Raw genomic sequence first — 461373 nt, 5'->3', positions numbered from 1 at the left:
GCCCGGTTCCCTATCCGGGGGCGCCACCATACGGCGCGCCGCAGTACGGACCGGACGGGACACCGCTGTATCCGGGTGTTCCGCCCCCACCGCAGCCCGGCCCAGTACCCCCGCCCGCACCTTGATCGACGAACACGAGGAGTCTAGCCGTGCGAGACAACTTGCGGGGTGTCATCTGGCGCCTGAGCGTCTTCATGGCGGTTTGCGCGCTGGGCACGTTCGCGCTCTTGGCCGTTTTCGCGCAACTGCGGTTCCAACAGGAGAAAACCTACAAGGCCGAGTTCACCAATGTGACCGGCCTGGAGAAGGGTAACTTCGTCCGGATCGCGGGCGTGGAGGTCGGCAAGGTCAAGAATATTTGGATCAAGAACAACACCATCGCGATGGTCGAGTTCTCAGCCGACGATTCGGTGGTCCTCACCAAGGGCTCGCGGGCGGCGATTCGCTACGAAAACTTGATCGGCGGCCGTTACATGGCGCTGGAGGAAGGCGCCGGGGGCGTCCAGAAGCTCACGCCGGGCGAGACCATTCCCATATCGCAGACCGAACCCGCACTGGATCTAGATGCGTTGATCGGCGGCTTCAGGCCGCTGTTTCGTGCCATTGACCCCGATCAAATCAACGCACTGAGCAGCCAGTTGATCCAGGCCTTCCAGGGGCAGGGCGCAACGATCGACTCCTTCCTTAGCCAGGTCTCTGCGCTGACCAACAAGCTGGCAGACCGTGACCAGCTGATCGGGGACGTCGTCACAAACCTGAACGGTGTGCTGGACTCACTCGGCAGCCAAAGCAAACAGTTCGAGCAGGCGTTCACCTCGTTGTCTGAGCTAGTGAAGGGTCTGGCGGCACGCAAGAGCGACATCAGCAATGGCGTGGCGTATGCCAACGAAGCGGCTCGGACAGTCGCCGACCTGTTGTCGCAAGCCCGGCCGCCGTTACAAAAGACCGTCCATGAGACCGACCGCGTCGCGGGCCTCGCGGACGCCGACCATGACTACCTGGATCACCTGCTTGCCACACTTCCCGACAAGTATCGGCTGCTCGCAAGGCAGGGTATCTACGGCGACTATTTCAATTTCTACCTGTGCGACTTGATCCTGAAGGTCAACGGTAAGGGAGGTCAGCCCGTTTTCGTGAAGCTCGCCGGGCAGTCGACAGGGCGGTGCACGCCCAAATGAAGTCTTTCTCGGAACGCAATCCGGTGGTGATCGGGGCAGTCGGTGTTGCGTTGACGACTGCGATAGTGCTGGCAGCACTGCAATATGACAAGCTTCCGTTCTTCTCCGGTGGCTACAAGTACGTGGCGTATTTCGCGGAGGCCGGGGGTTTGCGTGGCGGCGATGCCGTGCAAGTGGCGGGCTTTCGGGTGGGTCAAGTGTCCAGCGTCGGGCTCGAGGGCAATAAGGTATTGGTCAATTTCGACGTCGCCAAGAATATTCGACTCGGCGAACGGACCGAGGCGGCGATCAAGACCAAGAGCCTGCTCGGCTCAAAAATTCTCGAGATCGAACCCCGTGGCGACGGCCGGCTGGCGGGTCCCATTCCAGTTGACCGCACGACACCGCCGTATCAATTGCCTGATGCGCTAGGGGATTTGACTAACACGATCAGCGGTTTGAACACCGGTCAGCTTTCCGACGCCTTGAAGACACTGGGACAGACCTTCCAGGACACGCCACCGGATCTTAGGGTCGCCGTGCAGGGTGCGGCGCGGTTCTCGGAGACCCTCGACAAACGCGATGCCCAATTGCGCAACCTGCTGGCCAACGCCAACAAGGTAACGCACGTGCTTGCGGAGCGGGCCGATCAGGTGGTCAGCCTGATCGTCAACGCCAACGCGCTGCTGGCTCAACTGCGGACCGAGAGCAACGCCCTCGACCAACTTGCCGGCAATGTGTCCGCCCTGTCGAAGCAGCTGTCCGGATTCGTCGCCGACAACCGCGCTGCACTGCGGCCGGCGCTGGACAAGCTAAACGGAGTGTTGACGATCCTCGACAACCATAAAAAAGAGCTCAAGCAGTCCCTGAATATGTTCGCCAAATATGCGATGGGGCTGGGTGAGGCGGTGACATCCGGCCCATTCTTCAAGGCCTACTTGGGAAACTTATTGCCGGGCCAGTTCCTGCAGCCGTTTATCGACGCGGCGTTTTCGGACCTTGGCCTGGATCCCAGTGTGCTGTTGCCCTCCCAACTGCACGACCCGCAGACTGGGCAGCCAGGTACGCCGCCACTGCCCGTTCCTTACCCGCGAACAGGACAGGGCGGCGCGCCGAGGACGACACTGCCGGATGCCATTACGGGGAAACCGGGCGATCCACGTTATCCTTACCGGCCTCCGCTTCCGGCGCCCGCACCCGGCGGTCCGCCGCCGGGGCCGCCGGCGGGCTACACGCCCACCCCGGTTCCCGCGGGCCGGTCCCGGCGCGCTCGGGGCCGTTCACGTAGCAGCCGCAACGCTCGGGTTCCCGCCCACCGCTGGGCGGTTTGGAATCCCGCTACCTCTTTCCACGGCGGGCGGAAGGTACCCGCTTACCCGGCCGCTCGGATGGCCCTGGCCGTCAGCTTGACGGTCTTGCTGGTGACCGGGCTTTTCGTCGCGCTGCACGCGGGCGCGACCAGCCAGCGAACGACCGTCACCGCTTATTTCGACAACACCAACGGAATCTTCGCTGGTGACGATGTGCGTATCCTCGGCGTAGCCGTCGGCAAGATCGACAAGATCGAGCCGCAACCGGAGCGCGCGAAAGTCCAATTCTGGTTCGACGCAAAATACCAGGTGCCCGCTGACGCCAGTGCCGTGATCCTGTCGCCGTCACTGGTCACCGCGCGGTCCATACAACTGACACCCGCCTACACCCACGGGCCGACCATGCAAAACAATGCCGTCATCCCGCAAAGCCGTACGGCCGTCCCGGTTGAATGGGACGATATGCGCGCCCAGCTGCAAAAGTTGACTGATGCCCTGCAGCCGACGGAACCGGGCGGTGTCAGTACTTTGGGGGCTTTCATCAACACCGCGGCCGGCAATCTGCGCGGTCAGGGCGCCAATATACGCGACACCATCATCAAACTGTCGCAAGCGTTTTCCGTCTTGGGTGATCACAGTGGTGACATTTCAGGCAGCGTAAAAAATCTGTCGATTCTGGTGTCGGCACTGCATTCCAGCACCGACCTCATGAAGGAGCTGAACACAAACCTCGCGGGTGTGACAGCGCTCCTCGCCGACGAGCCGAACGGAATAGGTAATGCCTTAAGGGATTTGAATACTGCGGTCGGTGATGTTCAGACCTTCGTCGGCGAAAACCGCGAGTCACTGGGGACAACGTCAGACAAACTGGCTTCGGTGACCAGCGCGGTCATCGACAACCTCGACAACGTCAAGCAGATTCTGCACATAGGGCCAACCGCGTTCCAAAACTTCGTCAACATCTATCAACCCGCACAAAGCGCCTTGACCGGCATCGCGGCCTTCAGCAACTTCTCCGATCCGATTTCGTTCTTGTGTGGCGCCATCCAGGCGGCGTCACGTCTGGGCGCGGAGCAATCGGCAAAGCTGTGCGTGCAATACCTGGCGCCCATCATCAAAAACCGGCAGTACAACTTCCCGCCGATCGGCCTGAACCCCTTCGTTGGTGCTCAGGCGCGGCCCAATGAGGTCACCTACAGCGAAGACTGGCTGCGTCCAGATTATGTTCCGCCACAACCGCCTTCGCCGCCAGGTGGCCGGCCGCCGTCCGTGGAACAGGGACCGCCGACCACCCCGCAAGCGGAACCGGACACCGCGCCAGTGCTTCCGTCCCAATCGACTGCCACGGACCCAGCCGACGGGCTGCCCGGCATGATGGTGCCGCCGGGAGGTGGGTCATGAGAAGCGGCCGGCGCTGCGCCCGCACTGCGGTGATACTCGTTGCCCTCGCCGCGTCCGGCTGCGGGTGGCATGGCGTCAACTCGCTGCCACTTCCCGGGACCGAAGGCGGCGGACCCGGCTCATTCGAGGTCAAAGCGCAATTGCCCGACGTCACCAACATCCAGCAGAATTCACGCGTCCGTGTTCATGACGTGACCGTCGGGAACGTCACCAAAATTGAGCGCCAGGGCTGGCACGCGTTGGTGACGATGCGCATCGACGGCAACGTCAACCTGCCGGCAAACGCGACTGCAAAGGTCGGCCAGACGAGCCTGTTGGGCTCGTTGCACATCGAGCTGGCGCCGCCCGCCAAAGTTGCGCCTGAAGGCAAACTTCACGACGGGTCACTCATCCCGCTGTCCTCCGGTTCCACCTACCCGACAACCGAGCAGACACTTGCCGCGCTGTCTGCAGTGCTCAACGAGGGCGGACTCGGCCAGGTTCAGGACATCACCAAGGCGTTCGCGACCGCCTTCGCCGGTCGCGAGCAGGACCTTCGGAGTCTCGTGACGCAGCTCGACGTGTTCATCGCGCACCTCAATGATCAGACGAACGACATCATTCGGGCGACCCAAAGCCTCAACAATCTGGCCGGTCAGTTCGCCGATCAAAAGCCCGTGATGGATAAGGCACTGCGAACGATTCCCGATGCGCTGAAGGTGCTCAAGGACGAGCGAGACAACCTGGCCGAGGCCGTCGACCAACTGGGCAAGTTCAGCGCTTTGGCTGCCGACTCAGCCAACCAGAGCAAGGCTGCACTGGTCCAAGAGCTACGCGATCTCGGTCCGGTGCTCGAGTCGCTGGCCAACGCCGGCCCGGCGATGACCCGCTCATTAAGTTTCTTTCTTACCTACCCCTGGCCCAACGAGACGATCGACAAATGGTTCCGTGGGGATTACGCGAACATCACCCTGGTCATCGACCTCACCCTGAGTCGCATCGACTCGAGTCTTTTCACAGGTACCCGATGGGAAGGCAATTTGACCCAGTTGGAGATGCAATGGGGCCGCACGATCGGGCAGATGCCAAGCCCATACACGGCGGGCAACCCGCTGATAGTGCCTTACCACTTCGATCAGGGCCGCTGATATGAATTCTCGACAGATCAAGATTCAGCTGGCGATCTTCGCTTTGGTATCGGTGGTCAGCGGCGGCTACATGCTCTTCGACTACATCAATTTGCCGGCGTTGTGGTTCGGTGTGGGCCGCTACACCGTGACTGTCGAGCTGCGCGAGTCGGGAGGGTTGTACCAGCGTGCGAATGTGACCTATCGCGGCACCGAGGTCGGCCGCGTCGAGGCCGTCCGCATCGCCAAGAGCGGTGTAGAAGCGGTGCTGTCGCTGCGGTCCGGCGTGGCGATCCCATCCGATCTCGATGCCCGAGTTCACAGTGAAAACGCGGTCGGAGAACAATATATTGCTTTGCTGCCACGCAACGGCGCCTCTCCGCCACTGAAGAACGGTGACGTCATACCGGTCAGCCGGACGTCGGTGCCCCCGGATATAAACAGTCTGCTGGACGCGACAAATCGCGGTTTGCGGGCGATCCCGCAGGACAACCTGAAGACGGCCATCGACGAGGCCTTCTTGGCGGTCGGCGGCCTGGGCCCAGAAATCCGGCGGTTCGTCAAAGGGTCCACCGGCCTGGCGATTGATACGCGCCACGACCTCGACCCGTTGACTACGGTGATCGACCAGTCGCAGCCGGTTCTGGATTCGCAGACGCAAACTTCGGATGCGATCAGTGCGTGGGCGGCGCACCTGGCCGCAGTCACCGGGCAGCTACAGACCCAAGACGGCGCCTTGGCAGGCGTGATCGAAAAAGGGGGACCAGCAGCTGAGGAGGGTCGCCAACTCGTCGAGCGCCTGCAGCCGACGCTGCCGATCATCCTGGCCAACCTGGTCAGCGTCGGCCAGGTGGGGGTCACCTACAGTGCGGACCTCGAGCAGTTGCTGGTGCTGCTACCCCAAGCCACCTCCGTCCTGGAGGGATTCATCGTCCCCAACCTGAACACCAAGCAGGCCTACAGGGGCGCCTATCTGGACTTCAACCTCAACCTCAACCTGCCACCGGCATGTACCACCGGGTTTCTGCCGGTGCAGCAAATGCGAAATCCGTCCGAGGTGGACGCTCCCGACCGACCCGATGGCGACTTGTACTGCCGCATACCGCAGGACGCGATGTTCAATGTGCGCGGCGTGCGCAACACGCCATGCGAGACGCGCCCGGGTAAGCGGGCGCCGACAGTGAAGCTGTGCGAGAGCGACCAAGAGTATGTGCCGCTCAACGATGGGTTGAACTGGAAGGGCGACCCGAACGCCACCCTTTCCGGGCAGGGCATTCCCCAACTACCGCCCGGATCGCCGCCACAGACGGCCCCACCCCCCGCGGCGGCGCCTCCTCCGATCGCGGCCGCCCGCTACGACCCAGCCACCGGCACGTACATCGGGCCTGACGGGCATGTGTACACACAAGCCAATCTCGCCCAGACCGCCCCTAAGGAGCACACATGGCAGAATATGCTGATGCCGCCGACCGGCAATTGAGCGAGTCAGTACAAGACGACGACGTCGAACATCCAGGCGATCGCATCGACAGCCGGGGCGGAGATGCCGCGGAAGAGCAGGATGACGCCGCCGATCTCACGGCCAACGGGCAGGCGGCGGCCGCCGAGAACGTCGATGACATCGATTGCCAGGACGAATCCAACGGACCCGTGACCGGCAAGCGTCAACGCTCAAATGTGCGGCTCGCGCTGGCCTTCGGACTGGTTGTGCTAGTGGCGCTGACCGCGCTGGCGGGCTGGCTGGGCTATCGCGGCTACCGGGCGCATCAGGCCACGCAGCAACGTGAGCTTTTCCTGCAGGTCGCCAGGCAGGGAGCGCTGAATCTGACCACTATCAGCTACACCGAAGCCGAAACCGACGTGCAACGGATCATGGATTCCGCGACTGGCACCTTCTACGACGATTTCAAGAAGCGGTCCCAGCCATTCATCGATCTCGTCAAGCAGACGCAGTCGAAGTCCGTCGGCACGATCTCCGCAGCGGGTCTCGAGTCCGTCGGTGGTGATCAGGCTCAGGCATTGGTGGCGGTACATGTCACCACATCGAATGTTGGCGCCGCTGAACAACCACCGAGGGCCTGGCGGATGCGCATTGACGTCCAGAAGGTGGGCAACGGCGCCAAGGTTTCCAATGTCGAGTTCATCCCCTGACCATCCAGACAACCCCGAAGAAGCCATGACCGACGAAACAAGTGCAGCTACGTCAATCGAAACCAACGAGACGACGGAGGTGAACAACTCCGGCAACGGTGAGTGCCACGATACGGCTCAGCTGGGTGGGTCCGACGAGACCGACGAAACGATGACGTCATTGGGCGACGGTCCCCTGGCGGAGTGCGCCGATGACGCCGTGGCCGCCGCGGCTACAGAATCCAGTGATGCCGATAAGCCTCGAATTTCGTGGACTCGCGTGCTGGCCTTCGGATTGCTGCCCGGGTTGGCACTGCTAATCGCAATGGGCACAGGCTTTTTGAAATGGCAGGATGCTTCGCTGAGGGATGCTGAGACCAGCCGAGTGGCGGCCATGCAGGCGGCCAAAGACGGCACAATCGCGCTGCTGTCCTACAAGCCGGATACCGTCGAGAAGGATCTGGGCGCGGCCCGGGACCGGCTGGCAGGCGGTTTTCGTGACTCCTACACCACGCTGACCCATGATGTTGTTATTCCGGGCGCCAAGCAGAAGCAGATCTCGACGGTGGTCAACGTCCCCGCCGTGGCGTCGGTATCAGCCCGTGCCGATCACGTAGTCGTGCTGGTATTCGTGAACCAGACCGTAATCGTCGGTAGCGACGCGCCCACTGCTACCGCGTCCAGCGTCAAGGTGACCCTGGACCAGATCAACGGGCACTGGCTGATTTCCGATTTCACGCCGGTATGAAAAGGGCGTTTCGCCTGCCATTGCGATCGGCCACTCGGGAACGGCATTCGGCAGTCGCCATTGGCGAGATGACGCTCGAGACTATCGAAAAAGGTCGGGGCAGCGAGACGCATCCGATACCGCTGCTGTTTGTTCACGGCGGTTGGCATGCGGCGTGGTGTTGGGATAAGAATTTTCTAAAATTCTTCGCAGACAGAGGGTTTCGCGCCGTAGGGGTGAGCTTACGCGGTCACGGTCAAAGCGGCACATCAAAGCCACTACGATCATGCTCTATCGGCGATTATATCGATGATGTGCGGTCTGTTATCGAAAATCTGGATGGTCGCGCAGTGCTCATCGGCCATTCGATGGGTGGATTCATTGTGCAGAAATATCTCCAAAACCACCGCGCCCCAGCCGCAGTCCTGATGGCATCGATCCCACCGCAGGGCGTACTGCGACCGGCGCTGCGTCTGGTTGGTCGACACCCGTGGGTCACCCTCCGGGCAACCACCGTGGGCAGCTCAGCCGACTTTGTGAATACCACGCGTCTCGCGCGTGATGCCTTGTTCTGTGCGCACACTCCTGAACGCATCGTCGAATCGTGTGCGGCACAACTGCAATCCGAGAGTGTTCATGCCACTGCGGTCGGCATGAGCTTTCCTGGCAGGCCCCGGCAGGTTACGACACGGCTGCTGGTTCTCGGTGCCGAAGATGACCGAATGGTCAACCAGGCGGAGGTGCGGGCGACGGCCCGCGCATACCGAACGCGGGCGGAAATTTTCCCCGCAATGGGCCACGACATGATGCTGGAACCAGGGTGGATTCGTGTCGCCGAACGAATCGATGAATGGCTCTCTGCCCTCAGACTCTAGAGGGACCTGAGTAAGTCGCTGTCGGCTGACAAAGTTATGGGTGCGATTCGAAGCTGGAGGGTAGTTTTGGCTCGAGAGGATAACGACCGATGGGACTTGGCATCGAGCGTAGGCGCTACCGCCACGTTGGTCGCCGTCCAGCGCGCGCTGGCGCATCGTGAAAAGCTGATCGACGATCCGTACGCCGAATCGCTGGTGCGTGAGGTCGGTCAAGACTTCTTCATCCGGCTCATCGACAGCAATAGCGAGATGCAAGAAGCAAATCCGGAATTTCGCGCTTGGTGCGCGGCTGACGGTATGGCAGCACGCACCCGATTCTTCGACCGTTTCTTCGCCGATGCCGCCGCATCCGGCGTTCGTCAAGCAGTGATCCTCGCCGCCGGCCTGGATGCTCGCTCCTACCGATTGCCCTGGCCTGATGGAATGGTTGTCTTCGAGGTCGATCAGCCGGAGGTGATCGACTTCAGAACCCGCAGCTTGGCTCGCCTTGGTGCGCATCCGGCGGTTGATCACCGACCGATAGGCATCGATCTTCGCGACGATTGGCCGAAAGCATTGACCGACAATGCCTTTGATCCAATCAAGCCGACCGCATGGATTGCGGAAGGGCTGCTGATCTATCTGCCTCCAGATGCGCAGGACCGACTCTTCGAAAGTATCACTCGACTCAGCGCCCCCGGCAGCAGGATGGCCACCGAGTATGTACCCGATATGAGTCTGCTTTTCAGCGAACGCGCCAAGCGTATCGCGGAGCCGGCCAGGGAGTATGGTCACGGCCTCGACGTCGCCGATCTGGTGTACCACGGCGAGCGGGGCTGCGTGATTGAGGATCTGGGCCGGCTGGGCTGGCTGGTGTCCTCGCAAACGACAAAAGAACTTTATGAAGCCAACGGCTTCGCCTTCCCCGACGATGAGGCGACCGCACCGTTTGGCAATGCCAACTACGTCAGGGCCGTCCTGCCGAAAGATTGATATGCACCACCACTCGAATTCGCTGAATCTCTCTGGCACGCCAGCTGCTTGGGTGTCTGGGGCCAGTGTGGGGCAACATACGACGCTCAAGTCAACCTGATGGCCAGCGATGCGGGTGAGAAATGCCGAGACTGCCAGGAAGGCTTAGTTCGATGAAGCACACCATCTCGTCGGCTTCCAGCGGTGTGATCAAGGCGGATCTAGTAGTCGACGTCTCGGGCAGTTGCGATATCGAGAACTCACTGCACATTGCTGCCACGGTGTTCTTGCCACCGCCTGAGCGGCTTAGGAGTGAACCGGTAGTGGTCTTTGCATTGCCCGGCGGAGGCTACAGCCGTGGCTATTTCGATATGCACTTCGACGGGCACTCTGGCTACTCGCAGGTCGAACATCACGTTGCCCGCGGATTGATCGTTGTAGCAGTCGATTACCTCGGCGCGGGGCAGAGCACACCCGAAATATGCGACCGGCTGACGTTCAAAGACATGGCCGCAGGCAACCATCGCGCGGTGCAAGCAATCGTTGCTCTGCTGGAACGTGGCACTGCCGTGCCGAACTATCCGCCGTTAAGGATTTCTCGGCGGATCGGCATGGGTCACTCGATGGGCGCGGCGGTGGCGATAATCACGGCCGGGACTTACAAGAGCTATGAGGGAATCGCGGTGCTCGGCTTCAGCGCCATTCACACGCGGCTGCCGTTTCGCGATGAGGCTGAAACGCACCGCGTGGCAGACGATATCGCACGCCAGAACCACTCGGAGGACCCAGCCGAACTGTCCGTGGCCCGGACCGCTCGGCTGCTTCCCGATCTCCTCTACCCATTCTTCTGGTCCGACGTGCCTGAGGACATTGTCATTGCTGACACCGAGGGCGGATACCCCCTGCGGACCACTGCGCCACCGTTCGGCAGCGCCACGTTGCCCAATTGCGTCGTCAAGATGGTCGCACCGGGATTCGTCGAGAGCGACGCTGCCGCGGTCGAGTGCCCGGTGTTCATCGGCCTCGGTGAACGCGACACCTCACCCGCACCACGCGACGAGCCCAGCGCCTACACCAGCGCCACCGATATCACGGTCTTCATCTGCGAGCGCATGGCGCACATGCACAATTTCGCTTCCACACGCCGACGGCTGTGGGATCGCGTGGCTGATTGGTGCAGCCTGCCGACTCCGCCAACGCCAGCAACGAATTAACGTGCTGTTGTTGGCGCTCGGGCAGCCGATTCGCACGGCGGGGCGGCCGAACAAAGGCTTCCGTTTTCGGCCCGCAGGACCGCGATTCGACGCTTGGCCCTATTGCGGCGGATTGCCCGGCGGTGGGTAGACGCCCCGCAGGATCCACGGGAACCAGTTGATGCCGTACTGGAGTTCGTCGCTGGCGTCATAATCGGGGCTGGGATCGAGCGGGATGTCTCGTTGACCGTCGGGCCCGCCCAGCGGCGGTGTCTCCGCTGGGGAGCGCCCCTGTGGCTGTCCGTAGACGGCGACTACGACTGTGCGGTCCGGGCTGTTTTCTGACCACACTCCGACTTCGGAGTTAGCGCAGTTGGACATAATGGCGTTATAGGCGGGGTTGTAATACCACTGGTGGATCAGTTCTATGCCGCTGATTGCCACTGCGGGGTTGATCGCCACCGTTTCGGCCACCGGACCATGAAAGCCGGCCGCGTTGGCGCGATCTTGCGGAGCCGACCCGTCTGAGCCGATGTCACCGTCCAGATTGCGGTTGTTCAGCACATCCCGGGCGTGCCACTGGGCGGCGAGTTGCAGCTGCGGGCTGATCCTGACGTCATTGGAGCACCCCGCCTGATGCTGCATGGTGTAGGTATTGGCGACCACGCCGTCGTTGAGCCGCTTGTTGTTCGGTATGAGTGTGTTGTTGTCACCATCGGCGCGTCCGGCCGGCGTACCCAGCACAGCGCCGACGGCGACCGTGGCCAACGCAGTCAAAGTCAGTGGCGTGTAATGCATCTCGAGTTCCTCCTGGTTAGCCGCCAGCGGGTGGTGGGCGGAAATTCGCTGCGGTATGGCGAGGGGCATGACTCAGTGGCCACTTGCCCGAGTGCGAACGTGCGCGGAGATTGTTTGAGTCGTGGAAACCGACCTCGATATCCTCGATGATCTCGGCGCAACCGGGACGGACGGTTCAAGATAAGCCATTGACCCTCGTCCTTGGCGACGCATCTCTTGCGTGAGGCGGTGTCATTTCGTTCCGATCCAAGGACGACGCTTCGATCCACGGAACGCGAGCAGGTTCTTTTCGTTATCGCCCGCGGAAGGCGGCGTGACCGCGGGAATGGTACTGACAGCTGATTGCAGCGCCTCATTGGAGCCGGGAAAGATGGCGTCATTGGTCCGCGATGGGTAATAGGCGGCGAGCGGCTGGCAATTAGACCGTAGCAACAGGAGTGTAGAAACGTCAACGCCCATGACTGCAGTCGACATCTTGGTGCCCACCCGAGTGCCTGAACCCGGGATATCGGGCGCCCACGCCTTCCAGGCTTTCGGCGACGGCGACCTGCGCGTCGAGCTACTTTGCGTTGTGCCGCGACATCGTCGCGACTCCCGTCACGCCGCTTTGATCACCGACGAGCCGAAACGATCGATTGTCTCGATGACGTGCTCCAAGCTGTCCCCGGGCAACGGCACCTGCACCCAGGTCACGCCAATGGCGGCAAGCTTGTCGAGCGCCTCCAAGTAAGTGTCGGCATTAAACCCGTCGGCGGCCGGGTTGCCGCCGTCGACGTTGGTGAATGAGATGTCAATGCCCGACCAGTCTCGGCCTGCCTCGTCGAAGCAGCGGCGCAGATCGTCGACGCACTCGACCAGCTTGTCCGCTGAATCCAGAGGGCTCGTCCCGGCCGTGGCAGCCACTCCCGGGGCCGCTTGGAAGGGGCACCAGCCGTCGCCGTGCGTCGCGACGCGGCGGCGGGCGGTTCGGGTGTTGCCCCCGATCCAGATCGGCGGATGCGGCCGGCTCACCGGCCGCGGGTGCGCGGTGATTCCTTTCGCCGTGAAGTGTTCGCCCTGATAGGAAATCTCGTCACCGGTCCAGATGGCGTGGATCACCTCAAGGCTCTCATCGAACAACGCATTGCGTTCGTTGTAGTCCACGCCGAGCGCGGCGAACTCGCGTTTGAGGTACCCCGCTCCGACCGCGAGTGTGAAGCGGCCATCGGACAGAAGGTCGAGCGTGGCACCCGCCTTGGCGACCACGAAGGGGTTGCGATAGGGCAGTACCACGATATTCGGAATCAGCCGCAGCGTCGTGGTGCCTGCGGCGGCGAAGCCCATCGCGACGAAGGGATCGAGTGCGTCGTGGCCACCGTGTTCGAGCCAGCGCTGCGTGGGGGCAGGGTGGTCGGTAAACCCAAGGCCGTGGAACCCCGCCGCCTCGGCCGCCGATGCCACACGTGCGACACCGGCGCCGGAGACGAGTTCAGCGCTGTAGGGACGGGTGATCATTGGATAAGTGATCGCAAAGCGCACGGATGAACAGTAAGGCATTGTCCCGCTGGCATCGGTCTCGGCGCGTCAGATGTCCATCGTCGTAGGCCCACTCGGGGAAGCCCTGGACATACTCTGCTTAAACAGATTAACCTACGCCTCGGCGGTCTCTGGAAGGCCAAGTCCGCCCCGAGAAGTCGCAGTGGCGCGAGAAGGAATACCCATGACGGGTCAGCAAGCGGTGGCGGAGATTCGTGCGCTGCCACGACCGGTGTCGCAAATGCCGACCATCGATCTCGCGACCGAACAACAGGCCACCGAGTACAACGACCGTGTCACAGAAGCCATCCATGACGAGGTCGCGCGTCCGAAGGCGTCGTCCGCGTCAGACGGCTGGGAGGCCCTGGCTTATTCCGAGAGGCCCAGGGTGCCGTGGCGTGCCGCTCACCTGACCGATCCAACGCATAACTACGAAGTGAGGAGTGCTCAATGGCCGCCGAACTCAGCAAGCCCGCTCTGGACGTGGGTATCGTTACGACGAACGCCGACAAGATGCTCGCCTTCTACCGCGACGTCCTAGGATTCAGCACCGCCGAACCGATCTCATTTCCCGGGTTCGGCACGGTACACCGGCTAGTCGTGGGCGAGAGCATCCTGCGCCTTTTGGTGCCGGCGAGCGCGCCGGCGGCGAGCGCTGTCAACGACTCGATGTATGCCGCTACCGGAATCCGCTACCTGACGCTGACCATGAGCAACCTGAATGACGTAGTCGCTGCGTGCCGAGAGTTCGGTGTCAACATCAGCTCGGAACCACGCGAGATCCGGCCGGGCGTCGTTGCGACGACGATCCAGGATCCCGACGGCAACTGGCTGGAAATGCAAGGCCGGTGACCGGGCGCCCGGCCTAGGTGCCGCGACGCCGACGGCCGCACCCGCGACTTTCCGAACAGCTAGGTGGGGGAGCGCAGTTGAACAATCGGCCGCCGCAGAATATGGCTGGCTGACGGTCGTCGGCAAATTGTCCAGCGCCCGTTATCAGAATCGTCACACCGCTTAACGAGGCGCCAGGGCTGAAGTCGCCGCGTCTCGGCGGGAGGATGTCCACCATAGCTGGCAGGGGTCATCGGAGGGATTTGGTAGCCTTACCCGCCGCTGAGGTCACCTCGAATACCGCGCTGACCGCTGAAGATGAATAGCGTTTGCGCAGTGTGCCTTTCGACCACGAGGACACCCATCCGTCAAAGTCACGGCTGATCGAAACTTCAGCAGGTCGGCTCTCGGTGACTTACCCGCTTATGACCGTGATGATGCAGACTCCTCGCGCAACGGGATGTTGACGCCCTTGTGGCCCCATGGTTCGCCGCCCGCGGCTTCGCGGTCGCACCAATTGTCGTCGACCAGCAGCCCGTCGAAGCCGACCTCCACCTCGAATCCCGCAGGACTGCGCATATAGAACGAAACCATTCGGTCGTTCAAGTGGCGGCCCAGTGTCTTGGTGATCGCTGCCCCCGCGTCCATCGCCCGGTCCAACACGGCGCCCAGCGCATCGAGCGATGTAGTTTCGAGCATGAGGTGGTGCATCGCGTCGAACGGGCCCATGTGCGCCAAGCCGATTGAGTGGTGGCGCGGGGTACACCGCAGGAAGTGCACCGACGTTCCCGGGCCCGGCAGGATGAAGTCAGAGCGCCGGAAACCTAGGACGTCACGGAAAAAGGCGAGGCTGGCATCGATGTCAGCGACGAACAGCAGCGCGTGACCGAGACCGAGGTCGCCGGTGAGGAATTCGACGCCATGAGGCGACACGAAGTTGCGGTCGTGGACCGGGCTGTGAAAGAGCTCGACGCGGTTGCCTGACGGGTCGGTGCACCACGCGAGGCCTCCGACGCCCCGGACGGCCGCTTCTTCGGCCGTCCCAGCCTGGATCCGCGTTCCTGACGCCGCGATGGTCGCCATCGCCTCAGCGAGCGCTGGCTCATCGCTGACCTGGAAACCCAAGTACGCGATGCCGGCCGCTTCGCCGGGGTGGATGGCGATGCGCCACTGGTGGTCGTCCATCTTGAGATAGACGGACCCGTCAGGTGCGACGCCGGAACCACCGCTCGCGGGACCTGTTCCCGCAACACCTGGGATAACGAAGGTCTCGCCCGGGAGCGCCCGCGCGGGCATCAGTCCCAGCACGTCGGTCCCGAAGTGAAGCCAGGCAGCGGGGTCCGGCGCCGTGAAACCGATGTATCCGAGTCCGTGGAATTTCATCTGTTCTCCCTTATTGCGGCTTGAGGTGAACCGGCAGGTTTTTCAGCGAGACGGTGATGGGGTTTTCGGCGCCTTGCACGCTGTACTCCGGCTTGGCAGTCAGGCCGACGTCGGCAACCCGTGCGGTGAGCTCCTCGAACATCACCCGGATCTCACGCTTCGCGAGATTCGCACCGAGGCAGTAATGGGCACCGCCGCCACCGAACACAACATGAGGGTTGCGCTCCCGACCGACGTCGAAGGTGAACGGATCGGCGAAGACCTCCGCGTCGAAGTTCGCCGATGCGAACCACAAGCTCACGGCGTCGCCCGCCTCGATAGGCACGTCACCGACGACGAGGTCCTCGACTGCGGTGCGCCGGAAGTACGAAACCGGTGATGACCAACGACAGATCTCCTCAACCGCGGTCGGCATCACGGACGGGTCGGCGCGTATGCGGTTGAACTGGTCGGGATGCTCGAGCAGCGCAAGCAAGCCGCCGGCGATCGCGTTGCGCGTGGTTTCGCTTCCCGCGAAGACCAGCACGATGAAGAACAGATCGAGTTCGAGTTCGCTGAGCGTCGTGCGACTGCCGTCGGGTTGGTCGATCTGCGCCGTGGTCAGCTTGGTCCAGACGTCGTCAGCAGGCTCTCGCCGCTTTGCTGCGCCTAGCTCGTGAGCGTAGCTGAACATCTCTCCCATGATGGCTTCGCGCTCTTGGGGCTTCAGGAATGAACGAGGATCGCTGGCCTGGAGCAGCACGTTGACCTTGCCGAAGAGCCATTCCCGGTCACTACGAGGAATCCCCACGATGTCGGCGATCATGTGCAGCGGGAGCTGGTATGCCACCTCGTTCACGAAGTTGCAGTCGCCCCGGTCGATGGCGTTGTCGATGATGGTGGCCGCCCACTGCCGTGCCTGATCCTCGAGCTTGGCCGTCATCCGCGGGGTAAAGCCCTTGCTGATAAGCGCGCGAAGCCGGGTGTGCTCCGGCGGGTCCATCGACACCAGCCTCATGCCCCGACTGCGCGGGGGATCACCGGGCAACGACGGTCCCTCGTGGGAGCGAAAGCGGGCATGATCTCGACTTAGCGCAACAACGTCGGCGTGCCTGGATACCACCCAGAACGATCCGCCGATCTGTTGGGCGCCGGACGTCGCGGGATGACGCCAAACCGGTGCCTCGTCCCGCAGGAATGTGAAGACCTCGTGGGGGAAGCCGTGGCGATAAAGCTCGTAATCGGTGAGGTCGATCTCGTCGAGGCACGTTATCCCCGTTTCGACAGCCATGGACGCAAGGTACAGCGTCGACCGGACTAAAGTGAAGTTAATTCGGGAAAACTCCCACGGTATAGTTCGCACCCATGGTGACGGTCCCGACATCGACTGACGGACAGCCCCTTGGCCAACGCGGAATCCGCACGCGTCAGCGGATCCTCGAGGCCGTCGCTGGCGCTATTGAGCGGCAGGGCTTACGCGGCCTGCGGCTGGCGGATGTGGCAGAGGATGTCGGGATTTCACCCCCGGCCTTTTACCAGTACTTCAACGATCTCGACGAGGCCATCCTCGCGCTGTGTGCAGAGATCGGCGGCTTCCTTCCGACGTTCTCCCTCGATGATGAAGGCCTGACCAACGGCGACGGCTCCGCGGAAAGCACGCGAGCTTTCATCGCCCGTTTTTTCGAGTACTGGGAGGCCCACCGTGCGGTCCTGTGGGCCCGGAACATCGCAGTAGCCGCAGGTGACGAGCGCTTTCAAACAATTCGCGCCGAGATGTTCCGTCCGATGGTCGCTGGTATCGAAGCGTTCATCCGGGCCGGACAACGCGAGGGTCGAGTCGATCCTTCGATCAACCCCGTAACCCTTGGCGCCGCGCTCACGATGTTGCTCGACCGTATGTGCATGCTTGCGCCCCAGCTCGGTGAATGGGGAACGGGCTCAGTGGACGACCTGATCGACGCTCTTGCATACATCTTCAGTCGCGCGCTCGGTACGGGTAACCAGCGCGAGCCTGTAGGCCGGGGTGCCGTCGCGACTGACCCTGGGCGAAACTGGCGGCGCAAAAAACCTTGGCGACGCACCACACGCTGACGCCGACCGGCGCAATGTGCTTCAACTGGCCGACTGACCTGGCCGATTGACCCGGCCGCGCCGGGCGATGGCGGCGACCTCCTTGACGTCGCGCCACCCGAGAAACCGGCGCACGTTTACAGGGCGTTGCACGTCCGAGGCGATGGGCGTGTGGCCTTGACATCCTCAAAACCTCAGCGTAGTAAGAAACTGAAAAAACTTAACCTAACCCGCCGGATGGAGGCCCTGAGATGACAATGCCTTGCGATGGCCGCAGCCGCCCCACCCCCGTCTACGAGCCGGGCGCGATGTCGCCGGAGGAGTTCGAGGCAACCTTCTGCGACGCGCTGGCTCGCGTGCTCGTCGAATCAGGAGTGTCGTCGGCGATCCCGCAGGAGCTCGACGCGGCCGGGGCTCGCCTGTATCACGGCACATACCTGAAATACATGTCATTTTTCGCGTGGAAGTTCCCGAGCTGGCTGATGTCGATCGCGTCGCTGTGCCCCTACCAGGACGTGCGCAGAGAGATCATCAACGACTGCGTCGACGAGGAGGTCGGTGACAGTGATGCCGATGGCCAGTGCCACATCGACCTGCTCTACGACGAGGCCGAGCTTTGTGGTGTCAGCCGCGAGGAGATCTTCGCGACCCAGCCGACCCCGGCCATCCTCGCCTGCATCCACACCTGGGAGAACATGACCAGGACACTTGGATGGCTTCCCGGCTACGCTGCCATCGCCGGGCTGGAGATCGCGATGTCTGAGCCGGCGATCAAGGCTCGCGAGCGGCTGATCGGCGCGGAGGCAATGGCGAAGGCCAACCAGGATCTGGGCGGGGTCACGTTTCATCAACGGTTGGGCATGCCGGAGGGTTCGCTGAAGTTCTTCGCGCTGCACGCCTATAAGGACCGGTTCCACGGCGGAGGCGAATTGGCAATGCTCGTCAAGTATGCGCACACGCCAGAACTTCAGCGAGAGGCGATCTGGGCGATGACCAATTCGTTTAAAACTTATGTGCTGCAAGCGCACGAGGTGCGTCGGCTGGCGGCGGAAGCGGCCGGAACGGTCTATCAGCCTCGGCCCGCGCTGGTCAGTTGATCTTCGAACCTCCCATCAACCAACTCGCAACGAGGACAATGCCGCGGCATGAGGGGAATGGAGCAGGTATGGGCGCCGAAAATGACCTCCCGATTCCCGAGCGGGCGCGGGAATTTCTCACCGGGATGCGGATCGGCTACATCTCGACCATGCGGCCCGATGGGCACATGTCCGTCGTACCCGTCGGGATCGTTCGCGATGGCGACGTTCTAAAGATCAGCACGCTGTCCGACCGGCAAAAGGTGCGCAACCTCGAACGTGACCGGCGAATTACAGTTTGTGTTCCCGATCCGGAAAACCCACGCACTTATGTAGAGATCCGCGGGGTCGCGGAGCTCGCCGATGACAGCGATCGCGCCTACATCGACTCATTCGCCCGCGAGTACATGGGCGTTGACAAGTATCCCTACGACCCACCGGGCGCGGCCCGCACCACGATCACCGTGCGCGCCAGCCGTGTGTCGATGCCCAAGGTCCACGGGTCCGGTTAGCGCGCGCCTCGTTGGCAAATGAGAACTGCGGCCTGCCGTCCTCGAAGGGGGTACTACGGACAAGTATCGAAAAACTTGGCTTGGTCGCCGCATCGACGAAATCCGTGATCGCTGGCCGATAGCCCATGGGCCGAGGGGCCCAACCTTTCAGGTGCGCATCGGTCGGCTGCGGGAGGTCGTGGCCCGCCTACAACATCGACGACTTGACTGGCACGTCTGACCGAGTGGCGTGCCTCGGTGGGAGAGATTGTAATGAAAGTGATTGTGGACCAAGACAAATGTACATCTGCCGGAAATTGTGTGATGCAAGCGAGCGAGATTTTCGACCAGCGCGACGAGGACGGCGTCGTTGTGCTGCTTAACGAAAACCCGCCTGCCGAGCAGGCTGACAATGCCCGCCGCGCCGCCGCGAGCTGTCCCGCGCTCGCCATCCACATCGAGGAGTGACTGTGTCCGATACCGAAACCGGATCCGCGACCGAAACGGCCTCCGACATACCGGAATACCCGATGGCCCGTTCGGCGGGTTGCCCGTTCGCCCTGCCGCCGGATGTGCTCGCGCTGGCTGAAGCCAAGCCGCTGAGCAGGGTCCGTATTTGGGACGGCAGCACGCCGTGGTTGATCACCGGCCATGAGGAGGTACGGGCGCTGTTTTCCGATTCCCGCATCAGCGTCGATGACCGGCGTCCCGGTTTTCCACACTGGAACGAGGGCATGTCGTTGATGGCGGACAAGCGTCCGCGCTCGGTCTTTACCTCCGACGGTGAGGAGCACACCCGGTTCCGGCGGATGTTGTCCAAGCCGTTCACCTTCAAGCGGGTGGAAGGCCTGCGGCCGGTGATTCAGCAGATCACCGACGAGCACATAGACGCGATGCTGGCTGGGCCGCAGCCGGGGGATATCGTCACCGCGTTGGCGCTGCCGATCCCGTCGCTGGTGATCAGCCAATTGCTGGGTGTGCCGTATGAGGACGCCGATTTCTTCCAGCAACACGCCAACACCGGTGTGGAGCGGTATGCGACGGGAGAGGACGTCCTTAAGGGGATCATGCAGCTCCGGGAATACCTGGCGAAGCTGGTCGAGGCGAAGATGGTGAACCCGGCCGAGGATGCGGTGTCGGATCTGGCCGAGCGGGTCAAGGCCGACGAGCTCAGCATCGGTGAAGCCGCCGACCTCGGCGCCGGGGTGCTGATCGCCGGCCATGAGACCACCGGGAACATGATCGGTCTCGGGGTGTTGGCCTTGCTGCAGCACCCCGATCAGCTGGCGGTGCTGCGGGACACCGACGATCCGAAAGTCATCGCGAATGCGGTGGAGGAATTGCTGCGCTATTTGTCCATCATTCACAACGGCCAGCGTCGGGTTGCTATCGAGGACATCGAGATCGCGGGGGAGGTTATCCGCGCAGGCGAGGGTGTCATCATCGACTTGGCGCCGGCCAATTGGGATGCCGGAGTGTTCGACGAACCGGATCAGTTGCATGTGCACCGCTCCAACGCGGGCCAGAATGTCGCATTCGGTTACGGCAGGCATCAATGCGTCGGCCAGCAGTTGGCCCGGGCGGAGCTGCAAATCGTCTTCCACACGTTGTTCCGCCGCATCCCGACGATGCGACTCGCCGTGCCGGTCGAGGAGGTCCCGTTCAAGCACGACCGTCTCGCCTACGGCGTCTACGAGCTGCCAGTGACTTGGTGACTAGCTATACCCCTCACGCCGAGCGAACCGTTTTTCGACAATCAGGTCGATCCGATTGGAGGATCATCGATGTCTAGTCAGTCCGCTGTTTCGCTTTATCCGCCTGAGGGGTTGGGCGCTCCCAAGGATCGTCGGGGCCATGCCGGTGGTAGTGATGTGGGTTTGCCGGAGGGCACGGTGGTGTTTTCTGCCGATAATCACATCACGTTGGCCGAGGACATTTTCTACCAGCGTTTCCCGGACAAGCTCAAAGAGGACGCGCCGCGGATCTGGTACGACGACGGCGCCTACCACATCGGGGTCAAGGGGCAGTCGTTTTTGTGGGACACCTTCAGCGCGGTGGTGATGCAGTACGACGATCTGCCCGGGGCGGCGAGCACCAACATCGAGGCGCGGATCGAGGAGTTGCGTGCCGACGGGGTCGATAAGGAGTTGGCGTTCCCCAACGCGATCCTGGCGCTGTTTGGCTACCCGGACAAGGAGATTCGTGAGCTGGCCTTCCGCGTCTACAACGAATATGTTGCCGAGCTACAAGAGCGCTCCGGTGGGCACTTCTACGGGGTGGGGCTGATCAACTGGTGGGATCCCCAGGGCGCCCGGCGCACCCTTGCCGAGCTGAAGTCGTTGGGGCTCAAGACATTTCTGTTGCCGTTGAATCCCGGCAAGGACGACGACGGCAACCCGATCGACTACGCGAGCACGGCGATGACGGCGGTGTTCGAGGAGATCGAAGCCGCCGGTCTGCCGCTGACCCACCACATCGGTGAGACGCCACCGAAAATCCCGTCGGAGTTCAACCCCATCGTGGTCAGCATGATGACCAACATCGACGGGTTCCGGGAAGTGTTCTCCAAGTACATCTTCGGCGGCATCCTCGATCGCCACCCCGGGCTGCAGATCGGCTGGTTCGAGGGCGGGATCGCGTGGGTGCCCTGGGCGCTGCAAGACGCCGAACATTTGGTGGCGTCGTATCGGCACATGCTCAACCGGCCTCTCGAGCACGACGTGCGCTACTACTGGGACAACCACATGAGCGCATCATTCATGCTCGACCCGGTCGGCCTGCAGCTGATCGAGCGGATCGGCGTCAACAAAGTCTTCTGGTCCTCGGACTACCCCCACAACGAAAGCACCTACGGCTACTCGGAGAAGTCGCTGGCCACAGTCGTCGAAGCTGTTGGACCCCAGGCGGCCGCACGGATCATCAACACCAACATCACCGAATTCCTCGGCCTTTAAATCGATTACGATCGGCGTCTCCGGACGCGCCGCGTCTGCGCCGAAAACCGAGACTGCCTTTCCGCCGATTTCGGAGAGCCAGTGAACATGCCGGTGGAACGAAACATCGTGCTGGCAGGCCCCCAGCGAAACGGACCGATTCCATCTGCATCTCGTTCCCCGTGAGCACGTCGCGCCACTCAGGAAGACAGAATTACGAGATGGCGACCAAGCCGAGTTGACCCAAGCCACAGAGCGCCGCCGAACTGGAAACCGCGACACTGCAATCGCTGGTCTGAGCCCATCCCACCCATGCCCCCGCTACACGCGAAGCCGTTGTCGTCCAACCATTTATCGACACTGCCGTTTTGGCGGGCGGATCATCACTGCTGACTGGAAGCTCCGTGGTCCGACCCGGCTAGCCGATTTACTTCAGGCAGCTGCCGGCATCGATGGGCAGTGTGACACCGGTGATGTAGCGGGATTCGTCGGACGCCAGGAACAGCACCGCGTTGCTGATGTCCTCGGGTTCGACCCACGGGATCGGTAATGTGTGAAACATCTGACAGATCGGAGCAATGTCGTCGGGGCCGGGATTTTCCAGATCCGGCCGGAACATATTGAACGTGGTCTCGTTCATCACCATCGGTGTGTTGACATGGGTCGGGTGGACCGAGTTGACGCGGATCATGTGCTGGCCCAACTCCACTGCAAAAGTCCGCATAAGCCCCACCACGCCGTGCTTGGCCGCGATGTAGTTACCTGTCTGCGGGTAGGCCTTCAGACCACCGACCGAGCTGGTCAAGATGATTGAACCGCCGCGGCCACCCGACACCATGTGCGGCACACCGGCTTTCACCGTCTTCCACACCCCCGACAAGTTGACGTCCATCATGTCCTGCCAATGGCGTTCGGTGGTCTGATCCAGCGTCGCACCACCCATGGCGGTACCGGCATTGGCCACGATGATGTCCAGCCTGCCCAGTTGCTCCACGCCGGTGTCCACCGCAGCTTTCAGCGCGTCGTAATCCCGCACGTCGACCTCGGCGGTGAAGATGCGGCGGTTGTGAGCCTTTACCAGATCGGCGGTCGCGGCAAGATCCTCCGGCGTCGACGGTGGAATCGGTACACCTTCGATCGGTTTGCAGATGTCGACCACGATGATATCCGCGCCCTCTTGCGCCAACCGGACCGCGTGGCTGCGACCTTGGCCACGCGCCCCGCCGCTGATGAATGCGACTTTGCCGTCGACTCGCCCAGCCATCGTTACCCCATTTCCCTTTGTGATTTCCGTTGTGAATTCAAAGCCGTTGCGGTTTAGCCAATGACCGCAGGCATCGTTTCCCAGCCCCGCACCGTCGAGGTCGGAGAGAGCCTGGCCTCATCAAGGACCACGTCCCAGTCGGGGAACCGCTTCAAGACCTCCTCCAACGCGATCCGTCCCTCGAGACGGGCCAGCGCCGATCCCAGGCAATAGTGAGTGCCAACGCTGAACGACAGGTGCTGGCGCAGCTTGCGATGAATGTCGAAAACTTCACCGTCAGGGGGGAATTGGCGGTGGTCGCGGTTGGCTGCCCCAATCAGCATCATCATCACGCTCCCCCCGGGCACGGTCTGGCCGTAGTATTCGATGTCGCGGGTGACGTACCGCGCGGCGTGTGGCGCCGGCGGCTCGTAGCGCAGTACCTCCTCGATTGCCCGCGGAATCAGCGAGGGGTCTTCAACCAGATGCCGGCGTTGCTCTGGATGCTCGGCCAGCACCTTGCCGGTCCAGCCGATCAGCCGGGTGGTGGTTTCGTTGCCTGCCCCGGCCACCACGTTGACATACATGAGCAGTTCATCGCGCGTCAGTCGTCGGGTGATGCCGTTCTCGTCTTCGAACTCGACGTTGAGCAGTTCGGTCATGATGTCATCCGACGGGTGCTTGGCCCGCCAGTCGATGTACTCTGCGAATATCTCACCAGAGTCCACACCGTCGGTTGCCATCGAAAGCGGCTGGCCCGCTTCGGTCCGCATCATCGCGTTGGATCGGTCCCGGATCGACTCTTGGTCTGCTTCGGGAATGCCGACCAGCATGCCGATTACCCGCATCGGCATCTGGGCGCCGAGATCGGCGACAAAGTCGAACCCGTCCGCACCGATCAGTGGATCCAAACAACGCGCACAGTAGTCGCGGATCTTGTTTTCCAGCTCACTGATCTTGCGTGGAGTGAACATTCGGGCAAGCAGTTTGCGGTGAATGTCGTGCGTCGGCGGGTCTTCGAAGAGGAGCATCCCTGGCGGGATATCGATGTTCGCCTTGATCAGTTCCAAGATCACGCCGCGCGCGGAGCTGAAGGTCTCATAATCAACCAGTGCCCTATCGACGTCGGCGAACCGGCTCAGCGCGTAAAAATCATGCTGCTCGTTGTAATACAGTGGCGCCTCTTCGCGTAGTCGGTGAAATGCCGGGTAGGGATTGGCGTTGAGCCCCACGTCGTACGGGTCGTAGCTAACGTCACTGGCGGCACTGACTGTCATGGCATCTCGCTTCTCGTCATTCTCGGAAGATGTTGGTAGTAAACCTTTTTGGAACCCTGGCACTGTCTAAACGGCTGTGTCAACGTCGAGTAACTGGCGGGTCTTCTCCGGTCATGCTTGACTTTCTCTAGTCGGGGATGAGCGGCCCGATGGGCTCGGTCGACGTCGCATGCACAAGCAACTCGGCCAACTCACGCGGGCGGCTGAGGAATGGCGAGTGTGAGGTGTCGATGCTCAATTGCTCGACGCCGAGGCGATGCGCCACGGTGTCCGCCAACCAGCGCGGCATCGCATGGTCCTGAAGGCAAAGGATGAAGCTGCGGGGCAAGTCGGCGGCCCAGAACGCTGGGATAGACACCGGTCTGCTCGCGTTCTCGCCGAAGCGTTCCGGACCGAGTCGCTCGAAGGCCCAGCGGGCGGTCCGTTGATCACAGTCGTGGTAGAAGTACTCCCATGTTCGTCCGAAGTCGGCCATCCACATCGAACCGTCATCGGCGAAGCGTAGGTAACCGAGCATCTGTCCGACATCGCTGTCGAACTCGCCGTCCTCGCGGTTGCGCATAGCCATTGCCTCTGGGTAAGTACGGCCTTCGCGAGGCAGACCAGCTGCGAGATAGACGATGTGGCTAATGAGCTCAGGCACCGCGTCAGCGGCGAGCGTCGCGTCGAATCCGCCACCTGAATGCCCGACCAGGACGTCGCCAGCCCGGACTGCCGAGACGATGGCGCTGCACCGCTGGTCCAATGTTGCCTCTTCACCGAGGCGGGCGCCGTGCCCGGGCACGTCGACGGCGACTGCCTCGTGGCCGAGTTTTTTGAGTTCAACGATCGTACGAGTCCAGCACCATGCGGCGTGGAATCCGCCATGGACGAATACGAATCGCATCCCTATCCCTTCCGGTGACACGTCCCTTCCGGTGACACGCGCACAAAGACCCTTCATCGACGCGGTAGCACGTCCTGCCAGGATCTCGGTGCCCCAGTAGCTACCCGGTCGGCTTGCCAGGACGCTGTCCTGAAGCCACCGCGCGTGGTCACCCGCGCCAGTTCCCGCTGGCGTCGGCACTGCATCCGTGGTCGAATGCCGGTCGCCGATTGAGTCAGGGCGATAACCGGAACGGCTCTTCCCGCGGTCGCTACGAACCTCGCTGAACCGGTCAAGGGCCTTCGCCGCGCCAGCAGTCCGGAGCGGAGCGCGGATCGCGCGCTTGCCTTCACGGATGTCTGCCTTTGTGGCACCTCGATGCCGCGTAAGGCCGGACGACGACGCCCACGCAGTGACGGGTCACGCGCGTTAGGCTAGCAATTCACCTAACTCAATTAAAAGATTTCGGCCGAGTTGACATGGATTTTTTAAGATAGTTAAACTAGCTGCATGCCCGTTGCCGCGACAATTCGTCCTTCGAAGCCGGCCACCAAGCCTGCCCGCGACGATCGATACATCCCGCGGACAGACGTGGCGATCTGACGACGGCGATGCGAAGCCGATGCGCCGCTCGCCTTGACGGCGGCGGCCTGTCTGCCTCAGTCGAGTAGCGATGGCCTTCACTGTCCAGGGGCTCCTCGATAGCCTCGTCCTGGCACAGACACATCCGGGCCGGTTTACCGCCGGCAACGTCGACACGGGCCACTCCATCGTTTTCGGTGGGCAATTGATGGCGCAGTCCATCGCGGCCGCGTCCATCGGCCACGAAGGCAAGACGGTGAAGACCCTCCACATCGTCTTCGCCCGGGCAGCGGCGCCGGACAAGCCTGTGGAGATCATCGTCGATCCGGTGCACAGCGGCCGAACGCTCGCAAGTTGCACCGTGACGATCAGCCAAGGGGAGCGGATCTGCACCAGATCGATGGTGCTCCTGTCGGCGAATGAGCAAGACGCCATCCGCCACGCCGATCGACCCAGGACCGCATCGGACCCCGACGATATCCAGGGCAGTGACGTGGGCGGTTGGCAAGTCCGCGTCGTCGGCGGAGTCGACATCAGCGACCCCGAAGCGGTCGGCCCGCCTGAACTCGACGTGTGGAGCCGTTTCGTCGGGGCACCCGATGATCCGATGCTGGGGCAGGCGCTGCTGGCGTATGCCACCGACGGCTTCCTCATCGGTACCGCGATGCGGCCCCACGCAGGGGTTGGACAAGCGCTCGCACACAAAACGTTTTCGACCGGGGTGCTGAGCCACACGATCACTTTCCACGAACCCTTGTTAGCAACCGAATGGCTGCTCTTATCCCAGTGCAGTCCCTACGCGGGCAACGGGCGAAGCTACGGACGTGCCGACGTGTTTCGCCGGGGCGGACAACTGGTGGCGTCCTTCGTCCAGGACAACATGATCCGGGCGATGCGCAGTGGTTCATCCGGGCTGTGAGCCCCGCGTTGCAGTGTCAATCGAACCGGTGAGGACCGGTCTGGCGTGGGCGTTGTGCCGAGGCTCGGCGCGCTCGAGCGACCAGGGATTGTGGTCAGCTGTCGTCGAGACTCCATCCTTGGTTGACCGCTCCCGGATCGGCCCGTAGATTTCCTTAATATTGTTCGATTAAGCCAGTTACATTCGTTAAGAAGCTGCTCATGCAGGGAGCTTCTGTCAAGGAGTCGCTAAGTGGCCGTCAAGACCTCATATCAACTCGAAGACCGGTATCGGCAGGCCTCTGGCCGGGTCTACGTCACCGGCACACAGGCACTGGTCCGCCTTCCGATGGTCCAGCGGCAGCGTGATGCCGCGGCTGGCCTGCGGACCGCGGGCTTCATCTCCGGCTACCCGGGGTCCCCGCTGGGTGGGTACGACCAGGCGCTCCATCAGGGCCGAGAGTTTCTTGCCCAACACGACATCCACTTCCAGCCCGGCCTCAACGAGGACTTGGCCGCGACCTCCGTCTGGGGGACGCAGCGAGCCTCGATCATGCAGCACATGCGGTACGACGGCGTGTTCGGGATCTGGTATGGAAAGGGACCGGGGGTCGACCGGTCCATCGACGCGATCAAGCACGGCGCGTATGCCGGCGCGGCCGCCCATGGTGGGGTTCTGGTCCTCGCCGGCGACGATCACGGTTCGCGGTCCTCGACTCTGGCTCACGCCAGTGACCAGGCGTTCATACATTGCGCGATGCCGATCCTGCATCCCGCGACCGTGCAGGAGTACCTGGACTACGGGATCTACGGTTGGGCGATGTCCAGGTTCTCGGGCTGCTGGATCGGCTTCAAATGCGTTACCGACATCATCGAGAGCGGCGCATCGGTCTCGGTCGACGCCGACCGCGTCTCAATCGTGCTTCCCGAGGTAAAGATGCCCCCGTCGGGTCTCAACATCTGGCGCGGCAGCGGGGGGCAAATCGCCGAACAGCTTCTGTATGAGCACCGGTTGCCAGCGGCCCAGGCTTTCGCAAGGGTTAACGGCCTCGATAAGACGGTCATCGGCGGGGCCCGGCGCACGCTCGGCATTGTCACCACCGGCAAGGCGTTTCTTGACGTTCGGGCCGCACTCGACGCCCTCGGAATCGACGACGACCGGGCGGCAGAACTCGGGCTCGCGGTGTTCAAAGTCGCGATGCCGTGGCCACTGGAACCGACGCGCATCCTGGAGTTCGCCGAGAGCTGCGACGAGGTCCTCGTTGTCGAGGAGAAGCGCCCGATCATCGAAGAACAGCTGGGCAGACTGCTCGTCAACCGCGCTGACCGTCCTGTACTGGTCGGCAAGGTCGATGAGCAGGGCGCAGCCCTCGTGCCCAATCGGGGCGAGCTCGTTCCCGACGCCGTTGCGAAAGTGGTCGCCGGGCGACTCTGCAAGCTCGTCGACGCCCCCGACGTCATGCAGCGGGCCAACCCGCGTCCAACGATTTCCGTGCAGGCCGTCAAGCCGGGAACCGACCTGGTGCGCAAGGCGGCGTTCTGCTCGGGCTGCCCGCACAACACGTCGACGCGGCTGCCCGAAGGGAGCATCGCGTTCGGCGGCATCGGTTGTCACGGGATGGCGATGTCGATGCCCGACCGGCCGACGGTCGCAGTCTCACAGATGGGCGGGGAAGGTGCCGGGTGGATCGGCATGGCGCCGTTTGTCGACACCCCTCACATCTTCCAGAACCTCGGCGACGGCACATACTTCCATTCCGGTTTGCTCGCCGTCCGAGCTTCGGTCGCCGCGGGCGTGAATATCACCTACAAGATTCTCGCCAACGGTGCGATCGCGATGACGGGCGGCCAGGCGATCCAGGGCGAGGTCACCGCACCGCAGATCGCTCACCAGGTCGCCGCAGAGGGCGCAGCCAAAGTCGTTGTCGTATCCGACGAACCGAAGCGCTGGCGTGGGCGCAACCTGCCGAAGGGTGTCACCGTTCACCACCGTAGCGAGCTCGACCGGCTTCAGCGTGAGCTGCGCGAAATCCCCGGCACCACAGTGATCGTTTACGAACAGGAGTGTGCAGCGGAGAAGCGCCGCAAGCGCAAGCGCGGGAAGTACCCCGATCCAGACCTGCGCGTCGTGATCAACGAACGGGTATGCGAGGGCTGCGGAGACTGCAGCGTGCAGTCGAACTGCATCTCGGTGGAACCGGTCGAAACCGAATTCGGCCGCAAGCGCCGCATCAACCAGTCGTCGTGCAACAAGGACTACTCGTGCTTGCTCGGATACTGCCCGAGTTTCGTCACCGTTAAAGGTGCGAAGTTGCGGGCGTCGCAGACGGCGCTACCGCCGCTGCCGGCAGATGTTGCCGCCACGCTGCCGACCCCGACGGTCGCGGACTCAGACACGCCCTACAGCGTGCTCTTGGCGGGTATCGGCGGTACCGGGATCGTGACGATGGGCGCTCTCATAGGCATGGCCGCCCACCTCGAGGACAAAGGGGTGACGGTCCTCGATGTCGCCGGACTTGCGCAGAAGAACGGGCCGGTGACCAGCCATGTCCGCGTCTACAACCGTGCCGACGAGGTACACGCCACGCGCATCGAGACGGCCGGAGCCGACATCCTGATCGGCGCCGATATCGTCGTCGCATCGGGCCCCGAGTGCCTCGGCAAGATCGCCCCCGGCCACACGGCGCTGGTCATTAACGACCACGTCGCTCCCACCGCCGACTTCGCCCGCAACCCCGACCTGGACCTCTCGTCGACGGCGATGCGCGGAGCGCTTGAACGTGCCACCGGCGGTGGTGGCGCGTTCGTTCCGGCAACCGAATTCGCCGAAGCGCTGATGGGCGACGCCATTTACACCAACATCCTGTTGCTCGGATTCGCCTGCCAGCAGGGCCGGCTGCCGGTGAGCGTGGAGGCGCTCGTTCGCGCCATCGAACTCAACGGCGTGGCTGTCGACGCCAATATGCGTGCCTTCACCTGGGGGCGCCTCGCTGCGCGCGATCTCGCTGCCGTGCAAACGATTGCCAATGCCGCACTCCCGGACGCCATTCACCAGCCGGCGCGGGAGGAGACTGTCGACGAGATCGTGGTCCATCGGATGGGCGAGCTGACGCAGTACCAGAACGCGGCCTATGCGGCGCGATACCAAGCCGTAGTCGACCGGGTGCGTGCGGTCGAGGCCGAGCGGGTGGCCGGTAGTGACAACCTGGCCAAGGCGGTCGCCCGCTACCTGTACAAGCTGATGGCATACAAGGACGAGTACGAGGTCGCGCGGCTGTTGGGCGATCCCGGGTTCTGGCGTGGCATCGACGAGCAGTTCGAGGGTGATCTGCGGGTCGAGTTCCACCTCGCACCGCAGATCTTCAATCGGCGTGACCCGGACACCGGCCGGGCGAACAAGTGGACCTTCGGCCAGTGGATGCGTCCCGGGTTCGCGCTTCTCGCGAAGGGCAAGCGGCTGCGCGGCACTGGCCTCGACGTGTTCGGCCGTACGGCGCACCGGCGCGAGGAGCGCGCCCTTATCGGTCGGTACGAGGCCACGATCGAGGAGCTCCTCGGGGCCCTCGATCACGACAACCACGAGCTGGCCGTCGAGATCGCGAGCATCCCCGAGCACATCCGGGGCTATGACCTCGTCAAGGATGCGCACCTCCGCGACGCGCGCGAGCGCGAGTCCGAGCTGCTCACCAAGTTCAGAGAAGGGGCCAGCGCATGACGATGACGATGGTGCAGGCGGAGGAATTGCTCCACCCGGGCCGCATGCTCGTCGGCGACGAGTTTCTCGCCGAGGGCAGCGGTGGTGAGTACATTCACCACAACCCCAGCACCGGGCGACCGCACCCACCCATACCTCTCGCGGGCGCGGCCGAGGTCGACCGTGCCGTGGCCGCTGCCAGGTCCGCCTATCCCGTGTGGCAGGCCATGCCTCGTGACGCGCGCCGCGACGCGATGCTGCGCCTGGCCGGTTTGATCCGCGACCACATCGACGAATTCGCCACGCTGGTCACTCTCGAGAATGGGTCCCCGCGTCGCAACTCGTCTTCCGGGCCGCAAATGGCGGTTGACAACTTCACCTACTTCGCCGGCTGGGTAGACAAGGTCGGCGGCGACGTCATTCCCACTTGGCCAGCTCCTGCACTGGACTACACGCTCATGGAGCCCTACGGCGTGGTGGGTGTGATCATCCCGTGGAACGCAGTGATGCACAACATCGGGCAGGTCATCGGCGCCGCGCTCGCTGCCGGGAACTGCGTGGTGCTGAAGGCGCCCGAACTCGCACCGTTTGCGGCCATTCGCTTTGGTGAGCTCGCCCGCGAATCGGGACTACCGCCGGGAGTCGTGAACGTCCTACCCGGTGGAGCGGAGTGCGGCAAGGCGATGGTCGCGCATGCCGGCGTCGACAAGATCCACTTCATCGGCAGCGGCAACACCGCGCGCCAGATCATGGCTTCGGCAGCGCAGACGATGAAGCCGGTCACCTTCGAGCTGGGGGGGAAATCGGCGAATGTCGTGTTCGCCGACGCCGACCTGCAAAGTGCGGCCGTCTACGCGACGTTCCTGTCCATGGCAAACGCTGGCCAGGGCTGCCTCCTCCCAACCCGGCTTCTCGTTGAAGACGGCGTGTACGAAGAGGTCATCGAAACGGTCGTGGGGTTCACCAGGTCGATCCAGATCGGCGATCCGTTCGACCAGGCGACCATGTTGGGCCCTGTCATCAATGGGGCGGCGTGCGAGCGGATTCTCGGCGTGATCGAGCAGGCACGATCGGACGGATCGGGGCGCCTGCTCACCGGTGGCGGGCGCGCCGGTGGCGACCTCGCGGCTGGCTACTTCGTGGAGCCGACGGTGTTCGGCGACGTCGACAACGCCAGCGACCTCGCCCAGAAGGAGATTTTTGGTCCCGTGCTCTCGGTGATCCGGTTCCGTGACGAGGCCGAGGCGATCGCTCTCGCAAACGCCACGCAATACGGCCTGGCAGCATACGTCCACACCAATGACCTTCGACGCGCTCACCGCGTCGCCGCCGCTTTGGAGGCCGGTTCCGTTTACGTCAACGCGTTCACCGGTGTGCCCGCCGGTGCACCTTTCGGCGGCGTCAAGCAGAGCGGGTTCGGGCGCATGGGTGGTCGTTACGGACTAGAGGACTTCCTGCATCCGAAAAACGTATACATCCCGCTTGGCTGATCGCATACCGGCTAGCCCGGTGAACCGCTGTCCACGCTTTGATCAAAACTTCGAAGGAGATTGCAACGATGGGACGACTCGACGAGCGGGTAGGTATCGTCACCGGCGCGGCGCAAAGCATCGGCCGTGAGTATGCACTCGGCGCCGCGGCCGAGGGAGCGAGGGTTGTGGTCGCCGACATCGTCGACCCGGCACCGGTGGTGGCTGAGATCGAGGCCAGCGGTGGCGAGGCGCTCGGGGTGACCGTCGATGTGAGCAGTCAAGAGTCGACCGAAAAGATGGCCGCAGCGGCCCTCGAACGATTCGGCCGGGTCGATTTCCTGGTTAACAATGCCGCACTCTATGGCGCGCTGAGGGTCCAGAGTTGGCTGGATATTGACGTGGGGGAGTGGGACCGCGTCATGGCGGTCAACGTCCGGGGCATGTTCTTGTGCTGTAAGGCAGTAGTGCCCGCGATGATTCAGCAAGGTGCGGGCAAAATCATCAATATCTCATCGGGGACCGCGCTCGCCGGGATGCCGGGTTTGTTGCACTATGTCACGTCGAAGGCGGCAGTGATCGGCTTCACCCGCGCCTTGGCTCGCGAAGTCGGCGTTCACGGGATCACGGTCAACACGCTCACACCCGGTGTGACCATGAGCGAAGGGACTACCCACCTCTTCGAAAACTCGGGCTTGCCGGTGTCGGACCGGATGGTGCAGCTGAAGTGTATTCAACGGGAGCAGACAGCACAGGATCTGCTCGGGGCGGTGGTATTTCTCGCCTCGCCAGACTCCGACTTCATCACCGCGCAAGTCGTCAACGTCGACGGCGGCTGGAATGCGGTCTGAAGTGCTGATTCGGCACCTGCACCCCGCCCGACGATGCAAGCAGCATTTAGCTTAACAAACTTAGGTTGTGTTGGTAGGCTTGGACTAACCGACGCAGCAACCCTCCGTGTGGTTTGCGAGTTCGCTTTCCCACATCGAGGCCTGAGGGAGATCCGATGAACTTCGAGCACGTGCAATTCGAAGTCGACGACCAAGTCGGCATGATCACCCTGAACCGGCCGGAGGCCGCCAACGCCCAGACTCAGAAGATTCTGACGCAGCTGGACGAGGCGTGGAGTGCGGCCGAGGAGAACCGTGAGGTGAAAGTCATCGTCCTGCGGTCGAACGGGAAGCACTTCTCCGCGGGCCACGACATGTCAGGCAAAGGTGGTAGCACCCTTGATCGCGACATACCGCTTCCGGATGCGCTCTACGACTGGGAGACCCGCCACTACCTGCACTACGCCAAACGGTGGCGCGATGTGCCCAAGCCGTCGATTGCCGCAGTACAGGGCAAGTGCATCGCGGGCGGGCTCATGCTGTGCTGGCCTTGCGACCTGATCGTGGCCGCGGACAACGCCGAGTTCTCCGATCCTGTGCTGGCAATGGGCCTCTCCGGGGTCGAGTTCCATGCCCACACATGGGAGTTCGGCCCCCGAAAGGCCAAGGAACTGCTCTTCACAGGAGCTTCGATCACCGCGCCGCAGGCTGAGCGGATCGGGATGGTCAACAAGGTGGTGCCGCTCGATCAGCTGGTTCCGCAAACGCTCGAGCTGGCACACCGCATAGCGCAGGCCGACGGGTACGCGCTGCGCATGGCCAAACGTGCGGTCAACCGCACCCTCGACATCCAGGGCTTCACTGAAGCGATCGATGCTTGCTTCGACGTGCACCACCTTGGCCACTCGAGGGCGATGCATCTCACCGGGGGCGTGCCGGCGCTAGCCGGATTGTCGTCTATGAAGGATCGGAACAAGCAGTAATGAGCGTGCACGGACGCTCAGTCGGCGGACAATGGCCGGGCTAACGTCCGTGAGGGCCAGCAAGCGGCCTTCGCGATATCGACTTGACATCCTTGCCCCGAGTGTGGCCGAGGTAGTCGAGCATGCCGGTGGCTGGGTATTTGACCGAGTGAGGGCAGGTTGGCACGTCGTGGTTATCGTCGGGGAACTCGTCGACGACCGGCCGCTGAGAGTTTTGGGAGCAGGCAGCTTAGATTTTGAAACCGCGCTGAGCTCAATTCGATTGCGTGGGCATCCTCAGTCGTTAGCGTTCCCGGCCGAGCTATTCGAGTGCGACTCACGGGTACGGGACTGGGTGCTACACGTGTTAGATCACGGACTCAGCCAAGTCGCGCTGTGGGGCGGACACTGCCCGCCGGAACTCAGCGACTACGGCGGCTTCGCGCATTACCGGCTAACGACGGCCGCGCAGGCGTTCAAAGCCCAGGCCCTGGCCGCAGCCGGCTTTGCCGATGCGGCGGTCGGCCATACAGAGAATTTCCACACCTGCGCTACCAGACGCCGGCTGGTCGCACCAGATCTTGTTCCTGCGTGCGCCGAGGAAATTTCCGCTGAACTCGAATTGAAGGATTGCCGCATCATCGAACTAACAACGGCCGGCGCCGCCGGGTAGGTCGCGAGAGTTCCCGATGATCTGCGCCGCTTCGATTGGCACCGACCAGTCCGGCTGGGGCCGCACCCCATCGAGTAGCGGGCGGTGGTGATCGGAACCTTTGGCCAACCCGATTTCGGCCGACCGGCAAGAAGAGGAGAAAGGACGCGCGATGAGTCTGCTCACTCTCAACAAACAGCACCCGCCGGTGTTGACCCATCGCAGTGGGCGAAAGTCGTTGGTGCTCGGCGTTTCCACAGACTACGTCGTCGGCGTAGACCGAGACGACGGGCGAGCCCTGCGCGCCGGGTTCCTGGACCATGCAGCACTTCCCGAACAAATTTTCAGCCACCGTTGGTCGGGAGGTGACCCAGTGATCTGGGACAACCGCGGTGTGCGTCATCGCGCGGGCCGCGATAAACCTCCGGGGCCGTCCGAATCCGACTACGGCTCAGATGGAACCAGCACCGGTTTGGGCTACCTCAGTTGGGGAGCGACGCCGAGGCTGACCTCACTTCGCCAGTTGATGCGGTTCGGGGCATCGCCCACTCAAGAAAAGTGTCATGCGGTTACGAGAAAGGATTCTAATGAGCGCCAATAAGTTGCCGTTCCCGTTGTTCGATGCGGACAACCACCTCTATGAGACCGAGGAGTCGCTGACCAAGTACCTGCCCAAGCAATACAAGGACGCTATCCAATACGTCCAGGTCAATGGTCGAACCAAGATCGCGGTCCGCGGCCACATCAGCGACTACATCCCGAATCCGACTTTCGAGGTGGTTGCTCGTCCGGGCGCGATGGAGGAGTACTTTCGCGTTGGCAATCCCGAGGGGAAGAGCCGCCGGGAGATTTTCGGCAAGCCGATGCGCGCCATCTCCGCGTTCCGCGAGCCAGGCCCGCGCTTAGCGCTGATGGACGAGTTGGGCGTCGATCGTTCGCTGATGTTCCCGACGCTGGCCAGCCTTGTCGAAGAACGCATGCGCGATGATCCGTTGCTCATCCACGCCGTCGTGCACGCGCTGAACGAGTGGCTCGACGAGGTATGGGGTTTCAATTACAAAGCCCGCATCTTCACTGTGCCGGTGATCAGCCTGCCAATTGTCGATAAGGCGATCGAGGAGCTGGACTGGGTAGTAAAGCGTGGCGCGCGGGCGATCCTGATCCGGCCCGCACCGGTTCCTGGCTATCGCGGCCCACGGTCGTTCGCTCTGCCGGAGTTCGACCCGTTCTGGCGGCGCTGTACTGAGCATGACGTACTGGTTGCGATGCATTCGTCGGACAGCGGGTACGCCCGCTACACCGCGGAGTGGGATGGTACGGGCGGGGAAACGCTGCCGTTCCAGACGAATACGTTGCGCATGGTCACTGCGTGGCGGCCAATTGAGGATGCAGTAGCGTCCTGGGTTTGCCATGGCGGATTGTTCCGCAACCCGCAGTTGAAGCTCGCGGTTATCGAGAGCGGATCCGACTGGTTGGCCCCGCTGCTAGGACGGCTAGCCGATACGTACAAAAAGGCCCCGGAGAGTTTTCCCGGCGATCCCGTGCAAGAGATCAAAAACCGCATTCACGTCAGCCCGTTCTACGAGGACGGCATCGCCGACCTCATCGAGCTGGTCGGTGTCGAGCGGGTGCTGTTCGGTTCGGACTACCCACACCCTGAAGGTTTGGCCCAGCCAAGACATTTCGCTGATGCCCTCGGACATCTGCCCCAAGAGGATCAGGCGAAGATCATGGGCGGCAACCTCGCGCGACTCGTATCGGTTTGATACGCCGGCTACGGGCATGAGTGCCGGGTGTGGGTCTATCGCCGCCGAAAACCGATTTCGCCAAAAGCCTCGGATCAACGGCTAAGGGGACCGGCTGCCGGCGTCGACCGCGTCGTTACTAAGGGCAGGCGCCGCCTTGTGCGGCGCGGCCACTCTGTACTGCGGCCCGCGACTTGATATCGCTAGTCACGGAGCCGCAGTGAAGGTGAGGTGGAGTTCGGATAATCCGCGCAGTATGTAGGTGGGTTCGAACGTGTACCGCCGCTCTCCGGCCGGCCCGTGTTTGGCCTCGCTGATGCCGATGTCTGACATTCGGTCCAGGATGCGCTCGATTGAGACGCGGCCCTCCACCCGGGCCAGCGGTGCGCCGGGGCAAGAGTGCACCCCGCGGGCAAACGCCATGTGCTCGCGGACGTTGGCGCGGTCGAGCCGGAACTCGTGTGGGTTCTCGAACCGGCGCGGATCACGGTTGACCGCACCCGGCAACACCATCACGATGGTGCCGGCAGGGATGTCAACTCCGGCCACTCTGGTGGATTTGCGGGCCAGCCTCGAGTCACTTTTGACGGGGCTTTGCATCCGCAACGATTCCTCGATGAACCCGGGAATCAGGCTGCGATCCTGCCGCAGCTTCTGCTGAATATCCGGCCTGTCGCCGAGCACTTGTAGCGCGGTAGAGAGCAGCTTGGTGGTGGTTTCCTGCCCGGCGGCGAACAGGAAGGTTGCCGAGCGGACGATTTCGATTACCTCGGGCGTGGAGCCGTCCGGATACTTCGCGGTGGCCAACGAGGTCAGCACGTCGTCGCGGGGTGTTCTACGCCTGTCTTCGATGTAGGCGCAGAACTTTTCGTCGAGCCATTCCAATGGATTGATGCCGAGCGCCTGGTGATCGAGCGCCCCCACCGCTTTGCCTGGATGATCGCCGTCGAGCACGACGCGGAAATCCTTATGGTCTTCCTCGGGGACACCTAGCAGGTCGGCGATCACCAAGGTGGCGAACGGTTTTGAATACTCGGCGATGAATTCGCACTCGCCGTTGTCGAGGAATTCCTCGAGTTGGCGGTCGGCGAGGCGCCACATGAAGTCTTCATTTTCTTTCAGCCTGCTGGGTGTCAGCAGCCGGCTCAGCAACGACCGCGCCCGGGTGTGCTCCGGCGGGTCCATCGTGACCATGTGCTCGAACATGGGAAACTGGTCGCGATGCGCATCAATCAGGGAACTGAGGTCGTCGCAGTTGACTTCGAAAGGTAGCGGGGGGAACGGCCCGCCGAGCGCGACACAGTTGGAGAAGGTGTCAGGGTCTTTGTAAACCGCGTTGGCTTCTTCCCAGCCGGTGACCGCGACGACGTTGTAGTGCGGCAGCCGCAGCACTGGATTCTGGCTGCGCAGGTAGTCGAAGTACGGGTAGGGATCGGGGACCAAAGACGCGTCGGTGAAAAAGTCGATCGAGTCGAAATTGCTCATCTATGAACGCCTTCCAACCGGGGCTGGCCGATGGACTGTCGGCGGCGAGACATGGTGGCCGCCCGGATATCGACAAAGTGATGGGGCTAAGTTAGCTCGACGCTAATGTCCTAGTCAAGTACTTGATATAAGCGACCGGCGTCAGCTCCTCGGCGACGAGATACATCAGGAAGTTGCACGAGGTACAGCGACGCCCGCTGCATCCGTTGCGGTGGGCGTCGCTCGCCCTCAACCTGCCGACACTTTGGTTGTTGGCTCTGCCTGCGAGGATTTGGTCCTTTTCTCAGCCGGCGGGCACCGCACACGTGCTACGTAAAATCCGGTCGTGCAAAAGCCCGCTTATTCGATGAACAAGATCGCCATCGATGACGTTCACTCCGAAGTATTGGCATCCTCAATGCTTTTCAGCATGTCGCCTTGAGGCAGCTCCATCTGTAGGTAGAGGTCGATGTGTCGGATCTTGCCCGCGTCGGTGAACTCGTACACCGACAACGAATTCACGACGTTGGTGAAGTCGCCCAACTTGTTACGTTCCTCGAGCTCGAGGAACACCAAGTCTGATACTTCTGTGATGCGCCGAAATGAGCAGCCCCACTCCGACGAAGCGGCCCAATTCGCAAGGAATTTCATATATTCGTTCCAGTTCATAACGTCCTTGAAGGGGCCAACGCGCTCGAACACGTCGACAGCGACCAGGTCGGCCAGCGGTTTCCAGGTCTCTATTGAGAAGCCGGGACATTTCGCCTCGTCGACCAGACGTTTGATGACCACGCTGTATTCCAGAACGGCACGGCGCCGACCAGAATAGCTGTCGATCACCTCTCCAATGTCCTGCAAGACCATCAGCCGCCCTTCCTTCGTGCCAATTACACTGTCACGAACATCTTTTGACATAACTCTCGAGTACTTCGGCACATGCGCCAGTTACCCCAAAGGCCGCGACACTCGAGCGTGTCGACCGGCCTATGGCAGGGCGCCGTTGGCCAGGTACCTGTCCACGACGGAGTGATAATGGGCAAGGACGACTTCTTCTTGCACCAATGAGATGTGGTCGAGTCGCTTGTTGCGCAGGCCCAGCTGTTGGCGCGGCATCTGGTCATAATCCTGTTGCAGCGCCTCGAAGTACTTGTAGCTGCCTGGTTCCTGGACCTCGGTCAAGCCGACCGTGAACGCGTCACGGTGTTCTGGGGGCAGATACATGTGGCTGCTCACGTGCCAGATGCATCGGTTGGGGTCGCCGTCGGGATGTGGGACAGCCATGATGACGTGGCATTCACCGGCGCGAATCGTCATCATGAAATTCGGGAACAACACCCACGCCTGGTTGTCGCTCATCTGGTCGTCGGTCAGCCCGCTGACGTCTAATCCCATGCCGGTCAAGGTGTCTCGGGTGGCCTGCTGCAGCAGCGTGCGAGCAGTGACGCCACCGGGGAAATCCAGTGACCCGTGGGAGGTGCGATAACTGTTGACGAGTTCCTCAAAACGAGGTAGGACCGCGACTGTCCCGGGGAATGTCTCGGGAAGTTCCATGATCCCCTCGACCTGCTGTTCCGGGGTGGCCCCTGGGACGTCAAAGGGGGCCACTGCGACGCAGTGGTCGGTGAAGAACCGGTATCGCATGGTTGCCGGGTCTATCACGATCACGCGCAGCAGCTGTGGATGGATGCCGTCGATGTGGTAGCCCTCTTCGAAGGCGTCCATGACGACTTTCCAGTTGCAGTCCAAGGGCTCAAGGATATTCATCACCGTGACCATCCGCTCAAGATGGTAGGGCGCTAAGAGGTCGGCTACCTCGGTACCGATGAATTCGTCCAGCGGCGCAGCGTTCGGGTCGGGGTTGATGAAAATGAACCCCGCAAACATGTCGACCGGTACCTGTAAGAGCGAGTTTTCGTCTTTGTTGACCTCGCCGGCAAACTCCTCGTGCAGAAGGCCGCGCAGTTTTCCATCGAGGTCATACGACCACAGGTGATACGGGCACAGGAATCCGCGTTTCGCGTTGCCGGTGCCCTGGCACAACATGTTTCCCCGGTGCCTGCAGGCATTCACGAAGCCGCGGAATTGGCCGTCCTTGCCATGCACGATGACGTAGGACTGGTCGAAGATCTGATAGACCTTCCAGTCGCCGGCAGTCGGCAGCTCGTCGACCCGGCCGGCAACCTGCCACACCCGCATCCAGATCGCTTCCCGCTCGCGTTGCTGGATTTCGCGGGACGTGTAGCGGTCGGTCCCGATACGCATGTTGTAAGTACCGGGTTCGATGTCCGCGAGGCCCGTTCCCGTACTGACCCATTCCCCGGGCCTGATGGTCGATGTCATAAATGGCCTCCTCCACGGGAAGCGATGCGTGCGTCAAAGGCTGTGATCGGCATCACTACTATACGGCGATGTATTAGAGATGCAACGATGTATTGAAATTGCCGGCATCGGAGCGGGGCGGTGTTCGGCGCCGACTCCCATTGCGCCGAACGGGACCGCCCCAAGTGACAACGGTGCGAGAGAAGCGGATGTCGCTGTGTCATAGGGCCCGTTCGACGGACATACGGCTTATTCACTCGTGCTCGGCGCGCGCAGCGAGAATCACCTCAGCAGATCGCCTGAGAGGACTGCGCGATGATGGAACGTTGGGCCAGGGAACGACGCCTGCAGCACACCCGCGACCTGTTGCTTGACGCCGCCGAGACCTAGTCGCGCAAAGCGCCTAGGCAATGCGTCGTTAGGCGACATCGCAGATGCGGCCGGCTACACCCGGGGTGCGATCTATAGCCGATTCGGCAGCAGAGAGGAACTGCTCCTGGCGGTCATCGAACGCTATCGGCGGCGGTCCCTTGAGGGCTATGCCGACCTCATTGGAGTACGAGTTCACGCTGTTCTTGCTGCGCAACCCAGAAGTGCGTAGGCGCGTCGCCGTAAAGCGGCTCGAGACTCGCGAATGGCTGGCCGACTACATCAGTACCAACGCCGCACGGATCGGCGCCACGCTGCGCATGTCGGCGGCGGACCTCGCCCGGGTGATTCTCGCGACGAACGACGGCGTCACTCTCAACAGCTTCGTCGACGGCGAAGATCTCTACCGTCCGTTCCTGCAGTTAGTGACGTCAAGTATTAGTTCCTCGTCCGACTCGGCTTAGTCTCGTCACCGCGGAAGCAGATCGTCGCTGACGTTAACATCCTTAAGGAAACTTAGTATTGTTAAGCCAGCTCGAAAGAAGGGGTTTTGACCGATGACGCAGGGAACACTGCAGACCGGCGGAGGTGGTGCGAGCCCCGCGCCTGTGGAATTCAATCCGTACGACCCCGAGCTCCAGCACAATCCGTATCCGTGCTTCAAACGGATGCGCGATGAGGCGCCTGTCTACTACAACCGGGAGCTCAATTTTTATGCTCTGACCCGGTATGACGATGTACTTGCAGCCTTTCTTGACCCGACGACGTTCATTTCCGGCAACGGGGTCACGATCGAAGGCGCAGACAGGGGCCTTCCATTCCTGATCTCTACAGACCCCCCGGATCACACCTGGTTGCGGAAGCTCTTTTCCCGTTTATTCACCCCCCGCCGGGTGGCCGAATTGAAGCCATTCATGCGGCGGATCGCCTCGCAGTACCTGGACGCGGCGGTAGGCCGGCAGCGGTTCGACATCATGGAGAGATTCGCCTGGCGGTTTCCGCTCGACGTCATCAGCGAGCTCATCGGCCTTCCCGCAGAGTTACGCGAGCCTTACCGACATCTCGCCCATCGCGCTGGTGCGCGGCAATGGGATCCGGTGAACGGCAGCGGGCCGACAGAGGATGCGATTGCTGCGATAATCGAGTCGCTGGCTCTCCTGCAGGATCTGGTGGTCGAAAGACGCAAGCAGCCCCGTGAAGACATCATCTCGATGTTGATCACCGCGGAGGTCGCCGACGAATCCGGCAACACCCGACGGCTCAACGACGACCTGATCACCATGCAGTTCCAGCTGTTGGCGAACGCCGGTCACGAGACGGTCACGGGCCTGATCGGCAACGGTGCCATCGCGCTGTGGTGGCATCCTGAGCAGCGAGCCGCACTGGTGCGGGATCCGAGCCTCATCCCGGCGGCGGTCGACGAAATGCTGCGCTGGGACAACCCCGCTCCGCCGAATGGGCGGTGGACCACCAAGGACGTGGAGCTCCACGGCGTGACCATTCCCAAGGACTCCCGCGTAATGCTCTACCACGCCTCGGCCAACCATGACGAGCGGTGTTACGAGAACCCGGAGTTGTTCGACATTCACCGGGTGTTCCACCGACCAGTAGTCTTCGGCTTCGGGATCCACCGCTGCCTGGGTGCCAACCTGGCCCGCCTGGAGGCCCAGGTGGCTTTCGAAGAGTTGCTCGCCCGTTTTCCGACATACGAGATCGATGAAACCGGGGTGGTCCGCCCCCCCGCGCAGCTCATGCGCGGCTTGGATCACCTGCCCCTGATTCTGCAGCCCTGATCGCGATGCCGCACCGCCAGGGCAGCGAGACGGCGATGCGAGAGAAGTGCAGATTCCGTCGCTGCAGGATTGCGCATGGAGGTCACGAGTTTGAGCGTCATGATGCGACGTCGATGAGAGGCATCCGATGTACGACGTGGTAGTGGCTGGGGCCGGACCAGTGGGCATGACCCTTGGTCTCGATCTGGCGTGGCGAGGTGTCACCGCTCTCGTAGTCGATCCTCGTGAGGGCCCGGTGGGGTATCCCCGCTGCAACAACGTCGCGGCCCGGACGATGGAGCACTACCGACGACTTGGCATCGCTGACCAGATCCGTCGCGCCGGGCTGCCGCCCGGCCATCCCACCGACGTCGTCTACCGGGTGCGTTACGGGGGTCCGGAATACTGCCGCTTCTCCTACCCCCCGTCCCGGGAGGTGCTTGACGGCTCTTGGAAAAGCGACTTCTGGCCCACGGCCGAACCCAACCACAAGGTCAACCAGCTGCACTTCGAGCCCATCCTGGAAGAGCGTCTAGGTGAACTGGCCGGCATCGACCTGCTGCGAGGTGTGCGTCTCGAGGGCTACCACCAGTTGGACGACCACGTCGAGGTCGACCTGCTGGAGAAGGCCACAGGTCGTCGCACGCGCGAGCAGGCCCGTTACATAGTCGGCTGCGACGGGGGGTCGAGCACCGTGCGGCGAGCGATGGGGGTGTCGCTCGTGGGAGACACAGCGCTGAATCACCACCAGTACTCGATGTATGTCCGCTCCCGGGAGCTCGCGGCATCCAGCCCCGACCGCGTCTGGATGGCTTTGGTGCGGAACCACGAAGGCACCTATACCGTAATTGCAGTCGACGGCGTCGAAACATTCCTCATCCACGTGGCGCTCCCCGCCGATCAACCGGACAAGCCCGTCGATCAGTCCGAGGTTCTCAGCCGGATCGTCGGCGGACCGGTTGAGTTCGAGATCCTGGCCGACACCCGCTGGGCCGGTCAGGCCATCGTCGCCGAACGCTACCGAGATCGCCGCGCCTTTTTGGCCGGAGACGCCGCCCACCTGTGGACCCCCTACGCCGGGTTTGGAATGAACACCGGGATCGGCGATGCCATCGACCTCTCCTGGAAGGTGTGGGCCGTGCTCAACGGTTGGGCTCCAGACTCATTACTCGACAGCTACGAAATTGAGCGCCGGCCCATCGGCGAACGCGTCGCGCGCGCCATTATTTCGGGGTTCAAGCAGAGCAGGGAGCTACTCCGGGTCGGGCCCATCTGCGCGGACGACACCCCGGAAGGCCGGGAGGAACGTCGGCGCATCGGTGAGCTCATCACGGCGCAGGACAGAAGCCAATTCGACTGCACAGGCCTCAACTTCGGGATCGACTATGCAGACTCACCCATCGTTTGGCCGGACGGAAGCAAACCTCCGCCTTTCGAGATCGGCTCCTACACCCCATCGACCACACCGGGATGCCGGCTCCCGCACCTCTGGCTGCGCGACGGCCGGGCCCTCTACGACGTCCTCGGACCCGGTTTTACCTTGCTCGTCCTCGGCGCCGGCGCTGGCGCCGGGATTGGCGGGATCATCGACGCTGCAGCTCGACGAGGCCTTCCTCTCGAGGTGGTGACCGTCGACGAACCGGGCGCTGCTGACCTTCTTTCCGCCCCGCTACTTCTCGTTCGCCCGGACCAGCACGTCAGTTGGCGAGGCGATCACCTCCCCGATGCGGGCACCCTGCTCGACCGCGTCACCGGAGTAGAGGCGTGTCCGGGGGAGTGGAAGACGGTGGCCTCGTCGATATCTAGCACAGTCGGATAGCGACCCTGGGCCGCACGGGAGCTGCACCCTGGCTGCGGGCGTTGTCGACGGGGCTAATGCAAGCATCGGGGCGTTGAGTGAATAAGCGATCCGGCTACAAGGCGGCTACCAGGCGCCGCCTCCAGTCGGCGACGATGGTGTCCTCCTCGGAGGTCTCGACGATTGGCAGTGCCACCCCGCCTGTTTCGGTTTTCGATTTCAGTTGGGCCAAGTCAGCCATCGCAGTGCCGGTGGCCTTCGCGTCGTCCCCGTCTGCGCTGCTGGTCCATATCACCGAGGCGACCAGCGTTGAGCGGTTATCAATGGGGGCTAAGGACAACAGGCGATGATGCTGTGCTCCATCCGCTGACGTCAACGTGCTCCGGACGCAAAACGGCACATCCGCGGTGACATCGGTGAACGGTAAATCGGGGTCGGCCAGAAGGTTCTCGACGATCTGTATCGGGTTGGACCGCCACTCCGACACACCAGCGTGAATCCGACGGTAGCGTCTGTCGCCATCCCACGCCACATCGGTGATTGGGGCCGCGGGCTCGCTGAGAGATACCCAGATCAACCCGTATCGCTCGGTGCAGGGGTAGGGCCTTAGATGCGCCTTGTCCGTGATCGGCATATTCGACGGTTTAGCCACACACCGACCTACGTCGCCGAACGTCCAACCGTGCTTGGGACACACTAGACGGCCGTCTATGACCTCGCCATGGCTCAGTATTCCCCTGCTGTGCGTGCATTGGTCGGGAGCGGCAACGACCACGCCGCTGGGGCTGCGCCATAGCACAAGGTCGCGCCCCAACAGGCGTACCGCCGCAGGGCCGTCCTCGATGTCTGACGAGCGCCCTACCGCGAACTGTTGACGAGCCAAAGACCCATTTGCATTGAAGATGACGAAAGTCCCTGTCATCTGCGCTAACCCCCTTTGGAGACCGACTGACCACTCGGCGTCGCCCTGCCCTCAAAGCGCCTGGCCAATGCCTTGCCCACCCTAGCTTAAATCACTTAAGCTAGGAAAGCGCCAGCTGGTCATCCGAGGTGCTGCGAAAGATTGGCAAGCATATGACGGATCTGGCGGCGGTCGACTATTTCTTTGACCAACTGGTCGCTCAGGACCCCTACGAGTACTTTGAGTATCTGCGAGCCAGCACACGGTCTTTCGCGAACCCCACCACGGCGTCGTCGCCGTGACCGGCTACCCGGAAGTGATAGCCGCGCTGAAAGATACGGACGCTTTCTCGGCGTGCAACGCCATCGGAGGGCCGTTCCGTCCGCTGCCGTTCGAACCTTCTGGCCACGACATCAGCTCCCAATCGAGGCGCACCGACACGAGTTTTCCGATTTTCGAGCACCTGGTCACCATGGATCCGCCGGCGCATGATCGCGCACGGTCTGTGCTGAGCCGGATGTTGACGCCCAAGCGGTTGAAGGAGAACGAGGAGTTCATGTGGCAGCTGGTGGATCGCCAGCTCGACGAGTTTATCGCAAACGGCGAGTGCGAATTCTTGGCGGAGTACGCCAAGCCGTTCGCTACGCTGGTGATCGCCGATTTGCTCGGTGTGCCCGAAGAGGACCGTGATGAGTTTCGAGCGATTCTGGCAGCGGAGGCGTTTGTTAAAGAAGTGGCGACACAACTTCCCGCGGGTGTCAGGCGGGAAGCGCCTGATTGATTGCGAAGTCGGCTTCAGTAATAGGTATCAGGCGCAGTTACTCCGCCCGGCGGGCGGTAGCCAGCCGCCGAGTTCCGCAGTTGCCAGATCAGGTCAGGGCACAGCAGATTAACCGCATACGAGACCAAATAATTGGCGGCGAACCAGTCGCTGGGTGTCACGTCACTTTTTACGTCATCCATCATCTGGCCGTAGCCTTCGCCTTGACCGACCTTGTCGCAGATTCCGTGACCGTAGCTCAGCGCGTCGGTAGAGGCTGGAAAGCCATAATGGCGACGCACCGTGACGTCATAGAAATACTCCACCTCGGGTGCCGGCGCTGCATGCGCACGCGGTGCTGAGATCTGGGTGGTTCCGCCGACGGCGGCGGCGATGGCTAAGGCGGCCAGCGACTTGCGATGCTTCATGGCTGAAGTCCTACGTGGCGGTAAGCGCGGGTAAGCGGATCGCGGATCGCCCTGCAGCTAGGTCCATGCGACTGCCTCATACCGCACTCGACATCTGCGGGTGCTTGTAGCGGGGCATGGCGACGACTTTAGTCAACTTGTAAGCGGTGGCCGAGGCTAGGCATGGAGTCAGATTCCCAAGCCTGTCGATCACGGGCCAACACGAAAATTCTACTAGAGAGGTTTTCTTTTCCGGGTTCCTCACGCTAAATATATTGCGCTACAAGGGTATTTAGAGTCGATGGGGTAAGTCGGAGCCGCCACCGGCGGGGCAGCTCGCTATCACGTTTGCTAGCGGTGCCGATGCGGCAATCGGCACTCTACTCGCCGACGGCAGCGCATGCGGTCGTGAGCATCTGACAAATATGGCCGACGGTTTGATCGACATTCTGGTCGTAGATGCCCCGGGTGAGCAGTGTTTTGACCAAGGCGCCGTCGTACTAGGCGAATTCTTGCAGAACCGGATTGGCGCTGCGCGCAGGCAACCCATCGGCGGCCTGCGGCGTTAGCGGCGCCGGAGATCGACGTCCGGCTTTGATCGCAGATTCCCCCGTCTACGGGAGGGTCGACCGGATATTCCCCGGGCGGCTTTCGATACCCTCATCGTTGGTGCAGATTGCGAGGACTGGCCCAAAGGAGATCGGTGAGCCTGCAGCAGCAGTTGCGGCAGCAGTTAAAGCGTGAGATGAGTCGTGCGATCGCTCGAGCGGCGCAGGATCTGGTGCGCGACCGGGGTCTTGGCTCAGTCACCGTGGAAGACATCGCCCGAGCCGCCGGAGTATCGGAACGCACGTTTTTCAATTACTTCTCTTGCAAAGAGGAGGCGGTTGTCGGTGTCCCCGAAGAGTTGTTGGCTGAGCTCGACGCCGCGTTGCGTGCCCGACCCAAGCGGGAGAAGCCACGCAACGCGTTACGGGCGGTGTTCACTGAGTGGATAGATCAAGAGGCCATCCTTAGCCGCTGGGCTCTTCGATACGAACTTGTGAATAGGTATCCGGCGCTGTTGCCTCAGTATCTGGCGGCGCTGGTGGAGATCGAAGCATCCCTGGCGAAATCAATCTCTGAACGCATGGGTGTCGACACCGAGACGGATCCGTCACCGCGCGTGCTGGTCGCAGCGGTGTTGGCCGCCCTGCGCGCGGGCATCTCCTGGTGGGAGGAATCCGGACGGACAGTCCCTTTGAACCGTGTGATTGACCACGCCTTCGACCAAATCGCGTCGGCAGCACCACGGCCGTGGTGAGGCTATCTGAGAATTATTTGAAGGCTTACAGGTCTCCTCCGGTCATGAGGTGCAGCCAACGAATGTAGAAGTTCCAGATTTGGTCGTCTCCGGGGAAGCCGAGCCAGACATCACCGGGTCCGGGCCACTCTCCGTCGTCGGAGAGGTAGCCCCGTTTGTCGGGCGCTCCATTGGAGTAGCCGTAGTTCATGAATTCATGGGATCCGAGGGTGCCCCGCGCTGCCCGCTGTCCGCGCGCGAAGATGACCAAGTCGTCTTGGCCGAACATGCCCGTCGGGCCGAAGGTCATGTTGAGTCCCCGGTCACGCGCCCGCTTCTGCTCCTCGCTGGCGTCGGGATGGCTGAGCGTCCAGGTCCAGATTTCGATCTGACCGGGTGCGACCGGTTGCCACGTGCGCACGAAGAAGAACAGGCCTGGTGCCATCGACCAGGTCGTGTTGGGAAAGATCGTGGCGATGTTGGTGGCCGTCCCATTGCGCAGCAGGGTCAGCTGTTCCGCGGACAAGTGCCGCTCAATTTCAGGCAGCACCGCTGCGGGGAGCCAGTGTAGGGCGGCTTCCAGGGACGGACGTTCGGGCGCCATCGGCGCCAAGAACCCGTGCCCCCAGCGCGGGTCAGCACCGATGATCCCCTCCAAACTCTGCGCAAGCACCGGAAGCAAGCCGATGTCAACGAGCGATTTGTGAGTGGCCTGCAAGTGGTAACCGTCGCCGAGCGAGTTTTCGGTACCGATCTTCCAGTCGAACGGCAAGGCCCAGCGCTGCGGAGGACCAATCGCCACGAGGTTCTTGTCAACTGCACAGAAGATCGAGTCGAAATAGAACGCGAAGTCACCCAGGTAGGTCTCGAAATCGGGCATGTCTTGCTGCCACGTGCCGAAAATGAGGCCACCGCGAGTGGCCACCCGCGCCGTGCGCAGTCCATACTCGGACTTCTTGCCCGCGATCCAGTAGCGCTGTGACGGGATCGCCAGCAAACGGCCGTCCAAGCCGTATGTCCAGCCGTGATAGGGACACTGGAGTCGGGTGGCAGACCCGCAGTCGGTCACGCACAGCTGCACGCCGCGGTGCGCACACCGGTTCAGCAGAATGCTGATCGCACCGTCTTTGCCCTTGGTGACGATCACCGAGTCGCCGCCCATCGGCCGCACAACGTAGTCGCCAGGTTCGGGGATCTCGGATTCGAACCCGACAAACAACCAGGAGCGACCGAAGATCCGCGCCATCTCCAGTTCATAGATCTCGGGATCGGAGAACACCCTCGCTGAGAGTCGTCGACGATCCAGGTCGAAGAGGTCCTGGAGGCGAGTGCCATCCGACAACAAACACCCGTCTCGATCCGTGCCTACCTGTGTTTCGCTCAACGACTGTCCCCTTCCAACACCTGTCTGTCGCGGCTTGCGTTGACGGTCAAAGGAACACCGACAGGCACGGCGATTCGGGCACGGTTTGGTCGATGAGAATCTCTCGCCGCACCAGCTTCAGCCCCCCATCGAAGCGTCGCATCACATCGTTTCGCCGGGCCGCGAGAAACTCGTATGAGTGGGAATCCCAGCGGCTACCCAATAACAGCAGCGAGCTGCGAGCAAACACCTCATCTCCGAGCTGTTCGATCCGCACGTTCGTCACGAATCGCCGCGAGCGGGTCGCCGGCATCTCGGCATGCGCGTTCGGGCTCTCGGTAAGACGCCGAACACGAAGCGTCAACGTCGCCAGGTCGTCGTCGAAGAACGTCACATCTTGCGCGAAGTCGTCACCGTCGCCACGCTGGCGCGTCACCCGCACGGGCATGCGATACGACAGTTCGTCCGCGAGCATCGCAAGCCACTCGATTAGCCGGTTCTCGTCTAACAGCTCCGCCTCGGCGTACAGAAACTCAAGAGTGTCGTTGTAGACCGGATCACCGGGATTCAGCCGCGTCGAATGTAGTTGCCCATCAACACTTGTCATGTCCGCACTGCTCGAACGAGCTCGGCCCATGTCGTCTTCCTCCCGCGCTACGATCGCGATCAATATGCATAATATGTAAACAGATGCAGAATCTGCAAGACGTTTGTTGCGCAGGCAAGGGATACGGACGGAAGCGACTCGCTCCCCGTAGTCGGCTGAGGTGTTTGGGAACGCGATTGGCTACTATATATTGTTGTGTCCAAGCACACCTCGGTTGTACGGCGGCGTCGGCGTGGTGAAGTGCTCGAACACGCGCTGTACGAAGCAACATTGGCCGAGCTCGCCGCCGTCGGCTTTGGCGCCCTGACCATTGAGGGGATCGCTTCGCGGGCGAATACCGGGAAAGCTGCGCTGTATCGCCGGTGGCCCACCAAGCGTGCACTGGTGCTCGCAGCGCTACGCCAGGCACAGCCGCAGCTACCGCAGCTGCGCGCCAACTACCTAGCTCGGGCCAACCTGCTGAAGGTGCTATCCGCTTACTGCGACGTTTTGGCGGGCGAAACCAGGTTTCCCGGCCTGTTTGTCGCGATCCAAACAATGCACGAACCGGAGTTGCGTGCCATGTTCATCGACGCGGTGGTTGGCCCCCTCTTGACGGTGATTGAGTCTATCCTGCGTGACGTTCAGGCGCGCGGCGAAATAGATGCAACCACCGACGTCGCGCTGGCTGCGCGCATCGGGCCCGCTTTGATTCTGCAGCACGCACTACTCACCGGCGCACCTCCGAAGGGGGTTGAACTCACCCGGATCGTCCATGTGTTGACAGGAGGGAGGTAATGGTGAGGTACGTCGGTCGGGTTATTGCGCTGCGATCGGCAAATGGCTATCGCCCGCGGCAACCGGTTGACGATGCCACGTAGCCGCGCTTCGGCTGATCGGCGAAGGGATCGCAAGGGGATTCGACGCCGTGGCTGCGCGGCAGGTAAAGAAATGACACGAATATGAGACGAAACAGAGGTGACACAACGTGAGACAACTTGCATCGCAGCAGTTCAGAGGTACGCGATATGACACGTGATTTGAGAACCGACAGTAAATTCTCACCCGACGTGGCGGATTTCTCATTGTAGTGCGCCACGGGGATCTGGAGGGAGAAGATCAAGATCGTCGGGTAGCGGGCCGGCAGGGTTGCGGGTTTGGATTGACAGCCTTGGTTATCGATTGTCGAGATCTGATGGCAGCTGGTTGTGCGAACGAGTCTGTTTGTGCCCGAACCTGTTTGGGCTTCGGTTCGATCCCCGTGATCCGACTGGTGTAACCAGCCTAGTTGGGTGGTGGTGGTTGGGGCTGGAAGGGTTGATACCACCACCAGTCGGCGCGCTCGCCGGTGGGCCCGGGGCAGGGTGGGACGGCGGGTGGGGAAAAGTTTGGCGGGCGCGCAAGCGATCCTGCGCGCAGTGGTCGTCCGGTGCCGTCGGTGACGACGAGATCATCGGCGGGCCCGGCGATGGTGATGGAGCCGCGGTGGTGTGCCCGGTGGTGATAGGGGCAGACCAGCACCAGGTTGGCCAATTCGGTGGCACCGCCGTCTTCCCAGTGCCGGAGGTGGTGGGCGTGCAGACCGCGGGTGGCGCCGCAGCCGGGCACCGCGCAGGTGGGGTGGCGGTGCTCGAGCGCGCGGCGCAGCCGCCGGTTAATCAGCCGCGTCGCGCGGCCGGCGCCGATGACTTCGCCGTGACGTTCGAACCAGACTTCGCAGGTGGCGTCACAGGTCAGGTATTGGCGTTGGGCGTCGGACAGCAGCGGACCCAGATGCAGCGAAGCGGCGCGCTGCTCGACGTCGACGTGCACCACCACCGTGGTGTGATGGCCGTGTGGCCGGCGGGCGGCCTCGGTGTCCCATCCGGCCTCGACCAGGCGCATAAACGCCTCACCAGTGCTCGGCAACGGCGGTGCTTGATCGCTGGCGCCGTCGCCGTGATCGTGCTTCCACTCGGCAATCAGTGCATCCCGATGAGACGCCAAGGCGGCGTCGAACTTCGCCGCATCCAGGTGTGGAAGTGTGATCCGCCAACAGGTGAACTCCCCGCTGGTGGATTTGGCGATCGAACGCTCAGGTTGCGGCTGGGGCTCGGTTTTGGGTAGCGGTTCCAGCTTGACCGCGGTGCGCAGCTGGTTGACCGTGGCGATCGACGCCAGCTGGGCGTAGTGCTCATCGGAACCGTCGCCGGCGCGTGCGGCGATCACACCAACCTGGTCCAGTGACAGCCGACCTTGCCGCATGCCGGCTGCGCAGCGGGGAAACGCCTCGAGCCGGCGCGCGACGGTGGTGATCGTGTGGGCGTTTGCCGAGGATGACCCCAGCTTCCAGGCCACCAACGCCGGGACCGACCGGGCGCCCGTGGCGCCGCAGAGCTCGTCGCGATCGATCTCGGCGACGATCTCCACGATGCGCCCATCAATAGCGTTGCGTTGACCGGCCAACTCCGCCAACTCCTCGAACAACACCTCAACACGCTCGGCAGGGCTCACTGCCACCGGAGGCGATGCAGTCGAGGACATAACGGCATCATGACAGCCGGGTACGACAAGTTTCGGTCATTGATCCGCGGCTCGGGACTACCGCCATCACCTCTGGGCGGCGCAGCCGCATCGGCCGCCAGAGTCGGGCCAATGCTGGCGGCGCCCTCTTGCGGGCCGGCGGGGCGCCGCTCCACCACGGTGTGCTCGCCCAGGGCATTGCCAGACTCAACTGCTAGTAGCCGCCGCCAGAAGCTATGTCACCCAGACGAAGTCGAGCAACTCGATGTGACGACCGAGGATTCCCCTGTAATCGTTACCAGCGGCGAAAGTGTGGATCTGGGCGCCGCCCAGCGCAGCAGCGCGACCCCATGCCCCGGTTTCGCGGTTCCTCGAAGCCGGCACCGCGGTCGAGTTGGAAGCCGAACTCGACGAAAGCGGACGTATCCGTCCTGCGGGCTGACGCGGAGGAGCACAAAATGCCCGGCGAGGTTTTATCTGCCGCCTTGATGCGGCAGCACCGCGAAGTCAACGCTGAAATCGAGCTTTTCATCGAGAAGCTCGGTGCCGACGGTTTGCAACCCGAACTACTGACGTCGATGTTGGAAGCGCTGCGTCGGCACATCTACCTGGAGGAGGTCTTCGTGTTCCCTCCGATCCGAGAGACCGGGATAGTGATGCCGATCTTCGTGATGATGCGCGAACACGGCCAACTGTGGAGGACGATGGAAACCTTGGCGCCGTTGCTTGCTGATGGACGAGATAGCCTGCGGCTCAAGGACACTTGTAATCAGTTGCTGGATCAGCTGCACCGGCACAACTTCAAAGAGGAGCCGCTCGTCTATCTGCATGCCGACTACCATTTGCCGGCGCCGACGAGCGCGGAACTGAGTCGGTTCCTCGTCACCGGGTGCATACCCGATGGATGGGTTTGCCAGCAGGCAGGCACCAAACGCTCACGTTGACTAGGCATCGCGCGCTCCCAAGCCCGCGGGGCGGCTCTCTGAAGGCCGCTCTTGTCGTACCTCCTTTCGGGCCGCCGAATCGGATTTAAGCGGGCGACTACCGTGACGACGGACCAGGGCGCTAGTCGCGGGGGCCGCCGGAAAGCCCCTGCTGTATCCCCCGACGGATGTGTTGCTTTCGGGTCGCGCCGTCGGCCGGGGCGGTCGGGCCGCAACTACAGCTGAGGCCGCCGAAGGAGTTGGCGTCAGTGCCACCCGAGTTCGGATCGGCAACCGTCGGCACCGGCTGCAGAGCCCAGAACACCATGATCAGGGCAGCGCATGTGAGCGCTTTGATGGTGAACCCCAACGGGTTTCGAGCGACCAGCGAGATCCGCCCTGACTGGGGCGGCTTGGCTATGGCCATTGCGCTTTCCTTTCGAGTCGACGCGCTTGTACACCCTTGGACGACGGCGACTGATTCGGTGCACTACCCGGCCACCGGCGAATGGGGAATCAGCGAGACGCGCATGCCGACGCGCTGAACCGCACCCTCGGACTCGCGACCGACCATGCCGCCCAACGGCAGCTTGGACACCGCGGTGCCGGGTGATGCGCCGGGCGCGACGGCCCACCCGCCCGGCGCCGCGCCGCCGTTGAGCGCCGGCAGCGGGGCGACCGACGACACCGTCGTCGCCCAACTCGGCGGTACGGACAAGGTGCTGAGCGAACTGGCTTGGCCCACGCTCGCCGACGCACCTTGACCCAGTCCTGCCAGTGGCCCGAGGTTTCCCAAACCGGTCGCGGCACCCGCACCTCCCATGCCTGCTATCCCGGCGCTACCCTCGGCCCCCAAAATGGAGCCCGCGCCCGCTTCATCCAGCGCCAAGCCCTGGTAATCCAGATCGAGGCCGTAGAGGTCTATGCCGATTCCACCGCCGTCGGCGATCAAACCGGCGCCGTCGGCGCCGTACCCGGCCGCCTCGGATGCCAGCCCGGCGGCGGCTCCGTCCGCTGCGGGTGCGGCAGCGAGCGCCGACGCCAGTCCCGAGGCCGCGCCCGCACCGGTGCTTGCGGTCTTTGTCGCGCCTTTACCCGAGGCGCCGGTCAGACTCGACAGTGAACTGAAGGGGGCGGAGGCTCCCGACGATCCCAGCGACGCTCCGGTGCCCATCGCCGCCTGCGACAGACCGCCGCTCGAGGAAGAGCCGGGGGTTGAGAGACTTTGCAGAGTCTGGGGCACCGAGGAGATCACCTGCGTCGCCGATGTGTGTGCGGTACTGCCGGATTGGGCTGCCGCATGGGTGATGGCGACGAGGTGGCCGGCGGCCGCCGGATTGGCCGTTTGCGGCGGCGACGGCACGGGCGAAAGTGTCGATGCGGAAGCCGAATTGGCCGCGTAGTTGTACATCGCGGTGGCGTTCTGGGCCCACATCTCGCTGTACTCGGCCTCAGTCGCCATGATGGCCGGCGTGTTCTGCCCGAAGATGTTGGTCTGAATCAACGCGAGAAGGCGCGCCCGGTTGGCCGCCACCAGGGGAGGCGGCACCGTCATCGCGTATGCGGTTTCGAACGCTGCCGCGGCCGCCGTTGCCTGCGCCGCGGCCTGCCCGCACTGCTCGGCGGTCGCCGTCATCCACGCTATGTAGGGCATGACCGCCGCCGCCATCGACATCGATGCCGGCCCCGACCAGGTTTCGTCGGTGAGACTCGCGATCACGGCGTGATAGCTGCCGGCGCCGTCCGTCAGCTCGGCGGCCAGCGACTCCCACCCCGCGGCGGCAGCCAGCAAGGTGGCGGGCCCAGGCCCCACGTACATTCGGCCAGAGTTGATCTCTGGTGGTAAAGCGCCAAAATCCATGTCTATCCCTAATTTCTTGGTTGTTCGTCTGGGCTGACCTTTGATTGCGCCGTCGCCTCGGGTTGCCGTGGAGGCTTCGCGCGCACGACATCCGGTCAGCAGTCGAAGCAGTCGTGACGAAATGAAATTCGCCAAGGCGTCGCGCAATGGCGGCATGGTGAGCTACGTCGCGGACGGTTCGCCGCTTGACAATCGAATTTTGCGGAACTGGCGCGCTGGTCTCGCGCCATGTCGGCGTGGACAGCATCGGGCACACCGATGCAGTAGCCGCGACGATCGGATCAGCCGATGCCAAGGACCCGAAAGCTATTGGCGGCTAATGTTTAACCTGCCGCGACAGTGGTGCGCGCCGACGTAAAAGCCGCGCTTGATCAGCACCGGGCGATGCAGAACCGAATCAACAGATTCTGGCTGACGGAGCTTGACGCCGGCGCGCGAGCGGGTGCGTCAACCCGCTGCTGAAACCGAAGAATCCCGACCGTTGGGGGTACCGCGGATCCGGACGGGCGGGGTGTGGAGAGCGCCACAGTGGTTGACCGAAAGCGCTTCAGCCCTCCGCTTTTGAACGCCTGGTCATCGTTCACGGTCGACCCCACGCCAACACGACGGACGGGGGCCGACTCGGTGGTCAACGCCGTCGGGCCAGAAACCGGACCGATCGATGAGGTCACTACGTTGGACTCCAACGCATCGGTTGTCGTCTCGGCGCGCAAAGCCCCGCAACTGAACACAGCTGCGAGGAGGGCTAGCGCAGCAACGATGGCTGACGCAGCTTGTTGTCGTGGCCACCGTGACGGTATTCCAACTCCGAAACTCACAGTGCTGTTAACGCTACCAGCTGCGATGACACGGCTGCCACCGAGCGCACCATCGGCTCCTGGCTGGCGCCAAACACTTTGGCCAGGCGGGCGCGCGGCGCAAGACGTACGAAGGGAATGCGGTTGATGCTAGTGAATCGATCGCGCACTGGTGCAGGTCACAGGAGCGGTGGGTTCGGGGCAGTTCGGATGATCGTGGTGACTGTGGCGTGCGGTGCGATCACCGTCGCCGACGAAGTTCACAACTTCCGCCTCTTCGACAATCGAGAGCCGGGCGAGCAGGCGTACGACCTTCAACCATCCCGCTCACTCGGGCGAGCCGGCGGTTAAGCCGCTTGCGCCGGGAGGTATTTGCTTGCGCCGGGAGGTATTTGCTTGCGCCGGGAGGTATTTTAATGAATAATATCCGTTAAATAGGTGGTTGGGCAACTTACGAGAGGGCACTTGGGCAGATGATCAGGATGGTTCCAAGCCCGTCGGAGCGCATGCATCTAAGCGCTAACCGACAGTGCCAAAACGTCTTTCGTCCCATGCCTGAGAGTGCTGGGGCAGATTTCCGCGCTGTTATCCGGCCGGGTGCCGGGCCGCTCGGCTTGGGGACTTTTGGCCCTGCTGTCGCGCCCGCAGCGCAGGCGTAAATGGTGTTACTACTAGTTGCATATAAAGTTGGGAGGTGCGGTCATGGATCAATTGACAACCCTTGATGCGGGCTTTCTCAAAGCGGAAGACGCTGACCGGCACGTGAGTTTGGCGATCGGCGGTTTGGCGGTCATCGAGGGGCCGATCCCGGACCGTGATTCGTTGATGGCAACACTTGCTCGGCGGGTTCGCGCGTGCCCCCGGTTCGGCCAGCGGCTGCGAACGCGCCCGTTTGACCTCGGCGCACCGGAATGGGTGGACGATCCGGACTTTGATCTCGGCCGTCACGTACGACACATCGCCCTACCACGGCCCGGAGACGACCGAGAGCTATTCCAGATTGCCGCCGATGCGCTTTCTCGGCGTCTCGACCGGGATCGGCCGCTGTGGGAAATCTGGATCATCGAAGGCCTCAGTGACAATCGGTGGGCAATGCTCACCAAGATCCACCACTGCATGGCCGACGGAATTGCCGCCACCCACATGCTAGCCGGCCTATGCGACGACGGCATCGGCGAGAGCTTCGCAACCGATATCCGCGCCACCAAAGAGCCTAAGGCGCAAGGTCTCTCGCAGAGTCTCTGGGATGTAAATCCACTGAGCGTGCTGGGGGGCCTGTGGAACGCATCGGCTGCCATCACGGCGGCCGCCACCCGTACGGCATTGGGTGCTGCAGAAATTGCCGCCGGTTTGCTGCGCCCCACCACGACGTCGCTGAACGGGCCGATAACAACTTTACGTCGCTACAGCGTCGCGCGGGTCCCTCTCGCCGACATCGCGCAGATATGTCGGACTTTCGATGTCACCATCAACGACGTTGCGCTCGCCGCTATCACGGAGAGTTACCGCGACGTCCTCCTCCAACGGGGGGAAGCACCTCTGCCGGATGCGCTTCGCGCGTTGGTGCCGGTGTCGATGCGGTCTGCCGACGCGTTCGATAAGACGGACAACCGCGTCTCCGTGATGCTTCCGTACCTACCTGTCGACGAGCAGCACCCGCTTCAGCGGCTGCGGATTGTCCATTCGCGACTGGACCGAACAAAATCTCACGGTCAGCGTCAGGCGAGTCACGCATTCGTGTCGATGGCTAACCGCATTCCGTTTCCCCTGACCGCCTGGGCCGTCCGATTATTGACCCAGCTACCGCAGCGCGGCATTACCACCTTGGCGACGAATGTCCCGGGCCCTCGTCAACCACTGCAACTCATGGGCCGACGGGTGCTCAGTGTGTTTCCGGTCCCGCCGATCGCGATGCAATTGCGCACCGGTGTGGCAATGCTCAGCTATGCCGAGGATCTGTTCTTCGGTGTCCTCGCCGACTACGACGCCGTGGCTGATATCGACGCACTGGCCCGCGGAATCGAGTTGGCAGTGGCACATCTGGTAGCAATCAGTAAGCAACGCAAGCAAATACGCGGTCGTCGAGGACTGTCACTCGTTGCCAGTGTCTAGCCAGAGGCGCTCCCCGGGTTAGCTTCAGCGCAACCACCGTGCCGACGAACCCGAGCACTACCGAGACACCGTGCATTCGGTCAGCCGCGCCGTCTTGATCGGCGCAGGCAGGCCGAGCGGCACCAGCGCTGCATCGAGTCCGGCCAAAAGCGCGAACCCGCCGGCAACCAGCAGTAGCGCCCGGGCTGGGATTCTTCGATCAGCTACCATGTTGCACAACGGGATCGGGCAGAAACAGGCGGCAGGCGCCGGGTTCTGCGAATGGAATGAGATCGAGGCCCCGTTCATTGGGGGCGCCTAGCCGCTCCAGCATTCCCGCGACGATTCCGAGGTGGACCTGACAGACGACGGTGGGGTAACGGCGGGCGGCGTCCAGCAACGGGCAGCGGCGCAACGCGATGCCCCGTCGGGCGCCCGGGGTGCGTTCTTCGTGGTCGGGTGCGAAGCCGAGGCGGGTCAGCGCCTCGAGCACGGACTGCCGCGGATCGCTGCCGGCCTCATTCCCCTCGTCGATGAGTTCGCGCCCCCACTCGATGCCGGCCGCCCGCGCATCGCGCTCGGGGTGGGCGCTGGTGCGAGCCAGGTGACCGGCCAGTGCGGTCGCCAGACCCGCGTAATCGCGGACCGCGACGGCGGGGTCGGCGGCCGACACGCGATACAACGCCGCCGGACGTCCGCGTCCGAGTGCGGTTGCCGTGGAGCGCTCCGCGAGCCCGAGCCCAACGACCGCGTCGAGGTGTTCGCGAACGGTGTTGGGGTGCAGCTCAAGAGCGGTGGCGGCGTCAGCGACCCGGACGGGGGAGTGCGCGCGCACATACTCGAGCACCCGCAGTCGCTGCCCGGACAGCGCCACCGGCGACCGGAGCACCGGCGTCGGTTCGGGCCCCAAGACGGCCAAGCCTTTTTTCACGGAATTTAGTGTAGTAAATTAGAGGGCAAGGCACATAGGGCAATTGAGTCACCATTCGCTCAGCGGAGCTTCTGGACTCGACGGGAAGGAACCAACATGCTGGCCAACGATGTGATCGTCGCGTCCACAGCTGCTGACGGCGAGGCGGTCGAAGCCATCAAGGGTCATCACGCTCAGCTCGCCGGAAAGCTTGCGGTGCTCACCGATGCGATGCTGTGGGCGGTCGAGCGCGGTGCGGACTTCGAGCCGGCGCGCGCCGCGGCCCTGGCCTTCCTGACCGGCGAGCTGCTGCCGCACGCCGCCGCTGAAGAGGACCGCCTCTACCCGGCCGCCACCCGGACCGAGCGCGCGCGGCCGCTGGTCGAATCGATGATCGCGGTGCACCGCATCATCGGCTCACTCGTCGAGCGCATCCGCATCGAGCCACCGCTGCGTGCGGCCGCGTCCGGCCACGCCCTGCGGGTGGTGTTCGACGCCCACCTGACCGACGAGAACGAGCGGATCCTGCCGATCGTGGCCGGCAATCCGGAGGTCTCCCTCGTCGAGGTGACCCACGGGATGCATGAACTCCTCGGTCATGCCCGCCCAACCAACGGCGCCGAGCCATCGCACACCTGCGGCTGTGGCGAAGCCGATACCGACACTCCCGTGCTCGACGTTCGCGACGTGCCGCACTCGATCCGGCATGCCACCGTGTTCGGCGCGTTCGACGCCGTTCCGGTCGGCGGCACGCTGGTGCTGGTGGCTCCCCATGATCCAATCCCGCTTTTGCACCAACTCGACCACCGCACCTCGGGCCAGCTCGAAATTCAGTACGAGCAGCGCGGGCCGGAGGCCTGGCGGCTGCGCCTGACCAAGCGGTAGGCAACCGCTACTTCAGACAGGCAGCTCGAAATCCGTTGTGACGCAGCAGACTCAGCGTCAGCCGAATGCTAGTCTGCGCGGGATAACGCCGCGCGAGGGCAGGCTTCGATCGCCTGCTCGACCAGCGTCTCCTGCTCGACGGGGACGGGGTCGGTGATGACCACGGCGTACTCGTCGTCATCGAGTTGGAACACCTCCGGCGCGATATTCACGCAGAACGCGTTGCCCTCACAGCGATCACGGTCTACCACGACGCGCATGTGAATCCTCCTTTAGTCCGACTCCGGCTGTCGGATGGGCTGGGAGAGCACAACAGTCGAACCTCACCCACCGGCTTGCTGGCATACCCATCCATCCGGGGCGCGGCCGGTCTCGATGAACCGGCGCAGTTCCGCGCTCGTTTGTGGTGGTACGTCGGTGTCGGCGTTGGGATAGATGACCGGCTCCTCTTTTGAGTTGTGCTGGTGAAGTTGGTCCAGCAGCTGCACGCACGTATCCCTCAGCCGCAAGTTGTCGTTTCCGTCAGCGAGCAGATCCGTGAGTGCATCCATGGTGCGCCACAGCTGACCATGCTCGCGCATCATCACGAAGATCGGCATCACGATCCCGGCGTCCCGGAGCGGAGGGAACAGGAACACCTCTTCGAGGTAGATGTGCCGGCGCAGCGCTTCCAATGTCTCGGTTAGGAGCTCGTGCTGGATGCCGCCGCAATCGAGCTTCTCCATGAAAGTCTCTATTGCAGCGTCGATCTCGCGGTGTTCCCTCGTCAGCTCGGCAGCCAAGGTCAGGCTGGGCATCGCGTGCTCCTCTGCGTCAGCCCGCGGAGCTGGCGGATTCGTTCTCGTCGAGCTCGGCATCGACGCTGATCGTGGCACCGGCGAACAATCGCGATACCGGACACAGGGCAGCGGCCTGGCCCACCACGGTGGCGAACGCTTCGTCGTCCAGGCCCGCGACCTGCGCCCGGACTTTCAACCGCGACGTGGTGATCGTCGGGATTCCATCGACCGCGTCCAGGATGACGGTGGCCGTGACATCGAGTCGCTGTGGCGGCGTGTGGTTTTCGCCCAACTTCAACGCCAGCGCCATCGCGAAACACGACGAGTGTGCCGCCGCCGCCAGCTCTTCGGGGCTGGTCTTACCGCCCGGCTGCTCAGTCCGGGAGGCCCACGTCAACGGTAGGCCATCCAGAGCTGCGCTGCTGCCCCGCGACAGCGTGCCTTCACCAGAGGCCAGCGGGCCTTCCCATGTGGTCTGCGTGGCCCGTTCGGCAATGCTCATGCTCGTTGACCCCTTTCTAGGGCACGTGAGGTTTTTACAAGTGATACTTGTGTAAACTCTAGCCCGCGGCACGCGCACTGACCAGAGCGATCGTCGGGAGCGAGCGATGACGGTGGGCCAGGACGTTCACCTTTCACGAAGACTCTTAATCTTCGGCGCCCACCGGGCGTACCCTGCGAGGGTGGATCCGCAGGACAGCACCGCGGTTTCGCTGCCACACGTGACAGCCGGTGACATCATGACCTCGCCGGTGATCACCGTGCCGCCCAATGCATCGACACAACAGTTGGCTGACATCCTCATCCGGCACGGGATCAGTGGGCTGCCCGTGGTCGACCGGGCGGGCACGCTTTTGGGGCTTGTCAGTGAGCACGACCTGCTGATCAAGGCAGGCGCGGTCGCGAGCGATTTGATGACGACGGCGGTGATCACCGTGACCCCGGACAGCGCTGCCGACGATATCCGGCATCTTCTGATCGACCGGCGTATCCGCCGGGTCCCGGTGGTGCGGGAGGGCCGCCTGGTCGGGATCGTGAGCCGCCATGACCTGGTGGCTGTGATGGCCACCGAATGGGCGTGTCAGGTCTGCGGTGAGCCGGTGCGCGGCGTGCATCCCCCCGCGACATGTCCGAAGTGTCACGCGAAGGGCACGCAATTCGAGTTGCAGGAGCAGCCGCCGGGAGCGTAAGTAGCCGTCTCACCGCCTAATTCGTTGAGCGACAGCAGGGAAGCAGGAGGGCAATGACGATCCGCCCCACTCCGATCGTGGCCGATGAGCCTGCGGAGACATTGCGCGGCTGGTGCCGCGATCGGTGCGGCAATGCTCGGCATGCGGCCGATCGTCGAGATCATGACCATCAATTTCAGCCTGTTGGCGCTCGACCAGATCGTCAATCACGCCGCCAAGATGCATGCGATGTTCGCGGGCCAGGTGTCGGTGCCGCTGGTGATCCGCACCCCGGGCGGCGGCGGGCAACAGCTGGCGGCGACTCACTCGCAGAACTTGGAGGTCTTCTACGCGCACGTGCCCGGAATGAAAGTGCTCACCCCCGCCACCCCGGCCGATGCCAAGGCGCTGCTGAGCGCCGGCGTGCGTGACGATGATCCGGTGTTGTTATTGGAGAATCTGGCACTGTACAACACCAAAGGCGAGGTTCCCGACGGCGAGCAGGTCGGTCAGATCGGGACGGCCTCGGTCATCAAGCCGGGAACGGACCTCACCGTCATCGCCTACTCGCGGGCAACGGTGATCGCTTTGGATGTCGCCCGCCAGTTCGAGGCCAACGGCGTGTCCGTCGAAGTCGTCGACCTGCGCAGCCTGCGGCCCCTGGACCGCGAGACGATCTGCGTCTCGGTGCGCAAGACGAGCAGGGCCGTCATCCTCGAAGACGACTGGCTCAGCTACGGAGTCGGTGCGGAGATCGCGGCAACGATCGCCGAAGGTGCGTTCGATTATCTCGATGCCCCGATCCGCCGCGTCGCGGCCCCCGAAGTGCCCCTGCCCTATGCGAAGCCGCTCGAGCTCGCGGCCCTGCCCGACGCCGCCGACCTGACCAAGGTCATCGGCGAAGTTCTCGACGCCAGCCGGTTCGCCTACTAGAGAGGGGCCGTCATGCCAGACGTGCTGATGCCGCGGTTGTCGGACACCATGACCGAAGGGATTGTAACCAATGGCTCAAGCACGAGGGTGACACCGTCCAGTGTGGGGACGTGCTTGCCGAGATCGAGACCGACAAGGCCACCATGGAACTCGAGGCGTACGACAGCGGGGTGCTGACCCGCATCATCGCCCCAGCCGGTAGCACCGTCCCCATCGGCCGGCCGATCGCGGTCATCGACGACGAGGCGGTGGGTGCGACAACTAAACCTGTTGGTGGGCAAGCCGTCTCATCCGCATCCCGTGCGTTGCCCGCTGAATCCGGTCCTGCCCCGCCCTCGACGCCTGCCGCTCAGGTGCGCGCCACCCCGCTCGTCCGCACCCTGGCGCTTGAACACGGAATTAACCTTGCCAGTGTGACTGGCACCGGCCCCGGTGGACGCATCGTGCGCAAAGATATCGAAGCCGTCATCGACCGGCGCCCGGCCGCCGTCGAGCCGCCATCGGCCATGGCCAACGGCAACGAAGCCGACGAGCGAATATCGCTGTCGTCGATACGCCGGATCACGGCACAGCGGCTCACCGAAAGCGCCGCCACACCGCACTTCTACCTCACCATGGTCGCCGATGCCGGCGCGCTGCAAAGGTTGCGCACCGACCTGAAAGCGGAGTTTTCGGACGCCTGGCCGAAAATCAGCGTTACCGATCTGCTGATCCGCGCCTGCGCGGTGACCCTGCGTGATCACCCCTACGTCAATTCCTCATGGGGCGGTGATCACCTGGTGCACCACGGCCATGTGAACATCGGTTGCGCCGTCGCCACCGGCGGTGGACTTGTGGTACCCGTCATCCGCGATGCGGACCGCAAGAGCCTCAACGAGGTTGGCGCAGAGACCCATGACCTCATCGGACGGGCGCGCGCCGGCAAGCTCACATCCGACGAAATGATCGGTGGCACCTTCACGATCAGCAACCTCGGGATGTACGGCATCGACCACTTCACCGCCGTCATCAACCCGCCCGAGGCCGCAATCCTCGCGGTCGGTGCCCTGCAAGAGAAGGTCGTCGTCCGAGACGGTCAATTCACGGCCGTAGCCAGAATGAAGCTGACTTTGTCCATCGATCACCGCGTCCTCGACGGTGCCATGGCCGCAGAATTCCTAGCGGACCTGGTGAAGCTGCTCGAACACCCGTTACGCATTCTCGTCTGAGCGCAAAGGGATTGAGGTTGCTGAGGTAGCCGCCGTCGTCATGGTGCCGATTCCCGCCGGTAGGCGTGTATGACCTCAGGATCGGGGTCGATTCCCAGGCCCGGCCCCTGCGGGACGGTGAGCCGGCCCGCCTGCGGGGTCAGGGCATCGCCATAGATGGATGCTTCCAGATCGAACCAGCGCCACTCGATCATGGAGTCGGCGGTGCCCAGCGCAGCGGTGACATGAAGCGCCGCGAGCAACCCGGGGCCATCGTAGAAGGAGTGCGTCATCACCGGGATGTTATGGACGGCCGCGAGGGGAAAAACCTTGCACAACTCGGTAATCCCTCCCATCTTGGCCGGGCTTGGCTGAACAAAGTCCACCGCCCCGGCGGCGAGCATTCGCTCGAATTCCAGTAGGGTGGAAGCGTTCTCGCCGGCCGACAGTGGGATGCCGGTGGTTCTGCGCAGTGCGGCGAGGCCGTCGAAATTCTCCGGCGGCCACAGCGGCTCCTCGAGGAATTTGAGCCGAACCGCCTTGAGTTCCCGAGCGCATGCACCGGCTTGAGTCAAGGTCCAGGGGCAGCCGGCGTCCACGATCAGTTCCACGTCGGGGCCGGCTTCCTCGCGGGCTGCGACGATTGCCGAGATGCCCGCTTCGTGCAGCTTGAGCACTTGAAAGCCGGCATCCATTGCTTGCCGAACCACGGCGCGGACCAGCGAGGGATCGGTATAGCAGGCCAGACTTGCATAGCAAGGCATAGTGGTCAGTGCGCCGCCGAGGAGCTTGGAGACCGGAGCGTTGGCGAGCTTACCGACGATATCCCACAGGGCGATGTCTACCGCCGAGAGCCCGTAGGTCAACGCACCGCCGCGCCCGAAAACGTGCAGCTTCTTCTGAATCTCCAGCATCAGGGGCCCGATTCGAGTGGCGTCCCGGCCAACGCAGAGCGGCGCGATCAGTTCGTCGACGGCAAGCTTGGCCGAATCGACAGCACGAAAACCGAAGGCTTCTCCCCAGCCTTCCACTCCCTCGCGGGTTGTCACCTTGACGAGCAGCGAGTCTGCTGCGGAGAGCGTGTCGCCCCAGAGCGACGCTCCGGGCGTGGTGCCCACCTTGAGCGGGATACGCAGCGGAACTGTCTCGACCTTGGCGATGTCTGCGGCGCGGTCCGCGACGATGGGAGGCATGCGGCTATGTGGCCAGTTCCTCGAGCGCCAACGTGGCGTGGGCGTAGGCGCCGCCGGCCCGCATCTCGGCCGCGACCCAGACTGCCTCCATGATTTCTTGGTCGCTGTTGCCTTTCCGGTGGGCGAGCCCGGTATGGCCCCGGATGCAGTACGGACATTGGGTGGTGTGCGCGACCGCGACCGCAATCAGCTGTTTGGTTTTCTCCGGCAGGGCGCCATCGGCGAACACCGCACGGCTGAACGCCTCGAACGCGTCATGCGTGTGAGGAGCGAGTTCCCTACGGAGATAGTGGATTTCGGGGGTGGTTGGGTGGTACATATCCTCGGCCATGGCTAGCCCTTCCCGTTTCCTTCTTCAGGACGTCCTGACTGGCTAATCGCATTATCGACGAACCCGGAACCCACGATCAGAACATGAGGCGCGGCCGTTTCCGGAGTCATGGGTGTGCTCCTAAGCGGACGATTCGGTGCCGAGCAGTTGGCGCAGGACGTATTGCATGATGCCGCCGCGGCGGTAGTAGTCGGCCTCGCCCGGGGTGTCGATGCGCACGGCCGTGTCGAACTCGACGCCGCTGGCTTTGACGTGCACGGTGTCGGGGATGGTCTCGTTGAGCGCGGTAATGCCGGTGATGTCGACGGTCTCCTCGCCGGTCAACCCTAGCGAGTCCGCGCTTTTCCCCTCGGGGAATTGCAGTGGCAGCACACCCATCCCGATGAGGTTGGAGCGGTGGATCCGTTCGTAGGACTCGGCGATCACCGCGTGCACACCGAGCAGGGCGGTGCCCTTGGCCGCCCAGTCGCGCGACGACCCGGAGCCGTATTCCTTGCCGGCGAGGATGACCAGGGGCGTACCGGCCTTGGCGTAGTTCACCGATGCGTCGTAAATGGTCGCCACCGGGCCGTCGGGCTGGGTGAAGTCGCGCGTCCATCCGCCTTCGGTGCCCGGGGCGAGCTGGTTGCGCAGCCGGATATTGGCGAAGGTGCCGCGGATCATCACCTCGTGATTGCCGCGCCGCGAGCCGTAGGAGTTGAAGTCCTTGCGGGCAATCCCACGTTCGGACAAGTACTTTCCCGCGGGTGAGTCGGCCTTGATCGAGCCGGCCGGGCTGATGTGATCGGTGGTGACCGAGTCGCCGAGCTTGGCGAGCACCCGGGCGGCGGTGAGGTCGCCGACCGGCTCGGGGTCGGGGGGCATGCCGTCGAAGTACGGCGGCTTGCGCACATACGTCGACTCGGGGTCCCACTGGAAGGTGGCGCTGTCGGGGATCAACAGCGAACGCCAGCGATCGTCCCCGGCGTACACGTCGGCATAGCTCTTGGTGAACATCTCGGCCCGCAGGTTGTCGTCGACAACTGCACTGATTTCCTCGTTCGAGGGCCAGATGTCGCGCAGGTACACCGGTTGGCCGTCGCTGCCGGTGCCAATCGGGTCTTGAAGCAGGTTGGTGCGCAGCGTGCCGGCTAATGCGTAGGCGACCACCAGCAGTGGCGATGCAAGAAAGTTCATTCTGGTCTCCGGGTGGATACGCCCCTCGAAATTGCGGTTACCCGACAGCACCGAGCAGACCGTCAGGTCGTTGTCGGTCACCGCCTGGCTCACCTCGGGGATCAGCGGCCCGGAATTGCCGATGCAGGTGGTGCAGCCGTAGCCGACCAGGTTGAAGCCGAGCTTGTCCAGATACGGTGTGAGCCCGGCCCTTTCGTAATAACCGGTGACGACGCGGGACCCGGGCGCCAGCGAGGTCTTGACCCACGGTTTGCGGGTCAACCCTTTTTGCACCGCCTTTTTCGCCAGCAGCGCCGCGCCCACCATCACCGACGGGTTGGAGGTGTTGGTGCACGAGGTGATCGCGGCGATCACCACATGTCCATTGTCGATTTCCGCGCGGGTGCCGTCGGCAAACTCGACCGGTGTCGGCGCGGTCACCCACGGGAGCTTCTCGCCGTCGTCCCAGGGCGCGCGTGGTTTGCCTTCCGGCTGGGCGTGATCGCCAAAGGCGATCGGGTCGCTAGCCGGAAATGAGTCCGCCGACGCTTTGTCCAGAGCCGACAACGCCTCCGTGGTGGTCTCGGCGCCGTTGAGCAGCGCGGCGACCGTGTGTGGAGCTACCCGCAGCGAAATGCGGTCCTGCGGTCGTTTGGGCCCGGCGATCGACGGTTCCACCGAGCTCAGGTCGAGTTCGAGAGTCTGCGAGAACGTCGGCTCGTGGCCGGGATCGTGCCAGAGCCCCTGTTCCATGGCATAGGCCCGCACGAGCCGGATCTGGTGTCCGGAGCGGCCGGTCAGCCGCAGGTAGTCCAGGGTGACATCGTCGATCGGGAAAATCGCGCAGGTCGCCCCGTACTCGGGGCTCATGTTGCCGATGGTGGCCCGGTTGGCCAGCGGCACGTTCGCCACCCCGGGCCCGTAGAACTCGACGAACTTACCGACAACACCGGTCCGGCGCAGCAGCTCGGCCACGGTGAGCACCAGGTCGGTGGCGGTGGTCCCCGCTGATAGCTCACCGGTCAGCTTCAGGCCCAGCACTTGCGGAATCAGCATGCTCATCGGTTGCCCGAGCATGGCCGCTTCGGCTTCGATGCCACCGACGCCCCAGCCCAACACGCCCAACCCGTTGACCATCGGAGTGTGCGAGTCGGTGCCGACCAACGTGTCGGGGTAGGCCAGCGTTCCGTCCGGGGTGTCACGAGTGAACACCACCCGGGCCAGGTATTCGAGGTTCACCTGGTGGCAGATGCCGGTGTCCGGGGGCACCACGCGAAAGTCCGCGAAGGCCTGCTGCGCCCAACGCAGCAATTGGTAGCGCTCGGCGTTGCGGTCGAATTCCAATTCGGCGTTGATGCGGAACGCATCTGGACGGCCGAAGACGTCGGCGATCACCGAGTGGTCGATCACCAGCTCGGTCGGGCACAGCGGATTGATGCGTTTGGTGTCACCGCCCAGATCGGTGATGGCGTCGCGCATCGCCACCAGGTCCACCACGCACGGCACCCCGGTGAAGTCCTGCATCAGCACCCGCGCCGGGGTGTAGGCCACCTCCCGCCCATGCTTGGCAATCGGATCCCACGCCGCCAGTGCGTCGATCTGCTCGGCCGTCACCAGGCGACCGTCCTCGTTGCGTAACAGGTTCTCCAGCAAGACCTTCAAGCTGTAGGGCAACCGGTCCGCGCCGTCGATCCGTGCCAGCCGATGGATCTGGTAAGTGGTCCCGCCGACGGTGAGTTGATCACGCGTTCCAAAGCTGTCCGAGGCCATGAGAAACCCCCTTACGGGCTGCCCGGCGGGTGATCCGAGCCTACGCCAATTGAGTACGTGGGCAAGAGTGGCAGGTTGGCACACCGGCCCGAGTGAACCGCCAGAATTCGACGAACATCCTCTTGCGAGCCGGCCGCATACTGGGTGCATGCCGCAGCTGACCATCCAGTCACAATCAGCTGACGGCACGTTATATGCCCGTCGAGTGCGCGGCAACGTTGAGCCATCTCGATGCCCGCTGTTGACCAGGAGTGCCGATGACAACTGAGGCTGACACCACTCTCATCAAGCTCACGGGTACGGTTGTGAAGGTCACCAACGCCACCGACGACATGCGTGGACGGCAGGTAAAGGACAAGGACCACAAACACTTCGGCAGGGTGCATGACGTCTTCGTGGACGACCGTGAACGCAAGCCCCGTTTCCTCCTCGTCGACCATGGTGGCCTTCTCGGCATCGGCGAAAAGACGTTTTTCATCCCAGTCGACGTGATCGAGGCGACCACCAGTGATGATGTCTTCGTCGGCGATGCGCACGATCACATCTGCGGGGCACCGGCATATGAGGCAGAACTGGTCAACAATCGTGACTACCAGAGCCGCGTCTGTGGGTATTACGGATGCTTGCCCTACTGGTCGTCCGGTTACGTCGACCCAAGCTTCAACCTGTAAGCGAGTTCGGAACCGCGGGTGTCGAAACCGCCAGGTCGCCACGAGCGGCTGTCGATACCGACAGCGCCCCGAGCGAACCGGCGACGGACCGCGTGGGGTCGCCACCGCCGAGACTCAGCTCTTGCGTCGCAACACGTCGGCGAGCGCCCGCCGCGGCGTGGGCGGCGGCGTCCCGTCGAGTGCCGGTGCGACACCCACCCGGATCAGGACCTGGGGCAGGTCGGTGTGACCCGTGATCGCCGCGAGCAGTTCACGGCTGACCGACAGTTCCGTCAGTTGCGAGACCGTGCAGGTGGCCAAGCCGGCCATCGTGCATTCCAGCAGGACACGCGACAGCGCCTCGCCGCACGCCAGCGCGTTGGCGTGGGTGTCGTCCTCGGTGGACAGCATCAAGATCTTCGAGAAATCTCGCGTGATCCCGGCGCGCCTGTCCAGGTTGCGGGTGAAGGGAAAGTGGCGATTGACGCCTACCCGATGAGACTCGGCGACCGAGATCAGCGAGCTATAGGGGATGCCCTCGGATACTTCGAACGGGGCTGTCCACCAATCGAGTTCGAGATGATACGGAGAATCGTACAGACGCAGCGACTCGGTGAACTCGGCTGCCTCGGCCAGGCGCGGACGCGTCTCCTCCGGTAGCACGTCCAAGCACACCCCACTGCCGTCGATCCCGCCGCGTAGCAGGGGCTCGAACGATTCCCAGTCGACCGGCGCTAGGAATGGCAGCCGATCGGTCCGGCGTTTCAGCATCGCGTCGGCGCGGCGACGCTGCTCGTCGGTCACGCCTTCCGCGGGAACGAATTTCACCCGCGCCAGGTGGGCCGGATTAGCTGGATCGGGAAATCGCTCGACATCGGCGATCCAGCCCGCGGCCGCCATCGCCACCCGAAGATGATCGAGCGCCCCGCCGCAGCCGATGTGGGCCTCTCGCGTCGATCGGTCCGTGTGCACGACGCGGCTCGTATCGAGAAGCAGGTCCAGCCCGGCGCCGTCTGTCACCCAGCGCCACGGCTGGGTGTTGTACAGCGACGGGGCACGGCAGGCGATCCGGACCGCGTTCTCCATGACCGTAGTTTCCAACATGGTGTCCGACACGGCGCACCTCCGGTTTCCCTGCTGCCCCAAGGTCGTCGCGTTAGTGGAGACGCCAGGGCGTTCAGTGCTATTATTAATGAATAATATCCTCTAAATAGCTGAAAGGCAACCGGACGAGAGGGCTGATGGGGTGGGCGAGCACAACGAGGACGAGGCCGGGCGGCCGCACCGCGGGGAACGCAACCGGCAGCGCCTACGAGTTCTGGAACTGGTGCGCGAGCACGACGGACCGATCGACGCGGCCGAACTCGGCGCCCGGCTCGGACTGCACACGACGACCGTGCGCTTTCATCTTGACGCGTTGTGCGCCGAGGGGCTCGTTGAGCGCACCCGGATCACGCGCGCCGGCGTGGGCCGCCCCCGCACCGGCTACAGCGCGGTGCGCGAGCGGCTGGACTATCGAATCCTGGCCGAGATATTGGCGCTGGAACTCGGTGACACCGTCGACAAGCGGCGCCGCCGCGCCGAAGCCGCCGGCCGGCGATGGGCTGAGCGGATCACGGAGGACGACTCCCACGAAGATATTGCGGGGCAACATGTTCCACAGCGCCTTACACTCAGAAAAGCCGCTGAAGAGCGATCGGGGATGATCACGACGGTGTTCGACCGCATGGGATTCGGTCCCGAGCTGGTCCCGCCCGGGAAGTCGACTCCCGGCAACCAGCGGACCATCCGCCTGCACAGTTGCCCGGTCCGTGATATGGCCCGTCATCACCCGGAGGTGGCGTGCGCCCTGCACCGCGGGCTGTTGCAGGGCCTGGCGGGCCCGACGGAGCCGGTTGGTTCCGCGCCTGCGATGCACGCCGAGCTGGAACCCTTCGTCGAACCTGAACTCTGTCTCGCCAGGGTGATCGCGCGTGACTAACTTGTGCGCCCCGGTCGGCCAAGGGATCGCAGATCTCGCTACCCGCGCGGACGTCGAGGCGCTCTTGCGCCGGTTTTACGGCCGGGTGATGGTCGACGATGTGCTCGTCGAGCCTTTCGAGGAGTTGCGAAGCAAGGGCCTGGACTCGCACATCCCGGTGATGGCCGACTTTTGGGAGACCGCCCTGTTCCGTGCCGGACTCTACCGCGGCAGCGCCCTGCACGCCCACCGGCACATCCATCGGCGAACCCCGTTGAGCAGCCGCCACTTTGTCCGCTGGCTTACGGTGTGGAACGAGACCGTCGACGCGATGTTCCAAGGACCCATCGCCGAACGCGCGAAGATTCAGGGCGCCAGGATCGCCTGGGCCATGCACCGCCGGTTGACGGGCACGGACACACCAGAACTCGACACCGCGGTCGCGCGCTGAACGCTCTCGTGGCGTGCTACCGGCGGAAGAGCTTGCGCCCCAGCCAGACCGCCGGGTCATACCTGCGACCCGCGACGCGTTCCTTCATGGGGATGATGGCGTTGTCGGTGATCTTGATGTGCTCCGGGCAGACCTCGGTGCAGCACTTGGTGATGTTGCACAGTCCCAGGCCCTGCTGGTCCTGGGCGAGGTCTCGACGGTCGGCGGTATCGAGTGGGTGCATTTCCAGTTCGGCGAGGCGAATGAACATGCGCGGTCCGGCATACACTCGCTTGTTGTCGTCGTGGTCACGGATCACGTGGCAGACGTCTTGGCACAGGAAGCACTCGATGCACTTGCGGAACTCCTGCGAGCGCTGGACGTCGGCTTGGGCCATCCGGTATTCGCCGGGCCGTAGATCCTTGGGTGGCGCGAAAGACGGTATTTCTCTGGCTTTTTCATAGTTGAACGAGACGTCGGTAACGAGATCGCGAATTACCGGGAAGGCTCGCATCGGGGTGACCGTGACAACCTCGTCCTCGGCGAAGGTCGACATGCGAGTCATGCACATCAACTTTGGATAGCCGTTGATCTCCGCCGAGCAGGAACCGCATTTGCCCGCCTTGCAGTTCCAGCGCACCGCCAGGTCGGGCACTTGCGTGGCCTGCAGCCGGTGGATGACGTCTAGCACGACTTCACCCTCGTTGATCTCGACGGTGAAGTCATGGAGTTCGCCACCCTGCTCGTCGCCGCGCCACACCCGGATGGTCCCGTTGTAGGCCATCAGCTCCTCCGTACGCTCACGGTGCTTTCATGTTCGGCAGCGGCATCGGCGCCAACGTTGTGCCCGACGTGTCGCTCGCTGCGCATCCGTTCGACCATGTGCGGGTAGTGCAGCTCGAAGGCGGGCCGCTCGGAACGGATGCGCGGCAACTCGGTGAAGTTGTGCCGCGGCGGCGGGCAACTGGTCGCCCACTCCAGCGAATTACCGTGTCCCCACGGGTCATCGACGGCGACCGGTGCCCCATAGCGCCAGCTTCTGAACACATTCCAGACGAACGGCAGCATCGACGCACCCAGGATCAACGCCCCGATGGTGGAGACCACGTTCAATGCGGTGAAGCCGTCGGTGGGCAAGTAGTCCGCGTAGCGGCGGGGCATGCCCATGTTGCCCAGCCAGTGCTGCACCAAAAACGTGGTGTGAAAGCCGATCAGGGTCAGCCAGAAATGCAGCTTGCCCAACCTTTCGTCGAGCAACCGTCCGGTCATCTTCGGGAACCAGAAGTAGATGCCGGCGAACGTGGAGAACACGATGGTGCCGAACAGCACGTAGTGAAAATGCGCGACAACGAAATACGAGTCGGTGACGTGAAAGTCGATCGGGGGGCTGGCCAGCATGACCCCGGACAACCCACCCAGCAGAAACGTCACCATGAAGCCCACCGCGAACAACATCGGGGTTTCAAAGGTCAGTTGGCCTTTCCAGAGGGTGCCGATCCAATTGACGAACTTGATCCCGGTCGGCACCGCGATGAGATAACTCATGAATGAGAAGAACGGCAGCAGCACCGCTCCGGTGGCGAACATGTGGTGTGCCCACACCGCGGTCGAGAGTCCGGCGATGCTCATCGTCGCGTAGACCAGTGTGGTGTAGCCGAAGATCGGTTTGCGGGCGAACACCGGCAACACCTCGCTGATGATGCCGAAGAACGGCAGGGCGATGACGTAGACCTCAGGATGCCCGAAGAACCAGAACAGGTGCTGCCACAGGATTGTCCCGCCGTTGGCCGTGTCGTAGATGTGGGCGCCCAGGTGCCGATCGGCAGCCAGCCCGAACAACGCCGCGGTCAGCAGGGGAAAGATGATCAACACCATGATCGAGGTGATGAGGATGTTCCAGGTGAAGATCGGCAATCGGAACATGGTCATACCCGGCGCGCGCAGGCACACCACCGTGGTAATCATGTTGACCGCACCCAAAATGGTGCCCAAACCGGCGACCGCCAGACCCAGGATCCACAGGTCGGCTCCCGCACCCGGACTGTGGACGGCGTCGGATAGCGGCGTGTAGGCGGTCCATCCGAAATCAGCGGCCCCGCCCGGGGTGATGAAGCCCCCCAGCGCAATCAGCGCGCCGGACACAAACAGCCAGAATGACAAGGCGTTGAGCCGCGGGAAGGCCACGTCGGGTGCACCGATCTGTAGCGGCAGAACGAGGTTGGCAAACCCGAACACGACGGGGGTGGCGTAAAACAGCAACATGATGGTGCCGTGCATGGTGAACAGCTGGTTGTACTGCTCGTTGGAAAAGAACTGCAACCCCGGCGCGGCGAGTTCGGCGCGCATCAATAGCGCCAACAGTCCGCCAATAAAGAAAAAGGTGAAGCAGGCGACGCAGTACAGGATGCCGATCAGTTTGTGATCGGTAGTCGTGATCAGTCTGTAGGCCAGGCTCCCGGTCGGCCCCTGCCTCGCAGGAAATGGCCGGTGAGCCAACAATTTTCGCGGTACGATTTCAGTTGCCATCGCGTCCTCGACTATGGGGGCAGGATTTTCCATTTTTGGTTCACAGTCAGGTAGCGAAGTCCGTTCGGGCCGGCGGTGAAGTGTGGCCGCGAGCGACTTGGCAGCCACAACAGGGAACCCGGCTTCAGCTGGATCGTGCCCTCTTCGGTGGTGAGCAGGCCGCTTCCGAACAGCACATGGATCAAGACGTCGACGTCGGCTTCGGTGGCGGTGCAGCTTTCGCCGTTCGGTGCCAACGTGAGGACATTCCAGTCCAGGTTGCGTTCGCCGACGTCGGACTTCCTGGCCACTCGGGCGTTCGGTGCTGCGTAACGGTCCGCGATATCGGCGGTGTTCGTCGAGGCTCGCGGCAGCTCGGACATGGGCTGCCGCCGCACGTCGAGTTCCTTGTCGGCCATGGGCTTAGCGCCCTCCCGCATTTTTACAATCGGACTTGTATAAACTCTAGCTCATGTGTGCGCGGTAGGGAAGGCTTCCGCCTTGACCGATGGCGCCGGTAGTCCCCGCGCGCGTCAGATTGTTTGGTGACGTCCGAAGTATTCGTGGTCTTCGTTGTAGCCGCCGTAGCCGCTTCCCAGCTCTGAGTAGTGTGCGATGAACTCAATGCCCTTGATCCACTTCACATGCCGGAAGCCGTGCTGGAGCTCGTTGCGCAGCCGCAACGGCGCGCCGTGGCCGTAGCTCACCGGTTCGTCGTTCATGTCGTAGGCCAGCATGGTCAGGTGGTGGCTCATCTGCTCGATCGGATGTGCGACGTAGTAGATTCCGCCATCCGCCCCGGCGCCCAGTGAGTAGAACACCACCCATTTGGCCTCGGGCAACGGTTTGACGATATCCATGATCGTCTGCATCGACACGCCACCCCATTTGGCGACGCCCGACCAGCCCTGGATGCAGAAGTGTTGGGTGATTTGTTCGTGGTAGGGCAGCTCATGCAAGTCGGCCAGGGAGAACTCGGTCGGATGCTCGACGAGGCCGTAGACGCGCAGCCGCCAACCCACGAAGTTGTTATTTTCTAATTCTTTGTATTCAACGCTTTCCGGGTAGGTGCCGTTGTGCCACAAGTACGGTGAGATCTCCTCGTCGGTGAACGCACCCGGCCTGGGGTTGGTGTGCTCGAATAGCCGCTGCAGCGGCCCGACGAGCGCGTAGCCGACCCGTTGCACCACGCGGGGGTGGCGATAGGTGAGCGGCGTGGCGGCCACCCAGCCGACGATGACGACCGTCATAGCCACGCTGAAGATCGCGAAGCCGACCCAGCCGTTGTCGTCGCGGGCCGCGAACATGTGGTTGAGGTTGCGCAATGCGTCGGTAGTGAAGACGAACGTGACGTGGACGACGATGAACAACAGGAAATACACCAGCACCAGGAAATGCAGTGAGCGGGCGGCCTGGATGCTCAACCTCTTACTGATCGTCGTGAAACGCATCGAGAGGGCGGGCGACATGCCGAGACCGGTAATGACTGCGAGCGGTGCGGCGATGAAGACGGTGGTGAAGTACGCCAGCAGCTGCAGTGCGTTGTAGGCAACCCACGTGTTGTCCGTCGGCCAGTTCAGCGATAGGTATTGGATCGCAACCGATGCCGCATTGGGAAAGACGTCCCAGCTGGTCGGCACGACGTGCCGCCATTGGCCGGTAACGAACAACAGCACGTAGAAGACCGCCCCGTTGAGTAACCACAAGACGTCTATGCCAAGGTGCCACCATCGTGCTAGTCCGATCGAGTGACGAATTCCCGGTAGCCCCAATTGACCGGGCAGGCCGACTGAGTCGTCCTTGGCGGTCCACAGCGGGTCATCCGGCACGGGCTTTGCCACCCGCAGCCACTCGTCCTTACCCGGGGTGGAATTGCGGCTGAAGTAAAGCCGGGGATGGTCGCACAGGATCTGAATTCCGGAGCGGATGATGAAGATCATCAGGAACAGGTTGAAGAAGTGCGTCCAGCCCACCCAGGCGGGGATACCCGGGCTCATCCCGGAAGGCGGCGGGGTGCCCGGATACCTCTGGATGAATGCCTGCACCGCCGGCATGTTGTGCAGGCCTTTGCCCGCCGCCACCGCAGCGAGCAGCAAAATGAACCCAATAGGAATGAGCCACAACAGATTTAACCATCTGTCACGACCGACGCGTAGACGCGGTGCGATCGCCCGCTTGTCTTCCATCCCGCCGGCCCAGGTCTCCGGGTCGACGATGTTCTCGGCCAGGAGCAATTCTGAGCGATAGCCCGGGTCATGGCTCTGATCGCCGACGCCGCCTTTCAGCGTGGCGTTTTGACCATCGCACGGGCTAGTGGCCGCGGCGCTCGGCAACGAATCAGGCTGTTTGTCGGCGTCGTGATCATCCTGCGGGCGCAGAAAGTAGGTTTCCCTGTCAATCATGGGGAGCTCACACTCCGTCTAGTTTATACAAACGCACTTGTGTAAACTCTACCTCATGGCATATGTGATCGGGAAGCCATGCGTTGACGTAATGGACCGGGCATGCGTGGAGGAGTGCCCGGTGGACTGCATTTACGAGGGCGGCAGGGCACTGTACATCCATCCTGACGAGTGCGTGGATTGTGGGGCGTGCGAACCCGTTTGCCCCGTTGAGGCCATCTACTACGAGGACGACCTGCCCGAGGAATTGCAGCCTTATCAAGCGGACAACGCGGCGTTCTTCACCGAAACCCTTAGTGGCCGTGACGAGCCCCTGGGGTCACCGGGCGGGGCGGCCAAGATGGGTGCGCTCGGCGTCGACACACCGCTGGTTGCCAGTCTGCCCGAGCAAGACCCTCAGTGAGCGTGAGCGCGATTGCCATGTCACGCGAGGATGCCGTCCGGTCGCCGCCGCGATGTTCTGCGGGTATCGAAGGCGGGGCCCACTCCGATGTGCTTTGCCGCGATCGCCAAAGTGCTTGACGTGCAACCTTAATGCCGTCCGAGTCCGCCCAGTAAGGCCGGCTGGTGGTCGGGGAACGCGAGCCAGATGGTTGGCCGCCGCACCGGCTCGTCCCTCGTTGACCTGGTAATTCGAACTGAGGCGGCCACGCGATACCATTCCGAAAGAACTGTTGACAGTGGTACTTCCGCGATATTCCCGCATGGTAAGGCACCGGTGCGCAAGGCCGGAGCGCACCTCTCAATTCGCTACCGAGTTGCCGTTGGATGACCGGCGACCAATCTGCGCGGCAGCATCGGACTCGATGATGTGAACCGTTCGCGCCATCCGCTGACTGCTTCAAGCCGAATACCGGCTACGGATACCTGCAAAGAAAGGCAGCAAGTTGTGAGTTTTCGCGATGACGGCAGGGTGCACCTCGAAGTCGGGGTGAACGAGGGGGCCAGTAAAGACGAAAACCCGAATGTGCCCTACGGCGTTAAAGAGACAGCACGCGATGTGGTGGAGTGCATTCAGCACGGAGCAACCGCGGTCCATTACCATGCCCGCTACGACGACGGTCGGCAAGCCTGGGCCGACGACGAGGTTTCACGCACCATCTTGGCCTCTGCGGCCCGCGAGGTTGACGCGCTGGCCTACCCCAGCTACGCCAGTAGCTTCGAGCACATCTGGGCGTTGGCCGAGCGCCCGCCGGCCGGTACCGGGTTATTGCTCGCGCCATTCGACCCGGCTCGGCACGTTAAGCGCGTCTTGTGGTCGGAAGACGAGAACCAGTTCGAGGCAGTTGATTTCGACTCCGAATGCCTGAACGGTTCACATCCATCGTATCCGCCCGAACTCGATCGGTTCACCAAGCTGGGACTGGTACCCAGCATCGCTGTGTTCAACGCGGTCGACTTACGTTGGGTGATCCTGGCCGCCCGCATCGGTATCTTGAGGCAGCCACTGAACATCAAGCTATTCTTTTCCGATCGTTGGGTGTCCTATAGCGATCCGGATCCCGGCACCATCGACTATCTGGTCTCCCGTATCCCAAAGTGGATCGATCACGAAATCGTCGTCGTGCCGTATGCGATGAGCTCCGCCGAACTTTGTCAAGAGCTTTGGGAGCATGCGTTGGACCGTGGGCTGGGCATTCGAGTGGGAATCGGGGATTGCCCGTTGGTATTCCGGGCTGCCACCAACGCTCAGCTGGTAGATCGCGCGGTCAACCTCATCACCAAACGGGGACTGACCCCAGCCACACAGGATCACGTGCGCACCCGCTTCGCTGCGGCCCAGATGGACGAAAGCGAGTTGGTCCGAGTGGTCGTCAACCGGAATCGCTGTATGGGATGGGGTGTGTGCTACTCCCATGCGCCAGAGATATACCAACCCGATTCCGAGGGCTACTGCGTTGTCGTCAAGCCCCACGTCGACGCCAGCCTGCTGGAGAAGGCCATCGAGGGTGCGGCGAGCTGCCCGGAGCGGGCGATCCGAGTCGAGTTGTGACAATACGATACCGTCCGGAGAGTGCCGGTCGGTATCGCGAACGATGGGTTTGCAGGCAGGCGAACCGTTGAGGCCCGCCACAATTGACGTATTGCAGGCTCGCGGTCTAAGAGGTGCCCTGTTGAACTCCGAGCGCCGAAAAATTCCCGCGCGTAGCGGTAAACCATGGTCGCTAATGATCAGTGACCCGTCCCCGCCGAGCAGGTGTCGCCGGTCAGACCATTCGCGGTCCGCCGAAACCCGGAACGGCGCCCACCGGGATCAGCGCGAAACCGGTGACGAGAAGAATGAACAGCCGCAACGTCTTTGGTGTGGGCTCTTGCTCGATCTCCGGTCGACGCGCCGCGAAGAGAACGAACACGATCGCGACGTCGAACGCCACGATGGTCAGCCAGCGGGTCCAGTCGTAGCCGGTGAGGAACACCGGGACGATCAACAGCACGCCGGCGGCAACCCAGGCCATCCGGCCCTGCAGCGCCTCGACGAACGCAGGCAGCGGTACCCCCGAAAGTTCGCTCAGCCCCCACATCGTCACCGCGGCGGCTGCCGCACCGAAAATCAACGAGACGGTGAGGCCGAGTGCGCCGATGTCGCCCACGGTGCGGATGGCGTCCACGATTCCGTTGTCGTAGTACGGCATCACGTTGCGGCACACCCAGTCGTGATAGTCAGTCTGACTGGCCTTGCCGTCAATCACGAAGCGCATCAGCGTCCGCGGCGACGTGACCGTGGCGAACGGGTTGGCCATCAGATGATGCGGTACGGCCGCACATAGTCGGGAGGCGATGTGGTGACGACCGAACGCCGCCACCACAGCCGCGACGAGAACCCCCGGCGTCACGGCCGCCAGCACGCCAAGACGCTGCCTGTTTCCCAGCGCACCGCCCAGGACGAGGATCGCCAGCACGGCGCCCAGCGCGAACTGCAGCCCTATCGCCTCGTGCACCAGCGTCAGCACGGCGATAGCGACACCGTAGGCCACGCAACACCCCATCGCGACAGCGCGCGAACGTGCGAACACCAACGCCGAGCTGAACAGCGCCAGCGCCGCGCCACCGAACAAGTCCGGTCGAGCCGAAAAGGCCGCAAACGGAACACCGAACGGCAGCAGCGGAATCACCATCGCAACCAGGAGCCGGCGCTTCGACCGATGACGGCCGAACAGCACCACACCAGCGACCGTCGCCAAGCCGCATAGGTAGATCGCCGTGGACAGCCACCGCAGACCGAGCGTGGCCGCGAAGTAGTGTCCCGGGACCAAATGAACCAGCTCACCGGCGAGCCCGCGGCGGACAAAGCCCTCTCGGTAGTCGGCCGTGTAATACGACATCCAGTAGACGTCAAGCGGGACGACCTTGATCGCGAACCACAGCACCACGGCCGACCAAGCCGCAATCGCCACGCCGGCACCGCCGTACAGAAGATGAGGCCGGGTATGTTCCTTCACCGCAAGGCCCGCGTCCACGGTCAAGTCCGGCCCTCGCGGATGTTGGTGGCGGGCAGCTGCAGTTCGGCCAGCGCGCTACACACCAGCTCGCGCGTAGCGGTCGCGGTATTGTCAGAGCCGCTGTGGTAGGCAATGACGTCGACAAACCGGCTGCCGTTGATCGTTCCTGTGCTGCAGAACAATTGGCCGTGCGTCTGCTCGATGCGGCTGCGGGTGATGCCCTGCTCGACCAGGCGCATGGACACCTCGGATGCATCCGCACCATCGATGCGGCCGAAGGAGGCATCAAACCGGCCAAGGTTGGAGCAGCCCACCGGCAGTTGATCGGTCGACATCGCGATGCCTTCGGCCTGCCGGACCAACCAGCGCGGAGTGAAGGGGATGAGGGGCAGTCCGGCGAGCATTTCGTTGGGGCGCTCGACCATGGATGCCAGCAGTCTTTTGACGTCGCCGCGCACCACGCCCAAGTCGGTGGCCACCGCTCGGCCATCGACGGTGAGCGTGATCGAGGTCAGCGCGTTGGCGCGGTCGTCGTCGGCGGTGCGGTCGCTGACCGGAAGCACGACGGTCACCGAGTTACCGTCGGGCAGTACCCTGCCCATCCGGTGCGCCAGGCGGACCGCGAATGCGATGAACAGCGAGTTGCTACTTCCGTTGAGGCTGCGCGCCCGCGCTTCCCATGCCGCATCGTCGATCTGGATTGCCACCGACGGCAATGCGTTCTCGCCATCGTCTAACGGGACGAGGTGCCGCCGCGCCTGCGACTGACCCTGCTGACCGGACGATGCCCGGGCCAATATCACCAGAGTCGCGATCAGCGCGCGGATTGCGGCCGGCAGGGCGGCCACGGCGTCAGCCAGATCCTCAACCACCGCGCGCCACCGGCTGCGCGAATTCGGCCGTGCATAGCCGAGATTGCGTCGTTCCCCCTTCACCGCTTCGGCGACTGCCCTTGCCATACCGAGTCCGTCGACAACGCAATGCGATGCCACCAGGGTGACCGCCGCACCGCCGTCGTCGAGCGGCAGGACGCCGAGGTGAAACGCCGGGCCGTGCTCGGGGTCCACCCGCACGCGTGCGCGTCTTTCGAGCCAAGGTCCGATCTCGCTCCGGGGTTGCCGTGGTTCGTATGCGATCTCGGGCGAGCTGTGGTCGACTACCCAGCGGTGACGCCCGAACGGCAGCGGTGAGCGCTCGATCCGGCGTCCGAGCAGACCGGCACCGAGATTGTCTGCAAAGGACTGTAATCCGTCGATATTGACGTCGCGATCGTAGATCCACGTGCACTGCACCGTGCTGCCTTGACCGATGGCGCGCAGCCGTAGGAAAGCGGCCTGGTCCAGCAGAGCCAGCCTCGTCACTAGCACCCCGCCTCGGCCGCAGCGCGATACCCGCGCACCGCCGCCGGCGCGAACACCGCGACGAGTACACCGCCCCACAGCCCGGCCTGCCACAGCGGCGACAGCACCGGCCCGCCCTCCGCGAGCGCGCGCATCGCCTCGATGGTCGGTGATATGGGTGAAAACCGCACCACGGGTTGCAGCCAGCCCGGAAACGCCTGGGCGGGCGCGACCCCGGTGTTGAGGAACAGCAGCACCACGCATGCCGCGCCCAGCCAGGTCACCATCGCCTTGCCGTCCGCGCGGGCGGCGATGGCGATGACCAGTGTCGCCATTCCCGCCGAAATCGCCACGGGCACCAGCACGAAGGCCAGCATTGCGATCCAGCCGTAGTTGAATCGCAGACCCAGGGCGATCCCGAAGATGGTGAGGACGACGGCTGACGTGGTGGTACGGGCGGCCTCGGCGACCAGCCGGCCCGCCACGGTGCTGGCCCGATGAACCGGCTGCACCCACAGCCTGGTCAACACGCCGGCTTCCCGTTCTGATGGCAACGCCAAACCGGCTCCGAGAGTTCCGAACACGGCGCCGACCACCGCGCACATCGGGACCAGCCCGTACAGGCTGTCGTGTCCGGTGACGGCCAGGACGGCTTTGCCCACCAGCAGCTTGTAGATGATGAGGAGAAAGGTCGGAAACAACAGCGCTTGCACCGCGACGATCGGGTCGCGTCGCCAGCGGCGCAGCAGCCGCCCCGCCTCCGAAGCGCTCTGGCTGGCGAAGGCCGTCAACGATGTCACATACGACACCCCTTGCGGCGCATCTGTGTTCACCGTCATCGCGGGCTGGCCCGCAGCCGGGTCTCCCGCCGGTATGGCGTCCCGACGCGCCTTGCCGGCGAACCGGGCCGCGCCCGAACTTCCCGCGCTGACGCGCCGCTGCATGCGCACCGCGAGTCCGCCGAAAACCGCCAGCAACCCAAGGCACCACGCCGACGTCACGGCCAGCTTCGTGCCGGCGACGTCACCGGCGGAAAGGCCGCGCAGCGTCTCGGTGACCTGGGACACCGGTTGGTTGCGAATGAACGGTCCAAGCCAGGCCGGGAATGATTCCGCGGGAGCGATGCCGGTGGACAACAGCACCAGGACCAGTTGGGGGAGCAGTAACAATTGGCTCGACGATTCGACGGAGCCGGCCCGGGAGCCGAGGGCGTCCGCGCCGAGGCACACCGCCATCGCGAACGCCACGACGATAATCACAAACAGCACGGAATCGCCTGGGCCGCCGTTTATCCGGAAACCAAACGACCACCCGATGGCGAACGTGGCGGCCAGCGCAATGACCGAGCGTATGAAGCAATAGAGCATCCGCGCGGCCAGCGGTACCGCCGCGGAAACCGGTAGCGTACGCAGCCGAGACCCGAAGCCGGACAACCGGTCTCGTGCCGCCCGGTCTGCCGTGGTCATCGCTCCGAAGAGCATCGCCTGCACGATCACCACCGGAAGAACATATTGCGAATAGGTCATCGAACCGGTGTGAATGAGGCCGCCCAGTACCAGGGTGAACCCGAGGAAGCAGCCCACGGGGGCCAGCGCCGCGAAAAGCAGGTCAGCGTCGCGCCGGGAGGCCGCCATGGTGCGCAGCGTGAGTGCCACCAAGGCACTCATACTCCGACCCTCGACGGCGGTAGAACCGCGTCACGCATCGATGTGCGGCCCGGCTTCGGACACCCGGGCGAACTCGGCACGCATCGTTTTGACGTAGCGCAACACGGACCTGTGGGCGACCTCGGTGCCCGGGTACGCGACGACCAGCTGCGTCTTGTCGTGCATGCGGTTGACCCACATGCACACCGTTTCCGACAGCCGGTTATCACCCCAAACACCGGCGCGCAGACCGTCGAAACAATCGCCGAACGGCAACTTGCGGATATCGATGTAGGACAGCATGGGGACCGGACGGTCCGGCACCTCGATGGGGTTCGACGACGGGTCCGTCGACTCGAGCAGGTGATAGTAGGGGACGGCGCCCAGGGCCGTGTTGCCGTCGAAAGACGCCTGGGCAGCGCTGACCACCTCATCGAATGACGCACCGTCGGTGGGAATGGCCAACGGGACGAAACTGGCCAACCAGCCGACCGCGGTGGCGTGCGCGGGATCGCGCCGGTTGTCGAACGGTGTGAGCCCGAAATACGTTGCGGCGCCAGTTAACCGATGCTCCGTCAGGGCAGCGCATGCGAACACGCCGCCGCTGAAACGCGCCCCCGCGGCGCGGCACGCCGCTTCGAACCGTCGGCCCTGGTCGTCGTCGATCAGGTCGAACACGTCGATGGCCCCGGGTGTATCCGCGTTCGCCTCGCCCAGTTCCAGCGGAAACTTCGGTAGCGCACCGTTATTCGCGGCGAGGAAGGTCCGCCACGACTGGATCTCGGGCGACTCGTCGCTGAGGGCCCTGGTGTACGCATGCTGATTCGCGCTGTATTCGCGATGGCTGGCTGCGGGTGGCAGCGGGTTCTGCGCTTTGTGCAGCGCGGCAAAGTACATCGTCTGGATGTCGAGGAAGATCACGCCGGCCGACATGCCGTCGGCGCGCAAGTGGTCAACGGCGATATAGATGGTGAATCGGTCTTCGGCCTGGATGATTCCGAAGGTAAAGCAGTCCCATTGCAGCGGATCGGGAGTATCGAGAAGCAGTTTGCGGATCTGGTTCGGGGCCATTGTGCCGAGATCCGTTGGCGCCAAGGCGATGACCTCCGGGTCGGCGATGACGTAGCGAAGGATTTCGTCGTTGTCGCCGAACGCAAACCGGTCGTGGTAGGTGTCGTGCCGCCGCAGATGAGTGTTCAGAGCGTATGTCATGGCATCGATATCGCAGACGCCGCTGATTTCCCAGGCTCCAATGCACAACCGCGGGATATCGCGGCCGCGGCTGACCTGGCGCCGGTAATAGCGAAGGTGCTGGGACTGCTGATAACTCACCGGGACGGGATCGTATTGCGCCTCGGCGGCGCGCCGATAAGTGGCCGCGGTGGGATACCAGGATACGACGGTGCCCTCGGTTGTCCAGTCCTCAACCGTGCCCAAGAACATGCGCTACCTTTCGTTCGTCAGCTGGCGACACCGGTCCGGATGACCTTAACGGCAACGCGCACGACTTGCTGAGCGAGTTGATGGCCGCAGCGCTCCTCGTCCGCAGGCCCAGCAAGTGACTTGCAGGGCGCTGCGTCGACCAATGCGCACCAGAGAGTGAACTAGCTGTGGTCTGGGTTGGCGGTCTGCAAGGGATCAAGCAGCGCAAATAAATGACTCTCCGGCGATCCCGCGGCGCAATCATAAGATTCCCCTCTCGGGCCCGAGCAATCGCCCAGGAGATTTCTGCCAACCGTTGCTTGCTCGTGTGATGTAGTCGACAAATGAGGGTCATTTAATTCGCGCACAATTAACACGGAACCACTGGACAAACATTTACCTCGACGCGATGACCCAATCTGTCGATTCCCACCCGCAGAGCGAGCGCTGTCTTGGCGAGGCCACACGTGACACTGGCGGGCCTACCAGAACCGCGCCTCGGTTACCATATCGTGATGTACGGCCGTATTGGAATAGTGTCAGCCAAAGATTCCTCTCGTCGATGATTCGGGCAAACAACCCGTCGAACCGCGAAAACGCCGCGTCACTGGGTCGTACGCCCCTGATGATGTCAACCGCAGTAACGAAGTTCGACGGGAACCGGGACACCGATAGCAAACTGTGACCCAGGTTGAGTCACGCCCCGGGTAGCCGGGAAACGAAGGGCCCAGAACGGCAGGAAATTCGTGTGCGCCTGCCGAAATACTGCGCGCCAGTTGGATAAGCAGCGAAGTCCGCGATTCAGCAGGTGGCTCTGTACGCGGTGAACCCGGCGGTCCGCCAAACGAAACGTGCTCAGCGCGGATCTCAAGTTGGTTGATGCGCGCGGCCGCGGCAGCGCAGGGACGGCGACCCGCAGACAAAGCGCTCGGGATGATCGATGATGGTCTGGACAGACCGTCGTTTCCCTCGCCGCGAGATCCCCACAGAAGGGACGTTGTCGATGGCCGATGAACTCCGGGGACCGGCCAGACTGTTCGATGCGTTGACCACCAAAGGCACCGCCTTCACCGAGGCCGAGCGGCGGCGGCTTGGCCTCTTGGGTTTGCTGCCGACGACGGTGAAGACATTGCAGCAGCAAGCCGCGCACTGCTGGCACGAATTCTCCACTCGCCGCGATGATCTCGACAAACACATCTATCTGCGGGCATTGCAGGACCGCAACGAGACGCTGTTCTACCGGGTGTTGCTCGACCACATCGCCGAGGCGCTGCCGATCGTCTACACACCCACCGTAGGGGAGGCCTGCCAGCGTTTCAGTGAGATCTACCGGCGGCCGCGAGGACTGTTCGTGTCCTACGCCGAGGGGAATTGTCTGGACGAGGTGCTGAACAACCGGCCGCAGCGTGAGGTCGATGTGATCGTGGTCACCGACGGGCAGCGCATCCTCGGCCTCGGCGATCAGGGCATCGGCGGGATGGGCATCCCGATCGGAAAGCTGTCCCTCTACACCCTGATCGGCGGCATCGATCCCGCGCGCACCCTGCCGATCGTGCTCGACGTGGGCACCGACAACAGCGAACTCCTCGACGATCCGCAATACCTGGGCTGGCGGCACCGGCGCATCGACGACGACGCTTACCACGCGTTCGTCGACAAGTTCGTCGCCGCGGTGCGCAAGCACCTGCCGAACGTGCTGCTGCAGTGGGAGGACTTCGCGACGGCGCATGCGCTGCCGATCCTGGCCCGCTACCGCGACAAGCTCCTCACCTTCAACGACGACATCCAGGGGACCGCCGCCGTCACCGTCGGAGCGCTGCACGGCGCCGCCAAGGTCGCCGGCCGCCCGCTCTCGCAGCAACAGGTCGTCATGCTCGGCGCCGGCTCGGCCGGTATCGGGGTGCTCGACATGATTCGCAGGCAGATGATGAACGAGGGGTTGTCCCAACAAGCTGCGTCGCAGCGCATCTGGGTCGTCGACGTGGTTGGCCTGCTCACCGATGACCGCACCGATCTGTCCGATGCCCAGCGTGGGTTCGCCCAGCCGGCCGGTCGTGTCGCGGGCTGGGGTTTGTTGGGTCCCGCCCAGCTCGCCGACGTCGTCCACCATGTCGACGTGGGTGTGCTGCTCGGCCTGTCGACCGCGGCGGGTGCCTTCACCGAGAGCATCGTGCGCGAGATTGCCGCCAAGACGGAGCGGCCGATCATTTTTCCGCTGTCCAACCCGACGAGCCGCGCCGAGGCGCACCCCGCCGAGCTGGATCAGTGGACCGACGGACGCGCCCTGATCGCCACCGGCTCACCGTTCGCGCCGCTGCACCGAAACGGTGTGGAACACTCTGTCGCTCAATGTAATAACGTCTACATCTTTCCTGCGATGGGTCTTGCCGTGACCGCCGCCGAGGCGACTTGCGTCACTGACGAAATGATGCGGGTCGCGGCGGAGACCTTGGGGGAGGCGTCGCCAGCCCTCGCCGACCCCGACCAGCCGCTGCTGCCCGCGTGGTCAGATGTGCCCGACATCGCGGTCCGGATCGCGCACGCCGTCGCCGTGCAGGCCGTCGCGGATGGTGTCGCTCCGGCGCGCAGCGACGCAGAACTCACCGAACGCATCGCGCAGGTGCGTTGGCTCCCCGAGTACTCCAGCGACCCCTGAACACTTCGGCTGTCGAAATAGCGGTCCGCCGGTTATGGGTACCGCGATCACGGTGTGAGTATGTTCACTTTAGGCTGATTCACCAGATTTGGCTGTAGGCAACAACTTTCGATCGTCCGTCGAAATGCCAGCGCAGCAGTGCGATCGACAAACGTGATCGCGGGACCACGCTTCGGGTGCCGAGGTTTTTCTGCAGGATTGAGAATCGGGAGTGCGTGGTACGAAAGGGAACGTGAGCGGGGGCGGTATGACCGGCGCCTCCACGATCCCAGAGGAAATCAATGCACTTCGCGGTATTGCCGCCGGAGGTCAACTCCGGCCGCATGTATGCAGGCCCTGGCTCGGCGTCGATGCTGGCAGCGGCAGCGGCGTGGGAAGAGCTGGCCAATGAGCTGCACGCCACGGCGGCCGACATCGAGTCCGTGATCTCGGGGCTCACCGATGAGCCGTGGCAGGGGCCGTCCGCGGTGACGGCGGCGGCCGCGGCCGCAGCGCAACTCGCCTGGCTGAACGCCACCGCCGAGCAGGCGACGCAGGCCGGTGCCCAGGCCAAAGGCGCTGCGACGGCCTACGAGTCGGCGTACGCGATGACGGTGCACCCATCGGTGATCGCGGCGAACCGTTCTCAGTTGACGTCGCTGGTCGCGACCAATTTGTTGGGGCAGAACACGCCGGCGATCGCGGCCACCGAGGTCGCCTACGGCGAAATGTGGGCCCAGGACGTCGCCGCGATGTATGGCTACGCCGGCGCCTCGCAGGCAGCCTCGCAGCTGACGCCCTTCGCCCCGCCGCAGCAGACGACCAACCAGGGCGGGTTTCCCGCACAGAACGCCGCGGTCGCCCAGGCTGCCGGCACCTCGGCCGGGCGCGTGCAATCCGCGCTGTCCGGCAATGCGATGTCCGCGGTCCCAAACGCGCTGCAAAACCTCACGACTTCGTCCACGGCGGCCTCGGGGCTGAGCGACTTCTCGAGCTTCATGAATCCCTACAACCTGGTGTCGCTCGGCTCGGGGTTTTTGGGAAATGGCGTGGGGCTGATCGGGGTCTCCGGCGCCGCGGGGTTCATCTCCGACGCCGAACACAAGATCACGGAATTGGGGTCGAAGCCGAAGGCCGCGCCGGAGAAGCCTGCGGGGGCGAAAGCGCTGCGTCCGTCGGGTAAGGCGACGACGGTGTCCGCGGGAATGGGCCGCGCGTCCTCGCTGGGCGGCATGTCGGTGCCGCAGGGCTGGTCCACGGCGGCACCGGAAGTGCGCCTCACCGCGCTCGAGTCGCCCGCCGCCGGCACCGTGCAGGCCGGCCGTCCGGATCCCGGACTACTGGGCCAGACGCCCCTGTTGGGCGGTGCGCCGTTGATGGCCCTGCCCGGCCGCGGCACACCCGATCCCCGGGATCGCCGGTCGACGGGCAGGAGCGATGGGCCCGGCCGCCCGATTCCGGCGGGCGCCGTTCTGCAAGAGCGCGGCCAGACGCCGCGCCAAGCATCCAGCGGAGCCGCCGCCGAGCTGCGTGAAATCACCGACGTGCTAGGCAAGCTCGCCGAACTGCGCGCAAGTGGTGCGTTGACGGAGACCGAATTCACCGAACAAAAGCGGCGGCTGCTCGGCACCGGTTAACCCGGTTGATCCGGCGTGCGGGCGCCGGGTCGAGCCTGATCGGCGGTCTGCACCACCATTTCGCCGACAAGACGGAGTTGTTCGCCGCGGTATTCGAGCAGGTGGAGGGCGAGATGGCCGCCCGGATGGGGGAGGCCGTCGCGGCCGCGGGGCACTCCGATCCGGTCGAGATCATGCGGCTATGCGCCGGCCTTTGGTTAGACGCGTGTGCCGAACCCGACGTCCAGCGCATCGTCCTGCTTGAGGCCTTGGCTGTCCTGGAATGGGAGCGCTGGAGCGACATCGGGCACCGCTACAACATCGGATTCGTGACCGGACTCCTCACCGACGCCGTCGAGTCCGGCAGCATCCCCCGTCAGCCCGTCGAGGCGACGGCCCTGACGATCATGGGGGCACTGCGCGAGGCAACGCTCTACATTGCCCGAGCCGACGACCATGTCCAGGCCCGCGCGGACGCCGGCGCGGTGATGAACAGGCTGCTGGATGCGTTGCGCGCCAACGCGATTGACTAGCCCGTTGCGACGTGCGCGTAGGGTAGACGAGCGGAAGGCCGCAGCCGGTTGGGCGGCCCCGCCCCGGCATGGTATCTTCGCCGACGTGAAGATCGGCGTGCGCGCGTATTGGCGCTTTATCGTGGCTCCGGGTGGAGCCAGCGATGCAGCGTCTGGTTGACGCAACCGCGCGACTGATACCCGGGGCCCAGCAGTGACCATAAGGTCGCTGCTTTTCGTTTTTCGGGGCATCGGGAACCAGCGGGCGTGCCCTGGGAGCCAGTAGAGAAAGGCACACGCACCCCATGTCCACCATCAATTGCGAGACGACCATCGATACGTCCGATCATCGGATCGTTTCGTTCCGGGAACTCTCGGCTCCCGCCGTGATCCGCACCGAACTGCCGTTGACGGCTGGGCGTGCCCAGGCCGTGCAGCGCGATCGCGAGGAGATCTCGGCGATCTTGACCGGCGGCGACGATCGGCTCCTACTGGTGGTGGGGCCTTGCTCGGTGCACGATCCCGTCGCCGCACTCGATTACGCGCGTCGGCTTGCGCCGCTTTCGGCCGAATACGCGGATCGTCTGAAGATCGTGATGCGGGTCTACTTCGAAAAGCCGCGCACCACCATCGGCTGGAAGGGGCTCATCAACGATCCCAACATGGATGGCAGCTTCGACGTCGAGCGTGGCATCCGCATCGCGCGTGGGTTATTGCTCGACATCATCGAGGTCGGCCTCCCGGTCGGGTGTGAATTCCTGGAGCCCACCAGCCCGCAGTACATCGCCGACGCCGTCGCGTGGGGCGCGATCGGCGCCCGGACCACCGAGTCGCAGGTGCACCGCCAGTTGGCGTCCGGGCTGTCGATGCCGGTCGGGTTCAAGAACGGTACCGACGGCAACATTCAGGTCGCCATCGACGGCGTCAAAGCCGCTGCGGCACCGCACAATTTTTTCGGTACCGACAACTTCGGTCGCGCGGCTGTCGTCGAGACCATGGGCAATCCCGACTGTCACGTGATCCTTCGGGGCGGCACCACCGGACCCAACTACGACACGGCCTCGGTGACCACCGCCATCGAACGGCTGAGCAGGGCAGGGCTTTCCGAGCAGGTCATGATCGACTGCTCACACGCCAACTGCGCCAAAGATCATGAGCGGCAGGCCGTGGTGACGGCCGAGGTGACCGCACGCATCGCCGCGGGCGAGCGCGGGATCGCCGGTATGATGCTGGAAAGCTTCCTGGTGGCCGGTGCCCAATCGCTGGGCGGCGAGCTGGTTTACGGCCAATCCGTGACCGATCAGTGCATGGACTTTCGCACCACGGCGGGCCTACTGTCCGATCTTTATGCGGCGATGGGCTGATCGCGCGGCGCGACCGGCCGGCTGCGAAACGCGAACCCCTAGCGCGGTTGCGCTCGGTGTGCCGAAACCTGGCTTGCGATCGCCTTCTTGTCGATCTTGCCGATCGGGGTGGTGGGCAAGGATGTCATCGCCACCACGACGTCGGGGCGGGCGTGGGCGGCCACGCCACGCTGGTCCAGATAGCCGTTGAGCTCCGCGAGCGACAGCTCACGACCGTTGAAGACGACTGCCGCACAGATTTTTTCGCCCAGGTAAGGGTCGGGCAACGCGACCGCGGCGGCCGAGTAGACCGCCGGATGGCTGTGCATCTGCTCCTCGAGGTCTGCCGCGGAAATCGTTTCCCCACCACGGCAGATCACGTCTTTGACGCGACCGGTCACCACCAGATAGCCGTCGTCGCGCAGCCGCACCACGTCACCGCTGCGGAAGAAGCCGTCGGGGTCGAAGCTGCGTTCATTGTCACGCTCGGCGCGAAAGTAGCCGTTGAACGTGTACGGCCCGCGGACCAGCAGTTCGCCCTCTTCGCCGGCGGGCACCGGCTCGCCCGCCGCATCGACGACGCGCAGCTCATCTGCGGCGGACATGGGCCGCCCCTGGGTATGTTCGGTGAGTTCCGGGGGATCGTCGAGCCGGGTGTAGTTCAGCAGCCCCTCGGCCATCCCGAACACCTGCTGCAGGGCCGGGGTCAAGGCGCTGCGCACCAACCGCGCATCCTCGGGCTCCAACTTCGCACCGCCAACTTGCAAGAGCCGCAGACTTTTTGGTGTCACCGGTTCCCATTCGCAGGCTTGCGCCCATAACTTGGCCAACGCCGGCACCAGGGCGGTCACCGTGACGCCGTGGCGGGCGATGGCCGCAAAGGCCGCCTCGGGGCTGGGGTCGGTGCCGAAGACGGTGGTGGCTCCGACCGTCATCGCGCCGAGCAGGCCCGGACAGGCGAGCGGGAAATTATGGCCGGCCGACAGCACCGCCAAATAGACGTCGTCAGAGGTCAATCCACATAGTTCCGCGCTGGCCTTCGCGTTGAACAGGTAATCGTCGTGGGTGCGGGGGATGAGTTTCGGTGTGCCGGTGGTGCCGCCGGAAACCAGCAGCAGCGCAGGCGTTCCCGGGTCGGGCGGCGGTGGCGGCATGCCGGTGGCCGCCTGATCGCGCACGTGTGCCCATGAGGTGAACGGCCCCGGGTCGCCGTCGACGATGACGTGCTTGAGCGCAGCGTGCTGCTCGGACAGACCGCGTGCCATCGTGCGGTAGTCGAAACCCGCTGCGGCATCGGCGATCAGCAGCGCGGTGGCCTCGCTGACCGCGGCGAAATGCCCCAGTTCGGCGGCCCGGTGGCCGGGCAGGCACATCACCGGGATCGCCCCGGCCCGCAGCAGCCCAAACAACGCCACCGCGAATTGGCAGCCGTTCGGCAACTGCAGCAAAACCCGGTCGCCGGGCGCGATACCGGCGCCCCGCAGCCCGTTGGCGGTGCGGTTGGCTTGGTCGTCGAGGTCCGCATAGCTGAGGCCCGCGTCACCCGCGGCGTCGAGCACGGCGATCCGGTCCGGCCATTGCCGGGCCGCGTCGGTCAGGAGCGTGTCCAGGGTCCGTCCCGTCCAGTAGCCGGCCGCCCGGTAGGCGGCGGCCCGGTCAGCGGGGAAGGGCACGAACCCGTCGAGGACTCCGGCCGGCGGCTGCGGTGTGTTCGGGCTCATGGCTCCTTAGGCGGGGGGCGTAGTAGCGGGACGCAGGGAGTAAGGATAGGGTAACCAAAAAATTAGGGCAGCCTGTGCTAATTCAGGGAGGGTCTGTGGTGCACGCCTCGGCACGCTCGGAGGACATCCGGGCGGAGGTGGCCGACTTGCTCGGCGTCGACGTCGATGCAGTTCAGCCGGGTAGCAACCTCGTCGGCCAGGGCCTGGACTCCATCCGGATCATGACGTTGGCCGGCCGCTGGCGCCGCCAGGGCATCGCCGTCGACTTCGCCACGCTGGCCGAGACGCCGACCATCGAGGCCTGGGCCCGGTTGGTCTCGTCGGGCGGAAACGGCGCCGAGCAGCAGACGTTTCCTGAGGGGTCCGGCGATGCCGAGCGTTCCGGGGAGCACGAGCCGTTTTCGCTGGCCCCGATGCAGCACGCAATGTGGGTCGGCCGCCACGAGAACCAGCAGCTGGGGGGCGTCGCCGGACACCTGTACGTCGAGTTCGACGGTGGCCCGATCGATGCGCAGCGCCTGCGCGCGGCGGCCGCCGCGCTGGCCCGGCGCCATCCGATGCTGCGGGTGCAGTTCCTGCCCGACGGCACCCAGCGCATCACTCCGGCCGACCAGAGTGGCGACTTCCCGGTCGGCGTCGAGGACCTGCGATCGCTGAGCGCCGCCGAGGTCGAGCGGCGGCTCGCCGCCATCCGCGACGCCAAATCACACCAGCAACTCGACGGCGCCGTGTTCGAACTGGCGGTGACGCTGCTACCGGGCAACCGGTCGCGGCTGCACGTGGATCTGGACATGCAGGCCGCCGACGCCATGAGCTATCGCACCCTGATGGCCGACCTGGCGGCTCTCTACCGCGGCCGCGACCTCCCCGAGCTGCGCTACACCTACCGGCGATACCGCCACGCGATCGAGGGCCAAGACACAGGGCCGCAACCGGCGCGCGAGAACGCCCGGGCCTGGTGGGCACAGCGCCTTGCGGAGCTGCCGGACCCGCCGGCGCTACCGTCGACCGGTGGCCGGGGCTCGAATTGGAGCACTCGACGCTGGCACTGGTTGGACCCGGAAACCCGCGACGCGCTGTTCGCCCGCGCCCAGGCGCGCGGCATCACCCCGGCGATGGCGCTGGCCGCCGGATTCGCCAACACCCTGGCCCGCTGGTCGACCACTTCGCGTTTTCTGTTGAACGTCCCGTTGTTCGGGCGCCAGCCCGTGCACCCGGACGTCGATTCGTTGGTGGGTGACTTCACCTCCTCGCTGCTGCTCGACGTCGATCTCGCCGGGGCGGACACCGCGATCGCGCGGGCGCAGGTGGTGCAGGACTCGATGCGCACGGCCGCCGCCCATTCCGCCTATCCCGGGCTGTCGGTGCTGCGCGACCTCAGCCGTCATCGCGGTACCCAGGTGCTCGCGCCGGTGGTGTTCACCAGCGCGCTGGGGCTCGGCGAACTGTTCAGCCGCGACGTGACCGACCAATTCGGCACCCCGGAATGGATCATCTCCCAGGGGCCGCAGGTGCTGCTCGACGCCCAGGTCACCGAGTTCGACGGCGGCATTCTGGTGAATTGGGATGTGCGCGAAGGTATCTTTCCCCCGGGCGTCGTCGAAGCCATGTTCGCCCACCACATCGACGAGCTGCTTCGGTTGGCCTCCGCCGACGACGCATGGGACGCGCCGGGCCGCGCGGCGTTGCCGGAAGCGCAGCGCGCAGTGCGCGCGGCGGCCAACGCCCGCACCGCCGAGCCCAGCGGAGAAGCCTTGCACGACGGGTTCTTCCGGCAAGCCGAGCGGCAGCCCGACGCCCCGGCGGTGTTCGCGAGCACCGGTGACCTCAGCTACGCACAACTGCGCGACCAGGCGCTGGCGGTGGCGGCGGCGCTGCGCGCGGCCGGGATCGCCGCCGGCGACACGGTCGCGGTGATGGGTCCGAAGACCGCCGAACAGATTCCGGCGTTGCTGGGCATCCTGTCCGTCGGTGGTGTTTATCTGCCGATCGGCGTCGACCAGCCCCGCGACCGCGCGCAGCGCATCCTCGAATTCGGCGGCGTGAGCCTTGCCCTGGTGTGCGGGGAGCGACGGTTGTCGGTGCCGGTGAACGAGGTGGTGCTTGCGGAGGTGCTTCGCGACGCGCCCGCCCGTGCCGAGAATAGCTGTGCGAGAGTCGATCCCGCCGAGCTCGCCTACGTGCTGTTCACGTCCGGCTCGACCGGGGAACCCAAGGGCGTCGAGGTCACCCACGACGCCGCGATGAACACCGTCGAATTCATCGGCCGCCACTTCGAGATCGGCCCCGCGGATCGATGCCTGGCCCTGTCGACGTTGGAAGGCGACATCTCGGTGATGGACGTGTTCGTCACCCTGCGGACCGGCGGGGCCGTCGTGGTGGTCGACGAAACGCAGCGCCGGGATCCCGACGCCTGGGCCCGGCTCATCGACACACACCGGGTCACCGTGCTCCACTTCATGCCCGGCTGGCTGGAGATGCTGATCGAAGTCGGCGCCGGGCGGCTGTCCTCGGTGCGGGTGATCCCCACCGGCGGCGACTGGGTCCGACCCGAAGTGGTGCGCCGCCTCCAAGCCGAAGCACCCAACCTGCGTTTCGCGGGCCTCGGCGGCGCGACCGAAACCCCGGTGCACAACACCATTTTCGAGGTGACGGAGGCGATACCGGAGGCCTGGACGGCCTTGCCCTTCGGCGTTCCGCTGCCCAACAACGCCTGCCGCGTCGTCGACGACACCGGCGCCGACTGTCCCGACTGGGTCCCCGGCGAATTTTGGGTGTCCGGCCGCGGCATCGCGCGCGGCTACCGCGGGCGTCCCGACCTCACCGCCGAACGCTTTGTCGAACATGACGGCCGAATCTGGTATCGCACTGGCGATTTAGTGCGCTACTGGCCGGACGGCATCCTGGAATTCGTCGGCCGCGCCGACCACCGCGTCAAGATCAGCGGGTATCGCGTCGAGTTGGGCGAGATCGAGACGGCGCTGCGGCGCGTGCCCGGGGTGCGGACGGCGGTGGCCGCGCTGATCGCCGTGTCCGGGGAATCCGACGTGCTGGCCGCGCAGGTGTGCACCGACGCCACCTCGCTGACCGCCGAGCGGATCCGGCAGTCGCTTGGCAACCTTGTGCCCGCGCACATGGTTCCGCGCGACATCACGGTGGTGGAGCGGATCGGCTTCACCGATGCGGGAAAGCTCGACCGCCGGGCCGTCACACGCGAATTGGAAGCCGCCGTCTCGCGATCGCAACGGCCGGGCCACCGCGCGCCGTCGACGCCCTTGGAATCCGCATTGGTAATGATCGTCTGCGATCTGCTCGCCCGGGAAAACGTCGGCGTCGACGATGACTTCTTCGCGCTCGGTGGTGATTCGGTGCTCGCCACCCAGGCGGTGGCGCGAATTCGGGCGTGGCTGGACGCACCGGACGTCATGGTCGCCGACATCTTCGCCAACCGGACGGTGTCGGCGCTGGCCACGGTGCTCAACGCCGCCGAAGACGAACCCGGCCGGCTCGACCAAGTCGCGGAGCTGTATCTGGAGGTGATCGGCATGGACGCCGAATCGGTTCTGGCGGCCTCTCACGAATCCACGAAATTATAGACGGCACAATGACATTCAATAACCTGATCATCGTGTCCGCCGCGTTCCCGTCCTGGATCAAGCTGACCCCGGGCCGCGGCAACCAGCCATCCGCCGGCGCCACCGTGGTATTCCCGCATGCCGGCGCGGCCGCCGCAAGCTATCGGGTATTGGCCGCGGCGCTGGCCGCGGGCAACGACACCTACATCGTGCAGTACCCGCAACGGGCCGACCGGCTCAGCGAACCCGCGCACGACAGCGTGCACGATCTGGCCGTCAGCCTTTTTCAGGCCGCACCATGGCCCGGCGTCGCACCGCTGAAGTTGTTCGGGCACAGCATGGGCGCCGTCGTCGCCTTCGAGTTCGCCCGCGTCGCCGAAGTGCACGGCACGACTGTGCGGAAGCTCTGGGTTTCGGCGGGCCCGCCGCCCTGCGTCGTGGTCGACATGCCCGAGCTGCCGACCAGTGACGACGGGGTGCTGGCCGATATCGCCGACTTGGGTGGTACCGACCCCGAACTGCTTGCCGACGAAGAGTTTTCCGAACTGCTGACCACCGCGGTGCGCGCCGACTACCAGGCCTTCAATGGGTATGACCCCAGCCCCGATGTCCGCATTGGCGCCGATATTCACGTGCTGGGCGGCCACCATGACCACCGCATCGCCGCCGGCGTGCTGCGGCAGTGGGAAAGGCACACCGCCGGGTCCTTCGCCGTGTCGCTATATGACGGCGGGCACTTTTACGTCTATGACCACGTCGAGGCGATCGCCGCGCAGGTGAATGCCGGGTGACCTCGATGTCTGACAGTTCTTTTGGCAGGGGCCTTGACGCTGAGGGCTCCGATCCGGTGGTGATCGTGGGGATGGGTGTGGAGGCGCCCGGCGGCATCGAAACCGCCGAGGCTTATTGGGATCTGCTGGCGCACGGCCGCGAGGCGCTGGGCCCGTTTCCCACCGACCGCGGTTGGGCGGTGCGCGAACTGCTCGCCGGGTCGCGGCGCAACGGCTTCAAAGAGATTCATGACCGCGGTGGATTCTTGGACGGGGCAACCACATTCGACCCAGAGTTCTTCGGCATCTCACCCCGCGAGGCCGTCGTGATGGATCCGCAGCAGCGGGTGGCGCTTCGGGTAGCCTGGCGCGCCTGCGAGAACAGCGGCATCAACCCCGACGACCTTGCCGGGCACGAGGTCGGCTGCTTCGTCGGCGCCTCGGCCACCGGCTACGGACCCGAAATGGCCCGGTTCTCCGAACACAGCGGTCATCTGCTCGCCGGCACCGCACTCAGCGTGATCTCAGGCCGCATCGCCTACACGCTGGGTCTGACCGGTCCGGCACTGACCCTGGATTCCTCGTGCGCGTCCGCGTTGGTGGCCTTCCATGTCGCGGTGCGCTCCCTGCAGAACGGCGACTGCGATCTGGCCATCGCGGGCGGGGTCAACGTGCTGGGCTCGCCGGGCTTCTTCGTCGAATTCTCCAAACAACACGCGCTTTCCGACGACGGATACTGCCGCCCCTACAGCGCGCAGGCCAGCGGAACCGTGTGGGCCGAGGGGGCGGCGATGTTTGTGCTGCAACGCAAATCGGCCGCGTTGCGCGCGGGTAGGCAGATCGTGGCCGAGGTGCGGGCCACCGCCATGAATCAGGACGGGCGCAGCGCCGGGCTGAGCGCTCCCAGCGGTGCTGCCCAGGTCCGGCTCTTCCAGCGGGCCATCAGCCAGGCCGGGATCAAGCCCGCCGAGGTGCAGATGATCGAGGGCCATGGCACGGGCACCCGCCTCGGCGACCGGACCGAGTTGCGCTCGCTCGCCCAGACCTACGGTGATACCGAATTCGGCGCCGGAGCGTTGCTGGGTTCGGTGAAATCCAACGTGGGCCACTCATTGGCCGCCGCCGGCGCGCTGGGCCTGGCCAAGGTGCTGGTCTCGGCCGAACACGGCGCCGTCCCGCCCACCCTGCACGCCGACGATGCCAGCCCCGAAATCGATTGGGAGAAACAAGGTTTGCGACTTGCTCAGACCCTGACACCGTGGCCGGCCGTCGACGGGCAGCGCACCGCCGCGGCGTCCGCGTTCGGGATCGCCGGCACTAACGCACACCTGATCGTCTCCATCCCGGAGGTCGCGTGATGCTCACCCGTGGCCTGCCGGACGGGCGCATCCCGGTGCTGCTCAGCGCCAACGACCCCGAGCTGATCCGCCGGGAAGCCGCGGCGATCATCGACTACCTGGGCCGCGTCGACGACTCGGCCGAGCTCACCGCCGGCGTCGCCGCCACCCTGCTGCGGTTGCGCCGGCCGCGACGCCATCGCGCGGTGGTGCGAGCCGCGGACAGCACCGAACTCGTCGCCGGGCTGTCGGCGATCGCTCGCGGCGAGGAGCACGAGCTGGTCTCGCGCTCCGCGAGGACGACATCCCCGCGCATCGCGTTCGTGTTCCCGGGCCAGGGCAATCAATGGCAGGCGATGGGAGCCGGTGCGTACCAACGGATACCGGCCTACCGGGAGGCCGCCGAGGAGTGCACGCGAGCGTTCGCATCCGCCGGATTCCCCTCCCCGCTGCCCTATCTGGTGGGCGACGACGAGCGGAGCTGGTCACGCCCCGAGATCCAGGGCGCGCAGTTCACCCACGCGGTGAGCCTGGCCGAAGCATGGCGTTCTTATGGGGTGCTGCCCGACATCACCATCGGTCACAGCCTCGGCGAGGTGGCGGCGGCCCATGTGGCCGGGACGATTTCGCTGCCGGCCGCGGTCGCTTTGGTGGTCGCGCGCGCCACCGTCGTCGACCAGCTGACCGGCCGCTATGCGATGGCGGTGCTCGGCACCGGCCTCGAAACCGCGGAGTCGCTGCTCGCCGCGACGCCGGGCTGGCTGGAAGTGTCGGCGGTCAACGGGCCGTCATCGACCGTGGTCGCCGGCGATCACCAGGCGGTCGCCGCCGCGGTGCGGCTGGCTCAACAGCGGGGGATCTTTAGCCAGCAACTGTCCGTCGACTATCCCGGACACACCAGCGCGCTGCGGCCGTTGCGCGCCGCCCTGGCCGAGCTGACCCCGAAGTCGGCCTTCCGGGACGGGCCGGTGCGGTTTGTCGGCTCCACGCTGGGCACCGAGGTGGGCGAGGCGACCGACTTCTCTGGGTACTGGTACGAAAACCTATGCGGTACAGTGCGATTCGATCTCGCCGTACGGCGTGCCCGCACCTGCGGGGCCGACGCCTTCGTGGAGCTTTCGGCGCACCCGTCATTGCTGTACCCGCTGGGTGACATCGCCGACGACGAGTCGACCGTCATCGTCGGGTCGGGGCATCGCGACCGATCCATCACCGATTCGTTGTCGGCGAGCCTCGCCGCGATCGCGACCGCCGACCCCGGCTGCAGCTGGAGCGACGCGGCCCCGACGGCCGACCGCCCCGCGCTGCGGGCGTTCCCGAACGCGCCGATGCGCGCGGTGCACCTGTGGGTGGCACCGCAGCGAGTCACCGAAACAGCACCCACGCCGGCACTCACGGTGGCCGTCGAGGACTGGCAGCCGGCGACGGCGCCGATCACGTCGAAAGCGTCCGCGCGTGACATCGGCTTGTTTGGTGCGGGCCCGCTGACGCAGACCCTCGCCGATGCCGTTGCGGCACAGAGTGGCTGCCGACCGGTGCCACCGAACGAGGCGGAAATTCTCGCAATCGTCGCCCCCGAACTGGATCAGCTCGACGCCACCTCCGCAATCGAGCAGATCGCCGACCGCCCCGATGCGGGCCTTCCCGATTACCCCGCGCTCATCGGCCCCCGATGCCGGGCAGTCTGGTTGCTCACCGCCGGTGCCGAACAGGTCGGCCGGGACGACTCCGCCGTCTCTCCGGCGCAGGCGGCGCTGGCGGGCATGCATCGCAGCGTCGGCTTCGAATTCCCCGACCAGGCCTTCGGGCATCTCGACCTCGAGCACCGCGACGTCGATACCGCCACGGCACGGGCCGTCGTCGACGTGCTGCTCGGCGACGCGGCGGAGGTCGCGTTGCGGGGCACCGGATCACCGCGCCGCCACGTCCGGGCGTTCCGCCCGTGCCGCGAATCGGCAGCCCCGCGACCGCTCGATGCCGCCGCCCTTGACAACGTGGTGATCACCGGGGGCAGCGGAGCTATCGGACTGCAGTACGCCCGCTATTGCCTGGACCGCGGCGCCCGAACCATCACCCTGTTGAGCCGCGGCGGCGTTGATCCGGCCGCGCTGCGCGAGTTCGCCGACCGGCACGACGCCGAAGTGGTTGCTCCGCGGTGCGATATCACCGACCGCACCGCGCTGGCCGCCGTCGCCGCCCGCCATGCGGGTTCGGGCGCGTCCCTGCTGATTCACACCGCCGGCATCGCGCAGGCGCGCTCGCATGCCGACCTGACCGGGTCGGGGGTGGCGGCGGTATGCGCGGCCAAGGTCCACGGATTGGCGGTGCTGGCCGACGTGTGGCCGCTGCGGCAGGACTGCCGAATCCTGGCCTGCTCTTCGGTGTTCGGGGTCTGGGGCGGCCATGGGCACGCGGCATACGCGGCGTCCAACCGGATGTTGGACGTGCTGGTCGCCCAGTTGCGCGCTGCGGGCCGCGACTGCACGGCGATCCGCTGGGGCCTGTGGCAGGGCGCCGGGGTAGTGGTGGGCGACGAGATCACCCGCACCGAACGCTCCGGACTGGTGGCAATGGAGCCGGAGCAGGCGATCGAGGCCAGTCTGTACCGCTATGACGGCGATCCCCTGGTTTTCGACGCAGACTTCGAGCGGCTCCAAGTTTTCTTTGAAAGCCAGGGCATGCCAATGCAGTTCAGCGCCTGGCGCCCCGGTGAGGGCGAGGACCGCGATGTTTCGGCCGCCAAGCCGCTAGCCGACGTCGTGCGGGCCGAATTGGCCGCGACGCTGCACCTCGGCGATTCGCTGTCGATCGACCCGGGCGCGTCCCTGATCGACCTGGGTGTGGACTCGTTGCTGGCACTCGATTTACGCAAGCGGTTGCGCCGCACGGTAGGCAACTCGGTTCCGGTGTCCCGCATGCTCGGCGGCATCACCGTGGCCGAGCTGATCGACGCGCTGCGCGCCGACTCAACCGGCGGATCCGCGGCTTCGCCGTCGTTCCAGCGCGCCGGCGCCGCCAACGGCGCGCACCACTCAACGCTCGCGATGCTAGAAAGGTTGGACTCCTAGCGTGACGGACACCACCGGCGTCAGCACCCATCTCGACGATGAGCGCCTGGAATTACTGCGCCGCAAGCTCGCTGAACGCGGCCTGGCCAGGACGACGGACGCGCCGCCCGTGGTGGCCGGCGAGCGGCCACGCATGTCGGTCGGGCAGCACCGGATGTGGTTCGTGCAGTCCGTCGATCCCGACAGCGCGTTGCTCAACATCTGTGTCTCCTACCGCCTCTCGGGCGACGTCGACACCGCGCGGTTGCACCGTGCGGTCGACGCCGTGGCCGCGCGGCAGCCGGTGCTGCACACGACGTATGACGCCGACGATGCGGGCGACCCGCATCCGGTGATCCGCGCGGAGCTGCGGCCCGACTGGGCCGAGCACGACCTGGCCGGGCTGACCGATCAGGCGCGCCGGCTTCGGCTGGATGTGCTGGCGCAGCGGGACTTTCGCCGGCCCTTCGACCTGAGCAAGGATTCACCGCTGCGCGTCACGGTGACGCGCATGGCCGACGACGAACTGATGCTGCTGATCACCGCCCACCACATCGCGTGGGACGACGGCTCGTGGGCACCGTTCTTCGCCGATCTCACGCGCGCCTACACCGGCCCGGACGACTTCGCTGACGGCGGGGTGCTGGCGGATCTGTCCGCGGATTCGACCGCCATCCGCCCGGCGGACCTGGACTACTGGCGGCCGCTGATGGCCGACCTCCCGGAACCCCTCGAGCTTCCCGGCGCCAACGGCTCGGTGGTGCCCACCACCTGGCGCGCCCAGCGCGCCGTCGCGCGGCTGTCGGCGGACACCGTCGAGCGGGCGGCCGCGCTCGCCCGCGAGACGGGCGCGACCCCGTACATGGTGCTGATGGCCGCGTTCGGCGCGCTCGTGCACCGGTACACCCAGTCGACCGACTTCCTGGTGGCGGCACCGGTGCTCAACCGCGGCGTGGGCACCGAGGATGTCATCGGCTATTACGGCAACACCGTGGTGATCCGGCTGCGGCCGCAGTCGCACCAGACGTTCCGCGAGCTGCTGGCCCAAACCCGTGACGGCGCGGTGGGCGCCTTCGCCCATGCGCGCGCCGACCTGGATTGGCTGGTGCGCGAGTCGAATCCCGATCGCCGGCACGGCGCCGACCGGATGACGCGGGTGAGCTTCGGGCAACGGGAGCCCGATGGCGCGGGCTTCTGCCCGCCGGGCGTGCGCTGCGAACGCGGCGAATTGCGCGGTCATTTCAACCAATTGCCGCTGAGTCTGATGGTCGAGCTCGATCGGACACCGGAGCGCGCTGTCGGTGCGGTGGTCGAGGCCGAATACCTGGTTGAGGTGCTGGATCAGCAGTTGGTCGAGCAATTGCTGCGCCACTACGCCGCCTTGCTGGACAACGTGTTGACCGAGCCCGACGCGAAGCTGTCGTCGCGCGCGCTGATGAGCGGCGAAGACGCCGAGTGGCTGCGCGCGGTGTCGACCGGCGAGGAATTCGTCACCCCGGCCAGCACGTTGCCCGAGCTGGTCGGCCGGAGGGCGGCGTCGACGCCCGACGCCGTCGCCGTCGTCTACGAAGGACGCGCCTACAGCTACCGGGAGATCGAGGAAGAGTCGAACCGGTTGGCGCACTGGCTCATCGAGCAAGGCATCGGCACAGAGGACCGCGTCGCGGTGCTGCTGGACAAGTCTCCTGAATTGGTCATCACCGCACTCGGGGTGCTCAAGGCGGGCGGGGTCTACCTGCCGGTGGATCCCACCTACCCGGAGGACCGGCTGAGCTTCATCCTCGAGGACGCGGACGCCAAACTGGTTCTGCGCGAACCGGTTACCGACACGGCGAGCTACCCGGCCGCCGCGCCCGCCGAGTTGATCCGGCCGCTGAGCCCGCACAACACCGCCTATCTGATTTACACCTCGGGTTCCACCGGGCTGCCCAAGGGTGTTCCGGTGCCCCACGCACCCATCGCCGAGTACTTCGTCTGGTTCGGCGAGGAATACCGCATCGACGACACCGATCGGCTGCTGCAGGTCGCCTCGCCCAGCTTCGACGTGTCGATGGGCGAGATCTTCGGCACCCTGATCATGGGTGCCCGCCTGGTGATTCCGCGGCCCGACGGGCTGCGCGACATCGGCTATCTCACCGATCTGCTGGCCCGCGAGGGCATTACGTCGATGCACTTCGTGCCGTCGCTGCTGGGGCTCTTCCTGTCATTACCCGGCGTCAGCCAGTGGCGGACCCTGCGGCGGGTGCCCATCGGTGGGGAGGCACTGCCCGGCGAGATCGCCGACAAGTTCCACGCCACCTTCGACGCGTCGCTGTACAACTTCTACGGACCGACCGAGACGGTGGTGAACTGCACCAGCTATCCGGTGGAAGGCGCCCAGGGCACCCGGGTGGTCCCGATCGGCCGGCCCAAGATCAACACGCAGGTGTATCTGCTCGACAACTCGCTGCAGCCGGTGCCCGTCGGCGTGATCGGTGAAATCTACATCGCCGGAACACATGTCGCGCACGGATACCACCGCCGGCCCCAGTTGACCGCCGAGCGCTTCGTCGCCGATCCGTTCACACCCGGCGGTCGGATGTACCGCTCCGGTGACCTGGCCCGACGCAACGCCAACGGTGACATCGAGTTCGTCGGCCGCGCCGACGAGCAGGTGAAGATCCGCGGTTTCCGCATCGAGCTGGGCGAGATCGCGGCTGCCATCTCGGTCGACCCCAGCGTCGGGCAGGCCGTCGTGCTGGCCATGGACCTGCCCCAGTTGGGCAAGAGCCTGGTGGGATACGTGACGCCGGCCCAGGGCTCCGGCACCGAAACGGTGGACGTAGAGCGCATCCGCGCCCGGGTGGCCGCCGCGCTGCCGGACTACATGACCCCGGCCGCCTACGTGGTGGTCGACGAGATCCCAATCACCGCGCACCAGAAGATCGACCGCGGGGCGCTGCCGCAACCACAGATCGCCCCGGCCACCGAATACCGTGACCCGACGACTCCCACGGAACACCGTATCGCGCAACTATTTTCCGGGCTGCTCGGCCACGAGCGGGTGGGCGTCGACGACTCGTTCTTCGATCTGGGTGGTCACTCGCTGGTCGCCACCAAACTGGTCACCGCGATCCGCGCGGAGTGCGGTGTGGAAATCGGCATCCGCGACGTGTTCGAACTCGCCACGGTCGGGGCGTTGGCGGGGCGGATCGACCAGCTGGGTGCGGGCGAACTCATGCAGTCGCGGCCCAGGCTGATCGCCACCGCACACGACGAGCCCATGCCGCTCTCGGCGTCGCAGCTGCGCAGCTGGTTCGCCTACCGGGTGGACGGGCCCAGCCGGGTCAACAACATTCCCTTTGCGGCGAAACTGACCGGGCCGTGGGACATCGACGCGCTGATCGCCGCCGTCGGTGATGTCGTCGCCCGGCACGAAATCCTGCGCACCAGCTATGTCGAGCTGGACGGCGTGCCCTATCAGGTGGTGGGCCCGGTCGGCGTCGAGGTTCCCGTGCGCCGCGAGGAGGGACCCGACGACGCCTGGCTGCAAGAGCAGCTTGACGTCGAACGGTGCCATTGCTTCGAGCTGGACGGAGAATTGCCGATCCGGGTCGCGGTGTTGCGCATCGAGAACACCGCGGAGCACGTGCTGTCACTGGTGGTGCACCACATCGCGTCCGACCATTGGTCGGCGGGTGTGCTGTTCTCCGATGTGATGACGGCCTACCGGGCCCGGCGCGGCGGAGAGGCGCCGTCCTGGGCCCCGCTGCGGGTGCAGTACGCCGACTACGCGGCGTGGCAGCGGTCGTTCCTGGGCGACGCGAGCGGGCAGGAATCCGCCATTGCGGGCGAGCAGCGGGAGTACTGGACGCGTCAGCTGGCCGGGTTGCCGGAGGATACCGGGCTGCGCCCGGACTTCCCGCGCCAGCCGGTGCCCAGCGGCGAGGGCGAATCCGTCGACTTCCAGATCGACTCGGCCATCCGCGCCAAGCTCGGCGAGCTGTGCCGCGAGCTGGGCATCACCGAATTCATGCTGCTGCAAACGGCCGTCGCAGTGGTCTTGCACAAAGCCGGTGGCGGAACCGACATTCCGCTGGGCACCCCGGTCGCCGGTCGCACCGAACCCGAGTTGGACCAGCTGATCGGATTTTTCGTCAATATCCTGGTGCTGCGCAACGACATGGACGGCAACCCGACGTTGCGCGAACTGTTCAAGCGGGCCCGAGAGACGGCGCTGGAGGCCTACGCTCACCAAGACCTGCCGTTCGACCGGGTGGTCGACAGCGTCAGCCCGGTGCGTTCGCTGTCACGCAATCCGCTGTTCCAGGTCGTCGTGCACGTCCGGGATCACCTGTCCGCCACCCGGGTCATCGAGACCGCGGCCGTGGGCAGCGGCGGGCAGGACACCGTGTGCACGTCGCTCGATCCCATCTTCGACATGGCGCACGCCGATCTGAGCGTCAACTTCTTCGGCACCGACGGCTCCGGCGGCATCGGCTACAACTGCAATGTCATCTACCGCACCGAGCTCTACGCCAGAACCACCATCGAGCGGTTGGCCGGATGGCTGGCCCGGGCACTCACCGAGTTCGCCGATGACATCGATCAGACTTTGCGGGACGTCCAGCTGATCGATGCCTCCGAACAGCACCGCATTCTGCAGGACTGGAGCCGCGGTGAGCGCGCACCACGGGACCGGCCGCGCACCATACCCGAATTGCTCGAACCCACCCGGGCGTGGGGAACCGACCGGATCGCGGTGCGCTGCACTGGCGAGAACATCGATTACCCCGCGCTGCACCGCCGTTCGGACAACCTGGCCGCGCTGCTGGTCAAGAACGGCGTCGGCCCGGGATCGTTGGTCGGGCTGTCAACCCGGCGGAGCATCGACCTGGTGGTGGCACTGGTGGCCATCATGAAGGCCGGCGCCGGTTACTTTCCGATCGATCCCGGATACCCCGCGGCGCGAAAGCAATTCATGCTCGATGATGTCCGGCCACCGGTCGTGGTCGCGACCGTCGAAGCGGTGGACACCATGCCGCAGGTGGCCGGCGTCGAGCTGATCTCGCTGGACGATCCTGAGGTACGCGCCGTTATCGACAGCGACGACGTGGATCCGCAGTCGCTGCAACCGCCGCACCCCGACGACCCGATGTACCTGGTGTTCACTTCCGGGTCGACCGGCAAGCCCAAAGGCGCGGTGGGAACGCATCGCTCGATGGCCGCGCGGCTCGACTGGCAACTGCGGCACTACCCGCCGCAAACCGACGACGTTCGACTGGCGCAGGCCTCGATCACCTTCCTCGAAGGCGGCATGGAGATGCTGGCCGGCCTGGCGGCCGGCGCGACCATGATCCTGGCCGACGATGCCGAGCACCGTGACCCGGAGGCCCTCGGCGACCTGATGAACCGGCATTCGGTGGCCCAGGTGACCGCGGTACCGAGCCTGGTCTCGGCGTTGGTGGATAGCAGGCCCGAGGCCGTGTGTTCGCTGGCACGGTTGGTGTGCGGTGGCGAACCGGTGAGCGCGTCGTTGCTGCAGCGGCTGGTGTCGGTGTGCACCGACGAGGACGGCGCCGGCACCGAACTGTTGAACAACATCGGTTCCACCGAGACCTCCGGCGCGGTATCCCGCGGGCGGTTGGGTCTGCCGAATCCGCTTGTCGGAAAGCCGGTTCCGGGTGCGGCGGCCTACCTGCTCGACGACGGGCTGCGTCCGGTACCAGTCGGTGTGGTGGGGGAGCTGTACTACGCCGGTGACCAGCTGGCGCGAGGGTATTGGAAACGCCCGGGCCTGACGGCGACGCGGTTTATCGCCAATCCCTATGGTGTCGAGCCGGGTTCGCGGCTGTACCGCAGCGGTGACCTGGCCCGGTGGACCGAGGACGGCCGACTGGAATTCGTCGGGCGTTCCGACCACCAGGTCCAGGTCCGTGGTTTCCGCGTCGAGCTGGCCGAGGTCGAGGCGGCCCTGGCGGCCGCCGCCGGCGTCGCCGCCGCGGCGGCGCGCACCTGGGAGGTGCACGGCGGCACGTCGCTGGCCGGATACGTTGTGCCGCAACGGCCGATCACCGATGGCGCCGAGAGGGCGATGTTTGCCGGCGAGGTGCGCGCCGCGATCGCGACGACCCTGCCGGGCTACATGCTGCCGTCGTCGCTGACCGTGCTCGATGCCCTTCCGAAAACCGAATCGGGCAAGCTGAACCGGCCCGGCCTGCCGCGGCCTGCGGTCAGCACCGGCGGGCAGACCGAACCCGCGCGCACGGACACCGAACGGGCGCTTGCCACGGTATTCGCCGAGCTCCTGTCGACCGCCGACGTCGGGCGCTTCGACGACTTCTTCGCGCTCGGCGGCGACAGCATCCTGTCGGTGCAGCTCGCCTCGCGGGCCAGGTCGGCCGGTCTGGCCGTGAGCCCGCGGATGATCTTCGAGAATCCGACGGTGCAGCAGTTGGCGGCCGCGCTGGATGCCCTCGGCGACGCGGGAGCCGGCGTCGAGCACGACGGGCAGGGGACCGACACCCGTTTCGAGCCGATGAGTACCTCGGGGCTGTCGTCCTCGGATCTGGCCGCCGTGACGCAACTTTGGTCGGCGTCACGCGAGGGCACCACATGACGGCCACCAAGACCGATGCCGCGCCCGACATCGAGGACGTGATGGCGCTGAGCCCGCTGCAGGAGGGCTTGTATTCGCTGACCACGCTCGCCGAATTCACCGACGGCCAAGCGGCGGACGACCCGTACGTGATCGGGATGGCGGCGGACATCTCCGGCGGGCTCGATGTCGCACTGTTGCGTGACTGCGCGGAGAAGATGTTGGTGCGGCACCCGAATCTGCGGGCCAGCTTCTTCAGCCGTGGCATCCCGCGACCGGTACAGATTGTGCCGTCCCGCGTCGAGCTGCCCTGGCGGCTCGTCGCCGCCACACCCGAGGACGTGGCGGCGCTGGAGACCGGCGAACGCCGGCGACCGTTCGACCTGGAACGCGGGCCGGCCATCCGCTTCCTGCTGATCGAATTGCCCGGGGCGCGATGGCGTTTGGTGCTCACCGCGCACCACATCGTGATCGACGGATGGTCACTGCCGGTGTTCGTCAACGAGATGATGATCCTGTATCGGGCCGGCGGTGATCTATCCGCACTGCCCGTCGCCCCGCGGCCCTACCGCGACTACATCGGCTGGCTGGCGAGCCGCGATCCGGAAGCCAGCCAGCGGGTTTGGCGCGAGCACCTGGCCGGTCTGCCCGGCCCCACCCTGCTCGCGGCTTCGCTGGGATCCCTGGACACGACCGAGGGCCGGCGGACGGAGCTGCCACGCACCACCCGACTGCGACTGCCGGCCGAAACCACCGCGCGGTTGATCGATGACACCCGATCCCGCGGCATCACCGTCAACACCCTGATGCAAATGGCGTGGGCGCTGGTGTTGTCGCGCCTGACCGACGCCCACGACGTGGTCTTCGGAGTCACCGTCTCCGGTCGGCCGCCCGAACTGACCGGCGTCGAGACCATGGTCGGCCTGTTCATCAACACCGTGCCGCTGCGGGTGCGCCTCGACCCGGCCGCGACCGCCGGTGAGCAATGCCGCGCTGTGCAGCGCGACGCCGCACGCCTACGTGAGCACAGCTACCTCGGGCACGCCCAACTTCGGGCCCTCGGCGGGGTCGGGGAGATGTTCGACACCCTGCTGGTCTACGAGAACTTCCCGATGGTCGGACTGACCGCGGGTGGCGAATTGATCGCCGGCGGTGCGACATTCCGGCCGTCCGCCCTGCAAACCCTGTCGCATTTCCCCATCGCCATCGCCGCCCACATGGAGGCCGGCGAGCTGGTGGTGCTGATCGAAGCGATCGACGGAGCGTTGGGCGCCATTCCCGCCGCCGTGTTCGGACAGCGCGTGCTGACCACCGCCGAGAGGCTGCTGCGAGGCTGGGAGCGACCGCTGCGCGACGTCAGTGTGCTGCTGGAGGACGAGGCCGCTCCGCTGCGCGCCGCTCCCGCGCCAAAGCCATTGTCGCCGTTGAGCATCCACGCGCGGTTCGCCGACGTCGTTACCGGGACGCCGGACAACCCGGCGGTCAGCTGGGCGGGCGGCACGCTGAGCTACCGCGAACTGGATCTGCACACCACCCGGCTCGCGGTGCGACTCGCCCGCAGGGGGGTCACACCCGAAACACCGGTGGGCATCAAGCTTTCGCGTGGCCCGCAGTACATCATCGCCATACTCGCCGTGCTCAAAGCCGGCGGCATGTGCGTGCCGATGGAGCCGGGAATGCCGCCCGAACGGGTGAAATCGATCCTGCGCCAATCCGGCGCACTGATCGTGCTGGACGAAGAGCTCACCGCAGAACTCCTGCAAGCGGCCGAACCGCCCGACGACGATTTCAAACCCGTCGACGCGTCACCCGCGCAGGCCGCATATGTCGTGTTCACCTCGGGCACGACGGGCGAACCCAAGGGCGTGATCGGAACGCACGGCGCGGTGAGCGCCTACGCCGACGATCATCTGGACCGCGTATTGCGGCCCGCGGCAGTCAAACTGGGCCGGCCGCTGCGCATCGCACACGCGTGGTCGTTCGCCTTCGACGCCGCCTGGCAGCCGCTGGTCGGCCTGCTCGACGGGCACGGCGTACACATCGTCGATGAGCAGACGCAAACCGACGCAGAGGCGCTGGTCGCGCTGATCTCCGCGCAGGGCATCGACATGATCGACACCACCCCGTCGATGTTTGCCCAACTGGAGGCTTTCGGTCTGCTGACCGAGGCGCCGCTGACCGTCCTGGCGCTGGGCGGCGAAGCCGTCGGCAGTTCGGCGTGGGCCCGCATCCGCAACACGTGCGCCACCACGCCGATGACGGCATACAACTGCTACGGCCCGACCGAGACCACGGTCGAGGCCGTGGTCGCCGCCATCGCCGAGCACGACGAGCCCGCCATCGGACGCCCGACCCGGCACACCCGCGGCTACGTCCTGGATTCCGCGCTGCGCCCGGTGCCGTGCGGCGCGACGGGCGAACTGTATCTGGGGGGCGCCCAGCTGGCCCGCGGCTACCTGGGCCGGGCCCCGGAGACCGCGGCGCGCTTTGTCGCCGACCCGTTCGCGGCGACCGAACGCATGTATCGCACCGGCGACCTGGTGCGCCGGTTGCCCGACGGCTCAGTGCAATACGTAGGACGCGCGGACGCCCAGGTGAAGATCCGCGGCCACCGCGTCGAACCCGGGGAAATCGCGGTCGCCCTCGAATCGCATCCGGCGGTGCGCCACGCGGGGGTGCTGGTGCGGCAGCGCCGGGGCGTTGCACGGCTCACCGCGTACGTGGCCACCGACCCGGCGACCGACCGGCCTACCGCGTCGGAGCTGCGGAGCATGCTCGGCACTCGGCTGCCGCGCTACATGGTTCCCCAACGCATCGTCATGGTCGACGAAATCCCGTTGACCCCCAACGGAAAGCTGGACGAAGCCGCGTTGACCGCGATCGACGCCGCCGAATCCGAGGTCAGCGCGGCGAAGCCCGAGACCGCCACCGAATCCGCACTGGCCGAGCTGCTTGCCGAATTGCTCGGACAACCGCGAATCGACGTCACCGCGGACTTCCTGCAGCTGGGCCTGGACAGCATCATGGCGCTGTCGGTGGTGCAATCGGCGCGAGCACGCGGAATTGCGCTGCGCGCCAGGCTCATCCTCGAGTGCAGTAACGTCCGCGAACTGGCCGAGGCGATCGATTCGGAAACCGCGGCCGCTGCCCATCGGCCGCACACCGGGACCGGGCCAATGCCGTTGCTGCCCAATGGCCGATGGCTCTACGAATTCGGCGACCCGCGCAGGCTCGCCCAGACCGAAGCCATTCGGTTGCCCGAGACGCTGCGCCGCGAGCAGCTGGATGCGGCCCTGGCCGGCATCATCGCGGGCCACGAAGTGCTGCGCACCCGGGTGGACCGTTCCGCCATGACCCTGGTCCCGGTGCCGGCCGCCGACATCGCGCTCAAAGAGGTTGCGGTGGTTGGCGATCTGGTCGCAGCGGTACCGGCCCACGTCGCGGAGGCCGTCGATCGCCTGGACCCCGAACTTGGAACGCTGCTGTCCGCGGTGTGGCTTCGGCCGCCGGCGGGCGAGAGCGTTCTGCTGCTGTCCGCGCACGTGGTCGCGCTGGATCCGGCGTCGTGGCGCGTGATCCTCGGTGAACTCGGTGCGGCCCTGACGGCCTCGGCCACCGGACACTCACCGGCACCCATCCGCGAGCACACCAGCTATCGGCGCTGGGCCGAGGTGCTCATCGCGCGGGCGCACCGGTTGGACACGGTGCAGTTCTGGGCGTCTCAGCTGGACGGTGACGATCCCGACCTCGGTGCCCGCCGGGTCGATCCGAGCCGTGACCGGGCGCGTGATCTGATCGTCCGCAACGCCGCCACCGACGCCGACGTCACCCGCCGGCTGCTGAATTCGGGCCTGCCGTTGCCCACCCTGCTGGTCGCCGCCACCGCCGCGACGATGACCCGCTGGCGGCAGCTGCGCGGTCAGGCCACACCACCCCCGCTGCTGGCACTCGAAACACACGGCCGCGCCGACGGTTTGGTGGACGGTCCGGGTGCACACACCATCGACACCGGCGACACGGTGGGATTGCTCAGCTCCATCTACCCGGTACGGCTGGACTCGATTGATCCGCACCAGGTGGGGGAGCGGCTGGCGGCGATCCCCGGCGACGGCCTCGACTACGGGTTGCTGCGCTACCTGGGGGACGATCCCGCCGAGCGGCTCGCCGGCCTCCGCTCCCCGCAGCTGCTGCTCAATTATCTCGGTGCCGCCCACACCGACGGCGGCACCGGGCTACGGCTCGAGCGCGAGCTACTCGCCCGGGTGTCGCCGGTCCCGGAGCCGGAGCTGGCGGTGCGCCACGAGCTCACCATCGCCGCGATGGTGCTCACTTATGGCGGGGAGAGGGTTCTCGCCGCGCAGTGGCGCGCCCTGCCCGACATTCTCGATGACGCGGATATCGCTGCGCTACAGGATCTTTGGATCGACTCACTGCGGGAGATGGTGAAATGAGCACACTGGCGATCGTCGGTGCCGGCGCCAAGGCGGTGGCCGTGGCCGCCAAGGCTTTCGCGCTGCGCGACATGGGTGTCGAGGTGCCCGACGTCATCGCCGTGGAGCGCATCGGTGTCGCGGCGAACTGGCAGGCCAGCGGCGGCTGGACCGATGGCGCACACCGGCTGGGCACCAGCCCGGAAAAAGACGTCGGGTTTCCCTACCGCTCGGCGCTGGTGCCGCGCCGCAACGCCGAACTCGACGAGCGGATGACCCGCTACAGCTGGCAGTCCTATCTGATCGCGACGGCGTCGTTCGCCGAATGGATCGACCGTGGCAGGCCCGCGCCGACGCATCGCCGCTGGAGCCAGTACCTGAGTTGGGTCGCCGACCACGTGGGGATGAAGGTGGTGCACGGTGACGTCGAACGCCTGGCGATCGCCGGGGACCGGTGGGCGCTGCACACTCACGAGACCACCGTGCACGCCGACGCGTTGATGATCACCGGCCCCGGCCAGGCCGAAAAGTCTTTGCTTCCCGGCAATCCGCGTATGCTGTCGATTGCCCAGTTCTGGGACCGCGCCGCCAATCACGACCGGATCAATGCGGAGCGGGTAGCGGTGATCGGCGGTGGCGAGACGGCCGCGGCCATGCTCTATGAGCTGTTCCGGCACCGGGTGTCGAGCATCACGGTGATTTCCCCGCAGGCCACGTTGTTCACCCGCGGCGAGGGCTTTTTCGAGAACTCGCTGTTCTCCGATCCCACCAACTGGCCGGCCCTCACCCTCGCCGAACGCCGCGATGCGTTGGCCCGCACCGACCGTGGGGTGTTTTCGTCCAACGTGCAGGAAGCCCTGCTGGCCGACGATCGCATCCACCACCTGCGGGGCCGCGTCGCCCACGCGGTCGGCAAGGAGGGTCAGATCCGGTTGACGCTGTCCACCAACCGCGGCAGCGAGAACCTGGAGACGGTACACGGGTTTGATCTCGTCATCGACGGCTCCGGCGCCGACTCGCTTTGGTTCGCACCGTTATTCAGCCAGGACGCACTTGATCTGCTGGAACTCGGTCTGGGTGGACCCCTGACTTCGGAGCGGCTGCAGGAGGCGATAGGTTACGACCTGGCCGTCACAGACGTGACACCCAAGTTGTTCCTGCCGAACCTGTCGGGACTCACCCAGGGGCCCGGGTTTCCCAACCTGAGCTGCCTTGGACTGCTGTCCGACCGGGTGCTGGGTTCCACCGTCAGCCCGTCCAAGTATCCCGTGAGAAGGAGACACGATGAGCGCCAACCCCTTTGACGACGACAACGCGAGCTTTGTGGTGCTGGTCAACGACGAGGAGCAGCACAGCCTCTGGCCGACCTTCGCTGACACGCCGGCCGGCTGGCGGGTGGCGTTCGGCGAAGCCAGCCGCGCGGACTGCCTGCAGTACGTGGAGCAGAACTGGTCGGACATCCGGCCCAAGAGCCTGATCGAGGCGCTTGCCGTCCAGTGACCGGCCGCGAACCGCGCGGGTTCTGCGGGGGCAAAGGTCGCCGTTACCGGCTTGCGGCACAGTTCCTTTAGCGTGCTTTCACAGGTCGCGGCCGTAGCGTCGTCGTAACGTGACCGGCCTGAGACACAAATCCGCGAGTCGCAGGGCACACTTACACCATCTTCAACCATGGAGACGTGGACCACGCGCGGCCATCCGCAGGATCCCGCCACGGTCCATGTGCATCGAAGGGGGACCTGTGAAATCCGTGATGTCCATTGCCACGGGCGTGGCGGCACTGACCGCCATTGGCGGCGCCGCCGCCGGTGTGGCTTCCATTGCAGCACCGATCGGCCTGGATCAGGTGCAACTGGCGGCCGTCGGCGCGCCACTGCCGCAGGATCCGCCGCCGCCTCCGCCCCCGCCGCCGGGAGCGCCGGGGCAGCTGCCGACGGCGGATCAGTTGGCGAACCTCTGCAACCAAGTAACCGACCCCGGCGTCAACTACAGGGACAAGAACAACTTCGTTGAAAACGGCATCAATCAAAACGAGGGTATGGTCGCCGACCACGACCTGAGGAAGGCCTACCGCAACGGGAACTTCCCCGAGCAGTTCAACGTGACGAACATCGCGCCGGCGGGGCCGAACATGGCCCAGGCCGATGTCGGCATCACGGGGCCCAAGTTCGCCGGGCCGGTCAGCAAGCACCTGGTGTTCGTCAACCAGGGCGGCAACTGGGTCTTGCAGCACGACGCGGCGATCGCCCTGATCCAGGCGGCGACCGCGATGAACTAGGTGGATCGCGGTGCATACCGCGTAAGCCGTTGCCAATTTGGTGGATTCGCCGGCGCATGCCGGCGGTCACGAAGACCCCATGCGCCCCGGAAGGCGGCGCATGGGGTTTGGCATCTCAGCCGGCCCCCGGGGCACCGAGCCGCTCGACCCCGTCGGCGCCGGACGTCGTCGCACAGCCGGCGCACAGTTTGCTCATGTTTTTTCCACATCGGTGGGCCGTAACGTATCGGTGCCGAGACACGAAACAACAGACGCAACGGGCACGCTGACACCATCCACACCGTCGCGAAGGCGCGGTGCGGATTGCCAACAATGCGTCGACATTCGTGCCCATCGAAGGGGGAACTATGAAAACCGTCAAGACCATTGCCACCGGCGTGGCGGCGCTGGCTATCGTCGGGGGCGCTGCCGCCGGCGTGGCCTCCGTCGCGACGCCGAGCGCGCCGGCCGCCGGAGTGCGGCTCACCACCGTCGGCGCACCGCTTCCGCAGGATCCGCCGCCGGCCCAGCCGGTCGCGGGTGCCAATGTGCCGACACCCGACCAGCTGACGGGCGTCCTGAACAGCCTGGCCGACCCGAGTGTTTCGTTCACCAGCAAGAGCAACCTGGTGCAGGGCGGCATCAGCGGGATCGAAGCGCACGTCGCCGACAAGAAGCTGCAGAAGGCGGCCAAGAACGGCGACCTGCCGCTGTCGTTCGACGTCACGAACATCCAGCCGGCCGCGGCCGGTTCGGCGACCGCCGACGTTGCGGTCTCCGGCCCCAAGCTGGTGTCGCCGGTCACGCAGAACGTCACCTTCGTCAACCAGGGCGGCTGGGTGCTGTCACGGGCGTCGGCGATGGAGTTGCTGCAGGCCGCCGGTCAGTGATCGGCGCGTAACGCGCGCAGGTCCAATTTGGCGATGCGGGCCGGATCCGCGAGCACGTCGATCGCGCGGATCCGGTCGCCGCGCACCACGAAACCCATGACGGATGCCGCACGGCCGGCGATGAAAATCACCGCGCCGGCGGCGCCGTTCACGGTCGCGGCACGCACCTCACGTTCCGGCCCGGCGTACCCGCGCGCCAGCTCGGCCACCGAGGCCGCGCCCTCGGCGCGGAAGCCGGCCGCGGCGGCACCGAAGTCGCCGCGCAACACGACGTCGGGATGGAGCACAGCCACCAGGTGGCCGAAATCGCCGCTGCGCCCCGCCGCAAAGAAGGCGTCGATCACCTCGCGCTGTGCGGCCAGGCTGCCGTCGGGAGCCGGGTCGGCCTGCTCGATCCGTCGCCGGGCCCGGCTGGCCAGCTTGCGGGCCGACTCCGGCGTCCGGTCGACGATGGCCGCGATCTGATCGAACGGCACGGTGAAGACGTCGTGCAGCACGAACGCCAGCCGCTCCGCCGGCGGCAGCGTGTCCAGCACCACGAACAGCGCCAGCCCCACCGCATCGGCCAGCATCGCGCGGTGCTCGGGGTCGAATTCACCTTCCGCCTCCACGATCGGATCGGGCAGGTGGGCCACCGGCTCGTCGCCGCCACGGGTTCGGCGGTCGCGCAACATGTTCAGGCAGATGCGCGCCACCACGGTGGTCAGCCAGGCGTCCAGGTTGGCGATACCGTCGGAGTCGCTGCGGCTCAGCCGCAGCCACGCCTCCTGCACCACGTCCTGCGCGTCGTCGATCGAGCCCAGCATCCGGTAGGCGACGGCGCCCAGCTGTGGCCGGGCCGCCTCGAAGCGTGCCGCCAAGGAGGCATCCGCCGTCACGGCCGGCCGGTCTCGGGCAAGGCGCACACCCGGTTACCGGAAAAGCCCGACGAGCCGATATCGAGTGCGAGGTTGAATCGGGCACGAAGGTTGCCCAGCGCGATGACGTGGGTCAGGGCGACCAGTTGGGCGGTGTCGAAGTGCGCGCGCAGCGCGGCGAAAAGTTGATCGCTCACCTCGACCGGGGTGCGGCTGATCGCGGTGGCGTACTGCAGGATCAGCTTGTCGTCGTCGGAAAAGCATGACGCGTCCTGATAATCGGCCAGGGCCAACAGCTCTTCATCGGTGATGCCCCAGCGGCGGGCGATCTGGGAGCCGAGGTCGATGCAGTATTCGCAGCCCACCGTCGTCGCCGACTTCAGCTCGGCCAGCGCCCGCTGACGGGGACTGAACACGTCCAATTTCGACTCGGCCTGCTCCAACTTTCCGTAGGCGTTGAGCAGTCGCGGGATGTGCGCATACATCCGCAGCGGTTCCAGCATCCCGGCAGTTTCCAGCCCGGTCATCTGCGCGAGCTTGCGCCTGGTGAAAAAGAAGGCGATCTTCGCGCCGAGGCCGGCGTCGCGGTCGGAGACTCCTTGCAGCCGTGGCATGGCGATCCTCCTGGCAAGTTGTGGTGGGAAACCAACGTCCTTACCAGGTCGACACGCGGCGAGCCCCGAACGTGACACTTACCCGTGCGGAGCCGGCGGCATATCCATGTCGTACACCCGGGCGTGCAGCACGGTGCGGTTCCGCAGCGCAGCCCGCACCGCACGATGCAGGCCGTCTTCGAGGTAGATGATGCCCCTCCACCGCACCGCGTGGGGGAAGAGATCGCCGTAGAAGGTCGAGTCCTCGGAGAGCAGCCGGTCCAGCGCGAGCACCGTTGTGGTGGTGACCAATTCGTCGAGCCGAATCTGCTGTGGCGGTATCTGCGACCAATCCTTGTAGGACAGGTTGTGCTCGGGATACGGCTTGCCGTCGCGCACGCCCTTGAAGATCATCGGCCGACCTTTCCCGACTGATTGTTGTGGCCCGACCGGTTCATTCTGAAAGGCTAGCCGGGTCGTGGTCCGTCAGTACCGATGTGCTCCAAGAACGTCCTCCGACAGCCGCCGCCCGCGTCGCGGCCGCTGGTAACGGCCGGCGCCGCCCGAGCCCGTAAAATGAATCCGGTCAACGCGGTATCGAAGGAGGTGGCGGCCGGTGGGAAGTGCCGATGACCGTCGGTTTGAGGTGCTGCGCGCCATCGTCGCCGACTTCGTCGCCACCAAAGAACCGATCGGTTCCAAGGCGTTGGTGGAGCGCCACAACCTCGGCGTCTCGTCCGCCACCGTCCGCAACGACATGGCGGTACTCGAGGCCGAGGGCTACATCGCCCAGCCGCACACCAGTTCCGGACGGGTGCCCACCGAAAAGGGCTACCGCGAATTCGTCGACCGGCTCGACGACGTCAAGCCCCTGTCCTCAGCCGAACGGCGCGCGATCCAGAGCTTCCTCGAGTCCGGGGTCGACCTTGACGACGTCCTGCGCCGGGCCGTGCGGCTGCTGTCGCAACTGACCCGGCAGGTGGCCGTCGTGCAGTACCCCACCCTCTCGTCGTCCACCGTGCGCCACCTCGAGGTCATCGCCCTGACCCCGGCGCGGCTCCTGATGGTCGTCATCACCGACTCCGGCCGGGTCGACCAGCGGGTCGTCGAACTCGGGGACGTCATCGACGATCACGAGCTGTCCCAGCTGCGGGAGATGCTCGGCCAGGCGCTGGTGGGCAAGAAGCTGTCGGCCGCTTCGGTCGCGGTGGCCGACCTCGCCGGACAGCTGCGCAGCCCGGACGGCCTGGGTGATGCCGTCGGCCGGTCGGCGACGGTCTTGCTGGAATCCCTCGTCGAACACACCGAAGAACGCTTGCTGTTGGGCGGCACCGCCAACCTGACCCGCAACGCGGCCGATTTCGGTGGCTCGTTGCGCTCCATCCTGGAAGCGCTGGAGGAGCAGGTGGTGGTGCTGCGATTGCTGGCCGCCCAGCAGGAAGCCGGTAAGGTTACGGTGCGCATCGGCCACGAGACGGCCGCCGAGCAGATATTGGGCACGTCCGTGGTGACCACCGCCTACGGCACCTCCGACACCGTTTACGGAGGAATGGGTGTGCTGGGGCCCACCCGGATGGACTATCCGGGAACTATCGCCAGCGTTGCTGCAGTTGCCCTTTATATCGGCGAAGTCCTGGGTGCCCGATGAACGCGCACCAACAGAGTGGGTAGGCGCGGGAAAAACCAGATATAGGAGAGTCAAGCGTGGCACGCGATTACTACGGGCTGCTCGGCGTGAGCAGAAACGCCGGCGACGCGGAGATCAAGCGCGCCTACCGCAAACTGGCGCGCGAACTGCATCCCGACGTCAACCCTGACGAGGCCGCGCAGGCGAAATTCCAGGAGATCAGCGCCGCCTACGAGGTGCTGAGCGACCCCGAGAAGCGGCGGATCGTCGACATGGGCGGGGATCCGCTGGAGAACGCCGCCGCTGCGGGCGGCGGGTTCGGCGGATTCGGCGGCCTGGGCGACGTGTTCGAGGCCTTCTTCGGTGGCGGCTTCAGCGGCGGCGGGACCGGCCGCGGCCCGATCGGCCGGGTCCGGCCGGGCTCGGACTCGCTGCTGCGGATGCGGCTCGACCTCGAAGAGTGCGCCACCGGGGTGACCAAACAGGTCACCGTCGACACCGCGGTGCTGTGTGACCGATGCCAGGGCAAGGGCACCAACGGCGACTCGGCACCGGTCCCGTGCGACACCTGCGGTGGTCGCGGCGAGGTCCAGACCGTGCAGCGTTCGCTGCTGGGTCAGGTGATGACGTCACGGCCGTGCCCGACCTGCCGCGGCGTCGGTGTCGTCATCCCCGACCCGTGCCACCAATGCATGGGCGACGGCCGGGTGCGGGCACGCCGTGAGATCAGCGTCAAGATCCCCGCCGGTGTCGGCGAGGGCATGCGGGTGCGGCTCGCCGCCCAGGGTGAGGTCGGGCCCGGCGGAGGCCCAGCCGGTGACCTGTACGTCGAGGTGCACGAACAGCCCCACGACGTCTTCGTCCGCGAAGGCGACGACCTGCATTGCACGGTGTCGGTGCCGATGGTCGACGCGGCGCTGGGCGCCACCATCACCGTCGACGCGATCCTGGACGGCATCAGCGAGATCACCATCCCACCCGGAACCCAACCGGCTTCGGTCATCACGCTGCGTGGCCACGGCATGCCGCACCTGCGGTCCGGCACCCGTGGCGACCTGCATGTGCACGTCGAGGTGGTGGTTCCCGCCCGGCTGGACCACCGCGACACCGAACTGCTGCGTGAGCTCAAGACCCGCCGCAGCCGCGACGTGCCCGAGGTCAACTCGACCCACGCCGGCGGGGGACTGTTCAGCCGGCTCCGCGAAACCTTCACCGGGCGCTAGTCGGGGGAAGGCGCGCAGATGGTCGCGACCCTGTTCTATCTTGACGACCTGCCAGAGCCCGGTTCGCTCGCCGTGCTGGGCGGTGACGAGGGTTTTCACGCCGCTACTGTGCGCCGAATCCGCCCAGGTGAGCAACTCGTGCTCGGCGACGGCGCCGGAGCCCTGGCCCACTGCGAGGTGGAGCACGCCGGGCGCGACGGGCTGCGCGCGCGGGTGCTCGAGCGCTGGAGCGTCGCGCCCGGTTCCCCACCCGTGACGGTGGTGCAGGCGCTGCCGAAGTCCGAGCGTTCGGAGTTGGCCATCGAGTTGGCCACCGAGGCCGGCGCCGACGCTTTCCTGGCATGGCACGCCGCGCGGTGCGTGGCCAGCTGGCAGGGCAACCGGGTCGACAAGGGCCTGCGCCGGTGGCGGGCGGTCGCCCGGTCGGCGGCGCGGCAATCCCGTCGGGCGCACATTCCGCCGGTCGACGGCGTGCTGTCCACCGCGGCGTTGGCTCAGCGAATCCGCGATGACGTTGCGGCTGGCGCGACTGCGCTGGTCTTACACGAGTCGGCCACCGATCCACTCGTCGGTGTCGAGCTTGCGGAAGCGACATCAGTGCTGCTGGTGGTCGGTCCCGAAGGCGGCATCACGGAGGACGAGATGGCCACGTTGTCCGACGCGGGCGCGGCGGCGGTGCGGCTCGGTCCCCAGGTGCTGCGGACGTCGACCGCTGCGGCGGTGGCCCTGGGCGCCCTCGGTGTGCTGACCCCACGCTGGGAACAGCGCGGCGAGGTCCCGGCAAACGGCCACGTGCTGCAGGTTCGCGACACCGGCCCGCCGTCGAGTACGTTGCTGAGCACTGACCAAACCGGGCCCTCGGCGTAGACTGAGGCAGCCCCGCAACCCACCGACAAGCCCGAGAAAGCAGGCATCGAGAGCCACGTGACGCCCCGCGAGACCAGCGCTGCTGACGCAGCCGCCGCTGTCCCGTCCTCTGCTCAGGTTCGCAGCAGCATCGACGTTCCGCCCGATGTCGTCATGGGCCTGTTGGGTTCGGCGGACCAGAATCTCCGGGCTTTGGAGCGCAGCCTGAAGGCGGACCTGCATGTGCGTGGCAACGCGGTCACCGTTGCGGGTGAGCCCGCCGACGTCGCGCTCGCCGAGCGGGTGATCTCCGAGCTGGTCGCCATCGTTGCCGGGGGTCAGCCGTTGACCCCGGAGGTGGTTCGCCACAGTGTCGCCATGGTGGCCGGCACCGACAACGAGTCGCCGGCCGAAGTGCTCACGCTGGACATCTTGTCGCGGCGGGGGAAGACGATCCGGCCCAAGACGCTCAATCAGAAGCGCTACGTCGACGCCATCGATGCCAACACCGTCGTCTTCGGGGTCGGCCCGGCCGGCACCGGCAAGACGTATCTGGCGATGGCCAAGGCGGTCAACGCCCTGCAAAGCAAAGAGGTAAGCCGCATCATCTTGACTCGCCCGGCCGTGGAAGCCGGTGAGCGCCTTGGCTTTTTGCCCGGAACGCTGAGCGAGAAGATTGATCCGTATCTGCGTCCGTTGTATGACGCGCTGTACGACATGATGGATCCCGAGCTGATCCAGAAGCTGATGACCGCCGGGGTCATCGAGGTGGCGCCGCTGGCCTACATGCGCGGTCGCACCCTCAATTCCGCGTTCATCGTCCTCGACGAGGCGCAGAACACCACCGCCGAGCAGATGAAGATGTTCCTCACCCGGCTCGGCTTCGGATCGAAGATCGTGGTCACCGGAGACATCACCCAGGTCGACCTTCCGGGCGGCGCCAGGTCGGGCCTGCGCTCGGCGATGGAAATCCTGGACACCGTCGATGACATTCACGTCGCGGAGCTGACCAGTGTGGACGTGGTCCGCCACCGGCTGGTCTCGGAGATCGTGGACGCCTATGCGAAGTTTGAAGAGCCCGGTCTGACGATGAACCGGGCGTCTCGGCGGGCCACGGGCTCGCGCGGTCGCCGATGATGGTGCGGTGAGCGGGTTATGAGCATTGAGGTATCCAACGAATCGGGTATCGACGTCTCCGAGGCCGAACTGATCAGCGTCGCGCGGTTCGTCATCGCCAAGATGGACGTCAATCCGGCGGCCGAGCTGTCGATGGTGCTGCTGGACACGGCCGCGATGGCCGACCTGCACATGCGGTGGATGGACCTGCCCGGTCCGACCGACGTGATGAGCTTTCCGATGGACGAACTCGAGCCGGGTGGGCGTCCGGACGCCCCCGAGCCGGGCCCCTCGATGCTGGGCGACATTGTGCTCTGCCCGGAATTCGCGGCCGGCCAGGCCGCCGCGGCAGGGCACAACCTGGGGCACGAGCTGGCCCTACTGACCATCCACGGGGTGCTTCATCTGATCGGCTACGACCACGGCGAGCCGGCAGAGGAAAAAGAGATGTTCGCCCTTCAGGACCGGTTGCTCGAAGAGTGGGTCGCCGAGCAGGTCGAGGCGTACCACCAGGACCGCCAACAGGAGCGGGACCGCCGATTGCTAGACAAGTCAAGGTATTTCGACAATTGAGGCCACTCAGCATCTTGGCGGCAGCCGCCATCGCATTCGCACCTTTGTCGGTGTTGGTCACGACCACCGAGGCGCAGGCCGCCCCGTGCGCAGGCCCCGGATCCAACCCCGTCGCCTGTCAGCACTGCATGTTCTACGTGAACGCCTATCACACGGCGAACGTCTGCAACGAGGACCGCCGCGGGGTCCAGGGGCCTCCGAGCAACGCGCCTACGCGGGCTCCGGAAGTTCCCATCCCGGTGTACGAGCCGCCCCCGATGCCACCGCCGGCGCAGAACCCATTGGTCCTGCCGCCGCCGAACTCGGGTCAGAGCGTTCCGGCGCTGGAGATCAACCCGCCGGGCCCCGACGCGCCGCGCAACGCCCCGGTCGTGGCGCCGCCGAGAGGGCTGGATGCGCCGTCGCTGGCGATCGCGGCGGCCAAAGCCGCACCGGTGACGCGCGTCGACCCCGCCAACCCGCCGAAGCCGCCGACCCAAATGGATTTCAACCAGCAGGTGCAGAACGTCGTGAGTTCCCACCGGGAGAACGTCGACATCCTCAAGATCGACGATCAGAAGTTTGTCCGTCCGCGCCACTGGGACTACATCGACTACGACGATGCCTATCGCCGCCCGACCATCTACAACCCGCTCAATCAGCCGATCACGTTCCGCTACCTCTATAACGGGGCCTACCAGCAGGCCTACCTGGCGCGCGGCGCCCGGATGGTGCTCGACGCCACGACCGTCGGCGTCGTCCCGTTCACCGCGGTCGGCGACAGCTACGTGGCGGCTGGCAGCTTCTACGGCGGAGGGTCAATACCGTTGAACGGCTACAACGGTCCGCCGCCGCCCGATTACAGACCGCCGGCGCCCCCGAAGCTGTACGAGAACGTCACGGTGTCCGTGCCCGCCAAGAGCGAGACCGTCGAAGTGGGCCACGTGGCCGTGGTGGGTCACGACGGCAGTCAACCCGCGGGCGGCCAGGACACCTTCCTGTTCGACGACTCCACTCTGGCTTGGGGGCAGGTCGACAACTCCACCAGCGCCCCCGCCCAGCTCAGGGTGATCAAGACCCAGCCGACGCCGGGCGTCGGTCCCACCGACGACGGCAGCTTCCTGGTGCTGCTGGCAGTTCACCACCAGGAACCCGGCGAACCCCACCAGTCCGGGTGGACCCTGGCGCTGCGCTTCGGGGGATTCGCGGTGGTGGTGGGCCTGATCGCGTGGCTGCTGGCTCGACGGAGCCGCACCGAGGAGCAGAACGCTGACACATGACCGGCTGGTCTGAGCTGCTCGGCGCGGTGGCGCTGATCGCGCTGGGTGGATTGTTCGCGGCGATCGATGCGGCCATCAGCACGGTGTCGCTGGCCCGGGTTCAGGAGTTGGTGCGCGACGAGCGGCCCGGCGCGGTGGCGTTGTCCAAGGTGATGTCGGAGCGGCCCCGCTACATCAACCTTGTCGTGCTGCTGCGGATCACCTGCGAGATCACGGCGACCGTGCTGCTGGTGGTGTTCCTCTATGACAACTTCGGGCTGCGCTGGGGATTGTTCGGCGCCGCGGCCATCATGGTGGTGACCAGCTTCGTCGTCATGGGGGTGGGGCCGCGTACCCTCGGCCGTCAGAACGCCTACTCCATTGCGTTGACGACAGTTCTTCCCCTGCAAGCGATTTCGTGGCTGTTGATGCCGATCAGCCGGTTGCTGGTGGTGCTGGGTAACGCGGTGACTCCGGGCCGCGGCCTGCGGAACGGGCCGTTCGCCTCCGAGATCGAGTTGCGCGAAGTCGTTGATCTGGCCCAGCAGCGCGGTGTGGTCGCCGCCGAAGAGAGACGGATGATCCAGTCGGTCTTCGAGCTCGGTGACACCCCGGCCCGCGAGGTGATGGTGCCGCGCACCGAGATGATCTGGATCGAAAGCGACAAGTTCGCCAGCCAGGCGATCAACCTGGCGGTGCGCAGCGGGCATTCCCGAATCCCGGTGATCGGCGAGAACGTCGACGACATCCTCGGCGTCGTGTACCTGAAAGATCTTGTGCAGCAGACTGTTTTGTTGGGCGACGGCGGCAGGACCCCGCTGGTGTCGAAGGTGATGCGGCCGGCGGTATTCGTGCCGGACTCCAAGCCGTTGGACTCGCTGCTGCGGGAAATGCAGCGAGACCGCAATCACATGGCTCTCCTCGTCGACGAGTACGGTGCGATCGCAGGTCTGGTCAGCATCGAAGACGTGCTGGAGGAAATCGTCGGCGAGATCGCCGACGAGTACGACCAGGCCGAAACGGCGCCGGTAGAAGATCTGGGCGACAAACACTTCCGCGTGTCGGCGCGGTTGCCGATCGAAGACCTGGGCGAGCTGTATGACGTGGAGTTCGACGACGATCTCGATGTCGATACCGTGGGCGGTTTGCTCGCCCTGGAATTGGGCCGGGTCCCGCTGCCGGGCGCCGAGGTGGTCTCCCACGGTGTGCGGCTGCAGGCCGAGGGCGGCGCCGACCACCGGGGCCGGGTGCGGATCAACACCGTCCTGCTCAGCCCGGCCGAATCCGACGGTTCATCCGACGGCGAGGTGTCCGCCCAGGATGACTGAATTCCGTTCCGGTTTCGTATGTTTGGTCGGTCGCCCCAACACCGGGAAATCGACACTGACGAACGCGCTCGTCGGGACCAAGGTCGCGATCACCTCGATGCGGCCACAGACCACCCGGCACACCATCCGCGGCATCGTGCACCGGGAAGACTTCCAGATCATCCTGGTCGACACCCCCGGGTTGCACCGGCCGCGCACCCTGCTGGGCAAGCGCCTCAACGATCTGGTGCGCGACACCTATTCCGAAGTCGACGTGATCGGGCTGTGCATCCCGGCCGACGAGACGATCGGTCCGGGAGACCGGTGGATCGTCGAGCAGATTCGCGCGACCGCACCGAAGACGGCCCTGGTGGCCATCGTCACCAAGATCGACAAGACGCCCAAGGATCGGGTAGCCGCGCAGTTGGTGGCGGCCAGTGAGCTGGTCGGCGACTCGGCCGAAATCGTCCCGGTGTCGGCGGTGACCGGGGCGCAGGTCGACATCTTGATCGATGTGCTGGCCGCGGCGCTGCCGCCCGGTCCGGCCTACTACCCCGACGGTGAGTTGACCGACGAACCCGAAGAGGTCCTGATGGCCGAGCTCATCCGCGAGGCCGCCCTGGAGGGCGTTCGCGACGAGCTGCCGCATTCGCTGGCGGTGGTCATCGACGAGGTCAACCCGCGGGAGGATCGCGACGACCTGATCGACGTGCATGCCCTGCTCTACGTCGAACGCGACAGCCAGAAGGGGATCATCATCGGCAAGGGCGGTGCCCGGCTGCGGGAGGTCGGCACGGCCGCGCGCGCCCAGATCGAAAAGCTGCTGGGCACCAAGGTTTACCTCGACCTGCGCGTCAAGGTCGCCAAGAATTGGCAGAGCGACCCCAAACAGCTTGGCAGGCTTGGTTTTTAGCGCTGGCATTCGGTGGGCGAGTCCGGCGCGCGATCCGGCCGGCGCATGCCCCGCCGGCGACGGCGACGCCCCGCCCGGCGATGGCCACGCCCCCTCGGCCCAACCGGCGCACCCCCGCGGCGGCCGCCACACGCCCCGCCCGGCCTCCGATCAATAGGTGAGTTTCATTCGTGCTAGCGCCGGTGCTAGCGCAATCGGGAAAACCCACATGCCAGGCACAGGCTACGCATGTGGCTCATGTGAGTGGTGATGCGAATCATCGCCACATCAGGCGAGCACCCGGATCGTCTGCAACGACGGATCCGCGGCGTCGGGTAGGTTCATGCCGGCCTCGACGCCCGAGCAAAGGTAGTCCAGCACAGCCTCATTGAGGCGTTCACCGGGAACGACGGCGAGATGCCCGGGGGATAGGGCGTGATCAGCCGTTGATCCCGCCGGGCGGCTCCGCGGTCTCGTCCCACCACGGCTGCGGCTGTTGGCTCGCCCATCCGCATACGGCTTCCAGCTCTGCGGCCAGCGAAATCAGCATGCCCTCGCTGTTCGCCGGGCCCATCAGCTGCACACCGATCGGCAGACCGTCGGACGTGAAGCCCGCCGGGACGTTGATCGACGGCCAGCCCAGGACGTTCCACGGGAACGTCAGCGGGCACGCCGCGACCATGGCGCGGTCGGTGCCGAAGCCGCCCAATCGGTCGAAGGCGCGCGCCAGCGGCGGTGGCTGCGCGGTGGTCGGCGCCAACACGACGTCGACGATGTCGAAGATCGAGCCCACCCGGCGCTGGTCGGCCGCTTCGTGGCGGCGTGCGGTGCGCAGGATCGCCTGTCCCAGCACGGCGCCCACGCGCAGGTTGGACAGTGTGCGGGGATCCAGCACGACGCCGTCGCCCAGCCGCTCTTCCCAATCCCGGAGGCCCGAGGTCGACCGGGCGAGAAAGTCCCACGACAGCCGCATGCCGTAGTCCGGGTTGCCGGGCACCACGGTGTGGCCGAGCAGCTCAAGTTGCTTACCGACGGCGCGCGTCGCGGCCAGGATCTCCGGGTGCAGCTTCGGACGAAAACCGGTGTACGGGAACCGGGTGGACAGCGCGATGTTCAGCGGGCCCGGCGCCTTCCCCACATAGTCGGAGGCGGTGATCCGGGGCGGCTGGTGCCGGTCGCCCTCGACGTTGCCGGACGCGGCGTCGAGCACCAGCGCCGCATCGGCCACGGTCCGGGCCAACACGCCGTTGACCGTGATGCCGTTGAACGCCTCCGGCAACGGCCAAGTCGAGATGCGTCCGCGCTGCGGCTTGATACCCACCAGGTGCGTCCACGCCGCCGGGATGCGGATGCTACCGGCGCCGTCCGAGCCGATGGCGGCGGTGACCAGGCCGGCCGCCACCGCCGCGGCGCTGCCGCCCGACGATCCGCCCGGGGTGTGCCGGCGCGACCAGGGGTTGCGGGTATGCCCGAAACCGGGCCCGCTGGTGAACGGCCATTGGCCGAGTTCGCAGGTGTTGGTCTTGCCGACGATCACCGCGCCGGCCGCCTTGAGTCGCCGGACCACCTCGGCGTCCTGCACCGCGGGCGCGACCGACCCCTCGGTCCCGAAGGCGGTCGGCACCCCGGCGACGTCGACATCGTCTTTCACGGCGATCGGAATCCCCAGCAGGGGAGCGGTGTCGCCGGCCGCGCGGCGCCGGTCGGCCTCCGCCGCGTCGGCCAGCGCCGACTCGGTGAGCACCACCCGAAAGGCGTTCAGCGTGGGCTGGCTGGCGTGGATGGCGTGCAGGGAGCGACCCACCAGTGTGGTGGACGTCACTGACCGGCTGGCCAGCTGATAGAGCAGGTCAGTCAGTGTGGGCAGGCGCCGGCGGCGGGATCCGGAAATGGACCCAGGACCCGACCCAGAAGCGCCAATCACGGGGTACGAGACTAACGGCGCGGATACCCGTAATGTCGCGGCGGGGTGCAAAACTATTGTGATGCGGCTATACCGAGACCGAGCTGTTGTGTTGCGCCAGCACAAGCTCGGCGAAGCCGACCGGATCGTTACCCTGCTCACTCGTGATCACGGGCTGGTCCGCGCGGTGGCCAAGGGCGTGCGCCGCACCCGCAGCAAATTCGGTGCGCGACTGGAGCCGTTCGCGCACATCGACGCGCAATTACACTCCGGCCGCAACCTCGACATCGTCACCCAGGTCGTCTCGATTGACGCGTTCGCCACCGACATCGTCAACGACTACGGCCGCTACACCTGCGGCTGCGCCATGCTGGAAACCGCCGAACGCCTCGCCGGCGAGGAGCGGGCGCCCGCCCCTGCCCTGCACGGGCTCACGGTGAGCGCGTTGCGGGCGGTGGCCGACGGGCGCCGGTCCCGGGATCTGCTGCTGGACGCCTACCTGCTGCGTGCGATGGGCATTGCCGGATGGGCGCCGGCGCTGACCGAGTGCGCCCGTTGCGCCACGCCCGGTCCGCATCGGGCGTTCCATGTCGGCGTCGGCGGCAGCGTCTGCTCACACTGCCGCCCGGCCGGTTCGACGACACCGCCGCCGGGGGTGCTGGATCTGATGTCCGCACTGCACGACGGCGATTGGGACTTCGCCGAAGAGACGCCGCAATCGCACCGCAACTACGTCAGCGGTCTGGTGGCCGCGCACCTGCAGTGGCATTTGGAGCGCCAGCTCAAGACGTTGCCGCTCGTGGAACGGACGTATCACGCCGACCGCACCATCGCCGAACAGCGCGCGGCGCTGATCAGGCAGGATATGGACTGTGGCTAAACTCTGGGCCGGCGGCTCTGACCAAAAGGCTGAGCGCGCCACGGCGGCAGCCGATTTCCCGCAGTTGCCGCCCGCGCCCGACGATTATCCGGTGTTTCCCGACAAGTCGACCTGGCCGGTCGTCTTTCCGGAGCTGCCGCCGTCGGCCGACGGCGGCCCGTGCCGCCCACCGCAACACATCTCCAAGGCGGCCCCGCCCAGAATCGAGGCCGATCGGTTGCCCAATCATGTGGCCATCGTGATGGACGGCAACGGCCGCTGGGCCACCCAACAGGGATTGACCCGTACCGACGGCCACAAGGCGGGTGAGGCCGTGGTCATCGATATCGTCTGCGGTGCAATCGAACTCGGCATCAAATGGCTCAGCCTCTACGCCTTCTCCACCGAAAACTGGAAGCGTTCCCCCGAAGAGGTGCGCTTCCTGATGGGGTTCAACCGCGACGTGGTGCGCATGCGCCGGGTGAACCTGAACGCGATCGGCGTCAAGATTCGGTGGGTGGGTTCGCGGCCTCGCCTGTGGCGCAGCGTGATCAATGAGTTGGTGATTGCGGAGGACATGACCAAGGGCAACGACGTCATCACCGTCAACTACTGCGTCAACTACGGCGGTCGCGCCGAAATTGCCGAAGCCACAAAGGAAATCGCACGCCTGGCCGCGGCCGGACGGTTGAACCCGGAGCGCATCACCGAGTCGACCGTGGGGCATCACCTGCAGCGGCCCGACATCCCCGACGTGGACCTGTTCCTGCGGACGTCGGGGGAGCACCGGTCCAGCAATTTCATGTTGTGGCAGGCGGCGTACGCCGAGTACGTGTTCCAGGACAAGCTGTGGCCCGACTACGACCGCCGCGACTTATGGGCGGCGTGTGAGGAATACGCCTCCCGCAACCGCAGATTCGGGAGCGCATAGTGCCGTCGTTGCAGGAGCGTCTGGCGTCGATACTCGGCGACGTCCTTCCACTCGAGGAGGAGGCCGACGGCGCGGTGACGGTGCGCCACGGCGGCACCATCGCCTCGTTGCGGGTGGTGAACATCGCCGAGGGCCTCGATCTGGTATCGCTCACCCAGATATTGGCCTGGGATCTGCCGCTGACCAAGAAGATCAGCGAGCAAGTGACGAAACAGGCCCGCGACAGCAACTTCGGCAGTGTGAGCCTGATCGAGAAGGTCAACGATAAGGCCGTGCAACGCAATTCGGGCAAAGGCGCATCCAAGACCGCCGACGTGATGCTGCGTTACAACTTCCCGGGCGGCGGCCTGACCGACGAGGCCCTGCGGACCTTGATCCTGTTGGTGCTGGACACCGGCGCCGAGATCCGTCGGGCTTTGACGGCGTAACCGGCTAACGGCCGCCGCAGTCCGAACAGGTGCCGAAGATTTCAATCGTGTGGCTGACGTCGGAGAAGCCATGTTTGGCGGCCACTGCCGTCGCCCACTCCTCGACCTCGTGATCGCCCACCTCGATGGTGGCGCCACAACTGCGGCACACCAGGTGGTGGTGATGGTGCTCCGAACACCTGCGGTAGACCGATTCACCGGTGTCGGTGCGCAGCGTGTCGATCATCCCCGCCGCCGCCATCGACTGCAGCGTCCGGTAGACCGTCGTCAACCCGATGTTCTCGCCGCGGCGGCGCAACTCGTCATGCAGCTCTTGCGCCGAGCGGAACTCGTCGAGCGTCTCCAGCAGCGTGGAGATCGCCGCACGCTGCCGGGTGGAGCGGACGCTGGTTCCTGTCATTGGCGCGGCTCCTTCTCAGCGCTGCGCGCTGCATCGTCGCCGACGCGGGTCATTGGCGCGGCTCCTCACTCGCGTGCGCGACGGCGTCCACCACGATGTGCGCGAGGTGATGGTCGGCGAGCCGGTAGAGCACTTCGCGACCGGATCGCTCCCCGGTGACCACCCCGGCCGCCTTGAGAATCTTCAGATGCTGGCTGACCAGCGGCTGGGGCACGGCCAGCGCATCCACCAGCTCGTGCACGCAGCGGTGGGACTCGCGCAATTGCAGCACGATGGCGATGCGCACGGGCGCGGCCAGCGCGCGCAACAGCTCCCCGGCGGCATCGAGGATGTCCCGCGGCGGCGGAACGGGGTATGCCGCGGCTCTGGCATGCCCACCGGGGGCGAGCGCGTCGTGGCCGTGGGCGACCGCGCCCACGCCCGGGTCGTTCGCGGCGGCCGGAGCCGGGGGAGAAGATGACGGGGACGTCATGGGAGCGGCATCACCTCGAGAAGTGCCAGGTAGTGGGAAAGTATCCGCCATTGAATATCGTTATCGGCTGCCTTCCACTGTCACATGCATGATGACGCATGTCAAAGAGCGCGGCGTCGATCGCTACCATGACTGATGCTCTGCGCTGCGTGGCTGACCGCCGCGCGTGCCCGCCAAATCCGGAAAGGGAGTGCACCGCCCCGTGGCGTCCGTCATCGACACCGTAGTGAACCTGGCCAAGCGCCGCGGCTTCGTCTTTCCCTCCGGGGAGATCTACGGCGGCACCCGGTCGGCGTGGGATTACGGCCCGCTGGGCGTGGAGTTCAAGGAGAACATCAAGCGGCAGTGGTGGCGCTCGGTGGTCAGCGGTCGCGACGACGTCGTCGGGCTGGATTCGTCGATCATCTTGCCGCGCCAGGTGTGGGTGGCCTCCGGCCATGTCGAGGTCTTCCACGACCCGCTGGTCGAGTCGTTGATCACCCACAAGCGCTATCGCGCCGACCATCTCATCGAGGCCTACGAAGCCAAACACGGCCATCCGCCGCCCAACGGGCTGGCCGACATCCGCGACCCGGAGACCGGCGAGCCGGGCCAATGGACCGAGCCGCGCGAATTCAACATGATGCTCAAGACCTACCTGGGTCCGATCGAGACCGAGGAGGGCCTGCACTATCTGCGTCCGGAGACCGCGCAGGGCATCTTCGTCAACTTCGCCAACGTGGTGACGACCGCCCGCAAGAAGCCCCCGTTCGGTATCGGTCAGATCGGCAAGAGTTTTCGCAACGAAATCACCCCGGGAAACTTCATTTTCCGGACCCGTGAGTTCGAGCAAATGGAGATGGAGTTCTTCGTCGAGCCGTCGACCGCGAAGGAATGGCATCAGTACTGGATCGACACGAGGCTGCAGTGGTATGTAGAGCTGGGCATCGATCCGGAGAACTTGCGGTTGTTCGAGCATCCGGCCGACAAGCTTTCGCACTACTCCGATCGCACCGTCGACATCGAGTACAAGTTCGGTTTCGCCGGTAATCCGTGGGGCGAACTGGAAGGTGTCGCGAACCGCACCGATTTCGACTTGTCTACGCACGCAAAGCATTCCGGCGTCGACCTGTCGTTCTACGACCAGGTCACCGACACCCGCTACACCCCGTACGTCATCGAGCCGGCCGCCGGTCTGACGCGGTCGTTCATGGCGTTCTTGATCGACGCCTACGTGGAGGACGAAGCCCCAAACGCCAAGGGCAAGATGGAGAAACGCACCGTTTTGCGTCTGGACCCGCGGCTGGCTCCGGTCAAGGCGGCGGTGCTTCCGCTGTCCCGCCACGCCGACCTGAGTCCCAAGGCGCGGGACTTGGCCGCCGAGTTACGCAAGTTCTGGAATATCGATTTCGATGACGCCGGCGCGATCGGGCGACGGTACCGGCGCCAGGACGAGATCGGCACGCCGTTCTGCGTGACGGTGGATTTCGACTCACTCGAGGACAACGCCGTGACGGTGCGCCGGCGCGACGACATGTCCCAGGAGCGGGTCGCGATGAATGCCGTGTCCGATTATCTGGCGACGCGCCTCAAGGGCTGTTAATCGCCCGATCGCGGGGCCGTCTTGTAGGTAGATTCTTCCGTTGCGGCGGCGCCCGTCTCGTCGACCCCCGTTGGTGCTGACGCGCCATCGCTGAACACCGGATTCGCGAAATAAACTTTGCCTAAAAGTCCGGCGTACGGCGGTGAGGTTGCCTTAGGATCACCTCTGGGCCATAAGTGGATAGCTAGTCGCACCGCGGGCGGAAGTCGAACCGTCCGGGGGCGGAGCCGTTGACACGGTCAGTTGGGGTTGGCGAATGATTCCCTCGTTTGTGTTCTTCCCTCCTGAGATCAACTCGGCCTTGATATTTGGCGGCGCGGGCGCCGGACCTCTGTTCGAAGCGGCCTCGGCGTGGGACGGGCTGGCGGTTGAGCTGTCGACCTCGGCATCGTCTTTTCAAACCGTAATTTCGGATCTGGTCGGTGGCGCCTGGATGGGGCCGTCGTCGATCTCGATGACCGTGGCCGCGGCGCCCTATCTGCAATGGCTGGTCATCGCGGCGGCACAAGCCGAGGTGGCGGCCTTGCAGGCCCGGATCGCGGCGTTGGCCTTCGAGGGGGCTGTGGTGGCGACGGTGCCGCTACCGGCGGTGCTGGCGAATCGGGCCCGGCTGCTCGTCTTGATCGCGACGAACTTCTTGGGCATCAACACGGCCGCGATCGCACAGACCGAGCTCGAGTACCTCGAGATGTGGGCGCAGGACGTGGCCGCGATGCTGGGCTATCACGCCGGGGCGCAATCGATGGCGCAGGCATTGCCGGAGTTCAGCGTGCCGCCCCCGGCCCCGAGCGGTGGCGGAGCGTCCGCGGGGCTGGCGGGCCTGGCCGACTTGGTGACGGCACCCCTGAATTTCGCGTCGCAGTTCTTCCAGGGCTTGTCCTCACTGGGGACCGCGTTCGTCACCGAGCTGCAACCGTTGTTGTCGGTGTTCTCGCCGGCCGTCTCGTTGCTTTCCTCAACACCGGTAGCAACATTGACGACGGTGGCGCAGGCCGGCATGTATCCGGCGGCCGCGCTGATGACGCCGATGGTGACGCTCGCCCACAGCCCCGGCCCGGCGGCACCCGCCGCGTCGGCGCCGCTAACGGCACCGACGTTGGTCGGCGTGACCAGCCCGCCCCTCAACTCGTCACACAGCACCGGTAGCGCGTTATCCGACCTGCAGCCGTTGGCCGGCGGGGGGTTGGGCGCCTTGGGCATTGCGACGGCCGGCCTGGGTAGCGCGCGCTTCATCGGGTCGATGTCGGTGCCGGCGGCGTGGGAAGGGTCGATGCCGGCGTACATCGCGACGCCGGCGATGTCGGGTGTGGGCTCCGGGGCGCCGGCCGCGGCGGCGGCCGCGTCGGGCAGTGGTGTGCCGGTGGCGGCGATGCCGGTCGGGGAGAAGAACACCGAGGGCGAGGACCGCGGCACCAAGGCGGAAGTGGTGAGGTCTCGTCCCAAGGTGGTTCCGCGCAACCGCCCGGGATAGTGCGTCGGTGCTGCTGTTGCAGACGTGAATGGTGTGCAAAACAGCGAGAATTCAATACCTTGGTTATGTAAGCTTTGCGCCGGAATCCGTGTTGTATCCGCAGCGCGGAATTATCTGATGCGTCTAGTGAAAATCGTGGGGGCCGGTCCGCTCACACACCGGATGGACCGATTAGCGTGGCACGCTCCAAACCTCGTCCGTCCGTCGGATTCAACTGCCGTCGAGTTGTAAAGTGTTGTGCGGCAACGATTGTGTGATCACCGATCCGTTGCATGAAGATTTGAGTCAGCCATGAATTTCTCCGCGTCGGCCATCCGGGGGACGATGCCCGGCGTCCGCGATCGCGGACCCGGCCGGGGGCCGCGCGGCTGTTGAGCGTGCGCTCAACCAAGGAAAAATTGGCAATTCCCGCATATTTTCTTCACTTTGTCTTACGATGTGATCCGGTTGGTGTAAGTAGATTCGCCACAGCGCCCGAACGCTCTAATCGGCTGTGGAAGGGGGCAGGGGTGCTATTGCCTCTCGGTTCGCCGTTGCCGGATGACACGGTGTCGGCAGTTCGAGGTGAGTCCGGCGTGCTCGGTGGCCTGTCGGTCCCACTCAGATGGGGCGTGGTCGTCCCGCCGGATGACTACGACCACTGGGCGCCCAAGGTGGAAGCCGGCGCCGAAGTTCCCGAAGAGACGGTTGACGTTCCCCGCCCGACTGCGGTCGCAGACGGTGTGTGGAGCGGGTGGGAAGGCGACACCGTGCCACGTTCTCCGGGCGTGATACCGCATTCCCCGGCCGCTGGTTGAGACTCAGACAACCCAGGGCGCGGACGATCGCCGGCGTTGGGCGTTGTTCAGAATCGGCCGCCGCCACCCAGGAAACCGCCACCGGACGAACTGCCGCCGAATGACGTCGGGCTCCAGCCGCCGAATCCGCCCCGCATGCCTCCGCTGAGGACGTTGCCGATAATGATGCCGCCGAGCATCGCACCCATGTCACCGCCGCTGCGGCCCGCGTAGGCGCGCTGCGCCGTTTGCACGTCGTCGTTGGCCAGGGATTGCGCCGTGGCGGCCAGCGTCGATGCCGCGTGGGCGTGGGCGATGGCCTCGGTGGGCAGCGTCGAGCGTTTGTCCTCGGCGGCCTGTAGATGCCGTTTAGCCTCGGCCAGCCGGGTGCGCGCTTCGGGTCCGATGCTGCCCCGCCGCGTGTCGATGTAGTCCGACACCGCACGTACCCGCGACTGCGCGGTGAACAACGCCTGCTCCAAAGCCCGGTTCAGCTGCTCGACCGCGGCTTGCTCTTGGGCCAGCGTGGCGAGTAGCCCGTTGAGCCCGGCGTCGGCTTTGGTCAGCTGTCCGAAAGCGCCCAGCGGATCGTCGGAGGCACCGGCCCGGGCGCGCTCGACGGCCCCGATGGCGGCGTCGCGCGCGGCAACCAGATCACCGGTGTGCGTGGTTTTGGGGTTCGGTGCCTTCTGCAGCAGGTCGTCGGCGCGCTTGATGTCGTTCTGGATATCGGTCATGGCCGACGGCAGCCGGTCAATCGCGTGCTGAATGTCGGTGGCCGCGTTGTCCACCGCGTCGAGCAGTGCGCGCGCCTGGCCCAGCGCCGATTCGGCGGCGCGCACGGCATCGACCAAACCGGCCTGTTTCCCACTGACAGCCTGGGCGGCAAGCTCACGGGCGCTGCCGATATTGCGGTCGGCGAACGCCAGCCGCTCCTTGGCCGCCGTGACATTGCCGGACACCGAAGTCAGCGCGGCGGCGCTGAAGTCGTTGTGCAGTGCGGCAAGTCGTTGCTCGGCCGGCGCGATGCGGGTGGTGAGTTCCACGTACTGCTGGGTCAGTGAGTCCAGCCGGGTCGGGGCGTTGATCACCAGATCGCGCAACTTCTCGAAGGCCTCGGTTTGCGACTCCAATTCGCGGTCGGCGCGCGCGGCCGAGACGATCACCTGGGTGAGCAGTTCGCGGTGCTGCGCCGGGGTCTCGGGCGTTTGATCGTCGAGTTGCTGGCGGATCGTGAAGGCCTGGGACAGAGCCGCTTTCGCCTTGGTCACGGCCTGGGTGAAGGGCTGGGTCCGCTCTTCGCCGAATTCGGTGACCGCCAAATCCAATTCGTTGGCGCTGGTGCGTAACGCATTGTCGACGTCCACCACCAGTTCGCGGGACAGGTCGTCGAGCGCCTGTGGCGACACCCCGGCCAGCGCCGCGGCATCGGTGGGGTCGACTCGCCGTGCCGCGGCCAACGCCGCGGCGCGGCGGCGCCGGCCGCGATAACGCATGACCAGCAACAGGACTCCCAACGCGAGCAGAACGCCCACCAGTACGGCCAGCAGCGCCACCCGGCCCGTTGACCCCGGCGAGGTGTCGAGTCCGTTGGCCGCCGCGACGGCAGCACCGCTCCAATCGCCGTTGTGCAGGGCGGGCTCGATCTTGTTGTGCCGCAACTTGTCGACCTGATTCGCGTTGACGCCCTTGATAGTGGACGGCACCAGGAAGGCGTATTCACGACCGCCGGTGCCGACCGCCAGCAGCGCGTCGTAGGTGCCCAGGTCGCTGTCGCTCATGGTGCGTTGTGCCCACCCGGTGGCGGTCTGCCCGGAGAAGTTGTCGACGTAGACCACCCACAGCCGGATGTGGCGATCGGTGTACAGCTTGTCCAGGGCAGAGTTCACCGCGCCGCGACCGGAATCCGACAGGGCTCCGGCGTGGTCAGTGATGTAGTCGGCCAACCGGAATGGCGGTTGCGCGTTGGCGGGCGGCGCGAGGAGGAACCCGCCGCCGCAGCCGACCGTGAGGATCGTCGCGATGACGGCGATCAGGCGAGCGGTGCAACGCATAGGGCCAATCTAGCCCCGCGACGATGCAGGCCTGTAGGCCTGAGGAGGAGTGGGGCGGTTGGGCATAGCCCCGCGACGATGCAGGCCTACAGGCCTGAGGAGGAGTGGGGCTTCGGCGGGCATTCCCTGGCAGACTGTGCGTCGGTGACCGGGAATCAGCACGACCCATACGACGACTTCGACCGTCAGCGACGGGTGGCCGAAGCGCCGAAGACTGCGGGTCTGCCGGGTACCGAAGGTCAGCACCGCACCGACTTCGCCCGGGACCGCGCGCGGGTTCTGCACAGCGCCGCGCTGCGCCGACTGGCCGACAAGACCCAGGTGGTCGGGCCCCGAGAGGGTGACACACCGCGCACCCGGTTGACGCACTCGCTCGAGGTCGCCCAGATCGGGCGGGGAATGGCGATCGGGCTGGGCTGCGACCTCGACCTGGTCGAGCTGGCGGGGCTGGCCCACGACATCGGCCACCCGCCCTACGGCCACAACGGCGAACGCGCGCTCGATGAGGTCGCGACGGACTATGGCGGCTTCGAAGGCAACGCCCAAAACTTCCGGATCTTGACCAGCCTCGAGCCCAAAGTCCTTGATGCACAAGGCAACAGCGCGGGGTTGAACTTGACTCGTGCCTCGCTGGACGCGGTGACCAAGTATCCGTGGCCCCGGCGCGAAGGGCTGCGCAAGTTCGGGTTTTACGACGACGACCGCGAGCCGGCCGCCTGGGTTCGGGCGGGTGCGCCCGAGGGCCGGATGTGCCTGGAAGCGCAGGTCATGGACTGGGCCGACGACGTCGCCTACTCGGTGCACGACGTCGAGGACGGTGTGGTGTCGCAACGCATCGACTTGCGGGTGCTTGCCGACGATGACGAGGCGGCCGCGCTGGCCAAACTGGGCGAGACCGAGTTTTCCCGGGTGCGCGCCGACGACTTCATGGCCGCCGCGCGGCGGCTCTCCGCGCTACCGGTGGTCGCCGCCGTCGGCAAGTACGACGCCACGCTGGCGGCGTCGGTCGCGCTCAAGCAGTTGACCAGTGAATTGGTCGGCCGGTTCGCCTCGGCCGCCATCGCCACCACCCGCGCGGCGGCCGGTACCGGGCCGCTGGTGCGCTACCGGGCCGAGTTGCAGGTTCCCGACCTGGTGCGTGCCGAGGTCGCCTTGCTGAAAATCCTCGCGCTGCAGTTCATCATGTCCGACCCCCGACATCAGGAAACCCAGGCCGGGCAGCGTGAACGCATCCATCGGGTGGCGCACTGGCTGTATGCGGGAGCGCCCCGAACGCTCGACCCCGTCTTTGCTGCGGCCTTCAACACCGCGACCGGCGACGGTGCGCGGTGGCGCGTCATCGTCGACCAGATCGCCTCCTATACCGAGGGCCGGCTCGAACGGATCGACGCCCGCCAGGGCGGGCCGTAGTCGCCCGTCGCCGATAAGTCGTCCGGTCCGGCGATCGGCGCGGCCGCCGCGAGTTAGGCTGCCCGACATGACGAAATTCAGCGGCCCGCCCTTTGTGGCATCCTTCTTGATGGCGCTTCCCGTCGTCGCCATGACTGCCTGCAGTTCACCGCAGCATGCGAGCACCCAACCGGGCACCACCCCGCCGGTGAAAAGTGGCGCTCCGACGTCGTCCGGTGAGACGACGCCCCCGGCGCCCGGTGGCGGCTCGCTCAGCGCGGAGCTGAAGACGCCCGATGGTCGCTCGGCGGCCACCGCGACCTTCGACTTCACCGGCGGCTATGTGACCGTCACCGTCAAGACGGCGGCGCCGGGCATCCTGACGCCCGGGATCCACGGCCTGCACGTGCACGAGATCGGCAAGTGCGAGCCGAACTCGGTGGCTCCCACCGGCGGTGCGCCCGGGAACTTCCTGTCCGCCGGCGGTCATTACCAGGCCCCCGGGCATACCGGTAAGCCGGAAAGCGGCGATCTGGCGTCGCTGCAGGTCCGACAGGACGGCTCGGCGTACCTGGTCACCACCACCGATTCGTTCAACCGGGACGATCTGTTGGCGGGTAACAAGACCGCACTGATGTTGCACGGCGCCCAGGACACCGAGAACGCGATGGACCGCATTGCCTGCGGTGTCATCGGTACCGGCTAGCTTTCGCCGTCGCGCCTTAGACTGAGCCGATGTCAAGCCCGGCAGGATCACGCGCGGACGGCGACGGCCGTGCCCGGGGTCGTGGCCGGATTCCCGACCGCGACATCGCGGCCATCCGCGACCGGGTGCGCATCGACGAAATCGTCGGCGATTACGTCCAATTGCGGCGTGCCGGCGCCGATTCGCTCAAGGGCCTGTGTCCGTTTCACGACGAGAAGTCGCCGTCGTTTCACGTCCGCCCCAACCACGGCCACTTTCACTGCTTCGGCTGCGGCGAGGGCGGCGACGTGTACGCGTTCATCCAGAAGATCGAACACGTCAGCTTCGTCGAAGCGGTCGAACTGCTCGCCGACCGGATCGGCCACACTATCGCTTACTCCGGCCCGGCGACCAGCGTGCAGCGCGACCGCGGCAGTCGCAGCCGGCTCGTCGCGGCGAACGCGGCCGCGGCCGCGTTCTATGCGGCGGCGCTGGAATCCGCCGAGGCCGCGCCGGCGCGGCAGTATCTGACCGAGCGGAACTTCGACGCCGAGGCGGCCCGCCACTTCGGTTGCGGCTTCGCGCCGTCGGGCTGGGATTCGCTGACAAAGCATCTGGTGCGCAAGGGCTTTGAGTTCAAAGAGCTGGAAGCGGCCGGCCTGTCGCGGCAGGGTCGGCGCGGACCCATGGACCGCTTCCACCGCCGGTTGTTGTGGCCCATCCGGAGTTCGGCGGGCGAGGTGATCGGTTTCGGTGCCCGGCGGCTGTTCGACGACGATCCGATGGAAGCCAAGTACATCAACACGCCCGAGACGCTGCTGTACAAGAAGTCGAACGTGATGTTCGGCATCGACTTGGCCAAACGCGACATCGCCAGGGGACACCAGGCCGTCGTCGTCGAGGGCTACACCGACGTGATGGCGATGCACCTGGCCGGGGTCACCACCGCGGTGGCGTCGTGCGGCACCGCGTTCGGCGACGAGCACCTCTCGATGCTGCGCCGACTGATGATGGACGACAGCTTCTTTCGCGGCGAACTGATCTACGTTTTCGACGGCGACGCGGCGGGGCGGGCCGCCGCGCTCAAGGCCTTCGGCGGCGAGCAGAACCTGGCGGGACAGTCCTTTGTGGCCGTCGCGCCGGACGGCATGGATCCGTGTGATCTGCGGCTGAAGTCCGGCGACGGCGCGCTGCGCGATCTGGTGGCGCGGCGAACGCCGCTGTTCGAATTCGCGATCCGTTCGGCGCTCGCCGAGATGGACCTGGACAGCGCCGAGGGCCGGGTTGCCGCGCTGCGCCGCTGTGTCCCCATGGTGAGTCAGATCAAGGACCCCACGCTGCGTGACGAGTACGCCCGCCAGCTCGCCGGGTGGGTCGGCTGGGACGACGTCGCGCAGGTCATCGACCGGGTGCGCAGCCAGTCCAAAACCTCCAACGCCCAGGCCCGCGGCGGCGCTGGGGTCAAGGCTCCGCGTCGCGGCGCGGACCCGGCCCCTGTCGCCGCCCAGCCCGGGGCCGGCCGTCCGGATCCTCGCGACCCCACGTTGTGGCCACAACGTGAGGCGCTCAAGGCGGCCCTGCAATACCCCGCGTTCGCCGGGCCGGTGTTCGACACGCTGACCGTCGAAAGCTTCACCCACCCCGGGTACGCGGCCATCCGCGTGGCCATCGAGACCGCGGGGGGCACGTCGAGCGGGACCACCGGCGCGCAGTGGATCGAGGCGGTGCGCGATCAGGCAGCCTCGCCCCTGACCGCCGGCCTGGCCAGCGAGCTGGGTGTGGAGGCCATACAGGTCGACGAGGAGAAGCTGCCGCGCTACATCGGCGGTGTGCTGGCCCGGCTGCAAGAGGTGTGGATGGGCAGGCAGATCGCCGAAGTGAAGTCGAAGCTGCAGCGCATGTCGCCGATCGACCAGGGCGACGAGTATCACGCCCTATTCGGCGACCTGGTGGCGATGGAGTCCTACCGGCGCAGCCTGTTGGAGCAGGCTAGCGGCGACGATTAGACGGCGCCAGCACGTCGTCGGCCGAGCCCTCGACGTCGCGTTCCATGATGGCCGTCTGGTCGTCGATCTCCGTGAGCGTGACGAAGCCGGCGTCGGGGGAGATTCGGTTCGCAACCTTGCGCCGGCCCCCTTCGATCATCGACTTGGCCACCGGACTGCTGGTCAGCGCGCGATAAGTGCCGACGAGCTGCTCGTACCGCCGACGCCCGGCCTTCGAACCCAGCACGTAACCCAGTCCAAGCACCACGACATACCGGATCAAAACGTTCCTCCCGACTATCGATGGCTCCATCCTGCCTCACCGGCGGGGGTGCACGTGCGGCGGGCGCAGGCGGTGGTCCGCGTCAGTTGGGTGCGGTCGTGCCAGTACGCTAGAGTCGTCCCGCGATCGGGTTAGTCCCCTGTAGCTCAATTGGCAGAGCATTCGGCTGTTAACCGAAGGGTTCCTGGTTCGAGTCCAGGCGGGGGAGCAAGCAAATTTCACCGTGCCGCGTGCGCGGCCTTCACTGGCCGATCGCGATACCGGCCGGATTTCCCGCCCGCACCGGTGCGGGCAACAGTCCCAGATGCTCGCGCAGCGTGGTGCCGCGGTATTCGGTGCGGAAGCTACCGCGCTCCTGCAGCAGCGGCACCACCTTTTCGACGAACTCGTCGAGGCCGTGCGGTGTCAGGTGCGGCACCAGGATGAAGCCGTCGCAGGCATCCGACTGCACATAGCGATCGATCTCCGTGGCGACCTGATCCGGAGTTCCGACGAACTGCTGACGGCTGGTGACTTCGATGATCAGCTCGCGGATCGACAGGTTCTCGGCTTTCGCTCGGGCGCGCCAGGTCTCGGCGACCGTCTTGGGGTCGCCGTGCCGGACCCGTCCTCGGGTGATGTCCGGATTCTCGACGGGGTCGACGTCGGGCAGCGGCCCGTCGGGGTCGTAGGCCGATAGGTCCACGCCCCACACCTGTTCGAGGAACGCGATCGCGGCCGGGCCGCTGACCTGCTGCTCGCGGATGCAGCGTGCGTTGTCCTCCGCTTCGGCGGGGGTGTCGCCCAGCGCGAACGTCGCGCCGGGCAGCACCTTGAGCTGGTCGGGGTCTCGCCCGTGGGCCGCGGCGCGGCTCTTCACGTCGGCGTAGTAGCGCTGCCCCGCCTCGAGTGACCCGTGCAACGTGAACAGGGCATCGGCGTGCCGGGCGCCGAAGTCACGGCCGTCGCCGGAGTCGCCGGCCTGCAGCAGCACCGGATGGCCTTGCGGCCCGGCGGGCAGCGAGGCGACGCCGCGGACGTCGAATTGCGGACCGTGGTGTTCGACGGTGCCGATGCGGGCCGGATCGGCATAGATTCCGGCGTCGACGTCGGCGATCACGGCATCTGGTGCCCAGCTGTCCCAAAACCGCCGCGCCACGGCGATGAATTCCTCGGCCCTGCGGTAGCGGTCGGCGTGGGCGAGAAATCCGCCGCGACGGAAGTTCGCCCCGGTGAACGCATCCGAGGAGGTGACCATGTTCCACGCCGAACGCCCGTCGGACAGGTGATCCAGCGTCGCGAATTGCCTTGCTACCTCGTATGGTTCGTTGAACGTGGTGTTGATGGTTCCGGCGAGGCCGAGTTTGTCCGTGACCGCGGCCAGCGCGGCCAGCACGGTGAAGGTGTCGGGCCTGCCGACGACATCGAGGTCGTGGATGTGGCCGCGGTGCTCACGCAGCCGCAGGCCTTCGGCCAGAAAGAGAAAGTCGAACAGTCCACGCTCGGCGGTCTTGGCAAGGTGCACAAAGGATTGGAACGCGATCTGACTGCCCGCGCTCGGATCGGACCACACCGTGGTGTTGTTCACCCCAGGGAAGTGAGCTCCGAGATGTATCCGCTTGCGGCGCACTGCTTCTCGAACGGTCATCCGGTCAATCCCCATCGCTTGGCGATCAGTTCATGCGAGCGCAGCCGGTCGACGTGCCGGTGCGTCACGGAGGTGATCAACAGTTCGTCGGCACTTGTGACGCGGCGCAGCAGTTCGAGCCGGTCGGCGACCTCGTCGGGGTTGCCGACGAATTGTGTTGCGGTGCGGTCGGCTACCAGCGCCTGCTGGTCCTCGGTCAGGGGCTCGCAGAAATCGGGATCCGGGTAGGGGATGGCTCCGTGGCCACTTCGGATGGAATACACCCAGCGGCCGTAACCGGATGCGAGGTGCCGCGCGGTGGTGCTGTCCTCGGCGACGACGACATCGGCGGACACCACCACGTAGGGCTCGGATAGCCGGGCGGACGGGCGGAACGCGTTGCGGTACCAGGTGATTGCGTCGAGTGCAGTGCCGGGGGTGATGTGGTAGCTCGCGACGAACGGAAGTCCACGGGCACCGGCAACCTCGGCACTCTGCCCCGTGGTGCTGCCGAAGATCCACGGGGTCAAGTGGGCGTGCTCGCCCGGAACAGCATGCAGCTCATGGCCGTTGACGGAGTAGGTGCCGTCCAGCATCGCTTCGATATCGGCCAGCTGGTCGGCGAAGTCGGGCGGTTGCGCGCATGGCTGAGCGAGCACCGACGCTTGCGCCCGGATCCGCTCGCTTTTCATCAGCGGTGTCTGGTCGAAGGGGGTGGGGATGACCACGCCGTCCATTTCGCGCCACGGCGTGGGTTGGCGTTCGGCGGGGGCCGGAGCCGACGTGGCCGCCTCTTGGCGCCGCTGCCCGGATCGGCCCAGCCCCATGTCTATGCGGCCGGGATGAAGCGCATCGAGGATGCCGAAGCTTTCCACCACGGCAAGCGCCGTCTGGTGCCCGACCTGCACCGCGGCCGACCCGACGTGGATTCGTTTTGTCGCCGCGGCGATCTGGCCGATCAGCGTCACCGGTGACGAGCTGGCCACCGCGACGAAGTGGTGCTCGGCGAGCCAATACCGTTTGTAGCCCCATCGCTCGGCGTGCTGGGCCAGGTCGATGGTGTTGCGTAGCGCCGTGGCGGGGTCACTGCCGGCGCTGATCGGTGCGAGGTCGAGGATCGACAGGGGAGTGACGGTCATGACGGGGCCGTCGCGTAGCGGTTCGGTGCGGGTGCCAGTCCGAGGCGTTCGCGCAGGGTTTCGCCGTCACGGTAGCCGGTGCGGAATCGGCCGGCGCGCTGCAGTCGTGGCACCAGGTCGTCGACGATCGCGGGCAGGTCGAGGGCGTTGACAGCGGGCCGCAGCCGTACCCCGTCGACTCCGGCGTCTTGCCAGGCGAGCAGCAGCTCTACCAAATCGCTTGTGCTTCCGTGGAAGACATGCGCATCGGAGGACAGTGCCGCCACCGGCGCCGATGGATCTTCAGCCAACGCCACCACCAGGTCCGCGTAGACCTGGATCGCTCGGCCCGCAGCGCGCTGCGCCTGGTCGACGTCAGCCAGGATCGCTCGCAGCGAGCCCTCGTCGCGCGGGGTGACGAAGACGAGATCGGCGTTGGCGGCCGCGAATTCGTAGACCCGCGGCGCGTGTGCCAGCGCCGCCACCACCGGCTGGCCCTGGGGCGGCCGCGGGGTGATCGAGGGCCCCTTGATCGAGAAGTGCGCGCCGGCGAAGTCGATGTAGTGCAGCTTGGCCCGGTCGATGTAGCGACCCGTCTCGAGATCGCGGATGACGGCGTCGTCCTCCCAGCTGTCCCAGAGGCGGCGCACCACCTCCACCGCGTCGGCGGCCTCTTCGAAAAGTTCGTCGCCTGCGGGGGCGGGTCGTCGGCCGAACAGCGCCGCTTCGTGCGCCGTTGGGCTCACCCGCACCTGCCAGCCGGCCCGGCCGTGCGAAACATGGTCAAGTGTCGCAACCGCTTTCGAGATGTGGAACGGCTCGGTATGCGTGACCGTCGCAACGAGTATCAGGCCGATGTGGGTGGTGACCGGCGCAACGCGGGCGGCCACCAGCGTGGCATCGGCGCGTCCCGCCAGGCGCCGCGGGGAGATTTCGGCCCGGCGCCCCGGCTGTGCGTCCAGGCTGTCGTCGATGGTCAGGAAATCCAGCAGCCCACGCTCAGCGGTGCCCGCCAGCGCGGCCCAATAGCGGCCGCTGAGTTGTCCGCCGCCGGTCGCGTTGTGCGCGAACGCGTATCGCCACGCCTGGGGGTGCCAACCGTAGCCGTCCAGCGCCACCGCTAGATGCAGCTCGGTCATGATCGGTCCCCGGCAGCTTCGCCGTCGCACGTCGTGGTCATAACCCACTGTGCAACGCTGCGGGCGGCGATGCATTCCACGGCGGGATTAAGTTCAGCGTGAGTAATACTTCGCCGAGCTCAACGCTGTCGCGCGCGCCAATGAGGGTTCGGTGCAGCGTGGCGAATACCCGCGATCAGAACGGGTTCGGCTGAGCTCCACAACCTTTGGGGGATGGGCTCAGATGGAGAAGTCCTCGCCGTGCCAGACGCCGGCCTCGGGCGGCCGGATGACGTGGTTGGTCCGTGCGCCGTCGGCCCGGGCCTCCAGTTTCGTCACGCGGGTAAGCAGCGACTGCAGGCTCACACCGACGAGATCGGGCATCATCGAATCGTCCGGGCTGCCGGGAAGGCTGCGGCTGATGACCTGTCCGGGCACCCCGACGACCACCGAGCTCGACGGAACCTCCTTGACCACCACGGCGTTGGCGCCGATGCGGCTGTCGTCGCCGATTTTGATGGCGCCCAACACTTTCGCCCCGGCGCCAATGGTTACCCGGTCACCGATGGTGGGGTGACGTTTGCCGGTGTCCCTGCCGCTGCCGCCCAGGGTGACGCCGTGGTAGATGGTCACGTCCTCACCCACCTCGGCGGTTTCTCCGATCACCACACCGGTCGCGTGGTCGATGAACAGACCGGGACCCAGCACCGCACCCGGATGGATCTCGACTCCGGTCAGGATCCGGGTGATTTCGGCGGTGATACGTGCGATCAGCCGCGCACCGCGGTGCCACAGCCAGTGGTTGATGCGGTGAGCCCAGATGGCGTGCACGCCCGGGTAGGCGAAGATCACCTGCAGCGTGGTCGGCGCCGCGGGATCCCGTTCCCTGGCGGCTCGGATGTCACGACGGATGGCTGCGAGCATGCTAATCGGCCAGGTCGGCGAAGAGCGGCGTGCTGAGGTAGCGCTCGCCGAAGTCGGGCAGCACCACGACGATGAGCTTTCCGGCGTTTTCGGGCCGGCGCGCCACTTGCAGGGCGGCCACCGCCGCCGCCCCCGAGGAAATGCCGACCAGCAGTCCCTCCTCCGAGGCCAGCCGCCGGGCCAGGGCGATTGACTCCTCGTTGCCGACGGCGATGACCTCGTCAACCAGGTCCATCGCCAGCACCGGCGGGACGAACCCGGCGCCGAGACCCTGAATGGGGTGCGGCCCCTTCTGCCCGCCGGACAGCACCGGCGACCCGGCCGGCTCCACGGCGATGAATTGTGCCGAGGGCTTGCGTTCCTTGATCACCTGAGCGACACCGGTGATGGTGCCGCCCGTACCCACGCCGGCAACGAAAATGTCGATTTTTCCATCGGTGTCGCGCCACACTTCCTCCGCCGTGGTGGCGCGGTGGATTGCGGGGTTGGCCTTATTTTCGAACTGCTGTGGCACGAAATACCGTTGGTCGCTCTTGGCCAATTCCTCGGCCTTGGCGATGGCGCCCGGCATGCCCTCGGAGCCCGGCGTCAAAACGATCTCAGCTCCTAAGGCGCGCAACAACATTCGTCGTTCGACGCTCATGGTCTCGGGCATGGTCAGCACGCAGCGGTACCCGCGGGCCGCGGCCACCAGCGCCAGGGCGATGCCGGTGTTCCCGCTGGTCGGTTCGAGAATGATCGTGTCCGGTTTGATCAGGCCCGCCTGCTCCGCCGCGTCGATCATCGCGACCCCGATGCGGTCCTTGACGCTGTTGCCCGGGTTGAAGAATTCCAGCTTGGCGACGACGTCGGCGACCGCACCCTCGGTGACCCGGTTCAGCCGGACCAGCGGGGTGTTACCGATCAACTCCGTGACGTTCTCCGCGATGCTCATCTACCTTTTGTCTCCAACGACGTAGGACCAGGCCTCATCGACCTGCCAGCTAATATCGAACTCTATGTTCATCTCGGTGGGGATGGCTAGCGCCACGGGCGTGAAGCGGTGCGACGCCTCGTCGAGCGCTACCCCGGTGAGTACGCGTCCATGCAGTTCGCCAACGGTTTTCGCGGTAATCGTTATTCCCGACATGCCAGTCGGCTGGCGTAAATAAAAATCCGTGCCCGGTTCGATCGGGCCGCCGAGCGTGAAGCCGTCGGTGTCCACCACTTCCTGACCGTCGTTGGCGCTGAACAGCAGCGGGATTCGCACCTGAAACGGGCCGATGAGCCCCCCGTCCGCGCCGGCGCGATGGTCGACCAGTGCGGCTTCGCCGGTTTCGTGAACGGCCTTACGCGCCTGCGCAAGCAAGTAGTTGTACAGGTGCACGACCTTATCGGCGTTGCGGTAGTAGCGGGCACCGGTGAGCCGGAAGCTGACGGGCCCGATCCTGGGGGTGTCCGTGTCGGAGCTCGCGGCCAGCCGGTAGTAGCGGTATCCGCGCCCTCCGCGGCCGTGGCTGCTCGACGACAGCGTGCTGCCCTGGCCCAACGTGCGCTGGTGACGGCCTGCCCCGGGGCCCGCGGTCAGCTCCGATCCGGAAACATCCTGCCAGACAACGCCATTGGGTGATTTCTGCAGCTTGAAATTGACCGCGGTGGGTGAGTCGGTCCATACCGAGTAGCCGCCGAGCTGAGGTTCGCCGTCGAACTCGAAGGTGAATACGGGTCCGGCGGACCGGCGAACCGTCACGGGAACATTGAGCGGGCGGGTGTCCAGCGTCAACCTGTTGGTGAAAAACCAAATCGCTGCCTGCGTCGCCGCGATCGCCTCGTGTTCGTTGATGTTGGCCGGTCCCAGCGGATAGCCGGCTTCGCGCACCTGCTGGCTCAGTTCGGCGGTTGAGTGCATCGGAAACGAGTGCCTCAGGATCCAGCCGATCCTGGCTTCGTGACCCGACGTGCGTAGGTGCGGCAGCGCTGACCAGGTGTCCACGCGATAGCGCGACGGGTGCCGCGGTGCCACGCCGGTGAAATCCAGCGAGTAGGCATGCACGTTCGGGTTGAGTCTGATCAGGTCTGTGCGCGCCCAGCTGCCATCGGTGAATACGACCCGATCGACGGTGTGGGAATACGTTCCGCCCCGGTATCGGGTGAGGCGGTTGAGCGCACGGGCCGGCCGGACCACCGAACGACGACGGGTCGTCACGGGTGCCAGCGCACGGCCGGGCTCGGACAATATGGTCATGGGTTGTTGATCTTCCTGAAAAGCTTTTCAAGGGCCTGCATCTTCACGCCGCCGGGTGGGACCCGGCGATACCGCCCTGAGGTGGGCCGGCGCGGGGTTTTCTACAGCGTCAGAGGGCTCAGAAAATCAACAACAACAACAGCAACAACAGTCCGCGACGGCGCAGCGCGACGGGACAAAGCGCGGCTGTACGGGGTGTTGCATGTCCCCACTATAAGGCATCGGCGCACGTCGGCGCGTTTCGCTCAGCCCGGCTCTAAATCTTCTGGCCGGCCCCGAAGTTGCCTACGCTCGGCGCGGACCCGCCTCTGCTGCGGGACGATTGATCATGTGTCCGGCCTCGGCCGCAGCATTCGACCAAGCTAGAAAGGACCACGATGACGTCGGCTCAAACTGAGTCTCAGGCACTTGGCGATCTCGCTGCCAGGCAACTTGCCAACGCAACCAAGACCGTTCCCCAGCTCTCGACGATCACGCCGCGCTGGCTGCTGCACCTGCTCAGCTGGGTTCCGGTGGAGGCGGGTATCTACCGGGTGAACCGGGTGGTTAACCCCGAGAACGTCGCCGTCAAGGCCGAAGCGGGCGCGGGCACCGACGAACCGCTGCCCGAGACATTCGTTGATTACGAGACGAGCCCGCGCGAGTACACGCTGCGCAGCATTTCCACGCTGCTCGACGTCAGCACCAGGGTCTCCGACCTTTACTCCAGCCCGCACGACCAGATCGCCCAGCAACTGCGGTTGACCATCGAGACCATCAAGGAGCGGCAGGAGTCCGAGCTGATCAACAGCCCGGAGTACGGGTTGCTCGCGCAGGTCACCCCGGAGCAGACCATCCAGACGCTCGCCGGTGCGCCGACCCCCGACGACCTCGACGCTTTGATCACCCGGGTGTGGAAGACGCCGAGTTTCTTCCTCACGCACCCGCAGGGCATTGCCGCGTTCGGTCGTGAGGCCACGTACCGGGGTGTGCCGCCCGTGGTCGTGAGCCTGTTCGGCGCGCAGTTCATCACCTGGCGCGGGATTCCCTTGATCCCCTCGGACAAGGTGCCGGTGGAGGACGGGAAGACCAAGTTCATCCTGGTGCGCACGGGTGAGGAGCGTCAGGGCGTGGTGGGCCTGTTCCAGCCGGGGCTCGTCGGGGAACAGGCGCCGGGGCTTTCGGTGCGGTTCACCGGTATCAACCAGCAGGCGATCGCGACCTACCTGGTCACCCTGTACACCTCCCTGGCCGTGCTCACCGACGACGCCCTCGGCGTGCTCGACGGTGTCGCCGTGGACCAGTTCCATGAGTACAAGTGAGTACCGGGCGGTAGACGCTGAGAGCGACTTGCCCATCAGCGCTGCCGAAATCGCGGCGCTGGCCAGTCAGCTATACGCGGCCAGCATCCGGCCGGGTCCGGACAGTCCGCCGCAGTCAGCGCCCGTCGCCCCGCGGGGCAGCGTGCCGGATACGACGGCGGCCACCTCGGCCGCCCACGCCGCTGCGGGCAGCGCCGACGCCTACCCGACACCACTGCCGGCGCTGGGTTTCACGGACATCTACGTTCCGGCTCCGACGTCACCCGCACCGGAAGCGCCTCCGCAAACGGTGCCGGTCGCGCCCCGCGGGAACGCTCCGGACACGACGGCGGCATCGGCCGGCGCGACCAGTGGCAGCGTCGCGGAGCCCTACCTGCCGACCGGTGATCTGACGGCTTTCGCAGTGCCGTCGCAGGGCATCGTCCCGACCGTGCCGGGCGTATTGGCCGGCGCTGCGCCGACCACGTCGGTGAGCCCTCGGACCACGGGTCGGTCAGCGCCGTACACGGTTCCGCATTCGTTGCCCGACGCACCTTCGGTGACCAACCTGGGCTGGTCCGACGGCGTGCCCGCCAACCCGCATGCGCCGGCAGGTGACGAGCACAACTACCACTTCCTGACGGCGACCGAGTCGGTGCCGCGACTGCCGGACGAGCACGAGGTGTTCGACGTCAACGCAATGCGAGCGGACTTCCCGATCCTGAAGGAGGTCGTCAACGGAAAGCCGCTGATCTGGTTCGACAACGCGGCGACCACCCAGAAGCCGCAGGTCGTGATCGACCGGCTGTCACACTTCTACGCCCACGAGAACTCCAACATCCACCGCGCCGCACACGAATTGGCCGCGCGGGCCACCGATGCCTACGAGGAAGCGCGCGACACGGTGGCCGAATTCATCGGTGCCCCGAGTCCAGACAACATCGTCTTCGTGCGCGGCACCACCGAGGCGATCAACCTGGTGGCCCATGCCTGGGGCGGCAAGCACCTGCAGCCCGGCGACGAGATCGTCATCACACACCTGGAGCACCACGCGAATATCGTTCCCTGGCAGTTGGTCTCGCAAAAGACGGGAGCGATCCTCAAGGTCGCTCCGATCGACGACGCGGGCAACCTGCTGCTGAGCGAGTTCGAGGAGCTGCTGGGCCCGCGGACCAAGCTCGTCGCGGCCACTCAGGTGTCCAACGCGTTGGGCACGGTGGTCCCGGTGGACAAGATCGTGGAGCTGGGTCACCGCTACGGCGCCAAGGTCTTGATCGACGGCGCTCAGTCGATTCAGCACATGCCGGTCAACGTCGCCGACCTCGGCGCCGACTTCTTCGTGTGCTCCGGCCACAAGATTTACGGCCCCACCGGAATTGGTGCGCTCTACGGCACGGAAGAAGCCCTGACCGAGACACCGCCGTGGCAGGGCGGCGGTCACATGATCGCCGACGTGACGCTGGAGCGCTCGTTGTATCAAGGGCCGCCGACCAAATTCGAAGCAGGCACCGGCAATATCGCCGACGCCGTCGGGCTCACCGAGGCGCTGCGCTATGTCCAGCGGCTGGGCATCGAACGGATCGCGGCTTACGAACACGCGTTGCTGGAGTACGCGACGCCGCGGTTGGCCGACATCCCCGGAGTTCGTCTGGTGGGCACCGCAAAAGAGAAGGCCAGCGTGCTGTCGTTCGTGCTCGCCGGACACGACCCGCTCGAGGTGGGCAAGGCGCTCAACGCCGAGGGCATCGCGGTGCGCGCCGGTCACCACTGCGCGCAGCCGGCCCTGCGGCGGCTGGGGCTGGAATCGACGGTGCGCCCGTCGTTCGCGTTCTACAACACGTTCGAGGAGATCGACGTCTTCTTGCGCGCGGTGCGCCGGATCGCCGAGGGCGGAACGAACGTCGGCTGAGGTGTGGGCGTGCCGAGCGCCCGGCCAGCCGGGCGAATAGCGCAACCCGGTGGGGCGTAGCAACTTAGGTGCCTGCGCCCCAACCGAATACGCGCGACGTCAGCAGCACGATGCCCAGGGAGACGGTCGCGACGACGGTGAGCCCGATGACCGCGACGACCAGCGGTCGCCACCCGGTGCGTGCGATCTGACGAATATCGGTGTTGAGCCCCACACCGGCAAAGGTCAGCAGGAAGGCCCATTTCGACACGTTGGCAAGGTTGGCGGTTTGGTCCGGGGTCAGCCAGCCAGCGGTGGCGATCGCCGAGACCACCAGGAAGCCGAGCACGAACTTCGGAAACTTGTTCCAGACGAAGGCGGCCTTGGCCGCGGCGCCCGGCGCGATTCGGTCGGCCTGCCCTCGACCCGACCAGAACAGGGCGAACCCCAGCACGACAAACCCGATCAGCGCGTTTCGGGTCGACTTGACCAGCACCGCGATCTTGCCGGCATGGTCGGCGTACAGGTATCCGGTCGCGGTGGTTTCGGCCGTGTTGTCCACGGAAAGTCCCGCCCACAAACCGAATTCGTGGTCGGTGAGACCGATGGCGTGTCCCAGCGGTGGCAACAAGAACAGGGACACCGCACCCAGCGCCAGGATCGCCGCGATCGCGTAGCTAACGTCGGAGTTACGGGCCCGGATCGCGCCCTTGGCCGCCACGATGGCCGACACCCCGCAGATGGACGTGCCTATCGCCAACAGCGAGCCGAGCTTGCCCGACAATCCGAACGCGCGGGCCACGACGATGATGACCGTCCCGGCAATGGTCATGTCCACCAGGATCTGCACCAGGCTGAGCCCGCCGAGCTTGGCGATATCGCCCAGCACGAAGCGCGAACCAAGCGCCACGATCCCGACCTTGAGCCAGAATTCATAGGTCAGCACGCCATGTCGAAATATCGGGTGCAGGCCGACGGTATTGGTGATGAGCAACCCGATCACGATCGCCCACAACACGTATTCGATGTCGGGCACGATCCAGTGCTGGTGCTTGGCCAGTGCGTTCCACCAGATCTGAGCGTACTTGCCCAGCACCCCCACGCCGATCAGCAGCAGAATCCCCGGTACATACTCGAGCGGACGGGTGCTGGTGAAGGTGGGTTCGGCCGACGTTTCGTCGGGCTCCGCCCGGACCGTGCTCACGCCGGTCACCAAGGGATCTTCGGGAGCGCGTTGGCCACCGCCAACGCGACGATCACGCCCGCCACCGCCGTCGCCCACCAGTCCACCGACACCGAACCGAGCCGGGCTGCCCAATCCGACCCTCGCGCAGCGGGGTTCTCTCCGTCAGCTGGCACGCGTTCACCCACGATGACCGCTCCTCAAGCGCCTGTGGCGGCGTCTCTGCGCCGCACGTGTTGACTCCGAATGGTGGCGTCCGCGGCGGCTACATCCAAGTGATTGGCTCGGGCTGAATTTAGATCTGCCCGTCGATCAGGTTGGCAGGCCGAGCTTCTCGGCATCGGCACGGTAGCGGTCCACCCACTCGTCGGAGCGCTGGTCGGCCTGGCGCTCCAGCACCGGGTCGGGTGCCAGTTGTGGGTCGAGCCCCAACGCCTCGAGGATGGACCCTACGACCTGAGTCAGGTTGCGCCACAACACCGGATACGAAATGTCCATGGGTTCGATGTTTTCTTCGGCGAACCAGTTTCGCCAACCCTCTTCTTGCGCGCGCAGCATGGTGACGACGTGGGCGATCGCTGCGGCGTGATAGGTGGCGCGCGCGTCCCGGACCGGGTCGGGCCTGCCGCGCCAGACCCGCGTCTGCACCGCCCGCCAGAACGACACCGCCTGCGAAACCACATCGGGCCGGTAGACGTGGATCAGCAGTGGCCGCTCGCCCACCACATCGGTGATCGCCGCCAGCAGGCCGTCGCCACTGCGATCCGGAAGGTTCTTGGCACGGTCCAGCAGCAGCGGCGTTTGGTTCCACATCAGCTTGCCGCCCCACACCCCGTTCGGTGTCCGTCCGACGGTACGGATGTAGGCACGCCAAATCTCGGGCGGCGCGAGATCGGGCGTCCCGGCGTCCAGTGGGTCGAGCAGGCTCAGGATCGACTCGTCCTGCACCCCCGCGAACCACTCCCGTGGCTGCGGGGACTGGCTGGTGGACGGCAGGTACTGGAAGAACTCCTGAGGCTCGCCGGCCACGCCGGTGGCGCGCAAGGATTCGACCAGCAGCGTGCTGCCGCTGCGCTGCGACGCCAACACCAGGTATGACGACGGGCTACCAGTCACCCGCAGAGTGTATCCAGAACCTTCAAATCTTATCCGGGGTAGCGCGATTAGGGTCAGGGTGAAGGAAACCCTTGCGTCGAAACGGACTTGCCCGGACTGTGGCGTTCGGCGACGACAGCCGAACGGGACGGTGGCCGTGGGTGCTCGACGGGTTTCGGAGAGGATGAAAAGCCGCGCACGCGGCGCGTGCCGCGCTGCTTTGAGTGATGCTGCGTCGCACATCATCTCCGTCATCTCCGGTGGACACCCGGCATCTCCCGCGGGTCGGCCCCACGCTCTGCGCGCGCCACCGCTCGGGCGTCGGTCCGTCTGCGGCGCCGCCGTCGCGCGGCTGCCGGCCGAGGCCGACACCAAAGTTCACACAGGCTAGCGGCCCGCCGCCGACGATTGCGGTCGCCGCACCACATTTCTTCTTGTTGATTGCAAACCTCACGCCGAGCATCGCTTTGCCCGTACATTCCCACATCTATGCGCTCAAACAGACGTGAGCGCTACATGTAAACACTGCTGTTTGCTTAGGGCCAGCGAATTACGAACGTATAAACCATGTTACGAAAATGGGGGTCGGGTTGAGTCAGGGACCGCCATTGGGTTGGGCGAGCAGCGTGAACGCGACGACCCTCGCGAAGCCCATGAACGCATTGGGTCAATTCTTTCTGCTCAGCGCGGAGGCGTTGGTCGCGGCTGTGCGCGGCCCCTGGGCATGGCGCGAAGTTCTCGAGCAGATTTGGTTCGTCGCCCGGGTTTCCATTTTCCCGACCATCATGTTGTCGATTCCATACACGGTGCTCATCGTGTTCGTCCTCAACATCCTGCTCGTCGAGATCGGCGCGGGCGATCTCTCGGGTGCCGGTGCGGGGCTGGCCTCGGTGACCCAGGTGGGGCCGGTCGTCACGGCGATGGTCGTCTCGGGTGCCGGGTCGACCGCCATGTGCGCCGACCTGGGTGCGCGCACCATCCGCGAGGAAATCGACGCGATGAAGGTGATCGGCGTCAATCCGATTCAGGCACTGGTGGTTCCGCGCATCATCGCGGCGACGTTCGTCGCGGTCCTGCTGTACTCCGTGGTGGCGGTCACCGGCCTGACGGGCAGCTACATCTTCGTGGTCTTCGTCCAGCACGTCACGCCGGGTGCATTCGTCGCGGGAATGACCCTGGTCACCGGGCTGCCGCAGGTGGTGATCTCGCTGATCAAGGCGACCCTGTTCGGGCTGTCCGCCGGCCTGATTGCCTGCTACAAGGGCTTGTCGGTGGGCGGCGGCCCGACCGGCGTCGGCAACGCGGTCAACGAGACCGTGGTCTTCTCGTTCATGGCGTTGTTCTTCATCAACATCCTGACCACTGCGCTCGGGGTGAAGGTGACGGCCAAATGACCGACGCCGCGCGCGAGCCCTCGTGGCTCGTCAATCTTGGCCTCCGGCTGGCGGATTCCACCCGCCGGGTGGGCGAACAGACCGCCTTCTACGGGCAATCCCTGACCGCCACCGTCGACGCGATCCGGCGTTACCCGAACGAACTGCTGCGGCTGATCGCCGAAATGGGAATGGGCACGGGCGCGTTGGCCGTAATCGGGGGCACGGTCGGCATCATCGGCTTCCTGACCCTGACCACCGGTGCCCTCGTCGCGGTACAGGGCTACGACACGCTGTCCAAGATCGGCGTCGAGGCGCTGACCGGCTTTCTTTCGGCGTTCCTGAACGTCCGGATGATCGCACCCTGCACCGCCGGCCTGGCGCTGGCGGCCACGATCGGTGCCGGTGCGACGGCGCAACTGGGCGCGATGCGCATCAACGAGGAGATCGATGCGCTGGAGGTGATGGGGATCCGCGCGGTCACCTATCTGGCGTCCACCCGGATCATCGCCGGCATCCTGGTCGTCATCCCCCTCTACGCCGTCGCCGTTCTGATGTCGTTCGTCGCGGCGAAGTTCCTCACGATCTACGTGTACGGGCAGTCACGAGGCGTCTACGAGCATTATTTCGCCACCTTTTTGCGCCCCACCGACCTGTTCTGGTCGTTCCTGGCGGCGCTGACCATGGCGGCCGGGGTGATGGTGGTGCACACATACTACGGCTTCACCGCAACGGGTGGCCCGGCGGGCGTCGGGGAAGCGGTCGGTCGGTGCGGTCATCAATGATCGTCACGGCGTTCGTGTGCCTGATGATCTCGCTGTCCGTCTACGGGCAGTCCGGCAACTTCAATCTGTCGGGATGACCGGATGAGCAATCACAAAGCCAGCGGGCCATTCCAGCGAAACAGGACCCGCAGCAGCAAGATTGACCCGATCTGGTGGGCACCCACGCTGTTCATCCTCATCGGAGGCCTGATCGCACTGACGGTTGCCTCGTTCTCCGGCAAATTTGAGGCCTTCGTCCCGCTCACGCTGGTGTCGGACCGTGCCGGTCTGGTGATGGAAAACGGCGCCAAGGTCAAGCTGCGCGGCGTCCAGGTCGGCCAGGTCGCGTCGATCGGCACCGACGTGAAAATAGCTCGGCTGCAACTGAAGATACAACCGGACGCGTTCAAGTATCTGCCGAGCAATCTCGAGGCCGAGATCAAGTCGACCACCGCGTTCGGCTCCAAGTTCGTCGACCTGATCGTTCCCGATCATCCCAGCGCCACCTCTCTGAAGCCCGGCGCGTTGCTGCGCTCGCGCAACGTCACCGTGGAGGTCAACACGGTGTTCGAGAATCTGCAGTCGGTGGTCCAGGCGCTAGACCCGGCGAAGTTCAACTCGATCTTGTCGGCCTTCGCGCAATCGGTGCGCGGTAAGGGCGATCGGATCGGGCAGGCGATCACCGACGTCAACAACGTGCTGCTCACCGTCAACCCGCGCATGGAGACGATTCACAAGGACTGGCGGCTGTTCGGCGCGACGACGGCCATCTATTCCGATGCGGCACAGAACATTCTGTCCATCCTGGATTCGGCGGCGACGACCAGCACGACCATCACGGACGACCAGCGCTCGCTGGACTCGTTGTTGTTGTCGGCGATCGGCTTCAGCCAGACCGGCATCAATGTGATCGGCCGCAACGAATCCAACATCGTGCGGTCCATGGACCTGCTCGACCCGACCATGGCGCTGCTGGAGAAGTACTCCCCGACCTACACGTGCCTTTTCCAGGGTGCGCAATGGTATGTCGACCACGGTGGTCGAGACGCGTTGGGCGGCAACGGGTATTCGGTGATCCTGGACGCGGCGCTGCTTTTCGGAGACGACCCCTACCGTTTTCCGAAGCATCTTCCCAAGGTCAACGCGACCGGCGGCCCGGGCGGCAAGCCAAGCTGTGGTTCGCTGCCGGATCCCAGCGCGAACTTCCCGGTGCGTGCGCTGGTCACCGATACCGGGTGGGGGGCGGCTCCGAACGAGATCCGCACCAACGTGGCCGCGGGTAATCCATGGTGGGCCAACTGGTTCCCGACCACCAAGAACCCACCCGAAGGGCCACGCTACTTCTGGCGAGGGGGGCAGCCGCCGCCATGAGAAGGAAGCTATCCAGCATCATCCTGCGCGTCGGGGTCTTTACGGCGGTATGCCTGCTGTTCACCTTTGCGCTGATCGCGGTGTTCGGGCAATTGCGCTTCGAGGACCGCACCGGCTATCGCGCGATTTTCACCAACATCTCCGGCCTGAAGTCCGGCAACTTCGTGCGCATCGCCGGGGTGGAAGTCGGCAAGGTCGGCGACCTGAGCCTGCACCATGACGGCTCGGTCACCGTCGGCTTCGAAGTCGACAAAGGTGTGCGGCTCAGCGAGGGCACCAGGGCCGTCGTGCGCTACGAAAACCTGATCGGGGACCGCTATCTCGCGCTCGAGGAGAGCCCGGGGTCGCCGCGCCGGCTGCCGCCTGGCGCGACCATCCCGCTGGTGCGGACCTCGCCCGCGCTCGACATAGACGCCCTGATCGGTGGCTTCCGCCCGTTGTTCCGCGCACTGGACCCCGACCAGGTCAACGCCCTGTCGGGTCAGCTGCTGCGGATATTCCAGGGGCAAGGCGGGACGCTGGCGTCGGTGCTGTCGCAAACCTCGATCCTGACCTCGACCCTGGCCGGGCGCAGCGAGCTGATCGGCCAGCTGATCACCAACCTGAACACCGTGCTGCACACCTTCGCCGCGCGCGACCACGAGTTCTCCGATGGCGTGGACAAACTGGCCCAGCTGGTGGACGGGCTCGCGCAGCGCAGGAACGACATCTCCACCGGACTGGCCTACATCAACGCGGCCGCAGGCTCGATCACCGACCTGCTCGCCCAGTCCCGCCAGCCGATCAAAGACGTTGTGCACGAGACGGATCGCGTGTCGGGACAGGTGCTCTCCGACAAGGAGTACGTCGACAAGCTGCTCAAGGACCTGCCGGACATCTACCAGGTGCTCGCCCGGCAGGGCCTCAACGGTGACTATTTCGGCTTCTACTTCTGCGAGGTATTGCTCAAGCTGAACGGTAAGGGGGGCAACCCGATCTTCGTCAAACTGTTGGGCCAGCCCAGTGGGCGGTGCACACCGCAATGAAGTTGACACTCCCCAAGGTCATATCGGCCGACGCGCGAAGCCCCTTCGTGCTGGGCGTGATGGGAACCATCATCCTGGCCTGCGTGACCGTGGTCGCCTTCCAGTACAACAAGCTGCCGTTCATCAAGAACACCGACGACTACGCGGCGTACTTCGCCGAGGCCGGCGGCATCAAACCCGGTAACACCGTGCGGGTTTCGGGCATGAGTGTCGGCCGGGTCTCCGACCTCCGCCTGGAAGGCACCAAGGTCCGGGTGGGCTTCACCGTGCGTAAGGGCGTCGAGTTGGGCGACCGCACCGAGGCGGCGATCAAAACCGAAACCATACTGGGCGCAAAAATGCTCGAGCTGACTCCGCGGGGAGATGGGCAACTATCGGGCACCATCCCGCTGGAACGCACCACGTCGCCGTATGAACTTCCCGACGCGCTGGGCGACTTGACGACCACCATCAGCGGCCTGGATACCGCCCAACTGTCCACGGCCCTGACGACGTTGGCCAACACACTCAAAGCGACGCCGTCCAACCTGCGGCCCGCACTCGAGGGTGTCGCCCGGTTCTCCGACACCCTCAACGGTCGTGACGCGCAGCTACGCAGCCTGCTGGGCAACGCCAACAAGGTGTCGACGGTATTGGGCAAGCGCAGCCAGCAGATCGCCGGACTGGTCGCGAACTCCAACGCCCTGTTGGCCGCCCTGCTCGACGAGCGCGATTCGCTGGACGCCCTGATGAACAGCCTCACCGCGGTGTCGCATCAGATCTCCGGTCTGGTCAACGACAACCGAACCCAGCTCAAGCCCGCCCTCGACAAGCTCAACGGCGTGCTGGAGATCCTGGACAACCGCAAGGAAGACATCCAGAAGACGCTGCCCAAATTCAAGCGCTACGCGATGTCTTTCGGCGAATGCCTGGGCTCTGGGCCGTTTTTCAAGGCCTATGTGGCCAACCTGGTGCCCGGCCAGATCGGCGGCCCGGTGCTCGACGCCGACATGTATGACCGGTTCTTGGACCCCAACCAGAAGCTGCCGTCGGAGGCGCTCGGCCCGCCCACCGGCACCCCGCCGGTACCGCCGGAGAACGCACCGGTGCCGCTGTGGTCGCAGCCGCCGTCGCCCCCACCGTCGACGCCGCCCATCCGGACCGTTCCACCGCCCTCGCCGCACGAATTCGATTCGCCATGAACGTGAGTCGAGGCGCCCTACGAAAAGCGACCGCCGCCACCCTGATCCTGACTTTGGCCGCGGCCTCATTTCTGGTCGCCAACAAACTGTGGAAAGACGTCGAAAACAACACCTATTCCGCGTATTTCGCGGAGGCCAATGGGCTGTTCGTCGGTGACGAGATCCGGATCCTCGGTGTCGCCGTCGGCGTGGTCGACAAGATCGAGCCGCAGCCCACCAGTTCCAAGGTGACGTTCTCGGTCGACAAGCAGTACGCGATCCCGGCCGATGCGCGTGCGGCCATCCTGTCGCCCTCGCTGGTGACCTCGCGGGCCGTGCAACTCGTCCCGGCCTACTCCGGGGGTCCCAAGTTGAGCGCGGGCTCCTCGATACCGCTGAGCCGCACCGCGGTTCCGGTCGAATGGGATGACTTCCGCAAGCAGCTGGAGAAGCTGACCGACGCCCTGCAGCCCACCAGCCCGGGCGGCGTGAACTCCGTGGGCGAATTCATCGACTCGGCGGCGGAGAACGTGCGCGGCCAGGGAGACACCGCCCGCGACACCGTCATCAAGCTCTCCGAAGCGATCTCGGCGCTCGGCGATCACGCCGACGACATCTTCAGCACCGTGCGCAATCTGCAGCTACTGGTGTCCGCACTGTATTCCAGCAGCGATCTGCTGGCCTCGTTCAACCAGAATCTGGCCAGCGTGACGACGCTGCTGTCGAACACCCCCAACGAAGTCGGCACGGCGCTGAAGTCCCTGGACGGGGCGCTTACGGATGTGCGGGATTTCCTCGCCGAGAACCGCGAAGCGGCGGGTGTCACGTTCGACCGATTGGGTTCCATCACAACCGCGCTCAACGACAGCCGCGGTGATATCAAGCAGCTCCTGCACATCGCCCCGACGGTGTTCCAGAACTTTCTGAACATCTACCAGCCGGCCCAGAGCGCGATGACCGGCATCCTGGCCCTGAACAACTTCGCCGACATCCCGCAGTTCATCTGCAGCTCGATCGAAGCGGCGTCGCGGGCGCGCCTGGCCCGGGTCTCGAAGCTGTGCCTGCAGTACCTCAACCCGATCATCAAAAACCGCATCTACAACTACATTCCGGCGGGAATCAACCCCTTCGTGGGGACGCAGGCCCGGCCCAGCGAGATCACCTACAGCGAGGACTGGCTGCGGCCCGGGTACACATCCCCCGCAGCACCCCCGCCGCGCGACGCACCGCCGCCGCCGGATGGTGCCCCGCCGCCGCCCGACCAGCCGGTGGTCCCCGAGCAGCCGGCGGTCGCCGAGGCGCCACAACCCGCCGAGGCGCCGTCGCCGCCGAACACGGCGTCCAACTCTATCGAGGTGCTGCAGAACCTGATGCTTCCGACGGGGCCCTCATGAGACGCGCGGTGGCCGCGGTCCTCGGACTGGCCTGCCTCGCCACCCTGTCGGGTTGTGGCTGGCGCGGCCTGAATTCGTTCAGCCTGCCCGGCACCGCGGGCGGGGGTCCGGGGTCGTACACGATTCAGGCGCAGATGCCCGACGTAGTCACCATCCAGGACAACACCCGGGTCCGGGTGGACGACGTCAATGTCGGCAACGTCACCAAGATCGAACTGCAAGACTGGCACGCGCTGGTCACCATGAGCATCAACGGTGACGTCCGCCTGCCGGCCAATTCGACCGCGAAGCTCGGGCAGACCAGCCTGTTGGGTTCGATGCACATCGAACTCGCGCCGCCCAAAGGGGAGCAGCCGGTCGGCCAGCTCAAAGCCGGGTCGGTCATCCCCTTGTCGCGCGCGAGCCTGTATCCCACCACCGAGCAGACGCTGGCATCAGTGTCAATCCTGTTGAACGGCAGCGGAATAGGCCAGCTACAGGAAATCACCCAGGCGGTCGCCAAGGCCTTCGCCGGCCGCGAGAACGACATGCGCAGCCTACTCGGCCAGATCGACGAGTTCATCGCCAAAACCAACGGCCAGACCGACGACATCATCGCCGCCGCCGAGAATCTCAACGCGCTGGCCGGGCAGATCGCCGCCAACGGTACCGTTGTCGACAAGGCGCTGACGTCCGTGCCCAAGGCGTTGGACGTGTTGGCCAAGGAGCGCGCCAAGATCGCTGACACCGTCGATCAGGTCGGCAAATTCAGCGCGATCGCCGCCGACACCATCCACCAGAGCAGGGAGTCTCTGGTGAACAACCTGCGCAACATCGCACCGGTGTTGCGGTCGCTCGCCGATGCGGGCCCCTCACTCACCAAGGGCCTGGACGGCCTGGTGACCTACCCGTGGCCGGCATCCACCGTGCGCAATTGGTTCCGCGGGGACTACGCCAACCTCACCCTGATCGTCGATCTGACGTTGAGCCGCATCGACCAAGGGCTGTTCACCGGCTCGCGATGGGAAGGCAACCTCACCCAACTCGAACTGCAGTGGGGTCGCACCATCGGCATGCAGCCGAGCCCGGTCACCGGGGGGAACCCGCTGACCTACCCATACCATTTCGGGGGATACTGAATGCTTCGGTTGAATCGCCGGACGTGGATCCAGTTGTCAACCCTGACGCTGGTGACTGTCGTTTCCTGTGGCGCAATGGCATTCAACTTCATGAAGCTGCCCGCCACGTTATTCGGGATCGGCGAGTACAAAGTCACGGTCGACCTGCCGCAATCGGGCGGGCTCTATGAGACGTCCGTCGTCACCTACCGCGGTACCGACGTGGGCCAGGTCAAGTCGGTCGGGGTCACCGCCACCGGGGTGCGCGCGGTGCTGGCCATGAGATCGGGAGTCAAGGTGCCCGCGGACGTGCAGGCCTCGGTGCACAGCCGCTCGGCGATCGGCGAGCAGTACATCGAGCTGACGCCCCAGCCCGGCAAGGACGGCGGACACTCCCGGTTGCTGCACGACGGCGACGTCATCACCGCCGGCCATGTCGATGTGCCCGTCGACATCGGGCACCTGCTCGACATGACCAACCGTGCGCTGCAGGCGATTCCACGGGACAACCTGCGCACGGTGATCGATGAGACTAGCCGCGCGGTCGGCGGCCTCGGACCGGAACTGTCCCGCATCGTCGACGGGTCGACCGCACTGGCCATCGCCGGAGGCCGGACCGTCGACCCCCTCGCCGCCCTCATCGACCAATCGCCGGCGGTGCTCAATTCGCAGGTGCAGACATCGGACGCGATCGCCACGTGGGCCGGCCGCACCGCGGCCATCATGGCGCAGTTCAAGGCGCAGGATGCCGCGGTGCGAGATCTGCTGACCCATGGCACTTCCGGCATCGAGGAGGGCCGCGCGATGCTGGACCGGGTAAGCCCGGCGTTGCCGGTGCTTTTCGCCAATCTGGTGAGCCTCGGCGATATCGCCGTCGTCTACCGCCATGACATCGAACAACTCCTGGTGCTGCTTCCGCAGGGCATCGCGGCCATGGCGGCGATCATCGTGCCGAGCTCGAACACCAAGCAGGAGTACCGGGGCGCCCAGTTGGACTTCAACCTCAACCTCAACCTGCCGCCACCGTGCACGACGGGATACCTACCCCCGGCGCAGCGACGCTCGCCGGCCAGCGTTGACGCCCCGGACCGGCCGGCGGCGGATTTGTATTGCCGGGTGCCGCAGGACTCGGAGTTCAATGTCCGTGGGGTGCGCAACATTCCGTGTGAGAGCAAACCATGGAAGCGCGCGCCCACCGTCGAACTGTGTGAAAGCGACGAAGACTACGTGCCGCTCAACGACGGCTACAACTGGAAGGGCGACCCCAATGCCACCACCAGCGGTCAGGGCGTGCCGCAGTATCCGCCGGGCCAGGATCCGCGGCTACCACCACCCCGGGGAACCGCGCCACCGCCCGCGCCGGTAGCGGTGGCGACCTACGACCCGGCCACCGGCGACTACGTCGGGCCGGACGGGCGCCGCTACACCGAGTCGGACCTGGCGCACCCACGCGCCAACAGCTGGCAATCACTTCTTGTTCCGCAACCCTGAGAGTTTGAAGGAGCAACATGGCGGACGAACCCGATACCCCCGCGACGGAGGAAAGCGTCGCCGAACCGGCGGCGATCGACGTCGCCGAGGAGACCGAGCCCCAAGCGGCCGAACCGGCGGCGATCGACGTCGCCGAGGCGACCAAGCCCCAAGCGGCCGAGCCGCAAGATGACGGCGATGGCAAGAGCCCAGCCGGAGGCCGGTTCGCGCGGTGGGGGGAACTTGCCCGGCGGCGGCTTTCGCGCGCCGGATCGGCCTTGGTGGCCAGCGGCCTCATCGTGGCGACGCTGGCCGGCCTGAGCGGCTGGCTCGGCTACCGCGCCTACCAAAAGCACGACGCGCAGGCCCGGCAGAACCTGTACGTTGCGACGGCCCGTCAGGGCGCGGTGAACCTCACCACGATCAACTACACCCAGGTCGACGCCGACGTGCAGCGGATCCTCGATCTGGCCACCGGCGCATTCCGGGACGATTTCGAAGAGCGGTCCAAGCCGTTCATGGAAGTCGTCAAGGCCGCGCAGTCGAAATCGGAAGGGACGGTTACCGATGCCGGATTGGAATCCCAACGCGGCGACTCCGCCCAGGTTTTGGTGGCGGTCGCGGTGAAGTCGCGCACCGCCGGAGGCGAGGAGGTGCCCCGGGAATGGCGCATGCGCATCGAGGTCCGATCGGTCGGCGATGACGCCAAGGTATCCAATGTGGTGTTCGTGCCATGACCACAGTGAACGAGGACGTGAAAGTTGTTGCAGCCGAGGAGGAATTGGCCTCGGCGGTCGAGGAGCAACCGCAATCCGACGCCACCGAAACGCCCGCGCAACCCAAGGCCAAGCGGGACAAGCGCCCCATCGTGTGGTCGCGGGTCTTCGCCTACGGGATATTGCCCGCGCTCGCGCTGGTGTTGGCGCTTGGCGCGGGCTACCTCAGGTGGTGGGCCGGCTCGGCCGACGATCTTGCGCTGGCCCGAGCCGAGTCGGTTCAGGCCGCCCGCGACGACGCGGTCACCTTGTTGTCTTACCGGGCCGATTCGGTGGATAAGGACCTCGCCGCGGCGCGCGAACGGCTGACCGGTGAATTCAAGGATGCCTACGCCGAGCTGACCCGCCAGGTCGTCGTACCCGGCGCCAAAGAAAAGCACATCTCCTCGGTCGCCAAAGTCAATGCGGCGGCCTCCGTTTCGGCGAGGGCAAACCACGCCGTGGCCCTCGTTTATGTGGACCAGACCGTGACCATCGGCGCGGGCGCTCCCACCGACACCCAGCCCGTCGTGCGGGTGACCCTGGACAAGGTCAACGGCCGATGGCTGGTGTCGCGCTTCGACCCGGTATGACCCGGGGAACCGCCATGCCCGTACGCCGCTGCGTCCGCGCGCTGCCCGCCGGCGTTGTCCTGCTGGGGATGGCCGCTGTCGCGGCGCCGGTCGCGCAGGCCGACAACAAGCGGCTCAACAGCGCGGTCGTCTCCGCCGTCTACACCCTGCAGCACCAGGCCGGCTGCACGAACGACGTCGTCCGGAACAACGCGCTCACGTTGGCGGCCGAATGGCACGCCGATGACATGATGGACAATCGAAACATCAACGACGACACCGGATCCGACGGATCGACGCCGCAAGACCGTGCCAAGGCCGCCGGCTTTCGCGGCAGGGCCGCCGAGACGGTGGCCATCAACCCGGCCATCGCCATCAGCAGTCTGGAGCTGGTCAACCAGTGGTATTACAACCCGGACGACATGGCGATCATCCGCGACTGCGCCAACACCGCCATCGGGGTGTGGTCGGACAACAGCGTGGATCGCACCGTGGTGGTGGCGGTATACGGGCAGCCGGACCCGCCCAGACGGTAACCGGGTCGGCACGCTCGGCGGGTCAGTGACCACCCAGTCGAGACAGGACCGTCTCGGCATCCGACGTCGCACCGCGGTTGTACGGCAACTTGGACAGCGCCGTTGTCATCGCGCAGGTGTTGGATAACGCGGCGTAGGTCAAGCCCGCTCCGATCGCGGCGCCAAGCCATTTGAGTCGGGGGACGACAATGCTGCCGAGGACCGACGAAAGTACGACCGATCCCGCGACGAGGCGTACCTGGCGTTCGAGCTCCCATCGCTGCGCCCCTCGGTCGAGGGCGAAGCCTCGGCCCTCCCAGTCGGTGATCCCGTTCTTGAGGACACGCCCGCCGGTCAGTCCGGCATTTCGCAGCAACGCTTGCGCTTTGCTTGCACGCTGGCCCGAACGGCACACCAGCACGAAGTCGTAATCACGGTCGAGGCGCCGCGCGATCTCCGGACCGTGCTGATCCATAACGTCGATCGGCACGTTGTAGGAGCCGGCGATGTGTGAAGTCTCGAATTCGGCGGGGGTCCGGACATCGAGGACGCGCGGCGCTCTGGTTGAGTCCAGCAGCGTCCGCAGCTCTGGCGAAGTGATGACGTCGGCGCTCGGCGCCGTTATTGCGGTCATTGTCTGGCTCCTGTAGTCGTGGTGTCTTAGCACTACCTCTGCCCGTGCCGAACCACAGGATTTTGTTCAAAGTGAATTTTTCCGGCGGCGAGCTAGCTTGTGAGGTCTAGTTTTTCGGCGTTGTCGTAGTTGTCATCGATCAGCACGACGGGGCGATGGCGCCGGTCGAGCAGCGCGGCCGCCACCGACGCGCGATATCCGCTGGCGCAGTGGATCCACAACTCGCGGTCGGAGGGAAGGTCATCGAGGCGGTCGGGCAATTCGTGCAACGCGACGTTGACCGCACCGCGCACGTGACCGGCGTCGAACTCCGCGCCTTGGCGGACATCGAGGACGAGGACACGGTCGTTGCCAAACACCTCGGCGAGTTCGCCGAAGTCTGCGACGCGGTAGCTCCTCAGCTCTTCATCGCCGGCTACCTCGCGGATGTCGCCGCTGGCGCTGCCAGTGAGCCGGTCGACGCCGATGCGGGACAGCTCACGCTGCGCGTCCGCGATCTGTTTGGCGTCATCGCCGATCAGGGTCAGCGGCGCGCCCCACTCGTACAGCCAGCCAAGGTAATTGACGAAGGAGCCGGACAGCTCGAATCCGTATGTGCCGGAGAGATGTCCGGCCGCGAACGCGGTTCGGTTGCGCAGGTCGACGACCCATTCGCCCGCGACGATCCGTGCCCGAAGCTCGGACGGCTCGACCAGCGAGGGAGGCGAGAGATCGGGTGCCACAGGCCCTTCCCTGTTGATGACGCCCATATGGGCGTAATAAGCCGGGAAGTCGGCCAGGCCGGCGAGAAGTTCGTCGACGTAATCCTGCTCATCTTGGGTGAGCGCGGGGTTGGTGCGGCGCTGCTCCCCGATGGTGGAATCGTCGCCGTCGGTGGGTGCGGCCGAGCAGAAGCTCCCGAAGCCATGGGTGGGATAGACCGGGGTCGACGGCGGCAATTCGTCAGCGAGGCGCCGGACCGAATGGTATTGCAGCCGAGTCAATTCCTCGGTGTGCTCCTCTCCGAGCAGGTCTGTCCTGCCGGTGCTGCCGAAGAGCATCGAACCCCCGGTGAACACTCCGACAGTGTCGCCGGACTCGCGAAGCACATAGCTGATGTGATGATGCGTGTGTCCGGGGGTGAGCAGCACTTCCAGATGAATGCCGCCGCTGTCGATGTGGTCGCCGCCGTGGACTGTGCGGCAGGAAAACTCGACGTCGTCTCCGGCCGGGAGAATGTATTCGGCACCGGTCGCGGTGGACAACGCCAGCCCGCCGGTCACGTAGTCGTTGTGGATGTGCGTCTCGAGCACATGGGTGATCCGCAGGTCGCGCGCCAGTTCCAGCACTCGATCGATGTCGCGCTGCGGGTCGACGACAACCGCGACCTCGCCGTCGCTCACCAGATAGCTGCGATCGCCCAACCCGGAGGTTTCGATGATCGATACGTTCACCACGCCTCTGCCCCCTCCACCGTCCTTGCCCGAAGGTACGTGCGGAGCGCCCAACTTGCGCGGGGGCGGCGGCTACAACCGGCATGCCCGATTGACAATCGCGGCGGCATGCTGTCCGCCGCTTGCGCGCTCGGCTTCCGACCGGGGGCGGGCACCCGGTGCGGCGTCAGTCGTGGCTCAGCCGATCACGCGGCGGCCCGCGTCAGCATCGAGGGGCACAGATTCGGCGGCGAGGTCGCCGTCGCGTGCCGCTGCGCCGTTGCGCAACGTGCACCAGCGCTTGCGCATCAGGTGCTGGGAGTAGACCTTGTCGCGCTGTGCCTGCGAGAACGCGAAATCCAGGTTGATGGGCAATCCCGCCCAGGTGATCTGCTCCGCCGGCAATTCCTGGTCACCCAGGCGGTCCTCGGTTGACATGCGTGCATCCCTCCATCGAGTACGCACCAGTCTTTGAGCAAATGGTGCGACATCGATGTTTCAGCCGCGGGTGTACTGCGTTTCCACCGTATTACGGGCTTCCGGGGGTGACTCAGTAGACGTCGCGGTGGTAGCGCTTGTCGGCGCTCAGGGATTGGACGTAGTCCTTGGCCGCCTCCGGGTCGAGCTTGCCGAATTCGGCCGCGATCTCGCAGAGCGCCCGATCGACGTCCTTGGCCATGGGATCCGCAGTGCCGCAGACGTACAGCTGGGCGCCGTCCTGCAGCCAGCTCCACAGCTGCGCGCCACGGTTGCGCATCAGGTGCTGCACGTAGACCTTCTGCTGCTGGTCCCGGGAGAACGCCAGGTCCAGTTCGGTGAGGAACCCGTCGTCACGCATCTTCTCGAGCTCGTCGCGGTAGTAGAAGTCGGTGGCGGCGTGCTGCTCCCCGAAGAACAGCCAGTTGGGTCCGGTGTGGCCGAGCGCGCGCCGTTCCTGCAGGAAGCCGCGGAAGGGCGCGATGCCCGTGCCGGGGCCGATCATGATCATCGGCGTGTCCGAGTCACTCGGCGGCCGGAAATTGCTCGATTGCTGCAGATACACGGCGACTCGATCGCCGGGGGAGCGGTCGGCCAGGTAGGTCGAGCACACCCCGCGGCGTGGCACACCCTGGAAGTTGAAGCGCACCGGTGAGACCGTCAGGTGGACCTCGCCGGGGCACGCTTTGGGGCTTGACGAGATCGAGTACAGCCGCGGCTGAAGGCGTTTGAGGACCCGCAGCCACTCGTGGGCTGACGCGGAGACCGGCAGTTTCGACAGCAGGTCGATGGACTGGCGCCCCCACGTCCAATCCGCCAGTGCGCGCTTATTCTCCGGCTTGAGCAACTCCGCGAGTGTCGAATCACCGGTGCGCTCCTGAACGAATCGCACCACGTCGCGACTGATGTGGGCGATCTCGATGCGTTCGGTGAGCGCCGAGCGCAATGACATCAGACCGTGCTCGCCGACCTCGACCGGCGTCTGCCCGTTCAGTCCGGTGACCGACAGCCATTCGTCGACCAACTGGTCGCTGTTGCGCGGCCACACCCCGAGCGCATCACCGGCTTCGTAGCTCACGGCGTCTTCCGGCATGTCGAAAACCAGATGCCGCACGTCTTTCGTCGATTCCGGCTGACTCAACACGGTGTTGCGAACCATGCCGGTGATCAGCGGATGCTTCTTGCTGTAGGTGCTTGTCGCGGGCGCACCCGGGCGCGACGTCACCGGAACCGTGGGCGTGCGGGCCGGCGCCGTTGCAGCACCGTCTCCCCCGACGGACGTGGGCGTGCGGGTCAGGGCTTCGATGACGTCGCCGACCCACTTCGCCGCGGAGTCGTCGTAGTCGGGTTCGCAGTCCATCCGCTCGGTGATGCGGGTCGCTCCCAGCTCGGCGAGGCGCGCGTCCAGCTTGCGGCCGTGACCGCAGAAGTCGTCGTAGTTGGAGTCACCCAGCGCGAGCACGGCAAAACGGGTGTCGGTGAATCGCGGTGCGGCTTCCGACGTCAGCGCCCGCCAGAGGCCGGCGCCGTTGTCGGGCGCGTCCCCGTCGCCGGTGGTGCTGGTGACGAGCAACAGTTCCCGCGTCGTCGTCAACTCGGCCGGCGGGAAGTCATCCATGCTGTGCAGCGCGACCGGCAGTTCGGCTGCGCCCAGTCGCGCGACGATCTCGGCGGCGAGCTCCTCCGCGTTGCCGGTCTGCGATGCCCACAGCACCACGATGGGCGCGCGTTCGGCCGCGGGTTTGGCATCGGCGGGCGCGGCGGGCGGTTGCTGGACGGCCGGCACGGCAGCCGACTGCGACGCCTCGGGCAGCGCCACCGGCTGAGGTCCGTCGATGCGCGAGAACAACCCGGCCAGAAGGCCGTCCACCCACAGCCGGGTGCTGGAATCGAACGGCGCGCTCAGCGGCACGGTTGGCACCCCGCCCGCGCTGCGAGCGGCCTCTGAGCGAAGGCCGGACAGCATGCCGGCGAGATATGCGCGCCCGTTCTCGTTGAATTCCGGCTTGGGTTGTGTTGCCACACCGAGTAATTCGCCGAGGGCGTCGACTTGTGACACGCTGATTTCTCGTACCTCCGTGGGCGCGGACTCTGGTGTGTCGGTGGGTGCCGGCGTCTCGGCACCCGAATCGGGTTGCGAGACGGCGATCTTCGTCAGCGTGACGGCGCACGCCTTGAATTCCGGTTGGTTCGAGATCGGATCGACCGCATCGTTGGTGACGGCGTTGATCGACAAGTATTCGCCGAAGGCGTCGTTCCAGTGGAAGGGCGCGAAGCAGTTGCCGGGCCGCACCCGGTCACTGATGGCGGCGGGCAGCACGGCACGGCCGCGGCGGGAAGCGATTTCGACCTGATCGTCGTCGGCGATGTGCAGACGGGTGGCGTCGTCGGGGTGGATCTCGACGAACGGCCCGGGGTTGAGCTTGTTGAGCTTGGCGACCTTGCCGGTCTTGGTCATGGTGTGCCATTGGTGGGGCAGGCGACCCGTGTTCAGCAGGAACGGGTAGTCGTCGTCGGGCATTTCCTCGGGCAGCAGGTGTGGGCGGGCGAAGAATACCGCCCGACCGGTCGGCGTCGGGAAGGCCAGCCGCGGCACGCTGCCGTCCTCGCGGACCAACTGCGTCTGGCTGACACCATCGTTGACGTAACGGATCGGGTTGCGGTCGCCCTCGCTCTGCGGGGCGCACGGCCACTGCAGCGGGCTCCGGCGCAGCCGCTCGTAGCTGGCACCGCGCAGGTCATAACCGGTCTTCGGGTTCGAGAACCGTTTGATTTCCTCGAAGACCTCTTCGGCGGAGGCGTAGCTGAACGCCTCCGAAAAGCCCATCTCGCAGGCGATCCGGGCGATGATCTGCCAGTCGGGCAAAGCGTGGCTCGGTGCCGCGACCGCCGGCTGGAACAACGTCATGTTGCGCTCGGAATTGACCATGACCCCTTCGGACTCGGTCCACAGGGTGGCCGGCAACAACACATCGGCGTACCCGTTGGTCTCGGTCTCGAAGAAGGCGTCCTGGGCCATCACCAATTCGGCGCGCTCCAGTCCGGCCAGCACCGTCTTTCGATTAGCAACGGAGGCAACGGGATTAGTGCAGATTATCCAGCACGCCTTGATCTGTCCGTCGGCCATGCGGGAGAACATGTCGATGGTGCCGCTGCCGACCTCGGTGCGCAGCGTCCCGCGTGGGATGCCCCATAGGCTTTCGACGAACTCGCGGTCGTCGTCCGATGCCACCGAACGCTGACCCGGCAAACCCGGCCCCATGTAACCCATCTCGCGGCCGCCCATCGCGTTGGGCTGGCCGGTGAGGGAAAAGGGACCGCTGCCCGGCTTGCAGATCGCGCCGGTGGCCAGGTGCAGGTTGCAGATGGCGTTGGTGTTCCAGGTGCCGTGGGTGCTCTGGTTGAGGCCCATCGTCCAGCAGCTCATGAAGTTCTCGGCCTCGCCGATCATGCGGGCCGCCGCGCGGATGTCTGCTTCGGCGATGCCGGTGATCTCGCTGACCGTGTCGGGGGTGTACTGCTCCAGGAAGCTGGGCATCGCCTCCCAGCCCTCGGTGAATTCGGCGATGAAATCGGGGTCGGTGTGACCGTTCTCGACGATCAGATGCAGCAAACCGTTGAGCAATGCCAGATCCGATCCCGGCGCGATCTGCAGGAACAGATCGGCCTTATCGGCGGTCGCGGTGCGGCGGGGGTCGACAACGATCAGCTTTGCGCCGGCCTTGACCCGGTCCATCATCCGCAGGAACAGGATGGGGTGGCAGTCGGCCATGTTGGCGCCGATGACGAAAAAGACGTCCGCACGCTCGAAGTCTTGGTATGACCCGGGTGGTCCGTCCGCACCCAGTGAGAGCTTGTATCCGGAGCCCGCGCTGGCCATGCACAGCCGGGAGTTCGACTCGATCTGGTTGGTGCCGATGAAGCCCTTGGTCAGCTTGTTCGCCAGGTACTGCGCCTCGATCGACATCTGCCCGGACACGTACATCGCGAAGGCGTCCGCGCCGTGTTCATCGATGATCGCCCGTAACCGCTTCGCGCACTGGGTGATCGCCTGGTCCATGTCGATGGGCTCGAGCGGTGCTCCACGGCCGGACCGCGCGTGCGCGGAATCCATCCGGCCCGGCGCGCCAAGCATGTCCGCGGTGGTCGCGCCCTTGGTGCACAACCGGCCGAAGTTGGCCGGATGTTGCTTGTTCCCAACCGACTTGGCGATGTGATCGCGGCCCGTTTGAGGATCGGTTGTGATCTGCAACACCATGCCGCAACCGACGCCGCAGTAAGCGCACATGGTGTTCACGGCGTTCTCAGGCGCCATGGACTCCCTTGCCACGCTTACGTCCCTCCATCGAGTGCGTACGGGTTAGCTCCGTATCGGGTGAGTTCATTGTGGAGCAGGCATGTTTCGGCACCGCTGCCCGAAATTTCCCCCGCTTTACTTCTTCCTCTCACCGGCCGGTAGGCCTGTGTGAATTCGCCGGGGATATTGACGGCTCAGATTCGCGTTACCGCAGGTCACCGTTGACCATCCGTCCCGCCCGAGGTTACTCACCACGCCCCGCGAAACGCCCCTCGGCACGGGGTTTTTGACCAAACCGACGGCACATTCACAGTCTTCGCTAAGCTCACCGCGTGCGTCAGCTCATTGTGATCGTTCTGGTTTTGCTGGCCTCCGGCTGCGGCTGGAAGTCGACCCCGCCACCGCAGGCCCGACCCGACACCTGCAAGGAATCCGACGGGCCCGCGGCCGACACCGTGCGCCAGGCGATCACCGCGGTTCCCATCGCCATCCCCGGCACCATCTGGGTGGAAATCGGCCGGGGGCATACGCGAAACTGCCGGCTGTTCTGGGTGCAGATCATCCCGACGATCGCCAGCGAATCGAGTCCACAGCAACTGCTGTTCTTTGACCACAACATGCCGCTCGGTAGCCCCACCTCGAACCCAAAGCCGTATATAACCGTGCTACCGCCCTCGGATGACACGGTCACCGTCCAATACCAGTGGCAGAAGGGAAATGATCAGCTGTGCTGTCCCACCGGGATCGGAACGGTGAAGTTCCGGATCGGCTCGGACGGCAAGCTGCAGGCCCTTGGCAAGATTCCGAATCAATAACGTTCCACGTCAATCACTTTCGCGCGAACCCGCCACCCCCAATGGCGTTGTGTCACAGACTGATCACGCAGGCGCGGCCCGCGGCGGCGGTTCGTCGCGATCGAGGAATCAAAACCGCCCACGGGCGAAGGCATTTCGGACCGCGCGCAATGGGCCTAGACAGCGTTCACTCAGGAAATTCTCATCGCCGGATGCGGGGTTTACTTGGGAAGTCCTGCCATCCTGGACAACCAGTGCCCGGCGGCCACGGCGGAACCCCCGATGCGCTGTGGCGGCCGGACGACCCCGGCATCCACACGTGACGCCCGCGGACACTGACGCTGGAAGGCAGGTTTGATGGGGCGGTCACGACGCATCGCGCACTGGGATCCAGAAGACGACATGGCATGGGAAGCCGGTAACAAGGGCATCGCCCGGCGCAACCTGGTCTGGTCCATCGCGACCATGCACGTCGCGTTTTCCATCTGGTACCTGTGGTCGGTGATGGTGCTGTTCATGCCGCAGTCCGTCTACGGTTTCTCCACCGGCGACAAGCTGTTGGTGGGCGCCACCGCGGCATTGGTGGGGGCGCTTGTGCGGATTCCCTACGCCATGGCCACGGCCCGGCTGGGCGGCCGCAACTGGGCGGTGTTGTCGTCGCTGGTGCTCCTGATCCCTACGGTGGGCGCCATCGTGTTGTTGGCGCACCCCGGCCTGCCGCTGTGGCCGTACCTGGTCTGCGCCGCGTTGACAGGCCTGGGCGGCGGAAACTACGCGGCTTCGCTGGCCAACGTCGAATCCTTCTTTCCCCAGCGTCGCAAGGGCTTCGCGCTGGGTCTGACCGGCGGAATCGGCAATCTGGGCGCGGCGAGCATCCAGGCCGTCGGGTTGGTCGTCCTGGCCACCGCGGGAAACCAGGCGCCGTACTGGGTGTGCGCCGTCTACCTGGTGCTTTTGGCCGTTGTCGGGGTCGGCGCCGCGCTGTTCATGGACAACCTGGACCACGTCATCGACGTTGCTCACGTGCGCTCCGTACTTTCGGTTCCTGATACCTGGGGAATCTCGTTCCTCTACATGTGCGCCTCGGGCTCGTTCATCGGGTTCGCGTTCGCGTTCGGCCAGGTGATTGCGCACAACCTGATCGCCGGCGGGCAGACCCACGGGCAGGCGGCGCTGCATGCCGCCGAGATCGCCTTCATCGGACCGCTGCTCGGATCGGTGGCGCGGGTTATCGGCGGCAAGCTGGGGGACCGCTTCGACGGCGGCCGCGTCACCCTCACCGTGCTGGTCGCGATGATCGTCGCCGGGGGGTTCTTGGTGGCGGTCAGCACCCACGACGACCTGACCCGCGCCCCGGGCGCACCGGTGTCGCTCTACACGACCGCGGGCTACATCGCCGGATTCATCGCCCTGTTCATCTTCTGCGGCGTCGGCAAGGGATCGGTATTCAAGCTCATCCCCTCGATCTTCGCCGAGCGCAGCCGCGCGCTGAACCTCACCAACACCGAGCGCCGCCACTGGGAACGCGCCAGGTCGGCGGCGTTGATCGGGTTCGCCGGATCGTTCGGCGCACTCGGCGGCATGGTGATAAACCTGGCGCTGCGGGAGTCATACGCCACCGCCGGCACCGAAACGCCTGCGTTTTGGGCTTTCACGATCTGCTACGTCGCCGCGGCGATGTTGACCTGGGCGAGGTACGTGCGGCCACAGCGGGCCTACCAGGTGCCGGGCCGGCCGGGCTGGGAGGCGATCGCCGACCAGCCCGTCAACTCGTGAGGGCCTCGGACAGATTCTCCGGATGCAGCATCTCCGCGTAACGCAGCTGCTCTGGGACCCCGAAACCGTCGACCACCGTCTCGGCGTGCGGGCGCAGCGCCCGGCAGCGATCGTTGATTCCCCGGGTGACCGCCTTGGCGCGCTCGGTGGACAGGTAGCGGTGCTCGATGTACCAGGCCTTGTCGTCCTCGATCACCGAGAGCGCGTACAGGTCGCACAAGATGCCGAGTAGTTCGCGGGCCTCCTCGTCGGGGCATGCGTCGATCCCGGCGACGAATGCCTCGAGCACGACGCGGTCGATGTGCGCGCTGGCCGCGTGTATTACGTGGTCCTGCACCGAGTTGAACGCGTCGAATTCGGACATCTCTTTGGATTTGGCCTGCAGCCGGCGTGCCACGGAGGCCAGCAGGTATTCCTCGCGGTCCTCGAACATCTTGATCTGGGTGCCGCGGTTGAACAGGCTGCCCTCTTCCTCGCTGTCCTGGCGGGCATCCACGATGGTTTGGATGATCGCTTCTGCCGCAGTGCGTTTGACGACGCGTTCGCCAACGGTGTTGGCGGCGAAGCGAACCCATTCGACCGGGCTCATGCTCTTGATGTCGTCGGCGTAGGCGGTCAGCAGCTCCTTGGCCACCAGCTGGGTCAGCACGTGGTTGTCGCCCTCGAACGTGGTGAAGACGTCGGTGTCGCCCCGTAGCCCGATCAGCCTGTTCTCGGCCATGTAGCCGGCGCCGCCGCAGGCCTCGCGGGACTCTTGGATCGCGCGGCTGGCATGCCAGGTGTTGGCGGCCTTCAGCCCGGCGGCACGCGCTTCCAGTTCGCGCTGCTCGTCCGCGTCGGGCGCGTCCGCGCTCTGCACGTCATGACACTTGCCGACCAGCTCGTTCTGCGCGAACTGCAGCGCGTACGACTTGGCGATCAACGGAAACAGTCGCCGCTGGTGCACCAGGTAGTCCATGATCAGCACCTCGGAACCGTCATCGGGTGCGCTGAACTGCCTGCGCTGCAATGCATATCGGGTGGCGATATCCAACGCCACCCGGCCGGCGGCGCCGGCGCTGCCGCCCACGGTGATCCGTCCGCGGACCAGGGTGCCCAACATGGTGAAGAACCGGCGGTTCGGGTTGTCGATCGGCGAACTGTACGTGCCGTCGGCCGCGACGTCGCCGTACTTGTTCAGCAGGTTGACCCGCGGGACGCGGACGTGGTCGAACACGATGCGGCCGTTGTCGACGCCGGGCAGTCCGCCCTTGTATTCGCAGTCCGACGTGGTGACGCCGGGCAGGTCGTTGCCGTCCTCGTCGCGGATCGGGACCAGGACGCAGTGCACACCGTGATTGACCGGCTTGCCGTCCTCAGTAGTGATCAGTTGCGCGAAAACGGCTGCCATGGTTGCGGTTTCGGCGGCGCCGCCGATGTAGTCCTTGCGGGCCGACGGGGTGGGGGAGTCGATGACGAACTCTTGGGTCTGCGCGTCGTAGGTCGCGGTGGTCTCCAGCGACTGCACGTCGCTGCCGTGTCCGGTCTCGGTCATCGCGAAACAGCCGCGCAACTCCAGGCTGATGATCTTGGGCACGTAGGTCTCGTGGTGGCGCTCGGTGCCCAGATTCTCCACGGCCCCGCCGAACAACCCCCACTGCACGCCGGCCTTCACCATCAGCGACAGGTCCGACATCGCCAGCATCTCGATCATCGTGATCGCCGCACCGACGTCGCCGGTGCCGCCGTGTTCTTTCTTGAAACTGTCGGCCGCCGCGCCGAACGCCGCCATGATTCGCATCTGCTCCGCCACCTTGGTGCGGGCGATCACGGTGTTCGGTGTGTAGTGCGGGCGGAACAGGTCCTCGGTGAGGGTGTCGCGCATCCGGTTTCTGACATCGCGCCAGCGCCCGTCCAAGGCGTTGCGCAGGTACTCGGCAGTGGTAGTCGTTTCAGGCGCCATAAGCCGACAGTAATGGGCGGTTCGGGTCGCAGGCGAACATCGACGACAGTTCATGTCGGCGAAGGAAATGCCGCGACGGCCGCAACCGCTGGCGACCGAACTCAGCGCTCGGGGTGCCGGGCTTGCGGGGGTTCGCGATCCGAGGGCGGGTTGCGGTTTCCGCCGAGGGGCGAGCGCAGCCGGTACAGCGTGAACCCGGCCGCGATCACGCCGAACAGCACGAGCATCCCCATGTCGAACACCCACCAGCCGCTGTAGTGGGTCCACGTCAACGCGTTTGCGGCCAGGGAGTCGACCCTGCGCAGATTCGTGGTGGACGCCGCGGCCGCGAAACCCCACTGGGCCGGCACGAACCAGCTGATCTGCTGCAGGCCCCACACGCTCACCAGCTGCACCAGGCTCCCATTGAACAGCGCAGACGCCAGGATCACCGGAATCACCAGCGGCAGGACCTCCCGCAGCGACTTCCCCAGCGACGACAGCGCGAGGCCGATGACCGCGGATACGATCGCGGTGACGGCCACACTCACGTACAGCTCGACCGTGGCGTTGTGCAGCAGGACGGCGCTGTGTCCCGGCTCGCCCTTGACCGCGATGACGATCGCGAACACGGCGGCCGTCCACACGGCCGCGGTCAGGGCGTACACGGTGATCTTGGCGGCGAGGTAGGCCGGCGCGGACAGACCGACCTCCTGCTCGCGCCGGAAGATGCGATGCTCGCAAACCAGGGCGTGGACGGTCAGCGCGGTGCCGATGATTACCGCGGCGATGTTGAAGGCGGCCAGGATCTCGATGGCCTCGTGCGCGTTGGTGTTGCCCGGGTCGGGCCGCGTCAGCCCGGAACTCCCCGGGATCAGCAGGGCCAACCCCGCCAACACGAACGGCAGGATCGCCAGGAATGCGAAGTAGATGCGATCGCCGAGGAGTAGGTGGACCTCGCGTCGGGCCAGCAACCGGATCTGCCGGCCAGGCGGCAGCCCGGGCGGCGGTGGCCACGGCGCCGCGACGTCCGGCGGCGTGGTCGGTGCCGCCGTCTGCGACCACGTACGAAAGGCGCGGTGGGCTCCCTCGGGATCGGCGCCGACCTGCCCGAGGACTCTCGACCAGTCGCTGGTGCCCAGCGCGGACTCGATCTGCAGGGGCGTTCCGAGATACGCCGGTTTGCCCGCGGCGGTGAGCACCAGCGCCTGGTCGCACGCGTTGACGTCGGTGAGCGAGGTGCGTGCCGAGATCGCGACCACGACGGCGCAGCCGATATTGGCCTGGTGCCGTAGGACCGCCATGACGTGACGTTGTTGGGCCGCATCCAGTCCGGCGGTGGGTTCGTCGACCACGAGCAGACTCGGCCGGGTGATCAGCTCGACCGCCAGGGCGGTGCACCGGCGCACCTCGGGTGAGAGTCGGCGGATTCGGGTGTCCCGGTGCGGCGTCAGCCCGAGTTCGTCGAGGACTTGGCTGACCACGCGGTCGCGTTGCTCGGGCACGGTGTCCGGTGGCAGCCGCATGTCGGCGGCATACTGCACCGCTTGCGCGACGGTGAGCTGCCGGTGCAGGCGGTCGTCTCGCGTGACCACCCCGATGCGGGTACGCATGGATTCCGGTTCGGCGTGGACGTCGTGTCCGTCCACGGTGATGCGCCCAGAGCTGAGTTTCCTGGTGCCGGCCAGCAGCGCGAGCAGCGCGGAATTACGTGCGGCCGACGGCCCGATGACCGCGGTCATGGCGCCGGGACGCACGGTGAACGAGATGCCCGACAGCGTCTCGTGCCCGTCGACCGTCAGCCCCAGCTGGTAGGCGGTCGCCCCGGTGGTGCGCGACGCGGATCGCAGCGGCAGGCGATAGGTGGAGTTGGGTTCCTCGGTGCGGAAGGAGGGGCGCTGGGCGCGCAGCTTGCTGGTCACCATGCGCTCGATCAGACTCGGGCCCTTGTGCTGCTCGTGGTCCGCGGCGGGCGGGGTCATCGGCGCGACCGGTGGCTGAGCCGGGGGCGCCGCGGGTGGGGGCGCCGCTGCAGGGGGAGGTGGTGGCGGCGGGCCGGGCTGCTGGGCGGCGGGCGGTGGGGGCGCGACGACGGGCATGCGCTGGGTGGCGCTCTGGGTGGGTATCCGCGGGTCGGGCTCGTTCGGGCGACCCGGCTGCGGCGCTGCGGGCGGTCCGGGTGGTGTGGCCGCCGGCGCGGTTTGAAAGGCCAGGCGCGGACCGCGCTGGGGGTCCTCGATGGTGATCCCCAGCCCGTCGCGGATCTCGACCGTCGGCACCCGGGATCCGTTGACGAAGATGCCGCGGCGGCTCAGATCAATGGCCACCCACTGAGTTCCCGTGAACCGCAGGATCACGTCCACGCGCGGCGCCGGCGGCGGTTGCGGGGGATTGCCCAGGCGCTCCAGCGGGAGGTCACATCCCGGGCCGTAGCCCACCACCACGTCGCGGCCCGGGGTGAAGACATACCTCGTCGGTCCGGCCCATACGGTCAGCGAGGCCGCAAGGGCCGAAGCCTCGGTCGGCATGGCCGTCTACCTTTCGTCGCCGGTCAGCTCGATGTGTCTCGCCGTCAGGACCGCCCCGCCTCATGCACCGGGCGCCGTGCTCGCTTACGTGTCTACCCTCGCCCCAGCTCCAGTTACCAGGCTCGCGCCGTTCACAGCGTGTTGCGGCGGCCCGCGAGGGAGGTGGCGAGCGAGGCGTTGTCGAGGAGTCCGCGCAACACGTCGACCGCTTGCATCAGCACCTGACGATCGTTGGGGTCGAGCAGCGCCAATTGCGGTTCGATCGCGGCGGCGCGGTCGGCCCGGACCGCGTTGAGCGTGCGCCTGCCCTCGGCTGTGATGCGGATTCGGACCGCGCGCGCATCTCCCGGGTCGACCATCCGGGTGACCAGGCCAGCCTCCTCGAGTCGGCGCACCTGCGTCGTCATCGTCGGCTGCGAGCAGTGATCGACGGCGGCGAGATCACCGATGCGGGCTTCGCCGTGGGCTTCGATGGTGGCCAGCAGCCTGGCCTGCGCCGCAGGCAACGGCATCTGGATGCGCTGGGTGGCCAGCCGGTTGAGCCGCGCGACCACGGCGAGCAGGTCGGCTCCCAGTCCCTGCGTTCCCTCGAGCTTTGCGGTATCGACGACGTTGTCCATGCATCCATGGTTGCATAGCTTTGCTAAGCGAGGGCGAAAAGACGGCGCGTGCCGCGCAAAACCGGTCTTCAGCGGACACTCCTGCGCCCGGCTGGCAGAATCGCCCAAGTGACCTTGCTGCGTTTTCGGCGATCTGGGGAAGGGTCGCTGCGGCCGAACGAGTTGGCTCAGGCCGCGGTTATGGGGGCCCTCTGTGCCGCGATCGAGATCCTCGCCGCCGTAATCCCATTCGCTCAGGGGCTGGGCGTGCTGGGCACGGTGCCCATGGGGCTGCTGGCCTACCGCTACCGTCCCCGAGCGCTGATGGCCGCGACGGTAGCCGGTGGAGTGATCGCGTTCTTGATCGCCGGGCTGGGCAGTCTGTTCATGCTCATCGATTGCGCCTGGGTCGGCGGATTGTGCGGAATCGTCAAGCGCAAGGGCCGGGGCTTGCCGACGGTAGCCCTGTTGTCGTTGATCGCCGGAGTCCTCTGGGGCGCCGGATGGGTCGCGGTGCTGGCGGTGCTGACCCGGTTGCGGCACTTGTTCTTCGACGTCATCACCGCCAACGCCAACGGGGTCGCGGCATTCCTGAATTGGGTCCACCTGCAGGGTGTCGGCGTTGGGCTGAAGCGGTACGTCGCCGACGGGATACAGCACTGGCCGTTGCTGATTTTCCCCTACATGGTCCTGTTGGTCGTCATCGTGTCGTTCATCAGCTGGTCGGCGCTGTCTCGCCTGTTGGAGCGGATGTGCAAAATCCCTGACGTGCACAAGCTGGATGCCTCCGGCGATCCGCGAACTCAGGGCGCTCCGGTGGGGCCGGTGCCGGTGCGGTTGAACAACGTGCGGTTTCGCTACCCCGGAGCCGAGCGAGACGCGCTGCGCGAGATCAGCCTCGACATCCAGGCCGGCGAGCACATCGCGGTGACCGGCGCCAACGGTTCCGGCAAGACCACGTTGATGCTGATCCTGGCCGGCCGGTCACCGACGGCGGGCAGCGTCGAGCGCCCGGGGACGGTCGGACTCGGCGAGATGGGCGGCACGGCAATTGTCCTGCAGCACCCCAAAAGCCAGGTCCTGGGCACCAGGGTCGCCGACGACGTGGTGTGGGGTTTGCCCCCGGACGCCGAGATCGACGTCGACCAATTGCTGCAAGAGGTCGGCCTCGACGGACTCGCCGAACGCGACACCGGAAGTTTGTCGGGCGGGGAGCTGCAGCGCCTCGCGCTCGCGGCCGCGTTGGCGCGGGATCCCGCGCTGCTCATCGCCGACGAGGTCACCACCATGGTCGACCAGCAGGGCCGAGATGCCTTGCTGGGCGTGCTATCTGGGCTCGCGCAACGGCACCAGACGGCGTTGGTGCACATCACCCACTACGACAACGAGGCCGCATCGGCCGATCGCATCATCAGGCTCAGCGATTCGCCGGACAACACCGCCACGGCCGAGACCGCGACCACGCCGGCGTCGGTCGTCGCCGTCAATCACAGCTCGAGCACACCGGTGCTGGAACTCATCGACGTGGGCCACGAATACGCCAGCGGCACACCGTGGTCCAAGGTCGCCCTGCGCAATATCAGCTGTGTGGTGGAGCAGGGCGACGGGGTGTTGATCCACGGCGGCAACGGCTCCGGCAAATCGACGCTGGCGTGGATCATGGCCGGGCTGACGACCCCGACCAGCGGCACCTGCCTGATCGACGGCGAGCCCACCCACGACCATGTGGGCGAGATAGCGCTGTCCTTTCAGTCCGCCCGGCTGCAATTGATGCGCGATCACGTCGACGCCGAAGTTGCGTCCGCGGCGGGCTTTTCGCACCTCGATGAGGACCGCGTGGCCGAGGCGCTGATGTCGGTCGGGCTGGACCCGGCGATGGGCAAGCGACGCATCGACCAGCTCAGCGGCGGGCAGATGCGCCGTGTGGTGCTGGCCGGGCTGCTGGCCCGCTCCCCGCGGGCGTTGGTCCTCGACGAGCCGCTGGCGGGGTTGGACGTCGACAGCCAACGCGGCCTGCTGCGGCTGCTGGAGAACTTGCGCAGGGAACGAGGTCTGACGGTGGTGGTGATCTCCCACGACATCGTCGGGCTGGAGGAGCTCTGCCCGCGAGCCCTGTTCCTGTGCGACGGAGAGCTGGCGACGGCGTCGACCGCGGCGGGGGGTATGTCGTGACCGCACCCGCGGACACCAAGCCGGCGCCACAACGCACCCGGCGCACCCACCGTCCGGTGGTGTTGTTGGTGCCGGTTCCCGGAACGTCGAAGATCCACCAATTGTGGGCCGGCACCAAACTGTTGGTGGTGCTGGGCGTTTCGATATTGCTGACCTTCTACCCGGGCTGGGCGACCATCGGGCTGATGCTGGTCTTGCTGATCACCGCGGCCCGGCTCGCCCACATTCCCCGCGGCGCGCTCCCCTCGCCGCGGCGCTGGATATGGATCGCCCTGGCGGTGGGCGCCATAACCGCCGCGCTGGGGGCCGGTAGTCCGGTGATCGAGATAGCCGGGGCCCACATCGGGCTGGGCGGAACCCTGCACTTCGTCCGGGTGACCACGCTGTCGATCGTGTTGATCGGGCTGGGCGCGATGTTGTCGTGGACCACCAACGTCGCCGAAATGGGGCCGGCGCTGGCGGCTTTGGGCCGGCCGTTGCGGTGGCTGCGGATCCCGAGCGACGAATGGGCCGTCGCCCTGGCGCTTGCGTTGCGTGCGTTCCCGATGTTGATCGAGGAGTTCCAGGTGCTTTATGCGGCCCGGCGACTGCGCCCCAACCAGGAACCGCGGAATCGCAGGGCCCGCCGTCGGCAACAGGCCCGGGACATGATCGATCTCCTCACCGCGGCAATCGTTGTGACGTTGCGACGGGCCGACGAGATGGGCGACGCGATCACCGCCCGGGGTGGCATCGGCCAGCTTGCGGCCGCGCCGGCGCGACCGCAACTCGCGGACTGGGTGGCGCTCGGCATCACCTTCGCCACCGGTGCCATCGGCGTGCTGATCGACTCGATATGGCAATTCGTTTAGGCACATCGTTGTCTGGCCCTCGCGCAGCGTGAGCAGATGACCGACATCCAGCGCGCGCGCACCATCGCGGCTCCGCTCGAGGACATCTGGAATGTGCTGGCGGACTTCGGCTCGCTGAGCTCGTGGGCCGCCAACGTCGACCACTCGTGTGTCCTGCACTCCGGTCGGAACGGACAGCCCGTCGGCACCGCCCGCCGGGTCCAGGTCAAGCGGGACGCCCTGGTCGAGCACATCACCGAATTCGAGCCGCCCCGCGCCCTCGCCTACGACATCGACGGCCTGCCCGGCCGCCTGCGCAGGGTCGCCAATCGCTGGACGCTGGCACCGGCGGGCGGCGCGCCCTCCCCCGAGACCCGGGTGACGCTGACCAGCACCGTCGAAATCGGTTCTGGCCCAACTCCCAAACTCGCCGAGCGAGTCCTGTGTCGCTTCCTTGCCCGACAGTCCGACACGATGCTCGCCGGGCTGGCGAACCGATTGGAGAACGGCCGTGTCTGATCGCCCCGATGTCGTCATCGTGATGACGGACGAAGAACGCGCGGTGCCGCCATACGAGGCGCCCGACGTGCTGGCGTGGCGCGATCGGACACTGTCCGGACGCAAGTGGTTCGAGGATCACGGCATCAGCTTTGGTCGCCACTACACCGGCTCGCTGGCCTGCGTGCCCAGTCGCCCAACGATTTTCACCGGGCACTACCCCGATCTGCACGGGGTCACCCAGACCGACGGTATCGGAAAGGCCGCCGACGATTCGCGCATGCGATGGCTGCGCCGGGGCGAAGTGCCCACGCTGGGCAACTGGTTTCGCGCGGCCGGGTACGACACCCACTACGACGGCAAATGGCACATTTCGCATGCCGACCTCACCGACCCGGCGACAGGTCGCTCATTGGCCACCAACGACGATAACGGAACCGTCGATGCCGACGCGGTGTGCCGTTACCTGCAAGCCGATCCGCTTGCGCCGTTTGGCTTTTCCGGCTGGGTCGGCCCGGAGCCGCACGGGGCGGCGCTGGCCGACGCGGGCATTCGCCGCGATCCGCTGATCGCCGATCGCGTCGTCGCCTGGCTCACCGACCGCTACGCCCGGCGTCGCGCGGGCGATCCCGCCGCGCTGCGGCCGTTCCTTTTGGTGGCCAGCTTCGTGAATCCCCACGACATCGTGCTGTTTCCGGCATGGTCGCCGCGGGGACCGGTCAAGCCGTCACCGCTGGATCCACCGCCGATACCCCCGGCCCCGACCGCGGACGAAGACCTGTCCACCAAGCCGGCCGCTCAAATCGCCTTCCGCGAGGCGTATTACTCCGGGTACGGCCCGGCGCCCGCGATCGGCTGGACCTACCGGCGCAACGCGCAGCGCTACCGCGACCTGTACTACCGATTGCATGCCGAGGTCGACGGACCGATCGACCGGGTGCGGCGGGCGGTCACCGAGAACGGTTCGCGCGACGCGGTGCTGGTGCGAACGGCCGATCACGGCGACCTCCTCGGGGCTCACGGTGGGCTGCACCAGAAGTGGTTCAACCTCTATGACGAAGCCACCCGCGTTCCGTTCGTCATCGCGCGCATCGGCGAGCGCCGCACCCAGCGCCGGGTGGTCGAGGCGCCGACCTCGCATGTGGATTTGGTCCCGACGTTGCTGGCCGCCGCCGGCATCGACGTGGCGGCCGTCGCGGCCGCGCTGACAGAGTCGTTCTCCGAAGTGCACAAGCTCCCGGGCCGCAACCTCATGCCGATCGTCGACGGCGCTGCTGCCGACGAAACCCGGGCCGTTTACCTGATGACCCGCGACAACATGCTCGAGGGAGACAGCGGGGCGTCCGGCCTGGCGCGCCGACTGAGGCGGACCGTGAATCCGCCTGCGCCACTGCGTATCCGGGTGCCGGCTCACACCGCGTCGAATTTCGAGGGACTCGTCGTCCACGTCGACGACGCGACGGCCGCCGGTGGCGGCGGGCACCTGTGGAAGCTGGTTCGCACCTTCGACGACCCGGGCACGTGGACCGAACCTGGAGTGCGTCACCTGGCGGCCAACGGGCTCGGGGGAGAGGCCTACCGGACGTCGCCGATCGACGACCAATGGGAGCTGTACGACCTGACCGCCGACCCGATCGAAGCAATCAACCGTTGGACCGATCCGCATCCGCACGACCTGCGCCAACATCTGCGCACCCAACTCAAACAGACCCGGGCCGCTTCCGTTCCCGAACGAAACAATCCGTGGCCGTATGTATCTCGCCGATCAACGCGCCCAAGGCCGTCCCGGCTGCGCCGTCGACGCTGACCGGCCGGGGGTTACGGCCCCCGGTCGATGAGATTGGACAACACGACGATGCTTTCACTGCGTTCGATGTCGGCGCTGGATCGGATTCGCTCCAGGGCCGTCTCCAGGTGCCGCATGTCGCGGGCCAGCACATGCAGGATCGCGTCCGGGGTGCCGGTCACCGTCGCAGCGCTGAACACCTCGGGAATGTCCACCCAGGCCGCCCGCAGCTCGTCGGGCGCGATCCGGCCGTGGCAGAACACCTGCACGTAAGCCTCGGTGTTCCAGCCTAGTGCGTTGCGGTCGATGACTGTGGTGAAGCTCTTGATGACGCCGCTGTCCAGCATCCTGTCGACGCGCCGCTTCACCGCTGGCGCAGACAAATTCACCTTCTCGCCGATCTCGGCGAAAGTGGCCCGCGCATGCTCGGTCAGCTCCGCGAGGATGCGTTCGTCGGTCTCATCCAGGCGATCCATGGCGCTCCTTCCCCGCTGTAGACAACAAATCACCGATATTGAGACTGTGACGCAATGAATCGAGCATAGACACGCAATATACGTCGTTTGATTAACCATAAGCGCCCAAATATTGTTGATTCATGACGGAACAGCATGTGGTAGCGCCGCGAATCGCGGCGCGGTTGGGCGGGTCCGCCACTCTCGGCCGCACGTCGAGCGTCCGCCACTACGCCATGACGCCGCCGGCCTTCTTCGCGGTCGAGTACGCGATCAACCCCTGGATGGATACCACCACATCCGTCGATGCTGTTCTCGCACAAGCACAGTGGGAGAACTTGCGTGCGACCTATCTGCGGCTGGGGCATCACGTAGATGTGGTCGAGCCCGCGGCCGGGCTGCCGGACATGGTGTATGCCGCCAACGGCGGGTTCATCGCGCAAGATGTCGCGATCGTCGCCAGGTTCCGGTTCGCCGAGCGGGCCGGCGAATCGCGGGCTTACGCTCGGTGGATGTCGTCGCTCGGCTATCGGCCGGTGCGCACCCGTCACGTCAACGAAGGGCAAGGCGACCTGCTGAAGGTCGGCAACATCGTGTTGGCCGGCTGGGGATTTCGCACCGACCGGCGCGCGCATCCGGAAATCTCCGCGGCGCTGCGGGCACCGGTGATCTCGCTGGAGCTGGTGGACCCTCGCTTCTATCATCTCGACACCGCCTTGGCCGTTCTCGACGACCGCGCCATCGCCTTCTACCCGCCGGCCTTCAGCGCAGCGAGCCAAGACCAGCTGGCCGCGCTGTTCCCGGATGCCATCATCGCCGACACGGCCGATGCCTACGTGCTGGGCCTCAACGTCGTATCGGACGGTCTGCACGTGGTACTGCCCGCTGCGGCAACGGGTTTTGCTACGCAATTGCGTCAAGCCGGCTTCGAGCCGATCGGTGTCGATTTGTCCGAGCTGCTCAAGGGCGGCGGTTCCGTCAAGTGCTGCACATTGGAGGTATTTCCATGACGATTCTCGATGCGCAGACATCGCAGAAGGTCACCGCCAACCGAATCGAGACCGCCATCAGGCTGGTGGAAAGGCGAGCGGCGCACAACTATTCGCCGCTTCCCGTGGTCGCCGCAAGCGCCGACGGCGCGTGGATCACCGACATCGACGGTCGGCGTTACCTAGATTGTCTGTCCGCCTATTCCGCGGTGAATTTCGGACACCGCAACCGCGAGATCACCGCCACCGCACATGCGCAACTCGACACGGTCACGTTGGTCAGCCGCGCATTTCATTCCGACAAGCTCGGTCCGTTCTGCGCCGCCCTCGCCTATCTGTGCGACAAGGACATGGTGTTGCCGATGAACTCGGGTGCCGAGGCCGTCGAAAGCGGTCTCAAAGTCGCCCGCAAGTGGGGCGTCGACGTCAAGGGCGTTCCCGCGGAGCAGGCCAACATCATCGTGGCCGACAACAACTTCCACGGCCGCACGATCAGCATCGTCAGCTTCTCCTCGGACCCGGCGGCGCGGAATGGATTCGGGCCCTTCACGCCGGGATTCCGTTCGGTGCCGTTCGGGGATGCCGCCGCGCTTGCCCAGGCGATCGATGACAACACCGTCGCGGTGCTGTTGGAGCCGATCCAGGGTGAAGCCGGAATCATCGTCCCGCCCGACGACTATCTGCCGTCCGTCCGTGCGCTGTGCAGTGAACACAACGTGCTGATGATCGCCGACGAGATCCAGTCGGGCCTGGCCCGCACCGGCTACACCTTCGCCTGCGACCGGTGGCGGGTGGTCCCCGATGTCTACCTGCTGGGCAAGGCGCTGGGTGGTGGGGTGGTGCCGCTGTCGGCGGTGGTGGCCGACCGTGACGTCCTGGGTGTGCTGCACCCTGGCGAACATGGCTCCACCTTCGGCGGCAACCCCCTGGCCGCCGCGATCGGCACCACCGTGGTGTCCATGCTGGCCCGCGGCGAATTCCAAGCCCGGGCGACCGCGCTGGGGGCGCACCTGCATCGGCGGCTGCGAGGGCTGATCGGGCACGGCGTCCAGGAGGTGCGGGGCCTAGGTTTGTGGGCCGGCGTCGACGTCGATCCACCGCTGGGCACCGGCAAGGAGATGAGCCTGCGGCTGCTCGACCGCGGTGTATTGGTGAAAGACACCCACGGTTCGACGCTGCGCTTCGCTCCGCCTTTGGTGGTCACCGCCCAGGAGATCGACTGGGCGGTCGGCCAGCTTGCTGCGGTGTTGCGGGAGGCTGCCTCATAATCAGCTGATCCGGCAACAGGAGGGGCAATTGCCAGCCACGTCGATCAGCCTGAAAGAGCAGCTGCTGCGGCGGCGCCCGGCGGTGGGCGCACACGTCGCGCACGGGGCCGCTGACCATCTCAAGCGCGGTATCGGGACCTTCCAGCTGACCATGTTCGGGGTCGGCTCGACGATCGGTACCGGCATCTTCTTCGTCATGTCTCAGGCTGTCCCGGAAGCCGGCCCGGGCGTGATCGTCTCCTTCCTTCTCGCGGGCATCGCCGCCGGTCTGGCGACCGTCTGCTATGCCGAATTGGCCTCGGCGGTGCCGGTTTCGGGATCGTCGTATTCCTATGCGTACACCACGCTCGGCGAGATCGTGGCGATGGGCGTGGCGGCTTGTCTGCTGCTGGAATACGGGGTGGCCACCGCCGCGGTCGCGGTCAACTGGAGTGGATACCTGAACAAGCTGCTGAGTAATGTCGTGGGATTCCAACTGCCACATGCCTTGTCGGCGGCGCCCTGGGATGCGCAGCCCGGCTTCGTGAATGTGCCGGCGGGCGTGCTGATCGGGATGTGCGCGTTGCTGCTCATCCGCGGTGCCAGCGAATCGGCGCGGGTCAACGCGATCATGGTGCTGATCAAACTTGGCGTGCTCGTCGTCTTCGTGATCCTCGCCTTCAGCTCCTTCGACGCGCACCAGCTCCACGATTTCGCACCGTTCGGTGCTGCGGGTATCGGTACGGCCGCCGGCACCATCTTCTTCTCCTATATCGGCCTGGATGCCGTGTCCACCGCAGGCGATGAGGTGAAAAACCCGCAGAAAACCATGCCGCGCGCGCTGATCGGCGCGCTGCTGATCGTCACCAGCGTGTACGTCTTCGTGGCGCTGGCCGCGCTGGGCACCCAACCCTGGCAGAACTTCGCCGGCCAGCAGGAAGCCGGGTTGGCCACGATTCTCGACAGCGTGACGCACGGCAGTTGGGCCAGCACGATTCTGGCTGCCGGAGCGGTCATCTCGATCTTCAGCGTCACGCTGGTCACCATGTACGGCATGACGCGGATCCTGTTCTCGATGGGCCGTGACGGGCTGCTGCCGGCAATGTTCGCGACGGTGAACACCCGCACGATGGTCCCGGTGAACAACACCGTGATCGTCGCGGTCGCGGCCTCGGCGCTCGCCGCGTTCATCCCGCTGCAAAAGCTGGCCGACATGGTGTCGATCGGCACGCTCACCGCGTTCGTCGTCGTGTCCGTCGGGGTGATCGTCTTGCGGGTGCGCGAGCCCGACCTGCCGCGGGGATGCAAGGTCCCGGGTTATCCCGTTACGCCAATCCTTTCGGTGATGGCCTGCGGGTATATCCTCGCCAGCTTGCACTGGTACACCTGGATCGCGTTCAGCGGCTGGGTGTTACTGGCGCTGATTTTCTATTTCGTCTGGGGCCGCCACCACAGCGCGCTCAACGACGAGGCGGTCGAACGGTCATCGGGCACGGCCCCGTGACGCGGTCTCACTGGCGTGCCGCGGCGGTGTTCGCCGCGGCCTGGGCCCGCCGCAACGTCACCGCGACATCGCCGCGTCCCAAGAACATTTCGTCGAAGTAGGGTTGTAGGGCGTCATTGCCGGCGGCAAAGCCCGCGCCGCCGGGGGCCGCGATGCGCGGACCCTTGAGCACGGCGAAGAAGGGCGTGACGTCCACCCCTCTGGTGGCCCAGTACCGGAAGTAGACCGGCTGGGCCGATGACACCGCGGGGATGGCGGCACCGTTGCGCCCGAGATATTCGTTGCCCTGCTTGCTGCCCATCCAGGCGAGCACCTGACGCACCGCGTCGGGATGCTTCGTCGCCGCGTTGCCCGCGGCGGCAATGCCGTTGGTGACGCTGACCCGGCCCGCCGGGCCGGTGGGCATCATCGCCACACCCCAGTGGAAGCGGGCGTCGCGGGCCACCGGCGCCAGGTTGTAGGTGCCGGACTGGAACAGCGCCATCCTGCCGGCCAGGAATTGGTTGCGGGAAAAGTCGCCGTTGTCGTTGGTGTCGGCGGCGGGCGGCGCGACGTGGTCGCGGTTGATCAGGTCGACCAGGTACCGGAAGGCCGTTACGGCGGCGGGGTTGTCGAACGCGAAGGTGTCGCCCTTTTGGAACACGCCGCCGGCCGAGCCGATGTAGTTCAGGTAGATGCTCTGGGGGTCATTGGCCGCGTTGTATGCCCACTGCCGCACGCGGCCGGCGTCGAAAGCTGGGGTGTCTCCGCGGTTTCCGTCGGCGTCGACGGTGAGCCGGCCCAGCAGGGGACGCAACGTGTCGTCGCCGTCGGGGCTCCACCGCACGGTGTTGAGCTGGGCGGGATCGACGCCGGCGGCGGCGAGTAGGTCCGCGTTGTAGTACAGCGCGATTCCCGCATCGGTCAGTTGCGGCACGCCCCACAGCGTGCCGTTGCGGGTGAATTGTTCGACGACGGGCCGCTCCCAGTCCGAGGCGGCCTTGGGTCCGAGCATTTCGCCGATGTTCAACAGCCTTCCGCTGTCGGCATACGCGGCAAGGTAGGCGTTGGACAGCCAGAAGATGTCGTCGGCGCTGCCGCCGGCCACGTCGGTGCGCAGGGTGTTGAAGTAGGTGGAATACGACACCAGGTTCAGGTGCACCTCGATGTCGGGGTGGGCGCGGGTGAAGGCCTGGAACGATTCCCGATAGGCCGCGCCGATCTGATCGCCCCAGATGCGCACCGTGACGACGGTCTTGCCGCCGTGGGGCTGGCCGGAGTAATCCAGCAGCGCCGCCGTCGCGGCCAACAGCACCGCCACCAATGCGATCGATCCCGCGACCAACGTGGAAAAGCGGGGCCGGGTCACTGTGCGTGTCCAGATTGCCCTGGTGGTCGTGAATCCGGCGAAAAGACAACCATGGCGGCAATCTCGCCGCGTCGCCGGGTCACTTGAGTCCCGAGACGACGATCGACGCGACGATGTGGCGCTGGAACACCACGAACAGCGCGATCAGCGGCGCGATCGCGACGGTGGTCGCCGCCATCACCAACGTCCACTGCGAATTGAACCGCGACTGCAGATCGGCGGTCGCCACGGTGAGCACTCGCCACTTGTGCCCGCTGGTGATCACCAACGGCCACATGAAGTTATTCCACTGCGAGACCACCGTGATCAACGTCAGCGCGGCCAACACCGGGCGACTGGACGGGATCACCACATGCACGATCACGTCCAAGGTGTTCGCCCCGTCCAGGCGGGCGGCGTTGATCAAGTCATTCGGGATGATCCGAAAGTGCTCGCGCAGCAGGAAGATCGCGTACGGCGAGCCGAACATGAACGGCAGCACCAACGCCCAGAACGTGTTGCGCAGTCCGAGCTGGGCCATCATCAGATACATCGGCACCACCGTGACCGTGCCGGGCACCATCAGCGTTGCGATGTAGACCCAGAACAGCGCATCACGGCCGCGAAACTCCAAGCGGGCGAAGGCGTATCCGGCCAGCACGGAAAAGGTCAACTGACCTACCAGAATCACCGCCGTCATCAAGGCGGTCACCGCCGCCGCGCGGCCGAACCCGGCTCCGCCCAGGTTGGCGAAATTCGACAGCGTGGGTGGCCGCGGCAGCTGCAACGGGCTACCCGTGACGAACTGGTGCGCCGAGGTGAACGACGTCATCAACCCAAGGGCAAACGGCGCCAAGGTGATCAACGCGCCCAGCGAGAGCCCGACGTAGATCGCCACATTGGTGGGCCGACTAGGTGAGGTCATAACTGATCCGTCGTCGGAAATACAGATGCTGAACCAGGGTCACGCCGATCAGGATGACGAACAGCACCACCGCCATCACCGACGCCCTGCCGATGGCGGCCGAACCGAACGCCTCGGCGTAGATGCGATGGGCCACCAGGTCGGTGCTGCCGGCGGGTCCGCCGCCGGTGAGCGCGTACACCATGTCGAAAACCTGTGCGGTGCTGACGATCCCGGTCACCAGCACAAAGAAGGTCGTCGGCCGAAGCATGGGCATGGTGATTCGCCAGAACCGCTGCCTCGCGGTGGCGCCGTCGGTGCGTGCGGCGGCGTGGATGTCATCGGGAATCGCCAGCAGGCCCGCCAGGAACGACAACGAGACATAGCCGACGTTGGTCCACACCACCACGGCCGAAACGAGCGGCAGCGCAAAGCTGGGATCCGACAGCCACTCGATGCTGTGTCCCAGCACGGTGCTCACGGCGCCGTCGGTGGGAGCCAGGATCCAGCGCCACAGCACCGCGATGGCCAGCGGAGCGCAAATCCACGGCAGCACATACAGGGTGCGAAACAGGCCGGTGCCGGGAAGCTGGCGGGCCAGCATCGTCGCGGCCAGCAGTCCCAGTGCGGTCTGTGCCGGCACCACGATCGCCACGAAAATGGTCGTGACGATCAGGGAGTTGCCGAACCCGGCGTCGGTCAGCACCGACCGCCAGTTGGACAGTCCCACAAAGTGCAGCGGGCCGAGCAGATCCCATCGGCACAGGCTCAGCCAGAGCACCACCAGGATGGGCAGCAGCAGAAAGGCGAGCACACCGAACAGGCTGGGCGCCAGCAGCGCGTAGCCCAGCGCGGGGGATCGAGGTTGTTTCCTCGGTACCGCACCGGCCATGGGCTAATTAAAGCGGGCGGCGCCGCGGTTTGGGGTGACCGGCCGTTACGGTGGAACCGTGACACCGAACCGGGGGATCGATGCCGACTTCCTGGACCTGCCGCGCCACGACCTGGCGGACGCCGCGCTCTCGGCGGCCAAAGCGGCCGGGGCGACGCACGCCGACCTGCGGGTTCATCGCATCATCACCGAGATCATCCAGCTGCGCGACGGCGAACTGGAGACCGCGGTGATCAATCGTGAGGTCGGCCTGGCGGTGCGAGTGATCGTCGACGGCACCTGGGGTTTCGCCTCGCACGCGGAGCTGGCGCCGTCGGTGGCCGCCGAGACCGCCCGGCGCGCGGTGCACGTCGCCACCACGCTGGCGACGCTGAGCAGCGAGCGTGTCGAGTTGGCGCCCGAGCCGGTGTACGCGGACGCGGCCTGGGTGTCGAACTACCGGATCGACCCGTTCGACGTCTCGGCCACCGACAAGATCGCCGTGCTGGAGGACTACTCGGGACGGCTGCTGAGCGCCGACGGCATCAATCACGTGTCGGCGGTGCTGACCGCCGTCAAGGAGCAGACGTTCTACGCAGACACCTTCGGCTCCTCGATCACTCAGCAGCGGGTGCGGGTGTTGCCGTCGCTGGAGGCGGTGACGGTCGATCCCGCGGCCGGCAGCTTCGATTCGATGCGCACGCTGGCGCCGCCGATCGGGCGGGGCTGGGAGGTAGTGGCTGGCGACGAGGTGTGGAACTGGACCGACGAGCTGGCGCAGCTGCCGGCTTTGCTGGCCGAAAAGGTCAAGGCGCCCACCGTTGTTCCGGGGCGCAAAGACCTGGTGATCGATCCGACCAACTTGTGGCTGACCATTCATGAATCCATCGGGCACGCAACCGAATATGACCGGGCTATCGGCTACGAGGCCGCCTACGCCGGGACATCGTTCGCCACGCCGGACAAGCTGGGCACCATGCGGTATGGGTCGCCGGTGATGAACGTGACCGCCGACCGCACCGTCGAATTCGGCCTGGCCACCATCGGTTACGACGACGAGGGGGTGGCCGCGCAAAGCTGGGATCTGGTGCGCGACGGAATCTTCACCGGCTACCAGCTCGACCGGGTGTTCGCCCGACGACTGGGGCAGCCGCGCTCCAACGGATGCTCGTATGCCGACTCGCCGCATCACGTGCCGATCCAGCGCATGGCCAACGTGTCGCTGCAGCCCGCGCCGGACGAAATCAGCACCGACGACTTGATCGGCAGGGTCGAGGACGGCATCTACATCGTCGGCGACAAGTCATGGTCAATCGACATGCAGCGCTACAACTTCCAGTTCACCGGCCAGCGATTCTTTCAGATCCGCGACGGCCGCCTGGACGGTCAGTTGCGTGACGTCGCGTATCAGGCCACGACGACCGAGTTCTGGAATTCGATGGAAGCCGTGGGGGGCCCGTCGACCTGGCGCCTGGGCGGGGCGTTCAATTGCGGCAAGGCCCAGCCCGGTCAGATCGCCGCGGTCAGCCACGGCTGCCCGTCGGCGTTGTTCCGCGACGTTAACGTGCTCAACACCCGCACCGAGGGCGGGCGCCAGTGATCCGCGCCGGTGACGATGCAGAGCGAAGCGATGCGGAGGAGCGGCGCCAGTGATCCGCGCCGGTGACGATGCAGAGCGAAGCGATGCGGAGGAGCGGCGCCAGTGATCACCGCGCAGCACGTCGTCAACATCGTGCTCGACGAGGCGGCCAAGTTCGGCCGCGCCGACGAGACCATGGTGCTGGTCACCGACAAGGTCGAGGCCACGCTGCGTTGGGCGGGCAATTCGATGACCACCAACGGGGTTTCGGTGAGCCGCAGCGTCACGGTGATTTCGGTGGTGCGTCGCGGATCCGGCGCCCGCATCGGCACGGTGGTGTCGGCCGAGGCCGATCCGCGGGTGCTGCCCGGGCTGGTGGCCGCGTCGCAGGAGGCGGCCGGCGCGGCGCCGGAGGCCGGCGATGCCGCGCCGCTGCTCGCCGACACCGGGGTGCCCGTCGACTGGGACGCACCGGTGCCCGGCACCGGGCCCCTGGTCTTCGCGGACGTCGCCGACTCGCTGAGCCGCGGCTTCCGCGGGCAGGACCGGCTTTACGGTTTTGCTCATCACAGTGTTTCGACGACGTTCCTGGCGTCGTCGACCGGCTTGCGCCGGCGCTTCACCCAACCCACCGGTGCGGTGGAGATCAACGCCAAACGCGGCGACGCCAGCGCCTGGGCGGGCGTCGGAACACCCGACTTCGTTGATGTGCCAACCGATTCGCTGCTCGAGCAGCTGTCGACCCGGCTGGGCTGGGCGCAGCGCCGGGTCGAGCTGCCGGCGGGGCGCTACGAGACGATCATGCCGCCGTCGACGGTGGCCGACATGATGATCTACATGGCGTGGTCGATGGCCGGCCGCGGCGCCCAGGAGGGGCGGACGGCGTTCTCGGCGCCCGGCGGCGGAACCCGGGTCGGGGAGCGGCTCACCGACTTGCCGCTGACGCTCTTTTCCGATCCGATGGCGCCCGGCCTCGCCTGCACCCCGTTCGTCGCGGTCAGCAGTTCCTCGGAGACGGTATCGGTGTTCGACAACGGCGCGGAGATCCATCAGGTGGACTGGATCCGCGACGGGGTGATCAACGCGCTGGCCTATCCGCGGGCCACAGCGGCCAAATACGATGCCGACGTCGCGGTGGCCGCGGACAACCTGGTGATGACCGGGGGCAGCGCCACTCAGGGTGACATGATCGCGGCCACCGAGCGCGGGCTGCTGCTGACCACACTGTGGTACATCCGCGTCGTCGACCCCACCACGCTGTTGTTCACCGGGCTGACCCGCGACGGCGTGTACCTCATCGAGGACGGCCAGGTGACCGCGGCGGTCAACAACTTCCGGTTCAACGAGAGTCCGCTGGACCTGCTGCGACGGGCCACCGAAGCCGGCGTCAGCGAAAAGACCCTGCCGCGCGAATGGGGCGATTGGGCCACTCGCGCGGCGATGCCGTCGCTGCGGATACCCGACTTCCACATGTCGTCGGTGAGCCAGGCCCAGTAGTTCATTGCCGCCGGGCAACGCGCGCTCTAGCGTTGACGCATGGCGGCTCCGGTTTCTGTTCGAGAAGACCAGCTCACGCGGTTGGTGTCGTTGTGTCCGGGAGACGGGCGCCTCGGGGCGCTGGTGCGCCGGGTCTGTGCGCAGACGATGTCGCTGCCGCCGTTGCCTGCCTGCGTCGAGGTGGGTGAGCCGGAATCGGAAGCCGAGGCCGCCGTCGCCGAATTCGCCGAGCAATTCAGCGCCGACGTCTCGTCGATCACCGCCGAGCAGCGGTCGCGGTTGTGGAAGCACTTAGGGGACCGCACCTTTGGTGTCGTCGTGCTGATTTACATCGCCGACTTCGTCCCCCGGGTGCGGGCCGGGCTGGAAGCGCTCGGGACCGGCACGCAATACCTCGGTTGGTTAACCGAACCGATTACCTGGGATCACACCACCGATCCGTCGGATCTGGTGTTCAACGAGTTTTTAATCGCGGTGGCGCGAATGCGTGCGCTGGACCCGGTCACCTCCGAGCTGGTTCGGTTGCGCGGCGCGGCTCAGCACAATTGCCGGTTATGCAACTCGCTGCGCGAGGGCGGGGCGCTCGATGCCGGCGGTTCGGAAAAGTTGTACGGGGAGATCGAGCGTTTCGAATCGTCGGGTTTGCTCGACGAGCGCGCTAAAGCAGCGCTTCGCTATGCCGATGCGTTAATTTGGACCCCTGCGCACCTCGTCGCCGACGATGTCGCCGAGGTGCGCTCCCGGTTCTCCGAAGCGGAGGCCGTCGAGCTCACCTTCGACATCATGCGAAATGCCAGCAACAAGGTTGCCGTGTCATTGGGCGCTGATGCCCCGCACGTCGAGAATGGCACCGAGCGGTACCTGATCGACGAGGACGGTCAGACGGTTTTTAGCTGACGCTTGCGGATACGAACCGGTGGCTGTTGGGCCGCACCTGCTTAGCTGCCGGCTTATCGACGTTCGGCCGTGGTTGTCGGCAGCGGTTGTGGCGCGGCTTGGTTGGGGGTCCAACCGGCTGGCCCGGGGGGCCGAGGGCACGAAATGTTAACCATTCGGACACCCACACGCAAGCGTGCGTTTGCGCTGTGTGCGGGGGTCATTCGCTACTTTTAGCCCGTTCGCCGACACTGACATGTGACGGTAACGAGATGGCAGCGTGGCCCAAGCCGGGCGGCCAAGGATCGTGCCTCATTGGCCGCGGTCCAGTACGGCCTACCCGGTCAGTTGTTTGCAGGATTTCTAGCTTGCGGTGCGTCGGAGGCGATTGCGTTCCCGCGCAGAGGGAGGTTCGGAAATGACGACTACCCGTACACGCTCGCGCGTGCGAGTGTCATCCGCCTGGGCTGCCGGCGTCGCGCTGGGCGCCTCGATGCTCGGTGGTGCCGTGCTGTCAGCCCCGTTAGCCTCGGCGTCCTGCAATCTGACTCCACAGGACGATCAGTACATCAAACTGCTGGCGCAGAACAAGATGGTGCACAACGCCGATTTCAGTGACTGCCATGAGGCCGCCGAGGGACGGTGGTTCGCCGATCAGGTCCGGGCCAACCCCAACCCGTTCGGCGAGGGCCAGGAATTGGTCAACATGATCACCCGCACCACCCCGATGACCCAGGCTCAGGCCGAGTGGGAGGTCGAGTCGGCGATCTACGTCTACGCGCCCGACTTGATTCCCAAGATCAAAGACCAAGCCGCACACGCAGACTGGCCGGCCGAGTAGCGAGAGCCGCTGCGGCGCAAGGGATTTCGCGCCAGCAATAAGTTCAATAACATTGTGTCCCGCAAATGCGGGTTGGTTCATCGCGCTCAGCTAACTTCGTCGGCGATCAGTTTCTGTTGTCGAGAACAGCGCGCGCCAAGTCGCTTTATGTGGCGTCCGTCCACGACGTCTAATTATCGGATTCGACCCGAATAGTTTCTCGCACAGTAATTTTAGCTAGTTACTGTTCACGGGTTGTTTCCAGGAATCGTCGTTTGCCACGCTCAACGCCGGTGGTACCCGATCCTTGCCGCGAAAAGGAAATGCAGCAAATTCCGCGATAAGGGGGTCCGAGGAGATGACTGTCAGACGATCACGCTTGCAGGTGCTTGCGGTGGGGGCCGCCGGGGTCGCACTGGGGGCCGCGATGTTCGGTGGTGCTGTGGCTTCGGCGCCGCAGGCGTCGGCGTCGTGCAACATGACTCCCACCGATGATCAGTACATCAAACTGCTGGCGCAGAACAAGTTGGTGCACAATGCCGATTTCAACGACTGCAGCGAAGCCGCCGAGGGGCGCTGGTTCGCCGATCAGGTTCGGGCCAACCCCAATCCGTACGGCGAGGGCCAGGAGCTGATCAACATGATCACCCGCACCACGCCGATGAGCCAGGCTCAGGCCGAGTGGGAGGTCGAGTCGGCGATTTTCGTCTACGCGCCCGAGATGATTCCCAAGATCAAGGATCAGGCCGGGAAGCAAGGGCCGGCGCCCGCGTAATAGCAAGTCGCGTTCTGCCGTAGGGCGCTTCCGAAGCCGGGGGCGCCCATTCGGCGCACCCGCTCGCGTTCGGGCAGCGGCGGCGCCCGGCGCACCCTGCCTTCGGTCTTGGGCTACCGTTTCTACGGAACGACCCCGTCGGGGGCGGTAGCTCAGTTGGTTAGAGCCGCGGACTCATAATCCGTTGGTCGCGGGTTCGAGCCCCGCCCGCCCCACAACTTAAAACCCGCAGCTAAGAGCTAGTTTTATTGTTGTCCACCGCCAGACTGAATGACCGAAATTGGCTCTGAAGGCAGCACTTTGGCAGCAATCGGCTGGTACAAAGCGTAATACATTGTCCTGCTGGCAAACATCAATCCGCCAGGCATTACGGCGCGAGCCCTGCAGCGCGATATCCTTTTTACAACCCGAGTGATACAGAGCCAAGTCAAACGGACCGAGGATGCGCGGAGGCGCGAAATGATGGCAGAAGACCCGCCCTCCGCCCCCGTCGTGTCTACCGATGTTCCGCCCGAAGAAGAAGCGGTTGCTTTCGATTTCGAGTCTCATCGGGCCGAAGCCGAAGATAAATATCGTCGGATACGTGGCACATACCAAGACTTCGCTAGCGTCGTAAAAGACATTCTTGTACGCTCTCTGAAGCATCAAAATGTATTAGTTCACTCTATTGAATCCAGAGCAAAAGAAATTGATAGCTTTGGCAAGAAAGCAATTTTGCCGAACCCCGCCGATCCAGAAAACCCGAAGTATCCTGATCCAATTCACGGTATTACTGACCTTGCTGCCGCTCGCGTAATAACATTCTTCTTATCCACGCTGCAACAAACAGATGCTGTCATTACTTCTGAGTTTGAGATTATCGAAAAGAATGATCGAGGTGGTGAGGCAACGGGCGAAGCCCGACTAGGTTACCAAAGCGTTCATTATTTAGTTAAGCTGAGAGAAAACCGACTTCAGTTGCCCGAATATGCCCGCTTTCGTGGGTTGATTGCAGAACTTCAGGTTCGTACCATCCTGCAGCACGCCTGGGCTGAAATAGAGCACGAGATCCAGTACAAAGCTGCTGACGTCGATGTTCTGCCGAAGTCTATTCGCCGACGATTCTTGTCACTAGCGGGAATGCTCGAAATTGGAGATCGTGAATTTCAAGCGATAGCAGATCAGCATCAAGAATTGCAGCAGAATGCACGCGAACGCGTCGCTTCTGGCGAGCTTGAGGGTGTAGAGATTACTCCCGATAGCTTGCAGGCACTACTCGACAAAAAATATGGTGAAGACGGGCGTATGCGCGAATGGAGCTACACCTTTGCGACCCGTCTCCTTAAGCGTTTGGGATTCACCACTCTAAAGCAGGTAGAACGTGCAATGAGCGGATATAACGACGATCAAATTAGCCGACTAATTCATGGTGGTCGCATGGGTCAATTAACTCGTTTCGAAGACGTGCTGCTCGCAAGTATGGGCCAGAATTTCATCGAAAATCACCCCTGGTATCCGACAGGCTCAGGGTGGTTCGAAAGTAGCTGCGAGACGAAACTCGAGCGTTTGAAGGCCGCTGGAATTGATGTGGGAACTTACGATCCAAGACTGGACATGTTGACTTCGTGAAGACCCGCACAGAACGCAGGGTCGCAACGGGTCTGTTGAGCCGCACGGCGGCGAAACACCAGAAGACCAACTGAAGCGGCGGGGTTTCTACGTCCATCCAAACCGTTTGGCGATCTTCTCTATCTCTGCGGCGCGTAGCTTCGCGTGCGTGCCGTCTAACTGGCGTTCAAGTGATTCGCGAGCCAACAGCACAGTTTCAAACCGAACGTTGGGATACTCATCCGCTACAGCTTGCATGGTCTGCAGTGTCTCTTGGTCCAAGCTGTCACCGCAGATGTGGTATGGCGCTTCGCCGAGGAAGATTGCGCGGCGCAACTTGCGGTCAAATTGAATCTGCGGATCTTCAGGTATGAAATCTCCGCTGACACTCACAATGTCCATTTTACTCCGCTCTGACCAGGAAAAATCTGATTTGAAGAGCCTCTGACCTGCAATAACGGCGCAATCGGCGAACCTTGCGCACCCGTGCGCGGGGTAGCCAGGCTTGGCACCGGGCCGGAACCGAACGCGCGCCAGCGGCCATCACAGCCCCGGCATTGGGGCATCTGGACTGGTCCACTCTGGTTACTCGGCAGCCACCCCCGCACGGGTGCGGAGGTCAGTCGGCAGTAGCCATAATCAAAGCCTTCCGATGATTCGCTTGGCCCGTGGAGCCTTGCCCCGGTACGGCCCACCTTCGCTAGGTGGCAATCGATTCACGAGGGCGGGAACGTAGCCGAGTTCGCTTGGCTCTCGTCCCTCTTCGTAGGCATCACCGCAACGGTTTTCATCCGCGTACTGTCTGCGTCCGTAACTCATTGCGCCGCCTGATTCGGTTCGGTGGTCTGTGGCTGTGCCGATTCAAGGGCTGCGCCAGCTTGCGCCAGCGCCATAAGCACTTGAGTCAGGTTGGCAGCCAACCATTGCGAGGGATTCATAGCGATCACATCGGAATCGTGGGCGGTTCGTACTCACCAGCGGATTTGATCTGGACAACCGCAGCCGCCCCCCGGTGCCTAGTTCCCACCCCAATGCAGCGGGACCAGAATGATTCGAGAAGAGGGTAGGCAGGGTTATTTCCGGGTATGGTACGAAGGCCTTGGTAGGCGCTGTTCGTGTGTTGACGCACCGATACTGCGTTGTTCAACGAGTTCGGTCCTTCAGTTGCTACAACCGCAAGGTAGGTGGCCGGAATGTACTGAGTCCGAACGATCCACAGCGGCCCATAAGAACCGTCGATTCTCAACCCATTGTACTGAGCAGGTGCGATCTTACCGACGATGTCGTTTGGCGTGTAGTACGCGGGTGCGCCCTGAGACGGAATAAAGTCGTGGTTCGCAATGATGCCGTTGTTGTTTTCCTCACCGGCCTTGAACTTCGAAACCTGCTCTGCTTCTTGTTCATTCATGAACGCGATGAGCTGACTGTTCGCAGCCACGCCGTAGCCATGCTCAGTAATCGTTTTGATGGATTCGTCCAGGTCACGCGAATCGATCACATCGGAACCGCTCACGATGTAGTGAGAGTGGTTGCGGTCGAACGTCTTTCCGAGATACGGAGGCGGGATCAGCGAATCTGTGCCGTTCCACAAACCGTAGCAGGTATGCCCAAATTCATTGCTATCAGCCTCAGGATCGAACAATCGATTCATGATCAAACCATTGCAGAGTTTTGAATCGGCAGCCAAGGCATAGTTAGTAACGGCGCGGACTTGTTCAGCAGTGCTGTCCCGCAGGAACTTCCACGAAAACCGCCCCGCCTTGTCATAGTCTTCCAACGTGTTGCCAAGCAAGATGGCGTTGCCGGGCGCTCGAATCGAGACGGGCACACCAACTTCGGTGAACCATCCCGCGTTTGATGCGCACCTCCTTCCTTGGGAAGGTGCATGTCATGCCGAGCAAGTACGACCCGCAGACGCGGGCCAAGGCGGTCCGTCTGGTGTTGGAGCACCGTGCTGACTACCCAAGTGAGTGGGCGGCGATCACGGCGGTGTCCAAGCGGTTGGGGATGACGGCCGAGACGCTGCGTAGTTGGATCCGTCAGCAGCAGGTCGACGACGGTGATCGTGACGGTGTCTCCTCGGCGGCGGCCGCTGAGATCCGCGCCCTCAAGCGGCGCAACGCCGAGCTCGAGCAGACGATCGAAATCCTCAAGGCGGCAACGTCTTTCTTCGTGCGGGAGAGCGACCCGCGCAACCGCCGCTGACCAGTTCGGTCTGCGAGTTCATCGCCAAACACAGGCACCGCTTCGGGGTCGCTCCGATCTGCCGCGTGCTCACCGAGCACGGTGTGCCGATCGCCCCACGCACCTTCTACGCCTGGGTCAAGCGGGCACCGTCGAAGCGAGCCCTGTGGGACGCCACCATCAGCGAGGTCTTGGCCGGCTACTACGAACCCGATGAGCACGGCCGGCGCAAGCCCGAGTCGCTGTACGGGTCGGTGAAGATGTGGGCACATCTGCAGCGCAAAGGCATCCCGGTGCCGAAGTCCACGGTGGAACGCCTGATGCGCCGAAACGGGTGGCAGGGCGTACGCCGCCAGAAGGCCGTGCGCACCACGATCGCCGACCCGGCGGCGGTGAGGCCACCGGATCTGGTGGATCGCCAGTTCGGGGTGGGCGCACCCAACCAGCTGCTCGTTGCGGACTTCACCTACGTCAAGCTCGTCACGGGGGTGTTCGTCTACGTCGCATTCGTCATCGACGCCTACGCCGGGGCGATCGTGGGATGGGAGGCCTGCGCCTCCAAGCAGACCCAGTTCGTCGAATCGGCGATCCGTCAGGCCGTCGCATTGCGGTCGCGTCAGGGTCACCCGATCGAGGACGCCATCCACCACAGCGACGCAGGATCGCAGTACACCAGCGTGAGATTCGGTGAAACACTTGCCCTTTCGGGCATCCGACCCTCGGTCGGCAGTGTCGGCGATGCCTATGACAATGCTCTGGCCGAGACCACGATCGGACTCTACAAGACTGAGTGCATCCGGCCTGATTCCCCGTTCCGTCGCGGGCCGCTCACCACGGTCGGTGACGTCGAGTACATCACCGCCGACTACGTCGCCTGGTACAACCAGCAGCGCCTCATGCACCGCCTCGGCCGAGTCCCACCCGCCGAAGCCGAAGCCCAGTACTATTCCCAACACGTGACCGACCAACCGGCCGGCTCACAGAACCCCGAGGGTGCATGAAACCCGGGATGCTTCAGGGTGATTCAAACCGGTACGCCGCGAGCCAGGTTGATTCCGATGAGCGAGAACGGGCCAAACGAAGCCCCAAGACCGCTAAGCAAGCTCTTGGTGTACTGCGTCGTATCTGTGCGGTAGCGGTTCTCGACAACGCCATCACTGCAAACCCCGCGTTGGTGAAGCTCACAACCTCAACCAAGCGCCGAGCGTCGAAGTTTCGCCATACGCCGCTGACAGGCCCCCAAATCATCGCCCTGGCCGATCACGTCACCAACAAGGGTCTACCGGCCTACGGGCTGTTCATCACTTTTGCCGGCTTCACTGGCTTGCGTGCCGCTGAGCTGGCGGGTCTGGAAATCCGCGATGTGATCCTGACTGATACAGGCGGCTCAGTGCGGGTAGAGCGGACCAAAAGCAAGCGCGGCGCTGCCTGGCAGACCGAATCGACCAAATCCGATGAGTCAATGCGAACCGTCCCGCTAGAAGCCTGGCTTGCCCAAGACTTGCGCGACTACCTGGCGACCCATCCGCGAGCGACCGAGCCGACCGCGCCGCTGTTCCCTGGTCGATTGGACCTGGCAGCCGCCAAAGCCCAGGGCAGAGACGTCAAGAACACCGCTGATCGATTCGAATGGACCCAACCCGTTGACCCGTCCAACTTCTATAAACGTTTCATGCAACCTGCCGAGGCCGCGCTTTCACTGCCAGCGGCACGGTTTCATGACCTGCGGCATAGCTTCGCGGTAAACCTCCTCAGCGCTAGCCCGCCCGTTGATTTCAAGCGGGTATCAAAGTGGCTTGGCCACAGCACTTTCACACTGACTTTGGACGTTTACGGCGATTACATCAACGACGACGTTTCGCAGCCTGCCGGTCTGGCCCGCCCTGTTGCGGCGCAATCGAACGTCGTGCCGTTAGAGCGCCGGAACGCTTAGCCTGTTCGGTTGTTGCGTCACCCGCCAACCTTGGAGTGGATACGCGGACATCTCTAGTCAACCGTCCTGGCTTCTTTGAAGAAGTCAGTTAGCAGCAGGTATCCAATCATATTGCCCACTGACTCGATGAAGAGATCCGCCAGCTCTGGCTCGATCTGAGACTTATGCGCGACTTCGTTTCGAACTGTGTTCATTTGCCTCAGCATGCTGGCTGTATCGTCTTGCAAATGTCCGTCTTCTTGTAATGTCTCGACGAGTCTACTAAACGGAAAGTTAGAGGGCTTATCCGGATACATCTGCTTAAACTTCTGCCGGATTAAAGACTCGAGATCACCGAATGGAAGCAATACCGCGGCCCGCGGGTCAAGTTCTGCAAGTTGCTGATACTTGGTGACGCGCTGACTGGTAGTTTCTGGTGGCAGAGTTATTTCTTGTGAACGGCTCGGTTGTGTAGCCTCCGAGGTCTCGTCTTTCAGAGTATCAGTAGCTTTCGCTAATTCTTTAACTTTCTTCTTGAACCTTGCTTTGCCCCCTGGGAATTCAAGTTCTGCTAGGTTATCGATGAGGTTGACGATCGCTTCGGCCGCCTTCCTGAGTTGCGATTTGAGCAGCACTATGGTTGCAAGCGCAACAATTGGCCAGCTTAGCGTTGATGTCATTTGAGATGTGAACTCAAGCCATGACATGTTCATCCCTAGTTGCCTCTGTCTTCTTAATCTTCGTCTGGAGTTTCCACATCGCTGTTTTCTTTGCCGACGCCGGGCTGTGCTGCACTGTGGTCACTATGTTGCCGACCCGATCATAGAAGATGGACCATCATAGATGGCCGCGTTCAACTATTTTTCTCACATCAACGCCAACATTGTAGTTGCGATGGCTGTCACAGACTATATCGGTCATTTTCTTATTCCGCGCGATGCGGTTTAACAGCGCGGATTGAAGTAGTATCTCTGCTGAGCGCGCGATAGTGAACACATCGTCTGGATCGTATGAGAAAACTGGCTCATGTTTGATCTGGTTATTTGTATGCCGGAATATCTTTGACCACACTTTTATATCACCGACAAACTCTTCAAATGCCGATCCTGCAAATTTCGCTAGCACCTCTGTAAGAGTCCCCTTTGACTTATGAGCCCAAGCCAAACCGGCTCGACGGTGGATTTCAGACCAATAGTCAATCGCAGCGGCAATTTCCATGCAACGCGTTTCGGCGGCTAAACCACTACCAAAACGGTAGATTTTGCTAATGGGGCCAGTGGCGCGGCCATACTTGCGCGTTAGCTCTATCCAGCCATCTACACCTCTAATCCCCCCAATCTGCGGAAGATTGAAAACGGGGAATTCGGTCATGGATTTCGGAACTTTACTGCCAGCAGGAACGGTCATCATTCGGCTCAGCCAAAGTTCAGGTGATCTTCTGTACGGATCTTCCTCCTTGACATCAATGTCAGCAGTCGCGTCGTCGGCCACAACAAAGCCCTGATATGCCATGTTGATCAGGTCTTGTACCGCAAGAATCGGTTCTAAAAGGTCCCACCAGGCTTTCGGTTTGTCACTTTCGGTAACTACCGCCAATGGATTCTTGAGCAATCGCACGTCATCAGGGCCTTGTACAGACCAGTGCGACGAAAACGACAAGGTAATACCATGCCGTTTGGGCGCTATTCTTTTATTTGCTTGGCGAGCTGTCGCATCTATAGACTTCGATCGTCCGATATCATCTTTTCCGATTTTCGCAACTACGCCACCAATTCCGGCCCAATTCATCACGTTTGGAATTGTGACGAGCATTCTTGTTAGCTTATCACTAGCAATATTGCGAAGATTCACGCCGCATAGAACTGCGCGAGCTCGATACACTGCCGAGGATGCTCTTGCACCTCCAATAACCCTGTTTGAGCTGTACCCAGCCAAATCATAGAATACTGCGGCCGCAGGTTTCGTAGCTCCGTAAATCGTGCTGGGGATCTCTCTGCCAGCCGTGGATGATAGGGCATGCACACTGCGCATGAAATCCAAGCTTGTCAGTGTTTCGATATGCAATAGGTCATCGTCTTTCAGCTCAACATGCCCGTTTGCGGCTTCGGCTAGATTCAGCACCTCGTCTATTTTGGTCCAAAAATGGCCGGTAGTGCCGTCCATTAGCTCTTGTAGCCGGTCATCCATTTCCGCATGATAACAAGGTCGGACGTATCGAAGACCCGATTTGCTATTACGCCAACCAGAGCACATCCAGCCAGCAAACCTCATCGGCGACCAGGGCGGGCAGCACTCGGGCAGCACACCGGCTCTGCCGGGTCTGACCTGTAACGATGGTTCAACACTTGCGATTGAATGCCGTCAATCAGTGAAAGCTATTGAAAGACAATGGATTTAAAGCTGCAAAATGAATCACTCAAACGCGCTGCAAGGCCTCTAGATTGGCCGGATTTTCGCAGGTCAGCAGGGCTCATAATCCGTTGGTCGCGGGTTCGAGCCCCGCCCGCCCTACTAAATAATGTATGACGTCGGTTGATGCTTGACATTTCGCCTTCGGGTGATGCCTGACAGTGTTTCGGCTGATGGTTGACAGTTGCTTCGGCTGATCCTTGACACTCCCTAGATGAGGGAGTTAACCGTGGCCGAGCAGAGGTATCAGGCCGTGTTGGCGGTGATCAGCGATGGGTTGTCGATTTCGCAGGTTACCCAGAAGGTTGGGGTGTCGCGTCAGACGTGCACTCCTGGTTGGCTCGCTATGAGGCCTCGGGCCTTGAGGAGCTGGTGGCCCGGTCGCATCGGCCGGTGCGGTGTCCGCATCAGATGCCGGCCGCCGTGGAGGCGGCGTTGTTGAGTTGCGCCGATCGCGACCCTGTTGAGGCCCATTGCATGGTCAAACGCTGCGCGCGGTCGCGCTCCTCAGGTGTGCGGCTACCATGCTTCGCGGTGAGGGTCAATCGCGTGGCGATAGATCGCGCTCTCGATTGCCCCGGTTCATGGCTATCGGTCGCAGTTGAACGGTTCGCACCCCGAGCACTTTCGGAAGCAGCTCAGAACCCTCCGTCGTCCACGGTCGCATGGCTGATGTCGGCCGAAACGCCGTAGTCCCGAGCATTGATGAAACTCGCCGACCGTCCGGGTCCTGCCGAAGTCGGAAACGCGGCGGGTTTACAACGCAGTGCTCAAGAGGTATTGGTACCACGCCTGGTGGTTATATGCGCACTCGATCGCGGCGTCGGCATCGGCAAAGTGCACATCGGCCTCGAGATCAAAGCCGCGGGCCTAAGAACCGCTCTTCTCCGGAGCTCTCCGCCGCAGTGGTGAGCCGGTTTACGCTGATGCGCGTGGACGGCCACGCCGGCACAGTCGCAGAAATCGGCTGCTAGATGGCACGGGGACGGCTCCGTGTGTACCTGGGTGCTGCTCCGGGGGTCGGCAAGACCTACGAGATGCTGCTCGAAGGGCACCGCCAGGGCAGACGGGGTGTCGACTGCGTAATCGGCTTCGTCGAGCCCCACGGCCGACGAGCCACGCAGCAGCTGGTTGACGGACTGGAAGTGGTGCCCCGACGTTACGTCCGGCACCGGGGTGGGGTGCTGCCGGAAATGGATGTGGATGCGGTGCTGGCTCGCCGTCCGCAATTAGCGTTGGTCGACGAACTGGCGCACACGAACGCTCCCGGTTCCCGCAATCCGAAACGCTGGCGGGACGTTCAGGAGTTACTCGACGCCGGAATTGACGTGCTCACGACCCTCAACATTCAGCATCTGGAGTCGTTGGGCGATGTGCTGACCGAAATGACGGGTGTGGAGCAGCGCGAAACGGTGCCCGATGCGGTGGTGCGTCAGGCCGACGAGCTGGAACTGGTGGACTTGTCGCCAGAAGCGTTGCGCCGACGCATGGTTGCCGGTGACATCTATCCGCCCGACCGCATCGACGCGGCGCTGTCACACTATTTTCGGCCGGGTAATCTTACCGGGCTGCGGGAACTGGCGCTGCTGTGGGTAGCCGATCGAGTTGATGAGGGCTTGCGCCGTTACCGCAGCGAGCACGGCATCAGCGCCAGCTGGGAGGCCCGGGAGCGCATCGTGGTGGGCGTATCGGGCGGCCCGGAAAGCGACGGGCTGATTCGGCGGGCCGCGCGTCTGTCCGCCCGCACACCGGGAAGCGATCTGATGGCCGTTCATGTGGCGCGCAGTGACGGACGTTTGGGGGCCGACCCGGCCGCATTGGCCACGCTGCGCTTGTTGATCAAGGGGCTGGGCGGCAGTTGGCATCAGGTAGTTGGCGCCGACGTCAGTAGTGCGCTAGTCCAATTCGCGCGACACGAAAACGCCACGCAGATGGTGATCGGCGTCAGCCGTCAGAGCGCCGGCCGGAGAATTCTGACCGGCCGGGAAGTGGTGTCCCGCAGGCTGTCTCGGCTCGATGCCACCTTGGATGTGCACGTGGTGACCGATAGGACGCCGGCAAGGTTTGCGGCGCGGCTCCCGCAGCTAAGCGGTGTCAGTCTGGGTCGGAGGTTGCAGGCGCTGGCACTGATGGCGGTGTTGTTGCCGGCGGTGACAATCCTGTTGGGGCTGCTCCGGTCCCGGCTGAGCCTGCCGAGTGATTTGTTGGTCTACCTGCTCTTGATCGTCCTGATCGCGGTGGTGGGAGGGTGGTATCCGGCGCTGGTCGCCGCGGTGGTCTCGGTGGCGGCCGCGGATTTCTTTCTGACCCGCCCGCTGTATTCGCTCCGAATCGCGCTGTTCAACGATGCTGTGGCGCTGGTTGTGTATGTGGCGGTGGCGGTGCTGGTGAGCTGGACGGTAGAAGTCAGCGCACGACGCCGTCGGCTGGCCGCCCGATCAAGCGCCGAGGCTGCGGTGCTGACGTCGATGGCCGAGGCACTGCTGCGCGGGGAAGGCGATCTTCCCCAGTTGTTGGATTTGGTCCGTGAGACGTTCGGGTTGGAGGGGTTGAGCGTGCTGGAACGCCGGACGGGCGCGCCGCATGGCCAACCCGGTGACAAAGGCGGCTGGGTTCTCACCGCCAGCTGTGGTAATCGGCCCCCGGAGTTGCCTGAGCAGGCCACGGTGCAAGCGGAGCTGGATGCTTCATCGCTGGTCGTCGGCCGTGGCGCGGCGTTATCGGCAGCTGACCAGGAGATTTTCACCGCGTGCGCGGCGCAGGTCGCCGAGTATCTGGGCCAGCGCAGGCTCAGCCAGCGCGCTGCCGGCGCCGAACAGCAGGCCGATACCGAGCGCACCCGAACAGCGCTGGCCGCCGCCGCCGGTCGCGCCCTTGCCGAGGGGGTCGACTCCGCCAAGCGGGCCGTCGCGGGGCTACGCGCGATACCCGCTGTGGCGCGGGAGGGTGAGCTGATCGACACGCTGGAGCGTGCGGTGGACCGGATCGGCGTCCTGGCGAAGCAACTAGATGATGTGGCGAGGGCCCGGGCCGGCGCGTTGGATGTGCGTATTCGTCAGGTGGATGTCGCGGAGGTGGTGACTGCTGCGCTCGACGAACTCGGCCCTGGTCACCACGCGGTGGACGTCATGCTGCCAGAAGACTTACCCAATGTGATCTCCGACGCTGCGGTGCTCACCCGGGTGGTAACGGCCTTGGCCGCCAACGCGATTCGGCTCAGTTCGCCGGGTGACAGACCGACGATCGCCGCGGCGCTGCGCGGTGACCGGGTGGAAATCCGGTTCCAGGCGGGCCACCCCGAGCCAGGACTGGGCGATGGTCGCGTCGAACTCTTCACCGTTGAGGCGGCACGCGATCTGCTCGAGGCAATCGACGCGTCGCTGCGCACGGAAATCGGTTCGGACGGCGCCGCAATAGTAATCGTCAGTGTGGCCGCGGCTGCAGTCGATCGAGCGCAAGGTTGAGCATGACGACATTGACCACGGTCTCCCCCAGGAAGCCCAGCGCACGGCCAGTGGTGTGGCCGCGCACTAGCGCTGCCACAGTTTCGGGCGGCAGATGCCGAGCGGCGGCGACGCGCGGTGACTGCAATTCGGCGTTGGCCACCGAGATATCCGGATCGAGACCAGACCCCGAGGCGGTCACCGCGTCGACGGGCACGGCCGCATCGCCGGGCAAGTGGTTGAACGCGCGGTAGGCAGCGGCTCTTTCACGGATGACAGCGAGCAGCCTGGGATCGCTGGGGCCGAGGTTGCTGGCCGCGCTGGCGGTGGCGTCGTAGCCGTCTCCCGCGGCTGACGGCCGGGGCTGGAAGTACTCGGGCAGCGGGTTACCGTGGGCGTCTGTGAACGATTGACCGAGCAGGCTCGAGCCGACGACCTGGTTGTCGCGGCTGATCAGCGAGCCGTCGGCCTGGTGGCGGAAGGCCAGTTGCCCGATGCTGTAGGTGGCGAGCGGGTAGGCAACGCCCAGCACCAGGCTGGCCAGCGCCGTGAGCACTACTGCCGGAACCAGTTGCGCGCGCAGCATTAGTGGATGCCTAACGGTGCGACGATGCCGATGTCGATCAGTTTGATGAGCACGAACGGAGTGATCAGTCCGCCGACCCCGTAGATCAGCACGTTCCGGCGCAGCATCGCGGTGGCACCCATCGCCTTGACGCGAACACCGCGCAACGCCAGCGGGATCATCAGCACGATGATGATCGCGTTGAAGATCACCGCGGAAAGGATCGCGGTGTGCGGGTTGTGCAGGTTGAGAATGTCGATCGCTCCCAACTCCGGATAGACGGCATGCACCATCGCCGGGATCGCGACAAAGTATTTAGCGACGTCGTTGCAGACCGAGAACGTCGTCAGCGCACCGCGGGTGATCAGCAGTTGCTTGCCTACCTCGACGATCTCCATGAGCTTGGTCGGATCGCTGTCCAGGTCAACCAGATTGCCGGCCTCCTTGGCAGCCTGTGTGCCGCTGTTCATGGCCACCCCGACGTCGGCCAGAGCCAGGGCCGGCGCATCGTTGGTGCCGTCACCGGTCATCGCGACGAGGTCGCCACCGGCCTGTTCGGCGCGAATCCGGTCCATTTTGTCTTCCGGTGTTGCCTCGGCGATGAATTCGTCGACACCGGCCTCGGCGGCGATGGCCGCGGCAGTGGCCGGATTGTCGCCGGTAACCATCACGGTGCGGATCCCGAACGGCCGCATGGCGCCGAGGCGCTGCGAAATGCCAGGCTTGACAGTGTCTTTGAGGTGGATGATCCCCAGCAAGGTGTTCTCGTCGGCGACTGCCAGCGGGGTACCGCCGCCGGTGGCGATGCGCGCCGCGATGCCATCCATGTCTGGTGGCACGGCGCCGCCGTTGGCCCGTACCCAGTCGCTGACCGCTGCCACGGCGCCTTTGCGGATTTTGCGGTTTGGCAAGTCGATGCCGGACATCTTCGTCTTGGCGCTGAAGTTGACCAGGTTCGCACCGGCGATGTCGCTCGGTTGGCAGCCGTGGTAGTGCTGGGCGAACTGGACGATCGAGCGGCCCTCGGGGGTTTCATCGGCCAGCGACGACAGGTGGGCTGCGTCGGCCAAGGCGTGCTCGTCGGTGTCGCCGACCGGGACGAACTCGGTGGCCATGCGGTTGCCGAAGGTGATGGTGCCGGTCTTGTCCAGCAACAACGTGGTCACATCACCGGCGGCTTCCACCGCCCGCCCCGACATGGCCAGCACATTGTGGCGGATCATGCGGTCCATGCCGGCGATGCCGATAGCCGAAATCAATGCTCCAATGGTGGTCGGTGACAGCCGCACCAGCAGGGCAACCAACAACACGATCGGCTGCTTGACCCCCGAGAAGATCGCGACCAACTGAAAAGTGCTAACAGCGACCAGAAAGATGAACGTCAGGCTGACCAGCACCACGGTCAGGGCCAGCTCATTTTGTGTGCGTTGGCGGTTGGCGCCCTCCACCAACCCGATCATGCGATCCAGAAAGGTTTGCCCAGGCGGGGACGTGATGGATACGACGATGCGGTCGGAGAGCACCACGGTGCCACCGGTGACCGCCGACAGATCACCCCCCGATTCCCGCACTACGGGGGCCGACTCACCGGTGATGGCCGATTCGTCAACCATCGCCATCCCCTCGATGACCTCACCGTCGCCGGGAATCGCCTGGCCAGCTTCGACGACACAGCGGTCGCCGACCTTCAACTCCCGCGACGGCGTGTCCTTCGTGGTGCCGTCGGGGTGCAGAACGTGGGCGACGGTTTCCTGCCGCGCCCGGCGCAACGCGTCGGCGTGCGCCTTGCCGCGGCCCTCGGCCATCGCGTCGGCAAAGTTGCCGAACAGCACCGTGAACCACAAGAAGAGCACCACCAGGCCGGTGAACAGGTTGTCCGCCCCGCTGGATCTGGGTGCATCGCGCACAAACAGCAGCGTGGTCCAGATACTGCCGACATAGACCACGAACATCACCGGTTTGTGCACCATCACGCGTGGATCGAGTTTGAGCAGAGCATCGACGACGGCTCTGCGCACGATCCGGGGATCGAGTACCGACATCTCGCGTAGGCGCCGCGTTTCGCGGCCCAGGTGCCGACCGGGCGGGACAGCCGTCTGCGTCGTCATCGCTCAGACTCCGAAGTGCCCGGAGAAGTGCTCGGCCAGCGGTCCAAGAGCCAACACCGGGAAATAAGTTAGACCTACCAAAATCACGACGATCGCGGCGAGCAGCGCGGTGAACAGCGGTGTGTCAGTACGCAAGGTTCCGGCGGTGACCGTGTACCTGCGTTTGCGCGCCAGCGAGCCTGCCAGTGCCAGCGCCGGAATGATCTCGAAGAATCGCCCAACCCACATGGCCAGACCCAGCGTCGAGTTGTACCAGAGGGTGTTGCCGGCCAGCCCGGCAAATGCCGACCCGTTGTTATGCGCGGCAGAGGTGAACGCGTAAACGGTCTCGGTCACCGCGTGCGGCCCGGTCGCGGAGATCTGGTGGGCGGCCGACGGCAGCAGCAGCGAGATCCCGGCGAAGCTCAACACGGTGACCGGCAGTACCAGGATGTAGATCGCCGCCAACGTCATGTCCCCGGCCAGCAAGCGTTTACCTAGATACATCGGGGTGCGCCCGACCATCAGCCCCGCGATGAACGCGGTGATCAGCACGAAGATCAACATCCCGTATAGACCGGTGCCGGTGCCGCCGGGAATGACCTCCCCGAGCATCATGTCCGACATCGGCAGGCCGCCGCCCAGCGGCGTGTAGCTCTCCACGGCCGAGTTCACCCCACCGGTAGAGGTGCCGGTCATGGTGACGGCGTTCAATGCCGATCCGGTCGCCCCGAGGCGCAAATCCTTGCCCTCCAGGTTGCCGCCGGGATTGGTGCCCGTGGCGGCCTGGACGACGCCTAGCTGAGCAAGGTGCGAATTGCCGTGGGCCTCTAGAGCTGCCACCGCCACCACCGAGAACACATACAGGGTGGCCATGGCCACGATCACGACCGTCGCTTGGCGCATGGATCCAACCAGCCGGCCGTAGGCCCATGGGAAAGCGAACGGAATCGCAGCGGCCAGCCAGATGGTGAGCACGTTGATGACCGGGTTGGGATTCTGGAACGGATGGGCCATATTGGCGCCGAAGTAGCCGCCGCCGTTGTCGCCGATCATTTCGATCGGCACCATGCTCGCCACCGGACCACCGGGGATGCTTTGCTGGGCGCCGGTGGCGGGTGTGCCCATCGATGAGATGGTGTGGACGACCTGTGTCGGATGGAAGTTGTCGATCACGCCCGCGGCGAGCAGCACGATGGCGAACACGAAGCTCAGCGGCACCAACACCCGCACCAGCGACCGCACCGTGTCGACCCAGAAGTTCCCCAATGTCGTTGTCCGCGTTCGGATCACGCCGCGAATGAACGCCGCTGCCAGCGCCATCCCGGTGGCCGCGGACAAAAACTGGTGCACCACCAGTGCGAACATCTGACTGAACTGGCTCAGCGTGGATTCGCCGGTGTAGTTTTGCCAGTTCGTATTGGTCACGAAGCTGACCGCCGTGTTGAAGGCCAGTGGCGGACTCACTCCGTGGAGGTGATCGGGATTGCCCGGCAGCAGGTGTTGCACGCGAAAAACAAGGTAGTTCAGCAGCACGCCGACGACGGTCAGCGCCACCACCGAGCCAACATAAGCGATCCAGCGTTGCTCACCATCTGGGTCGATGCGCAGCAACCGGTAGACCAGCCGCTCCACGGGAAGAAACACCCGATCGCCGGGCGCCTTCTCATTGCGGTACACCTTAGCGAGGTAACCGCCCAAAATCGGGGTGCTGATGACCAGCAGCGCGAACACTGCCGCGATCTGTGCCCAACTCGCTGCAGACATCTAAACGTCCCCGCGCCGGACCAGCCCGTAGACCAGGTAAGCACCCAACAAGACCGCGACAACGATTCCTGTCACATCGTCGAACGTCATGCCGACTCGAGCTCGGTCCGCGGTGCGCACTCACGGGATGTCTCAGCCAGCACAGGCTCGTCGGGACCCATCAACCGATCACATGCGGCGGCGAATCCGACGGCAAGCGCAGCCAGGCCAACCAGCAGCGCAACGAATGCCAGGTCCAGCATGGCCGACCTCCGACAATTGTGAGCAGTGGTTGGGATGACGGTACGACGACTCCGCCCGGTACAACTGCCGGATATACGGTATCTATACGGCCCGCAATGCGCATTGGGACTGACCCCTGATGGTGGACATCTGACTGGTAGGACCGCTGGTCCTGCGGGAAGGTTGTCTGTATGTCGGGCAAGCGTCGGAAGTACACCCCGGAGTTCCGGGAACAAGCTGCCCGCCTGGTGACGAGACGGCCCGGCCGGTGGCCCATGTGGCGGCCGAGGTCGGTGTCGCGAACAATTGCTGGGTCGGTGGGTGCGCCTTGCCCGCGCAGCCGATGATGGCGGGAATACTGGCGCTGGTGCTTGATGCCGATGAACGCGCAGAGCTGGAGCGTCTGCGCCGGGAGAATGCCGAATTGCGTTTGGACCGTGAGTCTCTGAAAAAAGCCGCTACCAGCTCCAGTCCTCCGAACACGACACCGCGGCGAGCACCGCACCACCAGCCTCAACCAAACGGGTCTCGTAGAGATCCCGTTCGTACGCGTATGGATTGAGTTTGGAGCGCAGCGCGCGTTCGCGGTTCGGCGTAGCCCTCAATACATGGACGACAGTCCAAGCGGGGCCGGGTCCGAGCGGCAGTCAGGGCTGGTGCCCGGATCGCGGCGGCCCCCGGTGGCCGTGACGGGTGAAAGCGGACGATTTTCGGCGATCGACCATGAAGTCATATGGTGGCGGGTCGACGACCGTCCGCCAGCAACCGTAACTAACACCTCTGCGCTTATCTCACCCCGGCGTCACCCCGGCGATCGGGGGCGCTTTGTAGCCGTACCGAACCCGTACCGGAACCGTACCGACAACAACCAAAAATCTTGGTGCGCAGGTGATTTGATGTATCGGGTCGAACTGTTTTGGCTGGTCGTCCGCGCGCTATCTAGGGACTCATAATCTGTTGGTCGCGGGTTCGAGCCCCGCCCGCCCCACTTCCAGAGGTGCATGACGTCGGTTGATGCTTGACATTTCGCCTTCGGGTGATGCCTGACAGTGTTTCGGCTGATGGGTGACAGTTGCTTCGGTTGATCCTTGACACTCCCTAGATGAGGGAGTTGAGCGTGGCTGAGCAGAGGTATCAGGCCGTGATGGCTGTGATTTGTGATGGCCTGTCGGTGTCGTAGGTTGCCGAGAAGGTGGGGGATGTTGCGGGCAGACGTGCACTCGTGGTTGGCCCGCTATGAGGTGCGGGGCCTAGAGGGGTTGGTGGATCGATCGCATCGGCCGGTGCGTGTCCGCATCCGATGGAGGCTGCCCTGTTGGATTCTACGGACCGACGCGACGCGGTAAACGTCTTACGCCCGGCCCTGGCGGCGGTGGGCCTCCCCGCGAGCCGGTCGGCCACAACCCTGAGGCATGGCACCCGCGTGCCAGCTGTTGAAGGTGTCCGGCTGCATGGCCTACGGTATTCTGTTGCGGTGCAACGGCGTTCCTATTGAGCGAATTTTATGCAGGTGTCGAAGTGATTGGGGCACAGCACGTTTACGCTGACGCGTGATGTGTAGGGGATTGGGCTGCCCCAGCAGCGCCGGAGCAGGTTCCCGGCCGTCGCGGTTATTCCAGATACCTTATGGGTTAGCGTAATTAATGCGTCGTAATTAACCGGCGCGCCGACGGTACCGGTGGATATGCGGTCGGGCGCAATGCCACTATCTGGCGCTGACCACTGAGGTGATCGCTAACCACCTGCGCGGTGATCACCGAATGGCATGATTGCGCAGGGTATTGCTTGATGGAAGATAGCCATGGCCTGCGCGGTCTGCTGGGTCAAGGGCGTGACATCCCCTCTCCGGCGCGTAGGATCCCTATATGCGAAGGGCTTTCGTCGTTACATTCGCGGTTGGGTTGATTGTCGCAGTGTTCGGTCTGATCTGGGCGCTCCAGGGATTTGGAGTGCTTGGTGGGAGCCCGATGAGCAACACCACGACCTGGTCCATCATTGGTCCGATCACGGTGCTGATCGGCATCGTGATCGCGTTATTCAGTTGGCGGAAACTCTCGTCGAAATAGCGCTTCATGTCTTCACCACCGTGAAGTCCACCGTGTGCCAGCCGGTGGCGCCGTCGGGGACGGTACCAACCTGATCTGCCGTTTGGGTGCCTCCGGTGTTGTCGGTGGCGCGCACGGTGATGGAGTGTTTCCCTGGGCTTTTCGCCTGCCAGGGGAACCTCCACAACCGCCACGTCTCGTTGGAATAGCTCGCGCCCTGTTCAGCGGGCTGCCACACGCCATCGTCGATGAGGACCTCTACGGTCCGCACGCCGCGATTCTGTGCCCACGCGACACCGCCAAAAACGACGGGCCCCATCGGCACTTTCTGACCACCTTTCGGCACATCGATCCGCGACTCGGTCTTGATGGGCCCACGCGGTGCCCAGCCCTGGCGCGTCCAGTACGCCGCTGCTCTGTCGAAGCGGGTCAGCTCCATCTCGACGACCCACTTAGTGGCCGACACGTACCCGTAGAGCCCGGGTACCACCAGCCGGGCCGGGTAGCCATGCTCGATCGGCAGCGGCTGACCGTTGAGGCCGACGGCCAGGAGCGCGTCGCGACCATCGGTGAGTGCCTGCACTGGCGTTCCTGCGGTGAACCCGTCGATCGACGTCGACAGCATCATATCGGCGTCTCCGTGCGCACGGGCCACCGCAAGCAGATCAGCCACCCGGTAGCCTGTCCAGATGCCCGTCGAAATCAATTTGCCCCCAACGGGATTCGACACGCAGGTTAATGTCGTAACCGTTTCGACCAGGTCAAAGTGGGCGAGGTCGTCGAAGCTGTAGGTGGCTTCGTGGTCCACCATGCCGTGGATGCGCAGCCGCCAGTCGCCGTGGCTGAGTTGGGGAACACTGAGTGCGGTGTCCACCCGGTAAAAGTCGGCGCCGGCGGTGACAAAGCTCGGTAGCGCAACGCCGTTCGGTTGCACATCAGCAGGTATTGGTGGCGCCGATGTGCGCGGTCGGGGAAGTGTGAAGCTGTTGCGGTCAGCGGCCACCGAATGCACCAACCGCGTGATGACCGCACCGGCCACGCCACTCACTACTCCGAATCCGAGCAATCCCAACATGATCAACCTGCGCCGGCCGGCATCCGGCTCGTCGTGGTCGGCTCTGTCTCCCGGGTCTCCCAGGGCGGGCCAAAACCGACGGGTGAGCACGCGAAGGGTCGCCACGCCGCAGGCGGCGCCCGCGACGGTGGGGATGGTGTCGAGTGCTGTCGCACCCTGCCGCGACAGCACTGCAATGCATCCGAGGACGCCGGCCCCGCCGACCATGGCGCTACCGAGCGGGCGACGCTGAGTCTCGAGGGTCCCGGCGATTGCAGCGATCGTAGCGATCACCACGAGCACGACGACGGCCACGAAGAGTTTGTCCAGAGAGCCCAGGCTCTGAATTGCCCACTCTTTGATGGGACCCGGTGTCAGGTCGACGGCCACTGAGCCGATCGCAGCACGCGCGTCGGCCCGCGCACCGAACGGGATGCCCACCAGCTGGGCTACTCCGAGCGCGACGGCCGCGGCGGCGACCCCGGCGATCATCCGCTCATTGGACGGGGCGACGACCATCGAACTACTGTACTCGCGTTCGCCTCAACAACCGCAAACATCTTGCCGTGCAGGCGAACCGGCGACATCGGCATGGTGCCCGACGACCGGGGGCACGGTCCTGGCGATCTAGCCTGACCCTGCACTGGGGCCACAGCCGTGACCTCGATCGGAGGTCCCAGCACGTCTGCAGTGATCGGCCCATACTGGAGGGGTCTCGACGTTTCATCGGCTGTAAGTCGCCCGCACTCGCCGAGAAGCACTGACAGGTCTTGCCCGGGTGGAAGTGGACGTAATGATCATCCTTTACGCATTGGCCGCAGCGTTCGGCCTTGGTGTGCTCTGGCTGGGCACAAACGTTCGGGTCGTCAAGCAATTCGAACGAGGCGTCGTCTTTCGTTTCGGACGTGCGCAAACCGGGGTCCGTGGGCCGGGGCTCACGATGCTGATTCCGATCGCCGATCGCCTCAAGAAGGTGAACATGCAGATCATTACGATGCCGGTCCCCGCCCAGGATGGCATCACGCGCGACAACGTGACCGTGCGTGTGGATGCTGTCATCTATTTCAAGGTTGCGGATCCGGTGCGTGTGGTTGTCGACGTACAGGACTATGTGTCCGCTATTGGCCAGGTCGCGCAGACATCGCTGCGTTCAATCATCGGCAAAAGCGACCTGGACGACCTACTCTGCAACCGCGAGGGTCTCAATCAGGGACTGGAGTTGATGATCGACAGCCCCGCGGTGGGCTGGGGTATTCACATCGACCGCGTGGAAATTAAGGATGTAGTACTGCCGGATTCGATGAAGCGGTCGATCGCGCGCCAAGCCGAGGCGGAGCGTGAGCGGCGCGCTCGGGTTATCACCGCTGACGGTGAACTACAGGCGTCTGAAAAACTGGCCCAAGCGGCCGAGACGATGGCCGTGCACCCGGCTGCGCTTCAGTTGCGGCTCTTGGAAACCGTGGTCGAGGTCGCCGCGGAGAAGAACTCGACCCTGGTGCTTCCCTTCCCCGTCGAACTGCTCCGGTTTTTGGAACGAGCAACACCGCAAGCATCCGGGAGTCGGGACGACGAAGCCGCTATGCCCTCCACCGGAGCGGCGGCTTCGAAGACCGAGATGTCGAAGCTGGACGAGCCACAGATCCCCGAAGACGCCAGCGGTTTGGAAGTCGACACACGCATCGCGGGTCGGTATTCCGACTGAAACGGGTAGCCGTTCGAAACGGCCAAACCCGGGTGAGCCGGCCGTGTTGGCCGACACACCTGACTCTCGTCGAATTACTCTTGGCCCAACAAATCTCACGGAACCGCTGTGCGGGTTGTGGCGGCGTGGCGGGCCCGCGCGGCAGTGCGTCGTGCGGCCTCCGTATGCTCGGCGGCGGTGACGACCACTGCGTCAGACCCGGGGTACACCGTCGCCTCGTGCCCAGTCACCAGCCAACGCACCACGTATGGCGGAGAGCCGTCTTGCGAGCGCACCTCGATGATCTCAGCATGTTGATCATGCCGTTCCGTGGTTGTGCCCTTTACCACGAGGTAGTCGCCGACATTTGCCTTCATCGCCCGCCCCCTTCTCGTCCTGGTGAGACTGCGGACCCCTACATCGTGCGCCCGTTCGTCACTTAACGGAAGCGGAAGTAACTACTACAGCTTTCCGGCGACGAAGTCCGCGCTTGTAGGTCGGCGCGTAGCCCCACGCCCGTGGCTGAATTCCGACGCGGCAGCCGCGCGAAGCTCGCGCTCGGCTTCGCCACACTGTTTAAATTGTGCGCGTGGCAGCGCGCGCCGTCCTGGTTACCCCACTGTCGGGCCCGCTGGCCAGATTCGGGATAGCAGGGGCGAGCGCTGTTGCTCTCTGGGCTGACAGTTCCGGAGTAAGTCTGGAGGTCATCGACGCTTACCCCTCCGCGGCGTCCGCAATACGGGCCGCCGAGGCTAGCCGGCCCAACGTGGTGTTCGGGCCGTACGGTTCGGGGCCCGCGCTGGCGGCCGCGGCCGCCAGCACAGGGGTCGTCTGGAACCACGGTGGCGCGACCGCCCGGCTCGCGCGGCCGGCGTATCCGCGTGTCGTCAACGTGGAGTCTCCCGCTTACCGCTATCTCGCCGCAGTGCTCGAAACCCTAGTCGCCGACGGTCTTGGGGAGGGGTCAGAGGTGGTAATAGTGCACGTCGACACGGGGTTTGGTCGCGAGGTGGCGGAAGAGGCGGCTGTGGTGGCCCGGAGACTCGGTCTCCTGCGGCGGTCGGTCACTTTTCGGCCAGGCCGGGCCAGAGACATGCTGGCGCAGGTCCCGGCGGGCGATGTGCTGTTATCGGCCGGTTCCTTCGACGACGACGTCTCGATCGCACAGTGGGCCAGCGAACACCGTTGGCGCGCAGTTGGATTGGTTGCCGCGGGGGTTGATGAGCTCCGGCATGCTATCGGTGATCGCGTGGAGGGGCTGTACGGACCGTGCCAGTGGTTCGACGACGGGACAGATGATCCCGCGGACGGACCCAACAGCGAGTGGTTCAGCCACTGTTACCGGGACGCGAACGGTATTGAGCCGCCCTATCCGGCAGCTGCGGCCTTCGCCGCAGGTGTCATCTGGCAGCGCTGCGTGAAGGAAGCCGACACTATTGAATCCTTGCCGGTGATGGCCGCGTCACAACAACTCGACACCACCACCTTGTTCGGTCGATTTCGTGTCGACCCGGTCACCGGCGTGCAAACCGGCCATCGGATTCGCGTCGTTCAGTGGCGAGACGGACAGCGGGTGCTGGTCGATCGGCCACCTCATCGGCAGTGAACGTCAAAGTCCCATCACCTCGTGCGTGGGTCGGCGGGTTGGCGGCGGTCCGTCCCTGGCTAACTAGCTAACACCTGTCAGCTCGTCCCGTCGCGGCGGCAACGCGGCGTCCAGGGGCGAATCTGGCCCCTACTGAGCCCGTACCGAAGACGTATCGGCAATGGTCAATTTCACTGTGTTACAGGCGATTTGAGCCATCCCAGCTAGCGGTTTTGCCTGGTCGGCGCGGCGCTGGATAGGGGCTCATAATCCGTTGGTCGCGGGTTCGAGCCCCGCCCGCCCTACATAGAACCATGTATGACGTCGGTTGATGCTCGACGTTTCGGCTTCGGGTGATGCCTGACAGTGTTTCGGTTGATCCTTGACACTCCCTGGATGAGGGAGGTGCGCGTGGCCGAACAGCGGTGTCACTCCGGTAAGTGCGGGAGGCCTGTCCCTTCTGAAGTGAGCACGGTTCGCAGCAGGTCGCGCCCGGCCGGCATGATGCAACCCCTTGGGCAACAGCGCGCCCGCCTTTGGCAACCGGAGCTACTCTCGCAGCGCCGTTATTACAGTTGAACTAATGACCGATGCAACGGGCGCAACGCCGGACGACGGCTTCGAGTTTGTCATCGCAGAACCGGGGGTCGAGCTCTCGGTGCAACGGTCCGGCGAAGGCCCGACCGTTCTATTGGTCGGCGGCCTCGGCATGCCGAGCATCACGTGGAACATTTGCGGACTTCCCCAGTCCCTCGTCGACGCGGGATTTCAGGTCATCGCATACAACGCGCGCGGCATCTCGCCCTCCTCTGCACCGGCCGCGCCGTACTCGGTGGCGGACCTGGCCGCCGACGCCGCCGCCATCCTCGACCATTTCAAGGTCGACCTGCCCACCGTCGTCGGCTACTCGATGGGCTGTTACACCTCGCAGGCGCTACTGCGTAGCCGACCCGACCTGGTGCGTGCGCTGGTCTTGTTCGCCGGGCTGCAGCCCTCGCCGGTGGGTGAGATGGTGGGGGAGATGGAACTTCGCCTGATCGAGCGCTATGGCGAATTGCCGCGCGAGGTATTGGTTTTCGAGCAGTTACTGACCACCCTTCACCTGCCGATGCTGCAAGATCCGGCAACCGTGCGGGGCTGGCAGCAAGCGCTGTCGGCCGGCTATGAGAGCGGTTGGGCAGGACAGGAGGGTTTCAAGGGACAGCTGACGGCGTCGCAGCAGTGGATCACGTCCGGAGAACCGACCCCGGAGCATCTCGGCGCGATCCAAGTGCCCACGCTCGTCCTGGCTTTCGAACACGACCTGTTCTTTCCGCCGGCCCTCTGCGAGGCGACGGCTCGGCTGATCCCCAACGCGGAGTTCGTACGGATCGACGGCGCAGGCCACGGCGGCATCTTCACCGCACCCGGTGACAGCGTCGCCCGGATCACCAATTTCTGCCGCGCGCAGCGCGATTCACAGCGGTAGGTCGCCGCCGTCCCAGTCGTGATCGTGCATGAACGCGTCCGGGATATTCACTTGATAACGAGCCGCCTCGGTGAAAATGGTTGCCGCGACGAGCGGCAGCGCCAGGGTCGGCCCGAGATCGCTGCGGGTGAAGACGGCGTCGTCGGTACGGCGGTAATCTCGCAGGAATCCGCGAAAGGTGTTGCCCTCCAACGACGATTTGCGCCACCCATACATCAGCATCCCCGGGCCCAGCATCTTGCTTACACCGGGCCGGGGTGTGATGACCTCGTCGTTCACGCCGAAAAATGCCCTGTCGACCCGCGTTTCCGGGTCGAACAACAGGATTCCGCTGGTTGCCCGCGGATTGCATTCGACTGTGAACAGCCCTCGGCCGGGCACTTCGATGAAGTCCAGCCCCATCTGCCCGGTGAAATTGAACGCCTTGACGCATTCGCGCGTCCATTCGGCGATGCCCTCGTGCTGGACGGACTCGAAGAACAGGCACGACGTGCCGTCGATCGCGTAACGCACCGGGTAAAGCCCGTGTGCTTTCACCTGACCGTCGTGGCAGACGGAATACGAGCAATAGTTCGTGCCGTCGGCCCACTCCTGGGCAATCCACGGATTCCCCTCTTCGAAACTCAGGCCGCGCGGCAGTTCACCCGGACGCACCTTGTGGACGTCCTGCGAACCGCGCGAGTAGACGCGCTTGAGGGCGAAGGGCCGGTCGAAGTCCAACGCTTCGAGCTCCTCCTGGCTGCGGACGAGCGCGAAGTCGAGCGTGGGCATGCCCAGCGTCTTGAGCGCGGCCTGGAACTCGTACTTGTTTTCCAGCCGGGCCTCGAGATCGAAACTGGATAAGAACAACTTGTGGCGGTCCGGGAACAGGTCGGGGTATCGCTTGATCGTGTTCGCCAGGATCTCGGTCCCCTCGTGGACCGTCACGACCATGTCGACGCCCTCCTCGCGGACGATGTGCGCGAGCGCCTGTGTCCACTCGACCGGTTCATACCTCGGCCGCGGTGCACGGAACGTCCCCCGGACCGCCGATGAGAACCTGGATACGGGAAACCGCACCGAGTCCGTGATCAGCACGTCGTGTCCCGCGGCGCCCATCAGGCGGGCCAGGTGGAGTGACAGATATGACCGACCGAAGGTGATCAGCACGGTCTTTCGACCAAATCCGGACATCGAACCTCCCGTTGCGAACGCCCGCCCCACCACGCGCTATCCAGCGGTGGCTATTTGCGATGCTCCGGCTCGATCCGGGTGTTCTGCCGGATCACCGATCGCGCCTGATGCAGGTGCTTGGCCGCCCACCGGCGATACGTTCGTCGGGCCCAGGACATCCGCTCCTGTGAACGCTCCGTACGGCGCACCCGTTCGAGGTCGACATGGTCGAGCTCCTCGGCCCCGATCTCCACTCGGTCGCGACCGTGGATGAACTCCAGGACCAGCGCATCGGGGTCCAGCAATTCGCGTTCCCACGCCTCGTGGTCATCGACGTCCGCGATGCCCATCGTGTCGGCGGCGTTGCGAAGCACCTCGCCCAGTTCGCCGTCGAGCAACTGACGAAACGCGTCGGCGCCCTGCCGCGGATTGGCGATCATCCACGAGTGGTACGCGTCCGGCACTTTGTAAAGCGTGGCATCGGACTCGTTGGCGATGTCGCGCGCGTGTGGGAACGGCACGATCATGTCTTTTTCGGCGTGCACCACCATCGTGGGCATCCCCTCGTCGCGCATGGTGTGCAGCATCGGCGTGTAGTCACCGGATTCGATGATGGCCTTGATCGTCCGGACGGCCCCAAGGGGATAGCGCAGGTTCGGCACCGCCACGGCCGCGAGCACGCGGAAGTATCCGAGTTGCTCCCCGGGTGTGAGCTGCGTCGGGTCGCCCAGTGTGTCGCGGACCGCGGTATAGGCGGCGCCCAGCGCCTTCGTCGGGGACTTCACCAGTTCTGGGATGGTCGTGTCGAACCGCGCTCCGGCCGCCGGGTCGAACAGCACGGCGGCGAGGACCCGCTCGGGCGCGCGTGCGGCCAGCTGGATTGTCATTCGCCCGCCCATCGAATGGCCGACGAACAACGCTTGTCCGATGCCGAGGGCGTCCAGCGTGCGCAACACCGAATCGGCGCGATCGGTGAAGCCGTACGCGTCGCTGGGCAGTCGCCCGGTGTCGCCGTGACCGGCGGCATCGACGGCGACGACCAGAAATCCCATTCCGGCGATCCGGCTGAGCATCCGTAGATATGCCCGACGGCTCAGTAGGAGCCCGTGCATGAATAACAGCGGCACCCCGCGGCCGCCGACCGAAAGTCCAATCCGTCGCCCGTCGTCGAGTACCACGACATGATGGCTCAAGCGGATGCGGCTTGGTGATGTCTCCGTCATGGCCACGGCGGAATTCCCGGCCGGGCAGGCGTTAAAACGGGATTGCAGACCAAAACCCGCCGGTCACTGATCGGGGCTCATGCGATCGCTGCGCTGTCGAGCAGCGGCCATCGCGCTTGTGCGGCCGCAACTCGGGGTATCCGGCTGGGCAAGATGACACAGATGTCCTATCGAAGCACGGACGAAATCGACCCTTGTGTGCGTGTTTACGGTGCGCGGGTCCACAACCTGCGGGGCGTCGACGTCGTAGCGCCGCGTGACGCGCTGGTGGCGTTCACCGGAATCTCCGGATCCGGCAAATCGTCGTTGGCGTTCGGGACCATCTATGCCGAGGCCCAGCGCCGCTACTTCGAATCGGTCGCTCCGTACGCCCGTCGCCTGCTATTGCCAACGGGCGCGCCCAAGGTCGATGACATCACCGGGCTACCGCCTGCCGTCGCACTGCAGCAGCGCCGGGGTTCGGCGACGTCGCGCTCGACGGTCGGCACCGTCACCACTTTGTCGAACCTGCTGAGGATGCTCTTCTCCCGCGCTGGGACCTACCCGCGGGGGGCCACGGAACGGCTGGACTCCGATGCGTTCTCGCCCAACACCGCGGTTGGGGCGTGCCCCGAATGCCACGGCCTGGGACGAATCCATCGGGTGACCGAAGAGACACTGGTGCCAGACCCCTCGCTGACGATCCGCGAAGGCGCCGTCGCCGCATGGCCGGGCGCGTGGCAGGGGCAAAACCTCCGCGACATCCTCGTCACGCTGGGGTACGACATCGACAAGCCGTGGCGGAAACTTCCGAAGCGGCAACGCAATTGGATTCTGTTCACCGATGAGCAGCCCACAGTCGAAATCGATCCGAGCCAGCACCCGGTGCAGGCCGATTATTATTACAACGGCACGTTTTCCAGCGCCGAACGCCACGTGCGCCACACGTTGGCCAATTCCCACAGCGCGATGATGCGTCGTCGCGTACTGCAATTCGTCGACAGCGTCGAGTGTCCGGTATGCGACGGTTCCGGGTTGCGGCCGGAGGCGCTGAAGGTGACATTCGCCGGGCGCACCATCGCCGACTACACGGCAATGCCGTTGGCCGACCTTGCTGAAGCGTTGCGCCCGACGGCTTCTCGGACCGATGCCGCCGCCGCGTACGAGTCAACGCAATCAGGCGAGCTGACGGAGGTGGCGACCATGATCGCCGCCGACCTCGTCGCACGCTTGCAGGTGCTCATCGATCTCGGCCTCGGCTATCTCACGCTGAGTCGCCGCACTCCGACGGTGTCACCCGGCGAACTGCAGCGGTTGCGGCTGGCCACTCAACTGCGCGCCGGCTTGTTCGGCGTGCTCTACGTGCTAGACGAGCCGTCGGCCGGACTGCACCCTGCCGACGCCGAACCGCTGCTCGAGGTGCTCGATCGCCTGCGGCGCGCGGGCAATTCGTTGTTCGTGGTCGAGCACGACATGGACGTGGTGTGCCGTGCCGACTGGGTCGTCGACGTCGGACCTGGGGCCGGAGAGCTTGGCGGGGGCGTACTCTACAGCGGGCCGGTGCCGGGTCTCGCCGACATCGAGGGGTCGGTCACCCGTAGGTACCTCTTCGACGGGGCCGGGTCGCCGCCTCGTCAACCGCGCACGCAGTCCGGGTGGCTGCGGCTGCGCGGGGTCTGCTTCCACAATTTGAGAGACCTCGACGTGGACCTGCCGCTTGGTGTGTACACCGCGGTCACCGGAGTTTCGGGTTCGGGCAAGTCGACGCTCGTCGTCAAGGTTCTCGGCGATGTGGTGCGCAGCCATCTCGGCATCGGACGAGCAGCCGAGCCGGTCGAATCCGATGACGACGAAGCCGACAGCGGGATCGCCGATCTAGATCGCGACGCGAGTGTCGGTGTGACCGCAGAGGGGGGCAAGGAGATCAACCGGCTGGTGTCGGTCGACCAGCGCCCGATCGGACGCACGCCGCGCTCGACGCTGGCGACCTACACCGGCTTGTTCGACGCCGTGCGCCGTGAATTCGCCGCGACCCCGAAGGCGCGTCGCCGCGGTTGGACAGCGGGCAGGTTCTCGTTCAACGTGGCTGAAGGTCGCTGCTCCACCTGTCAGGGTGAGGGGTTCGTCTCGGTCGAATTGTTGTTCCTGCCAGGCACATACGCCACATGCCCGGCGTGTCAAGGAGCGCGTTACTCCGACGAGACCCTCGAGGTGCGCTATCGCGACCGGACGATCGCCGACGTGCTCGCGATGACCGTCGATGAGGCCTCGGAGTTTTTTGCCGACGTCGCCAGCGCAGCGCGGAGCCTGACCACGCTCCGCGAGGTCGGACTGGGGTATCTCCGTCTCGGGCAGCCCGCCACCGAGCTGTCGGGTGGCGAGGCGCAGCGGATCAAGCTCGCCGCCGAACTGCAGAGACCTCGGCGAGGGCATACCCTCTACGTCCTCGACGAGCCGACCACCGGGCTTCACCCCGCCGATGTGGATTTGCTCGACCGTCAACTGCACCGCCTGGTCGACGCGGGCAACACCGTGGTGGTGGCTGAACACGACATGCGTATGGTCGCGGGAGCCGACTGGGTGATCGACTTGGGGCCGGGGGCCGGCAGCGACGGCGGCAGGGTCGTTGCGGCGGGTCCGCCGAAGAAGGTGGCACGTGCGAAACACAGTCGCACGGCGCCGTATCTGGCGAAGCGGTTGGCATTGGCTGATGGTTAACCACTCGCGGCGCTGTAGATAGTCAAAGCATTGCACCGGCTTAGGCGTCATTGACAATCGAGTTCAAGCAATCTGGACAACCGCTTGTTCAAAATACTGGTTGTAGGCAAGATAGACAGGCTTTTTCCCCGTCGAGTCTAGAAACTCCTGGAATGCCCTGAACTCATGTTCCTCGGCCCCCGGGTAATTGTAAAACTCATCGAATACGATGATCGTGCCTGACACGATGTTATCGACCAACTGCTTGAAGATCTCCTTCGTCGATGCGTAAATGTCACAATCGACATGCAAGAAGGCGATCGGCGCCGATTTCAGAACTTGTTTCTTGAACTGTGGAAGGGTTTCATGAAACATGCCCTTTACCAGGGTCACATTGTGGAGAACCGGTGGCGTCCACCCCTCGGCGTTAACCCGAAAAGTACCTTTTGCGACGGTGATATCGGTGCGACCCCATTGTTCAGGAAGTCCGTCAAAGGAATCGAATCCCCAGATATGTTGCTCTGGATTGAGTGCGGCAACAAAATTGATGGTTCTTCCGGTGCATACGCCCATCTCTAGAAATGCCCCTCGCAACGTAACATGGTCAGAGCCGAATTTGAGTAAGGCCGCATCGGTGTTCAGGGCTTTTGCATTGTTAAAGTACTTGCTTACCATCTCCCGCGCTGCCGGCGAATCTCGATAATCCTTATCCATCGGGTAGAAGTTAAGAATCTGATGCCCTTTATGCCATTCATCGCTTACGATGGGCATCTTTACCAATTGGGCCCAGTTGAATCCAGTGCTATGCGTCATGCGCTCAACCTCCTCGCCGGATGACGCAGCATGATTAATCGGCAGCGTAGAGGCTTGGCGCGTGATGCACGCCGGAAGTGTGAAGATTTCGGCGACATCCCAGCGCTCGATGTCTCACCAAGCTCGCCATCGCGGCCAGCTGATCGCATCCGCCGCCCCGGGCGCCCGACATCCCGCCGGCCCTACAACGACACTGCTGCGACACACAAACATAAAGATTCCGCAGCGACCCCTCGCACAGTAGTCTTATTTGATTCTCAGGTGCCAGCGTCTCCGTGAAGGAGAGGGATCGTGGGGTCTCAGAGAGTCGTCGTTGGTCGGCCGGACCGGCTCCCGCTGGCCGCGCGGGCGTCCGCTGTGCCCGCAACGATCCTCGATCTAGGCGGTCGATATCCGGGCGCCGCGGTAATGTTCGCGGCGCCGCTCACGGTGGCCGGCATCTGGGGGATGGTCACGCGCCCATCCTTGGCCCTCCCGCTGGTCCTGCTGGCCGGCGCGGCTCTGGTGTTGATTGATTTCTTAGCCGGCCCGTACAGACAGGCTGAGCAAAAGGCGCGGGTCGCGGCCGGCACCCAGAGCCCGAACCGTCAGCCGCGCGTCAATCAACCCAGGACGCAGCTCACGCCGAAGCCGCCGCAGCTGAAGTTGGAAGCGTATGCGGGCGCGGAGACGGCGGAGGCCGAAGCCGCCGCGGCCCAGGCGTTGGCCGCCGAAGCCGAAGCGCTGGCCGCCGAGGCGCGGGCGCGGGCCAACGCGGCCGCGGCCGAAGCCCTGGCAGCGGAGGCGGAAGCGCTGGCCGCGGAAGCCGAAGCGCTCGCCGCCGAGGCTCGGGCGCAGGAAGAAGCCGCCGCCGCCGAAGCGCTGGCCGCCGAACCCGAAGCCGTGGCCGCCGAGGCTCGGGCGCAGGCAGAGGCCGCCGCCGCCGAAGCGCTGGCCGCCGAGGCGCGGGCGCGGGAGAAGGCGCACGCGGACGCCGCGGCCGCCGAAGCGCAGGCCGCCGAGGCGCGAAAGCGGGCCAAAGCCGCCGAAGCCCAAGCCCTGGCCGCCGAAGCCCAAAAGCAGGCCAAAGCCGCCGAAGCGCACGCGCTGGCCGCCGAGGCGCGAAGGCGGGCGAAGGCCGCTGAGCCCGAAGCGCTGGCCGCTGAAGCACGGGCGCGGGCAGAGGCCGCCGAAATCCAAGCGCTGGCCGCCGAGGCGCAGGTGTTAGAGCGGGCGCGCGCCGAAGCCGCCGAAGCCGAAGCCCAGGCCATCGAGGCGCGGAAGCGGGCAGAAGCCGCCGAAGCGCAAGCGCTGGCCGCCGCAGCGCGGAAGCGGGCGGAAGCCGCTGAAACCGAGGCCCTGGCCGCCGAAGCTCGGAAGCGCGCCAAAGCCGCAGAGACCGAGGCGCTGGTAGCCGAGGCGCGGGCGCGGGCGGAAGCCGCCGAGACCCAAGCGATGGCCGCCGAGGCGCGGGCGCGAGAGCGCGCGCACGCAGAAGCCGCCGAGGCCGAAGCCCTGGCGGCCGAGGGGCGGGCACGTGCGGAAGCCGCCGAAACCCGGGCTCGGGCCGCCGAGGTTTGGGCGGGAGCAGAAGCCGCCGAAGCGCAGGCTCGGGCCGCCGAGGCGCGAGCGAAGGCAATCCGGCTGCGGCTCGAGGCTGAAGCCAAATTAAAATGGCCCCCGCAAGGGAACAGCAGGTAATCGGTAGCTCGTCGTTCCGTCCGCCATTGCCGATGAGCGCAGGCCTTCACTTCCAGACTGACGAGCGTAAGCCCACTGCGGAAAATCACGTCGAATTTCGCAGTGGCCTTACGCTCGCGACATGCTGACCAGACGCGCGCAGGCGTTCGCGCACGTCGACGTGTGGAAAACCGGCGTCTGGGTATCCGAGCGGGCGTATGATTACAACACAAACACAACCGGATCAGCGCGAACTCGACAGTGTCCGGGGGATCGTCGACGCGATCTCCGGGGCGTTCACAGCCAAGATCGTCGGCCAGCGCGACCTACGCGAGTCACTGCTGATCGGTCTGCTTGCGGGCGGTCACATCCTGCTCGAAAGCGTGCCGGGGTTGGCCAAGACCACCGCCGCCAAGGTGCTCGCCGAGTCGATTCACGGCCGCTTCCAACGCATCCAGTGCACGCCCGACCTGCTGCCCAGCGACATCATCGGCACACAGATCTATGACTCGGCGACCAACTCGTTCGTCACCCAACTAGGTCCGGTGCACGCCAACATCGTGCTGCTCGACGAGATCAACCGCTCTAGTGCGAAGACCCAGAGCGCGATGCTCGAGGCGATGGAAGAGCGGCAGACCACGATCGCCGGGCAGGTGCACCCCCTCGAGGATCCGTTTATGGTCGTCGCTACTCAAAATCCCGTCGACCAGGAAGGCACCTATCCGCTCTCCGAGGCGCAGACCGACCGCTTCCTGCTCAAGGAGATCGTGCGCTACCCCTCCCCCCAGGAGGAGGTGGAAGTGATGTCGCGGATTGACGCCGGCATCTACGACCCGAGGCGGCCCACTGCGCCGGTTGTCAGCCTCGATGACGTCCTGCGGGTGCAGCAGGTGGTGCGCCATGTCCACATGGATCGCGCGCTGATGCTCTACGCCAGCCAGTTGGTCGACGTGACTCGCCATCCCGAGCGGGCCCTGCCCAAGCAGATCGCGCGCCTAGTCGAGTACGGTGCCAGCCCGCGCGCCACGATCGCATTCTGCAAGGCGGCTCGGGCACAGGCGGTGCTGTCCGGGCGTGCGCACGTGCTGCCCGAGGACATCGCAAAGCTCGCGCACCGGGTGTTGCGGCACCGGCTCATCCTCGGATTCGAAGCGGCCAGCGCCGATATCACCGCCGAGGTCGTGGTCGACGCCGCGTTGCGAGCCGTCAGGGTCCCCTGAGGTGCCAGACGGTCACCTTGGGTAAGCACCTCAACCGGGCCAAGGCCCACTTCGGCACCGACACCCGCGGCCTGCTCGAAGGCGGCCGCTACGCGTTACTGCATACGCGCAGCATGGAATTCGACGACCTGCGCCCGTACGTTCCCGGCGACGACGTCCGAGACATCGACTGGAAGGCCTCGGCCCGTTCGGGCGCCGTGCTCATCAAGCGGTTCGTTTCCGAGAAGCACCACAAAATCCTGCTCGTCGCCGACGCGGGTCGCAACATGTCGGCGCTCGCCCCGAGCGGGGAATGCAAGCGCGACGTCGCCGCGCACATCATGGGCGCGGTGGGCCTGATCGGCCTACGGCGCTCCGATCAGATCGGCATGGTCTATGGCGATCGCCGCGGCTGCGTGAACATCCCCCAGCGGCGCGGCGAGTCGCACATCGAGGGACTACTGCACCGCTGGTACCAGCACACCACGGCCAACCCCGGCCGCAGCGACGTCACCGCCCAACTCGACTACGTCGCAACGCATTACCGACACACCATGTTGATCATCGTGGTGTCCGACGAACCCGAGGTCGACGACAGACTCAGCGCAGTGCTCGCCAGATTGGGCGGGCGCCACGACATCATGTGGGCGATGGTGTCGGACATGCCCGCGGTGGGCCCGGACAACACCGACGGGTACGACGTCGCCACCGGTCGTTTCGTCTTCAATGGAGCCGACCTCGGCCCCCGGGTCGTCACCGCTTACCGCCGCGCCGAGCGGGCCCGTCGCGACCGTCTCGATGCGTTCCTGACCGGTCATGCGATTCCCCATGCGACGATCCCCGGCAGCAATGGCATTCGGCGCGAACTCGTTCGACTGACCGAGGTGGCGGCTCGTGCCGGATGATCTGCTGCGATACCTGTTCGGGCCGCAGCCGTACTCATCATGGTGGCTGTGGTTGGCCGTCTTGCTGATGCTTGCCGTCAGTGGTTGGTACGCAGCAGTTTTCGTGTGGACCCTGCCCTCGCACCAATTGCGGCGCATCCCGGCCGTACGGCGAGTGCACGCCTGGCTGATTCGCAACCGGTTCGCCCGCGGCGTGCAAGGCATCGCCGACGAGCACGCCGCCGGGCGGATGTCGGCTCCGGCGGCGTGCGGGGCGATCAGTAGGACGGTGCGAAGCTTTCTGCATCAAGCGACCGGGACGAGAGCCCAGTACTTACACGTCGGGGCCATGGCAGACGCGAACCTGTCCGCAGCCGAGCCGCTGCTGACCCGGCTCGGCAACGCGCAATTCAACGCCGAGGCGCGCGTCGACGTCGCCGACGTGAGTGCCCAAGTGCAGGAGTTGATCCGCACGTGGACCTGAAGTGGTGGCCGGTAGCGGCCACCGGATCGGCCTGCTTTGTCGCAGTCGTGGCGCTGGCTGCGTTGCTGCCCATGAGCGCCGCCCGCCGGCGGCTGCGCCCGTTGGCCAACGTCGCCCGGCTGACCCGGTTGCCCGAGTACGCGAAAGTGGCCCGACTGCGGTCGCTGTCGACGGTCGTGACCCTGGTGGTGCTGACGGTCATGTTCGGTGCCGCCACCTGGGCGGCCGCCCGTCCGACTGTGGCCGGCAACGATTTCGACGCCGTCCACCCCGAGGACATCATGCTGTGTGTCGGGCAGCCGGTGACCGACGCGGTGACGGCCGAACTGCTCGACTATTTCGCGCGCCAGACCGCCACGTCCCCCCAAGCCCAACGCATCGGCCTGACGTCGGTCAACCGCCGTCTGGTCCCGCTGACGCGCGACCACCAGTACGCCGCGGCGCGATTCGCCGACTACGTCGGTGCTCCGAATGCGCAGGCGGCGTCGTTCACCCCCCCGGTGCCCTACACGGACTACGCGACTAGCGTCAATGACGTTCTAGCACTGTGTCTCTCAGGGTTCTCGGCGACCGAGCAGCGTGACACGCATCGGCGCTCGGTGATATATCTCGGACCGTCGGAGCTTCGCGCTGCCGGGGAGTCGCGTCCTTCCCTGTTCACCGACGAAGCTGCGCGAGAACTGGCCGGACGGGCCGGCGCACAAATCAATGTGATCGACACGGCCCCATCGTCCACCAGCGGTGCACTGGTCGCGTTCACCGAGCACAGCGGCGGCCGGTACGTCAGACCAGGGACGAAATCAGTGACCGCGGCACTCAACGAGATTCGGACGCACACCCCGCCAGCGCGTCTCGCCAACGGCACCGTAGTGACAGCGGACTTTCGGGATGCGCCGATGGCGCCGCTGGTGATCGCGCTGTTGGCGGCGGCTGTGCTCTCGGTAGCCCTCCTGGTGTTGCGCCGATGACGTTTCAACCCGTGCTGCCCTGGCCGATCCTCGCGGTCGTCACCGGCGCGCTCACCCTGGCGCGACTCGTCGCGCTGCGCCAGGTGCTCCTGTCGGCGGGAAATCGCCGCGTGCGGACTGTCCTGCGGTGGAGCGGCGTGACCCTAGCGGTGCTGCTGCTCATCGCGGCGATCACCCGCCCGGCCATTCACGACGACGAAAGCCGCCGAAGCGCAACGTCTGCGGCCGGCGCGAATCTCAACGTGTTCCTGATCGTCGATCGGTCGGCCGACTCGGGCATTCAGGACTACGGCACAGGTGAGGCGCGGATCGCAGGGATGCGTGACGACATCGCGGAACTGATCAAGCAGTACCCGGCGGCGCGGTACGCGCTCGTCAACTTTGACGCGAAAGCGTCGCTGGATTGGCCCCTGTCACAGGACGTCTGGAGCCTGCGGCCGACCATCGCTGTTCTCAGGTCAGGCGCGAGTGGCTCTTCTGACGTCAACGCCGCCGCGGCCGACAACGTGTTGCGATACCAGTTGGTGCAAGCGGCACAGCAATACCCCGGGTCGCGGAACGTCGTGCTGTACTTCGGTTCCGGTGCACCCGGGTCGCATGCGCCGCAGGGCGACTTCGACCTCACCCAGGGGTCGGTGGCCGGTGGAGCGGTGCTGGGCTACGGCAGCAGCGCCGCCATAAACGAAGCCGAACTGCGGCAAATCGCCGGACAACTCAACGTGCAGTACCTACACCGGGACGCCGGTCAGCCGTTGCGGCCGAACTTGCCCGACACGCCGCACGGCAGCGGAGTCGGGGCTGCACGGATCGAGTTGTACTGGCTGCCTGCGCTGCTCGCGGCGGGGCTACTGCTCGCCGAGATTTACCTGTCGGTCCGCGAGTTCCGGCGCGGCCGCATCGCCCGACGGGACTTGGCACCGTGACGATCCGACCGGCGCGATTGCGACTGCGACGGCGACTCTTGCTCTATTCGGCGCCGTTGACCATCCTCGCACTCTTGGTCGCCATCAAGCTCATTTCCGTTGTAGCCGCCGGGGATTCCGCCGTCTCCGCCTTTTCGAGCGGCGACGGGAAAGCCGTGCAGGCCGATGCGGCCATCCTCGGCGTGGCCAACGTGGTGGAACCGGCGAAGGCGCAGTTCGCAGCGGGCGTCGCCGCTGTGCTCGACGGCCGGCTCGGCGACGCCGACACCCACTTCGCCACCGCGCTTGCCCGCACCGACGCTGACCACTCCTGCCCGGTGCGGGTCAACCTCGAACTGGTTCGCGAGACCCAAGGCGACCGGGCCGCGGCCCAGGGTGACCGGGCCGGCGCCGACGAACGCTACGCGAGTGCGCTGTCTATCGTGGACGCCGCGCCCCATGGCTGCTTCGCGGGCAACAACGATCCGGACTCGCAGCGGCGAGCCATCCGGCAAGAGGCCGCAAACCGGTTGGCCGCCAAGCGAACTGCCCCGCCACCCGCAGAGCCACCACCCCCACCACCCCCACCACCCCCACCCCCAGCGGCGCCACCCCCGCCACCGCCGCCGTTCGCCACCGTCACACCCGACGGCCGGGAGATCCCGCCACGAAGGCTCGACCCGGCCAACGGCGATCCCATCGACAAGTTGCAGCAGCTACTACAGGACGCCGCGGGCGTCACAACGCCGTAGCGGTCTGTCAGGCTCTTGACATGAACGAACCGTGTCCGTGCGGCAGCGGCGCCGACTATCGCGCCTGCTGCGGTCCACTTCACCTCGGTGAATCGCAGGCCCGGTCGGCCGAGGAATTGATGCGGTCGAGATATTCGGCCTTCGCCTACGGGGACGCCGACTATCTGTTCCGTACCTGGCATCCGCGCACGCGGCCGGCCGATGTGACCGTCGACCCGGACATCATCTGGACCGGCTTACAGGTATTCGACGCGTGGGCGGGTGGGCCAGACGATGATTCCGGCGAAGTCGAATTCACGGCCCGCTTCGAGTCCGCGGGCCACGCGGGCAGCATGCACGAGCGCAGTCGCTTCGAGCGCCGCGCCGGCCGATGGTTATACCTCGATGCCGTCACGGAAGATTCGTAGCCGCGTTGGCGTTCACCCTTGAAGGCACGTATCCCGACAGGAACGAGAAACCGACAATGACCGCAGATTTGCCTGACACCGCCCTGGAACTGCGTTCGTTGGTGAGGTCTGATGGCACGCTCGAACTCTCGCTGCACGATGTTGCCGTTCCAGCCCTTGGCCCCAATGAGGTACTGGTGCGCGTCGAAGCCTCGCCCATCAACCCGTCAGATCTGGGCCTTCTGATAGCCAGCGCGGATATGAGCAAGGCGGCGGTCGCCGGCACACCGGAACGTCCCGTCGTCACCGCGCCCGTCGGGGAGGCGGGTTTGAGAGCCTTGTCGGCGCGGCTCGACGAGTCGCTTCCGGTGGGCAATGAGGGCGCCGGCACCGTGGTGGCCGCGGGGTCCCATGAAGCAGCCCAAGCGCTGGTCGGGAAGACGGTGGCCATCGCGGGCGGCGCGATGTATTCGCAGTACCGCGCGGTGGACGCTTCTGCATGCTTGGTCCTGCCCGACGGGGCTACGGCGAGGGACGGCGCTTCGTCCTTCGTCAACCCGATGACGGCACTCGGAATGACCGAAACCATGCGCCGCGAGGGACATTCGGGTCTTGTGCACACCGCCGCGGCGTCGAACCTCGGCCAGATGCTGGTCAAGCTCTGCCAAAAGGACGACATACCGCTGGTCAATATCGTCCGCAAGCCCGAGCAAGCGGAGATGTTGAGGTCGCTCGGCGCAAGCTATGTCCTCAACTCGACGGCACCGTCGTTCGCGAGCGACCTCGCTGAGGCTCTCAAGGCGACATCGGCGACGCTCGCTTTCGACGCCACGGGCGGCGGAACGCTGGCGAGTCAAATCCTGAATGGCATGGAGCAGGCGGCCAACGCGACCGCTACGGAGTACTCACGCTACGGGTCGGCCACCCACAAACAGGTGTACATCTATGGCTCCCTCGATACCAGTCCCACGGTGCTGAACCGAAACTTCGGCATGGCGTGGGGCGTCGGTGGGTGGCTGCTCACCTATTTTCTTCAGAGCGCGGGGGCCGAGACGGTCGGACGACTGCGCGCCCGGGTCGCCGCGGGGCTCACCACGACATTCGCGAGTCGCTACACCCAGGAGGTGTCGCTTGCGGGCATGCTCAATCCCGACGCGTTCAACGCTTACGCTAAGCGAGCGACGGGAGAGAAGTTCCTCGTGACTCCGCACGCCATGCCCTGACTTCGAGTGCGCGCTCGCCGTTCTCTAGTGGAGCGAGTGACGGGATTTGAACCCGTGTGTACGGCTTTGCAGGCCGCTGCCTAACCACTCAGCCACACCCGCACGAATCGTTACCATGCCAGCGGACGGTCTTGCGGCCCAGCGTTTCCCTCGGCGTGAACATTTCGTTGAGCGGCAACGCCCGCGAGGGCGCGAGCGTAAGCGCATTGCGAAAAGCTAAGCCAATTTCCGCGGTGCGCTTACGCTCGCGCGCTCGCGGCCCGCCTACGCTCGCGGGCCGCCGCACCGTCTGTCAGGCCCTTTGAGCCCAGTGTTCGCCGGTCGTTGCGGCGCGATGGGCCGATCCTGCGGATAAACTGGCGGTGTCGGAGTTCCAGGTGCTGCGTTAAAGCGTTGTTCGCAGCGACCGCCGATCGTGAAAGTCGTTGGTGCGCAATGATCGAGTCTGGTGGCGACGCCGATCTGGCCGCGCTGGAAGTCATGCGGTCCGACGAGGATACCGCCGCGGCGCGGTTTGGCGGCTAGATTGATGCGTATGCGAGTGGTTCGCCTATTCGGTGTAGTCGTGTCGATCCTCGTAGCGGGGCTGCTGTGGGCGGCCCCCGCGGGCGCGCAGCCGCCGTCCAAGCTCACCGATCACATCACCGACAGCACCGGGGTGCTGACGGATTCCGGCCGGGCAGCCGTCAGCGCGGCCATCGACCGGCTCTACCGCGATCGGCACATCCAGCTGTGGGTGGTCTACGTCGACAACTTCAACCGATTCAAACCCGACAACTGGGCCGACCGAACCCGCAGTGCCAGCGGGATGGGCGACCACGACGTGCTGCTGGCCGTGGCCACCAACACCAAGCTGTACGCGTTCAGCGTGCCACCGCAGGTGCAGGGTCTGACACCCGCCAAGCTGAACAGCCTGCGCACCAACCAGATTGAACCAGTCTTGGGCGCCAAAGACTGGAGCGGTGCCGCGGTCGCAGCGGCCGACGGGTTGGACAAATCGACAAGCGCGCCACAGCCGGCAAGCTCGTCGAAGCTGGCCTGGTTGCCGATCGCGATCGGCGTCATCGTCATCGTCATCGTGGTCGTACTTGCGCTGCTCTTCTTGCTTTTTCGTGCACGCCGACGCCGGCGCGCCGCCGCGAGTGGCGGATCGATAGCCATTGACGGGCATGATCATTCGGTGCAGCAGGCGTTGTCGACCGCGGAAGCGAGGCTGCGTCAAATCTCCGACTACGCCGTCAGGTATCGCTCCAACCTGGGGTCCGAGGCCCAGGCCCGGCTCGACGAGGCGAAACGGCACTTGGCAGCGGCGCACGGCGCGGAAACGACAAGCGACACCGACGCAATTGCGTATGCCAACAGGGCATCAACGCTGGCCGCTGAGGCGCAGACGCTGGCGAACGCGGACGTCCTGGCAGCGCACCGCACGCCGCGACGACGAGGCAACACGTCGAGCCGATGATCGGGGGGAGCTGGTCAGAAGCACCCGCTCACATGAACCCGCCGGCCGGCTCCGACGCAGACATTCACCGGCGGCGGTGGCGGCGGTGGCGGCGGAAAGTCTTGTGGCAGCGGCGCATACGCGTCGGGCGGCGGGACATTGGCGTTGATCGTATCGGCAACGTTGGTGCACCCGCTCACCGAAACACGCCGGCCGACGCTCGCACAGACGTCCGCATTCGCCATCCCGGCGGGCTGCACGACGGCATACGTCTCAGGGATCGCGGCGAGGGTCAATACCGCGATGCCCCCTGCAGTCCACGACCGCACCCGCACCTTCATCGGGATCTCCTTGCTCTGACCATTGGCGAATTGAGGGCCGCGGCGCGATGATCGCTCAAGGGGTCGCGCCGGCCTGCCCGATCAACGGTGTCCACTGACAACGCTCCCTGATGTCGACCATGGGCTGACGGATGTTCTCAAGATCGGCTTGCTCCTGCGGGTTGGCATCGAAGTACTGCTGCACGGCATCGCGGATCTGATCTTTGGGCCGATCCTGAAGGCCGGTGTAGAAACCGTTCAGGTCCGGATGAGTGAACAGGTAGGCCGAGAGTGACGTCGCGACACCGGCCGCGACGCCGGCCACGTCCCCTGCCGTGCAGTTGGGGGGTCGAGACGCCGGATCAGCCGCGGCGGTCCCCGTGGTAGCGCACAAGAGGGCGCCGGCACCGATTGCCCCGACTAATAGACGGCAGGGGATCAGATCTGCGAGGAACATATTGGCTCCTTTATCCGGAAGGAAAGCTGGCCGGGGCCGACTTTGGGTCGTCGCCCAATTCACCCTCAGTCGAGCGGCAGTTGACATGGTGTTAACTCTGGGCCGGGCCTGCGGTCCGTCACGCGGGCCGAAAGTCACTACTACAACGGCCAACCGTCACCACATGATTGCGATGTTGTCCGCCAAGTGAGGCTTGTGCGGCCTTGGCTCCGCGGCGCGGGCGCATGGCGTGGAAATCGGAGCCGCGAGGTGACGAATGCTATTGCGGTACAAGGCGATAGGGCCTGGAACACGAAGTGCTGGTGCGCGCTTAAAGATGGGGGATGCCAGGCACAGGGATATGCGGGATGGGCACTGCCGGTCCAGCGGGTACCGGCGGACGGAGCGCGGGTATCGGGGGCCCGGGTGGGCCAGCCGGAAGCGGCGCAGCCGGCGCGGGTATCCGGGGTGGTGGCAGGGGCAACGCTGGGGGCGGGGGCGGCAACGCTGGGGCCGGGGCAGCGGGCCCCGGGGCTGCGGGCGCCGGGGCGACCTTCGCCGGTTCCGGTGCAGCCGGTGCGGGTGTGCTGGCAGCAGGGGGCGGCGCAGGTGCAACGGCGTTAGCGCCGATTTGTGGCCGCGTGTCGACATGCGGTCGAATGGCGATCGCCAGCGCGATGACGAGTGCCAGGACCCCACCGACAAACAACCCCAACACGCTCATCGCCACGAGAAACGGCCGGGTGGCCCGCCGCTCGGTCGGCGCGGCACCATAGCCGGTCCATGGCGAGTCGACGTCGCCATCGAAGGTGGGATAGGCGCCGGTGCCGAGCCCGCGAGCGGGCGTGAGGCCAGCCTCTTCGGGATCGGCGCTGTAGGCCAGCGCCTCGGCGCCGCGTTCGACGGTGGCGGGAAAATCCGCGTAGCCGAGACCCACCGCGTGCGGGACTACCGCACCGGTGCCGGGGTCTTGCGCGTACGCAATCGCTGCGGTCGAGGATGAAAACAAAGGTGGATGCGCCGATGCCAACGCCGCGCCCCTGGCCAGTGCCAGCCCCGGCTCCTCCGGGGTGCTGACCACGAGGGAACTGGCCGCCTGCAATTGCGGGGTGATTGCGGCGATGTCGACGCCGTCGGAGCCGACCACGAACAAACCGTCCGGGCGCGGCTCCATCGCTTCTGCACCGGCGGCCATTGCGGTCAACGCGGCCACCGCCTCGTCTTCGTCGTCCGGCAACTCTTGCCGGCGCACATCGGCGACCGAACCGTCGGCGGTGTGTACCACCGCCATCGTTGCGGTGGACGGCTCGACGAACAGCAGGGCGGTGTGCGCGTACCGGGTCGAGTTGCCCACCGTCTGGGTCAGCGAGGCCGCGGCCAGAAAGGCCGAGACCAGCATGACCTTCTCCAGCCTCTGGTCGGCCAGCAAGTCGCGCAGGGCGGCGGCCTGGATGGGGTCCGTCCACGTCACCCCGACCGAGGCCAACGGGCAGCCACTCTCCGCCGCTCCTTCCCGCGTCCCGAGGATTGCGGAGACGACTTGATCGGGTCCGGTCGGATTCGCCGGACCTCGGGCCGAGACCACCGCAAACGTGTCCGTGTCAACGGTGGCGCCCTCGGCGTGTTCCCCTTCGACCAAGACCGCGCGAACCGCCGTGGGCGTCATCGACACACCGAGTACGGTTTCCACCGCGCCCTCCTGCAGGCTTGTCTCGGATCGCCCCCGACGACCAGCTTATCCGCCGCCTAAGGCAGTGGGAACAGACGGCGACTCGCCACTTCCGCGATCTGGCGAAGCATCAGTCGTCCTCGTCCACACGCAGCAGCGAATGCACGATGCGAGCGTCCTCGAAAGTGAAGTTGTGCGCGGGACGGCGCAGGGGTTCGAGGGTGCCATCCGGGTTCACGATGACACCGCCGCCAGAGGGGATTCCGAGCCCGGTGGCGGCTCCCTTCAGCAATTCAACCGTCCGTGATAGTCGCACCCATTCAGCTTGCTCGTCGTGCACGTCGATGATCATGGGGACCAGGCTGAACACATCGAACAATTCGGTCTCGGGGGATTGCGGTGTCGCGGCTATTCCATAGCGTCCGAGCTGGACCGCGCCGGCCGATATGCCCACCAGAATCGCCCCGTGGGCGTAGCGGCCGAGAATCACCTCCTTCATGCCGGTGTCTTCGAAGGTGTTCCAGCCGAGACGCACGTCGCCGCCCGCCAGGACGATCAACCGGGCACGCTTCAGGAAGGCGCGGTCGTCGGGGCCGAATGACGACACGATCATGCGACGGTCGGTGATTCCGAGCCCATCCATTGCCGCCTCGAAGATTTCGTAGAACTCCGGCCGATCCCCGTTGGAGGCACCGATATACGCGGCGGCAACCGGCGCGCCCGGAGCCAAGCCATCGAGGGCCGCCTCCAGGAGCAGTCGGTCCTGTCGGCGCCAGAACAGCAGCTGACTGTCCGCCAGTAGATAGAGCGGTTGAAGTCCCGGGGTCGTCTCAGTCACCGGCGTTGTCAACGAGCGACGTTGGGGGACTGAGCTCGTCGAAGCGCGCGACCGCGGCGTCGAGGTCTGCTTCGTCGAATAGCTCGGATCGATTGATCCGGTCGCCTTCGACCGTCAGAAGATGGATCATCCGCCACTCAGCGACGAAGCCTTCTTGCGCGGTCCCATGCGCGGTGTAGGTGACGACGGCGCTGAAATCGCTGAGACGATGCACCGCCTCGATGTGGACGCTGATATCTGGCATGAGGTCCCAAATGGCGCGGATGTTGGGGAGCAGATCACTCGCATCAATTGTCACGAGCCGCCGATGGTCGATGGTGACCCAGTCCGCCGAGGGGAGTTCGTGCCGGTTGAACGCGGCGCATTCCCGTGCGATGGCCGACCAGACGCGCGCATGCGCGGCCGCTTCGCCGGCGAGGTAGCGTGCGTCGATCTCTTCGAAGGCGGCGTCGATGTCACTGACATCGAACGAGACGTGTGCCGCGATCCGCTCGTCTGTGGTGATCTCGACGACGTTGAGCACGCAGCTGTGGAACGCCTCCGGCCCTTGGTCGGGGCCACACCACCGGGCGCGACTGAGGGCCAGGCGTTCTCCCCGGGTTGCGACAACGTCTGACTTGTCCAGCGTGACACCGAGGTCGGCGGTTGCCCGGATGTTTGCAATCGCGACTTCGCGTTCCTGCGTGCGCCCGGCGTTCACCACGTGCCGCCGATCTTCGCTGCAAAAATCATCAAGCATGGTCGCTGCCATCGCTGCCATCGCTGCCCAGTCGCGGGCATTGAAGTACGCGATGAGGCGTCCGTCGACCCGGCTTGCCGCGTTTTCGAGTCGCCGCGTCTGGGTTTGCAGGTCATCGAAGCGGGCGAGCGCGACTTCGAGATCCGCCTCGTCGAAGATTTCGCAGCGGTCGACCATGCCGTTTTTCAGAGTCAAAAGGTGGACTCCGCGCCACTCCGCGTGTAAGCCCTCCTGCGAAGTCCCAGCCGCCGCATGGGTGACGACCGCTGCCCGGTCACTTAGTCGGTGTACAGCTTCGACATAGCCGTTGAGGTCGGGTGTGAGATCCCAAGCGACACCGAGATCTTTGGACAGATCACCCGCATCTATCGTGGCGTGCAACTGGCGTTCGATGATCACGTAGTCCGGTGCCGCTGGTGGTAATTCGTGTCGGTTGAGCGCGGCGTAGCCCGCCGCGATCACCGACCACGTTTGCGCGTGGGCGGCCGCTTCGCCGGCGATGTAGCGAGCGTCGAGTTCCTCCAAGGCAGCGTCGATGTCGTCGGGATCGAAGAGGACGGCTCCCGTGATCTGTTCGTCGGCGTTGTGCTCAATGACCTGGAGCACATCGAGTTGAGTCGCCGGGTGCTCGGGACCCGCGGCTTCAAAGCGGGTGAGAATGAGGCGATCGCCGCGTGTCGCGATGATGTCCGCTGTAACGTTTCCCAGCAACCCCACATCAGCGGATACTCGCAGGTCTTCGATCGCGGCATCTCGACCGCGCCGGATCCCGGCATTCACCACTCGCCGGCGATCGTCGTTGGAGTAATCGTCGGTGAACAGTTGCGCCATGGCGTCCCAGTCGCGGGCGGCGAACAGCGCCAGGAAGCGCTCGTGCACCGGATTTTTCAGCCGCGGCGACTGTGGGCGGAGCTCCTCGAAGCGGGCGATGGCGGCATCGAGATCCGCTTCGTCGAACAGCTCACTGCGGTTGATCAGGTCACCGTCGAGAGTCAAGAGGTTCACTTCGACCCACTCAGCGTCGAAGCCGTCCCGCGACGTTCCATGCATCGACTGGGTGACGACCGCTCCGAGGTGGCTCAACCGATGTACCGCATCGACGTAGATCTTGGCTTGCGGCGCGAGTTGCCATGTGACATGGATGTATGGGACCAGGTCGCCCTGTGAAAACGCTCGCCCTCGCCGGTGGTCGAGATTCACCCAGCCTGGCGTCGTCGCGGGAAGCTGGTGTTCGTTGAACGCGGCGAAAGCCCGTAACAGAGTCGACCACGTATGCCGATGGGCGGCAGATTCGCCTGCGAGAAAACGTGTTTCGAGTTCCTCGAAGGCGGTTTGAAAGTCGTCAGGGTCGAAAACGACCGTAGCGGTGCATCGGTGGTCGTCGCTGACTTGCACGACGGAAAGCGCCGCAGCTTGGAACGCTGCGGGCAGCGAATCTTGGCTGGCGAAGGTGAAACGGAAGAGCGCGAGGCGCTCTCCGCGGGTCGCAACAACGGCGGCCCGCACATCGGACCTCCAAACCTCTGCGGTGGCCCGCCAATTCGCCATCTCGATATCTCGACCGCGTCGGATTCCGGCGTTTATGCCTCGACGGCGGTCCTCCGAGCAGAAATCTTCATCGATCAGGTCCGCCATGGCATCCCAGTCGTGGGCGGCAAAGTGCGACAGGAATTGCTCAACCGCTCGGCTCGCCCAGTTCTCCAATCGCGCTGCCCGCCGGCTGAGTTCTTCGAACCGTGCGAGTGCGGCGTCCACGTCCGTCTCGTCGAATACCTCGCAGCGGGTGAGTCGGTCGCCGTCGACAATGTGAAGCATCACCAAGCGCCACTCGACTTCCAGGCCATCGGGCGAGGACCCGTGAGCATAGTTGGTGATCACCGCCCCAAAGCCGTTGAGTTGATGCGCTATTTCGATATGCACCCTGAAGTCCGGGGTGAGATCGAAGAGGGTGTGGATGGCTGACGTCATGTCATTGGCGGCAAATGGTGTGCCCCGGCGGTGGTCGATGGTGACCCAGTCCTTTTGGGGAAGTTCATGCCGGTTGAACATCGTGTGCACGCCTGCTATTACCGACCACGTATCTGCGTAAGCCGCTGCTTCGCCTGCGAGGTAACGAGTTTCGAGTTCCGTAAAGGCAGTGTCGACGTCGTCGAGATCGAACGCGATGTGTGTCGCGATGTGGTTGTCGGTGTCGGTCTCGACGATGGTAAGGAACTCGACGTCGAACTCTTGGCCCTGCAGGTCGTGGTTGCGGCCGCGAAGAAGGGCGAGGCGACTTCCGCGGGTCGCGATGACGGTCGACGTTATGTTCGCCCCCGCCTCCGCAATAGCTCGGTGGTTGGCGATGACAACATCGCGACCGTGCCAATGCCCGAAATTCACCATGTGCCGGCGATCGTCAACTACGGTGTCATCTGCCAAGATTCCGGCCACCGCGTCCCACTCGCGCGACCCGTAGTACGCGTATAGCCGTTCACCCGCTTGGCTTGCCGCGTTCTCCAACCGCGGCGTCGGTCGGCTGAGCTGATCGAACGTTGCCAGGGCAGAGTCGATGTCCGCTTCGTCGAAGAGCTCGCAGTGGTTGACCATGTCGCCGTTGAACGCAAGCAGGATGAGTTCTTGCCATTCGGCGTTGAAACCCTCTTGCGAACTTCCCTGCACCACCTGGGTGACGACGGCGCCGACGTTGTCCAGCCGATGCACGGTCTCAACGTAGGCCTTGACGTTTGGTGCGATGTCCCACGTGGCACGCATGTACGCGGTCAGTTCACCGGACGCGAACGCTCTCGCCCGTCGGTGATCAATGTTCACGCAGTCGGGCGCTAATCGGAGCTGTTGGCGGTTCGCTGCAGCGTAGGTCTGTACTACGACCGACCACGTCCGCGCGTGGGCGGCCGCTTCACCGGCGAGGTAGCGCGCGTCGAGTTCAGCGATGGCGGCATCGAGGTCGTCAAGGTCGAACGCGATATGGACTGCCAGCCGCTCACAGGCATCGATCTCAACGACGCTCAGAAACTCAATGTGGAATGCCCCAGATTGCCGGCTATGCCCAACGATGGACGAATGACATAGCGCGAGGCGCTCGCCACGGGATGCGACGACCGCCGATGTGACCTTATTGCCGCCAAGTTCAACAAAGGCGTGACCGTTAGCGATTTCGACATCCCGGCCATGTCGGATGCCTGAATTCACCATGTGACGACGATCGTCGTTGAGCATATTTTCCGCCAGAGCATTTGCCATAGCGCCCCAGTCACGGGTCGTGAAATACGTGTTCACGCGGCCGTACACTTGGCTCGCTGTGTTCTCCCGCCGCAGTACCGGGCTGCTTAGCTGATCGAAACGCGCGATCGCGGCGTCCAAGTCTGTCTCATCGAAAACCTCTAAGCGGTCGATCAAGTCGCTTTTGGTCGTAAGAACGCTGATGGTGCGCGACTCGGCTTCGAAGCCTTCTCGCGAGGTTTCGTGTGTCACGGAGGTGACCACAGCCCCGTGGTCGTCAAGCCGATGTACAGCTGCGACGTAATTGCCTAGGTCAGGCGTGGTGAGCCAGTTGGTGAGTAGAGCAGACACATGTCCCGGCGTAAACGAAAGCCCGTGCCGATGGTCGATATTCACCCAGTCCGGTGTCGTCGCTGGATGCTCATGCCGGTTGAGGGCGGCATATGCCCGCGTGATTGCGGACCATGTGTGCGCATGGTTGGCCGCTTCACCGGCAAGGTAGCGCGCATCGAGTTCCGCGATGGCCGCGTCGAAGTCTTCGAGGTCAAACACGACGACAACCGCGATTCTTTCGTTGGCGTCGATCTCAACGACGTTGAGGGCATCGTTTTGGCTCGTCTCGGGATTCCGTCCGGAGGCGCGAACACGTGCAAGGACGAGTCGCTCCCCACGGATCGCAATTGCGCTCACCACCGATATCGCCATACCGACGTCGGTAGCCGCCTGCAGACCTTGGATCACGGAAGCTCGACCCTGTTGAATCCCGGCATTCACGACCCGCCGGTGGTCGATGGCGTAATAGTTCTCGGCTACGGTGTCAGCCACAGTGTCCCAATTGCGGGCCTCGATGTGCGACCAGACGTGCTCGAAGACGCGGCTTGCCGCGTTTTCGAGCCGCGATGCCGGTCGGTTCAGCTGATCGAATCTTGTGATCACGGCTTCCAGGTCCGCTTCGTCGAATACCTCGCAGCGGTTGACCATGTCGCCTTCGAGCGTGATAACGCTGATTGTTCGCCACTCGGCGTGGAAACCGTGTTGGGAGTTTTCATGTGCCATATGGACGAACACCGCTCCGAGGTTGTTCAGCCGATGCACGGAGTCGATGAAGTAGTTCAGATTAGACGTGAAAGCCCGCGCGGCGCCAAGCAACTCAGGCATTTCGCCGGGTGCGATTGGAGTTCCCCGCCGGTGGTCGATGTTTACCCAATCTGGCGTCGTCGGGAAAAGCTCGCGGCGGTTGAGCGCCGCGAAACCCTGCATGATAATCAACCACGTGTGCGCGTACGGTGCGGCTTCGCCCGCGAGATAACGGGTGTCGAGTTCGGCGACGGCAGCGTCGAAGTCATCTAGGTCGAAGATGACGATTGACGTAATCTCCTGGTCGGCATTGGTTTCGACGATATTGAAGGCTATGTCTTGAGCCGTGTCGGGATCGCGGCCGGCCGCGCACACGCGTGTGAGGGCGAGGCGTTCGCCGCGGATCGCTACAACGTCTTCCATCCATATCGAGAATCCAACATCGGCAGCCACCCGCAGATCCTCGATCACGGTATCTCGACTGCCTCTGTCTCCGGCATTAACGACCCGTCGATGATCGGCACCTGACAGGCTTTCGGAGACTGTCGCCGCGACGGCGTCCCAATCGCGGGCGGCGAAGTCCGACCAGAAGCGTTCGTATACGCGCGTCGCCGTGTTTTCGAGCCTCCGCGGCCCTGGGCGTTCTGCTTCGAGTTGCGCATGCAGCGCATCGAGTTCGGCCACCGCGGCGTCGATGTCGTCGACGTCGAACCACACCTGTAGCGCGATACGACCGTCATGATCGAGGGCGCATATCTGGAGGAACTCGTCGTGGGGTGCCCCGGGGCTCGCGTCACTTGTGCCAACGTCGAGGCGACTCAGGACCAGGCGCTCGCCACGTGCGGCGATCATCACGACTCGGAAGCGCAATCCGTCATCCGCGACCAGTTGCCTTATCTCACTGGGAAGAAGGTTGTCCCGGTCAAAGCTGACCACCTTCCGTCGACTCTCGATCCGCGAGTGGGAGGCGTGAAGGGTCTCGAATTCATCCCATGCATTCCGATCGACAGCAGAGACTACCCGGCGCACCACTCGCATGCACGAATTGTCGGATTCGACCGACGGCTTTTCGGGCGGCGCGGGAATAGAACCGATTTCCTGACCGCCGACTATGCCCCGTGCCCTCTCGGCAAGCGCCGCAGCGCCTTTGCGCTCATACAAATCGACCGCGCGCTCGGCCGCGGCTCGCGCCCCGGAGTAATCGCCGGCGGCGGCCAAAACCGTTGCCAGGGTGCGGCATGCGTCGCCGTGATCAACCAGGGCGTCGGTGCGCTCGGCCAACGCGACCGCGTCTTCGGCCACCCGCCTGGCGGCCTCATAGTCCCCGCCGCGCGCCAGCAGGTGTGCCCGCAACGTCCGCCATGCGATCGATGCCTTCAACGCGTGCCCGGCGAGACACTCACTCTCGGTGCATAATTCGTCCGCCTCGTCATCTTTCCCGAGCGCCAGGCATGCGAGACCCAAGAGGGCGGCGGTCTCGGCGGTGTCGGCGTCCAAGCCCATGCGACGAAAGCCGTTGTAGGCCTTACGCAGATGCGGCTCTGCGGCGGCGGCATCGTCGACGATGAGCTCGACGATGCCGGCGAACTGCTCGACTTCAAGCAGGGCGTGGCGTAGGCCGAGGTCGGTGACCGTCCGCCGCGCCGAGTCGATCATCCGCCGGGCGGCCGCGGCGCGACCGCGAAAGGCCTCCAACACGGCCTGACATCGCGTCGACGTGGCCTCGACGGCGGGGGAGTCGGTCGTGATCCGAAGCAGTCGCACCACGTCGAGACAGCGTCCGCCCGCGCGCGGAACCGGGTTGGGGCCCCACAGCGCCGCGAGCGGCGCGCCCGCCAATACGGCGTTCACGCGCCGGTGTTCACGCGCCCGCCGCGCCGCGGTGAGCGCGTCGTCCAGGGCGACCTCGCAGTCGCCGATGCGCCCGAGGCGAGCGAGGCATGTCGCCCGAACGGTGTGCGCCTTGGCTTCTCCGGCGGCGTCGTCCAACTCGGCGAGTTTGGCCGCGGCCGCGCCCAACCCGGTTTCGACCTCGTCCAGCCGCTCGGGGTGAATCAACATCGAGAGTTGGCCGTCGAAGCACGTTGCCCATGCCGCCAGTCGCGCTGAATTCACTGTTGCGTCTTGCAATTGGGACACGGCACCCGCCGCCGAAGTCACGTCTCCCGCTGCCAACAGGGCTTCGCAACGCGCGACCAACAGTTCGGCGGTCTGTTCGGCGCGGTCGGGCAGTTCGTCGTCAAGCTCCTCAAGCGCGTGCAGGGCGTGATGGTAGAGGTCGGCGGCACCCTCGTAGGCGAGCCGGGCCATCGCCTGATCTGCGGCCCGCCGGCAGTAGAAGACCGCCTTGGCCGCGTTTCCCGCCCAAGCACATTCGTAATAATGATGAGCCAGTTCGGCCAGCAGCTCGTCGTCGACGCCGGGCATCGTCTCCAGGGTCGCGGCGATGTGTTGGTGCAATCGCATGCGCCGCACCGACGCCAGCTCGGCCAGCAGTGACTGCCGGACGATCGCGTGATTGAACCGGTAGAAGCCGCCGGGCTCTTCGATGACGATGCCGGCTTGGCGTGCTTCGTCGAACGCGTCGATGAGGTCGCTTCCGACCACCTGTTCGACCAGCTGCAAGGCAAACCGGCTGCCGATAACCGCGGCAGCGGCAAGGGCTTTGTTGGTCTCGGCTGGGAGCCGAGAAAGTCTGCGGCTCACCGCTTCTCGCACGCCCTGTGGGAGGGTGCTCTGATCCCAGACGCCGCCACTCTCGTCGACATGGCGCAGGGCCTCGATGAGGAAGAACGGGTTGCCGCCCGTGACCGAGGCCAACGCGTGGGCGAGTTCCTCGTCGTCGTAGCCGGCCTCGGCGACGTAGGCCGTCACGTCGTCCTCGTCCAGTCCGCCGAGGGTGAGCCGGTTAGCCGTCCCGTCGCGGTGCAGATCGGCGAGCATCGCGGCGAGGGGATGGGAGCGATCGAGGTCGGTGCTGCGGTAGGTGCCGACGATCTGCACGCGGGCGTGGTCGCCGAATCGCAGCAGATGCCGCAACAGGAGCAGCGTCGGTTTGGCCGCCCAGTGCAGATCGTCGAGGATCAAGACCACGGGTGCGCTCGCGGACGCGACTTCCAGCAGCGCGACGACGGCATCGAATAATGCGTAGCGTTCGGTATCGGGGTCGGGGTGCGCAGGGGGAGTGAGGTCGGGCAGGACATCGGCCAGCCCGGGTGCGAGTGGTAGCAGCGCTTCGACGCCGCGCAGTCCTCTCAGCCGGTCAGCACCCACGCACGGCGCCAGCGAACGTAGCGCCTCGGCGAACGGCTGATAGGGGGCGCCGAGGTCCTCGTCGCACCGGCCGTAAAGCACGACCGCTCCTTGCGCGTAGGCCTGTTGCGACCATTCACCGGCCAGACGCGTCTTGCCCACCCCGGGTTCGCCGGCGATCAGCACGGTGCGCACACCGCCCGCGAGCGCGGTCTGCCACGCCGAAAGCAGCCCCTCGAGTTCTCGGCCACGTCCCACGAACGGCCCCGGCCCGACCAGTACCGCCGGGAAGCTGGGCCGCTCCATCGGCGCTTTGGATGCTTGCGATTCCGGCTGTCCCGCAACGGTTTCCAGTCGCAATTCGAAGACATGCTCGGGGCGCGCCAGGTTTTTCAGCTGACGCATCCCCAGGTCGGTCAGCAGCACGTCGTCGGCCAGCGAGTCGATGACGAGCTCGGCGGTCGCTCCGGAGCACAGGATCTGGCCACCCTCGGCCAGTGACCGCAGCCGCGCGACCCGGTTGACCGCCCGGCCGAAGTAGTCGCCGTCGCGAAGCTCGACCTCGCCGGTGTGCAGTGCCATGCGGACACGGATGGGGTCGGGCAGCGCCCAAGGCTCATGCGTGATCGCGTCTTGCAGCTCAATTGCCGCGGCGGCCCCCGCGGAAGGCCTCTCGAAGACCGAAAACGTCGCATCGCCCTCGCCACGGGCCTTGATCAGCCGGCCGCCCCTCGACGTGACAACCTGTTCGACCAGCTCGTCGTGGCGTGCCAGCGCCCTCGCCATCGCGTCGGCATCCGCCTCCCAGGCGGCTGTAGACCCCTCGATGTCGGTGAGCAAAAAAGTCACGGCGCGCGTCACCGACGGAGCGTGCTGAGCCACAGCGATATCCAGCGAGGCGTCCTGCGCGACGATCGCAGCCTCGAGCCGGCGAAGCTTCGGACCAGGATCCACGCCCAGCTCGTCGGCAAGCAGCGATCGTGCCCGTTGATAAGCGCCGAGGGCCTCGCCTTGCCGGCCGGCGCGGTAGAGGGCGAGCATCAGCTGGCCCCATCGCCTCTCCCGCAGCGGGGCCTCGGCCACCGCGGCCTCGAGATCCCCGATGACTTCCGCGGCGCGACCCGTGGCCAGCAGCGCGTCCGCCCGGTCCTCGACGAGCGCGGCATGGCCCTCGATCCACCGCGTCTTTTCCGATGTCCCGCGCCGGCCGTCGGGAAGTTCGGGAATCCCGCGCCACAGGGCCAGGGCCTCCTCGAACCGCGCCACCGCCTGGCTGGTGTCGCCCGCGGCGGCGGCATCGCGTCCCAGCCGGGCTGCCGCTTGATAGCGCGAGGCGTCAATTTCGCTGTCGGCGACGGCCCACCCCGCCCCCTGGGTCAGAACGAAGCCGTCCCCCAGCGCGCGACGCAGCGAAGAGATGTGGGTCTGCAGAGCCTTGGCGGCGGTGCGCGGCGGGTCCTGGCCCCAGAGCAGCTCGACGAGGGTGTCGGCCGGCACGACGGAACCGTCGTGCAGTCCGAGCATCGTTAGGATGGCGCGCGGTTTCGCGCCCGGTATCGCGACGGGCGCTCCGTCCTGCCGGACCAGGAGTGGTCCCAAAACCCCCAGCTCCACCGATGAAAGCGTACTCACCTCAGCTATCTTCGGCGGCACAATTCAATACTCGGTCAAGATCGGGTAAAGCCACGCTGCCTGCACTTCGTCCACCGCGCACAACCTGACGTGACCTCGCTCGATGTTGGCCAGCTACCGAGACGGTGCCCGCCAATCCGCGCACGAGGTGGGGCAGGGTCTTGCGGCCCGAACATCGCGTTTACCCGACCGTTACCGTTGGTACCTATGGACAGCGACCGGAGTGACTCCGCCTTCACCTGGCAGGGCCGGCGCGAACTGGTGAGCCGCATGCATGACCAGCTCGATGAGCTGGTGGCAGCGCGTGACCAGATGGAACAACTCGTGCGCGTCATCGTCGAGATCGGTTCGGATCTTGACTTGGACGTGACGCTGCATCGAGTCCTCAAAGCCGCGATGGAGCTGACCGGCGCCCGCTACGCCGCTCTGGGCATCCGTGCCTCCGACGGCACGCTCGTCTCTTTCGTGTATGCGGGAATAGACGTGGACACCGCTCGGCGGCTCGGCGACCTCCCGGTCGGCGATGGTCTGCGCGTCGACGATCTGAGTGCCCATCCCCAGACCGTTGAGCTGGCCGGACGCGAGCCGCCGATGCACGCACTCCTCGGAATCCCGATTACGGTGCGGGCGGCCAACTTCGGCAGCCTGTACCTGGCCGACGACCGGCCGGGTCGAGTCTTCTCCAACTCGCAGGAAGGCGCCGTACGCGCCATGGCCACGGCGGCGGCCGCCGCCATCGACAACGCCCGACTCTTCGAGCGAGAGCGTGAATCGGCGAAATGGACGAAGGCCAGCCGCGAGATCACCACTGCATTGCTGTCCGGAGACCCGCAGACGGGGCCGTTGCAGCTCATCGTGAACCGGGCGCTGGAGCTGGCCGGTGCCGAGCAGGCCATCCTGCTGGTTCCCAAGGAGCCCGAATTGCCGGTCGACCTGGTCGACACCCTGGTCGTGGCCGCGACCGCGGGGCGGTACTCCTCGGAGGTGATCGGCCGGCAGGTTCCGATGGAAGGCTCGACCACCGGCGGCGTGGCCCGCCGCGGCCTACCGCTGATCACCGATTCGTTCCAGTACCCGATCGAGGGCTTCACCGACGTCGGTGAACGCTCGGCGATCGTCATGCCGCTGATTGCGGACGGCGCGGTGCTCGGCGTCATCGCCGTCGCACGCGAGCCGCATCGACCCGCGTTCGGTGAGGACTACCTCGACCTTGTCAGTGACTTCGCCCGGCACGCGGCTATCGCACTGGCGTTGGCGGCGGGCCGCGAGCACGCGCTCAACCAGGAACTGGCCCAAGCTGACACCGTCGATGACGCGGTGCAAGCCGCCGCGGAGGAACTGCGCCGGCTCTGGCGGGCGCGCCGCGTGCTGGCCGTCACCTTCCCGACGCAAGGTTCCTCCACGGAAACGGCCTTCGGCGCGCCGCGGGTGGTGTCGGTGGGCGAGCCCACGCAGTGGGCCGACCTGACGTCGCAAACTCAACAGGCGCTCAGCTCACTGCGCGACGGCGAGCTGCTCACCCCCAATGGGACGCGGCCGGGAACGGCGGGCATTGCGCTGCAGCACCCCGACGGTGTGCTCGTCGTCTGGATGGATCTGACCGAGCAGCGCCCGTTCACCCTCGAGGACCAGACCTTGCTCACGGTCCTGGCCGGCCGCTTGGGCCAGGGGCTGCAGCGGGTGCACCAGGTCGATCAGCAACGCGAAACCGCGTTGGCCCTGCAGCACGCGATCCTGGGACCCGCCGATCTTCCCAATGGCTTCGCGGTGCGCTATCAGGCCGCCACGAGACCTCTCCAGGTGGGCGGTGACTGGTACGACATCGTTGACCTGGACGACGGGCGCATCGCGTTGATCGTCGGCGACTGCGTCGGCCATGGCCTCGCCGCTGCCACCGTGATGGGCCAGGTGCGCAGCGCCTGCCGTGCGCTCCTCTTCGAAAACCCAAGCCCCGGTGCAGCTCTCGCGGGGATGGATCGTTTCGCCGCGCGGCTGCCCGGCGCGCAATGCACCACCGCGGTCTGCGCTGTGCTCACCCCCGAGACCGGTGAACTGGTCTACTCCAGCGCCGGTCACCCGCCGCCCATCCTGGTGCACGGCGACGGCAGCACCCAGATACTCGACGAGGGCCACACCATCGCGCTGGGCATACGGGGTAACTGGATCCGCCCCGAGGCCCGGGTGACCATCCCCGCGCGTTCGACGCTGCTGCTGTACACCGACGGTCTGGTGGAACGGCGCCGCATCCCGCTCGACTATGGCATCTCCCGGGTAGCCGCCGTCGCGCAGGACTTTCGCGCGTTGAAACTGGAAGATCTGGCGAACCAGGTGATGTCCCGCGTCGCGCCGGAAGGCGGGTACCAGGATGATGTCGTTTTGCTGCTTTACCGCCATCCGGCGCCGTTGGAGCTGAAGTTCCCCGCCGACGTCTCTCAGCTTGCGCCCACCCGCACCGCCTTGCGCAACTGGCTGACCCGGGTCCGGTTGGACCCGGATCAGACCCTGAACGTGCTCGTCGCCGCCGGGGAAGCCGTTGCTAACGCCATCGAACACGGTCATCGCCACAGACCGCAGGGCACTATTCGCCTGGGAGCGGTCGCCCTCGGCGACGAGGTCCAATTGACCATCACGGACACCGGCTCGTGGAAGGCTCCGCAACCGGCTTCCTATCCTCACCGAGGCCGGGGCATCCCGCTCATGCGAACCCTCATGCAGGAGGTCGATATCCGGCCCGACACCGACGGAACGACAGTCCACCTATCCACAAGGATCACCTGATGACCACCCCGCTCACGCTCGACACCGCGCGCGGCAGCGACGGGAGATTCGTGCTGGTAGCCGCGGGGGAGATCGACCTGAGCAATATCGACGCGTTCAGCGTGGCATTGACCAGCGCCGCGACCGAGGCCACCGGCGGTGACGGGGCGTTACTCGTCGATCTCAGTGCGGTGGAGTACCTGGACAGCGCAGCCATCAACACCCTGGCGGCCCACGCCGACCGCATCGAGCTCGTCGCGCACCCCATCCTGATGCCCGTACTCAGGATCAGCGGTCTCACCGAACTGACCACCATCGAATCCGCGCCGCCGACAGCGGGACAGTGACGCACCTGGGCGCGCGGCCCGCCCGCCGTCGTTGAATCACGTTGCGGCACGGTATAAAACGATCCTTAGCTGGCCGACGGTCGCGTCACATGTCACGATGGCGCAATGGGTGACGATGCGCTGAGCGCGGAACGTGAATTCAACGAGCAGAACATCGAGGAGTTCCGCCGCAATGGCGGCAAAGTGGGCGGCCAGTTCGAGGGCTTTCCGTTGTTGCTGCTGACTTCGACCGGTGCGCGCAGCGGCGCCCAACGGGTCAACCCGGTCGCCTACTTCGATATCGACGGCAAAATCTATGTCGTCGGGTCCGCGGCGGGGCGGGACAACAATCCCTCCTGGGTGCACAACATACGCGCCGACCCCCACGTGTCTGTCGAGATCGGCACGGGGGCTGCGAAGCCCGCGACCGCGCGCGAATTGCCGCGTGACGAAAGGGATTCGGTCTATTCGGTCGTGGTCGAGCGTGCCCCCGGTTTCGGGGAATACCAGCAACGTACCCACCGGCTCATCCCGGTCTTCGAGTTGATGACCGACTGAAGACACGGGCGGACAAGGGCATTCAAGCTCGCCAATTCGGCACGATAACGGATCGATTGCCGCACAATGATGGGCGCGGGTTCATCCGGATGCGACCGGTCATCACCGCCCGCCCTGCCCGAACGACGAAGTGAGATTGGCGATGAGACATTACTTGCGGCGCTGCGTGATCGGTGCGATCGCTGTCGTGTTGGCCGGGTTGCCGGTGATCGGAACGCCGGCCATCAGCCGCGCCGACGGTGAATGCGCCCCCGGTTGGGGCTGGAGTGTCGAGCTGAATCAATGCGTGTTCCTCCTGCCGGCCGCAAATGGACCGGACGGACCCGGGGGGCCGGGTGGACCTGGTGGGCCGGGCGGACCCGGGGGGCCGGGCGGACCCGGTGGACCGGGCGGACCCGGGGGACCGGGTGGACCCGGGCCGCGCTAGGAACCTCGTCTAATCGCGGCAACACGACGCTCGGACCGGCGAAATAGCTGGGCCGCGGGGCGTGGGAACTCCACGCGCCCGCCGGTCGTTATACCAGCTAAGTAACCGATTACTCCGAGGGGGACAGCAGCCGCATGCCGCGCACAGACAACGACACCTGGGATTTGGCGACCAGTGTGGGCGCGACCGCGACGATGGTCGCAGCCGCGCGGGCGATCGCGACCAACGCCGACAACCCGTTGATCGAGGACCGATTCGCCGAGCCGCTGGTTCGTGCGGTCGGCGTGGACTTCTTCACACGCTGGGTCTCCGGCGACCTGGCAGCCGCCGACGTCGACGACCACGGATCGGGGTGGAAGCTCGAACACATGCCCGCCGCGATGGCGGCCCGGACCCGATTCTTCGACTCGTTCTTCCAGGCCGCGACGCAGGCCGGGATCCGGCAGGCCGTGATCCTTGCGTCGGGCCTCGACGCGCGCGCCTACCGGTTGGCGTGGCCGGTCGATATGACGGTGTTCGAGATCGACCAGCCCCAGGTGATCGAATTCAAGGCCGCCACGCTGGCCGAGCTGGGTGCCGCCCCGCGGGCCGAGCTGCGCACGGTCGCCGTCGATTTGCGCAACGACTGGCCAAAGGCCCTGGTGGAAGCCGGCTTTGACAAGAGTCAGCCCACCGCGTGGATCGCGGAGGGGCTCTTCGGGTATTTGCCGCCGGAGGCGCAAGATCGGCTGCTGGATAACATCACCGCACTCAGCGTCGGCGGCAGCCGGCTGGCGTGCGAAGCTATTCCGGACATGTCCGAGGTAGACACCGAGAAGGCCCAGGAAATGATGCGCCAGGCCACCGCCAAATGGCGTGAACATGGCTTCGACCTGGAGTTCGGCGACCTCGGCTACCAGGGCGAGCGCAACGACGTTGCCTTTTATCTGGACAACCTGGGATGGCGGTCCGACGGCATCCGGATGAGTGAGCTGCTGGCCGACTCCGGTCTCGAGGCGATCCCGCAGACCAACGACTCCGTGTCGATGGCCGACACCATCTACTACAGCTCGGAGCTGAATAAATGACCGCACCGCAGCGCCGAGGGCTCAACGAGGCCGTCACGCGCCTATGGAGCTTTCTCGCGCCGGCTTACGATCTGCCGTTCCTGCAACGGTGGGTATATCGGCCTCCGCACAACGAGGTGATTGCCCAGCTGCGCAGCCACGGGGCTCGCAAGATCGCTGATATCGCCTGCGGCACAGGGATTTTAAGCGACCGAATCCAGCGCGAGCTGCAGCCTGACGAGATTTACGGTGTCGACATGTCCGAGGGCATGCTCGGCCAGGCTCGTGCGAGGTCGGATCGGGTCCAGTGGATGCGCGGCCCGGCCGAGCAACTCCCGTTCGCCGACGGCGCCCTCGACGCCGTCGTGACGACCTCGGCCTTTCACTTCTTCGACCAGCCGGCGGCGTTGCGTGAATTCCACCGTGTGCTGGCGCCTGGCGGCCTGGTGGCCGTGTCGGCGCTGAGCACGCGGCAACCGCGGCTGCAGTCATCCGCGGAATCCCGGTGGAAGCCTCAACACAACGCGTCCGCGCCCGAGATGCGGACGTTGTTCGAAAACGCCGGGTTTGTGATCACTGATCAACACCGGATCCCGAGACCGGTGTGGACGGCGCTCGTGTCCGACCTGTTGACTGTCGGCACGAAAAGTTAGAGCCGGTGCCGAGCGCGAAATCGCTCGGAGTCAACGCATATAAGCGACGACGCCCGCTTCGCCTTTCGGCGAAGCGGGCGTCTTGTCAGCTATGGATCACAGCGGGACCCACACCCCGAAGAGCCAGAAGCCCCACTGGTTGAAACCGGGATCCCAGATAGGTGTTTCCTGGTAGCCCCAGTAGTTGATTGGGCCGTAGTCCCAGTGCCCGCCCGGCGGAGGGAGCGGTCGATCCCACGCCGGCCGCGGCGGCACGCCCGCGCCCCACGGGCCAGGCCCATCGCCCCACGGCGCCCCGTGGAAGTAACCACGCTGGGCATCCCCGTGCCATGGGCCGCCAGGGTGAGGATCCGGTCCACCGAATCCGCCGGGGGCACCGGGGTGATCGCCGGGCCCGCCTGGACCGCCGGGGTGATCGGGGCCGGGTCCACCGGGACCGCCCGGTCCGCCTGGACCGCCGGGGTGATCGCCGGGCCCACCCGGACCACCGGGTCCGCCTGGACCGCCGGGGTGATCGCCGGGCCCACCCGGACCACCGGGTCCGCCTGGACCGCCGGGGTGATTACCGGGATCGCCAGGTCCACCCGGGCCACCCGGGCCGCCGGGACCACCAGGATCGTTGGGGCCAGTGGGAGCGTGGCCGCCACCGGGCGCCTGCCCGCCATGATTGCCCGGAGGCTGTGGCCCCCCGGGAGCAGCGTTGGCAAACCCGGCGCCCATTCCCAAAGCCGCAGCGCTGAGCGCTCCGGCGATGGTCACCCCTCCGACAAGTTGCTTCAACCTCATGATGCTTCACCTATCCACCAGGGATTTCTTGCAAGGAAGTTCCTTGAAACACCCCCCGTTACCACCCCGACGCTAAATAGCTTCCCTATGGAATAGCTGTGACTGGCCCATGCAGAACTTCTGGTCGGGCACACCACCCCGCGTTGGTTAGCCGCCACCAGCCACCCCGATTCAACGCCGCGCGGCGCGCGGGCCGCACCTCGGACACCAGCAGGTTCGACTGCTGACCGACGCGCTCGTCAGCGCGTGCGTGCCCGGGTTTGGGAAGGCTAGGTTGGCTGGTGGACCAGGGTTTTCCTCTATATCGTTGCGGCCGTGTCGAGTGCGTCACATCCGCACGAACCGCACGTCGGTTCGGTGTCCTCGAAGTTGAATTGGCTGCGTGCGGGCGTCCTGGGCGCCAATGACGGGATCGTCTCCACCGCGGGCATCGTTGTTGGGGTCGCGGCGGCCACCGCCGAACGCGCCCCGATATTGACCGCTGGCACCGCCGGATTGGTCGCCGGAGCGGTGTCGATGGCGCTGGGCGAATACGTCTCCGTCAGCACCCAGCGCGACACCGAGAAGGCGCTGTTGCATAAGGAGCGCCGCGAACTGCGCGACGATCCCGTCGCTGAACTGGACGAGCTCGCCGCCCTGTACGAGGCGAAAGGCCTGACGTCGGCGACCGCGCGCACCGTGGCCGAGGAACTCACCGACCACAATCCGCTGCTCGCCCACGCCGAGGTCGAACTGGGCGTCAATCCCGAAGAGCTGACGAACCCCTGGCAGGCGGCATCGTCGTCGGCCCTCTCGTTTGGGATCGGTGCCCTGTTGCCGTTGATCGCTATCCTGACCCCGCCGGCGACGTGGCGAGTGCCGGTCACCGTCGCCGCGGTACTCGTGGCGCTGGTGATCACCGGCTCGGTTTCGGCCGGTTTGGGCGGAGCGCCCAAGGGCCGTGCGGTGCTCCGCAACGCCATCGGCGGCACCCTTGCGTTGGCGGTCACCTACGGGATCGGTCATCTGGTGGGCGCCGCGATCGGCTGATCGCCGGACCTTCGGAATGTCGCGGCGCGGTGCGTATCCAGCGACTGGAAGCGCAACTGTAACATCGACAGTTGCGGCCTCAGCAGAGCCCGCAATCCCATCACGCGAAGGGTCATGCAGTGGCCGAGCCCAATATCGTGCCGGATGAAGCTCAATGGGCAGAACCGGCGCCATACTTTGAGCGCGACGAGAATTACTTGGTACCAACCAAAATCGCGCGCGGCGGATGGGGCCCGTCGTTGAGCGGCCATGTCGTCGGCGGGCTCCTGGCGTGGGCGGTCGAGAATGCGGTCCAGGATGCGCAACTGCAGCCGGCGCGGTTGACCGTGGACCTGCCCCGGCCAACGGCGTTGGCGCCCCTCGAGGTGCACACGCAGGTCCGGCAGGACCGACGTCGACTGCGGCTCGTCGAGGCCGTGATCACCCAGGACGGCGCCCCGGTTGCCCAGGCGAGCGCGCTGTTTCTGCGGCGCGGCCCACAGCCCGACGGGCACGTCTGGTCACCGCCGGTGCAAATGCCGCCGATTCCGCTGGACGAGGCCTACTCGACGTTGTTCATGCGAACCTACGGCTGGGGCGCCGACGTGCAGAATCCCGACCCGGACTGGCCTCAGACGGACGGCCCGAAATACACCTGGATCCACGAGACGCGCCCGTTGATCGACGACGAACCACTCACCGCCTTCGCCCGAGTGGCGATGGCCGGTGACATCACGGCCTCGATTGCCAACTGGGGCACTAACTCCCTGCAGTTCATCAACGTCGATTACACGCTCACCCTCAGCCGACTGCCCGAGGGCGACCACATCGGGCTAGCCTCGCTCACCCACCACAGTCACGACGGGGTGGCCAGCGGCTCGGCGGTCCTGGTGGACGCGAAGGGGCCGATCGGCACCGGCGTGTCCGTCGCTGTCGCGCACGCGGGATTTCGTCCGCCCTCCACCGATCCGTCAGCCGGGTGAGGTCGAGTGACGTTCTGGGCGTTGATTGCCGAGGCGGCGCAGCGAGAACCACACCGGCCACTGCTCGCCGATGAATACGGGCGGAGCCTGACCGCGTGTCAGTTGCGCGACGCCGCGTGCGTAACCGCTGCCGCCCTCGCCGAACGCGGAGTCCGCGCGGGAACCGCGGTGTCCTGGCAGCTGCCCACCAGGCTGGAAACGATGGTGGTGATGGCCGCGCTGGCCCGACTCGGTGCGGTGCAGAATCCGATCATCCCGATACTGCGGGAAAGCGAGGTTGGCTTCATCACCGGTCAGCTGGCCACCGAAGTCTTTGTGACACCACAGGTTTGGCGCGGATTCGACCACGGTGGGCTGGCTCGTGAGTTGGCGCGTGACAAGGGTTTTGAGGTCATCGCCCTCGACCTGGACACGCCCCCGGCCGCGGGCGCGCTGCGGCTGCCGGGCGCCGATACCGGGGCACTCCCGGCGCCGCCCACCTCCGCCGACGACGCCCGGTGGATCTACTACTCCTCGGGAACCACCGCGGCCCCCAAGGGGATCCGTCATACCGATACGTCGGTCATCGCCGGCTCGGCGGGAGTGGTCGGCATGGTGGGGGCCAACAGCAGTGACGTGGATCCGATCGCCTTCCCGATCGCACATATCGGTGGGGCCGCGATGCTGGCCACCGCGTTGCTGACCGGCATGCGGTTGGCCCTGTTCGAGACGTTCGACCCGGCCACCACACCCTGGGCCATCGCCGCGCACAATCCGACGTTCCTGGGCACCGCGACCCCGTTCTTCGTCGCCTTCCTCGAAGCCCAACGGGCCCATGGCGATCGGCCGCTGTTTCCGTCGGTCCGTGGCTGCCTGGCCGGAGGCGCACCCGTCACCGCCGAACTGGGGCGTCAGGTCCGCGAAGCGTTCGGTCTGGCCGGAATCGCCAATGCCTGGGGGATGACCGAGTTTCCGTGCGCGACCTCGCCCTCGCTGACCGCGGCGCCCGAGGTGCTCGACCATACCGTCGGGCCGCCGGTGCCCGGGGTCAAGGTCCGCGCGGTCGACAGCCGCGGCCTCGAACTGGGCGCCGGACAGGAAGGGGAGCTGCGACTCAAGGGACCGCAATGCTTCCTCGGCTACGCCGACCCGACACTTGACGCCGATGCGTTCGACAGAGACGGCTGGTTGCGCACAGGCGATCTCGGCCTGATCGATGCCGACGGCAATGTTCGCGTCACCGGCCGCACCAAGGACGCGATCATCCGCAACGCGGAGAACATCTCCGCCCTCGAAATCGAGAATGCGCTGGCCACCCATCCCGCCGTCGCCGATGTCGCCGTCATCGGGATTCCGGACCCGCGCACCGGCGAACGCGTCTGCGCCGTCGTGGTGCCCGCGACGGACGACGGTGTGTCGCTGGAATCCCTTGTGCGACATTGTCAATCAAGGGGTCTTAGCCGATACAAACACCCCGAGCACCTGGTGGTCGTCGCTACGCTACCGCGTAATCAATTCGGCAAGGTGATCAAGAAAGACCTGCGTGACGCGTTTGGGTGAGCGCCACGCCTTCGGGTGACCCCGGCGCCTTTGGGTGACCGCGCGGTCCTCGGGGATAAGGCTGCCTCAAAACTCGATAGCGCAGGCGCTATCGAGTTTTGAATTGCGGTTATGCCCCCGGGACGCCGCGCAGCCGGGGTGATGGCCGGCCCCTACAACCCCTTGGGCGCATCGCGGACGGCCTGCACCGCCGCGGCATCGCCGTCGAATTCGACCTGGGCCTGCCGCCCCACCGCGAACAGCAATAGTTCCTCGGGCGTCCCGGTCACCGTCACGGCCGGCCCCTGACCGGCGGTGAGCACCGTCTTGCCCTCCGAGGTGCGCAACGCCACCCGGCCGGGCACCTTGGCGAGCGTGAATCTCGCCATCAGCGGCAGGGTGCGTCGCAGCATCTTGCTCAGGGCGGGCTCCAGAGAGCGCGGCTGCCAGCCCGGCTGCGCGCGTCGCACGTCCTCGTGATGGATGAACATCTCGGCCACGTTGGCCACCGGGTCGAGCAATTTCAGTGGGGAGTAGACCGGTGGGCCGGCGGCGAGCTTGCCCACCAGCTCGTCCCAGTCGTTCTGCTCGGCCACCTGGTTCTGCACCTTCTCCGTGTGCGAGGCGAAGAACGGGATCAAGATGCCGGGCGCCGCATCGGGCCGATATTCACGGATCACCAGGTGGGCGGCCAAATCCCGCGTCTTCCATCCCTCGCAGAGGGTGGGCGCGTCCGGACCGGCGCCGCGCATGGTTTCAACTAGGGCGGCACGTTCGCGTTGAGCAACAGACATGCGTTCAGCCTAGAGCCGGCGGCCGCCGAACAGCACGGGTCCACCGCACACCGCTGGCACACAACTCGCTAAATTTAGAACGTCATGTTGTCGAAGGGAATCTCATGAACGCACGCGTCGAGCAGTTGGAATTTCAGGCAGAGGCTCGCCAACTGCTGGATCTGATGGTCCACTCCGTCTACTCCAACAAGGACTCATTCCTGCGGGAGTTGATCTCTAACGCTTCCGATGCCTTGGACAAGCTGCGGCTTGAAGCGTTCCGGAACAAGGACCTCGACGTCGACACCTCCGACCTGCACATCGAGATCGATGTGGACAAGGGCGCGCGCACCCTGACCATCCGCGACAACGGCATCGGGATGACCCGCGCCGAGGTGGTCGATCTGATCGGCACGCTGGCCAAGTCCGGTACCGCCGAGCTGCGCAAGCAACTGCGCGAGGCCAAGAACGCCGCGGCCTCAGAGGAACTCATCGGCCAGTTCGGTATCGGTTTCTATTCCAGTTTCATGGTCGCCGACAAGGTCGAACTGCTCACCCGCAAGGCCGGCGAGAGCGACGCCACCAAGTGGGAATCCAGCGGCGAGGGCACCTACACCATCGAATCCGTCGACGGGGCGCCGCAGGGAACCTCGGTCATCCTGCACCTCAAGCCGGAGGACGCCGAGGACGAGCTGCACGACTACACCGCGGAGTTCAAGATCAGGAGCCTGGTCAAGAAGTACTCCGACTTCATCGCGTGGCCCATCCGGATGGAGGTCGAGCGCCGTACCCCCGCGACCGAAGAGGGCGGCGAGGAAACGGTCACCATCGAGACCGAAACCCTCAACTCGATGAAGGCTCTGTGGGCCCGGCCAAAAGACGAAGTCTCCGAGGAGGAGTACAAGGAGTTCTACAAGCACGTCGCGCACGCCTGGGACGACCCGCTCGAGGTCATCGCGATGAAGGCCGAGGGCACCTTCGAGTACCAGGCGCTGCTGTTCATCCCGTCGCACGCCCCGTTCGACCTGTTCAACCGGGACGGCCAGACCGGGATCCAGCTGTACGTCAAGCGCGTGTTCATCATGGGCGACTGCGACGAGCTCATGCCCGAATACCTGCGGTTCGTCAAGGGGGTCGTTGACGCGCAGGACATGTCGCTCAACGTGTCGCGCGAGATCCTGCAACAGGATCGGCAGATCAAGGCGATTCGGCGCCGGTTGACCAAGAAGGTTCTCTCCACGATCAAGGATCTGCAGTCCGAGCGCCCGGACGACTATCGGACCTTCTGGACCCAATTCGGCCGGGTCGTCAAGGAGGGCCTGCTGTCGGACTTCGACAACCAGGAGACGCTGCTGCAGATCTCCTCATTCGCCTCGACGCACAGCGAAGAGGAGGCCACCACGCTCGCCCAATATGTGGAGCGCATGAAGGAGGGTCAGACGCAGATCTTCTACGCCACGGGCGACTCGCGTCAGCAGATCCTGAAGTCGCCGCACCTCGAGGCGTTCAAGGCCAAGGGCTATGAGGTGCTCCTGCTCACCGACCCGGTCGACGAGGTGTGGGTGGGCACCGTGACGGAGTTCGACGGCAAGCCGCTGCAGTCGATCGCCAAGGGCGAGGTGGACCTCAGCGCCGACGGCGACGAGAGCGAGGCCGAGCGTGAGGAACAGCAGAAGGAATTCGCCGACCTGCTCGCCTGGCTCAAGGACACCTTGACCGACCACGTCAAGGAGGTTCGGTTGTCCACCCGCCTGACGGACTCGCCCGCCTGCCTGATCACCGATGCCTTCGGGATCACCCCGGCGCTCGCCCGCATGTACCGTGCGTCCGGGCAGGACATTCCGGTGGGGAAGCGAATTCTCGAACTCAACCCCAACCACCCGCTCGTCACCGGCCTGCGCCAAGCGCACCAGGACCGCAGAGACGATCCGTCGGTCGCGGAGACCGCGGAATTGCTTTACGGCACAGCGCTTCTTGCCGAAGGCGGCGCGCTTGACGATCCGGCGAGGTTTGCCGAGATCCTCGCCCACCGGTTGGCCCGCACGGTGTAACCCAGCGTTCACCGGCAAATGGGCGATTTCTGGGATTGAAAACGCGCTGGCAGGGATACTTAGATCCCATGCCTGAGTTTCGCGTTATCGACCCACATGGCCGGGTCGTCGCGGCGAAGAATTTTGCCAACGCGGAGGCCGCGCACGCCTGGTTCGTCAACTCGGTTGGCGGCAATACCGAGCTGGGTTGGCGCATGGAGGTCAACGACGAGGGGCAATGGGCTTTCTTCGACGACACCGAGGGCTTCACCGCCCCGGTGAGCCGCCGCCAGGAACGGCGCTGATTCGCTGTCTGCCATTAGTACTGCTCACACGCCGGAGGTGGCGCCGATAGGTCTTCTCGGACAGCCGACCGAAAAGCTTCGTCACCGTGGCGTACACGATCGCTCCATATGGCCATTGTGTGACCACACGGCCCGACGGTGACTTGTAGTAGTTGTTGGACCCTACCCAGGCCGTCTTGGCGAGCGCGCTTTGTACCCATTGGTTATAGCGGCGGTAGAACCACGGCCGGACCTCGATTGCGGCGACATCCGTGTCGCGCAGTCGTTTGATCGATCGCACCGCGAATTCGGCCTGACGCTGCAGTGCCGAGACTATCTCGCCGCCATTGGTATTCGGGCCGTACAGGATGTAGAAGTTCGGGAAGTCCGGCACCGTGATCCCGGCGAATGCCTGCGGTTCACCAGCCCAGAACTCGTGCAATGTCCGACCGGAACGGCCGACGACCCGGTACGAAGCAAGGTAATGCGCCGGCTGAAACCCGGTCGCCATGATTAGCACGTCGGCCGCGTGTTCGACCCCGCGTACATCAACGACGCCGTTCGCGGTGACCGATTGCACGGCGTGCGGAACGAGCTCGACGTTCTCCCGCAACAACGCCGGATAGAAGTCTTTGGTGAGAACCGGCCGCTTTCCGGGAAAGGGATATTTGGGCGTGACGGCCTCGGCCAGCTCGAGGTGATCTTTGAACACGTCCGCGATGTATTTGCGGCAACGTGCCTCCGCAAGCGAATTGATCTTGGTCCCCGGCCGGTGTAGCGCGCCGAACAGTTGCCCGATTTCGAGAAGCCAGAACTGCCGCAGTCTCTCGTGACGACGAGTCCATGGACGGCGCAGCCGCGCCCGCTCGTCAGCGGACAGGTCCCGGTCGGGCTTGGGCAGGATCCATCCCGGCTCGCGCTGAAACAGGACCACGCGCTCGGCCACGCGCGCGATCGCGGGAACCACCTGTGCCGCGCTCGATCCGGTTCCGACCACCGCAATTCTCTTGCCCGCGAGTTCGATTAGCTCCCATCGCGCGGTGTGCAGCTTGGGCCCGGCGAAGCTGTCGAGTCCCGGCCAAGTGGGGTAGTTGGGCACGTTGAGCATTCCGACTGCGCTGATTACCGCGCGGAAGGTCCGCAGCCGGCCATCGGCTGTACGCAACACGTATCCACTTGAGTCGTCGTCCCAGCGGACCTCCTCGACCGCAGTGTTGAAGCGGAAGTGCAGCCTCAGCCCGTATTCGTCGACAACGCCCTCGAGGTATCGGTGCAATTCGGCCTGACGGGCGTGGGTACGACTCCAGTCGTGCGGGTGAAATGAGAAGCAATACAGCACCGAGTGGACATCGACCTCCGCGCCTGGATAGCGGTTGTCCAGCCAGGTGCCTCCGAGATCGCTCGACTTCTCGAAAACGGTGAAATCGTGCAGACCGGCTTTTGCGAGATTGACGGCCGCAGCGATGCCGGCAAATCCACCGCCGATGATCGCGACGGACGGTGCCGCGCCGCGCCTGCCCACGGCCTCAAGCACGGATCGCCTCTACGGTCCAAGCCGGCAAAAGCGTTGCGCGAGTGAGGAAGTGATCGGGCTGGCCCATGCCCTGTAACAGCACCTGGATGCGCAGTGTGCAGCATCCAATACGGACCATCGCGAAATGCTCATACCAGTCCAGGTCGACCAAGCGGCGGCCGATCATCTCCTCGTAGCGGCCGATCACCTGGTCCATGCTGTCGAAGCCTGGCAACTCGGGGTCGGCGTCGATACCGTGTACCGCCAGCATCTGCCGCCGGGTACCCAGCCACCATGCAAAGTCGGCCTCGGCCGGACACAGGCAAGCCTGTTCCCAGTCCAACACCGCGGCGATATTGCCGGCGTCGTCGAATATCACGTTGGACATTCGCGCGTCGCCCCAGCACAAGCGGGACTCAGGGGGATCCTCAGGGATATGGTCGGTTAGCCAGTCGAACGCGTCGATCAGCAGCTCGGGCACCTGGTTGTCGGCGCCCCACATCATGTATTCACGCCACCAAGCCAGCTCTGCGTCGAGACCCATCCCGGTAGGGCGAACCAGCCACGACGCTTCCTCTGGTGGAATCTGTTGCAGCGCAGCAAGGGTCGCCAAGAACGAGTCATGCACGCGTCTCTGTAAGGTGACATCCGCGTCACGCAGCCAGCCTTTGCGGGCGTAGGTCATGTCACCGGGAATATGTCCAGGGATTCGGGGCATCACCAGGAATTTCGACCCGATCCAAGCGGTATCCGATTCGTAGACAAGCGGACTCGGCGTGGCAACACCGTAGCCTCGCACCAGGTCCTGAGTTCGAGCCTGGCTTTCGAGATCGTATTGGGCGAAAAGTCCGCCGCCCGCGGGCGGAATCCGCACTATGACGTCGCGGCGACCCTCCGCATCCGTCACGGTGGTCACCAGGCTCTCACTCGACCAACCGCCGGACTGGTTGGCCACGGTCAGGTCGGACAACGTGACGTCGTCACCAGACTTATCGATGAACCAGCGCTCCAACCGCTCGCGCGTTGCCGCGAGATCGCGATGGGCAAGCGTTAGTCCAGCCATAGCCAACCTTTACATGTCATGACACGGATGTAAAGTACACAAGGATTACGCAGCGCGGATCTGATGTAATGCGCAGGGCGAGTCACTCGAGGAGCATGCATTGGCTGGTCTGAGTCCGCTGATCTTCGGCGACATCGACGACGTGACGCGTCCGCTGGCCGTCTTGGTCCACGGCTTTCCCGACACTCCGTATACGTGGCGACATCTCGGACCGATGCTTGTTGACCGGGGGTTCCGGGTCGGTTCTGATCGGCCACGACTGGGGTGCCCATGCCGGATATGGTGCCGTCGTGTCCGACCCCGGCGCCTACGCCCGATTGGTCACCCTGGCGGTTCCGCCGACTAATGCCCTCGGCGAATCGATGTTCAGCTACCAGCAACTCAAGCGGTCCTTCTACATCTGGTTCATTCAGCAGGTCGGTCTCGCCGAATTCGCATTGCTGCAACCGGGTTTCTGGGAGTCGTTGTGGGCGGATTGGTCCCCGGGCTACGACGCCACCGACGACATCGCCCGGCTGCGTGCGGTGGCGACCGAGGCGACGATCGGGGGGATGGTCAGCCCGTACCGGGCGTCGTTCAACGTCGAGTTCGGCGACCCCGAGGCCGTGGCCGAGGCGGTCGCCACGATGACCGCGCCGCCTGTGCGCACTCTGTACATCCACGGGACGGATGATGGAGCCATCGGCGCCGAACTGCTCGCCGACGTAGCGGCACACTTACCCGCCCCTGGGTCGTCCTTTCGATTGCTCGACGGAGTCGGCCACTTTCTGCACCTCGAGCAGCCCGCCCGCGTCGCCGAGGTTGTCTGCCGCTGGCTGCAAAACGATTAAGCGCTGGCCACCGGACGGGCGCCTCGGCCGTCCGTTGCGTCCAGACCCGCTGCATGGCGCAATTCCGCCAGGAATCTATTGCGATCGTTTCCACCCACCAGGTAGTGGCACACCGCCACGCTCACTACCGTGGCGGCCGCGATCTCGGCATTGTTCCCGGGGATGTTGCGTGCGACGCGGTCATGGAGCAGCGGGATCACCCGACGCATCTGCGCCAGCACAAACTCCGGTTCGACGTCGACAAGGAAGCCCAGCGAATAGGAGTGCTGGAAGTCCACGATGAATTGCAATGCGGCATCGAGTCGTTGCGACCCGCTCAGGCCGGCCACCGCATTCGCCATTCCCGCGTCGAAGTTGTCCTGTTCGTAAAGCCCGAAAGCATCCAGCAGAGCGTCTTTCGAGGGAAAGTACCGGTAAAGCGTCGGTCGCGAGATGCCGGCTTCGGCGGCCACCTCCGACAGCATCAAGTCTTTCCGGCTGCTGCGTGCGAGCACAACGAAGGTGGCGGCGAGGATGCGCCGCCGCGTCGAGCTTTCGGCGTTCGGAGGCAATCGAGTCGGCATCGCCAACCTTTACATATAAGCGGTCAAATGTCACACTAACTCTACCCGACGTCTCGGCCGTCCGGTACTCCTGCGTGACGAGTTGGGTTAGCGCTGTAAACCGGCGCAGTGGAGGCACACAGCAATGACAGACCTGGTTATCCGCAAGATGCCGTTCGAGTTCGACGCGACGGTACCGTTCCTGTGGCAGCCGGCCAATCCGAGCGTCTCCGCGTTTTGCAACGCATTCACGTTCATCGCAGTGCCGTTCGAGAGGTACATCATCGCCGCGCTGCGGCAGGCAAAGGATCGGCTGGACGAGGATCCCGCCATCGCCGAAGAGGCGGAGGCGTTCCTGCGTCAAGAGGCCCAGCACGCCTCTGCTCACCGCAAACACATGCTGGCGCTCATCGAACGGTATCCCGGGCTGGAGGAGTGTTACGAGAACAGCGTGCGCGCATACGACAAATTGATCGAAGACCAACCCGTCGAGTTTCACGCCGCATACGTCGCCAACCTCGAGGCCACCTTCACACCGCTATTCAAAGTTGTTCTCGACAATCGTGATTCGCTGTTCGACGGAGGCGACAGACGAGTGGCGTCGTTGATGATGTGGCACTTCGTGGAGGAGATCGAACATCGCAGTTCAGGATTGATCCTGTACCGCCACCTCGCGAAGACCCCCTGGCATCGGGTGAGGTGCATTCGCCAAACGTTCCGTCACGTCGGTGCATTGAGCCAAGAGATCGCGGCATCGTTCGATGAACACGTCCCGTTCGAGGACCGGGGAGTCTCGGTTCAGGAGGTCTTGGCGTCGGCCCTGACCCGGGAACTGAAGTACCGGGGTCCGGGTGGCCGTCGACGGCGTGCGCGCGCGGGTTCATCGACGACGATGTTTCAAGCCGTACCCACCAGACAACTTGCAACGATGCTGTGGAGACTGCTTTTGTCGCAGACCCCCAACCACGATCCGGCCGACCAGCCCCTACCCGACTGGTTCGACACGTGGATCCGTGAGTATGAGCGGGGCACGGATATGACGACGTTCTACGGTGCATCGGAGAACACACATGGCATGTGAACACGTGACCGTCGACAACGTTGCGGGCCAACATCATTGCGGAAAGGTGACAATCGGTGTTGTCCACTAACTACGGAAGTCTGGTGCCAGAGGACGAGCTCCTCACCCACCAGATCGTGGATACTTTTGCGACGGTCAGCCAGTCGGATCCGTCTTGGACGGAGAAAATCTGGACGACCGCGCACGCCCGGGACAATTCCCTGCAGGTCGTGCTGGGAATCGGCAAATACACCAACCGCGGGGTCTTCGACGGCGCGTCGGGGCTGTGCCGGGGCACCGAGCAGTGGACGGTGCGCGCTGGCCGTCGTTTGTCGCAAGATCCGGCTAGCACCAACGTCGGACCCATCCATTACGAGGTCGTTGAACCCCTGCGCTCCATCCGTATCAGACTTGACGAAAACGAGCACCAGCCCATCGCCTTCGATGTCGTCATGACGGGAGATTTCGCCGCGGCGTTGGAGGATCCCTGGCCAGACCGCAGTCCCGACGGATTCCGGGTGACTCATAATGTGTTGCGATACCACCAGATTGGCGTCGCATCGGGGTGGGCGCAGCTGCACGGCGAGCGTGTTGAGATCAAGCCGGATGAGTGGATTTCCGTTCGCGACCACTCGTGGGGCCTGCGCCCCGGTGTAGGCAAGCCCATTCCTGGACTACCGCGGGGCGGCCGCCACGTAAAGCAGATGCTGATGACCTGGCTGCCAATGACCCTGTCCCGTAACGACGGAACAAAATACTCGTTATTCGTTTTCTTCCAGCAGGAACGGGGCCCTGGTTTCGAGTCCACGCGGTGTCAAGCCGAGCAACAGGATCAAGACAGTGGTTCGCACCGCTTCGCTGCCGTGGAGCAAGATCTGCACTTCCGCGACGACAACCGACGTTTCACGCGCGGGACGATCACACTGATCGATGGCGATGGCACCAAGCGGCCGCTGACGCTGTCCGCGGCTGGCGACACTGGCTTCCATCTCGGTACTGGCGGCTATTACGGTTGGAACGACTGGGTTCTGGGGCAGTGGGTCGGTGACCTGAAGATCGAGGGTAACCATGTCGACGACTGTGACGATCCTGCGACCGCGCGTAAATTGCACCAGTTGCGCGATCTGTTGGTGCGAGTGGAAGACCCGGTGGGTGGCGGAACGGGTTTTGGCAACATTGAGACGTTCGCGCTCGGGGCGTTCCCGGAGATCGGCCTGACTGAGGAGAATTCGTTCCTGTGATCTGTCGAATGGAGCCTTGATGACATCGATCGTGACCGGTGGAGCTTCAGGCATCGGCCTCGCGGCGGCCAACCGGTTACGCACAGCTGGAGAGCAGGTGGTCGTCTGGGACGTCGCGGGTGGCGACATCGACTGTGACATCAGTGTTCCGGACTCGGTGACGGAAGCTATCGAAATGACCATTGAGCGGTACGGGCCGGCCGGTCGCCTCGTGGCTTGCGCGGGAGTGGGCGCCTCCGGCCTGCTGCTCGAGCAGACACCAGAGCAGTGGCAACACGTGCTCGACGTCAACCTGACCGGGACCTGGTTGACGATGCGCGCCGTGGCACGCACCATGATCGAGGCCGGTGCCGGCGGGTCGATTGTCGCCGTATCCAGTATCAGCGGGACACTGGCTGATAGGGATATGGGCGTGTACTGCGTATCGAAGGCGGGCATCGACATGCTGGTGCGCGTGGCGGCCGCGGAATGGGGCTGCCACGGAATCCGGGTCAACGCCGTAGGTCCCGGTGTCACCCGCACCCCCATGCTTGCCAAACCCGAGGCGCTGCCGGGATGGGTCGAGGGTTTGACGGAACGCACTGCGCTAGGCCGCCTTGGGCAACCGGACGATGTAGCAGAATCCATCGTCGCGGTGCTCGATATGAGCTGGGTAACAGGGCAAACGATATTTGCCGACGGCGGACTGGCGCTGCACAGCCCGATTGACGCCTACGGGCAGGTCCAGCGGCTTATGCAGCGTCGACCAGCAGATTGAGGTGATCTCGGAGGCTGCCGGGCGTCAGGCTTATGGCCCGATCACGAAGCAACGACCGGTGCCGCTGACGAACAGAACCTCGTCGACCGTGGATTGTGCGGTGGCCGGAAATTCGAAGCGATGCACCTGTTGGTCGGCCCCGATGTTCGCGTCCTGCGATTCGTTGGTGCCGTCCTTCTTGCGGACCAACGCCGTCACCTTATCCGGTTGCGACGGATTCTTCGGATCGCGGAAGTACCACACTTCGATCCCGGCGCCGGAGCCATCGGCACGCCAGCCGTCGGAGTAGTAGCACGGCGGATTTCCCTCGGCGTCCGGCGGCGGTGGGGTGCATATCGACAACCCGACGCACGGCTGTTGGCCGGTGGTGCTGGGGGAAACGGGCGCGGCGGCAGGGGTACTGGGCGGGACGCTCGTGCTCACCGGTACCGATGATGTCGTCGAGGCAGGGCCGGATGCTTTGGGCGGCGCGGCGTGCTGCGATCCGCACGCCATCAGCCCCGCGCACCCCACGGCCATGACGGCGCACAACCGGGGTAGCGCATCGAAAAATGTTATGCGCCAACCCATTTCAGTGACACACTTCGCAGGCGATGCCGTCGTTGTCCCGATCGAGGCCGGATCGGTAGCCCGGTTGCCCACGATAGATCGGAGCGACACCCGCGGCGCAGGCTGCCCTGCAGTTGGGGTAGTAGGCGCTGCCGCCGCTCGTCGGCGACGGCGACGTGGTGGTCGTCGGGGGAGCGGCCACGGCCGCCGGAGTTCCCGCAATTCCCACTGTGATTGCTGCGGCGATTAACAATCCACGAAGCACGTTCGGGAGCCTCCTGTTAGCGAAAACGACGATGGTTGCTGACGACTACAGAGCTAACACCCTGAGCCCGCTCTCGGGCAAGAGGTCAACGGCCCCGCATTGCGGGCCCGCGCGCGACGTACGCTCCCACCATGCATGTCGACGCGATGACAACTCCCCAGCCACTCGGCCAAATCGGTGACCTTGCCCGGCGGACCCAATCCGCCGGGTTCTCCGGCCTGCTGTTCACCGAGACGGGCCGCACCGCATACCTGAACGCCGCCGTGGCGTCGCAGGCGGCGCCCGATCTCGAATTGTCGACGGGCGTCGCGGTAGCCTTTCCGCGCAGTCCCTTCGTTACCGCCGCGGCGGCGTGGGAACTTCAGGAAGCCACCAAGGGGAAGTTCCGGCTGGGCCTGGGAACCCAGGTCCGTACCCACGTCGTGCGTCGCTACGGCACGGCCTTCGAGCGGCCGGGGCCACGCCTGCGCGACTACCTGCTCGCCGTGAAGGCGTGTTTCGCGGCGTTTCGCTCGGGCACGCTGGACCACCACGGCGACTTCTACGATCTCGACTTCATCACCCCCCAGTGGAGTCCGGGACCCATCGACGCTCCGGACCCTAAAGTCGATATCGCAGCGGTCAATCCGTGGATGCTGCGGATGGCGGGCGAAGTAGCCGATGGTGTTCACGTCCATCCGATCGGCGAACCGGGCTATCTGGCCCGTCACGTGCTACCGACGGTCGCCGAAGGGGCGGCGAAGGCGGGTCGTTCACCGTCGGACCTCGCGATCATCGTGCCCGTCATGACCATCGTCGGCGACAACGACGAAGAGCGCGACAAGCAGCGCGAAGTCGTGCGAGCCAGCATGGCCTTCTACGGCAGCACGCCCAACTACGCGTTCATCTGGGATGAGGCGGGGTTCGACGGCACCACCGCCCGGATCCGGGAGAAGCAGAAGGCGGGGGACTTCGCCGGCATGGCGGCGCAGGTCAGCGACGACCACATCGCGGTCTTCGCCACCGAGTCGACCTGGGACGGGCTGGCCGACGCGCTGACCGAGAAATACGTCGGCAAGGCAACGCGGTTGGTGATGTACAACGCCGTCGCCGATCAGGAGCGCTTCGAGCGGTACGGCGAGGTCGCCCGCCGGATACGAGCGGTCAGCGGCTGAGCTGGATGGCTTTGACCACCAGAAGCAACGCGCCGACAACCAGATAGGCACGCAGCGCGATCATCGCCAGCCGGGTCCCGGGTGACCAGGTGACCGGCTCGAGCAGGGCCAGCGGCGGCATGCGCCAGGTGTTGCGGTCGACGCCGCGGGCCGGAAGGTGCTGCTGGGGCCGCGACGGCTGACGGCGGGCCAGCCAGCGCAGCACCGGCGCCGCGGCCGCCGCGAGGATGACCAGCGCCAGCGTCAGGTAGCCCGCGACCGCGACGACGTTGAGGTCGGGGAACAACGTGGTCGCCATCAGGATCCCCGACAGCAGCAGCAGGGTGCCGACGATCAGCCCGGCGACCCAGTTGAGCCAGGGCCGATTGACCCAGGGCCCCAACACTTCTCGATCGTTGCACAACAGCAGCAGAAAGACGCTGGCGCTGGGCAGCAACAGTCCCGCCAGGGCCTGCACGGCGGTGGTGATCAACCCGAGCGGGGCGCCCGGAATCAGCACGATGGCCGCGGCCACCATCACCATCGCGGTGTAGGACAGGTAGAACTGCTTGGCGTCGGCGAAGCCGCGGTGCAGCGAATGCTTCAGCCCGAACACGTCTCCGAAGGCGTAGCTGGTGGCCAGGGTCACCGCGGCGGCCCCGATGATCGAGGCGTCCATCAACACGATGGCAAAGATCCAGCCGAGTGTCGGGCGGTGCTCGCCCAGCAGATGCGCCGTGGCGCCTGCGTCGGTGAAGGCGCCGACGGTGTGGGTGGAGCGCGCCGCCCACTCACCGGTCATTACCAACGCCGCGGCGCCGACCACCACCACAAAGGCGCCCAGCACGGTGTCCGCGCGCTCGTAGCCCATGAACCGGGGGGTGATGCGCTTGTCGACGACGTTGGACTGCTGGAAAAACAGCTGCCACGGCGCGACGGTGGTGCCGACGATGGCGATGATCAGCAGCACCGCATCCGAACTGACCCCACCCGAAATGCTGGGCACCACAAACGACTTCGCCGCGTGTGCCCACTGTGGATGTGACATCAGCAGCATCGGGATCTGCAGCAGCGTCACGGCGATGAAAACGAACATCGCGCGCTCCCATCGGCGGAAGCTGCCGCTGGCCATGATCGCCACCAACGCCACCGCCGAGATCGGTACCACCACATATTTGGAGATGCCGATGTACTCGGCGGCCAGGCTGATGCCGATGAACTCGGTGACGATCGTCAAGAAGTTGAGCAAGAACAGGTCGCCGACCGAAAACCAGCCCCAGCCGCGGCCGAAGCGTTCATTGATCAGCCGGGCATGCCCGACCCCGGTGACCGCGCCGAGCCGGACCACCATTTCCTGGTTGACGATGAGCACGGGAATCAGCAGCAGCAACACCCACAGCAGTGAGTAGCCGTAGTTCTGACCGGCCTGGGCGTAGGTGGCCACCCCACCCGCGTCATTGTCCCCAACCATCACGATGATTCCGGGCCCGACGATCGCGAGCAGGGTCAGCAGCCGCGTGCGCCAGGTCCGGGCGTGCTCGGTTTCCGAGACGCTGATCCGCCCGAAGGCGCCCTCGATATCGCCCAGATGCGCGCTGTCCAGCACCGCGGTGCGCCGTGGCTGCGCCGGCTCCGAGCGCTGAACCTCGACCGGCTGCGCGTCGGCCTGGGTGCTGTTCTCGCCGCCGGAGCTCACTGCGGGCCACCTCCGGTCGGCGTGTCACGGTTGTCGGCGGCGGCGATCTCGCGGATGGGGCGCGGCGCGGGCTCGCGGCGGCGCCAGTCTTCGGGAATGGTCGCCTCCAGGACGTCGTCGACGGTCACCACCCCGAGTAGGCGATCCTGCTCGTCGACGACAGGGATGGAGTAGAGGTTGAAATCGGCCATCAGCAGCGCGATATCGGTCAGATCCGCGTCGGCGTTGACCCGCACCGGGTCGGAATCCATCAGGGCCGCAAGGGTTTCGGCGGGATCGACCTGTAAGAGGGTGATGACGGAAACGACGCCGTCAAGCCGTTTGTCGTCATCGAGCACGTGCACCTTGATGAGCGCTTCCGGTTGGATGCTGCGCGACGCGGCGATCAACGCCAACGCCTCGCCCGCAGTGGCGGTGGACGAACATGTCACCGAGTCGACATTCATCAGGCCGCCGGCGCTTTCGGGGTTGAACCCCATCAACGTGATGACCTTGGTGCGTTGCGGTGCGGGCATCAGCTCAAGCACGCGCCGGCGCCGCGACTGGCGCAGGTCGGCGATCGCGTCGGCGGCATCGTCGGCGCGCATCCGGCCCAGCAGCGCGGCGACCTCTTTATCCGGCATGCCATCGAGCAGTCGGCTGGCCTTTTCCGGATCCAGTTCCTCGAAGACGTCGGCTTCCAGTTCCGGGTCGCTGTGCACCCGGTCGAGGATCTCGCCGCCCTCGGCCTTGTCCGCCTCCTCGAGGAGATCGGCGATCTCGGCGGCCTTGAGGTCGCCGAAGCGATCGGACAAACGCCGCACCGCGTCCGAACGGGCGTGGCCGATCAGGGGCTCGAACGCCTTCCAATCGCGAGACGCGTGCCCGCCCGAATGCTTGATCAGCCCGAACAATCGTGGTGGTCGGCGCGTGTCCAGGCGGGTAACCGTCCAGCCTTCGGCGGTCTGTTCCAGCTCGACGTCGTAGGCGCGCACCAACTCCACGGTGGCCACGTCGATCAACCGGTGGCCCAACACATCGGTGCGCAACAGCACCTCACCCTCGCGGCGTTCGAACCCCCGGAGGTCAACCTTGTTCTTGGTCAACAGAACTCGGTCCGCGGAGTAATCGTCAATGGTTTTGTCGCCGATGAAGACCCGGCGTCCGCCGACCCCGGCCACGATCCCGGCCACCAGCGGATACTCCTCGGCTCCCCGCAGCCGCACGATCACGTCCTCGACCCGACCCACCGTTTCGCCGGAGCGCGCCAGCACGGGCGCGCGCAACAGCTGCGAGAGGTGGATGACTGGCTGCCCGGCGCGCGGCTTGGACGCCTTTTCCGATGTGCCCATGTATCCCTCCTCAAGGCGGTATGACCGAACCCGCGGACAACCTACCCCGAAATCTGGCACCGCGACGCCAGGTATGGCCACGAATCGGATTCACCGAAGGGCGGTATGGGTCTGGTGGCCGTCTCGACCACCAGGGCATACCCTCTGGCGCCGTGCAGTACCACCGCCAACGGGTAAACAGCAGACGGCTATTGGGAATTCTGTGTCGCGGCGGAAGCTATTGCTTGTCGACTTTTCCGGCGATCTGGTCGGCGATGCTGACGCCGAGGTTCCCGACGTCCCTACGGCACGCGTCGACATCGATCACGACGTTGTTGCGAACGGTCAGCGCCCGCTGACAGGGCACGGTCACGCTCGTGCCGTTTCCGATGATGGTCAGGGTCACCGGAGCGCTCAGCACTCCGTCGGCGTTGGAAACCTGGCCCACCTTCCACTGAAGTTCCGGTTTGCCGTCGGCGGCGGGAACGGTGTCCTGGCGGTTGGCGCAGGCCGGCCAGCGCTGGGCCGACGTCGTGAAGAACGCGTTCGCCTGCTCGGGGGACGGAAAGAGCACCACAAACTGGTACACGTCGGGGCTTTCCAATTGGTCTGCCCCCGCGGGAGCCGGCGCTTGGTCGTGGTAGCCATAGACCGCGGTGCTCCCACCGCCGGCGTAGACGGACGCCGACGCCGCGTGCATGGTGTACCTGCATTCAGTGGGGAATGCGTAGTCCGCGCGCATGACGGGATTTTCCAACAGCTTGGTGATCGGCGGGTCGCTCGACGTTCCCGTGACGCCCAGCACGGCGTCAATATCGTTCGGCGAGAGCACCAGATCGGGCAGCGCGGCCTGCGCCAGGGGAGTCTTCGCCGCCGCGGTCGTGGCGGTGGTCGACGACGAAGCACTGCCGCCCGCGTTGTCAACGCCGCACCCGGCGACCAGTATTCCGGCGGCGACCGCAGCTGCCGCACTCAGCCGGCTCCTCATGCGCATGGAGCGTCCGACAGCAGCCTGGCGACCACGGTGGCCAGCTGACGCATGAGCGAGGGGCCTTTCTGCTCGAGTTGACTCCTGAAGCGTTCCGCGCTTTCGGCTGCGTCGGCCATTCAGAGGCCGTTTGCGGAGCTTACGGCAGTGATCGGCTGGCGCGGGCGAATTCGAAGCTAAGCGTTATGTTCGCTGCGTGTCCGCAGTCAACTTCGCCTCGGTGTCGCCAATAGTCCCGGTTCGAGACTTGGACCTCGCACTCGGCCGGTACCGCCGGCTTGGTTTCGACGGCCGCACATACGACGGGCCCGAACGGTACGGATTCGCCGATCGCGGGTCGGTGTCGATCCACCTCACCGAATGGGCCGAGCACGACCCGTTGCGCACGGCCGCCAGCGTGTACCTCTATGTCAGCGATGCCGACGCGCTCTATGCGGAGTGGGCGGCGCTGCACAACCTCGATGGCCGCTTGATCGCCCCGCAGGACACACCGTACGGTTTGCGTGAATTCGCCTACGTCGATCCCGACGGGACGTTGCACCGGGTCGGCTCACGCCCGAGCTGATCTCAGGCCTTATCCGTTGCACGCGAACGCTTTTCGTCAGTAGGAGGGGCGTAGCTGGCCTGGCTGTGGGCCAGCGCCACCGCCGCCGCCGCCATCACGGCAACCGATAGGCCCAGTGCCACCAGGCCGACGTCGTTGGTGTGCAGCGTCTCACCCAGCACGGTGACACCGAGCACCGATCCGACGATGGGCTCGGCGACGGTCACCGCCGGAAGCGACGCGGTGAGCGGTCCGGCCCGAAACGCCGACTGCTCCCAGGCGGTAGCTGCGATCGCCAGCACCACCCATACGTACAACTCGGGTGTGCGCAACAACGCCGGGATGCCGTGGCCGAGCTGGTCGACCACGCCTTTGGTCAATACCGAGAACAGTCCCCACAGCGAGCCGGACATCAGGCCGAGCAACAATGCGCCGACCGAGCCCGGGAACATTCGCGCGCCGATCACGCACAGGATCAACGCCGGACCCATGACCAGCGCCACGATGGTCCATGTCTGCACCGACCCCCGCGGGGCCCCCTGCTGAGGGTCGCCGACCGTTACCACCACCGCCACCGCTGCCGCGAGCAGCACGGCCCAAATGCCTTGGCGGCAAGTGATTCTGCGATGGCTCACCCTCGCGCTGATGAGTAATGCGAACAGCAACGAGGTCACCAGCAGCGCCTGCACCAGCACCACCGAGCCCAGGCCCAGGGCCGCGGCCTGGAACCCGAATCCGGCGCCGGCCACCAGGCTGCCCGTCCACCATTGCCGGTCGCGCAGCAGCCGGCGAAACAGGGCGAAGGTGCCGACCGGTTTGTCGGTGACCTCTTGAGCGGAGCGCTGCTGGACGACGTCTCCGGCACCGACCATCAGTGCGGCCGCCACCGCGAGCAACGCGGCGATGTCTGTTTTACCCAAGCGGCCCTCCTGTGAAATCAGCCGACGTCAAGTCTTAGCGCGCGCGGTTGGGGAGTTCAACCGGGTGACTCGTCGAGGACTTGCGGCCCTAGACTTCTGGACGGTACGCGGGCGACGGTGGCGGAAGACCGAAGCTGCTCACCCACAAGGAGATACACGTCATGGACGAAACGACCTCCCAGATCGGCGTAATGGCTACCGAGGCACTCTATCTGCTCATCGACGCCGTCGACCGGATTCCGGCGGACAGTTGGGAGCAGCCGTCCAACCTCGAGGGCTGGAGCGTGCGCGAGCTAGTGGGGCACGTCACCGGCAGCGCGGCCAAAGTCGTGACCCTGGCGGAGGACGGGGAGATTTGGGACCGGCCCTCGCAGCCCGCGGACTGGGTATGCGACGACCCGGCGGCGCGGCTGCGCGAGCTGGCGACGCGGCTGGAAGCCGCCCTGCCAAGCGCTGACCTGGATGGGATGCGGGCATCGCCGGAAGGTGAGGTTCCGCTGCGTCGGGCGCTGACTTATCCGGTGTCCGACCTGGCCACGCACGCCTGGGACATCCATCGCTCACAGGGTCGGCTGATCGAGCTGCCCGCCGACCTGCTGGGTCTGTGCCGCGGGCTGGTGGAGTCGGTGCCGGAGGGGATGCTGCGGCGACCGGGCGGCTTCGGCCCGGCTCGAACCGCGCCTGAGGACTGCACGCCGACAGCCCGGCTCATGGCCTATCTCGGCCGCTCGGTCGGCGGCGACGGCGACGGCGACGGCTGAGTCCAATCGTGGGCCCGGCTTCTTTACTTGTCCCGCAGTTGATTTCGCCATTTCCGCGGTCACAGCCGCAACACCAGCCCCCGCACCGGGGGTGTACGAATTGCCCGCCTCCGAGCGACAACCCGGCCGAGGAAGTCCGGAGCCGGCCGCCCAACGCACGCGTCGTCGCTCAGAGGCGGGCAACTCATGCCTGCCCGCCGGCCGGGACGGCTGTGGCGTAAGTGAAAACCACGGGACGGCGGGCAGGGATCGGCCATGGCGGGCGTGTCGCCACCCTGCGGAACCTCAGCTGTTGCGGTGGATCTTGAGCGCGGTGGTGATCATCGGAACCTGCAGTGGCAACCGGGCCAGGGCGGCGATCCGCATCGGCCAGGGCTTGTTCCACCACAACCGGCACATGTTGACGTTCGCCGGGAACACCCCGATGAACAACACGGCCGCCGCGAGCGCGGCCAATCGCCGGGTGCGTCGCGGCAGCAGCGCCGCCCCGACGCCCACCTCCGCCACTCCGGACGCGTAGGTATACAACCGCGCGCTTCCGGGCAACTCGGCGGGAACGATCGTGTCGAACGGTGTGGGTGCCACAAAGTGCAGCGTCCCCACGCCGAGCAGCATCGCCGCGACACGGTAGGCGAGTTGCTGAGTGGCGTCATCGCGGACAGCGAGGGGTCTGGTCGTCATCGAGCCATTGTGCCCATGCGCTTACGCGCGGTCCGCGTCGGTATACCGGATGATGCCGCGAATGTTGCGGCCCTCGAGCATGTCGCGATAGCCGTCGTTGATCTGCTCCAGGGTGTATTCGCGCGTGACCATGTCGTCGAGGTTGAGCTGTCCCAGCTTGTACAGTTCCAGAATCGCCGGGATGTCGTGCTGGGGGTTGCCGCCGCCAAAGATGCTGCCCTGCAAGCTTTTCTGCAACAGCGAGAGTCCCGCAAGGTTGAGGGTGACATCGCTGGCCAGCACGCTGGCCATGCCGGTCAGGCAACAGACTCCGCCCTTGGCCGTCAGGCCCATCCACGACTCGACGTCTTTCCCCTCGACGTGGCCCACGGTGACGATCACCTTGTGGCACATGAACCCTCGCGTCGCCTCGGCGATGCCGGCCGCGGCGCTGTCGACGTCCGCGAAAGCCGCTGTGGCGCCGAACTTCAGCGCCTGCTCGCGCTTCCATTCGTAGGGATCGACGGCGAATATGCGCCGGGCTCCGGCGATGCGGGCGCCCTGCAGCGCGGCGACGCCGACGCCACCGATGCCGATGACCGCGACATCCTCACCGGGTGAGACCGCCGCGCTGCGCACCGCCGAGCCGTAGCCGGTGGTCACGCCGCAGCCCACCAGGCAGGCCACGTCGAACGGGATCGTGGGATCGATCTTGACCACCGACGTCTGGTGCACCACCACATACGGCGCGAATGTGCCCAGCAGCGACATCGGAATGACGTCGCGGCCCTGCGCGGTGACGCGGAACGACCCGTCGGAGACCGATTGACCCGACAGCAGGCCCATGCCGAGGTCGCACAGGTTGCGCAGGCCCGTCTGGCACGGCGTGCATTTCCCGCACGACGGGATGAACGACATGACCACGTGGTCGCCCACGGCCAGGTGCTCGACGCCGTCCCCGACCTCGGTGATGACGCCCGCGCCCTCGTGACCGCCGAGGACCGGATAGCTCGGAATGGGGAAGTCGCCCGTCATCAAATGGTGGTCGGAGTGACACAACCCGGCCGTCTCCAGCTGGACGGTCACCTCGCCGTGCCGGGGATCGCCGATTTCGATCTCATCGATCGACCACGGCTCATTCAGTTCCCAGACCAGCGCACCCTTGGTCTTCAACGGCTTGGCCTCCGTATTTACCCGAACCGCTTAACTGTTAGCGCCGTCACACGAGCCCGGCCTACCGAACTTAGACCATTACTATTGTCTATACAGTATTTGATACGATTTCCCGGCGTCTGACCGCCCACAACAACGAGGTTGAGAACATGGCCACTCCCGTCATTGTCGGAGCCGTCCGGACCGCGATCGGTCGTTCGTTCAAGGGCACGCTGGTCAACACGCCGCCCGAGACCCTGATCACCGCCGTTCTCCCCGAGGTGGTCCGCAGGTCGGGCGTCGACCCCCAAGACATCGATGACATCATCTTTGCCGAATCACATTACGGTGGTGGAGATCTCGCGCGTTACGCGGCGACCGCGACGGGCTTGGAGCACGTTCCCGGACAGTCGGTCAACCGGCACTGCGCGGGAAGTCTCACGGCCATCGGCAACGCCGCGGCGCAGATCGGCTCCGGCATGGAGCGCGTGCTCATCGCCGGCGGCGTGCAGTCGCTGTCGATGACGCCGCTGACCAACTGGCGGATCCCCGGCCCCGAACTGAAGTTCGAGGAGCGCTGGATGCCGCCTACGCACGTGGAGACCCCGGACGCGCCCGCTAAGGACATGTCGATCACCGTGGGCTGGAACACCGCCCAGGCGGTCGGCATCACGCGCGCGGAGATGGACGCCTGGGCGGCGCGCTCCCACGAGCGCGCCATCGCGGCCATGGACGCCGGCAAGTTCGTCGACGAGATCTTGCCGCTGAAGATCACCCAATTTGACGGTTCGGTAACCGAGTTCGCTGTGGACGAGCATCCCCGCCGCGACACCACCGTCGAGAAGCTCGCCGGCCTCAAGGTGCTGCACCCCGAGATCGAGGGCTTCTCGATCACGGCGGGCAACAGCAGCGGTACCAACGACGCCGCGGCCGCGGTCGCGCTCGTCGACAGCGACTACGCCCAGGCTCACAGGCTCAACGTGATGGGCACGGTCAGGGCGTGGGCCGCCGCGGGCGTACCGCCCCGCGACTGTGGTCTGGGCGCCGTGAAGGTCATTGGGAAGGTGTTGGAGCGGGCCGGGCTGGCCCCCAGCGACGTGGCGCTGTGGGAGATCAACGAGGCCTTCGCATCCGTGCCGATCGCGGCGTGCCGGGAATACGGGATCGACGAGGAGAAGGTGAACTTCTCCGGCAGCGGCTGCAGCCTCGGTCACCCCATCGCGGCCTCCGGTGCGCGCATGGTGACCACGTTGGCCTACGAGCTTGCCCGTCGCGGCGGCGGCATCGGCGTCGCGGCGATGTGTGCCGGCGGCGGCCAGGGCGGCGCTGTCGTCATCGAGGTCTGAGCAACGCCTCAGGCGCGGCACCACCGGCTAGTTGCAGAACGTGTAGCCGATGAATTGGGTGCCGCGCGTGTCGCCGCTTGAGTAGTTGGCGAAATGCACGGCCGGCTGGCCGTTGTACTGGGTGTTCATCTTCTGCACGTTCGGCGGTGGAACGCCTTTGGGGAAGGCCAAAATCATGTCGGCGAAAATCTTCAAGCCGGCCTGGCAGATGGCTTCGCGCCGCGGCGGCTGCGGATTCCACGCGTGCACAACCACCGGTTCGGTCAGCTGAGAGCCCGCCGCACAATTCGGATCACAGAGCTTGAACAGCGCCGTGCCGGTCCCGTCCGCGCCCTGCGGTCCCCAGGAACTCCACGACATGTCCTGCAGCGCAACGGCTACGCTGGCGCAACCCAACACGTTGAGCTTCTTCGGGCGCTCGACCGGCAGGACGGACGGGTTGTAGCAGCCCGGGATGGCGAAGCTCTCCGGCGCTGACGGCGACGGCTGGGTGCCGGGCGCTGTCGCGCTCTGGTGGCTGTGGGTCAGCTGCACGCCCACCACGGTGAGGGCCCCGATCAGCACGACGGCCGTCACGACCCCAGCCCCGATCAAACGCCCCCGCGAGGTGTGCCGCAACCGCCTCGATAAAGGGACGTTGGCGTTGCCGCTCACACCAACAGATTACGGACGAAACTTCTCCGGCGGGGCGGTGCCCACTCAGGGGACATGACAGGGTAAAGTTGGTCATCGCTACCAACATATTGAGGATTTCGCGGAGTTGCCGATGAATGACCATGATCTGGCCGCACGGTTGGCCACCGAGGCCGGTCGGTTATTGCTCGGGGTTCGAGAAGAGTTCGCCGCTGCGGAAGCAAGTGACCGTAAAGCCGCGGGGGACAAGCGATCCCACGACTTTTTGATGGAGGCGCTCGCGGCGGAGCGGCCCGACGATGCGGTGCTGTCCGAAGAGGGCGCCGATGACCCGGTGCGATTGCGCTCGGAACGCGTCTGGATCGTCGATCCACTGGATGGCACGCGGGAATTTTCCGAACTGGGACGTGACGACTGGGCGGTGCACGTCGCGCTCTGGCAGTCCGGTGAGTTGGTCGCCGGCGCCGTGGCGCTACCGGCGCAGGGCATTACGTTGGCGACTCCCGACGTCGATTTTCCTCCCGCCGCGCCGGGTAAGCCGCGCATCGTGGTTTCGCGTACCCGTCCACCCGCCGTCGCCCTGAACGTGCGGGACGCGCTGGACGGCGTCCTGGTGGAAATGGGTTCCGCCGGAGCCAAGGTCGCCTCGATCGTCCAGGGCTTGTCCGATGTGTACGTGCATGCCGGCGGCCAATTCGAATGGGACTCCGCCGCGCCGGTGGCGTTGGCACGGGCCGCGGGGTTGCACACCTCTCGTATCGACGGGTCCGCTCTGGCGTACAACCAGCCCGACCCCAAGCTGCCGGACCTCGTGGTCTGCCGTCCCGAACTGGCGGAAGCCGTACTCGCGGTTACGCGCTGAATCTCGCGGTGCCGGTACATGCCGGCGGCCGGCCTCGAATATGGCTGTGGCGGTATCAATTCCGGTTCGCCGGGTGGGGCGGCGTCATCACCACCGGCCCGATCCAGTGCCGCAGCATCGCCCGCAGTTCAGTCCCGGTGCGCGGGGGCTGCGGCGGGATCAGGACCATGGACTGAATGATGCGCAGCAGATACTCGACCAGATCGTCGAAGTCCGCACCTCGATAACCCAAAGCCTCCCAATCGATTCCGGTGTGCTGCAACAGCACTCGTGACCGTGCGATCGATTCGCCCATCACCATCTGCTGGCTGAGCAGGCGAGTTCGGTCGGTTTCCAGCAGCGTCATCAACAGGGGTTCTTGGGGTAGCCGCTCGACCAGGTAGGCCACCGCCTCGACGAGCAGATCCACGGGGTCGTCGAGGCCCGACGTCAGGTCGGCGATGCGGGCCGTCCACCCGCCCAGGGCGACATCGCCGGCCGCCGTCACGAGTTCGTCGATGGTGTCGAAATAGCGATACACCGTGGGCCGGGTGATGCCCAGGTCGCCGGCGATGACGGAAAGGCTTGTCCCCTGCAGGCCCCTGCGCTCCATGCTCCGGATGGCCGCGTCCACGATGCGCTTGCGCGCCTCCTGGTCGTCGACCGGCGGCGCTCCGCCCCACCCTTTCCTGCCCATGAGAAACGACCTCACCCCGTTCAGCGCCCAACGGGCCAACCATACAACGAGTCGAGCGTTGTCAATTGGCTCCGCCGCGACGGACGGTTGTCAACAGCCGCTGACGTTCGCTCAGAGCCAGGCCTGCTGCCACGACTGGATGCGTTCGGCCAGTTCGGGCCCACGGTCCTCTTGGATGAAGTGGCTGGCGTTGATGCGGGCGTGCGGCTGGCCCGCGGCGCCGGGAATGTGCTTGATCAGGGCTCTGTCGGCCTGCCCGAGGATGGGATCGCGGGCTCCGAAGATGGCGAGGAACGGCTTTTCCCAGCGGCCGAGGGCATCCCACGCCTTCCTGTTGGCCGGAATCGCCGGGTCGGTGGGTGAGGTGGGTACCAGCTGAGGAAAGGCGCGGGCGCCGGCCTGATAGGTCTTGTCGGGGAAGGGCGCGTCGTAGCCGGCCCGGACTTTCGACGGCACCCGGCGAACGGTTCCGGCGCTGACGAGGCGGCCGGCCGGCAGGACGGGGGAGTAGCGGGCGAAGGCGCGCCAGGCGTAGAAGGCCGGCGGGGTGCGCCGTTGCGCCGTCGGGAGGAAACCGTTGGCCACCACCAGCCGCCCGACGCGGTCGGACTGCTCGGCGGCGATGCGCAGCCCGATTAGCGATCCCCAGTCCTGCACGAACAGCGTGACGTCCCTGAGGTTGAGGTGCTCGAACCACGAGGTCACCCACTCCACGTGGCGCTGGTAGGTGTAATCCTCGACCTGGCTGGGCTTGTCTGAACGGCCGAAGCCGATCAGATCGGGCGCGAGCACGCGGTTCCCGGCATCGGTCAAAGGCGGAATCATCGTGCGATAGAGGTAGCTCCACGTGGGCTCGCCGTGCAGCAGAACGATTGGCGGCCCTTCGATAGTGCCCTCGTCGAGGTAATGCATGCGAAGCGGCCGGGTGTCGCTCGCGGTTACGTCAAGGTAGTGCGCAACGAACGGGTAGTCCTCCAGGTTTTCGAATCGGGAGTCCGGGGTTCGCAGCACACGCATATCAGCTCCTCCGGTGAACCGGCACCCCTGTTAGCCTCTCGCGCCGACGCGAATTCGTCTAGTAGCAGATTCATTGAGCTGAACCTTGCTGCCTACTAAACTCGCTAGTTCATGGCAATTCGGCGCGCGGTTCTCCTCATAGCCGACATCGGCGGCTACACGAATTACATGCAGTGGAACCGGACGCACCTTGCCCATGCCCAGCTGACAGTTGCGGGCTTGTTGGAGTCGGTCATCAACGCGGCCAAGGGTTTGAAACTGGCCAAACTCGAGGGTGACGCCGCGTTTTTCTGGGCGCCGGACGGGCACGCCAAAGTGGTGGTGTGCGACCGCCTGTCACGGATGCGCGCGTCGTTCCTGGAGCGGCGCGAGCGGATGAAAAACGACATCGCCTGCGAGTGTTCGAGTTGCGAACAGCTCGAGAAGCTGTCACTCAAGTTCGTCGTGCACGTTGGCGAGGTGGCGGACCAGAAGGTGAAGCGCCACGTCGAGCTGGCCGGCGTCGACGTCATTCTCGTGCACCGAATGCTGAAAAACATGGTGCCGGTTGCCGAATACGTGTTGATGACCGATCCGGTCGCGGAATGCCTCGATGAGCCGATGCGCGAGCTGTGCTTGCCGATGGTCCACGTCTTCGACGGAATTGGTGAGACGTCAACGCACTACATCGACCTTGGTGCGTTACAGGTTCCGGTCGCGACGCCACGGCGCAGTTTTTTCCGCCGGCTCGGCGCGACGACGAAGTTCGAGTTCGACAGCCTGCCGTTCGCGCTCGGCATGAAGGAGCCCGCCCAGGGGTTCCGCAACCTGGGCCGGGGTGCCGAGGAAATCTCCGCGTAGCCGAAAACCCTTGTGGCCGGACGCCGGTCGACTACCGAGCGTCGGCCAGCGCGCGGCCCATGCGCGATACCGCCTCGGTGAGAATGGCTCGCGAGGTGGCGAAGTTCAATCGCACATGTCCGGCTCCGCCGGTTCCGAATACGTGGCCGGAACTGAGCGCCACCCGCGCGTGATCGAGGAACCAGCGGGCGGGTCCGGACAGGTCGGCAACCGCCGCGAGACCATCGGTCACGTGCTCGTCGAAATCGAGTTCCCGGCAATCCAGCCAGGCGAGGTAAGTGCCTTGCGGCCATTGATATTTCACCGCGGGAAGGTGCTCGGCGACCAAATCGCCCAGCAATGTCCGGTTCTGGTCCAGGCCCTGCAGGGTCGCGTCAAGCCAGTCGCTGCCGGAGCGAAACGCCTCGGCATGGGCGATGACGCCGAGGTGACTGGGTCCATGACTGACCTCCTCCGGCATCCGGTTCAGGTCGGCCGTCGCCTCGGGGCCGGCGATGGCCAGCGCGGCTTTCAAGCCGGAAAGATTCCAGGCCTTCGACGCCGAGGTCAGGGCGAACGCGTTCTCGGCCCCCGGGACCGTGAGGAAGGGGGTGAATCGTGATCCCGGCAAAATGACGGGTGCGTGAATCTCGTCGGAGACCACCCGGACACCGAACCGCCGGGCGAGTTCGGCGACCCCGCGGAGTTCGTCGGCGGTATGCACCGATCCGGTCGGGTTGTGCGGATTGCACAGCAGATAGACGACCTTCGCGTCTTTGGCCGCCCCCGCCCCGGCCCGCGCGAACGCATCTTCCAAGGTGTCGAGGTCAATTCGCCCGTCGGCCAGCGGCGCCTCGATGACGCGGCGGCCGTCGTGCGCCACGAATGCGTAGAACGGCGCGTAGACCGGCGGGTTGGCGATGACGGCGTCACCGCGATCGGTGAGCAGGCGCAACACCTCGACGATGCCGAGCATGACGTCGGGAACGAGCGCGGTGCGGCTCACGTCCAGGTCATGCCACTGCCAATGCCGCGCCGCGAAATCGCTGACCGCTTCCGCCAGCGCCGTTCCGCAGGGATATCCGGTGTCGCCGCGGTCGATGGCCGTCCGCAGCGCGTCGGCCACCGTCGGGGCCAGGTTGACATCCATCTCCGCGACCCACAGCGGCAGGACATCGGAGGAATGCGCGCGCCATTTCATGCTGGTGCGCAGTCGCAGTTGCTCCAGCGTCAATTCCTCGAGCGGATTAAGCGTCACCCCGGCAGACTAAGCCGCGGGTGCAGGCGCTCTTACGTCGTGGCGAACGCGTGCGTCGGGATCGTCAGCGGGAGGTCCACCGAGCTCAGCAATCCGGGCTGGGCGGCAACGACATACGGCACGGCGTTGACGACCCGCATCGCGGTGGCGACCATGGCGCCCGCCCCGGAGGTCATCCCGCCGATACCGGCCTTGCCGGGATCCTTCAGCGTCGCCGCCAGGGTGCAGTCGATGTCGGGGTCGCCACTGATCTGGACGCGGTAGGACAGGTCGCCGATTCCCTCCGGCCAGTCCGGGGCGACGTCGTGCGCGAGCCGCGTGACATGCTCGATGACGATCGCCTCCCGGCCGTCCACCACGCCCGTCGCGCGCATGCGCAGCGCGCCGCAGGTGCCGGCCTCGACGGTGCCCATGGCGACCTCCAGTGCCCGGTTGGTGAGCGCGCGGTCGAAGAACTCGCGGACTTCCTGGACTTCGACTCCCAGCGCGTCGCCGATCAACCGGATCTGGCCCTGCCATTCGCCGGCGATGGCGCCGGGGTAGCCGATCCAGGGCTGGTAGTCGAGCGGGCGACCGAATCCCAGTGCGTCGCTCATGATGTCGGGCACCCCGTAGTCGTCGTACAGGCCAATCTCCCACGCATGAATCTTGTCGATCGACGACGACTGGGTGGACAGCACCAGCGGCAGATAGTCGGCGGCGAAGCCGGGCTCGATCCCCGACGCGTACAGCGACGCCTGGCCCTGCTTGGCGGCGGCGACGAGTTGGTCGCGCCACTCCGCGGGCTCGTAGGCGTGCGGGTTGACCAACCTCGTGGTGCTGGTCGTCACGACGTTGATCCCGGCCCCGAGCAGCTTGACGTAATCGGGGATGGCCAGCGCATCGCGCTCCGGCCCGCTGGCCGCGTAGATGACGCAGTCCGGTTTGAGCGCGATCAGCGCGTCCGCGTCGTTGGTGGCTTTCAGCCCGACCGGCTCGCCGCCGGCCAGCTCGCCGGCATCCTTGCCGTCTTTGTCCGGGGAGTGCACCCACACCCCGACCAGATCCAGATTGGGCCGCCGTTGGATGGCGCGGATCGCGATCGAACCGATCCCGCCCGTCGCCCAGACCACCACGCGTTGTGCCGTCATGTTGTTCCTCCTCAGGTGCGTGATGAAAGCTGAGGCGGCCGTTGCCCTTACGCCGGCAGTTACCCAACGTTCGACTCGGAAGCTAACAGCCGCTGTGCCGCACGGTCAAGCGTTTAAGAGAGTAAGTACTATCCTAATGAACAAATCTTAGGTTAATCTGCGGGGTGTGAGGGTAGACCGAAGTTTTGCCCGCCTCCGAGCGACATTTCACGGCGGCCCGCGCTGATGTTCACGCTTAGGTTCGACATGCGCGCTCCCGAGTGCGCTGCGCCGGCCCCCGATCTGTACGCCGCGGCCATCGACATGTGCGCCTGGTCAGAAACGCGGGGCGCCGTGCTGGCGGTGCTCTCCGAGCACCACGGTGCCGCGGACGGTCATCTGCCTGCACCGTTGATCCTGGCGTCGGCGATAGCCGCCAGGACGCGCACGCTGACGATCCTGCTGGCCGCGGTGCCGATTCCGTTGTGGGATCCCGTCCGGCTCGCCGAGGAGATCAGCGTGCTGGACCTGATCAGCAACGGCCGGGTGTCCTGCGCGTTCGGTGTGGGACATCGACGTGAGGAATACGAGCACTTCGGCATCGACATGACCACGCGTGGTCGGGCCGCTGACGAGATGCTGGCCGTGCTCGGTCCGCTGGTGCGGGGTGAGCCCGTCGAATATCGGGGGCGCACGGTCCGCGTCAGCCCGCGGTGCGGCTCGCCCAACGGGCCGATGGTCCTCATTGCGGGCGGCAGCAAGGCGGCGGCGCGGCGAGCCGGCCGCCACGGATTGGGCTTCATCTCCCAGACCGCCTCGCCCGGTCTGAAGGAGTACTACGAGGACCAGTGCCGTGCGCACGGGCACGAACCCGGGATAATCCAGCTTCCTCAATTAGGCGCACCCACAGCGGTTTTCGTCGCCGACAACCTCGATGAGGCGTGGGATGAGCTGGGGCCGCACCTGCTGCACGACGCGAAGATGGCTGCGTCCTACCGGCCGCACGACGATTCGGTAGCCAGCATCACCCGTGCCGACAGCGTGCCGGCGCTTCGCGAGGGCGGCGGCCCCTACCGCATCTTTACGCCCGGCGAGGCGATCGACTACGTGCGCGGCGGGCAACTGCTGCCGCTGCACCCGCTCTGCGGCGGCATCGCACCGGAGGTGGCGTGGCCTTATCTCGAGCGTGCCGCGGCCGCGTTTGCAGACGACCAGTGAGGAGAGCGCCCATGCGTGTTGTCGTGTGGTCGACCGGGGGAGTCGGCTCGAACGCGATCGATGCCATTCGGCGTCGGCCGGATCTGGAACTTGTTGGTGTGTGGGTGCATTCACCCGACAAGGTCGGCAAGGACGCCGGCGAGCTGGTCGGCGGCGAGCCGCTGGGCATCACGGCTACCAACGATGCCGATGCGCTGGTGGCTCTCAAGCCGGACTGCGTGGTGTACGCGGCCAGCGGACCCGACCGCGACGGCGCGGCCGTGCCCGATTACGTGCGCCTGCTTGCGGCGGGTATCAACGTGGTGTCGACGTCGTCGACCAGCCTGGTGTACCCGCCGTCGTATTTCGCGCCTAACTGGCGCGACGAGCTGGACGCGGCGGCCAAAAGCGGCCAGGCGTCGCTCTACGTGTCGGGCATCTTTCCCGGCTTCGCGTCCGATCAGCTCGCGTTGTTGATGACGACGCAGTCCAAGAGCATCCGCCGGATCACGGCCAGCGAGGTCGCGCTCAATGATCACTACCCGGTGGCCGACGTGATGATGGACGGGATGGGCTTTGGCCGGCCACTGGATTTCGAGCCGATGCTGAAGACGCCGGGATTCATCGAAATGGCATGGAAAGCACCGATTTACCTTATGGCCGTCGGTCTCGGCGTCGAGGTGGAAGAGATCCGGGGTTCGCTCGACCGCGAGCTGACCGACCGCGACATCGAGGTCGCCTTCGGGACCGTCAAGGCCGGCACCTGCGGTGCGGTGCGCACCCGCGCCGCGGGGGTGGTCAACGGCCGTGAGGCCATCGTGATCGAGCACATCATTCGGATGGCGCGCGATGTCGCCCCCGACTGGCCGACTTCGGAGTGTGACGCCACCTATCGGGTCGACATCGAAGGAGATCCCGACATCCACTGCGAGCTGACACTGGGTGAGAGCGAGGGTCATGGGGCCGGGCGGGCAGCGATGGCGTCCACGGCCATGCGCGTCGTCAACGCGATCCCGTACGTCGTCGACGCGTCTCCGGGCCTGCTCAGCTCGCTGGACATCCCGACCACGCTGCCGCTTTACGCCTTCGACTGAACGTGTAACGTACGTCGCAAAGATTGGGCCAGCGAGGAGTTTGCCGTGTACACACTGCGCTTCGACATGCGCGATCCCGAATGGGCCGCGCCCCCAACCGATCTGTACGCCGCGGCACCCGACATGTGCTCCTGGGCCGAAGAACACGGCGGTCTGGCCGCCGTGTTGTGCGAGCACCACGGGTCCGAGGACGGCTACCTGCCGTCACCGTTTTTGCTGGCCTCAGCGGTGGCCGCGCGAACGCAACGGCTGGCGCTCAGCCTGATCCTGATCCTTCCGTTCTACGAGACCGTCCGGCTCGCCGAAGACATGGCGGTCCTGGACATCATCAGCAACGGGCGGGCGTCGTACATCCTGGCCCTGGGCTACCGGCCCGAGGAGTTCGAGCACTTCGGCGTCCCGATCAAGAAGCGCGGCCGCGTCTGCGACGAGAAGCTCGCGCTGTTGCGGCGGCTGCTGGCCGGCGAAACCGTCGTCGAAGACGGACGGCGCATCACCGTGACACCCCGCCCGCTGACCCCGGGCGGGCCGGGACTGATGTGGGGCGGGGGAACGGTCGCCGCGGCCCGCCGGGCCGGCCGGTACGGCCTGGGCATGCTGGGCAACGCCAACGCGCCGGGCATGCAGGAGGCCTACGAAGAGGCCTGCCGCGAGCACGGCCATCAGCCGGGGCCGACGATGTTCCCCGACCGCAACACGCCCTCGGTCGTGTTCGTCGCCGACGACGTGGATCAGGCGTGGAAGGAGATCGGCGAGCATCTGCTGCACGACGTGAAAACCTACGCCGCCTGGAATCCCGGTGACGAGACGACGGCCGGCTTCTCGCACGTGAACACCGTTGACGAGCTGCGCGAGACGGGTACGTCGCACGTGATTATCTCTGTGTCCGAGGCGATTTCGCGGGTGAAGGCCGGCCAGGTGCTCAACCTGTCGCCGCTGTGCGGTGGGCTGCCGCCGGACATCGCGTGGCCGTATCTTCGGCGCGTGGGCGAGGTGGTGCTGCCCGAGGCGCTCGGCTGAGGGCTACTCCTCGCCGAACCGATCGACGAGGTGTGAGTTGACGCCGTCGGCGTCGAGTCGCCGGGCCACCAGGTAACCCGCGCCCACCCAGGCGCGGCGAGACCAGTTACCGAACGACACCCGTGTTCCCGGGGCGCCGGACGCGGCTGGCATCATCTTGACGCGTTCGAGCGCCTCCTTCACCCCGCGCGGACTCAACGGGTGGGCGTCGGCGAGCGCCCGCAGCAGTGTGTGCGCGACATCTCGATTCACCACCGGCACACACCATTCCGGCCGCCGGCCGTAGGCCGCGTGGTACTCGTCGAGGAAGTTCTGCCCGACCGTGTTGCCCTCGTCGTACTGGTCGATCCCGGTCCAGCCCATGAAGGCGTTCCACATGATCGGGTTGAGCCAGGCGTTCTGAAAGGCGGTACCGCAGAAGCGGGGCGGATCCCATCCCAGCGCCTGTAGCGCCGGGTTGACGAACACGATCCCGAAGCCGAATCCGCAATGCACGATCGCCTGCGCCTTCGCGTCGTGCAGTGCCCGGACCGCGGTCGTCACGTCCCCGGCGGTCTGGGCGATCGATGACTCGACGACGATCCGAATTCCCTTGCGCCGGCATGCATCCCGGAAGCTCTTCAGATAGGCCTCGCCGACCAGCGATTGCTCGACGAGGACCCCCACCTCGGTATGACCGCCCTTGGCCAGCAGGTCGGACCAGAAGATCGGCTCGTCGGTGTGCGAGCCCATCGGAAACGCAAAGAACCACTCGCCGAGCGCGGCGTCGGAGCCGGTCACGCTGATGCAGGGGACCTTGAACCGTTCCTCGATGGCTTCCCGGGTCGGGATCGCGTTGTCGCCGATGTTCGGGCCGAAAACGGCCAGGCAGCCCTCGTCGCACAGCTCGCCGTAGGCGTCGATGACCGCCTTGACCGATCCCTTGGGCAGACCCTCCACTTCGCGGTAGATGATCTCGATCGGTCGGTCGATCAACCCTTGCTCGACGCCCTTCTTGAAGACCAGATCGAACGGCTGCGTCAGGTCCTGGAAGTACGTTTGCGGGAAGCCCTCGGGCAGGAGGAAGTCCATCAGATAGCCGATCTTGATCGGCTGGGCGGTGCTCTCGTAACCCACTGGGCCTCCCGCTTACTTGGGTTGGTTCGGTACGCCGGGGTACAGCTGCTCGGTCGGGCCCGCGGTGACATAGCCGCCCAGCTTGGTGATGAGGTGGGGCGCAAAGACCGCGCCGTATACCAGGTGTCCGACGACGATGGCGGCCAGGACGGATAGCACCGCAGACTGCCCGCGGCTCTTCGATCTCTTGTCGGCCCACATGTCGATGACGTTTCGTCCTTGCTCATCGGTGCGCCCTAGCAGATAGGTGAAGAGCATCATCTGGATGCCCATGGCCAGCGAGTCGTACAACGGGTATTGGTGCTTGGTGCCCTCGAAGATCGCGAGGCCGGGAATCACGTAGCCGTAGTAGAAGTTGCCAAGCTGGGCTCCGGTGTAGCCGTTGAAAAACAATGCCCAGCAGAAACCGACGACGAGGCCGACCACGAGGAGGGTAATCGGCCTGCGCCAGTTGAACTTTGCGCTCAGCCAACGCCCGAGGGCGGCCCCGGTGACTGCGGGGATGATGAAGTAGGAGACGTAGCCGATCGGGACCGCGAGAGGCAACCCGCCCCACGTCACGTTCAACGGCCACCAGGACGGCATGCGGGGCAACCCGGGCGGGAACTGTGCGTACATCGCCCAGTCGTAGGGTGACTCGATCCAGGAGAACGAGATCGCCGAGATGCCAAGGAGCAACAGCGGGTGGATGCGGCGGCGACGATAGCTCAGATAGATTCCGATGATCAAGAACGCGATGCTCGCGACGTAGGAAAAGTACTGAGCCCCGGCCATCACCGGCGTCATCTCGGTTTTCACTGGCGGCCCTCGTCGCTCGGCGCGCGCCGAGCCTCGGGATCGAAGCGCAGCACCAGCCCGAAAATAAGAACGATCAGCCCGAACAGCGTGCCGAGCATGATGGCAGCGCCCACGGTCGCACCCCTTCCGACAAAGCTTTAAGGTAGTGGATACTATCTTAGGTAGATAGCGGATACTATCCCCAAAAACGGGCCGTTTCGACGGGAGTGGACACCGGTGCCCCAGCGAGCAACTAAGCAGCCGATCCCGGCTACGGTCGCGCGTCGGCCCCGTGGAGAGCCGCGCAGGCTCCTGCTCGACGCCGCCCGGGCGCTGTTCGCCGGTCAGGACTATCGCAGCACGACGACCCGCGAAATCGCCCAGGCCGCCGGGGTCACCGAACACCTGCTGTTTCGCAACTTCGGTTCGAAGGCGGCGCTGTTCCGCGAAGCGCTTGTCGTGCCTTTCGTGAGTTTCGTCGACGAATTCGGTCAGACCTGGCAGTCCGTCGTGCCCGAGGAGACCGACGAGCAGGAGCTGACACGGCATTTCGTATCGCAGCTTTACGACGTGTTCGTCGAACACAAGGGTCTGCTGCTGACCTTGATGGCGGCCGAGACTCTCAGCGACGAGGAACAAGCCGACGCCGGCATTGCCGAGATTCGGCGGGCCATCACGGTGCTCGGCCAGATCAGTGTCGAAGGCATGCAGTTACGGGGGTTGCGGTCGGACCATCCCGACCTGCCGGCGCATTCGACGGTGTCGATGATCGCCGGGATGGCCGCTCTGCGTTCAACCTACTTCGGGAACAGACAACCGCCGCGGGAGGTAATCGTTGAGGAACTCGTTCAAGCGCTCCTGCACGGCTTCTTGCATCGCAACGACTGAGTTAGGGATAAGCCAATGACAAGCCCGAGCGCCGTCGAATTGTATTACGACCCATTCGATGTCGAGATCGACTCGAACCCGTATCCGGTGTGGAAGCGGATGCGTGAGGAAGCGCCGCTGTACTACAACGAGAAGTACAATTTCTACGCGCTGAGCCGATACGACGACGTGGTGCGCGAACTGCCGAACTGGGAGACGTACCGCTCGGGCCGCGGCACCACGGCCGACATCTTGTTCGCGAACATCGAAGTTCCCCCGGGCATTCTGCTGTTCGAGGATCCCCCGCTGCACGACCTGCACCGCAAACTGCTGTCCCGTGTCTTCACGCCCCGGCGCATGCTGGCCGTAGAGGACCTGGTACGCGGGTTCTGCGTCCGCGAGCTCGACCCGCTGGTCGGCGGGAGCGGTTTCGATTTCATCGCCGATCTCGGCGCGATGATGCCGATGCGGACCATCGGCTACCTGTTGGGCATTCCCGAGGCCGACCAAGAAAAGATCCGGGACCGCAGCGTCGCCAACATTGAATTGTCCAAGGACAGCGACCCCGCCGCGATCGATGCGAACGTTTTCGCCAATTCCATCGCCCTGTTCGCCGAGTACATCGAATGGCGGGCCAACCATCCCTCCGATGACCTGATGACCGAATTGTTGCGGGCCGAGATCGACGAACCCGACGGCACGCGGCGTCCCCTGTCGCGGACGGAGGTACTGTCCTATACCGCGATGATCGCCGGTGCCGGCAACGAAACCACCGCTCGCCTAATCGGTTTCATGGGCCAGCTGTTGTCGGATCACCCGGATCAACGCCGCGAGCTCGTCGCAGACCCGTCGCTGATCCCCGGCGCGATCGAGGAGACACTGCGGTACGAGCCGCCGTCACCGGTGCAGGCTCGCTACGTGGCGCGCGATGCCGAGCACTACGGTCGCAAGGTTCCCGAAGGGTCGTTCATGCTCCTGCTGAACGCCTCGGCCAACCGCGACGAGAACCATTTCACGGATCCCGATCGCTACGACATCCACCGGCGCGGAAGCCATCTCAGCTTCGGACAGGGCCTGCATTTCTGTCTGGGCTCTGCGCTGGCCCGGTTGGAGGCGCGCGTGGCCTTCGAAGAGGTGTTGAAGCGTTGGCCGGACTGGGAAGTCGACTATGCGAACGCCCAACGGGCGCACACCGCAAGCGTGCGCGGGTGGGCACGCTTGCCCGTCGTCACGGGGTGAAGCCCCCTCGAGCGTCACGACAGCGTGACACTCGACGGTGAGAGCCACGCTGGCGTGACGCTCGAGCGCCCGGCCGGCCGCACACTCGAACGCGAGGAGAGCCGTCGAGTGTGAAGTTAGCTTCACGCTCGGCGCCGAACGTGAAGTTAGTTTCACGCTCGATGCTGCTAGGTGTCGCTCTGGTCCACCAGCACCGCGCCCTCGGGCTGGTTGCCCAACGTCTGCAACGCAATATCCCCGCCGTCGGCGGTGAGGCGCACGATCTGGGCGAGTTGCCCCGGGGCATCGCACTGCAGGTAGTGATCGGCGCCGGGCACCACCCAGTAGCGGTTGCGGCCCGGCTTGTTCTTTAGATACGTCTGCCAGACGTGATTGGGAACCCGCAGCGGCGCCACGTTGTCGTGAATGCCCCACACCACCGTCGTATTGACGTCGCTTACGGAAAGTGCCTCCAGCCAACCGGTTTCGTCTGCCGCGCGCTCGTGGAGATATTGAATGGTGTCGGGCAGCACGCGGATGCCGTCGTTGTGGGCGAAGCATTTGGCCAGCGCGGCGATCTCGGGATCTTCTAGCGTGCGTCGTGGCATGAACGTGCTCGCGCCCATGCCGGCCGCCAGCATCTCGGGCGTCGCCGCCGCCGCGGTGGCTCGCCCGGTCGCCGGGTCGAGCAGCGCGGTCTGAAACGCGGTGAGGTTGGACAGCGGAAGGAAGATGTTGGCGTTGGTCAGGATCAGATCGAGGGGTACGGCCGACGGATCCTGTGCGGCCAGCATGCCCAGCGCGATCATGCCGACGCTGCTGCCGCGGTCATGGGTGAGCATGCGGTATTCGGTCAGCTTCCACACCTGGGTAATCGCGTGGACGAGCAGGCGCGCGTCGTCGTAGAGCGAATACACATACGGCTCGGGTGGTTTGTCGGACAGCCCGTAGCCGGGAAAATCCAACAGGTAGATGTCGAATTCCGCGCCCAACTCACCCGCCAACGCGAAATAGTCGATGCTGCTGGTCGGAAATCCGTGCACCAACACCAGGGCGGGAGCACCCGGAGTGCCGCAGCGGCGACTGAACACCGTGACCTCGGTGCCGTCGTTGGCGGCGGTTGTCGAGCGCCAACGAAGCTCGGTGCCGCCGTCTTTCCACTGCGCGAAGATGCCCAAGCTTGTCAGCATCGCAGAGGTGGTCGCGGCAGACAACTACGCGTTTACGGGCACGTCACGTGAACGCCGAAAGTCACATCCCGCAGCCCACTTTGGCCGGGTATCGTCGCCTGGCCCGTCCCGGTCACCGTGTAGCTCTTGCCGTCCTTGGTCGCTTGGACCTGATTCGGCGACTTGGTTCCCTGGTAGGGCAGTTGGTACTCGCCGTTGTCCATTTTGAGCGAGATCGCGAACCCATCGATGGCGGGCGGTTGTTCATCGGAGACGGCCAGCGACACTGACGTCGAATCGTCGTGCACGTTGATCCGGGTGGTGAGGTCACCCGATTCCGGGGGAGACGCATTCGGTTGCGCCGCCGATCGACTGCAGTCCACCGCGGCGATGATCGTGTGCTTGTTCCCATCGATCATGACGGTCGTGCTTGCCAGAGCCGGGCCTGAACTCGTGGTGGCGGCCGGGTGATCGCCCTTGCCGGAGCAGGCCGGCAGGCCGGCCCCCAACGCCACCAGGGCGAGCGCGGCGGCCGCGCGAACGACCCACCGCTGACCGCGGCGGTTGTCGGGACTGGTCATGGCAACCCCTTTGACTAGGACAGGACGTCACGAGGACTATAGGGCCCGCTCGTTTCCCTTACCTGACTAAAACCGGAGCACGGGGAAAACGCCACCGCTGGCGCCTTGATTCGATACATGCTTATATAGATGTATGTCGAATCAATCCGAGGTGGCATGTTGCCCGGCATTGGGGGCGGCCGCCTTGGCCGAGCCGCACGCCGTGGAGCTGGCGGCGATGTTTAAGGCGCTCAGCGATCCGGTTCGGCTGCGACTGTTGAGCCTGATCGCCAGCCACCCCGGTGGCCAGGCGTGCGTCTGCGAAATTTCCCAGACGTTCGATGTTTCGCAGCCGACGATCTCCCATCACCTCAAGACGCTGCGCTCGGCGGGGCTGTTGGACTGTGAACGGCGCGGTACCTGGGTTTACTACTGGGTGATTCCCACTGCATTGCAACAGCTTTCGTCGGTGCTGAGCGTCGACGCACCAGTGGCTGCGGGATGCGGGTCATGACCGAAGCGCGGATCGGCACGGGCTCGCCGGTGGGCGCCCGGCTCTCGACGTTGGACCGATTCCTGCCCGGGTGGATCGCGATCGCCATGGTGGCGGGCCTGCTGCTCGGCCGGCTCGTCCCGGGCGTGGGGCGGGCGGTGGGCGCCGTTGCGGTCGACGGGATCTCGTTGCCCATCGCGATCGGGCTGCTGGTGATGATGTACCCGGTGCTGGCCAAAGTGCGTTACGACCGGCTGGGCACCGTGACCGCGGACCGCAAATTGATGGTGACATCGCTGGCGCTGAACTGGCTGGTCGGACCCGCCGTGATGTTCGCCTTGGCCTGGCTGATGCTGCCGGATCTGCCGGAGTACCGCACCGGCCTGATCATCGTGGGGCTGGCGCGCTGCATCGCCATGGTCATCATCTGGAACGACCTCGCGCGCGGGGACCGCGAAGCCGCCGCCGTACTGGTCGCGCTGAATTCGATCTTCCAGGTCGTCATGTTCGCCGCCCTGGGGTGGTTCTACCTGTCGGTGCTGCCGGGCTGGCTGGGGCTCGACACGACCGGCATCGATGTATCCGCATGGCAGATCGCGAAATCCGTGCTGATCTTCCTGGGCATACCGTTGCTGGCCGGATACCTGTCGCGTCGTCTGGGCGAACGCGCCAAAGGCCGCGGTTGGTATGAGGGTCGGTTCCTGCCGCGGATCGGCCCATGGGCTTTGTACGGGTTGCTGTTCACCATCGTCATCCTCTTCGCGCTTCAAGGCCACCAAATCACCTCTCGGCCTTGGGATGTCGCCCGAATTGCGTTGCCGCTGCTGGCGTATTTCGCGATCATGTGGGCCGGGGGATACGCGCTGGGAGTGCTGCTGCGGCTCGGATACGCGCGCACCACCACGCTGGCGTTCACCGCCGCCGGCAACAACTTCGAACTGGCGATCGCGGTGGCGATCGCCACCTACGGCGCCGCCTCGGGCCAGGCCCTGGCCGGTGTGGTCGGACCCCTGATCGAAGTCCCGGTCTTGGTCGCTCTGGTCTACGTCTCCCTGGCGCTGCGACCACGGCTGTTCGGTGCGGCTGGGAGCTCCTCGGCCGGCGCCGACAGGCCCAGTGTCCTGTTCGTCTGCGTGCACAACGCGGGCCGCTCGCAGATGGCCGCGGCGCTACTGAGTCACCTGGCCGGCGACCGCATCGACGTCCGCTCCGCCGGAACGGAGCCCGCCGATCACATCAATCCCGCGGCGGTGGCGGTGATGGCCGAATGGGGCATCGACATCACCGATACCCCGAAAATTCTCACCGCCGACGCGGTACAGACGAGTGACATCGTGATCACCATGGGTTGCGGTGATGCCTGCCCGTACTTCGCGGGGGTCTCCTACCGCGACTGGCGCCTGCGCGATCCTGCCGGGCAGCCGGTCGAGACGGTGCGGGCCATCCGCCAGGACATCGCCGAGCATGTTCGTGCTCTCATAGCAGAACTGCTCGGGACCACGATGACCATCCAGACACCCGTCACGAAAGGAAACTGACCATGTCACGGGTTCAACTGGCCCTCAATGTCGACAATCTCGACGAGGCAATCACCTTCTACACCAAACTATTCGGCGTTGAGCCGGCCAAGACCAAACCCGGCTACGCCAACTTCGTCGTCGCCGAACCGCCGCTCAAATTGGTCTTGCTGGAGAACCCCGGCCAAGGCGGCACCCTCAACCACCTCGGGGTCGAGGTCGCCTCCACTGACACCGTGCACACGGAGAGTCAACGGCTTGCCGAGGTCGGCCTGCTGACCGATGAAGAGGTCGACACCACGTGTTGTTACGCCACCCAAGACAAAGTGTGGGTCAGCGGTCCCGGTGGTGAACGTTGGGAGATCTACACCGTGAAGGCGGATTCGGAGACCTTCGGGCCCGCCGACCAATCGGAGCCCACCTGCTGCGCCTCGCAGGCGGTTTAGGGCCAAGCGTCCCAACTGATCATGGTGCGCAGCGGTCCGGCGAACACCGGCCGCACCGCCGTTGAGCGCCAACGCTCTTCGATGATGGGTGCCAGTGCGCCGATGGTGGTCAGCGGATCGTCGTCGAGATAGACGACCGTGACGTACTGATGATCGGTCCGCCATCCCCGGGGCAGGTGGCTCCATCCGGCGCTGGAGCCGAACGTCCACGCGCCGGCCGTGCCCGGGGTGGCGAGCAGTGTCGGATAGTGCTCGGTGTGCAGCCACTGCAGCCAGTCGTCCGGTCGGCCGTCGGTGGGTTCTTCGACGATCAGCACGATCCCGCGGTGCGGCCGGAACGGCACCACCTCGGGCGAAACGAGTGCGTGCGGCGAGGATCGCCACTGCAGCAAGCGCAGGCCGGCCACTTGCAGCGACGGTCGCACGACCGGAAAGCGGCCGTTGTCGCGTAGGACGCGGCCCAGGGTGACAAAGTCGTCGAAGGTCTTCTCGACGGGATCGCCGACCAGATAGTGCACCGCGTTGCCGATCTCGCCCAGCGGCCCGTCGGCCGCGAGGCGGTGGTCGGGATACCTTCCGTCAGCGATCCAGCGCAAGCCATGCACGATGCCGGGCAGCTGGTATTGCTCGGGCATGTGGTCCAGCAGATGCCAGCGCAGATAACTGCCGTCGTCATCGGCCGGCGCCGCGGCGGTGAGGCTGAAGATGCCCGCCCTGACGCGCATCACGTGGAAACCCCCGCGGGGGGATGGAGTTCGGCGAGAGCCTGCAGGCTCTCCAGGTAATGCTGCAGCGAGGTGTGCCGGAAAGCGACGCTGATTATCGTCGCGCCGTGTGCGGTGGTTTCGCCCAGCAGGTCGCGGGTGCGCTCCGGTTCGCTGATCGGGTTCAGCAGCGCGGGAGCGGGTAGGACGACGTCGAAGCCGGGATGAAAATCACAGCGGCCCAGCCAATCCCGGGCCTGCTGGAGGCTCACGTTGAAGGGGGCCCAACCGTCGGCCAGCGTCGCGGCGCGGCGCAGCGATCGCAGCGTCCGCCCGCCAACCCAGATGGGCACGCGCTCCTGGACCGCGCACGGATCGACCACCAGGCCGTCGAACGAATAGAACTCACCGTGGTAGGCGGGTTCGGCGACCGACAGCGACGCGCGCAGCGCCCGCAGGGCGTCGTCGGCGCGCGGGCCGCGATCGTCGAAGGGTGCGCCGATCAGATCGAATTCCTCTTTGAGGCTCCCGACGCCGACCCCCAGAATCAGCCTCCCGCCGCTGATCTGGTCCAGGGTGCCATAACGTTTGGCGATCTCGAGCGGATGGTGATAGGCGAGCACCAGCACGTTGGTGGCCAGCCGAATGCGCTGGGTGTGTGCGGCCAGGTAGCCGAACGTGGCCAGCGGATCCCAATAGCGGGTGCCGCGGCGGGCCCGCTCGGCCGCGGGCAGCGCGATGTGCTCGCTGCAGGTCAGGTGGTGGTAGCCGAGCCGGTCTGCGGCCTCGGCGATCTGAGCCAGATCCTCGATGGTGGCGTGTTTCTCCCAGTCGCCGCTGCTTCCGGGAAACATCGTGACCACCGGGGTGGCCACCGACAGTTTGGCGTGTCCGCTCATCCCTGCATGTACCCCCCGGCATCGACGGGAATCGATTGGCCTGTGATGGTGCGGCTTTCGTCGCTGGCGAGGAACAACGCCAGGTTGGCGACATCCTCGGTCGAGGAGATATCCTGCAGAGCAACGCCTTTGAGCTGCTTCGCGCGAACGGTCTCCGCGTCGACGCCCTGCTCGTCCGCGGTGCGCTTCACCCATTTGCGCCACAGCTCGGTGTCGATGGCACCGGGCACGATGCAATTGCAGCGGATTCCATGCGGGCCGACCTCGAGCGCGACAGCCTTGGTGAATGCCCGCAGTGACGCCTTGGCGGTGACGTAATGCGTTTTGCGCACCATGCCGGAGTAGCTGACGGTGGAGGAGAAGTTCAGGATGACGCCGCGGCGGCTTTGCAGCATCGAACGGTTGAGGACCTCGCGGGTACACAGCATCGCGGCGGTGACGTCGATGGCGATGGTGGAGTTCCAGTTGTCCAGCGTCTGCTCCCAGATCCAGCGATCCTGTCCGGGCGCGGCGGCATTGTTGCACAGGATGTCGACCTGACCGAATTCGTCGACCGCCCGTGCCACCATGGCCGCGACGTCGTCCTCATCGGTGACGTCGGCGCGCATGGCGATGGCACCGGGGCCCGCCGCGTGCGCAGCGGCGTGAACCAGCTCGTCGCGCCGTGCGGCCAGCAACACCTTGGCGCCTTCACGGACGAACAGCGAGCCCAGCACGGGTCCCAGGCCGGTGCTGGCGCCAGTGACGATCGCGACCTTGCCGTCGAGACGGCCGCTCATAGCGTGTTCTTCCCAAGCGGATTCATGCGGGCAGAGTCTAACAACTCGCGAACCTCGCCCGGGGTGATGTTCGCCGGGATCGAGGCGGCCTCGCGCGGGCGGACCACCGCTCCGACAATGAGGTGTGCTTCCCAGATCCGCTAGTCCATGTGCTGGCGCTTTTGAAACTCATCTCATGGTCGGGAGCCGCCGGGCGGCGGAAGACTATGCGTCGCCGCGTTCCACCGGATGGTCGGGGTCCGAGCACCATTCGGACCACGAACCCGGGTACAGGGCCGCATCGCGGCCCATCGCGGCGAGCGCGGCGATGGTGACCGCGGCGGTGACGCCCGAGCCGCAGTAGGCGGCCACCGCGTCGTGACGCGCGATTGCGCGATCGGACAACAGATGTGCGAGCGCGCCGTCATCGAGGAAGGTGCCGTCGGACGCCAAGACCTCGCCGCTGGGAAGATTTTTCGCGCCGGGGATGTGGCCGGCGACGGGATCGAGGGGTTCCACGTCGCCGCGGAAGCGCTCCGGTGCGCGCGCGTCGAGCAGCATCACCGTGCCCTCCCCGACCCGCTCGGCCGTCAGCGTGCGGCGGCGTCCCGCATGCAGATCATCGTGCGGCACAGTCACATTCCCGGGGGCCGGAACGACGAGCCCGGCCTCGAGGCCTTGTCCGGCCGTGCGCCACGCGGCCAAGCCGCCGTCCAGAATGCGCACGTTGTCCAGCCCGGCCGCGGTCAGCACCCACCACGCTCGCGCGGAACCCGCGCGATTCCAGTCGTCGTACACCACGACCGGTGCGCCCTGCCGGATTCCCCAGTTGCGCGCGGCGGCTTCCAGACTGCGCCCCGACGGCAGCGGGTGACGGCCCCGGCCAGCAATCGAGTAATCGCTGAGGTCATCGTCGAGCGAGACGTACACCGCACCCGGAATGTGGCCGTCCAGGTAGGCCGCGCGCCCGTCGGGATCGTCGATTCTCCACCGCACGTCCAGGATGGTCACCGGATCGCCGGCCGAGAGGGTGTCCGCCAACTCGGCGGCGGTGACCAGTACCTGGTTGCGTGTGCTCAAGGATCCTCCTTATCGGCCTTCAGTGAGCCTAGCCAGCGCTGCGAGCAAACCGCTCCCTGGCCGAGCGAAGCGGCGTAGGGTCCCGGGAACGGGGCCGCCGATAGGAGCAGATGGTGGCGCAAAGGCCCGTCACGCGGCACATTGTCACCGCGTGGTTCGCGGCCAGTATCGCGCTGTCATGCGCGACCGCGACACCGGCGGCCGCTACCCCAAACACCCAGTGCGCCTTGAAAACACCCGTGCAGGAGGTGCAGCACGTCTCCCAGGTGCCGCCGGAGCTCCTCAAGTTGCTACCGCCGATGGCCGATATCGGGGCCCCGTTCAACTTCACCGATTCGGTCAGCGACCCAAACGCGCCGTTCCGCCGCCTGATTCGCGCGGGTCACCGCGGCACCGACTGGTTCATCTGGTACGAGCACGGCGGCGTCGGTTACTCGTGGCAGGCGGTGATCGCACGCGTGGTGCCGGGCGGTGCCGCGAAGGTGTTAGCAAACGCCGGCACCATCTCCGACACCCTGTGCACACTCACCGACGACGCTTTCGCCGGACAGGTTCCGCCGTATCCGCCGGGGACTTGGGCCGCGTCCGACTTTTAAGGCTTTACCGACCAGCGGTTTGGTATACCGACCACTGGTCGATTATGCTCGGTACGCAAAGGGAGGTGGTGCAATGAGCACTTCGACACAATCGCAGATCCGGACGCGGATGTTCGCCCGCGTGATGGGCCCGTTTCTCACCATCGTGCCCACCACGATCGCGGTACGCGGCTCCTACGTGCAGACGCTGTTCACCGAGTTCAAGGCAAATCCGATGTGGCCGTGGCTGTATGGCGCCATCCTGTTGATGGGCGGCCTGTTCATCATCGCTTTTCACCAATACTGGCGCGGACTCGCGGCGATCATCGTGTCGGCCGTCGGCTGGTTCTTCTTCATTCGCGGGCTGCTGCTGTTGACTGTTCCCATGGCCTACGACGCGGCCGGCAACGCCATCTACAACTCGGGTGCTTACGCCGCGATATGGGTGTTGTTCATCGGCCTGGCCTGCGCCGGGCTGTATCTGACATACGTGGGCTGGAAACCGGAACAACGCGCGCCCGAAACCGTGGCGGGTGCAACCCAGGATCGCCCGGGTGCCGAGGGTAGTTAAGCATCCAGACATCCGCCGGGCGGAACTGCTGGATCGAGCGACCGAATTATTTATGCGGCGTGGCTATGACAACGTCAGCCTGAACGATCTGATCGCCGACGCCGGTGTCTCCAAAGGCGCTTTCTACCACTGGTTTCCATCAAAGGACGCGCTGATAACCGCGCTGGCCGAACGCAGTGCGCGCACGGGTTTCGCCGTCATCGAGGATGCCGTCGCCGCGTGCGGCGGAAATGCGCTGGCTCGCCTGAACGCGTTGCTAAAAGCCGGGTTTGACGTCAAGATGACGATGGGCGTCCCCGAGCAGCTCGCCGCCATGGCGGCATTGCTGCGTCCCGACAACGCCCATCTGTTCGGACGAATAGTGGCTGTGGACGAGGCGTTGTCGTTGCCTTTGTTGACGCGCCTGATCTCCGAGGGGGTCGCCGAGGGCGTCTTCGACACCTTCGACCCCGAAGGCGTCGCCGACATGATCTACGGCCTCGCCGCGCGCACGAACTCGACCGTCCTGGAGGTGCTGCGCGCGGACGATGAGGCCGCGCGAGAACGCTCGATCGACTACCTGACAACACGATTCAGGTTGCACGGTCTGGCCGTCGACCGCATCCTCGGCCTACCGGACGGGAGCGTCACCACGCTGACGCGCACACAGGTCGAGGCGATGGTTGCGGCGCTGCCGCGAAACTACTGACGAAGCTGGACGCTAGGCGGTCTGTTCGGAATCGGCGGGCGGTTCGTCGAGGGCCGGCGCCCCCAGCGACGCCAGCATGCCGGTCGCGGCGCGGTGCCAGGTGAAGTCCTCGGCGCGACGCCGCGCAGAGACGCGGCGTTGCCGTTCGGGCAGACTGGCGATGGCGCGGACCGCTTTTGCGATGGCGGCCGGATCGTTGTCGGCCGACGCGCCACTGTCCGGGGTGATGATCTCGGTCAGCGCCGACGTGCGCGAGACCACGGCCGGTGTGCCACACGCCAGCGACTCCAGCGCGGCCAGCCCGAACGTCTCGTGGGGTCCCGGCGCCAACGTCACATCGGCCGAGGCCAGCAGTTGCGCCACGGTGTTGCGATCGGAGATGAAACCGGTGAAGTCGATCGGTAGCCGCGAGGCCTGTCGCTCCAGCCTGGCCCGCAGCGGGCCCTCGCCCACCACCACGAGCCGCGCATCGACGCCGGCGTGGCACAGCGCGCCCAGCGCGTCGATGCTGCGGTCGACACGCTTTTCCACCGACAGCCGCCCGCAGTGGACCAGCAGCATCTGGGCCGGGGCGGCCCACCGCTCGCGCACCAGATAGGAGTGGCGGCTCGGATGGAACATCTGCAGGTCCACACCGAGGGGGACGGTGACGGTGTTGGCCGCTCCGATCCGGTCGAATTCCTCGCGGGCGAAACCGGTGGTGCACACCACGGTGTCATAATTCGCGGCGGTGCGTGCGTTGGCCAGGTCGGCGAACTTCCGCGCCGCCCGGCCCGGAAGAACTTGGCCCACAAGGCGATCCAGGCGTTCATGGGAAATCATCACCGTCGTGGCACCGTAGCCACGGCCCCAGCGGCCCAGCGACCGCAGGGTGAGCCGGTCCGAGACCTCCAACGCGTCGGGCCGCAACGTTTGCAGGAGCGCCTTGACCGGGCCCGGCATCACCGCGCGGTATCCGCCGGTGAAGGGAATCAGCCGGGCGGGCAGGGTAATTCGTACCACGCCGGTGTAAAGCTGGGCGCGCTCGGCGCGCTGGCCGGGAACGATCAGGAAGACCTCATGCCCGCCCGCGCAATATTCCGCGCCCAGCCGATCGATCGCGGTGCGAAGGCCGCCGGAGCGAGGGCCGTAGAAATTGGCGACCTGTACAACGCGCATACCGTGAGGACACGCGGTGCGCGTGTGCACTCACCAATGCTGGCCCAACGCGTGCCTGAACACTCCGTGAATTTCGCTTGCGGTGGCGCTATCGGCGGGTCCGCGGCCCGAACCAGCGCTGTAGCGCCGCATGCAGGCCCGATTCTTCGGCGGAACCGAATTCGTCGGCGGCCCACGCGACGTAGCCGTCGGGCCGGATCAGCAGCGCGCCGCGTCCGCGACGCCGCCGGCGAGGTCGAGTAGCACCGGGCGCGCATCGTGCAGCAGCTCGGCGACTCGTCGGCCGTCATCGAGGGTCAGTTCGGGAACCGGCCACCCCGACAGCGGATGGTCATCCCCCACGTCGTACCGAACGTCGTTGCCGGCCAGCAGTCTCGCCATGTGCGCGGCGACGTCGGGAATGGTGAACAACTCGCCCACGAGCGTGCGCAGCGCGGCAACTTCCGCACCCGGCGAGACCAACGCGGTCTGGGCCTGCGAATGCGGGCCTGACACCGGTCAGCGCCAGCTCGCAAGCCAGCAGCAGCCCGTTGGCCCGGCGCCGGCGATAGACGATGTCGGCGCGTTCGTCAGTCATGGTGTGCCTCTTTCCCGGGAGGTTCGGGCAATCCTGCGCTGACGGCCGCGAAGCCCTCGCGGATCAGCTCGGTGATGGCTACCGGCGGATCGGCCCGCACGTAGGCGTCGGCAGCGGCGTCGCCGACGGCGCGGACGACGGCCAGCACCAATCGTGGGTACAGGTCGCGGTCTCGTCGAATAGATTCTGCGGCACCGAGGTTCGGACCTGCGGGTGCATGAGCAGCTTTCGTACCTCGATGAGTTCCTGACGGCTGGGCAGCCGGTTCTCCTCGCCGTGGACGTCGCCGAAATCGGCCTCCAGGGGTCCGAGCACGGCATGGGTGAGCGCCGTCCACAGCGGTCCTCGGCGGGGCGCTCGCGTAGCAGTTCGGCACTGCGGCCCACGCGTTCTGCCTGCCGGTAGGCCAGTGCCTCGTACTTGCCGCCGAAGTAGTTGGTGAATGTGCGCAGCGAGACGCCCGCCAGGTTCGCGACGTCTTCGCGTGTGACGTTTTCCAGGCCGCGCTCGAACGCCAGCTTCAGGGCGGCATCGCTGAGCGCGCGCCGGGTGTCGGCCTTCTTGCGCTCACGGAGTGTGCATTGACGTCGTTGAGTGTGAATCCTGGTCGGCGACACGCCACGTGCGGGGCCGCGGGGGATCCACACTGAACGCCAGCGACAAAGCGCCGCCGCCTAGCGTGTGCCCCAATCCCACCGGGGCGTCGTGATCAGGGCCTGGCCGCTGATGCGCGTTTCGCCCCAGTCTTTGTAGAGCTCGATCTCGACGGCCCCGTCGGAGCCCTCGCAGACCGGCGTGGTGTCCAGGAATTCCAGCAGCGACCGGGAATGGGTGACCACCACGACCTGAGTCTTGGCCGCGGTGGTGCGGATCAGCGACGCCAGCGGCGCCACCAGGTCGGGGTGCAGCGAAGTTTCCGGTTCGTTGAGCACCATCAGCGACGGCGGCTGCGGGCTCAACAGCGCGGCGGCCCACAGCAGGAAACGCAGTGTGCCATCGGATAATTCGGCTGCGCGCAATACGCGCAGCATGCCGCGCTGTCGCAGTTGGAGGTCGAACAGCCCGTCGTGGATGGCCACCGTGACGGTGGCGCCGTCGAAGGCCTCCGCGACGGCCCGGTCCAGGTCGTCGAACCCCGACTCGAGGATCGTCTGGATCGCGGCCGCCAGGTCGCTGCCGTCGTCGGAGAGCACCGGGGTGCGGGTTCCCACCTGCGGGTGCCGCGCCGGAGCCCCCGCGTCGACACGGAAGCCGTCGTAGAACCGCCAGCCGCGCAACCGTTCTCGTACGGCCGCAAGCTCGGGTAGCGCGTGCGGGTGGGCGTATTCGGCGAGCACGCTGTGGTACGACGGCAGGGCCCGGGACAACTCATCGAAACCGCTGCCGAAGTCCGCGCAGGCCTCGGCGAACACACGGGACCGGCGCACCAGCGTCGTGCTGGGCCGCAGCACGGGGCCGGCGAATAACACTTCCCGCTTGATCTCCGGGTCGCGGGCGAACACCGACTTCCCGGCAGACTGCGGAATGCCCAGATCCACCAGATAGCCGAAATCATCTGCAGCGAAGCCCAATTCGAGTGACACGGGCCTGGTGCGCACCGTGCCCTCGGTCTTGCCGGAGCGTCGCGCGCCGGCCGGTTGCTCGGGACCGGCCCACAGCACCGACTGCAGCCCGCCCTCGCGGGCCAGCGAACCGATCACCTCGCCGCGGCCGCAGTCGGCCAGCAGGCGCAGCGCGCGATACAGCGAGGACTTGCCGGCGCCGTTGGCGCCGGTGATCACCGACAGACGAGCCAGGGGCAGGATGACCTCGCGCAGCGAGCGATACCCGCGGATCGCGACGGTGTGCAGCATGGGGCCGACTGTACGGTCGGCCACCGACGGGCCCTATTCGTCCTCGTCGCCGTCGTCGACCGCGGCGGCCAGGAGTTGCACTTCCTCGAGGTCCATCTCGTTCTGCAACTCGCGCAACACGATGTCGTCGATGAGGTTCTGGTTGCGCAGCGAGGTGATTTCCCGGCGCTTGTGTTCGAGCACGCCCAGGCGGACCCGCCGGACCTTCTCGCGGCCCTTGAGGATGCGGGTGTCGGGCGAACCGTCCTCGGTGGCCAGTACCAGCGCGGCCTTCTCCTCGTATTCCTTTTGCAGCCGGCGCCTCAGCTCGTCGCTGATGCCGACCTCGTCGGCCACTGTCGGCAGCGCGGCGAGGGCGGCTTGCGTTCCGCGGCACCGAGCCAATTGCAGTTCCTCGGCGTGGGCGACGTCCTCGGGCATCTGCGCCCACCGGACCACGGCGGGCAGCGTGCTGCCCTGCACCAAGACGGTCACCAGGATGACGACAACCACGATGAAGATCAGCAGGCTGCGGTCCGGAAACGGCGCGCCGCTCAGCGTCGTCACGGGCACGGCGACGGCCGCGGCAAGCGATACCGCGCCACGGAATCCGGCCCACACCGTGACGAAGCGCTGGCGCCAGTTGACCCGACGTTCGCGTTGCACTTGGCGGCGGTCGATCAGCCGGATCAGCAGCGTGGTGATCTCGCCCCAGAAAATGCGCGACACGATCACCACGCCGGTGACCACCAGCGCGACGAACAGGGCGTGGCGAATGCCGCCGTCGACACCCGCAATCCCGCGCAGCGCAGCCGGGATCTGCACACCGACGAACACCCACAGCGAGCCGTTGAGCAGGAATGTTGCGATATCCCAGAAGGCCGAGGACTGCAGCCGGGACCGGGCCCGAATCACCACGGGGCCGGCGTAGGCGAGGACCAGGGCCGACACCATCACCGCGACCACTCCGCTGCACTCCATCGACTGAGCCAGCAGGAACGCCGCGAACGGCGTCACCAGGCTCAGGGCCCCCTCCTCTTGGGGCGCGTCGAGTCGCTTGCGCAGCAGCGTCACCGCCCCGCCGACCAGCAGCCCGGCGGCGATACCGCCGAGGTAGGAGCCGACGAACCGGGCCGTCACCTCGGGCGGGCTGATCGCGGCCCCACCGATCGCGACGTGGACGCTGACGGCGAACAAGACCAGGGCGGTGCCGTCGTTGATCAGACTCTCGGCCTTGAGCACGGTCAGCGATCGGCGCGGCAGCTTCTTCGCCAGACCGGCCACCGCGGCCGCGTCAGTGGGCGACAGCACCGCACCCAGGACGCCGGCCGCGTGCGGATCCATGCCCAGCGCCCGCGCCGTCCACGACACCGCCACCGCGGTGGCGATCACCAGGACGACGCTGAGGAACACGATGATGCGGGCGTTGGCCCGGATCTCGCGGAAGCTGGTATTCAGTCCCTCCCAGTACAGGATCGCGGGGAGGAACAGCAGCAACACGACCTCGCCGTTGACGTGTATCTGACCGAAGTGGGGCACCAGGCCCAGCAGGACGCCCAGCAAGATGAGCAACACCGGGGGACCCACGCGATAGCGCCGCCCGATGACCGTCCCCACGATGACGGTGGACACCAGGGCAACGATCAGTACGAGGCCAAACACCAGCCCATCCTGCCGGACGCGACGGTCGGCGTCGTCGCCTATCTTCGGTCTGGGTTGAGAACCTATTAGGCTCCGGAGCGGAATCGAAGGGGGATGTGGTGAAGGTCAGGCTGCTGGTGACAGTCGCCGTGCTCTTGTTGTCGACAGTGGTGGGCTGTCACTTCGCGTCCAGGAACCCGCCGTCGACCAAAACGCTCCAGGTGCCCATGACCGATGTGCTGACGCAGAGCGAGATCACGCAGAACATCACCCTCGCCGTCGGCAACACCCTGGTCGTGGAGTTGGGGTCGAACTACACCACTCCCTACCGGTGGAATCCCGACACCAAGATCGGCGATTCCTCGGTCATCAAGCAGCTCAATCACGAGTTCGTCCAGCCGACGTCCGACGCGTTGGGCGCGCCGGGCAAAGAGGAATGGACGTTCGCTGCCCTGAAGCCGGGGACCACGACGATCAGCACGCTGTACACCAGCTTCGTGTCCAAGGACGCCAAACCGGCCTGCACCTACACGCTGACCGTCACGGTGCGATAAGGCTGCGGGCCGGTCAGTCGTCGGGCTACGGTCTGGGCGTGTTCGGATTCAGCGCCGCCCGGATCGTCGCCACCTTGCCCGCGCGCGGCGACGCCAACCTGCGGTCCATCGACTGCCGCTGGGACACCGACGACGGGCCGGGCCGGGACACCATCGCCAACAAGGGCGTCCGCATTGACATCGACCTTCATGGAGTCGACCCCGCCTTGAGCGGCTCGATGAGGCTCAACTACAAGAAGACAATTCCGACGAGGTGCTGAAAGCCCTACCCGCTACGACGCTGCGCTTTCCGGTGGACCCGATGTTCGTTTACCGCGCCGCCGGCGTGCGTCCGAAGTCCTAGCTTGCTACGAGACTTCGGGGGTTGCGACGACGTCGGCCCGCAGGTGCGCCGCGTAAATTTCGGCGAGGAATTGCGCGACGGCCACCGCGGTATGCCCGGCTCGAGCGGAGCCGAAGATGTCGAAAGCGTGTTGGGTGAACGGTAATTCGGCATACAACACCGGCTGGTTGCTCTTCTGCCGGAGTTGCTCGACGAACGCGCGCGCTTGCTCGACGTAGGCCAGCGAGTCGTTGCGGCCGTGCAGGACGAAGAACGGGGGAGCGTCGGAGTGGACATGGTTGACCGGTGACGCGGCCTCGAATATCTGCAGGTGTGTCGAGGGCTTTTGCTTGATGATCGACTTGACCAGCAGCCCCGGCATCGTCGGATGCAGCGTCTCGTCGAATTGGGTGAAGTCGTAGATGCCGTAGAACGGCACCGCCGCCTGTACCCGGGTGTCGACGTCCTCGAACCCCGGCTGGAACTGCGGGTCATTGGGCGTCAGCGCGGCCAGGGCCGACAGGTGGCCGCCGGCCGAACCCCCAGTGATGGCGATGAACTCGGGGTCGCCGCCGTATTCGGCGATGTGTTCCTTGACCCAGGCGAGGGCGCGCTTGACGTCGACGATGTGGTCGGGCCAGGTGTTGCGTGGGCTGTGCCGGTAGTTGACCGCCACGCAGATCCAGCCCAGCTCGGCGAGGTGGCTCATCAACGGATGAGCCTGTCCGCGTTTGTTTCCCGTTGTCCAGGCGCCACCGGGGATCTGGAAGAGGACCGGCGCCTTGCCGCTCGGGTCGAGGTCGGGGCGTCGCCAGATGTCCAGGTGGTTTGCGCTGCCGAATTCGCCGTAGCTGATGTTGGAGTCGTGGGCGTAGTCGCGGTAGATGCGCAGCATCCGCAGCAGCCCAGGGGTCTTGGCGGTGCCGCTGCCGGTCGGCCGGCGCCACAGGCTCGCCGAGTCGGTGAGCCGGTCGGCTCCCAATCCGCTGTCCAACGCCTCGTTCAGTGGCACGGTGGCCCGATGTCCGGCGCGGCTGAAATTCAGCAGGCCCGCGGCCGAGATGCCCGCGACAATCCACGCGACTATCCGCACGGGCCGGTTGAGGCGACGGGCCGTCAACGCCAGTCCGCCGAGCTGGGTCACCAGCGTCTGCAACGGCAATTCGGTGACGACGAGCCCGAACATCCAGGAGTACAGCGACGGGAATCCGCGGCGTGCCAGCGGCCGGTAGCCGTTGAGGGTGGACGCCGCGGTCACCGCGGTGACCACCAATGACCCTATTTGCCGGATGATGTGGCTGATTCGAGCTCTCCGCATTGCCTCACCTTACGAAACGGGTAGATGACTCTGAGATCCGATAGCGCATGCGCTAGGTGATTTGGGATTGGCCACATGGGTCCGGAGAGGTGTGGGGTGCGGCGCGGTGGGGCCGCGCCGGCCCGGCCGCCGCACCGTCGTCGGCCCCGGCGGTGGGGTAGCGCCGAACCCGGCCGCCGCCCCGTCGTCAGTCCCGGCGCGCCTCTCCCTGGGGATAAGTGACTCGCGAAACCGCTAGCGCCCGTGCTATCAACCCGGCGTGAACCACTACACGTACCGCGCCGCGTGGTCGCCGTACCACGGCCAATACGTCGGCTCCTGCCTCGAATTGCCGTTCATGCGGCGAGAAGCGCCGACGGCACAAGAGGCCGTCGAGGCAATCGAGACGGCCGTCGACCGGCACGTCGAAATCATGCTAAACACCGGCGAAACACCCCCGACCCCAATGGCCGACCGCAACTACAGCGGCACGCTCGTCGTCAGGACATCCCCGGAGCTGCACAGCCGCCTCGCCATAGAGGCGGCCGAGCAAGGGGTTTCGATGAACCAGTGGGTGGTGCAGAAGCTGTCGGGACGACGGCCAAGCGATACGTTCGGGCTCTCCGGGTTCGACTAGCGACCCGGGAGGCTAGGACGCCTCTGCTCTGCTCTCCAGCTCTTTCACCCGGGCGGGGTCGTTCTCGGTCAGCCCGACCTTCGACGCGCCACCGGGCGACCCCAGTTCGGTGAAGAAATCGGCGTTGATCTGCAAGTATTGGCTGTGCTCGTCGGGCAGATCGTCTTCGTAGTAGATGGACTCGACCGGGCATACCGGCTCGCAGGCGCCGCAGTCGACGCACTCGTCGGGGTGGATGTAGAGCATCCGGGCGCCCTCGTAGATGCAGTCGACAGGGCATTCCTCGATGCACGCCTTGTCTTTGATGTCGACACAGGGCTCGGCGATCACGTAGGCCACGGGTGTTGTCCTTCCTTCTGGCGAGCGGGTCAGCCGGGTGCAAGCCGTCAATTCACGGTCTGGCTGGCTAATTTAGCGCGACGGCGTACGCGCGGGCTACCGGCCTCTTGGTTGAAGCGTTGGGCGGCCCGCAAAAGCGCGAGGCCCAGGCTGCCTGGTCTGAACCTGGTCGGCTGCGCGGTCCATGTGTCCCATCGTTCCGGCCGGGGCGCGGCGTGAGTAGAGGTTTGGCGTTGTGGTGTCACAAGCTATAGTTGTGTCACACGATTTGATTGTGAGCTGCCGCCCATGCCACTTAGCCCTCGGCTGCCCGAACTCGCCGCGTTCGAGGCATTTTTGGCGATCGCCGAGACCGGCAGCCTCGGCCGGGCCGCGCGCGAACTCGGGCTGACCCAGCAGGCGATATCCCGCCGGCTCGCCACCATGGAGGCCCAGATCGGCGTTACCCTGGCCGTCCGCACGACGCGCGGCTCCCAACTGACGCCCGCGGGCCTGATCGTCGCGGATTGGGCGACCCGGCTGCTCGACGTCGCGGGCGAAATCGATGCGGGCCTGGGTTCGCTGCGCAAAGAAGGCCGCGAACGCATCAGGGTGGCGGCCAGCCAAACGATCTCCGAACAACTCATGCCGCACTGGCTGCTGTCCCTGCAGAACGAGGCGACGCGGCGCGGCGACAACGCGCCTCAGGTGATTCTGACCGCCACCAACAGCGAACACGCCATCGCCTCGGTCCGTGACGGTAGCGCCGATCTTGGGTTCGTCGAAAACCCGGGTACACCAAAGGGTTTGGGTAGCTGTGTGGTGGGGGGAGACGAGCTGGTGATCGTGGTCCCGCCCAACCACAAGTGGGCGCGACGGTCGCGGGTGGTGACCGCGCGCGAACTCGCGCAGACACCGCTGGTGGCCCGCGAACCCCATTCGGGCATCCGCGATTCGCTGACGGTGGCGTTGCGCAAGGTGCTCGGCGAGGAGATGCAACAGGCCGCGCCCGTGCTGGAATTGACCTCCGCGGCGGCGATGCGCGCCGCCGTGCTCGCCGGCGCGGGCCCGGCGACCATGAGCCGACTCGCGGTGGCCGACGACCTGGCGGTCGGCCGTCTGCACGCGGTGCACATCCCGAAGTTGGACCTGCGCCGCAAGTTTCGGGCCATCTGGATCGGCGGGCGCACCCGCCGGCCGGAGCGATCCGCGACTTGCTCAGCCACATCATCAGCCGCAGCGCGGCATCGAAAAGCTAGGCCGCGGCGTCGTCGGCGATCGCCTCGTCGTAGCGATCGAGCACGGTCTCGGCCACCAGCCGGTGCGCGCCCAGCGGGGCCGCCATCGGAATGTCGTTGTCGCGGGCGAAGTTTGACACGCCGTCGGTGATCAGGCCCGGCGCCAAGAACCAGGGTGCGATCACGAGCCGGCGCGCGCCGCGGCGGCGCAACAGCTCGGCGCCGCGGGCCACCGAGGCTTCGGGCCGGGTGGCGAATGCCATTGTGGTACCGGCCCACTGGGTGCCGGCGGCCAGCCGGGCCGCCACCTTCGCGGTGCGCGCATTGGCGGCGAGGTTGGACGAACCGATCGCCACCACCATCACCCCGAGACCGTCGTCGAGCGGGGAAACCCCTACCTCGACAAGGCCTTCGCGCAGCACCGACACCAGCCGCTCGTCTTCACCGAGCACGGCGGCTTGGCGGATGCCGTGGGCGCGGGCCTCGGCGATCTGCTTGGGGATGTCCAGGCGCGCGTGGTAGGCGCTGGCCAGCAGTAGCGGGGCGACCACCGCGCGGCGGCTGTCCGGCAACCCGGCCAGCACGTCGCCGAAGTTCGGGGTGTTGAGCTCGAGGAACGCCAGCCGCACGTCGAGGCCGGGCCGCATCATCGCCAGCCGCTCGGCCACGGCGTGGGCGTTGGCGCCCGACCGGGGGTCGCGGCTGCCGTGCGCGGTGAGGACGAGGGTGCTCATGAGGCGTGTAACCCGCATTCGACCTTGTTTCGTCCCCGCCAGCGTCCGCTGCGTGGGTCTTCGCCCTCGGCCGGCTTGACGGTGCACGGGGCGCAGCCGATCGACGGGTAGCCCTCGTCGACGAGCGGGTTGACCAGCACGTGGTGCTGCTCGATGTAGGCGTCGACGTCTTCGTCGGTCCAGGCCGCGATCGGGTTGACCTTCACCACCTTGAACGAGTCGTCGAAGCTGATCAGCGGGGCGTTGGCGCGGGTGGGCGCCTCGACCCGGCGCAGCCCGCTGACCCAGGCCGCGTATCCGCGCAGCGCCCGGCGCAGGGGCACGACCTTGCGCAGCCGGCAGCATTCGTTGGGGTCGCGGGCGAACAGGTCCTTGCCCAGCTGCTCGTCTTGCTCGGCCACGGTGTGCTCGGGCTCGACGTTGAGCAGGTGGATGTCGTAGACGGAGTCGACCGCGTCGCGGGTGCCGATGGTTTCGGCGAAGTGATAGCCGGTGTCCAGGAATAGCACGGGCACTCCCGGGTGCACGTCGGCCGCCAGCGAAACCATCACCGCGTCCTGCATGTTGCAGGCCACCACGAACTTGCAGTTGGCTCCGTCGCGGGGTCCGTCGGTGCCGCCGAAATGTTCGTCAGTCCAACGCAATACGTCGACTGCGCTGGCGCCTTCCATCTCTGACGCGCCGCGCGCGGCCAGCTCGCGCAGCTGTTCTTCGGTGAAATTCATCGCCACCATGTCGGCCTCAGCGCAATTCGTCTTCGTCGGCGCGCAGCGCCCAGGAAGCGAAAGTCTCACCGTCCTGGCGGCCGTCGAGGTATTTGCGCGTCACCCGGTCGATGTAGTCGCCCAGTTCGGCGCTGGTGACCTTGTGCTGGCGCAGCTTTCGGCCAAAGCCGCTCTGCTCGCCCAGGCCGCCGCCGAGGTGAACCTGGAAGCCCTCGACCGAATTACCCTCGCCGTCGTCGATCCACTGTCCCTTGAAACCGATGTCGGCCACCTGAATTCGCGCGCACGAGTTCGGGCATCCGTTGAGGTGCACGCTGATCGGCAGGTTGAGCCTGGAATCGACGTCGGCCAGGCGCTGTTCCAGCTCGGGCACCAACGTCTGCGCGCGAACCCGGGTTTCGGCGAACGACAGCTTGCAGTACTCGATTCCGGTGCACGCCATGGTGTTCTTGCGCCACGACGAGGGCCGCGACGGCAGGCCCAGCGCCTCCAGACCCGCGACCAGTTCGTCGACCTTGTCGTCGGGAACGTCGAGAATGACCAGCTTCTGGAACGGGGTCCACCGCGCTCGGTCGGAGCCGGCCTTCTCCATCAGGTCGGCCACCGCCGACAGGGTGCTGCCCGACACGCGCCCGACGATCGGGGCGACGCCGACGGCGTTGAGGCCGTTCTTGATCCTCTGCACCCCGACGTGGTCGATGGTGTGCTTGACCGGCGCGGGCGCCGGTCCATCGATCAACCGGCGGTTGAGGTATTCGTTCTCGAGAACCTCGCGGAATTTCTCCACGCCCCAGTCCTTGACCAGGAACTTCAGCCGGGCCTTGGCGCGCAGCCGGCGGTAGCCGTAGTCGCGGAAGAGCTGGGTGACGCCCTCCCAGACGTCGGCGACCTCGTCCAGCGGAACCCACACGCCGAGCCGCTGGGCCAGCATCGGGTTGGTCGACAGGCCGCCACCCACCCACAGGTCCAGGCCGGGCCCGTGTTCGGGGTGGATGACGCCGACGAACGCGACGTCATGCGTCTCGTGCGAGACGTCTTGCAAACCGGAGACCGCGGTCTTGTACTTGCGCGGCAGGTTGGCGTACTCGGGATTGTTCAGCGAGCGCCGGACGATCTCGTCGATCGCGGGCGACGGGTCGAGCACCTCGTCGAGCGAATCGCCGGCCAGCGGCGAACCGTGGATGCCGCGCGGGCAGTCACCGCAGGCCTCGGTGGTCTGCAGTCCCACCGAATCGAGCCGCCGCCAGATCTCGGGGACGTCCTCGATGCGAATCCAGTGCAGCTGCAGGTTTTCCCGGTCGCTGATGTCGGCGGTGTCGCGGGCGAATTCGGTGGAAATCTGGCCCAGGGTGCGCATCGTGTGCGCGGTCATGGCCTTGCCGTCCGAACGGACCCGCATCATGAAGTACTTGGCTTCGATCTTGTCGGTGTTCTCGTCGCCGGTCCAGCTGCCGTCGTAGCCCTGCTCGCGCTGCGTGTAGAGGCCCATCCAGCGGAACCGCCCGCGCAGATCGTCCTTGGCGATGCTGTCGAAGCCCTCTTTGGCGTAGACGTTGATGATGCGGTCGCGCACGTTCAGCGGCGCGTCGTCGGTCTTGAACTGCTCGGCGTGGTTGAGCGGTTCGCGATCGCCCAGTGCCCACTGACCGTCGTTGCGGGTCTTGGCGGGACGTGCGGTGGTCATGTGGCTTCTCATTCCTCGCGGCGGCGCAGAGCGGGCTTAGAGCGGACCGTCATGCGGCCTCAGGGCGGGCTGGCGGGCCGCGGCATCGCGATGATGTTGGGTCTGTAGGCACCCGTAAGTTCGTCGTTGGACCCACGGGTCGCGATTTCCATAGTGCCCCCCTGACGGGGGCGTCAGTAGAGGTCGGGATGTTGTGAGGGCACAACCGGCCGTTGTGTGCGCGGGTTCACGTTTCCGCCTTGCCGGCCAGAAGGATTGGACGCGGCACTTTTGGGATTCGCAGTAGTGTGGCCGGTTATGAGTTCCACCGACATCCACGACGTGATCGTTATTGGTTCGGGTCCTGCTGGGTATACCGCGGCGTTGTATACGGCGCGGGCGCAGTTGGCGCCGGTGGTGTTTGAGGGGACGTCGTTTGGTGGGGCGTTGATGACGACCACCGAGGTGGAGAATTTCCCGGGTTTTCGTGATGGGATCACGGGTCCGGAGTTGATGGATCAGATGCGTGAGCAGGCGTTGCGTTTTGGTGCGGATCTGCGGATGGAAGACGTCGAGTCGGTGTCGCTGCAGGGTCGGGTCAAGACGGTGACCACGTCTGAGGGCCAGACGCATCGGGCGCGGTCGGTGATCTTGGCGATGGGGCGGCGGCGCGCTATTTGGGGTGCCCGGGGAGCAGGAGTTGCTGGGCCGCGGGTGAGCTCGTGTGCGACCTGTGATGGGTTCTTTTTTAGGGATCAAGACATCGCGGTGATCGGTGGTGGGGACTCGGCGATGGAGGAGGCCACCTTTTTGACCCGCTTTGCCCGCAGCGTGACGCTGGTGCATCGGCGGGAGGAGTTTCGCGCCAGCCGGATCATGCTGGAACGCGCGAAGGCCAGTGACAAGATCACCATCGTGACGAACAAGGCCGTGGAGGCCGTTGAGGGTGAGCAGACGGTGACGGGGTTGCGGCTGCGCGACACCGTCAGCGGTGAGGTGTCCACGTTGGCGGTCACCGGGGTGTTCGTGGCGATCGGGCATGACCCGCGTTCGGAGTTGGTGCGCGAGGTGCTCGAGACCGACCCTGAGGGCTATGTGCTGGTGCGCGGGCACACCACGGCCACCTCGATCGATGGGGTGTTCGCCGCCGGGGACCTGGTGGATCGCACTTACCGGCAGGCCGTCACCGCCGCCGGCAGCGGCTGCTCGGCCGCCATCGACGCCGAACGCTGGCTCGCCGACCACGAAGAAACCGAGGTCGATGCCTCCCTCACACCGGCGATCGGCCGAGAGTCGTTGCCTAGCTGAGGTTCTCAGGCCACGTCGGCGACCAGGACGCCCATCCGGCGTAGACCCAGACGCGCGACGAACGGCAGCCCGTCGCCCTCGGCGCCGGTGGGCAGCACCCGCAGGTTGCTGATGTGCACGTCGCGGTTGCGCATCTCTAGATCCGCCTCGCCGGCGGCCAGCAGGTTCTTGACCCAGTCGGTCTTGCCGTGGCCCAACAGGATTGCGACGACGTCGCCTTTACGGTAGGCGTTCACTACGGTGCGATAGGGCTTGCCCAATTTGCGGCCGCGATGGTTGACCACCACGAACGTCGGCAGAAAGCGGGCCACCCGGCGCATAACCGGGTTCATGTATTTCATCTGCAGCCGGTCGATCCAGGCGGGAAACAGCATTGGCAGGCCCGGGGCGCTGTTGGGATGATCCTTGGGGGACATGACGACTCCTGAGCTTTAGACGGGCAGTGTGGCGCAAGTCGTTCTGCGGTGGCCGAGTTGGGCCGGCAGCCAAGTGTATCCGTGCAAGTTGATCAGACCGCGCCGCTGCGGGGGAGCGGTGAGGCGCAGATCGGGGAAGCTTTCGAAGAGTGCCCGCAGCGCGGTCGCGCCAAATGTGTCGCCGGGAGGCGGGCAAAAGCGTCCGTCATCGACGGCACCGCGGCGTAGCATCAGCTTCCTCAGGGATCGGTGAGCTGGCAAAGGCGCATGAGCGACACACGCAAAGACCTGACCGACGTCGACAAGTGGGACCGCGGTCTGACTGAGCATGTCGTCGGTCTCACCCGGCCGATCGTGAAGCAATATTTCCGTTCCGAGGTTCGCGGCCTGGACAACCTTCCGGAGGGCGCATCCCTGGTGGTGGGCAATCATTCTGGCGGCATACTCACGTTCGACCTGTCGGTGTTCGCCGTCGCCTATTACGACACCTTCGGGTACGACCGCCCGCTGTATGCGCTTGGCTTCGACACACTTTTTTTCGGACCGGCGGCCGAGTTTTTCCGGCGGACCGGGGTGATCCGGGCGACGCGCGAGAACGCCGCCAAGGCGCTGGCCGCCGGTGCCGTCGTGTTGGATTTCCCGGGCGGTGACTACGACGTCTACCGACCGACCCTGCGGGAGAACGTCATCGACTTCGAAGGCCGAACCGGCTACATCACCACGGCCATGGAGGCCGGCGTTCCGATCGTTCCTGCCGTCTCCATCGGCGGGCAGGAAGAACAACTGTTTCTGACCCGGGGCAAATGGCTGTCGCGGGCCCTCGGGCTCACCAAATTCGAGCGAAAGTTCCTCCGCACCAACATCTTGCCGATAACGATCGGATTCCCGTTCGGGCTGAGCGTCCTCGCGCCGGTCAACCTGCCGCTGCCCACCAAGATCGTCACCGAGGTGCTGCCGCCGATCAACCTGGCCGCCAAGATCGGTGAGGCTGCCGACATCAAGAAACTCGATGCCCACGTGCGCGGGGTCATGCAAAAGGGGCTCAAGGCCCTGGCCGCTCAGCGCCGCTTCCCTATCATCGGCTAGGAGTCTGGTGCCGCTAAGGCGACGTCCGGGTTGAGGATGCCGACCGGGTCGAAGCCCGCCTTGATGCGGCGCATCAGGTCAACCTTGACCGGGTCCTCGAGCTCGATGAAATACGGGGCCTTAGCGCGACCGAGGCCGTGTTCGCCGGAGATCGCACCACCCAATTCCATTGCCAGCGCGAAGATGTCGGTCAACAACTTCTTTCGTATCCCGGGGTCGGGGCAGAAGATGGCCAGGTGCACATTGCCGTCACCGGCGTGACCGCAGCCCGCCGCGGCAGCGCCGGCCGCCGCGGCCAGACCCCTTGCGCCGGAAAGGAACTTCGGCATCGCGCCGCGCGGCACGACGGTGTCGATGAGGTCGTCGGCGTTGAGCGCCTTGAGCGTCCAAAACGCCTTCTCGCGCGCCTCGATCAGCTTGCGCGCCGAGCCGCCCTCGAGCACGTAGGCGTCCACCGCACCCAGCTCGGCGAGCAGTTCTCCAGTCTTCTCGACGTCCTCGTCCAGCCGGTCCGCGGTCCGATTCTCAAGGGCCACAACCAGATACGCCTGACAGCTGTCGCGGACGGCGTCCGGCACGCCGAGCTCGAGGTTCTGGGTGTGGACGAGCGCGGCCATCGTCACGTTGTCGATGTACTCCAGGATGTAGGGCGCCAGGCCGCTGGCGAGGATCTTGGGCACCGCCTCCATCACCTGGTCGAAGTCGGTGAACGGGGCGAGCACGGTGGCGCTGTGGTCGAGGCGCGGATGCAGCTTGACGATCACCTCGGTGGCCAGGGCCAGGGTGCCTTCGGAGCCGACGATGAGCTGGGTCAGGTCGTAGCCGGTGGAGACCTTGGCGATCTTGCCGCCGGTGCGGATGAGCTCGCCGGTGGGCAGCGCCGCCTGCAGACCGAGCACGTTGTTGCGGGCGATGCCGTACTTGACCGCGCGCATGCCGCCGGCGTTGGTGCCGACGTTGCCGCCGACGCTGGAGGACAGCTCGCCGGGGTGCACCATGTACCGCAGCCCGGTGCCGGCGGTCGCGTCGTCCAGCGCGGTGAGCGTCACCCCGGGTTGGACGACGGCGACCTGGTTGGTGACGTCGACCTCCAGCACGGCGTTCATGCGTTCGAAGGAGATCAGCAGCCCGTCCGCTCGCGGAATGGCCGCGCCCGACAAGCCGGTTCCCGAGCCGCGGGCCGTCACCGGCACCTGGTTTTCCGTGGCGGCCTCGAGCAGTTGCGCGACCTCTTCGGCGGTCGCGGGCTTGGCCAGGTACGCCGGTTTCTGCGGCGGCTTGGTCAGCACCTCGTCGTGCGAATAGTCCTCGGAAATGGCGTCGCCCGTGAGCAAGTTGTGCTCGCCGACGATCTGCGCGAACCGCGCCGTCATGTCGGTCATCGAAGGCCTCACCTTCTTATCCACGGTGCGAGACAAGAGCTGTGAACCATTTTTACTCTTCATCCAATGGCGGGTAATCGCCACATTCGGTGGATCGACGTGGCGGGGTATCTGGGGCGTCTCAGTGAGTGGCAAGCGCGTGACGTGCAGCCTACGCTTCCGCTTGTGCGGCAAACGATGCGTGTGGATGGCGCGGGCATCCAAGCCATGGCGGCCCGCTGGGGTGCCTTGGTGGACGGTCTAAACCACACGGCCGTGCCGACGGGGCTGGGGTTGGCGTGTCAGCTGAGCGCGGCCGCCGTCAACGGCGCCCACATTGACGTCACGGCATTCACCGCGGGGATGGCCGCACAGGTGGGTGCACGCGCCACCAGTGTCGGCCAAGCCGATACGCGTTATACCGCCAACGAAGTTGAATCGACCACCGACCTGGCTACGATGACTCAGTCGGTGACCAGCGTGTAGCCATGGCCGCGGTTGCAGAACTTCCTGGCCTGTCGGCGCTGTTGGCCTGGCCCACAGACCATCTCACGGAGGCGGCCGCTCACTGGGAGATCGTGGGCGAGCGTAGTTATGGGGTGGCCCACCAGGTTTGGCGAGACGCTGCGTCGGTCGATTGGCACGGCGAAGCCTCCGACGCGTTGCGTAGCGCGACCCATGCCGACCTGCAAACAGCGAGCGCAGCAGTCGACCAATTACGGGCGGCAGCCCGCGTCGCGCGCAGCGGCGCCTCGGATCTGTATGCGGCCCGCTCCCGAGTCCGCTACACCGTAGAGGATGCGCGCAATGCGGGATTCGCAGTGGGTGAAGATCTTTCGGTCACCGACCGGACGGGCGGGCAAATCAGGCGCGCAGCGGGCCGCGCGGCAAGCTGTAGACAGGCCTTCGCCGGTGACCTTCGTCAACGTGCAGCGCAGCTGGTCGGCCTGGATCAACAAGTGGCCGGCAAGATCACCGCCGCCGTAGCTGGAATCCGCGATACATTCCCGCCAAACCCCGCCCCTGCCGCGCCTCTGCCGGCGCGTAACGGCCGTATCCAAGCTGTGGACCGCACCTGGAAACAAGATGGTGGGAACGGCGAAGCTAATCCCGGGCCCACCGGGGACGATATCCGCGGGGGACTTGGGAAACTGCCTGTCGGCGATCGACTAGACGTCAAGGAAGTGCGTTCTGCACAAGACCTGGAGAATCTGTGGAAGTGGGCCAAACAACACGGTGTCGAAATGCCGAATGGGTACGGCGACCCCAGCAAAGGGACTCGAACCGGCTACCCGACGGCACGACGATCGGGCAGCGCTGGACCGCCGAGTCCGACGGAAAGCCGGTCCTTGACATCAATAGCCCCGACCAAGGCGGCTATACCAAAGTTCACATCAACCCGCGAGGTGGCGTACCGGAAATACCGGCGCCCGCCGCACCGCGGGCCGTAGGCCCGCCAGCGTCCGGGCAACCTGCTGTCGCTCCCCAAGCGCCGGTGCGTGCGCCAGTCGAAGCGCCGCCGCCGGTTAAACCCGCCCCCGGCGCGGTAGAAGGTGGTGGCGCGTTGCCAGGTTTCGGAGGGCTGCCTCCCAATTCACCTGCTACAGGCCCTCATCCCATCCACATTCCGCACACCTTGGACCACAAATGGCCGCTACTAGGTGAGATCCCCGAAGAATTCGAAGGTCCACAAGAATGAAGACCGAAGCTGATCAAGCTACCAAATGCGACACCGGAGAAAACGATGACTCAACCCGATGAGCAGCATCTAGAAAACGACAAGCCGGGGACTGACGCCAAAGAGTTCCTGCGCAACGAATTGCTGCTCGATGGGCTGGCAATGTGTGTCCCGATGGCGCAGGTCACGTCCGTCACCAAACGCAACCACCTCGCTGATACCGTTGTGGCTGAACAAAATCTGGTGCTGCGCACAATCCGGTCGTTGCTTGAGGATGGGCTGATGAAGATCGGAGACATACTCGGCGCTTCCGACGAACGAGTGGTGCCTTGGGATCTTTCGATCGACGACGCGATGGATCGCGTCCACGACCTTTTTGTCGGCCACTACGACGAACCCACGCTGTGGGATTTGACGATCTGGCTTCAACTGACACCTGAGGGTGAACGCCTAGCCGAGTCGTTGAAGAGTCAGACGACAACTGAACCGCCGGTCTAGCCGCTGGGCGGCCGGGGTGTCCAGCGCGAGTGTTCAGCCCGTTCGGCGCAACCGTAGAACGTCGTGTACGACGCAACCCACTTGATCGGCGGCCTCAATGGCCGACAACGCCGGGTTGAGCAGGATCTGCATCTCTTCCGCAGTGAATGTTGGTTCGACGTCCCAGGGCGCTTCATCCCACCCGGCGTCACTGAAGCCGGAAAATAGTTCGTCACGCATAACTAAGCCTCTTGAAAGATGGAGTAAGAGTGGATAATTCGCCGGCTGAGAGCAGAGACGATCCATGACCGGCACTTGGTGGGGCTGCGTCGCCCAACGGAATCGACTACTGCGTCAATAATACCGGTGCCACCCGCAAACCGCGCGCCGTCATACCGTCGGGACTGGGATGGCGCGTTGCCGCTAGGGTAGGGGCGGCGCGGTTTCGCGCAGGCCGGTGCTGTTCGTCATGCGAGTGGTAGCCGGTCGGCGAACAATAGCGGCCATCAGCGGCGTCCCGGAGTAGCGACACGCGTGAGGCTCCGCACGTTATGTCGTCGCCCGATTCGGGAACCCGCGGGCTGGACTGTCTTACGCAAGGAAGGATTGCCCATTGACCTCCTCGTCCCGCAGTTCGCGGCTCGGTACCCGGTTCGGGCCGTACGAGCTGCGATCACTGATCGGCACCGGGGGGATGGGCGAGGTCTACCGCGCGTACGACACGGTTAAGGACCGGATGGTCGCGCTCAAGCTATTACGTGGCGAGACGGCCGCGGACCCTGGCTTCCAGCAACGTCTTTGGCGTGAGTGCCGCAAGGTGACGGGGCTACGGGACCCGCATGTCATCCCGCTGCATGACTTCGGCGAGATCGACGGGGTGCCCTTCATCGACATGCACCTGGTCGACGACGGGGGCAGCCTCAAGGACCTGCTGCGCGAGCAGGGCGCACTGGAGCCATCGCGTGCGGCATCGATCACCGCGCAGGTGGCGCGTGCCCTGGACGCCGCGCACGCCGCCGGGCTGGTGCACCTCGACGTCAAGCCCGAGAACATCCTGCTCACCCACGACCACTTCACCTATCTGGCCGACTTCGGGATCGCCCAGGCCGCCGGCGACGACAATCTGTCGCGCACCTATATGGCGCCCGAGCGATTCACCACCGGACGCGTCGGGCCGCAGACCGACATCTACTCGCTGACGTGCGTGCTGTATGAGTGCCTCACCGGCCAGCCGCCGTTCGACAGCGAGGACGCGGGGGAGCTGAAGCGCGCGCACATGTTGGCTCCGGCGCCCCGGCCCAGCATCATGCGCCGCGGCGTCGGCCGGGAGTACGACGACATCATCACCCAGGGCATGGCCAAGCAGCGCGCCGCGCGATTCGGTTCCGCGGGCGAACTCGCCCGGGCCGCCAGCGAGGCGGTGTTCGCCGCATACGAGCCGGTGGGCGTCGCGGCCGGCCGCAGCGGACCGCCGAAGACGCGCCCGCTGCCGGTGCTCGCTCCCGTCGAACCCGACGAGCCCCGTGACGCCCCCGAGCCGCCCCCCGTCTCCGGGGGCCCGCGGCGCTGGCCGGCGATCGGCACCACACCGCTCGTGGTGACCGCCGTCGCGGTGGTGATGCTGATCGCCGGGTTGGTGCTGTCGGTGAATCTGGTTGGCGGCACTCATCACAACGCGTCACGGCCGTCCCAGACGGTGAAGGCGGCGGCACCCCCGGCCCCGACCACCCCGCCGCCACCGCTGACGCCGACGCTGTCACGGCCGGTGAAGGGCGCCGACGGGTTGGGGTTCGTCGGCGAGACGGCCCGCTGCGATCCGGGCAATCCGCCGGCCGCGGTGGTGCGCACCGCGAAGTCGCTGGCGGTGGTGTGCCAAAACCTCAGCGGGAGTTACTACTACCGCGGCGAGCGGATCCGCGACGGCGCCCACATCGAGCTCTCCAACGCTGAGCGGGCCGAGGACGGATTCGACGTCACCAATCCGGTCGACGGCGTGGTCTACGAGGTACGTCCGTACCGGCTGCGGATCATCAGCTTCGGGCACGTCGATTCGTCGGAACCCGTGCTGCAGTTCGCCACTGCGTCGTAAGCGCAACGGGCCCAATATCTTTCAGTTCACATCGGACCCATGTGTCACATGCGTAACGGTGTGCCGACCATTAGACGACTCACGAACCTGCTAGCGGATGTGATAGCGCCTTCGAAAGTCGCTTATCGGTCCGGCACCGGCACGTCGCGCTCGTAACGCGGCGCTGCAGTTCGCTAATGCATCACCGGGCCGCAGCATCCGCCCGCTCATGAGGGCCGAGAGCCAACCGGGTCCGAGCCGTCCGCCCGTTGTCATCACCTTGTTGCGCCATCCGGGGACGACCACCGCGCGGCCCCGGTCCAGGCCGCGCAGCCCGGCGGCCGTCGATGTCGGCGAAGGGGCCGTAGGTGCCGAATCCGGCGTTGTTGACCAGCACGTCGATCGTCCGGCCGTTCAGACGAGCGATCAGCTCCTCGACGCCGCCGTCGGCGCCGAGGTCGCTGACGACCAGTTCGACCTGAGTGCTGCTTCCGATCCGCCGCTTGACCTGCTCGAGCCGGGCCTGATCACGCCCGGCCAGCACCAACGGGTGGCCGCGCTGCGCCAGTTGCTCGGCGAAGATTGCGCCCAGCCCAGAGCTGGCGCCGGTGACTACTGCCGTGTTCATGGCTGCTCCTGACGAAAAGTGTTGATTGCTAACGGCTTTGCTTGAGTTGCGATATCGACATCGCGTGGCTGACGAGCCCGGTTCCCGCGCCCAGGATGGGCCAGATCGGCCAGAAGTAGGTGGCGTCGGTCGTCAGGGCGACGGCTGCCCAGACGGTGAGCACGATGACGACCATGGCGAGGTACGCGGCGAGGTGCGCGCGCACGCCCCGTCGGGCCGCGGCCACGCGAGCGGCGCGCCGGCGGGGGTCGTGACGCCGGATGCGGTCGAGCGGCAGGCCGGCGAGCAGTTCGCGCAGTTCCTGGGCGGTGTGCGTCTGGAAGACGCTTTGCAGCCGTCGGTCGTACTCGTCGATCTGCAGGTAGCCCTGGGCGAGCGCCTGGCCGAGTAGGTCGGCCGTCGTCTCCCGGTCGCGGGTGCCGGCGAGTGTGGATGTGGTTTCAAGCAGATTCGTCATGTCGTCTCCTTGGTCGCCGATGTGAATAGCGTTAACATAGACCCCAATGTTAATGTCGTCAACATGTCAGTGCAGCGGTCGACCGTCAGGCGGCGGGAGAGCTATCACCATGGCGATCTCAAGCGCGCGCTGACCAGCGCCGCGCTCTCGTTGGTGGCCGAGCAGGGGCCGAAGGGGTTCACCCTCACCGAGGCGGCCCGGCGCGCCGGGGTCAGCGCCGCGGCGCCGTACCGGCATTTCGCCGACAAGGCCGAGCTGCTGGCCGCCGTCGCCGAACAGGGATTCCACGAATTGCACACCGACCTCGCCGCGGCGGCCGATCGCGTATCGGATCCCCGGGAGCGGGTGATGGAGCTCGGCCGTGTCTATGTGCGGTGGGCGGTTGCCCATCCCGATCACTATCAGGTGATGTTCGGGGCGGAGTCGCTGAAGGCGGAGCAGCCGGGCGTGGCGGTGGCCGGCTTGGAGGCGTTCGGCGACTTACTCGACGCGATCACCCGATGCCAGGAGGCGGGCATCGCCGGGGGTCAGGATCCTCGCGAGATCGCCGGCCCGCTGTGGTCGCTGGTGCACGGCGTCGCCTCGCTGGCCATCGGTGGCCACCTGCAGGCCGTCGGCATCGACCAGGCTCCCGACGACTTGGTGACGGGTGTTGTGGCTCAAGTGCTTTGAGCGATCACCACGGCCGTGACGTTACCCGGCTGGCTGCGGGGGTGAAGGTGACCGGGAGCTTACCCAGCCCGGTCATGCTCGGATTGCCCAGGTATTGGTGGACGTTGGCGACGTCGACCTCGTAGTCGGGGATGCGGTCGAGGACGGCCTTGACCAGCACGCCGGACATCAGCCGCGCCAGGTGCGATCCGATGCAGCGGTGCGGCCCCAGCCCGAAGGCGACGTGGCGGTTGGGTGCACGGTCGAGGATGACCTCGTCGGGCCGGTCGAACTCGTTTTCGTCGTGGTTGGCGGACAGCCAGCTGATGACGACTTTGTCGTTTTTGCGTAGGTGCTGGCCGGCGAGGACGATGTCGTGAGTGACTGTGCGGCTGAGGGTTTGGTTGACCGAGAAGTAGCGCAGGAATTCGTCGGTGGCGGTGCGGTACAGCTCGGGGTGGTCGATGAGCTGCTGCCGGATGTCGGGGTGCGTGCCCAGATGCAGCAGGGTCAGCGCGGTCTGGGAGGTGGTGGTGTCGACGCCGCCGCCGATGAGGTTCCACAGGATGTTGAGCAGCTGTTCGTCGGTGAGGCGCCGACCGTCGAATTCGAATTGCAGGAGGAAGCTGGTCAGGTCGTCCTTCGGGTTGCTGCGTCGGGCCGTCGCGAACTCGATCACTTCTTGCATCATGGCGGGCACTTTGGCGATCGCGGTGGCGTACTCGTCGCTGTCCTGGGAGACGGCCATGACGGAGTGAAAGAGGTTGGCGTACAGGTGCCAGTTGTCGTAGGGCAGGCCCATCAGCTTCATGGTCAGGATGGCCGGGACCGGGCTGGCGTAGTCGAGCACCAGGTCCATCTGTCCGTCGTTCATTTTTCGGTCGAGGAACCAGTGGGTGGATTGCTCCATGAATGGCTTGAGTTTCTCGACGGCGCCGGGGGAGAAGAACGGGGCCAGCGCGTGCCGTAGGGCTTGGTGGTAGGGGCCGTCGACCTCGCCGATGCCCAGGGCCGGTTGGCCGTCGGGGCGCGGGACGCCCATCTCGCCCTGATAGTCGACGCCGTCTGCGGCGTTGGGCTCGTACTTGTGGGCGAAAGTGCCGCCGTCGCGGGCGGTTTGACTCACAGCGTCGTAGCTGCTGAGGAACCAGAACCCGCCGTAGTTCTCGTTCCACGCCACCGGACATCGCTGCCGCAAGTCGGCGTTGACGGCCAGCTCGTTGAGGTTGAACGCGTCGGAATGATGGTCGAAGTCAACGATCGCGTCGGCGCTGACGTTCGGACGTGTGGCCATCGAAAAGCCCTCCAAGCAAAGCGGTCTGCTTATTTGGCGGTGGCGGTCGCTTATTGCGTTATCTTTGCATTATTACGCGTTTGAGCTGCGTGGCGGAAGCGGCTTCGAGGTCGCTCGGCATGGCCGCGGAGGCTCGATTTGCTGCGGAAAGGTTGTCATGACGAGCCATCGGACGGTTTTCAATCATGTTGGGTTATGCGTCACGGATCGCGAGCGGTCCCGCCGCTTCTACGAGGGCTTGCTGGGGTTCCAGTTCTGGTGGGAGCTTGATCCACCCGACGGCCCAACCTCCCAGCTGGTGGGGCTGCCCGAGCCGCTCGGGGTGCATGCGACGTATCTAGTGCGGGATGGGTTCGTTCTCGAATTGATGGACTACTCGCAGCGGCACGTGCACGCCGGCTCGGAGCGGGTGATGGATCAGATCGGGCTGACGCACATCTCGTTCTCGGTATCGGATCTTCCCGGTGTGTTGGCTCAGGTGGCGGAGTTCGGGGGTGCGGTGGTCGACGGGACCGTGGGTGAGGCGATGGCGATGATTCGGGATCCGGATGGGCAGTTGTTGGAGTTGCTTTCGGATGGGTGGTTGAAGGCGTTGCCGGCGAGGCCGTAGCGCGGGTTCCGTCGACAGATCGGTTATTGATTTCGCGTGCGATAGGTTGAGGCCCAGGCAGTAGAGGGGAACTTGTGCCGGGTCTGCTGCACGGATTGGTGACACCTTGACCCATTCGTGCAGCAGACCCGGTAGTTGAGTTCCCCGCTCACTAGAACTTGATGACTGTGCGCAAAAGCAGGATTGGCCAGATCGCTGACATCGGCCATGCTCAAGGGAGAACGCGACAATCTGCCAGCCGCACCCCGGTTGGCGGATGTTGAGTTCTAACGAGCATCCGATAGGGATTCGGATGTGGGTAGCCGTTGCTCGCCTAACGCGCCGAAGATTTGATTGATCACTCCACGCACTTCAGCGATGAACACGCCCTCTCGATCTAGACCGATCGCTTCAGCCATCGGCCAGGTCCTCTGAATCTGGACGCTCGGGCGGATGTGGAACTGGCGTTTGGGCGACTGTTCGTTTATCCAAACGTCGAGGCTCGCTAGGTCGGCGTCATCTGCGTAAGCACGTTGCACGAGCCACTCGCGGAAGCTGGGGTCTGCCAGCTGGTCGCGGGTTCGGCCGCCGGCTCGTCCGTCATGCAGATCGTCGATCCATTGCCGCAGGTATGCCGGGCCGGGCAGATACCTCGGGGGGTACCACCTCTGCTGTGGGCTAGCAAACCGATATGCGAGGTGAAAATTGGGGTGGACTTCCCAGCCGGCAGCGTGGGTGAGCGCGATGAGTGCTTCCACAGCCTTCGGATCGGAGTACACGCGCCTGTACTGGGGTTGTAGCTCGCCAGGCCACATAGCCAGACACACATCCCCGCTGTCGACCCACATACAGACACGTTCCACCGTGACGAACTGCTGGCTTGGAAACCTGACACCAGCCCCAGGCGCCAAAGCCCGTCCCGACGGGAAGATTTGCCCGCCGGGGTACAGCTGGCCAGAGACCCCGGTGGCTTTCTCCAGGATGATTCGGAGCCGGTGAAGAAGGCAGTCGTCATCGCCACCGCAACATTCGAGGTCGGGTAACTGCGAGTAGCTCATGTAGGTAGCCTCCGCAAAGTCGGATAGCCAATCGGTTGCGGCCGGAAACGCAGATACCGTCGGCCTATCTTGTGATGAGACTTGCGCCATTCGCCAGCGACCTGCTCTAACCTCAGAATCAACGCATCCAACGAGAGCGAGACCGGCTCTGACTTGAGTGCCATGAGCTAGACCAGGGGGAGGAATGGAAGCACATCCGCGCAGTCCACGCGAGCTATTTGAAGGCAAGGAGCATTACGAGATCCCGGCTTTCCAGCGCCCTTACGTCTGGAATGAGGAAGATCAATGGGCACCTTTGTGGGACGACGTCGCTCGGGTTGCCCACAGCTATGTCGTCGCCAAGGAAGCAGGCATCGAACCGAAGATCGCACAGCATTTCCTGGGTGCCGTGGTCTACGAGACGAAGCCACCTGTCGCCGGTGATGTGACGCACCATGAGGTCATCGACGGCCAGCAGCGAATGACCACCTTGCAATTACTGCTCGACGCAGCCCGTCGAGCGATTGAGGAGCGTGGATATGAGCTGCTCGCCGAGGCGCTGGAGGACCTGATCCGCAATAAGTCGAAGGCGTTCGCCGGCACACGTAAGCGGTTCAAGCTCTGGCCGTCGCAAGCGGACCGGTCGGCTTTTGCCTTCGTGATGGATCCGGAAGGTAGCTGGCATGGGGAGCACCGAATCCTCGAGGCGCACGCCTTTTTTCTACAGGAAGTAGAGCGTTGGCTGATCGGAAAACCCGATGACGATGGTGCGGTTCCGCCTGGTACAGAGCAGCTGCGAGCGGAGGCGCTCGGCTCGACGTTGCAGGATCGCCTGACCCTCGTGGCAATAGATCTGTCCGGACATGATGACGCGCAGCTCATCTTCGAGACACTGAACGATCGCGGGACCCCTCTACTCAAAGCGGACCTCATCAAAAATTGGGTCTTCCGGAGAGGTGAAGCCATTGGCGCCGACGTCGAAAAGTGGTCGGTTATCTATTGGGCTGATTTCGATGACGTCTGGTGGCGGGAAGAGATCAAGCAGGGCCGTCAAGTTCGGCCGCGTGTCGACATCTTTCTGCAGTACTGGCTCACTATGCGATCACAGGATGAAGTCAAGGGTGAACACACATTTCGCGTGTTCACCGAGTATGCGGCACGGGACATGGACTCCGTGACCACAGCCAACGCCCTGCTGGGTGAACTGCGGAACGATGCCGAGACGTATCGAAATTTCGCGCAGCTCGACGAGACCACCACCGAAGGCCGGTTCTACTCACGTGTCGTCGAGACCATGGAGCTCGCCGCTGTCACACCTGTGTTTTTGTGGCTCCTGTCGGAGAACCACGGCGTACCGAAAACCCAGATCCGAGTTGGACTGGAAGCTATTGAAAGCTGGGTTATCCGTCGTACTTTGCTCCGCGCCACCACCAAGGATGTCAATAAGTTCATGGTCGCGATCCTCAAGGCGCTCGACCGTGTCAGCGCAGAGAAGGCCGGCCTCGAGATCCGTCGCTATCTCTCCGAACAGACCGCGGAAACACGAGTGTGGCCAAGCGATGCGGAGCTGGTCACGTTCCTACCGACGGCCAAGCTGTACGGCAATATTCGGCAAGGCCGCCTGCGCGTGGTGCTCGGCGCCGTGGAGCAGCACCTGCGCAGCAAGAGCCAGATGTATGAAGCGGTGCAGCTACCGACGGGGTTGGAAATCGAGCACGTAATGCCCCGTGGCTGGCGCACGCATTGGAACACCGATCCCCCGATGTCGCCGGAGGATGCGGCGGCGCGAGACAAGAACGTGAACACGATCGGGAATCTCACTCTGGTCACCAAGTCTCTCAACATCTCGCTTTCGAATCGCCCGTGGACTGACTCCGAGGCGGTGGGGCTTAAAGAGGGAGGTAAGCCCGGCATGGGCAAGCGGAGTCTGTTGGACGAATTCAGCCTGCTTGTGCTGAACAAAGAGGTCATCAAAAACGGTGAATCATGGACTGATGCAGACATCTTTGCCCGTTCTAAGTACATCGCGAATGCGATTTGCGAAGTATGGCCTGGTCCGACGTCTTACTCGAACACGGGCGATGATGACAGGCGGCCGATAGCGGATGGCGCCGACAAACGCGATGGCAGGTATGACGTCGAAGACTCGTCGGCCACGGCGTCTTCATCCGAGGCGCTACCGAACGAAGCGGTCGAAACCACTGACGTCGATCAACTCACCTCGGATGGAGATCTCCTTCGTGACTTCAACAAAGCAATGTTGGACGTCTACGTCCGGGCCAAGCGCGAAGCAGGCTATACAGCGACCTATTACCTGGAGATGCTGCATCGGGACGGCGGGCTCGAAACCGCGCGCCGGCTTCTTGCCAGCCACTCTGTATCGGATGGCTTTACTGCTCTTTGGGGTAAGAACCGCCTTGACCTGACTGTCGAAAACGTCGTATTAGAGCCGGAATTTCGCTCACTCTTCAGCGAAGACGAGCTGGCGACTGCCAGGCGCCGTCTGGCTGACTACGGCTTCCGTCCCGACTTGTGAACGCCTACTGCCGCACTCGACGGATGGTCGATTGTCTGCAGGTATGGCAAACGTTAAGCGCCCGAGCGTCCGCGCAGGCAACTTTCTCATCGCATAATCCCGCTTCGCCTACCTTTGTTGAAGAGCACTTCCTTCCACGTCTCCACTGCAGTGCTCGAGTTGGAGCATCGTCATTCGACAGACTCATTGGTGCTCTTTGGATTTAGTGATTCTCCAGGGTGGTCCACCGTCGACGAGTCGGCAAGACGTGCACCGAATTGGGCAAGTCCTTGGCCTGCGGCCTGAAGTATGCGGCCAGTGGAAGTCCTGGCGGCGTCGACGGCCGCGCTAGCAGCATCCAAGAACTTCGGAATGTTGAAGTCCTCCCAGGCTTCGACTTGGTGGCGGCGGGCTTTCGCGAAGCGGTCGAGCTCCTCGCCAAGCGCCGAGCGCTGCTTGACCAACACCCGCACCGATTTGAATCGAATGCCTTCAATAGCTTCTGGCTTAGCGAACCGGTCGAGCGCTTCCTTAGCGTTTCGGTAGATGTCAGCGTCTTCGCGAAGCTGAAGGGCGATAAGCTCACGAGCCTCATCGATCGCTCGTAGCAGTTGTTCTGGTTGTGTTGATTCGATGCGGGCAAGATTGAGGCGCTGCCATTTGTACAGTGATTCTTCGGCGACTACCAAGAGGCTCAGGGTTTCACCAAGCCGGTTGTCGTTGATTGCATTTCGCAGTCTCTCGGCCCGGTCGTGCACAGGCAAGAGTGGCTCAAAAGACGCGAGAATGCGCCTGACATGGTCGCGTAGTTGCTCGACGGTGACGTTGAGCGTTGGCCCAAGGCCGGCCACAGAATCCCAATACGCATCGGGCAGTGACCCATACCGTTCCAGGGAATCAACCATCCGTGAAATCGTCAGGTGATTGCCGAGAACGTCACCGGCCCGGCTTGCTTTAGCGAGTTCGAGGACCGACTCGACTTTGCCCTCTACCCGCCGAACGGCCTCTTCCACCTGAGCAATCGCCGACTTCAACGCCAGCTGTACGGCGACCATTTGTGCCGACATCATCGCCTCTGGGCCCAGTGCTGCCGGTCGCCACTGAAGTTGCGCAAGGAACTGACCATCGTCGCCCCGTGTCATCATGCGAAAGAACCCGTCGGTTCCCGGAACTCGACGGCCGTTCTTCAACGCTTCGATGCTGCCGGGATGCAGTTGGACGTACCTACCCGAGTCAAGGAATATTGACGCCAGCCCAGCGGCCACCCCCGTCACATTTCCGATCGTCGTGGCATCGATCTCAGCGACGTGTATGGCTCGCCCGGCGGCCGCCCGAAGCTGCGTCAGATAGGACTCGACCGCGGCAGGATCGCCGCCGACGAGAAGACCCTCGTCGTGGTAGGAAACAACGATCTGGTCGTTGTTAGTGCCCGCCAGAGATTTCGAAACATCACCGCTGCTCATAACACACCCCCGTGGTTCCTCCTATCAAGCCATTGAATCAGTTGTATGCCGTACTCCCCGGTTCGCGGTGCGTCGTGCTGACGAGCTTGGCGGCGCAGTGGCCGCGGTCGAATCCTTGGTATCGGCACCACGCCAGCGCCCCCGCGGAGTCGGGGAACCTGATCCCGGCGATGGTGACCCAGAAGTCCGGCGCCGAGAACGTTGACCAGTCGCCCGACCAGAGCAGTCTCACATCGGGGTAGCGCTGCCTGAGCTGCAGGTGTTCCTGCAGCGTCGAAGCGTTGTCCCAGACCATGCCGTCGTCGTGGACACCGGGGCGCTTCGAGCTGAGTTGGGGAACCCACCAGTCGGCGAGTTGGCTGTACACGAATGACCGGTCGTCATTGGCGATCTGGCGCAGTTGCATTACCGGGTCCAGCGTGGCGGGCGGCACGGGCGACGGCGGTGCGGCGGTGACGGTCGTGGGCACCTGAAGTGTCACGGTGGAGGGAACCTGGGCGGGCTGCGTCGGGTACTGCTGTGTCGCCGGTGACGACGGTTCCTGATAGTTCGTCGCGCCGCCGGGTGGGGCAGCTTCCGTGGGCGGCGAGGGCTGCGGGCTGGAACTTCGAGTGACAACGAGGCCGACGCCCACACCCACACCCACCACTAGCAACGCCACTGCAATTGCGATTGCGGCCACAAGTGCCAGGTGCCGTGAGCTTCGGTCCTGTGCCTCAGTCGCGACGGTGGGAGTTACCGGGGGAGGGGCGTTTTGGGCCTCAAAGGTCTCGTTGCTGAGCACGGGCGGAGGCTCGTTCAAGAGGTTGAACCGTGTTGTCGCCGCGGCATCCGCAGTACTAGGTACAGCCCCAGGTGCGGGGGCAGGCGCGGGAGCAGGTGCCGCGTGCGGCTCCGAAAGGGCGCGCTTCGCGGCGCGTCCCAATGCTCCGGCGCTGCCATACCGGTCGTCGGGGTGCTTCGCCATGCCGCGTGCGATGACTTCGTCAAATGACCGAGGAACGAATGTATTGACGTCGCTGGGCCGGGGAGGGGGTGTGAGCGTGTGCGCCTTGACGGCTTGCTGTGCAGTGCGGACTGGAAACGGTATGGCGCCCGTAAGCATCTGGTAGAGCACACATGCCAGCGAGTACACGTCTGCGGCAGGCGCGGCGTCATCGTCGTCGAATCGTTCCGGAGCCATGTATTCGAAACTGCCGATGTGGTAGCCCACATTCGTCAGTTGTGACTCCCCAGCGGCCGCGGCGATCCCGAAGTCCAGCAGATAGGCGAAATCATCCGGCGTAATGAGGATGTTCTGCGGCTTGACGTCGCGATGGATGAGCCCCAATGCGTGGGCGGCGTCTAGCGCCGACGCGACCTGCCCGACGATGTCCGCGGCGCGTTGCGGTTCGAGGGCGCCCTTCTGCAAAAGGTCGTGGAGCGTCTCGCCCTTGACCAGTCGCATGTCGATGTACAGGTTGCCGTCGATCTCGCCCCAGTCGTGGATCGGGACGACGTGTGGTTCCTCGAGCGTGGCCGCGACCCGGCACTCCCGTAGGAACCGCATACGAAACTCTTCATCGTGGGCGTACCGATCGGTGAGGACCTTCAACGCGACGGTCCGGCCCTTAGCGGCGTCGTAAGCCGCATAGACCTCACCCATGCCGCCCTCGCCGAGCAGCCGTTTGATTTCGTATTTGCCGAACTTGCTGCCGACGAGCGACACGGCACCCCCCTTCGTTCCATGTGCCGCGGCCAGTATCGGCTGAGGGGGTGGGGCTGCGCAGGGGTTTTGCCGAGAAAGCTTCGTATTTAGGTGGTGTTGGCGAGTGCCTCGAAACTTGACGCGAACGGGCGACCTCTGAACCATCCGACACGTCCAGCCGGGGGAGAGGGACGTTGGCTGCTAGCCGGAGATCCCGGTGGCTTCCTCCACAATGACTAACAGACGGTTACGTCATTGCCGCAGCGCTCAAGATCGGACGTTGTCACTTGTCAGACTGATTGGCTCAGTGGTTCTTCGGGATGCTCATCCGCCGACGAGTTACCCAGCCGTGCACCGAACCGGGCGAGTTCTTGGCCTGCGGCCGCAAGTATGCGGGCGGTGGAAGTCCAGGCGACGCCGACGACCGCGCCGGCGGCATCCAGAAAGCTCGGAATGTTGAAGTCTTCCCAGGCTTCGACTTGGTGGCGGCGGGCTTCCGCGAAGTGGTCGAGCTCCTCGCCGAGGGCCGATCGATGTTTGGCCAGCTCCCGCACCGCCCAGAATCGGAAGCCGTCAATGGCCGACGTCTTCGCGAACCGGTCGAGTATCTCCTTCGCGTTCTGGTAGATATGGACATCTTCGTGGCGATGGTGCTCGACGAGCTCGCGAGCTTCGTCGATCGCCCGCAGCAGCTGCTCCGGTTGCGTGGACTCGATGCGTGCGAGTCTCACTCGCTGCCATTTGTAGAGCGCTTGTTCCGCGACCACCAAGAGACTCAGGGTTTCGCCAAATCGGTTGTCGGTAATCGCATTTCGTAGCTTCTCGGCGCGCGCCTGGACGGGCAGCTTGTGGTCGAGGGACGCCAGGATGCGGCTCACATGATTGCGTAGCTGCTCGACGGTGACGTTCAGCGCCGGACCCAGGGCGGCCACCGAATCCCAGTCAGCATCGGGCAGCGACCCGTACTTCTCCAACGACTCAACCATGCGCGAAATCGTCACGTTGTTCCCCAGCACGTCGCCGGCCCGCTGTGCCCGGGTGACTTCGAGCACCGACTCGACTTTGTCCTCCACGCGGCGGACGGCGTCTTCCACCTGGGCAACGGCCGACTTCAACGCCACCTGCACCGCCACCAACTGCGCGGACATCATGGCTTCTGCACCGAGCACTGCGGGTTGCCACTGAAGTTGCGCGAGGAGCGGGCCGGTATCAATGCCTGTCGTCATGCGAAAGATGCCCTCGCCGACGGGAACCAGATTGCCGTCCTTCAACGCGTCCAGGCAGTCGCGGTGCAGCTGAACGTACTTGCCGCAGTCCGCCAGCAGGGCGGCCAGCCCGACGAGCCCGCTTGCCGCGTTCGCGAGCGAGGCTCTGTCGATCCCGGCGACCTGGATGCCCTGCCCGGCGACCGCCCGCAACCGCGTCAGATAGGACTCGACGGCGGCGGGGTCACCGCCCAGCAACAGGGACTCGTCGTGGAACGACACCACGACCTCGTCATCGCCGATGCCTGCCGACACGTCGGACACCTCGGCTGTGCTCACGGCACCCCCTGATCCTTCGGCTTCCAGCAGGCAGCCAAGAGTTAACAGGAATTTGTCGGCTAGCAAACCGGGACACTACACGCCTGCCCTGGCCGGATCCCCAGGTTCGCCGCGTGTTGGGCAGAAGTTCACCGAGGACGAGCAGGGGCGGCGCCCCGGCGACCATTGAAAGCATTGGAGTGGTCGCCCCGCTGGCCGACGGTTGCCGGTGATGACTCGGACCTTGCAACAGCTAGCACCGGAGCTATCACTTTGCGCAACGCTCTCCACCGGCGGGACCAGCGGGAGAGGCGGGACCGGCAAGACCACACAGGACCGCCGAGACCGGCGTGCTCTAGCGTCCCTTAAGAGGAGAAAGGAGTCGGCGATGACGCGTATGCCTCTGGTCAGCACCGACCGGCAACCCGAGCGGATCCAGCAGTTCATCGCACGACCCGACACGCTCAACGTGCTGCGACTGCCCGCCAACGCCCCCAACATCTTTGACGGATGGGCCCAGATGGCCGGCCAGCTCTTCGAAAGCCCCACCTTCACCCCGCGGATGCGCGAGGTGGTCGTCCTGCGGGTGGGACATCTGCAGGACTCGCCCTACGAACTCGCCCAGCACGTGATCTTCGCCCGCACCGCGGGGCTCACCGATCAACAGATCGACGCCCTGCTGGACAAGGGGGACCTGGACTCGGCCGGCTTCAGCGGCGACGAGCGCACCGTCATCGACACCGTCACCGAGTTGTGCACCACCCGCCGGCTCGGCGACGACACCTTCGCCACGGCCCACACGCTGCTCGGCGACGAGGCGCTCACCGAGTTGCTGATGATCGTCAGCTGCTACTACGGCCTGGCGCTGGTGCTCAACGCCGTCGACCTCGAGATCGACACCCCGAGCTTCTCCAGCCCCGACGAGGGACTGGCGAAGTGACCCGAATCCCGTATCGCCGGCCCGAAGAGATGACCGAACTCGCCCGCGAATTGACCGCGCGGCGGGGTAATCTCAACGTCTACCGCGCACTGGCCAACGCCGAGAAGGTATTCACCGGCTGGATGGTGGCCGGCGACGCCGCCCTGAGCAGCCCGGTGCTGCCGAGACGGCTCCGCGAACTGATCGTGCTGCGCACCGCCTATCTGATGGACTGCGCGTACGAACTCGGCCAACACAAAGACGTCGCACAGACGGTCGGAGTCGACACCGACAGCATCGACGCCATCACCTCCGAGCCCGATTGGCAGGCAGGGCAATTCGATCCCACCGAGCTGGCGTTGCTGCGCCTGACGACCGAGCTGGTCACGACACGTCGGGTTGCGGCAACGCTTTTCGACCAGGTGCACACGGCTCTCGGTTCGGAGGCCACCGTCGAGGCGTTGATGGTCATCGGTCGCTATGCCGGCCTGGCGCTGATGCTCAACGCCCTCGACGTGGACCTCGATGACACCGCGAGACTTCCCATTCCGCCGACGAGGTGAGAACGCTTCCCGTAACGTCCATGTTGTGGTGCGAGGGCAACCGTCGACCCGGCTGTCAGCCGAGGACTGGCTCGAGGTGGGCTACACCGTTCTTGCCAACGAGGGAGTGCGCGCCCTCAAAGTCGAACGCCTCTGCCAGGAGGCAGGTGTCACCCGCGGCAGCTTCTACTGGCACTTCGAGGACATCGAAAAGTACCGGGCTGCACTCATCGACTCATGGAACAAATTCCTCGAACGCGACCGCCAGGCGCTGTCCGAGCTCGATGCGCTGCCACCGCGGGAACGCTTGTCGGCCCTGACGGGCACCCTGGTCAGCCCCCAGTACTGGATGCTGGAGCGGGCGATGCGCGAATGGGCCCGCCTGGACCCGGTGGCCGCCGAGAACGTCCGCGCCGCCGACCGGCTGCTGCTGCGCACCGTGATAAAGGCCTACAGCGACTACGGTTTCAGTTCCGAGGACGCTAGGTTGCGCGCCGAGTTGACTTTCGCCGCGGGCATCGGACTGCTGCACCTCACCAGCTCGGCTGAGCAGGCCCAATCGGTGGCACAACGCGAACGATTCCTGGCCCTGATGCTCGAGGAGGCGGGCACTGCCCGCTCAGACCATGGCGATGGGTGAGATCTTCGCGCCAATCGCCAACGCCCCGGCTAACTCTCGGCTCGTGTCGTAATCGAACACGACATGCCCCGCGGCGATGTCCACATCGCGCTTGGCGCGCTGCATGGGGCTGGACAAGAAGTGGGCGCTGGCGCCGGACGCCTCCATCAGATCGGCGATGATCGACCGGCTTTCGTGCACGACGCGCGCGGCCGCCAGTCGCGCGTCGGCCCGCACCGATCGGCTCACCCGCTCGCCGCTTACCACGATCGCCTCGATGTCGTCGGCGGTCTTATCGACCAACGCCCGCAGTGAACTCAGCCGCACCCGGGCGTCGCCCAGCCTGATCTGCGCGGCGGGCTGATCTTTTTGCGCCACCCCGCTGTACGCCAGCACGCGCCCGCCGAGCCGTTCGGCGAAGAGTTCGGTCACTCGTTCCGCTGTCCCGAGCACGGGCATCGACGCCGTCAGTGCCAGCGCCGGAACCATCGGCCACCGGTAGGTCGCAACCCCGTGCTCCCGCGCGCCCGGTGCCGTCCCGCCGTAGATGTCGGCCACGGCAACCAATCGATGGTCCGGGACGAAAACGTCGGTGACGACGAGATCGTGCGAACCGGTGGCGCGCATGCCGGCCGTGTGCCAGGTGTCGACGACCACGACCTGCTCGGCGGGCAGCACGGCCAGCGCGGGATCGATCCGGTCCTGACGTTCGATGAGCGCGCCGAGCATCACCCAGTCGGCATCCATCGCACCCGTCGCCCACGCCCACCGGCCGGTCAGGCGCACCCCGCCGTCGGCCGGCACACCGCGGCCGGTGGGGGCCAGGGGAGCCGGCGCCAGCACAGGGCCCGACGCGAAGACCTCGTCCTGAACGCGCGGATCGAACAGCGACAGCATCCAGTTGTGCAGCGCGTAGAAACCCAGCGTCCAGGCGCTCGATGCGCAGCCGTGCGCCATCCGTCGAATCGGTTGCAGCAGTTCGGGAAACGACGCTTGAATGCCGCCGAACCGGGCCGGCAGCAGCAACCGAAACAGGTCGGTCTGCCTGAAATCGCTGATCGTCGCCGCGGGTAACCGTCGCAGCCGTTCGGCTTCCTCGGCGCGATCGGCCAGCCGCGCAACGAATTCGTCGGTGACGCCGTGCAGCGGGCGGCTTTCGACCACGGACATGCCCCGACCGTAACAGACCTTTTAGTATGGTGCGATAGTCGGTCGCCCGGGTTGCATAAGACCCGTTGCGCACGGAGACATTTCGCATGGCATGTCGCAATCTGTGGGAAACGTGACTCAACGTCGGGAGCCGGCGCAACCGGGGCCGCAGCAAACTGATCGCATGGGCATCGAGCGTCGGATTGGCCGAACGTCAGATGAATTCGTCTCGTTCGCATGAACCACATCGCCCCGAGGCCCATATGCCTTGTGTCGCAGTGCTCTACCGGCTTCTGGAGGTTCGGTGATCGTCAACAACCACGACCAACCCACAACGTTCGTCCGTGCCCTCGGCGCCATGGAGCGGCTCTTCTACCGCTACAGCGAGCGCAACCCGGCTCATTTCTCGATCGTGGCGGAGTTCGGCGAAGTGCTGGCCGCCGACAAGTTGCGGACCGCGTTAGCCGCCGCCCAGCGGCGTCATCCCTTGCTGTCGGTGTACGTCGAGGACCACGCCGCAACCCGCCTCGGCTTTTATCGCGCGTCGACCGTGCCGCCCATCGAGCTGACCGTGCGCCGCGATCCGGAGGTGGCTTGGCCCGCCGCCGCGGCCGAGGAGCTCAGCCGGCCGTTCGACCGTTCGCGTGCCCCGCTGATGCGCGCGACGTTGCTGCAGGGCCCCGCACACAGCGCGCTGTTGCTCACCTTCGACCACACCATCGCCGACGGAATCAGCTCGGTCGTCGTACTCAACGACGTGATCGCCGCGCTCAACGGCGAGACCTTATCGAATTTGCCTGTGCCACAAGCACAGGAGGACCTGATCGCCGGCGCGCTCGAGGCAATCGAACCGTTGAATCCCGCAGAGCTGCCCGACGACCCGAGAATGCTTACGCCAAGCGACATCCGGCCCTTCGACGGCGCTTTGACGAATGTGCACACCCTGGTGATGTCCGAAGCGGACACCGCGAGGTTGGCGCAGCGATGCCGCGCCGAACGCACCACCGTGCACGCGGCGATGGTGGTTGCGATGTGCCGGGTGCGCGCCACGGAACGAGGCGACGACTTTGTGCGCGTGCTGAACCCGATCAACTTTCGGGCGCTGGTCGGAGTGGGCGGCGACTGCGGGCTCTACATCCAGTCGACCTGGACGGGGTTGTCACCGTGGGACGGTGCGCGATTCTGGGAGCAGGCCCGCGCGACGACCGCACACCTCGACATCGCCAGATCGGCGCGCGGGATTCGCACCGCGTCGCTGGCCGTCGAGCAAGCAATCACCATCGACGCGGAAGTCGGCCACGCCGAAGAACTTTTCAGCCGGGTGTGCCCGTTCGACATGCTCGCGACAAACCTCGGTGTGCAGAACCTCGAGGGCGCCGGGTCGCTGCGGCCCACGGCAGTATGGGGGCCGGTGGTGCAAAGCCAGACCGAGGGCGAGCACGTCACCGGGATCACCACCTACGAAGGCGGGCTGAGGATGGTGACGTGTGGCTACAGCGTGCCGGCCACCTTCTTGAAGAGCGTGGGCGAAGCCGTGCTGGCCGCCCTCGACGAATCCTGATTGCTACCATCGCGCGGTGAGTGCTCGCCCCGGTGGGCTGCGATCCATTGCACGCCGCGACGTCCTGAAGATCGCCGGTGTCATGCCGGCGATCTTCACCGCCGGCGCGTTGCTGCCCGCCCCGCGCGCGACGGCGGGAGTGGCCGGGATGTCGGTCTTCCTCGACCCGGGCCACAACGCCGTGAACGACGCGTCGATCAACCAGCAGGTCCCCAACGGCCGCGGCGGCACCAAGCCGTGCCAGACCTCGGGCGCCGCCGCCGACGACGGCTATCCGGAGCACGCGTTTACCTGGGCGGTGGTCGGATTGATCAACGATTCACTGAGCCAGCTGGGCGTTCGCACCCAGCTGTCGCGCGACAGCGACGGCGGCGTCGGCCCGTGCATCGACCAACGCGCCGCGGCGGCCAACGCCATGCACCCGGACGCGATCGTGAGCATCCACGCCGACGGCGGGCCCCCCTCCGGCAGCGGATTCCACGTCAACTACTCCAGCCCGCCGCTGAACGACGTCCAAGCCGGGCTCGCCGTGCAGCTGGCGCACGCGATGCGGGATGCCTTGGTCCAGTCCGGTTTACAGCCGGCCAACTACATCGGCTCGGACGGCCTGTACGGTCGCGACGACCTCGCCGGGCTGAACCTGGCCCAGTACCCCGCGGTCCTGGTCGAACTGGGCAACATGAAAAACGCCGGTGACTTCGCGCGAATGGAAAGTCCGGACGGCCGGGCGAAATACGCCGCCGCGGTCACCCAGGGGATAGTCGCCTTTCTGAACGCCAAAGCCGCGACCGGCTGACGTGCGCGGATGAGCTAATTGCCCGGGCCGCCTCGGGTGCTGGTTAGCTAACGTTTGCATTCGGTTCAACTCGGCTATCCGACACTGCAGTTAACGTCGGAGCAGACCGGATGGCGAATGCTGGGCCGCGACCTAAATTGCGCGCGTGCGCGGCGCAGCACTATATGTAGCAGTACCGAGAGGTGCTTCTGGTGGAAAAAGAGTGCGTCGTGGCTGCACCGACTATCTTGATTTGTTGCGGTTGGACGTCACAAGTTTCTGGGCAGGTGGTGATGGTGCACGCCGCCGACTGGCGTTGACGGGGAATGGGATGGCGGTTGATGAGGGGGATGGGTGACCAGCTCCGGCCCTGCATCGAGGGGCACCGATGACATATAGCGGTGGTTATCAAGATCCGTTCGGCGCCGACCCTTTCGGGGGGCAGCCCGGTGGCCAGGGGCCGGCATTCGGTCCGAGCCAGCCCGGGCATTCGCCCGCGGGCCCCGGGGGCTTTCCGTCGGGGCCGAAACCCGAGGTCAACACGTTGGCCACGCTGTCGGCCATCTTCGCGTTCGTCTTCGCGCCGGCCGGCGCGGCGCTGGGCCACGTGGCGCTGTCCCAGATACGCCAGCGCCACCAGCGCGGTCGCGACCGCGCCATCTTCGGGCTGACGGCCTCGTACCTGATCATCGTGCTGGCCGTCGGCGCGCTCGCGGTCTGGTTGGCGACCAGCGGCGGATCCGGTTCGAACACGGTGAAGACGGCGGCCCCCAGCCCGTACGTGCCGCCGACGCCGCCGCGCACGACGGTGATCACGCCCCCGCCCGCGCAGCGCCCTAGCGTCTCCGTCAGCGACCTTCGGGTGGGTGACTGCATCGAGGTCCAGCAGAACAAGCCGGACCCGTCGGAGAAGGCGGATTTCATCACCATCTATCCGGTCAGGTGCGAGGTGCGCGAAGGCGTTCTGCAAGTGACCCAGCTGCTGTCGAACGACTCCTGCAAGACCCCCACGACACTGTGGAACCACACCAAGACCGTGTACGCCTGCATCGTCGACTTCAAGGGTTGAGATGGGGCCGCACCGAAACGTCTCTCGTCGCACAACACAGCGGTTCGCCGCTATGGCCGGTGGGGCGAATTGATGTATCCCAACGAAGATCCGTTTGCGCCGCAGTCCGGCGACCCGTTCGGCGGACCGCCGCCCACCGTGTCGTACGGCGGTGCGCCGACGACCCCGGTCGGATACCCGGGCGCACCGTTCGGCGGGCGGCCGCCTTTCGGTGGGCAGCCGCCGCGCGCGGACTACAACACGCTCGCGGTGCTCTCGCCCATCTTCGGGGTGATCGTTCCGCCCGCTGGCATCGTGATGGGCCATCTCGCATTGCCGCAGATCAATCGCAGCGGCGAGAGAGGACGCCCGGCCGCGATCGCCGGCCTGGTGATCGGCTACCTGATGTGTGTGCTGCTGATCCTCGGCGGCGTCTATTGGGGAACCCGCCCGAGCACTTCGACGCCGGCGACCGCGTCCAGTTCCGCTCTGCCCCCGCCAATGCCGCCCCGAACCATCACGTCGGTCGCGCCCCCGACCACGGTGCCGCGCGGCCCCAAGCTCGACCTCGCGACCGTGCCGATCGGCACCTGCGTGGAGCTTCAGCTGCGCAACAGCACGGGCAATGACGCGCTGGACCTGTTCGGCGTCGACTGCGAACACCGCGACGGGGTGTACACGGTTGCCGCCCGGGTGGGCTCGAGCAACCAATGCAATTCGGTGTACGTGGCCGCGCCCCCCGACCGTTCCTTTGCCCTATGCCTGAATCCGTATTGAGATACGAAAAATGAACGCACCCAACCCCTTTGACTTCAGCGACTTCGGCCCCGGCAGGCAGGCCCCGGCGGGTGGCGCTCAGCCGCCGGTGCAGGGGCAGCCGGGTGGGGGTCATTCGGGGGGATTCGATCCGTGGGCCAACCAGGGGCCGGCGCGGCCCGACGCGTTTGGCGGTCCGGCCGGTGCACCGGCGTTCGACCCGACGGGTGGGCGTGACGCGTTCGGGCAACTCACCGCGAGCCCGGCGGGCGCCGGCACGCTGACGACGGCGGGCCCGCCGCTGGTGTGGTTCGCGGTGGCCCTGGCGCTGGCGCTCGTCGGTGTGGCCCTGGCCGCCGCGAGCGCGTTGGGCGGCCCGATGATTGCGGCCGCGGTCTCGGGATGGCTGTTGGCCGGGCCGCTGGCCATCGGTGCGCTGGCGGTGTTCAGCCGGGTCGACACCAGGCGCCGCACCGAGGCCATCTATTCGGCGCCCACCTGGACGTCCACGCTGTACTGGGTAGTGCTGGTCGTCTGCCTGGTCGGGATCGCAGTGGGGGCCTGGCAGATCGCGCTGTGGGCGGGGACGCTGTAGTGGCCCACTCGTCCCGAATACCACGCGGCCGCAACGGCATTGCGATGCTGGCGCGCGTGCTCGCGGCCGCTTCCTTAGTCGTGGTGCTGAACCTGGTCGGCTGGGCGCCGGTGGCGTCGGCGACCGGCTCGCCCGGGGCGAGCCGATTCGGGGCGTGCCTGGCCTCGCAGAAGGCCGGCGATCTGCTGCTGTTGTTCGACGAGTCGAGCAGCCTGCAACAGACCGACCCGCAGGCCGCGCGCGTGCAAGCCGCCCGCTACCTGGTGCAGACGCTGGGCAAGTACGCCGACCGGGTGAGCGCCAAGCTCGACGTCGCGGTTGCCGGGTTCTCCGACACATATGTCCCCGAACATGATTGGACCCAGCTCACCGGCTCGACCGCCGACAGCGTTGGCGCGTCGCTGGATCCCATCGCCAAGAAGAACACCGGCATCGACACCGACTACTGGCTGGCCCTCGACGGTGCCCGGCAGGCGTTGACCGCGCACGGCGGCACGGCCGACAAAGGTCAGCGCTGCCAGGCCATTGCCTGGTTCTCCGACGGGATGATCGATTTCACCGCCCGCCCGGTCGCCAAACCCTACGCCGACGGGGTCAAGCTGGACTCACCCAACGGCATCCCCGACACCACCCAGAAGGCCGTGCAATCCATCTGCCGACCCAGCGGTCTGGCCGACCAGCTGCGGTCGAGCAACATCATCATGCTGGGAATCGGGCTGGGCGCCAAGCAGACTCCAGGTGACTTCAACGTGATGTCGGCGATCAGCACCGGCAAGGGGCTGCAGGGCATGGCGTGCGGCGCCATCACCGATCCAGTGCCCGGTGATTTCTTTCCCGTCGCCAATATCGACGACATGCTGTTCGCGTTCGACGCCCTCAACCCCGATCCCGGCGTGACCGACCAGGGCGGGGTGTGCCAGATCAAGGTGTGCCCCGAGGCGCGGCACAACTTCGTGCTGGACCGGTCCATCAAAGAGGTCAACATCCTGGGCTCCGGCGGCGTGCCCGGGGTCGAGCCCTACCTCGTCTCCCCGACCGGGCAGACCCTGCCCCTGCCCAAGAACGACGGCGCCCAAAACGTCAACGTCGACGGCGTCTCGGTGAACTATCAATGGCAATCCGAATCGGCGCAGACGATCTCGCTGCAGAACGGCAACGCCCCGCACTGGAGCGGGCAGTGGGCGATCGTCTACGTCGACACCACCGGCCAGCACCCGGACGCGGTGTCCAAGGTCAGCATTCACATCACCACCGACATCTTCCCGGCCCTGACGGGCGCCGACAAAGTCGCCTGGCACAGCGGCCAGACCCTCAAGGGCCTGGTGTTCGGTCTGGTTGACGGCCACGGCAAGCCGATAGCACCGGCGGACTTAGCCGGCTCGGCCACCATGTCAGCATCCTTGGGTCCCGACGGCGCCGCACCGATTCCGCTGCTGACGGCGGCGGGCAAGGATGACATCGCCAAACCCGTCGACGCCGACCTGACCAAAGTCACGCCCGGGCACGCGACGCTGCGGATGTCGTTGGTGATCACCACCGCGTCCACCACCGATTTGAACGGCGGGCCCATCGCCGGCACCCAGTTGTCACCGCAGGAAGTCGATGTGCCGGTGCAGATTCTGCCCAAGGTCGGCCTGCCCACCCCGGGTGAGCGCATCGATTTCGGCACCGTGGAGGGAGCCAAGGGCGCGACCGCGAGCTTGAACATCACTGGCCCGGGCTGCGCCTGGATCAGCGACGCCGACACCGCGACGGTCTCGGGCGCACCCGACGGCATCGGCATGCCGCACCTGGGGTCACCGACGAATTCGGGCCAGCACTGCCTGAAGGTGCAGGCCGGGGAGACCGCACCGCTATCGGTCACCCTGCACACCGATCACAACGGCCATGGCGGCCTCAACGGCACTGTGCCCGTACATGTTTCGACGCTCGACAATCCCGACGACGCCCAGACCGTGCCGGTGGCCTTCACGGCGTCGATGATCAACCCGCTCAACACCATCAACTTCGTCCTGGTGCTCATCGCCGCGCTGCTGCTGGGCCCCGGGATCCCGCTGGCGCTGCTGTATGCGTCCAAGTGGTGGGTCAGCAAGATCCCCGACAATCCGCTGCTCGCCGAACGCATCCCGGTGCAGGTCGAGCACGACGCGGTGCTGCGCGGCGGAGAACCGTTCGCGATGGCCGACACCGACCTGGTGCAACCGGTGACCGGGCTGCCGCCGGGCGGCACCCGCCAACTGTCGGTGACCGGCGTGACTCTCTCGGTTGTGATGGGGCGCAGCCCATTCGGTTCCGGCCATGTCGTCGTCGACGCCGAGGGCCTGGTCAGCGCCGGGTCGAAGCTGCCCGGATCGGACAAGACCGGCCTGCGCGGGGTGCTGCCGCTGGCGGTGCACAACACCTGGGTGCTGCTGCACAACCCGTACGGCCCCGAGAACGCCGCCGAGGTGCTGCTGTTGGTGGCCGGCACCACCGACACGACCGCGCGTGAGCGGATTTACGAGGACATCGCCCAACGGCTGCCCGACCTGCTCACCGGGTTGCGGCTGCGGGCCGTGCAGGCCGGCATGACGGCACCGTTCGCGGCGCCGGGCGAGACGGCCTCACCGTTCGGTGACACTCCCGCCGACGTCGTGGCCGGACCGGTCGGAGACGATCCCTTCGGTGGCGGCGATTCGCCGTTCGGGGGAGCGCCCGCCCCAGCGCCACCTTCGGCGCCGCCGGCTCCGAAATCCTTTGCACCGCCGCCCTTCGCGCCGCCGCCCCCCGCGACCGGGCCGGTGCCGCCGGGCTTCAATGAGGCGGAGACGCAAGAACGGCCGATCCCCGAACCCATTCCCCGCCAAGACGACACGATGGCGGCGGGCTACCCGTACGGCGAGGAGCGCGGCGAGCGCCAACAGGGCGATGAGCGCGACGAAAGCGGGCCGCCCGGGCTCCCGCCGACCGAGGCGACGCAGCCCTCCTATCGATTTGACCCAGAACCATTCGACCCGTTCGGAGAGGGCACCTGATGCGACGATTCCTGGTAGTGGGCTGCGGCGGTTCCGGCGGCGCCACGCTGTCCCTGATGATGGACCAGCTGCGCTCCGAACTGCACACCGCTGGGATCGAAAAGCTTTTGGCCGGTTGGCAATTCGTCCACATCGACGTGCCCAGCGCCGCGGAGTCGGGCCCGGAGGGGCTGGCGAACGTCCCCGCCCAGGGCGGCAGCTACGTCGGGTGCGGACCGCAGGGCAGCAGTTACGCCGTTCTCGATGGTGCGCTGTCGCAGCGGTTGGCGGCCGAATCGGCGCTGGACACCATCGCCACCTGGGCGCCGCGCAGCCCGCAAGAGGTGTCGATCCCTATCTCCGCCGGCGCGGGGCAGTACCGGGCGATCGGGCGCATGATCACCCTGAGCAAGGCCGCCGAAATCCACGCCCGGCTGCAAGCCGCGTGGGACGCGCTGTTTCGCGTCGAAACCGTGTCGGAGATGTCGACGGTCGATGTGCCGGGCATGGGTCGCTTCGACCCCAACGAACCGCCGCTGGTGCTGGTGGTGTCGTCGATGGCCGGCGGTGCGGGCGCGTCGATGGCGCTGGACGTGTGCCGGCTGCTGACCCTGGTCACCGGACTGGATCCCCGGTTGATGGGTGTATTCATGGTGACCCCAGACATTTTCGACTCGCTGCCGCAGAGCGCCATCATCGGCGTGCGCGCCAACGCGCTGGCGATGCTCGGCGAGATCGTGGCCAGTCAATCCGGTGCGGCCCGCGAACACGACGTACGTATCCTGCGCGCACTCGGGCACCACCACGGTGAGGGCGAACCGATTCCGTTCGCGCGGGTCTTCCCCGTAGGCCGCTACATCGGTGCTGACCGCACCCTGTTCGGCGACGGGTCGCAGTACGCGGTGTACCGGGGACTGGCGCGCGGGCTGGCCGGGCTGATGATGAGCGGGCGGGCCAGCGACCAGTTCGTCGCCTACGACCTGGGCAACACCGCGTCGCCGGTGGGCGACCGCGACCTGTTGGGCTGGGGCATCTCGTCGTGGGATGTGTTGCCCTGGGGCACTTACGGTTTCTCCAGCCTGAGCATGGGTCGCGACCGTTACGCCGAATACGCCGCCCAGCGGCTGGCCCGCAGCTGCGTGGACAAGCTGCTCGAGGGTCACATGCAAAAGGGCAATCCGGCGTCGAGCACCGAGCAATTGGATTCGCTGCTATCCAGCCAATGGGGCGCGCTCTGCGGCGAACTGGGGTTGCCGGCCAGCGCCGGTGACGAGCAGACCCGGGTGAGCCAGCTGGGCCGCTGGATCGGCACCGAGGCCTTCACGGCCGACACCGTCGCCGCCACGGTCAACGGCCTCATCGACCGCCAGCTGCGCAACCACCTGCCCAACCCGGAAGGCGTTACGGCCGAACAGTGGGTGCCGACGATGCGACAGGCCGTGCACAACCGGCGGGCCGAGCTGACGCGGGCGTGCGCTGATGCTGCCTACGCCATGGCTTTTCAGTGGCACCAGGATTTCGCCAATAAGCTCGAAAAGGTGATCGGCGCGGCCATCGCCTCGCTGGGACTGCCTTTTGCGCGCGAAGTCGTCGACCAGCTGCGCCGCCACATCGATGATCAACTCACTGCCGGGGTTGCCCAGCTGGGCGCCATGGGGCCGCCCGACATCGTCGCGATCTCCCCGCAGGTGGACGCCGGGCTGAAATCCCTGCACGGCGTGATGACCAACACCGACCAGGTCGTGGCGGCCGTGGTGGACGGGTTCCGCGCGACGGTGCGCCGTCAGCTGTTCGCCGACGCGGCCGCGCGCATCGCCGACGTGATGCGGGTGCTGGGCGTGGAACTGCTGGTGCCGCTGCGGGATCGCCTCAGCGAGGCGATGATTCAGCTGGAGATCGCCCGTTCGGAGCCGCCGACCGATGTCGGGCTGGCCCGCCTGGCCACCGATCAGTACGCGGCCTGGCCGGCCGACGCCGACGAACTGGTGCCCAGCCGGTTCGCGGAGGCGAACAACGAAGTGCTGCTGATCAATTCGACGGCCTTCAAGGGACGATACGAGGCCGATCTGCCCAAGGCGGTGGCCGGTGCCAACGCGATGATCCCCTTGCAGTCGGCCATCGAGGAGGCGACCACGCGGGTGATCCTGGGGGTGTGGCAGACCACCGGCGGTGTCGCCGCACCCGGCGGGCTGATCGAACGCACCGCCACCTGGGTCACCCGGGCGCTGGGCACCGACCCGGAGACCGGCCGCGCGCGGGTGCCCTCGATCGCGCAGTTCGACATCCACACCCGCCCAGTGGAATTGCTGCGCCGGGCCCGGTTCTACGTCGAGCGGCCCGGGGAGTCGTTCGCGGAGTTCTGCAAGGTGTCGCTGCGCGACTACGTGCAGGGTGCGGGAGCCTCGGAGTCGGAGTTGGTGGCGCGCCGTCGCGACATCGCCACCAAGTTCGCCGAGGCGTTGTCGTTGGCGCGACCGCTGGCCAGCGTGAACGACCAGGCGCTGCAGCGGGTTCACCCCGGCCAGCAGACCGAGTACCGCTACAAGTTCTCCGAGATTCCGTTCGCCGGTCAACCGGTCGACCGGGAACTGTTCGAGGTCATCCGCAACAATCCACGCATCGACCAGGCGACGAAGGACAACTACGGGCGTTCGCTGTCCGACGAGGACAGCGTGACGCGCATCGACATCTTCGGCTCGTATCCCAACTATTCGCCGCTCGCGTTCGACTCGGTGCTCAAGCCCGCCGCCCAGCAGTGGGCTCAGACCGCGGGGCCCGGGCGCGGCGCCTTCTGGCGGTTCAGACGTTCGCGCCCGTTGCCGGCGTCGCTGCCGATGACCGACGAGGAGCGCCGCGCCATGACGGCCGGCTGGTTCGTCGGTCAACTGCTGGGCCGCATCCAGATCCCCGCGTCACCGTTCACCGAGCCGGTGCGGATCTACGACGCCGACAGCGGACAGTGGCTGAACTTCCCGAATCCGCTGCTGACGCCACCGTCGGCGTTCACGGCGTCCTACGACTGGTTGCCGGCGGTGCTGGAATCGATCCTGCTGGCCATCGCGCAGTCGCACGAGCCGCCGGTGATGCGCTCGCTGCGGCCCTACAGCGTGCTGCGTGAGCTCTACGACGCGCACTCGCAAGACCCACGCAGCGGCATCGTCGCGTTGTCCGCGCAGGGACTGCTGCGCGAATTCCTGCGGGTGGGCACGACCACACCGGGCGTCCAGTCCCGGGTACCGGGGATCGCCGAGGCCCAGACCGCCGACGTCCGGGCCGCGGCGGCGGTCGAGTGGCTGACGACCATCCGTGATGTTGCGGCGCAATATCTTCCGGCGGACATGGCCGGGGCCGCCCCGGGCGGGGCGTTCACGACGGTGCCGACCCGCACCACGGCGTCGAACACGCCCATCTTCCGCGACCTGGCGCCCGACGTGTATGCGGCCACCGGCGCGCTGATCGACCTGATCCAGCGTGAGGCCGAGGCGCTGGCGGCCGGCGCCGCGGCGGGTGGACCGGTGCTCGATGGCGTTGCACCCGTGGTGATCCCCGAGGGCGGGACGTTCTGACCATGGCTGTAAGGAGCGACACCGCCCTCACCGTGGTCGTGGCACCCCACCTGCATACCGACGAACTCCTGGGTGTGCTGTGCGACTACTCCGCCGCGGGGCTGCTGGGCGTCTTCGTCTGGGTGGATGCCGGCGATGCGCGGGGACCTTCCACGCCAGCGACGATGGTCCGCGAGGGCAGGTCGGAAAGTGTTGTGCTGCAACAGGTGCTGACGACGAAGCACTATGACCGGGTCCGGGTGGCGGTCCTGGTTCCGCTCGATGTTCCGGCCGGCGAACGGGCGCCGCTGGACGCCGAGCAGTTCGTCGAACAGGTGGTGCGCAGCACCGCCAGGGGAGCGGGGATCACGCTGCTGCGGATGCTGCTCACCAGCGGGCGGGCCGGCGCCAGTCAGCTCAGCTCGTCGGCCGTGGTGGAGGGCTGGCACAACCTGCTTGTCGCACCGGAGGATTCGCCGGCGCCCGGGTTGGGTGCGGTGCCGTGGGGACATCTGGCCGAGCCGCTGGATCTGGCCCAGCGCGCAGCGCCGGTGGTCGCTGCCGTTGCGGGTTTGTGGGCCGACGTGCAGCAGACCCCCTTCGACAGCGTGGAGATCCTGCCCGGCCAGACGCTGCGCGCGGTGCGCGCGTTCTACCGCAGCCTGGACACCGCCGAGGTGGAACGACGGCTGCGGGCGCGACTGTTCGATCCGGCCGGACGCCTGCCGCTGCCGCATGGCGGCCAGGTGCCGGTGCTCTTTGTCGAGGACGTCTCGGCGGCCGCTCAGACGATGGCCCGGGCGTTGTGGACCAAACATCGCGACGTGTTGCGCGGCCCGCGCCTGGGCGCCGACGATGTTGCCACGCAGGCCATTTCGATCTGGGCCGCGCTGAAGATGTTCCTGCGCTTCATGGGTGGGGCGCTGCGCAACGCGCCGTCGGCCTGGTTGTCGGCGGTCAAGGGATCGGTATCGGCGGTGCTGGCCTCGACCGTGCAGGGCACCGTGTTCGGCGGTCGCGAATCGGCGTTCTCGGTGGTCACCAGCAGTCAGCTCGCCGACTGGCAGGACCTCGGCCGCAGCGCCGACACGCTCAACGCGGCCATCGGCGGACCGGCGGCCAACGGGCAGCTGGCCCAGCAGGACCTCAGCCCGTTGTGGACCGACTTCGTCAACGGTGCACTCACCCTCGCCGACGGCGGACGCCGCGCCAAGGGGCTCGACCCGATCCAGGTGGGCGCCGGTGTCGGGGTATTGGCCAGCGCCGCAGACGTCGTCCCCAGCCGCGCGGACCGGTTCACGGCCATCCCGACGTCGCTGGCCGCGGTGATCGGGGTCAGCGACCTGGAGCCGGCCGACGTGCTGGGCGCGGCCGACCTGCGCCAGCGGCTGCAACGCGCCTATTCCGATCCGGCGGCCGGCGTCGAGGCGCGCGGGGCGTCGACCGAACTGGAGCGGTGGCAGCAGCACGCGTCGAAAAGCTATGCCTGGCAGGCGGGATCGATCCTGGCCGACTTCCTGGGCCGCGCCCGCACCGAGGTGGCCCAGATCGCCGAACAGATTCAGCGGGCGGCCAGCGAGATCTCAATTGACGAACGGGTGCGCGCCCGCCAGCAAGCCATCGGCACCATCCTGGCCACCCTGACCTGGGGAACGCTGGGAGTCCTCGTCGTGCTGGCCGGCCTCGCGGTAACCGGCTTCACCGGCTGGAAATACTCGTTGATCACCGGCGGCGTGCTGCTCGGTCTCTACATTCTGGTGTCGCTGACGCTGTTCCTGTTCGCCCAGCGCGACATGTTCACCCTGATGAATCTGCGCAAATCGCAACAGAATCAGCTCGAGATGATGCAGGCGAATCTGCAGACCGCGCTGCAGGACGTCAGCCGCCTGTCCACCGCGTACGGCCAGTACCTGTCCTGGTGTCGCGTGCTGGGGCCGGTGCTGCGCGCGCCCTTCGGGCCCGCTCCCGCGGGGCGCTCGGCGGCGCCGCTGATTTCCGACGGGCTGCCGCGCTGCGCCCAGGTCGGGGTCGCCGATCCCGGCGCCGAGCGAGCCGACGACGCGGCGCACGCCATTCAGCGCCGCCTGTATGCGCTCGGCTGGCTGACCAAGCCGTGGCAGGAGATGGTCGCCCACGCCGCGGGCCGGCTCCGGGAGGAGCCCGAGATGCTCTATCGAATGCCGGGTTTCCGGACCGGCTCGGGTCTGGATCAGTGGTCGGCGGCGGTGGCGTCCGGGCAGGTGCACTCCACCGGCGCGGAGGCGCTGTGGCAACGCGTCGAGCAGATGTTCGCCGAGGACGACCGCGTGGGCACCGCGCTGACCGGTTCAGTGCTGGCGCCGGCGATGGGACCGCATGTCGCCTCCGAGCAATTCGCCGCGGGTGTCGTGGACCATCGGCCGGGACACGCCGCCCCCTTCGAGGGCTCGGTGTTCACCGACGCGGCGATGACCGCGGGCCGGAGCGCGGTGGCCATCGACACGGCCACGCTCGCGCGGCCCGGTCTGGGATTTCGCGCCGCGGTGGTGCAGGCCAGTGACGGCCTGGCGCCCTACGACTTCACCCTGTTCGAGGTGCCGTTGGCGGCCGCATCGGGATTGGAAATGGAAAAGACCGCGGTGATCACCCACACCGAGCACCGCGACACGCCGCCCGGCGGGGATTTGGTGTTCTAGGCATGCCCGATCCGCAACACACCGGCGACGCCGACGACCCCCGCCTGAACGCCCTGATCGCTTGGCGCCAGCGCCTGATCGACTCCGGGACGGTGTCCAAGGCGGGCTTCAAGGAAACGCACCTGCGATTGATACTGCGGTCCGGGCGCACTGACGTGGAGCAGATTCGCGCGATGCTGCCCGGTTCGGTCGCCGAGCACGCCGAGGAGCTGGCGGCCGTTCTGGCGGAAGTGGATTCGGAGCTATCGCCGGGCCGGCGTCACCGCTCGGCGCCCCTGTCGGCGGTGGAACCCGACGGTGAACCGACCGCGACCGTCGACCAATCACCGCTGAGCACGAGCGATTTCGCCACATACACCTTCGCCGAACAGTCCGGCCCGCTGGCCGCCGTCACCGTCAGACCATCGCGCGACGACGACGGTGGTTGCGAGCTGACCTGGACCCCGTACCTGCCGGGCGGCGACGCCGTGGTGATCTACCGGCTGGTCGCCCAGGAGGACAACGCACCGTACTCGCCGGATCGGGCCCGATTGGTGGCGGCCACCACCGCGACCACCGCGGCCGACCACACGCCCACCACCTCGGCGGTGCGCTACTACCAGGTGTGGGCCAATGCCGGTGCCACCCGCACCGAAGCGCTTGCCGCACAACCGATCAAACACGCCGAGGGCGTGGCGGTCAGCCCGGTGCGCGATTGCGTGGTCCGGCAGGACAACGGCAAGGTCATCGGCAGCTGGACGGTGCCGTCGGCGGTCAGCGCCGTGTTCGTGTCCCGGATGCTGGCCGAGGATGCCGGGCGTGAAGGGCCCCAGCACCGGATCTTGCTGGATCGCGACAACCGTGCCGGATTCGTGGACTCCGACCCGGCGCCCGGGCGGCGCTACGTGTATCGGATTCGGGCCGCGGTCCCGGTCGATGGTGTGCTGCGGCTGGCGGCACCCGTCGACGCCGAAGTCGAAATCGCCGCCGTCCTCACGCCGGTCACCGACTTGATGGTGACCTCCGCGCCGGGCGCCGCCGAGGGCTTCGAGCTCACGTGGAAGGCGCCGCCGGCCGGCGAGGTGGTGATCTATCGAAGCCAGACCGGCCCGGCCGCCGGCGCCGAGGCTACCGAGTTGCCCACGGCGGCGCTCGAACAGGTTGGGCTCACTCCGGATTTGCTGCTGACGCAACCGATTACCGAGCAGCCCGGCCCCGACGGACGGCCGCGCTCGATGATGTCGGGGGTGTCCTGGCCGACCGACTGGAGCCGCGCCTACTTCACGCCGGTCACGATGCTGGCGGGTCGTGCCTTGCTGGGCAAGACTTTCTGCTCGGTGCGCACCGGCGTCATCCGGGATGTCGAGCTGGCCGAATACTGCAACAAGCAGGTCCTGACGTTCGACTGGCCGCAGGGCGCCGCCGTCGTCGTGGTGTACCTCGCGCCCAAGGGCTACGACCCGCGCAACGGTTTGACCGGCACCTCCTACGAAATCACCGTCGAGCAGTACGAGAAGTACGGCGGCCTGCAACTGCCCAACGGCAAACTGCCGGTGAGCGGTTGCTCCCTGCATCTGGCGCCGGTGGCCTTCTCCGCCGGCCGCCGCGCCATCGGGACCGTGCGCAGCATCGAGTACGCGGGCCTGCTGCGCCTGCAATACGCGGTGCAGCTGAGCCGCGACCCGCAGGGACAGCCCTCGCACGCGACCATCTACCTGCGGTCCGAATACGAAGTGCCGGGATCGCCCGCGTTCGTCCTGGTCAATCACCCCGACCGAATTCCGTTGTCGCCCACGGACGGTGAAGCGCTCGACGCCGCGCCACTGGACGCGCAGGGCGGGCTGGCGGCCACACCGTCCAAGGAACTGCGGTGGTCGGCCTTGACCACCACCGGCACCGCCGAGCCGTGGGCCGTCGACCTGCGGGGTCGGCGCGGATGGATCAGGCTGTTCGTCAACACCCCCTCGGCGGCCCGGCTGCGCACCATCGCACTGCTGGACCCGCCGGTGCACAGCCTTCGCTTGAGCGTGGGCGCGCCATGACCCCCCGCTACGGACAACTCGCCTACACGAGCTTCGACCAGCCGGGAGGCAGGGGAGGCTGGCAGGTCAAGCAGACCACCGGTGATCTGTCACCCGAGGAGACGCAGCGGTTGGCGTCCGGTGTCCGCACCGCGTTTCGCCCGGTTGCACCGCTGCCCGACTATCCCACCCCCGAACAATTGGACGCGGCGCCACGACGCCTCGAGTACCGCCGCTGGGCCGGCGACGCCGCGGGCTACTGGCACACCGTGGCCGCGGGCGCCGACAGCACGGGCCGGCCGGGCAATGTGTTTGCCCACGTATTGCTTGACCGCGCACCGGATTCCGCGCCGCGCATACGCCCCATCCAGCGGTGGGCCTCGCCGGTATGGTTGCATCCGTTCGGCGCGGCGGCCGTCGCGCGCGCCGCCCTGCCGGCCGACCCGCCGGGCGCGGCGCAGGTCGTCACCCGGGAAAGCGCGATCGCGTTCGCGCTGGACACCAGCACCTGGCGGGTGGGCACCCTGCTCGGACTGCTGGACGCCGTGGCGGCCGCGCTCGATGGTGGCGCACCCGTCGCCCTGGGCGTCGTCTCCGTCGACTCGGCCGCGCAGTGGATCGGCCTGGTGAGCTTCCTGATGTCGCCGGGAACCGCGGCGACCATGAACTTCAGCACCTTCGACCGCGCCGACCAGCTCGGCCCCGCGCAGCACGCCATCCAGCACCTGGCCGCCGTGCCCGTCGGTGACTTGGACACGGTCCCAGCCGGTTTCGTCGTCATCGACGAGACCGCGACGCTGTCGCTGGGCGAGTTGGGTGGCGAACCGCATCGGACGGCGGCCGGTCAGGCGATCGACGTCACCGCCTGGTCGGTGATGGCGCAGGAGGCGCTGCTCGACCCGCAGTCAGCGCTCGCGGTGCTCGACGAACTCGACCACCGTGCCGCGCAAACCCAGGATCGGGACCTGCACCCCGCCTGGCCATTGGCCGTCACGATCGCCGCCGACGCGGCCTTTGCCGCCGCCCACCCCGAAGCGAACGCGATCATCACCGCGCACTCGCCGGCCGGCATCATCCCCGGCTCGCCGACCGAACGCCTTGTCGACGAGGCGCTTTCGGCCCTCGTCGGCCACACCACGCCCGACGCCTGGAAGGCGGCCGAACAAAACCTGCCCGGCTTTGCCGGTGAACACGCCGCGCTGACCTACCTGTGTCGCGCGATCGGCGACGACACCTGGCTGGATCAGCTCGGCCCGATTCCGGTAGGCGGCAACACCTATCACGGCCGACCGGTGCCCGACGCGCTGGCGGACGCGCTCGGGCTGGCGCTGCAGCGGGCCAGTGCCAGCGGTGATCCACAACGGCTGCTCAAGCTGGTCGACCTGCTGCTGCGCGCCGGCATCGACGATGACCGCCTGACTCAGGCGCTCACCGACCAGGTGGCAGCCCAGCTGGCCGACCCGCACACTGGGCCCACGCTGGCCCGACGGCTGACGCACCGGCTTGCTCCCGAAACACGCATTGCCGCGGCCGCCGCGACGCTGCGTCTGAGTTGCGAAGGCGCCACGGCGATTAGCGACGCCGTGCTGGAGTGGTTCGCCGACGGGTCCACCATGCCCTCGCCGGGCGAACTGTTGGGCGCACAACCCTGGGATGCAACGTGGACTCGAGCGGCGGTGTGCGGCATGCGCGCCGAGCGCAACCCCGGCGAGGCGAATCGCTTCGCCGAGTTGTGGTGGTTGACGGCCACTGGATCGCCGCGCCGCGACGAACTGGCGGCCCGTCACCTCTGGGATCCCGCGCAACTGGCGGCGGCCGGCGGCGCCGCGTTGAGCACCCCGGCGCTGTTGCCGACGTTGCTGGCAGCACCCGATAGTGAATCGCTGACCCGGCTCGCCGACGAGATCACCGCCGCCAACCACGATGACCTCGCGGTGGCATGCGCCGCGCTGCGCATGGTCAGCCCGGCGGCTTGGGTGCAGCGCGGCTACATCAACACCCATCAAAAGGCCTACGCCCGGCTCTGGGACATGGCATTGGGCGAAACCGCCCGTGGGGGAGTGCACGTCGACTGCGCGGTGCGGGTGACGGTGCTGGCGGTCCTGGGCCTGATCGCCGGCCAGCCACGACCGGTCCTGGCGGGCCAACTGGCCGCCGATCCGGCGGTGGCCGGCGCCACCACCGAGCAGGTGCTGGCTCTGGTAGACAACGACATCGTCACGGCCGCCGAGGTTTTGGCGGCCAACCTACTACGCACCGATGCCGCCGAGCCCGGCGATGCCGTCGATGGTGTGCTGGCCGCGGCCGCCACCGTGCTTGCCGCGAGCCGGCAATTCAGCGACGACGACCAGGAGGGCGTGCTCGCGGTGATGATGCGGATGGCCGGCAGCAACGAGGGAACGCCGCCACGGCGATACCGGAAGCTGGTGGCCACGATGCTGGCCCGCCGCGGTGACGGGCGAGCACCGCTGACGGCCCCGCCGGCTCAGATGTGGAGGGACCACTGATGCCGATCTATGCCCTGACCGCACGCAATCAGCGCGCGCATATACCCGTTGGGCCGCTTTCGATTTCCATCACCGGCGCGGTGCACGACGCCGCGCTCGACGTCCAGGGCGCACCGGGTCAGTCCGTGGTGCGTTCCAGCCCGCAGCACGTCGTGCTGCCCTCGCTGACCGGCCCCGTCACCATCGCCGTCCGGCCCGCGTTCACGACGCAATTCGGTGCGGGCACCGTCGTGCATCTGGCGATCGCGCACGACGTGCCCGACGAGGCCGACCCGGTGCAGGTGTTGTTCGATCCGGTCGACGTCAGCGGCGACGCCGCGGTGGTGTTCGCCGCGTTGCGTCCGGCCGGCCACCACATCGAAGTCAACGTCACCGCGGTCGCCGACACCGCGCTGAGCCCGCTGGCGGCCGCGGCGCGCACGTCCGCGCGGCGTCTGATCGGCCGGGACCGCAAGCAGGCCCGGGCCGAACTTGTTGTCGCGCTGAACAGTTCGGCGTCGATGCGGCCCTGGTTTGCCGACGGCAGCGCGGCCGCTGCGACCGACGTGGCGGTCGGGGTGGCCGACGCGCTGGGAATTCGCGACGTTGCCGCGGTTCTCGTCGGCGCCGACGTCACCAAGGTCTCGGTGGACAGCCACGGTCCCGGGCCGGGCATCGGGCTGGCCGAAGCGGTGCGCAAGGTGCAGCCGCGATGGTCGGCGGGCGCGCGCTGGTCGCGGCTGCGGACCGACATCGCCACCGTGGCCTGTTCGGACTTTCCGGCCAGCGGCGTGCACCGCGGGTTCGCGTTGATCACCTTGTCCGATGACCGTCGTGTCGCCGGGCCCCGGCTGCCCGCGCCGCGGTCCGGGCAAGACGCCGCCGCGGAACTGCTGGCACATCCGCAGGTGCTCGACGAGATCACCGCCGGGCTGGTACGGGCCCTGACATGAGCGCTCCGGCTGCCCAGGCGATATTGACGAAGTGTCCACGCTGCTTTGCCCTTCTGGATCCCGACCATCACCTGTGGACGTTGGCGCCCACCAGTGGCGCGCCCCGCTACCTCGACGAGGTCGGCTCGGCGTTCCTGGGCGCCAAAGCCGACATCGGACCGATGTTCCGGTGGGATCGCCCGCCCGGATACAACGGTCCACCGCCACCGAACATCGCCGCCCAGGCCTTGCGCGGTCCCGTCCTGGAAATCTGCCCGGTCTGCCACTTCACGTTGCCCGACCGGTGGCGCGAAGGTCAGGCCTATTGCATCGCGATGGCGGGTGCTCGCGCCACCGGCAAGAGCCTCTACATCGCCGTGCTGGTCCGGCAACTGCAGCTGCTGTGCGAGCACCTCGGATTCGCGATGGCGCCCGCGACGCGCTCGACGGCCGTCGCGTACACCACCCATTACGAGACACCGCTGTACGTGCAGCGCGGATTGATCCCGCCGACGCCCACGATGATGACCCAGACGTCCACCCAGCGCGAGCCACTGATCTTCAGCCTGGGCACCTGGCATGGGGTGCAGCGTTACCTGGTGCTACGCGACGTCGCCGGCGAGGACATGGAATCGGGAAACCTGCATTCTCCGCCGTTTCGGTTCTTCAGCAATGCCGAGGCCGTCTTCTTCATGTTCGATCCGCTTCGGGTGCAATCGATTCGGGACCAGTTGCAGGACCTGCTGCCCCCGCAGATGGTCAGCGGGGGAGACCCGCGCGGCGTGCTCAACAACGTGATGATGGCAATCGGCTCCGGCGAACCGCGCCTGGCGGTCATCCTGTCGAAGTTCGACGCCCTGCGGGCGCTGCGGGATGTCGACGGCTCCGAGTGGAGCATGGTGATGTCCAACGCCGGCGCCGCCTATCTGCGCGATCCCTCCGACTCCGTTCTCTACGACGACAACGACGGTCAACTGCTGCACGAAGAGGTGCGCAGCCTGCTGACCCGTCTCAACGCCGGATCGATCATCGCCGGCGTGGAAAACCCTTCCACGCCCAGGCGATTGAGGCACCGGTTCTTCGTGGTGTCCGCGCTCGGGCAGCCACCCAGTGGTCAGCGGCTCCACGCCCGCGGCATCGCCCCGTTTCGCTGTGTTGACCCGGTCCGCTGGGTCACCTCGAGTTTCGGCGTGCTCTAGGTCTTCGGTGCGACGAACATGACCGAACCCACACAGAACCCATTTCAGCACAACCCGTTTGGCGATACCCCGTTCGGCAGCGCCCCTCCCGGACCGCCGGTGTATTCGGCGCCGCCTACGCCGCCACCGGATCGGCGGCCGGTCAACACCTTGGCGACGTTGTCGGTGGTGTTCGCGTTCGTGTTCGCCCCCGTCGGGGCGATCCTGGGGCACTTGGGTCTTCGGCAGGTCCGGCGCACCGGGCAGCGCGGTCGGGACCGCGCCTTGGTCGGGATTGTGCTGTCGTATGCGGTAATCGTCGTCGTGGTAGGCGTTTTGGCGGTGGTCAACCGGTCCGACAGCCCCGCCGCCCGCACCGCCACGCCCAGCACCACAGCGCGCCCGCCCACCGTGGCGGCCTCCGACTTGGCGAACATGGAGCCCAGCCTCGACGACGTCAAAACCATTACCGGCGACCAACTTCTGATAGCGGGCACCACCTTGCACCGACCCAACATTGGCAACGCCATGGGACAGACCCTCGACCGCCCGGAGTGCAAGGTCGCGATCGACGCCGGGATTCCGGACTCTTACGACACCGGAGTGATGCTGGGGTTCTACATGCCGGCGTTCATCGACCGGGGCGACCCCTACAACACCGTCGCGGTCGGCTCGGCGATCACGGCATTCCTCGACTCGGCCACCGCGCAGGCCCAACAGGCGAAGATGCTTTCGACATGGAGCAAATGCGGCGCGAGCCCGTCGGTGCAAGTGACCTTTCCGGACGGGCGACCGTTCACGTTTCAAGTGAAGGGCCCGAATTCGACGGGCAACGGGGTTTCCACGATGGAATTCGTGACCGAAACCGAGATGTCCGTGCATGCCGTCGCGACCAAGGCCAACGTCGTTATCGACTTGTTGGTGTCCTACACCGGAAACGGCGTGGACCGCGCCCGGCAAGCCGCGGTGGACGTCGCCAACCAGATACTCAACAAGATTCCGGGCTGAGCCATGACCAATCCGCAGAACCCGTTCGGGCCCAATGCCTTCGGTGGCAACCCGTATGGTGGGGCTCCGTACGGCGGAATGCCGCCGGGCCCGCCGGTGTACACATCCCCGCCTCCGCGGCAACCGCGCGCCAACATCTTCGCGACGTTGTCGGTGGTGTTCGCGTTCGTCTTCGCGCCCGCCGGGGCGGTGCTGGGGCATCTGGGCCTGGCGCAGATACGCCGCTCCGGCGAGCGCGGCCGTGACCGCGCGATCGTGGGATTGATGCTGTCGTATGCGGTTATCACGCTTACGGTGGTGGCTGTGCTGGCGTGGGCGACCCAGTCCGACGGCAGTTCGTCGCGGACAGCGTCACGAACCAGTGCGGCGGTCTCGACCGGTGCGAGCTCGGCACCGCCCTCGTCCATGGTCACGCCCACGGGCCTGCCCGGGTTGCTGCCGACTCCCGAGGACGTCAAGCGGTTCATGGGAGACCCCAGTCTGGTTGCCCTGCCGCCGACATTCAAGCCCGGCCCGGACTCCGACAGCGCATCCGTAGATCGCCCCGAATGCTGGCCGGTCATGGGCGGCGGCGCCCCGAACACCGATACGCAAGCCCTCGTTGGTTACTACGGGTTGGTGCTGATCGACGACCACGACATACCCGCCCTCAAGGAAGCGGGCCAGGTGCTCATGGCCTTTCGGGACCCGCCGGCCGCGCAACGGCAGTTGGCGAACCTGGTGTCGATATGGCGTAAATGTGGAGGGTCGACGATGAATATCCTGCCGCCTCCGGGCAAGCAGTCGGCGCCGATCGCGGTGTCGATGGGTGTCCCCTCAGACGCCGGAAACGGAATCACCGCCATGGTCTTGACCGCGCAAGGTCCCGTGCTGCGGTCGCGCAACGATCGTGCGCTGGTCGCCAAGAACAATGTGCTGGTGGACATCAACGTCGTGCTGGTGGACACCGACAGGGGCCAGCAAGCCGCGCTGGACATCGCCAACTACATCCTTAATAAGATCCCGGGTTGAGCCGATGACGAATCCGTTTGGTGCCAGTCCGTTTCAGCCGAATCCGTTCGGTTCAGGCCCACCGGGGCCACACCAGCCGCCGCCGCAGCCACAACCCGCCTCGTCGCGTGATGAGGCCAATGTGTTGGCGACGTTGTCGGTGGTGTTCGCGTTCGTCTTCGCCCCGGCGGGTTTGATTCTGGGGCACTTGGGTTTAGCGCAGATCCGCCACACCGGGCAGCGTGGTCGCGATCGTGCGCTCGTCGGGGTGACGCTGTCGTACGTGTTCATCACCGCGGTGGTGGTCGCGCTGATCGTGGGGACGGTCATGCCCGACTCCAGTCCGACTCGGGCCGCGCCTGCGACGACCACCCCAAGGCTGCCGTCGCCCACCGTGGCCCCGGCCGATCTGGACAGGCTGCTGCCAACCCTGGACGACGTCAAGAACATGACCGGCGACACCGCCCTGACCGTATACGCGACATACCACCGACCCACCCTCGATCCTCAGGCGAGCACCATCGACCGACCGGACTGCCTGGGCGCGTTCGGTTTCGGCGAGCCCGCGGTCTACGACATGTCAGATGTCGGCGGCTACTCCGAGTCGAATTTTCTCGACACCAACGAACCCTTCGACCAGTGGAGCATCGGTGGAGCCGTCGCCGCGTATCACGATGCGGCGACGGCGCAGGCACAGCTTGCCAAGCTGCAATCCATCTGGCGTCGATGCGGCGGTTCGACGGTGAACGAGACCCGTAAGGACGGCAAAACCTACCCGCTGTCCATGATGCCGTCGGCCGATGCGGGCAATGGCATCACCACCATGGACAACGTGTCGGCCACGCCGATCCGCATCTTCGGTGTCCGTGCCATCGCCGCCAAGACGAATGTGGTCATCGACGTCGGAGTATGGGCCACCAGCAACGCCGACCGCAGCCGCCAAACCGCCCTGGCAATCGCCAACTTCATTCTCAACAAGATCCCCGGCTGACGGTATGTCGAATCCCTTCGGTCCCAGCCCGTTTCAGGCCAATCCGTTCGGTTCGGGTCCGCCGGGGCCGCACCAGCAGCCGCCGCAACCACCTCCGATGCCATCACGCGATGAGGCCAATGTGTTGGCGACGTTGTCGGTGGTGTTCGCGTTCGTCTTCGCCCCGGCGGGATTGATCCTGGGGCACTTGGGTTTAGCGCAGATCCGCCGCACCGGGCAGCGCGGCCGCGATCGCGCCCTGGTGGGGGTGACGCTGTCGTACGTGTTCATCACCGCGGCGGTGGTCGTCCTGATCGTCGGCGCAACGGTGAAGACCGACACGACTCGGATGGCAGCACCCACGACCACCACGACCACGGCGCGCACCGCCACCACGACGACCACGACGCCACCTCCACCACCCACCGTCGCACCGGCCGATATGGACGGGTTGTTGCCCAGCCTCGAGGACGCCGAGAGCATCACCGGCGACCACGCTCTGACCGCGCAGCGAGCGTTACACCAACCCACGCCCGACCCTGAGCGGGGCAGCAGCGACCGCCCGGATTGCTGGCCGGTCATGGAGGCCGGCGCCCCGGAGGGCTACGACGTCCCGGCCATCCTCGGGTTCTCCGCGTCGGAATTTGCCGATACCCACGACCCCTACAACCAGTGGGTCACCGCCCAGGCCGTCGCGGCATTCCACGACTCGGCGACGGCACAGGCGCAGTTCACCAGGCTGCAGTCAGTCATGCGTCAATGCGGCGGCTCTACCCTGCATGCGACCTGGCCCAACGGGAAAACCTACCCGGTCGTGATGAAGCCGCCCGTCGATGCCGGCAACGGCATCAGCACCATGGAGTTGGTGCCGCAGACGCCGATCCACATCTTCTGCGTGCACGCGTTCGCCGCCAAGGCCAACGTGACCATCGACCTGGAAGCATGTTCCACCAAGACCGCCGACCGCAGCCGGCAAGCCGCTCTGGCCGTCGCTAACCTGATTCTCGGCCGGATCCCCGGCTAGCCGAGCGGCTGCTCAGCCGCCAAAGCCGGCTGCCGGCGACGCGACCGACGTCGCGCCGGGGCCGCCCATGCCCAGGTGGCTGGAGGCGAAGGCGACGCCCTTGTCGATCATGGCGCCGTCGTCGGCGTAGGTGTCGTGGGCGGCGAAGTTCATCCCGTCGGAGCAGACCGGGTCTTCGGTGGCGCAGACCTTGACGGTCTTGTCCTGGAAGTTGGGTCCGATGACGACCGGCGGCTCCCCGAGGAAGTTCATGGCCCGCACGTTGGGCATGCCGAACAGCACGACCGAGGAGACATGGCTGGCCACCGAGGGGTCCAAGGGTTTGGGGACGGTGTTGGGGTCGATGCCGTCGGGTACAGCGGCCGAGGTGACAAAGCCCATCACGGCCGCGCCCTGGGAGTAGCCGCCGAGCACCATCTTGGTGTTGGGGCAGTCGCGGGCCATCGAAACCACGTGGGCGCCCGCGTCTCTGACGCCGTCGATGCCGGTGTCCCACTGGTCGGTTGCGGGGTAGTTGACCGGATAGACGTCGAACGACCGTGAGCCCACGCGTTGGCGCAACGAGTCGACGAAGGCCTGACCGGTGGGGCCTACACCCGGTGCTTCACCGGTGCCGCGGGCGAACACCACTTGCACGTCCGGACACTGAGCCGAGGCGGAGGGAATAACGGAAGTAGTCACGGCAGAAGCGGCCACGCCCGAGGCTGCGATAACTACTGCAGGACCAAGGGAACGAACGATGTGACGTGCAATCGTGGCGTCCAAAATGCCCATGCAAGTCCCCTCCCAAACTGTCAACTTGCCAACTATTGCGTGATGTTTTCCCGGATACCGGGCGCGGCGACCGGCGGTGGATAGCGGCGCCGTCGCCGCGATCGGACCGACGCCACGCGTGTCGGATTTCCTACCAGAACACTTTAATCCGTCGTTTGGTGTTGTCCATTCAGGGTAGGCGGAATTGCGTGTGCCAGATTGGGCGCTCATTGTCAGGAGGGTGGCGGCATGGCAACGGCTGGAACGGGTTTCGGCGACGTGTCCGCCGAACTTGGTTCCGTTCAATACCACTCGCGGAAACCGGGGCACGATTACGGTAAGCGGGCGCGCGACGCGCCTCTTCGCTGACGGAGGATGCCGACAGCCGGGCCGGCAACTTGATAAGAATTCTGGGTGTTGTGCCGGTCTCGCCCTGAGTTAAGCCGACGACACCGATAGCGACCGGGTTGGTGTGGCTGTTCGGTGTCCGATCGTTTGCGTAGTCGATGGGCAAAGGGCCTTGTCTGATAGACCCGTCGATGATCACCCGACGTATGTCAGCAAGGTCACATACCGGCAAAGCTCGGATGCGCCCGGCGTGGCGCCCTATTAGAGTTGCGTATCTTAGTGAAAGCTTATGATTCGTTAAGTACGGAAACAGGTAACACGGAGCAAGGCTGTGGACACGGACCGTTTCGACGCGATCATCGTAGGTGCAGGTTTCGGCGGCATCGGCGCCGCTATTCAGCTCAAGCGCCTCGGGTTTGACAACTTCATCATCCTCGACCGCGAGGACGACCTGGGTGGCACCTGGCATGTCAACCATTACCCAGGCGTGGCCGTCGACATCCCGTCCACGACGTATTCGTACTGGTTTGAGCCCAATCCTGAGTGGTCACGGCTGTTCGCGCCGGGCGCTGAGGTCAAGCAGTACGCGGTGGACGTCGCCGACAAGTACGACGTGCGCCGCCACATGCGGTTCAACACGACCGTCGAGGGCGCGCAGTGGGATGAGGACGCCGCAGTGTGGCGGGTCGGACTGGCCGGCGGCGAAACCCTGACCTGCCGGTTCCTGATCACCGCGACGGGGTTCCTGTCCCAGCCGCGCATGCCGGACATCCCCGGCATCGCCAGCTTCAAAGGCAAGGTGGTCCACACCACCGCGTGGGACCACGAGTACAGCTACGAGGGGCGTCGCATCGCGGTTATCGGCACCGGTGCGTCCGCGGTACAGGTCATTCCCGAGCTGGCCAAAGAGGCCGCGGACTTGACCGTCTACCAGCGCACCGCGGCGCACATTCTGCCCAAGCCCGATTTCCCGTTCTCTCCGAGCGTGCAACGCATGTTTGCCCGGCTGCCCGCGACGCAGCGTGCGCTGCGCTGGGTGACCGACATTGTTATGGAGATCATCTTGGTCGTCGGTGCGCTGCGCTTTCGGGAGACCCGGGGGCGGGGGAATATCGCCTTCGCCGACCTGGCCAAGATCAACCGGTTCCGGACGCTCCGGGACAAGGACCTGCGCGCCAAGTTGACACCGGACTACGACTGCGGCTGCAAGCGGCCCACCATGTCGAACGACTTCTACCGCGCTTTCACCATGCCTCATGTGCACTTGGAGACGAACACAATCGAGCGGATCGAGGCTGACGGCATCGTTACGGCGGACGGGCGTAAGACCGTCATCGACACCCTGGTGCTGGCGACAGGTTTTGACCTGTGGGAGGCCAACTTCCCGGCCATCGAGGTAATCGGCCGCAAAGGGCGCAACCTAGGAAAGTGGTGGCGGGAGACCAGGTTTCAGGCCTATCAGGGCGTGTCGGTTCCCTACTTCCCCAACTACCTGGGCCTGGCCAGTCCGTTTGCCTTCTCCGGGTTCTCGTTCTTCCACACCATCGAATACCAGATGCGGCACATGGACCGGCTGCTCGGTGAGGTCAAACGCAGGGGCGCAACCACCTTCGAGGTGACCGAGGAAGCCAACGCGCAATTCCTCGAGCGGGTGACCGAACTGTTGGAAACCTCGGTGTTCAACAACGGCGACTGTGCGACGTCGCGGTCCTACTATTTCAATCCCAAAGGTGAGGCGACCTTGCTGCGGCCGACGTCCACACTCAACGCGGTACGCGAAAACCGGACCTTCCCGCTGAGCGACTACTCGTTCACCTGAGCGCTCAGACGAACGAGTAGTCACCGCCGCGGCACTACCAACACCCACTACGCCGGTGGCATCAGCACCGTGTCGATCATGTACACCGTCGCGTTGGCGGTGGGAACGCCGCCGCACACCACCCCGGCGTTGTTGACCCTGAGTTCGTTGCCCTGGCCCGTCACGGTCACGTTCGCGCCTTGCAAAGTTTTGTGGGAGCCGACGACTCGTGTGGGGCTCAGCTGACCCTGCACCACGTGATAGGTCAGGATGCCCTTCAGCATGTTCGAATCGGTCTTGAGCTGGTCGATCGTCTGCGCCGGCAGCTTGTTGAATGCCGCGTCGGTCGGCGCGAACACCGTGTACTGGCCGTTGTTCAACGTATCAACGAGGTTGACGTTCGGGTTCAGCTTGCCCGACAGCGCCGAGGTCAGGGTGGTGAGCATCGGATTGTTGGACGCCGCCTGCGCCACCGGGACCTGCGACATTCCGTCGACCGACGCGGGACCGCTGGGATTTGCGGCCGCGTAATCCCCGCACCCCGGCCCCACCAGATCGGCTGCCGCCGCGGTCGGAGCGGTCACCACACCAAGACCGACCATGGCGGCTGCCGCAACACCCTTCACCGCAACCGACGCTTTGTGCGTTTTCATCGTGTTTGGCCTCCTCAATCTTGCCGGCAGCGGATCTCGCCGCCGGGTTACATCGGTGATTCGGAGCCCGAACGCTTTTGGATTGCCGACAAAGGCATCAAAGGCATTGCAATCAGCCATACGTGAACGAGTACACCTGCAGCCCCTGGGTCGGGCGGACCTCCAGCGTTCCCGGTTGCGGGTGATCGCCGGAGACGATCTGGTGCAACGTCGGCGGCCCGCTGATCGGAACCACCGCGGATCGCCCATCACGCGTGACCGTGAGGGTTCCGGTTCCGCCGACGACGATGTAGACGTTTTTCGCGTGGTAATTCAGCCTGATGCCGGACTGGTTACCGGCGGCGATCGCGCCTTGGTAATCCAACGACCACGGACCGCTCAATGCGAAGCTGTCGGCGGCGAGATTCGGCGGGTAGTCGAATGTGTTTGTGCCCTCGTCATATAACCCACCACCCCCGTAATTGACGACCTTGCCCACGCCGAAATAGGTCTCGGGGGTGGTCTGTTCGTGTGACGGGGTCGAACGGCTCGCGTCTCTGGGTGGTGGCAGCTTGAGCCCGGACTGCGCACTCACGAGCAACTGCCTGATCGACTGCTCGGTGACGTTGTAGTCGCCCTCGCCGAATTTGATGTGGCGCACCCGACCGGTGGCGTCGATCAAATACTCCGCGGGCCAGTAGCGGTTCCGGTAGTTCGTCCACGTGGCATAGCCGTTGTCCAGTGCGATCGGGTATTTGATGCCCAGGTCGGCGGCGCCTTTCGCGACGTTGCCCGGAACCTTTTCGAACGCGTACTCCGGGGTGTGTACCCCGATGACCTCGAATCCGAGGTCCTTGTACGTGGTGTACCAGTTGGCGACGTGCTGGATGGCGCGTTGGCAGTTGATGCAGGAATACGCCCAAAAGTCGATCAGCACGACCTTGCCGCGCAGGGACGAGAGCCCGATCGGCTGGTCACCGGGTGTGTTCAGCCAGCCGTCGATGCCCTTGAGATCCGGTGCTGGACCGCAGCTTTCGAGCTCTGCGGCTCCGTTGCTGCAATTGGACAATTGTGCGTTCTGCTCGTTGACGATGCCGCCGAGGTTCAGCTTCTCCCGGATCCCATGATCGGTGGCCAGCCTGTCCTGCAGCCGGCCGGTGTAGTCCGGGATACTTCGCTGCAGCGCCGCGGAGAGATTGAACACCAACGCCACCGCGAGCAGAATCATCACGACCCCCGCCGCGATACGGGTCTGCCGCTGCCTGCGCCGAAACGCCCCGACCCGCTGCGCCACCCGGTGGCCGGCCAACGCGAAGACCAGCAACGGCACGGCGGTGCCCAGCGCGAATGCGCCCGTCAGCACGACCGTACGCAGGCCAAGGGGAGCGGTGGCGCCCGCCAACACGATCGCGGCGAGAACCGGTCCGGCGCAAGGGACATAGAGCACGCCCAGCGCCAGGCCGAGACCAAAGGCGCCGCCCCGGCCGCCGAAGTCCCATTGTGGGATGCGGGCAAATGGACGCTCCAGCAGATGTTGGACACTCGGGAATATCAGGCCGAGGCCGATCGCCACCAGTGCGACCAACGCGACCCAGCGAATGGCGTCCTGCGGCAGATGCAGCACCGACAGCAGCGCCGAGCCGGTCAGCGTGACCGCGCTGAAGCTGAGCACCAGTCCGCCGATGATGAGATAAGGCCGAACCCCGTTCGAGGCCTTCTGCTCGACCGCGACGCCTACGCCGCCTCGGGAAACCGGCCGTGCGGCAACCTGATCGCCGGCGGTCTGAGCGCCCGCGAAGAAAACAACGGGCAGCACGGGCAGGATGCACGGTGATACTCCAGTGAGCAGGCCTCCGACGAAGCCGATAAGCGCGATGGTCAACACGGAAACTATTCGCCACCGAGCCCGCCCCGGATTGGTAGTGCCGCAAAGAAGAGCAGCCCGACCGAGGTCGAGCTGCTCTCCGATGGCGGGCGCGGGCTTACTGGCCCGGCGGCATCAGTACGGTGTCGATCATGTACACCGTCGCGTTGGCGGTGTGCACCCCGCCGCACACCAAGCCGGCGCCGTTGACCTTGAGGTCGTTGCCCTGGCCGCTCACAGACAACTTGGTGCCCTGCAGGGTGGCGTGGTCACCGTCGACCTTCATCGGGCTCTCCTGACCTTGCACCACGTGATAGGTCAGGATGTTCTTCAGCAGCTGCGAGTCCGTCTTGAGCTTGTCGATGGTGGCCGAGGGCAGCTTGTCGAAGGCGGCGTTGGTCGGCGCGAATACCGTGTACTGGCCGTTGTTCAGCGTATCGACCAGGTTGACGTTCGGGTTCAGCTTGCCCGACAGCGCCGAGGTCAGGGTGGTCAGCATCGGGTTGTTCGACGCCGCCGTCGCGACCGGGTCTTGGGCCATCCCCGCTACCGACCCGGGTCCGGTGGGGTTCTGCTTGGCGTAGTCGCCGCAGCCGGTCCCGATCAGGTCGGCCGCGGGATCGGCCGTGACCGACGTCATTGCCGGCGCCGCCATGCTGGTCTCCGTGCTGCCACCGGTCGTCGGCCCGGAGGCCGACTTGTTGTTCGAACAGGCCGAGATGCCGACTATCGCAATCGTTGCGAGGCTTGCCGCAGCGATCGTTTTGGCCCGAGCGTTGATCATCGCGTTGTACTCCTTCATCATGGACGGCCCGGTTTGGGCGCGTTCTGATCGGACGCGAGTTATTCGGAGCCACCGTCGCCAGGGACGGGTTTCAGGTCAAGGGCAATTGGGCCAGTATCGTTCCGGTCGGCTGCGGCGACCCGGTACCGGGTTCGACAGTGAACGCCAGGGCCGTCGATGATCCGAGGTTGACGAGAGTCGCGGTTGTCGAGGGGGTCACCGCCGCGGTGCCCATCGTCCCCGCCGAAGTCGCACCCTTGGCGCCCAGCAGCCACATCTGGTACACGGTGCCCGGAGATGGCGGCGGGACGTTGTTCATTACCAGCACACCCGCATTGCGGTCGTGCGAGAAGACCACGGTGGCGGTCCCGTCGGCAAGGGGGCGGGACACGGTACGCACGTCGGGGGCCGCCAGGACTTGTTCGGCGACGGTCGATGCGGGGTGCGGCCGCATGAGCACGCCGACGCCGAACGCTGCGGCACCGACCACGATCGCCGCTGCGGTCGCTGCTAAAGCCGCTGCCCGCCAACCGTATTGGCGCTTGCCGCGGTTGGTGGCCGCCAGCGCAGCGGCCCGCAGCCGGGCCGGTGGCTCGGCTGCGGTGGCCGCTGACACCACTGCCAGAGTCTCGCGGACGGCGCGAACCTCGTCTTCGAAGGCCGCCGCGACCGGCCGTGATGCGGCCGCAACCCGCCGCTCGATCTCGGCGCGCTCTTCGTTCGACACGGCATCGAGCGCGTATGGCGTCGCCAGCTCGAGCAGTTCGAAGTCGTTGGGTTCGGTCATGGCACTTCCAGGCAGTTACGCAGGCCGCGCAGCGCGTCGCGCATGCGTGATTTTATCGTCGACAGGTTCGCGGACAACCGCTGCGACACTTCGCTATACGTGAGTCCCTCGTAGTACGCCAACCGGATGCACTCCCGCTGCACATCGGTCAACGCGCCCAGGCAATCGTTCACCCGGCGGCGCTCGTCACCGGCGATCGCCGATTCGGCGACGACGTCGGTGGACGGGTCGGCGTTGGCCGCGAAGTAGCGGGACTCCCGCGCGGTGGACGCCGTTTCGGTGCGCACCCGATCGACGGCCCGCCGGTGCGCCATGGTCAGTATCCAGGCCAAGGCGGATCCTTTGCCGGAGTCGTACTCCGGTGCCCGTCGCCATACCTCGAGGTAAACCTCCTGGGTGGTTTCTTCGCTATACCCCGCATCACGCAGCACCCGCATGATCAGTCCGTACACCCGACTTTTAGTGAGGTCGTAGGCGGCGGCGAAGGCGGCGCGGTCGCCGCGCGCCACCTTGCGCAGCAGCGCATCCAGCTCGTTGCTCGGCGGTGGCGGTCGCGTCATCGATCGATAGCCTATCGCCGAACGTCGCCCTGTGGTCCACTCCGGTTATTCGTAGCCAGGGACCGGTCGGATTGCTTGGTCACGTCAGCGGTGCGCGGACCCGATCAGGGGTTGCCCGCTGCCGGCCTGCAGCAGGCAGATGACGGTGCTCGGGGTGGGATTGGCGCCGGTGCGGTCTTGGTTCGAGTCGATGAGATAGGTGATCGAAAACCGGGCGCCGTCAACGGATTGGCCGGTGTACGGGGCCAATCCGCTTTGGCAAGCGCGATTGGCGACGGTGGCGATGGCGGCGTCGACGGCCATCGGAGCGCGTAGGTAGACTTCGGCTAAATGCGCTGTCGCACAATCGACGACGGTGACGTTGATGCGACTGCCGTCGGCCGGCGGCAGGTCGGCCACGCACTGACCGGCCTGCAGGTCGATCCACTTTTCGGTGTGCGAACCCGGCGGCGCCGGAGACGCGCTGACGGTGGCGCAGGCCGCTGTCAGGGTGCCCGCGATGAGTCCGCATAGCGCATGAAGTCCGCGCATGCGGTGCAGTTTAGGCGCTCGGGAAGGCCGGGGGGACGGTATTGGTCAGCGCTGGGTCCGGCTTTTCCGACGACATCGACAAAAACCCGCGCAGGCAGCGCGCGCCCAGCCACCAGTTCGCCGGCTTCTTCATGTCCAGCCCGCCCAGGAGCTGCTTGATCATGGTCAGCGTGTCGAAGTAAATGCGTTCGCAGACAAGAGTTTCCGTGTTGTCGAAGACGAAGTAGGCAGACATCCGGACGCGGAACTTGCTGCCCGTTGGCGGAACCTTGCCCAGGTAACCGCGGTGGGTACCCATCAGCCAGAATTCGACGATCACCGCATCGGCGCTGTGACGCAGCGCGATGATTTCGTGGTCTTGGTCGGGAAACGCGGTCCTGGTGTACGTGTAGTAGTCGCGCACTGCGACATCGCCGTCGTGCACGAGCATCTGGGGGATCAGTTCGTAGCGCGGATGCGGGAACGTCGACAAGACGTCGTCCCAGGCTTGACGGACCTCGTCGTGGAAGTGGTCGAGCACGAGTTTCTGGCGGGCGGCCAGCACCTCGGCGGCGGGAAAGGCGGGAATGGTCACGGGGTCAGCGTAATCCCGGAACTGATAGCGCATGCGCTATCGGTTTGGGGAGAGCGACATACCTCCCGGCAGGGCCTCCGGGTACCAGGGCCGCCGGGTAGCCCACAGGTCTTCGCCGAAACAGCTAGCGCGGACGCTAGCGGATTTGAGAAGGCGATATACCTTCGGGCAGAGGCGAACTCGGCGCGAGGGCTATCGAGGGCTACCGAGGGCTACCGCGGGGGCGTCCAGGCCACCGGCAACGTTTTGATGCCGTGGATGAACTGCGACAGCAGCCGCGCGGGCTCGTCCGTCGCCACGATATCGGGGATCTCGCGGCGCAATTCGTCGAAGACGACGCGGATCTCACGACGAGCCAGGTTGGCGCCCAGGCAGAAATGCGCACCGCCGCCGCCGAAGCCGAAATGCGGATTGGGGGTGCGCGCCACGTCGAACATCCAGGGGTTCTCGAACGTCGACTCGTCGCGATTGGCCGAGTTGTACCACAGCGTCGCCTTGTCGCCGGCCTTCATCTTGGTGCCGCTGAGCTTGAAGTCCCGGGTCAGGGTGCGCCGCATGTAGACCACCGGGGACGCCCACCGCACGATCTCCTCCACGGCGGTGGGGGTCAGGCGGTCGAAATTGGCCCACCACTTGTCCCGCTCGGCGGGATAGCGGGACAACGCCAGCACCCCGTGGCTGATCGCATTGCGCGTCGTCTCGTTGCCGGCCACCACCAGCAGGATGAAAAACGAGGCGATCTCCGTCGAGGACAGCCGTTCCCCGTCGACCTCGGCCTCCACCAGGCTGGTGGTCAGATCGTCGTGGTGATTGGATCGCCGGTCCTCGGCCAGCGCGCTGGCGTAGGCGCCGATGTCCATCGACACCTGAAGGAACTCGTCGAAATCGGTGGCCAGGTCCGGGTCGCCGAACCCCAGAATCACGTTGGTCCAGTGGAAGATTCGTTGATGGTCCTCCTCGGGGATGCCCATCATGTCGCAAATCACCTGCAGCGGCAGCGGACCGGCCAGCTCGCTGACCAGCTCGGCCTCCCCGTTGGGATGGTTGACGATCAGTGACGCGACCAGACGGCGGGCCCGCTCGCGGACCGAGGCCTCGATGCGCGCCACCACTTTCGGGGTGAACGCGCGGCTGACGATCGAGCGCAGCCGCTGGTGTCGCGGATCGTCGAGCACGATCATCGAGCCGAAGTATTCGCTGATCTCCGGCGTGTTGTCGTTGATGGTGATGTTGGGGCTGGAGCTGAAGATGTCCGGGTGACGGCTCGCGAAATGCACGTCGTGATGCTTGGTCAGCGCCCAATGCCCGTCGCCCGGTTCAAACCCTTCGTACTCGATCGCGGGCCAGAACGAGATCGGCGCCTCGCGGCGCAACGCGGCGAAAGCGCCGTCGCGGACGTCGTCGTCCAATTCCCAGAACTCCAGCGACTCGAGATGGACGTCGGCGAGCGGAATGTCGGGCGGTGGCGCCCCGTTCGTCCGCGGCGCCAGGCCTTTCTTGGGGCCCGTCTTGAGGCTCACCTGGACCTCCTTCGTGCGGAAAATGCTGGGGTCAGTGCGTGCAGACGGTTCGGGCGGGCGCGCCGACGGTTGCCGTCGCGGCGCTCACCACGTTGCCGTCGACCAAGATCTTGCAGGAGATCGGACCCGGTCCCTGCGCGCTGATGGTGAACACCTCGCCGCCGAACCCGGTGAACTCCGTCGACCAGGGCAGCGGCGCATTCACCTGATGCAGCTGCCCGGCGTCGGTTTGGTAGTAGATGAACTCGGCGACGGCGGGCCCGTTGATCTCGTAGCGGACCTTCGGCATCTGGGGCAGGGCGTGGGCCACGCCGCACGCGTTCGCGAACCCGAAACCGACGGCCAACAGGACCGAAGGTCCGGCGAGGTGCTTCATCATGAAATGCATCGTGTCACCACGAGGGAGCGCACGGAAGCTCTTTCGCCCATGCCGGGCTAGATGCCGCCTGCGCGCGCGCTTAATGTGAAGCCGAAGCGGGGGCTGGTGACCGGAAAGGTGGCGTCAAGGCATGGCGGGACACGGCTCAAAGCGTGTGGTGGTCTACGGAACCGGCTTCGTTGGCAAGATGGTGATCGCCGAGATCGTCAAGCATCCGTTGTTCGAGTTGGTGGGCGTCGGCGTGAGCAACCCAGACAAGGTCGGCCGCGATGTCGGCGAGATCTGCGGGCTGCCCGAACCGGTCGGCATCACCGCCACCGACGACATCGATGCCCTGATTGCGTTGAAACCCGACGCGCTGGTGCACTACGGCCCGACGGCGATGCACGCCAAGGAGAACATTTCGCTGATCACCCGCTTCCTGCGGGCCGGCATCGACGTGTGCTCGACCGCGATGACCCCGTGGGTCTGGCCGACCATGAACCTCAACCCGCCGAACTGGATCCAGCCCATCACCGAGGCCTGCGAGCTGGGGGAGTCGTCCTGCTTCACCACCGGCATCGACCCCGGCTTCGCCAACGACCTGTTCCCGATGACGTTGATGGGGCTGTGCTCCGAGGTCCGCCGGGTCCGGGCCTCCGAGCTGCTGGACTACACCAACTACGAGGGCGACTACGAATTCGAGATGGGCATCGGCCGCGAGCCCGAATTCAAGCCGATGCTGGAAGACCGCGACATGCTGATCTTCGCGTGGGGCGCCACCGTCCCGATGATCGCGCACGCCGCCGGCATCATGCTCGACGAGATCACCACCACCTGGGACAAGTGGGTGACCCCGACGGAGCGCAACTCCGCCCGGGGCGTCATCAAACCGGGGCACGTGGCGGCCGTCCGGTTCACCATCAACGGCGTCTATAAGGGCGAGACGCGCATCCAGCTCGAACACGTCAACCGGATCGGGCTGGACGCCGCGCCGGAGTGGCCGACGGGTTACGACAACGACGTCTACCGCGTGGACATTGAGGGGACGCCGAGCATCTCTCAGGAGACCGCGTTCCGGTTCACCGACGGCTCGGGCCGGGACGCGGCCGCGGCCGGGTGCCTGGCGACCGGCCTGCGCGCACTCAATGCCGTTCCGGCGGTCAACGACCTGCGGCCGGGCTGGGTCACACCGCTCGACCTCCCGCTGATCGCCGGCGAAGGGACCATTCGCTGAGCGCGCACAGCCGGCGCATAGCCGCCGCTGACCCGGAATACAGGTTTTGGCGGCACAATAACGGCTAGCCGGATGCGAGTCGTGCTGCTGTGGATGCGGGGATTGGGATATGGCCAATGGAGCTGGGACCGCGCTGGGCTTATCGATCGGTGCCACCAACCTGGCGGCCGTGACCGCCGACAACGCCATCACCCGCAAGCCCGTCCTGACGCTGTATCCGGATCGTCCCACCGAGGTCGGCATCCCCGCCGAGAACCCCAGACTGCAGGGGCCCGGCGTCGTGATCACCGGCTTGGTGAACCGGGTCGGCGACCCGCGTGGCGTCGTGGCCGTCGACGGCTCGGTGCACCGCAGCGAGGTATTGATCGCCGACGCGCTGCGTGCGCTCGCCTACGCCGCCACCGGCGGACGCGCCCTGCCCGACGACGTGGCGGTCACCTATCCGGCCCACTGGGAATCGCACACGGTGGAGGCCCTTGGCGCGGCGCTCAGCGAGATTCCCGAATGGTCGCGGCGCGCGCGCCCTATCTTGCTGATCCCCGACGCCGCCGCGACGCTGCTGGCCGTGCGGACCAACCCCGGCATACCGCCGCGCGGGACCGTGGCCATCTGCGATTTCGGCGGCAGCGGCACGAGCATCACACTGATGCACGCCGACGGCGACTACCGCGCGCTGGCCCCGACCGTTCGGCACCGCGATTTCTCCGGGGACCTGATGGACCAGGCGCTGCTGGGCGTCGTCATCGCCAACATGCCGACCACCGGTGCATTGCCGTCGAGCACCGCGGCGATCGGCTCGCTGAGCCGGCTGCGCAGCGCATGCCGGGTCGCCAAGGAACAGCTGTCCGCAAGCACGACGGCCACGCTGACCGACGGGCTGACCGGGACGCGCGGCGAAGTCCGGCTCACCCGGCACGAACTTGACGACGCGATCCGCCCATCACTGACCAGCGTGATCGCGGCATTGGATGACACGTTGGCGCGCAACGGGATTCGGGATCTCGTCGCGGTGGTCTCGACGGGCGGCGGGGCGAACCTGCCGACCGTCACCACCACACTGTCGCGGCATTTTCGCGTTCCCGTCGCCACGACGCCGCGCCCGCAGCTCACGGCCGCGGTCGGTGCCGCGTTGCGGGTGGCGCACGGCCCCGGTGACACCGACGCCACGCTCTCGGCGCCCGCCGCACCCGCCACCGCGCCCGTCGCACCCGCGACCGGGACGGGTCGTGCACCGCTGCGGCCGGATCCGCGCCCGGAAGCCACCGCGACCGCCCAGGCGCCACCGGCCGAGCCGACGCAGGCAGAACTGGCACGGGCCTGGTCGGCCACCGGTCACAACGCGCGGGTCAATGACGTCGGCGCGGCCGGGGATCCGACGCCTGACGCCGGCTCGTTGCCGGCTTCCGACGCCGCGCCCGAAACCTCGAAGCGCAAGAGGCTGTTTTCCCGCCGGCTTCTGCTGCCGGCGGCGGCCCTCATCATCACCATCGCGGCCGTGCTGCTGGTGGGAATCGCCGTGGCGATCGGGCTGAGTTCGCAGAACAAATCGGCGACCACGCCGGCGCCGGCGTTGAGCACCACGCCCGCGGCCCCGCCGCCGGCTCCCAACGGCGCAACCGCCGCACCCGCCCCGCCGGCGCCGGACGTTCCGGTGCCGTCGACCTCCGACACCACCCCGCCCGCCGAGACCGAGACGCCGATGACCACCACGCCCAAAGCGACTCCTCAGGCGGCGCCACCGGCCGCGGCGGCGCCGCGTCGGGTGGCGGCCCCGCCGATCCCACCGATTCCGGGTGTCAACGAACCCATTCCGGGACTCGACCGGGTCAACCAGTTCATTCAGGAGATCGAGGGCAACTTGGGCATCAGCGCGTTAGGCCCGATACCCGCTCACTGACCGCAAAACGCGGATTCAGGTTTGGCTCAACCTTTTTCGCCCTTGTTCTCCTCCTCGGCGGCCTCTCTGAGCTGCTCGTTGAGGGCCTTGTCCTTATCGATCTGTTCCTGCAGAGCCTTTTCGTCACGCTCGCTGTCGTCGTCCTTCGACTCGTCCACGCCCTCGGGCGTTTCGTGCTTGGGATTGCCGTCCTCGTCCAACCAATCATTGACCGCGGTGCCGGACACGCTCCCGCCGGTGCCGGGCAGCACGATCGTGGGCTTGTCCTCGTAGGCCTCCATCATCTTGGCGGCCTCTTTTTTGTCGTCCTCGTCAGGCTCAGGCTTTTCGGTGAGCCGCTGCTCATCCTCTTGATCGGCTTGATCAGTTTGTTCGGCTTGATCAGTCCCTTTATCGTCCTGCACGCTCATGCGTCTACCCCCTTGCAGTCGCAGGTTGACGATTGCAAGGGGTTACCCGCTGCGCCGTTGTGCCAAAACTCTCATTGGCGCGAAGTGTCGCGCTTGACCAGCACCACCAAGGCCTGCGGAATCCGCATCGGCTCAGGTGCGCTTGACAGACGCCCGGCGACGGTGACCGCCAGCCGCTCGACGAATTGCGCGGCCCGCTCGTCGTGCAGCCCACCATCGAGTCCGGCCACCAATGAGGGGAACAGCGCGACGCGAGCGAAGGCCGCCCACTGCTCGCCGAAAGCCTCTGCGTCGTGGTCTAACTGGTAACGAGCCCAGAACCGGTCCTCGGCGTTGAACATCTCGAGGTGCTCGATCATCAGGCCTTCGAACCGCCCCTTCGGCGCGAACGGGGCGCGGAAATCCTTTTCGGCACGGGCGAACGTGGGAATCGTCATGCGCCGCAACTCGTCTGGATGCAGCAGGCCGTGGCGCACCTGCTCGCCCAGCGCCTCGACGATGGCATCGAGCAACGGTCCGAATCCCGCCGTGTCGTATTCGGTGCCCTCGTCGGCGCCCAGCATCAACGCCACCAGCCGGCCCTCGGGGGCCAACTCCCGCCCGCGGAAGGCGACGAAGTTATGCCAGTCCAACGCGGCCTGGTCGGCGTATGCCGACCGCACCGCGTCGTCCTTGCTGCGCGAGACGTGCACGTGATCGGGCACCTCGCACGGCGTCCGGCTCAACCACTGGGTGGCCCACGACGTCCAGCCCAGGTTGACCGTCTTGGACGGCACGATCTGGTCATAAAACGACCGGCCGACCGCCGAGGTGAACGTCGCCGTGTCGGAATGCAGATAGCTTTCCGGGTCGTCGGCCACCGTCTTGAAGAGCGCCGCGAAGTCGTTGTGCGGTACATCGGTGTGCGCCACCAGGATTGCGTGATCGTGGCGGGTGCGCCGGCGCAGCACCGCGATGGCCGCCGACAGAGGCTTCATCGAGTTGTAGCCGTTGGCGGCGCCGTAATCGGCGATGACGATCGGCTGCGGAGCCCGGGGCAGGAGCACCTGTTCGGCGGCGCGTTCGAACGCCGCGATCGCCCGCGCCAAGCCGGCCGCCCGCAACCGCGTCGCCTCGGTGTAGACCGGCTCGGGCCGCACCACAATGCTCGATTCGGGCATCCGGGGTTCAGGACGCATGGATCAACGATAGTGGCCGGGCCGGTTATCGGTCAGCTTGAAAGAATCAGTGCCCGCGGGCCACCCACTCTTCGTAGTGCACGATTTCGTCGCCGATGGTGGTGCTGTCGCCGTGGCCCGTGTGCACGACCGTCTCGCCCGGCAGCTTGCCCAGGCGACCGGAGATGGACTCGAGAATCGTCGGGAAATCGGAATAAGACCGTCCCGTCGCGCCCGGGCCGCCGGAGAACAGGGTGTCGCCGCTGAACACGACGCCCATGTCGTGCACATACCAGCACACCGAACCCGGGGAGTGGCCCGGAGTGTGCAGCGCGGTGAGCTCGGTGCCGTCGATCTTCAACGTGTGCCCGTCGGAAATGGTGCGAAAGTCCTTATCCGGATGGGTCATTCGCCACAACATTTCGTCGGCTGGGTGCAGCAGAACCGGAGCATCGAGCGCCTTGCCGAGTTCGGGAGCCACCGTGACATGGTCGTTGTGGCCGTGCGTGCACACCACCGCCACCACGTGGCGGCCGCCCACGGCCTCGATGATCGGCGCGGCGTCGTGGGCGGCGTCGAACACCACGACATTGGAATTGTCGCCGATCAGCCAGATGTTGTTGTCGACTTCCCAACTGCCGCCGTCGAGTTCAAAGGTGCCGTGGGTGACTACCCGGTCGATGACCACCATCAGAGCATCACCACCGAACGCAATACTTTGCCGTCATGCATCTTCTCGAACGCCTCCTCGATGCCGTCTAGCCCGATTCGCTCCGAGACAAACTTGTCCAGCGGAAGCCGGCCCTGCAGGTACAGGTCGATCAGGGTGGGGAAGTCACGTTCGGGCAGGCAGTCGCCGTACCAGGATGACTTCAGCGAGCCGCCGTGGCTGAAGAAGTCCACCAGCGGCATCTCCAGGCGCATGTCGGGGGTCGGAACACCCACCAGCACAACGGTTCCGGCGAGATCGCGGGCGTAGAAGGCCTGCTTCCAGGTTTCGGGCCGGCCCACCGCGTCGATCACCACGTTGGCGCCGAACCCGTCGGTGAGGTCGGCAATGGTCTCGACCACGTCGGATTCGCGGGCGTTGACGGTGTGCGTGGCGCCGAACTTGCGGGCCCAGTCCAATTTGGTGTTGTCGGTGTCCACGGCGATGATCCGCCTGGCCCCGACCAGCGCGGCACCGGCGATCGCGGCGTCGCCGACGCCGCCGCAACCGATCACCGCAACGGTGTCGTCCCGGGTGACGGCGCCGGTATTGATCGCGGCGCCCAGCCCGGCCATCACCCCGCAGCCCAACAGACCCGCGACGGCGGGATCGGCCTCCGGGTTGACCTTGGTGCACTGGCCGGCGGCCACCAGCGCCTTGTCGGCGAACGCCCCGATGCCCAGGGCGGGCGTCAGCTCGGTGCCGTCGGTCAGCGTCATTTTCTGGGTGGCATTGAAGGTGTCGAAGCACAGGTGCGGCCTGCCGCGCTTGCACGCCCGGCACTGCCCGCACACCGCGCGCCAGTTCAGCACCACGAAGTCGCCCGCCTCGACGGCGGTCACGCCTTCGCCGACGGCCTCGACCCGGCCGGCGGCCTCGTGGCCGAGCAGAAACGGATACTCGTCGTTGATGCCGCCCTCGCGGTAGGTCAGGTCGGTGTGGCACACCCCGCAGGCGATGATGTCGACCAGAGCCTCACCGGGCCCGGGATCCGGGACAACGATGTCCACCAACTCGACGGGTTCGCCCTTCTTGCGTGAAATCACGCCGCGCACTGTCTGACTCATGGGCTCCAACCTAAGCGTTCGCCGCCATACATCTCGCGGCGGGTTGTCCACCCATCCACCGTTGGCCACCGGCGAAGCGATAACCGGGTGTAGCGTCCCTGGGCGTGACGGCTTTGGAAACCACCGAAGAATTCACCGAACGAATCACCGGGGCCATCGACGGCGCCAGCCTGACGCTGTTGCTCAGCATCGGGCATCAGACCGGTCTGCTGGACACGATGGCCGGGCTGGCCCCCGCCACCAGCGAGCAGATCGCCGAGGCCGCCGGGCTCAACGAACGCTACGTCCGAGAGTGGTTGGCCGGCATGACCACCGGACGCGTCGTCGAGTACGACTCCGACACCGCCCGCTACTCGTTGCCCGCGCAGCGCGCCGCCGTGCTGACGCGCGCGGCCGGACCGGACAACCTGGCGCTGGTGACTCTGCTCGTTCCGGTACTCGCCGAGGTCGAACAAAAAATCATCGGCTGCTTCCGTGCCGGTGGCGGGTTGCCGTACAGCGAGTTTCCCCGCTTCCATGAGTTGATGGCCGAGCAGAGCGGCGTGGTGTACGACACGGCGTTGGTCGACGTGGTGCTGCCGCTGGTGGACGGACTCGTGCAGCGGCTGCGGTCCGGGGCCGAGGTGGCGGATTTCGGGTGCGGCAGCGGACACGCCATCAACGTGATGGCACAAGCGTTTCCGGCCAGCCGCTTCACCGGCATCGACTTCTCCGAGCAGGCCATCGCTTCCGGGATCCGGGAAGCCGCCGAGCGGGGCCTGTCCAACGCGGCCTTCGAAAGCCACAACCTTGCCGATCTGGACAAGACGGACGCCTACGACCTCATCACCGTCTTCGACGCGATTCACGATCAGGCTCAGCCCGCGCGGGTGTTGGAGAATATCTACCGGGCGCTGCGGCCCGGCGGTGTCCTGTTGATGGCCGACATCAAGGCGTCGAGCCTGCTCGAGGAGAACGTCGGCGTCCCGATGAGCACCTACCTGTACACGACGTCGTTGATGCACTGCATGACGGTGTCGTTGGCGCTGGACGGCGCCGGGCTGGGCACCGCCTGGGGGACGCAACTGGCCGTCGCGATGCTGGCCGACGCCGGATTCGGCGACGTGCGGGTGGCTGAGATCGAGTCGGACCCGATCAACAACTACTACATCGCCCGGAAGTGATGGCGGCCCTCGACGCCCTGGCCGACTGGCCGGTCGGGGCCGCCGCCGCGGCGGTGGTGGGGCCCGGCGGTGTGCTGGCCGGCCACGGCGACACCGAGCGGGTGTTCGAATTGGCCTCGGTGACCAAGCCGCTGGCGGCCCGGGCCGTGCAGGTCGCCATCGAAGAGGGTGCGGTGGACCTCGACACGGCCGCCGGCCCGCCCGGCGCCACCGTCCGCCACCTGCTGTCCCACGCGTCGGGTCTGTCGATGCACTCCGACCGGGTGCTGGCCGCCCCCGGTGCTCGCCGGATCTACTCCAACCAGGGCTTCACCGTGCTGGGGCAGACCGTGGAGCACGCCACCGGCATCGAGTTCGCCCGCTATCTGACCGAGGCGGTGTGCGAACCGCTGGGCATGGCGGCGACCAGCCTGGACGGCGGGGCGGTGGCCGCCGGGTTCGGTGCGAGGTCGACGGTGGCCGACTTGGCGGCGTTCGCGGGGGACCTGCTGCGCCCGGCGACGGTCTCGGCGGGCCTGCACGCCGAGGCGACGACGGTGCAGTTTCCCGGTCTGGACGGTGTTCTGCCGGGTTACGGGGTGCAACGGCCCAATGACTGGGGGCTGGGTTTTGAGCTCCGCGACGCGAAATCGCCGCACTGGACGGGCGCGCGCAATTCCGCGCGAACGTACGGCCATTTCGGCCAAGCAGGCGGTTTCATCTGGGCAGATCCGGAAAAAGACCTGGCGCTGGTGGTCCTCACAGACCGGGATTTCGGGAAGTGGGCGCTGCAGGCGTGGCCGGCGATTTCCGACGCTGTGATAGCCGATTACAGCTAATGGGAAATGCACACTAGCGCAACACGGGTATCACAAGGCACAATAGACACGCACGACACACAAAAAATCGAAGATTTCAGCAAGCTGCCCTGTTTGTCGGGTCCGCAGGTCGTTGGGGAAGACGTCCCTCGTGGAACCGAAGGAGCAGGAAATGCGAGCGTCAAATCAATTCGCCGACGTGACGACTGGCGTGGTGTACGTGCACGCTTCGCCGGCGGCGGTTTGCCCGCATGTCGAGTGGGCGTTGTCGTCGACCCTGGGTGCCAAGGCGAATCTGAACTGGACGCCCCAGCCGGCGATGCCCGGACAGCTGCGCGCGGTCACCAATTGGGTCGGACCGGTGGGCACCGGCGCCAAACTGGCCAACGCGTTGCGGTCGTGGTCCGTGCTGCGGTTCGAGGTCACCGAGGATCCCAGCCCCGGCGTCGACGGCCACCGGTTCAGCCACACCCCGCAACTGGGTCTGTGGAGCGGGGCGATGAGCGCCAACGGCGACGTCATGGTCGGGGAGATGCGGCTACGGTCGATGATGGCCCAGGGCGCCGACACCCTGGCCGCGGAGTTGGACTCGGTGCTGGGCACGGCCTGGGATGAGGCGCTCGAGGCCTACCGCGACGGCGGCGACGTCGGCGAGGTGACCTGGTTGAGCCGGGGCGTCGGTTAATCGATCGGCGGCGTCGTCCGGGCCGCCTGTCGGGCCGTCTCTCTAACCGCCTGTCGGGCCGTCTCTCTAACCGCCTGTCTGGAAGCAATAAGCGACTCCGCAAACAGCTAGCGCATCAGCTAGCGCTTTCGAACACGCGGTAATGGTCCCCGGAGACCGCGCCTATCGGTTGGCCGGGCGAAGGATCTGCAGGGCTCCAGGCACCGCCGAGATCTCGGCCGGTAGCGCGCAGGCGAAGTCGCCGTCGGCGTAGACGTTGATGCCGGGGCACTCGACGTGGATCGTTTTGGCCCGTGCCGTGCTGACCTCGTCGAGGTTGACGTGAGTCCCTTTCATGACGGTGGGGAACAGGCGGACCAGTTTGGTCCGGGACGCCGAGTGGGCCATGGTGATGTCGAGCAGGCCGTCGGTGGGGTCGGCGTTGGGACAGATCAGCAGCCCGCCGCCGTAGCTGCGGGTGTTGCCGAAGGCGGCGAGCGTGATGTTGGCGTCGATCTCCTTGGTGCCGTCGAGCACCAAGCGGAAGGGTAGGAGCCGCAGCTGGGACAGCTCGGCCAGCATCGCGACGTAATAGCGCAGCCGCCCGTGCGGCCAGCTCATCCGATTGGCGCGGTCGGTCACCAGGGAGTCGAATCCGGTGGCCGCCACAGTGCCGAACCACTTTTCAGCGTCACCCCACCGGATCCGGCCCAAGTCAATGGTTTCCGTCCAGCCATCGGCGACGACGTCCGCGGCGGCTCCGGGATCCTTTGTGGGGATGCCGAATTCACGGGCGTGGTCGTTGCCGGTGCCCGCCGGGACGATGCCCAGCGGAACATCGGTGCCCGCCAGCACCTGCAGCGCGTTGGAGACGACGCCGTCGCCGCCGGTGACCATGACCGCGTCCGTTCCCATATCGAGTTCGGCGGCTACCAGGTGGCGCGCGTCTTGCGCGTCGTCGCCGATGATCTCGGTGACCTGCACGCCCCGCTCGTGCAGGCGGGCGATCGCGACCTGGGCCGCGCGGATGGCGGCGCCGTGTCCGGAGACGGGATTGGTCAGCGCGGTGACTTTGCCGACCTCGCGGCGGGTCACGGAATCAGCTTGCCGGGATTGAGAATTCCGGCCGGATCCAATGTCGCCTTGACCGCGCGTAGCACCTGCACTCCCAGTTCGCCTATCTCGTCGCGCATCCACGGCCGGTGGTCGGCACCGACCGCATGATGGTGGGTGATGGTCCCGCCGGTCGCCATGATGGCATCCGACGCGGCCCTTTTGGCGGCTTTCCATTGCTCGATCGGATTGCCCCGTTGCCCGGCGACGACGGTGAAGTACAACGACGCGCCGGTGGGGTAGACGTGGGAAATGTGACACATCACAAGGGCCGGCGTGCCGCTCGCGGCGAGCGCCTCGGTAAGTGCTTTGGTGACAGCGGCTTTCAGTGCGGGAACGCCTGACCAGTCGATGGCGGTCTCCAGGGTTTCGCACAGCGCGTCCGCCGCGAGTAGCGAATCGCGCAGGTACGGCGCGCCGAACCGGCCGCGCTCCCAGGCCCGCGCCGGTCCTTCGCCCAGCGAGGTCCCGCCCCGGGCCGCCAGTAGTGCGCTGGTTTCGGCGTGCCGGCTCTCGGCGTGTTCCTTGGTGCCTTCGAACACGGTGATGCCCAGGCATCCGCCGGTGACCTGAGATTCACCGATGGCCTCGGTGGTGGCGAGGTTGACTCCGGTCTCGGCCTCGTCGGAGAGCCGAATGACGGTGGGGCCGGTGGCATTTTGGGTGACCGCGCGCAGGGCGGCGGCCCCGGTCTCGAAATCGGGGAACGACCACGCCTCGTAGCGGACGGCCTCGGGCGCTCGGTGCACCCGCAGCCGCGCCCGGGTGATGACGCCCAGGGTGCCCTCCGAGCCGATCAACAGCTGGCGCAGGTCGGGACCCGCGGCCGATTCCGGTGCCCGGCCCAGGTCCATGATGCCCACCGGGGTGACCACCCGCAGCCCCCGCACCATGTCGTTGAATCGGCCGTAGCCTGCTGAGTCCTGTCCCGAGGAGCGGGTGGCGGCGAAACCGCCGATGGTGGCGTATTCGAAACTCTGCGGGAAATGGCCGAGTGAAAAGCCTTGGGCGCCAAGGAGTCTTTCGGCATCCGGTCCGGTGACTCCCGCCCCGAAGACGGCCTGGCCGGACACTTGGTCCAAAGAGATGAGTTGATCGAAGCGGCGCAGATCAAGCGAGACCACGGCCGAGAAGTCCGCGCGGATGGGATCGAGCCCACCGACCACGCTGGTGCCCCCGCCGAAGGGCACGACGGCGATGCGATGCTGCGAGCAGTAGCGCAGGATCGCGGCGACGGCTTCGTCGTCGCCGGGAAGCAACACCGCATCGGGCGCATCCTGTGGACCACGCTCCATGCGGTTGAGCAGGTCGATGGTGGATTTGCCGCCCGCGCGTAGCAACCGATCGGGGTCCGCGGTGCGGCAGTACTCGGCGCCGGCGATGGCGGCCAGTGCCTCGTGATCGGACTGCGACAACGCCGACGGGCGCAGCTTCACCTGGTCGGATTGCAGTTCGGCCGTGTGGGACCCCTCGACCCCGACGGCCTGCTGCAGTAATGACCGGATCCCCTCCGAGAGCGGCTTGGCCGCGGCGGGATCTCCCCAGCCGTTCCATTTCATCGGCGGCAGAAGCTCCTGGGGATGCGTCATGCGTTACAGTATTACATATGTTGTCAACCCGTAACGCAAGGTTGGATACCGGCGAGCGCATCCTCGGGGCGGCGGCCAGCTGTGTGGTGGATTTCGGCGTGGGCCGGGTGACCCTCGCCGAGATAGCCCGGCGCGCGGGCGTCAGCAGGCCGACGGTGTACCGGCGGTGGCCGGACACGCAGTCGATCGTGGCGGCGCTGTTGACCCAGCACGTCACCGAGGTGATGCGCGACGCGCCGTTGCTCGGAGACGATCGCGAATCGCTTGTGCGACAGATAGTTACGGTGACGGATCGACTGCGCGCGGACCGCTTGGTGATGTCGGTGCTGCACTCGGACCTTGCATCGACGTACATCACCGAACGGTTGGGGACCAGCCAGCGCATGTTGATCGACGCGCTGGCCGCCCGGCTGCGGGTGGCCCAGCGGCACGGCAGCGTCCGGCCCGGCGACCCGGTCCAGATGGCCACCATGGTGCTGCTGATCGCGCAGTCGACCATCCAGTCGGCGCGGATGGTCGAACCGATGCTCGACGCCGACGCCATGGGCGCCGAGCTTGCCTACTCGCTGAACGGATACCTGTCGTGATAGCCGATCCGACCGCGCTGAACGCCGCGCGCCGCGCGGCCGACCTGACCGCACTCGCCGAGGGTGAACCGTTGGACGTCGTGGTGATCGGCGGCGGTATCACCGGTGCCGGGATCGCGCTGGATGCCGCGGCGCGCGGGCTGCGGGTGGCGCTGGTGGAGAAACACGACCTGGCGTTCGGCACCAGCCGCTGGAGTTCCAAACTGGTCCACGGCGGGCTGCGCTACCTGGCGACCGGCAACGTGGGCATTGCCCGGCGCAGTGCCATCGAGCGGGGAATCCTGATGACGCGCAACGCCCCTCACCTGGTTCATCCCATGCCGCAGGTGGTGCCGTTGCTGCCGTCGATGAGCCCCGGCCAGCGGGCCCTGGTGCGCGGCGGGTTCCTGGCCGGTGACGCGTTGCGGTTCCTCGCCGGTACCCCGGCGTCGACCCTGCCCCGCTCGCGCCGGATTTCGGCGCAGCGCGTCGTGGAGATGGCGCCCACCGTGCGACGCGACGGCCTGGACGGAGGCTTTTTGGCCTACGACGGTCAACTGATCGACGACGCGCGACTGGTCACCGCGGTCGCGCGCACTGCGGCGCAGCACGGCGCCCGAATCCTGACCTATGTTTCGGCGTCGCGGGCCACCGGCACCTCGGTGCGGCTGACCGACATGCGCGGCGGAGGGGAATCGTTCGACGTGGCGGCGGGCGCGGTCATCAACGCGGCCGGGGTGTGGGCGGGCGAGATTGACGGCTCGTTGCGGTTGCGGCCCAGTCGCGGCACGCATCTGGTTTTCGATGCCGAGACATTCGGGAATCCGACTGCGGCACTGACCATTCCGATTCCCGGTGAGCTCAACCGCTTCGTGTTCGCCATGCCCGAACAGCTGGGCCGGGTGTATCTGGGGCTGACCGACGAGGCGGCTCCCGGTCCCGTTCCGGATGTGCCCGAACCGTCGGTCGACGAGATCACGTTCCTGCTCGACACGGTGAACACCGCGCTGGGGACCGGCCTGGTCGCCACCGACGTGATTGGCGCCTACGCCGGGCTGCGGCCGCTGATCGACACCGGCGAGGGCCGCACCGCCGACGTGTCCCGCGAACACGCCGTCGTGGAATCGGCGTCCGGGGTGATCAGTGTGATCGGCGGGAAGCTGACCGAATACCGCTATATGGCACAGGATGTGCTGGATCGCGCGATCCGGGTGCGGCGCCTGCGCGCCGCGAAATGCCGGACCCGCTATCTGCCGCTGATCGGGGCGCCGGTCAATCCGGGGGTGATCGCGACCAGCGACACCGCGCTGCCGGCGTCGCTGGTGCAGCGCTACGGCGCCGAGGCGCCCAAGGTTGTCGCCGCCGCGACCTGTGACCGGCCGACCTTGCCCGTCGCCGCCGAAATCGACGTCAGCAGAGCCGAATTCGAATACGCGATAACCCATGAGGGCGCGCTGAACGTCTCAGACATCCTGGACCGGCGGACCCGGATCGGGTTGGTAGCGCGCGACCGCGAGCGGGTGGCCGCCGTGGCAGAGGAGTTCCTGGCGCGCTTTGGCTAAGGCGCCTGTCCGATGTCCTCGTGCCACAGATCGGGGTGTGCGGCGATGAAGGCCGACATCAGTGTCGCGCATCGCGGGTCATCGAGAACGGTGACTGTCACCCCGTGTCGCGCCAGCCATTCGTGCCCCCCGCTGAAGGTTCGAGATTCGCCCACCAGCAGCGCGCCGATATTGAACTGACGCACCAGTCCGCTGCAAAACCAGCACGGCGACAGTGTCGTCACCATGATTGTGGAGCGATAGTCGAGCTGCCGGCCCGCGGCGCGGAACGCGTCGACTTCGGCATGCAGCGACGGATCCCCTTGTTGCACCCGGCGATTGCGGCCACGGCCGAGCAGAACTCCGTCGGCGGTGAACAGCGCGGCACCGATCGGAATGCCGCCCTCGGCCAGGCCGGTTGTCGCTTCGCCAAACGCCACGTCCATCATCGTCGGCGCGCAGAGGCTCACGGGTCGATCCTGCACCATGCCGCGGCACGAAAGGCGCTTTGGCAGTATTGAAAGTTAGTATCTAATGAGAGAGACTGCCACTTTGCCGAACGATGGCGAAGGGAGACGAGATGACCACCCGAGTTCCGGTGCTCGTGGTTGGGGCCGGCGTCGGCGGCCTGGCCATGTCGGCGCTGCTGACCCAGCACGGGGTCGGCTCGCTCCTGGTCGAGAAGCGACGGGAATCGTTCCTGTACCCCAAAGCCCGCAACCTGAGTTTCCGCAGCTCGGAAATCCTGCGCGGGCTGGGTCTTCGGGACGAGATACGGGCGGTCGCCGAGCACGTCTCGGCGCTGGTGGTCAAGCCCACCCTCATCAGCACCGTGGAGGAACCGGCGCTGGACATTGACGCGATCTTCGCCGGCCTGGACAACGTCAGCCCGGAGCCGGCGGCCCAGTATTGCCCGCAGAGCCGGCTCGAGCCCATCCTGCGCGACGCTGCGCGACGAGGCGGCGGCGAGGTGCGCTACGGCACGGAACTGTCCTCGCTGGAGATGGATCAAACCGGTGTCACCGCGGTGGTCCGCGAGGCGGATACCGGGAGGTCGGAGGCCATTCGCGCCGACTATCTCGTCGGTGCCGACGGTGTGCACAGCCCGATCCGTAAATCGCTGGGCATCAGCACATCCGGCTACGGCGCACTGCCGATCTACGTCGTTTTCGTCTACTTCCGGGCGCCCTGGCGCCGGTTCATCCCGAAGTTGCACGACGGCGACGGCGTGCAGGTCAAAAACGACGACGTGGATGGCATATTCCTGGTGGCCGAGGGCGATCTCGGCATGTTCATCACCACCTACTTTCCCGGCGCGGGGGAGACGGCCGAACAGTTCACGCCGCAGCGCTGCACCGAGTTGCTCACCAAGGCGATCGGCGAGCGGGTCGACATCGACATCATCGAGGTTGCGACGTGGCAGCCCTACGAGCGGGTGGCCGACCAATTCGATTGCGGACGAGCATTTCTCGTCGGCGATGCGGCGCACACCATGCCACCGTTCAAGGCCGGGGGAGCCAACACCGCCATCCAAAGCGCCCACAACCTGGCCTGGAAACTGGCCGCCGTTCTGCACGGCGGGGCCACGCCGGAATTATTGGCGACCTACCACGACGAGCGTCATCCGGTGGGCCGGTTCGCCGCGCGCCAGTCGCTCAGCGGGCCGTCGGTGGCCCTGCTGCGTGCCGGCGGTGACGCGCCGCAATTGCCAGCCGACGAAGAGTGCTCGATGTTCGCCCTGCTCATCGGGTACCGGTACCGCTCGACCGCGGTCGTGACGGGTGACGCCGACGATGGCGGACTGGTGGAGGAGCTGCGTGCCCAGCCGGGCACTCGGGTGCCGCACGTCTGGGTGCACGAGGGCGTCTCGACACTCGATCTGCTGGGACCCCGGTTCACTGTGCTGTCCGGCGACGAGCGATGGTGCGCGGCAGCGGCTTCGGCATCGCTGGCCGCGCATCGCTTCTACAGCGACGAGTGGGCGGCGGTCACCGGCCTCGGGCCGCAAGGGGCGCTGCTGGTCCGCCCGGACGATTTTGTCGGGTGGCGCTGCGACACGCTGCCCGCCGAGCCCGAAGGGGAGCTGCGGCAGGCGCTTTCGGCGATACTCGGCCCTCCGCGAGCGTAAGAGGACTGCGATTTTCGATGCGGTTTTTCGCAGTGGGCTTACGCTCGCGAAAAAGGGCCCGAGAAATTACAGCGGGATGTTCTTGTGGCGGCCGCGGCGCGCGGGCGCCTGGGCCAGCGCCTCGGTGAGCTTGCTGCGGGTGTGCGACGGGTCGATCTTTTCGTCGACCACGCCGATCTCGATGGCGCTGTCCACGCCGCCGGCGATCCGCTCGTGCTCGGCGGCCAGCTGGTCGTGCAGTGCCTCGCGCTCGTGATCGGCCGCGGCGGCCAGCTTCTTCTTGTGCAGAATGCCGACGGCGGCCTTGGCGCCCATCACCGCCACCTCGGCGTCCGGCCACGCGTACACCTTGGTGGCGTTCAGCGACCGCGAGTTCATCGCAATGTAGGCCCCGCCGTAGGTCTTTCGGGTGACCAGCGTGACGCGCGGAACCGTGCACTCGCCGAACGCGTGCAGCAGTTTGGCGCCGCGACGTACCACCCCGCCCCACTCCTGGTCGACGCCGGGCAGGTAGCCGGGCACGTCGACGACCACCACCAGCGGAATGCCGAAGGCGTCGCAGAGACGCACGAAACGTGCTGCCTTCTCGGCGCTTTCGGAGTTCAGGCAACCGCCCAGACGCAACGGGTTGTTGGCCAGCACGCCGACCGTGCGGCCGGACAGCCGGCCCAACCCGATGACCATCGACGGCGCCCAGTTGGCCTGGAATTCGTCGAACGGCGTCTCGTCGTCGAGGATCGCGGTCACGATCGGACGCACGTCGTAGGCCCGCCGTGCCGATTCAGGCAGCAGCGCGTGGATGTCGGTGTCACCGGCCTCGGCCTTGTTGCGGTCGAAATGTCCTTGCTGGCAGAACAACCCGACCAACCGGCGACCACGCGCGTAGGCGTCGAGCTCATCGTCGGCGACGATGTGGCATACCCCGGACTTCTTGTGGTGCGTCTCCGGGCCACCGAGCGAGCGCATGTCCACGTCCTCGCCGGTGACGCTGCGCACCACGTCGGGCCCGGTGACGAACACCCGGCTCTCCGGGGCCATCACGATGACGTCGGTCAGGGCCGGCCCGTAGGCGGCACCGCCGGCCGCGAAGCCGACGACGACCGAGATCTGCGGGATGTAGCCAGACGCCCGGATCATCGCCTCGAAGACCAAACCCACCGCGTGGAGAGCCTTCACACCCTCGGCCAGCCGGGCACCGCCGGAGTGCCAGATACCCACGATCGGGCTCTGCTCCTCGATGGCGGTGTCGTAGGCGTTGACGATGTGCGTGCAGCCCTCGATGCCCATCGCGCCGCCCATCACGGTGCCGTCGGTGCAGAACGCGATGGTGCGCACACCATTCACGGTCCCCGCGGCGGCAAGCACACCGGAGCGATCGCGCTCGTGCAGCAGCTCGACGGTGTCGTCGTCGAAGAAATAGCTCAAGCGCAACAGCGGGTCGCGCGGGTCGAGCGACTCGCCAACCGTCTCGGGGGCCGTGATAGTCATCGCAGGTCTCCTGATATTCCGGTGTTGCTCGGGTTTAGTACCGCCCGAAGGCGATGGCCACGTTGTGTCCGCCGAATCCGAACGAGTTGTTGATCGCGTACTCGTAGTTGCCCGGCCGTGGCTTGCCTGCCACCACGTCCAGGTCGATCTCGGGGTCGAGGTTTTCCAGGTTGAGCGTGGGTGGGACCACCTGGTCGCGCAGCGCGAGCACGGTCAGGATGGATTCCACGGCGCCGACCGCACCCACCGAGTGGCCCAGGGCGGCTTTGGGGGCGTAGACCGCCGGCTTGTTGGCGCCCAGTGCGTTGTTGATGGCTCTGCCCTCGGCGGCGTCACCGACCGAGGTGCCGGTGGCGTGGGCGTTGACGTGGTGGATGTCCGAGGGGCTGAGCCCGGCGAGCTGGATGGCGCGGCTCATCGCGTGCCCGGCGCGTTCGCCGTTGGGGTCCGGGGCGACCATGTGGTAGCCGTCGGAGGTGATGCTGGCGCCCATGATGCGGGCCAGGATGTTGGCGCCGCGGGCCTTGGCGTGTTCCTCGGTCTCGATGACCATCAGCGCGCCGGCCTCGCCGAACACGAACCCGGTGCGGTCGCGGTCGAACGGGCGGCACGCGCCCACCGGGTCGTCGTTCTTGGTCGACATCACGATGCGCATCTGGGCGAACGCCGCGATCGGCACCGCCTCGATCCGGGTCTCGACGCCACCGCAGATGGCGATGTCGGCCTCGCCGAACACGATGTTGCGCCAGGCCTGCGCGATGCCCTCGGATCCCGACGCGCACGCCGAGACGGGGGTGAGGACCCCGGCCTTTGCCTGCCGTTCCAGGCCCACCGCCGCAGACGCGCCGTTCGGCATGTACTTCTGCACCCCAAGCGGGGAGACGGCCTTCATCCCACGAGCGCGCATGTCGTCGTAGCTGAAGACCATCTCCTCCGACGAGCCCAAGCCGGTACCGATCGAGACCATCAAGCGGGCGGTGTCGACGTCGGGCGAACCCGCGTTCTCCCACACCCGCCGGCCCAATACCGTCGACATCCGCTGCAGGTAACCCGTTCGGCGCAGCTCGACGCGGGTCAGCTGGCTGTCGAACTCCTCCAGCAGATGCCCGCCGATGCGCACCGGCAGGTCGAACTCCTCGACGAACGGATCCTCGAGCTTGCGGATACCACTTTGCTTGTCCAGCAACAGCTTCCAGGTGTTTTCGGCGTCAGTTGCCAGCGCGGTCGTCATGGCAACGCCAGTGACGACCACATTCGGGAGTGTTTTCCCGGTAACCAGCTCTGTCATGGGTCTTGCGAACGTTCCTTCCGTAATTGTCCGGCTCCTCCTCGGGCCTCCGCGGCCCGCGTCGTCGCCGGACGCCGCACTCAGTAGCGCCCGAAGGCAAGTGCCACGTTGTGGCCACCGAACCCGAACGAGTTGTTGATCGCATAACGGAAGTCGCCGTAGCGGGGTTCGCCCGCGACAACGTCCAAATCGATCTCCGGATCGGGGGTTTCGTAGTTCAGCGTCGGCGGTATCACGCCATCCCGAAGGCTCAATACCGTAAGAACAGATTCCAGCGCCCCGACCGCACCAATCGAGTGCCCCAGGGCCGACTTCGGCGCGTACACCGCCGCCCCTTGGCAACCGGCGACGCGAATGGCGTTGGCCTCGGCGGTGTCACCGATCGGCGTCGCGGTGCCGTGGGCGTTGACGTGGTCAACGTCCTTGGGGGACAACCCCGCCAGCTCCAGCGATCGGGTCATTGCGCGGCCGGCGCGCACGCCGTCCGCCGCCGGCGCCACCATGTGGAACGCGTCCGAGGTGATGCCTGCACCCATCAACCGGGCCAGTGGTTTGGCGCCGCGGGCCTTGGCGTGCTCCTCGGTCTCGATGATCATCATCGCACCGGCCTCACCGAACACGAAGCCGTCGCGGTCCTTGTCGAACGGCCGCGATGCGCGCTCAGGCTCATCGTTGCGCGTCGACATGGCCCGCATCATCGAGAACGCCGCGATCGGCAGCGCCTCGATGGGACCCTCGACACCGCCGCAGACGGCGAAATCGGCGTCGCCCATGACGATCTGACGCCACGCGTGCGCGATCGCCTCAGAACCCGACGAACAGGCCGAGACCGGGGTGATGACCCCGGCGCGGGCGCCGAGCTGCAGGCCCACCACCGCCGCGGCGCCGTTGGGCATGATCATCTGAACGGCGAGCGGCGACACCTTGCGGGGGCCGCCCTCGTTCATCAGGTCGTAGGTCTCAACGATCCTCTCAGCGCCGCCGAGCCCGGTGCCGACCACGACCGAGAACCGGTCGGGGTCGACCTCCGGACTGCCGGCGGACTCCCACAGCTGACCGCTCAACACCTTGGCCAACCGCTGGACGTACGACATGCGCCGCATGTCCAGTCGGCTCATGTGTTCGTCGATGGGCTCCCTGAGGTGACCGCCGATCTTGACGGGCAGGTCCCATTTGCTGACGAACTCGTCTTCAAGGACGTGGATGCCGCTTTCGCCGGCCAACAAACCCTTCCACGTGCTCTCGATGTCCGGCGCGATCGATGTCGTCGCCGTGACGGCGGTTACCACAACGTTGGGGTAACCGCCATTAGCAGTGGAAGGCTTGCTCACTTGCTGTCCGCTTCCAGCCTCGACTTGACGTTGGCGACCGCGTCGGGGTTCTCGGTCTCCAGCTTGGCGCGCAGCGCCTCGGCAGCTTCGGGGTTCTCTTCCTCGAGCTTCTGGATGTAGGAGACGACGTCACCGACGGTACGCAGACCAGCGAGGTCCTCGTCCGGGATCTTGACGCCGTACTTGTCCTCGGTCTGAACGGCGATCTCGACCATCGACAGCGAGTCGATGTCCAGGTCGTCGACGAAGGACTTCTCCGGGGTGACCTCGGAGGGCTCGATACCGGTTACCTCTTCGATGATCTCGGCGATACCGGCGATGATTTCTTCCTGGCTGACAGCCACAGCGTGCTTCCCTTCGTAATGTGTTGTGTGTTAGTCGAATTGACGTGCTATGCGGTTGTACTGGTTGTGCAACTGGTCGAGCTGGCTTTAGAGCTCGGCCAAAGCGTCCAGGTCTGCGGGCGACTTGACGGCACGAGCCGTGATCCCCCGAAGTTCTCGTTTGGCGATACCGGTGAGAGTGCCCGCGGGCGGGAACTCCACGGCCGCAGTGATTTCCAGGTCACGCAGCGTCGCGGTGCACAGGTCCCAACGGACCGGCTGGGTCAGCTGAGTGACCAGCGCCTCCATCGCCGCGGCCGCCGAGGCGACCGGCTTGCCGTCGCGGTTCGACAGCAGCGTGGCGGTGGGCTCGGACGTCTGAACGGCGGCCGCCGCCGCTGCGTAGCCGTCGAGCGCCGACGCCATGTATTTGGTGTGGAACGCCCCGGCCACCCCGAGGGCGCGCACCCGGGCCTTCTCCGGCGGGTCTTCGGCCAGCTTCTCCAGCGCGGTCAGCGCGCCCGCGGCAACGATCTGCCCGGCGGCGTTGCGGTTGGCCGGGAACAGGTCGAGCTGGTCGAGCCGGGCCAGCACCTCGGCCTCGTCGCCACCGAGGACCGCGGACATGCCGGTGGGCTCGATGGCGCACGCCTTGGCCATCTCGGCGCCGCGGGTGGCGGCCAGCGCGACGGCGTCGTCGGCGGCGATGACGCCGGCGATCGCATAGGCGGCGATCTCCCCGACGGAGTGGCCGGCGACGACCAGCTCGGTGTCCGACAGCAGGCCGCGCTGGGTCAGCTCCTGGTGGGCCAGCAGCGTGGCGGCCACGACCAGCGGCTGGGTGACCGCGGTGTCGGTGATCTCTTCGGTCGATGCGGTGGTGCCCAGGCGCACAAGATCGAGGCCGCTGGCCTTGGACCACAGCGCCAACTGGTCAGCGGCGCCGGGGAGCTCCAGCCATGGCGAGAGCATCCCCTCGGTCTGCGAACCCTGTCCGGGCGCAAGCAATGCAATCACGTGTTTAAGAGAACACTGTGGAAACGGTTTTGGCGGGTGTAACAGATTATGAACCTCGTCTTAGGTTTTTGTGTAGTCCCTACAAAACAGCTCGGTAAGCTACGGGTTTGATATCGCCCCGCGATCTGTTGCCTGGGTCACTATCATCCGGTTTGTCCGACAACAGCCCCTTTGACCGGCAACGGAACCGCGGGCATCGCATTACTGGTAGCGCTAGAGGGATGGGTCGGGTAGTTGAGCTGCCCCACCGTCGCCGCCACTCGCAGCACATATGCATCACGCGGCTGCATGGGATCGCGGCCGGTGAAGTCGGTGATCCGCTTGAGTCGGTAGCGGACGGTGTTTGGATGAACGAACAACTTTCTGGCACAAGCCTCAATAGCGCCGCCACAATCTAAGTAGGCGTCAAGGGTCTCGATCAGCGTCGGCCCCGCGTCTGCCAACGGGCCCATGACGTCGGTGTGCAGTGCCACGATCGCTGACGCGTCGCCCATCAGGGCGCGTTCGGGCAGCAGTTCGCGGGCCGACACGGGACGTGGCGCCCCGCGCCAGCCGCCGACGGCGTTCATGCCGGAGATGGCCTCGCTGGCGCTGTGGTAGGCGGCCGTCAGCATGGGAGCGGTGGGCCCGACGACCACCGGGCCATCGGCGAACGCCGCCATCAGATCGCCCAGGAATTTGTCGGTTGGCGACAGTTGGCCGGACACGATCGCGACCAGCCAGGTGCCGTGCACGTCGGTGAGCGCCGCGCGCCCGTGCTGGGCGGCGATATCGCGGACGTGCTGACTCGCCCGCTCGCTGTCGTCGGGGCCGGTCGACCCGTCGCGTCCGGGCGCCGGGGTGCCGACCACGACCGTCGCCGGGGCCGTGGTGTCCCAGTTCAGCGCCGCGGCGCGGGACAGCAGTTCGGGGCCGGTGTCGCCGCGGACCACCGCGTCGACGACGCTGGCCTCCATTCGGCTGTCCCAGGTCCCGCGCGCCTCGGCCGCGTTCGCGTAGGCGGTGGCGGCGGTGAACGCCAGGTCCCGGCTGTACTTCAGGATGCCCACCGTCAGCGCTGTGAGCTGCTCTTCGGAGCGGGCCAACAGCGGGACGACTTCCTCGAAGAAGTCCATGGTCACCCGCGCCATGTCGACGCTGTGCCGCAGCGCGATCCGGCGGGCGAGGTCCTGGGGCACCAGTTCGAAGGCCTGCGCGGTGTGGCTGACGTCGCTGTGCGGGTCTTGCATCCACTCGGCGAAGTTGTTGATGGCCGTCTGCACCACCAACGCCATGGTGGCCCGCTGCGAGGCTTCCAGCTCGGCGAAGAACGGCAACCGATCGCCCATGACCGAGACCGCTTCGGTCGCCAGCCGGCCGGAGTACTGCTTCAACCGCCGCAGTACGGACTCCGGCACCGTGTCCAACAGCTCCAGCGGCGAGCGGGGCTGCTTGGCGAACGGACCGGCGAAGGGGTTGTCATTCACCCCTAAAACCTACGCGCTTTTTCTAGAAGTTTCTTCCAAAGGCGCGCGTGGCGTTCTTAAGAAGTCCTCAAGCCGGGCGCGCTCGGACCGTGCGTTTGAACGTGCGTCGGGCCGTGCGTTTGACCGCGAGCGTGAAGCTAACTTCACGTTCGGCACCCAGCGTGACACTAAGTTCACACTCGGTTCGCGCCGGTGGGTAGGCGGCGTGTGGGGGCGAGACCGGGCGTCAGGCCACCCCGGGATCGGACGTCTGCTCCGGGGCGGCCTGCACGTCGTCGATCTTGTACTGCCGGGCCGCCGCGACCGGCACCGAGGGATCGATCTCCCCGTCGCGCGCCAGCGCCTCCAGCACCGCGACCACCTGCGACTCGGCGTCGGTGTTGAAGTACCGCCGGGCGGCCGGCCGGGTGTCGGAGAAGCCGAACCCGTCAGTGCCCAGGGTGACGAAGGTGCCCGGCACCCAGGGCCGGATCTGCTCGGGAACCGCGCGCATCCAGTCCGAGACGGCGATCACCGGCCCGCTCGCGTCCGAGAGGGCCTGGGTGACGTACGGGACGCCGGCGGGCCGGTCCGGGTGGCGCAGCCTGGCCCTGTCGACGGCCACACCGTCGCGGTTCAACTCGCCCCAGCTCGTCACCGACCACACGTCGGCGGCGACGTCCCATTCGGCGGCCAGCATTTCCGCCGCCTTCAGCGCCGACGGCATGGCCACCCCCGACGCCAGGATCTGCGCCTTATTGGCCCGCTGTTCGGTGGCGGCGTGGTAGCGGTAGAGGCCGCGCAGCACGCCCTCGGGATCGAAGTTCTCCGGCTCGGGCGGCTGCACGTACGGCTCGTTGTAGATGGTGATGTAGAAGTAGACGTCCTCGGGGTGCTCCCCGAACATCCGCGCCAGGCCGCTCTCCACGATGTAGGCGATCTCGTAGGCGAACGCCGGGTCATAGGCGACCACCGCCGGGTTGGTGCTGGCCAGTAACAGCGAGTGGCCGTCGGCGTGCTGAAGGCCCTCGCCCGTCAGCGTGGTGCGCCCCGCGGTGGCCCCGAGCAGGAAGCCGCGCGCCATCTGGTCGGCGGCGGCCCACAGCCCGTCGCCAGTGCGCTGGAAGCCGAACATCGAATAGAAGATGTAAATCGGAATCATTGGCTCGTTGTGCGTCGCATACGACGTGCCCGCCGCGATGAACGACCCCACCGACCCGGCCTCGTTGATGCCCTCGTGCAGGATGTGCCCGGCTTGGCTTTCCTTATAGGCCAGCATCAGCTCGGCGTCCACTGCGGTGTACAGCTGGCCGAGGCGGTTGTAGATCTTCAGCGACGGGAACCACGAGTCCATGCCGAAGGTGCGCGCCTCGTCGGGAATGATCGGCACGATGCGCGGGCCGACTTCCTTGTCCCGCAACACTTCTTTGAAGGTCCGCACGGTCGCCATGGTGGTGGCGACCTCCTGGGTTCCCGACCCCTTCTTCAGCGCGGCGTAGGTGTCGCGGCCGGGCAGTCGCAGCGCCTTGGTTTTGGTTCGGCGCTCCGGCAGGAACCCACCCAGCGTGCGGCGCCGGTCGAGCATGTACCGGATCTCCGGGGCGTCCGGGCCGGGGTGGTAGTACGGCGGCAGGTAGGGGTCCTCTTCCAGCTGGGCATCGCTGATCGGGATCCGGATCGCGTCGCGGAAGTCCTTAAGATCTTGCAACGCAAGCTTTTTCATTTGATGGGTGGCGTTGCGGCCCTGGAAGTGCGCACCCAGCGAGTAACCCTTGATGGTCTTGGCCAGGATCACCGTGGGCTGACCCTTGTGGTCGACGGCGGCGCGGTACGCGGCATAGACCTTGCGATAGTCGTGGCCGCCGCGCTTGAGGTTCCAGATCTCGGAATCGCTCATGTTCTCCACGAGTGCCTTGGTCCGCGGATCGCGCCCGAAGAAGTGGTCGCGCACGTACGCGCCGTCGTTGGCCTTGTACGTCTGGTAGTCCCCGTCGCAGGTGGTGTTCATCAGGTTCACCAGCGCGCCGTCGCGGTCGGCGTGCAGCAGGGCGTCCCACTCGCGGCCCCAGACCACCTTGATGACGTTCCAGCCGGCGCCGCGGAAGAACGATTCCAGCTCCTGGATGATCTTGCCGTTGCCGCGCACCGGGCCGTCGAGACGCTGCAGGTTGCAGTTGACCACGAACGTCAGGTTGTCCAGGCTCTCCAGCGCCGCGACGTGCGCCAGTCCGCGGCTCTCCGGCTCGTCCGTTTCGCCGTCGCCCAGGAAGCACCACACGTGCTGGTCGGAGGTGTCCTTGATGCCGCGGTCGTGCAGGTAGTGGTTGAACCGCGCCTGGTAGATGGCGTTGAGCGGGCCCAGGCCCATCGACACCGTGGGGAATTCCCAGAACTCGGGCATCAGCCGCGGGTGCGGGTAGGAGGGCAGCCCGCCGGCGGCGTGGCTGTGCTCCTGCCGGAAGCCGTCCATCCGGTCGGCGGACAACCGGCCTTCCAGGAAGGCGCGCGCATAAATGCCCGGGGATGCGTGGCCCTGGATGAATATCTGGTCCCCGCCGCCGGGGTGCGCCTTGCCGCGGAAGAAGTGGTTGAAGCCGACCTCGTACAGCGCCGCCGACGAGGCGTAAGTCGAAATGTGGCCGCCCACACCAACTCCCGGGCGCTGGGCGCGGTGCACCATGATGGCGGCGTTCCACCGGATCCACGCCCGGTAGCGCCGCTCGACGTCCTCGTCGCCGGGGAACCACGGCTCGAGTTCGGTCGGAATGGTGTTGACGTAGTCGGTTGACGTCAGCGACGGAAGGGCGACTCGCTGCTCGCCCGCCCGTTCCAGCAATCGCAGCATCAGATAGCGCGCCCGTGACGGGCCGGAGCGCTCCAGCAGTTCGTCGAAGGACTCCAGCCACTCCGACGTCTCTTCCGGATCGATGTCGGGTAGGTAGGAGGCCACCCCCTCGCGGATCACCCGAACGCGGTCGGGTTCGGTTGTGCTGTGGGGGTTTGTGGCCAGATCGTGGCGCACGAACTCAGTTGTCAACGCACTACTCCTGTTGTTGGCGGAATGTGTGCCGTAACGGGTGGGTCGCACCCTCCCACCATCGTGCCGCACCGGTGTTTCGCGCGGATAGCCGACGTCGGGTAGCCGACAGCGCTTCACCTGGCGAACACCAACTCGGCGTGTATGGGGCAGGTGCACAACCCACCCGGTAACGTCAGGCTCGTGCTCATCCGGTGGCGTGCCGTCCCGCAGATGCAGGTATGGGCTTTCTCGCGGCGTGGGGCCTTGGCCCTCGGTTGTGTCGCCGTGACGCTGATGGGCATCGTCGGGTGCACCTCCGTCACCAACGGCACGGCTACGCCGGACACGAAGGTGGCGCCGGCCTACCGGCAGTCGGTGTCCGCGTCGGTGTCGGCGTCGTCGGCGACCTCGAGCATCCGGGAGTCCCAGCGGCAGCAATCGCTGACCACCAAGGCAGTGCGCACCGCCTGCGCCACGCTGATCACCACCAGCAAGAACGCGATCGACAAGACCAACGAGTTCGTCCAGGCGTTCAACGCGGGCCGCGGCACCGGCCCGACCGAAGGACCGGCCATCGAAGCCCTCAACGACAGCGCCACCACGGTCGGCAACAGCTTCAACGACGCGATGTCGCAGCAGATCAAGGACGCATTCAACGCCTACATCGACGCCGCCCGCGCGGTCGCCAACGCCATCGGCACGCACGCGGGAACCGGCGAGTTCAACAAACGGGTCGATCAACTCAACGACACGAAAAAGAACGCAGTGAAACTCTGCCTGGCAACCTGATGATGCGGAAGTATGGACCGGGCTCTGGCTGTGCGACGATAATTCCCAATCGCACAGCGCTCGGATGTTGAAGGAGGCTCCACGGTGGTCGCGGCGGATCACGCCCCGAGCTACGCTCGCAAACTGGGCATCCAACGGGACCAAGTTGTCCAGGAGTGGGGCTGGGACGAAGACACCGATGACGAGATTCGCGCCGATGTCGAGGAAGCCTGCGGCAGTGAGTTGCTCGACGAAGACACCGACGAGGTGGTCGACGTCGTGTTGCTGTGGTGGCGAGACGGTGACGGCGACCTGGTCGACACCCTGATGGACGCCATCACCGCGCTGGCCGAAGACGGCGTGATCTGGGTGCTGACCCCCAAGACCGGCAAGCCCGGTCACGTGCTGCCGGCCGAAATCGCCGAGGCCGCGCCCACCGCGGGTCTGATGCCGACCTCGTCGGTCAACCTGGGGGACTGGAGCGCCAGCCGACTGGTGCAGCCCAAATCCCGCGCCGGGAAGCGTTGATGCTGTCCGTCGGCACAGCCGCCCCGGATTTCACTTTGCGCGACCAGAATCAACAGCGAGTCACGCTGAGCTCGTATCGGGACGCCAAGAACGTGCTGCTGGTGTTCTTCCCGCTCGCCTTCACCGGGATCTGTCAGGGCGAACTGGATCAGTTGCGCGACCACCTGCCCGATTTCGAAAACGACGACAGCGCGGCGCTGGCCATCTCCGTCGGCCCGCCGCCGACCCACCGGGTCTGGTCGTTGGACAGCGGCTTCACGTTCCCGGTGCTGTCGGACTTCTGGCCACACGGCGCGGTGAGCCGGAGCTACGGGGTGTTCAACGAGGACGCCGGCTACTCCAACCGCGGGACGTTCGTCATCGATCGGTCCGGGATCATTCGCTTCGCCGAGATGAAACAGCCCGGCGAGTCCCGCGACCAGCGGCTCTGGACCGACGCCCTGGCGGCGTTGAAGGCCTAGCGAGGGGGCCGGAAGTTTTGGGAACTTGGCCGTCGGACGTGTAGCCTGCGGCGGGCATATAGGGCGCGTAGCTCAGTGGTAGAGCTCTGGTTTTACACACCAGCGGTCGGCGGTTCGATACCGTCCGCGCCCACCAACCTTCGCCGTGGCGTTGCGCTCGGCGGTCCCGTGCACCCGCACCCGTCGGGATGTATCGCCGGCTTCGCCAAGGGTGCCGGCTGGGGCCGGGCGGCAGACTGTCGCGTGCGAACCCCCCGGAAGCGACAGGGTTAGCGAATTCGAGCGACGAAAGCGCGTCACGAAGTTCACGGAGATAATCGACAACGTTCCTTCGCAGCGTCAAGGTATCAGCGTCTTTGATGGTCACGCCTTCAGAGCGTGGCCGAACCCCGGTGCGGCGCCGATCATCTATGACCGGCGCGGTTTCCCACCGCATGAGACGGCCGTTTGATGCCGTCTCAATGTTCCTATGGTGATGCATTTTCCGCTTATCCGACTGCGTTTCGCTAAAGGGATAACAGCTAACGCGCAGCAAGCGCCCAGGACATACACATTCTCCATGTAGAAGGCCCAGAGTTACGCTTTTAATATGCCGTTGGCCAGCGGCGAAAAATTTGCTGGACACGCCATCCTGCGGCTACCGAGATGTACCGGAATGGGCAGGTTCTACGCCCGCCATCCAAGGTTATCCCGCCGCGACGCGCGCCCCCGGAATATCGCGGTGACCAAATCCCTGGATCGCGACCGGGCAATCCCTGTGCAGGGCCTCGGAATAGCGCAGAACATCGGCGAAACCAATGTCCGACCACTCGCAAACATGGCCGCAAGCCCGCTTTTCTTGCGCCGCTACCGCTCCGATCAGTGCGCGGCCCTCGCGGCCGCGCGCGTGCAGCGACTGACACCTGTCCGGCCGCCGGTCAGGCCGCGCTAGCCCCCTAGCTACCCACGTCCGTGGCGTAGATGAATATCCAAAGCCCGTCATATGACGGGTCTTAACAGAACGAAGGTACTGCCATGTTTACCGGCATCACCAGGTCCACCGGCATCACCAGCCACGGCCACCTCGGCGCTCTGGTTACCGCCGTCCTGGTGCTAACTGGCGCTGCAATCCTGCGCGGCGGCGCAGCGGCGGCCGACCCGAATCAAGACGACCAGTTTCTCGCCCTGCTCGATCAAGAAGGTATCCCTGCCCTCGAGGGTGTTCCATACCTGATCGATACAGCCCATAAAGTCTGCCGCGCAGTAGATGCCGGCTTTTCGGCGGACGCCGTAGTCGACGCGATGGTGCAGTTTGCGTATGGCCATGACCCGGCCGAGCGTGCGTATGCCCCCGGGCGCCTAGCGCGCACTGAGGCCCGATTCGTCACTGCGTCAGTCAAGGCTTACTGCCCATACGATCGAGGCAAGATCGCGTCTCTGATAACTAATCCCGCGTCGGCCCGGAATGCGCCGACACCCCCGGGGGCTGCTTACCCGCATACTGCGGTCACCTTCGCCATGCCGGCGCACAGACAGGGAGCCTTGGTGGCGGGCCGATCTGATGGCGACCGCTCTGATTTCCGCGCAGCGCTCGTTTCGCGACATGGAGTGGTTCCCTCCGGGGATATCACTCAGCCGAAACCGCCGGATATCCCGCCACCGCCACCGGTGGCGCATCTCCGGACGCCACCCCGGCAGATCGCGGCACCGCCTCGACCGCAGCAGGCACCGCCCCGGCCACAACAGCCGGCGCCCGCACCGCTCCAGCCGGCGCCCGCACCGCTCCAGGCGCCGCCTGCACCGCAGCAGCCCGTGCCTCCGCCGCCACCTCCACCGCCACCGCCCGCGGCGCCGCCCATGTCGCCGGGGTTTGTAAGGCTCGCGCCCTGAGGCCGCGCCCACCCGGGGCCGCGAGCGTAAGCCCACTGCGAAAAATCGAGGCCAATCCCGCAGTGCGCTTACGCTCGCGAGCGGGAGGTGGGGTGCGCGGGACGGCGCGCTGGGGTGCGTACCGAGGGCTTTGCGCCCGGGGGCACTATGAACCCGTGAAACCGTTCCGCATCGACGTTCCCGACGACGTTCTCGACGACCTGCGATCGCGGCTGGCCCGCACGCGTTGGCCCGAGACCGAATGCGTGGACGACTGGAGCCAGGGCATGCCGTTGGCCTACACCCGCGAACTGGCCGACTACTGGGCCAACGATTACGACTGGCGTTCGCGGGAGGCCGCGCTCAACCGCTTCGATCAGTTCACCACCGAAATCGACGGGCTGGACATCCATTTCATTCACCAGCGATCCCCGCACGAGGATGCCTTCCCGCTGCTGATCACCCATGGCTGGCCGGGTTCGATCGTGGAGTTCCACAAGGTGATCGAGCCGTTGACCAACCCCGCCTCGGGGCGCGCCGAGGACGCCTTCCACGTCGTGTGCCCGTCGCTACCGGGGTACGGGTTTTCCGGGAAGCCCGCCACGACCGGCTGGGGCGTGGAGAAGATCGCCGAGGCATGGGAAACGCTCATGCTGCGCCTGGGTTACGACCGCTACGGCGCCCAGGGCGGAGACTGGGGCGCCGCGGTCACCACCCAGATCGGCCGCAATGTCGGGCATTGCGTGGCCATCCACCTGAACATGCCGGTCGGCAGGCCCACCAAGGACTCGCTGACCAACCCGACCGAGGAGGAGCAACGGGCGCTCGCCGGGTTGGCCAACCACCGCAAGTGGGGCACCGGCTATTCCAAGCAACAATCCACCCGGCCGCAGACGCTGGGCTACGGCCTGGCCGATTCGCCCGTGGGGCAGCTGGCCTGGATCGTCGAAAAGTTCTGGGACTGGGCCGATTGCGACGGGCACCCCGAGAACGCGGTCAGCCGCGACGAGCTGCTGGACAACGTGATGGTCTATTGGGTGACCAACACCGCCGCGTCCTCGGCCCGCCTGTACTGGGAGAGCTTTGCGGTGTGGGGCGGCGGGGATCGCGTCGAATTGCCCACGGGCGTTGCGGCTTTCCCCGGTGAGCTGCTCAAGGCGCCGCGCAGCTGGTGCGAACCGGTCTACAACATCACCCACTGGACGGACATGCCGCGCGGCGGGCATTTCGCGGCGTTCGAGCAACCGGAACTGTTCGTCGAGGATCTCCGCGCGTTCTTCGCGACGGTGCGCTGAGCCCGTCAGCCCGGAAGTGCGAAGAACTCCAACGCAATACCGTCGGGGTCGCGGAAACTCAGGCCCGAGCCGTACGGCGCGTCGACGATGCCGCCGTGCTTGATCTTGAGCTCCTCGAGGCGGCTCACCCACGAGGTCATGCCCTGCCACGCTAGTCCGCTTTGCGGGGCCTGCCGACCATCGGGCCGCTCGCCGAGTACCCACCGTCGACGGCCAGTGCGGCACCCGTGACGAACGAGGCCTCGTCGCTCGCGAGAAACAATGCAGCGGCGGCTAATTCGGCGGGCTCGCCCATCGGCCCATCGGCGTCGGCAGGTAGTCACCGGGCGGCACGTCGTCGTCGGGTTTGGCCCCGGCCAGGCCGGTGTAGGTCATGCCGGGGCAGATCGCGTTGATGCGCACATTCGTCTTCGCGTAATCGAGCGCGGCGGACTTGGTCATCTGCACCACCGCGGCTTTGGCGGCGGCGTAGCAGGACAAGCCTTTCCAGCCGACAAGCCCGGACGCCGACGCAGTGTTCACGATGGACCCGCCACCCGCCTGCAGCATCGCGGGGATCGCGTATTTCATGCCGAGGAACACGCCTTTGAGGTTGATCGCCAGGATCTTGTTGAACAGTTCTTCGTCGGTGTCGGCCAGGGCCGCGTGCGGCCCGCCGAATCCGGCGTTGTTCAGCAGAACATCCACCCGGCCGAAGCGGTCGACGGTGGTGGCGACCATGTGTCGGACATCGGCGGCGTTGGTGACGTCGACGTGCACTGCCATCGCGACGTCGCCGAGCCGGTCTGCGATGGCGCGCTCGTGACCGCTGATGTCCGCGCAGACGACGCGGGCTCCCTCGTCGGCGAAGCGGCCCGCGGCGGCCCACCCGATACCGGAACCCGCGCCGGTGATGATGGCGACCTTGCCGGCGAGACGATCCATCTAGACGATCCGCCGGCCCTGGCGCGCGCGAGATCTCATGTCCCACAGGTAGAGCCGGTAGCCGAAGATCCATGCCGAGTGCGGGATCAGCCGGTCGGCCAGCCGCAGTGCCGTCAGCAACCAGCCGAAGCGGCGCTGCTGGCCGGGCGACCAGTCCAGCTGCATCAATGCCCGAAACTCGGGGGCCAGGAACCCCGTCGTCGCGAACAGGTTGAACGGCCCCGCCAGCACGCGCAACGGCCACGGCAGAAACGCCAACGACGCCACGCCGTGCAGGTGTTCGCGCACCGGGGGATCGATCCGCAGCTCGTCCAGGGAGCGTTTCCAGTACTCGTCGAACGCATGCCGATCCGGTGGCCACATCCGCTCGGGCACCTGCAGCGTGGTGCCCAGCCGGCTGGCGTTGCGATAGACGGCGTCGGCCGTCGCGTCGTCCAGCGGGCCGTGCAAAAACTCGTGCTGGTCGACAAAGTACCGGTACAGGCACGCCGCCACCCACAGCTGCAACTTCGGGTCAAAAGCGTTGTAGGACACCGGGCTCGACGACATCGACCGCACCTGCCGGTGGGCCACGTCGACGGCGGCGCAGATCAGCGCCCGGTCGTAATCGGTCCCGATGGTCGCGGCCGCCAGGTAGGTGCCGGTGGTGCGGGCACGCTTGAACGGATGCTTGTAGACGTTGCCGCTGTCCACCGGGCTTTCCAGCACGCCATAGCCGACGCCGGGCAACGACAACTGCATGATGACGTTCGCGGCGGGCAGCAACGTCGCCGCCGGGTTCAGCAGGTCGGCAACCCGGGTTGCGGGCCGCTTCATCGCGGGCCTTGCCTGATGGGCGTCATGCTTTCGAGTAGACCATCGCGCGATCGGCACGATCAATGATCCGGTGACGTTATATCCGCCCGAGAATGGGCACGCCTGGGCGGATGAGCACCGAACCCGGCAATTCAAGTCCTCCGCCGCCCGACCCGCCGAACCTTTCGTCCGGCGGGAAATGGGGGGGCGCCCCGTCGACGAGCCCGCAGATGACGCGCGCCGACGGCAATGTGAAATATGGCTTCGGGCTGTGGTGGACACTGGCCATCCTGGTCGTGCTGGTCATCATCGTCGTGATCGTGGCGGTGGCCTAGACGGCCCTGGACGGCAGGACGGCGGCACCCGGTGTGAGACCCTGCCGAGGTGGTTGGGACGCAGACCCGGATCGCGGGCGTGGTGATCGGCTACCTGGCCGACCGCGCGCTGGGCGACCCACGACGGGGTCATCCGGTCGCGCTGTTCGGCCGAGCCGCCGCCGCGCTGGAAAACGTGACCTACCGCGACGGCCGGATCGCCGGCGCGGTCCACGTCGGCACGCTGATTTCGGCGGTGGGCCTGCTCGGCCTGGCGGTGCAGCGGGCCGCCGGGCGTCGCGGCGACCCGTGGGCGATCGCGGCCGGCGCCGCGGCCACCTGGGTCGCGCTGGGGGGAACCTCGCTCGCGCGCACCGGCCTGGAGATGTCGGAGCTGCTGGGACGCGGCGACGTCGAGGGCGCGCGCGGGCTGCTTCCGTCGCTGTGTGGGCGTGATCCGGCGTCGCTGGACGGGGCGGGCCTGACCCGCGCCTCGCTGGAATCGATCGCCGAGAACACCTCCGACGCTCAGGTGGCGCCGCTGCTGTGCGGGGCGGCCGGTGGCGTGCCCGCGGTTCTGGTGTACCGAGCCATCAACACCCTGGACTCGATGGTGGGCTACCGCTCGCCGCGTTATCTCCGATTTGGTTGGGCCGCAGCGAGATTGGATGACGTCGCCAACTATGTCGCCGCGCGCGCGACCGCGTCGCTGGCGGTGCTGATGGCCCCGCTGGTCGGCGGATCACCGGCGGATGCGGCGCGGGCCTGGCGCCGGGACGCCGCCCGTCATCCCAGCCCCAACGCCGGCGTCGTCGAGGCGGCCTTCGCGGGGGCGCTGGGCGTGCGCCTCGGCGGTCCCACGCAATACCACCACGAGCTGCAGATTCGCCCTACGCTCGGCGATGGCCGCGAGCCGACGGTGGCCGACCTGCGGCGCGCGGTGGCGCTGTCGTCGCTGGTGCAGGCGGGCGCCGCGGTGCTGGCCGCCGTGTCGATCTGCCTGGCGGGCTACCGTCGGCGGCCGTAGCGGTCGGCGAGTTTGGCCTCCACGGTTTGCGGCGGTTGCGGCGCGGGCGTCGTCTCGGCATCGGGCGACGGCCGCTGTTGCCTCTCCTGACGTCGGGCGCGGATCTCGGAGTAGGCGAAGTAGCCCAGACCGATCGGGGCCAGGATGCCGAACGCGATCCACTGGATGCCGTAGGACAGGAACGGGCCGGCGTCCAGCTGGGGCACGCCGACCACGCCGAGCCCACCGGGCTGACCGTCGATCAATTGGAGATACGACCCGGCCAGCGGAATCTTGGTCAGCACCGCGACCTGTTCGGTGTCGATCGAATACATTTGCTGCACACCGTCTTCCACGAACGGGTCCTTGTTCGGCGCGGGGGTCTCGGAGTTGCGCAGCCGCGCCGTGATGGTCACCGTCTGGGCCGGGGGACGGGGGATGGGCGGGACATGGGACCCCTCCAGGGGCCGCACGTAGCCGCGGTCGACCAGGATGGTCGGTCCGCCGTCGGCGACGAACGGCACCAGCACCTCGAACGCCGGCTTCGAATCGATGACCCGCAACCGGGCCAGCACCTGCACGTCGGGCAGGTAATGCCCGGTGGCGGTGACTTGGCGCCACTGCGCGCCGGGGGCCGCTGAGTTCTGCTGCGGCAGCAGCGTTTTCAGCGGGACCGGCGCGGTGTTCAGCGAGGATTCGATCTGCCGGTTCTCCTCGGAGGTCCTGCTGTGCTTCCCGAGCTGCCAGGGCGCGAGCACCGTGAAGCACAGGTAGGCGAAGGCGATGACCACCAGGGCCAGCACTATCCAGCCCGGACGCAGCAGAAAGGGCAGGCGGCGCATCAAAGCGATCCGTTCTGCGCGAGCCGCTCATCCACCCAGTCGTGCAGGCCCGGCAGCGCGGCCTCGATGACGGTGTAGACGCGTTCGAAGTCCGCGGTGTCGCCGTAGTAGGGATCGTCGACGTCGGGGGTGTGGGCGCCGGTGCGCGGATCGAAGGACCGCAGCATCCGGACGCGGTCCTCGTCGGCGCCCAGGTGCCGCAGCATCCGGGCGTGGTTGCGGTCCAGGGCCACCACCAGGTCGGCGCCCAGGTGGTCGGCGTCGACCTGGGTGGCGCGGTGCTCGGTCGGGTAGCCGTGGGCGCGCAGCACGCCGGCGGCCCGCTCGTCGGCGCACTCGCCGACATGCCAGTTACCGGTGCCGGCACTGCTCACCCGCACCGCGCCCGACAGACCGCGCCGACGCAGTTGGTCGGCGAACATCTTTTCGGCCATCACCGAACGGCAGATGTTTCCGGTGCACACGAACGTGACATGCAGCGCTTCGGAGTCAGACACCCAGCTCCCTCCGTAGTTCGTCGATGGTGGCGGCGTGCGTCACGCCGGAGGCGTCCGCGCTTCCGGCGGCGCGGTCGGGAAAGTCGGCCTTGCCGTAGCCCCACCCGACCACCACGGTGTCGATGCCGTGTGCGGCCGCGCCATGCACGTCGTGGCTGCGGTCACCGACCATCAGCACCCGCTCGGGTAGCGGTTCCAGCTGCGCCAGCGCGTGCGCCAGCACCTCGACCTTGGTCTTGCGCGACCCGTCGGGACTCGCGCCGGCGATGACCTCGAAATGCTGGTCAAGCCCGAAATGGGCGAGGATGCGCCGCGCCGTCGGCTCCAGCTTGGAGGTGGCCACCGCCAGCCGGACACCGGCGGCGCGCAGATCCACCAGCAGCGCCTCGATCCCGTCGAAGAGCGCGTTCATCGCCCAGCCCCGGGCGCCGTACTCGGCGCGAAACGCCGCGATCGCCTTCTCGGCGTCGTCGCCGAGCTCCATGGCCCGGAAGGTGTCGTCCATCGGCGGGCCGACGATCTGCGCCACGAGGTCACCGGGTGGCACCGGGGCGCCGATGTGGTCGAGCGCATGCAGGAAGCTGGCGACGATGCCCTCCGCGGAGTCGGTCAGTGTGCCGTCCAGATCGAAGATCACCAGCTCCACGCCGGCCGGGGAGGTGGCGGCGCCGGGGGCCTGGCGATCCGCTGACGTTGTGCCTGTCACCTCACCATTGTCCTCGATGGGTGCGACCGGGTGTGACGGTGTTGCTTCGGGCGGCCCGCACGGCCCACTAGTGTTTCTCGGATGGCGAGTCTGAACCTGAGCCCGCCTGCGGCGCGCTATCACGGTGATCAGGCCGTCGCGCCCGGGATGCTGGATTTCGCCGTCAACGTCCGGCACGGCCAACCACCCGAGTGGCTGCTGCGCCGGCTGGCTGAGCGGCTGCCCGACCTGGCGCGCTACCCGAGCCCCGACGACGTCCACCGGGCGCAGGACGCGGCCGCCGAGCGACACGGCCGGAGCCGCGACGAGGTGCTGCCGCTGGCCGGGGCGGCCGAGGCGTTCGCCCTGTTGAGCAACCTGCGCCCGCGGCGGGCGGCGATCATCGCCCCGGCGTTCACGGAACCGGCCGTCGCGCTGAGCGCGGCCGGGGTGCCGGTGCACCACGTCGTGCTGGGGCCGCCGTTCGGCCTGGCCGGTGTGGGCGTCCCCGACGACGCCGACCTGGTCGTGGTGGGTAATCCGACCAACCCCACCTCGGTGCTGCACACCCGCGAACAACTGCTGGCGTTGCGCCGGCCCGGACGGATCCTGGTGGTCGACGAGGCGTTCGCCGACTCGATTCCCGGTGAGCCGCAGTCGCTGGCCGGTGACGCGCTGCCCGACGTGCTGGTGCTGCGCAGCTTGACCAAGACCTGGGCGCTGGCCGGGTTGCGGGTGGGCTACGCGCTGGGTTCCCCGGAGGTGTTGACGCGGCTGACCGCTCAGCGGGCGCACTGGCCGGTGGGGACGCTGCAACTGACGGCCATCGCGGATTGCTGCGGCCGGCGGGCCGTCGCCGAGGCGGCGGCCGGGGCGGCCCGCCTGGCCCGGCTGCGTGCCGAGATGGTGGCCGGTCTGGCCTCGGTGGGCGCCGAGGTGGTCGACGGTCGGGCCCCGTTCGTGCTGTTCCAGACACCTGACGCCGTCCAGCTGCGAAAAAGTCTGCATGACAGGGGAATTGCCATTCGCCGCTGTGATACGTTCGTCGGCTTGGACGAGCGGTACCTGCGGGCGGCCGTGCGACGCGAGTGGCCGCAGCTGGTGCAGGCGATTGCGGAGGCGGTCACGCCGGAGAGCATCGGGGGGCGGCGGTGAGCGTGCGTCTGGCCGATGTCATCGCGGTGCTCGACGAGGCCTACCCGCCGCGGCTCGCCGAGTCCTGGGACTCGGTGGGCCTGGTGTGCGGTGACCCCGGCGACGAGTTCGAGTCGGTGACCGTCGCGGTCGACGCGACGCCGGCGGTCGTCGACGAGGTTCCCCGGGCGGGGCTGCTGCTGGCCCACCATCCGCTGCTGTTGCGCGGCGTGGACACGGTGGCGGCCAGCACCCCCAAGGGGGCGCTGGTGCACCGGTTGATCCAGACCGGGCGCTCGCTGTTCACCGCGCACACCAATGCCGACTCGGCCCGCCCGGGGGTCTCCGACGCGCTGGCCGCGGCCCTCGGGCTCACGGTCGAGGCCGTGCTCGAACCGGCAACGAACGCGCCCGACATCGACAAGTGGGTCGTCTACGTGCCCGGCGAGAACGCGGAAGCGGTGCGGGCGGCGGTGTTTGCCGCCGGAGCCGGCCATATCGGCGACTATTCGCACTGCAGCTGGACCGTCAGCGGCGTCGGGCAGTTTCTGCCGCACGAAGGCGCCTCGCCCGCGGTGGGCAGCGTGGGCAATGTCGAGCGGGTGGCCGAGGACCGGTTCGAGGTCGTCGCGCCCGCGCGGGCCCGCGCCGCGGTGCTCGCGGCCATGCGTGCCGCCCATCCCTACGAGGAGCCCGCCTTCGACATCTTTGCGCTGGTGCCCCCGCCCAGCGACGCCGGATTGGGCCGCATCGCGACGCTGGCGCGCCCGGAACCGTTGCGCGACTTTGTCTCCCGCGTGAGCGCCGCATTGCCGCGGACCTCTTGGGGAGTGCGCGCGGCGGGGGACCCCGACATGCCGGTGTCGCGGGTCGCCGTCTGCGGCGGCGCCGGGGACTCGTTGCTGGCCGCCGCGGCCGGGGCGGCGGTGCAGGCCTACGTCACGGCCGATCTGCGGCACCATCCGGCGGACGAGCATCGCCGTGCCTCCCAGGTGGCATTGATCGATGTGGCACATTGGGCAAGTGAATTCCCGTGGTGTCAACAGGCGGCCGACCTGCTGCGGTCGCATTTCGGTGCGGAGCTCTCGGTGCGGGTGAGCTCGATTCGCACCGACCCGTGGAACGTCGAGCACACCGGGGGTGACGGGTCTTGAAAGCCGAAGTAGCACAGCAGCGTTCGCTACTCGAACTGTCGAAACTCGACGCCGAGCTGTCCCGCCTCACGCACCGCGCCGCACATCTGCCGGAACAAGAGGCCTGCGAGCGGTTGCAGGCGGAGTTCGAGGCGGCCGGCGACCGGCTGGCCGCGGTGCGCATCGCCCTGGAAGACATCGACGCCCATGTGTCGCGGCACGAGGCGGAGATCGAGGCGGTGCGTCAGCGCGAAGACCGTGACCGCTCGCTGCTGCAGTCGGGCACCATCGACGCCAAGCAACTGTCGGACCTTCAGCACGAGCTGGAGACCCTGCAGCGCCGTCAGACCAGCCTGGAGGACGCGCTGCTGGAGGTGATGGAACGTCGCGAGGAGCTGCAATCTGAGCTGGACGGTGAGCAGCAGACGCTCACGTCACTGGAGGCCGAGATAGCCGGCGCGCGGCAAGCTCTCGACGCCGCGATCGCCGAAATCAGTGAGGCCCGCGAGCTGCAGTCCTCGCGACGTGAATCGCTGAGCGCCGCACTGGATCCGGCCCTGTCCGCCCTGTACGAACGGCAGCGCGCCGGGGGCGGCCCGGGCGCCGCGCAGCTGCTGGGACGCCGGTGCGGGGCTTGCCGCCTCGAAATCGACCGCGGCGAGCTGTCCCGCATCTCGGCGGCGGCCGACGACGAGGTGGTGCGCTGCCCGGAGTGTGGCGCGATCCTGCTGCGTGTCAAGGGGTTTGATCAGTGAAGGTCGTCATCGAAGCCGACGGCGGATCACGCGGCAACCCCGGGCCGGCCGGGTACGGCGCCGTGGTGTGGACCGAGGACCGCGCGACCGTGCTGGCCGAGGCCAAGCAAGCCATCGGCCGGGCCACCAACAACGTGGCCGAATACCGGGGTCTGATAGCCGGTTTGGACGACGCGCTGAACCTGGGTGCCACCGAGGCCACTGTGTACCTGGATTCCAAGCTGTTGGTGGAACAGATGTCGGGTCGGTGGAAGGTCAAGCACCCCGACCTGATTGAACTGCACGCCCAGGCGAGAAGCCGTGCGGCGCGATTCGCGAGGATCAGCTACACGTGGATTCCCCGGGACCGCAACACCCACGCCGATCGGTTGGCCAACGAGGCGATGGACGCCGCGGCCGAGGCCACCGGTGCGACGGAAGAGTCCGCGCCGGTGACACGATTCGAGCCGGCGGGAAAACCCGAACCACCCGAGCCCGCAACGGCGCCGTCCCCGTCGGCGCCCGGCTGGACCGGCGCGCGCGGCGCCCCGACGCGGCTGCTGTTGCTGCGGCACGGCCAGACGGAGTTGTCGGTGCAGCGACGGTATTCGGGCCGGGGCAACCCGGCGCTCACCGAGATGGGGCGCCGGCAGGCCGATGCCGCGGCGCGCTATCTGGCGCAGCGCGGCGGGATTTCGGCGGTCTTCGCCTCGCCGCTGCAACGCGCCTACGACACGGCGGCGGCGGCCGCTAAGGCGCTGGGCCTGGACGTGACCGTCGACGACGACTTGATCGAGACCGATTTCGGATCCTGGGAGGGGCTGACCTTCGCCGAGGCCGCCGAGCGCGACCCCGACCTGCATGGTCGCTGGCTGCGCGACACCAGTACCGACCCGCCCGGCGGTGAGAGCTTCGACGCGGTGGCCGACCGGGTGTCGAGGGTTCGCGACCGGATCGTCGCCGCACACCAAGGCACGACGGTGCTGTTGGTGTCCCACGTGACACCCATCAAGATGCTGCTGCGCGAGGCGCTGGACGCCGGGCCCGGCATCTTGTATCGGCTGCACCTCGACCTGGCGTCGTTGAGCATCGCCGAGTTCTATTCCGACGGAGCGTCTTCGGTGCGGCTGGTCAACCAGACGGCGTATCTGTAGCTTCCTCCTGCTCTTGGTTGAGTCGTGGAATCAAGCCGCCGGCCAACACATCCTTGACCTGTCGTGGCGAGAGTCGATGCCGCGCCGCGAATGACGATTCCTTGCCGACATTGTCGACGTGTAAGACATCCTCATCGTCGATCGCGTTCAGATGCTGGATGCGGAGGGTGTCGTCCTGGTCGATCGAGTCGTAGTCGTCGGGATTCTCGAACTCGAGCGCCAAAATCCCGTAGTTGGCCAGGTTTTGCCAGTGGATGCGTGCGAATGACTTCGCGATGACGACGCGCAACCCGAGGTAGCGCGGCGCGATCGCGGCGTGCTCACGCGAGGAGCCTTGGCCGTAGTTGTCCCCGGCAACAATGATGTGCCCGCCGGCGCCGGCCTGTTGAGCCCGCTCGGGGTAGGAGTCGTCGACCCGGGTGAAGCTGAACATCGCGAGCTTGGGGATGTTGGACCGAAGCGGAAGAGCCTGCACGCCGGCCGGTGAGATTTCGTCGGTGGAGATGTTGTCGCCGACCTTGAGAAGCACCGGCGCCTCGAGTTCGTCTGGCAGCGGCGATAACTCGGGCAGGCTGGAGATGTTGGGTCCCTTCACGGGTTCGATGCGTTGTGCCTCCTCCGCGTCCAGCGGAGGGACGAGCATCGCCGTGTTGACGGAGTTGCGCTCGGGCAGATCGAGTTTCGGATAGTCCATCCGCTCCTGTCTAGCCCAGTCCCGCGGATCGGTGATCACTCCCGTCAGCGCCGATGCCGCAGCGGTTTCGGGCGAGCACAGCCAGACCGCATCCTCCTTAGTGCCGGACCGGCCGGGGAAGTTGCGCGGCATCGTGCGCAGCGAGTTGCGACCGACCGCGGGAGCCTGGCCCATGCCAATGCACCCCATGCAGCCCGCCTGGTGGATACGCGCGCCGGCCACCACCAGATCCAGCGTCGCGCCCATCTTGGTCAGGTCGGCCAGGATCTCGCGCGATGTCGGGTTGATGTCGAAGCTGACCTGCGGGGCCGTCTGGCGTCCCGCCACCATCGCGGCCACGATCGCGAAATCCCGCAGCCCGGGGTTGGCGCTGGAACCGATCACCGCCTGGGCGATCTCCTCGCCGGCCACCTCGCGAACCGGTACCACGTTGCCCGGTGACGACGGTTTGGCGATCAGCGGCTCGATCTGCGACAGGTCGATGGTGTCCTCGACGTCATACGCGGCGTCTTCGTCGGCCACCAACTCCATCCAGTCGTCCTCGCGCTCTTCGGCGCGGAGGAATTCGCGCACGGCTTCGTCGCTGGGAAACACCGTCGTGGTGGCGCCGAGTTCGGCTCCCATGTTGGCGATGACGTGGCGGTCCATTGCCGTCAGTGTCCCCACGCCGGGACCGTGATACTCGATGATCCGGTTCACCCCGCCCTTGACGTCGTGGCGCCGCAACATCTCCAGGATCACGTCTTTGGCCGAACACCAAGGGGGCAGCTCACCCTCGAGCCGCACGCCCCATACCTCGGGCATGCGAATGTGCAGTGGCCGCCCCGTTATCGCGAGGGCCACCTCGAGACCGCCGACACCGATCGCCAGCATGCCCAGCGATCCCGCCGCCGGAGTGTGGGAGTCGGAGCCCACCATCGTCTTGCCGGGGATGCCGAAGCGCTGCATGTGAGTTGGGTGCGAGACACCGTTGCCCGCTTTGGAGAACCACAGCCCGAAGCGTTGCGCCGCGGTGCGCAGGTACTCGTGGTCCTCGGCGTTCTTCTCGTCGCCCTGCAACAGGTTGTGGTCGACGTACTGCACGCTCACCTCGGTGCGGGCGCTATCGAGCCCGAGCGCCTCGAGTTCCTGCATCACCAGCGTGCCGGTCGCATCCTGGGTCAGCGTCTGATCGATGCGGATCGCGATCTCTTCTCCCGGGGACATGTCCCCTGACTCCAGATGCGAGCTGATCAGCTTGTGAGCGACGTTCATGGCCATACCAGGGGTTACCCCGGTACGGCGTGTTCTAGCACGGTTCGATGGCCGGCGTTTGTCGCCGGCCCGGTGTTCAACGGGCCAAAGTGATGGCGCCCTCCGGGCAGTTGCGTTCGGCCGTCACGGCCTGCGTTTCGAGTTCGCCGGAAACCTCGTCGGCGAGCACCAGGCAGTAGCCGGCCTCGTCGGCGTCGAAGACGTCGGGCGCCAGGGAGTAGCAGCGCCCGTGCCCGGTGCACCGGTCGGGGTCAACCGCTATGCGGGTCATGACGCCGGAAAGACCAGCGGCAGCGACTCGACCGACCGCAGCGCGGCGGTGTAGGACAGCTCGGTGCCGGGCTTGATCTCGTAATCCGGTATGCGCCGGTGAAATTCACGCAAGGCCACCCGCAACTCCATGCGGGCCAGGTGCGACCCGAGGCAGCGGTGCGGGCCGCCGCCGAAAGCCCGGTGCCGGTTGGGGTTACGGGTGAAGTCCACCAGCTCCGGGTCGGGGAATTCGGCCGGGTCGGTGTTGGCCGCGCCCAGTAACGGGCTGACCCGTTCGCCCTTGCTGATCGGGCACCCGCCCACCTCGACGTCCTGGATGGCTACCCGGGCGACGCCGGGTACCGGCGTCTCCCAGCGCAACAACTCCTCGACGGCGCTGGGCAGGACGTCGGGCTGCTCGACGAGTTGATGACGGTGATCGGGGTGACGCGCCAGGTACACGAAGAAACAGTCGAGCGAATCGGTGACCGTGTCCAGCCCGGCGATCAGGAACAGGAAGCAGATGTCGAGCAGTTCCTCCCGCGATAGTCGTTGGCTCGCTTCGTCTTTGAAATTCGCCGCGATCATCGCCGACAGCACGTCGTCGCGTGGGTTCGCAATATGGTCGTCGATGGCGCGGTCGAAATAGTCGTAAATCTGCTGCGCCACGTCCGCGGAACTCTCGTGGCGGCGGTCGAAACCAGAGTCGCCCTCGGGGCGGATCACGCCGTCCTTCCAGACCAGGAACTGGTCGAGGTCGTCCAGCGGCAGGCCGAGCAGCTGCAAAAAGACGGTGCAGGGCAGCGGCACCGCGAACTCGGCGTGGAAGTCGCACTCGCCCCGGCCGGCGAAACGATCGATCATCTCGTTGACGAGTTCGGTGACGCGTGGTTCGCGCCGGGCCATCTCCCGCGGAGTGAACAGCGGGTCGAGGATGCGCCGGTACTTCGCATGCTCGGGCGGGTCGATTTGGAGTGGGATTAGCGGCCGCACATTACCTAGATCGACCGCATCCATGTTCGACGAGAACAGCTCGGTATGTTTGAGCGCCATTTCGATGTCGTCCAGGCGGCTGAGAACGACCGCCTGCGGGGACCGGAACACGGGGCTGGATTCGCGCAGCGCCTTGTACATCGGTTGCGGCTCCGCGAGCCCCGTGACCGTCTGGTCGACGAAACTTTCGGCTTCTGTCATTCGGTCAGCCTGACACCGACGTGCCTATTCGGCAATGGTCTAATTCCGATCAACTATGCAGGTGGAGCCGCTCCCCGTGCGGTCCGAAGATCACGATGGCCTCCACCGGCCCGTCCACACCGGAGAACCAGTGCGGCGTCCAGGTGGAGAACTCGACGGCTTGGCCAGGGTCGATGGTGAAGTCGCGATCACCCAGGATGAGCCGCATCCGCCCGGAAAGCACGTACATCCAGTCCTGTCCCTCGTGCACCGGCAGGTCGGCGGGCGGGGTGCGGCGCCGCGGGCTGACCCGAATTTTGAACGCGTGCAGGCCGCCGGCGGGGCCCTGACGGGTCAGCGGCCAATAGGTGACGCCGTGGTGAGTGTGCGCGGTGCCGCGCACCCGCGGGTCGGGCGTCGGCGGCGTCTGTAGCAGCTCGTCGGTGCTGACCGACAGTGCCCGGGCCAGCCGCGGCAGGTGATCCAAAGCCAGCCGGCGCTTCCCGGATTCGAGCCGGCTGAGCGTCGAGACGTCGATCCCGGTACGCTCGCCGACCTCCTGCAGCGTCAAGCCGCGCTGCACGCGCAGTTCGCGAAGTCGCCGGCGCACCAGGAGGTCGATATCGGAAGTGGTTTTTGCCTGCATGGCAAATCAGCTTGGCAAACGACGGACGGGGTAGGCAAGCTCGCGGTATGGAGAATTCGTGCAAACCTGATGACGCCCAGCGGTTCTGGGAGGAGCGCTACGGCTCGGCGGAGCGGGTCTGGAGCGGGCGGGTCAATCCCCGCCTGGCCGAGGTGGCCGCCGATCTGCCGGCGGGCCGGGCGCTCGACCTGGGCTGCGGGGAAGGGGCCGACGCGCTGTGGCTGGCCGAGCGCGGTTGGGAGGTGGTGGCCGTCGACATCTCGGCCACCGCGCTGCGGCGCGCCACCGAGGCGGCCTCGGCGCGGAACCTGCTCGCATGCATCGACTTTCAGCGGCACGACCTCAACGAGAGTTTCCCCGAAGGGACATTCGATCTGGTGTCCGCGCAATATCTGCACTCGCCGGCACGGCTGGAACGAGACGGGGTGCTGCAACGGGCGGCCGAGCGGGTGCATCGTGGTGGTGTGCTGTTGATCGTCGACCATGGCTCGGCCCCGCCCTGGGCGGAGCATCACGATCACCACTTCGCCGGCATCGAGGAGGTTCTCGCGTCGGTGCACCTGGACGCACCGCGCTGGACGCGGCTGCGGACCGAGGCCGTCGACCGCGAAATGGTAGGCCCGAACGGGGAAGTCGAAACCATCGCCGACAACCTGATGGTGTTGCGACGAATCGGATAGCCGCGCCTACGCCGCGTCGTGGAAGATCAGCCCCATCGCGTAACGCTGGCCGGAGCGAACGACCGAGACACCGTGCCGCACCGGCGCCGCGGACCAGCCCCGGGCCGAGCGCACCGGTCGCTCCCGGGTGGTGAAGACATACCCGTGGCCCTGCGGCAGTTGCGTTGCCAGGCCGCGGGATTGGGCCCGCAGCCGTTGCTCGATGAGCAGGAATTCGCCGCCGGTGTAGTCGGTGTCCGGGTCACTCAGGTTGATGACGACCTGTAGGGGGAAGATCAACTCGCCATAGAGATCCCGATGCAACGCATTCCAGTCGCCCGCACCGTATTTGAGCATCAGGGCGGTGGATCGGGTCTGGCCGGCGGCGTGGCAGGTCGCCAGCCAATCGTCGAGGCGTTCCGGCCAGGGTGCGTCCCGGCCGAGCTTGCCCCACCAATCGCGCGCTATCGGCAGCAGCCGGGGATAGAGCGCCTGCTTGAGCTCTTCGATCGGTTCGGGGTAGGGCGCATGGAAATAGCGGTATTGCCCCGCGCCATAGCGTTTGGGCGCCATGTCGATGGTCGACCGAAAAAGGTCGTCGTCGGCGTAGAGCTTGCGCAGCCGGGCCGCTTCACCCGACGTGACCAGCCGCGGCAGCAGCGCGCCGCCGTACTGGCCGACCGCGATGGCGATGGCGTCCCAATCGCCGGTGTCGACACGCTTTCTCCATCGGTCCATCAGGTCCACGATAGAGCCGCGCGAGCCATAGTTGCTGGCCCCAGCATGCCGCAAGTAGTACCGTTGATCGTCGCGGACGAGTTGGCCGGGCGGCCGCGGACCGTCGCAAGACGGTTCGAGGAAAGTCCGGACTTCACAGAGCAGGGTGATTGCTAACGGCAATCCGAGGTGACTCGCGGGAAAGTGCCACAGAAAACAGACCGCCACCCTCGCGGTGGTAAGGGTGAAACGGTGCGGTAAGAGCGCACCAGCATCCCGGGTGACCGGGGTGGCTCGGCAAACCCCACCCGAAGCAAGGCCAAGAAGGCCGCACTCCGGTGCGGCCGCGCAGGCGTTCGAGGGCTGCTCGCCCGAGCCTGCGGGTAGGCCGCTCGAGGCACCCGGTGACGGTGTGTCCAGATGGATGGTCGCCGCCGCGCCGCCGTTGCTTATGCGCGGCGGCGGGGAACAGAATCCGGCTTACAGGCCAACTCGTCCGCCTTCAGCTTCCTAATGCCCCGCTTTGTGCACCGCTTTGGCGAGTTCGCGCAGGGCGTCGTCGAGGTCGTCACGGCACCGATCGGCCAGGTCGGCCTCACGCTGATACAACAGCCCGTAGGTGAAGGTGTCCTCGCCGGCCGCGTGCGCCGTTTCGGCCTCCTGGCGCAGGTGCTCGCGGCTGACCACGCTGTCTTGGTGGTCACCGAGCAGCGACTGGACGGCCTTGGCCCGTTCGGATACCTTGGCCGCGCCGGTAGCGGAGGCGGTGTAGCGAAGCCGCTTGGCGCGCTTGCGGATCCGATGGATCGCCTCGTCGCGCAGGTGTTCGTCGTCCGGGTGCTCGCGGTCGGCCTGGACGGCGGCCTTCTGGGCCTTGCGGACCTTCTTGTAGGCGGCATCGATGGTCACCGGCGCCTGTTCCTCGGCGGTCGCGGCGCCGGGGGTTTGAGCCGCGATCAGGTCGAGGGAGTCCAGCAAGCGGAAGTATCGCTGCGAGCGCATCGCGATCAACGACCGGCGCAGCCCGGTCTGGTAGCGCCGCCGCGCGCCGCCGACCAGACGTTCGCGCACCGGCCCGCGCACCAATTCCGGTGCGAGCCCGTCCAAGTCACGCTCGTATCGCTCGGCGAGCACCTCGGCGTCGCGCGCCACGCCCAGGATTCCGGCGAGTTCACGCAACTCGTCGAGGACCCACCCCTCCTCGGGCAACCCGAACGAATCCTGGTAATCCCGCAGCAGGCTGCGCAGCTTGCGGGTGGTCACCCGCATCTGGTGAATGGAGTCGTAGGCGTCGGCGCGCACCGCGCGATCCCACACCAGCAGCTCGCGAACCTGCTCGGCGATGGCGCGCTGCAACGGATCCCCGGCCGGCTGACCGCCGTCGGGCGGCGGCGCGGTACCGAGCACCCGCGCGAGCTTGGAGCCGTGACCGGCCGGTGCGGCGCCGGCGTCCAGCAGGCGATTGCTCAGCCGGTTCAGCAGCTCGACGCCGGCCGTCCCGTTGGACAGCCCACTCGCCTCCAGGAGCTCCAATTCCCACTCGCGCCATTCCTGCTCGGTCGGCGCCGAGTCGGTGTCCTCGGAGCCCCGGGTCGACCACGCGGTGACATGGTCATTGCTGAACTCGGCCAGCGCCGTGCCCGCGGCGTCGTACAGCACCTGGCTGTCGCGCCGGGTGGTGATACGCGCGACGGGCTGCAGCGGGCGGTCGCGGACGATCGCCAGCACCACGTCCGTCAACTCGTCGGGCACGGTGTCGTTTCCGCTTGATGCGTCCAGCGGCAAGCGGACCTCGGTTCGCGCGTCTGGTCCGGCCGGAAGCTTCAGATGCCATCCCGCGTCGGAGCCACCGGTGCGGCGGCGCAGGGTGATCTTGTTGCGCGCCAAATCGTGTATGGGCGTGTCGAAGTACGTCGCATCCAGGGTTTGCGTCGGCGACTTCTCGACGTGGGCAACCGCGGCGATGCCCTCGAACGAGGGCGACACGGTGGATTCGACCACGTCGAACTTGCGCTCGACCTCGAGATGACGCGAGGTCTGCGGCGCATTTGCAGGCATCTTCGGCTCCATTGAGGGCGCGTAGGGCGCGTCACCGCGGCCGTGAACATGGTGGACGGTGGGAAATGAGCACCCATAGCCTGCCATACCGAAACGACGAGGCCGCCACCGATCGGCCCGCGAGTGCGGCGCCCCCGTCACGACTGCCGTCAGGGCGGCGGCGGAGGGGGAGGGACCGTCGTGTCGTCTTCCGGCAGCGGCGCGTAGGCGGCCGGCGGCGGGACATAGCGTTGGATGTTGTCGGCGATGTTGGTGCACCCGCTGACCGAGATGCGGCGGCCCGCACCCACACACACGGTCGCCTCCGACCGATCGGCGGGATGGGCGGCAACAAGAATTCCGGGAGTTGCGACCAAGCCAGTGAACGCCAGCACTGCGACAAACCAGCGGCGCCGATTCATCTGCGGTCTCCTTCCTGCCACCCTTAATGCATTGTGCCGTCGCGTCCCGGTGGACGGGCCGGGATTGACGAATGACTCCGAATTTCTCGACTCCTCCAATGGCGCATGCGTGGCGAGAAAACCCCTTATCGTTTTCGATACGAATAGCGGCACGGGTTGGTGATACCCGACGAAGGAGCGTTCCATGGTGTCTTGTGTTCGCCCGGCAGCCCGAGCCGTTGCCGGCGCAATGGCGGCCGGCGCGGTCGGTGTGGCAATGCTTTTCTCGACGACGGGTTCGGCTGCCGCGGATCCGCCGATGGACGATCCGGAACCGGCGCCCTCGGCGCAACCGAATTGCACGGCGGCCGATCTTGCCCAGGTGTCCTCGGGTGTTGCCGCGGCGACGTCGGCGTATTTGTTCACCCATCCGGACGTCAACGCCTACTTCACCAGTCTGAAGGGGCAGCCACGCGACGACATGCGCGCACAGCTTAAGCAGTACATGGATGCCAACCCGCAGACCCACGCCGACCTCGAGGGCATTCGCCAGCCGTTGACCGACTTCCAGAACCGGTGCCGCTGACGGTTGGCCGTCAGCCGGCCGCTGGCGGCGGCTGCAGGTGCATCGCCAGATCGCTCAACTGAAGGATCGCCTGAATCTCGGTGTCGCGGAATGGCCGTCCATCGTGGCCCATTAGGTCGTGAAACCACTCCTGGGGCATGGCGGGGTCCGGGTTCGGCTGGTCCCAGGAATCCCAGGGGAAGTAGGTCTGCGTCTTTCCGGCGACCAATCCCCAGTTGAACGCGCCGACGCCGGCGCGCTTCGCGATCGGCAGGATGCCTTGCACCGTGCTGCCCAGCGGCCGGGCCATGTACTCGGTGCACAGGATCGGGCGGCCATGCGGGACGAGCTCGGCGATGCGCCTCTCGAACTCCGCCGGCTCGGCATAGGAGTGAAACGTGATGACGTCGGAGTTGTCGAGCTGGATGCCGCTGATCACGCTGCGCCGACCGGGGTCGGCCCACTCGCCGTGCCAGACGGCACTGGTCAACGGCTGACAGGGGTCGACCAACCGCGCCCACTCGAACACCTGGGGCAGCAGCTGGGCGACGAGGTCCACCTTGTCTTTCCGCTCCACCGCGGCGTAGGCGTCGGCGGGGTTGTCCGGCTCGTTCCACAGGTCCCAGCCCAGGATGCGATCGTCATTGCGGAATTGCGTGAGGACTCCGGTGACGTAACCGCGCATGGTGCGCAGGTAGCCACGATCGTCCAGGCGCGCCGCCCCGGGGCTTTGCACCCAGCCGGAGTTGTGGATGCCCGGCCGCGGCGCGCGCTGGGGGCCCGGTTGGGGAAACGGATCCCAACACGAATCGAACAGGACGAACAGCGGTTTGATGCCGTGGCGTGCGGCGATGTCGACGAATTGGGCGAGACGGCCCTGAAACCCGCGGTAGTCCTGCGCCCACAGCTGATCGTGCAGGAAGACCCGGATCGCGTTGAACCCGTTGGTTTGCGCCCAGCCCAGTTCGGTATCGATACGCCGGGCGTCGAAGGTCTCGCGCTGGAACATCTCCAGCTGGTTGACGGCGCTGGACGTGATGTAGTTCACGCCGACCGGCCAGCCTTGCGCCTGATACCAGCGGTTGGCGCGCTCGGGTGACCATCGGCTTGCTTGCGGGGAGGTGCGAGGCGGTGCTGCGGACGCGCGCGGTGTCGGTGTCAGAGCCATGCCTCCTGCCACCAGCAGCGGCACCGCCAACACCGATCGGCGGCGCACGAAGTCACCGCGATTCCCCCGGTCGATGTGGTCCACCCCTGCTCGTCAGAGTTCGGATCGTCTCTTCAGGGCCATCGTACATCCCTGTACCGCAACACTTTTCAGTGGTTTCGCGGTGACGGCGATAACGTCGTCGACCAGGGGTGAAGCTCGGATCGGCGGGCCGGACGCGCCTTCGGGCGGTACCGACCGGGTGGCTCAGCCGGCGCAGCGGATCAGAAGCAGTGCTCGTCGGCGGGAAAGACCCCGCCGGCCACCTCTTCCGCGTATTGGCCAGCGGCCCGGCGCAATTCGTCGCCGACGTTCGCGAATCGCTTGACGAATCGCGCCGCCTTTCCGCTGCTCATTCCGGCCATGTCCTGCCAAACCAGGACCTGGCCGTCGCAGTTGGGTCCGGCGCCGATCCCGACGGTCGGGATGGTCAGCTTGCCGGTGATCTGGGTGGCCAATTCGGCCGGCACCATCTCCATGACGACGGCGAATGCGCCGGCTTCGGCGACGGCGATCGCATCGTGCACCGTCTGCTCCGCCGCGTCACCACGGCCCTGCACCCGGAAGCCGCCCAGACCGTTCACGCTTTGCGGGGTGAACCCGATGTGCGCCATCACCGGAATACCGGCGGCGGTCAGGCAGGCGATCTGCTCGGCCACCCGTTCGCCGCCCTCGAGCTTGACCGCGTGTGCGCCGCCCTCCTTCATGAACCGGGTGGCGGCGGCCAGCGCGGCGGCCGGCCCTGCCTCGTAGCTGCCGAACGGCAGGTCGGCGACGACCAGCGCGTGCGGGGCACCCCGCACCACGCCGCGCACCAGCGGAATCAACTCGTCGATCGACACGGGCACCGTGGTGTCGTAGCCGTACACCACGTTGGCCGCCGAGTCGCCGACCAGCAGGACCGGGATGCCGGCCTCGTCGAAAATGCGGGCGGTCGAATAGTCGTAGGCCGTGAGCATCGCCCACTTGTGGCCTTCGGCCTTCATCCTCTGCAGGTGGTGGGTGCGGATCTTGGTCCGCGGCTTTTCGGGCTGTGCAGGCGAGTTGGCACCGTAAACGTTATGCTCAGACATCATTGTCCCTAAAGGTGGTCGGTTCGATCCTCGTGGCCGCTAACGGGTCCCCGGGTTCGTCGGACTACTCGATTCTGCCATTTCTTTTGCGCAGTTGCACCGGCACGGCGGTGTGAGACATACCATGCGCGCATGCAGCGGCTGAGTGGACTGGACCGTGCCGGGCGGTTACTCCTTCGAGGGATTGCGCGACGCCCTTGCGCTGCGCATCAGGGCGATCCCGGCCTTTCGCGAAAGCTTGCCAACAGTCCGCTGAATCTCGACCACCCGGTCTGGGTGGACGACGAGAAATTCGACATCAATCGCCATCTGCATCGCATCGCCGTGCCCGCCCCGGGCGGGCGGGCCGAGCTCTCCGAAATCTGCGCCCACATCGCCGAGTCCCGGTTGGACCGTCGCCGGCCGCTCTGGGAGAGCCCCGGCTGTTTTCGGCATTGCGATGCGGCTCTATTCCCGAACCAGGTTTACCGGCAGCATGGCGGTGCACAATTTGGTCGTCTCCAACGTGCCCGGTCCGCAGGTGCCGCTGTACCTGCTGGGCTGCGAGGTGAAGTCCATGTATCCGCTGGGGCCGATCTTTCACGGCTCCGGACTCAACATCACCGCCATGTCGCTGCACGGCAAACTCGACATCGGCCTCGTTGCCTGCCCGGATCTGCTGCCGGACTTGTGGGAGATGGCCGACGAGTTCGCGGTGGGGATGGAGAGGAGTTGCTTGCGCTCGCGCGGTGACCGGGCGGCGGTGCCGCTAATCATGATCTCAGGTTTCCTCTGGCAGCATAGATTGGCATGAGCCTGTCTCGCCGCGGCAAGATCGCGCGCACGCTGCTGATCTGTACGTCGATGGCAGCCGTCGCGCTACTGCTGGCGGGCTGTGTCCGCATCGTGGTGGGGCGCGCCGTCATGTCCGGGCCGAAGCTGGGCCAGGCGGTGGAGTGGACGCCGTGCCGGGCGGCCAACCCGAAGGTCAAGCTCCCGGCCGGCGCACTGTGCGGCAAACTGGCCGTGCCGGTCGACTACGACCACCTCGACGGCGACGTGGCAACGCTGGCGATGATCCGTTTCCCCGCGACCGGAGACAAGATCGGCTCGCTGGTGATCAACCCGGGCGGGCCGGGGGAGTCCGGCATCGAAGCGGCGCTGGGTGTCGTCCAGTCGTTGCCCAAGAAGGTCCGCGAACGGTTCGACCTCGTCGGCTTCGACCCCCGCGGGGTGGGAGCGTCGCGCCCGGCGGTCTGGTGTAACTCCGATGCCGACAACGATCGGCTGCGCACCGAGCCCAACGTCGACTACAGCCCGGCGGGTGTGGCCCACATGGAGGACGAGACCAAGCAGTTCGTCGGCCGCTGCATCGACAAGATGGGCAAGAACTTCCTGGCCAATATCGGAACCGTCAACGTCGCACGGGATCTCGATGCCATCCGCGCGGCGCTCGGCGACGACAAGCTGACCTACCTCGGCTACTCCTATGGCACCCGGATCGGCTCGGCGTACGCCGAGGCCTTCCCGCACAACGTGCGGGCGATGATCCTCGACGGCGCCGTCGACCCCAACGCCGATCAGATCGAGGCCGACCTTCGTCAGGCCAAGGGATTTCAGGACGCGTTCAACGGCTACGCCGCCGATTGCGCGAAGCAACCGACCTGCCCGCTGGGCACCGATCCGGCCAAAGCGGTCGACGTCTACCACAGCCTGGTCGACCCTTTGGTCGACCCGAACAACCCGATGGTGGGCCGGACGGTTCCGACGAACGATCCACGCGGACTGGGCTACAGCGACGCGATCATCGGCACCATCATGGCGCTGTACTCGCCGAACCTGTGGCATCACCTGACCGACGGCCTGTCCGAACTCGTCGACCATCACGGCGACACCCTGCTCGCGCTGGCCGACATGTACATGCGCCGCGACTCGCACGGCCACTACACCAACGCCACCGACGCGCGGGTAGCGGTCAACTGCGTGGACCAGCCGCCGATCACCGACCGCGCCAAGGTGATTGACGAAGACCGCCGCTCCCGCGAGGTCGCACCGTTCATGAGCTACGGGCAGTTCACCGGTAACGCACCGCTGGGCACCTGCGCGTTCTGGCCGGTGCCGCCAACCAGCAAGCCGCACACCATTTCCGCGCCGGGGCTGGCGCCCACGGTGGTGGTGTCGACGACCCACGATCCGGCCACTCCGTACAAGGCGGGCGTCGACCTGGCCAACGAGCTGCGCAGCTCGCTGCTCACCTACGACGGCACCCAGCACACCGTGGTCTTCCAGGGCGACGGCTGCATCGACAACTACGTGACGGCGTATCTGGTCGGCGGCTCCATCCCGCCCGACGGCGCCAAGTGCTAGCCGGGCAATCAGACTGACACCGAAAGTGAACTCACAGCGAGGTTTTCGCCGATTCCTCGCCGTCGTCGCACGCCCGACGGGGACGGCAGCCGAGACCAAGGCGTAACCATTTCGCGCTGTAACGGGTACCCGGGCCTGCAACGATGACAGCCATGTCGCGCCTGAGATCCCTGAGCTCGGCGCTGTTTTCATTCGGGCTGCTGCTCAGCGGTCCCTGCGCCGTCACGTTGCCCACGGCCGCCGCCACACCGGAACCCGGCGCCGGGCAGACACCGGGCCCGAATCCTCCGTCGGCCGCGGTGCCGCAAGGCTGGGGAAGCTGCGGCCAATTCGTTGGTGACACAAGCGATATCCCCACCGCACAGTGCACCACCGTGTCGGTACCGATCGACTACAACAACCCCGTCGGCGCGCAGGCCAAGCTGGCGGTGATCCGGGTACCCGCCACGGGGCAACGGATCGGGTCGCTGCTGGTCAATCCCGGCGGCCCCGGCGGCTCGGCGGTCGACATGGTGGCCTCGATGGCCCCGGACCTGGCGGACTCTCCGGTCCGGCGCAACTTCGATCTGGTCGGCTTCGATCCCCGGGGAGTCGGTCACTCGACACCTGCGCTGCGCTGCCGCACCGACGCCGAGTTCGACGCATACCGCCGCGAGCCGATGGTCGACTACAGCCCGGGCGGGGTGGCGCACATCGAGCAGCTTTACCGGCAGCTGGCCCAGCAGTGCGTCAACCGGATGGGCCCGGCGTTTTTGGCCAACGCCGGCACGGCTTCGGTCGCGCGGGACATGGATGCCGTCCGCCAGGCCTTGGGCGAGGACCAGATCAGCTACCTGGGCTACAGCTACGGCACCGAGCTGGGCACCGCCTATCTGGAGAAGTTCAGCAGCCACGTACGCACGATGGTGCTCGACGGCGCCATCGACCCGACCGTCGGGCCGATCGACGAGAACGTCAACCAAATGGCGGGATTCCAAACCGCTTTCAACGACTACGCCACCGACTGCGCCCGCACGGCCGGTTGCCCGCTGGGCACCGACCCGGCCCAGTTCGTCAACCGGTACCACGCGCTGGTCAACCCTCTGGTGACCAAGCCGGGCCGCACCGCAGACCCACGCGGCCTGAGCTACGCCGACGCCACCACCGGCACCATCAACGCGCTTTACACACCGGCGCACTGGAAATACCTGACCAGCGGCCTGCTCGGCCTGGCGCGCGGCACCGACGCGGGCGACCTGCTGGCGCTCGCCGACGACTACGACGGGCGCGACAAGAACGGGCACTACTCCAACGACCAGGACGCGTTCAACGCGATCCGCTGCGTCGACGCGCCGAATCCGACCGACCAAGCCAGCTGGGTCAGTGCCGATCAGCGGATCCGCCAGGCCGCACCGTTCCTCAGCTACGGGCAGTTCACCGGGAATGCTCCCCGCGATTTGTGCGCGCTGTGGCCGGTGCCGGCGACGTCGGCGCCCCACCCGGCGCCGCCCATGGTTCCCGGCAAGGTCGTGGTCGTCTCCACCACGCACGACCCGGCCACGCCGTATCAGGCCGGGGTGAACCTGGCCCGTCAGCTCGGCGGCCCGCTGATTACCTACGACGGGACGCAGCACACCGCGGTGTTCAACGGTCACCAATGCGTGGACACGGCCGTCGTCCGCTATCTGGTCGCCGGCACGCCGCCGCCGGCCTCCTACCGCTGCCAGTCCTGACCCGCGCCGGCCGCCCGGTACACGACGCTCACGGGTTCTCGCTCACGGCGAGAGCTGGACATGGCCCCGCGGAGGTGGCGGCTGGGGCGGAGGCGGCGGTGCGGGCGGCGGCCCGTCCTGTTGCGGTGCGGGTCCTTGCTGTTGTCGCGGCGGGGACTGCGGTTGCTCCGCCCGGGACGGCGGGGGCGCGACCGGTGGCTCGAGCGGCTTTACCGTCGGCGGTGGCGGGATCTGCGGCGGATCGGGCGTGAGGTCGCCCACCGGACCCGGCGTGATCAACGCAGTGAGCGCCATGTCGGGTGCGCTGGATGCCGGCGTCACCGGCAGCTGCGCAGCACCGATCTCGGCCGGGGCCGTGCTTATCAACGCGGCGATCACCGCATACGCAGCGGGCGCCCGCCGCCTACTCGCGGCCGTCGTCTGAAGAGGCGCGCTCCCACTGCGGCCGGATGCGGTCATACGCCGATGAGGCCACCGCGCGACGCCGCTCAGCTGCGGGTTCGCGCGAAAGCGCTGTGGTGATTCACGATGCCAACCGGTTACGATGTCGATCATTGCAGGCGCCAGCCACCTCCACTGTTACCGCTCGGTATCCATTAGATGAGATCTGCCGAGCAGGTGAGACGAAGAAACGAAAATTCTGCCGTGCGCATCCGAATCGCCCGCCTCGCAGAGGCTCTGGTCAACACTTCGCTGCTGCTTGCCGCCGCAGTTGTCTGCGCCGGCGGCGCGGGGGCCGACCCGAATCAGGACGCGCAGTTCGTGGCGCTGCTCGCACAGCAACAGATTCCGGCCACCGACAACGTGCCGGGGCTCGTCTATCGGGCCCGTGAGATTTGTGGCGAACTCGATCACGGCTCCTCGGTCCAGGCCGCCGTGGACGAGGAGGTGAACACGGCGTATAAGGAAAATCCGTCCCTGCGCATAGTGTCCGATCGCGTCACGCGCACCGCGGTCAAATTCGTCACCGCATCGGTGGACGTCTACTGCCCAAACCATCAGGGTGAGCTGCCGTAGCCCCGACCGCGTCCGTTAGCACCGCCCGGCCCCGCCGGCGCACGGGGTTGCGCCCGCAACCTTGGCAATGGTTCTGAGCGGGCATCGGTAACACAGAGTTAACAGCAGTTGCATACTGTTCGAGATATGGATCGACAGAAGGAATTCGTCCTCCGCACCCTCGAGGAACGAGACATCCGCTTCGTTCGGCTGTGGTTTACCGATGTGCTCGGTTTCCTCAAGTCGGTCGCCATCGCCCCGGCCGAGCTCGAAGGCGCCTTCGAGGAGGGCATCGGCTTCGACGGATCCTCGATCGAGGGCTTCTCGCGGGTTTCGGAATCCGACACCGTGGCCAACCCCGACCCGTCCACCTTCCAGGTGCTGCCGTGGGCCTCGGCCAACGGGCACCACCACTCGGCGCGGATGTTCTGCGACATCACCATGCCGGACGGATCGCCGTCCTGGGCGGACCCGCGGCACGTGCTGCGCCGCCAGCTGCAGAAGGCCAACGACCTGGGCTTCTCCTGCTACGTGCATCCCGAGATCGAATTCTTCCTGCTGAAGCCGGGCCCCGATGACGGGACGCCGCCCGTTCCCGTCGACAACGCCGGCTATTTCGACCAGGCGGTCCACGACTCCGCCTCGAACTTCCGCCGCCACGCGATCGAGGCCCTCGAATTCATGGGCATCTCGGTGGAGTTCAGCCACCACGAGGGCGCACCCGGCCAGCAGGAGATCGACCTGCGCTTCGCCGACGCCCTGTCGATGGCCGACAACGTGATGACGTTCCGCTACGTCATCAAGGAGGTCGCGATCGACAACGGCGCCCGCGCCACCTTCATGCCCAAGCCGTTCGGGCAGCATCCCGGCTCCGCGATGCACACCCACATGAGCCTGTTCGAGGGTGACGTCAACGCGTTCCACAGCCCCGACGACCCGCTGCAGCTCTCCGACGTGGGCAAGTCCTTCATCGCCGGGGTGCTCGAGCACGCCTCGGAGATCAGCGCGGTCACCAATCAATGGGTCAACTCCTACAAGCGACTGGTGGGAGGCGGCGAGGCGCCCACCGCCGCGTCGTGGGGTGCGGCCAATAGGTCCGCGCTGGTGCGGGTGCCCATGTACACGCCGCACAAGACGTCGTCCCGGCGCGTCGAGGTCCGCAGCCCCGACTCCGCGTGCAACCCGTACCTGACCTTCGCCGTGCTGCTGGCCGCCGGACTGCGCGGGGTGGAGAAGGGCTACGTGCTGGGACCGCAGGCCGAGGACAACGTGTGGGACCTGACCGCCGAGGAACGCATCGCGATGGGATATCGCGAGCTGCCGACGAGTCTGGACAGCGCGCTGCGCGCCATGGAGTCCTCCGAGCTGGTCGCGGAAACCTTGGGGGAGCACGTCTTTGACTTCTTCCTGCGCAATAAGCGCACGGAGTGGGCCAACTACCGCAGCCACGTCACCCCTTACGAGCTGAACACCTACCTGTCCCTGTAGGCCCCGGCAGGGCGTATCCCGTTTTCGGACCGCGCCGCTCGTGCCAGAACGGCGGCGGGTTGCGCTACGGTCGTGGTCGTGACCAGACCCGCGACGCAGCGCCCCAGGCTGCCCAGCGTCGGCCGGCTCGGGTTGGTCGATCCGCAAGCGGCCGAACGCATGGCGCAGCTGGGTTGGTACGACCACGACGACCAGGCCCACGTCGACCTGCTCTGGTCGCTGTCGCGCGCGGCCGATCCCGACGCCGCGCTGCTGGCCCTGGTTCGGCTGTCGGAAAACCCGGACGCCGGGTGGGATCAGCTCAACGCAGCCCTGCTCGCCGAGCGCCCCCTGCGCGGCCGGCTGTTCGGCGTGCTCGGCTCGTCACTGGCCCTGGGCGATCACCTGATCGCGCAGCCGCAGTCCTGGAAACTCTTGCGCGGCAACGTCACACTGCCCACCCACGACGCGCTGTGCGCGAAGTTCACCGAATGCGTCGACGAGGCGCTGGCGGCGCCCGGTTCGGCGATGGTGCGCCTTCGCACCCTCTACCGCGACCAGCTGCTGGTGCTGGCAGCGCTGGATCTGGCCGCGACGGTCGAGGACGAACCGGTGGTCCCGTTCACCGTGGTGGCGGCGCACCTGTCGGACCTGGCGGACGCCGCGCTGGCCGCCGCGCTGCGGGTGGCCGAGAACAGCGTGTGCGGTGACGGGACGCCGCCGCGGCTCGCGGTCATCGCGATGGGCAAATGCGGTGCCCGCGAACTGAACTACGTCAGCGACGTCGACGTCATCTTCGTCGGCGAGCAGGCCGACCCGGTCACCACCCGGGTGGCCAGCGAGATGATGCGGCTGGCCTCCGAAGCGTTCTTTCAGGTGGACGCCGGGCTGCGGCCGGAGGGCCGCAGCGGTGAGCTGGTCCGCACCGTCGAGTCGCACATCGCCTACTACCAGCGCTGGGCGAAGACCTGGGAATTCCAGGCGCTGCTCAAAGCCCGTGCGGCGGTGGGTGACGCGGAACTCGGACAGCGCTACGTCGACGCGCTGATGCCGATGGTCTGGGTCGCCTGCGAGCGTGAGGATTTCGTGGTCGAGGTGCAAGCCATGCGCCGCCGGGTCGAGCAGCTGGTGCCCGCCGAGGTTCGCGGCCGCGAGATCAAGCTCGGCAGCGGCGGATTGCGCGACGTGGAATTCGCCGTGCAGCTCCTGCAGCTGGTCCACGGACGCGGCGACGACTCGCTGCACGTGGCGTCGACGGTCGCCGCGCTGGCCGCGCTGGGCCAGGGCGGCTACATCGGGCGCGAGGACGCGGCCAACCTCACCGCCTCCTACGAGTTCCTCCGGCTGCTCGAGCACCGGTTGCAGCTGCAGCGCCTCAAGCGCACCCACCTGCTGCCCGAGGCAGACGACGAGGAAGCGGTGCGCTGGCTGGCGCGGGCCGCCCACATCCGGCCGGACGGACGCCACGACGCAGCGGGGGTGCTGCGCGAGGAGCTGCGGCACCAGAACCTGCGGGTGTCCCAGCTGCACGCCAAGCTCTTCTACCAGCCGCTGCTGGAATCGATCGGCCCGGCCGGGCTAGAGATTGCGCACGGCATGACGTCCGAAGCCGCCGAGCGCCAGCTGGCGGCGCTGGGCTACGAGGGCCCGCAGACCGCGCTGAAACACATGTCGGCCCTGGTCAACCTGAGCGGCCGGCGCGGCCGGGTGCAGTCGGTGCTGTTGCCCCGGCTGCTGAACTGGATGTCCTACACGCCCGACCCCGACGGCGGCCTGCTGGCCTACCGACGGCTGTCCGAGACGCTGTCCGGCGAAAGCTGGTATCTGGCCACGCTGCGCGACAAGCCCGCCGTGGCCCGCCGGCTGATGCATGTGCTGGGCACCTCGGCGTACGTGCCGGACCTGCTGATGCGCGCGCCGCGGGTGATTCAGGACTACAGCGACGGGCCGTCCGGCCCGAGGCTGCTCGAGAGCGAGCCCGCCACGGTGGCCCGCGCGCTGGTGGCCTCGGCCAGCCGCTACTCCGACCCGGTGCGGGCGATCGCCGCGGCGCGCACGCTGCGGCGCGGCGAGCTGGCCCGCATCGCGTCCGCCGATCTGCTCGGCATGCTCGAGGTCACCGACGTCTGCGGGGCGCTGACATCGGTGTGGGTGGCGGTGCTTCAGGCCGCGCTGGACGCGATGATCCGGGCGAATCTGCCCGAGGACGGCTCCGAAAAAGGAAAAGCGCCGGCCGCCATCGCCGTCATCGGCATGGGCCGGCTGGGTGGCGCCGAGTTGGGCTACGGGTCCGACGCCGACGTGATGTTCGTCTGCGAACCGGCCCACGGTGTTGAGGAGTCGGCGGCGATCCGGTGGTCGACGACGGTCGCCGAGCAGGTACGCACGCTGCTGGGTACGCCCAGCGTCGACCCGCCGCTGGAGGTCGACGCCAACCTGCGGCCCGAGGGCCGCCAGGGCCCGCTGGTGCGCACGCTGGGTGCCTACGCGGCCTACTACGAACAGTGGGCGCAGCCCTGGGAGATACAGGCGCTGCTGCGCGCGCACGCGGTGGCCGGGGACGCGGAGCTGGGCGAGCGGTTCTTGTTGGCGGCCGACAAGACGCGCTATCCGCCCGACGGGGTGTCCGCCGAGATGGTCCGCGAGATCCGCCGCATCAAGGCCCGCGTCGAGTCCGAACGGTTGCCGCGCGGCGCGGACCCCAACACGCACACGAAGCTGGGCCGCGGCGGACTGGCCGACGTCGAATGGACCGTGCAGTTGCTGCAACTGCGGCACGCACACGAGATTCCTGCACTGCACAACACGTCGACGCTTCAGTGCCTGGACGCGATCGCCGCGGCTGACCTGGTGCCCGCCGACGAGGTGGAGCTGCTGCGGCAGGCCTGGCTGACCGCCACCCGGGCCCGCAACGCGCTGGTTCTGGTCCGCGGCAAGCCCACCGACCAGCTGCCCGGCCCCGGACGTCAGCTCAACGCGGTCGCCGTGGCCGCGGGCTGGCCGACCGACGAGGGCGGGGAGTTCTTGGACAACTATCTACGGGTGACGCGACGCGCAAAAGTGGTGGTGCGCAAGGTGTTCGGAAGTTGAGTCAGGAGGCCGGCGCGTTGGACGCCATATTCGAGGTGCTCAGCGCGGCCGAGGCCGATCGCGTCACCGCGCTGTACGCTCCGCTGGCCGATGCGGTCCGCGAGCTCGTCGACGCCACCATCCGGACCGAGGCCGACGACGACGTCGTCGCCGAGGCCAGGCGGGCGATCGAGGCCGTCACCGCGTCGTTGCGGCAGCGCACCCGCCCGGTCGGGGTGAGCTACCGCGTCAACGGTCGCCCGCTGCCGTTGGGCAACGCCGCGATCGGCGTGTGCAACCCCATCGCTCCGCCGATCGTCGTGCACCACGAGGGCGACGGTCGCTGCTGGTGCGAGTTCGTGCTCGGCTCGGCCTACGAGGGTCCGCCCAAACTGGTGCACGGCGGCGTCAGCGCGCTGGTGCTCGACCACATGCTCGGCGAGGCCGCCAGCGAGGGGCTGTCGAAGGCGCGCTTCACCGGCACCATCACCGTCAAATACCTGCGCGGCACCCCGCTGGGCCCGCTGCGCTGCGAGGCGTGGGTCGACGGCAAGGAGGGCCGCAAAGTCTTTGCGCGCGGCACCATTTCGGATGCCGCCGGCGTCACCGTCGAGGCCGACGGCGTCTTCATCGAGCCGGCCTGGGCGCAGGAGGCGCAGTGAAGTTCTACATCAGCAGCGCCTTCCTGAACACCCGCGAGATCATCGAGCTGGCCAAGGCGGCCGACGAGCTCGGCTATGACGGGATCGGCATCCCCGACCACGTCGTCAATCTCGAGACCCTGGACACCCCCTACCCGTACACCAAAGACGGCGAACGGCGCTGGCAGCCGTTCACCGACTGGCCCGATCCCTGGGTGCTCGTGGGGGCGCTGGCTCAGGTCACCACGCGGTTGCGGTTCGTCAACACGGTCTACATCCCGGCCATGCGCAACCCGTACTCGGCGGCCAAAGCCATTGCCACCGCCGCGGTTCTGGCGTCGGGCCGGGTGGAACTGGGCATTGGCGTGGGCTGGTGCCGCGAGGAATTCGCTTTGATGGGTGAGCAATTCGAGGTCCGCGGCAAGCGCACCGACGAAATCATCGAACTGATGCGGGCGTTGTGGGCGCCGGGCTGGACGGAGTTCGAGGGCCAGTTCTATTCCGCGCCGCGGCTGGAGATGCAACCCACCCCGCCGCCGATACCCGTGTATGTCGGCGGCCTCAGCGATGTCGCGCTGCGCCGCGCCGCCCGCAACGACGGCTGGATTGGCGATTTGATCAAGACCGAGCGGGCCATCGACGCGGTCGGACGGCTGCGGGAGATGCGCGCCGAAAAGGGCTTGACAATGGACGATTTCACCATTCTGACGCCGCTCACCGACGCGTTCACGACGGCCGACTACCGGCGCGTCGAGGCCGCCGGCATCACCGGCATCATCACGATGCCGTGGATGTTCTACGCCGGGCCCGACGCCAGCCTGGACGACAAGATCGACGGCATGCAACGCTTCCGCAAGGACCTCGCGCTCGACGGCTAGCTCCCAGGCCGCTCCCGGGCCGCGACGCTTACCGGTTTGATCGCCCCGCGAGAGCCTCAGTTCCTCGTAATCCCTTGTTTCACTGTGGTTTCGCTGGCCTCAACGAAGGCATTCTTGTCGGTACCGGTTCGTAAAATTTGAGTTATGCGCGGAAGCAGTCGCGAGGAGATCGTCGAAGTCTTCGACGCGCTCGACACCGACCTAGAACGCTTGGGCGAGTTGTCGTTTGACGTGTTCACCACCCCGGAACGGTTACGGGCCTTGGAGCGCCTGGAACGCGTGGCGCGTCGGCTGCGTACACCTCAGCACGCCTTGATCAATCAGCTTGCGGCGCAAGCCGGCGAAGAAGAGTTGGGCGGCAAGCTGCGTTCGGCGCTGGCCGATAGGTTGCGTATCACCAAGGGCGAGGCTGGTCGGCGCATCGCCGAGGCCGAGCATCTAGGGCATCGACGGGCGCTCACCGGTGAGTCGTTGGCGCCGGTATTGCCTGCGACGGCGGCCGCCCAACGCGAGGGGCTCATCGGTGACCAGCATGTGAAGGTGATTCGCGGCTTCTTCGCCCACCTGCCCGTCGAGGTGGACCTGTTCACGCGGGAAGCGGCCGAATCCGATCTGGCCCACAAGGCCGGGAAGTATCGTCCCGACGAGTTGGCCAAATACGCTGAGCGGATCATGGATTGGCTCAACCCGGACGGGGAACTGAGCGACCAGGAGCGGGCCCGCAAGCGCGGGATCACCCTGGGTAAGCAGGAATTCGACGGCATGTCACGCATAAGCGGCATGGTGACCCCCGAGTTGCGGGCCGCAATCGAGGCCATGCTGGCCAAGCTGGCCGCCCCAGGGGCGTGCAATCCCGACGATGAGAGCCCCGTAGTTGATGGGACACCCGACGACGATGCGGTGCGTCGCGACAACCGATCCGAAGCTCAGCGCAACCACGACGGGTTCGTGGCCGGACTTCGCGGGCTGTTCGCCTCTGGCGAACTGGGCCAACACAACGGGCTGCCCGTGTCGATCGTCGTGACCACCACATTGAAGGATCTGGAATCGGGCGCCGGAAACGCGCTGACCGGTGGCGGCACCGTGGTCCCTATGTCGGATGTGATCCGCTGGGCCAGCCACGCTCACCACTACCTGGCGATTTTCGACCACGGCAAGGCGCTGGCGCTGCATCACACGAAGAGGCTGGCCTCTCCAGCACAGCGAATCATGTTGTACGCCAGAGATCGTGGGTGTACGAAGCCCGGCTGTGATGCCCCCGCTTACCACAGCCAGGTCCACCACGTCCAGGGCTGGGCGGCCACCCACCGCACCGACATCGACGACCTCACCCTGGCCTGCGGGGTTGACAACCGACTCGTCGAGAAGGGCTGGACCACTCGCACCAACGCCAGAGGTGAGACCGAATGGATACCCCCGGCGCACCTTGATCACGGGCAACCGAGAGTCAATACGTTTCATCACCCGGAAAAGCTCCTATGTGCCAGGGACGACGACGACCCTGTTTGATGTGGGCACGGTCTTCGATGTGCGGCCGTTGCGCCACAACAGTTTTGGTGTCCCATCAGGGCAAGGTGTCCGATCGCCCACCTATGACATGCCGCACCTACTCTGTGGCAAAAAGCAAGGCGGATTCGGCCCCAGGCGGCAGCGTGTCCGTGTTTTAATCGCCCAGTGGGGCAACCAGTTGACTACTACGCCGGCGAGCCCGAGCGATGGCTTGCGACGGTCGGCGACATCTCTTTCTCGCAGCATTGGGTAGCGACGCCAACCGGAACCTACCCAATAAAGGACACGATGTGGACTGTGGCCGACATGTCGCATTATTCGGAAAGCATCTCCACCGCGGGTGTTGTCCTCTGCATCATCTTCGTCTGGTTTTGCCTGTTGGGACTGCTTTTCCTGCTGATGAAGGATCGCAGGTACGTGGGCTATATCCAAGTCACCGTTCAGGGCAGCGGGTTCTTTCACTCGACACTGCTCCCAGCAGGCGGACCCCAGACGATGATAGGGGTTACTCAGCAGGTGAATTACGCGCGCACCCTGGCTGCTGCGGCCTAATCCGGCGGGTCGCGACAACGCTTCGGTGCTGAAGCGATAAAGATGAAACCACCCGCGCGGCGGTTGCCACGCGGGTGGTTTCATCAAGCCGACTTGACGTCCTTAGACGTCGTAGTACAGCGCGAACTCGTACGGGTGCGGCCGGATCTGGACCGGCAGGATCTCGTTCTCGCGCTTGAAGTTGATCCACGTCTCGATGAGGTCGGGCGTGAAAACGCCGCCCTCGGTGAGGTATTCGTGGTCTTCTTCCAGCCGGTCGATCACCGCGGACAGCTGCGTGGGCGCCTGCGGGATGTTGGCGGCCTCCTCGGGCGGCAGCTCGTAGAGGTCCTTGTCGACCGGCGCCTGCGGCTCGATCTTGTTCTTGATGCCGTCCAGGCCGGCCATCAGCATGGCCGAGAACGCCAGGTACGGGTTGCCCGACGAGTCGGGGCAACGGAACTCGAGCCGCTTGGCCTTCGGGTTGGTGCCGGTGATCGGGATGCGGACACACGCCGACCGGTTGCGCTGGCTGTAGACCAGGTTGATCGGGGCCTCGTAGCCGGGCACCAGGCGCTTGTAGGAGTTCACCGTGGGGTTGGTGAACGCCAGCAGCGACGGCGCGTGGTGCAGCAGGCCGCCGATGTAGTGGCGGGCGGTGTCCGACAGGCCGGCGTAGCCGGTCTCGTCGTACATCAGCGGGCTGCCGTCTTTCCACAGCGACTGGTGGGTGTGCATGCCGGAGCCGTTGTCGCCGAACAGCGGCTTGGGCATGAACGTGACGGTCTTGCCGTTGGCCCACGCGGTGTTCTTGACGATGTACTTGTAGAGCATCATGTCGTCGGCCGCGTGCAGCAGCGTGTTGAACTTGTAGTTGATCTCGGCCTGGCCGCCGGTGCCCACCTCGTGGTGGCCCTTCTCCAGGCTGAAGCCGGCCGTGATCAGGTTGGACAGCATCTTGTCGCGCAGGTCAACGTAGTGGTCGACGGGGGCGACGGGGAAGTAGCCGCCTTTGGGGCGCACCTTGTAGCCGCGGTTCGGGCTGCCGTCGAGCTCATTCGGTGAGCCGGTGTTCCACCAGCCCGAGATCGCGTCGATCTCGTAGAACGAGCCGTTGGTGCGCGAGTCGAAGCACACCGAGTCGAAGATGTAGAACTCGGCCTCGGCGCCGAAGTAGGCGGTGTCGGCCACGCCGGTGCTGATCAGGTAGTTCTCGGCCTTACGGGCGATGTTGCGCGGGTCGCGCGAGTACGGCTCGAGGGTGAAAGGGTCGTGCACGAAGAAGTTGAGGTTCAGCGTCTTGGCTTCGCGGAACAGGTCGATCTGCGCGGTCGACGGGTCGGGGAGGAGCAGCATGTCGGATTCGTGAATGGACTGGAATCCGCGAATCGACGAGCCGTCGAAAGCCAAGCCGTCCTCGAAGACGCTCTCGTCGAAGAACGAAATCGGGATTGTGAAGTGCTGCATGATGCCGGGCAGGTCACAGAACCGGACGTCGACAAATTCGACGTTTTCGTCCTTGGCGAGTTTGAAGACGTCGTCGGGCGTCGTTTCCGTCACAGAATGCTCCTTTACTTGGTGAGATCCGCGGCCTGACGCTATGGAGCAGATGTTGCCCGTCAGTCAACCCGATGTTGCGCGCACGTTACGTGACCATGCCACACGCAAAAAGTGGCCGCTCTCGCGGCGGGTTCTATTGTGGGGCCATGGATCGCAAGATCGTATCTTTTCTGGTGGCCGGGCGCACCGTCTGCCCTCCTCATGGGGCTGGGCACGCGGCGCATTCGGACTGCGGTCCGCGGCGATGATGGCAGAATCACGGTCGGCATATCCCGGTGAAAAGCTGGGGTTGCCGGAGAGTGGACCGGGTTCGCTGGCGCCGATGGGCCGCCGGCTGGCCGCGCTGATGATCGACTGGTTGATCTCGTACGGTCTGGCCGCCCTGGCCATGCGTTTCGGCCTGTTCTCCCAGCAGGCGCTGGCCACCGCGGTCCTGGTGATCTGGTTCGTGCTGGGCGTGGTGTTTCTGCGACTGTTCGGGTTCACCCCCGGCCAGCTGGCGCTGCGCCTGCAGGTGGTGACGGTGGACGGGCGTGGACCGGTCGGCCTGGGCCGGGCGGTGGTGCGTGGAGTGCTGGTCGGAACGGTCGTCCCGGCGCTGTTCACCGACTGGGACGGCCGCGGAATGCAGGATCGGCTGACCGCGACGGCCGTGGTGCGCCGCTGAGTCTGACGGCGGCGACCCGCTGCGCCCGGCTTCGCCGCGCTTGCGATCGCCGCTGAGTCTGACGGCGGCGACCCGCTGCGCCCGGCTTCGCCGCGCTTGCGATCGCCGCTGAGTCTGACGGCGGCGACCCGCTGCGCCCGGCTTCGCCGCGCTTGCGATCGCCGCTGAGTGTGACGGCGGCTACTTGCGGCGCACGGTGCGCTGCACACCGCGCATCTTGCCCGAGTTGGGCAGCGGCCCCTTGGGCATCACGGCGGTGCCGGCCCGCGACCCCAGCGCGGCCAACCGCGACTCCAGGGTGTCCATCTGCTTGACGGTGATGTTGGCCGGCAGGCGGGTGAGGTGGCGCTCCAGCTTGGCCAGCGACACCTCGTCCTCGCCGTTGCCCACGATGATGTCGTAGATCGGTACGTCGCCGATCAGGCGGGCGGTGCGCTTCTTCTCCTGCGCCAGCAGGGGCCGCACCCGCGTCGCCGCTCCCTCGCCGACCAGGATGACGCCGGGCCGGCCGATCACCCGATGCACGGCGTCGAAGTGGCCGGTCGCGGCGACCCCCGGGGTCACCCGCCACTTGCCGCGCAGGTTGTCCAAAGCCCATGCGGCGGCGCCGGTTTGGCCTTCGGCCTTGCGGTAGACCGACTTCTGCGCGCGACGGCCGAAGATGATGAAGGTGACCAAACCGCCCAGCAGCACGCCCAGCGGGATCAAGGTGAGCATGGTCAGGCCGCCGGCCCACACCCCGACCCCCACCGAGATGCCGACGATCAGCACGAAGGCGCCGATCATGTACGGCAGCAGCCGCTTGTCTTCCTGCCGCTGGATGTTGAACGCCTGCCACAGCTGGGCGCGGCGCTCCTTGGCCGCGGCCTTGCGGGCGGCCTGCGCCTGCGCTCTGGCGGCCTTGTTCTGCGCGGCGGTGCGGGGTTTAGCCATAATCAAAGAATACGTAGGACGGCGACGGGCGAACGCCGCTACCGTGCCCCGGCATCGTCGGCGCGGCTGCGGGCCGCTTGCTCGTAGAGCCGTCCCGCGCGGTAGGACGAGCGGACCAGCGGTCCGGCCAGCACCCCGGCGAAGCCGAGCTCCTCGGCGTGCTGTGCGAACTCGACGAATTCCTCCGGTTTCACCCAGCGCTCGACGGGGTGGTGACGTGCCGACGGGCGCAGGTATTGGGTGATGGTGATGATGTCGCAGCCGGCGTCATGCAGGTCGGCCAGGGCGGTAAGCACCTCGTCGGGGGTCTCGCCCATGCCGAGGATGAGGTTGCTCTTGGTGACCAGCCCAGCGTCGCGCGCCGAGGTCAGCACGTCCAGGCTGCGCCGGTAGGTGAAGGCGGGCCGGATCCGCTTGAAGATGCGCGGCACGGTTTCGACGTTGTGCGCCAACACTTCCGGGCGTGACTCGAACACCTCGGCAAGCCGGCTGGACTCGCCGTTGAAGTCGGGGATCAGCAGCTCGACGCCGGTCGCCGGGTTGAGTTCCTTGATGGCGCGCACCGTCTCGGCGTACAGCCAGGCCCCGCCGTCGGGCAGGTCGTCGCGGGCCACCCCGGTGACCGTGGCGTAGCGCAGTCCCATCGTGTGCACGCTGTCGGCGACCCGCCGGGGTTCGTCGCGGTCCAGTTCGGCGGGCTTTCCGGTGTCGATCTGGCAGAAGTCGCAGCGGCGGGTGCACTGGTCACCGCCGATCAGGAAGGTGGCCTCGCGATCCTCCCAGCATTCGAAGATGTTGGGGCACCCGGCCTCTTCGCAGACTGTGTGCAGTCCCTCCCGCCGGACCAGGCTCTTGAGCTGGGTGTACTCCGGACCCATCCGGGCCCGCACCCTGATCCACGGCGGTTTGCGCTCGATCGGGGTCTCGGCGTTGCGCACTTCCAGGCGCAGCAGCTTGCGTCCTTCCGGTGCGACAGTCACATCGCCGATGCTACGCGTGCGGCGGGGTAATCACGGACCGGCAGCACGCCGTCCAGGGCGTCGCACACCGCGTCCGCGACCGCGGTCCGGACATCCTCGACCGACACCGGGTGGCGCAGTTCGGCCGACAGCGAGGTCACCCCGGCGTCGCTGATGCCGCACGGCACGATCGCGTTGAAGGCGTCCAGGTCGCAGTCGCAGTTGAGGGCGAACCCATGCAGGGTGGTCGCGCGCGACACCCGGACGCCGATGGCGGCGACCTTGCGGTCCGGCCGGCTCTCGGTGCCCGGCACCCACACCCCTGATCGGCCCGACACCCGGGCCGCGTCCACGCCCAGATCGGCGCACACCTTGATCAGCGCTTCCTCCAGGCGTCGCACGTAGTTGACCACGTCGAGCGGTTCGGCCAGGCCGATGATCGGATACCCGACCAATTGGCCGGGCCCATGCCAGGTGATCTTGCCGCCACGGTCGGTGTCTATGACGGGGGTGCCATCCACCGGCCGTTCGTGCGGCTCGGTGCGCCGCCCCGCGGTGTAGACCGCGGGGTGCTCCAGCAGCAGCAGCGTGTCGTTGCCGCCGGCCACCCGGGCGTCGGCCAGATCGCGTTGCTGCTGCCAGGCCAGGCGGTAGTCGACGGTGCCGAGCTGGCGGACCTCGATCAGCGCCTGGCTGGTCCGGATGGATTCGATCACGTTCGCGACGGTACTCGGCGGGCGACCACGCCGCGACGGGGCGTCACGCTGGCGTGACGTTCGGCGGCATCTGCCACGCTGGCGTGACACTCGCCGCGCTTATGATCGCCGCGCCGCGCTTACGATCGCCGCGCCGCGCCCGCCACTAGTCGTGGTCGCGCCGGGCCGTGGCGTAGGCGAGCGCCTCGCCAATGGTGTTGTGGTGGAAGGCGAAACCGGCGCGCTCCAGCGCGGACGGGATGGCTCGCTGACCCATCAGCAGGCCTTCGTCGGCGAACTCGCCCAACGCGGCCCGGATGGCAAACCCGGGCACCATCAACGGGGTTGGGCGATTGACCGCCCGCCCGAATGCGGTGGTGAACTCGGCGTTGGTGACCGGCGCCGGGCCGGTCATGTTCACCGGGCCGGACAGCTCGGCGTCGAAAATCGCGAACAGCAGCGCGCGCACTTCGTCTTCCAGCGTGATCCACGACATGTATTGCCGGCCGCCGCCCAGCCGGGCGCCGAGGCCCGTCCGGAACAACGGCCGCAACCGGCCCAACGCACCACCGGCGGGGGAGAACACCAGTCCGGTGCGCGCCAGCACCACCCGGGCGCCGCCGTACTGGGCCGGTAGCGTGGCGGCCTCCCAGTCCTCGCACAGCCGGGCCAGGAAACCCGTTCCCGCACGGTCGTTTTCGTCGACCACGCGGTCCTTGGTGTTGCCGTAGAAGCCCACCGCGCTGGCGTTGACCATCGTCGCAACACCCGCGTCGGCGACGGCATGCGCCAGGACTTCGGTGGGGGTGATGCGGCTGTCCCGCAGACTCTGCTTGAAGGCGCCCGACCACCGGCGCTGGCCGATGTTGACGCCGCACAGGTTGACGACGGCGTCGACGTCGGCGATCGTGTCGGGATCCAGATCGCCACTCTCGGGATTCCAGTGCAGCTCATTGGCGTTCGCCGGTGCCCGGCGCACGATCCGCAACACCCGGTGATCGGCGGCACGCAGGGCCGCGGCCAGGGCGGACCCGATTAGGCCCGACGAACCCGCAATCGCGATGACGGCGTTCTGACCAGCGCGAGCCACGTTCGCTTGTCCTTTTTAGAGCCCGAGGTCGGCCTCGAAAGCACCTTCTTCTAGCCGGTGCTTGATGGTGGTCAGGAAGCGGCCGGCGTCGGCACCGTCGATCAGCCGATGATCATAGGTCAGCGGCAGATAGCAGATCGAGCGCACGCCGATCGATTCGTTGCCGCTGTCGTCGACCACGACCCGCGGCCGCTTGACGATCGCGCCGGTGCCCAGCATGGCGGCCTGCGGCGGAACCAGGATCGGGGTGTCGAAGAGCGCCCCCTGGCTGCCGATGTTGGTGATCGTGAAGGTGCCGCCGGAGAGCTCGTCGGGTTTCAGGTTGCCTGACCGGGCGCGCGCGGCGATGTCGGCGATCGCCCTGGCCAGCCCGGCCAGGGACAGGTCGCCCGCATTGTGCACGACGGGGGAGAGGAGACCTTGTTCGGTGTCGACCGCGAAGCCGAGGTGCTCGGCGTCGTAGTAGGTGATCTCCTTGGTTTCCTCGCTGTAGCTCGCGTTGATGTTGGGGTGGATCTTCAGCGCGTCGATCACCGCCCGGGCGATGAACGGCAGAAAGGTCAGGTTCACCCCCTCGCGCTCGGCGAAGGCCGCCTTGGCCCTGGCCCGCAACCCGACCAGCTTGGTCATGTCGACCTCGTGGGTCTGGGTGAGTTGGGCTGTGGCCTGAAGGGATTCGCGGGTTTTGTTCGCCGTGATCTGGCGGATCCGGCTGGCCTTCTGGGTGGTGCCCCGCAGGTGCGCCAGCGCCGGAGCCGGCGTGGGCGCCGCGGCCGCGGGCGCCTTGGCGGCGGGGACCGCGGCCGCGGGCGCCTTGGCGGCCTGTTGCTTTTGCTCGGCGGCGGCCAGCACGTCTTGCTTGCGGATGCGACCGCCCACCCCGGTACCCGTGACCGAGTTCAGGTCGATGTTGTTTTCGGCGGCCAGCTTTCGCACCAGCGGCGTCACGTACGGCGCACCGTCGGCCCCCGAGCTTGCCGGCTGGGCCTGCGCCGGTTCGGCTTTCGGCTGTGGAGCGGGCTTGGGCTGCGGCGTTGGGGGCGCCGGGGTGGGTTCGGGCTTGGGCTGGGCCTGGGGCTGGGGCGCCGGTTCTGGCGTGGGTTCGGGCTTGGGCGCGGGCGGGGGCTGGGGAGCGGCCGGTGCCGCGGGAGCGACGGCTTCGGAACCGGCACCGATGCGCGCCAGCTCGCCTCCGACGGGCACGGTGGCGTCTTCCTCGGCGGTGATGCTGATCAGCACACCGGCCACCGGTGACGGGATCTCGGTGTCGACCTTGTCCGTGGACACCTCGACGAGCGCGTCGTCGACCTGAACCGAATCGCCGACCTTCTTGAGCCAGCGGGTCACCGTGCCCTCGGCCACCGACTCACCCAGCTCGGGCATCAATACCGGGGTGGCGGCGCCGCCGCCGGAACTCTGCTGGGCGGGCGCAGGCTCCGGCTCCGGCTGGGCCTGGGGCTGTGGCTCGGGTTGGGGCTCGGGCTGGGGCGGCTCCGACTGGGCTTGCGGCTCCGGCTGGCTCGGCGCCTGCGCGGTCGGTTGCGAGCCGCCCCCCGCCGCGCCGTCCGCCCCGCCACCTTCCGGGGCGTCGCCGATGACCGCCAGCTCGCCGCCCACCTCGACGGTGTCGTCCTCTTGGGCCACGATCTTGGTCAGCACGCCCGCGGCCGGCGACGGGATTTCGGTGTCGACCTTGTCGGTCGAGACCTCGACGAGCGGTTCGTCGAGTTCGACCGTGTCGCCTTCCTGCTTGAGCCAGCGGGTGACCGTCCCCTCGGTGACGCTCTCACCGAGTGCCGGCATCTGGACGGAGAAGGCCATCGTTTTTGACTCCTCGATCGCTCGTGGGTCGGGGCGGGTCGATCAGCTTGCTTACGGAAGGCGAAGTGGCAATCCAAAACTATCCTGTCACTGCGCCTTCGTCGGCACACATCCAGGGCAGATACCCCGCGCCGGGCGGGTGACACCGATCACGCTTGCTACGGTGTGGCCACTGCAGCCAGAGCGGGGAGGTCCCGATGCCGCCATCACAACAAATACCCCAGCATTTCGTCGACAGCGCCGACGGCGCCCGCATCGCGGTCTACGAAGAGGGCAACCCCGAGGGCCCCACCGTCGTGCTGGTGCACGGGTTCCCCGACTCGCACGTGCTGTGGGACGGGGTCGTCCCGCTGCTGGCCGAGCGGTTCCGGATCATCCGCTACGACAACCGCGGTGTCGGGATGTCCTCGGTGCCGAAACCGGTGTCGGCCTACAGCATGGACCGCTTCGCCGACGACTTCGCCGCGGTGACCGGCGAGCTGAGTCCGGGCCGCCCCGTGCACGTGCTGGCCCACGACTGGGGCTCGGTGGGGGTGTGGCGCTACCTGAAGCGCCCCGGCGCCAACGACCGGGTCGCCACGTTCACGTCGGTGTCCGGACCTGCACAGGACCAGCTGGTCGACTACATCTTCAGCGGCCTGCGGGCGCCCTGGCGGCCGCGCACCTTCGTCCGGGCGATCAGCCAGGCGCTGCGGCTGACCTACATGATCTTCTTCTCGATCCCGGTGCTCGCGCCGCTCTTCCTCCGGCTGACCATGTCGGTCCCGGCGCTGCGGCGCAACGCCGTCGACAACATCCCCGACGAGCAGATCCACCACTCCGAGAAACTGGCCTCCGACGCCGCCCACTCGGTGAAAACCTACCCCGCCAACTACTTTCGGTCGTTTTCCGGCCGTAAGCAGGGCGTCGCGGTCATCGATGTCCCGGTGCAGCTCATCGTCAACACCAAGGACAAGTACGTGCGGCCCTACGGCTACGACCACACCCCGCGCTTCGTGCCGCGGCTGTGGCGCCGCGACATCCAGGCCGGCCACTTCTCGCCGATGTCGCACCCGCAGGTGATGGCGGCCGCGGTGCGCGAGTTCGCCGACCAGGCCGAGGGCAAGCCGCCCAGCCGCGCGCTGCTGCGCGCGCAGGTGGGGCGTCCCCGCGGGGCGTTCGGCGACACCCTGGTGTCGGTCACCGGCGCCGGCAGCGGAATCGGCCGCGAGACCGCGTTCGCGTTCGCGCGCGAAGGCGCCGAGTTGGTCATCAGCGACATCGACGAGGCGGCCGTCAAGGCCACCGCGGCCGAGATCGCCACCCGGGGCGGCGTCGCGCACGCCTACGTGCTCGACGTGTCGGACGCGCAGGCGGTGGAGTCGTTCGCGGAGCGGATCAGCGCCGAGCACGGCGTCCCCGACATCGTCGTCAACAACGCCGGGATCGGGCACGCCGGCGGATTCCTGGACACCCCGCCCGAGCAATTCGACCGGGTGCTCGACGTCAACCTGGGCGGCGTGGTCAACGGGTGCCGGTCGTTCGCGCGACGGATGGTGGAGCGCGGCACCGGCGGGTATATCGTCAACGTGTCGTCGATGGCGGCCTACGCCCCGCTGCAGTCGCTGAACGCCTACTGCACGTCGAAGGCGGCCACCTACATGTTCTCCGACTGCCTGCGCGCCGAACTCGACGCCGCGGGGGTGGGGCTGACCACGATCTGCCCCGGCGTCATCAACACGAACATCATCAACACCACCCGCTTCGATGCACCGGCCGGTAAGCAATCCGACGCCGTCGATGGCCGGCGCGGGCAACTCGGCAAGATGTTCACGCTGCGCCACTACGGCCCCGACAAGGTCGCCAACGCGATCCTGTCATCGGTCAAGAAGAAAAAGCCGATCCGCCCGGTCGCGCCGGAAGCCTATGCGCTGTACGGCCTTTCGCGCCTGGCGCCGCAGGGGTTACGCAACGCCGCGCGGCTGCGGGTGATCTAAGCGCCCGGTGCCGCCCCGCGACGTCCCGTCAGCAAGGTCGCGCCGATCGCGATGACCCCGAGCACGGCCAGCGGTATCGCCCACGCGCGCCGGCCGCCCACCGACGACTGGCACTGTGCCACATAGTCGGTGTGCGGGACGATCTGATTCAGGATCGGGATGTTCGCCCCACTGCTGTTGTTCGCACTGCGGGCCGCGGAAAGGTCGGTCGCCACGGCGTTACCGCATCCGACCGAGTGGCCGTTGCTGTCGGAAACCGACACCGGCGCCAGCAGCCCGATGACTCCGGCCAGTAACAGCACGGCGCCCACACCGATGATCAATCGTCGCACCGTCATGTCTTTGCCCTTCGTCGTCGGGGATTCGGCCGCTAGGGAGATTATCCGCGGTCCACCGCCGGTAAACGTCGGCGTAACGGCCGAATAATCCCTCGATTGCCGGGTATCCCGCCGCGGTAATGAAGACATGGAGGGTTTTCTGAGGTGATCACTGCGACGCGCGAGGTGTCCCGGTCGTGTGAGCGGGTGTGGGAGGTGCTCGCCCAGGGCTGGACCTACACCCAGTGGGTGGTGGGCAACAGCCGGATGCGGGCCGTCGACCCGAACTGGCCCGAACCCGGCTCGTCGATCAGGCACTCGATCGGGATCTGGCCGTTGGTAATCAACGACGCGACCATCGTGGAGGAGAGCGAACCGCCGCACAAGCTGGTGCTGCGCGCCCGGCTGGGCCCGCTGGGCGCCGCGCGCATCACCATGCTGCTGCACGAGATTCCGCAGGGCTGCCGGATCGAGATGATCGAGGTGCCCGTCGCAGGCCCGATGGGGGCCGTACCCGATTCCCTTGCGCTGGCCGCCGCATACCCCCGGAACAAGGAATGCCTGTGGCGGCTAGCGGCTTTGGCGGAGCGCCTGGAGCCGAGCCAGGTGAAGTGACCGTGCGCGACACCGCGGACGCCGTGGTGATCGGGGCGGGACACCACGGACTGGTCGCGGCGTCGATGCTGGCCGACGCGGGTTGGGACGTGCTGGTGCTGGAAGCCCAGCCCGAACCTGGCGGCGCGGTGCGCAGCGCCGAGCTGACACCGGGCTACATCACCGACCTGTTCAGCTCCTACTACCCGATGACGGCGGCCTCGCCGGCCATGGCGGCGCTGCGGCTCGAGGACTTCGGGCTGCAATGGTCACACGCGCCGGCGGTGCTGGGCCATCCCCGCAGCGGCGGTGACGACGACCCACCAATCCTGTACCGCGATCCGGACCGCACCGCAAAGGAATTCGCGCGACGGGAACGGGCCGACGGCGAAAACTGGTGGCGCCTGGTCGAGCTGTGGCAGAAGATCAAATCCCCGCTGCTGGACGCGATGCTGGCACCGTTCCCGCCGCTGCGCCCGCTGATTTGGCTGCTGCTCAGGCTCGGCACCTCGGAGGCCATGCGGCTCGCCCGGCTGCTGGTGCAGCCCGCCAACGCGATGTCAGAGCAGCTCTTCGACGGTGAGGCGCCGCGGGTGTTGTTGTTAGGCAACGCAATGCACGCCGACGTCCCGGTGGACGCGCCCGTCAGCGGCGCCATGGGCTTCCTGATGACGATGCTGGGCCAGGACTACGGCTGGCCGGTTCCGGTCGGCGGTTCCGGCCGATTGACCGCCGCCCTGGTCAACCGGGCCCGCTGGGCCGGCGCGCAAATCGAGTGCAACCAGAACGTTTCCCGTATCCACGTGCGGGGCGGACGTGCCGTCGGCGTGACGACGACCGCTGGGCGCACGGTCGCGGCGCGCCGCGCGATCGTGGCCGACGTGACGGCGCCGCGGCTGTTTTGCGACATGCTGCCCGACGACGCCGTGCCGGCCGGTCTGCGCCGCGAACTCGAGCACTATGTGTGGGATCCGCCGGTGGTCAAGGTCAACTATGCGCTGCGCGGACCCATCCCGTGGCGGTCGAAAAGCCTGGCGGATGCGGGCACCGTACACCTGGGCGCCGACGGTGACGGGCTGGTACGTTGGGTGGCCGACCTGAACACCCGGACGGTGCCCCGGCATCCGTTCATGCTGTTGGGGCAGACCACCACCGCGGACCCGACCCGCTCGCCGCCGGGTACCGAAAGTGTTTGGGCCTACACGCATTTGCCGCGCCATGTGGCCGACGACGTGTCGGCCGAACGACTTGCGACGGCCGTGGACGACGTCATCGAGGAACACGCGCCGGGCTTCGGTTCGGCAGTGATCGACCGGTTCGTGCAGCGGCCGTCGGACCTGGAGGCCAGCGACGCCAACCTGCATCTCGGCGCGCTCAACGGCGGGACCGCACAACTGCCGCAGATGCTGATTTTTCGACCCGCGGCCGGGATGGGCCGGGCCGAGACCCCGGTCGAGGGGCTGTATCTGGGCAGCGCGTCGGCCACCCCGGGCGGTTCGGTGCATGGCGCCTGCGGGCGCAACGCGGCCCGGGCCGCACTGGCCGCGCACGGAATCACGGGATGGCCGCGCCGCAAGCTGACCCGCGCGGCGATATCCCTGCTGACGAAGTAGCGCTAGCCGTTCTCGGCGATGTCTTCGAGCACCGCGAACATGGTCCGCGTCGGCACGCCGGTGGAGCCCTTCGGCGAGTAGCCCCACGGGCTGCCGGTGTTGTAGGCCGGGCCGGCCACGTCGATGTGTGCCCAATCCACGCCGTCGGCGACGAACTCCCGCAGGAACACCCCCGCCACCAGCATGCCGGCGAAGCGCTGCCCACTGATGTTCGACAGGTCGGCGACCCCTGACTTCAGGTCTTCCTTGAGTTCGTCGGGCAGCGGCATCGGCCAGCCGTTTTCGCCGACCCGCTGCGAGATCGACGCGACGCGGTCGCGGAACTCGTCGCTGCCCATCACCCCGGGGATGCGGGCGCCGAGAGCCACCGTCTGCGCGCCGGTCAGCGTGGACGTCTCGATCAGGTAATCGGGGTTGTCCTCGCACGCCCGCACGATGGCGTCGGCCAGGATGAGCCGGCCCTCCGCGTCGGTGTTCTGCACCTCGACCGTGATTCCGCCGTACTGGGTCAGCACGTCGCCGGGCCGCTGCGCGGTGGCCGACGGCATGTTCTCGGCCATCGGCACGGTGGCGATCACGTCGATCGGAAGTTTGCGCTGCGCGGCCAGCGCCACGGTCGCGATCACCGCGGCGGCGCCGCCCATGTCGGAGGTCATGTGGTGCATGCTGGCCGCCGGCTTGATCGAGATGCCGCCGGTGTCGAAAGTGACGCCCTTGCCGACCAGCGCGACCTTCTTGGCCTGCTTGGACTTCTTGGCCAGCTTCGACCCGCGGTGGATCAGCCGCACCAGCCGCGGCGGACGCGACGAACCCTGTCCGACGCCGATGATCCCGCCGTAGCCGGCTTTTTGCAGCGCCTTATCGTCCAGCACCTCCACCTCGAGGCCGACGGACTCACCCAAAGCCTTTGCCCGCTTGGCGAATTCGGCAGGAAAAAGGTGGCTGGGCGGGGTGTTGACGAAATCGCGCGCGGTGGCGACGGCGGTCGCGACGGCCGCACCATGCGCGGCGTCGTTCTTGGCGTCCTTCGCGGTGGCGAGCACCGTGATTCTGCGCAGCCCTTGGTCTTTGGGCGCGGTCTTGTCGCTGCGGAATTCGGTGAACCGGTAGCTGCCCAGGATCAGGCCCTCGACGACGGCCGAGTCGATGCCGTCGCCGGGCAGCTCGGCCAACGTGGTGATCACCGATTCGGTCTTGCCGAGCGACCGCGCGGCCACACCGGCGGCGCGACGGACGGTGTCGGCCGGCCACTCGGATCGCGGTTTGCCCAGGCCGATCGTCAGCACGCTGGACACCGGCAGCGACGGCACCACCAGCCGGTGCACCTGCTCGGTGCCGCCGGTGGCCTCCAGCGCCCGCAGACCGGACTCGATCTCGGCGACCGCATCGGAGGACAGGAACGGCTCGGCCGACGCGACAGCCGCGCCCGGCTTGTCGTCCTCGCCGGTGGAGACGACGGGCACGATCAGGACGGTGGACGCGGCGGCGCGCCGCGGCAGCGAGGAGGCGACAGTGACAGCGGGGGAGGCGTAGCCGGGTTCTGTGCTCATCCGCATCACCCTAACGGTCCACCCGTCACGGCTGATTAGGGTGAAGAGTCGTGAGCGATGAAGCCGACCTTCTGCACGGACCGTTGGAAGACCGTCACCGGAGCCTGGGCGCCAGTTTCGCCGAGTTCGGCGGCTGGTTGATGCCGGTGTCATATGCCGGCACCGTCAGCGAGCACAACGCGACGCGCAACGCGGTCGGCCTCTTCGACGTCAGCCACCTGGGCAAGGCGCTGGTCCGTGGCCCCGGGGCCGCGCGATTCGTCAACTCCGCGCTCACCAACGACCTGAATCGCATCGGGCCGGGCAAGGCGCAATACACGTTGTGCTGCACCGAATCCGGCGGTGTCGTCGACGACCTGATCGCCTATTACGTCGACGACGACGAGATTTTTCTGGTGCCCAACGCCGCCAACACCGCCGCCGTGGTCGCCGCCCTGCAGGACGCCGCGCCCGCGGGTCTGACCATCACCGACCAGCACCGCTCGTATGCGGTGCTGGCCGTGCAGGGGCCGCGATCGGCCGACGTGCTGCGCGAGCTGGGTCTGCCCACGGAGATGGACTACATGGCGTACGCCGACACCTCGTTCTCCGGCGTACCGGTGCGGGTCTGCCGCACCGGCTACACCGGCGAGCACGGCTACGAGCTGCTGCCGCCGTGGGACTCCGCCGGCGTGGTGTTCGACGCCCTGGCCGCGGCGGTCAGCGCGGCCGGCGGCGAGCCGGCCGGCCTGGGCGCGCGCGACACCCTGCGCACCGAGATGGGCTACCCGCTGCACGGCCACGAGCTCGGCCTGGACATCTCCCCGCTGCAGGCCCGCTGCGGCTGGGCGATCGGCTGGAAGAAAGACGCGTTCTTCGGCCGCGACGCCCTGCTGGCCGAGAAGGAGGCGGGCCCGGCGCGGTTGCTGCGCGGGCTGCGGATGCTGGGCCGCGGGGTGCTGCGCGCCGGGCTCACGGTGCTCGCCGGCGACACACCGGTCGGGGTGACCACTTCGGGCACGTTCTCCCCGACGCTGCAGGCCGGAATCGCGCTGGCGCTCATCGACACCGATGCCGGCGTCGAAGACGGTCAGGAGGTCACCGTCGACGTCCGGGGCCGTTCCGCCGCATGCGAAGTCGTGCGGCCGCCCTTCGTCGCGGCGAAAACCCGCTAGCCGTGCCGCGTGCGCGGGCGAAATCCGATTCGGCAGGCGGATATACAATCAGCCAATGACCAGTGGCTCCCTCGAGTTCACGGTTTTCCGCTCGGCAACTCCGGCAACGGACGCTGAGCGCGAAACCATCCTGGCCGAGCCGGGTTTCGGCACGTACTTCACCGATCACATGGTGTCGATCGACTACGACGAGACCGGCGGAGGTTGGCACAACGCGCGCGTCATCCCGTACGGCCCGATCGAGCTGGATCCGTCGGCGATCGTGCTGCACTATGCGCAGGAGATCTTCGAGGGTCTCAAGGCGTACCGCTGGGCGGACGGCTCCATCGTGTCGTTCCGCGCCGAGGCCAACGCAGCCCGGTTGCGGTCGTCGGCGCGGCGGCTCGCCATCCCGGAACTGCCCGACGAGCTGTTCATGGAATCGCTGCGCCAGCTGATCGCGGTCGACAACGCGTGGGTTCCGGCCGCCGGCGGCGAGGAGGCGCTCTACCTGCGCCCGTTCGTCATCGCCACCGAGCCCGGATTGGGTGTGCGGCCGTCCAAGCAATACCGCTACCTGCTGATCGCCTCGCCGGCCGGCGCGTATTTCAGGGGCGGCATCCACCCGGTCACGGTCTGGGTGTCGACGGACTACGTGCGGGCCAGCCCCGGCGGCACCGGCGCGGCCAAGTTCGGCGGCAACTACGCGGCCTCGCTGTCGGCTCAGGCCGAGGCCACGGCCAACGAGTGCGACCAGGTGGTGTGGCTGGATGCCGTCGAACGACGCTTCGTCGAAGAGATGGGCGGGATGAACATCTTCTTCGTGTTCGGTCGCGGCGGGTCGGCGCGGCTGGTCACCCCCGAGCTGTCCGGCTCGCTGCTGCCCGGTATCACGCGAGACTCCCTGCTGCAGTTGGCCATTGACGCCGGTTTCTCCGTCGAGGAACGCAAGATCGACATCGACGAGTGGCAGAAGAAGGCCGCCGTGGGGGAGATCACCGAGGTGTTCGCCTGCGGCACCGCCGCGGTCATCACGCCCGTCTCGAACGTGAAGTACGGCGACACCGAGTTCACCGTCGCCGACGGGCAACCCGGCGAGGTCACGATGGCGTTGCGCGACACGCTCACGGGCATTCAGCGCGGCACCTTCGCCGACACCCACGGCTGGATGGCACGCCTAGGGTAGAGCGGTGTGCGCCCAGCGTGACGCCGCAGTCACGTTGGGCGGCGGACGTGACCGCAGCGTCACGTCCGAGTCGAGCTAGAGCCGCACCAGGCCCGCGAGCAGCACCGCGCTCACCGTGGCCGTCAGTTCGATCGCGGCGCCCAGCACGTCGCCGGTAATGCCGCCGAACCGGCGCACGCAGTGCAGCACCAGGATCGCGCCGCAGCCCAGGCCCAGCAACACCGCCACCGGCCCCTGCCACGGCCGCGGCCCGGCCACCAGGGAAACGCCGACCAGCACCGCGATCCAGGCCGCCACGACCGACGTCGGCTGGCTTCCGGCGACCCGGGCACCCAGGGCGCTGCCGTCGGCCGCCGGCACCGACCGGTGACCGGCCAGCACCGCGGTCACCCGGCCCGCGAAGACCGCCACGGCGACACCGGCCGCCCCGGGGACGACCCGGCCGGTGCAGCCCAACGCCGAAAACGCCAGTGCCTGAAGCATGATCACCACGACCACCGCGGCCACCCCGAACGGGCCGGCCGAGCCCTCGCGCATCACCGCCAGCGCCCGCTGCGGGGGCCCGTAGCAGCCCAATCCGTCGGCGGTGTCGGCGACACCGTCCAGATGCAGGCCGCGGGTCACCAGCAGCAGCACCGTGACCGCGAGCAGGCCGGGCAGCGGGCTGGACGGCCCGAACACGTGGGCCCCACCCCAGGTCACGGCCGCGGCCAGGGCCCCCACGACGGCGCCCACCGCCGGCAGCGCCGTCATTGCGCCGCGGCCCAACGGCGCGTTGCCGCCACCCGGGAGTGGCAGCACCGTCCCGAACGCGAAAGCCGTTGCCAGCGAACGGATCACGACGGCGGAGCGGCGGGACTGTCGGTGCGGCCGGACTCCGCGCGGTCGCCGCGGTCGGACACGCCGGCCTGGGTGAAGGTCGCCATCGACGACAGGGCCGCGATGGCGGCGCGCAACACCGGCAGCGCGAGCGCGGCGCCGGTTCCCTCGCCCAGCCGCATCCGCAGGTCGAGGATCGGCTCCAGATCCAGCGCGGTCAGCGCCAGCGCATGGGCGGGCTCGGTGGATCGGTGCCCGGCCTGCCACCACAGCCGGGCGCCGGGCGCCAGGTGCTCGGCGAGCAGCGCGGCCGCCGTCACCGCCATGCCGTCGAGCAGCAGCGGCGTGCGCCGCACCGCGGCCTGCGCGCAAAAGCCCGCCATCGCGGCCAGGTCGGCGCCGCCAGCGCGGCGCAGCAGCGCGACCGGATCGGGCAACACCTGCCGGGCGCGAAACAGGGCGTCGCGCACTGCAGCGGTCTTGCGCGCCCACCCGGCGTCATCGATACCGGTGCCGAAGCCCACCGCCACGACCGGTTCGACATTGGTCAGGGCCGCCACTAAAACCGTTGCGGCCGTGGTGTTTCCGATCCCCATATCGCCGGCGATCAGCAGGTCGGCGCCGGCATCGACCTCCTCGTCGGCGATGGCCGCGCCGGCGGCGAGCGCCCGCGCGGTCTCGTCGTCGCTCAACGCGTCCTCGACGCGGATGTCGCCGCTGGCGCGGCGCACCTTGTGGGCGCCGATCCGTTCGGTCAGCGGGTCGGCATCGACCGCCAGGTCCGCGACGCGCACCGTCGCCCCGGCGATGTCGGCCAGGACGTTGATCGCCGCGCCGCCGGCCTCGAAATTGGCGACCATCTGGGCCGTCACCTCCGGCGGGTACGCCGACACCCCCGAGCGCGCGACGCCGTGATCACCGGCGAACACCACCACCCGGGCGCGCTCGAATTGTCTTGGCGGGCAATGTCCCTGGCACGACGCGACCCACACCGACAGATCCTCCAGGCGTCCCAGCGCGCCCCGGGGCTTGGTCAGCGTGTCCTGGCGGGCACGGGCGGCGACGGCGACGCCCGCGTCGGGCGGCGAGACGGCGGCGAATTGCATCACGCCCCCGACGGTTTGATCGGTACCGGCTGCCCGGCCACCACCAACACCACCCGGTCGCACAACCGCGCCAAACGCTGGTTGAGGCTGCCCAGTTCGTCGGCGAACCGGCGCCCGGAGGCGGTGGCGGGCACCACGGTCAACCCCACTTCCGGGCTGACCAGCACCAGCGGCGAAGCGAAGTCGCCGACCGCGGCCAGCACGTCATCGACGGAGGCCGCCACCGAGCCGCCGTCCCAGGCGTTGTTGCGATCCAGCGCACCCGTCAACCAGGTGCCGAGGTCGTCGATCAGCGTCGGGGTTTGCGGTGACTGTCGCAATTGCGTTGCGATGTCGTCGGTTTCGATCGTCGACCAGTGGGCGGGCCGACGGCCGCGATGCTGGGCGATCCGGTGTGCCCAGGCCGCATCGTCGTCGCCGGCCGGACCGGGCGCCAGGTAATGGACCGCCTGCCCGGCCGGCAAACCGTCGGCGATGGCTTCCTCCGCCCACTGCGATTTGCCTGACCTGATTCCGCCGAGCACCAGGGTGCGCACCGAAGTCAGCCGGCCTTCCGGCGAGCTTTAATCGACACTGGCGCCGTGCTTGACCTGCGGCCGCGGCGCCCGCAGCCGGCGCATCTGAGACGCCCGGCTGGCGGCGTAAAGCCCTAGCTTCCAACGGCTTTCGGTGTTGTTGGGGAACTTGGCGTCGACCAGCCTGCTGACTTTGCGGCCCAGCATCAGGCCGTCGACGCTCATCACGGCCATCAGCGCCAGCATCGCCGGGGACACCCAGAGCTGCAGCTGCGGGACGCCGAACATGACGAACATCAAGAACAGGGTCGACGGCATGAACAAACCCAGCAGATTGCGCCGCGAGTCCACCACGTCACGAACGTAGCGCCGGATGGGGCCCTGGTCGCGCGGCAACAGATAGCCCTCTTCGCCGGCCATCATCCGCTCGCGGCGATCCGACGTGCGGGCGCGTCCGGCGGCCTTGTCGGCCCGGCGCTCCTCACGGCTGAGCTTGGGACCGGCCAGCGATTTGCGCCGGGCCCGCGCCTCGGCGGAGGTCATGGGAGCGGGCGCGACCGGTCCCTTCCGGGGATTGCGCCGAGCCTCGTTGCGCCTGGGCGTCGGGCGTCCCTTGGGGCCCGTTCGCTGCGCCTCGCGGGTTGCGTCGCCCGAGGCGCCCGCACCGCCGGATGCGGTCGACGCGGCTGCGCTCTCGTCGAGGTCGGTGTCCTGGCCTTTCTTACGGCCCAACAGCTTCACAGTGGCCAGGTTACTTCGCGGACGACCCGCGCCGGAATTCGCCTGGAATGCATTGCTATTAGACCTGCGTTAGTACCTCTCTTGGCCCTACTCTTACACGTGATGAACGGCTGCGTTTGATGGACGACGGGACGATGGACCCGGGCGATGTGGGTCCCGGCCTGGCCCCCGGCCGCCTTCAGTTGCCCGCCATGCAAGTCCTGGTGGCCCCTGATTGCTACGCCGACAGCATGACGGCCCTCGAAGCCTCCGCCGCCATCGCGACCGGCTGGACCCGGTCGCGTCCCGGCGACCGGTTCATCGTCGCACCGCAATCCGACGGCGGCCCAGGGTTTGTCGAGGTGCTGGCCAGCCGCCTGGGGGAGACGCGGCGCCTGCGGGTGTCGGGACCGCTGAAAGCGATGGTCGAAGCCGAGTGGGTGTTCGACAGCAATTCGGCGACCGCGTACCTGGAGTGCGCGCAGGCGTGTGGTCTCGCGCTGATCGGGGGACCACCCACCCCGGAGACCGCAATGGCCGCGCACAGCAAAGGCGTGGGGCAGCTGATCGCCGAGGCGCTGCGGGTCGGGGCGACGCGCATCGTGGTCGGTCTGGGCGGCAGCGCCTGCACCGACGGCGGGCAGGGCATGATCGCCGAGCTCGGCGGCCTGGACACCGCCCGCCGGCAGCTGGGCAACGTTGAGCTGATCGCCGCCTCCGACACCGAATACCCGCTGCTGGGCCCGTGGGGGGCGGCCCGGGTGTTCGGGCCGCAGAAGGGCGCCGACACGGCCACCGTCGCCGCGCTGGAAGTCCGCCTGCAAGCGTGGGCGCTGATCCTCGAGGCGGTGGCCGGACGGGACGTGAGCGCCGAGCCGGGTGCGGCGGCCGCCGGCGGCATCGGCGCCGGGCTGCTGGCGCTCGGCGGCCGGTGTGAGTCCGGAGCGGCCATCATCGCCGAGCACACCCGGTTGGCCGACGACCTGGACACCGCGGAGCTGATCGTCACCGGCGAGGGCCGGTTCGACGAGCAATCCCTGCACGGGAAGGTGGTGGGCTTTCTCGCCGACGCGGCCCGGCCGCGGGGAATCCCGGTGGTCGTGCTGGCCGGCCAGGTCGACCTGGACAACGCGACGGTGCGCTCGTCGGGCATCATGGCCGCGCTGTCGATCGCCGAGCACGCCGGATCGGTGCGGCTGGCGCAGGCCGACGCGGCCAACCAGCTCATCGGTCTGGCATCCGTTGTGGCGGCGCGACTCGGGAATAGCGGTCCTGCAAGGTACCGTTGATGGAGTGGACTTTCGGGCGGTCCGGATCGCCCGGCGCAAGCCGGCGATATCGGGCTTGATCGGACCCACCCAACAATGAGGCATGTAGGAGAAGTAATGACGGTGCAAAACGAGTCGAACGCCACGACCACCCACGGCGTGATCCTGACCGAGGCCGCCGCCACCAAGGCAAAGTCCCTGCTGGACCAGGAGGGCCGCGACGACCTGGCGCTGCGCATCGCGGTGCAGCCGGGTGGGTGTGCCGGGCTGCGCTACAACCTTTTCTTCGACGACCGGGCGCTGGACGGCGACCTGACCGCGGAGTTCGGGGGTGTGAAGCTGACGGTGGACCGGATGAGTGCACCCTACGTCGAAGGCGCGTCCATCGATTTCGTGGACACCATCGAGAAGCAGGGCTTCACCATCGACAACCCCAACGCCACCGGCTCGTGCGCCTGCGGCGACTCATTCAACTGATCGGTTGATCCCGCTGACTCCGTCAGCCGGACCGCGTGGTCCCGGCTGGCGGAGTCCGTTTTAGTACGAGCCGCCGGTGCGCAGCACGTACGAGCAGACCATGATCTGTCCGCGCTGGAACAGCAGCTGTGCGATGCCCTGCACCTGCCCGTGCATCGGGCCCCCGCTCACCGGGGACACCCGCATGGTGAACAATGCCTGAGCCTGGTACTGCGACAGGTACACGATCTTGTCGATCGAGGTCAGCTCGACCTCGGAGAACTGCTTGCGGAATGCGTCGCTGCTGAGCTTGGCCAGCGCCCGGTCGGACCGCTTGTCCTGGACACCGTCATAGAGGCCGCACAGCGCGTTGCGGGCGATCTCGTCGATGTCGCGGTGCTCGAGCGCGTCGAGATACCGCTGAATGGCCGTCGTGGCCGCGCCCTCGGAGAACGTGGCGCCGGTATTGGCCCCGTTGGTGCGCACCCCGTACACGATGGCGACCGTCATCACCGCGACCAGCGCGATGGCCAGCAGGAGTCCGACGATCAGCCGCCGCTTCGAGCGTTGCGGCGGGTAGGGGACCGGCGCGGGGGGCTGCCCGGCATAATTGGCTGGAGCAGGTCCTGCCTGCGGAACCGGGGCGAAGCCGGTGTTCGGGTCATCGGGAAACTCGAGTGGCTGGGATTCCCTCGGGGGTTCGTGTCCGCTCGGTCCCCCGCTGCCGCCGCCGACGATGTGGTTCGGCGGGTGCGGACCTTCCATTCGTGGTTCTCCTACGGTGGTAGACGGGACTGCGAGCGGGTGGCGGCCCGAGCAATGTGATCCCGGCGACTTGGGTGAGTTCCCTAGGGAGGCTAGCGCACGGCCTCGCGCCAACCGTGCACACAGCGACGGCCGAGACCGGTGAGTAAGCTAGATAACCTTACTAACGAAGGATGGAGTTTTCGTGACGATCGCGGTGACAGGTTCGATTGCGACCGACAATCTGATGAGGTTCCCCGGCCGGTTCTCCGAGCACCTGCTGGCCGAGCACCTGCAGAAGGTGTCCCTGAGCTTTCTGGTAGACGACCTGGTGATTCACCGCGGCGGCGTGGCCGGCAACATCGCCTTCGCCATCGGGGTGCTGGGCGGCGACGTGGCGCTGGTCGGCGCGGCCGGCGACGACTTCGCCGAATACCGCGAATGGCTGCAGTCCCACGGCGTCAACTGCGACAACGTCCTGATCTCGGAGACCGCGCACACCGCGCGGTTCACCTGCACCACCGACGAGGACATGGCCCAGATCGCGTCGTTCTATCCCGGCGCCATGTCGGAGGCCCGCAACATCAAGCTGGCCGACGTCGTGTCGTCGGTGGGCAACCCGGACCTGGTGATCATCGGCGCCAACGACCCGGACGCGATGGTGGTGCACACCGAGGAGTGCCGCAAGCTCGGCTTGCCGTTCGCCGCCGACCCGTCCCAGCAGTTGCCCCGCCTGTCCGGCGCGGAGATCGACAAGCTCGTCGAGGGCGCCGCCTACCTGTTCACCAACGAATACGAGTGGGAGCTGCTGCTCAACAAGACCGGCTGGTCCGAGGCCGACGTACAGCAG

General features: G+C 66.0%; 394 protein-coding genes, 4 tRNA genes, 1 other RNA gene and 20 pseudogenes (2 of these 419 only partly in view). 234 read left to right on the top strand and 185 right to left on the bottom strand.

Features of this window, described 5'->3' with window-relative positions; all coding sequences use genetic code 11:
* From G6N50_RS10540 to G6N50_RS10490, 11 genes and pseudogenes are all read left to right on the top strand, one after another.
* Positions 1–125: pseudogene (locus tag G6N50_RS10540) on the top strand (MCE family protein) (it extends 1235 nt beyond the left edge of the window).
* Between the two features lie 24 nt (positions 126–149).
* The gene (locus G6N50_RS10535; RefSeq protein WP_142275655.1) at positions 150–1178 is read left to right on the top strand and encodes a virulence factor Mce family protein; all 1029 of its coding nucleotides are present in this window, start codon (positions 150–152) and stop codon (positions 1176–1178) included.
* Positions 1175–2401 (top strand): annotated as a pseudogene (locus tag G6N50_RS10530) (MCE family protein); the annotation flags it as partial. The gene G6N50_RS10535 and the pseudogene G6N50_RS10530, both read left to right, overlap by 4 nt.
* A 144-nt stretch (positions 2402–2545) precedes the next feature.
* Positions 2546–3868, top strand: a complete 1323-nt coding sequence (locus G6N50_RS10525) for a virulence factor Mce family protein (RefSeq protein WP_083097206.1) — start codon at positions 2546–2548, stop codon at positions 3866–3868.
* Positions 3865–4995, top strand: coding sequence for a virulence factor Mce family protein (locus G6N50_RS10520; protein ID WP_083097166.1), 1131 nt, complete (start codon positions 3865–3867; stop codon positions 4993–4995). Before G6N50_RS10525 ends, G6N50_RS10520 begins: the two co-directional genes overlap by 4 nt.
* Before the next feature lies 1 nt (position 4996).
* Complete coding sequence (locus G6N50_RS10515; protein ID WP_083097168.1) at positions 4997–6454, top strand: MCE family protein; 1458 nt, start codon at positions 4997–4999, stop codon at positions 6452–6454.
* On the top strand, positions 6418–7125 hold the full coding sequence (locus G6N50_RS10510) for a hypothetical protein (RefSeq protein WP_083097170.1): 708 nt from the start codon (positions 6418–6420) through the stop codon (positions 7123–7125). The genes G6N50_RS10515 and G6N50_RS10510 overlap by 37 nt, the downstream gene beginning before the upstream one ends.
* Before the next feature lie 25 nt (positions 7126–7150).
* The gene (locus G6N50_RS10505) at positions 7151–7852 is read left to right on the top strand and encodes a hypothetical protein (RefSeq protein ID WP_232068934.1); all 702 of its coding nucleotides are present in this window, start codon (positions 7151–7153) and stop codon (positions 7850–7852) included.
* Positions 7853–7920: 68 nt separating this feature from the next.
* Positions 7921–8706 (top strand): alpha/beta hydrolase, encoded by a 786-nt coding sequence (locus tag G6N50_RS10500; protein ID WP_083097171.1) that lies wholly within the window; start codon positions 7921–7923, stop codon positions 8704–8706.
* A gap of 66 nt (positions 8707–8772) precedes the next feature.
* A complete protein-coding gene (locus G6N50_RS10495) occupies positions 8773–9678 on the top strand; it encodes an SAM-dependent methyltransferase (protein ID WP_083097173.1) in 906 nt (301 codons plus the stop codon).
* Positions 9679–9830: 152 nt separating this feature from the next.
* Complete coding sequence (locus tag G6N50_RS10490; protein ID WP_232068933.1) at positions 9831–10871, top strand: alpha/beta hydrolase; 1041 nt, start codon at positions 9831–9833, stop codon at positions 10869–10871.
* A gap of 99 nt (positions 10872–10970) precedes the next feature.
* Here G6N50_RS10490 and G6N50_RS10485 read toward each other — a convergent pair whose 3' ends face one another.
* The 3 genes from G6N50_RS10485 to G6N50_RS10475 all read right to left on the bottom strand — a co-directional run bounded on the left by G6N50_RS10485 (position 10971) and on the right by G6N50_RS10475 (position 13166).
* Entirely contained in the window at positions 10971–11648 is a 678-nt protein-coding gene (locus tag G6N50_RS10485) for a CAP domain-containing protein (protein ID WP_083097211.1), read from the bottom strand.
* A 231-nt stretch (positions 11649–11879) separates the two neighbouring features.
* Positions 11880–12134 (bottom strand): hypothetical protein, encoded by a 255-nt coding sequence (locus tag G6N50_RS10480; RefSeq protein WP_142275656.1) that lies wholly within the window; start codon positions 12132–12134, stop codon positions 11880–11882.
* Between the two features lie 111 nt (positions 12135–12245).
* Positions 12246–13166 (bottom strand): LLM class F420-dependent oxidoreductase, encoded by a 921-nt coding sequence (locus tag G6N50_RS10475; RefSeq protein ID WP_083097174.1) that lies wholly within the window; start codon positions 13164–13166, stop codon positions 12246–12248.
* 447 nt (positions 13167–13613) lie between these two features.
* On the opposite strand from G6N50_RS10475, the gene G6N50_RS10470 reads away from it, so the two are divergent.
* Positions 13614–14015, top strand: coding sequence for a VOC family protein (locus G6N50_RS10470; protein WP_083097176.1), 402 nt, complete (start codon positions 13614–13616; stop codon positions 14013–14015).
* A 402-nt stretch (positions 14016–14417) separates the two neighbouring features.
* On the opposite strand, the gene G6N50_RS10465 is transcribed toward G6N50_RS10470, so the two are convergent.
* On the bottom strand, positions 14418–15377 hold the full coding sequence (locus G6N50_RS10465) for a VOC family protein (protein WP_083097177.1): 960 nt from the start codon (positions 15375–15377) through the stop codon (positions 14418–14420).
* Positions 15378–15387: 10 nt separating this feature from the next.
* Positions 15388–16359: a cytochrome P450 gene (locus tag G6N50_RS10460; protein ID WP_158086094.1), complete on the bottom strand. Its 972-nt coding sequence runs from the start codon at positions 16357–16359 to the stop codon at positions 15388–15390.
* A gap of 362 nt (positions 16360–16721) precedes the next feature.
* On the opposite strand from G6N50_RS10460, the gene G6N50_RS10455 reads away from it, so the two are divergent.
* The 6 genes from G6N50_RS10455 (at position 16722) to G6N50_RS10430 (ending at position 21947) form a co-directional block, all read left to right on the top strand.
* Positions 16722–17447 carry a TetR/AcrR family transcriptional regulator gene (locus G6N50_RS10455; RefSeq protein WP_083097213.1) on the top strand — a complete coding sequence of 242 codons (726 nt, stop codon included), beginning with the start codon at positions 16722–16724 and terminating at the stop codon, positions 17445–17447.
* A 230-nt stretch (positions 17448–17677) separates the two neighbouring features.
* The gene (locus G6N50_RS10450; RefSeq protein WP_083097181.1) at positions 17678–18523 is read left to right on the top strand and encodes an iron-containing redox enzyme family protein; all 846 of its coding nucleotides are present in this window, start codon (positions 17678–17680) and stop codon (positions 18521–18523) included.
* Between the two features lie 68 nt (positions 18524–18591).
* Positions 18592–19014: a PPOX class F420-dependent oxidoreductase gene (locus G6N50_RS10445; protein ID WP_158086095.1), complete on the top strand. Its 423-nt coding sequence runs from the start codon at positions 18592–18594 to the stop codon at positions 19012–19014.
* 252 nt (positions 19015–19266) lie between these two features.
* Positions 19267–19461: a ferredoxin gene (locus G6N50_RS10440; protein ID WP_083097184.1), complete on the top strand. Its 195-nt coding sequence runs from the start codon at positions 19267–19269 to the stop codon at positions 19459–19461.
* Positions 19462–19523: 62 nt separating this feature from the next.
* Complete coding sequence (locus G6N50_RS10435) at positions 19524–20708, top strand: cytochrome P450 (protein WP_276053992.1); 1185 nt, start codon at positions 19524–19526, stop codon at positions 20706–20708.
* Between the two features lie 177 nt (positions 20709–20885).
* A complete protein-coding gene (locus G6N50_RS10430; RefSeq protein ID WP_408632526.1) occupies positions 20886–21947 on the top strand; it encodes an amidohydrolase family protein in 1062 nt (353 codons plus the stop codon).
* Positions 21948–22353: 406 nt separating this feature from the next.
* Here the strand turns inward: G6N50_RS10430 and G6N50_RS10425 are convergent, their stop codons facing one another.
* The 3 genes from G6N50_RS10425 to G6N50_RS10415 all read right to left on the bottom strand — a co-directional run bounded on the left by G6N50_RS10425 (position 22354) and on the right by G6N50_RS10415 (position 25332).
* A complete protein-coding gene (locus G6N50_RS10425) occupies positions 22354–23190 on the bottom strand; it encodes a mycofactocin-coupled SDR family oxidoreductase (RefSeq protein WP_083099743.1) in 837 nt (278 codons plus the stop codon).
* A gap of 53 nt (positions 23191–23243) precedes the next feature.
* Positions 23244–24446 (bottom strand): cytochrome P450, encoded by a 1203-nt coding sequence (locus G6N50_RS10420; protein ID WP_083099742.1) that lies wholly within the window; start codon positions 24444–24446, stop codon positions 23244–23246.
* 127 nt (positions 24447–24573) lie between these two features.
* Positions 24574–25332, bottom strand: coding sequence for an alpha/beta fold hydrolase (locus G6N50_RS10415; protein WP_083099748.1), 759 nt, complete (start codon positions 25330–25332; stop codon positions 24574–24576).
* A 652-nt stretch (positions 25333–25984) separates the two neighbouring features.
* Between G6N50_RS10415 and G6N50_RS10410 the strand changes: the two genes are divergently transcribed.
* The 8 genes from G6N50_RS10410 to G6N50_RS10375 all read left to right on the top strand — a co-directional run bounded on the left by G6N50_RS10410 (position 25985) and on the right by G6N50_RS10375 (position 36163).
* Complete coding sequence (locus G6N50_RS10410; protein WP_083099740.1) at positions 25985–26812, top strand: acyl-CoA thioesterase; 828 nt, start codon at positions 25985–25987, stop codon at positions 26810–26812.
* 231 nt (positions 26813–27043) lie between these two features.
* Complete coding sequence (locus G6N50_RS10405) at positions 27044–30505, top strand: indolepyruvate ferredoxin oxidoreductase family protein (RefSeq protein ID WP_083099738.1); 3462 nt, start codon at positions 27044–27046, stop codon at positions 30503–30505.
* A complete protein-coding gene (locus G6N50_RS10400; RefSeq protein ID WP_232068932.1) occupies positions 30502–31974 on the top strand; it encodes an aldehyde dehydrogenase family protein in 1473 nt (490 codons plus the stop codon). The genes G6N50_RS10405 and G6N50_RS10400 overlap by 4 nt, the downstream gene beginning before the upstream one ends.
* Before the next feature lie 68 nt (positions 31975–32042).
* Entirely contained in the window at positions 32043–32804 is a 762-nt protein-coding gene (locus tag G6N50_RS10395; protein ID WP_083099737.1) for an SDR family NAD(P)-dependent oxidoreductase, read from the top strand.
* 155 nt (positions 32805–32959) lie between these two features.
* On the top strand, positions 32960–33766 hold the full coding sequence (locus G6N50_RS10390; protein WP_083099735.1) for an enoyl-CoA hydratase: 807 nt from the start codon (positions 32960–32962) through the stop codon (positions 33764–33766).
* Positions 33767–33869: 103 nt separating this feature from the next.
* A complete protein-coding gene (locus G6N50_RS10385) occupies positions 33870–34418 on the top strand; it encodes a hypothetical protein (protein ID WP_232068931.1) in 549 nt (182 codons plus the stop codon).
* Between the two features lie 151 nt (positions 34419–34569).
* Entirely contained in the window at positions 34570–34998 is a 429-nt protein-coding gene (locus tag G6N50_RS30080; protein ID WP_083099745.1) for a TauD/TfdA dioxygenase family protein, read from the top strand.
* Positions 34985–36163, top strand: a complete 1179-nt coding sequence (locus G6N50_RS10375; protein ID WP_083099734.1) for an amidohydrolase family protein — start codon at positions 34985–34987, stop codon at positions 36161–36163. The genes G6N50_RS30080 and G6N50_RS10375 overlap by 14 nt, the downstream gene beginning before the upstream one ends.
* A gap of 186 nt (positions 36164–36349) precedes the next feature.
* On the opposite strand, the gene G6N50_RS10370 is transcribed toward G6N50_RS10375, so the two are convergent.
* From G6N50_RS10370 to G6N50_RS10360, 3 genes are all read right to left on the bottom strand, one after another.
* Positions 36350–37627, bottom strand: a complete 1278-nt coding sequence (locus G6N50_RS10370; RefSeq protein WP_083099732.1) for a cytochrome P450 — start codon at positions 37625–37627, stop codon at positions 36350–36352.
* A 372-nt stretch (positions 37628–37999) separates the two neighbouring features.
* On the bottom strand, positions 38000–38470 hold the full coding sequence (locus G6N50_RS10365) for a hypothetical protein (RefSeq protein WP_083099731.1): 471 nt from the start codon (positions 38468–38470) through the stop codon (positions 38000–38002).
* A gap of 120 nt (positions 38471–38590) precedes the next feature.
* Positions 38591–39946: an aromatic ring-hydroxylating oxygenase subunit alpha gene (locus tag G6N50_RS10360; protein ID WP_083099729.1), complete on the bottom strand. Its 1356-nt coding sequence runs from the start codon at positions 39944–39946 to the stop codon at positions 38591–38593.
* Between the two features lie 294 nt (positions 39947–40240).
* On the opposite strand from G6N50_RS10360, the pseudogene G6N50_RS10355 reads away from it, so the two are divergent.
* The 3 genes and pseudogenes from G6N50_RS10355 to G6N50_RS10345 all read left to right on the top strand — a co-directional run bounded on the left by G6N50_RS10355 (position 40241) and on the right by G6N50_RS10345 (position 43885).
* Positions 40241–40758 (top strand): annotated as a pseudogene (locus G6N50_RS10355) (TetR family transcriptional regulator).
* Between the two features lie 429 nt (positions 40759–41187).
* Entirely contained in the window at positions 41188–42087 is a 900-nt protein-coding gene (locus G6N50_RS10350; RefSeq protein WP_197748062.1) for a cytochrome P450, read from the top strand.
* 127 nt (positions 42088–42214) lie between these two features.
* Positions 42215–43885 (top strand): FAD-dependent monooxygenase, encoded by a 1671-nt coding sequence (locus G6N50_RS10345; RefSeq protein ID WP_083099726.1) that lies wholly within the window; start codon positions 42215–42217, stop codon positions 43883–43885.
* 94 nt (positions 43886–43979) lie between these two features.
* On the opposite strand, the gene G6N50_RS29320 is transcribed toward G6N50_RS10345, so the two are convergent.
* Positions 43980–44498: a hypothetical protein gene (locus G6N50_RS29320; protein WP_232068930.1), complete on the bottom strand. Its 519-nt coding sequence runs from the start codon at positions 44496–44498 to the stop codon at positions 43980–43982.
* A 6-nt stretch (positions 44499–44504) separates the two neighbouring features.
* Positions 44505–44786: pseudogene (locus tag G6N50_RS30075) on the bottom strand (Rieske 2Fe-2S domain-containing protein); the annotation flags it as partial.
* A 152-nt stretch (positions 44787–44938) separates the two neighbouring features.
* On the opposite strand from G6N50_RS30075, the pseudogene G6N50_RS10335 reads away from it, so the two are divergent.
* Positions 44939–45480 (top strand): annotated as a pseudogene (locus G6N50_RS10335) (cytochrome P450); the annotation flags it as partial.
* 80 nt (positions 45481–45560) lie between these two features.
* Here the strand turns inward: G6N50_RS10335 and G6N50_RS10330 are convergent.
* Positions 45561–45953, bottom strand: a complete 393-nt coding sequence (locus G6N50_RS10330) for a DUF732 domain-containing protein (RefSeq protein ID WP_083099723.1) — start codon at positions 45951–45953, stop codon at positions 45561–45563.
* Positions 45954–46635: 682 nt separating this feature from the next.
* On the opposite strand from G6N50_RS10330, the gene G6N50_RS10325 reads away from it, so the two are divergent.
* On the top strand, positions 46636–47235 hold the full coding sequence (locus tag G6N50_RS10325; protein ID WP_083099722.1) for a TetR/AcrR family transcriptional regulator: 600 nt from the start codon (positions 46636–46638) through the stop codon (positions 47233–47235).
* A 25-nt stretch (positions 47236–47260) separates the two neighbouring features.
* Here G6N50_RS10325 and G6N50_RS10320 read toward each other — a convergent pair whose 3' ends face one another.
* Together G6N50_RS10320 and G6N50_RS10315 are read right to left on the bottom strand one after the other, a co-directional pair.
* Entirely contained in the window at positions 47261–48493 is a 1233-nt protein-coding gene (locus tag G6N50_RS10320) for an aromatic ring-hydroxylating oxygenase subunit alpha (protein WP_083099720.1), read from the bottom strand.
* A 151-nt stretch (positions 48494–48644) separates the two neighbouring features.
* Entirely contained in the window at positions 48645–49247 is a 603-nt protein-coding gene (locus G6N50_RS10315; RefSeq protein WP_142275797.1) for an aromatic-ring-hydroxylating dioxygenase subunit beta, read from the bottom strand.
* Between the two features lie 126 nt (positions 49248–49373).
* Between G6N50_RS10315 and G6N50_RS10310 the strand changes: the two genes are divergently transcribed.
* Positions 49374–49961, top strand: coding sequence for a TetR/AcrR family transcriptional regulator (locus G6N50_RS10310; protein ID WP_372510018.1), 588 nt, complete (start codon positions 49374–49376; stop codon positions 49959–49961).
* 486 nt (positions 49962–50447) lie between these two features.
* Here the strand turns inward: G6N50_RS10310 and G6N50_RS10305 are convergent, their stop codons facing one another.
* The gene (locus tag G6N50_RS10305) at positions 50448–51686 is read right to left on the bottom strand and encodes an HNH endonuclease signature motif containing protein (protein WP_163650836.1); all 1239 of its coding nucleotides are present in this window, start codon (positions 51684–51686) and stop codon (positions 50448–50450) included.
* Positions 51687–52123: 437 nt separating this feature from the next.
* On the opposite strand from G6N50_RS10305, the gene G6N50_RS10300 reads away from it, so the two are divergent.
* The gene (locus G6N50_RS10300) at positions 52124–52609 is read left to right on the top strand and encodes a hemerythrin domain-containing protein (RefSeq protein ID WP_083095638.1); all 486 of its coding nucleotides are present in this window, start codon (positions 52124–52126) and stop codon (positions 52607–52609) included.
* 121 nt (positions 52610–52730) lie between these two features.
* On the opposite strand, the gene G6N50_RS10295 is transcribed toward G6N50_RS10300, so the two are convergent.
* The gene (locus G6N50_RS10295) at positions 52731–53015 is read right to left on the bottom strand and encodes a hypothetical protein (protein WP_083095639.1); all 285 of its coding nucleotides are present in this window, start codon (positions 53013–53015) and stop codon (positions 52731–52733) included.
* A 63-nt stretch (positions 53016–53078) separates the two neighbouring features.
* Entirely contained in the window at positions 53079–54449 is a 1371-nt protein-coding gene (locus tag G6N50_RS10290) for a PPE family protein (protein WP_083095640.1), read from the bottom strand.
* 1499 nt (positions 54450–55948) lie between these two features.
* On the opposite strand from G6N50_RS10290, the gene G6N50_RS10285 reads away from it, so the two are divergent.
* A complete protein-coding gene (locus tag G6N50_RS10285) occupies positions 55949–57358 on the top strand; it encodes a WS/DGAT/MGAT family O-acyltransferase (protein ID WP_083095641.1) in 1410 nt (469 codons plus the stop codon).
* Positions 57359–57557: 199 nt separating this feature from the next.
* On the opposite strand, the gene G6N50_RS10280 is transcribed toward G6N50_RS10285, so the two are convergent.
* The gene (locus G6N50_RS10280) at positions 57558–58268 is read right to left on the bottom strand and encodes a helix-turn-helix transcriptional regulator (protein ID WP_083095642.1); all 711 of its coding nucleotides are present in this window, start codon (positions 58266–58268) and stop codon (positions 57558–57560) included.
* A gap of 96 nt (positions 58269–58364) precedes the next feature.
* Here G6N50_RS10280 and G6N50_RS10275 point away from each other — a divergent pair, with 96 nt between their 5' ends.
* Positions 58365–59132 carry a DUF2249 domain-containing protein gene (locus G6N50_RS10275; RefSeq protein ID WP_083095643.1) on the top strand — a complete coding sequence of 256 codons (768 nt, stop codon included), beginning with the start codon at positions 58365–58367 and terminating at the stop codon, positions 59130–59132.
* A 68-nt stretch (positions 59133–59200) separates the two neighbouring features.
* Here G6N50_RS10275 and G6N50_RS10270 read toward each other — a convergent pair whose 3' ends face one another.
* The 3 genes from G6N50_RS10270 to G6N50_RS10260 all read right to left on the bottom strand — a co-directional run bounded on the left by G6N50_RS10270 (position 59201) and on the right by G6N50_RS10260 (position 60413).
* On the bottom strand, positions 59201–59392 hold the full coding sequence (locus G6N50_RS10270; RefSeq protein WP_083095644.1) for a ferredoxin: 192 nt from the start codon (positions 59390–59392) through the stop codon (positions 59201–59203).
* 63 nt (positions 59393–59455) lie between these two features.
* Positions 59456–59929: a hemerythrin domain-containing protein gene (locus G6N50_RS10265; protein ID WP_083095646.1), complete on the bottom strand. Its 474-nt coding sequence runs from the start codon at positions 59927–59929 to the stop codon at positions 59456–59458.
* A 16-nt stretch (positions 59930–59945) separates the two neighbouring features.
* On the bottom strand, positions 59946–60413 hold the full coding sequence (locus G6N50_RS10260) for an OsmC family peroxiredoxin (protein WP_083095648.1): 468 nt from the start codon (positions 60411–60413) through the stop codon (positions 59946–59948).
* Positions 60414–60594: 181 nt separating this feature from the next.
* Between G6N50_RS10260 and G6N50_RS10255 the strand changes: the two genes are divergently transcribed.
* From G6N50_RS10255 to G6N50_RS30065, 4 genes and pseudogenes are all read left to right on the top strand, one after another.
* A complete protein-coding gene (locus G6N50_RS10255) occupies positions 60595–61101 on the top strand; it encodes a CBS domain-containing protein (RefSeq protein ID WP_197748061.1) in 507 nt (168 codons plus the stop codon).
* Positions 61102–61185: 84 nt separating this feature from the next.
* Entirely contained in the window at positions 61186–62013 is an 828-nt protein-coding gene (locus G6N50_RS10250) for an alpha-ketoacid dehydrogenase subunit beta (protein ID WP_083095652.1), read from the top strand.
* Positions 62014–62087: 74 nt separating this feature from the next.
* A pseudogene (locus G6N50_RS30070) lies at positions 62088–62462 on the top strand (biotin/lipoyl-containing protein); the annotation flags it as partial.
* Between the two features lie 57 nt (positions 62463–62519).
* Entirely contained in the window at positions 62520–63221 is a 702-nt protein-coding gene (locus G6N50_RS30065) for a dihydrolipoamide acetyltransferase family protein (protein WP_276053931.1), read from the top strand.
* Positions 63222–63259: 38 nt separating this feature from the next.
* On the opposite strand, the gene G6N50_RS10240 is transcribed toward G6N50_RS30065, so the two are convergent.
* The 3 genes from G6N50_RS10240 to acnA all read right to left on the bottom strand — a co-directional run bounded on the left by G6N50_RS10240 (position 63260) and on the right by acnA (position 67649).
* The gene (locus G6N50_RS10240; RefSeq protein WP_083095655.1) at positions 63260–64393 is read right to left on the bottom strand and encodes a mandelate racemase/muconate lactonizing enzyme family protein; all 1134 of its coding nucleotides are present in this window, start codon (positions 64391–64393) and stop codon (positions 63260–63262) included.
* Positions 64394–64397: 4 nt separating this feature from the next.
* Positions 64398–64724, bottom strand: coding sequence for a carboxymuconolactone decarboxylase family protein (locus G6N50_RS10235; RefSeq protein ID WP_083095657.1), 327 nt, complete (start codon positions 64722–64724; stop codon positions 64398–64400).
* A 120-nt stretch (positions 64725–64844) separates the two neighbouring features.
* Positions 64845–67649, bottom strand: coding sequence for an aconitate hydratase (gene acnA, locus G6N50_RS10230; protein WP_083095659.1), 2805 nt, complete (start codon positions 67647–67649; stop codon positions 64845–64847).
* Positions 67650–67906: 257 nt separating this feature from the next.
* Between acnA and G6N50_RS10225 the strand changes: the two genes are divergently transcribed.
* Positions 67907–68320, top strand: coding sequence for a PRC-barrel domain-containing protein (locus G6N50_RS10225; RefSeq protein ID WP_083095661.1), 414 nt, complete (start codon positions 67907–67909; stop codon positions 68318–68320).
* A gap of 114 nt (positions 68321–68434) precedes the next feature.
* Here the strand turns inward: G6N50_RS10225 and G6N50_RS10220 are convergent, their stop codons facing one another.
* On the bottom strand, positions 68435–69415 hold the full coding sequence (locus G6N50_RS10220) for an Acg family FMN-binding oxidoreductase (RefSeq protein WP_083095663.1): 981 nt from the start codon (positions 69413–69415) through the stop codon (positions 68435–68437).
* A 130-nt stretch (positions 69416–69545) separates the two neighbouring features.
* On the opposite strand from G6N50_RS10220, the gene G6N50_RS10215 reads away from it, so the two are divergent.
* Positions 69546–70280, top strand: a complete 735-nt coding sequence (locus G6N50_RS10215; RefSeq protein WP_083095665.1) for a helix-turn-helix transcriptional regulator — start codon at positions 69546–69548, stop codon at positions 70278–70280.
* A complete protein-coding gene (locus G6N50_RS10210) occupies positions 70273–70710 on the top strand; it encodes a group III truncated hemoglobin (protein ID WP_083095668.1) in 438 nt (145 codons plus the stop codon). The genes G6N50_RS10215 and G6N50_RS10210 overlap by 8 nt, the downstream gene beginning before the upstream one ends.
* Before the next feature lie 16 nt (positions 70711–70726).
* On the opposite strand, the gene G6N50_RS10205 is transcribed toward G6N50_RS10210, so the two are convergent.
* The 4 genes from G6N50_RS10205 to G6N50_RS10190 form a co-directional block, all read right to left on the bottom strand.
* Complete coding sequence (locus G6N50_RS10205) at positions 70727–71473, bottom strand: succinate dehydrogenase/fumarate reductase iron-sulfur subunit (protein ID WP_083095670.1); 747 nt, start codon at positions 71471–71473, stop codon at positions 70727–70729.
* Positions 71473–73215, bottom strand: a complete 1743-nt coding sequence (gene ctaD / locus G6N50_RS10200; RefSeq protein WP_083095673.1) for an aa3-type cytochrome oxidase subunit I — start codon at positions 73213–73215, stop codon at positions 71473–71475. The genes G6N50_RS10205 and ctaD overlap by 1 nt, the downstream gene beginning before the upstream one ends.
* Positions 73216–73226: 11 nt before the next feature.
* On the bottom strand, positions 73227–73613 hold the full coding sequence (locus G6N50_RS10195) for a hypothetical protein (protein WP_232068927.1): 387 nt from the start codon (positions 73611–73613) through the stop codon (positions 73227–73229).
* Between the two features lie 114 nt (positions 73614–73727).
* A complete protein-coding gene (locus G6N50_RS10190; protein ID WP_083095679.1) occupies positions 73728–75596 on the bottom strand; it encodes a molybdopterin-dependent oxidoreductase in 1869 nt (622 codons plus the stop codon).
* Positions 75597–75651: 55 nt separating this feature from the next.
* On the opposite strand from G6N50_RS10190, the gene fdxA (G6N50_RS10185) reads away from it, so the two are divergent.
* Together fdxA (G6N50_RS10185) and G6N50_RS10180 are read left to right on the top strand one after the other, a co-directional pair.
* Positions 75652–75999 carry a ferredoxin gene (gene fdxA, locus G6N50_RS10185; RefSeq protein ID WP_083095681.1) on the top strand — a complete coding sequence of 116 codons (348 nt, stop codon included), beginning with the start codon at positions 75652–75654 and terminating at the stop codon, positions 75997–75999.
* A gap of 408 nt (positions 76000–76407) precedes the next feature.
* Complete coding sequence (locus tag G6N50_RS10180; RefSeq protein ID WP_232068926.1) at positions 76408–77589, top strand: 3-keto-5-aminohexanoate cleavage protein; 1182 nt, start codon at positions 76408–76410, stop codon at positions 77587–77589.
* Between the two features lie 214 nt (positions 77590–77803).
* Here G6N50_RS10180 and G6N50_RS10175 read toward each other — a convergent pair whose 3' ends face one another.
* Genes G6N50_RS10175 through G6N50_RS10160 form a run of 4 tightly spaced genes read right to left on the bottom strand, consistent with a single transcriptional unit; the run spans position 77804 to position 83465 of the window.
* Positions 77804–79060, bottom strand: coding sequence for a hypothetical protein (locus G6N50_RS10175; protein ID WP_083095685.1), 1257 nt, complete (start codon positions 79058–79060; stop codon positions 77804–77806).
* On the bottom strand, positions 79057–80397 hold the full coding sequence (locus tag G6N50_RS10170; protein WP_083095688.1) for a hypothetical protein: 1341 nt from the start codon (positions 80395–80397) through the stop codon (positions 79057–79059). The genes G6N50_RS10175 and G6N50_RS10170 overlap by 4 nt, the downstream gene beginning before the upstream one ends.
* On the bottom strand, positions 80397–82043 hold the full coding sequence (locus tag G6N50_RS10165) for an ABC transporter permease (protein ID WP_083095690.1): 1647 nt from the start codon (positions 82041–82043) through the stop codon (positions 80397–80399). Before G6N50_RS10165 ends, G6N50_RS10170 begins: the two co-directional genes overlap by 1 nt.
* Positions 82044–82073: 30 nt before the next feature.
* Entirely contained in the window at positions 82074–83465 is a 1392-nt protein-coding gene (locus G6N50_RS10160) for a condensation domain-containing protein (RefSeq protein ID WP_083095693.1), read from the bottom strand.
* A 982-nt stretch (positions 83466–84447) separates the two neighbouring features.
* Between G6N50_RS10160 and G6N50_RS10155 the strand changes: the two genes are divergently transcribed.
* The 4 genes from G6N50_RS10155 (at position 84448) to G6N50_RS10140 (ending at position 89571) form a co-directional block, all read left to right on the top strand.
* Entirely contained in the window at positions 84448–86100 is a 1653-nt protein-coding gene (locus G6N50_RS10155; RefSeq protein WP_083095695.1) for an NAD-dependent malic enzyme, read from the top strand.
* A 281-nt stretch (positions 86101–86381) separates the two neighbouring features.
* Positions 86382–87716 carry a PPE family protein, SVP subgroup gene (locus G6N50_RS10150; RefSeq protein WP_083095698.1) on the top strand — a complete coding sequence of 445 codons (1335 nt, stop codon included), beginning with the start codon at positions 86382–86384 and terminating at the stop codon, positions 87714–87716.
* 5 nt (positions 87717–87721) lie between these two features.
* Positions 87722–88228: a TetR/AcrR family transcriptional regulator gene (locus G6N50_RS10145; RefSeq protein WP_232068925.1), complete on the top strand. Its 507-nt coding sequence runs from the start codon at positions 87722–87724 to the stop codon at positions 88226–88228.
* Between the two features lie 284 nt (positions 88229–88512).
* A complete protein-coding gene (locus G6N50_RS10140) occupies positions 88513–89571 on the top strand; it encodes a 3-deoxy-7-phosphoheptulonate synthase (protein ID WP_083095700.1) in 1059 nt (352 codons plus the stop codon).
* Between the two features lie 38 nt (positions 89572–89609).
* Here G6N50_RS10140 and G6N50_RS10135 read toward each other — a convergent pair whose 3' ends face one another.
* Complete coding sequence (locus tag G6N50_RS10135) at positions 89610–91271, bottom strand: (2,3-dihydroxybenzoyl)adenylate synthase (protein ID WP_083095703.1); 1662 nt, start codon at positions 91269–91271, stop codon at positions 89610–89612.
* 95 nt (positions 91272–91366) lie between these two features.
* Here G6N50_RS10135 and G6N50_RS10130 point away from each other — a divergent pair, with 95 nt between their 5' ends.
* The 10 genes from G6N50_RS10130 to G6N50_RS10085 all read left to right on the top strand — a co-directional run bounded on the left by G6N50_RS10130 (position 91367) and on the right by G6N50_RS10085 (position 114151).
* On the top strand, positions 91367–94867 hold the full coding sequence (locus tag G6N50_RS10130) for a non-ribosomal peptide synthetase (protein ID WP_083095705.1): 3501 nt from the start codon (positions 91367–91369) through the stop codon (positions 94865–94867).
* 8 nt (positions 94868–94875) lie between these two features.
* Complete coding sequence (locus G6N50_RS10125) at positions 94876–95637, top strand: thioesterase II family protein (RefSeq protein WP_083095708.1); 762 nt, start codon at positions 94876–94878, stop codon at positions 95635–95637.
* A 5-nt stretch (positions 95638–95642) separates the two neighbouring features.
* Positions 95643–96974: a beta-ketoacyl [acyl carrier protein] synthase domain-containing protein gene (locus G6N50_RS10120; protein WP_083095848.1), complete on the top strand. Its 1332-nt coding sequence runs from the start codon at positions 95643–95645 to the stop codon at positions 96972–96974.
* On the top strand, positions 96974–100021 hold the full coding sequence (gene mbtD, locus G6N50_RS10115) for a mycobactin polyketide synthase MbtD (protein ID WP_083095711.1): 3048 nt from the start codon (positions 96974–96976) through the stop codon (positions 100019–100021). The genes G6N50_RS10120 and mbtD overlap by 1 nt, the downstream gene beginning before the upstream one ends.
* A 1-nt stretch (position 100022) precedes the next feature.
* Positions 100023–106598 (top strand): non-ribosomal peptide synthetase, encoded by a 6576-nt coding sequence (locus G6N50_RS10110; protein ID WP_083095714.1) that lies wholly within the window; start codon positions 100023–100025, stop codon positions 106596–106598.
* Complete coding sequence (locus G6N50_RS10105) at positions 106595–111028, top strand: non-ribosomal peptide synthetase (protein WP_083095717.1); 4434 nt, start codon at positions 106595–106597, stop codon at positions 111026–111028. Before G6N50_RS10110 ends, G6N50_RS10105 begins: the two co-directional genes overlap by 4 nt.
* Positions 111025–112311 carry an NADPH-dependent L-lysine N(6)-monooxygenase MbtG gene (gene mbtG, locus G6N50_RS10100; protein WP_083095720.1) on the top strand — a complete coding sequence of 429 codons (1287 nt, stop codon included), beginning with the start codon at positions 111025–111027 and terminating at the stop codon, positions 112309–112311. The genes G6N50_RS10105 and mbtG overlap by 4 nt, the downstream gene beginning before the upstream one ends.
* Positions 112292–112507, top strand: a complete 216-nt coding sequence (locus tag G6N50_RS10095; RefSeq protein ID WP_083095722.1) for an MbtH family protein — start codon at positions 112292–112294, stop codon at positions 112505–112507. Before mbtG ends, G6N50_RS10095 begins: the two co-directional genes overlap by 20 nt.
* A gap of 238 nt (positions 112508–112745) precedes the next feature.
* A complete protein-coding gene (locus tag G6N50_RS10090) occupies positions 112746–113282 on the top strand; it encodes a hypothetical protein (RefSeq protein ID WP_083095725.1) in 537 nt (178 codons plus the stop codon).
* A 347-nt stretch (positions 113283–113629) separates the two neighbouring features.
* On the top strand, positions 113630–114151 hold the full coding sequence (locus G6N50_RS10085; protein ID WP_083095728.1) for a hypothetical protein: 522 nt from the start codon (positions 113630–113632) through the stop codon (positions 114149–114151).
* On the opposite strand, the gene G6N50_RS10080 is transcribed toward G6N50_RS10085, so the two are convergent.
* The 3 genes from G6N50_RS10080 to G6N50_RS10070 form a co-directional block, all read right to left on the bottom strand.
* Positions 114145–115029: a sigma-70 family RNA polymerase sigma factor gene (locus tag G6N50_RS10080; protein WP_083095851.1), complete on the bottom strand. Its 885-nt coding sequence runs from the start codon at positions 115027–115029 to the stop codon at positions 114145–114147. The two genes, G6N50_RS10085 and G6N50_RS10080, sit on opposite strands and share 7 nt — an antisense overlap.
* Positions 115026–115622 carry a carboxymuconolactone decarboxylase family protein gene (locus G6N50_RS10075; protein WP_083095731.1) on the bottom strand — a complete coding sequence of 199 codons (597 nt, stop codon included), beginning with the start codon at positions 115620–115622 and terminating at the stop codon, positions 115026–115028. The genes G6N50_RS10080 and G6N50_RS10075 overlap by 4 nt, the downstream gene beginning before the upstream one ends.
* A gap of 78 nt (positions 115623–115700) precedes the next feature.
* The gene (locus tag G6N50_RS10070; protein ID WP_067830242.1) at positions 115701–116015 is read right to left on the bottom strand and encodes a type II toxin-antitoxin system VapB family antitoxin; all 315 of its coding nucleotides are present in this window, start codon (positions 116013–116015) and stop codon (positions 115701–115703) included.
* Between the two features lie 202 nt (positions 116016–116217).
* On the opposite strand from G6N50_RS10070, the gene hrcA reads away from it, so the two are divergent.
* Genes hrcA through era form a run of 8 tightly spaced genes read left to right on the top strand, consistent with a single transcriptional unit; the run spans position 116218 to position 124444 of the window.
* Positions 116218–117249, top strand: a complete 1032-nt coding sequence (hrcA, locus tag G6N50_RS10065; RefSeq protein ID WP_064878203.1) for a heat-inducible transcriptional repressor HrcA — start codon at positions 116218–116220, stop codon at positions 117247–117249.
* A 56-nt stretch (positions 117250–117305) separates the two neighbouring features.
* The gene (dnaJ, locus tag G6N50_RS10060) at positions 117306–118451 is read left to right on the top strand and encodes a molecular chaperone DnaJ (RefSeq protein ID WP_083095733.1); all 1146 of its coding nucleotides are present in this window, start codon (positions 117306–117308) and stop codon (positions 118449–118451) included.
* 18 nt (positions 118452–118469) lie between these two features.
* Complete coding sequence (locus G6N50_RS10055; protein ID WP_083095736.1) at positions 118470–119318, top strand: 16S rRNA (uracil(1498)-N(3))-methyltransferase; 849 nt, start codon at positions 118470–118472, stop codon at positions 119316–119318.
* 57 nt (positions 119319–119375) lie between these two features.
* The gene (locus G6N50_RS10050; RefSeq protein WP_083095739.1) at positions 119376–120434 is read left to right on the top strand and encodes a PhoH family protein; all 1059 of its coding nucleotides are present in this window, start codon (positions 119376–119378) and stop codon (positions 120432–120434) included.
* Positions 120435–120452: 18 nt separating this feature from the next.
* Positions 120453–120986 carry an rRNA maturation RNase YbeY gene (gene ybeY, locus G6N50_RS10045; protein ID WP_083095742.1) on the top strand — a complete coding sequence of 178 codons (534 nt, stop codon included), beginning with the start codon at positions 120453–120455 and terminating at the stop codon, positions 120984–120986.
* Entirely contained in the window at positions 120983–122245 is a 1263-nt protein-coding gene (locus G6N50_RS10040) for a hypothetical protein (RefSeq protein ID WP_083095744.1), read from the top strand. Before ybeY ends, G6N50_RS10040 begins: the two co-directional genes overlap by 4 nt.
* A complete protein-coding gene (locus G6N50_RS10035; protein WP_083095747.1) occupies positions 122242–123552 on the top strand; it encodes a hemolysin family protein in 1311 nt (436 codons plus the stop codon). The genes G6N50_RS10040 and G6N50_RS10035 overlap by 4 nt, the downstream gene beginning before the upstream one ends.
* Positions 123545–124444 (top strand): GTPase Era, encoded by a 900-nt coding sequence (gene era, locus G6N50_RS10030; protein WP_083095749.1) that lies wholly within the window; start codon positions 123545–123547, stop codon positions 124442–124444. The genes G6N50_RS10035 and era overlap by 8 nt, the downstream gene beginning before the upstream one ends.
* A 267-nt stretch (positions 124445–124711) precedes the next feature.
* On the opposite strand, the pseudogene G6N50_RS10025 reads toward era, so the two are convergent.
* Together G6N50_RS10025 and G6N50_RS10020 are read right to left on the bottom strand one after the other, a co-directional pair.
* A pseudogene (locus G6N50_RS10025) lies at positions 124712–124866 on the bottom strand (Orn/Lys/Arg family decarboxylase); the annotation flags it as partial.
* The gene (locus G6N50_RS10020; protein ID WP_083095752.1) at positions 124863–126347 is read right to left on the bottom strand and encodes an amidase; all 1485 of its coding nucleotides are present in this window, start codon (positions 126345–126347) and stop codon (positions 124863–124865) included. The gene G6N50_RS10020 and the pseudogene G6N50_RS10025, both read right to left, overlap by 4 nt.
* 61 nt (positions 126348–126408) lie before the next feature.
* Between G6N50_RS10020 and recO the strand changes: the two genes are divergently transcribed.
* The 3 genes from recO to G6N50_RS10005 are packed head-to-tail and all read left to right on the top strand — an operon-like array spanning position 126409 to position 128544.
* A complete protein-coding gene (recO, locus tag G6N50_RS10015; protein ID WP_083095754.1) occupies positions 126409–127206 on the top strand; it encodes a DNA repair protein RecO in 798 nt (265 codons plus the stop codon).
* Entirely contained in the window at positions 127199–128116 is a 918-nt protein-coding gene (locus tag G6N50_RS10010; protein ID WP_083095758.1) for a decaprenyl diphosphate synthase, read from the top strand. Before recO ends, G6N50_RS10010 begins: the two co-directional genes overlap by 8 nt.
* Positions 128116–128544: a hypothetical protein gene (locus G6N50_RS10005; protein WP_083095761.1), complete on the top strand. Its 429-nt coding sequence runs from the start codon at positions 128116–128118 to the stop codon at positions 128542–128544. The genes G6N50_RS10010 and G6N50_RS10005 overlap by 1 nt, the downstream gene beginning before the upstream one ends.
* Before the next feature lie 4 nt (positions 128545–128548).
* On the opposite strand, the gene G6N50_RS10000 is transcribed toward G6N50_RS10005, so the two are convergent.
* Both G6N50_RS10000 and G6N50_RS09995 read right to left on the bottom strand, forming a co-directional pair.
* Positions 128549–128944: a Fur family transcriptional regulator gene (locus G6N50_RS10000; RefSeq protein WP_083095764.1), complete on the bottom strand. Its 396-nt coding sequence runs from the start codon at positions 128942–128944 to the stop codon at positions 128549–128551.
* Between the two features lie 49 nt (positions 128945–128993).
* Complete coding sequence (locus tag G6N50_RS09995) at positions 128994–129416, bottom strand: ArsR/SmtB family transcription factor (protein ID WP_083095767.1); 423 nt, start codon at positions 129414–129416, stop codon at positions 128994–128996.
* 190 nt (positions 129417–129606) lie between these two features.
* Between G6N50_RS09995 and G6N50_RS09990 the strand changes: the two genes are divergently transcribed.
* From G6N50_RS09990 to G6N50_RS30060, 3 genes and pseudogenes are all read left to right on the top strand, one after another.
* The gene (locus tag G6N50_RS09990; protein WP_083095854.1) at positions 129607–130998 is read left to right on the top strand and encodes a glycine--tRNA ligase; all 1392 of its coding nucleotides are present in this window, start codon (positions 129607–129609) and stop codon (positions 130996–130998) included.
* Between the two features lie 256 nt (positions 130999–131254).
* Positions 131255–132469 carry a PPE family protein gene (locus tag G6N50_RS09985; protein ID WP_083095769.1) on the top strand — a complete coding sequence of 405 codons (1215 nt, stop codon included), beginning with the start codon at positions 131255–131257 and terminating at the stop codon, positions 132467–132469.
* A 509-nt stretch (positions 132470–132978) separates the two neighbouring features.
* A pseudogene (locus G6N50_RS30060) lies at positions 132979–133144 on the top strand (hypothetical protein); the annotation flags it as partial.
* Positions 133145–133313: 169 nt separating this feature from the next.
* Here G6N50_RS30060 and G6N50_RS09975 read toward each other — a convergent pair.
* Positions 133314–135299, bottom strand: a complete 1986-nt coding sequence (locus G6N50_RS09975) for a TPM domain-containing protein (RefSeq protein WP_083095775.1) — start codon at positions 135297–135299, stop codon at positions 133314–133316.
* Positions 135300–135443: 144 nt separating this feature from the next.
* On the opposite strand from G6N50_RS09975, the gene G6N50_RS09970 reads away from it, so the two are divergent.
* The 3 genes from G6N50_RS09970 to dnaG all read left to right on the top strand — a co-directional run bounded on the left by G6N50_RS09970 (position 135444) and on the right by dnaG (position 139379).
* Positions 135444–136709: a deoxyguanosinetriphosphate triphosphohydrolase gene (locus G6N50_RS09970; RefSeq protein ID WP_083095778.1), complete on the top strand. Its 1266-nt coding sequence runs from the start codon at positions 135444–135446 to the stop codon at positions 136707–136709.
* A gap of 67 nt (positions 136710–136776) precedes the next feature.
* Complete coding sequence (gene sodC, locus G6N50_RS09965; RefSeq protein WP_083095780.1) at positions 136777–137394, top strand: superoxide dismutase[Cu-Zn]; 618 nt, start codon at positions 136777–136779, stop codon at positions 137392–137394.
* Positions 137395–137423: 29 nt separating this feature from the next.
* Positions 137424–139379 (top strand): DNA primase, encoded by a 1956-nt coding sequence (dnaG, locus tag G6N50_RS09960; RefSeq protein WP_083095782.1) that lies wholly within the window; start codon positions 137424–137426, stop codon positions 139377–139379.
* Here the strand turns inward: dnaG and G6N50_RS09955 are convergent.
* Positions 139363–139641 (bottom strand): hypothetical protein, encoded by a 279-nt coding sequence (locus G6N50_RS09955; RefSeq protein WP_083095784.1) that lies wholly within the window; start codon positions 139639–139641, stop codon positions 139363–139365. The genes dnaG and G6N50_RS09955 overlap by 17 nt on opposite strands.
* Before the next feature lie 135 nt (positions 139642–139776).
* Here G6N50_RS09955 and G6N50_RS09950 point away from each other — a divergent pair.
* Positions 139777–139849: transfer RNA gene (locus tag G6N50_RS09950), tRNA-Asn, on the top strand.
* Positions 139850–139882: 33 nt separating this feature from the next.
* On the opposite strand, the gene G6N50_RS09945 is transcribed toward G6N50_RS09950, so the two are convergent.
* From G6N50_RS09945 to G6N50_RS09920, 6 genes are all read right to left on the bottom strand, one after another.
* Positions 139883–141268 carry an NtaA/DmoA family FMN-dependent monooxygenase gene (locus G6N50_RS09945; RefSeq protein WP_083095786.1) on the bottom strand — a complete coding sequence of 462 codons (1386 nt, stop codon included), beginning with the start codon at positions 141266–141268 and terminating at the stop codon, positions 139883–139885.
* Positions 141265–142386 carry an LLM class flavin-dependent oxidoreductase gene (locus G6N50_RS09940; RefSeq protein ID WP_083095788.1) on the bottom strand — a complete coding sequence of 374 codons (1122 nt, stop codon included), beginning with the start codon at positions 142384–142386 and terminating at the stop codon, positions 141265–141267. Before G6N50_RS09940 ends, G6N50_RS09945 begins: the two co-directional genes overlap by 4 nt.
* Entirely contained in the window at positions 142383–143504 is a 1122-nt protein-coding gene (locus G6N50_RS09935) for an LLM class flavin-dependent oxidoreductase (protein ID WP_083095790.1), read from the bottom strand. The genes G6N50_RS09940 and G6N50_RS09935 overlap by 4 nt, the downstream gene beginning before the upstream one ends.
* A gap of 219 nt (positions 143505–143723) precedes the next feature.
* A complete protein-coding gene (gene cysE, locus G6N50_RS09930) occupies positions 143724–144407 on the bottom strand; it encodes a serine O-acetyltransferase (protein WP_083095793.1) in 684 nt (227 codons plus the stop codon).
* 1 nt (position 144408) lies between these two features.
* Positions 144409–145341 (bottom strand): cysteine synthase A, encoded by a 933-nt coding sequence (gene cysK / locus G6N50_RS09925; RefSeq protein ID WP_083095795.1) that lies wholly within the window; start codon positions 145339–145341, stop codon positions 144409–144411.
* Positions 145342–146631 (bottom strand): thioester domain-containing protein, encoded by a 1290-nt coding sequence (locus tag G6N50_RS09920; protein WP_083095797.1) that lies wholly within the window; start codon positions 146629–146631, stop codon positions 145342–145344.
* Between the two features lie 377 nt (positions 146632–147008).
* On the opposite strand from G6N50_RS09920, the gene G6N50_RS09915 reads away from it, so the two are divergent.
* A complete protein-coding gene (locus G6N50_RS09915) occupies positions 147009–147932 on the top strand; it encodes a family 2A encapsulin nanocompartment shell protein (RefSeq protein WP_083095799.1) in 924 nt (307 codons plus the stop codon).
* Positions 147919–149820: a family 2A encapsulin nanocompartment cargo protein cysteine desulfurase gene (locus G6N50_RS09910; RefSeq protein WP_083095801.1), complete on the top strand. Its 1902-nt coding sequence runs from the start codon at positions 147919–147921 to the stop codon at positions 149818–149820. The genes G6N50_RS09915 and G6N50_RS09910 overlap by 14 nt, the downstream gene beginning before the upstream one ends.
* Positions 149821–149884: 64 nt before the next feature.
* Here G6N50_RS09910 and G6N50_RS09905 read toward each other — a convergent pair whose 3' ends face one another.
* The 3 genes from G6N50_RS09905 to stf0 all read right to left on the bottom strand — a co-directional run bounded on the left by G6N50_RS09905 (position 149885) and on the right by stf0 (position 152098).
* On the bottom strand, positions 149885–151015 hold the full coding sequence (locus G6N50_RS09905) for a YeiH family protein (RefSeq protein ID WP_083095804.1): 1131 nt from the start codon (positions 151013–151015) through the stop codon (positions 149885–149887).
* On the bottom strand, positions 151009–151170 hold the full coding sequence (locus G6N50_RS09900; RefSeq protein ID WP_158086074.1) for a hypothetical protein: 162 nt from the start codon (positions 151168–151170) through the stop codon (positions 151009–151011). Before G6N50_RS09900 ends, G6N50_RS09905 begins: the two co-directional genes overlap by 7 nt.
* A 124-nt stretch (positions 151171–151294) precedes the next feature.
* Positions 151295–152098 (bottom strand): trehalose 2-sulfotransferase, encoded by an 804-nt coding sequence (gene stf0 / locus G6N50_RS09895; protein WP_083095806.1) that lies wholly within the window; start codon positions 152096–152098, stop codon positions 151295–151297.
* Between the two features lie 605 nt (positions 152099–152703).
* On the opposite strand from stf0, the gene G6N50_RS09890 reads away from it, so the two are divergent.
* The 11 genes and pseudogenes from G6N50_RS09890 to G6N50_RS09840 all read left to right on the top strand — a co-directional run bounded on the left by G6N50_RS09890 (position 152704) and on the right by G6N50_RS09840 (position 163594).
* Positions 152704–153471, top strand: coding sequence for an MlaE family ABC transporter permease (locus G6N50_RS09890; RefSeq protein WP_083095809.1), 768 nt, complete (start codon positions 152704–152706; stop codon positions 153469–153471).
* Positions 153468–154312, top strand: a pseudogene (locus tag G6N50_RS09885) (ABC transporter permease). Before G6N50_RS09890 ends, G6N50_RS09885 begins: the two are co-directional and overlap by 4 nt.
* 4 nt (positions 154313–154316) lie before the next feature.
* The gene (locus tag G6N50_RS09880) at positions 154317–155585 is read left to right on the top strand and encodes an MCE family protein (RefSeq protein WP_083095812.1); all 1269 of its coding nucleotides are present in this window, start codon (positions 154317–154319) and stop codon (positions 155583–155585) included.
* The gene (locus G6N50_RS09875) at positions 155582–156610 is read left to right on the top strand and encodes an MCE family protein (RefSeq protein ID WP_083095815.1); all 1029 of its coding nucleotides are present in this window, start codon (positions 155582–155584) and stop codon (positions 156608–156610) included. The genes G6N50_RS09880 and G6N50_RS09875 overlap by 4 nt, the downstream gene beginning before the upstream one ends.
* The gene (locus tag G6N50_RS09870) at positions 156607–157791 is read left to right on the top strand and encodes an MCE family protein (protein ID WP_142275591.1); all 1185 of its coding nucleotides are present in this window, start codon (positions 156607–156609) and stop codon (positions 157789–157791) included. Before G6N50_RS09875 ends, G6N50_RS09870 begins: the two co-directional genes overlap by 4 nt.
* Positions 157788–159164 carry an MCE family protein gene (locus tag G6N50_RS09865; RefSeq protein ID WP_163650835.1) on the top strand — a complete coding sequence of 459 codons (1377 nt, stop codon included), beginning with the start codon at positions 157788–157790 and terminating at the stop codon, positions 159162–159164. The genes G6N50_RS09870 and G6N50_RS09865 overlap by 4 nt, the downstream gene beginning before the upstream one ends.
* A complete protein-coding gene (locus tag G6N50_RS09860; RefSeq protein WP_083095818.1) occupies positions 159161–160282 on the top strand; it encodes an MCE family protein in 1122 nt (373 codons plus the stop codon). Before G6N50_RS09865 ends, G6N50_RS09860 begins: the two co-directional genes overlap by 4 nt.
* Complete coding sequence (locus G6N50_RS09855) at positions 160283–161752, top strand: MCE family protein (RefSeq protein WP_083095821.1); 1470 nt, start codon at positions 160283–160285, stop codon at positions 161750–161752.
* Between the two features lie 17 nt (positions 161753–161769).
* A complete protein-coding gene (locus G6N50_RS09850) occupies positions 161770–162468 on the top strand; it encodes an Mce protein (protein WP_083095825.1) in 699 nt (232 codons plus the stop codon).
* On the top strand, positions 162465–163079 hold the full coding sequence (locus G6N50_RS09845; RefSeq protein WP_142275592.1) for a hypothetical protein: 615 nt from the start codon (positions 162465–162467) through the stop codon (positions 163077–163079). The genes G6N50_RS09850 and G6N50_RS09845 overlap by 4 nt, the downstream gene beginning before the upstream one ends.
* 14 nt (positions 163080–163093) lie before the next feature.
* Positions 163094–163594, top strand: coding sequence for a CAP domain-containing protein (locus G6N50_RS09840; protein WP_083095865.1), 501 nt, complete (start codon positions 163094–163096; stop codon positions 163592–163594).
* A gap of 22 nt (positions 163595–163616) precedes the next feature.
* Here the strand turns inward: G6N50_RS09840 and G6N50_RS09835 are convergent, their stop codons facing one another.
* The 4 genes from G6N50_RS09835 to G6N50_RS09820 all read right to left on the bottom strand — a co-directional run bounded on the left by G6N50_RS09835 (position 163617) and on the right by G6N50_RS09820 (position 170411).
* A complete protein-coding gene (locus tag G6N50_RS09835) occupies positions 163617–164207 on the bottom strand; it encodes a rhodanese-like domain-containing protein (RefSeq protein WP_083095828.1) in 591 nt (196 codons plus the stop codon).
* Positions 164208–164299: 92 nt separating this feature from the next.
* Positions 164300–165640, bottom strand: a complete 1341-nt coding sequence (locus G6N50_RS09830; protein ID WP_083095868.1) for an MBL fold metallo-hydrolase — start codon at positions 165638–165640, stop codon at positions 164300–164302.
* 177 nt (positions 165641–165817) lie between these two features.
* Entirely contained in the window at positions 165818–166057 is a 240-nt protein-coding gene (locus tag G6N50_RS09825; RefSeq protein WP_083095831.1) for a hypothetical protein, read from the bottom strand.
* A 112-nt stretch (positions 166058–166169) separates the two neighbouring features.
* Positions 166170–170411 carry a bifunctional nitrate reductase/sulfite reductase flavoprotein subunit alpha gene (locus G6N50_RS09820; protein ID WP_083095833.1) on the bottom strand — a complete coding sequence of 1414 codons (4242 nt, stop codon included), beginning with the start codon at positions 170409–170411 and terminating at the stop codon, positions 166170–166172.
* Positions 170412–170740: 329 nt separating this feature from the next.
* On the opposite strand from G6N50_RS09820, the gene G6N50_RS09815 reads away from it, so the two are divergent.
* Both G6N50_RS09815 and G6N50_RS09810 read left to right on the top strand, forming a co-directional pair.
* Entirely contained in the window at positions 170741–171208 is a 468-nt protein-coding gene (locus tag G6N50_RS09815; RefSeq protein ID WP_083095871.1) for an LppP/LprE family lipoprotein, read from the top strand.
* Positions 171209–171544: 336 nt separating this feature from the next.
* On the top strand, positions 171545–172963 hold the full coding sequence (locus G6N50_RS09810) for a nitrate/nitrite transporter (protein ID WP_142275594.1): 1419 nt from the start codon (positions 171545–171547) through the stop codon (positions 172961–172963).
* Here the strand turns inward: G6N50_RS09810 and G6N50_RS09805 are convergent.
* The 3 genes from G6N50_RS09805 to G6N50_RS09795 form a co-directional block, all read right to left on the bottom strand.
* Entirely contained in the window at positions 172953–174905 is a 1953-nt protein-coding gene (locus G6N50_RS09805; protein ID WP_083095836.1) for an acyl-CoA dehydrogenase family protein, read from the bottom strand. The genes G6N50_RS09810 and G6N50_RS09805 overlap by 11 nt on opposite strands.
* A gap of 101 nt (positions 174906–175006) precedes the next feature.
* Positions 175007–177412, bottom strand: coding sequence for an ATP-binding cassette domain-containing protein (locus tag G6N50_RS09800; protein ID WP_163650834.1), 2406 nt, complete (start codon positions 177410–177412; stop codon positions 175007–175009).
* 131 nt (positions 177413–177543) lie between these two features.
* Entirely contained in the window at positions 177544–178032 is a 489-nt protein-coding gene (locus G6N50_RS09795; protein ID WP_083099922.1) for a MarR family winged helix-turn-helix transcriptional regulator, read from the bottom strand.
* Between the two features lie 108 nt (positions 178033–178140).
* Here G6N50_RS09795 and G6N50_RS09790 point away from each other — a divergent pair, with 108 nt between their 5' ends.
* From G6N50_RS09790 to G6N50_RS09775, 4 genes are read left to right on the top strand one after another with little or no spacing between them, the layout of a single operon-like run.
* Positions 178141–180183, top strand: a complete 2043-nt coding sequence (locus G6N50_RS09790) for an ATP-binding cassette domain-containing protein (RefSeq protein ID WP_197748060.1) — start codon at positions 178141–178143, stop codon at positions 180181–180183.
* Positions 180180–181034 (top strand): energy-coupling factor transporter transmembrane component T family protein, encoded by an 855-nt coding sequence (locus G6N50_RS09785; RefSeq protein ID WP_083099919.1) that lies wholly within the window; start codon positions 180180–180182, stop codon positions 181032–181034. The genes G6N50_RS09790 and G6N50_RS09785 overlap by 4 nt, the downstream gene beginning before the upstream one ends.
* Before the next feature lie 36 nt (positions 181035–181070).
* Positions 181071–181532, top strand: coding sequence for an SRPBCC family protein (locus G6N50_RS09780; RefSeq protein WP_083099917.1), 462 nt, complete (start codon positions 181071–181073; stop codon positions 181530–181532).
* Positions 181525–183318 (top strand): sulfatase-like hydrolase/transferase, encoded by a 1794-nt coding sequence (locus G6N50_RS09775; RefSeq protein ID WP_083099916.1) that lies wholly within the window; start codon positions 181525–181527, stop codon positions 183316–183318. The genes G6N50_RS09780 and G6N50_RS09775 overlap by 8 nt, the downstream gene beginning before the upstream one ends.
* A gap of 11 nt (positions 183319–183329) precedes the next feature.
* On the opposite strand, the gene G6N50_RS09770 is transcribed toward G6N50_RS09775, so the two are convergent.
* On the bottom strand, positions 183330–183773 hold the full coding sequence (locus G6N50_RS09770; RefSeq protein ID WP_083099914.1) for an Lrp/AsnC family transcriptional regulator: 444 nt from the start codon (positions 183771–183773) through the stop codon (positions 183330–183332).
* 122 nt (positions 183774–183895) lie between these two features.
* On the opposite strand from G6N50_RS09770, the gene ddaH reads away from it, so the two are divergent.
* The 3 genes from ddaH to G6N50_RS09755 are packed head-to-tail and all read left to right on the top strand — an operon-like array spanning position 183896 to position 187492.
* Positions 183896–184762 (top strand): dimethylargininase, encoded by an 867-nt coding sequence (gene ddaH / locus G6N50_RS09765; RefSeq protein ID WP_083099913.1) that lies wholly within the window; start codon positions 183896–183898, stop codon positions 184760–184762.
* Entirely contained in the window at positions 184759–186009 is a 1251-nt protein-coding gene (gene rocD, locus G6N50_RS09760) for an ornithine--oxo-acid transaminase (protein WP_083099911.1), read from the top strand. Before ddaH ends, rocD begins: the two co-directional genes overlap by 4 nt.
* Positions 186010–186037: 28 nt before the next feature.
* Entirely contained in the window at positions 186038–187492 is a 1455-nt protein-coding gene (locus G6N50_RS09755; RefSeq protein ID WP_083099910.1) for an APC family permease, read from the top strand.
* Positions 187493–187499: 7 nt separating this feature from the next.
* Here the strand turns inward: G6N50_RS09755 and G6N50_RS09750 are convergent, their stop codons facing one another.
* The 3 genes from G6N50_RS09750 to G6N50_RS09740 form a co-directional block, all read right to left on the bottom strand.
* The gene (locus G6N50_RS09750) at positions 187500–188840 is read right to left on the bottom strand and encodes an ABC transporter substrate-binding protein (RefSeq protein WP_083099908.1); all 1341 of its coding nucleotides are present in this window, start codon (positions 188838–188840) and stop codon (positions 187500–187502) included.
* A gap of 79 nt (positions 188841–188919) precedes the next feature.
* Complete coding sequence (locus tag G6N50_RS09745) at positions 188920–189744, bottom strand: carbohydrate ABC transporter permease (protein ID WP_083099907.1); 825 nt, start codon at positions 189742–189744, stop codon at positions 188920–188922.
* Positions 189731–190615: a carbohydrate ABC transporter permease gene (locus G6N50_RS09740; protein WP_083099905.1), complete on the bottom strand. Its 885-nt coding sequence runs from the start codon at positions 190613–190615 to the stop codon at positions 189731–189733. The genes G6N50_RS09745 and G6N50_RS09740 overlap by 14 nt, the downstream gene beginning before the upstream one ends.
* A gap of 58 nt (positions 190616–190673) precedes the next feature.
* Here G6N50_RS09740 and G6N50_RS09735 point away from each other — a divergent pair, with 58 nt between their 5' ends.
* From G6N50_RS09735 to G6N50_RS09705, 7 genes are all read left to right on the top strand, one after another.
* Complete coding sequence (locus G6N50_RS09735; RefSeq protein ID WP_083099925.1) at positions 190674–192194, top strand: TldD/PmbA family protein; 1521 nt, start codon at positions 190674–190676, stop codon at positions 192192–192194.
* Between the two features lie 102 nt (positions 192195–192296).
* Positions 192297–193670, top strand: a complete 1374-nt coding sequence (locus tag G6N50_RS09730) for a TldD/PmbA family protein (protein ID WP_083099904.1) — start codon at positions 192297–192299, stop codon at positions 193668–193670.
* Positions 193671–193709: 39 nt separating this feature from the next.
* On the top strand, positions 193710–194567 hold the full coding sequence (locus tag G6N50_RS09725; protein ID WP_083099902.1) for a carboxymuconolactone decarboxylase family protein: 858 nt from the start codon (positions 193710–193712) through the stop codon (positions 194565–194567).
* Between the two features lie 397 nt (positions 194568–194964).
* Positions 194965–195387 (top strand): hypothetical protein, encoded by a 423-nt coding sequence (locus G6N50_RS09720; RefSeq protein WP_179970111.1) that lies wholly within the window; start codon positions 194965–194967, stop codon positions 195385–195387.
* A 337-nt stretch (positions 195388–195724) separates the two neighbouring features.
* Entirely contained in the window at positions 195725–196141 is a 417-nt protein-coding gene (locus G6N50_RS09715) for a hypothetical protein (protein ID WP_179970110.1), read from the top strand.
* Between the two features lie 141 nt (positions 196142–196282).
* Positions 196283–196356, top strand: a tRNA-Ile gene (locus tag G6N50_RS09710).
* Positions 196357–196600: 244 nt separating this feature from the next.
* Entirely contained in the window at positions 196601–197749 is a 1149-nt protein-coding gene (locus G6N50_RS09705) for a GTP pyrophosphokinase (RefSeq protein WP_083099899.1), read from the top strand.
* 87 nt (positions 197750–197836) lie between these two features.
* Here the strand turns inward: G6N50_RS09705 and G6N50_RS09700 are convergent, their stop codons facing one another.
* Complete coding sequence (locus tag G6N50_RS09700) at positions 197837–198121, bottom strand: hypothetical protein (RefSeq protein ID WP_142275806.1); 285 nt, start codon at positions 198119–198121, stop codon at positions 197837–197839.
* A 550-nt stretch (positions 198122–198671) separates the two neighbouring features.
* Complete coding sequence (locus G6N50_RS09695; RefSeq protein WP_179970109.1) at positions 198672–199556, bottom strand: hypothetical protein; 885 nt, start codon at positions 199554–199556, stop codon at positions 198672–198674.
* Positions 199557–199618: 62 nt separating this feature from the next.
* Here G6N50_RS09695 and G6N50_RS09690 point away from each other — a divergent pair.
* Positions 199619–200913 (top strand): IS3 family transposase gene (locus tag G6N50_RS09690; protein ID WP_163650833.1). Its coding sequence is split into 2 segments (ribosomal slippage): positions 199619–199892 and positions 199892–200913, totalling 1296 coding nucleotides; the frame shifts between segments, so codons are not numbered across the junction.
* Positions 200910–201845, top strand: a complete 936-nt coding sequence (locus G6N50_RS09685) for a tyrosine-type recombinase/integrase (protein ID WP_083099581.1) — start codon at positions 200910–200912, stop codon at positions 201843–201845. The genes G6N50_RS09690 and G6N50_RS09685 overlap by 4 nt, the downstream gene beginning before the upstream one ends.
* 53 nt (positions 201846–201898) lie before the next feature.
* On the opposite strand, the gene G6N50_RS09680 is transcribed toward G6N50_RS09685, so the two are convergent.
* Together G6N50_RS09680 and G6N50_RS09675 are read right to left on the bottom strand one after the other, a co-directional pair.
* Positions 201899–202531 carry a DUF4145 domain-containing protein gene (locus G6N50_RS09680; protein WP_142275790.1) on the bottom strand — a complete coding sequence of 211 codons (633 nt, stop codon included), beginning with the start codon at positions 202529–202531 and terminating at the stop codon, positions 201899–201901.
* Between the two features lie 130 nt (positions 202532–202661).
* Positions 202662–204011 carry an ApeA N-terminal domain 1-containing protein gene (locus tag G6N50_RS09675; protein ID WP_142275791.1) on the bottom strand — a complete coding sequence of 450 codons (1350 nt, stop codon included), beginning with the start codon at positions 204009–204011 and terminating at the stop codon, positions 202662–202664.
* A gap of 513 nt (positions 204012–204524) precedes the next feature.
* Between G6N50_RS09675 and G6N50_RS30055 the strand changes: the two are divergent.
* From G6N50_RS30055 to G6N50_RS09660, 3 genes and pseudogenes are all read left to right on the top strand, one after another.
* Positions 204525–204926, top strand: a pseudogene (locus tag G6N50_RS30055) (hypothetical protein); the annotation flags it as partial.
* Between the two features lie 31 nt (positions 204927–204957).
* A pseudogene (locus G6N50_RS29310) lies at positions 204958–205145 on the top strand (hypothetical protein); the annotation flags it as partial.
* 62 nt (positions 205146–205207) lie between these two features.
* Entirely contained in the window at positions 205208–207697 is a 2490-nt protein-coding gene (locus G6N50_RS09660; RefSeq protein WP_083099587.1) for a DUF4118 domain-containing protein, read from the top strand.
* On the opposite strand, the gene kdpC is transcribed toward G6N50_RS09660, so the two are convergent.
* The 5 genes from kdpC to G6N50_RS09635 all read right to left on the bottom strand — a co-directional run bounded on the left by kdpC (position 207657) and on the right by G6N50_RS09635 (position 212922).
* A complete protein-coding gene (gene kdpC, locus G6N50_RS09655) occupies positions 207657–208259 on the bottom strand; it encodes a K(+)-transporting ATPase subunit C (protein WP_308204210.1) in 603 nt (200 codons plus the stop codon). The genes G6N50_RS09660 and kdpC overlap by 41 nt on opposite strands.
* 2 nt (positions 208260–208261) lie before the next feature.
* Complete coding sequence (gene kdpB, locus G6N50_RS09650; protein WP_083099591.1) at positions 208262–210349, bottom strand: potassium-transporting ATPase subunit KdpB; 2088 nt, start codon at positions 210347–210349, stop codon at positions 208262–208264.
* A 3-nt stretch (positions 210350–210352) separates the two neighbouring features.
* Complete coding sequence (gene kdpA / locus G6N50_RS09645; protein ID WP_083099593.1) at positions 210353–212095, bottom strand: potassium-transporting ATPase subunit KdpA; 1743 nt, start codon at positions 212093–212095, stop codon at positions 210353–210355.
* 86 nt (positions 212096–212181) lie between these two features.
* The gene (locus G6N50_RS09640) at positions 212182–212337 is read right to left on the bottom strand and encodes a hypothetical protein (RefSeq protein WP_158086117.1); all 156 of its coding nucleotides are present in this window, start codon (positions 212335–212337) and stop codon (positions 212182–212184) included.
* A 438-nt stretch (positions 212338–212775) separates the two neighbouring features.
* A complete protein-coding gene (locus G6N50_RS09635) occupies positions 212776–212922 on the bottom strand; it encodes a hypothetical protein (protein ID WP_158086118.1) in 147 nt (48 codons plus the stop codon).
* Positions 212923–213419: 497 nt separating this feature from the next.
* Between G6N50_RS09635 and G6N50_RS09630 the strand changes: the two are divergent.
* Both G6N50_RS09630 and G6N50_RS09625 read left to right on the top strand, forming a co-directional pair.
* A pseudogene (locus G6N50_RS09630) lies at positions 213420–213638 on the top strand (helix-turn-helix domain-containing protein); the annotation flags it as partial.
* 544 nt (positions 213639–214182) lie between these two features.
* Positions 214183–214383: a hypothetical protein gene (locus G6N50_RS09625; protein WP_083099595.1), complete on the top strand. Its 201-nt coding sequence runs from the start codon at positions 214183–214185 to the stop codon at positions 214381–214383.
* Between the two features lie 4 nt (positions 214384–214387).
* Here the strand turns inward: G6N50_RS09625 and G6N50_RS09620 are convergent, their stop codons facing one another.
* Positions 214388–215908 (bottom strand): molybdopterin-dependent oxidoreductase, encoded by a 1521-nt coding sequence (locus tag G6N50_RS09620; protein WP_083099621.1) that lies wholly within the window; start codon positions 215906–215908, stop codon positions 214388–214390.
* Positions 215909–216209: 301 nt separating this feature from the next.
* Between G6N50_RS09620 and G6N50_RS09615 the strand changes: the two genes are divergently transcribed.
* Positions 216210–217118 carry an SPFH domain-containing protein gene (locus G6N50_RS09615; RefSeq protein ID WP_083099596.1) on the top strand — a complete coding sequence of 303 codons (909 nt, stop codon included), beginning with the start codon at positions 216210–216212 and terminating at the stop codon, positions 217116–217118.
* Between the two features lie 95 nt (positions 217119–217213).
* Here the strand turns inward: G6N50_RS09615 and G6N50_RS09610 are convergent, their stop codons facing one another.
* Complete coding sequence (locus tag G6N50_RS09610; protein ID WP_083099598.1) at positions 217214–217474, bottom strand: DUF1918 domain-containing protein; 261 nt, start codon at positions 217472–217474, stop codon at positions 217214–217216.
* 206 nt (positions 217475–217680) lie between these two features.
* Between G6N50_RS09610 and G6N50_RS09605 the strand changes: the two genes are divergently transcribed.
* Positions 217681–218703: an ABC transporter substrate-binding protein gene (locus tag G6N50_RS09605; RefSeq protein WP_083099600.1), complete on the top strand. Its 1023-nt coding sequence runs from the start codon at positions 217681–217683 to the stop codon at positions 218701–218703.
* A 493-nt stretch (positions 218704–219196) separates the two neighbouring features.
* Positions 219197–220150, top strand: coding sequence for an alpha/beta fold hydrolase (locus G6N50_RS09600; protein ID WP_232068924.1), 954 nt, complete (start codon positions 219197–219199; stop codon positions 220148–220150).
* Here the strand turns inward: G6N50_RS09600 and G6N50_RS09595 are convergent.
* Both G6N50_RS09595 and G6N50_RS09590 read right to left on the bottom strand, forming a co-directional pair.
* Positions 220139–221323 carry an ATP-grasp domain-containing protein gene (locus G6N50_RS09595; RefSeq protein WP_083099603.1) on the bottom strand — a complete coding sequence of 395 codons (1185 nt, stop codon included), beginning with the start codon at positions 221321–221323 and terminating at the stop codon, positions 220139–220141. The genes G6N50_RS09600 and G6N50_RS09595 overlap by 12 nt on opposite strands.
* A 50-nt stretch (positions 221324–221373) precedes the next feature.
* Positions 221374–222525, bottom strand: a complete 1152-nt coding sequence (locus G6N50_RS09590; protein WP_169926985.1) for an alpha/beta fold hydrolase — start codon at positions 222523–222525, stop codon at positions 221374–221376.
* A gap of 153 nt (positions 222526–222678) precedes the next feature.
* Between G6N50_RS09590 and G6N50_RS09585 the strand changes: the two genes are divergently transcribed.
* The gene (locus G6N50_RS09585) at positions 222679–225222 is read left to right on the top strand and encodes an excinuclease ABC subunit UvrA (RefSeq protein WP_083099607.1); all 2544 of its coding nucleotides are present in this window, start codon (positions 222679–222681) and stop codon (positions 225220–225222) included.
* 63 nt (positions 225223–225285) lie between these two features.
* Here G6N50_RS09585 and G6N50_RS09580 read toward each other — a convergent pair whose 3' ends face one another.
* Entirely contained in the window at positions 225286–226014 is a 729-nt protein-coding gene (locus G6N50_RS09580; protein ID WP_083099609.1) for a TylF/MycF/NovP-related O-methyltransferase, read from the bottom strand.
* Positions 226015–226371: 357 nt separating this feature from the next.
* Here G6N50_RS09580 and G6N50_RS09575 point away from each other — a divergent pair, with 357 nt between their 5' ends.
* The 9 genes from G6N50_RS09575 (at position 226372) to G6N50_RS09535 (ending at position 234471) form a co-directional block, all read left to right on the top strand.
* Positions 226372–227694 carry a hypothetical protein gene (locus tag G6N50_RS09575; protein ID WP_142275793.1) on the top strand — a complete coding sequence of 441 codons (1323 nt, stop codon included), beginning with the start codon at positions 226372–226374 and terminating at the stop codon, positions 227692–227694.
* 197 nt (positions 227695–227891) lie between these two features.
* Positions 227892–228893 carry an AAA family ATPase gene (locus G6N50_RS09570; protein WP_083099613.1) on the top strand — a complete coding sequence of 334 codons (1002 nt, stop codon included), beginning with the start codon at positions 227892–227894 and terminating at the stop codon, positions 228891–228893.
* Positions 228894–228910: 17 nt separating this feature from the next.
* Positions 228911–229777: a DUF58 domain-containing protein gene (locus G6N50_RS09565; RefSeq protein WP_083099615.1), complete on the top strand. Its 867-nt coding sequence runs from the start codon at positions 228911–228913 to the stop codon at positions 229775–229777.
* Positions 229767–230240: a hypothetical protein gene (locus tag G6N50_RS09560; protein ID WP_083099617.1), complete on the top strand. Its 474-nt coding sequence runs from the start codon at positions 229767–229769 to the stop codon at positions 230238–230240. Before G6N50_RS09565 ends, G6N50_RS09560 begins: the two co-directional genes overlap by 11 nt.
* Positions 230231–231208 (top strand): hypothetical protein, encoded by a 978-nt coding sequence (locus G6N50_RS09555; protein WP_083099618.1) that lies wholly within the window; start codon positions 230231–230233, stop codon positions 231206–231208. The genes G6N50_RS09560 and G6N50_RS09555 overlap by 10 nt, the downstream gene beginning before the upstream one ends.
* The gene (locus G6N50_RS09550; protein WP_083099620.1) at positions 231205–232131 is read left to right on the top strand and encodes a hypothetical protein; all 927 of its coding nucleotides are present in this window, start codon (positions 231205–231207) and stop codon (positions 232129–232131) included. Before G6N50_RS09555 ends, G6N50_RS09550 begins: the two co-directional genes overlap by 4 nt.
* Positions 232128–232862, top strand: coding sequence for a hypothetical protein (locus tag G6N50_RS09545; protein ID WP_170298337.1), 735 nt, complete (start codon positions 232128–232130; stop codon positions 232860–232862). Before G6N50_RS09550 ends, G6N50_RS09545 begins: the two co-directional genes overlap by 4 nt.
* Positions 232863–232882: 20 nt before the next feature.
* Positions 232883–233269: a YchJ family protein gene (locus G6N50_RS09540; RefSeq protein WP_083100287.1), complete on the top strand. Its 387-nt coding sequence runs from the start codon at positions 232883–232885 to the stop codon at positions 233267–233269.
* Positions 233270–233325: 56 nt separating this feature from the next.
* Positions 233326–234471, top strand: coding sequence for a zinc-binding dehydrogenase (locus G6N50_RS09535; RefSeq protein WP_083100294.1), 1146 nt, complete (start codon positions 233326–233328; stop codon positions 234469–234471).
* Between the two features lie 28 nt (positions 234472–234499).
* On the opposite strand, the gene G6N50_RS09530 is transcribed toward G6N50_RS09535, so the two are convergent.
* Positions 234500–234573, bottom strand: a tRNA-Cys gene (locus G6N50_RS09530).
* 433 nt (positions 234574–235006) lie between these two features.
* On the opposite strand from G6N50_RS09530, the gene G6N50_RS09525 reads away from it, so the two are divergent.
* On the top strand, positions 235007–235933 hold the full coding sequence (locus tag G6N50_RS09525) for a TPM domain-containing protein (protein ID WP_083100289.1): 927 nt from the start codon (positions 235007–235009) through the stop codon (positions 235931–235933).
* Positions 235934–235947: 14 nt separating this feature from the next.
* Here G6N50_RS09525 and G6N50_RS09520 read toward each other — a convergent pair whose 3' ends face one another.
* The 5 genes from G6N50_RS09520 to G6N50_RS09500 form a co-directional block, all read right to left on the bottom strand.
* On the bottom strand, positions 235948–236253 hold the full coding sequence (locus G6N50_RS09520) for a hypothetical protein (RefSeq protein WP_083100290.1): 306 nt from the start codon (positions 236251–236253) through the stop codon (positions 235948–235950).
* A gap of 55 nt (positions 236254–236308) precedes the next feature.
* Positions 236309–236689 (bottom strand): heme-binding protein, encoded by a 381-nt coding sequence (locus tag G6N50_RS09515; protein ID WP_083100292.1) that lies wholly within the window; start codon positions 236687–236689, stop codon positions 236309–236311.
* Positions 236690–236999: 310 nt separating this feature from the next.
* Entirely contained in the window at positions 237000–238358 is a 1359-nt protein-coding gene (locus G6N50_RS09510) for a DUF7159 family protein (RefSeq protein WP_163650832.1), read from the bottom strand.
* Positions 238359–238467: 109 nt separating this feature from the next.
* Positions 238468–239175, bottom strand: a complete 708-nt coding sequence (locus G6N50_RS09505; RefSeq protein ID WP_083100062.1) for a Type 1 glutamine amidotransferase-like domain-containing protein — start codon at positions 239173–239175, stop codon at positions 238468–238470.
* Positions 239168–249079 (bottom strand): BTAD domain-containing putative transcriptional regulator, encoded by a 9912-nt coding sequence (locus G6N50_RS09500; RefSeq protein ID WP_083100063.1) that lies wholly within the window; start codon positions 249077–249079, stop codon positions 239168–239170. Before G6N50_RS09500 ends, G6N50_RS09505 begins: the two co-directional genes overlap by 8 nt.
* A 225-nt stretch (positions 249080–249304) precedes the next feature.
* On the opposite strand from G6N50_RS09500, the gene G6N50_RS09495 reads away from it, so the two are divergent.
* The 5 genes from G6N50_RS09495 (at position 249305) to G6N50_RS09470 (ending at position 254864) form a co-directional block, all read left to right on the top strand.
* A complete protein-coding gene (locus G6N50_RS09495) occupies positions 249305–251875 on the top strand; it encodes a SpoIIE family protein phosphatase (RefSeq protein WP_083100065.1) in 2571 nt (856 codons plus the stop codon).
* Positions 251875–252201: an STAS domain-containing protein gene (locus G6N50_RS09490; RefSeq protein ID WP_083100066.1), complete on the top strand. Its 327-nt coding sequence runs from the start codon at positions 251875–251877 to the stop codon at positions 252199–252201. Before G6N50_RS09495 ends, G6N50_RS09490 begins: the two co-directional genes overlap by 1 nt.
* Before the next feature lie 105 nt (positions 252202–252306).
* Positions 252307–252738 (top strand): nitroreductase family deazaflavin-dependent oxidoreductase, encoded by a 432-nt coding sequence (locus tag G6N50_RS09485; protein WP_083100068.1) that lies wholly within the window; start codon positions 252307–252309, stop codon positions 252736–252738.
* A 561-nt stretch (positions 252739–253299) separates the two neighbouring features.
* Positions 253300–254232 (top strand): class I SAM-dependent methyltransferase, encoded by a 933-nt coding sequence (locus tag G6N50_RS09475; protein WP_083098703.1) that lies wholly within the window; start codon positions 253300–253302, stop codon positions 254230–254232.
* Positions 254229–254864 carry a class I SAM-dependent methyltransferase gene (locus tag G6N50_RS09470; protein ID WP_083098702.1) on the top strand — a complete coding sequence of 212 codons (636 nt, stop codon included), beginning with the start codon at positions 254229–254231 and terminating at the stop codon, positions 254862–254864. The genes G6N50_RS09475 and G6N50_RS09470 overlap by 4 nt, the downstream gene beginning before the upstream one ends.
* 96 nt (positions 254865–254960) lie before the next feature.
* On the opposite strand, the gene G6N50_RS09465 is transcribed toward G6N50_RS09470, so the two are convergent.
* Entirely contained in the window at positions 254961–255650 is a 690-nt protein-coding gene (locus G6N50_RS09465; protein WP_083098700.1) for a chitin-binding protein, read from the bottom strand.
* 315 nt (positions 255651–255965) lie between these two features.
* Here G6N50_RS09465 and G6N50_RS09460 point away from each other — a divergent pair, with 315 nt between their 5' ends.
* The 3 genes from G6N50_RS09460 (at position 255966) to G6N50_RS09450 (ending at position 259180) form a co-directional block, all read left to right on the top strand.
* Positions 255966–256679, top strand: a complete 714-nt coding sequence (locus G6N50_RS09460) for a VIT1/CCC1 transporter family protein (protein WP_083098699.1) — start codon at positions 255966–255968, stop codon at positions 256677–256679.
* A 119-nt stretch (positions 256680–256798) separates the two neighbouring features.
* Positions 256799–257641, top strand: coding sequence for a thioesterase family protein (locus G6N50_RS09455; RefSeq protein ID WP_083098697.1), 843 nt, complete (start codon positions 256799–256801; stop codon positions 257639–257641).
* Positions 257642–257647: 6 nt separating this feature from the next.
* Positions 257648–259180, top strand: coding sequence for a class I adenylate-forming enzyme family protein (locus G6N50_RS09450; RefSeq protein ID WP_083098696.1), 1533 nt, complete (start codon positions 257648–257650; stop codon positions 259178–259180).
* 152 nt (positions 259181–259332) lie between these two features.
* On the opposite strand, the gene G6N50_RS09445 is transcribed toward G6N50_RS09450, so the two are convergent.
* Positions 259333–259953: a TIGR03085 family metal-binding protein gene (locus G6N50_RS09445; protein ID WP_083098694.1), complete on the bottom strand. Its 621-nt coding sequence runs from the start codon at positions 259951–259953 to the stop codon at positions 259333–259335.
* Between the two features lie 104 nt (positions 259954–260057).
* On the opposite strand from G6N50_RS09445, the gene htpG reads away from it, so the two are divergent.
* The gene (gene htpG / locus G6N50_RS09440; RefSeq protein ID WP_083098693.1) at positions 260058–261983 is read left to right on the top strand and encodes a molecular chaperone HtpG; all 1926 of its coding nucleotides are present in this window, start codon (positions 260058–260060) and stop codon (positions 261981–261983) included.
* A 68-nt stretch (positions 261984–262051) separates the two neighbouring features.
* Positions 262052–262267 (top strand): hypothetical protein, encoded by a 216-nt coding sequence (locus tag G6N50_RS09435; RefSeq protein ID WP_083098691.1) that lies wholly within the window; start codon positions 262052–262054, stop codon positions 262265–262267.
* On the opposite strand, the gene G6N50_RS09430 is transcribed toward G6N50_RS09435, so the two are convergent.
* Positions 262230–263780: a flavin-containing monooxygenase gene (locus G6N50_RS09430; protein ID WP_083098690.1), complete on the bottom strand. Its 1551-nt coding sequence runs from the start codon at positions 263778–263780 to the stop codon at positions 262230–262232. The genes G6N50_RS09435 and G6N50_RS09430 overlap by 38 nt on opposite strands.
* A complete protein-coding gene (locus tag G6N50_RS09425; RefSeq protein WP_232068921.1) occupies positions 263773–264771 on the bottom strand; it encodes a phosphotransferase family protein in 999 nt (332 codons plus the stop codon). The genes G6N50_RS09430 and G6N50_RS09425 overlap by 8 nt, the downstream gene beginning before the upstream one ends.
* Before the next feature lie 269 nt (positions 264772–265040).
* Between G6N50_RS09425 and G6N50_RS09420 the strand changes: the two genes are divergently transcribed.
* The gene (locus G6N50_RS09420) at positions 265041–265652 is read left to right on the top strand and encodes an alpha/beta fold hydrolase (protein WP_332108049.1); all 612 of its coding nucleotides are present in this window, start codon (positions 265041–265043) and stop codon (positions 265650–265652) included.
* On the opposite strand, the gene G6N50_RS09415 is transcribed toward G6N50_RS09420, so the two are convergent.
* The gene (locus G6N50_RS09415) at positions 265649–266215 is read right to left on the bottom strand and encodes a TetR/AcrR family transcriptional regulator (RefSeq protein WP_083098687.1); all 567 of its coding nucleotides are present in this window, start codon (positions 266213–266215) and stop codon (positions 265649–265651) included. The genes G6N50_RS09420 and G6N50_RS09415 overlap by 4 nt on opposite strands.
* 124 nt (positions 266216–266339) lie before the next feature.
* Between G6N50_RS09415 and G6N50_RS09410 the strand changes: the two genes are divergently transcribed.
* Genes G6N50_RS09410 through G6N50_RS09400 form a run of 3 tightly spaced genes read left to right on the top strand, consistent with a single transcriptional unit; the run spans position 266340 to position 269252 of the window.
* The gene (locus G6N50_RS09410; RefSeq protein WP_083098685.1) at positions 266340–267275 is read left to right on the top strand and encodes a metal-dependent hydrolase; all 936 of its coding nucleotides are present in this window, start codon (positions 266340–266342) and stop codon (positions 267273–267275) included.
* Positions 267276–267331: 56 nt separating this feature from the next.
* The gene (locus G6N50_RS09405; protein WP_083098684.1) at positions 267332–268495 is read left to right on the top strand and encodes a hypothetical protein; all 1164 of its coding nucleotides are present in this window, start codon (positions 267332–267334) and stop codon (positions 268493–268495) included.
* Between the two features lie 19 nt (positions 268496–268514).
* Positions 268515–269252: an SDR family NAD(P)-dependent oxidoreductase gene (locus tag G6N50_RS09400; RefSeq protein WP_083098682.1), complete on the top strand. Its 738-nt coding sequence runs from the start codon at positions 268515–268517 to the stop codon at positions 269250–269252.
* A gap of 30 nt (positions 269253–269282) precedes the next feature.
* Here the strand turns inward: G6N50_RS09400 and G6N50_RS09395 are convergent, their stop codons facing one another.
* Entirely contained in the window at positions 269283–269675 is a 393-nt protein-coding gene (locus G6N50_RS09395; protein ID WP_179970107.1) for a hypothetical protein, read from the bottom strand.
* Between the two features lie 148 nt (positions 269676–269823).
* Positions 269824–270003: an excalibur calcium-binding domain-containing protein gene (locus G6N50_RS29060; RefSeq protein WP_142275727.1), complete on the bottom strand. Its 180-nt coding sequence runs from the start codon at positions 270001–270003 to the stop codon at positions 269824–269826.
* A 194-nt stretch (positions 270004–270197) separates the two neighbouring features.
* On the opposite strand from G6N50_RS29060, the gene G6N50_RS09385 reads away from it, so the two are divergent.
* Positions 270198–271220, top strand: a complete 1023-nt coding sequence (locus G6N50_RS09385) for a TIGR03617 family F420-dependent LLM class oxidoreductase (RefSeq protein WP_083098678.1) — start codon at positions 270198–270200, stop codon at positions 271218–271220.
* On the opposite strand, the gene G6N50_RS09380 is transcribed toward G6N50_RS09385, so the two are convergent.
* From G6N50_RS09380 to G6N50_RS09370, 3 genes are all read right to left on the bottom strand, one after another.
* Positions 271210–272895, bottom strand: coding sequence for an Nramp family divalent metal transporter (locus G6N50_RS09380; protein WP_083098676.1), 1686 nt, complete (start codon positions 272893–272895; stop codon positions 271210–271212). The two genes, G6N50_RS09385 and G6N50_RS09380, sit on opposite strands and share 11 nt — an antisense overlap.
* Positions 272892–274226: a magnesium transporter MgtE N-terminal domain-containing protein gene (locus G6N50_RS09375; protein WP_083098675.1), complete on the bottom strand. Its 1335-nt coding sequence runs from the start codon at positions 274224–274226 to the stop codon at positions 272892–272894. Before G6N50_RS09375 ends, G6N50_RS09380 begins: the two co-directional genes overlap by 4 nt.
* Before the next feature lie 217 nt (positions 274227–274443).
* A complete protein-coding gene (locus tag G6N50_RS09370) occupies positions 274444–275193 on the bottom strand; it encodes a sensor domain-containing protein (RefSeq protein ID WP_083098673.1) in 750 nt (249 codons plus the stop codon).
* A gap of 196 nt (positions 275194–275389) precedes the next feature.
* Here G6N50_RS09370 and G6N50_RS09365 point away from each other — a divergent pair, with 196 nt between their 5' ends.
* Complete coding sequence (locus G6N50_RS09365) at positions 275390–275758, top strand: bleomycin resistance protein (protein WP_083098672.1); 369 nt, start codon at positions 275390–275392, stop codon at positions 275756–275758.
* A gap of 2 nt (positions 275759–275760) precedes the next feature.
* Here G6N50_RS09365 and G6N50_RS09360 read toward each other — a convergent pair whose 3' ends face one another.
* On the bottom strand, positions 275761–276657 hold the full coding sequence (locus G6N50_RS09360) for a DMT family transporter (protein WP_083098670.1): 897 nt from the start codon (positions 276655–276657) through the stop codon (positions 275761–275763).
* A gap of 161 nt (positions 276658–276818) precedes the next feature.
* Here G6N50_RS09360 and G6N50_RS09355 point away from each other — a divergent pair, with 161 nt between their 5' ends.
* The gene (locus G6N50_RS09355; RefSeq protein ID WP_083098668.1) at positions 276819–277418 is read left to right on the top strand and encodes a TIGR03086 family metal-binding protein; all 600 of its coding nucleotides are present in this window, start codon (positions 276819–276821) and stop codon (positions 277416–277418) included.
* 285 nt (positions 277419–277703) lie between these two features.
* On the opposite strand, the gene G6N50_RS09350 is transcribed toward G6N50_RS09355, so the two are convergent.
* Entirely contained in the window at positions 277704–278099 is a 396-nt protein-coding gene (locus G6N50_RS09350) for a DoxX family protein (protein ID WP_083098666.1), read from the bottom strand.
* Between the two features lie 21 nt (positions 278100–278120).
* A complete protein-coding gene (locus G6N50_RS09345; protein ID WP_083098665.1) occupies positions 278121–279251 on the bottom strand; it encodes an NDMA-dependent alcohol dehydrogenase in 1131 nt (376 codons plus the stop codon).
* 149 nt (positions 279252–279400) lie between these two features.
* Between G6N50_RS09345 and G6N50_RS09340 the strand changes: the two genes are divergently transcribed.
* Positions 279401–280576, top strand: a complete 1176-nt coding sequence (locus tag G6N50_RS09340; protein ID WP_083098663.1) for a thiolase family protein — start codon at positions 279401–279403, stop codon at positions 280574–280576.
* A 27-nt stretch (positions 280577–280603) separates the two neighbouring features.
* Here the strand turns inward: G6N50_RS09340 and G6N50_RS09335 are convergent, their stop codons facing one another.
* A complete protein-coding gene (locus G6N50_RS09335) occupies positions 280604–281194 on the bottom strand; it encodes a hypothetical protein (RefSeq protein ID WP_372510001.1) in 591 nt (196 codons plus the stop codon).
* A 148-nt stretch (positions 281195–281342) separates the two neighbouring features.
* On the opposite strand from G6N50_RS09335, the gene G6N50_RS09330 reads away from it, so the two are divergent.
* A complete protein-coding gene (locus G6N50_RS09330) occupies positions 281343–282071 on the top strand; it encodes a 3'(2'),5'-bisphosphate nucleotidase CysQ (RefSeq protein WP_083098659.1) in 729 nt (242 codons plus the stop codon).
* A 55-nt stretch (positions 282072–282126) separates the two neighbouring features.
* Here G6N50_RS09330 and G6N50_RS09325 read toward each other — a convergent pair whose 3' ends face one another.
* Together G6N50_RS09325 and G6N50_RS09320 are read right to left on the bottom strand one after the other, a co-directional pair.
* The gene (locus G6N50_RS09325) at positions 282127–282747 is read right to left on the bottom strand and encodes a TetR/AcrR family transcriptional regulator (RefSeq protein WP_083098657.1); all 621 of its coding nucleotides are present in this window, start codon (positions 282745–282747) and stop codon (positions 282127–282129) included.
* Between the two features lie 111 nt (positions 282748–282858).
* Entirely contained in the window at positions 282859–283764 is a 906-nt protein-coding gene (locus tag G6N50_RS09320; protein ID WP_083098656.1) for a haloalkane dehalogenase, read from the bottom strand.
* 111 nt (positions 283765–283875) lie between these two features.
* On the opposite strand from G6N50_RS09320, the gene G6N50_RS09315 reads away from it, so the two are divergent.
* Positions 283876–284604 (top strand): DUF2652 domain-containing protein, encoded by a 729-nt coding sequence (locus G6N50_RS09315; RefSeq protein ID WP_083098654.1) that lies wholly within the window; start codon positions 283876–283878, stop codon positions 284602–284604.
* Between the two features lie 31 nt (positions 284605–284635).
* Here G6N50_RS09315 and G6N50_RS09310 read toward each other — a convergent pair whose 3' ends face one another.
* Together G6N50_RS09310 and G6N50_RS09305 are read right to left on the bottom strand one after the other, a co-directional pair.
* On the bottom strand, positions 284636–285841 hold the full coding sequence (locus G6N50_RS09310) for a MalY/PatB family protein (protein WP_083098652.1): 1206 nt from the start codon (positions 285839–285841) through the stop codon (positions 284636–284638).
* Positions 285842–285873: 32 nt separating this feature from the next.
* Positions 285874–286971 carry an NAD(P)H-dependent amine dehydrogenase family protein gene (locus tag G6N50_RS09305; RefSeq protein WP_083098651.1) on the bottom strand — a complete coding sequence of 366 codons (1098 nt, stop codon included), beginning with the start codon at positions 286969–286971 and terminating at the stop codon, positions 285874–285876.
* 246 nt (positions 286972–287217) lie between these two features.
* Between G6N50_RS09305 and G6N50_RS09300 the strand changes: the two genes are divergently transcribed.
* The 3 genes from G6N50_RS09300 to G6N50_RS09290 are packed head-to-tail and all read left to right on the top strand — an operon-like array spanning position 287218 to position 290261.
* The gene (locus G6N50_RS09300) at positions 287218–288168 is read left to right on the top strand and encodes an LLM class flavin-dependent oxidoreductase (protein ID WP_308204209.1); all 951 of its coding nucleotides are present in this window, start codon (positions 287218–287220) and stop codon (positions 288166–288168) included.
* A gap of 11 nt (positions 288169–288179) precedes the next feature.
* A complete protein-coding gene (locus G6N50_RS09295) occupies positions 288180–289241 on the top strand; it encodes an NAD(P)H-dependent amine dehydrogenase family protein (protein WP_083098648.1) in 1062 nt (353 codons plus the stop codon).
* 45 nt (positions 289242–289286) lie between these two features.
* Complete coding sequence (locus G6N50_RS09290) at positions 289287–290261, top strand: LLM class flavin-dependent oxidoreductase (protein WP_083098646.1); 975 nt, start codon at positions 289287–289289, stop codon at positions 290259–290261.
* A gap of 3 nt (positions 290262–290264) precedes the next feature.
* On the opposite strand, the gene G6N50_RS09285 is transcribed toward G6N50_RS09290, so the two are convergent.
* Positions 290265–291377, bottom strand: coding sequence for an ABC transporter substrate-binding protein (locus G6N50_RS09285; RefSeq protein ID WP_083098645.1), 1113 nt, complete (start codon positions 291375–291377; stop codon positions 290265–290267).
* Positions 291378–291389: 12 nt separating this feature from the next.
* Positions 291390–292175: a spirocyclase AveC family protein gene (locus G6N50_RS09280; protein WP_142275725.1), complete on the bottom strand. Its 786-nt coding sequence runs from the start codon at positions 292173–292175 to the stop codon at positions 291390–291392.
* Between the two features lie 216 nt (positions 292176–292391).
* On the opposite strand from G6N50_RS09280, the gene G6N50_RS09275 reads away from it, so the two are divergent.
* Both G6N50_RS09275 and G6N50_RS09270 read left to right on the top strand, forming a co-directional pair.
* A complete protein-coding gene (locus tag G6N50_RS09275; protein ID WP_083098643.1) occupies positions 292392–293042 on the top strand; it encodes a TetR/AcrR family transcriptional regulator in 651 nt (216 codons plus the stop codon).
* A 15-nt stretch (positions 293043–293057) separates the two neighbouring features.
* Positions 293058–294260: a cytochrome P450 gene (locus tag G6N50_RS09270; protein WP_083098642.1), complete on the top strand. Its 1203-nt coding sequence runs from the start codon at positions 293058–293060 to the stop codon at positions 294258–294260.
* A 167-nt stretch (positions 294261–294427) separates the two neighbouring features.
* Here the strand turns inward: G6N50_RS09270 and G6N50_RS09265 are convergent, their stop codons facing one another.
* Positions 294428–295417: an alpha/beta fold hydrolase gene (locus tag G6N50_RS09265; RefSeq protein ID WP_083098708.1), complete on the bottom strand. Its 990-nt coding sequence runs from the start codon at positions 295415–295417 to the stop codon at positions 294428–294430.
* Between the two features lie 44 nt (positions 295418–295461).
* Positions 295462–295989 carry a lipoprotein LpqH gene (locus G6N50_RS09260; protein WP_083098640.1) on the bottom strand — a complete coding sequence of 176 codons (528 nt, stop codon included), beginning with the start codon at positions 295987–295989 and terminating at the stop codon, positions 295462–295464.
* 133 nt (positions 295990–296122) lie between these two features.
* Here G6N50_RS09260 and G6N50_RS09255 point away from each other — a divergent pair, with 133 nt between their 5' ends.
* The 3 genes from G6N50_RS09255 to G6N50_RS09245 are packed head-to-tail and all read left to right on the top strand — an operon-like array spanning position 296123 to position 298424.
* A complete protein-coding gene (locus tag G6N50_RS09255; protein WP_083098639.1) occupies positions 296123–296482 on the top strand; it encodes an ArsR/SmtB family transcription factor in 360 nt (119 codons plus the stop codon).
* On the top strand, positions 296479–297999 hold the full coding sequence (arsB, locus tag G6N50_RS09250; RefSeq protein ID WP_142275724.1) for an ACR3 family arsenite efflux transporter: 1521 nt from the start codon (positions 296479–296481) through the stop codon (positions 297997–297999). Before G6N50_RS09255 ends, arsB begins: the two co-directional genes overlap by 4 nt.
* 2 nt (positions 298000–298001) lie before the next feature.
* The gene (locus G6N50_RS09245; protein WP_083098635.1) at positions 298002–298424 is read left to right on the top strand and encodes an ArsI/CadI family heavy metal resistance metalloenzyme; all 423 of its coding nucleotides are present in this window, start codon (positions 298002–298004) and stop codon (positions 298422–298424) included.
* Here G6N50_RS09245 and G6N50_RS09240 read toward each other — a convergent pair.
* The 4 genes from G6N50_RS09240 to G6N50_RS09225 all read right to left on the bottom strand — a co-directional run bounded on the left by G6N50_RS09240 (position 298421) and on the right by G6N50_RS09225 (position 301865).
* Positions 298421–299149 carry a hypothetical protein gene (locus G6N50_RS09240; protein ID WP_083098633.1) on the bottom strand — a complete coding sequence of 243 codons (729 nt, stop codon included), beginning with the start codon at positions 299147–299149 and terminating at the stop codon, positions 298421–298423. The genes G6N50_RS09245 and G6N50_RS09240 overlap by 4 nt on opposite strands.
* Positions 299149–300027: an LLM class F420-dependent oxidoreductase gene (locus tag G6N50_RS09235; protein ID WP_083098632.1), complete on the bottom strand. Its 879-nt coding sequence runs from the start codon at positions 300025–300027 to the stop codon at positions 299149–299151. Before G6N50_RS09235 ends, G6N50_RS09240 begins: the two co-directional genes overlap by 1 nt.
* Positions 300024–300806 (bottom strand): SDR family NAD(P)-dependent oxidoreductase, encoded by a 783-nt coding sequence (locus tag G6N50_RS09230; RefSeq protein WP_083098630.1) that lies wholly within the window; start codon positions 300804–300806, stop codon positions 300024–300026. Before G6N50_RS09230 ends, G6N50_RS09235 begins: the two co-directional genes overlap by 4 nt.
* A 204-nt stretch (positions 300807–301010) precedes the next feature.
* A complete protein-coding gene (locus tag G6N50_RS09225) occupies positions 301011–301865 on the bottom strand; it encodes a sulfurtransferase (RefSeq protein WP_083098629.1) in 855 nt (284 codons plus the stop codon).
* A gap of 227 nt (positions 301866–302092) precedes the next feature.
* On the opposite strand from G6N50_RS09225, the gene G6N50_RS09220 reads away from it, so the two are divergent.
* The 3 genes from G6N50_RS09220 (at position 302093) to G6N50_RS09210 (ending at position 303699) form a co-directional block, all read left to right on the top strand.
* Positions 302093–302461 carry a hypothetical protein gene (locus G6N50_RS09220; RefSeq protein WP_232068919.1) on the top strand — a complete coding sequence of 123 codons (369 nt, stop codon included), beginning with the start codon at positions 302093–302095 and terminating at the stop codon, positions 302459–302461.
* A 73-nt stretch (positions 302462–302534) separates the two neighbouring features.
* Positions 302535–303011 (top strand): hypothetical protein, encoded by a 477-nt coding sequence (locus tag G6N50_RS09215; protein WP_083098627.1) that lies wholly within the window; start codon positions 302535–302537, stop codon positions 303009–303011.
* The gene (locus G6N50_RS09210; RefSeq protein WP_083098626.1) at positions 302995–303699 is read left to right on the top strand and encodes a TetR/AcrR family transcriptional regulator; all 705 of its coding nucleotides are present in this window, start codon (positions 302995–302997) and stop codon (positions 303697–303699) included. The genes G6N50_RS09215 and G6N50_RS09210 overlap by 17 nt, the downstream gene beginning before the upstream one ends.
* A gap of 12 nt (positions 303700–303711) precedes the next feature.
* On the opposite strand, the gene G6N50_RS09205 is transcribed toward G6N50_RS09210, so the two are convergent.
* From G6N50_RS09205 to G6N50_RS09185, 5 genes and pseudogenes are all read right to left on the bottom strand, one after another.
* Complete coding sequence (locus tag G6N50_RS09205; RefSeq protein ID WP_083098624.1) at positions 303712–304857, bottom strand: glycosyltransferase; 1146 nt, start codon at positions 304855–304857, stop codon at positions 303712–303714.
* 88 nt (positions 304858–304945) lie between these two features.
* Positions 304946–305238 (bottom strand): annotated as a pseudogene (locus G6N50_RS09200) (aromatic-ring hydroxylase C-terminal domain-containing protein).
* 188 nt (positions 305239–305426) lie between these two features.
* A pseudogene (locus tag G6N50_RS09195) lies at positions 305427–306036 on the bottom strand (TetR/AcrR family transcriptional regulator).
* A gap of 72 nt (positions 306037–306108) precedes the next feature.
* Positions 306109–307287, bottom strand: a complete 1179-nt coding sequence (locus G6N50_RS09190; RefSeq protein ID WP_083098622.1) for an AAA family ATPase — start codon at positions 307285–307287, stop codon at positions 306109–306111.
* Between the two features lie 33 nt (positions 307288–307320).
* Entirely contained in the window at positions 307321–308928 is a 1608-nt protein-coding gene (locus G6N50_RS09185) for a Na+/H+ antiporter (RefSeq protein ID WP_083098620.1), read from the bottom strand.
* A 98-nt stretch (positions 308929–309026) separates the two neighbouring features.
* Here G6N50_RS09185 and G6N50_RS09180 point away from each other — a divergent pair, with 98 nt between their 5' ends.
* Together G6N50_RS09180 and G6N50_RS09175 are read left to right on the top strand one after the other, a co-directional pair.
* Complete coding sequence (locus tag G6N50_RS09180) at positions 309027–309461, top strand: protease inhibitor I42 family protein (protein WP_083098705.1); 435 nt, start codon at positions 309027–309029, stop codon at positions 309459–309461.
* A gap of 38 nt (positions 309462–309499) precedes the next feature.
* Entirely contained in the window at positions 309500–309721 is a 222-nt protein-coding gene (locus G6N50_RS09175; RefSeq protein ID WP_083098618.1) for a hypothetical protein, read from the top strand.
* An 87-nt stretch (positions 309722–309808) separates the two neighbouring features.
* Here G6N50_RS09175 and G6N50_RS09170 read toward each other — a convergent pair whose 3' ends face one another.
* Positions 309809–311101 carry an alpha/beta hydrolase gene (locus tag G6N50_RS09170; protein WP_083098616.1) on the bottom strand — a complete coding sequence of 431 codons (1293 nt, stop codon included), beginning with the start codon at positions 311099–311101 and terminating at the stop codon, positions 309809–309811.
* 259 nt (positions 311102–311360) lie between these two features.
* Here G6N50_RS09170 and G6N50_RS09165 point away from each other — a divergent pair, with 259 nt between their 5' ends.
* Entirely contained in the window at positions 311361–311717 is a 357-nt protein-coding gene (locus tag G6N50_RS09165; protein WP_083098614.1) for a type II toxin-antitoxin system HicB family antitoxin, read from the top strand.
* A gap of 12 nt (positions 311718–311729) precedes the next feature.
* Here G6N50_RS09165 and fdxA (G6N50_RS09160) read toward each other — a convergent pair whose 3' ends face one another.
* Positions 311730–312056: a ferredoxin gene (fdxA, locus tag G6N50_RS09160; RefSeq protein WP_083098612.1), complete on the bottom strand. Its 327-nt coding sequence runs from the start codon at positions 312054–312056 to the stop codon at positions 311730–311732.
* Positions 312057–312344: 288 nt separating this feature from the next.
* On the opposite strand from fdxA (G6N50_RS09160), the pseudogene G6N50_RS09155 reads away from it, so the two are divergent.
* Positions 312345–313294: pseudogene (locus G6N50_RS09155) on the top strand (LysR family transcriptional regulator).
* Here the strand turns inward: G6N50_RS09155 and G6N50_RS09150 are convergent.
* From G6N50_RS09150 to G6N50_RS09140, 3 genes are read right to left on the bottom strand one after another with little or no spacing between them, the layout of a single operon-like run.
* Positions 313291–314007, bottom strand: coding sequence for a sirohydrochlorin chelatase (locus G6N50_RS09150; RefSeq protein ID WP_083098609.1), 717 nt, complete (start codon positions 314005–314007; stop codon positions 313291–313293). The pseudogene G6N50_RS09155 and the gene G6N50_RS09150 overlap by 4 nt on opposite strands.
* Entirely contained in the window at positions 314004–314741 is a 738-nt protein-coding gene (locus G6N50_RS09145) for a phosphoadenylyl-sulfate reductase (protein WP_083098608.1), read from the bottom strand. Before G6N50_RS09145 ends, G6N50_RS09150 begins: the two co-directional genes overlap by 4 nt.
* A gap of 7 nt (positions 314742–314748) precedes the next feature.
* Entirely contained in the window at positions 314749–316416 is a 1668-nt protein-coding gene (locus G6N50_RS09140) for a nitrite/sulfite reductase (RefSeq protein ID WP_083098605.1), read from the bottom strand.
* Between the two features lie 297 nt (positions 316417–316713).
* Here G6N50_RS09140 and trxB point away from each other — a divergent pair, with 297 nt between their 5' ends.
* On the top strand, positions 316714–317703 hold the full coding sequence (trxB, locus tag G6N50_RS09135; RefSeq protein WP_232068918.1) for a thioredoxin-disulfide reductase: 990 nt from the start codon (positions 316714–316716) through the stop codon (positions 317701–317703).
* A 5-nt stretch (positions 317704–317708) separates the two neighbouring features.
* Here trxB and G6N50_RS09130 read toward each other — a convergent pair whose 3' ends face one another.
* Together G6N50_RS09130 and G6N50_RS29305 are read right to left on the bottom strand one after the other, a co-directional pair.
* On the bottom strand, positions 317709–318119 hold the full coding sequence (locus G6N50_RS09130; RefSeq protein WP_083099280.1) for a nitroreductase family deazaflavin-dependent oxidoreductase: 411 nt from the start codon (positions 318117–318119) through the stop codon (positions 317709–317711).
* 15 nt (positions 318120–318134) lie between these two features.
* A pseudogene (locus tag G6N50_RS29305) lies at positions 318135–318290 on the bottom strand (cytochrome P450); the annotation flags it as partial.
* A gap of 96 nt (positions 318291–318386) precedes the next feature.
* Here G6N50_RS29305 and G6N50_RS09120 point away from each other — a divergent pair.
* Complete coding sequence (locus G6N50_RS09120) at positions 318387–319205, top strand: 1-acyl-sn-glycerol-3-phosphate acyltransferase (protein ID WP_083099278.1); 819 nt, start codon at positions 318387–318389, stop codon at positions 319203–319205.
* Here the strand turns inward: G6N50_RS09120 and G6N50_RS09115 are convergent.
* Positions 319202–320587 carry an FAD-binding oxidoreductase gene (locus G6N50_RS09115; protein ID WP_083099277.1) on the bottom strand — a complete coding sequence of 462 codons (1386 nt, stop codon included), beginning with the start codon at positions 320585–320587 and terminating at the stop codon, positions 319202–319204. The two genes, G6N50_RS09120 and G6N50_RS09115, sit on opposite strands and share 4 nt — an antisense overlap.
* Positions 320588–320752: 165 nt before the next feature.
* Here G6N50_RS09115 and G6N50_RS09110 point away from each other — a divergent pair, with 165 nt between their 5' ends.
* The 3 genes from G6N50_RS09110 to G6N50_RS09100 all read left to right on the top strand — a co-directional run bounded on the left by G6N50_RS09110 (position 320753) and on the right by G6N50_RS09100 (position 322742).
* Positions 320753–321052, top strand: coding sequence for a hypothetical protein (locus G6N50_RS09110; RefSeq protein ID WP_232068917.1), 300 nt, complete (start codon positions 320753–320755; stop codon positions 321050–321052).
* Positions 321053–321054: 2 nt separating this feature from the next.
* Positions 321055–322017, top strand: coding sequence for a hypothetical protein (locus tag G6N50_RS29300; RefSeq protein ID WP_232068916.1), 963 nt, complete (start codon positions 321055–321057; stop codon positions 322015–322017).
* Positions 322018–322310: 293 nt separating this feature from the next.
* On the top strand, positions 322311–322742 hold the full coding sequence (locus tag G6N50_RS09100) for a hypothetical protein (protein ID WP_083099276.1): 432 nt from the start codon (positions 322311–322313) through the stop codon (positions 322740–322742).
* A gap of 33 nt (positions 322743–322775) precedes the next feature.
* On the opposite strand, the gene G6N50_RS09095 is transcribed toward G6N50_RS09100, so the two are convergent.
* Entirely contained in the window at positions 322776–322961 is a 186-nt protein-coding gene (locus tag G6N50_RS09095; protein WP_067834622.1) for a hypothetical protein, read from the bottom strand.
* A gap of 373 nt (positions 322962–323334) precedes the next feature.
* Here G6N50_RS09095 and G6N50_RS09090 point away from each other — a divergent pair, with 373 nt between their 5' ends.
* On the top strand, positions 323335–324810 hold the full coding sequence (locus G6N50_RS09090; RefSeq protein WP_083099275.1) for a serine/threonine-protein kinase: 1476 nt from the start codon (positions 323335–323337) through the stop codon (positions 324808–324810).
* A 181-nt stretch (positions 324811–324991) separates the two neighbouring features.
* Here the strand turns inward: G6N50_RS09090 and G6N50_RS09085 are convergent, their stop codons facing one another.
* Together G6N50_RS09085 and G6N50_RS09080 are read right to left on the bottom strand one after the other, a co-directional pair.
* Positions 324992–325417: an SDR family NAD(P)-dependent oxidoreductase gene (locus tag G6N50_RS09085; protein WP_083099273.1), complete on the bottom strand. Its 426-nt coding sequence runs from the start codon at positions 325415–325417 to the stop codon at positions 324992–324994.
* Between the two features lie 28 nt (positions 325418–325445).
* The gene (locus tag G6N50_RS09080; protein ID WP_083099271.1) at positions 325446–325874 is read right to left on the bottom strand and encodes a DUF1707 domain-containing protein; all 429 of its coding nucleotides are present in this window, start codon (positions 325872–325874) and stop codon (positions 325446–325448) included.
* Positions 325875–325943: 69 nt separating this feature from the next.
* Here G6N50_RS09080 and G6N50_RS09075 point away from each other — a divergent pair, with 69 nt between their 5' ends.
* On the top strand, positions 325944–326546 hold the full coding sequence (locus G6N50_RS09075; protein WP_083099300.1) for a TetR/AcrR family transcriptional regulator: 603 nt from the start codon (positions 325944–325946) through the stop codon (positions 326544–326546).
* Between the two features lie 4 nt (positions 326547–326550).
* Here the strand turns inward: G6N50_RS09075 and G6N50_RS09070 are convergent, their stop codons facing one another.
* On the bottom strand, positions 326551–327819 hold the full coding sequence (locus G6N50_RS09070) for a cytochrome P450 (protein ID WP_083099269.1): 1269 nt from the start codon (positions 327817–327819) through the stop codon (positions 326551–326553).
* 157 nt (positions 327820–327976) lie between these two features.
* Here G6N50_RS09070 and G6N50_RS09065 point away from each other — a divergent pair, with 157 nt between their 5' ends.
* Positions 327977–328429, top strand: a complete 453-nt coding sequence (locus G6N50_RS09065) for a VOC family protein (RefSeq protein WP_083099298.1) — start codon at positions 327977–327979, stop codon at positions 328427–328429.
* A 266-nt stretch (positions 328430–328695) separates the two neighbouring features.
* Here the strand turns inward: G6N50_RS09065 and G6N50_RS09060 are convergent, their stop codons facing one another.
* Entirely contained in the window at positions 328696–329466 is a 771-nt protein-coding gene (locus G6N50_RS09060; protein ID WP_142275771.1) for a hypothetical protein, read from the bottom strand.
* 184 nt (positions 329467–329650) lie between these two features.
* On the opposite strand from G6N50_RS09060, the gene G6N50_RS09055 reads away from it, so the two are divergent.
* On the top strand, positions 329651–331981 hold the full coding sequence (locus G6N50_RS09055) for a DUF262 domain-containing protein (RefSeq protein WP_083099264.1): 2331 nt from the start codon (positions 329651–329653) through the stop codon (positions 331979–331981).
* A 170-nt stretch (positions 331982–332151) separates the two neighbouring features.
* Here G6N50_RS09055 and G6N50_RS09050 read toward each other — a convergent pair whose 3' ends face one another.
* The 3 genes from G6N50_RS09050 to G6N50_RS09040 form a co-directional block, all read right to left on the bottom strand.
* Complete coding sequence (locus G6N50_RS09050; RefSeq protein ID WP_083099261.1) at positions 332152–333423, bottom strand: hypothetical protein; 1272 nt, start codon at positions 333421–333423, stop codon at positions 332152–332154.
* A gap of 37 nt (positions 333424–333460) precedes the next feature.
* Positions 333461–335131 (bottom strand): serine/threonine-protein kinase, encoded by a 1671-nt coding sequence (locus tag G6N50_RS09045; RefSeq protein WP_232068915.1) that lies wholly within the window; start codon positions 335129–335131, stop codon positions 333461–333463.
* Between the two features lie 269 nt (positions 335132–335400).
* Positions 335401–336654, bottom strand: a complete 1254-nt coding sequence (locus G6N50_RS09040) for a hypothetical protein (RefSeq protein WP_179970106.1) — start codon at positions 336652–336654, stop codon at positions 335401–335403.
* 367 nt (positions 336655–337021) lie between these two features.
* Between G6N50_RS09040 and G6N50_RS09035 the strand changes: the two genes are divergently transcribed.
* The 3 genes from G6N50_RS09035 to G6N50_RS09025 all read left to right on the top strand — a co-directional run bounded on the left by G6N50_RS09035 (position 337022) and on the right by G6N50_RS09025 (position 338734).
* Positions 337022–337573, top strand: coding sequence for a carboxymuconolactone decarboxylase family protein (locus G6N50_RS09035; RefSeq protein WP_142275770.1), 552 nt, complete (start codon positions 337022–337024; stop codon positions 337571–337573).
* On the top strand, positions 337570–338115 hold the full coding sequence (locus G6N50_RS09030) for a carboxymuconolactone decarboxylase family protein (protein ID WP_083099255.1): 546 nt from the start codon (positions 337570–337572) through the stop codon (positions 338113–338115). The genes G6N50_RS09035 and G6N50_RS09030 overlap by 4 nt, the downstream gene beginning before the upstream one ends.
* A 76-nt stretch (positions 338116–338191) precedes the next feature.
* Positions 338192–338734, top strand: coding sequence for a TetR/AcrR family transcriptional regulator (locus G6N50_RS09025; RefSeq protein ID WP_083099293.1), 543 nt, complete (start codon positions 338192–338194; stop codon positions 338732–338734).
* On the opposite strand, the gene G6N50_RS09020 is transcribed toward G6N50_RS09025, so the two are convergent.
* Complete coding sequence (locus G6N50_RS09020; RefSeq protein ID WP_083099253.1) at positions 338714–339883, bottom strand: acyl-CoA dehydrogenase family protein; 1170 nt, start codon at positions 339881–339883, stop codon at positions 338714–338716. The two genes, G6N50_RS09025 and G6N50_RS09020, sit on opposite strands and share 21 nt — an antisense overlap.
* 283 nt (positions 339884–340166) lie before the next feature.
* Between G6N50_RS09020 and G6N50_RS09015 the strand changes: the two genes are divergently transcribed.
* From G6N50_RS09015 to G6N50_RS08940, 16 genes are all read left to right on the top strand, one after another.
* The gene (locus G6N50_RS09015; protein WP_232068914.1) at positions 340167–341423 is read left to right on the top strand and encodes a condensation domain-containing protein; all 1257 of its coding nucleotides are present in this window, start codon (positions 340167–340169) and stop codon (positions 341421–341423) included.
* Between the two features lie 82 nt (positions 341424–341505).
* Positions 341506–342219, top strand: coding sequence for an Rv3717 family N-acetylmuramoyl-L-alanine amidase (locus G6N50_RS09010; protein ID WP_232068977.1), 714 nt, complete (start codon positions 341506–341508; stop codon positions 342217–342219).
* A gap of 367 nt (positions 342220–342586) precedes the next feature.
* The gene (locus G6N50_RS09005; RefSeq protein WP_083099251.1) at positions 342587–343267 is read left to right on the top strand and encodes a DUF4190 domain-containing protein; all 681 of its coding nucleotides are present in this window, start codon (positions 342587–342589) and stop codon (positions 343265–343267) included.
* Positions 343268–343339: 72 nt separating this feature from the next.
* Positions 343340–344023: a DUF4190 domain-containing protein gene (locus tag G6N50_RS29055; protein WP_197748058.1), complete on the top strand. Its 684-nt coding sequence runs from the start codon at positions 343340–343342 to the stop codon at positions 344021–344023.
* A gap of 10 nt (positions 344024–344033) precedes the next feature.
* The gene (locus G6N50_RS08995) at positions 344034–344597 is read left to right on the top strand and encodes a hypothetical protein (RefSeq protein ID WP_083099246.1); all 564 of its coding nucleotides are present in this window, start codon (positions 344034–344036) and stop codon (positions 344595–344597) included.
* On the top strand, positions 344597–347611 hold the full coding sequence (locus G6N50_RS08990) for a vWA domain-containing protein (RefSeq protein ID WP_232068913.1): 3015 nt from the start codon (positions 344597–344599) through the stop codon (positions 347609–347611). Before G6N50_RS08995 ends, G6N50_RS08990 begins: the two co-directional genes overlap by 1 nt.
* Complete coding sequence (locus G6N50_RS08985; protein ID WP_083099244.1) at positions 347611–351156, top strand: tubulin-like doman-containing protein; 3546 nt, start codon at positions 347611–347613, stop codon at positions 351154–351156. Before G6N50_RS08990 ends, G6N50_RS08985 begins: the two co-directional genes overlap by 1 nt.
* 2 nt (positions 351157–351158) lie before the next feature.
* A complete protein-coding gene (locus G6N50_RS08980; RefSeq protein WP_083099242.1) occupies positions 351159–353810 on the top strand; it encodes a hypothetical protein in 2652 nt (883 codons plus the stop codon).
* 2 nt (positions 353811–353812) lie between these two features.
* Positions 353813–355831 (top strand): hypothetical protein, encoded by a 2019-nt coding sequence (locus tag G6N50_RS08975; RefSeq protein ID WP_083099240.1) that lies wholly within the window; start codon positions 353813–353815, stop codon positions 355829–355831.
* Positions 355828–358317 carry a GAP1-N2 domain-containing protein gene (locus tag G6N50_RS08970; protein ID WP_083099237.1) on the top strand — a complete coding sequence of 830 codons (2490 nt, stop codon included), beginning with the start codon at positions 355828–355830 and terminating at the stop codon, positions 358315–358317. The genes G6N50_RS08975 and G6N50_RS08970 overlap by 4 nt, the downstream gene beginning before the upstream one ends.
* Positions 358317–359249, top strand: coding sequence for a hypothetical protein (locus G6N50_RS08965; RefSeq protein ID WP_083099235.1), 933 nt, complete (start codon positions 358317–358319; stop codon positions 359247–359249). The genes G6N50_RS08970 and G6N50_RS08965 overlap by 1 nt, the downstream gene beginning before the upstream one ends.
* A 23-nt stretch (positions 359250–359272) precedes the next feature.
* Positions 359273–360427 (top strand): hypothetical protein, encoded by a 1155-nt coding sequence (locus tag G6N50_RS08960; RefSeq protein ID WP_083099282.1) that lies wholly within the window; start codon positions 359273–359275, stop codon positions 360425–360427.
* A gap of 18 nt (positions 360428–360445) precedes the next feature.
* Positions 360446–361414, top strand: coding sequence for a sensor domain-containing protein (locus G6N50_RS08955; protein ID WP_083099232.1), 969 nt, complete (start codon positions 360446–360448; stop codon positions 361412–361414).
* 3 nt (positions 361415–361417) lie between these two features.
* Complete coding sequence (locus G6N50_RS08950) at positions 361418–362425, top strand: sensor domain-containing protein (RefSeq protein ID WP_083099230.1); 1008 nt, start codon at positions 361418–361420, stop codon at positions 362423–362425.
* A 4-nt stretch (positions 362426–362429) separates the two neighbouring features.
* The gene (locus tag G6N50_RS08945) at positions 362430–363395 is read left to right on the top strand and encodes a sensor domain-containing protein (protein ID WP_163650831.1); all 966 of its coding nucleotides are present in this window, start codon (positions 362430–362432) and stop codon (positions 363393–363395) included.
* A gap of 97 nt (positions 363396–363492) precedes the next feature.
* On the top strand, positions 363493–364398 hold the full coding sequence (locus tag G6N50_RS08940; RefSeq protein WP_158086112.1) for a sensor domain-containing protein: 906 nt from the start codon (positions 363493–363495) through the stop codon (positions 364396–364398).
* A 12-nt stretch (positions 364399–364410) separates the two neighbouring features.
* On the opposite strand, the gene G6N50_RS08935 is transcribed toward G6N50_RS08940, so the two are convergent.
* Entirely contained in the window at positions 364411–365172 is a 762-nt protein-coding gene (locus G6N50_RS08935; RefSeq protein ID WP_163650830.1) for a cutinase family protein, read from the bottom strand.
* Positions 365173–365830: 658 nt separating this feature from the next.
* Between G6N50_RS08935 and G6N50_RS08930 the strand changes: the two genes are divergently transcribed.
* Positions 365831–367318 (top strand): flavin-containing monooxygenase, encoded by a 1488-nt coding sequence (locus tag G6N50_RS08930; RefSeq protein ID WP_083099826.1) that lies wholly within the window; start codon positions 365831–365833, stop codon positions 367316–367318.
* 47 nt (positions 367319–367365) lie between these two features.
* Here the strand turns inward: G6N50_RS08930 and G6N50_RS08925 are convergent, their stop codons facing one another.
* From G6N50_RS08925 to G6N50_RS08885, 9 genes are all read right to left on the bottom strand, one after another.
* Positions 367366–367899 carry a fasciclin domain-containing protein gene (locus tag G6N50_RS08925; protein WP_232068976.1) on the bottom strand — a complete coding sequence of 178 codons (534 nt, stop codon included), beginning with the start codon at positions 367897–367899 and terminating at the stop codon, positions 367366–367368.
* A gap of 163 nt (positions 367900–368062) precedes the next feature.
* The gene (locus tag G6N50_RS08920) at positions 368063–369814 is read right to left on the bottom strand and encodes a cytochrome c biogenesis protein DipZ (RefSeq protein ID WP_083099823.1); all 1752 of its coding nucleotides are present in this window, start codon (positions 369812–369814) and stop codon (positions 368063–368065) included.
* A gap of 97 nt (positions 369815–369911) precedes the next feature.
* On the bottom strand, positions 369912–370577 hold the full coding sequence (locus tag G6N50_RS08915; RefSeq protein WP_083099829.1) for a fasciclin domain-containing protein: 666 nt from the start codon (positions 370575–370577) through the stop codon (positions 369912–369914).
* Positions 370578–370668: 91 nt separating this feature from the next.
* Positions 370669–371364, bottom strand: a complete 696-nt coding sequence (locus G6N50_RS08910; RefSeq protein WP_083099821.1) for an anti-sigma factor — start codon at positions 371362–371364, stop codon at positions 370669–370671.
* Complete coding sequence (locus G6N50_RS08905; RefSeq protein ID WP_083099820.1) at positions 371361–371924, bottom strand: sigma-70 family RNA polymerase sigma factor; 564 nt, start codon at positions 371922–371924, stop codon at positions 371361–371363. Before G6N50_RS08905 ends, G6N50_RS08910 begins: the two co-directional genes overlap by 4 nt.
* A gap of 84 nt (positions 371925–372008) precedes the next feature.
* The gene (locus G6N50_RS08900) at positions 372009–372455 is read right to left on the bottom strand and encodes a hypothetical protein (protein ID WP_083099818.1); all 447 of its coding nucleotides are present in this window, start codon (positions 372453–372455) and stop codon (positions 372009–372011) included.
* Positions 372456–372465: 10 nt separating this feature from the next.
* A complete protein-coding gene (locus tag G6N50_RS08895; protein ID WP_083099828.1) occupies positions 372466–373029 on the bottom strand; it encodes an ester cyclase in 564 nt (187 codons plus the stop codon).
* A 212-nt stretch (positions 373030–373241) separates the two neighbouring features.
* A complete protein-coding gene (locus tag G6N50_RS08890; protein WP_083099817.1) occupies positions 373242–374549 on the bottom strand; it encodes a cytochrome P450 in 1308 nt (435 codons plus the stop codon).
* 31 nt (positions 374550–374580) lie between these two features.
* The gene (locus G6N50_RS08885) at positions 374581–374928 is read right to left on the bottom strand and encodes an MmpS family transport accessory protein (RefSeq protein ID WP_179970105.1); all 348 of its coding nucleotides are present in this window, start codon (positions 374926–374928) and stop codon (positions 374581–374583) included.
* A 130-nt stretch (positions 374929–375058) separates the two neighbouring features.
* Here G6N50_RS08885 and G6N50_RS08880 point away from each other — a divergent pair, with 130 nt between their 5' ends.
* Positions 375059–376144, top strand: a complete 1086-nt coding sequence (locus G6N50_RS08880) for an NAD(P)H-dependent amine dehydrogenase family protein (RefSeq protein ID WP_083099814.1) — start codon at positions 375059–375061, stop codon at positions 376142–376144.
* A 109-nt stretch (positions 376145–376253) separates the two neighbouring features.
* Positions 376254–378041, top strand: a complete 1788-nt coding sequence (locus G6N50_RS08875; RefSeq protein ID WP_083099812.1) for an Hsp70 family protein — start codon at positions 376254–376256, stop codon at positions 378039–378041.
* Positions 378042–378067: 26 nt separating this feature from the next.
* Here the strand turns inward: G6N50_RS08875 and G6N50_RS08870 are convergent, their stop codons facing one another.
* From G6N50_RS08870 to G6N50_RS08855, 4 genes are all read right to left on the bottom strand, one after another.
* On the bottom strand, positions 378068–378451 hold the full coding sequence (locus tag G6N50_RS08870) for a hypothetical protein (protein ID WP_083099811.1): 384 nt from the start codon (positions 378449–378451) through the stop codon (positions 378068–378070).
* Positions 378452–378522: 71 nt separating this feature from the next.
* Complete coding sequence (locus G6N50_RS08865; RefSeq protein WP_083099809.1) at positions 378523–379629, bottom strand: class I SAM-dependent methyltransferase; 1107 nt, start codon at positions 379627–379629, stop codon at positions 378523–378525.
* Positions 379630–379675: 46 nt separating this feature from the next.
* Positions 379676–380299 (bottom strand): MBL fold metallo-hydrolase, encoded by a 624-nt coding sequence (locus tag G6N50_RS08860; RefSeq protein ID WP_083099807.1) that lies wholly within the window; start codon positions 380297–380299, stop codon positions 379676–379678.
* The gene (locus tag G6N50_RS08855; protein WP_083099806.1) at positions 380299–381384 is read right to left on the bottom strand and encodes an S-(hydroxymethyl)mycothiol dehydrogenase; all 1086 of its coding nucleotides are present in this window, start codon (positions 381382–381384) and stop codon (positions 380299–380301) included. The genes G6N50_RS08860 and G6N50_RS08855 overlap by 1 nt, the downstream gene beginning before the upstream one ends.
* 104 nt (positions 381385–381488) lie before the next feature.
* On the opposite strand from G6N50_RS08855, the gene G6N50_RS08850 reads away from it, so the two are divergent.
* The 3 genes from G6N50_RS08850 to G6N50_RS08840 all read left to right on the top strand — a co-directional run bounded on the left by G6N50_RS08850 (position 381489) and on the right by G6N50_RS08840 (position 384029).
* Positions 381489–382547: a class I SAM-dependent methyltransferase gene (locus G6N50_RS08850; protein ID WP_083099804.1), complete on the top strand. Its 1059-nt coding sequence runs from the start codon at positions 381489–381491 to the stop codon at positions 382545–382547.
* Positions 382547–383365, top strand: a complete 819-nt coding sequence (locus tag G6N50_RS08845; protein WP_083099802.1) for a serine hydrolase domain-containing protein — start codon at positions 382547–382549, stop codon at positions 383363–383365. The genes G6N50_RS08850 and G6N50_RS08845 overlap by 1 nt, the downstream gene beginning before the upstream one ends.
* A 151-nt stretch (positions 383366–383516) precedes the next feature.
* Positions 383517–384029, top strand: a complete 513-nt coding sequence (locus G6N50_RS08840) for a DUF3145 domain-containing protein (protein WP_067836629.1) — start codon at positions 383517–383519, stop codon at positions 384027–384029.
* Between the two features lie 162 nt (positions 384030–384191).
* On the opposite strand, the gene G6N50_RS08835 is transcribed toward G6N50_RS08840, so the two are convergent.
* Positions 384192–385103 carry a diacylglycerol kinase gene (locus G6N50_RS08835; RefSeq protein WP_083099801.1) on the bottom strand — a complete coding sequence of 304 codons (912 nt, stop codon included), beginning with the start codon at positions 385101–385103 and terminating at the stop codon, positions 384192–384194.
* Positions 385100–386680 carry an FAD-binding oxidoreductase gene (locus G6N50_RS08830; RefSeq protein WP_142275801.1) on the bottom strand — a complete coding sequence of 527 codons (1581 nt, stop codon included), beginning with the start codon at positions 386678–386680 and terminating at the stop codon, positions 385100–385102. Before G6N50_RS08830 ends, G6N50_RS08835 begins: the two co-directional genes overlap by 4 nt.
* Positions 386681–386727: 47 nt before the next feature.
* Between G6N50_RS08830 and G6N50_RS08825 the strand changes: the two genes are divergently transcribed.
* Both G6N50_RS08825 and G6N50_RS08820 read left to right on the top strand, forming a co-directional pair.
* Positions 386728–387297: a TetR/AcrR family transcriptional regulator gene (locus G6N50_RS08825; protein WP_083099797.1), complete on the top strand. Its 570-nt coding sequence runs from the start codon at positions 386728–386730 to the stop codon at positions 387295–387297.
* The gene (locus tag G6N50_RS08820; RefSeq protein WP_083099795.1) at positions 387294–388838 is read left to right on the top strand and encodes a glycerol-3-phosphate dehydrogenase/oxidase; all 1545 of its coding nucleotides are present in this window, start codon (positions 387294–387296) and stop codon (positions 388836–388838) included. Before G6N50_RS08825 ends, G6N50_RS08820 begins: the two co-directional genes overlap by 4 nt.
* Here the strand turns inward: G6N50_RS08820 and G6N50_RS08815 are convergent.
* Complete coding sequence (locus G6N50_RS08815; RefSeq protein WP_083099794.1) at positions 388835–389266, bottom strand: nucleoside deaminase; 432 nt, start codon at positions 389264–389266, stop codon at positions 388835–388837. The genes G6N50_RS08820 and G6N50_RS08815 overlap by 4 nt on opposite strands.
* 113 nt (positions 389267–389379) lie before the next feature.
* Here G6N50_RS08815 and G6N50_RS08810 point away from each other — a divergent pair, with 113 nt between their 5' ends.
* The gene (locus G6N50_RS08810; RefSeq protein ID WP_083099792.1) at positions 389380–390945 is read left to right on the top strand and encodes an FAD-dependent monooxygenase; all 1566 of its coding nucleotides are present in this window, start codon (positions 389380–389382) and stop codon (positions 390943–390945) included.
* Between the two features lie 66 nt (positions 390946–391011).
* Here the strand turns inward: G6N50_RS08810 and G6N50_RS08805 are convergent, their stop codons facing one another.
* The 7 genes from G6N50_RS08805 to aceE all read right to left on the bottom strand — a co-directional run bounded on the left by G6N50_RS08805 (position 391012) and on the right by aceE (position 400874).
* Positions 391012–392433 (bottom strand): acyl-CoA carboxylase subunit beta, encoded by a 1422-nt coding sequence (locus G6N50_RS08805; RefSeq protein WP_083099790.1) that lies wholly within the window; start codon positions 392431–392433, stop codon positions 391012–391014.
* A 34-nt stretch (positions 392434–392467) separates the two neighbouring features.
* Entirely contained in the window at positions 392468–393721 is a 1254-nt protein-coding gene (gene kasB / locus G6N50_RS08800) for a 3-oxoacyl-ACP synthase KasB (RefSeq protein ID WP_163650829.1), read from the bottom strand.
* Between the two features lie 80 nt (positions 393722–393801).
* Complete coding sequence (gene kasA, locus G6N50_RS08795; protein WP_083099210.1) at positions 393802–395052, bottom strand: 3-oxoacyl-ACP synthase KasA; 1251 nt, start codon at positions 395050–395052, stop codon at positions 393802–393804.
* Positions 395049–395396 (bottom strand): meromycolate extension acyl carrier protein AcpM, encoded by a 348-nt coding sequence (gene acpM, locus G6N50_RS08790; protein ID WP_064877187.1) that lies wholly within the window; start codon positions 395394–395396, stop codon positions 395049–395051. Before acpM ends, kasA begins: the two co-directional genes overlap by 4 nt.
* Before the next feature lie 87 nt (positions 395397–395483).
* Complete coding sequence (locus G6N50_RS08785; protein ID WP_083099208.1) at positions 395484–396392, bottom strand: ACP S-malonyltransferase; 909 nt, start codon at positions 396390–396392, stop codon at positions 395484–395486.
* 143 nt (positions 396393–396535) lie between these two features.
* A complete protein-coding gene (locus G6N50_RS08780; RefSeq protein ID WP_083099205.1) occupies positions 396536–397858 on the bottom strand; it encodes a PucR family transcriptional regulator in 1323 nt (440 codons plus the stop codon).
* Positions 397859–398084: 226 nt separating this feature from the next.
* Positions 398085–400874 (bottom strand): pyruvate dehydrogenase (acetyl-transferring), homodimeric type, encoded by a 2790-nt coding sequence (gene aceE / locus G6N50_RS08775; RefSeq protein ID WP_083099202.1) that lies wholly within the window; start codon positions 400872–400874, stop codon positions 398085–398087.
* A gap of 183 nt (positions 400875–401057) precedes the next feature.
* Here aceE and G6N50_RS08770 point away from each other — a divergent pair, with 183 nt between their 5' ends.
* From G6N50_RS08770 to G6N50_RS08745, 6 genes are all read left to right on the top strand, one after another.
* Positions 401058–401645, top strand: a complete 588-nt coding sequence (locus tag G6N50_RS08770; RefSeq protein ID WP_083099223.1) for a hypothetical protein — start codon at positions 401058–401060, stop codon at positions 401643–401645.
* An 84-nt stretch (positions 401646–401729) separates the two neighbouring features.
* The gene (locus tag G6N50_RS08765) at positions 401730–402152 is read left to right on the top strand and encodes a DUF3052 domain-containing protein (RefSeq protein ID WP_067836559.1); all 423 of its coding nucleotides are present in this window, start codon (positions 401730–401732) and stop codon (positions 402150–402152) included.
* On the top strand, positions 402152–402613 hold the full coding sequence (locus tag G6N50_RS08760) for a peroxiredoxin (protein WP_083099199.1): 462 nt from the start codon (positions 402152–402154) through the stop codon (positions 402611–402613). The genes G6N50_RS08765 and G6N50_RS08760 overlap by 1 nt, the downstream gene beginning before the upstream one ends.
* Before the next feature lie 61 nt (positions 402614–402674).
* A tRNA-Val gene (locus G6N50_RS08755) sits at positions 402675–402749 on the top strand.
* Between the two features lie 878 nt (positions 402750–403627).
* Positions 403628–404482 carry a DUF732 domain-containing protein gene (locus G6N50_RS08750; RefSeq protein ID WP_083099197.1) on the top strand — a complete coding sequence of 285 codons (855 nt, stop codon included), beginning with the start codon at positions 403628–403630 and terminating at the stop codon, positions 404480–404482.
* A 155-nt stretch (positions 404483–404637) separates the two neighbouring features.
* Positions 404638–405756, top strand: a complete 1119-nt coding sequence (locus G6N50_RS08745; protein ID WP_083099194.1) for an epoxide hydrolase family protein — start codon at positions 404638–404640, stop codon at positions 405754–405756.
* A gap of 5 nt (positions 405757–405761) precedes the next feature.
* Here G6N50_RS08745 and G6N50_RS08740 read toward each other — a convergent pair.
* The 3 genes and pseudogenes from G6N50_RS08740 to G6N50_RS08730 form a co-directional block, all read right to left on the bottom strand.
* A pseudogene (locus G6N50_RS08740) lies at positions 405762–405896 on the bottom strand (VOC family protein); the annotation flags it as partial.
* An 11-nt stretch (positions 405897–405907) separates the two neighbouring features.
* Positions 405908–406680, bottom strand: a pseudogene (locus tag G6N50_RS08735) (SDR family NAD(P)-dependent oxidoreductase).
* Positions 406681–407496, bottom strand: a complete 816-nt coding sequence (locus G6N50_RS08730) for an oxygenase MpaB family protein (protein WP_083099191.1) — start codon at positions 407494–407496, stop codon at positions 406681–406683.
* A 110-nt stretch (positions 407497–407606) separates the two neighbouring features.
* On the opposite strand from G6N50_RS08730, the gene G6N50_RS08725 reads away from it, so the two are divergent.
* Positions 407607–407810 carry a hypothetical protein gene (locus tag G6N50_RS08725; RefSeq protein ID WP_142275768.1) on the top strand — a complete coding sequence of 68 codons (204 nt, stop codon included), beginning with the start codon at positions 407607–407609 and terminating at the stop codon, positions 407808–407810.
* Positions 407811–407859: 49 nt separating this feature from the next.
* Positions 407860–408816 carry a cobalamin biosynthesis protein gene (locus tag G6N50_RS08720; protein ID WP_083099188.1) on the top strand — a complete coding sequence of 319 codons (957 nt, stop codon included), beginning with the start codon at positions 407860–407862 and terminating at the stop codon, positions 408814–408816.
* Here the strand turns inward: G6N50_RS08720 and G6N50_RS08715 are convergent.
* Genes G6N50_RS08715 through G6N50_RS08705 form a run of 3 tightly spaced genes read right to left on the bottom strand, consistent with a single transcriptional unit; the run spans position 408798 to position 410840 of the window.
* Positions 408798–409637 carry an SURF1 family cytochrome oxidase biogenesis protein gene (locus G6N50_RS08715; RefSeq protein ID WP_083099185.1) on the bottom strand — a complete coding sequence of 280 codons (840 nt, stop codon included), beginning with the start codon at positions 409635–409637 and terminating at the stop codon, positions 408798–408800. The two genes, G6N50_RS08720 and G6N50_RS08715, sit on opposite strands and share 19 nt — an antisense overlap.
* Positions 409637–410134 (bottom strand): low molecular weight protein-tyrosine-phosphatase, encoded by a 498-nt coding sequence (locus tag G6N50_RS08710; RefSeq protein WP_083099182.1) that lies wholly within the window; start codon positions 410132–410134, stop codon positions 409637–409639. The genes G6N50_RS08715 and G6N50_RS08710 overlap by 1 nt, the downstream gene beginning before the upstream one ends.
* Positions 410127–410840 carry an HAD-IA family hydrolase gene (locus tag G6N50_RS08705; RefSeq protein WP_179970104.1) on the bottom strand — a complete coding sequence of 238 codons (714 nt, stop codon included), beginning with the start codon at positions 410838–410840 and terminating at the stop codon, positions 410127–410129. Before G6N50_RS08705 ends, G6N50_RS08710 begins: the two co-directional genes overlap by 8 nt.
* A gap of 81 nt (positions 410841–410921) precedes the next feature.
* Here G6N50_RS08705 and cobC point away from each other — a divergent pair, with 81 nt between their 5' ends.
* The 4 genes from cobC to G6N50_RS08685 are packed head-to-tail and all read left to right on the top strand — an operon-like array spanning position 410922 to position 414974.
* Positions 410922–411974 (top strand): Rv2231c family pyridoxal phosphate-dependent protein CobC, encoded by a 1053-nt coding sequence (cobC, locus tag G6N50_RS08700; protein ID WP_083099180.1) that lies wholly within the window; start codon positions 410922–410924, stop codon positions 411972–411974.
* Entirely contained in the window at positions 411971–413107 is a 1137-nt protein-coding gene (locus G6N50_RS08695) for a Nif3-like dinuclear metal center hexameric protein (protein ID WP_083099178.1), read from the top strand. Before cobC ends, G6N50_RS08695 begins: the two co-directional genes overlap by 4 nt.
* Positions 413104–413841, top strand: a complete 738-nt coding sequence (locus G6N50_RS08690; protein WP_083099176.1) for a zinc ribbon domain-containing protein — start codon at positions 413104–413106, stop codon at positions 413839–413841. Before G6N50_RS08695 ends, G6N50_RS08690 begins: the two co-directional genes overlap by 4 nt.
* Positions 413838–414974, top strand: coding sequence for a bifunctional RNase H/acid phosphatase (locus tag G6N50_RS08685; RefSeq protein ID WP_083099174.1), 1137 nt, complete (start codon positions 413838–413840; stop codon positions 414972–414974). The genes G6N50_RS08690 and G6N50_RS08685 overlap by 4 nt, the downstream gene beginning before the upstream one ends.
* Here G6N50_RS08685 and G6N50_RS08680 read toward each other — a convergent pair.
* The 4 genes from G6N50_RS08680 to G6N50_RS08665 form a co-directional block, all read right to left on the bottom strand.
* Entirely contained in the window at positions 414952–416928 is a 1977-nt protein-coding gene (locus tag G6N50_RS08680) for an aconitate hydratase (protein ID WP_083099172.1), read from the bottom strand. The genes G6N50_RS08685 and G6N50_RS08680 overlap by 23 nt on opposite strands.
* Before the next feature lie 70 nt (positions 416929–416998).
* Positions 416999–417193 (bottom strand): ferredoxin, encoded by a 195-nt coding sequence (locus G6N50_RS08675; RefSeq protein ID WP_083099170.1) that lies wholly within the window; start codon positions 417191–417193, stop codon positions 416999–417001.
* Positions 417190–418368, bottom strand: a complete 1179-nt coding sequence (locus G6N50_RS08670) for a cytochrome P450 (RefSeq protein ID WP_083099168.1) — start codon at positions 418366–418368, stop codon at positions 417190–417192. The genes G6N50_RS08675 and G6N50_RS08670 overlap by 4 nt, the downstream gene beginning before the upstream one ends.
* Before the next feature lie 49 nt (positions 418369–418417).
* A complete protein-coding gene (locus G6N50_RS08665; RefSeq protein ID WP_083099166.1) occupies positions 418418–418993 on the bottom strand; it encodes a helix-turn-helix domain-containing protein in 576 nt (191 codons plus the stop codon).
* Positions 418994–419040: 47 nt separating this feature from the next.
* On the opposite strand from G6N50_RS08665, the gene G6N50_RS08660 reads away from it, so the two are divergent.
* Positions 419041–419673, top strand: a complete 633-nt coding sequence (locus tag G6N50_RS08660; protein ID WP_083099164.1) for a class I SAM-dependent methyltransferase — start codon at positions 419041–419043, stop codon at positions 419671–419673.
* Between the two features lie 6 nt (positions 419674–419679).
* Here G6N50_RS08660 and G6N50_RS08655 read toward each other — a convergent pair whose 3' ends face one another.
* A complete protein-coding gene (locus G6N50_RS08655) occupies positions 419680–420390 on the bottom strand; it encodes a 2OG-Fe(II) oxygenase (protein WP_179970103.1) in 711 nt (236 codons plus the stop codon).
* 77 nt (positions 420391–420467) lie between these two features.
* Between G6N50_RS08655 and rnpB the strand changes: the two genes are divergently transcribed.
* An RNA gene (gene rnpB, locus G6N50_RS08650) (RNase P RNA component class A) lies at positions 420468–420868 on the top strand.
* An 11-nt stretch (positions 420869–420879) separates the two neighbouring features.
* Here the strand turns inward: rnpB and G6N50_RS08645 are convergent.
* Positions 420880–422427, bottom strand: coding sequence for a CYTH and CHAD domain-containing protein (locus G6N50_RS08645; protein WP_083099218.1), 1548 nt, complete (start codon positions 422425–422427; stop codon positions 420880–420882).
* Positions 422428–422576: 149 nt separating this feature from the next.
* A complete protein-coding gene (locus G6N50_RS08640; RefSeq protein WP_083099162.1) occupies positions 422577–422828 on the bottom strand; it encodes a hypothetical protein in 252 nt (83 codons plus the stop codon).
* A gap of 229 nt (positions 422829–423057) precedes the next feature.
* On the opposite strand from G6N50_RS08640, the gene G6N50_RS08635 reads away from it, so the two are divergent.
* Positions 423058–423393 (top strand): heme-binding protein, encoded by a 336-nt coding sequence (locus G6N50_RS08635; protein ID WP_083099160.1) that lies wholly within the window; start codon positions 423058–423060, stop codon positions 423391–423393.
* A gap of 10 nt (positions 423394–423403) precedes the next feature.
* On the opposite strand, the gene G6N50_RS08630 is transcribed toward G6N50_RS08635, so the two are convergent.
* Positions 423404–424588 carry a glycoside hydrolase 5 family protein gene (locus G6N50_RS08630; protein WP_083099216.1) on the bottom strand — a complete coding sequence of 395 codons (1185 nt, stop codon included), beginning with the start codon at positions 424586–424588 and terminating at the stop codon, positions 423404–423406.
* A 215-nt stretch (positions 424589–424803) separates the two neighbouring features.
* Entirely contained in the window at positions 424804–425652 is an 849-nt protein-coding gene (gene panB, locus G6N50_RS08625; RefSeq protein ID WP_083099214.1) for a 3-methyl-2-oxobutanoate hydroxymethyltransferase, read from the bottom strand.
* Between the two features lie 154 nt (positions 425653–425806).
* On the opposite strand from panB, the pseudogene G6N50_RS30050 reads away from it, so the two are divergent.
* The 11 genes and pseudogenes from G6N50_RS30050 to G6N50_RS08570 all read left to right on the top strand — a co-directional run.
* Positions 425807–426445, top strand: a pseudogene (locus G6N50_RS30050) (wax ester/triacylglycerol synthase domain-containing protein); the annotation flags it as partial.
* Positions 426436–427998 carry an alpha/beta hydrolase gene (locus tag G6N50_RS08615; protein ID WP_142275767.1) on the top strand — a complete coding sequence of 521 codons (1563 nt, stop codon included), beginning with the start codon at positions 426436–426438 and terminating at the stop codon, positions 427996–427998. The pseudogene G6N50_RS30050 and the gene G6N50_RS08615, both read left to right, overlap by 10 nt.
* A gap of 143 nt (positions 427999–428141) precedes the next feature.
* On the top strand, positions 428142–429710 hold the full coding sequence (locus tag G6N50_RS08610) for an alpha/beta hydrolase (RefSeq protein WP_142275766.1): 1569 nt from the start codon (positions 428142–428144) through the stop codon (positions 429708–429710).
* 247 nt (positions 429711–429957) lie between these two features.
* A complete protein-coding gene (locus tag G6N50_RS08605) occupies positions 429958–430134 on the top strand; it encodes a hypothetical protein (protein ID WP_158086111.1) in 177 nt (58 codons plus the stop codon).
* Positions 430135–430310: 176 nt separating this feature from the next.
* Positions 430311–430727: a DUF732 domain-containing protein gene (locus tag G6N50_RS08600; protein ID WP_083099156.1), complete on the top strand. Its 417-nt coding sequence runs from the start codon at positions 430311–430313 to the stop codon at positions 430725–430727.
* A 126-nt stretch (positions 430728–430853) separates the two neighbouring features.
* Positions 430854–432194, top strand: coding sequence for a type I glutamate--ammonia ligase (gene glnA / locus G6N50_RS08595; protein WP_083099154.1), 1341 nt, complete (start codon positions 430854–430856; stop codon positions 432192–432194).
* Positions 432195–432266: 72 nt separating this feature from the next.
* Positions 432267–435263 (top strand): bifunctional [glutamine synthetase] adenylyltransferase/[glutamine synthetase]-adenylyl-L-tyrosine phosphorylase, encoded by a 2997-nt coding sequence (locus tag G6N50_RS08590; RefSeq protein WP_083099152.1) that lies wholly within the window; start codon positions 432267–432269, stop codon positions 435261–435263.
* Positions 435260–435904, top strand: a complete 645-nt coding sequence (locus G6N50_RS08585) for a PaaI family thioesterase (protein ID WP_083099150.1) — start codon at positions 435260–435262, stop codon at positions 435902–435904. Before G6N50_RS08590 ends, G6N50_RS08585 begins: the two co-directional genes overlap by 4 nt.
* Positions 435901–436761, top strand: a complete 861-nt coding sequence (locus G6N50_RS08580) for a TIGR03619 family F420-dependent LLM class oxidoreductase (RefSeq protein ID WP_083099148.1) — start codon at positions 435901–435903, stop codon at positions 436759–436761. The genes G6N50_RS08585 and G6N50_RS08580 overlap by 4 nt, the downstream gene beginning before the upstream one ends.
* A gap of 144 nt (positions 436762–436905) precedes the next feature.
* On the top strand, positions 436906–438270 hold the full coding sequence (locus tag G6N50_RS08575; protein WP_083099146.1) for an HNH endonuclease signature motif containing protein: 1365 nt from the start codon (positions 436906–436908) through the stop codon (positions 438268–438270).
* A gap of 165 nt (positions 438271–438435) precedes the next feature.
* Complete coding sequence (locus G6N50_RS08570; protein ID WP_083099144.1) at positions 438436–438822, top strand: hypothetical protein; 387 nt, start codon at positions 438436–438438, stop codon at positions 438820–438822.
* Between the two features lie 102 nt (positions 438823–438924).
* Here G6N50_RS08570 and glnA (G6N50_RS08565) read toward each other — a convergent pair whose 3' ends face one another.
* A complete protein-coding gene (gene glnA, locus G6N50_RS08565) occupies positions 438925–440361 on the bottom strand; it encodes a type I glutamate--ammonia ligase (protein ID WP_083099142.1) in 1437 nt (478 codons plus the stop codon).
* A 244-nt stretch (positions 440362–440605) separates the two neighbouring features.
* Between glnA (G6N50_RS08565) and G6N50_RS08560 the strand changes: the two genes are divergently transcribed.
* Both G6N50_RS08560 and G6N50_RS30045 read left to right on the top strand, forming a co-directional pair.
* Positions 440606–441028 (top strand): RDD family protein, encoded by a 423-nt coding sequence (locus G6N50_RS08560; RefSeq protein WP_083099140.1) that lies wholly within the window; start codon positions 440606–440608, stop codon positions 441026–441028.
* Between the two features lie 19 nt (positions 441029–441047).
* Positions 441048–441258 (top strand): annotated as a pseudogene (locus tag G6N50_RS30045) (gamma-glutamyl-gamma-aminobutyrate hydrolase family protein); the annotation flags it as partial.
* Here G6N50_RS30045 and G6N50_RS08550 read toward each other — a convergent pair.
* The 5 genes from G6N50_RS08550 to sucB all read right to left on the bottom strand — a co-directional run bounded on the left by G6N50_RS08550 (position 441209) and on the right by sucB (position 446526).
* The gene (locus tag G6N50_RS08550) at positions 441209–441961 is read right to left on the bottom strand and encodes a DUF4191 domain-containing protein (RefSeq protein WP_083099138.1); all 753 of its coding nucleotides are present in this window, start codon (positions 441959–441961) and stop codon (positions 441209–441211) included. The pseudogene G6N50_RS30045 and the gene G6N50_RS08550 overlap by 50 nt on opposite strands.
* Positions 441962–441999: 38 nt before the next feature.
* Complete coding sequence (lipA, locus tag G6N50_RS08545) at positions 442000–442941, bottom strand: lipoyl synthase (RefSeq protein WP_083099136.1); 942 nt, start codon at positions 442939–442941, stop codon at positions 442000–442002.
* Positions 442938–443636, bottom strand: a complete 699-nt coding sequence (lipB, locus tag G6N50_RS08540) for a lipoyl(octanoyl) transferase LipB (RefSeq protein ID WP_083099134.1) — start codon at positions 443634–443636, stop codon at positions 442938–442940. The genes lipA and lipB overlap by 4 nt, the downstream gene beginning before the upstream one ends.
* Before the next feature lie 145 nt (positions 443637–443781).
* On the bottom strand, positions 443782–444705 hold the full coding sequence (locus G6N50_RS08535; protein ID WP_083099132.1) for a TIGR01777 family oxidoreductase: 924 nt from the start codon (positions 444703–444705) through the stop codon (positions 443782–443784).
* A gap of 15 nt (positions 444706–444720) precedes the next feature.
* Positions 444721–446526 (bottom strand): 2-oxoglutarate dehydrogenase, E2 component, dihydrolipoamide succinyltransferase, encoded by a 1806-nt coding sequence (sucB, locus tag G6N50_RS08530; RefSeq protein WP_163650828.1) that lies wholly within the window; start codon positions 446524–446526, stop codon positions 444721–444723.
* Between the two features lie 197 nt (positions 446527–446723).
* Here sucB and G6N50_RS08525 point away from each other — a divergent pair, with 197 nt between their 5' ends.
* Complete coding sequence (locus G6N50_RS08525) at positions 446724–448502, top strand: SDR family oxidoreductase (protein ID WP_083099960.1); 1779 nt, start codon at positions 446724–446726, stop codon at positions 448500–448502.
* On the opposite strand, the gene G6N50_RS08520 is transcribed toward G6N50_RS08525, so the two are convergent.
* Positions 448499–448840 (bottom strand): aminopeptidase, encoded by a 342-nt coding sequence (locus tag G6N50_RS08520; protein ID WP_083099961.1) that lies wholly within the window; start codon positions 448838–448840, stop codon positions 448499–448501. The genes G6N50_RS08525 and G6N50_RS08520 overlap by 4 nt on opposite strands.
* A 144-nt stretch (positions 448841–448984) precedes the next feature.
* On the opposite strand from G6N50_RS08520, the gene G6N50_RS08515 reads away from it, so the two are divergent.
* A complete protein-coding gene (locus tag G6N50_RS08515) occupies positions 448985–449434 on the top strand; it encodes an SRPBCC family protein (RefSeq protein ID WP_083099963.1) in 450 nt (149 codons plus the stop codon).
* Positions 449431–451026 carry a phytoene desaturase family protein gene (locus G6N50_RS08510; protein ID WP_083099964.1) on the top strand — a complete coding sequence of 532 codons (1596 nt, stop codon included), beginning with the start codon at positions 449431–449433 and terminating at the stop codon, positions 451024–451026. Before G6N50_RS08515 ends, G6N50_RS08510 begins: the two co-directional genes overlap by 4 nt.
* Positions 451027–451028: 2 nt before the next feature.
* Here the strand turns inward: G6N50_RS08510 and G6N50_RS08505 are convergent, their stop codons facing one another.
* On the bottom strand, positions 451029–452576 hold the full coding sequence (locus G6N50_RS08505; RefSeq protein ID WP_083099966.1) for a leucyl aminopeptidase: 1548 nt from the start codon (positions 452574–452576) through the stop codon (positions 451029–451031).
* Positions 452577–452626: 50 nt separating this feature from the next.
* On the opposite strand from G6N50_RS08505, the gene gcvT reads away from it, so the two are divergent.
* Together gcvT and G6N50_RS08495 are read left to right on the top strand one after the other, a co-directional pair.
* Positions 452627–453730, top strand: coding sequence for a glycine cleavage system aminomethyltransferase GcvT (gene gcvT, locus G6N50_RS08500; protein WP_083099967.1), 1104 nt, complete (start codon positions 452627–452629; stop codon positions 453728–453730).
* Between the two features lie 55 nt (positions 453731–453785).
* Complete coding sequence (locus tag G6N50_RS08495; RefSeq protein WP_083099969.1) at positions 453786–454895, top strand: branched-chain amino acid aminotransferase; 1110 nt, start codon at positions 453786–453788, stop codon at positions 454893–454895.
* A gap of 75 nt (positions 454896–454970) precedes the next feature.
* On the opposite strand, the gene G6N50_RS08490 is transcribed toward G6N50_RS08495, so the two are convergent.
* The 4 genes from G6N50_RS08490 to G6N50_RS08475 are packed head-to-tail and all read right to left on the bottom strand — an operon-like array spanning position 454971 to position 458076.
* Positions 454971–455735, bottom strand: a complete 765-nt coding sequence (locus G6N50_RS08490; protein WP_083099970.1) for an adenosylcobinamide-GDP ribazoletransferase — start codon at positions 455733–455735, stop codon at positions 454971–454973.
* On the bottom strand, positions 455732–456823 hold the full coding sequence (gene cobT / locus G6N50_RS08485; protein ID WP_142275807.1) for a nicotinate-nucleotide--dimethylbenzimidazole phosphoribosyltransferase: 1092 nt from the start codon (positions 456821–456823) through the stop codon (positions 455732–455734). Before cobT ends, G6N50_RS08490 begins: the two co-directional genes overlap by 4 nt.
* Positions 456820–457356: a bifunctional adenosylcobinamide kinase/adenosylcobinamide-phosphate guanylyltransferase gene (locus tag G6N50_RS08480; protein ID WP_083099974.1), complete on the bottom strand. Its 537-nt coding sequence runs from the start codon at positions 457354–457356 to the stop codon at positions 456820–456822. Before G6N50_RS08480 ends, cobT begins: the two co-directional genes overlap by 4 nt.
* Positions 457357–457383: 27 nt before the next feature.
* Complete coding sequence (locus tag G6N50_RS08475) at positions 457384–458076, bottom strand: DUF3043 domain-containing protein (protein ID WP_083099975.1); 693 nt, start codon at positions 458074–458076, stop codon at positions 457384–457386.
* Positions 458077–458267: 191 nt separating this feature from the next.
* Here G6N50_RS08475 and G6N50_RS08470 point away from each other — a divergent pair, with 191 nt between their 5' ends.
* Both G6N50_RS08470 and G6N50_RS08465 read left to right on the top strand, forming a co-directional pair.
* A complete protein-coding gene (locus G6N50_RS08470; RefSeq protein ID WP_083099984.1) occupies positions 458268–459344 on the top strand; it encodes a glycerate kinase family protein in 1077 nt (358 codons plus the stop codon).
* Between the two features lie 96 nt (positions 459345–459440).
* The gene (locus G6N50_RS08465) at positions 459441–459800 is read left to right on the top strand and encodes a HesB/IscA family protein (protein WP_007770699.1); all 360 of its coding nucleotides are present in this window, start codon (positions 459441–459443) and stop codon (positions 459798–459800) included.
* Between the two features lie 60 nt (positions 459801–459860).
* Here the strand turns inward: G6N50_RS08465 and G6N50_RS08460 are convergent, their stop codons facing one another.
* Positions 459861–460544, bottom strand: a complete 684-nt coding sequence (locus G6N50_RS08460) for an Rv0361 family membrane protein (protein WP_083099977.1) — start codon at positions 460542–460544, stop codon at positions 459861–459863.
* 184 nt (positions 460545–460728) lie between these two features.
* Here G6N50_RS08460 and G6N50_RS08455 point away from each other — a divergent pair, with 184 nt between their 5' ends.
* Positions 460729–461373 carry the 5' portion of a carbohydrate kinase family protein gene (locus tag G6N50_RS08455; protein WP_083099978.1) on the top strand. 330 nt of this gene lie beyond the right edge of the window, so the window shows 645 of its 975 coding nt (coding positions 1–645); the start codon lies at positions 460729–460731; its stop codon lies off the right edge, out of view.

The sequence above is a fragment of the Mycobacterium mantenii genome (genome assembly GCF_010731775.1).
Lineage (GTDB): Bacteria > Actinomycetota > Actinomycetes > Mycobacteriales > Mycobacteriaceae > Mycobacterium > Mycobacterium mantenii.
Note: the sequence above shows the minus strand (reverse complement) of the source record. Positions and strands in the feature narration are given on the sequence as shown.

Excerpts from the sequence above, each read along its gene's own strand:
- G6N50_RS10525 (WP_083097206.1), top strand. The coding sequence starts at position 2,546 with ATGGCCCTGGCCGTCAGCTTGACGGTCTTGCTGGTGACCGGGCTTTTC.
- G6N50_RS10520 (WP_083097166.1), top strand. The coding sequence starts at position 3,865 with ATGAGAAGCGGCCGGCGCTGCGCCCGCACTGCGGTGATACTCGTTGCC.
- G6N50_RS10515 (WP_083097168.1), top strand. The coding sequence starts at position 4,997 with ATGAATTCTCGACAGATCAAGATTCAGCTGGCGATCTTCGCTTTGGTA.
- G6N50_RS10510 (WP_083097170.1), top strand. The coding sequence starts at position 6,418 with ATGGCAGAATATGCTGATGCCGCCGACCGGCAATTGAGCGAGTCAGTA.
- G6N50_RS10505 (WP_232068934.1), top strand. The coding sequence starts at position 7,151 with ATGACCGACGAAACAAGTGCAGCTACGTCAATCGAAACCAACGAGACG.
- G6N50_RS10500 (WP_083097171.1), top strand. The coding sequence starts at position 7,921 with ATGACGCTCGAGACTATCGAAAAAGGTCGGGGCAGCGAGACGCATCCG.
- G6N50_RS10490 (WP_232068933.1), top strand. The coding sequence starts at position 9,831 with ATGAAGCACACCATCTCGTCGGCTTCCAGCGGTGTGATCAAGGCGGAT.
- G6N50_RS10485 (WP_083097211.1), bottom strand. The coding sequence starts at position 11,648 with ATGCATTACACGCCACTGACTTTGACTGCGTTGGCCACGGTCGCCGTC.
- G6N50_RS10470 (WP_083097176.1), top strand. The coding sequence starts at position 13,614 with ATGGCCGCCGAACTCAGCAAGCCCGCTCTGGACGTGGGTATCGTTACG.
- G6N50_RS10465 (WP_083097177.1), bottom strand. The coding sequence starts at position 15,377 with ATGAAATTCCACGGACTCGGATACATCGGTTTCACGGCGCCGGACCCC.
- G6N50_RS10460 (WP_158086094.1), bottom strand. The coding sequence starts at position 16,359 with ATGGACCCGCCGGAGCACACCCGGCTTCGCGCGCTTATCAGCAAGGGC.
- G6N50_RS10455 (WP_083097213.1), top strand. The coding sequence starts at position 16,722 with ATGGTGACGGTCCCGACATCGACTGACGGACAGCCCCTTGGCCAACGC.
- G6N50_RS10450 (WP_083097181.1), top strand. The coding sequence starts at position 17,678 with ATGACAATGCCTTGCGATGGCCGCAGCCGCCCCACCCCCGTCTACGAG.
- G6N50_RS10445 (WP_158086095.1), top strand. The coding sequence starts at position 18,592 with ATGGGCGCCGAAAATGACCTCCCGATTCCCGAGCGGGCGCGGGAATTT.
- G6N50_RS10440 (WP_083097184.1), top strand. The coding sequence starts at position 19,267 with ATGAAAGTGATTGTGGACCAAGACAAATGTACATCTGCCGGAAATTGT.
- G6N50_RS10435 (WP_276053992.1), top strand. The coding sequence starts at position 19,524 with ATGGCCCGTTCGGCGGGTTGCCCGTTCGCCCTGCCGCCGGATGTGCTC.
- G6N50_RS10425 (WP_083099743.1), bottom strand. The coding sequence starts at position 23,190 with ATGGCTGGGCGAGTCGACGGCAAAGTCGCATTCATCAGCGGCGGGGCG.
- G6N50_RS10420 (WP_083099742.1), bottom strand. The coding sequence starts at position 24,446 with ATGACAGTCAGTGCCGCCAGTGACGTTAGCTACGACCCGTACGACGTG.
- G6N50_RS10415 (WP_083099748.1), bottom strand. The coding sequence starts at position 25,332 with ATGCGATTCGTATTCGTCCATGGCGGATTCCACGCCGCATGGTGCTGG.
- G6N50_RS10410 (WP_083099740.1), top strand. The coding sequence starts at position 25,985 with ATGGCCTTCACTGTCCAGGGGCTCCTCGATAGCCTCGTCCTGGCACAG.
- G6N50_RS10400 (WP_232068932.1), top strand. The coding sequence starts at position 30,502 with ATGACGATGACGATGGTGCAGGCGGAGGAATTGCTCCACCCGGGCCGC.
- G6N50_RS10395 (WP_083099737.1), top strand. The coding sequence starts at position 32,043 with ATGGGACGACTCGACGAGCGGGTAGGTATCGTCACCGGCGCGGCGCAA.
- G6N50_RS10390 (WP_083099735.1), top strand. The coding sequence starts at position 32,960 with ATGAACTTCGAGCACGTGCAATTCGAAGTCGACGACCAAGTCGGCATG.
- G6N50_RS30080 (WP_083099745.1), top strand. The coding sequence starts at position 34,570 with ATGAGTCTGCTCACTCTCAACAAACAGCACCCGCCGGTGTTGACCCAT.
- G6N50_RS10375 (WP_083099734.1), top strand. The coding sequence starts at position 34,985 with ATGAGCGCCAATAAGTTGCCGTTCCCGTTGTTCGATGCGGACAACCAC.
- G6N50_RS10370 (WP_083099732.1), bottom strand. The coding sequence starts at position 37,627 with ATGAGCAATTTCGACTCGATCGACTTTTTCACCGACGCGTCTTTGGTC.
- G6N50_RS10365 (WP_083099731.1), bottom strand. The coding sequence starts at position 38,470 with ATGGTCTTGCAGGACATTGGAGAGGTGATCGACAGCTATTCTGGTCGG.
- G6N50_RS10360 (WP_083099729.1), bottom strand. The coding sequence starts at position 39,946 with ATGACATCGACCATCAGGCCCGGGGAATGGGTCAGTACGGGAACGGGC.
- G6N50_RS10345 (WP_083099726.1), top strand. The coding sequence starts at position 42,215 with ATGTACGACGTGGTAGTGGCTGGGGCCGGACCAGTGGGCATGACCCTT.
- G6N50_RS29320 (WP_232068930.1), bottom strand. The coding sequence starts at position 44,498 with ATGCCGATCACGGACAAGGCGCATCTAAGGCCCTACCCCTGCACCGAG.
- G6N50_RS10330 (WP_083099723.1), bottom strand. The coding sequence starts at position 45,953 with ATGAAGCATCGCAAGTCGCTGGCCGCCTTAGCCATCGCCGCCGCCGTC.
- G6N50_RS10305 (WP_163650836.1), bottom strand. The coding sequence starts at position 51,686 with ATGTCCTCGACTGCATCGCCTCCGGTGGCAGTGAGCCCTGCCGAGCGT.
- G6N50_RS10300 (WP_083095638.1), top strand. The coding sequence starts at position 52,124 with ATGCCCGGCGAGGTTTTATCTGCCGCCTTGATGCGGCAGCACCGCGAA.
- G6N50_RS10295 (WP_083095639.1), bottom strand. The coding sequence starts at position 53,015 with ATGGCCATAGCCAAGCCGCCCCAGTCAGGGCGGATCTCGCTGGTCGCT.
- G6N50_RS10290 (WP_083095640.1), bottom strand. The coding sequence starts at position 54,449 with ATGGATTTTGGCGCTTTACCACCAGAGATCAACTCTGGCCGAATGTAC.
- G6N50_RS10285 (WP_083095641.1), top strand. The coding sequence starts at position 55,949 with ATGGATCAATTGACAACCCTTGATGCGGGCTTTCTCAAAGCGGAAGAC.
- G6N50_RS10275 (WP_083095643.1), top strand. The coding sequence starts at position 58,365 with ATGCTGGCCAACGATGTGATCGTCGCGTCCACAGCTGCTGACGGCGAG.
- G6N50_RS10270 (WP_083095644.1), bottom strand. The coding sequence starts at position 59,392 with ATGCGCGTCGTGGTAGACCGTGATCGCTGTGAGGGCAACGCGTTCTGC.
- G6N50_RS10265 (WP_083095646.1), bottom strand. The coding sequence starts at position 59,929 with ATGCCCAGCCTGACCTTGGCTGCCGAGCTGACGAGGGAACACCGCGAG.
- G6N50_RS10260 (WP_083095648.1), bottom strand. The coding sequence starts at position 60,413 with ATGAGCATTGCCGAACGGGCCACGCAGACCACATGGGAAGGCCCGCTG.
- G6N50_RS10250 (WP_083095652.1), top strand. The coding sequence starts at position 61,186 with ATGAGCCTGCGGAGACATTGCGCGGCTGGTGCCGCGATCGGTGCGGCA.
- G6N50_RS30065 (WP_276053931.1), top strand. The coding sequence starts at position 62,520 with ATGGCCAACGGCAACGAAGCCGACGAGCGAATATCGCTGTCGTCGATA.
- G6N50_RS10240 (WP_083095655.1), bottom strand. The coding sequence starts at position 64,393 with ATGCCTCCCATCGTCGCGGACCGCGCCGCAGACATCGCCAAGGTCGAG.
- G6N50_RS10235 (WP_083095657.1), bottom strand. The coding sequence starts at position 64,724 with ATGGCCGAGGATATGTACCACCCAACCACCCCCGAAATCCACTATCTC.
- acnA (WP_083095659.1), bottom strand. The coding sequence starts at position 67,649 with ATGGCCTCGGACAGCTTTGGAACGCGTGATCAACTCACCGTCGGCGGG.
- G6N50_RS10225 (WP_083095661.1), top strand. The coding sequence starts at position 67,907 with ATGACAACTGAGGCTGACACCACTCTCATCAAGCTCACGGGTACGGTT.
- G6N50_RS10205 (WP_083095670.1), bottom strand. The coding sequence starts at position 71,473 with ATGGCCTACAACGGGACCATCCGGGTGTGGCGCGGCGACGAGCAGGGT.
- ctaD (WP_083095673.1), bottom strand. The coding sequence starts at position 73,215 with ATGGCAACTGAAATCGTACCGCGAAAATTGTTGGCTCACCGGCCATTT.
- G6N50_RS10195 (WP_232068927.1), bottom strand. The coding sequence starts at position 73,613 with ATGGCCGACAAGGAACTCGACGTGCGGCGGCAGCCCATGTCCGAGCTG.
- G6N50_RS10190 (WP_083095679.1), bottom strand. The coding sequence starts at position 75,596 with ATGATTGACAGGGAAACCTACTTTCTGCGCCCGCAGGATGATCACGAC.
- fdxA (WP_083095681.1), top strand. The coding sequence starts at position 75,652 with ATGGCATATGTGATCGGGAAGCCATGCGTTGACGTAATGGACCGGGCA.
- G6N50_RS10165 (WP_083095690.1), bottom strand. The coding sequence starts at position 82,043 with ATGAGTGCCTTGGTGGCACTCACGCTGCGCACCATGGCGGCCTCCCGG.
- G6N50_RS10160 (WP_083095693.1), bottom strand. The coding sequence starts at position 83,465 with ATGTTCTTGGGCACGGTTGAGGACTGGACAACCGAGGGCACCGTCGTA.
- G6N50_RS10155 (WP_083095695.1), top strand. The coding sequence starts at position 84,448 with ATGGCCGATGAACTCCGGGGACCGGCCAGACTGTTCGATGCGTTGACC.
- G6N50_RS10150 (WP_083095698.1), top strand. The coding sequence starts at position 86,382 with ATGCACTTCGCGGTATTGCCGCCGGAGGTCAACTCCGGCCGCATGTAT.
- G6N50_RS10140 (WP_083095700.1), top strand. The coding sequence starts at position 88,513 with ATGTCCACCATCAATTGCGAGACGACCATCGATACGTCCGATCATCGG.
- G6N50_RS10135 (WP_083095703.1), bottom strand. The coding sequence starts at position 91,271 with ATGAGCCCGAACACACCGCAGCCGCCGGCCGGAGTCCTCGACGGGTTC.
- G6N50_RS10125 (WP_083095708.1), top strand. The coding sequence starts at position 94,876 with ATGACATTCAATAACCTGATCATCGTGTCCGCCGCGTTCCCGTCCTGG.
- G6N50_RS10120 (WP_083095848.1), top strand. The coding sequence starts at position 95,643 with ATGTCTGACAGTTCTTTTGGCAGGGGCCTTGACGCTGAGGGCTCCGAT.
- mbtD (WP_083095711.1), top strand. The coding sequence starts at position 96,974 with ATGCTCACCCGTGGCCTGCCGGACGGGCGCATCCCGGTGCTGCTCAGC.
- G6N50_RS10105 (WP_083095717.1), top strand. The coding sequence starts at position 106,595 with ATGACGGCCACCAAGACCGATGCCGCGCCCGACATCGAGGACGTGATG.
- mbtG (WP_083095720.1), top strand. The coding sequence starts at position 111,025 with ATGAGCACACTGGCGATCGTCGGTGCCGGCGCCAAGGCGGTGGCCGTG.
- G6N50_RS10095 (WP_083095722.1), top strand. The coding sequence starts at position 112,292 with ATGAGCGCCAACCCCTTTGACGACGACAACGCGAGCTTTGTGGTGCTG.
- G6N50_RS10085 (WP_083095728.1), top strand. The coding sequence starts at position 113,630 with ATGAAAACCGTCAAGACCATTGCCACCGGCGTGGCGGCGCTGGCTATC.
- G6N50_RS10075 (WP_083095731.1), bottom strand. The coding sequence starts at position 115,622 with ATGCCACGGCTGCAAGGAGTCTCCGACCGCGACGCCGGCCTCGGCGCG.
- G6N50_RS10070 (WP_067830242.1), bottom strand. The coding sequence starts at position 116,015 with ATGATCTTCAAGGGCGTGCGCGACGGCAAGCCGTATCCCGAGCACAAC.
- G6N50_RS10055 (WP_083095736.1), top strand. The coding sequence starts at position 118,470 with ATGGTCGCGACCCTGTTCTATCTTGACGACCTGCCAGAGCCCGGTTCG.
- ybeY (WP_083095742.1), top strand. The coding sequence starts at position 120,453 with ATGAGCATTGAGGTATCCAACGAATCGGGTATCGACGTCTCCGAGGCC.
- G6N50_RS10035 (WP_083095747.1), top strand. The coding sequence starts at position 122,242 with ATGACCGGCTGGTCTGAGCTGCTCGGCGCGGTGGCGCTGATCGCGCTG.
- era (WP_083095749.1), top strand. The coding sequence starts at position 123,545 with ATGACTGAATTCCGTTCCGGTTTCGTATGTTTGGTCGGTCGCCCCAAC.
- recO (WP_083095754.1), top strand. The coding sequence starts at position 126,409 with ATGCGGCTATACCGAGACCGAGCTGTTGTGTTGCGCCAGCACAAGCTC.
- G6N50_RS10000 (WP_083095764.1), bottom strand. The coding sequence starts at position 128,944 with ATGACAGGAACCAGCGTCCGCTCCACCCGGCAGCGTGCGGCGATCTCC.
- G6N50_RS09995 (WP_083095767.1), bottom strand. The coding sequence starts at position 129,416 with ATGACGTCCCCGTCATCTTCTCCCCCGGCTCCGGCCGCCGCGAACGAC.
- G6N50_RS09985 (WP_083095769.1), top strand. The coding sequence starts at position 131,255 with ATGATTCCCTCGTTTGTGTTCTTCCCTCCTGAGATCAACTCGGCCTTG.
- G6N50_RS09975 (WP_083095775.1), bottom strand. The coding sequence starts at position 135,299 with ATGCGTTGCACCGCTCGCCTGATCGCCGTCATCGCGACGATCCTCACG.
- sodC (WP_083095780.1), top strand. The coding sequence starts at position 136,777 with ATGACGAAATTCAGCGGCCCGCCCTTTGTGGCATCCTTCTTGATGGCG.
- dnaG (WP_083095782.1), top strand. The coding sequence starts at position 137,424 with ATGTCAAGCCCGGCAGGATCACGCGCGGACGGCGACGGCCGTGCCCGG.
- G6N50_RS09945 (WP_083095786.1), bottom strand. The coding sequence starts at position 141,268 with ATGACCGTTCGAGAAGCAGTGCGCCGCAAGCGGATACATCTCGGAGCT.
- G6N50_RS09940 (WP_083095788.1), bottom strand. The coding sequence starts at position 142,386 with ATGACCGTCACTCCCCTGTCGATCCTCGACCTCGCACCGATCAGCGCC.
- G6N50_RS09935 (WP_083095790.1), bottom strand. The coding sequence starts at position 143,504 with ATGACCGAGCTGCATCTAGCGGTGGCGCTGGACGGCTACGGTTGGCAC.
- cysE (WP_083095793.1), bottom strand. The coding sequence starts at position 144,407 with ATGCTCGCAGCCATCCGTCGTGACATCCGAGCCGCCAGGGAACGGGAT.
- cysK (WP_083095795.1), bottom strand. The coding sequence starts at position 145,341 with ATGAGCATCGCGGAGAACGTCACGGAGTTGATCGGTAACACCCCGCTG.
- G6N50_RS09920 (WP_083095797.1), bottom strand. The coding sequence starts at position 146,631 with ATGACCATATTGTCCGAGCCCGGCCGTGCGCTGGCACCCGTGACGACC.
- G6N50_RS09915 (WP_083095799.1), top strand. The coding sequence starts at position 147,009 with ATGACGTCGGCTCAAACTGAGTCTCAGGCACTTGGCGATCTCGCTGCC.
- G6N50_RS09910 (WP_083095801.1), top strand. The coding sequence starts at position 147,919 with ATGAGTACAAGTGAGTACCGGGCGGTAGACGCTGAGAGCGACTTGCCC.
- G6N50_RS09880 (WP_083095812.1), top strand. The coding sequence starts at position 154,317 with ATGAGCAATCACAAAGCCAGCGGGCCATTCCAGCGAAACAGGACCCGC.
- G6N50_RS09875 (WP_083095815.1), top strand. The coding sequence starts at position 155,582 with ATGAGAAGGAAGCTATCCAGCATCATCCTGCGCGTCGGGGTCTTTACG.
- G6N50_RS09870 (WP_142275591.1), top strand. The coding sequence starts at position 156,607 with ATGAAGTTGACACTCCCCAAGGTCATATCGGCCGACGCGCGAAGCCCC.
- G6N50_RS09865 (WP_163650835.1), top strand. The coding sequence starts at position 157,788 with ATGAACGTGAGTCGAGGCGCCCTACGAAAAGCGACCGCCGCCACCCTG.
- G6N50_RS09860 (WP_083095818.1), top strand. The coding sequence starts at position 159,161 with ATGAGACGCGCGGTGGCCGCGGTCCTCGGACTGGCCTGCCTCGCCACC.
- G6N50_RS09855 (WP_083095821.1), top strand. The coding sequence starts at position 160,283 with ATGCTTCGGTTGAATCGCCGGACGTGGATCCAGTTGTCAACCCTGACG.
- G6N50_RS09850 (WP_083095825.1), top strand. The coding sequence starts at position 161,770 with ATGGCGGACGAACCCGATACCCCCGCGACGGAGGAAAGCGTCGCCGAA.
- G6N50_RS09845 (WP_142275592.1), top strand. The coding sequence starts at position 162,465 with ATGACCACAGTGAACGAGGACGTGAAAGTTGTTGCAGCCGAGGAGGAA.
- G6N50_RS09840 (WP_083095865.1), top strand. The coding sequence starts at position 163,094 with ATGCCCGTACGCCGCTGCGTCCGCGCGCTGCCCGCCGGCGTTGTCCTG.
- G6N50_RS09835 (WP_083095828.1), bottom strand. The coding sequence starts at position 164,207 with ATGACCGCAATAACGGCGCCGAGCGCCGACGTCATCACTTCGCCAGAG.
- G6N50_RS09825 (WP_083095831.1), bottom strand. The coding sequence starts at position 166,057 with ATGTCAACCGAGGACCGCCTGGGTGACCAGGAATTGCCGGCGGAGCAG.
- G6N50_RS09820 (WP_083095833.1), bottom strand. The coding sequence starts at position 170,411 with ATGGCGCCTGAGAACGCCGTGAACACCATGTGCGCTTACTGCGGCGTC.
- G6N50_RS09810 (WP_142275594.1), top strand. The coding sequence starts at position 171,545 with ATGGGGCGGTCACGACGCATCGCGCACTGGGATCCAGAAGACGACATG.
- G6N50_RS09805 (WP_083095836.1), bottom strand. The coding sequence starts at position 174,905 with ATGGCGCCTGAAACGACTACCACTGCCGAGTACCTGCGCAACGCCTTG.
- G6N50_RS09800 (WP_163650834.1), bottom strand. The coding sequence starts at position 177,412 with ATGCCGACCGAGGCTTCGGCCCTTGCGGCCTCGCTGACCGTATGGGCC.
- G6N50_RS09795 (WP_083099922.1), bottom strand. The coding sequence starts at position 178,032 with ATGGACAACGTCGTCGATACCGCAAAGCTCGAGGGAACGCAGGGACTG.
- G6N50_RS09780 (WP_083099917.1), top strand. The coding sequence starts at position 181,071 with ATGACCGACATCCAGCGCGCGCGCACCATCGCGGCTCCGCTCGAGGAC.
- G6N50_RS09770 (WP_083099914.1), bottom strand. The coding sequence starts at position 183,773 with ATGGATCGCCTGGATGAGACCGACGAACGCATCCTCGCGGAGCTGACC.
- ddaH (WP_083099913.1), top strand. The coding sequence starts at position 183,896 with ATGACGGAACAGCATGTGGTAGCGCCGCGAATCGCGGCGCGGTTGGGC.
- rocD (WP_083099911.1), top strand. The coding sequence starts at position 184,759 with ATGACGATTCTCGATGCGCAGACATCGCAGAAGGTCACCGCCAACCGA.
- G6N50_RS09745 (WP_083099907.1), bottom strand. The coding sequence starts at position 189,744 with ATGACCTCACCTAGTCGGCCCACCAATGTGGCGATCTACGTCGGGCTC.
- G6N50_RS09740 (WP_083099905.1), bottom strand. The coding sequence starts at position 190,615 with ATGGCCGGTGCGGTACCGAGGAAACAACCTCGATCCCCCGCGCTGGGC.
- G6N50_RS09725 (WP_083099902.1), top strand. The coding sequence starts at position 193,710 with ATGGCGGCTCCGGTTTCTGTTCGAGAAGACCAGCTCACGCGGTTGGTG.
- G6N50_RS09720 (WP_179970111.1), top strand. The coding sequence starts at position 194,965 with ATGACGACTACCCGTACACGCTCGCGCGTGCGAGTGTCATCCGCCTGG.
- G6N50_RS09715 (WP_179970110.1), top strand. The coding sequence starts at position 195,725 with ATGACTGTCAGACGATCACGCTTGCAGGTGCTTGCGGTGGGGGCCGCC.
- G6N50_RS09705 (WP_083099899.1), top strand. The coding sequence starts at position 196,601 with ATGATGGCAGAAGACCCGCCCTCCGCCCCCGTCGTGTCTACCGATGTT.
- G6N50_RS09685 (WP_083099581.1), top strand. The coding sequence starts at position 200,910 with ATGAAACCCGGGATGCTTCAGGGTGATTCAAACCGGTACGCCGCGAGC.
- G6N50_RS09680 (WP_142275790.1), bottom strand. The coding sequence starts at position 202,531 with ATGTCATGGCTTGAGTTCACATCTCAAATGACATCAACGCTAAGCTGG.
- G6N50_RS09675 (WP_142275791.1), bottom strand. The coding sequence starts at position 204,011 with ATGGATGACCGGCTACAAGAGCTAATGGACGGCACTACCGGCCATTTT.
- G6N50_RS09660 (WP_083099587.1), top strand. The coding sequence starts at position 205,208 with ATGGCACGGGGACGGCTCCGTGTGTACCTGGGTGCTGCTCCGGGGGTC.
- kdpB (WP_083099591.1), bottom strand. The coding sequence starts at position 210,349 with ATGACGACGCAGACGGCTGTCCCGCCCGGTCGGCACCTGGGCCGCGAA.
- kdpA (WP_083099593.1), bottom strand. The coding sequence starts at position 212,095 with ATGTCTGCAGCGAGTTGGGCACAGATCGCGGCAGTGTTCGCGCTGCTG.
- G6N50_RS09640 (WP_158086117.1), bottom strand. The coding sequence starts at position 212,337 with ATGCTGGACCTGGCATTCGTTGCGCTGCTGGTTGGCCTGGCTGCGCTT.
- G6N50_RS09625 (WP_083099595.1), top strand. The coding sequence starts at position 214,183 with ATGCGAAGGGCTTTCGTCGTTACATTCGCGGTTGGGTTGATTGTCGCA.
- G6N50_RS09620 (WP_083099621.1), bottom strand. The coding sequence starts at position 215,908 with ATGATCGCCGGGGTCGCCGCCGCGGCCGTCGCGCTCGGAGTAGCCCAG.
- G6N50_RS09615 (WP_083099596.1), top strand. The coding sequence starts at position 216,210 with ATGATCATCCTTTACGCATTGGCCGCAGCGTTCGGCCTTGGTGTGCTC.
- G6N50_RS09610 (WP_083099598.1), bottom strand. The coding sequence starts at position 217,474 with ATGAAGGCAAATGTCGGCGACTACCTCGTGGTAAAGGGCACAACCACG.
- G6N50_RS09595 (WP_083099603.1), bottom strand. The coding sequence starts at position 221,323 with ATGTCCGGATTTGGTCGAAAGACCGTGCTGATCACCTTCGGTCGGTCA.
- G6N50_RS09590 (WP_169926985.1), bottom strand. The coding sequence starts at position 222,525 with ATGACGGAGACATCACCAAGCCGCATCCGCTTGAGCCATCATGTCGTG.
- G6N50_RS09585 (WP_083099607.1), top strand. The coding sequence starts at position 222,679 with ATGACACAGATGTCCTATCGAAGCACGGACGAAATCGACCCTTGTGTG.
- G6N50_RS09580 (WP_083099609.1), bottom strand. The coding sequence starts at position 226,014 with ATGACGCATAGCACTGGATTCAACTGGGCCCAATTGGTAAAGATGCCC.
- G6N50_RS09570 (WP_083099613.1), top strand. The coding sequence starts at position 227,892 with ATGATTACAACACAAACACAACCGGATCAGCGCGAACTCGACAGTGTC.
- G6N50_RS09550 (WP_083099620.1), top strand. The coding sequence starts at position 231,205 with ATGACGTTTCAACCCGTGCTGCCCTGGCCGATCCTCGCGGTCGTCACC.
- G6N50_RS09540 (WP_083100287.1), top strand. The coding sequence starts at position 232,883 with ATGAACGAACCGTGTCCGTGCGGCAGCGGCGCCGACTATCGCGCCTGC.
- G6N50_RS09535 (WP_083100294.1), top strand. The coding sequence starts at position 233,326 with ATGACCGCAGATTTGCCTGACACCGCCCTGGAACTGCGTTCGTTGGTG.
- G6N50_RS09525 (WP_083100289.1), top strand. The coding sequence starts at position 235,007 with ATGCGAGTGGTTCGCCTATTCGGTGTAGTCGTGTCGATCCTCGTAGCG.
- G6N50_RS09520 (WP_083100290.1), bottom strand. The coding sequence starts at position 236,253 with ATGAAGGTGCGGGTGCGGTCGTGGACTGCAGGGGGCATCGCGGTATTG.
- G6N50_RS09515 (WP_083100292.1), bottom strand. The coding sequence starts at position 236,689 with ATGTTCCTCGCAGATCTGATCCCCTGCCGTCTATTAGTCGGGGCAATC.
- G6N50_RS09495 (WP_083100065.1), top strand. The coding sequence starts at position 249,305 with ATGGACAGCGACCGGAGTGACTCCGCCTTCACCTGGCAGGGCCGGCGC.
- G6N50_RS09490 (WP_083100066.1), top strand. The coding sequence starts at position 251,875 with ATGACCACCCCGCTCACGCTCGACACCGCGCGCGGCAGCGACGGGAGA.
- G6N50_RS09485 (WP_083100068.1), top strand. The coding sequence starts at position 252,307 with ATGGGTGACGATGCGCTGAGCGCGGAACGTGAATTCAACGAGCAGAAC.
- G6N50_RS09475 (WP_083098703.1), top strand. The coding sequence starts at position 253,300 with ATGCCGCGCACAGACAACGACACCTGGGATTTGGCGACCAGTGTGGGC.
- G6N50_RS09470 (WP_083098702.1), top strand. The coding sequence starts at position 254,229 with ATGACCGCACCGCAGCGCCGAGGGCTCAACGAGGCCGTCACGCGCCTA.
- G6N50_RS09465 (WP_083098700.1), bottom strand. The coding sequence starts at position 255,650 with ATGAGGTTGAAGCAACTTGTCGGAGGGGTGACCATCGCCGGAGCGCTC.
- G6N50_RS09445 (WP_083098694.1), bottom strand. The coding sequence starts at position 259,953 with ATGTCTGTTGCTCAACGCGAACGTGCCGCCCTAGTTGAAACCATGCGC.
- htpG (WP_083098693.1), top strand. The coding sequence starts at position 260,058 with ATGAACGCACGCGTCGAGCAGTTGGAATTTCAGGCAGAGGCTCGCCAA.
- G6N50_RS09435 (WP_083098691.1), top strand. The coding sequence starts at position 262,052 with ATGCCTGAGTTTCGCGTTATCGACCCACATGGCCGGGTCGTCGCGGCG.
- G6N50_RS09415 (WP_083098687.1), bottom strand. The coding sequence starts at position 266,215 with ATGCCGACTCGATTGCCTCCGAACGCCGAAAGCTCGACGCGGCGGCGC.
- G6N50_RS09410 (WP_083098685.1), top strand. The coding sequence starts at position 266,340 with ATGACAGACCTGGTTATCCGCAAGATGCCGTTCGAGTTCGACGCGACG.
- G6N50_RS09400 (WP_083098682.1), top strand. The coding sequence starts at position 268,515 with ATGACATCGATCGTGACCGGTGGAGCTTCAGGCATCGGCCTCGCGGCG.
- G6N50_RS09385 (WP_083098678.1), top strand. The coding sequence starts at position 270,198 with ATGCATGTCGACGCGATGACAACTCCCCAGCCACTCGGCCAAATCGGT.
- G6N50_RS09375 (WP_083098675.1), bottom strand. The coding sequence starts at position 274,226 with ATGGGCACATCGGAAAAGGCGTCCAAGCCGCGCGCCGGGCAGCCAGTC.
- G6N50_RS09370 (WP_083098673.1), bottom strand. The coding sequence starts at position 275,193 with ATGAGGAGCCGGCTGAGTGCGGCAGCTGCGGTCGCCGCCGGAATACTG.
- G6N50_RS09355 (WP_083098668.1), top strand. The coding sequence starts at position 276,819 with ATGGACGAAACGACCTCCCAGATCGGCGTAATGGCTACCGAGGCACTC.
- G6N50_RS09350 (WP_083098666.1), bottom strand. The coding sequence starts at position 278,099 with ATGACGACCAGACCCCTCGCTGTCCGCGATGACGCCACTCAGCAACTC.
- G6N50_RS09340 (WP_083098663.1), top strand. The coding sequence starts at position 279,401 with ATGGCCACTCCCGTCATTGTCGGAGCCGTCCGGACCGCGATCGGTCGT.
- G6N50_RS09330 (WP_083098659.1), top strand. The coding sequence starts at position 281,343 with ATGAATGACCATGATCTGGCCGCACGGTTGGCCACCGAGGCCGGTCGG.
- G6N50_RS09325 (WP_083098657.1), bottom strand. The coding sequence starts at position 282,747 with ATGGGCAGGAAAGGGTGGGGCGGAGCGCCGCCGGTCGACGACCAGGAG.
- G6N50_RS09320 (WP_083098656.1), bottom strand. The coding sequence starts at position 283,764 with ATGCGTGTGCTGCGAACCCCGGACTCCCGATTCGAAAACCTGGAGGAC.
- G6N50_RS09315 (WP_083098654.1), top strand. The coding sequence starts at position 283,876 with ATGGCAATTCGGCGCGCGGTTCTCCTCATAGCCGACATCGGCGGCTAC.
- G6N50_RS09305 (WP_083098651.1), bottom strand. The coding sequence starts at position 286,971 with ATGACGGCACAACGCGTGGTGGTCTGGGCGACGGGCGGGATCGGTTCG.
- G6N50_RS09300 (WP_308204209.1), top strand. The coding sequence starts at position 287,218 with ATGCGCGCTCCCGAGTGCGCTGCGCCGGCCCCCGATCTGTACGCCGCG.
- G6N50_RS09295 (WP_083098648.1), top strand. The coding sequence starts at position 288,180 with ATGCGTGTTGTCGTGTGGTCGACCGGGGGAGTCGGCTCGAACGCGATC.
- G6N50_RS09270 (WP_083098642.1), top strand. The coding sequence starts at position 293,058 with ATGACAAGCCCGAGCGCCGTCGAATTGTATTACGACCCATTCGATGTC.
- G6N50_RS09260 (WP_083098640.1), bottom strand. The coding sequence starts at position 295,989 with ATGACCAGTCCCGACAACCGCCGCGGTCAGCGGTGGGTCGTTCGCGCG.
- G6N50_RS09255 (WP_083098639.1), top strand. The coding sequence starts at position 296,123 with ATGTCGAATCAATCCGAGGTGGCATGTTGCCCGGCATTGGGGGCGGCC.
- arsB (WP_142275724.1), top strand. The coding sequence starts at position 296,479 with ATGACCGAAGCGCGGATCGGCACGGGCTCGCCGGTGGGCGCCCGGCTC.
- G6N50_RS09245 (WP_083098635.1), top strand. The coding sequence starts at position 298,002 with ATGTCACGGGTTCAACTGGCCCTCAATGTCGACAATCTCGACGAGGCA.
- G6N50_RS09240 (WP_083098633.1), bottom strand. The coding sequence starts at position 299,149 with ATGCGCGTCAGGGCGGGCATCTTCAGCCTCACCGCCGCGGCGCCGGCC.
- G6N50_RS09235 (WP_083098632.1), bottom strand. The coding sequence starts at position 300,027 with ATGAGCGGACACGCCAAACTGTCGGTGGCCACCCCGGTGGTCACGATG.
- G6N50_RS09230 (WP_083098630.1), bottom strand. The coding sequence starts at position 300,806 with ATGAGCGGCCGTCTCGACGGCAAGGTCGCGATCGTCACTGGCGCCAGC.
- G6N50_RS09215 (WP_083098627.1), top strand. The coding sequence starts at position 302,535 with ATGAGCACTTCGACACAATCGCAGATCCGGACGCGGATGTTCGCCCGC.
- G6N50_RS09205 (WP_083098624.1), bottom strand. The coding sequence starts at position 304,857 with ATGCGCGTTGTACAGGTCGCCAATTTCTACGGCCCTCGCTCCGGCGGC.
- G6N50_RS09190 (WP_083098622.1), bottom strand. The coding sequence starts at position 307,287 with ATGCTGCACACCGTCGCGATCCGCGGGTATCGCTCGCTGCGCGAGGTC.
- G6N50_RS09170 (WP_083098616.1), bottom strand. The coding sequence starts at position 311,101 with ATGCGGAGAGCTCGAATCAGCCACATCATCCGGCAAATAGGGTCATTG.
- G6N50_RS09150 (WP_083098609.1), bottom strand. The coding sequence starts at position 314,007 with ATGAGCACCCTCGTCCTCACCGCGCACGGCAGCCGCGACCCCCGGTCG.
- G6N50_RS09145 (WP_083098608.1), bottom strand. The coding sequence starts at position 314,741 with ATGGTGGCGATGAATTTCACCGAAGAACAGCTGCGCGAGCTGGCCGCG.
- G6N50_RS09140 (WP_083098605.1), bottom strand. The coding sequence starts at position 316,416 with ATGACCACCGCACGTCCCGCCAAGACCCGCAACGACGGTCAGTGGGCA.
- trxB (WP_232068918.1), top strand. The coding sequence starts at position 316,714 with ATGAGTTCCACCGACATCCACGACGTGATCGTTATTGGTTCGGGTCCT.
- G6N50_RS09130 (WP_083099280.1), bottom strand. The coding sequence starts at position 318,119 with ATGTCCCCCAAGGATCATCCCAACAGCGCCCCGGGCCTGCCAATGCTG.
- G6N50_RS09120 (WP_083099278.1), top strand. The coding sequence starts at position 318,387 with ATGAGCGACACACGCAAAGACCTGACCGACGTCGACAAGTGGGACCGC.
- G6N50_RS09115 (WP_083099277.1), bottom strand. The coding sequence starts at position 320,587 with ATGACCGACATGACGGCGCGGTTCGCGCAGATCGTCGGCGAGCACAAC.
- G6N50_RS29300 (WP_232068916.1), top strand. The coding sequence starts at position 321,055 with ATGGCCGCGGTTGCAGAACTTCCTGGCCTGTCGGCGCTGTTGGCCTGG.
- G6N50_RS09100 (WP_083099276.1), top strand. The coding sequence starts at position 322,311 with ATGACTCAACCCGATGAGCAGCATCTAGAAAACGACAAGCCGGGGACT.
- G6N50_RS09095 (WP_067834622.1), bottom strand. The coding sequence starts at position 322,961 with ATGCGTGACGAACTATTTTCCGGCTTCAGTGACGCCGGGTGGGATGAA.
- G6N50_RS09085 (WP_083099273.1), bottom strand. The coding sequence starts at position 325,417 with ATGAACACGGCAGTAGTCACCGGCGCCAGCTCTGGGCTGGGCGCAATC.
- G6N50_RS09080 (WP_083099271.1), bottom strand. The coding sequence starts at position 325,874 with ATGACGAATCTGCTTGAAACCACATCCACACTCGCCGGCACCCGCGAC.
- G6N50_RS09070 (WP_083099269.1), bottom strand. The coding sequence starts at position 327,819 with ATGGCCACACGTCCGAACGTCAGCGCCGACGCGATCGTTGACTTCGAC.
- G6N50_RS09065 (WP_083099298.1), top strand. The coding sequence starts at position 327,977 with ATGACGAGCCATCGGACGGTTTTCAATCATGTTGGGTTATGCGTCACG.
- G6N50_RS09060 (WP_142275771.1), bottom strand. The coding sequence starts at position 329,466 with ATGAGCTACTCGCAGTTACCCGACCTCGAATGTTGCGGTGGCGATGAC.
- G6N50_RS09055 (WP_083099264.1), top strand. The coding sequence starts at position 329,651 with ATGGAAGCACATCCGCGCAGTCCACGCGAGCTATTTGAAGGCAAGGAG.
- G6N50_RS09050 (WP_083099261.1), bottom strand. The coding sequence starts at position 333,423 with ATGAGCAGCGGTGATGTTTCGAAATCTCTGGCGGGCACTAACAACGAC.
- G6N50_RS09035 (WP_142275770.1), top strand. The coding sequence starts at position 337,022 with ATGACGCGTATGCCTCTGGTCAGCACCGACCGGCAACCCGAGCGGATC.
- G6N50_RS09020 (WP_083099253.1), bottom strand. The coding sequence starts at position 339,883 with ATGTCCGTGGTCGAAAGCCGCCCGCTGCACGGCGTCACCGACGAATTC.
- G6N50_RS09010 (WP_232068977.1), top strand. The coding sequence starts at position 341,506 with ATGCCGGCGATCTTCACCGCCGGCGCGTTGCTGCCCGCCCCGCGCGCG.
- G6N50_RS09005 (WP_083099251.1), top strand. The coding sequence starts at position 342,587 with ATGACATATAGCGGTGGTTATCAAGATCCGTTCGGCGCCGACCCTTTC.
- G6N50_RS29055 (WP_197748058.1), top strand. The coding sequence starts at position 343,340 with ATGTATCCCAACGAAGATCCGTTTGCGCCGCAGTCCGGCGACCCGTTC.
- G6N50_RS08995 (WP_083099246.1), top strand. The coding sequence starts at position 344,034 with ATGAACGCACCCAACCCCTTTGACTTCAGCGACTTCGGCCCCGGCAGG.
- G6N50_RS08985 (WP_083099244.1), top strand. The coding sequence starts at position 347,611 with ATGCGACGATTCCTGGTAGTGGGCTGCGGCGGTTCCGGCGGCGCCACG.
- G6N50_RS08980 (WP_083099242.1), top strand. The coding sequence starts at position 351,159 with ATGGCTGTAAGGAGCGACACCGCCCTCACCGTGGTCGTGGCACCCCAC.
- G6N50_RS08975 (WP_083099240.1), top strand. The coding sequence starts at position 353,813 with ATGCCCGATCCGCAACACACCGGCGACGCCGACGACCCCCGCCTGAAC.
- G6N50_RS08970 (WP_083099237.1), top strand. The coding sequence starts at position 355,828 with ATGACCCCCCGCTACGGACAACTCGCCTACACGAGCTTCGACCAGCCG.
- G6N50_RS08965 (WP_083099235.1), top strand. The coding sequence starts at position 358,317 with ATGCCGATCTATGCCCTGACCGCACGCAATCAGCGCGCGCATATACCC.
- G6N50_RS08955 (WP_083099232.1), top strand. The coding sequence starts at position 360,446 with ATGACCGAACCCACACAGAACCCATTTCAGCACAACCCGTTTGGCGAT.
- G6N50_RS08950 (WP_083099230.1), top strand. The coding sequence starts at position 361,418 with ATGACCAATCCGCAGAACCCGTTCGGGCCCAATGCCTTCGGTGGCAAC.
- G6N50_RS08945 (WP_163650831.1), top strand. The coding sequence starts at position 362,430 with ATGACGAATCCGTTTGGTGCCAGTCCGTTTCAGCCGAATCCGTTCGGT.
- G6N50_RS08940 (WP_158086112.1), top strand. The coding sequence starts at position 363,493 with ATGCCATCACGCGATGAGGCCAATGTGTTGGCGACGTTGTCGGTGGTG.
- G6N50_RS08935 (WP_163650830.1), bottom strand. The coding sequence starts at position 365,172 with ATGGGCATTTTGGACGCCACGATTGCACGTCACATCGTTCGTTCCCTT.
- G6N50_RS08925 (WP_232068976.1), bottom strand. The coding sequence starts at position 367,899 with ATGGTCGGTCTTGGTGTGGTGACCGCTCCGACCGCGGCGGCAGCCGAT.
- G6N50_RS08915 (WP_083099829.1), bottom strand. The coding sequence starts at position 370,577 with ATGATCAACGCTCGGGCCAAAACGATCGCTGCGGCAAGCCTCGCAACG.
- G6N50_RS08910 (WP_083099821.1), bottom strand. The coding sequence starts at position 371,364 with ATGACCGAACCCAACGACTTCGAACTGCTCGAGCTGGCGACGCCATAC.
- G6N50_RS08905 (WP_083099820.1), bottom strand. The coding sequence starts at position 371,924 with ATGACGCGACCGCCACCGCCGAGCAACGAGCTGGATGCGCTGCTGCGC.
- G6N50_RS08900 (WP_083099818.1), bottom strand. The coding sequence starts at position 372,455 with ATGCGCGGACTTCATGCGCTATGCGGACTCATCGCGGGCACCCTGACA.
- G6N50_RS08885 (WP_179970105.1), bottom strand. The coding sequence starts at position 374,928 with ATGATGAAGCACCTCGCCGGACCTTCGGTCCTGTTGGCCGTCGGTTTC.
- G6N50_RS08880 (WP_083099814.1), top strand. The coding sequence starts at position 375,059 with ATGGCGGGACACGGCTCAAAGCGTGTGGTGGTCTACGGAACCGGCTTC.
- G6N50_RS08875 (WP_083099812.1), top strand. The coding sequence starts at position 376,254 with ATGGCCAATGGAGCTGGGACCGCGCTGGGCTTATCGATCGGTGCCACC.
- G6N50_RS08870 (WP_083099811.1), bottom strand. The coding sequence starts at position 378,451 with ATGAGCGTGCAGGACGATAAAGGGACTGATCAAGCCGAACAAACTGAT.
- G6N50_RS08865 (WP_083099809.1), bottom strand. The coding sequence starts at position 379,629 with ATGCGTCCTGAACCCCGGATGCCCGAATCGAGCATTGTGGTGCGGCCC.
- G6N50_RS08860 (WP_083099807.1), bottom strand. The coding sequence starts at position 380,299 with ATGGTGGTCATCGACCGGGTAGTCACCCACGGCACCTTTGAACTCGAC.
- G6N50_RS08855 (WP_083099806.1), bottom strand. The coding sequence starts at position 381,384 with ATGAGTCAGACAGTGCGCGGCGTGATTTCACGCAAGAAGGGCGAACCC.
- G6N50_RS08845 (WP_083099802.1), top strand. The coding sequence starts at position 382,547 with ATGGCGGCCCTCGACGCCCTGGCCGACTGGCCGGTCGGGGCCGCCGCC.
- G6N50_RS08840 (WP_067836629.1), top strand. The coding sequence starts at position 383,517 with ATGCGAGCGTCAAATCAATTCGCCGACGTGACGACTGGCGTGGTGTAC.
- G6N50_RS08830 (WP_142275801.1), bottom strand. The coding sequence starts at position 386,680 with ATGAAATGGAACGGCTGGGGAGATCCCGCCGCGGCCAAGCCGCTCTCG.
- G6N50_RS08825 (WP_083099797.1), top strand. The coding sequence starts at position 386,728 with ATGTTGTCAACCCGTAACGCAAGGTTGGATACCGGCGAGCGCATCCTC.
- G6N50_RS08815 (WP_083099794.1), bottom strand. The coding sequence starts at position 389,266 with ATGATGGACGTGGCGTTTGGCGAAGCGACAACCGGCCTGGCCGAGGGC.
- G6N50_RS08810 (WP_083099792.1), top strand. The coding sequence starts at position 389,380 with ATGGCGAAGGGAGACGAGATGACCACCCGAGTTCCGGTGCTCGTGGTT.
- G6N50_RS08805 (WP_083099790.1), bottom strand. The coding sequence starts at position 392,433 with ATGACTATCACGGCCCCCGAGACGGTTGGCGAGTCGCTCGACCCGCGC.
- kasB (WP_163650829.1), bottom strand. The coding sequence starts at position 393,721 with ATGACAGAGCTGGTTACCGGGAAAACACTCCCGAATGTGGTCGTCACT.
- G6N50_RS08760 (WP_083099199.1), top strand. The coding sequence starts at position 402,152 with ATGCTGTCCGTCGGCACAGCCGCCCCGGATTTCACTTTGCGCGACCAG.
- G6N50_RS08750 (WP_083099197.1), top strand. The coding sequence starts at position 403,628 with ATGTTTACCGGCATCACCAGGTCCACCGGCATCACCAGCCACGGCCAC.
- G6N50_RS08730 (WP_083099191.1), bottom strand. The coding sequence starts at position 407,496 with ATGAAGCGGCCCGCAACCCGGGTTGCCGACCTGCTGAACCCGGCGGCG.
- G6N50_RS08725 (WP_142275768.1), top strand. The coding sequence starts at position 407,607 with ATGAGCACCGAACCCGGCAATTCAAGTCCTCCGCCGCCCGACCCGCCG.
- G6N50_RS08715 (WP_083099185.1), bottom strand. The coding sequence starts at position 409,637 with ATGCGCCGCCTGCCCTTTCTGCTGCGTCCGGGCTGGATAGTGCTGGCC.
- cobC (WP_083099180.1), top strand. The coding sequence starts at position 410,922 with ATGGCGAGTCTGAACCTGAGCCCGCCTGCGGCGCGCTATCACGGTGAT.
- G6N50_RS08680 (WP_083099172.1), bottom strand. The coding sequence starts at position 416,928 with ATGGCCATGAACGTCGCTCACAAGCTGATCAGCTCGCATCTGGAGTCA.
- G6N50_RS08675 (WP_083099170.1), bottom strand. The coding sequence starts at position 417,193 with ATGACCCGCATAGCGGTTGACCCCGACCGGTGCACCGGGCACGGGCGC.
- G6N50_RS08670 (WP_083099168.1), bottom strand. The coding sequence starts at position 418,368 with ATGACAGAAGCCGAAAGTTTCGTCGACCAGACGGTCACGGGGCTCGCG.
- G6N50_RS08665 (WP_083099166.1), bottom strand. The coding sequence starts at position 418,993 with ATGCAGGCAAAAACCACTTCCGATATCGACCTCCTGGTGCGCCGGCGA.
- G6N50_RS08660 (WP_083099164.1), top strand. The coding sequence starts at position 419,041 with ATGGAGAATTCGTGCAAACCTGATGACGCCCAGCGGTTCTGGGAGGAG.
- G6N50_RS08655 (WP_179970103.1), bottom strand. The coding sequence starts at position 420,390 with ATGGACCGATGGAGAAAGCGTGTCGACACCGGCGATTGGGACGCCATC.
- G6N50_RS08645 (WP_083099218.1), bottom strand. The coding sequence starts at position 422,427 with ATGCCTGCAAATGCGCCGCAGACCTCGCGTCATCTCGAGGTCGAGCGC.
- G6N50_RS08640 (WP_083099162.1), bottom strand. The coding sequence starts at position 422,828 with ATGAATCGGCGCCGCTGGTTTGTCGCAGTGCTGGCGTTCACTGGCTTG.
- G6N50_RS08635 (WP_083099160.1), top strand. The coding sequence starts at position 423,058 with ATGGCGGCCGGCGCGGTCGGTGTGGCAATGCTTTTCTCGACGACGGGT.
- panB (WP_083099214.1), bottom strand. The coding sequence starts at position 425,652 with ATGTCTGAGCATAACGTTTACGGTGCCAACTCGCCTGCACAGCCCGAA.
- G6N50_RS08610 (WP_142275766.1), top strand. The coding sequence starts at position 428,142 with ATGACAGCCATGTCGCGCCTGAGATCCCTGAGCTCGGCGCTGTTTTCA.
- G6N50_RS08600 (WP_083099156.1), top strand. The coding sequence starts at position 430,311 with ATGAGATCTGCCGAGCAGGTGAGACGAAGAAACGAAAATTCTGCCGTG.
- glnA (WP_083099154.1), top strand. The coding sequence starts at position 430,854 with ATGGATCGACAGAAGGAATTCGTCCTCCGCACCCTCGAGGAACGAGAC.
- G6N50_RS08575 (WP_083099146.1), top strand. The coding sequence starts at position 436,906 with ATGCGCGGAAGCAGTCGCGAGGAGATCGTCGAAGTCTTCGACGCGCTC.
- G6N50_RS08560 (WP_083099140.1), top strand. The coding sequence starts at position 440,606 with ATGATGGCAGAATCACGGTCGGCATATCCCGGTGAAAAGCTGGGGTTG.
- G6N50_RS08550 (WP_083099138.1), bottom strand. The coding sequence starts at position 441,961 with ATGGCTAAACCCCGCACCGCCGCGCAGAACAAGGCCGCCAGAGCGCAG.
- sucB (WP_163650828.1), bottom strand. The coding sequence starts at position 446,526 with ATGGCCTTCTCCGTCCAGATGCCGGCACTCGGTGAGAGCGTCACCGAG.
- G6N50_RS08525 (WP_083099960.1), top strand. The coding sequence starts at position 446,724 with ATGCCGCCATCACAACAAATACCCCAGCATTTCGTCGACAGCGCCGAC.
- G6N50_RS08520 (WP_083099961.1), bottom strand. The coding sequence starts at position 448,840 with ATGACGGTGCGACGATTGATCATCGGTGTGGGCGCCGTGCTGTTACTG.
- G6N50_RS08505 (WP_083099966.1), bottom strand. The coding sequence starts at position 452,576 with ATGAGCACAGAACCCGGCTACGCCTCCCCCGCTGTCACTGTCGCCTCC.
- G6N50_RS08495 (WP_083099969.1), top strand. The coding sequence starts at position 453,786 with ATGACCAGTGGCTCCCTCGAGTTCACGGTTTTCCGCTCGGCAACTCCG.
- G6N50_RS08470 (WP_083099984.1), top strand. The coding sequence starts at position 458,268 with ATGCAAGTCCTGGTGGCCCCTGATTGCTACGCCGACAGCATGACGGCC.
- G6N50_RS08465 (WP_007770699.1), top strand. The coding sequence starts at position 459,441 with ATGACGGTGCAAAACGAGTCGAACGCCACGACCACCCACGGCGTGATC.
- G6N50_RS08460 (WP_083099977.1), bottom strand. The coding sequence starts at position 460,544 with ATGGAAGGTCCGCACCCGCCGAACCACATCGTCGGCGGCGGCAGCGGG.